Here is a 461,373-nt window from a genome sequence, read left to right as displayed (position 1 = left end):
CGAGCTCGCGCCGGCCGCGGCGCGGAAGGCGGTCGCGCCGAGGATCATCGCCGAGTACCGGCTGACGCGGTCGTGGCTCAGGCGGCTCACGGGCAACCGGCGGCTGCTCGACAGCAACCCGACGCTCCAGCGGTCCATCTCGCTGCGCAATCCTTACGTCGACCCCCTTTCATTCCTGCAAGTCGAGCTCCTGCGGGCGAGCCGCGGCGGGGACTCCGATCGGGATCGCTCGCTCCTGCTCACGCTGAACGGCATCGCCGCCGGCATGCGAAACACGGGGTGAGCGGCGCGCGCCGCGTCGCTCGTCGACGCGGCGCGCTCGCCCGACGACGCGCGACGCGGCGTGCTCGCCCGACACCACGCGGCGCGGCACGATCGACGCCCAGCGTCGCCGGGCGACGCTTCGAACGCGTGACAATCGCTCGGCCAACGCGGGCGTCGCGTGGTAGAAGGCCGGCGCCATGACCAGCATCGTCGAGTTCGGACGTCCCGACACCCTTCCGGCATCGGACAAGCGCCTGCTGCTCGTCTTCGACGGCGGCAATGCCCCCGGCTACTCCTCGGTCGCTGTCGCGCTGACCGAGGAGGCGGCGCGACGAGGCTTCGAGGTGTGGGCCGCGACCGAGGGCTTCCGCTCACTGACCGCGGACGCGCGCGCCCAGCCCCACTTCGAGCGCCTCATCATGAGCCGCCGCCAGCGCTACTCCCTGCTCGCGCAGGGCATCCCGGCGCGCTCGATGGGGCGGCGCGTGCTCGACGCCGGCAGCGACTTCCGGAGCGAGCGCTACACCGGCTTCCTCGATCGCGAGAAGCGCAAGCAGGCCGCCGTGACGTTCAAGGAGCAGGGGTTCACCCACCTCATCTGCGTCGGCGGCAACGGCACGTTCGAGGGCATCAAGGCGTGGCTCGACGAGTTCGAGGTTCGCCCGCAGTCCGGCTTCGTCAACGTCTCCATCGACAACGACCTGGAGGGCGATCGCGCGATCGGCTTCCTGTCGGGCGTGGAGACGGGCGCCAACATCGCGCGCGGGCTCTACGAGGACGCGTACACGCACAAGCGCATCTACATCCTCGAGATGATGGGCAACCGCAGCGGGCGGCACGCGCTCCACTGCGCGGTGGCGGCGCGCGCGCACCTCATCGTGCTCCCCTTCTTCCGCTTCCCCCAGGACGTGCTGAGCGAGCTCGCCGACGGCCTCGGGCGCGCCGACTACGCGCTCGTGATCGTCGCGGAGGGCTACGAGGCCGAGCGCCGCCGCAAGGAGCACCCCGGCGTGTCGGCGAGCGTGTTCCTGAAGCAGCAGCTCGAGGGCGCGGGGCTCCGCGACACGCCGGACAAGCGCGTCATCGCGGAGCCGTTCAGCCGGTACATCCGCGGCATCCGCCCCGCCTTCCTCGACGTGTCGGCCGCGTTCCTCAAGGCGTCGCTGCTCCTCTCGGCCTTCGACGAGGGGCGCACCGAGGTGATGCCGTACGTGCTCGCCGCGAACGACGTCGGCGTGCTGGATTTCGCCTCCATCCGCCGCGAGGACGGGGTCGAGCGCGCGTTCCTGCCGCTGCTCGACCGGCTCGACCTGCAGCGCTTCAAGACCTGGATCCTCGACCACTTCATCAGCCTCGGGGGCGGCGGCCGGACGAGCCGCGCGCCCGGGCCGCAAGGCTGAGGGCGGCGCCGGCTCAGGCGACCGCGCGGGTGAGCGCGCCCGCGAGGTGCTCGCGCGCCCAGTCCTCGAAGCGCCGCCACCCGACCTCCGGGGCCAGGGCGTGGAGGGCCGCGACGTCGACGCCGGGGCCTCCGCGAGCGAGCCAGCGGAACATCGCGGCCAGGTCCTCGCTGCGCGCGCGCACCTCGGCGAGCGGCACCTCGGCGTAGCGGATCTCGCGGCCGGCCACGCGGGACAGCGCCGCGCCGGCCTCGGCGCCGGTGAGCTCGTCGGACGCGAGCTCGATGCGGCGGCCGAGGAAGTCGCGCCGGCGCTCGAGCACGAGCGCCGCGAACCGCCCCATGTCGTCGGCGGCGAGCTGCTGGAGCCGGCAGCCCGCCGGGAGCGGGACGGCGTAGACGCCGCGCTGGAGGCCGAGGAGCGCCGCGGGCGAGAGCAGGTCTTCCATGAGGTGGACGGGCGCGAGGATCGTGCAGGGCACGCCGAGCGCGGCGATGCGCCGCTCGGCGGCGGCCTTGCTCTCCAGGCTGGGGATCCCCGTGCTCCGGTCGGCGCCGGCGGCCGAGGCGTAGACGAGGTGCGCGCCGCCGGCGGCCCTGGCCGCCTCGGCGGCGGCGATGCCGCGCCGCACCTCGGCGTCCCGGGCGCCGGGGCCGCCGTCGAGCGGCGCGCCCGCGGCGAAGACCGCATCGACGCCGGCCGCCGCGCGCGCGGCCGCGCGCGGCTCGTCGAGGCTCCCCTGGACGACCTCGGCGCCGAGCTCGATGAGCCGCGCCGCGGCCGGGTCGCCGGGCCCGCGGGAGAAGGCGCGCACGCGGTGCCCTCGGGCGAGCAGCGCCCGCGCGACCGCCCCGCCCTGCGCCCCCGTCGCCCCCGTCACCAGCGCCCGCATGGCCGCGCTATGGGGATGCGGGGCGGGCTCCGTAAGCCCTCGCCGCGCGGAGGCGCCGGGAGCGCCGGCGCGGCGAGCCGCCGCGCCCGGCCGGGCGATCAGGGCACGCCGCTGATGAGGCGCGCGACGGTGTAGACGGTGGCGGCGAGGATGGCCGAGGCGGGGATCGTGAAGATCCAGGCCCAGACGATGCGGCCGGCGACGCCCCAGCGGACGGTGGAGAGGCGCCCGCTGGTGGCGCCGACGCCGACGATCGCGCCCGTGATCGTGTGGGTCGTGCTCACGGGGATGCCGAGCGCCGTGGCGCTGAAGAGCGTCGCCGCGCCGGCCGTCTCGGCGGCGAAGCCGCCCACCGGCTTCAGCTTCGTGATCTTCATGCCCATCGTCTTCACGATGCGCCAGCCGCCGGAGAGCGTGCCGAGGCCCATCGCGGCGTGGCAGACGAGCACGACCCAGAGCATCGGCTTCGGTTCGTGGCCGCCGTCCTGGAGGCCGGCGGAGATGAGGAGCGCCGTGATGATGCCCATCGTCTTCTGCGCGTCGTTGCCGCCGTGCCCGAGCGAGTAGGCGGCGGCGGAGAGCAGCTGCAGCCGGCGGAAGCGGGAGCTCACCTTGCCGGGCGTCCAGCCCTTGGCGAGCAGCCGGATGCCGTGCATGAGCGAGAACCCGATGATCGCGCCGAGCAGGGGCGACACCAGGATGAACGCCGCCGTCTTGCCGAAGACCGTCGCGTCGAGCACCGACAGCCGCCCCGCGCTCTTCACCGCCGCCCCCGCGAACGCGCCCATGAGCGCGTGAGACGACGACGACGGCAGCCCCCACCACCAGGTGAGCAGGTTCCAGATGATCGCGCCGAGCAGGCCGCCCAGGATGACGTTCGGGGTGATGAACGCCGGCTCGACCCCCTTGGCGATGTTGCGCGCCACCGTGGGCTCGAAGAGGGCGAACGCGATGAAGTTGAAGGCGGCGGCCCAGATCACCGCGGTGCGGGGCGACAAGACGCGCGTCGAGACGACGGTCGCGATCGAGTTCGCGGCGTCGTGAAAGCCGTTGATGTAGTCAAACACCAGCGCGATCACGAGGATGGCGAGGATGTAGGTTGTCATGCGTGCTCGAGCACGATGCCCTCGATGATGTTCGCGACGTCCTCACAGCGGTCCGTCGCGTTCTCCAGGAGGTCGTAGATGTCTCGCCACTTCATCACGAGCAGCGGGTCGTTCCCCTTCTTGAAGAGCGCCGCCAGCGCCGTGCGATAGTGACCGTCGGCCGCGTTCTCGAGCTTGTTGATCTCGACGCAGAGCTCGAGGAGGTTCGGCTGCCGCTTCAGGTCCCTGAGCGACTGGACGGCCGAGCTCATGGCGGTGCACGAGTCGACCACCGCCTGCGCGAGCTGCCGCGCCTCCGGGAGGGCGCTGCCGACCTCGAAGAGCACGATCCGCACGCTCGCCGCCTCGATGCAGTCGAGGACGTCGTCGAGCCGGGTGATGAGGGCGTGGATCTCCTCGCGGTCCAGCGGGGTGATCCAGGTCTGGTGGAGGGCGGCCAGACATCCGTGGGTAATTTTGTCGCCTTCGTCCTCGAGGTCGGAGATCCGCCTCGCCAGCGCCGGCGCTTCGTCGAGCTGGTCGAGCATCTCCAGGAGGAGCTCGCTCGCCGCGACGCTCCGCTGCGCGTGGTTGGCCAGCGCGTCGAAGAAGACGGCATCACGGGTCAGTCCCATGGAGCGGGCCGTTTACCCGTCTCCACGCATCACGTCAACGAGTCGTCACGGACCGGACAAAACTAGGTAACATCATCCACTTCGCCCCGTCGCGCACGTGGCGCGCGCCGGGCGCTCGGCACGCGGGTGACATGGGTATTCGGAGCAAGCTCATCGCGTTCGCCGTGGGGATCGCGGTCCTCGCGGCGGTGGTGTTCGACGGCTACGTCGTGAAGACGCTCGGCGCGGAGCTCGGGGAGCACACGGCGGCCGATCTGGCCGCGCGGACGGCGCTCGTCACCGAGGCCGCCGCGAGGGCGGGCGACCTCGCGGCCGAGGCCCCCGCGCTCGCGTCGGCGCTGTCGGCGCGCGCGGGGGCGCGCGTCACGCTCATCGATCCGAGCGGCGCGGTGCGGGGCGACTCGTCGGTCGCGCCGGAGCGGCTCGGCGACCTCGAGGCCCACGCGACGCGCGACGAGGTCGCCGACGCGCGGCACCACGGCGTGGGGCACAGCGAGCGCGTGAGCAAGACGACGCGTATGAGGATGCTGTACGCGGCGCAGCGGCTCGACCGGCCGGACGGGCCCTGGGTCGTGCGGCTCGCGTTCGAGCCGGTCGCGATCGATCGCACCCTGTCCGCCGCCCACACGCGCGTCGTGGAGGGGACGCTCCTGGCGCTCGCGCTCGCCGTGGGCGCGGCGCTCGCCGGGGCGAGCGCGCTCTCCGGGCGGCTCGTCTACCTGACCGGCGTCGCGCGGGAGATGCGCGTGGATCTGAGCCGGCGCGCGCGCGTGCAGGGGCGCGACGAGATCGCCGCGCTCGGCGGCGCGCTCGACGAGCTCGCCGAGAGCCTGGAGCGCTCGCGGCGCGAGCTCGGGGGCGAGGGCGAGCGATTCGGCGCGGTGCTCGAGTCGATGCGCGAGGGCGTGCTCGTCACGGACGAGCGGGGCGACATCACGCTGGTCAACCCGACGCTGTCACAGCTGCTCGGCATCCGCGGGGACCCGGTCGGTCGCCCGCCGCTCGAGGTGCTCCGCTCCGCGAGCCTGCACGAGCTCATCGAGGAGGTCGCGCTCGCGCGCGCGGCGGCGACGCGCGAGATCCAGATCGCGCCGGCGTCGCCGGGCGCGGCGGGGCCGCCGGGCCGCCGGATCCTCGTCGTGAACGCGGCGCCGCTCGCGCTGCCGGCGCCGGGCCGCGGCGCGGCGGGGGTCGTCGCCGTCTTCTTCGACGTGACGGAGCTGCGGCGCATCGAGGGGCTGCAGCGCAACTTCATCGCCAACGCGTCGCACGAGCTGCGCACGCCGGTCGCGTCGATCCGCGCGAGCAGCGAGACGCTGCTCGGCGGCGCGCTGGACGACCCGGCGGCCGCGCGGGATTTCGTCGAGGTGATCGAGCGGAACGCGGCCCGGCTGCACCGGCTCGTGAACGACCTGCTCGACCTGTCGCGCATCGAGGGCCGCGAGCGGTCGCTGTCGCCGGGCACGCTCGACCTCGCGGCGCAGGCCGAGGCCGCGGTGGCGCTCCTGCGCGGGCGCGCCCGGGAGAAGCGGACCGAGGTGACCGTCGACGTCGCGCCGGGCACGCTCGTCGAGGCGGATCCGCGCGCGCTCGATCAGGTCCTGACCAACCTCGTCGACAACGCGATCCACCACACGCCGGAGGGCTCGCGCGTGGACGTGCGCGCGAGGGCCGCGAACGGGCGCGTGATCCTGGAGGTCGAGGACGACGGCCCCGGCATCCCGGCGGCGCACCAGGCGCGCGTCTTCGAGCGGTTCTACCGCGTGGATCCGGGGCGCTCCCGCGCCTCGGGCGGCACCGGGCTCGGCCTGTCGATCGCGAAGCACCTCGTGGAGGCGATGAGCGGCGACATCACGGTGTCGACCGGCGAGGCCGGCGGCGCGCTCTTCCGCGTGACGCTGCCGGGTGGGGCGGCCGCGGCCCCGAGGTAGCCCGGGCTGCGCCCGCTGGCCGCGCGCGGCGGGCGCTACGGCGCGCAGGCGTCGCGGCAGTCGTCGAACGACTTCTGGCACGCCGCCGGATTCTCGATCTGCGGCAGGCCGCCGTCCGCGGGGAACTTCGGCGTGAGGCAGGTCTGGAGGATCGACTGGCACTTGGCGGCGCACGCCGCGAGCTTGCCCGAGAGCGCCCCCGCGTCGGGCGTTCCGGTCGCGCCCCCGTCCTTCGGCGCGCCGCCGTCGCCGCCGTCGGGCGCGGCGCCTGCGTCCGCCTTGGTGCCCGCCGCAGGCTGCGCCGGGGAGGCCTTCGCGGGCGCCGCGGGCGCGGCCGGCGTCGGCGTCGCGGCGGGCACGGTCCCGGTCGCCGCCGGCAGCGGCGCCGTCGCGGTCGGCGCGGCGATGTCGGCCGGCGTGGGGCCCGCGTCCTCGGGATCGTCGCTCGACTTGCACGCCGCGATCAGCAGCGCTGGGGAGGCGATCATCACGGCGAGGGCGGCGAAGAGCTGGTGGGCGCGCATGGGTGCTTCATGCTGCGCCTCCGCCGCGAACGCAACCCTCGGGCGAGGCACGCGGCGCTGGGCGGCACGCGTGGCGCGCGTGGCGCGCGTGGCGCGCGTGGCGCGCGTGGCGCGCGTGACGCGGGGGGCGCGGGGGGCGCGGGGGGCGCGAGTAGAGCGGTCTCGAACAGGGGCCCTGCGCGCGGCAGGAGGGCTATTCGGTCCTGAAGATCACGTGGAATCCATAGCGGGTCTCCACGACGTCGCTGAGCTGGTGGGGGTCGAGCTCGAACGCGGCGTCGGCGAAGGGCGGCAGGACGTCGGCGCGCTCCACGGTGCCGAGCGAGCCGCCGCGCGACGCAGCGCCCGCCTCCTCGCTGTACTGCGCCACCACCTCGTCGAAGCCGGCGCCGCCGCGGATCTTGTCGCGCGCCTCCATCGCGCGCAGACAGGCCTCCTCGCGCGTGCGCGTCGCGCCCTCGGCGCGATCGGCGCCGGCGTAGCGGACGAGGACGTGCTTCACGCCGATGCGCGCCGGCTCGTCGGCGCGGGGTTGCCGCTTCGCGTTGGCGGCCGCGAGGCACGCGGCGGCGCTCGGGGCGCTCGCCTCGGCGAGGGCGCTCTCGCCCGGGGCGGCGCGCGGCGCGGGCTGGGGCGCGCCGCACGCGGCGGCGAGCGCCGCGCCGAGGGCGAGAGGGACGAGACGAGGGCGTCGTTCGAGCGGGCGCATCGCCGCGAGCATAGCCAGGCGTTCACACGATCGGAACACGGGGCGCGCGGGTGCGCGCCCGTGTGGTCGGTGGTCCACCTGCCGGGAGGCGCCTGTCCTGCGGATCGGCGTCGCGCGCGATGCGCGGGGTTTGCATCGCGCGTCGCATCGCTGGTAAGAAGGCACCATGCAGCGCCTCCTCCTCTCGGCGGCACTGGGTGCCGCGCTGATCGCCGGTTGCAGCACCCCCTTCCGGGACAAACGCACGCCTTCCGGCGAGTTCTGCAGCGACATGCACGTCGTACCGGCAGGCCAGCTGCCCGATCGCGAGTACCATCGCCTTCAGCCCATCGCGAGCGATCCCGAGGCCCGGACCGAGGCGGAGCGCCTCGAGTCGCTCCGCAAGGCTGCGTGCGCCGTGGGCGGCGATGCGGTCATCGAGGCGGTGAACGAGGAGATCCGCACCGAGGACGGCCGTTATGCCAGCGTCGCGAGCGGGACCGCGGTGATCTGGGTCCGCCGCACGGAAGGCGAGGCGAAGCCGCTGACGTTCCATCCGGCCACGAAGCCCGGCGACTCCGCGGCGGCTCCCGAGCCGGAGGCGCCGCCGGCGGAGGAGGCTGCGCCCGCGTCCGACGAGCCGTACGACGACGCCGCTGCGCCTGCGGCTTCGGCGACTCCGGGCAAGCCCGGGCAGCCGTCCAAGCCTGGAGCGAAGCCCTCGTCGCCGTCCGCGGCCACGTCGGCCAAGCCGTCGTCGTCCGCGCCCTCTCCGTCGCCGTCCGCGGCCACGTCGGCCAAGCCGTCGTCCCCCACGCCCCCGAAGCCGGCGCCCAAGAAGTAGCGCGACCCGGCGCTTCGAGCGCCGCTGCGTGCTTGTGACCGGCGCGGCGCTCGACCTGCGCGTCGAGCCCGTGCGCCGCGCGAAGAACACCGCCACCGTGCGACGGGCAGCCTGCCGCGTCCCGTCGTACCTCCGCTCTCCTGCCTAGAGCGACGCTCGAAGGAGCAGAAGCTCGAACCGCCAAGCCGCCAAGACCGCCAAGTCTTGTTCTCTTCTTGGCGTTCTTGGCGTTCCTTGGCGGTTCATCTCGCGGTCATCACCGCCATCGACATCTAGCGCGGCGCCGGCGTCGGCTTCTGCGGCGGCGCCGGCGGTTGACCGGACGAGGAGGGCGCCGGCGTGGTGCTGCCGGACCTCGGCAGCACCCCCGACTTGCTCGGGAGCCCCCCCGCCTCGCCGCGGTTCGGCAGCGGCGCCGCGCCGCCGGGCACCGCGCCCGCTGACGGGAGCGCCGATCCGCCGCTGGGCAGCACGTTCGGCTTGAGGACCCCCTGACCCGGCAGCGTGCCCTGGGTCGGCAGCGTGCCCTGCGTCTTCTGCGGCAGCACCCCGCCCGACGGCAAGAGCTCCTCGCTCCCCTCGGGCGAGCCGGTGAGCGGCTTCGGCGCCGCGGAGCCGTAGCGCAGGATGCGGAAGACCACGCGCCGGTTCTTGGACGTCATGAACTGGCAGTCGGGGCTCAGCTGGTCGTCGGGCCCGACGCAGCCCGTGTCGTCGTAGATCGGTTGCGCGTGCCCGTACCCCTTCGCCTGCAGGCGCGACGGGTCCACGCCCTTCGCGATCAGGTAGGCCATGACGCTCGCCACGCGGCGCTGGGACAAGGCCAGGTTGTAGACGTCCGTCGCGCGCACGTCGGTGTGGCCCTCGATCCGCACCTCGCGGATCTCCGGGTTGTCGATCAGCACCTGCGCGACCGCCTCGAGGGTGGGATTCGAGTCCTCCAGGATGACGTCCCTGTCGGTCGCGAAGTGGACCTGCTCGGTGATCACGATCTCGTCGCCGCGGACGAAGGCGAGCGGGCAGCCGTCCTTGCCGTGCGGGCCGGCGGGCTTGTCGGGGCACTTGTCGTCGCGATCGAAGATGCCGTCGCCGTCGGTGTCCAGGTCCGGACAGCCGAAGTTCTCGGGGCTCCCGGGGACGTCGGGGCAGCGGTCCGCCGCGCCGATGAGGCCGTCGCGATCCGGATCGTCGTTGTCGCGCTGCTGCAGGCGGTTGATCTCCTCCTGCTCCTGCGAGGTCTTCGGCTGCCACGTGATGACGTTGAAGAAGCGGATCGCGGGCGCGCCGAAGCCGCACGCCGCGCCGAAGCTGCCGCCGAAGGTGATGGTGATGCCGTGCTTGGTCTGCCAGCGCAGGCCGAGGAGCGCCTCCGCGGGGATCTGCCCGGGGTCGTCGGGGTAGCTCGTGAGCGACGGGTAGCCGTACACTTCGCCGATGACGGACAGGCCCCAGCGCTGCACGACGTACTGCTCGGCCGCCACGCCGAACTGCGCCATGTCGCCGACGCGCACGCCCGAGAACTGGTTGTCGGGCCGCAGCCAGATGCCGGCGTTCGCGGCGAGGAGCAGGCCGAAGTTGAACCGGTAGTCGGCGATGAGCGTCGCGCCGCCGCTCAGCGCGCCGTCGCTGGCGAACGCGTTCTGGTCGCCCGTGGGGAAGTTCAGGTTGCCCGAGATCGCCATCCCGAACCCCTCCTTGACCTGCTCCTTGCGGTTCAGGTACGGGAGCGAGATCTTCGTGGAGAGGCGGAGATCGCCGACGGTGGTGCTCTTGACCGAGCCCTCGGTGCCGAACCGGCGCAGGTTGCCGCCCTCCTGGAAGAGGATGAGCGGCATGGCCATCGTGACGTCGAACACGTCGAAGAAGCCGATGCCCGCGAGGAGGGCGAGCTCGAGCCGACCGGTGATGGCGTTGACGGTCTGCTTCGTGTCGTCGCCCGCGAGCAAGAGCACGAGCGGGTCGGCCGCGATGTCGCTGTAGAGGCCGATGGTCGGCGAGAGGTTGCCGATGACCTCGGACTTCTGGACCATCACGAGGTCGCGCGGGGCGGCCGCGGGGCGGAAGACCTGGGCGTCGAAGCGCCCCTCCTCCGCGAGCGCGGGGCGCTCGGCGAGGAGCCCCGCGAGCGCGAGCAGCGGGAGGAGGAGCCGGCGCATTCTCACGAGGCACCTCCGCTGCGCCGGCGGCGCGTCCGTTCGAGCAGGGCCAGCATCGCGAGGGCGAGGAGCCCGGCGGGCCGCGGGTCGGCGCCCTTCTCGCCGACGACCGAGACGCTGCAGATCTCGGCGAGGGTGCCGCCGCACGCGACGTTGTCCGGCATCGGGCCGAGCGCGCACTCCTTGGCGTCCGCCTCGTCGGTCCAGCGGCAGTGCTCGTTGCCGAGGCAGTCCAGGTTCGACTTGCAGGAGATGTCGCAGGTGTTGTTCGACAGGTCGCAGGTGTTGCCGCAGGGGCACTGGGTGTCGGCGTAGCACTCGACGCACCGCTGGCCGTCGCAGTACGGGGTGTCCTCGTCGCAGGTCGCCATGCATCCCGGGTCGCACTCGTGGGTCTCGGGGTTGCACGTCGTGCCGGCGCACTGCTCGTCCGAGGTGCAGCGCACGCAGACGGCGGACTCGGCGAACTGGCCGGAGCAGAACGGCGTATCGCCGCCGCAGCTGTCGCAGCGCGTCCCGCAGCGCCGGTCCTCGACGCACGCCTTGCACTCGCCGCTCAGGCAGTACTGGCCCTCGGAGCAATCCATGTCGTTGCGGCACGCGGCGCACGCCGTCCCGACCGGCCCTGGCAGGCAGAACGGCACCGGGGGCGTCTGCGGGTCGTTCGGGTCCTCGGGGTGCATGCAGTCGACGCAGCCCTCGCCGCAGCAGTTGGGCAGCGCGTTCGTCGGGAGGGGCTTGTCGACGCAGTGGCCCGTGGGCACGTGGCACACCTTGTCACCAGGGCACTGCGCGTCGGTGAGGCACTCGACGCACATCTCGATCCCGCCCGGCTCGACGGCCGCGCAGTCCATCTGCGTGCCGTTGATCCCGTTCGGACAGCAGTTGCACGAGTTGCCGGCGCACCGGTCGGGCGTGTCGCACGGCGTGCAGGCGTGGTCGACGCAGATCTCGCCGCGCGGGCAGTCCGGGTCGACGTTGCACTCGTTGCAGACGTGCGTCTCGGGATCGCAGCTGAAGCCCTCGCGGCAGTCGTCGTCGGTGCGGCATTCAGCGCACTGGAACTCGTCGTTCAGGTTGATGCAAAACTGCTTGTCGCCCTGGCACTTCGCGCAGGACTCGCCGCAGAAGAACGCGGTGTCGCACGGGGCGCAGAGCGCTGCCTCGTTGCAGTAATAGCTGCCGGGACAGCCGTGGTTGCCAGGATCGCCGACGAAGTCGCGGTTGCACTGCTGGCACTGGTCGAGATCGGGGAACGACGGCGAGCCGCTCAGGGTCTGGAAGAACTGGGTGGGCTGGAAGAGGGTGAAATCGTCATCTTCGAGGCTCCTGCTCCCAGGCTCGCTCGCGCCGAGCTCGTAGTCGGTGAAGTCGCCGATGAGATACCCCATCTCGAGCGCCGAGTGCTCCGCGACCGCGACGTAAAGGATCTCGAGCGGGTACAGGCCGGCCTTCTCGAACGTCACGGTGTTCGTGGTGCGCCAGGTCGGCTTGCCGAGCTCGGTCGGGCGCACGAGCACGGTCACGGCGCCGAGGTTCAAATCGTAGAAGGTGAGGCTCACGGCGTCGTCGGCATAGAACCCGAAGTGAATCGGCCGGCCGGCCAGATCCGATGTGACGTTCAGAAAGCCGCGAAAACGCGTGGCGAACGAAGTGTTCGGGTTGTTCAGATCGTTGATGTACTTGCCAGGCTCGTCCGGATCGGGCTCGCGGTAGAATGCGCACCCGCCAAATTCACAGTCGGGCGACATTGACCCTGTGAAGTCGCCGTGGCTCAGCTGGAGGCCGGTGTTGTTGTTGTTGCTGAGATCGAAGATGGTCCGGACGACCTTCTCGAATCGACCCATTGCGTACGTCGGGTGCTTCTCCATGAAGGAGTTGACGCCCGCGTTGTAGGTGCCTGCGGAGAGCAAGCCGAAGTCTCTGAGCGGGTCCGTCGAGATGGCCGACGCGGAGCAGAGGCCGGTGCCCTCGATCTCCAGCGGATCCATGTAAGGCGTGTAGAGCTTTACCGGCACGGCGTAGGCAGACGCCGGGAGCAGCGTGAATAGAGCCGCGGTGGCCAGAACAGCTCGTCGATTGCGCATGGCTCTGCCGGTCCTTACCATCGACTCTCCAAGAGCACGGTCAGTAGGCTAACCGGTGGCCGTAGCGCTCCGCAAGAAAAGAAGGCGGGGCGCGCCGTCTCCAGGTGTAGGGGACGGCCCTCCACCCGCTCGTGCTTCCATGCCGGCGGGGACGGCCACCGCACGCCGGCGGCGGGCCATCGCTCCCGGAGAAGCGTGGGCGCTATCACCGCAATGCGTTGATGCCGGCGCAGGGAAGTGCGCCCGCGTCGGATGACGTACGCGTGACTGTGCCGCTAACGCTGTGCGGCAAAGATGGCGAAGGCGACGTCTGTCGCGCCTGCGCGCTCGCGCTGTCCAGGAACGACAGTCTGCTCGCGATCCTGGACGGCTCGGCGTAAAGAAGTGCGCCATGACCACGACCTCGGGTCTTGCCATCGTCACAGGCGCGTCGTCCGGCATCGGCGCGGCGCTCGCGCGGCAGTTCTCGGCGCGCGGGCAGCCGGTGCTCGCCATCGGCCGGCGGGCTCACCGCTTGGAGGAGCTCTCCGCGGAGGCGCGCGCCGCCGGCCACGCGCCCATCCACCCGTTCGGGCTCGACGTGACCGCCGAGGGCGCCGCGCAGCGCGTGCGGGATCGGGCGCGCGCGCTGGGCGGCCCGGGCTGGCTGGTCAACAACGCGGGGGCGACACGGCTCGGACCATTCCTGGAGGGCGATCCCGCGGCGCATGCCATGCTGGTGCGGCTCAACTGCGAGAGCGTCGTTGCGCTGTGCGCGGCGATCCTGCCCGATCTCGTGGCGCGCGGCGCAGGGCGCGTGCTCAACGTCGCCTCGCTCGCAGCATTCCAGCCGACCCCGGGGCACACGGTCTACGGGGCCACGAAGGCGTTCGTGCTCTCGTTCTCCGAGGGTCTGGCCACGGAGCTCGATGGGAGCGGCGTCACCGTGACGGCCCTGTGCCCAGGGCCGGTGACTACGGAAATTTTTGACGTGGGCGCGCCCGGAGTATCGCGCCGGAAGACCCGGTTCGAACTCTCGGCCGAGGACTGCGCGGCCTACGCCATCGCGGCGGCCGAGCGTGGCGACGTGGTCGCCGTCCCGACCGCGTTGAGCAAGGCCACGGCCCAGCTCTCCCGCGTCCTCCCTCGTGCGGCGATACGCCGGCTTTCGGCGCGGATAGGGCTCTCGTTCCTCGGCTATGGCGCAACGCCGCGAGGCGCTCAGCGCTAATCCCAAAGACCGGCTCCTCCCGACGATCTGAGAACGAGGCGCTCGAGCGCTGCGCGGGCGTGATAATCTCCGCGCCAGCGTCCGGAGAGACCTGTCTGCCGCAGCTTTCGAGCGCACACGAGATGATGCAACGAAGAGCACAACCTTACGCGCTTGCTTCCCTTCTCAGCCTGGGCCTCTGCGCGAGCGGGTGCGCGCTGCTGCTCGGACTCGACGAGTTCACCGATCAGCCGCTGGACCGCGCTGGCATCGGCGGCGCAGGGGGTTCTGGTGGGGAGGCTCCCACATGCACGCAGGATGCGTCGGAAGCGTGCTACGGCGGTCCAGCGGTCACCAGGAACGAGGGCGCGTGCCGGGAAGGGAGGCGGACTTGCGGCGCCGATGGAACCTGGGACGTGTGCGAGGGCGAGATCCTGCCGGCGGTGGAGCGATGCGATGCCGCGGACGATGAAAACTGTGACGGACTGGAGTGCATCGTCTGGGCGACCACGTACAAACAAACGGGAGACATCCACCCGATGGGCGTTGCAAGCGACGCCGAGGGGAACGTATTCGTCGGTGCCGCTTTGTTCGGGACGGTGACGATTGGCAGTGAAACACTCGCTTCGGCCGATACCACAGACGTGCTGCTCCTGAAGCTGAGCCCGGCTGGCGATGCCCTATGGGCCAGGAAGTTCGGGGACTCTTCCTCGGACAACCCGTGGGGACTGGCCGTCGACTCCACGGGGAGCCCCATTATGGCCGGCCAAACCACCAGCGGTTCGACCGATTTCGGTGACGGGCCGCTCCCGAAAGGCGCGTTCATCGCACGACTCGACGCATCGGGCGAGCACATCTGGAGCAAGGGCCTTGGGGGCGGCTACGATAGCATAATTCATGCTGTCGCGACCGACGCAGATGATGATGTGATCGTGGTGGGGTCTTTCGACGAGGCAATCGACTTCGGCGGCGGGCCGATCGCGCCCGACGACAGCTCGGACATCATCGTAGCGAAGCTCGACGGCGCAACGGGCCTCGCGACCGCGCCGGGCTGCTGGACGCGCAAGTTCGGCGGCACAGGGGGGCAGGGGGCCAACGCCGTCGCTGTGGACCGATCGAACAACATCTTCGTCGCTGGCTCGTCCAGCGGAACCTTTCGCATAGGGGGGACGTTTGAGATCGAAAATAGCAGCTTCGTCATGAAGTTGACCCCGTCCGGGACACCGGTCTGGGCTACGAAGATGGGCGAGGCGGCGTCGGTGCAGACGGCGGGCATCACCGTGGACGCGTCAGGGCGACCTGTCGTGACTGGATATTACAGAGACCAGCTGCGTGTAGGCCCATACACGCTGACGGCGTCAGGCCGCCACGACGCCTTCATTGTGCAGTTCGAGCCGGACGGCACCGTCGGATGGGTGCGCACGTTCGGCGGTGACGACGACCAGTGGGCGGGCGGAGTCGCTCTGGATCCCGCGGGCAACATCGTGGTCGCAGGATATGCCACCAGTCAGATCGACTTCGGCGACGGCCCGCTCCTGGTGAACGATATGCAGGGCTTCCTCGCCAAGCTCACCCCCGACGCCGAGCTCGTATGGAGTCGCGTCCTGGGCGGTGGCGTCAACCTGGAGGCCGTCGCTACCTCCCCAGAAGGCGAGACGCTCGTCGCGGGCTGGACGAAAGCGGCGGACGCCGACATCGGCACCGGCCCCCTCCCCTGGACCAGCGACCGCCCCCTCCAGCACCTCGTCGTCGCCAAGCTGGGCCGCTAAGGCACCGCCGCTCCGGCGTCGCCGCCGTCATCTCCAGCGCCCGCGCCGCGACCGGGCTCGTCGCCTCTCGCCGCCGCAATTTCAACGCCCCCGCGCGCAGAAGCGTAGCGAAACGCCCCAGTGTGGCGCCCGCGCCGACGTCCCCACCGCCCAGCGAGCGAGGCCATCGGCTTCTCGCAGGAAAGTCCGACGTCGCCCGATGGCACCTCCGTTGCTTTGCCGATCGAGCACCCCGACACGGGGCCGGAGGTCCATCGATGAGCAAGATTCTACGTGGGATTGCGGCAGGCTATGGCGCGAAGAAGCTCGGGGGCGGGTGCTTCAGCACCATCCTCATCTTCGTCCTGCTCTGGTGGGTGCTGGGCCACTTCGGCATCTTCCGCTGATCGCCGGCCGCGCGCCCCTCAGCGCGACCGGCCCTTCTTCCGCTGCGCCTTGCGCGCGAAGAACGCCCGCCGCGCGTCCGACGATTTCGCGCCTTGCCGCTTCTTCACCTTCGGCGGGGTCTTCGCGAGCGGGACGTCGACCGGCGGCTCGCCGAGGCGGCCGCGCGGCGTGAGCGACGCGCGCTGGTAGTTGATGAGCTCGCCCGCCTTCTCGAACGAGTCCTCGCGCACGTCCACGAGGCCCGCGCGCACGAGGCCGCCGAGGAGGTGCTCGAAATCGCGCCGCTCGAGCGATCCGTCGGCGAACGCCTCGCGGTAGAGCCGGCCGGTCGGCTGCTCGCCGTCGCGCAGCGCCGACAGGATCCTCGCGATCGCCTGCGCCTCGTCGCGGCTCGGCGCCCGGAACTCCCGCGCCGCGCACGCGGCCGGGGCGCAGACGTCGCAGAGGCCGCAGGGCTCGCCGGTGTCCTCTTGGTCGCCGAAATGGCGGACCAGGTGCAGCATGCGGCAGCCGTGGCTCTCGGTGAACCGCGCCATCTGCACGAGCTCGGCGAGCTTGTGGCGCCGCTGCGCCTCGTACGGCCCGCGCCACCCCGGCTCGCCCAGGGCCACGCCCCCGTCCTGATCCACGCGCGCGCCGCCGTGGATCCAGAGCTTCTCCAGCGCCTTGTCCGCGACCTCCGGATCCATCCCGAGATCGCCCAGGATCTCCTCCCGCGGGCGCGGCTCCGCGGAGAGGGTCCCCTCGATCCGCTGCAAGACCGTCGGCTCGGGGTAGTCGCGCTCGTGGAAGAACTCGTGCATTCGCCGGTCGACATACGAGTGCATCAGCACGGCCCGCGACGGGAGCCCGTCGCGGCCGGCTCGGCCGATCTCCTGGTAATACCCCTCCAGGCTCCCGGGCAGCCCAGCGTGGATGACCGTGCGGACGTCGGGCTTGTCGATGCCCATGCCGAACGCGATCGTGGCGACGATGACCTCGGTGCTGCCGTCGAGGAACGCCGCCTGGATCCGGTCGCGGACCTGCGGGGCGAGGCCCGCGTGGTACGCCTCGGCGGGGAGGTCTTCCGCGAGGCCGGCGGCGAGCGACTCGGCCTCCTTCCGGGTCGGCGCATACACGATCGCGGGCGTGCGGCCCTCCTGCCCGAGCAGCGCGCGCACCCGGGCGAGGCGCTCTCCCGGGCTGACCTCGAGGAGCTCGATACCCAGGTTGCTCCGCCGGAAGCCGTGAATGAAGCGCGCCGCGGAGGCGAGCCCGAGCTGCTCGACGATGTCGTCCTGCACGACCGGCGTGGCGGTCGCGGTGAGCGCGATGACCGGCGCTGGACGCAGCGCCGGGAGCCGCTGGCCGAGCATGCGGTAGTCAGGGCGGAAGTCGTGGCCCCACTTGGAGATGCAATGGGCCTCGTCGACGGCGACGAGCACCGGCTTTCTGCGGGCGAGCAGCTCGGGGAAGCCGGGCACGCGGAGCCGCTCGGGGGCGATGAACAGGAAGTCGAGCGCGCCTTCCAGGTAATCGATGCAGGCCTTGCGGGACTCGGCCCGGCTCCGGCCGGAGTGGATCCGCTCGGCGGCGAACCCGCACGCCCGGAGCTTGGCGGCCTGATCCTCCATGAGGGCGATGAGCGGGCTCACGACGAGCGTCGTGCCGCCGCGCGCGATCCCGGGGAGCTGGTAGCAGAGCGATTTGCCGGCGCCGGTGGGCATGACGAGGAGCACGTCGCTCCCCGCGGCCGCCGTCCGGCAAACCGCCTCCTGGTAGCGGCGGAACGCGCGGAAGCCGAAGCACTGCTGGAGCAGCTGGAGGAGATCCGCGGGCCGGGGCGCCGGCGGCGACGGAGCGATCGACGCGCGCGCCGCGGAAGGCGCGACGCCCGCTGTGGGGCGCGGAGGCGACTCGACGGCCGCGGCGCGCGCCAGCGGCGGAGGCGAGAGCGCCGCCGGCGAAGCGACGTCCGCGGCGGCGCGCGCCGGCGGCGGGGGCGAGAGCGCCGCGGCGCGCGCCGGGCGTGACTCGACCGCCGCGGGGCGCGCCAGAGGTGACTCGACCGCCGCGGCGCGCGCGGTCGCCGCGGCGGACGAGCGCGCCACGGCCGCCGCACGCGTCCTGGCCGGCAGCGCGGATGCGGCCGCCGCCGCGACCGCCGGAAGGGCGCCGCGCGACGCGGTGACCGGCGCGCCCGCGCCGCCGGCCGGCCCGCGCCGGGGCGTCGCGCGCGGCGCCTCGCGGTCGCGCCGGGCCTCCGCCGTCGCCGGCGCAGCGCCGCGGCCGCTCCCGAGACCCGGCCGCTCGCCGCGCTCCGGAAAGGGAGACGACCGCTCCTCCGGCCGAGGCGCCGCGCCCCCGGCCGGGCGCCGCCCGGCGCTCACCTCCTCCACCACATGGCGCACGTACGACTCGATGCCCGCCATGAACGAGGCCAGATCGCCGCCGCCCCGGGCCATGCGGGCGAGCTTCGCCTCCCACGCGCCCGTCATCGCGGGGCTCTTCACGTCCGCGTGGACGACCTCGATCAGCCCGACGCCCTTGTCGGTCGCGTGCAGGAGCTTGCCCTTGCGCACGAGGTACTCGCGCCGGAGGAGCGTCTCGATGATCGCCGCCCGCGTGGCCGGGGTGCCGAGGCCCGAGTCCTTCATCGCCTCGGAGAGCTCCTTCTCCTCGAGGCTGCTGCCCGCGGTCTCCATCGCGGTGAGCAGCGTGGCCTCGGTGAAGCGCGGCGGCGGGCGCGTCTTCTTGGCCAGCGCCTGCGCGTCGAGCACGAGCTGGACCTGCCCCCGCGCGAGGCCCGGCGGGAGCTGCTGATCCGCGGTCTCGCGCTCGCGCTCGCCCTCCCCCTCGTCCGCCTCGCGCCCCTCGCCTCCCTCGCCTTTGACGTCCGATTCCGCCTTCTTGCGCGGCCTCGCCGGCGGCTTGCCGAAGCCGATGTCGAGCACCTTCCACCCGACCTTCTCCACGACGCTGCCCGCGCTGTGGTAGCGATCCACGATCGGCGCGCCGGCGCCCTCGCCCCGGGCGCGCGTGGTGATCGCGGTGATGACCGTGGTGATCGCGGTGACGTGATCCTCGTGCCACGCCGAGAGCAGGCGGCGGCAGACGAGATCGAAGATCTTCTGCTCGTCCGGCGAGAGCTCCGCGCGCGAGGCCCGGGCGCCGGTGGGGATGATGGCGTGGTGATCGCCGACCTTGCCGTCGTCGACGAAGCGCTTGCCGAGCGGCCGGGTCCCCGTCCCCGGGGCGAGCATGCCCTGGTAGGCGCCCTCGATCGCCTGCACCACGGCGCCGAGCGTGGCGGCCACGTCCGTCGAGAGGTGCCGGCTGTCGGTGCGCGGATAGCTGATGAGCTTCCTGCGCTCGTACAGCGCCTGGGCCACCTCGAGCGTCCTCTGCGCCGAGAAGCCGTAAAGGCGGTTGGCGTGCCGCTGGAGCTCGGTCAGGTCGTAGAGCAGCGGCGGCGGGAGCCGGCGGGACTCGGACCTCACCGCCTCGACGCGCGCCTCGCCGCGCCGGGCCCGCTCGATGATGCGCCGCGCCTCCTCGCCGTCCGGCGGGAGGCGCCGCCGCGACGGCGCGGTCTCGGCCTTCTCGCCCTCGCCCGCGGGGCCCGGCGGCTCGCGCGGATCGCTGGCGAGCGGTTTGTCCCGGAAATACGTGCCCTTGTAGGACGCGTCCGCCGCGCCCTCGCCGCCCTCCCGGAGCGGGCAGAAGGTCGCGACGACCTCGAGGTACGGCTCCGGGACGAACCGCCGGATCGCGAGCTCGCGCTCGACGACGATGGACAGCGTGGGCGTCTGCACGCGTCCGACCGAGAGATCCTGATCGAAGACGAGGCTGTAGGCGCGCGAGAGGTTCATGCCGACGAGCCAGTCGGCCCGGCTGCGCCCGCGCGCGGCGTCGGCGAGGCCGTCGTAGCCGCGGGCGTCGCGCAGCCGCCGCAGCCCGCCGCGGATGGCGTCGGGGGTGAGCGACGAGATCCAGAGCCGGTCGACCGGCTTCTTGCAGCCGGCGGCCTCGTAGATGTAGCGGAAGATGAGCTCGCCCTCGCGGCCCGCGTCGGTCGCGCAGATGACGCGCTCGACGTCGCGCCGGCCCAGGATCTTCCGGACGATCTCGAACTGCGCCCGCGTCCCGGGGAGGACGACGAGGGGGAACCGCGCGGGCAGCATCGGCAGGAGGTCGAGCCGCCAGCGCTTCCAGGCGGGGTCGATCTGGTGCGGCTCGGCGATGGCGACGAGGTGCCCCACCGCCCACGTGACGACGTAGCCGCCGCCCTCGAGGAAGCCCTCGGCGCGCCGCGAGGCCCCGAGCACCGCGGCGATGTCGCGGGCGACGGCGGGCTTCTCTGCGACAACGGCGATCATGCGAAGACCATGCGACCACCGGGAGCCGCGGGCGTCGCCCGCGCCTCCCGCGGGGGCGTTGATAGCGCGTGCCGCGCTCGGACGGTATGGAGAAGCGCGCCGGGCGGCCGCGAGCGGCGCGCGGCGCCCGGTTGAACCGGTGGCGCCCGCGATCGCCCAGAGAAATTCCACGGAACGGCGGGAACGCAGCGCCGAGGCCGATGCCCCCTCGGAGGCTCCCCTCCCCGCCTCCGTGCTCCGACGACGGTACGTCCAGCGCGTCACGCGATGTCTCCGGCCGCCTCTCGAAACGCGGGCGACATGGACTCGGCCCTATCGTGGACCGTCGCGCGTGGCCGCCTGTCGTCCTCGAAGGACGGTGATGACACCACGTCGTCCGCGCGCCTGACACACCACACATCGGTCGACTCCTGATCTCTCCATCCGCGCTTGACAGCCGCTCACCGCCGCTGCGAGCATCGACGCTCTGCAACGATAAGCACCCTTCCTATGACGAAGCTCTGTCCGTGGCGGTGGTTGCTCTGCCTCATGATCGCCGCGCTCGGCGCCGCGTGCACTCCGCCTGAAAAGAAGGTGATCCGCATCGCCGTCGGCACGCAGAACGCGACGATCAACTGCGCCACGGGCGGGCTGCTCCTCCGCGAGCTCGACCTGCTCAAGCGATATCTCCCCAGAGAAGGGGCCTACGAGGACGTCCGATACGACATTCAATGGAGGGACTTCTCGTCGGGGCCCCCGATCACGGCCGAGATGATCGCCGGCGGCCTCGATTTCGGCATGATGGCCGATTTCCCGGCGGTCCTGAACGGCATCGCGTCGGAGCAGGCGGGCAAGCGCAGCATTTACATTGCGACGCTGTCCGGCAGCGCCGCCGGCGCCGGGAACGGGATCGTGGTCCCGATCGACTCCCCGGTGCACGGCGTGCCCGATCTCAAGGGCAAGCGCATCTCCGTGCCGTTCGGCTCGACGGCGCACGGGATGCTGCTGCGCGCGCTGAGCGACGCCGGCCTCGACCCGGAGCGGGACGTCACGCTCGTGTCGCAGCAGCCCGCCGAGGCCGAGGCGGCGCTCCGAGACAACAGCATCGACGCCCACGCCAGCTTCGTCCCCTTCGTCGAGCTGTTCCCCTTCCGCGGCGCCGCGCGCAAGATCTACGACGGCGCCACCACGCAGATCCCCACCTCGCACGGCATGCTGGTGCGCGCCGCCTACGCGGAGGAGCACCCGGAGGTCGTCGTCGGGCTGCTCCGCGCGATCATCGAGGCAGACCGCATCTTCGAGCGCGATCCCGAGCGGTACAGCGAGCTCATCGAGCAGGTGACCGGGGTCGACGCCGAGGTGGCTTACATGTTCCACGGCCCCCTCGGGATCCAGACGCGCGACGTCTCGCTCAAGCCCCAGTTCGTCCGCGGGCTGCGGATCGCGGCCGACACGCTGGCGCTCCTCAAGCGGACGAACGCCTCGCTCGACGTCGACCGGTTCGTGGACGATCGCTACATCCGGCAGGCGTGCGCGGCGTCCGGCGTGAGCTACGAAGAGCGGCTCTCGCGCCACGCCAAGGTGCCCCTCGCGCAGCGCGACGCGCGCACCGGGGCGCCGATCGCGGAGCCGAAGCGGGCCGCGCAGCTCTGGGTGGCCGGCGAGGCCAAGGTGCGATCGTACGAGAACGCGGCCTCCGCGCTCGCGGCGCGCCAGGCGCTCTCGGCCGAGGGGAAGCGGCTGCGCGCCATGTTCGTGCACGACCGGCACACGGGCCTGAAGCTGCTGGCCGAGCAGGCGTGGTACGCGGAGACGGAAGACGGCGACCTCGACGCGTTCCTGTCGAGAGACTACGCCGAGACCTGGGCCCGCGAACGGAAGGGCGACGTGAGGCAGCTCGACGATCTCAAGATCTTCTATCCCCCGCTGGAGCAGCAGCCCGCCGCGCCGTGACGTCGCCGCACGCTGCGTCTACGTCTTCAAAAGGATTCGGGAATTGGGTAACGTGACGAGAGGGTCGCGCCCGGGCGCGGCAGGTCCCTCATGAGGTACGTCGCAGGAGACCCCACCGCGCCGCCGAGGCCTGCGCGTCGGAGGAGGAGAGGCGGTTGAGAGCCCTGGTCGTCCGCGTCCGCTCGTGGGCTTGCGCGCTCCCGCTCACCGCCGTGGTCGAGACCATGCGCGCCCTCGACGTCCTGAGCGTCCCCGGCGCGCCGCGGTTCGTGCGGGGGCTGGCCGTCATCCGCGGGGCGCACGTGCCCGTGATCGACCTCGCGGCGCTGTTCGGCGTGGCCGACGGGCAGCGCGGGGCGCGCCTCGTCTCGGTCCGCGCCGGAGCGCGGCCGCTCTCGCTCGAGGTCGACGAGGTGCTCGGCATCAAGGCGCTCGACCCGGCCGCCCTGGAGCGGACTCCGCCGCTCGTCGCCCAGGCCCTGCCAGAATGCGTGGACAGCCTCGGCTCGCTCGACGGGCAGGCCATGGCGCTGCTCGAGACAGCGCGGCTCCTGCCCGAGGCCGCGTGGTCGGCCCTCCGAGGCACGGCATGAGCTCCGCCGAGCGCGACCTCGGCCCGCTCGAGGAGCTCCTGGAGGAGCGCCTCGGGCTCTCGCGCGCATCCCTGCACCTCGGCGCCGACCTCGAGGCCGTGCTGCGCGAGCGGATGCGCGCCCGGGGGTGCGCCGATCTGGGCGACTACCGGCGAGCGCTCGACCGGCCGGAGGTCGCCCGCGAGGAGCTCCACGTCCTCGCGGGCCAGCTCACGGTCGGGGAGACGTACTTCTTCCGGGAATGGCAGCAGATCGAGGCCTGCGTCGAGGTCGCCCTGCCGGAGCGCTTCGCCGCGCGTCCCGACGGCGAGCCGATCACCGTGCTCTCGGCGGGCTGCGCCTCGGGCGAGGAGGCGTACACGCTGGCGATCGCGCTCCACACCGCGTACCCGGGGCTCCTGCCCCACCGGATCAAGGTCGTCGGCGTCGACGTCAACCCGGGCGCCATCCGGAAGGCGCAGCGGGCGCGGTACTCGGAGTGGACCCTGCGGGCGGTCCCGGACGACATGCGCCAGCGCTTCTTCACGCGCGCCGGGGCCGCTGTGGCGCTGCGCCAGGAGATCGGGAGCCTCGTCGAGTTCCAGGTCCGGAACCTCCTCGACGACGACCCCGCCTTCTGGCGGCCCGGCGCGTTCGACGCGATCTTCTGCCGCAACGTCCTCATGTACTTCGCGCCGGAGAAGATGGCCGAGGTGCTCGACCGGCTCCACGGCGCGCTCGCGCCGCGCGGCTTCCTGTTCCTCGCCTCGAGCGAGTCGCTCCGCGCCGCGAACGCCGCGTTCGAGGCGGCGCACTCGCACGGCATCTTCTACTACCGGCGGAGCAGCGCGCCCCCCCGCCCCGCGCGCGGCGACGCCCCGCGCGCGAGCCGCTGGGTCGCGCGCATCCACGAGGCCTCCGCGCGCGTCGCCGAGGTGGCCCAGCGCGTGTCGCCGCCCCCGCGGGGCGACGCGCCGGCCCCTCCGACCGCGCGGCGCGCGCTCCCGTCGACGAGGCCGCCGTCGACGAGGCCCCCCTCGACGAGGCCCCCCTCGACGAGGCCCCCGGCGCTGGCCGAGCTCGCGGCGATCGACAGGGCGCTGGAGCTCATCGGCGGCGAGCGGTTCACCGACGCGATGGCGGCGCTCGCGGCGCTGCCCCAGCGGGCCGCGCCGAGCGCCCGGGTCGAGCTCCTGCGCGCGGTGATCCTCTGCCAGCAGGGCGATCTGGCCCGCGCCGAGCGCGCCTGCCAGCGCACCCTCGACGCGGGCGACGCCGGGGACAGCGGCGCGGCCCACTACGTGCTCGGCCTCTGCCAGGAGCAGGCGGGCGACGCCGCGGGCGCCGCGCAGCACTACAAGGCCGCGGCGTCGCGCGATCCAAGCTTCGCCATGCCGCACCTCAGGCTCGGGCTGCTCGCGAAGCGCTCCGGCGACCTCGCGACCACGCGGGACGAGCTCGGCCGCGCGGCGGCGCTGCTCGTCGCGGAGCGGCAGGAGCGCCTCGTGCTGTTCGGCGGCGGCTTCCCGAGGTCGGCGCTGATCGGCCTCTGCCAGGCCGAGCTCACGGCCCGGGGAGGGCGCGCCGGATGAAGCGCGCCCAGCTCGCCGAGCGCCTCGCCGCGCTGCACGCCGCCTTCGACGCGTCCTTCGCCGAGCCCGCGCGGACCCGCGCCGACGAGCCGGCGCGCGCGCTCGCCGTCCGGGCGGGCGACCGCAGGCTCCTCGTGCGCATCGAGGAGCTCGCCGCCGTCGAGCCGTGCCGCCGGATCGTGCCGCTCGCCGGCGGCCCCCCGGGGCTGCTCGGGCTCGTCGGCCTGCGCGGCCGGCTCGCCGCGGCGTACGACCTCGCCGCGCTCGTCTCCGGCCGGTCGCGCGCCGGCGTGGACGCGGCGGCAGGGCCGGCGCCGCGCTGGCTCCTCGTCTGCGCCGAGCACCCCGACATCGCGCTCGCGATCGACGAGATCGAGGGACATGCCAGCATCCCGCGCGAAGGCGCGCGCTCCGCCGCCGGCGAGCGCGAAGGCGCGGGCGAGCTCGTCACGGAGGCCGTCGAGGTCGACGGCGGGCCGCGGGGCCTGCTCCGCGTCGCCGCCGTCGCGGCCACCGTCCTGCGCAGGGCCCAGCGAGGGGCAGAGCGTCCCAAGGAAGATCGATGAAGACCAACTGGACCATCCCGCAGCAGATCGTCGCCAGCCTGTTCTTCCCCCTCGTCGTGCTGATCCTGCTGGGCGTCGTCTCCGTCCACAAGACGGCGAGCCTGCTCGAGATCAGCCAGGAGCTGAAGCAGACCTACCGGGTGCTCACCGAGCTCGACGAGCTCCACGCCCACTTCCTCGACGCGGAGACGGGGCAGCGGGGGTTCATCATCACCGGCGACGACGCGTTCCTGGAGCCCTACGAGATCGCGCTGCACTCGATCGACGCCGACTACGAGGAGCTGCGCCGGCTGACCGAGGGGAACCTGGGCGCGCAGGAGCGGCTCGACCGGCTCCGGCCGCTCATGCGGGAGAAGCTCGAGGAGATGCGCCTCTCGGTCGAGCAGCGCCGCCGCGAGGGCGCCGAGGCCGCGGCGGCGACCGTCGCGAGCGGCCGGGGCCGGCGCGCCATGGATGACATCCGCGCCGTCGCCGGCGAGCTCCGCGCCGAGGAGACGCGCGCCCTCGCGGCGCGAGAGGAGGAGGCCGCGGCGAGCGAGCAGCGCCTGCTCGTCACCCTCACCGCGGGCTCGGCGCTCACCGTCCTCGTCGTCGCCGCGGTCGGCTTCCTGATCATCCGCGGCATCAACCGCCGCATCCACTCGGCGACCCGCCGCATCGAGAGCTCCGCGACGGAGCTCCAGGCCGCCGCCACGCAGCAGGCGCAGGGCTCGAAGGAGCAGGCGACCACCTCGACCGAGGTCTCCGCCACCATGCGGGAGCTGCTCTCGACGTCCCACCAGATCGCCGAGAGCACGCAGCGGGTGACGCAGATCGCCGCCGACACCGCCGCGGCCGCGCGCGCCGGCGACGAGACCGTGAAGCGGGCGCGCGAGGGCATCGACGGCGTCCAGCGCCAGGTCGAGCAGATCGTCCTCCACATGCTCGATTTCGGCAAGAAATCCCAGGAGATCGGCGGGATCCTCCAGATCATCAACGAGCTCGCCGAGCAGACGAACATCCTCGCGATCAACGCGACCATCGAGGCGGCCGGCGCGGGGGACGCGGGCCGGCGCTTCGGGGTGGTCGCCGACGAGATCCGCAAGCTCGCCGACCGCGTGGGCGGCTCGACCAAGGAGATCCGCGCGCTCATCGAGGAGATCCGCGCGGCCGCGAACACGACCGTGATCGCGACGGAGAGCGGCTCGAAGGCGGTCGACGCGAGCGCGCGCCAGTTCGGCGAGGTCGCCACGAGCTTCCGGCAGATCTCGGAGCTCGTCAGCAGCACCGCCGAGGCGTCGCGCGAGATCGAGCTCAGCACCAAGCAGCAGGCCACGGCGGTCGAGCAGGTCAACGCGGCGCTGCTCGACGTGGCGCGCACCGCGCGCGAGACGGAGGCGAGCTCGTCGGTCACGCTGAAGACGTCCTCCGAGCTCGCGACGCTCTCGAAGGACCTCGTCCGCCTCATCCAGCGGCCAGCCGGGGCGTAGGAGCACCGCTTGGGGAGCGATCTTTACAAATACTTCCGGATGGAGGCCCAGGAGCTCGCGGACGGGCTCGCGTGGAGGTTGCTCGATCTCAAGGAGCAGGGCGGCCAGGGGGAGTCGCTCGACCAGTGCTTCCGGCTGGCGCACACGCTGAAGGGCGCCGCCGGCGCGGCCAAGCAGCTCAAGGTCGCCGAGCTCGCCCACACGGTCGAGGACGTGCTCACGCCGTTCCGGCGGGACCACCAGCCGATCCCGGCGGCGCACATGAGCGAGCTCATGCGGCTCATCGGGCTCATCCGCGACGAGGTGTCCCGCCTCGCCGCGGAGGAGCCCTGCGACCCCGAGCGCGGCCGCCCGGCCCGGCGCAGCGCGCACGAGGACGTGGCGCGGGTCGATCTCGCCCACGTGGGCGCGCTGGCCGACGAGATCGGCGAGGCCATCGTGCAGCTCGAGTCGCTGCGGAGCAGCGCGGAGGCGCTCGATCGGGCCGAGCGCCTCACGGAGGCGCTCGGGGCCGTGAGCTCGCCGGCGGAGGCGGTGCGCAACCTGGGGGAGCTCGGCGCGCGGCGGGCGGGGGGGTTGTACCGCGAGCTCTGCGCGGCGCTCGGCACCGCCCGCGCCGAGCTCGCGCGGGGCATCGACCGGCTCTCGACCGAGCTCCGGCAGGCGCAGGCGCGCACGCGCGAGCTGCAGCTCTTGCCGTGCGCCGGCGTGCTCGAGGCGGTCGAGCTCGCGGTGCGCGAGGCGGCGGAGTCGCTCGGCAAGCGCATCGATTTCCAGGCGAGCGGCGGCGACATCCGGCTCGACAGCGCGGTGATCTCCGGGCTGCGGGACGCGGCGCTGCACATGGCGAGGAACGCGGTCGACCACGGGATCGAGCCCGAGGGCGCGCGCCGCGCCGCCGGGAAGCCGGCGGCCGGCCAGATCCGGCTCCGGGTCGAGCAGCGCGGCAGCCGGGTCGCCCTGATCTGCAGCGACGACGGCCGCGGCGTCGACGTGGCCGCGGTCCGGAGGGCGGTCGTGCGCGCGGGGCTCCGCCGCGAGGAGGAGGCGTACGACCTCACCGCGGAGGACGCGCTGGAGCTCATCTTCGGGCCGGGGGTGAGCACGTGCGAGGCGATCACCTCGCTCTCGGGCCGCGGCGTCGGCCTCGACGTGGTGCGCGAGACCGCGGCGAAGCTGAGCGGCACGGCGAGCGCGCAGAGCCAGCCCGGGCGCGGGACCACGATCGAGCTCGTTGTCCCGATCTCCCTCTCGTCGGTGACCGCGCTGCGGATCGAGGACGGCGGCCACGTGGCGCTCCTGCCGCTCGACGCGGCGCGGCTCGCGCTCCGGCTCGAGGCGGGCGCGATCGTCCGCGGCCCGGAGCGCGACGCGATCGTGATCGAGGATCGCGTCGTGCCTTTCGCGCGCCTCGCCGCGGTGCTCGGCGCGGCGGAGCCGGAGGGCGAGCCGCGCTGCGCGGTGGTCGTCGGCGCGGGCCCGTCGCAGGCGGTGCTCGGGGCCGATCGCCTCCTCGGCGCCGTGCCCGTCATCGTGAAGCCGCTCCCCGCGGCGGCGGGGGCGCCGCCCGCGGCGCTCGGGGCGAGCCTCGACGTGCGCGGCGACCCGGTGCTGGTCCTCGATCCGCGCGGCCTGGTCGAGCTCGTGCGCGCCGCCGGCCCGAGCGGCGCGCCGCGGCGCGAGCGGCGCCCGCCGCCGCCGATCCTCGTCGTGGACGACTCGCTCACCACCCGGATGCTCGAGCAGAGCATCCTCGAGTCCGGCGGGTACGAGGTCGATCTCGCGTCCTCGGGCGAGGAGGGGCTGCGCAAGGCGGCCGAGCGGCGTTACGGCCTGTTCCTCGTGGACGTGGAGATGCCGGGGATGAGCGGCTTCCAGTTCGCCGAGCGCGTCCGCGCCGATCCGGCGCTGCGCGAGACGCCGCTCGTCATCGTGACGTCGCTGTCGTCGGCGGCCGATCGCCGCCGCGCCAGGGACGCGGGCGCGGACGACTACATCGTGAAGGGCGAGTTCGACCAGCGGCGGCTGCTCGACACCGTGGCGGGGCTCCTCGCTCGAGCGCGGGGGGCCCCGTCGTGAGCCGCGCGCCCAAGGCCGAGCCCCGCATCCCCTCGCGGAAGATCCGCGTGCTCGTCGCCGACGACTCGCGCACGGTCCGCAGGCGCATCGTCGGCGCGCTCGAGGCGGACCCGGAGATCGAGGTGGTCGGCGAGGCCGGCGACGGGGAGGCCGCGATCGCGCTGTGCGAGCAGCTGCGGCCCGACGTGCTCACGCTCGACATGATGATGCCCAAGGCGAGCGGGGTCGCGGTGACCGAGCACGTGATGGCCTACTGCCCCACGCCGATCCTCATCGTCTCGGCCTCGCTCGAGCGCGGGGAGGCGCTCGGGACGTTCGACGCGCTGGCCGCGGGCGCCGTGGACGTGCTCGACAAGCCGGCGGCCGGCGACGAGGGCGACGCCTGGGATCTGCGGCTCGTGAGCGCGGTGAAGCTCGTCGCGCGCATCAAGGTGATCACGCACCTGCGCAGGAAGCTCCGCCCCGCGCGCCCCCTGCCCGTCGCGGAGGCGCCGGGCGGCGCGCGCGCGGATGACGGCTGGTGCCGGGTCATCGCGATGGGCGCCTCGACCGGGGGCCCGTCGGCCATCGTCGAGGCGCTGAGCCCGCTGCCGGCGTCGTTCCCCGTGCCCATCCTGCTCGTCCTGCACATCGGCGCGCCGTTCGCGCCGGCGTTCGCCGAGTGGCTGGCCGGGCGGCTCGCGATCCCGGTCTCGATCGCGGCCGACGGGGAGCCGCTCCAGCGCGCCGGCCAGCCCGGCGTGAGGCTGGCGCTGCCCGACCGGCACCTCGTGGTCCAGAAGGGGCGGCTCCGCCTGACCGACGGTCCGGAGCGGCACTCGTGCCGCCCCTCGGTCGACGTGCTCTTCGAGTCGATCGCGATCGAGGTGGGCGAGCGCGCCGTCGGCTGCCTGCTCACGGGCATGGGCCGCGACGGCGCCGAGGGGATGCTCGCCATGAAGCGCGCGGGGGCGACGACCCTCGCCCAGGACGAACCGTCGTCGGTCGTGTTCGGGATGCCGCGGGAGGCCATCGCGCGGGGCGCGGCGCAGCACGTCTTATCCGCAGGGGCCATCGGCCCTACTTTGCTGGCGCTGTCCAGGAGCAGAAGGGAATCGCCATGAAGCCGCACGTCCTGATCGTCGATGACAGCCTCACGATACGCATGGATCTCCGGAGCCTGCTCAGCACGGGCGCCGGGTTCGTGGTGACGGCGTGCGAGACAAAGGCGCTTGCCCAGAAGGTCCTGAGGACGAGGGCGTTCTCCCTGGTGATCCTCGACGTGCTCCTGCCGGACGGCGACGGGCTCGACCTCCTCCGGGAGATCCGCACCTCGGAGGATCTCGCGCAGACGCCGGTCATCCTGCTGTCCACCGAGATCGAGGTGAGGCACCGGATCCACGGGCTGAGCATGGGCGCCGACGAGTACGTCGGGAAGCCGTACGACGGGAGCTACCTCGTGCACCGGGCGACGGAGCTCGTGAGCGAGCGAAGCAGCGCGCGCCGCGCGGCGGAGGGCGGCGGCTCGGGCCTGAGCGGCAAGAAGATCCTCGTCGTGGACGACAGCCCCACGTACCGCGCCTCGCTCGCGCACGTCCTGCGGCAGGACGGCTGCGACGTCATCCCGGCGCAGTCGGGCGAGGAGGCGCTGAGCCTGCTCTCCGTCGAGGGGGTCGACTGCGTGATCATGGACCTCCTGATGCCGGGGATGGGCGGCCTGGAGGCCGCGCGGCGGATCAAGCAATCGAGCGGCACGAGCCACATCCCCGTGGTCATCCTGACGGGGCACGACGACGCCGCGACGCGGGCGGAGGGCGCGCGCATCGGCGTCGACGACTTCGTGCTGAAGGCGCCCGAGCTGACGATGCTGCGGTCGCGGCTGCGGGGCCTGTTCCGGAGCAGGCCTGCTCCGGGCGCGGGCGGCGGGGCCGCCGCGCGGCGCGCCGGGAGCAGCCCGGATCTGCCGCCGCCGAGCTCGCGCGCCGGCAGCCGCGCGCGCAGCGTGTTCCCGGGGGCCGGCACGCTGTTCGATCAGGTCGTCGCGGTGAGCGGGCTCTCGAGCGTGATCGGGCCGAGCACGATCGTGCGGGCGTGCCGGCGCGCGGGCATCGAGCCGTGGTCGATGTCGCCCGAGGACCTCCACCGCGCGCTGCCGGCCATCCGCGAGACGCTGCGCATGTTCCTGAGCGAGGAGGACTCCGAGCGCGGCATCGCGGCCATCAGCCTGCTCGCGCGCGACGCGGCGTCCGCCGCGAGCTGAGCGGGCTCGCTGGGGCCCCGCTACTCCGCGAAGACGTCGTCGAGGGAGCTTTCGCTCATCGCGCGCATCAGCCAGCGGTGCAGCGTCGCCGGCTCCTGACAGGACAGCACGCGAGCGCGCACCGGCTCCGGACACGGGCGCCCGCGCATCTCCAGCGCCGCCAGGAGCGCCTCCCTCAGGCCCAGCATGGCCTGCTCGGCCTGCGCCTGGGCCTGCTCGGCTCTCGTCTCCAGATCGCTCATCATTCCCTGGAGCCGATCGATGAGGTCGGCGGAGCCGAACAGCTCGGCCATGCCGTAAAAGAACTGGAGCTTGCCGCCGCTGACGGCCAGATCGAGGCCCAGCACCGCCGATGAGTAACGTCCCATCTGCGGCACGATGCGCTGGTAGCGCGGCGCATCCGGGCCTGGCAAGCGGTAGCCGTGGACCTGCTGCCGCAGCCGGTCGTACACGAAATACTCCGGGATGCGCAGCCGCGCGTAGCGCTCGACGTTCGCGACGAGATCCTTGTTTCTATCGCCCTGGTGGAGCACCTCGAGGACGAGGCTCAGGCCTCTGCCCTCCTCCGCCACCACCCAGGCCATTCGCGGGTCGTCCTCGGGCTGCGGGACGTCCAGCACCGCGAGGATATCCGGGACGAAGACGTCTTCGCCCGGGTAGAGCACCGCCAGCTCCTCGGCCAGATAGATGACGCGGCCCGTCGAGCCGAAGTGCAGCGTCAGCATGTCGATCGCCCGCCCGTTGGCTTTCTGGTGAGGACGCCCTTCGGCCATCGCGCTCCGCGGGTCCGACAGGCTCTCGAGGATCCCCACCAGCAGCCGCTCGCGCTCTGCGGGCGTCATGGCGCGCCACTCCTCTTCCGTCGGCGCCACCAGCGGAGGGCGAGGCGTTTCGGAGGCGGGGTGAACCATGCCAGGACCCTAGCACCAAACGCAGCCGCGGCGGGCAAGGCTCCGGGCGCCCCGCGCCGGACTGCCGCCGGCGTGCGTCGGCGCCGTCAAGCACGTCAACCCGCGGTTGACTGGGCGAGCTCACGGCGCGCCGCGACAACGGCTCTGGCGCCGTGAGCGCGGCTTCCAGCGGGCCGGAATGCCCGCCGGCGGGCGGCTCGGAGGAGGCGGCACCGACATTGCTTGTCGCCCCATCACGAACGAGGTGCGGCGCCGCGGTCCGGCGGCCGGCACCTCACGCGTGGTCTGGGCTGCGCGATGCGCCGGGCGCCACGCCGGGCCGCGCGCGCATCGAGCGCGGCGACGGTGCGCCGCGGTGAGCGGCGGTTGCCGGCCCGAGCTCGGCGCCTGGAGCGCCGGGTGCGGTGGCTCGACTCGAAAGGATGTGTTCATGAAAGGCGCTGTTCTCTCGTTGGTCCTCCTGGGTTGCGCGGTGCTGGTCGGCTGCTCCGGCGCAGCGAGCTCGCCCGGGCCGAGCGAGGACGCAGCCGGACAGGGCGGCACTGGAGGCGGCGGCGGCAGCCCGGGCAGCACGAGCGGGCAAGGCGGCGGCGCGACCTCGGTCGGCCACGGCAGCGCTTCGGGCGCGGGCGGCAGCGGCGCTGGCACGGGTGCGGGCGGCCAGGGCGGCGGCGTGGCCTCGAGCGGCCACGGCGGAGCGGGCGGCTCGGCCATCGTCGGCTCGGGCGGCGCCGGTGGTTCGGGACCCGTCGAGGACGCGGGCACGGTGATCAAGGTGACGACCCTCGACGCGGACGGCCCGGGGTCGCTGCGCGAGGCGATCGAGGCGCCGGGCCGACGCATCATCGTGTTCGAGGTCGGCGGGATCATCGATCTGAACAGGGCCCGACTCGATATCACCGAGCCGTTCGTCACGATCGCCGGCCAGACCGCGCCCTCGCCCGGCATCACGCTGATCCGCGGCGGGATGAGGATCAGCACGCACGACGTGCGGATCCAGCACCTCCGCTTCCGCATGGGCGACGCCGGCGCCGCGCCGGCGTCCGGGTTCGAGCCCGACGTCACGACCGACGGCGCCTCGGCGCACGACATCGTGATCGACCACTGCTCGGTGGCCTGGGGCGTCGACGAGAACCTGTCGGTCTCCGGCCCCCGCTTCGACGGCCCCGCCGGCACCTCGCGCCGCGTCACCCTCAGCAACAACATCATCGCCGAAGGGCTCGCCGAGTCGATCCACGAGAAGGGCTCCCACTCGATGGGCACCCTCGTGCACGATCACTGCACCGACGTCACCGTCGTCGGCAATCTCTACGCCCACAACAACGAGCGAAACCCCTGGTACAAGGGGTTCGCGACCGGGGCGATCGTGAACAACGTCGTCTACGACCCCGGCAAATGGGCCATGCGGCTCGGCCCCGTCGTCCGGGAGTGGGAGAGCTCGGGCGTCACGCCCGAGCCCCCCAGGGTCAGCATCGTCGGCAACTACATGCGGCACGGCGTGAGCACGATTCCGGGGCTCCCGATGGTGGGCACCAACTCGATGGGATCCGCCTACCTCGAGGACAACATCGCCGTGGATACCCTCGGCGCAGCGGCGCCCATCGTCTCCCCGCAGATCGTCGTCCTCCCCGAGCGGCCCGCGTGGCCCGAGGGCCTCGTGGCGATCCCCGCGGCGTCGGTCCTGGACGCGGTGCTCGCGCACGCGGGCGCGCGGCCCAGGGAGCGCGACGAGGTCGATCTGCGCATCGTCGCAGAGGTCGTGTCCGGCGGCGGCATGCTCGTCGACAGCCAGGACGAGGTGGGGGGCTACCCGACGGCAGCGCCGACCGCGCGGCCGCTGGTCGTCCCGGCCGAGGACATCGAGGGCTGGCTCGAGCGCCTCGCCGACGAGCTCGAATAGCGGGCGTCGCCCGCGCCGTCGCCGAGCCCCGGCGCGCGAGGCCGCCGCTCCCCACGAGCAGCGGCCTCGCGGTGGTCGCTCGGTGACGTCACCAGGATTCCGCTACCAGGAGGCATCATGCTGAGAGGATCATCGATCTATTCCGTCGTCGTGTTGGCAGCGCTCTCCGGCTGTGCGTCGGGCATCGAAAGCGACAGCAGCAGCAGCGGCGAGCCGAGCTCGGGCGAGCCGGGCCCCGTCGATCCCGGGTACGGCGACGGCACCGAAGACCCGGGCGGCGTTCCGGGAGACCTCGACCCCGACGCGGACCCCGGCGAGAGCGTGGACTGCGGGCGGCAGAACTTCGATGTCGAGCGCAGGCCGGCCAGCATCCTGCTGGTCCTCGACCGCTCCGCGTCGATGCAGGACGATCCGAGCGGGGACGAGGGCACGCCGACGAAATGGGAGCTCGTCGTGCCCGCCTTGCAGGAGGTGATCGCGGCGACGAACGAGGCGGCCTCCTGGGGCCTGAAGGTGTTCCCGCAGGGCGACAGGACAGGCTCGTGCACGGAGGAGAGCTTCCCGCGCGATATCCTGATCCCGATCTCGGACAACAACGCGCCCACGGTGAATCAGGCGATCTCGAGCACGACCCCCGAGGGGGACGGCACGCCCACGGGCGACGCCATCAACGAGGCGGTCGAGTACCTGCGATCGATCCAGAACGACGACCCCAAATACATCCTGCTGGCGACGGACGGCGACCCGTCGTGCCCCAAGAGCGACTCGGACGAGTTCGCGGTCCAGGCGGTGACGAACGCCGCCGCCGCCGGCTTCCACACGTTCGTGGTCGGGATCGCCTCGCAGCAGAGCAAGGTGAAGGCGCTCAACGGCCTCGCCGTCGCGGGGCTCGAGCCGCGAGCGGACCCGGATCCGCTCGCGCCCAAGTTCTACCTCGCGGCCACGAAGGACGAGCTCGTGACGTCGCTGCTGACGATCACGGGAGAGGTCTCGACCTGCCTGTTCCCGCTGAGCGCGCCCCCGCCGAACCCGGACCACGTCGGCGTGTTCGTCGGGGATCAGGCGGTCATGCAGGACACCACGGGGATGAACGGCTGGAATTACACGGGGCCCGACATGACGACCATCCAGCTGTACGGCGCCGCGTGCGAGCAGGTAGCGAGCAGCGGCGCCGGCTCGGTCAAGGTGATCTTCGGCTGCAAGGACGACCCGATCTACTGAGCCGCCGGGCGCGCTCCGCCCGCGCGCGGAGCGCCGGCGCGTCAACCGCGATCGTCAACCGGTGTCGACCCCGCGTTGACACGGAGGCCGCAACCCACGCCCGCGCCGGGGTGGTGGCCGGATTTGAACATGAAGGCGGGAAGGCGGGAAGAAAAGATCAATGATCTTCCTGCCTTCCCGCCTTCATGTGAATCACTCCGGGGCAAATTGGCCCACCACCCGCGCCGCAGCCCGACGCCCCGCGGCGCCCCCTGGATCGCCGCTTGCATTCTCGTCGACCGCGGACCGCGGACCGCGTAGACCGCTTCGACCCCGCGGCCCGCTCGACGACGTGGAGCGTGGTTTCGTGATTGCCCCCTCGACGGGGTTGCGTCGAGAGATCGACGGGCGCCGGCCGGCGTCGTGCGAGCGCTCCCGGACGCGGGTCGTCCATCGTGAATCCAGAAGAGAGGTAGCGAGATGAGATTCGGATTGAAGTCAGCTTTCACTTTGCTGCTCGTGCTCGGCGCCGCCGGCGCCTCCCAGCTCGGCTGTTCGGACGACGCGGCGACGCCGGACGACGGCGAAGGGGGCAGCAGCTCGAGCAGCGGCGCCGTCGCCAGCGGCGGGAGCACGACCACGGGGAGCGGCGGCGGCGGCGGCAGCCCGAGCAGCACGTCGGCGAGCACCACGGCCGCGAGCACCACGGCCGCGAGCACCACGTCGGCGAGCAGCACGTCGGCGAGCACCACGGCCGCGAGCACCACGGGCAGCGGCACCGGCGGCGCGGGCGGCGAGGAGCCGCTCGGCGACGAGATCCCGATGGAGATCCCGACGCCCACGAACGGCGCCGGCGAGATCAGGACCCAGACGACGGTGCTGAAGAACGCCGCCAACGGCGGGCAGGACGTCTACGACTTCAACAACCAGAAGATCGGCGTGAACAACACCGCCGATTGCGACGACGGCGAGGGCCAGAAGACGGTGTTCGAGGTCGAGCACGGGGTCACCGTGAAGAACCTCATCATCGCGGGCGGCCTCCCCGCCGGCAACGGCATCGTCTGCAAGGGCGACTGCACCCTCGATCACGTCTACTGGGAGGACGTCTGCGAGGACGCGGCGACCAACAGCAAGGACGGCGCGACGATGCGGATCAACAGCTCGATCGCCCTGCACTCCGCCGACAAGATCTTCCAGCACAACGCCAAGGGCGGCTCCACGACCATCGTCACGAACTCGTACATCGCCGACTTCGGGAAGCTCTGGCGCTCCTGCGGCGACTGCACCGCCAACGGCGGCCCGCGCAACCTGATCCTCGACAACGTCCGGGTGGACAAGGTCAAGACGACGGTCGCGGGCGCGAACCAGAACTACGGGGACACGGTCACGATCACGAACCTCTACGTCAAGGGGGGATACAACGAGCGGGACGACAAGCCGAAGATCTGCCAGGAGTACCGGGCCGTCACCGACCACATGGGCGAGTCGGAGAAGCTCCACGGCGGCGCGAGCCAGTGGAACACCGCCACGTGCCACGTGAGCAAGAGCGACATCAAGAGCTGGTGAGCGCGCAACCGCGCGAGCGGCGGCGCCCGCTCCGCTCTGCCCCGCTCCGTTACGATCCCACCCCGAGCTTGCGGCGCAGGTTGTCGCGCGCGCGCGCCTCGAGGCGCTCCCGGAAATACGGCGACAGGAAGATGTGCTCCGCCGCGAGCAGCCGCTCGAAGAAGGCCCGCCTGCCCGCGGCGTAGCGCTCGGGCGGCGCGGCGCCGTACTCCGCGGCGATCGCCCGGTCGTACGCGTCGAACGCCGCCGCGTCGCTGCCCAGGATGGCCATGTCGCAGTCGAGGAACAGCGCCTCGTCCTCGCCCACGTCCGCGGGCGCGAGCGATCCGTGGCGCGCGGTGAGCAGGATGAGCCGCGCGATGAGGCCCTCGTCGAGCCCCTCGCCGGGCAGCCAGCGCGCGACGGCCTCGCGCGCGAGCTCGGCGCTGCGCTCCTCGTTGTCGCGGCGGCCGGGCGCGTACACGGCGTCGTGGAAGAGCGCGGCCAGGAACACCTCGCGCGGCCGCCGCCAGCCGACGTCGCGGCCGACCTCGGCCACCCGGCGCAGCACCTCGCGCACGTGGGCCAGGTCGTGGTACGCGCGCCCCGGCTCGCCGTAGGCCGCGCGCACGGCGCTCCACAGCGGCTCCGGCAGGACGAGCCCGCCCGGCGCCTCCGGCGGCGCGCCGCCGGCGTCCGCGTCGGCGCGCGCCTCTTCGGCCGCGCCCGCGGGCGCCTCGCCCGCTTCGCTCGCCGCGCCCGCGCCGCCCGGCCTCGCGGGAGCGGTCACGCGAGCACCAGGTCCTCGGGGCGGAACAGCTCCCCGTCGACCGTGGCGCTGCGGCCCTTCTCCGTGGCCTTCGCGTGGCGCGTGGAGCGGGTGACGCACTGGGACAGGGTCTTGGCCTCGGCCGGCGTGAGCTCGAGCATCGGCGCGAGGATACCCCGGCGCGGGCCGTTCAGCGCCCGGGGCGCACCGCGCGCTGGAAATCCGCCAGGAATTCGGAGATGCTGACCCTCCCTCTCGCCGCCCGTTCGCCGCCCGTTCAATGCACGACCCCACCCGGACGATCACGACCCTCCGCAGCGACGCGGTCGAGCTCCCGGACCTGCGCGTCTTCGTCAGCCCCCAGAAGAGCCCGCCGATCGAGGCCACCCTCGGCGTCGCGCCGCTCGTCCTCGGCACGAGCGGCGAGTGCGATGTCGTCATCCCCGACTCCCGCGTGTCGCGCCGTCACTGCCAGCTCCGGTTCACGCCGCGCGGCATCGCCCTCACCGACCTCGGCAGCAAGAACGGCACGTTCATCAACGACGTCCTGATCGTCGAGGGCTTCCTCACGCCGGGCGCCGTCGCCTCGCTGGGCGGCGTCCCGCTCACCGTGCGCGTCGGCGGCGCCCCGGTCGTCGTCCCGCTCTCCACCTCGGCCAGCTTCGGCGAGGCCCTCGGCAGCAGCGTCCCGATGCGCGCTCTCTTCGCCCGCCTCGAGCGCGCCGCGGCCACGTCCGAGACCATCCTCCTCCTCGGCGAGTCCGGCACGGGCAAGGAGGTCCTCGCCCGCGCCATCCACGAGGCGAGCCCGCGCAGCGGCGGCCCGTTCGTCGTGTTCGACTGCAGCGCCGTCGCCCCCAACCTCATCGAGGCCGAACTCTTCGGCTACACGAAGGGCGCCTTCACCGGCGCCCAGGCCGCGCGCGCCGGCCTGCTCGAGGAGGCGAGCGGCGGCACGCTCTTCCTCGACGAGATCGGCGAGCTCCCGCTCGATCTCCAGCCGAAGCTCCTGCGCGCCCTCGAGGCCCGCCAGGTGCGCCGCATCGGCGCCGCCGCGTACACGTCCTTCGACGCCCGCGTCATCGCCGCCACGCACCGGGACCTCCAGGGCCGCATCGGCGCGGGCACGTTCCGCGAGGACCTCTACTACCGGCTCGCCGTGGTCGAGGCCGTGGTGCCGCCGCTGCGCGAGCGCAGGGAGGACATCCCGCTCTTGGTCGAGCGCTTCCTCGCGGCGCAGGTGCCGCCGCGCTCGCTCGCCGATCTGCCCCCGAACGCGCTGGAGCTGCTCCGCGGGCACCACTGGCCGGGCAACGTGCGCGAGCTCCGCAACACGGTCGCGCGGCTCGTGCTCTTCCCGCACCTCGCCGAGGAGGCGATCGTCAAGGTGGCGCCGCGGCCCGCCGACATGGGCGTCGTCCAGTTCGCCTCGCTGCCGCTCCGCGAGGCGCGCGACATGGTGGTCGAGCAGTTCGAGCGGACGTTCATCGCGATGAAGCTGCGGGACAGCGGCGGCAACGTCGCGCGCGCGGCGGCGTCGATGGGCGTCTCGCGGCAGCTCGTCCACCGGCTGATGGAGCGCTACGGCATCCGCAGCAAGGGCTGACGGGCGCGCGGCGGGCGGCTCCTCAGGCCGTGGACGGTGAGGTTCGGGGAGCTCCGCGAGGTGAGCGCGATGCCGTCGAGCCCCGCGCTCGAGAGCCGGCAGGGGCACGCAGGAGGGGGCTGGCGCTGCGCAGGAGCCGTCCAACTGTAACGAAGGCTACTCCACGGGCCGTGTAGGAGGAGCTCGGGGGCGGCGCAGGAGGCGCTCGGTTGTAACAAAGGACACTCCGAGGGCTGCGCAGGAGGGATTCGGGGGCGGCGCAGGAGCGCGGCGGAGCGGCGCAGCAGGGTGTCGCGGGATGCGCAGGAGCGCGGCGGGGGACGCGCAGGAGCGCGGCAGGGCGGCGCAGCAGGGTGTCGCGGGATGCGTAGGAGCGCGGCGGGGGACGCGCAGGAGCGCAGCGGGGCGGCGTAGGAGGCGGTCGGGAGATGCGAAGGAGGGCGGCGGGGCGGCGCAGCAGGGACGGCGGCAGGCAGCAGCAGGGCGGCGGCACCGTGCAGGCGCGCAGCCTCTGCGCACAGGACAGGATCCGGGCGCGCACTCTCACGTCGAGGCCGCAGGGGGACGCGCGGCGGACGCTGCGGCCCGGGTCGTTCACGAGTCGTTCACGATGCGATCCGTCGGCTGCTCGGGTTGCGGGGTTGGCAGCGGAGCGGCGCGCGTTCCAGCAACGGGAGAGACCGCAAGGGCGCAAGAGGCGCAACGGGACAGAGATGGAATTGTATTCTCCTCTTCACCTTGCGTCCCTTGCGCCCTTGCGGTCCTCTTCCATGAATCGATTTTCGCCGAATTTCAGCGGACGCCTGAGCCGCCTCGCATCCGCGGCGCTGGCCGCCATCCTGTGCTCAAGGGGTGGCTCGTGGGGATGGATCCCCTCGAAGCGCTCGAATCGAGGTGGGCGGAGTCCTCTTCGGCCTCTCTTGGCCTCGGCAGTACCCTGCGAACACACCCCTTTGCAGACCTCCGCGCATGGTCGATCGGTCCGCCGTCCGTCGCATCGTGAGCATCGAGCCATTCGAGCTTCACATCGCGGAGATCCTGGCGACACTCCTTCTCTGAACTCCGCATCCGGTTTCACGGCGCCCCGGGCGAGGGCGCTCAGAACGAGCCGCGCAGCGAGATCGCAGCGCCGTCCGGCAGCAGGGCGGATCCCGTAGCCGGCGCCACGGGGACGACCGGATCGAGCTGGAAATACAGCACCGCGCCGACCCCCGCGACGACGAGCCCCGCGCCGGCGCTGATGGCGGCGGCCGTCCAGAGGGTGTCGATCGCCTCGACCTCGTCCGCCGTACACCCGGGCGCGCACCTGCTGCGGAGCTCGCTCCGGTCGACGTGCCCCTTGATGCCGAGGAACGCGCCCACGCCGAGCGCCACCGCGCCGGCGCCGGCGAGCACGAGCGGCCAGCGCTGCCGCACCGGCGCGGCGCCCCCGCGCGGCGCGGCCGGCGGCGCGGCCGCGGGGAAGCGCACCGCGATCGGCAGCGCCTTGTCGCCCGGCGACACCGTGACCACGGTGACGACGCGCGTCCCCGCCGCGTCCTCGAAGGTCAGCGTGTGGCGCCCGGGATCGAGCTCGATCGGATCCTTCGGGAGCGCCTCGACGAGCGGCGCGCCGTCGAGGAGCACGCGCACGCGGCCCGGCGCGTGGCCGTCCGCGGACGTGGCCGACAGCGCGACGCTGGGCATGTCGCGCTCGACCTGCTCGCTCCAGCTCTGACAGTCGCGGGCGAGCGTCGCCGGGCACGAGCTCACGCACAGACGGAGCTCGGCGCGGGCGCGCCGCAGCGCCCGGTCGCGGACGAGCTGCTGCGCCTGCTCGTACGAGGCCGCGCACGTTTCTCCCACGCCCTGAGCGCGGGCGCGCGAGCCCGCGAGGAGCGTGACGGCTGCGACGAAGGCGACGAGGAGGCCCCGTTTCATCGCAGCGCAGGCTACACGCTTCCGTCCGTCACAGACACTCACGCTTGATCCGCCGGATGCCGTCGCCGTCCAGGTAGTAGGGGGGCACGCAGCGCGACCGCGGCCGCGCGCTGCGCGCCGGGGCCGCAGTGCGCACCCCTGCTGCGCGGTCCGGGGCGGCCGCGCGCGTGGCCGACGCGGCTTCCGTGGGGGCGCTCGCGGAGGCCGCGGGCGCCGCTGCGGGCGCGCTCGTGGCGGGCGCCGCAGGCGCGGTCCCAGAGGCCCCCGGCGCGGCCTCAGAGGCCCCTGGCGCGGCCTCAGAGGCCCCTGGCGCGGCCCCAGAGCCCTCGGCGGCCCCAGAGCCCTCGGCGGCCCCAGAGGCCTCCGGCGCCGGCGCCGAGACCCTCGCGGGCGCCGAGGGCTCGCCCGACGGCTCGCCGACGCCGGCGCGCTCGTCCGAGGCGGCCTCCGGCCGCGCGCCACAGCCCCTGCCGACGACCACCGCGAGCAGGAGCGCGGCGGCCCCGAACGCCAGCGTCGAGGCGCGGACGAGCTGCGCGTTCACCCGCCGCGCCGGCCCCGCCGCCGCGATCGGCGTCGCGAGCGCGGACGCCACGGGCCGCGCCATGTCCTCGACCGTCCTCGTCATCGTCGCGACCGTCACCGAGGCCCGCGCCGCGCGCGCGCGGTGCCCCGCCGGCAGCGCCGGGCGCGTGTCGATCTCCCGCGGCGGCGCCCGGTCCACGGCGGCGGGGCCCGACGGCGGCAGCGCCGGAGCCGCGCCCCGCGGCGCCGGGCCCGCGCCCCGCTGCCCCGCGATCGCGCTCCGCTGCGACGTCTCGATCGCGGCGAGGCTCTTCGCCCGCGCCTCGAGCAGCGGCCCCGCCGTCGCCTCGACCCACGCCCCGACCGCGCGCGGGCTCGCCGGCGAGAGCGCGTCCTCCAGGGCGGCCGCCATCTCCAGCGCGGTCGCGTAGCGCCGCTCGGGGTCCTTCTCGAGCCCCCGGAGCACCACCTCGTCGAGCGCCCTCGGCACCTCGCCGTACGCGCTCGGCGGCTGGACCACGCCCTCGAGGATCCGCCCGTAGATCTCCGCGTCGCACTCTCCGGTGAACAGCCGCCGCCCGGTGAGCACCTCCCACAGGACCACCGAGGCAGCGTAGATGTCGGCGCGCCGGTTCAGGGGCGCGCCGCGGAGCTGCTCCGGCGCCATGTAGCTGAGCTTGCCCTTGAGCTGCCCGACGCGGCTCACCTGGCTCCGCACCGCCGCGCGCGCGATGCCGAAGTCGAGCACGCGCGCGATCCCGTCCTCGCCGACCAGGATGTTCTGCGGCGACACGTCGCGGTGGACGATCTGGAGCGGGGCGCCGTCCTCGTCGGTCGCCTCGTGCGCCGCGTGCAGGCCCGCGAGCGCGCCGGCGACGATGGCCGAGCCGACCGGCTGCGGCACCTTCTGCCCTTGCCTGCCAGCCTCGCGCAGCAGGCTCGAGAGCGACTCGCCCGCGATGTACTCCATGACCACGAAGAGCTCGTCGTCGGCCTGGACGCTGTCGAGCGTGGTGACGACGTTCGGGTGGCGGATGCGCACCGCGAGCCGCGCCTCGTCGAGCAGCATCGACGAGAACTCGGGATCCCGGGCGAACTGCGGGTGCAGGCGCTTGATCGCGACGGTGCGCGCGAAGCCATGGGCGCCGACGAGCCGACCGAAGTGGACGGACGCCATCCCCCCGGAGGCGATCACGCCGTGGAGCGTGTATCGATCCAGGGTCCTCCGCTCGCGCTCCTGAGCCGCTTCCATCGTCGCTCTGTTTTACAACATCTCGGCAGCGTTGCTGGACGGTAACATGCGCCCGCACGGTCGACGGCGGGAGCGCCGGGCACCGCCGCGGACAACCGCCTGCGTGCGCGCGGCGCGTCGGATCCGCGCTCGGCCGAGGTGAGGTCGATGGAGGTGCAACTGCGTGCGTCCACAGTGTCAACGCACGGTTGACACGGATCGGGCGCGGCGGCGGATCGGGCGCGCGGCGCTCGCGCGGCGGCCTCCGGCTACAGGGGGACCTCGATCACGCTCTCGCAGGTGAAGTCGACGCTCAGCTGCGCCGCCGCGTCCGCCTGGACCGTCGTGCACGTGTCGACGCAGAGGACGATCTGCGTCGGGCTCGCGGGCTCGTCGTAGCGCCAGGCGCCCTCGGTCGCGCAGCCCTGATCGTACGCGAGCTCCGTGGCCGCGTTCGCGCCGTCCGTGTAGACGACGCGGACCTTCTCCTTGTCGAAGCTGCTCCCGTCGGGGGGGAGCGGGATCGCCATCGTGCACGAGACCGCGGCGCTGCGGATCCGCTCGATGGCCGCCTTGAACGCGGCCGTGGTCTGCGAGGGATCGCCGGTGTCGATGAGGACGGCGCCCTCCGTGCCGCCCGCGGCCGCGATCTCGTGCAGGTCGTCGAGCGTGTCCGGCGCGCCGTCGATCGGCGGGTTCTCGACCCCGATGACGTACGTCAGGATGCTGTCCGCGAGCGCCGCCCGGGCGTCGGCGACGACGGCGTCGATCGTGTCGGAGGCCTCGTCGCAGCCCTGCGGGTAGCCGTCCGTCACGAGCACGATCGCGTATTTCCCGGGGTTCTGCTGGCGCTGCGCCTCGATGAGCGCGCTCGTGCCGCGCATCACCCACGCGGTCGGCGTGCCGCCGCGCCAGTCGCTCGACGTCGCCGGCTCGATCGCGTCGAGCGCCGCGCCGAACGCCGGAGAGGGCAGCGGCGTGAGCGGCACGTCCGGCGTCGCGTAGATCTCGGCCGAGCACCTGTCGTCCTCGGCCGGGAAGAACGTGAGCGACGCCGTGAGGCCCTCGGACCCGGGATCCGCGAAGAACTGCTTTGTCGCCGCGACCACGGGATCCCACTTGAGCGACTTGTCGTGCCACTTCTTGTCGCCCTTGCCCATGCTGCCCGACACGTCGAACGCGAAGGCCAGGTACACCGGCTGGAGCGACGCCGCCGCCGTCTGGGTCGCGCACGCTCCGCCGCCCGCGGGGCTGCCGCTGCCCGCGCCGCTCGATCCTGGCCCGAGCCCGCCGCCGATGTCGAACGAGCCCCCCTCCCCGCTGGAGCTCCCGCCGGAGCTCGCCCCTTCGCCCTCTCCCCCATCGCTCGGGCTGCTGCCGCACCCGAGCCCGACCGCAGCCACGCTCAGCACCGCCATGGCAACTGGAAGCAATTTCATACGTCGTCGGCTCCTTGCACCACCGCGTCCCGCCCTCGCGCCGCAGGCATCGAGTCACCGGGATGGCGCGTGGTCCCGGGCCTCCGAAGCACGCCGGGTGCCAGGGCGCGGGAGCCTGTGCCTTCGATGCAGCTCTTCACGGTGATGTTGCCGACGTTGTTGTCCTCGTCGAGGCCGCGGACCGTCATGAAGGAGATTGAACCACCGAGGCGCAGAGGGCACAGAGGGAAGAGAGATTGAGAGAGAAAGAAAGAGAGAGAACTTTCAGCTCTCTTCTCTTCCCTCTGTGTCCTCTGTGCCTCTGCGGTTCCTTCTCATCCCATCAGGAACGGACCAAGGCGACGCGGCACCAGCGGGTACGGGGCGATGGCGGCCGCCCTCGGGCGCTCACTGCACGGGCGCGACGTAGGAGATGAGGACGCCCATGTTCTTGATGAAGCTCTCCACGGTGATGCCCGTCGGCGCCTCCTTGGGCGGGTACCCCGCCGGCGCCTTGCTCGGCTCGTAGGGCGAGGTGTCGTTCAGGTCACCGACGTGCGTCGTGGCGTAGGTGTCTTCGAGATAAGGCTCCGCGGTGCCCGGGCCGATCGGGGGGTTGGTGATATATGTGAGCTTGACCGGCCAGTAGCCCTCTTGGTTGAGCTCGCTGACGACCTTCTGCGCATCCGCCTCGGTCACCGGCGTGGTCGTCATCGTGCGGCCGACGTAGAGATCGCTGAGCGACACCTCGCGCAGCGAGAAGTACTTCGGCAGCTCCGCCGGCTCGTCGGTCTTCAGGGGCGAGCCCGCCGTCAGCTCCTCGGGCGATTTGGCCTTCAGCTCGTCGTAGCGCTTGCGCATGGCGGCGATGTCGAGCTTGCGCGCCTGCCCGTAGTGGCCGATCGGCTTCTCGGGGTCCTCGTCGAAGTAATACTCGCCGTTGACGACGTTCGAGCCGCGCCGGTGGACGTAGAGCGGAACGTCGGTCCCGATCTCGATGTACGTGGGGTGCGTGCGATCGGGGAAGAGCTCGATGAGCTCCGGCGTGAGCTTGACCTTATCCAGCCAGTCCAGCGCCTCGGGCACGCGGGCGATGTATTTCTCGTCCCCGGTCAGCTCGTAGAAATTGAGGAGCTGCTGGATGTTGTTGGCCGTCGTGTGCGTGGTCAGCGCCGTGGGCTCGTACGTGCGCGCGCCCACCGGCTCGCCCTCGAGCGTGAACTGCAGACCCCACGCCGGCTGCGGCGCGGGCTGCTGCATGGCGACGAAGTTGTCCATGGCGCGCTCGATGTTATCGAGCAGCTGAGATTGGCCGAGCGCCATGCGGCACATGATCAGGAACTTGACGTTCTCCCCGGCCACGTCGTCGTTGAAGGTGACGAGGCTCGTATAGTCGGGCACGCCCTCCTCCTTGCTCATCAGCGGGAAGCGCTGCGGCCAGCCGCCCCCCGGGTACTGGGCCGTGGTGACGAAGCTGATCGCCTTCTCGAGCGGCCCGCGGAACCGCTCGTCCTTCTTCTCGAGGTACATGCGCAGGAGGAGCTGCGAGGCCACGGCGGTGCCGGCGTCGTCGAACGTCGCGTTGCCGTAGTAGTGGTGGAACTCCTCGAGCCGCCATCCGTTCTGGCCGATCTTCGTGTACCAGCTCTTGAGCGACTCCTCGCCCGCGAAGTCGTGGATGTAGTTCCAGCCGCCGGCCTCGTGCTGGGCCTCGATCAGGGCCAGCGCCACCTGCTCGGCGGCCTTGTAGAAGAGCTCGTCGCCGGTCGCGTGGTAGGCGTCGAGGTAGGCGTGACCCATCGACGGCGTGCCGGGCGGCTGCACCCACAGCATGGTGCGAAACGCCTCCATCTCGCCCCAGCTCTGGGAGAGATCGGGGAGGTAGCTCCACACGTACCCCCCCTTGTACGCGACCTTCTCGCTCATGAAGGTGGCCGCGCGCTTCATCGCCTCGTAGTACGGCGCCATCTCGGGCGGCACGTCCGGGCCCGGACCTGGACCTGGGCCTGGACCAGGCTCCGGGTCGCTGTCCCCGCCGCAGGCGGCCAGCACCACGGGCAAGAGAATCGACATCGCGAACGTTCTGCGTTTCATAGGTTCCTCGATCACACGGGGCGCTGCGTCGGTCACAGCGCCCGCCGAAAAGACATGATGATTGTGGTGAAATGGCGAGGCAGGCGGCGCCTCGCCGCTCTCAGGGCATGTAGTCCTCGCGCGCCGGCGTGAACACGTCGAGCACGACGCTCGGCTCGAACGCCCAGGCCTGGTGCTCGACGCCCCCGCGGACCACGAAGCTGTCCCCGGCGCGCACCTCGAACTCCTCGTCCGCGCACGAGAACTTGAGGTGTCCGGAGATGACGTAGACCAGCTGATCGTGCGGGTGGCTGTGGCGCGCGCCGGCCCAGCCAGTCTCCATGTGGTGCTCGACGAGCATCATGTTCGCGTTGTGGGCCAGGATGCGGCGCTTGAGCCCCGGCTCGGGCGTGAAGAACACGACCTCGCGGCTGCGCACGCGCATGAGGCTCGGGACATCTCTCTTTTGAAGGCTGCTCATGGTTCTTCTTCTTCTTCCTCGATACGGCTAGGCCCGCGCGCCGCCCTTGAGCTCGGCCCGCGCGGCGCTCACCACCGACATGAACTCTCGCGCGCGCTCCGTGAGGATCTCGTCCTTGCCCGCGGCGAGCGCCGCGGCGTCCACGAGCTCCCCGCCGACCCCGAGCGCCACGGCGCCGGCCTCGATGAAGTCCCTGGCGGTCGTCAGGTTGACCCCGCCGGTCGGCAGCATCTTCACGTCCGGCAGCGGCGCGCGCAGGGCGCGCAGGTACTTCGCGCCGCCCATCGCCGAGCACGGGAACACCTTCACCGCGTCGGCCCCGGCGCTCCACGCGGTGATCACCTCGGTCGGCGTGAGCCCACCGGGGAAGACCGCCTTGCCGAGGTCGTGCGCGGCGCGGATGACCTCCAGGTTGAGGCCCGGGCTCACGATGAACTCGGCGCCGGCCTCGATGCACCCGCGGGCGGCGTCCGCGGTGAGCACCGTGCCCGCGCCGACGAGGACGTGGCGCCCCATGCGGGAGGCGATCTCGTGCATGACGGACAGCGCGTCGGGGACCGTCATCGTGATCTCGATGACCTCGATGCCGCCCGCGCGGAGCGCGCGCGCGGCCCGCACGGCGAGCTCTCCGCTCGGCGCGCGCACGACGGGGACAATGCCGATCTCCTCGATACGGCGGACGACTTGCTCTCGGTTCATTGTTTGACCCTCGTCACCGCTCGATCCTCGCGCCGCCGCCGCCCATGGCCCGCCGCACCTCGGCGAGCGACGCCATCGAGGTGTCCCCCGGGGTCGACATCGCCAGCGCCCCGTGCGCCACGCCGCACTCGAGCGCCCACTGCGGGCCCTGATCGGCCAGGAGGCCGTAGATGATCCCCGAGGCGAAGGAGTCCCCGCCTCCCACGCGGTCCAGGATCTCGATGTCTCGCTGGGGGACCTCGTAGAACTCGCCCTTGTAGTACAGGATGCCGCCCCAGCCGTTCACGCTGGCGGTCTTGGCCGTCCGGAGGCTCGTGGCGACGACCGAGATGTTGGGGTACGCCGCGACGACCTCGGAGATCATCCGGCGGAACCCGCTCGTGTCGAGCTGGCTGTAGCTCGTGTCCACGCCGGAGATCTCGAATCCGAGGCCGGCGACGAAGTCCTCCTCGTTCCCGAACACGCAGTCGACGTACGGCATGAGGGCCCGGTTGACCTCGCGCGCCCTCTGCTGGCCGCCGAAGTTCTTCCACAGCGAGGGCCGGTAGTTGAGGTCGTAGGAGATCCGCACGTCGTGCTCGCGCGCGACCTCCATGGCCTCGCGCGCCACGCCGCCCGCCGCCTCCGACAGAGCGCAGAAGATGCCGCCCGTGTGGAACCAGCGCGCGCCGCGCTCGCCGAAGAGGGTCTTCCACGGGAGGTCGCCGGGCTTCAGCCTGGACGCGGCGCTGTGGCCGCGGTCCGAGCACCCGGCGGCGGCCCGGGGCCCGAAGCCGCGCTCGGTGAAGTTGAGGCCGTTGCGCACCTCCCGGCCCACGCCGTCGTAATCGACCCAGCGCAGCAGCGACGTGTCGACCCCGCCCTGGAGCATCAGATCCTCGATGAGCCGGCCGACCGCGTTGTCCGCGAGCGACGTGACGATGGCGGTGCGGAGCCCGAAGCAGCGCCGGAGCCCGCGCGCCACGTTGTACTCTCCCCCGCCCTCCCCGACGTCGAACGTCCGCGTCGTGTGGACGCGGCGCTCGCCCGGGTCGAGGCGCAGCATGACCTCACCGAGGCTCACCTGATCCCACGCACATCCTTTTGCATTGCGAATCTGCATCTTCCCGCTCCTCAACGGCTCATCCAGCCGCCGTCGACGACCAGCACGTGGCCGTGGATGTATTTGCTCGCCTCGGCGCACAAGAAGAGCGCCGCCCCCGCGATGTCGCTGGCCTCGCCCCACCGGCCGGCGGGGATGCGCTCGAGGATCTGGCGGCTGCGCGCCTCGTCGGCCCGGAGCGCGGCCGTGTTGTCCGTCGCGATGTAGCCGGGCGCGATCGCGTTCACGTTGACGCCCCTCGCCGCCCACTCGTTCGCGAGCGCCTTGGTCAGCTGCGCGATCCCGCCCTTGGACGCCGCGTAGGCGGGGACCAGGATCCCACCCTGGAACGAGAGCAGCGACGCGATGTTGACGATCTTGCCCGACCCTTGCTCGAGCATGTGCTTGCCGGCGATGCGCGACAGCCGGAACGCGGACGTCAGGTTGACCTCGAGGAGGAGGTCCCAGTCCTCGTCGGAGTACTCGACGGCCGGCGACCTCCGGATGAGACCCGCGTTGTTCACCAGGATATCGAGGCGCCCGAGCTCGGCCTTCGTCCTCCGGATGAGCTCCTCGTGCGCCGCGCGATCGGACAGGTCCGCGGCCGTCCCGATCGCGCGCCGCCCGAGCCTCCGCGCCGCCTCCATCGTGGCCTCGCCCGGCTCGTCCTTGCCGTGACAGGCGATGTCCGCGCCCGCGGCCGCGAGCGCCGTCGCGATGGCCGCGCCGATCCCCACGGCCGAGCCCGTCACGAGCGCGACCTTGCCGTCCAAACGAAACGGTTCGTTCGTCATACTAGCTATCCTTGGTTCAATCGCGCGGCCTCGAGCCGCGGCACGAGCACGTGAATGATGGCGAGCGCGAGGAGGTACGCGGACGCCGCCATGATGAAGAGGATCGAGTAGCTCCCGGTCAGCTGCAGGACGTGGCCGGCGATCTGCGCGATGAGCATGCCGCCGATGGCGCCGGCCATGCCGCCGAGCCCGACGGCCGACCCGACGGCCTGCGACGGGAACATGTCGGTGGTGAGCGTGAACAGGTTCGCCGAGAAGCCCTGGTGCGCGGCGGTGGCGAGGCCGAGCAGGAGCACGGCCACCCAGAGCGAGTCGGTGCGCGTCGCGAGGAAGACGGGCGCGACGCCGAGCGCGCACACGAGCATCGCGGTCTTACGCGCCGCGTTCGCGGTCCAGCCGCGGCGCATCAGCATCGAGGAGAACCAGCCGCCGGCGATGCTGCCCACGTCGGAGAGCAGGTAGATCGTGACGAGCGGCGGCCCGATCTGGAGCAGGTTCAGCCCGTGCTTGCGGTTGAGGAAGTCGGGGACCCAGAACAGGTAAAGCCACCAGAACGGATCGGTCATGAACTTGCCGATCGCGAACGCCCACGTCTGGCGGTGCGGGACGAGGGTGAGCCAGCCGATCTTGCCCGGCGCCGGCGACGGCTCGCTCGTGATGTAGGCCCGCTCCGCCGGCGAGACGCGCGGGTTCTGCGCGAGGGGGGTGTAGAGGATCAGCCAGGCGACGATCCACAGCGCCCCGATCGCGCCGGTCATCGCGAAGGCGGCGCGCCAGCCCCAGGTCACCGCGATCCATGGCACCACGAGGGGGCACACGATCGCGCCGATGTTGGTGCCGGAGTTGAACAGCCCGGTCGCGAGCGCGCGCTCCTTCTTCGGGAACCACTCGGCGATCGTCTTGAGGGCGCCCGGGAACATCCCGGCCTCGCCGACGCCGAGGGCGAACCGGGCCGCCGACAGCCCGCCGGCGCTGCCGACGAGCGCGTGCCCCACCGCCGCCAGGCTCCAGAACCCGACGGCGAACGAGAAGCCGCGCCGCGTCCCGATGCGGTCCATGAGGCGGCCCATCGTCAGCATCCCGATGGCGTAGGCGGCCTGGAACGACGTGACGATGTTGCCGTAATCGATATCGTTGTAGCCGAGGTCCTTCTGGAGCGTCGTCTTCAGGACGCCCAGCACCTGGCGATCGACGTAGTTGATCGTCGCGGCGGTGAACAGGAGGGCGCAGATCACCCAGCGGTAGCGCCCGACGCCGGTGAGGACGACCGTCGCGGCGTCGTCGCCGGAGCTCCGCTCGGCCCCCGCGTGCAGCGGAGGAGCGCTCGCGGCGACATCAGGTTTCATGACCATGGGCACCTCCCCACGTCCTTGCGAGCGGTCGGCAGCTCATGACTTGAAGTTCCTCTCTCTTTGTTTGCTCAGAGCCATTACGTTGAATCCAGTCTCACGGCGCGAGCTGGCGGAGGACGCGAGCTCTGCGTCAGAACGCCGGGCTCGCCTTGAAGATCCACTCGACGTTCAGGCCGAAGAAGTGCTCCCACGTGCGCTTGCTGAACACGTCGTCCTGCGGATAAAGGGCCTTCGCGCCCTCGTCGCGCCGGGTCACGAGCCAGATGAAGCGGAGCTGCGGGCGCTTGAAGTCGCCCTTGCCCGCCGCGTTCAGGAACGGCACGAGCCCGAAGCGCACGAGGCTCGCGCTGTGGTGGCTGGCTCCGGGGTGCGCGCCCGGCGCCGCGGGGTCGGCCGGCGGCGGGACCCGCCCGCGCCGCTGCGCCTGGTACGAGCCCTCGACGGCGATGCCCCCCCAGTCGCGGATGTAATAGTGCGGCCGCACGACGAAGATGCCCTCGTCCAGATCGGCGAAATCGAACTGCTCGCTGGCGTTGCGGAACGAGCGCACGTATCCCGCGGCCATCAGGCCGAGCTTCCCCGTCTCGTAGTTGCCGCTCATGGTGAACATGAGCTCGTGCGCGCCGGACGCGGTGCCGTCCGGCGCGGGCTGCGAGGGGGCGCCGAACTCGCCGTACGCCGCGAGGTCGCCCGCGTAGCGGAGGAACAGGTGCAGGTGCCCGTTGTCCACGCCGGTGAACGGGCTGATCTGCGCGCCGATGACGTACCCGGAGTCGCGCGGCAGCCGCTCGTAGACGCCGGCCTCCGCCGTCTCGCGCGTGCCCGACGGCAGCTGGTGCAGCTCGCCGTAGAGGATGCCCTTGACGCCGCCCTTCTCCCCGACCGGAACGGTGTGGCTCGCCTTGAAGCTGGTGATGAGCCGCTGGCGATCGAGGAGGTTCACGTTCGCCGTGCCGGGCTGGTTGAGCGCCGGCGCGCGCTCCACCGTCTGCAGGTAATACGGCGTGAGCGGCCGGTTGACGCCGGCGTGCGCGGCGAAGTACGTGCGCTTCGAGGGCAGGTCGTAGCGGACGCCCCCGCCCAGCGCGTTCAGCCAGTCGAGCGGCCAGAAATCGAGCAGCTCGGCGTTGTCACCGCGGTAGAGGCGCGAGCCGATCCACACGGACAGCCCCTTGACGCCGAGGTCTCGCTCCTCGACGAAGGCGTTGCGCACCGACATGTTGATGTTCCACGGCCGCGCGTTGTTGTAATGGAGGACCGGGCCGTCCACGACGAGGCGGACGGCGGCGCGCGTGGTGGCGCCGGTGGACTCCCAGTAATCTTGCCGCTCCAGGTCCAGCTGGATGAACGTGGACTCGTCGAGGCGCGAGCCCCTCAAGACGATGTCGGCGTCGCGCCCCGGCCCGAGCTCGGCGTCCGTGGCGGCGACGGCGCGGCTGACGGCGCCGAAGAAGAACCCGCTCTCGGCCGGGGGCGGCGGCGCGGAGGGCTCTTCTTTCTGCACCGGCTGCTGGGAGGGGGGGACGGCCGCGGCTCCGGCACCTCCGGCGTCGGGCGCCGGAGCCGCGCCCTCGGCGGGCGCCGCCGCGGCGGGCGCCTCGGCGGGCGGGTCCGTCGCCTCGGGCGCCTGGTCCGGCGCCGTCGGAGGAGGCAGCGGCTGCCCTTTCGCCACCGAGGGAGCCGCGCCGAGGGCGGCGCCGAGCAGCGCGCAGGCCAGGGTGCGCGCGCTCGCGAAGCGGGTAGATCGCGCGGCCGCGCCTCCGCCTGCCGAGCGCGCGCGGCATCGCGAGCCACGCGGAACATCATGCCCAGATTGGCAACAGGGATTGACGATGGAATTCAAGAGTGCGCCGATCTCGTGAAGGGTTGGACGTGCGCCTGCGCGATCAGCGGGCCGTCGTCGAGGCGAGCGACGCCCGACAGCACGCCTTGTGGCTCGCTCCGCGTGTGGTGCGCTGGCAGCGTCCATGCTCGATTGCAAACCACGATCCAACGGCACACGGCACCGTCGCGACGCCGTGGCGCGCGCGACGTGCGATGTGGCGCTCCGAGCCCGGGCTCGTCCGCAGCCGCTTTGGGCCGGGTTCGACACGAGCGCACGGCGCCGCCGAGGCGCCCCGGCGATGACGTGGCGCGCTCCGCCTGAACGACACGCGACTTCCCGCGCGACGCCGTAAACCACGGGTTGACATAGGCGACAACCGTGGTTGACGCGCGCAGGATCCGGCGCTGTCGCGCACGGGCGCCCGCGGGCGCCGCGAGCGCCCGATGAGCTTGCGATGCGAGGAGGGGTTTGAAGGAGCGCCGGAGCGGAGCTCCTCCGGCGGTGCGCGGGGCGGTGTCGGCGTCGAGAGCGGCCTTCCCGCCCTGCCGACGCGGGGCGGGGCGGGCGCGGGGGCGCGCCTCAGAGGTTGAACTGTGCCGGGAGCCAGAGCGAGAGCTGGGGCACGTAGCTGATGAGCATCAGCGCGACGATCATGGCGGCGAACATCGGCAGCATCGGCCGGACCACCCTCGCGATCGTGGTCTTGCCGACGCCGCAGCCCACGAACAGGCAGGTGCCCACCGGCGGGGTGCACAGGCCGATGCACAGGTTCGTGACCATCAGGACGCCGAAGTGCACCGGGTCGATGCCCATCCCCATGACGACCGGGAGGAAGATGGGCGTGAAGATCAGGACCGCGGGCGTCATGTCCATGAAGGTGCCCACGACGAGCAGGAGCACGTTGATGATGAGCAGCGTCGCGAACGGGCTCTGGGAGATCCCCAGCATCGCCTGGCTGACGCTCTGGGGCACCTGCTCGAAGGCGAGCACCCAGCTCATGGCCTGGCTGGCCCCCACCAGGATCATCACCACCGCCGTGGTCTTGGCGGACTTGAGCAGGATACGCGGCATGTCCCTGAGCTTGACCTCACGATAGAACAGCGTCCCCAGCAGGAATGCGTAGGCCACCGACACCGCGCTGGCCTCGGTCGCCGTGAACACCCCGGCGAGGATCCCGCCCATGACGATCAGGATCAGGAGCAAGCTGGGGATCGCCTGGGCGAAGCTCCGCGCGACCTCGCGGAGCGGGACCTTCTCGCTCACGCCCACCGGCTGCTTGCGGTTGGCCAGGAACGCCACGACCATGATGCTCAGGCCCACGAGGAGGCCCGGAACGACGCCGGCCAGGAACAGCGCGGCCACCGACACATTCCCGGCGACCACGGCATAGACGATCATGATGTTGCTCGGGGGGATGAGCAGCCCGGTGGTGGCCGAGGTCGTGGTCAGCGCGACGCTGAACTCCCTCCCGTAGTTCTTTCGCTCCATCTCGGGGATCATGAATCCGCCGATGGAGGAGACCGCCGCCGCCGCCGAGCCCGAGACGGCCCCGAAGAGCATGCACGTCAGCGTGTTGACGTACGAGAGGCCGCCGTGGAAGCGGCCGACCACGGCGCTCGCGAAATCCATGAGCCGGCGGGCCATGCCCCCTTCGCCCATGAGCAGGCCAGACAGGACGAAGAAGGGAATGGCGAGCAGCGGGAAGCTGGCGATGCCGGTCGAGATGCGCTGCGCCACGATGTAGGCCGTGGGCACGTCGCCCAGCGAGGCGATCGTCAGCACCGTGGAGAGGCCGATACAGACGGCGACCGGCACGTTGAGGAGGAGCAGCGCGAAGAAGCTGAAGACGAGGATGAGGACTTGGATTTCCATGGCGGGCCCGGCTCTGGAAGGTTACGCGTCGGTGACGGGCTCGCCTCTCCTCGGCGACACCCGCCCGGTGAACAGCTCCACCAGGTTTTCGATGCAAAACATGAGGAAGAAGACCCCGCTGATGGGCACGGCCAGGTACGCGTAGCCCACCTGGATGTCGAGCGCGGGCGACGTCTGCTTGGACTCGAGCGTCTTGACGACGAGCGTCCAGCCGCCGTAGATCAGCGCGAACGCGGCGAAGGACGCCACCAGGAGCTCGATGGCGATCGCCGCGACGCGCTGGGCCGCCGGATCCATCTTGCCGACGAAGTAGTCGACGCCGAGGTGCGCTTTCTCGCCGTAGGCGAGCCCGGCGCCGAGGAGCGAGATCCAGACCAGGAGATAGATGGCGAGCTCCTCGGTCCAGCGGCTCTGGTTGCCGAGCACGTAGCGGGAGAAGACGCCCCAGAGGGTGTCGAGCGTGAGCACCGCGAACGCGGCGACGAGCACGACCTCCAGCGCCCTGATCAGGCCCGCGTGCAGCCTGTGCAGCGGCCCGGCGACGGCCGGCGCTCGACGCCCCGCGCTCGGCGCGCCGGCCGGGCCATCCCGGCCCACCTCCGGCGCTCGTACGGGCGACGGGGGCTCCTGAGGAGCGCTCGTCTCCTCGTCGAGCAGGAGCCCTACCCTGCGCTCCTGGGCGTCCATCACTCGACCTCCTGGACGCGCTTCACCAGCTTGCTGAGCTCCGTGCCCTCGATACGGTCGTACATGGGCTGGACCTGCTTGCGGAACGGCTCCTTGTCCGGCCGGTGGATGGTCACCCCTGCCTTCTTCAGCGCGTCGAGGGATTCCTGAGTGCTCTTCTTCCACGCCTCGCGCTGGAAGACGGCCGACTCATCGGCCGCCTCCTGGATCCACCGCTGGACCTCGGGGCTCAGCGACTCCCAGATCTTCTGGCTGAACAGGATGATGTCGGGGATGCTCGTGTGCTCGTCGAGCGAGTAGTGCTTCGTGACCTCGAAGTGGCGGCTCGTGAAGAGGCTGGGCGGGTTGTTCTCGGCCCCGTCGACCATCCCTTGCTGCAGCGCGGAATACAGCTCGCCGAACGCGATCGGCGTCGGCGCGGCGCCCATCTGCGAGACCATGTCCATCGCGGTCTTGCTCTTCATGACGCGGATCTTCTTGCCCTGGAGATCCGCGGGGCTCATGACGGGCGCGTCCGTCGTGTAGAAGCTCCGGCTCCCGGAGTCGTAGTAGCAGAGGCCCCTCACGCCCACCTTCGCCCCGGCCGCGGCGAGCTCCTTGCCCACGTCGCCGAGGAGCACCTTCCAGAAATGGTCCTCGTCCCGGAAGAGGTACGGCAGCCCGAAGAGCGCCATCTCCGGGATGAAGCTCTCGAGCGGCGCCGTGGAGGTCTTGACCATCGCCAGCGCACCTCGCTGAACCTGCTCGATGCTCTCGGTCTCGCTGCCCAGCTGCCCGTTCGGGAAGATCTGCAGTTGCACGGCGCCGCCGGATTTCTTGTCGAGCTGCTTCGCCATGTACTCCATGGCGACGTGCACCGGATGCGCCTGATCGAGCGCGTGCGACAGCTTCAGGACCACTCTCTTCGTGCCGGCGCTCGCCGCGCCGGCAGCTTGCCTTTCACCAGCGCCCTCCGCCGACGCGGGGCGGGCCAGCACGGAGAAGGCGCCGGAGGTGACGATGGTCCCCAGCAGGCAACCGAGCACGAGGAAGGAGACGGCTTTCTTGTCCATATCGATGCACGCTGGAATCGGGGTTATCGGTGAGGGTTGAACCGCGCGGCGCGGCGCGGCGGCCCGGAGGCCGATGGCAGCCCGCGGCAGGCACGCCTCGACGGCGGCCGCATGCGGAGCTCAGGGGCGCTCGGCAAATGGACCGCGGTTTTGCAATCGCTGCGCCAGGGAGGGATCTGCGCCCTCCCGTAGGCGCGGGACGGGCCAGCGTGGCGAGCGCATGGGAGGCGAGGAGGGCGCCGAGCAGGTAACCGAGCGCGATGAAGAAGGCGGCGATGTCAACCCGGAGTTGACCGTGGTGACAACCGCTGTTGCGCGGCGCCGTCGCGCGCCGCCCGCGCGGCGCGGGGCGCGGCGCCGCGCGGATCGGGCGTTCGCCTCGGGCGATGGCCGCCGGCCCCTCCCCTCCACGCGCCACGCGCCGCGCGGCGCGCTCCGTCGCCGCCGCCCGCGCACCGGACGTCCCGCACGCGGCGGCGCAGCGCGGGTGGTCATGTCTTGCGTTGCCAGGGGCTCTGGGGTAAGGGGGCGGCAATGAGTGGTCCCGAACTCGGCCGCCTCATCGACGAGGTCGATCGCACGGTGGACGTCCAGTTCGCCGCCGTCGGCGATCTCGATGAGCTGAACCGCCTGTATGCCAGCCTGCTCGGGCGCCGCGGCTCGCTCAATGCCCTGATGAAGCAGCTGCCCGGGGCGGCGCCCGAGGAGCGCAAGGCGCTCGGCCAGCGCCTCAACGCGGTCAAGGGCCGCGTGGAGCGCGCCCGCGAGGAGGCGACCGCTCGGATCAAGCGGGCCGCGCGCGATCGCGAGCTCTCCGCGCCGCCCCTCGATATCACCCTGCCCGGCCGCTGGCGCGCGCCCGGCCGGCCGCACCCCATCATGCGGACCCTCGACGAGATCGTGGATATCTTCGTCGGGCTCGGGTTCGACGTCGCCGAGGGGCCGCAGATCGAGCTCGCGCGCTACAACTTCGATCTCCTCGGGTTCCCGGCGGATCACCCGGCCATGGACATGCACGACACGTTCTACGTGGCCGGCGATCCGGGCCAGAACGTGCTCCTCCGCACGCACACGAGCCCGGTGCAGGTGCGCGAGATGCTCTCCCACCCTCCGCCGGTCATGATCGTCGCGCCGGGCGTCGTCTACCGGCGCGACGACGACGCCAGCCACAGCCCCATGTTCGTGCAGATCGAGGGGCTCGTCGTCGACCGCGACGTGTCCCTCGGCGACCTCAAGGGCCTGCTCGAGGTCTACAGCCGCCGGATGTTCGGCGAGAACACGAGGACGCGCTTCCGGCCGAGCTACTTCCCCTTCACCGAGCCGAGCGCCGAGCTCGATGTCTCCTGCCTCGTCTGCTACGGCGCGAACCGCGCCTGTCCGCAGTGCAAGGGCACCGGCTGGCTGGAGGTGCTCGGGTGCGGCATGGTCCACCCGACGGTGCTCCGGAACGTCGGAATCGACCCGGAGCTCTACACGGGGCTGGCGTTCGGCATCGGCGTGGATCGCACGGCCAACATGAAGTTCGCCGTCGACGACATCCGCGCCTTCTACGAGAACGACGTCCGCTTCCTCGGAAGCCTCTAGGCGACTCCCCTCGCGCCGGAGCCCGACTCCCATGTTGATATCGTACAAGTGGCTTCAAGAGATCCTCGGCGCCGATCCCGGCGTCGACGCGGTGACGTCGGCGCTCGGCCGCGGCGGGCTCGAGGTCGACCGCGTGACGCACGTCGGCGCCGCGCTGCGCCCGGTGGTCCTCGCGAGCGTCGAGGCGACGCGGCCCCACCCGAGCAAGAAGGGCCTCACGCTGGTCCGCGTGGACACCGGCGGCGCCGGCGGAGGCGTCGAGGTGGTGTGCGGCGCGCAGAACGTCCCGGCCCCCGGCGCCGGCGCGCTCGTCTGCTATGCGCCGGTGGGGGCGCAGGTCCTCGACCGCAGCGGCGCGCTCGTCACGCTGACCGAGAAGGCGGTCGCCGGCGTCCCGTCGGCCGGCATGCTCTGCGCCGAGGACGAGCTCGGGCTCGGGTCGAGCCACGAGGGCCTGTTGATCATCGAGGGCGGGCGTCCGGGGCAATCGCTGCTCGACTGGGAGCCGCGCCTCGAGGACTGGATCATCGAGCTCAGCGTCACCCCCAACCGGCCGGACGCGCTGGGCCACCTGGGCGTGGCCCGGGACGTGGCCGCGGTGCTCGGCGTCCCCTTCCAGCCGCCGGCGGTCGCGCGGCCGCAGGCGAGCGGCGGCGCGGCGCGCGCGAGCGTGGAGGTGCGCGACAAGGAGCGCTGCCCCCGGTATGCCGGCCAGGTGATCGAGGGCGTCAGCGTCGGTCCCTCGCCGCTCTGGGCGCGGGTGCGCCTCGGCCGCCTCGGGGTCCGGCCGATCACGAACGTCGTCGACGCGACGAACCTGGTGATGCTCGAGCGGGGGCAGCCGCTCCACGCCTTCGATCTCGACGCGCTGCGGCTGCCGATCGAGATCCGGAGGGCGCGGCAGGGCGAGGCGTTCGTCGCGCTCGACGGGCAGAAGCTGTCCCTGAACGAGGACGACCTCGTGATCGCCGACGCGGAGCGCGTGGTGGCGCTGGCCGGCGTGATCGGCGGCGCGGACAGCGGCGTCACCGCGACGACGCGCCGGGTGTTCCTCGAGTCGGCGTACTTCGAGCCGCGCGGGATCCGCAGGTCGGCGCGGCGCTACGGCTTCCACACCGAGGCGTCGCACCGCTTCGAACGGGAGGTCGACCTCTCGGGGGTGCCGCTGTCGCGCGATCGCGGGACCGCGCTCATCTGCGAGCTCGCCGGCGCCGAGGCGGCGGGCGAGCCGATCGACGCGTACGTCGCGCCCCGCGCCCCGCGCCGGCTGACGCTGCGGCTGCCGCGGTACAAGCGCATCATCGGCGCCGAGGCGCCGCCGCGGACGCGCGAGATCCTGGAGACGCTCGGGGCCTCGATCGTGGAGCAGCAGGCGGATCGGCTGCTCGTCGAGGTGCCGGCGCACCGGCCCGACATCGTCGAGGAGATCGACCTCATCGAGGAGGTGGCGCGCGTCGCCGGCTACGACCAGATCCCGAGCAGCCTCCCGCGCGTGGGCGCGGCGCCCGCGGGCGCCCGGGGCGATTACCGGCTCCGGCGCAGGGTGCGCCAGATCTGCACCGGGATCGGCCTGCACGAGGCGGTGACGTACTCGTTCCTGTCGCCGCAGGAGCTGAGGGCGTCGCGCTTCGAGGTCGAGCCGCTCCTCCGGCTGCTGAACCCGCTCTCCGAGGAGAAGTCGGTGATGCGGCCGTCGCTCGTCCCGGGGCTGCTCACGGTCGCGCAGCGCTCGCAGCGGTACAACGTGCCGCGGGTGCGGCTGTTCGAGGTGAGCCAGGTGTTCCTGCCGCGCCAGGGCGGCGCGGGCGGCGCGGACGGCGCGGGCCAGAAGGCGCGGGTCGAGCGGCCGCCGGTGGACGAGCCGACCCGGCTGACGGTCCTGCTCGCGGGGCCGCGCGACAGCTATCTCACGCGGCCCGAGGACGTCGACTTCTACGACGGCAAGGGCGTGGTCGAGGCGGTGCTGGCGGAGCTCGCGGGCAGCGTGGCGCCGGAGCTCGACCTCGAGGGCGAGCCGCCGCCGTGGGCGCACCCGCGCAAGGGCGCGCGCGTCACGCTCGACGGCCGCGCCGTGGGGTACGTGGCGGAGCTCCACCCGGACGTGCGCGACGCGCTGGAGATCACGACCGGGGCTGTGGTGGCGGAGCTCGATCTCGCGGCGGTGGCGGCGGCCTACCGCGCGCCGGTGGCCGCGAAGCCGAGCCGGTTCCCGGCGATGCGGCACGACGTGGCGCTCCTCTTGCCGCTGGACGTGCCGGCGGGCCAGGTGCTGGAGCTGCTGCGGACGACGGCCGGGGAGCGCTGCGAGAAGGTCGAGCTGTTCGACCGGTACCGCGGCGGCGAGCTCCCGCCGGGGACGCACTCGCTCGGGTTCGCGCTGTGGTTCAGGTCGCCGGAGCGGACGCTGACCGACGAGGAGGTCGATCGGTGGACGAAGGCCGCGGTGGACGCGGCGAAGGCGCGGTTCGGGGCGCAGCAGCGCTGAAGCCGGGCGAGGCGCGGTGAGCGGGCGGCGGGCGGCGGTGGATCCGCTGCGGCACGCCGTGGAGGGCGCCCGAGCGCTCGGCGGCGCGGATGCGGACGGCTCAAGGCTCGGTTTCAGCGACTCGTATGCTCCGGCGCGTCCGGTAGGCCAGGTTCCAGGAAGGCAGGCTATCGCAGGCGTCGACGGGACCATGACAGCCGAAGCCGCCACCGCGTCGCCCTGAACCGCCACCGCGTCGCCCCGAACCGCCACCGCGTCGCCCTGAACCGCCACCGCGTCGCCCCGAACCGCCACCGCGTTGCCCTGAACCGCCCCGCGCTGGCGTTTCGCGCCCGAGCCTCCCGGGGGGCCCCCGGGTCTGGAGCCATCTTCGCCTCAGACCTCGGGTTGCCGGCGTGGGGCTTCCCAGGTGGCAAGCGTTGCCCTCATGGCAAAGATTGCCATCGCCGGTGGCAGAGGCGCGGCAAGGATTGCCATCGCGCCGGCCCTGCGCCCCGGCGACATCGAGGCGGCGCGCCCGACGCCGCCGCGCGTCGCCCACGAGGACAGCAGACGCGACGGCTCAGCGCGCAGCGGGTGCACGCTCGCGGCCCGCGGCCGTGCCAAGGCGGCATGTGGCCTGCTGCTTGCTCCGTGCTGGAGATGCCGCCCGTGGACCGCGCGCTCGTTCCTCGATATCTCCTTGGCGGCGCCGCCGGAGCGGCGGCCCTGGCCTTGCGATGACCCGGCGCGATCTGCCGGGCCGATGAGAGAGAAAGCGACGAGGGCACGATGTGGGCATGGATGCGCAGGCGGAGCATGGAGCGGAGCCGGAGCGTCGTCGCGCGCCCTCCGCGGGGCGGCTGGGCGCCTCGTCACGTCGTGGCCATGGCGATCGTGATGGCGCCGATCGCCGCCACGGGTGCATGCCTCCAGGGCGCGGTCTCTTGCGGTGACAGCTTTTGCCCGATCGACCATGAATGCGTCCTGCCGACCAACGGCAGACCCCAGTGTGTCGTCCCCGGCTACGGCCACAGCTGTGGCAACGGGATCCCCGAGGACGACGAGGTCTGCGACGACGGGAACACGAACGACGGCGACGGATGCAGCGCCGACTGCACGTCCGACGAGCGCTGCGGCAACGGCGTCGTCGACGGTGTGCGGGGCGAGATCTGTGATGACGGCAACGATCGAGGCGACGACGGATGCAGCGCCGACTGCACGTCCGACGAGCGCTGCGGCAACGGCATCGTCGACGTGAACCGCGGGGAGACCTGCGACTGCGGCGCTGACGAGATCGAGTCGACCGACCCCATGTGCCGCGGCGGCCAGAACGCGGAGCTTCGCGGGTATTGCAGGCGCGACTGCAAGGTGCATTGCGGCGACGGAAAGCTGGCACAGGATGAAGCCTGCGATCCCGGCGTGACGGTCACGACGTCCTGCGTCAACCTGCGCTACGATTTCGGCCGTCCGGGGTGCACCAGCTCCTGCGATGACCTGTCCGTCGGTTCGTGCGGAAGCTGGAACTGGCGTCGGCAGGATCCTGTTACATCGGGGCCGCTGAACGGCGTGTGGGAGAGCGGGCCGCAGGATGTCTTCGCCGTGGGCATCAACGGCGCGATCCTGCACTACAACGGTCAGGACTGGCGGACCATGGCGTCGCCCACGTCAGCCACGCTGAACGGCGTGTGGGGGAGCGGGCCGGAGGACGTCTTTGCCGTGGGGTACGGCGGCACGATCCTGCACTACGACGGTCATGAATGGCAGCCCATGACGTCGCCCGGCTCGGACCCGATCGCGATCAAGGGCGTGTGGGGGAGCGGGCCGCGGGAGGTCTTTGCCGTGGGTGATAACGGCGCGATCCTGCGCTACGACGGCCAAACGTGGCAGCGCATGGCCTCGCGCACGTCAGCCACGCTGAACGACGTGTGGGGGAGCGGGCCGGAGGACGTCTTTGCCGTGGGCTATGGGACGATCCTGCATTACGACGGTCAGGAATGGCAGCCCATGACCTCGCCCATCTCGGAATTCATCACGATGAGGGGCGTGTGGGGGAGCGGGCCGCGGGATGTCTTCGTCGTGGGTGACGACAGCACGATCCTGCGCCACGACGGCCAGGAATGGCGGCCCATGACCTTGCCCACACGGGTGGAGGCGTTCTTCGACGTGTGGGGGAGCGGGCCGCAGAACGTCTTTGCCGTGGGTCATCTGGGCAATATTCTGCACTACGACGGCGAGGGCTGGCAGCACATGCCCTTGCCCATCTCGGTGGAACAGCTGTCTGGCGTGTGGGGGAGCGGGCCGCGGGATGTCTTCGTCGTGGGCGACAGCGGCGCCATCCTGAGCTACAACGGCCAGAGCTGGCAGCCCATGGCCTCGCCCACGTCGGACTGGCTGTCCAGCGTGTGGGGGAGCGATCTGCAGGATGTCTTCGCCGTGAGTGACAAGGGCACGATCCTGCACTACGACGGCCAGGACTGGCAGGCCATGAGCTCGCCCACGTCGGACGCGTTGAGCGACGTGTGGGGCAGCGGGCCGCGGGACGTCTTCGCCGTGGGTTCCAACGGAACGGCGCTGCACTACGACGGCCGGGACTGGCAGCCCATGACCGTGCCCACAGGGCTGCAACCGTTGTCTGGCGTGTGGGGGAGCGGGCCGCGGGATGTCTTCGCCGTGGGGTACGGCGGCACGATCCTGCACTACGACGGCGAGAGCTGGCAGGACATGCACCAGGCCGAATCGCTGCCGTGGCTCCGTGGCGTGTGGGGGACCGGGCCGACGGATGTCTTCGCCGTGGGCGAGGGCGGCACGATCCTGCATTACGACGGCCGGGACTGGCAGGAAGAGAAAGACCCGCCCACATCGACAATGTTGAACAACCTGTGGGGGACCGGGCCGCAGGATATCTATGCCGTGGGGTACGGCGGCACGATCCTGCACTACGATGGCCAGAGCTGGCAGAAAATGGACTCGACCACGCTGGTCGATCTGTACAACGTGTGGGGGACCGGGCCGCAGGATGTCTATGCCGTGGGTGCGTTCGGCACGCTCCTGCACTACGACGGGATCTCCTGGATCAAGCTCAACTCCACGACAGACCGCCCTCTCGTCGCGGGGTGGGGCGCTGGGAGCTCGTCCTTCGTCGTCGGCGACGGCGGCGCCATCTACCGTCACAGCCGGACGGCGCCGCCGCTGTAGCCGCGCCGCCTCGAGCCCACGGAGCGCTCCAGCGCAGCGCGCCGCACCCCGAAAAACGATGTCTGGAGCGCCCTCCTCACCGCCCCTCTGCGCCGACCTCGCCGCCGCGGGACGACCGTCGCGACGTGACGAGGCCGTCCCCCACCCCCCCGAGGCGCGGCTCCGGCGGCGTCGGCTACTTCAACTTCTCGTCGATCTTCCCCACGGTCCGCTGGATCAGGTGCTCCTGCTCGCGCTTGCTCTGCAGCATCGCCTCCGCCGCCGCCCTCGCCTTCCGCTCCTCCTCGGTGGCCTTCGCCTCGGCCTTTCGCGCCTCGACCTCGGACCGCTGCGCCGTGTCCCGCGCCGCCCGCGCCTCGCCCGCCGCCACGCGGGCCCGCTCGACCTCGGCCTTGGCGCGGTCCCGGGCCTCCTCCGCCTCGCGCTGCATCGCCTCGGCCCGCCTCCGCTCGGCCTCGCTCTCGTGCCGCGCCCTCTCGGCCGCGCTCCGCTCCGCCTCCTCGCTCGCGAGCGCCTTCTTCAGCGTCTCCTCGGTCCTGCGGATCGCGTCGAGCTGCGCCGTGATCACCCCGTTCTGCCGGGTCAGCTTCACGATCCCCGCCCCCGCCGCGACCACCAGGAACGACAGCGCCGCGATCGTCCCGGAGACGAGCCGGCGCCTCCGGCGCCGCGTCTCGTCCGCGAGCCGGAGCACCGCCTCCAGGAAGAGCCGCTCCCGCTCCGGCAGCGCGCCCCGGTAGCGCTCGCGAAAGCCGCGCGCCTCCTTCGCGACGTTGCCGCGCCAGAGCGTGTCCGCGGCGCGGCCGCTCGCGTCCCACAGCCTCGCCGCCGCGCGCAGCCGGTCCAGGAACGCGGCGTCCTCCTGGCTCTCGTCGAGCCAGCGCTTGAGCGTCGGCCACCGCTCGATCAGCGACTCGTGCACCAGCTCCACCGTGCTGCCCGCGCGGTCGCTCCCCTTCTCGATCGCCACGAGCCGCCCGTCGGCCAGCTGCCCCACGACCCGCTCGATCTCGCCCGGGTCCCCGGGCAGCTCGCACAGCTCGCCCAGGCTGGCCACGGCCCGCGTCCGCTCCGGCGTCACCAGCCGCTCCAGGACCGCCCGCGCGAGCTTCGCCTGGCGCTCGCTCATCCCCGCCAGGAGCGTGTCGGCGTGGCTCGCCAGCGCGCCCGCCACGCCGCCTATCGCCTCGTAGCTCACCCGCGTCAGCAGCCGCCGCCCGCGATCGCGCATCTCCCAGAGCCTCGCCGCCGTGAACTGCAGCAGCGGCAGCGCCCCGCGCGTGCTCGCCAGCGCCTCGAGGATGCCCTCGACCATCGCCGGGTCCTCGATCTCGTACCTGGCCGCCTCCACCGGCTTGACCAGCGCCTCGCGCAGCCCCTCGCGCCCCATCGGCCGGAGGAACACGAGGCCGCGGGTCATCGCCGCCATGAAGTGCTCGTGCTCGGCCATCCGCTCGAGGAAATCCGACCGCACCGACAGGACGACCCGGAGCGGAGAGGACGCGTCGTCGGCGATGCCCTCCAGGCACGCGAGGAACGCCGCGCGCTCGTCGGCCGGGGCGCCGAGCGTGACGAGCTCCTCGAACTGATCGATGAACAGCAAGAGGCGCCGCTGCGCCCGGGCCGCCCACCCGCGCAGCGCGGCGCCGAGCAGGCCCGGCTCGCCGCGCAGCCGCTCCACCAGGGCCGCGCGCGTCCCCGCGCCGCTGTCGACGGCGAGCGCCTGCACGTCGGTGCTCAGCGTCACCGCAGGGCTGCCGAGGAGCTCCGCGAGCGCCGCCAGCGGCTCGCGCCCGGGCCGGAGGACCAGCGCCTCCCAGCCCTCGCCGGAGCGCTTGAGCGCCGGGATCACCCCCGCCCGCACGAGCGACGACTTCCCCACGCCCGACGCGCCCGCGATCGCGAGCAGCGGCTGGCTGCGCAGGCGCGCGACGACGCCCGCGAGGTCCTGCGCGCGGCCGAAGAAGCGGTCGGCGTCGGCCTCCTGGAAGGACGAGAGGCCGGCGAACGGGCTCTCGTCGCTGCCGAGGTGGATCTCCCGGCGCCCGGGCAGGAGGGGCAAGAGATCGGTCAGGAGCTCCTCGGCGGAGGCGTACCGCTCGGCCTTGCGCTTGCGCAGGCAGCGGTCGATGATCACGCCGAGCGCGCCGACCTCCGGGTGGCGCGCGCCGACCTCGGGCATCGGCTCGTCGAGGCGCGGCACCGCGACGAGGTCCGGCATCCTGCACGGCGCGAGCGGATGAGCGCCGAGCACGAGCTCGTAAAGCATGATGCCCACGGCCCAGACGTCGGTCGACGGGTCGATATCCCGCCCTTCCCACTGCTCGGGGGACATATAAGGCAGCGTGCCGACCGCCGCTCCCGGGTGCGTCAGGCGCACGTCGTCGACGGCGGGGCGCTCGGCGACCAGGCTCGTCGCGTCGTCGCGCAGCTTGGCGATGCCGAAATCGACCACCTTGATCGCGCCCGAGGCGTCCAGCATGACGTTCTCCGGCTTGAGATCGCGATGGACGATGCCGGACGCGTGCGCGCTCGCGAGCGCGCGCACGACGGGGACCATCATCTCGACGGCCAGGCCGGGCGGGACCGGCGCCGCCCGCGCCCGGCCGGGGGCGTCGGCGGGCTTGCGCTGCTTCATCCACGCACGGAAGCTCTGCCCCTCGATGTACTCGAGCACCATGTACGGGAATCCGTCGTGCTCGTTCACCTCGTGGATCGTCACGATATGCTCGTGCTTGCAGCGCGCGGTGGCCTGCGCTTCGGCGAGGAAGCGCTGGACTCCAGTGCTGCTCAGCTTCGTGAGGAGCTTGATCGCGACGAGGCGAGCGAGCCGGAGGTCGCGCGCCAGGAAGACGACGCCCATGCCTCCCCGGCCGAGCTCGCGCAGGAGCTCGTAATGGCCGATGCGGGCGCCGGCGGACGGCGGCGACTTGCCTGGCTCGCGCGACGGCGGCGTGTCGACCGTCGCGCGCATCGTCTGGGTCCTGATCATCTCGCGAGCGCCCGCGACCACGGCCGGGAGCATAGTACCGTTCCGGCGCGCGGCAGCATCCCTTTCACACGACGGAGCACGACCGCGCCGCTCCCACACGGCCTCCGGTCCGATCACCCGGCTCCGAGCGGCCCAGGCCCCCGACGGCACGTCCGGGCGCCGGCTTGCTGGGCAGGAGCGCCCGTGCGATCGTCGCCTCTCCTCTCCTTGCGCTCCGCGATATGCGCGCGACGTGACCGGCGAGCCTGCGCGCGCGCCGAGCGGGTGCGGAAGCGCAGGTCCCACGGACGCCCCAAGGAGGCGGTCAGCTGTCATGACGACGACCCCCAAGCGACCCGTTCGATTCGTGCTCTCGACAGCGCAGCTCCTCCTGCCGATCGCCCTCGTGGCCCTGTGCGCTGGGCCGGCGCGCGCCGAGGAGGCGCCGCCAGGGCCATGGCACCAGGGCGTCTCCGAGGAGCGAAAGCAGCGGGCGCAGGCGCTCTTCGAAGAGGCGCGCGAGCTGCACCGGCGCGCGATGCTCGCCGAGGCGCGGGCCAAGTACGAGGAGGCGCTCGCTGCCTGGGAGCAGCCCGAGCTCCGGCTCTATCTCGGGCGGGTGTTGAAGCTCATGGGCCTGCCCCTCCTGGCCCACGAGAACCTGCGCCTCGCCCTGCGCTGGGGGACCGGCTCGCTCGACGCCGAGAAGGAGCAGGAGGCGCGCGCGGCGATGCGAGCGCTCGTCGAGCGGGAGCTCGCCGCCATCGAGATCCGCTGTGACGAGCCGGGCGCCGTCGTGCTGATGGATGGCCAGCCCTGGTTCGTCGGCCCCGGCGCCGAGCACCGGATGGTCATGCCGGGAGAGCACGTCATCACGGCGAGAAAGGACGGCTATTCGACCGTCGTCAAGCCCATCCTCGTCTTCGCCGGCCAGGAGGCCTCGGGCCAGATCGCCCTGAGCGCCGATACCGTCGTCAGCAGGCCGCGGTGGGCCACATGGATCCCGTGGGCCACGCTCGGGGCGGGCGCGGCCCTGGGCGTCGCGGGCGGCGCGCTGATGTGGCATGCCGACACGGACCACGAAGAGGCCCACCGGCGCCTCCGGGACGGCTGCTTTCCGACGTGCGAAGCGTTCGATCGCGACGCGTACGATCGCAGCGTCCTCGAGAACCGACTGGGGATCGGCGCCCTCGTCGCCGGCGGAGCGACCGTGATCACGGGGACGGTCCTGCTCTTCATGAACAGGCCCGAGGCCTACCGCGCCCCGGATCGCGGCGGCGTGAAGATCGAGCTCCGGCCCGCCGCGTCGCTCGAGGGTGCGATGCTGTCCGGCCGGGTCGTGTTCTGATCCGACCGAGGGAAAGGCGAGGTAGAATGCGAAGGCGGGACGAGGATGCGAGCCCGGCGGTCTCGGGCCTGTGGCGAGGCGGAGGAGCGATCCGCCATGCGGCTGCGGCCGTGTTCGTGCTGGCGTTGATCTGGTTCGCGGGTGCGTGCCTCCGGGGCGGGATCACGTGCGGCGACGGGGTTTGCCCGTTCGGCCACATCTGCGTCGTCTACGAGGAGCGTGCCCCTGCGTGCGTCGAGTCGACCAAAGTCAACACCTGCGGCAACGGCGTCGTGGAGGCCGGCGAGGACTGCGATGACGGCAACCGGGACAACGGCGACGGCTGCGGCAGAGAGTGCGTGCATTGCGGCGACGGGGAGCTGGCAGCGGATGAGATCTGCGACACCGAATTGCCGGTCACGATATCCTGCGTCTCGCTGAGCTACGATTTCGGTCGCCCGAGGTGCGTCAGCTCCTGCGATGACCTGTCCACCATCCCGTGCGGAAGCTGGAACTGGCGTCGGCAGGAGCGCGCGACATTGCAAGCGTTGCGGGCCGGTTGGAGCTGGGAGCAGGAGGCGTTTGCCGTGGGTGACGGCGGCGCGATCGTCCACTACAACGGCCAGTCCTGGCAGGCCATGCCGTCGCCCACGTCGGAAGCGTTGTCGGGCGTGTGGGGGAGCGGGCCGCGCGATGTCTTCGCCGTGGGGTCTGAAGGCACAATCCTGCGCTACGACGGTCAGGGCTGGCAGGCCATGCCCTCGCCCACGTCGGAGGCGTTGTCGGACGTGTGGGGGAGCGGGGCGAGCGATGTCTTCGCCGTGGGCGCTCGGGGCACGATCCTGCGCTACGACGGTCGGGGCTGGCAGGTCATGCCCTCGCCCACGGCGGAAGCGTTGTCGGGCGTGTGGGGGCGCGAGGCGCACGATGTCTTCGCCGTGGGGTCTGAAGGCACGATCCTGCGCTACGACGGTCAGGGCTGGCAGGTCATGCCCTCGCCTACGTCGGAAGCGTTGTCGGGCGTGTGGGGGAGCGAGCCGCACGATGTCTTCGCCGTGGGTGATCATGGCGCGATGCTCCGCTACGACGGTCAGGGCTGGCAGGTCATGCCCTCGCCCACATCGAAGGGGTTGTCGAGCGTGTGGGAGAGCGCGCCGGACAATGTCTATGTCGTGGATGTCGAGGGCACGATGCTGCACTACGACGGCGAGGGCTGGCGGCGCATGACGTTGCCCACGACGTTCCCCGAGAAGGAGTCCTGGCGGCAGCTACGGTTGCATGATGTGTGGGGGAGCGGACCGCAGGACGTCTTTGCCGTGGGGAACGGAGGCACGACGCTACACTACAACGGCCAGGACTGGCAGAACATGACCTGGCCCACGACGGTATGGTTCGGCGGCGTGTGGGGGAGCGGACCGCGGGATGTCTTCGCCGTGGGTGATAAAGGCACGATCCTGCGCTACGACGGCCAGGTCTGGCAGAAAATGGACTCGTCCACAACGACTGCATGGTTGAACGGCGTGTGGGGGAGCGGGCCGCGGGATGTCTTTGCCGTGAGCTCTGAAGGCACGATCCTGCACTACGACGGCGGCCCGAAGTGGTACGCCATGCCCTCGCCCACATCGAGGGCGTTGACCGGGGTCTGGGGGAGCGGACCGCAGGATGTCTTTGCCGTGGGTGATCGGAGCACGATCCTGCACTACGACGGCCTGGGCTGGAAGGACATGGACCCGCCCGCATCGGAGGCATCGTTGAAGGGCGTGTGGGGGCGCGGGCCGAAGGATGTCTTTGCCGTGGGTGATCGGGGCACGATCCTGCACTACGACGGCCAGGGCTGGCAGAAAATGCCCTCGCCCGCACCGGAGGCATGGTTGACCGGGGTGTGGGGGATCGGGTCGCGGGATGTCTTTGCCGTGGGTTCTGAAGGCACGATCCTGCACCACGACGGCCAGGGCTGGCAGACCATGAGATCGACCACGCTGATAACGCTGAATGGCGTGTGGGGAACCGGGCCGCAGGATGTCTTTGCCGTGGGCGAGTTCGGCGAGCTCCTGCACTACGACGGAACCTCCTGGCTCAAGCTCGATTCCACGACAGATCGCATCTTTTTCGCGGTCTGGGGCACCGGCAGATCGTCCTTTGTCGTCGGCGAGGGCGGCGCCATCCATCGTCACACCCGGACGGTGCTGCCGCAGTAGTCGCACCGCCGCGAGCTCAGGCGCCCGCTGCCGCCCCCGACGGCGCTCCCGGGCGCCGGCCAGGTCCCACGGACGCCCCAAGGAGGCGGTCAGCTGTCATGACGACGACCCCCAAGCGACCCGTTCGATTCGTGCTCTCGACAGCGCAGCTCCTCCTGCCGATGGCCCTCGTGACCCTGTGCGCTGGGCCGGTGCGCGCCGAGGAGGCGCCGCCGGGGCCATGGCACCAGGGCGTCTCCGAGGAGCGAAAGCAGCGGGCGCAGGCGCTCTTCGAAGAGGCGCGCGAGCTGCACCGGCGCGCGATGCTCGCCGAGGCGCGGGCCAAGTACGAGGAGGCGCTGGCTATCTGGGAGCAGCCCGAGCTCCGGCTCTATCTCGGGCGGGTGTTGAAGCTCATGGGCCTGCCCCTCCTGGCCCACGAGAACCTGCGCCTCGCCCTGCGCTGGGGGCCCGGCTCGCTCGACGCCGAGAAGGAGCAGGAGGCGCGCGCGGCCATGCGAGCGCTCGCCGAGCGGGAGCTCGCCGCCATCCGGATCCGCTGCGACGAGCCGGGCGCCGTCGTGCTGATGGACGGCCAGCCCTGGTTCGTCGGCCCCGGCGCCGAGCGCCGGACGGTCATGCCGGGAGAGCACGTCATCACGGCGAAAAAGAACGGCTATTTCACGGTCGTCAAGCCCATCCTCGTCGTCGCCGGCAAAGAGGCTTCGGGACAGATCGCCCTGAGCTCCGATTCCGTCGTCAGCAGGCCGCGGTGGGCCACGTGGCTCCCGTGGGCCACGCTCGGGGCGGGCGCGGCCCTGGGCGTCGCGGGCGGCGCGCTGATGCGGCATGCCGCCACCGAGCAGGGAGCAACGGACGGTCGCCTCCAGGCCCGCTGCGATCCGTCGTGCAAGCCGTTCGCGTCGGACGCGTACGACGGCACCGACCTCGAGAACCGGCTGGGGATCGGCGCCCTCCTCGTCGGCGGAGCGACCGTGATCACGGGGACGGTCCTGCTCTTCGTGAACGGGTCCGAGGCCTACCGCACCCCGGATCGCGGCGGTGTGAAGATCGAGCTCCGGCCCGCCGCGTCGCCCGACGCTGCGGCGCTGTCGGGGCGCGTCGTGTTCTGATCCCGCGGAGTCGCCGCGGCCTTCGTCATGCCGACGACGCGGAGATTGCCGGGTCGGCCGCCTGCGCGGCGTCGTACGCCCTCGCCGAGGTGGGCACGGGACCTCGGTGGGTCCATGGTCCATGACGCGCGCTCCAGCCCGCGGCGGCAAGCCTTGCCGCACCGGGGCTGGCAGCCGTTGCCGGAGCGGCAAAGATTGCCATGCGCATGCCGGGCCCGCGGGTGAGCTCGATCGCAGGGCGAGCGCGGGGCTGGCGGACGCCGCCGCTCGTTTTGACCGACGGATCCAGCGGGTTCACGCGCGCGTGGGGTGGCCTCGCAGCCCAGATCGAGAGCGTGGCACATGCGTTGCGATGACTCACACGCGACGAGGCGACTCCAGGCCTGATCGAGAACACGACGCGTGGGCTCGCCTCCGCTCAACCGACCTACACGACATGAGGCCCAGTGATCCGCCCCGCACGGGCGGGCAGCCGATCACCAGGGCTGCACGGAGGGTTCTGAACTCATGAGCTCAATTTCTCTTTTCTCGCGCGCCTTCGTTGGACTCATCGCCCTCTCGGTCGCTCCGGCCTGCTTCGACCCACGAGCCGGCGGCTCCGAGCTCGGCTCGGACCGCGCGCCCGTCATCATCGAGCAGGAGGACGACCACGATCCGGGATGCGGCGGGGGCAACGGCCCCTCGGAAGCCTGTGCCTCGTTCGAGGGGACCGGCTGCTACTGGATGGAGAACACCAGCGGCGACTACTGCTGGGTCCCGGCGGACTGGGCTCCCACCGTCGAGGATTGCTTCGCCATGGACTCGTGCGACGGCGGCCTCGGCGCGTCCGGCGGCGGCTGCTACAAGTGGGCCGACGGCTCCGACGAGGACCGGTATCCCTGGTAGCGCGCACCACCCGCGCGAGCGCCAGCCGTCCCAGCGCCGGAGGGAGAGCCCCCGTACCCGGGGCCTCCCTCACGGGCTCCGCTTCCCCTCGCGCGGCAGGATGCCGTACTGTTTCAGCTTGAAGGTGAAGGTGCGGACCGGCATCCCGAGGAGCGCCGCCGCCCGCTTCTGGACCCCGTCCGCGGCGTCGAGCGCCTGGCGCATGCGCGTGCACTCGATCTCCCGGAGCTCCTCGGCGATCGGCTTGAAGCGGGCGGGCTCCGCGGCGGGCGGCGCGGTGTCGGCCGCGAGCCGCGGCGGGAGCTCGAGCCCGGCGATGCGCTCGGGCAGACCCCAGGGCTCGATCACCGGGCCGTCCGCCGTGGCGGCGGCGTACTCCATCGCGTTCTTGAGCTCGCGCACGTTGCCGGGGAACGGGTGCGCGAAGAGCGCGGCGAGCGCGGCCTCCGAGAGCTCGAGCGCGGGCCGACCGGCCCGGGCGCACGCCTCGGCGAGGAACAGGCGGGCCAGGATCGGCAGCTCGCGCCGCCGGTGCCGGAGCGGGGGCAGCTCGACGACGGCGGCGCTCAGGCGGAAGAGCAGGTCCTGACGGAAGCGGCCGGCGCGGACCTCCTCCTCGAGATCGCGGTTCGTGGCGGCGACGATGCGGATGTCCACCTCGCGATCGCGCACGTCGCCGAGGCGCGTGATCCGCTTCACCTCGAGCGCGCGGAGCAGCTTGGCCTGCGCGCCGAGGGGCAGCTCGCCGATCTCGTCGAGGAAGACGGTGCCACCGTGCGCCCGCTCCAGCAGGCCGGGCTTGGGCGCCCGCGCCTCGGAGAACGCGCCCTTCTCGTAGCCGAAGAGCTCGCTCTCCACCAGCGTCTCCGGGAGCGCGGCGCAGTTGAGCGTGATCATCGGCTTCTGGGCCCGCGCCGACCAGTGGTGCACGGCGGCGGCGGCGTTCTCCTTGCCCGCCCCCGTCTCGCCGAGGACGAGCACCGGCAGATCGCTCGCCGCGAGGCGCCGGATCAGCTCGAACAGGCGGATCATGGCCGAATCGGCCACCACGACGGTGCGCCCGCCGATGACGTGCCGGACGGCGGCCTCCGAGGCGGAGGCGATCGCCCCGGGGGCGGCGATCGACGCGGCGGTCCGCGCGCCCGCGAGGAGCGTCTCGGTGTCGCCGCCGTCGAACGGGTAGCAGGCCAGCCCGGCGCGCGCCTCGGGGGAGAGCGGCGCGATCGCCTCGAGCACCTGGAGCGCCGCGGCGCGCGCCGCCTCGCCGCCGAGCTCGGGGAACCCGATGGCGAGGTGAGAGGCGCCGTCCCAGGCGACGATGTCCACGAGCCGGAGCGCCGAGAGGGCCCGCTGCTCCAGCGTCGTGCGCATCTGCACGGACCCGAGGGACACCACCGCCAGGCCGAACGGCCGCGCCGAGTCGGCGGCGCGCTCGACCTCCTCCTCGACGCGCCGGCGCAGCCGGGCCATCTCGATGAGGGCGCTGCCCCGGGGCGGCGCCTCGCGCCGGAGGATCAGCGTGGTGTCGCCCATGGTGATGACGTCGCCGGAGCCGAGCGCGCGCGAGCCCTCGATGCGCTCGCCGTTGACGAGCGTGCCATTGTGGCTGCCGAGATCGGTGATCCGGATCTCGCCCCGGGAGAAGACGAGCTCGGCGTGCCGCCGGGACACCGCGGCGGTGTCGAGCCGCACGTCGGCCTCGTCGCTGCGCCCCACGACGAGCACGCCGTCGTCCGGCAGGGCGCGCCGGTACGACGAGGAAGCGCCGATGACGAGGAGGTAGGAGTAGATTCCCCGGCTGTCCGGGGACTGCCGCAGATCGAAGGTCTGCGTCGTCAACGGCGAGCTCGCGAGGCCGCTCATCAGCCCGAAGCTATACTCGAAGCGCTCGCGCATGCAAGGCGCGAGCCTCCCTCGTCAGCGCCGGCAACAGCGCTCTCGGCGGCTCGAGCGTCGATGGCGTGAACCGGACGTTTCCGAGGGATTCGCCCTCCCGCGCCGGAACCTTCGGCGCCAGCGCCTGTCAAGAGCGCTAGTCAAGGAGGCGCTCGTCATGGTTGAAGCGTTCCACATGGGCGGCTGGGGGATGTATCCGACGTTGGTCTTCGGTCTCCTGCTCCTCGCCGCGTCCGTCCGTTATGCCGTCTCGCCCGAGCGGCGGTTCGTGCCGCTCCAGATCAGCCTCGGTATTCTCACGCTCGTGTCCGGCGGCCTCGGGTTCGTCAGCGGCACCATCAAATCGCTCACCCTCATGGGCGCGGTGCCGCCCGACGCGCGCTGGCTCTGGATCGTCGGCCTCGGCGAGTCGCTCAACAACGTCGCGCTGGCGCTCGCGCTCCTCATCCTCTCGTCCCTCGCCGCGACCGTCGGCGCTTATCGCATCTCGCAGACGAGCCCTGCCCGCTGACGCCCGCGCCCCGAGCCGCCGCTCTCGCGGCGCCGCCGGGCGCGCGGCGGCCGGCCGCGCGGCGGCACGGCTACGTGCGCTGGGCGGCAGCGAGGGTGACGCGCCGCTCGATCCCGAGGAACAGGAGCGGGAGCGCGAGCGTGAAGGCGATCGAGAGCGCGGCGACGGCGGGCATGCCGTCGAGGCGCCGGTCGGGCAGCTCGTGGAGCATCCTCGCCGACCAGAACGCCGCGATCGCGGACGCCATGTGCTGCACGGCCGACTGCATCGAGGTGAAGCGCGCGCGCTCGGCCGGGCGCGGCACCTTGGACGTCAGCGTGTTGTGCGAGACGTTGCGGAACGTCATGCCGAGCATGAAGGCGATGAAGATGGCGAGCACGGGCAGCCCCGGCACGTACGAGAGGAACCCGGCGTAGAGGACGCCCACGAGCACCGCCGCCCCCACCGAGCCCGTCTGGAACGCGCCGAAGCGGTCGACGAGCGGCCCCACGGCGCGCATCGCGAAGAAGCTGACCAGGCCCCCCACGAAGTAGAGCAGCCCGAGCCGCTCGCGCGGGTACCCGAGGTTGTACTGCACGTACGCGGAGATGTTGGGGATCACGAGGAACGACGCCATGGTCACGGTCGCCGTCGTCGCGTACGAGAGCATCACGATCGGCCGGTTAAGGAGGGTGCGGAGCTCGCTCAGGGCGCCGCCCGACGGCTGCTCGCCGGCGAGGTGATCGCGCATCGAGGGCAGCAGGAAGACCGCGAGCCCGGCGACGAGCAGCCCGAGCGCCGCGACGGCGAAGAACGGCAGCGGGAAGCCGCCGCGCCGGGCGAGCTCCAGCCCGGCCGGGATGCCGAGCACCGAGGCGACCGAGAACGAGCCCATCACGACGCCCATCGCCTTGCCGCGCCGCTCGGGCGGGATGACGTCCGCGACGATGGAGAACGCGACCGAGGTCGCGGGCCCGCCGAACGCCCCGGCGAGCACGCGCGCCGCCATGAGGCTCGGCAGCCCGGTCGCGAAGCCGCCGGCCGCGGTGCCGATGACGAGGCCGAGCATCGCCACCGCGAGCACGCTGCGCCGGTCGAACCGGTCGAGGAAGAACGCGCCGGCGAGGCCCGACAGCGCGGCCGACGCCGTGTAGCTGCCGCCGATGAGGCCGATGTCGGACATCGGGATGCCGAGGGCGACCGCGAAGTCCGGCCCGAGCGGCATCACCATCACGAAGTCGAGGATGTTGATGAACTGGACCGCAGCGACGAGGAAGATGATGCTCCGCTCGGAGCGAGGTGTGGACACGAGGATCGACTGTAACCCTCGGCGAGGTGCTCGGACGAGGAGAATACGGACCGAGCACGTTGCGCGCGGGCGGCTCGATGGTTGCTGGCCACGCAACGCCGCGTTGCGCGCGCGCACCGTTGTCGCTTCCGGGGGGGCACCTTACGATGGCTGCCATGGATCGCCGCACTGCCCTCGGCGCCCTCGCCGCCGCGCCCGTCGCGGCCGCGTGCGCCCGCACCGAGCCCTCGCCCAGCCGCATCGATGAAGCCGCGCTCGCCGCGGAGGACGTGGTCCGCGGCGTCGCGCCGCTCGGAACCCCCTGGGAGACGCTCGACCCCTTCCTGTTCTGCGTCCACCACGACGACGCGTACCCGGCCGGCAACGAGCGGATGGGGCCGGCCGCCTCGCTCGCGGGCCGCGCCATCGGCCGCGATTTCGCGGGCAAGGACGGCTGGCGCATGTACCACGGCGCGGTGGTCCCCGGCTTCCCGCAGCACCCGCACCGCGGCTTCGAGACCGTGACGGTCGTGCGCCGCGGGCTCGTCGATCATTCGGACTCGCTCGGCGCGGCCGCGCGCTACGGCCGCGGCGACGTCCAGTGGCTCACGGCGGGGAGCGGCATCGTCCACGCGGAGATGTTCCCGCTCGTCGAGGAGGGCGGGCCCAACCCGCTCGAGCTCTTCCAGATCTGGCTCAACCTCCCGCGCGCCGACAAGCTCGCCGATCCGCATTTCGTGATGATGTGGGGCGACACGATCCCGAAGCAGCTCGTGCGCGACGCCGCGGGCAGGGCGACCGAGATCACCGTGGTCGCCGGCCGCTTCGGCGAGCTCCGCCCGCCGGCCCCGCCGCCGAGGTCGTGGGCGGCCCGCGCGGACGCCGACGTCGCGATCTGGACGCTCAAGATGGCGCCGGGCGCGCGGTTCGCGCTGCCGGCCGCCTCGCCGGGGACGAACCGCGCCCTCTACTTCTTCCGCGGCGCCGAGCTCGGCGTCGGCGCCCGCCGCGTCCCCGGGGGCCAGCGGATCACGCTCCGCGACGGCGCCGCCGCGCTCCTCGAGAACGGCCCCGACGAGGCCGAGATCCTGCTGCTCCAGGGCCGGCCCATCGGCGAGCCCGTCGCGCAGCACGGCCCCTTCGTGATGACCTCGATGGCCGAGGTCCAGCAGGCCTTCCTCGACTACCGGCGGACCGGCTTCGGCGGGTGGCCGTGGCCGAGCGACGATCCGGTCCACGGGCGCGCGGAAGGCCGGTTCGCGCGGTACCCCGACGGACGCGTCGACAAGGCCGGGTGACCGTCGCCCGGCCGCGAGCGGAGGCGCCGGCGCGGGGCGACGCGCCCGCTGACGCCGCGCCTCACGGGCGCTCCGGGCACCTGCCCGCCTGCGGCGCCGCCTCGAGCTCGACCTCGCGGACGCGGCCGGGCGCGCCGGGATCGAGCTTGAGCTTCATCACCATGTTCCCGCCGCGCTCGCACACGAGGCGAAACGAGTGCTCGTGCTCCCCGTCGGACTCGATCGATCCGCCGAGCTTGCACCGCCCGTGCCCCGCGCGCAGCTCGGAGAGCTCTCGCTGGACGGCGCCCTCGTCGACGGCGTGCGAGAACACCTGCTGGAAGGGAGCCTTGTTCTGCCCGGAGGCGAGCGCGACGACCTGCTCCGCGCTGCGCTTCATCGCCTCGGTGGGCGGCGCGACGGCGCTGAAACGAAGGGCGCTGATCTTCGATGTCTCGGCGTCGAGGGTGAGCTTGGCCGCCATGCGCCCCCGCTCGCAGGCCATCGCGAACCGCGCCTCGCGCGCCCCCTTGGAGGAGATCAGCGCGCCGGGCTTGCAGGCGCCGTGGTCCTTCCGCAGCCGCTCGACGATCTCCTCGAAGGCGACCGGCGAGACGTGCTCGACGAAGCCCTTCGTGAAGAGCTCTTCGTAGCGCGCCCGCTCGAAGCGGTCGTACAGGGCGACGGACGCCTGGAAGGCCGACTCCAGGCGAGGGCTCGGGCGCTCCTTCCGCGGCGCGGTGACGCCGGCGCGCCGGAGCGCCGCGCGCACCTCGCCGAGCAGCGCCTCCCGGTCCGTGTCGACGAGGCTCGAGAGCAGCACGAGCCCCACGCCGGCGCGCGGATAGAGCTCCACCCAGGCGGAGTATCCGTCGACCGCCCCGCTGTGCAGGACGACCTCTTCGTCCTCGCAGCTCTCGAGCGCGCGCCAGGCGAGCCCGATCGCGCTCGCCCTCGCGTCGACCGCGTAGCGGCCCCCGGGGCTCGCCGCCTCGACCGAGAGGTGCGCGGGCCGCGCCGCGGTGTGGGCCTCGCGGACCGAGCTCCGCCGGAGGGGGCCCGCCTCCGCGCCGCTGCGCGCCGGATAGGCCGAGAGCTGGAAGGCGGCGTAACGTGCCATGTCGCGCACCGACGCGTAGAGCCCGCCGGCCGCCTCCGACGCGCCGAACCGCCAGTGGGGCTCCGGCTTCAGCTTGCCGTGCTTCTTCACGTGCCCTGTCGCGAGGCGCCCCGGGGGGACGGCGCCCTCGTCCCAGACCGAGGACGTCATGCCGAGCGGCGCGAGAATCGTCTCGCTCACGTAATCGCGGTAGCGGCGCCCGGAGACGCGCTCGACGACGAGCCCGAGGAGGGAAAACCCGAAATTCGAATAGACCTCCTTCGTCCCGGGGACGTACTCCAGGGCCGTGCCGGGCACCGCGGCGCGGACCTCTGCCGCGGTGACCTCGCGCGTCGAATCCGAGTAATCGAACCGGCCGAGCCGCGGCAGCCCCGAAGCATGGGTGAGCAGGTGCCGCAGCGTGATCCGCGGCGAGTCGGCGGTCGGATAGACGACCTCCGCGAGCTCCGGCAGGTAGCGCGACGCGGGGTCGTCCAGCGAGAGCTTGCCCTCGTCCCGGAGCTTCAGGATCGCGGCCGCGGTGAACGTCTTCGTGATCGAGCCGACGCGGTAGACGGTATCGGCGTCCGGCGCCGCCCCGGTCGCCGGATCGATCGCGCCGAAGCCCCGGGAGACCGCGAGCTCACCGTCGACGACGATACCGAGGGTGAACCCCGGGAGCTTTTGCCGATCGAGCTCGGCGCCGAGGTGGGCCTCGATCTGCGGCACGATCGCGAGGAGCTTCGCCCGGCGCCCGGGGTCGTCGACCCACGCGGGCGGCTCCTCCGCGACGAGGATCGGCGCGTCGGTCGGCGCAGGCGGCGCGGGCGCGGCCGGCGCCGCCGCGCGGGGAGTCGGCCGCGGCGCCGGGGCCGCGGGCGCGACGGGCCGCTCGCCCGCGGCGCAGCGGGTCAGCGTGAGGAGCAGCGACAGGAGGGCGGCGCGGCGCATGGCGAGGCGCGAGGCTACCAGGACCGGGTGGCCGGGGTCATCGCTCGCCGCGGGCGCGACGGGGGGCGCCCGTTACCCGGCGCGGGCGGCGGGCGGCGGCTCGGGCGGCTCGCTCAAGCAATCGTTCGCGCCGGCCCGGTGCTGCGCGCGGTACTCCGACGGGCTGACGCCCTCGGAGCGCCGGAACTGCTCGGCGAAGCGCGACGCCGAGTCGTAGCCGCAGGCCGTCGCGACCTCCAGCACGCCGTGGCGCCCCGAGCGCAGGAGCGTCTTGGCGAGCTCGAGGCGCTCCTTCCACAGCAGGGCCCGGAACGAGACCCCCTTCGCGCCGAGCCGGCGGCGCAGCGTCGCGTTGCTCACCCCGAGCGCGCGCGCCACGTCCTGGGCCGCCCAGGGGCGCGCCGGATCGCGGCGCACCAGCGTCCGGACCGCGAGCGTCGGATCGAGCGCCAGCGTCGACGCGGCGGCGCGCCCCGCCTCGAGCTGCTCCCGGTGCTGCAAGAGCAGGGTCAGGACGAGGTCCTCCAGCCGGTGCTCGAGGAGCAGCGCGTGCGCGCCGGGCAGGAGGAGCGTGCTCACGAGGTGGATCATCGCCTGGATCGACGGCAGCGCGGAGCGCAAGAGGTGCGGCCGATCCGCCTCGAAGCCGCCGAGCCCCCGCTGGACGCAGAGCGTGGGGTAGCGGCGCTGGAGCCGCGCGTCGACCTCGCCGAGGAGCTCGACGGTGAACGCGCGGTAGACGCCGCGCTCCGGGTCGGGCTCGTTCACGAGCTCGAGGGGGATGCCCTGCGGCACGAGCAGGATCTGCCCTTCCCGGGCGACGAGGCGCGCGTTGCCGTCCGGGCCGTCGAGGAAGATCCGCTTCGTGCCGTCGAGGATGAGCACGATGAGCGGCCGGGAGAGCCGCTGGATCGAGACCCGCTCGCGCGTGCGGGAGAAGACGCCGATCCACCGGGCCAGGCCGGCGCCGTTCGCGCCGCCCGCCGCGGACGCGCGCTCCAGCCGGGCCAGGGCCTCCCGGAGCGCGCTCCAGGCCTGGGCGTGATCGGAGGGCTCGAGCAGTCGGGTGAGCTGGGTCGTCATCGTCGCTCCTGATTCCTGGACCGTGGCTCGCTCGCCGCGGGACGCCCGCCGCCCCGGCCGGGGCGGCAGAGCGTAGCCGCGATGGTACGCGGGCCGAAGCGCTCTTCCGCCGGATCATCGGAGGTCGAGCAGGACGACCTCGTCATCGTTGAAGAGCGGGACCAGCAGGCGGTTCCTCGATCGGTCCCAGCCGAGGTCGGCCGGGCTCGGGAGCCCCTCGGCGAGGGTGGAGACGCGCGGCGCCGCGCCCCCGGCCGGGTCGATCGCGAAGATGGCGCTCGCGTCCCAGCTCGACACGAGGACCCGGCCGTCGTCGAGGCGCACGAGGCCGTCCAGCGAGCCCGCCGGCAGCGCGAGCTCGCGCCGCCTCTCGCCCGAGGCGTCGTACACGTCGACCCGCGCCGCGCCGAGGTAGGCGACCCAGATTTCGCCGTCCGCGCACGCGACGCCGTTCGGGTGCGGCAGCGCGGGGTCGGCGACGATCCGCGACACCTGCCCGTCCGGCGTGATCACGACGAGCGCGTCCGTGCCGACGCCGGTGATGGCGCCGCCCTCGAGCGTCACGCCGGTGTCGGACACCACGATCGCGCCGTCGGGCATGACCGCGATGTCGTTGAGCAGGCCGGCGCCGGGCACCTCGATGTCCTGGATCGGCGCGCCGTCGCCCGCGTCGAAGACGCGGACCGCATCGATGTCGGCCACGTAGAGCTTTCCGCCCGCGATGGCCATGCCCTTGGGGGCGCTCAGGGTGACGCCCTCCGAGGCGCCGTCGATCCACGTCGGGTCGAGGACCTCGCCGTCCGGAGAGACGCGCGAGATGAAGCCTCGATCGTCCTTGTCGACGGGCGAGCCGACGATGTTCGAGACCAGGTACACGTCGCGCTCCTCGTCGTGAAGCACGGACTCGGGCGTGGTGAAGCCGCCGACGCGGCGGCGCTCCGGCGCGGCCGGCTCCGCGTCTTCGGCGCACGCCTGGAGGACGACGGCGGACAGGGCAAAGAGGACCGGGGCGAGGCGCTTCGGGTGCGTTGTCATGAGGGCTCTCTCGGTTGAACACGGCCGGCGACGCGCCGGGTGTGCGCCTACCGTGCTCCCGATCGCCGCGCGGCGCGCGCCCGCGGCGCTCATTGGCGCGCCCGAAACGCTCACGGCGGCGCCGAGCTGCCCGGCCTCGCGAGATGAAGAGTCCTCTCCTCGGCGCCTTGGCGCCTCATCTCCTTGTCTGAGCAGCGCTCCCGAGCTCCGTGAGACAAGCACGGTAATCACCCCCGGCTCAGGTCCCATGGGCGCGCTCCGAGTACAGCTCGAACATCGCGCCGCGCGAGGGCCGGATCTCCACGCGGTCGACGAACGTCTTGGTCGAGATCGATAGAGCACGCCTGTCCGCCAGGACGACGCCACAACGCGACGACGCCAGACGCCCAGACGCGACGAGAGCGACACTGGGACCTCGCTCGACCAGTGTTGCGCTCCAGACAATCATGCGCTAAATGTGGCGGCCAGCACGTGGTACACTGAATGCGGTCCGAGCCCGACAACGACACGCCGAACGACACGCCGCTGGACGAGCAGGTAGCCGCGCTGAGGAAGCGCGTCGCAGAGCTGGAGGGGGAGCTGGCCGAGGCGCGGCGGTCGCACGAGCAGCGGCCTGCCGAGCAGCAGCACGGGCTCCTGGCCAGGTTCTTCTCGGTGGACGCCTCCGGCCACGCCGCGCTGCTCGACGCGATCCCGGCGATGGTGTTCTTCAAGGATCGGGACCACCGCTACCTCGCCGTGAACAAGGCCTACGCCGAGCACTATCGCCTCTCGGCCGACAAGATCGTCGGGAGGCGCGACGAGGAGATCTTCGTCCCGGAGGTCGCGCAGAGCTACCGCGAGAACGACGAGATCATCATGTCGGACGGCGTGCCGCGGCTGAACGTGGAGCTCCGGTGGAAGCTCGAGGACGGGAGCGACGGCTGGACGCTGGAGAACAACGTCCCCTTCCGCGACGACAGCGGGCGCGTGATCGGGATGGTGGGGGTCGTGGTCGACATGACCGCACGAAAGCGGACGGAGGAGGCGCTGCGGCAGATCGAGTCCGACCTCCTCGCCAGCCAGTCGCGGCTGCTCGAGACGATAGCCGCCCTCTCGACGCCGGTCCTGCCGATCGACGAGGGCGTCCTCGTCCTGCCGCTCGTCGGGCACCTCGACCGGGCGCGCTGCCGAAAGCTCATGACAGCGATGCTGCAGGGCGTGGAGCACCATGACGCCGAGTTCGTGATCCTCGATCTCACCGGCGTCCCGCTCATCGACGGCGACGTCGCGAATCACATCTTGCGCGCGGTGCAGGCCGTGTACCTGCTCGGCGCGCAGTGCGTCCTCGTGGGCATGTCCGCGCGCACCGCCGGCTCGCTCGTGAACACCGGCGAGTCGCTCGACGAGCTCGTCCTCCTGAGGGACCTCCGGGCCGGCGTGCGCTACGCGATGGCCCGGCGCAAGGCGCTCGCCCGCGTCGACCCGATGGTGCTCCGGTAGGCGGCGAGGCGCGCCGCGCCCCTCACCCGCTCACGGCCGCCCCTTGGCCGGCGGCCTGCCGTGAGGCTCAACCCCTCTCCTCGCACCTCCACCCAGCGTGCGCGACCCGGGGCGCGCGCCCGCGTCGCTGCAGCATCCATCGCCGCGCGGCCGCGCGGCCGGCGGCGCGCCCCGAGCGCCAGATCTCACTTGACGGTCTGCCGCGGGGCTGGTGACATCGCTTCAGGATCGTCCTTACGAAGGTCGTTTGGAAGGTCGGTTGATCGCCTGGAGTTCAGGCGCGGGACCAGAGCTCGTCTTCGGGGCCGAATCGCCTCCTGTCTGGGCTCGCTCTGCCTCGAAAGAACGTCACGATGGGGGGCACGGAGGCCTTCACGAGGATGCTTGTCGACCCGAAGCTGCGCGCGCCGTCGCGCCAGTGCGGACAGGCGCCGCCCCGCTGGCTCGCGCTCGGGCGCGCGCTCCCCGGCCGGGCTCGCCTCGCGCTCGCGGCGGCGAGCTTCCTCTCGATGATCGCGCTCTACGCCTGGCTCCCGGAGCGCGACGGGGCGAGCGCCGCCATCGTCCCCACCCTCGCGAGCATCGGGCGCGCCACGGCCGACGCGCTCGCCGCCAGGGAGTTCTGGGTCGACGTCCAGCACAGCTTCCTGCGCGTCACGGCCGGGTTCGCCGCCGCCGCGCTCCTCGCGGTCCCCCTCGGCGTGCTCGCCGGCGCGTTCCGGTCGATCGCCGCGCTGCTCGAGCCGCCCACCGAATTTCTCCGCTACGTCCCGGTCCCGGCGCTGATCCCGCTCGTCATGATCGCGGCGGGCATCGGCGAGGGCGCGAAGGTCCTCCTCGTTTTCCTGGGGACCTTCTTTCAGCTGCTCCTCATGACCGCGGACGAGGTGCGGCGGGTCCCCGCGCACCTGCTCCACGTCAGCCAGAGCCTCGGCGCGAACCGGCGCGAGATCGTCTGGCGCGTCCTCACCCCGGCCGCCCTCCCCGGGATCTGGAGCGCGCTGCGCATGTGCAACGGCTGGGCGTGGAGCTACGTCGTCGTCGCGGAGCTCGTGGCGGCGACCGAGGGCCTCGGCTTCCGCATCCTGCGCTTCTATCGCTTCATCCAGACGCCGAGCATCTACGCTTACCTCCTGGTGCTGGGGCTCCTCGGCCTCGGGCTCGACTGGGTGTTCCGCGCGGCCTCTCGCCGCCTCTTCCGCTGGACGAGAGGAGCCGGGGCGTGAAGCTGTCGCTGCGCGGCGTCAGCAAGACGTACTCCGGCCGTCGCGGCGCGACGGACGCCCTCGCCCCGCTCGACATGGCCGTCCGCGAGGGCGAGTTCATCAGCCTGGTGGGCCCCTCCGGGTGCGGCAAATCGACGCTCCTGCACATCGTCGCCGGCCTCGAGCCGGCGACCTCCGGCGCCGTCGCGCTCGACGGCGAGCGCGTCCTCGGCCCCGGCGCCGAGATCGGCCTCATGTTCCAGCAGCAGACGCTGTTCCCCTGGCTCAGCGTCCGCGAGAACGTCCGCTTTCCGCTGACGCTCGCGCACCACCGCGGCCGCGCGGCCGGGGGCGATCCCCGCCGGGAGGCGGCGCGGGTCGAGAGCCTGCTGCGCCTCGTCGGGCTCTGGGACTTCCGCGACAGCTACCCCGCGGAGCTGAGCGGCGGCATGCAGCAGCGCGCCGCCCTCGCGCGGGCGCTCGTCGGCAAGCCCGAGGTGCTGCTGATGGACGAGCCGTTCGGCGCGCTCGACGCCCAGACGCGCGAGCAGATGCAGGAGCTCGTGCTCCACCTCATCCAGCACCACCGCATCACCACGCTGTTCGTCACGCACGACGTGGACGAGGCCCTGCTCCTGTCCGATCGGGTCGTCGTCTTCTCGGAGCGGCCGGGCCGCGTGCTCGCCACCCTCGACGTGACCTTCGCGCGGGCCGCGCGCTCGTCGGGGCTCAAGCTCGACGAGGCGTTCCTGCACCAGAAGCGCGAGATCATGGCGCTCTTGCGCGGGCGCGATCGGTTCGAGACGCAGCGCGATCGCCTGCTCTTCGGGCTCACCAACACGCAATCGGACGCGGGAGAAGGGGGACCATGAAACGAAGGACCGTCTTGCAAGAGCTCGGGGCAGCGCTCGCCTGCCTCGTCCTGTCCGTGGGCTGCTCGAACAAGGACGCGGCGCCGAGCGACCCGGGCGCCGCCGCCGGGCCCAGCGCGCGCGCCGGGGCCGCCGCGCCGCCGGCCGCGGCGCCCGTGAAGCTCACCGTCGGTCACGACCTGTGGATCGGCTACTCGGGCGTCTTCCTCGCGAACGAGCTCGAGCTGTTCAAGAAGGCCGGGCTGACCGTGGAGCTCAAGCCGTTCTCGAACCCCGGGGACACGCTCGCGGCGCTGGCCGCGGGCCAGCTCGACGTCGGCCTCACCACCCTGCAGAACCTGGCGGTCTTGCACGGCAACAGCGAGTCGGACGTGGTGGCCATCGCCCTGGTCGACAGCTCGAACGGCGCGGACGCCGTGGTGGCGAAGGAGGGCATCGCGACCATGGCCGATCTCAAGGGCAAGACGGTCGCCCTCACGCTCGGCGAGGTCAACCACATGCTGTTCCTCTTCGGCCTCGAGAAGAGCGGTGTCAGCCCCGGCGACGTGAAGATCACGAGCATGAGCGCCGACGACGCGGGCGCCGCGTTCGTCGCCGGGAAGGTCGACGCCGCGGTCACCTGGGAGCCGTGGATCACCAAGGCCACCAAGAACGGAGGCCACGTGATCTTCACGAGCGCCAGCATGCCCGACACGATCACGAACTCGGTGGCCGTGCAGCGGTCGAAGCTCGCCGCCGGGGGCGACGCCTACACCCGCCTGCTCGGCGCCATCGATCAGGGCGTCAAGGCGCTGCGCAGCGAGCCGGACAAGGCCCACCCCATCATCGGAAAGTACTTGAACGCCTCGCCCGAGGACGTGAAGGGCATGCTGAGCGGCGACAAGATCTACGACCTGGCCGACAACAAGCAGCTCTTCGGCGCGGCGGACAAGGCCGGCCCCGCCTACGCCTCGGTGAAGTCGGTGGTCGACTTCACGGTCCAGTCGAAGCTCGTCAAGAAGGCGCCGGCGCCCGAGGCGCTGCTCGACCCGAGGTTCGTCCGATGACCCGCGACGAGGAGCTCATGGGGCGGGCGCTGGAGCTCGCGCGCGGCGCGCAGCGCGCCGGCGAGCCGCCGTTCGGCGCGCTGGTGGTCGCCCCGGACGGCACGATCGTGGCCGAGGCGACCGACGAGGTGAACGGCCAGCGCGACCTCACGTACCACGCCGAGGTGGGCGCCGTTCGCCGCGCCTGCGCGGCCGTCGGGCCCGACTTGCAGGGATACACCCTCTACACGACCGTGGAGCCGTGCCCGATGTGCTTCACCGCGGCCTGGCTCGCCCGGATCAGCCGCGTCGTCTTCGGCTGCACGATGGCGGAGGTCACGGCGGCGACCGGCGGCGCGCAGCGCGAGCTGGCCGTCCCGGCCCGGTGGATGAACGAGCACTCCGGCGCTCCCGTCGACCTCGTGGGCGGCGTCCGCGACGCGGAGTGCCTCGCGCTGTTCGGCGGAGCGTAGCGCGCGGGACGGACGGGCTCGCCGCCGGCGCCCGGGCACAGGAAGACCGCCGCTGACGAACGACTGCTGCTGAGGAAGCAGACGCGCTGAACCGCTGCTCGGATCCGAGCAGCGCGCGGGGCGAGCGCGCCGGCGGGGCGCCGAGATCCACGGTCGATAAGGGCAAACGCGCGACGCCGGCCTCGGGGCACGCGCGTTGCAGCGAGCGGCGCGCCAGCACGGCCATCGACCCTTCACCGGCGGCCTCGGCGCGCCCCTTTCCTTCTCGGGAGTCTTCATGACCGACCGTATCGCTCGTCTCAAGGCCTCGCCCTCCGTGGCGGTCAAGGAAAAGCTCGATTACCCCGTCATCGACACGGACATCCACACCAACGATTACTCGCCGGCGCTCGAGGATTTCGTCGCCACGTACGGCGGCGCCAAGCTCGTCGACGATCTGCGCAAGGCGCTGAGCTCCCGCCGCCGCAACGCCGAGAACAGCAGTGGCAAGGACTGGTACACCCAGACGCCCGAGGAGCGGCAGCATCACCGCACGGTCCGGTCCCCGTGGTGGGCGCGGGTGACGCGCAACACGCTGGACGTGGCCACGTACCACCTCCCGTCGCTGCTCGCCGAGCGGCTCGAGGAGCAGGGCTCCGACTACTCGGTGCTGTTCCCGAACAACACCCTCGCGCCGCTCGCCGTGAAGGACCGGGGCGCGCGGCAGGCGCTGACGCGCGCGATCAACCACTACCACGCTGATCTGTTTCGCAAGTACAGCGACCGCCTCACCCCGGTGGCCGGCATCCCGCTGAACACGCCCGAGGAGGGGATCGAAGAGCTCGAGTTCGCCGTCAAGAAGCTCGGCCTCAAGGCGATCAACATCTCCGGCGGCGTCCGCCGCCCGATCAAGGCGATCGCGGAGAAGTACCCGCCGGACCAGCACCCGGAGATCGCGAAGTACGCGACCTACATCGACTTCTACGGCATCGACAGCGAGTACGACTACGATCCTTTCTGGGCGAAGGTGGTCGAGCTCGGCGTGCCCGTGCTCACCCACTATGGCAGCCAGGGCTGGACCGGGCGCTCGTCGATCAGCAACTACATGAACAACCACATCGGCCACTTCGCCGACGGCTCGGAGGCGTTCGCCAAGGCGCTGTTCTTCGGCGGCGTCACCCGCCGCTTCCCGGGGCTGCGCATCGGCATGCTCGAGGGCGGCGCGGACTGGGGCGCGCGGGTCTACATCCACCTCGTCGATCGGTTCCAGAAGCGCGGCCCCGAGGGCCTGAAGCACTACGATCCGGCGGCGACCGACCGCGCGCTCCTCACCGAGCTGTTCCGGCGCTACGGCGCGGATCTCGTGAAGGGGCGCTCCATCGAGGGCGAGCAGCTGATCGCCGACACGCTCGGGGTCGGGTACACGAGCGACGCGCGCCAGCCTCCGCCTGAGCACCGCAACGACTTCGCGGCCGCGGGCATCGAGAAGATCGAGGACATCCGCGATCGCTGGGTGAACAACTTCTTCTTCGGGTCCGAGTCGGACGATCGCACCATCGCGGCCGCGTTCAACGACAAGGCGAACCCGCTCGGCGCGAAGATCAACGCCATCTACTCCTCGGACGTCGGCCACTGGGACGTCCCCGACCTCACCGAGGCGCTCGCCGAGAGCTGGAGCCTCGTGGAAGAGGGCGTCATCAGCGCCGAGGACTTCAAGGCGTACGTCTTCGAGAACCCGTACAAGCTCTACACCGAGGCCAACGCGAGCTTCTTCAAGGGCACGCGGGTCGAGGAGAAGCTCAAGCAGAGGGCGGCCGCGCGGGGCGACGAGCGGCGCGGCCCGCAGCCGGCCGCGCGGGGCGAGGGCTCACCCGGCAAACCGGTCGAAATAAGCGCGTAGCCCCGCCGCGTCGAGGCCCGCCCCCAGCGCGAACATCAGCGCGAGCCGCGCCTTGGGCCCCGAGAGCGCGCCCGCGGCGATCACCCCGAGGCCCTGCAGCCGCCGCCCGCCGCCGGGCGCGCCGTACGTCGGCGTGACCCGGCCGCCGGGGCAGCGCGAGCTCAGCACCACCGGGATGCCGGCCTGCACCAGCGCCGCGATCGCCCCTTCCCAGCTCCCGCAGACGTTGCCCGCGCCCGAGCCCTCGATGACGACGCCGCGCGCCCGGGCGTCGAGGAGCGCGCGCAGGAGGAGGTCGTCCATCCCCGACGCCATCTTGACGAGGTAGACCCGCGGCTCGGGCGAGGCGAGCGGGAGCCGCGGCGTCCTCGCGGGGCGCGCGAAGACGCGGACGCCCTCGCCGTCGACCGAGCCGAGCGGCCCCGCGCCCGGCGAGGCGAAGGTGCCGAGCGCGGTCGTATGGGTCTTCATCACCGACCGGGCGGCGTGGATCTCGTCGTTCATCGCGACGAGCACCCCGAGCCCCCGCGCCGCGGGCGCGACCGCGACCCGCGCGGCCGAGACGAGGTTGCGCGGGCCGTCGGCGCCCGCCGTGCTCGCGTCGCGCATCGCGCCGGTGAGCACCACCGGGGTGTCGCCGTCGAGCAGCAGATCCAGCCCGAACGCGGTCTCCTCCAGCGTGTCCGTGCCGTGGGTGACGACGACGCCGGTCACCTCGGGATCGGCCTGGAGGGCGCGCGCGGCGCGCGCGACCTCCGCGATCCTGTCCGGGCCGAGGTTCCAGCTGCTCTCGAGGCAGAGCTCGGTGACCGCGATCTCGGCGACGCGCCCGAGCGCCGGCGCGCCGGCGACGAGCTCCTCCGCGCGGACGGCGGGCACGGCGGCGCCCGTCTGCGGATCGACGCGGCTCGCGATGGTGCCGCCGGTGGTGACGAGGTGGACACGAGGCATGGGGTGGCTCCGTGGCAACGAGACTCCTCCCCCGGCCGAGTTACCAGCGGAAGCCACAGCCGTCAATGCGGACACGGCCCCTCTGCGCCGGACGTCGGGTGAGACTGGCTGCCCCTGGAAATCTGTCGTGAGAGGGCGGAGAATGGGTCTGACCCGTGCCGAAGCCTTCCCCTCTCCGATCGGTCGACCCTGCCGAGGCGCGCGCCGCTTCCGAGGATCTCTCTTTTCACGAGGCGATCCTCATGCCCGGATCGCCGTCCAAGAGGGCGAGCCGAGATCTGGCGAGCGCCGTCGGACCGGCGGCCATCATCGTCATCTCGTTCTATATCGCGGCACAGCTCATCAGCCAGATCGCGAGCCTCAAGATCGGCGTCGTCTTCTCGCTGGCCGTCGATATGGGGACCTTCATCTATCCCCTTACCTTCACCTTGCGGGATATGGTCCACAAGACCATCGGCAAGCGCGGCGCCCAGACGCTGATTTTTTGCGCCGGCGGGGCCAATCTCCTGATGGCCCTCTATCTCCTTTGGGCCGCACAAGTGCCGTCCGACCCGTCCTGGGGTCTCGGCGAGCAGTACTCGGCCATCCTGAGCCCGGTGTGGCGAATCGTGCTCGCGAGCATCGTTGCGGAGATCGTGAGCGAGCTGCTGGACACCGAGATCTTCCATCGGGTCCGCGAGGCCTATCTGAGAAAATCCGGGCCCAGGCGCCAGTGGCTCGCGGTCCTCGCGAGCAACTCCGTCAGCGTTCCGGTCGACAACCTGGTGTTTTGCTTCGGCGCATTCGCCTTCGTACTGCCGTTCGACGTTATCTGGCAGATCTTCGCCATCAACCTCGCGACAAAATTCGCCATGACCCTGATAAGCCTGCCGGGCATCTATCTCGTACCCGACAAGAAGAGCAACGACGTCCCGGAGCAGCAGGCATAGGCCGCGCTCCGGGGCCGCCCCTACCCCACCTCTTCGATGACCGCAGGTGCGCGAGCGGCAGCCCCGCGACGGGCGCGCGGAACGTACAGAAGGAAAGCGATGGATCGCACAACCCAGAGAGAGCTCGACCCTGTTGCGGATGCGCGCGGCGCGGCCACAGACGCAAGCGCGGCGGCCCCCCGCGCCGCGTCGACGGGAGCCAGCGGCGCGCCGTTCACGGCGCTGGACCTGGCGAGGCTGTACAATTTCCCGCCGGGGCTCGACGGATCCGGCCAGAAGGTCGGCATCATCCTCCCTGGCGGAGGACTGCCGGTCGAGGTGCTCGACACTTACTTCGACCGGCTCGGGTTGAAGGTGCCCAAGATCGAGATCATCGAGGTCGACGGCGCGAAGAACGAGCCATCTCCCCTGGAAGACGTCCGCGATTTCATCCTGCAGTGGGGGCTCGAACAGCCATCCCGGCCTGCGGGCCGCGCAGAGGAAGAAGGGCTGCGATGGCCCCGCCCTGGGACGACCGCTCAGGCCGTCAAGCCCAGCTGGAACCTGCTCTTCACGATGGAGATCCTGATGGATGTCGAGATCCTCGGGGCGGTCGCCAACGGGGCAGAGATCCGCATCTACCGCACGCCAGCCGACCTGAAGGGCATCTACAACGCGATCCTGCGGGCCGCCGACGACGGTGTCACCATCCTCAGCAACAGCTGGGGTGGCGCCGAGGGCGACATGGTCGGCTGGATCGAGAAGACCGAGCGGGCGCACCGCGCCGCGGTCGAGAAGGGCGTCACCGTCCTCTTCGCGTCCGGCGACAACGGGTCCACCCCGAGCGGCTTCGAGACGGAGCAAACGAGGCTCCAGCCCTGCTATCCTGCGAGCAGCGCGTGGGTCGTGGCCTGCGGTGGCACCGCCATCGAGCTCGCGCCGAGCGGGCCGCACCCCGGGGAGACCGTGTGGAACGAGCGCGCGCTCGGGCGGCACCTGGCCAGCGGCGGCGGGTTCAGCAATGTCTTCCCGCGCCCCGACTGGCAGACCGGCGTGAACGGCGAGAAGCGAGGCGTGCCGGACATCTCTGCGAACGCCGCGGTGACGTCCGGGGTGTGGCTGTGGTTCGGCGAGGTGAACGCGACGTCCTTCGGCACGAGCGCCGCCGTGCAGCTCCTTGCAGGCCTCACGGCGTGCCTCTACCAGGGCCTCGGGTTCAACGTCGCGAACCTGAACGAGATCTTGTACAAACCCGGTGTCCGCGAGGCGATGCGCCCGATCACGGAGGGGAACAACATCATCCGCCTCGACGTGGACGGGTTCAACGCCGCCCCCGGCTGGAACGCTTGCACCGGCCTGGGACGTCCGGACGGCGTGCGCCTGCTCAAGGCGCTCCGGGACCACTTCGGGTTGGGCGACGGCTAGGCGCGGGCGCCCGCCCGTCCGATCCGGCCCAGCGCACATAGAGGAGCTCCCGGAGCACGATGCGCCGCATCGCGTCCACGTCGTCGAAGCCGGCCGCGCGCGCGTACAGCGCAAGATCAGCAGGAGCGGCGCCGCCAAGGCGCTCCTCGAAGTACCAGCGAAAGAGGTCCGCCTCGGCCAGCCCCACATCGGCGAGGGTGGGGTGCATGGTCCCGCGCGAGGCCAGCGCGCGCTGCTTGTCCAGCGCGCGGGCGGCGAACGCGGCGTGCTCGCCGCTGACGCGCAGGGTATCCGCGATGGCCTCCGCAGCTTCGGGCTCGAACATCGCCTCGGCCCACCGCCGCTGCGCCTCGTCGTGGAGGAAGCGCTCCAGATCGTCCACACGTTGCTCTCGGGCCCACCGCCGGAGCTCTTGCTCGTCGCGCAGCCCTCGCTCTACGCACAGGGACTCGGCGGCGTCGCGGAGGCCCTCCGGGGAGACGTGGAGGTTGTGCTGCCGGGCGATCTCCAGCGCGAGCGCACGCGTCATCGCGCCGCCCCGCACCCGGGCGTAAACCCCCGCGACCAGCAGCTCCTCCACGAGCGCGTCGTGAGGCGCGACCTCCTCGCCGGCGCCGTCGGCCGGGCGCGCCCCCGCCGAGCCGAGCGCCTGTCGGCCGGCGGCGCGCCGCGCCTGCTCCCAGGCCTCCGTGTGCTGGAAGCGGTAACGCACCTGCTTGGGCTCGGCGCCTGCCTCGAGGCGCGCGCGCATCGCCCGCAGCATGGCGATCGCGTCAAGGCGCTTCTGGTTCACCCGACCCGCGGGCAAGAAGGCCAGGAGCGCGTCGATCTCCCCCTTCGGCAACCCCTCGGCGAGCCCTCGCTGGAGCAGGTGCGGCCAGGTCCGCTCGGCGTAAAAGAGCCCCTTGGCGATCCGCTCCAGCGCGGCGCGCGCCGCCTCGGCCAGCGCTCCGGCCGCGACCGCGGCGCGGAGCGTGCTGCGGATGTTGACCATCGCCTCTGACAGGGCCCTATAGCCCTCCTCGGCGGCGGCGTGCGCCACGGCCACCTCATCGTCATCCTCCAGCGCGTTCGCGGCGAAGGCTTCGTAGATGGCGCCGATGCCCTCCATCCCGAAGGCGGCGAGCTCCGCGGCCCGCAGGGCGCCCATGCTAGCGCTCCCGAAGACGTGGATCCCCTGGGACATCGCAGAGAGGATCTCCTTGTGCCAGACGGCAGGTACGCGCTCGAAGTAGCCGTCGATGATCCCGATCGCCACCGGCCGTTCGAGCGAGGCCCGGTAGAGATCGCCCTGCGCCACGGGGGGCAGGTAAATCGCGTCGAGCTCGGCGCGGGCGTCCTCGGCAGAGAGCGTCGGCCCGGTGAACACGTACACCTTCATGTCCCGCGCTCCAGGATGCGAGCCCGGGCCCGCGGGCCCGCGACATAACCGGGGATGCCGCCGATCGCTTCGAGCCCCGGAATCACGACGCGGACGACCGGAATCGCGAGCTCCGGCTTGGTCAGATCGATCACCGCCACCTGCTCGATCCCGGCAGCGCGGAGCCGGTCGAGCTCCCAGCGGACGTCGTCCTCGAACGTCTCTCCCTCCCACGTCGGCGCGTCGTAAAAGCTACGCCCCGAGCGCTCGTCGCCGATCTCGCGCAGAACGCGGCGGTGGAGCTCCGGGTCGAGGCGCCGTACGTACTCGGCGCGGCTCATGTCGTCGCGGGAGCCGGTGATCATGGTCATGCGACTCTGGACGGCCTCGGTCAGCGCGCGCATCAGCGCCACGTGGCGCGCGGGGTGGCAGCCCATCCCGGCCGCGGGATAGATGGAGCTCATGCCGCCCGCCGCGCGCTCGGCGATCATGCATCGGAACGCCGGGATGCCGACGTCCGAGGTGACCTCCCAGACGGCGACCGCGATCGCAGCGCGCTCGCAGCGGTCCAGCAAGGCGCGGCAGCCCGGGTCGTCGACGGTGCCGAGATCGACGCGGGTGGCGCGCCGCGCCTCGTCGCCGAGCAGGCTCCAGAGCGTGCCCGCGTCGCGCTCGACGACCTCGCAGATTCCATGGCTCACGGCCTCGAGCACGTGGTTCCCGGAGGCGAGCCCGTTCGAGCTCGTCAGGAAGGCGCCGCTGCCGGTGGGGAGCGGCAGCGTGTAATTGGTGTGCACGAGCTCGAACGGCACCCAGAGCGGCTCGCTCCGGAGCCAGTCGAGCGCCTCTATCCAGAGCAGCGACGAGCCTGGGTGGAACGTGCTTCCGCGGAGCCTGGGCAATCCATCGACGTCGGCCAGCGGGTGAGAGAAGCGCAGCTCGTTGTAGCTGGCGAGCTTCAGCGGAGAGGTGATCCGCTCGGCATGATACAGCTCTGCGGCCTCCATGATACCGGACGCCTTCGCGGCGGCGAGGTCCAGGCCCTTGCCCTGCGACACGGAGAGCGAGCGCGCGTTCGGCCGGCAAACCATCACGACCGGAATACCGATGATGTCGAGCCCGGTCACGTTGGCTACCCGGGTGATCCCGAGCACGGGGAAGATCGGCGAGAGCCGCCGCACCGTGTCGGCGGGGGGAACCGCGCGGTGCGTCCCCGAGCGGAACTGCTTCGTGACAGGGCCATCGCGGCGCGCGTCCTCGGCGGAGGACGCGCGCCGCGGCTCGGATCCGGCGCGGCGCCGATCCCCGATCTCGGTCATTTGTTCTCGGGGTTCTTCTTGTTGAGCATGGCTGTATTGAGCAGGTAGCACGCGAAGAACGGCTCGATCGGGTTCATCGGCAGGTTCGCAGCGACGACCCCCTTCTTGAGAAAGCCCTCCTCGATCCAGCGCTTTGCCGGTCCGACGATCTCGAAGTCCGGGTCCTGCCACCGTTCCTTGGTGAGCCGAAAGAGGCGACCATCGTCGCTGGCGATGATGACGCTGTCATCCTCTCCGCCCCTCGGCTCGCTCGCGAGCGCTTCTTCCGTCCGTCCGCCGTCGTCTTTGTGCGAACTCATCATCCATCTCCTTGCTTCGAGCAAACGCCCGGCACAGTCGCATCCCCACGCCGACTCGTGTGACGAGCATGCCGGTGCTACACGAGCAGCTTGGCCCGGAAAAGGTCCTGGCGCGTCGAGCCTGTGCCGAGACGAGCGTCCCGGTTTCTCGAAGACGTGGGCCGTCAGGTCCGCCCGGCGGCGGCGCATGGGCGGCCAGCGCGCCGATCCACGCCGATGCCGTCGAGGGAGAGCGCGCGCAGCGCGGCGCGGATCACCGCAGGTGCGCGAGCGGCAGCCCCGCGACGGGCGCGCGGAACGTGAGGAGCCGCGGCATCGCCAGCGACCCCATGTAGCACGTGCGGAGATCGGGCCCTCCGAACGTGATGCTGGTGGGCAGCTGCACGGTGTCTCCGGCGCAGGCGCCGAGATCGGCCGGCTCGATGGTGCCGCTCTTCTGCTTCAGGATCATCGCCTCCAGGACCGCAGGGCGCGGGTCCTCGAAGACGGTCTGGTGGCTGCCGTCGGGGAAGACCACCGAGAGGCCGTTGCGGCAGACGGCCGCCACCCAGATGTTGCCCTCGGCGTCGAAGGCGAAGCCGTCCATGTACCCGCCGATGCCGAGGCTGTCGGGGCCGAACTGCTCGGGATCGCCGAGGCTGCCGTCGTCCCGCACCGGGAAGCGGAGGAGGCGGCCGGGGATGGTCTCGACGGCATAAAGGAACTTCTCGGCGGCGTCGAGGCGCACCTCGTTCGTCATGCTGAGGTTGTCGGCCACGATGCGCGGGCCCTTCTCGTCGACGAGCACGATGTACCCGTCGCGGACGTTGCCCGCGACGGCGAGCCACCACGGGAGCTGCCGTGTCAAGACGGAGATCCAGAGGCGGTCGCGCGAGTCGACGAAGCAGAAGTTCACGGCGCCGAGGGGCATGCCGTCGATGGAGTCGAGGAGGACCTCGGACCGGCCGTCGCGGTGGAGCTTGTAGACCTTGCCGCCGGACAGGGCGGCGACGATGAGGTTGCCCTGCCGGTCCATCGCCATGCCGTTCGGCTCGCCCACGTCCGGGCCCAGGGTCGCCTGCCTGCCGTCGGGATCGATGCGCGTCGCGATGCCACGGGCGTCCGAGGTCCAGAGCGTGCCGTCCGCCTCGGCGATGACGCACTCCGGCCGGACCAGCCCCTGCCCAACGTGCTCGATCCGGGCCGGATCGAGGGTGAAACCCCGCACAGATGACATGAATCGACCTCCCGGCGCGGCGCCTCGCCGCGCGCTCGACGCGGGCGAGCATACCATCCCCGCCGCTGCCACGAGGCGGGACGACGAGCCGCCGCGTCACCCCGCCGGCCAGGTCGAACGAGCGCGGCGCGCGAGGGCGAGGGCCTCCGTGGCCAGCGCGGCGGGCAATCCTCGGCGCGACGCCGAGGTCGCGAGCACGTTTCATCCTTGGAACACGGGGGTTCCACCGGAATCCGCATTGAACCCCGTTGTCACGTCCATGCAAGCTCGATCTCAACATGAGAAGTCGTCTTCAATCGCGTAGCACGCTGGTCGTAGGTCTCAGCCTCGGGGTCGCCCTCGCCGCGTGCTCGGCGCGAGGCCCAGGCACCGAGACGTCCGCAGCATCTGGCGGAGGCGGGGGCGCCACGACGGGCGGAGGCGACGGCTCCAGCTCGAGCGGCGACTTCGACCCCACGGGCCCGGGTGTCGGAGGCAGCGTCCCGCTCGGGTTCACGGTCGAGCCGAGCGATCTCCAGACGATCGCCGTCGCGGCGGGGCAGACAGCGCCTTCCGTGAGCTACACGGCGATGCGGATGGACGCGCCCATCAACGTGGGATGGTCGGTCGACCGCGGCGAGCTCGGGGCCATCAGCGCGGGCCCCGCGAGCACGGCGACGTTCACCCCCACGGGGACCATGGGCGGCCTCGTCACCGTGCGGGCCGGCTTGAACGGCGAGACGGTGGAGCGCAACGTCTTGATCCAGCTGACCGCCGCGCAGAACGGCGCGGACGCGGCCATTCCGGCCCAGGCGCAGCAGATGGCCACGGATCCGACGCAGCTCACGCTCGGCGGCGGCGTCGGCGGGGTCGGCGGCGAGGGCCTCGGTGTGGCGGTCACGAGCACGGCCCCCCTCGACGCCCTGGAGCACCCGACCAGCGACGGAGGGGCGGAGCGGCTCGAGTTCTTTACCCGTACGACGGCACGGTATGGCCTCGAGGCCTGCTCGCGCCGCTCCTGATGTGGCAATGGACGCCCGGAGACGCCGACGCGATCAAGATCGAGCTCAGGACCACGAGCGGCTCGTTCTCGTGGAAAGGGACGTTCGGGCGGCCCGAGATCCTGTCCACCACCGGCCGGCCGTTCATCCGGCACCCGATCCCCCAGGACGTCTGGGCCATGGCCACCGAGAGCGCCGGCGGGCCGACGCACGACGGCTCGCCGGACCGGCTCACCGTGAGCCTCACCGTCGCGCGCGAGGGACAGGCGTACGGGCCGATCTCGCAGACCTGGACCGTCGCCCCGGCCCGGCTGTCGGGGATCATCTACTACAACTCGTACGGCACCCGCCTGGCGGAGAACTACGACGGGGCCGTGGGCGGCAATGGCCGGTTCGGCGGGGCCGTGCTGTCGATCCGGGCGGGAGACACCGCGCCCCGGCTCGTCGCCGGGGGGAACGGCGACAGCAGCCAGTGCCGGGTCTGTCACTCCGTCTCGGCCAACGGATCGCGGCTCTTGGTCCAGAACGGGCTCGACTCCTACGGCCGGAGCGCGGCCTACGATCTGACCCCCGCGGGCGCCACCGAGCACGCCCTCTCGACCGCGGCGCCCTTCGCCGCGATCTCTCCGGACGGGTCGATCGCGCTTACCCAGGACGGCGAGCTCCTCTCGCTGCCGAGCACCACGCGCCGCCCGACCTCCGGGCTCGACGAGGTGGCCTACGAGCTCGGGACGCCGGCGTTCTCGCCGGACGGCACGCGCGTCGTGTTCAACGCGATGTCCGGCCCTGGCGCGGACCCCCGCAGGAAGCTCTTCGTGATGAAGTTCGACGCGACGACGGGCGCCTTCACCGATCCGGAGGTCATCGTCGACGACACCGGCGAGCCCGCGGGCACGCGCCCGGGGTGGCCGGCGTTCCTCCCCGACAGCAAGTCGGTCGTGTTCCACCACCAGACCGACCCGGGCAACGAGGGCGACACCTTCGGCGACCTGAGGACGCGCCGGGGCGCCAAGGCCCATCTCGCCTGGGCGAGCATCGATGGATCGGGCACGGCCGTCCCCCTCGATCTGCTGAACGGACGGGACGGCCTGCGCTCAACCTACCTGCCCAGCCTGAGCGCGCCGGTCCAGATGACCTGCACCGCAGACGAGACGCCGGTGGGCGACATCGACAGCCGCCACAAGGACGACATCAACATGAACTACGAGCCGACGGTCAACCCCGTCGCGTCGGGCGGCTACGCCTGGGTCGTGTTCACCAGCCGCCGCCTGTACGGGAACGCGGCGACGATCCCGCCGTTCTGCAGCGATCCCCGGGGCGTGGACCTTGTCGAGAACATCACGACCAAGAAGCTCTGGGTCGCCGCCATCGACCTGGACGCGACGCCCGGCACCGACCCGAGCCACCCCGCGTTCTAGCTGCCCGCGCAGGAGCTGCTCGCGGGCAACGCGCGCGGGTTCTGGGTGCTCGATCCGTGCCGGTCCGAGGGCGCGCCGTGCGATACGGGCGATCAATGCTGCGGCGGGTACTGCCAGCCCGGCTCCGACGGCGAGCTCATCTGCTCGAACGCCCCGCCGGACGGGCAGTGCTCGCAACCTCAGGAGCGGTGCGAGACGGCCGCCGACTGCTGCGATCCGACCAACCGCTGCATCAACGGGTTCTGCGCGGTGGAGGGGCCCCTCTAGAACAACGATCACGTTGGTCGACCGAGAAATGAACCGCCAAGAACGCCAAGAACGCCAAGCAGAGAACAAAATTTTGGCGTCCTTGGCTCCTTGGCGGTTCATTTCTCTGCTCTTTCGAGCGGTTTCAACCCGTTTGCTCTAGCGCCGGTCACGTTCATCGATCGAGAGATCGAGCCGCAGGACGCCGCGGCTACCCTGAAAATGAAAGTGATTTTCATTTGCTTTTTCGGAGGAGCCGTGCTATCTCGGAGGCACCGTCGAGCGCGGCTCGCCGGGACGCGCTCTCCGCCGCCGATCGTGCCTCCGCTCCTGTTCGTGGGCTCGTGGGCCCGCGCTCGGCCGGGATGAGGATTCGATGACCCCTGCCATCGCCCCCGAAGATCTCCTCTCCACCGACGCCTACGACCTCGTGCGCGCGAGGTACCGCGGCCGCATCATCGCGCTGAAGCGCCGGCGCCGCGTGACCGTTGGCCCCCACGTCTCGGTCCTGTTCGAGTCGCGCGAGACGGTCCTCTACCACATCCAGGAGATCCTCTGGCTCGAGCGCCCCGTGAGGCCCGAGCGCGTCAGGGAGGAGATCGCGGAGAACGACCGCCTCATCCCGAGGGCCGGCGAGCTCACCGCCACGCTCATGATCCACGGCGGGCCCCCGCTCGCGGGTCAGGCCCTGATCGCGGGCCTCGCCGCGGGGCAGGCCGTGGTGATGCTGTTGCTCGGCGAGCGGAGGGTCGCCGCCGAGCTGCTCTCCCCCGTGGACGACCCGTGTTGCCCCGTGCACTACCTGCGGTTCTCCCTCGACCACGCCGCCGTCCGCGCGCTGCTCGAGCGGCGCGCGGATGTCCACCTGGGCGTCCACCACGCGGGCGGGCTCGAGACCGTCGCGCTTTCGCGCGAGACGGTGGACGAGCTCGCCCTGGGCCTCGGCGCGGACAGCGCGCCGGCTGCCCGCGCTCCGATGCTGTCGTCTGTCGCCGATTGTTCGTGAAAGGAATGGATATGACCGTGCTGGTGGGCAAAAAAGCCCCTGACTTCTCCTGCGCCGCCGTCCTGCCGGACGGCTCGATCTCCGACGCGTTCCGCTTCTCGAAGTCCATCGAGTCGAAGTATGGGCTCCTCGTCTTCTATCCCCTCGACTTCACCTTCGTCTGCCCCTCGGAGCTGATCGCGCTCGATCACCGGATCGAGGCGTTCCGCGAGCGCAACGTCGAGGTCATCGGGGTCTCGATCGACTCTGCGTTCACGCACCACGCCTGGCGCGAGACCCCGGTGGAGCGGGGCGGCATCGGGCCGGTCCGCTTCACCCTGGCGGCCGACGTGAAGCACGAGATCTGCCGCGCCTACGGCGTCGAGAACCAGGACGGCGTGGCCCTTCGCGCGGCGTTCCTCGTCGACCGGGACGGCGTCGTGCGCTCCGCGATCGTCAATGATCTGCCGCTCGGGCGCAACATGGACGAGCTGATCCGGCTTGTCGATGCGCTCCAGTTCCACGAGCAGCACGGCGAGGTTTGCCCGGCCGGATGGCGGAAAGGCGAGCGCGGCATGACGGCCTCGACCACCGGCGTGGCCGCCTATCTCTCCGAGCACGCCGCGCAGCTCTGACCGGCTCGCGAGCACCGGGAGCCGGGCCGGGTGACCTGGTCCAGGCGAGAAACCGTCGGGTTCCCCTGCGTCCGGTCGCGCTCGACGGGCGCGACGGAGGGATTCATCCATGTCCGTGAGGCCGGGGGCCATCTGCCGGCCATGCTGAACCAGCGGCCCCCGGGGAGCACGTCACTCGCTCACCGCTCGACCGCGATCAAGGCGTGGCGCAGATCGCATAGGCGTCCACGGTCCAGCTGTTCGTCGTGCCGCTCATCATCTCGAGGGCGGTCGTCAGAGTCCCCATGAACAGCATGTTGGGTGGACCCACCTCGTTCAGGCCGACGAAGCCTAGGCCGCTGGTGATCTCGGCGCCGGAATTGAGCAGCACGGTGTTGGTCGGGCAATCCACGACGACCCACTTGCTGCCGATGGAGTTGGCGGCGCTGAACGCGTCGACGCGCTGGAGCCCGGGCAGAGGATCGGCGCAGATGGCGTAGGCGGTCACGGTCCAGTTGTTGGTCGTCCCGAGCGCGTCCTCGTAGCCGGTCACGGTGACGCTGGAGAGCAGCGAGTCGGGACGAAGGTCGTCGATCATGACGCGCCCGAGGCCGTTCGTGATCTCGCCGCCGCTGCCGACCACCATCTTGCCGCTCGGGCACGTCGCGACCACGGTCTTGGTGAGCAGCGAATCGCTGGCGCTGACCGCCTGGACCCGCTCGAGGCCGGGGATCGGGTCGGCGCAGTTCGCGATCGCCCAGACCTCCCAGTTCCCGCTGGTGCCCGCCGCGTCCTCGTACCCCGTGACGGTCAAGGACGTCAACGTCGCGTTGGGCCTGATATCGTCCAGCACCACGCTCGCGAACCCGGGGTTGTTATCTCTGTTATAGACGCGGGCGCCCGTCCCGAGCACCTTCTTACCGGCGGGGCAGGTCACGGTCACGCTCTTGGTGAACACCGAATCGTGAGCGCTGTTGTTGATGACCCGCTCGTAGCCCGGAACCGCAGCGGACGCCGGACTCGCGAACGTCAGACAGAGCGCCGGCACCGCGGCGAGAGCGCCTCCGAGCCGCAAAGGCCGCGGCGCGTGCATGGAGGCGGAGCGGCGACGATACGTGGCTTCCGCGTGGTCATCGCCGCTCGCGGGCGTCTCCACGGACGCCGGACGCAAGGCGCCGAGCGACGACATGGGGCGCAAATGGATGGGTCGCATTGTTGAACGCATGCTTTGGCCTCTGTTCTCTCTCGTGAAAACGCAGAGCTTCGAACCGCCAAGCCGCCGAGAAGAGAATCCTGTCTTGGCGTCGTTGATGTCTTGGCTGTTCATCTCTCGCTTCATCAACGCGGCCGGTGCCAGCAAACGTCGGGCCAGCCTTTGGACAGCGAGATCGAGCGCATTTTCGCGGCAACGCTGGCGGAGAGAGAGCGCGTCCACCGTGACATGTCACGGATCGAGCGTGACATGTCACGGATCGAGCATGACATGGCCGCCCCCCAGCCCGCAGCTCATCATCACCACCTCTCCCAGGCTGGCCGAGCAGGGTGGCGCTCGGCCGGCTCCTTAGCCGCGCGCGCCCGTGGCGAGCCTGCGCGAGGGTCACGGTCGAGGTCGCCGAGTGTCCAGCGCCGCGGGCCGCGGCGCGCATTCCATCGAGCCATGTTCTTTTTCCGTGGCACGTTCACCGACCCTGCGAATCGGGTCTTCCCAACAAATCATGGCAATTTGCGGCCTCGCTCCGGAATGGGTCACAGCCACGGTTCAGCGGGCGCGCTCCCGTCCGGCCAGTCGCTTTTTTCAGCTCACGATGCGCGAAGCCCCTTTTCGTCCTGGCCAGTTGTGCCATGAATCTGCGCGTCGATGCCGCTCGTCTTCCTGCCCGACGAACTCCGCTTCTTCCTCTGGGACGACACGGCCCCTGGTCGGCTCGCGGCCCGGTCGCTCGGCGCGACGACCCCGGCGGAGGCGGTGGTGGTCTCCGAGGCGGGGCGCGCCGTGAGGAAGACCGGAGAGGCCGCGCCGCTCGTCGCCGGCGTGTCCGCCCTCGCCAGCATGGCCCAGGGCGACCTCGGGCGAGCGCCGCCGTCGGTCGCGGCGTGGAGCCTGGCGAGCAAGCTCGCGCTCGACCTCGTGGTGCGCGAGCGGGTCGTGCCCCGCGTCGCGCCCGCTGGCGCCGCCGGCGAGCGCGCCGAGGCCCGCTGGGCGGCGTCGCTCGCCGCCCCGGAGGACGCCGCGCGCGTCGCGGCGCTCGCCCGCGCCATGCCGCCGGCCGCGCACGCGGTGCCGGCGGGCGCGCAGGCCGCCGCCGCCCTCGACGGCCGCGAGGGCCGCGGGCGCCCCCGCGCGGGCGCCGCCCCGGAGGTGTGGTCCGCGGAGGCCCTGCTGCGCGCGTTCCTGGACGCCGTGGCGGACGCGCTCGCGCGCGGCAGCGCGACGAACCGCCCCAAGGCGCCGCCGCGGCCGGCGCACGCGCCGTGGGAGCACCGGTTGGTCCTCGCCCTGACGGGCCCGCAGGCCGCCTTCGCCACCGACGGGCTCGCCGAGCGCGCGCTCGTCGCCGACCTCGACGCCTGGGTCCGGCCCGCGCTCGGGGCCTGCGACGCGCTGCGCGCCTGCTTCCGGCTGGAGCTGCCCGAGGGCGACCGCGGCTTCGCGCTCCGCTTCCTGCTGCAGGCGACCGACGATCCGAGCCTGCTCGTGCCCGCCGCCGACGTGTGGAAGGCCCGGGGGCGCACGCTGAAGGCGCTCGGGCGCGCGTTCTCCGACCCGCAGGAGGCGCTCCTCGCCGCCCTCGGCGCCGCCGCGCGGCTGTTCGCGCCGATCGCGCGCGCCCTCGGCGAGGCGCGGCCGGAGCAGGTCGCGCTCGAGCCCGCGGAGGCGTGGGCCTTCCTCGCGCAGGCCGCCCCGGCGCTGGGCGAGGCGGGGTTCGGCGTGATCGTGCCGGGCGAGCTCCTCGCCTCGGGGCAGCGCCGCCTGCGCCTCCGCCTGCGCGTCGGCGGGGCGGCTCGCACGGCCGGCGTTGTCGCGGGCAGCGCCGGGCTCGGCCTCGACGAGGCGCTCGACTTCGCGTGGGAGGCGGCGCTCGGCGACGAGCCGCTCTCGGCGCGCGAGCTCGCCGCGCTCGCGCGGCAGAAGTCGCCGCTCGTCCGGCACCGCGGGGCCTGGGTCGTCGTGGTGCCCGAGGAGCTCGCCGAGATCCAGCGGCGCCTCGAGGCCGGCGGCGGGCGCCTGCCGGCGCGCGAGGCGCTGGAGGTCGCGCTCGCGGGCGAGGCCGAGATCGATGGCCTGTCGGTCCCCGTGGTCGCCGAGGGGGCGCTCGCGCAGGCGATCGCGCGGCTGCGGTCGGGCGCGGAGCGCGCCGCCGCGCCGCCCGCGGGGTTCGCGGGGGCGCTGCGCCCGTACCAGGCGCGCGGCGTCGCCTGGCTGCAGACGATGGCGGGCCTCGGGCTGGGCGCCTGCCTGGCCGACGACATGGGCCTCGGCAAGACGGTCCAGCTGCTCGCGTTCCTCTCGGGCCGGCGCGCGGCGGCGCCGGACGACGCGCGGCCGGCGCTGCTCGTCGCGCCCACGTCGGTGGTCGGCAACTGGGAGCGGGAGGCGGCGCGCTTCACCCCTGCCCTGCCCCTCGTGCGGCACTACGGCGAGGGGCGCGCCCGCTCCGCCGAGGAGCTCGCGGCGCGGGCTGCGAGCGCGGGAGGCGGCGCGCAGGGCGACGGCGGCGCGGGCGGCGCGCTCGTCGTGACCACCTACGGCCTCCTCCGCCGCGACGCCGCGGCGCTCGCCGGCGTGGACTGGGCAGCGGTCGTGCTGGACGAGGCGCAGAACATCAAGAACGCCGCCTCGCGCACGGCCCGCGCCGCGCGCGCGCTCCGCGCCCCGCACCGCATCGCGCTGACCGGCACGCCCGTCGAGAACCGCCTCGCCGAGCTCTGGTCGATCCTCGAGTTCGCGAACCCCGGCCTGCTCGGCCCGCTCGAGGCGTTCCGGCGCGCCTACGCGGTGCCCATCGAGCGCTACGGCAACCGGGAGGCCGCAGAGCGGCTCCGGCGCATCGTCGGGCCGTTCTTGCTGCGTCGCGTCAAGACGGATCCGACCGTGGTTCCGGACCTTCCGCCGAAGATCGAGGCGCGGGTCTTCTGCGCGCTCACGCGCGAGCAGGTGACCCTCTACCAGGCGGCGCTCGACGAGGCGATGCGCCGCATCGAGGAGGCCGAGGGCATCGCCCGGCGCGGGCTCGTGCTCGCGCTCCTGACGATGCTCAAGCAGATCTGCAACCACCCGGCGCAGTACCTCGGGGAGGCGGGGCCGCTCGCGGGCCGGTCGGGCAAGCTCGCGCGCCTCACGGAGATGCTCGAGGAGGCGCTCGCGGAAGGGGATCGCGCGCTCGTGTTCACGCAGTTCCGCGAGATGGGCGACCGGCTGGTCCGGCACCTCGCCTCGTCGCTCGACACGGAGGTCCTCTTCCTGCACGGCGGCACGCCGCGGCTCGCGCGCGACGAGATGGTGCGGCGGTTCCAGGACGATCCGCGGGGGCCGCGCGTCTTCGTCCTCTCGGTCAAGGCCGGCGGCGCGGGGCTCAACCTGACGGCGGCGAGCCACGTGTTCCACTTCGATCGCTGGTGGAACCCCGCGGTCGAGGACCAGGCGTCGGGCCGCGCGCACCGGATCGGGCAGCGGAGCGCGGTGCAGGTGCACAAGCTCGTCTGCGCGGGCACCGTGGAGGAGAAGGTCGACCGGATGCTGGAGCAGAAGCGCGACCTGGCGGCGCGGGTCGTGGGCGAGGGCGAGGCGTGGATCACCGAGCTCGACGACGCGTCGCTGCGCGAGCTGTTCGCGCTGTCGCGGGACGCGGTGGCGCTCGCGGGCGAGCTGGACGACCGCGACGAGCCGGAACCGGACGGCGAGCGGCCGGAGGGAGGCGAGCCGGGGGAGCGGCCCGCGGAGGGCCGCCGGCGGGGCTCCGCGCGCGGCAGGGGCGAGGCGCGGACATGAGCGCGCCGCGCTGGGCGCAGATCCGCCGCGAGGCCGGGCCGAAGCCGCCGCCGCCGGCGCGGGGCATCCGGATGAAGCGGGCCGGCGCGACCTGGTGGGGCAAGCGCTGGGTGGAGGCGCTCGAGCGGATGTCGCCGGACGACGCGGCCCGCCTCGGCCGCGGGCGCACGTATGCGCGCGCCGGGCGGACGCACGATCTCGAGGTGAAGCCGGGCCTGGTGACGGCGCGCGTGACCGGCTCGCGGCCTCAGCCGTACAAGGTGATCCTCACGATCGCGCGGCTCGACGACGCCACGTGGGCGAAGGCGATCGCGGCCATGGCGGCGCGGGCGAAGTTCGCGGCGGACCTCCTCGCGGGCCGGATGCCGGAGGAGATCGACGAGGCGTTCCGGAGCGCCGGGGCGAGCCTGTTCCCGGAGCGGCCCGAGGATCTCACCACGGCCTGCTCGTGCCCCGACTGGGCGAACCCGTGCAAGCACGTCGCCGCGACGCACTACGTGCTCGGGGAGGCGCTCGACAAGGACCCGTTCCTGCTGTTCGAGCTCCGCGGGCGCACGCGCGCGCAGGTGATCGAGGCGCTCCGCGCCGCCCGGGGCGCCGCGCCGGGCGGCGCGAGGGGACGGAGAGCGCGCGGGGGCGCGGGCCGGAAGCGCGCGCCGTGCGCCGCCGACGAGCCGCCCGTGGCGACGGTGACGCTCGGCCCGATGGAGGCGAGCGACTTCGACGCATGGCGCGAGCCGCCGCCGGCGCTCGACGTGGCGCTGGCGCCGCCCGCGGCCCACGCGGCGCTCCTGACGCAGCTCGGCGAGCCGCCGGGCTGGAGCGAGGAGCGCTCGCCGGCGGAGCTGCTCGGCCCGCTGATCCGGGCAGCCTCCGAGCGGGCGCGGGAGATCGCGATGGCGGAGGGCCCTCGTCGAAGCGGAAAATCCGATCGTTAGACTACCTAACGATCCGGTTGGCGCGGCGCCACGCGCCCGCACGGTGGAACAGGGCGGTCCAGCTCCTGGACTGGGTGGAGCGCTGGAACCGGGTCGAGGCGCGCCCCGCGCGCGCCCCGTCAGAAGCTCCGCGCGGCGGGGGCGCCCGCCCGGCTCGCCGCGGCGCGCACCGCCGCCCGCTCCGACTCGGACAGCACCACGTTCAGCTCGAGCACGTCGCAGTCGCCGCTCCGCTCCACGTTGACGCTCACCTGGTCCAGATCGATCCGCTCGTACTTCGAGATGACCTGGAGCAGCTCCTGCTTGAGCCGCGGCAGATAATCCGGCTCGCCCGTCGGGCGCACGCGCTCGCGCGCCACGATGATCTGCAGACGCTCCTTCGCCACGGTCGCCGACTTCGGCTGCGACCTCCGGAAATAATCCATGATCGACATGGCACAACCCCCTAGGCGGTCGCCGCCTGGCCGCCGAAAATCCGGCTGAAGAACCCCTTCTTGGCCGGCTCGAGGAAGCGGTGCGGCCGCTCCTCGCCGAGGAAGCGCTGGACCACGTCGAGGTAGGCCTGCGCCGCGTCGCTCGTCGGATCGAGCACCACGGGCGTCCCGGCGTTCGACGCCTGGAGCACCGCCTGCGACTCCGGGATCACGCCGAGCAGCGGGATGCCGAGCAGCTCCAGCACGTCCTTGTGCCCCAGCATCTCGCCCTTCGCCACGCGCGCCGGCGCGTACCGCGTGAGCAGGAGGTGCGTCTTCACCGGCTCCTCGCCGAGCTCCGCCCTCCGCGTCTTCGCGTCGAGCAGGCCGAGCACGCGGTCCGAGTCGCGCACCGAGGAGACCTCGGGGTTCGTCACGACGATCGCCTCGTCCGCGAAATACATCGCCATCTGGGCGCCCCACTCGATGCCGGCCGGCGAGTCGCAGAAGATGTAATCGAAGCCCGCGGCGCGCAGCTCGTCCAGGATGCGCCCGACTCCATCCATCGTGAGCGCGTCCTTGTCCCGCGTCTGCGACGCGGGGAGCACATAGAGGGTCTCGATCCGCTTGTCCTTGATCACCGCCTGGCGGACCGTCGCCTCGCCGCGGATCGCGTTGACCAGATCGTAGACCACGCGGCGCTCGCACCCCATCACGAGGTCGAGGTTGCGCAAACCCACATCGAAATCGATGGCAATCGTCTTGTAACCGAGAGCCGCGATACCGGACGCGAGGTTTGCGGTCGTGGTGGTCTTGCCGACTCCGCCCTTGCCCGAGGTGACGACGACTACCTTTGACACCAGAAACCTCCTTAGATGGTTCGAAAGACGTGGCTGTCCGACGGCCGAGCCCGCCCGGATGCCCGTCCCTCCGGCGCTGAGGAGGCGCCGTCGACGTGTTCGGAGCTCGGCGCCCACCCGATTCCCTTGAGGCCGGGGACGCGCTCGACTGGGTACGCCATGGCGCGCCGAACGAACAACTTTTTTGCGGAGAAATTTCTTAGCTTAGATCGGCCGGCAGCTCGGATCCAAATAACCTACATGTAGGGAAAGCTGAGCCGATCGCAGTTTCCGTGCAGGGGTGCTCCGGTCGCGGAGCCCTCCCCTTGCAGCTTCGCTTCCGGCAGGTGCGCTGAAGGCACGCGGCTTTCGCCGGTGCGGGTCACTTGCCCTTGAATTCAGGCTCCCGCTTCTGCATCCACGCCGCGACCCCCTCCAGGCAATCATTCGAACGGAGACACTTCAGCTGGCCTGCCTTCTCCAGCTTGAGGGCCCCGTCGATCGTCCCCCCGAACCCTTCCCGCACCGAGCGCTTGATCTCGGCAAATGCGATCGGCGGTCCCTTCGCGAGCTGGTGCGCGAGGCGCATCGTCTCCTCGCGCAGCGACGCAGCCGGAACGGCCCGGTTCGCCAGGCCGAGCGCCACCGCGCGCTCGGCGTTCACTGGCTCGCCCGTCAGCATGAGCTCCATCGCCCGCGCAATCCCGACGAGGCGCGGAAGCAAGAAAGTGCCGCCGCCATCCGGCATCAGGCCCATCTTCACGAACTTCTCCTGGAGGTACGCCTCCGTGGAGAGCACCCTCATGTCGCAGGCCAGCGCGAGGTCGCAGCCGAAGCCGACGGCGCCGCCGTCGACCATGGCGATGACGGGCTTGGGCGCGCCCACGATGGCGCGGATCATCGAGTGATACACGTCCACGAGCCCGTCGAGCTGCTCGAAGAGGTCCACGCCGCTGCTCACTGCGGCCTTGAGATCCGCGCCGGCGCAGAAGGCGCCGCCCGCGCCGGTCAGCACGATGGCGCGCACCTCGGGGTCGTCGCCTGCAGCCAGCAGGGCGGCCGGCAACGCCTTGAGCAAGGCGGGATCGAGAGCGTTCCTCGCCTTGGGGCGATTGAGGGTGATCACCGTTACGGCGCCGTCACGTTCGGTCAGGAGGACGTCTTCACTCATATCGTTGCTATAACGGGGCACGCCCGCGCTTTCAACCGCGGCTTGCTCACGGGCTCGCTCGCACGCCCGCTCCTCGTGCTCGTACATTGCCTCTTGTGTCGGAGCCATAGAGGGACAGGGCGCAGACCGCGCTGGACTCGGCTCGCCCGCTTACACCTCCCGAGCCACGACGCGCGCGAGCCACGCGCTCGTGTCCTCGCATGCCTCTCCACGCGCGTCCACGCGCGCGAGCCACGGCACCGCCCGCGCGCCGGGCGGCGGCCGCTCTCCGGCGGAAGACACGGATCGGGGAGAAATGCTAGCATCCTCACACTTATGGGCTCCGTGCACTGGCTGGACTACACCCTCTCCCTCGCGATGATCCGACGCCGTCTCTTCGCCGGCGGCTGGGGCGAGCAGACGCTGCTCGACCGATTCGCTCCAACCCTGGAGCTCGGCGCGCGCCCTTGCCCGCTTGCCATCGCGTGGTCCCCCGTCACGACCGCCCAGGGCGGTTTTCTCGTCCGCGACGGCACCTTCACCTCGCCCACCGCCGGGCTGCCGGACGCCGCGAGCCGAGGGCACGTGCGCGCGCTTCTGCCGCGCAGAGAACGCTCGATGCAACCTCGGCCGATGTACGTCTCGCTGGCGTCGTCCGGCGAGGAAGGGTTCGCCGTCCGCACGCGCCTCTTCGGGCCCATGGTGGAGCAATCAGGCATGGGCGTGCTGCTGCTCGAGAACCCTCTCTACGGCCTCCGCAGGCCGCCGGGGCAGCGGGGCTCGGCGATCCACACCGTGAGCGACCACATGCTCATGAACCTTGGAATGTTGGAGGAGTGCCTGTGCCTCCTCGAGACGCTTGCGCAGGAGGGGCATACGCGGCTGGGGGTCACCGGTTTCAGCATGGGCGGGAGTATGGCCGCGCTGGCCGCCGCGCTGTCGCCGCGGCCGATCGCCGCAGCGATATTCAGCGCCGGCCGGTCTGCGGTATATGCTTTCACGACCGGGCTCCTCTCCCGTTCGATCGACTTCGAGCGCCTGGGCCGAGGCGAGGGCGGCACGACCGGGGCCCGGAGCAGGCTCGCCCGGCTCTTCGCGACCGCGGATCTCGATCGGCACGCGGTCCCGCGCTCTCCCGACGCCGCCGTCATCATCGGCGCGCGCCGCGACGGCTACGTCGACCCAGGGGAGGTGCAGAGGCTCCACGAGCTTTGGAAGGGCAGCGAGGTGCGATGGCTGGACACCGGCCACGTCGGCACGGTGCTCCAGCACGCGGGCGCGCTGCGGCGCGCCGCGCTGGACGCGATGGAGCGACTGCGCCGGACGGCTCCGGCCTGACGCGGCGGCGGACCGCCGGCGCCCGCCCGGGCCCGGCCGGCCCGTGCGGCTCCACCTCAGCCGTGCGGCTCCACCTCAATCGAGGCGGAGCCCGATCCGCTGCATCTCTGCGATGTCCTTGTGGCTCGGCCGCCGGCTCACCCCACGGAGGATGTCGCCGCCGAGCATCAGGTTGAAATTGCAGTTCATGTACCGGTGGTGCATGAAATGGTTCCTCGCCACGGCGCGGCCGTACCGCGTGCGCAGGAGCCAGGAAATCAGCGGTGGCGCCTTCGTCACCGCGACCTCGTGTGGCATGTGCAGGTAGGGGTGGAGATAGTTGCTGAACAGCGGCGGACAGAGCATCGGGAGCACGCTACCGACGAGCCCCCACGGCCCGAGCAGCAGGTAGACCACCGGCAGGAAGGGGATGAGCGGCGAGACGAAGACGAGCGCGCCCGTCCCGTGCAGCTTGACGGCGTAGTTCGACCTCAGGACGATCTGCCCGTGAGCGCCGCGCTCGGCGAGCTCCGCGTCGAGCGCTCGCCGCTCGTCGTCATTCCGGAACTGCGTCACGTGATCCTTCCGGAACGTCCTCAGATGGTGCACGCTGTGATGAGAGTAGTGGGTCCGGATGAGATATTTGAAGAGGCGCGGGTGCTGCGTCCACCACCGGACCCGGCGGGGCCGCGCGTCGGAGACGTGGTGATGGGCGAACGACTCCACGAGCGTCGCCGTGACATAGCCCATCGCGGCCCCGAGCAAGGTCGCAGCGATCGCGCCGCCCGTCGTATCCAACATCCCGTTCATCGGCTCTCCTCCTGCGCGAGCGCGTAGGTTCTGACCATCCGCCCCGCATCTTCGTCCCAGAGCTTCAGCGACGCGCAAGCCACGCTGCTCCACAGCGTGAGGCGTGGGGCGCGCGCCAGCTCTGGGTTCTCATCGAGGCACTCCTGGAGACGGTAGTTCGGGATCTTGCTGTCCAGGTGGTGGATATGGTGGAGCCCGATGCTCGCCGTGAACCACCGGAGCACCGGCGGCAGCACGTAGTACGAGCTGCCGAGCATCCCCGCGGAGACGTAGTCCCACTCCGGACGGCGTCGCCAGTAGGTCCCGTCGAACTGGTGCTGGACGTAGAACAGCCAAACCCCCATGGAGGCCGCCAGCGCCATCACCGGCACCTGCACCGCGAGGAACGGCGCCAGCCCGACGAGCCTCGCCATCCCGTAGGCACAGGCGAGGATCGCCGCGTTGGTCGCATGGACGCTCCAGCGCTCGACCTTCCAGTCCTTCGGGACGTAGTAGGCGAAGCGCTGCCTCACCACGAACTGGAGGAACGGCCCCACGCCGAAGAGGACGAGGGGGGAGCGGTACACTCGATAAGCGAATTTCCCCCTGGGCGACAGGCCCGCGTACTCCCTCACCGTGAGCATGCGGACATCCCCGTAGCCGCGCCGGTCGAGGTTGCTGGACGTCGCGTGGTGGGTGTTGTGGTACCGGCGCCAGCACTGAAACGGGGTCATGGTCAGGACGCCGAGAAAGAAGCCCATGATCTCGTTGGCCATCCGCGATCGAAACAGCGATCCGTGGCCGCAATCGTGCTGGAGGACGAAGAGCCGGACCATGCACCCGGCAGTCGGGATCGCGAGCAGAAGCGTCAGCGCATACGAGACGCGTAGGCTCGCCCAGGCCAGCGTCCACGCGAGACAGAGCGCCATGAGCGACGTCGTGAGCTGTGCTGTGCTCCGTCGCACGTCCGGCGTTCGGTAGTTGACAAGTCGAATCTTCTGCACCGCGAGCCTCGACGGCCAGTTGCGAGCATTGCTCGATGCCATCATAAGAGGACCTGATGAAGCGTAGGTGCTTCGCGTCGTGCCTTTAACGCATCGCATATTCTTGCCTGACTCAAAGAAAGTCAAGCATCAGGTGACGACGCCAACAAATTTATGCCCCCTCTGTTCCGTCCACACTCAACAGGCAATGTCATGAATCTGTCGAGCCTGCTCTGGATTGGGTGAGCGCATTTCTCGCTGAGGTAGATAAAATCCCCTTGAACCGGCTGGGGCAGCCAGGATAGAAGGTGTCGCGGCGCGTGGACAGCGGGGCCGCCATCGCGCTCCTCAGCGAGCGACTCGCCTGCAATTAACCCTGCAGTGAGGTGACGACCATGTTGATGAACAGCACGACGACGAACGCCGCCAAGAGCGGAGCTATCGCGGTCTCGACGGAGCCGAGCGCCCAGGCGGATCTTCAAGAAGTCATCGGCATCTCGTCCAGCTTCCGTGCGCTGAGCGAGCAACACGTCGGCGCGCTCGTGAGCACGGCGCGGGTCGAGGTCCTGCCCGCCGACCAGGTGGTCGCTCAGGAGGGGCAGGACGCCGACCGCCTCGTTCTGATCCTGAAGGGTGATGTGGACGCATACTGGGGCGAAGCGCTGCGGGAGGTGATGTCCAGCCTCACCCGCGGGGACGTCTTCGGTGCCGGGCTGGTCCTCGATGAGCCGAACCTCTACTCGTTCGCCACCACGCGGCGGACCGTCGTGGCGAGCTGGGACCGGGACGCGCTCCGCCGCGCCGAGATCAAGGCGCCCGGGCTCCGCGCCCAGCTCGCCGTGCGCCTCTCGAAGCACGCGAGGGAGGCCGAGCTCGCCGAGCTGCTCCAGCACGCTCCCCTGTTCCGCAACTCGAGCTCCGTGCTCCGCCACCGGCTCCTCAAGGAGATGACGCTCCTGCGGTACCCGACAGGGACGTTCATCTACAGGGCTGGCGAGCCGGCGAACTACTGTTACCTGGTCGTCCGTGGCGAGGTGGAGTTGAAGCCGGAGGCGCCGGACGGCCAGGAGGAGAAGGTCACGATCCTCGGCCGAGGCGTCCTGTTCGGCGACACCGACGTCCTCACGTCGGAGGTGCGCACGGAGTCGGCCGAGGTGAAGCACGACACGGAGGTGCTGGCGATCGATCGCATCGACATCGAGGCCCTCCGGCGGGCCTGCGGCTCCTTCCGCCGCGCCCTCATCACGCGGGTCGGATCGCCCAAGGTGGCGTCGAAGCCACAGGATTTGATCCTCGTCGTGAACCGCCTCTCGTGCGATGCGCGCTCCGTCGCCGCCCTGATCCAGGCGGCGTTCTCGGACGCCGGGGAGAAAGACGTGGCCTTGCTGGAGGTCGCCCCTGAAGGGAGCCGCCTCGCCGCGGACAGCAAGGCCCTCGAGCTTCCGAAGGACCCGGAGCGCGCGATCGAGATCCTCGACCAGCACGCGAAGCGGCTCGGGAACCGGTATCTGCTCCTGTACACGAGCGCGCCGGACGCGCTCGGGTGGCTCCAGGAGCCCGTCTGGGACAAGGTGATCGACAACCGCATCTCGTCGGCTGTCTACTTCACGGACGACCTCCGGCATCCCTTCCCGATCGAGACGCCCCAGCTCGCACCCGTGCAGTACGTCGAGGTGCGCTCGTCGGGCGCGGAGAAGACGCACATGGTACGGAGCGGCTCGATCCGGCTCTCGATCGACGGCGCGCGTGGCGCCGAGCTCCGGTACGAGTCGCTTCCGCTGGCGAACCGGACTGCGCTCCAGCGCCTGGCGCGGACGCTCTCGCACCAGGCGGTGGGCGTTGCCCTCGGAGGCGGGTCCGCCTGGTGCTACGCGCACGTGGCGCTCCTGCGCGGGCTCCACGACGCCGGTATCCCCGTCGATATGGTCGCGGGGACCAGCATGGGGAGCGTGGTCGCCTGCGCCTTCGGGAGCCGCGGGCAGGACGGTCTGGACACCTTGATCAAGCTGAGGAGAGAGACCGCTTTCCGGCTCGCGTTCGCGCCGATCACGCGCAAGCCGATCGAGCACCTGATCGAGAAGAACTTGCTGAATCACCGCTACCTGCAGGACATGCCGCTGCCGACCTTTCCCGTGGCGGTGGACATCCAGACGGGCAGAGCGCGCATCTTCCGCCATGGGCCGGCGATCCAGGCGATGTTCGCGAGCGCGGCGCTGCCGACGCTGTTTCCCCCGGAGATCCTGCACGACGGGGTGCGTTACGTGGACGGCGGCATCGCCAACAACGTGCCGGTAAGCGCGCTCGTCGAGGAGGGGGCCGATTTCATCATCGCGTCCAACGTGATCCCGGCCCCGGCGCGGCTTGCGCGGGAGATCCACAAGCGGCGCGCAACGCGCATCCTATCCCAGCTCTCGCCGCTCGGCCGGATGCAGGACGGCCTGCGATCGATGTTCTTGCTGATGCACGAGGCAGGCACGCGTCAGGCCACCGCCGCCCATCTCACGTTCGCGCCGCTGCTCGGGAAGTTCGGTGTCATGGACTACCACCTCGCGGACAAGATCGTCGAGCACGTGCAGCCGGAGCTGCCTCGGTTCATCGAGGAGGTGAAGGAGCGCTACAGCGCGTTCTGCCGCAATCGCGACTACTAGCCAGCTCCGCGCGACGGGAGTCCGGCCAGAGGTGGCCGGACTTCCGAGCCGCCTCACGGCGGCGTCGCGCGACCGCCTGATGTCTCGGGGGAGATGGCGGCCGGGCGCGGCCGTCGCTGGCGGGCTTCGTCGAGCTGGAGAGAGGCTGCGCTCAACGCAGCCACGGCTTGACGACCTTCGACAGGCGCACGAGCTTCCGATCCGCCGTCTCTCGGTCGAGCGTGCGCTGGACGCGCTCCTGGATGGAAGCCGTGATCTCTCGGACACGTTGCCGCTGACGCTCGCTGTCACCTCCGGTGGAGCCGACCTCGACGCTGCTGACGCGCACGGGTTCGTGGAAAATGAACTTCCACCGCGTGGGGAGCGGCAGCAGGGAGAGCGGCAGCGGCAGGAGCGTGCCGACGAGCGGCTTCAAGAAGCGGATCGGAGCTATCGACGGCATGCTCTCCTCGCCACCGACGATCGCCAGGGGCACGATCGACGCGTCGCGCGCGGCCGCCAGGCGCACGAAGCTCGGTCGCCACGGCCGCATCTGATAGGCGTGCAGAAGCGACTTGCAGTTGCCTTCGGTCCCCTCCGGGTAGATGCACAGGACGTCGATCGCGGGCGGGAGCGCCTCGGGCGTCTTCAGCCACGACGCCGGAAACCCGCCGATGCCCTCGAAGAAGGCGCCGATCCTCGGCGTCTTCAACAGTTCGTCCTGGACGGCGGCCCATGGGAGCCGCTCCAGACCGAATTGTTCTGCCATCACGAGCGCCCCGACGAGGGTATCCAGCGTGAACCATCCGGCATGGTTCGGAGCATAGATGACGGGCCCGCTCCGCGGCACGTGCTCCGCGCCCTCCACGTCAATGGAAAAGTACCCCCACCGGAGGAGCGCCCGGAGCGCGGGAAACACTTGACCCGTCCAGATCGCAAGATCCCGCCGTGGCATCGGGCCCAGCGTCGGCGTCTGGCCAGCCTTATCGGCCTGTTGATCGGCATGGGTCGCCCGATCGGTGCTGGCTGCTTCAAGCGAATCGTTCATGCAACAACCCTCCTTGGTGATCGGGGTGCGCGCCTGACGAAAAGAGGGCGTTCGGCTCCGCCCGAGTGGGCACGAGGCCGAACGCCGCCGTCCGTCGTGCGGAGTGATCCCCGCCTCGGCTCACGGCTTCGCCGTGGAGACCTTAGGGAGCCCCGTGAAGGCGATGTGCGGGGGCTCCACGCCCGGCACGCACTGGTACCTAGAGAAGTCGGTGACCCCCTCCTCACGGAGCAGATCCTCATCGATCCACGCCTTGCCGGGTCGGGCCGACGGCTCTCGCGCGAGCAGCGCCAGCGTTGCGTCGGCGAGGATGTCGGCCTTGCGCCAGATCTCGGGGCCCCCGAGGCCGAAGTTCTTGGTCGCGTAGCTCTCGACCGCCGTGGCGGGCCAAAGGGCGTGTGCCGTGATGTTGTGCTCGGCGTACTCCTCGGTGATGGCGTGCGCGACCATCGTCATCCCCAGCTTGGAGACCGCATAGGCGCCGTGGTGAGCGCAGACCGAGACGTCGACCGGCGGCGACATCATGACGATGTGCCCGTACTTCTGCGCGATCATGTGCGGGAGGACGGCCTGCGACAGGGCGAACGAGGCGCGCACATTGACGCTCATGACGAGGTCGAACCTCTTCATGGGTGTGTCCAGGACATCTGCCCAGAAGAGCGCGCCGGCGTTGTTGACGAGGGCGTCGATGCGCCCGAAGCGCTCGATGGCCGCGGCGACGGCGCTCCTGCAGGCCTCGTCGTCGCGCACATCGAGCTTGAGCGGCAGCGCGCGGCGGCCGAGCGCCGCGATCTCGCCGGCGACGTCGTGGATGGTCCCCGGCAGGCGCGGGTTGTCGGCGACCTCGGTCTTCGCGGCGACCACGATATCTGCGCCCTCACGCGCGCAGATGAGGGCGACGGCCCGGCCGATGCCGCGGGAGGCTCCCGTGATGAAAACGACACGATCTCTGAGACGCATGCGGCCGTCATAGCACGAGACGGGCACGGTCCTGGGGGTAGATCCTGATCCCCTGGGGCCACGCAATCTCCTCGCCGCCGGCCGCGCTGTTCTGAGGACGCGTCGCCGAGATCACGATAGAGTGGCCGCCCATGGACACCACCCAGCAACGAGCAGCCATCCCCGCATTCCATCTCCTCCGGGACGCCCGTGTCGTCGCCCGCACGGCGGGCTTGATTGGCGTCACCTGGAGCGCCGTCGCCTGCCTCGACGCCGAGCTAATGACGAGCGACGAGGCGTCGCGGCAGACGGTGACCTACAAATGGGTGGGCCGCTGGGGCAAGGCGCTGCTCCAGGTCTTCGGCCTCGAGGTGACGGCACGAGGCCTCCCGACCGCCGACGGGCGCTACCCAGCCGTCGACGCGCAGGGCCGCGGGCGGGTCTTCGTGATGAATCACCGGTCGATGCTTGACATTTTCGTGAATCTTGCCTTCGTGGAGGCGAACATGGTGAGCCGCGCCGATCTCTCGCGGTGGCCGGTTATCGGCAGGGCCGCGCGGAAGGTGGGGACGCTCTTCGTCGATCGCGCGAACAAGCAGAGCGGCGCCGCGGTCATCCACGCGATGTGCGACGCGATCGAGCGAGGCCAAGGCGTGCTCGTCTACCCGGAGGGCACCACGTTCATCGGCGATGAGGTGCGGCCTTTCCGGGCCGGGGCCTTCATCACGGCGCAGCGCACCGGCGCGGAGATCGTCCCGATCGGGATCGCGTACGGCGGCCAGGGGACGTCGTACTTCCAGGAGCCGTTTCCGATCCACTACCGGCGCGTCACCTCGTCGCCAGCGACGAAGATCGGGCTCGTCTTCGGTGAGCCGATCGCCGCGGGCGCAGACGTCGAGACCCTGAGGAGCGTGGCGCACGAGCGAGTCCAAGAGCTCGTGCGAGAGGCGCGAGCGGCGCTCTGCGAGGGCTGAGCCGCGGCGCCTCGCCCGGCCGCACCTCACGACGGCCTTCCTCCGCGTGCCGTCGCGCGATCGGGCGCCCGGGCCGGCGGGCGCGCGGCACGCCGAGCGACCGTGCCGCCGGAGAGCGGGCGCGATGGGCGGCCGCGCCGTTACGCGAGGCGCTTCCAGGCGGCCTCGGTGCGCTGCACGCGCGCCTTGTGAGCTACCGAGAGCAGCGGCTGGTCGCGTTCCCAGCGGGCACGCCAGTCGGGGTCGACCTGCGCCCACTCCGGCGCGAGATCCGCAAGGAGTCGCTCTGTCCCTGCCAGCCAGCCCGAGAGCGCCAGGTGGACCGCCGGCTCGCGCGGCGCCGCGGCCAGCGCGGAAGCAGGCGCGATCTGCGCCAGGAGGCGCTCGATCGCCCCACGCGGCCAGGCGAAGCGGGTCGCGGTGTGGAGGACGAACCCGAGCGTCGCCGCGAGGACATGGATATCCTCGATGGTGCGGAAAAGCTTGAGGTAGTCGTCGTAGCCATCGCCGGGAAGGATTTCATCCGGTCGGACCGCGACGTCGAGGTGGACCTCGGCATGGTCGATCTCGGGACAGAACGGGGTCGGTGGAAGCCGGGTTCGGATCACGCCGGGGCGGTCCGCCGGGATCATCACGGCATGCAGACGGTTGCGCCCGCCTTCCGCGCCGGACGACGCGACGACGATCAGCGTCTCTGCCTCGATCCCCTGGGTGGCGAAGCGCTTGCGTCCGACCAGCCGCCCGTCGCTCAGCTGGGTGCGGATCGCCGCGGGGTGACCGCCGCCCTCCTCGGTGACCAGGAAGCTGCCGACGGTGCAGAGACCGGGTACCAGCGCGCGAAGCGCCGCCTGGTAGCCAGCGGCGAACGCCACAGCCAGTCGATCGGCGCCGGCCCCGCCGCGCGCCGCGTCGCCGACTGTCCCCGAGGCGAAGGTCGATAGGAGTTCCATCGATCGGAAGGATAGCGGACCGCGCACGAAATGGCGCGGCTACCCTCGCGCAGCAGGCCCGAGCACGAGGCGCATCTCACCTGAGGTCGCTCGCCGGGGGCTCTCTCCATGAGCGCTCGCGCCCTGGAGCGATGGCGTGGAGCCGTCGAGCGGTGTTCTGGATACCGCGCCGCCCGGAGGCGCGCGCAATCCAGCGGACGGCTCTCCCGTGCGATACTGCTGTCCTCATGACACCGGGCGAGCGTGCCGGAGAGCAGTACACCATCGAGCGGCGGGCCGGGGCAGGCTCGCTCGGCACGGTCTACCTCGCGCGGCACGTCGCGACCGGCGAGCCGGCGGCGATCAAGGTCCTCCGGGATCCGAGCGAGGAGGCGCTCAAGCGGTTCGCCCGCGAGGCGCGCGCGCTGGCCGCGCTGCAGCACCCGCATATCGTCCGGTACGTCGATCACGGGGTGATGGCGGACGGCGAGCCGTACCTCGTGATGGAGTGGCTCGAGGGGGAGGACCTCGGCGCGCGGCTCGCGAGCGGGCGGCTGGAGCCGGCCGCAGCGCTCCGGCTCGCGGCCAGGGTCGCGGAGGGGCTCGAGGCCGCGCACGGCCAGGGGGTCGTCCACCGCGACATCAAGCCGCAGAACCTCTTCCTCCCGCAGGGCGACCTCGATCGCGTCAAGATCGTCGATTTCGGCCTCGTCCACCTCCGCGACGCCACGTACGCGCTGACGCGCGAGGGGCAGACGCTGGGCACGCCGTCCTTCATGCCGCCCGAGCAGGTCACCGGCGAGCAGGAGATCGACGCCCGCGCCGACCTGTACGCGCTCGGGTGCGTGCTGTTCGCGTGCCTGACGGGCCGGCCGCCCTTCGCCGCCGCGCAGCTCGTGGCCACGCTCGCCAAGGTCGTGTTCGACGAGGCGCCGCCGCCGAGCTCGCTCTGCCCGGGGCTGCCGGCGGCGCTCGACGCGTTCGTCGCGCGGCTGCTCGCCAAGAAGCCCGCCGCGCGGCCCGCCAGCGCCGCCGCCGTGGCCGAGGCGCTGCGCGCGCTCGAGGCCCGGGTCGCCGGCCCGGCCTCGTCGAGCGCGCCCGCCTCGTCGGCCGCCCTCACCGGCCGCGAGCGCCGCGTCGCCAGCGTGATCCTCGCCGCGGGCGCGGGCGACATCGGCCGCGGCCTCGCCGCCGCCGACCGCACCGCCCCGCTCGGCGGCGCCCCCCCGCTCGACGCCCTCGCCCTGACCGCGCAGGCGCTCCGCCAGGTCGTGACGCGCCACGGCGCCCAGCTCGAGCTGCTCGGCGACGGCTCCCTCGCGGCGCTGCTCCCGGGGGCCGGCTCGCCCACCGAGCTCGCCACGAGCGCGGCGCGCTGCGCGCTGACGATCCGCGGGCTCCTGCCCGGCGCGCGCGTGGCCCTCGCGACCGGCTGGGACGAGGTCGAGCGCACGCAGCCCATGGAGCAGGTCATCGACCGCGCCAGCGCGCTGCTCGAGGGCCGCGCCGAGGGCCCGGCCGACGGCGCGCCGCCGATCCTGCTCGACCCGATGACCGCGGCCCTCCTGAGCGACCGCTTCGAGGTCTCGCGCGGCGCGGGCGCGCTCGTGCTCGCCGGCGAGATCGAGCCCGCCGACGAGGCGCGGCGGCTCCTCGGGAAGCCGACGACGTGCGTGGGACGCGAGCACGAGCTGCTCCTCCTGCAGGCGACCTTCGACGAGTGCGCCGCCGAGTCCGAGGCGCGCGCGGTGCTGGTCACGGCCGGCGCCGGCGTGGGCAAGTCGCGCCTGCGCCACGAGCTCGTGCGGCGCCTCGCGGCGCGCGGGGAGCCGGTCGAGATCTGGACCGCGCGCGGCGACTCGATGCGCGTCGGCGCGCCGTTCGGCATGCTCGGCCAGATCGTCCGGCGCGCGGCGCGGCTGCTCGACGGCGAGCCGATCGCGGCGCGCCGGCAGAAGCTCGCCGCGCGCGTGTCGGCGCACGTGCCCGAGCCCCTGCGGCGGCCGGTCACCGAGTTCCTCGGCGAGATGGTGGGCACGCCCTTCCCGGACGACGACAGCGTGCTGCTCCAGGCGGCGCGGCAGGACGCCAAGCGCATGGGCGACCAGATGCAGTGGGCGTGGGTCGAGCTCGCCCGGGCCGAGTGCGCCGCCCGGCCGGTCCTGCTCGTCCTGGAGGACCTCCACTGGGGCGACCGGCCGACCGTCGAGTACGTCGACGCCGCGCTCCGGCTCCTCGCCGGCGAGCGGCTGATGGTGCTGGCGCTCGCCCGCCCCGAGGTGCGCAAGGCGTTCCCCGGCCTCTGGGGAGATCGAGCGCTCACCGAGCTCCGGCTCAAGGAGCTGTCGCTGAAGGCGTGCGAGCGGCTCGCGCGGGAGGCGCTCGGGCCGGGCGCCCCGGCCGCCACGGTCGCCGAGATCGTGGGGCGATCGGCGGGCAACGCGTTCTTCCTCGAGGAGCTCGTGCGCGCGGCGATGGAGGGCGGCCCCGGCGGCGTCCCGGAGACGGTGCTGGCGATGATGCAGGCGCGCCTCGGCGGGCTCGTGCCGGAGGCGCGGCGGCTGCTGCGCGCCGCCAGCGTCTTCGGGGAGGTGTTCTGGCGCGGGGCGGCGCGGGCGCTGCTCGGCGCCTGGGTGGACGAGCCCGAGCTCGACGCCGGCCTCGCGGAGCTCGAGCAGCGCGAGCTCATCGCGCGCCGGCCGGACGCGAAGTTCCACGGCGAGGTCGAGTACGCCTTCCGGCACGCGCTCCTGCGCGACGCGGTCTACGAGATGCTGACCGAGGACGACCGGGCGCTCGGCCACCGCCTCGCGGGCGAGTGGCTCGCCCAGTCGGGCGAGATCGACGCGATGGTCCTGGCGACGCACTTCGAGCTCGGCGGCGAGCGCGGGCGCGCCATCGACTGCTACCGGCGCGCGGCCGAGCAGGCGCTCGGCGGCAACGACTACGCGGCCGCGATCGAGCGCGCCGAGCGCGCGATCGCGTGCGGCGCCGCCGGCGACGAGCTCGGGGAGCTCGACACGATCAAGGCCGAGGCGCACCGCTACCGCGGGGATTTCGCCTCGGCCGAGCGGCACGCGGTCGCGGCGATGGCGGCGCTGCCGGAGGGCAGCGTGCGCTGGTACCGCGCGGCGAACCTGGTGGCCCTGGCGGCGACCCCGCTGGGCCACGAAGAGAGCGCCACGGCGCTCGCCCGGGCGCTGTGCGCGCGCTGGTCGGAGCGGGCGGCGCGCGGCGCCGAGCTCATCGTGATGGCGCAGGCGGCGAGCGGGCTCCTGGTCCTGCGGGGCGAGTGCGAGGACGCCGAGGCGCTGTGCCGCCGGATCGACGCGGTGGCCGAGCGGTTCCGGGGCGACCCGGCCGTGAGCGCGACGATCCTGCGCCTCGGCATGCACCGGGCGATCCTGGCGGGGGATCTCGGCACCGCGCGGGAGCGCTGCGAGGCGGCGGCGCACGGCTTCTCGCAGGCGGGCGACGCGCGCATGGCGTGCAGCTCGCGGAGCAACGCCGGGCACCTCTGCAACGAGCTCGGCGCGTACGCCGAGGCAGCGGCCCTGATCCGCGCCGCCCTGGCCGACGCCGAGCGCCTGGCGCTCGCGAACACGGTGGCGCACGCCAAGGAGAACCTCGGCCGCGCGCTCCTCCACCTCGGCGCCCTCGACGAGGCGCGCGCCCTGGAGCTCGAGGCGCGCCGGCACTTCGTGGCGGCCCGCCAGCGGCGGCTCGAGGGCGGCACCTACATCTACCTGGCCGAGGTCTTCCGGCGCGCCGGGGACCTCGCCGCGGCCGAGGCCGAGGCGCGCCATGCGTGCGAGCTCCTCGCCGACGTCCCCCCGCTCGTGCCCTGCGTGCTCGCGACGCTCGCGAACGTGCTGCTGGCCCAGGGGCGCGCCGCCGAGGCGCTCGAGAGCGCGGCGCGCGCCGCCGAGCTCGCCTCCGCGGCGGTGACCTCGCGCGGCCACCTCGAGACGGGCGAGTCCCTGGTCTACCTGGTGCACGCCGAGGCGCTAGCGGCGTCGGGCGACCTCGGCGGTGCCCGCGCCGCCATCGTGCTCGGCCGCGATCGGCTGCTGGCGCGCGCCGCGAAGATCGCGAACCGCGCGTGGCGCGCGGGCTTCCTCGAGAACGTGCCCGAGAACGCCCGCACGCTCGCGCTCGCCCGGGCGTGGCTGGGGGAGCATCGATGACGTCGCGGTCCGCCGACGAGGGCGATGCGTCCGCCATCCAGGCCTCCCCGCGGCGGAGCCGCATCACGATAAGTTAGTTAGACTTACTAAGTCCATCCATCGGGCTTCGTACGGCGCGCGCAGCGCTCGCCGTAGCGCGTCGCGCGGCCCGCTTCACCGCTGCTCCGAGCTCGCCCGGTGCGCCGTGATGCGCGCAGCAGGAAAAGATCCCGGTCCGTGCCGTTCGAGCGAAGGACGACCGAGGTCGCCGGCATCCACCAGGTACAAACGAGCGGCGGCGCAGGGACCAGCCGAGCTTCGAGGATCGAGGCCGCTGGGCTTGCCGGACGAGCGTCGTTCTCCGGTCCTCGGGGAGCTCTCGGGGCAGCCCACGTCCACGCCTGGCCCCTCCCGCTCAGCTCGACAGCCAAGCGGAGCTTATCATGAGAAGAGGCATCATTTTCGTGGCCGCAGCAATCCTTTCGGCGTGCACGGGAGAGGTGGACGACCTCCCCCTGGCCGAGACGGACGAGGCGCCCGCAGGCATCATCGGAGGAACCGTCGACGAGGGCGATCCGGCCGTGGCGATGCTGCGAATCTACCCGGAAGGCGAGGACTTTGGGGAGATCTGCACCGCTTCGCTCATTGCTCCGAAGGTGCTTCTGACCGCGGCCCACTGCTTGACGCCGGACAAGGTCGACGGCGGGACCGTCACGGCCTTCTTCGGCACCGACTCCTATGGTGAGGAGGGGTTCTGGGTGAACGTGGTCGAGACCCACGTCGACCCCGCGTACGACCACACGAACAAACAGGCGGGGCACGACGTCGCGGTGGCCATTCTCGAGGAGCCCGTCGCCATCCAGCCGCTGCCATACAACCGGGCGCCGCTGACCGAGGACAGGGTCGGCGAGTCGGGCCGGCTGATCGGCTTCGGCGATGATCATGAGATCTGGGGGTTTGGCGGCGTCAAGTACCACGTGTCCACCACCGTCCACACCGTCACCCCGTCTCTGGTCGGTCTCGGCGACCGGGACCATCACACGTGCGTGGGAGACTCGGGCGGGCCTGCGCTGATGGACGTGAACGGCGTCCCCACGATCGTCGGCGTGACGTCGTTCGGAGGCGTGCAGGCCCCCAGCATCTGCACCGACGGCTGGCATGCGCGGGTCGACCTCTCCCTCGACTTCATCGACCAGTTCGTCAACGCACCCTAGCCCCGCGTCGCCCGAGCGGCGTCGCCAGGGTTCCTTCTCCCTCCTCTCGCCTTCACACCTACATCGCGGGCCAAACGCCGCGCTCCACGGACATGAGATCGCGGTTTTTCGGGACCGGGCTCCGGCCATCGTGCCCCGAGTCACACATCCCCCTGAATTGTACCTCGGCCTCCAAACCTCCCCCTTACGGAACATTTATATCCCCCTTGACAGCCGGATCCTCGTTCTCGTAACACGAAGGATCGAGCATGCTCGCTGCTGCATCGACTTTCACGCGAGGATATCCCGCGCGACCGAGCGAACCACGGACGAGGAGGGATCTCATGAAGACGATCGGACGATGCTGGGCGGCCTTCGGGCTCATGCTGGCGGCGGCGGCGTGCGGATCGAGCGACGCCCGCGACGAGGGCACCGAGGGCGACACCATCACGCGGGCGGAGATACCGGACAACGAGTTCTTTCCGGTGGAGCTCGAGTCGAGGATCGACAGCCTCGTCGCCGAGCTCAACAAGACCTCGCTCGAGCCGATGCAGATGGTGGTCTTGCTGAAAAACCTGTCCGATTTCTTCGAGCCGATCTCCGTGGGTGCGAACCGGGCCATCGGCGAGCTCGAGGCCATCGGGAATGTGCTCGGGCCCACGGACCAGTCGGACGATGATCCCACGACAACGCAGGACCTTCAGAACCAGCAGATCCAACAGGCGGTGGCGGACGGCGCCAAGGGGATCGGCGTCTCGCCCTTCGGCGACGTCAACAAAGCCACCATCAACGAGGCGGCCGACGCCGGGATCCACGTGGTGACGTTCGACAGCGACCTGGTGGACTCTAAGCGCTCGCTCTACGTCGGATCGCTCGGCTATTCTGCCGGAAAAACGGCCGCGAGCACCCTGCTCGGGATGCTGCCCGAGCCGCCAGGCACGGTGTTGATCCAGGGCATCACCGGAAAGGACTGGCCCGACGCATTCGACCGGACGCAGGCGGCCCAGGATGTGTTCGGGAAGGCGGGCTACACGTTCACCGTGACCCAGGCCGCCTTCGTCGGCGACGAGAACGCCGACGTCGACCAGATGAAGGCCGTCCTCCAGGCCGCGGACCCGCCCATCGTCGGCATGCTCGGCCTGTTCAACATCTCGTACCGGCTCGTGATGGCCGCAGACGCCGCGGGCATCGAGGATGTCCCCATCGTCGCCTTCGATTACGATCCGAAGACCGTCGATTACATGCGCGAGGGGCGCATCCGGGCCACGCACACCCAGCGGCAGTACTACCAGGGTTACCTCGTGCCCTACATCCTCTACGGCATCGACACCATCGGCCTCGACGCGACAAAGCAGATCCTGGCCCCGCTGGTCGACGACAAGGGCCGGGTCAACATCGGCATCGACGTGGTCCTGTCGGAGAAGATCGACGCCTACAACGACTTCCTCAACACGATCGGCGCCATCCAGTAGCGGCGGCGCAGCTCGCGTGAGGCCCGGCGCGTTTCCCGCCGGGCGCCGCCGGCGCCGTGGGATAGACTCGGGCCATGACCGTCATCCGCTTCTATCGCGCCGGCGACGCCCACGGGGTCTTCTCCAACTTCTCGCGCCACCCGGTCACGCTGAAAGGCAAGGTGTGGCCCACGAGCGAGCACTACTTCCAGGCCCAGAAGTTCGCCGGCACGGATCACGAGGAGGAGATCCGGACGGCCCCCGACCCCGGCGAGGCGGCCCGCATGGGCCGCCAGCGGAGCCGCCCGCTGCGCCCCGACTGGGAGCAGGTGAAGGACGACATCATGCGCGAGGCGGTGCTGGCGAAGTTCACCCAGCACGAGGATCTCCGGCGCGCCCTGCTCGACACGGGGGACGCCGAGCTGGTCGAGCACACCACGAACGACGCCTACTGGGCCGACGGGGGCGACGGGAGCGGGCGGAACATGCTGGGGAAGATCTTGATGGAGATCCGCGAGCAGCTGCGCCGCCCGGCCTGAGGGCGAGCCGCCGCCCGCGTCGGGAGGTCCGACGGGCCCTCGCAGCGGCCGGGCGGCGCCCTGCCGCGGAGCTCAGAAATCCGCCACCGAGAACGGCTGCGCAGATACAACCGCATCGGGCCCAGTCCCGATCGGGTGGCTCTCGGCGATGCCATGGATCGTGCCGGAGACGGCGCTGCCGGTCAGCTCGCCGCTCAGGTACACGACGACCTCCCTGAACTCGGTGGGATCGACCTCGGTGACCTCGTACGAGCCCTGGAGCGCGTCGAGATCGATCCTGTGAAAGAAGCGGCCCGCGCCGACCTGCGGGACCCTGAGCGTGACCGCGAACGACTCGTCGAACGCGCCGTCCTCGGTCGAGAAGGCCAGCGCCACGTCGAGCTGCAGGTGATCCGCGCAGTCCACGGCGAGCGCCGGCTCGGCGCCCCCCGGCTCGCTCGCCGCCACGGTCGATCGCACGAAGCGCGCCGCGACGAGCTCGCCCGCGGCGACGGTCGCCGTGGTGCTGCCGCCCTTCGCCCACGCGAGCGGGGCGGAGCGCTCCCCGGAGAGGGCGGAGAGCGCCTCTCGCGCCGAGAAGCCCAGCGGGGAGACGTCGTCGGCGCCGATGTCCTCCTTCTCCTCGTCGCACCCGTCCTCCGCGTTCTGGACGCCGCCGATCTGGCCGCCCTGGGGGGCGCCGCCCGCGCTGTCGATGCACCCGAAGAGACCGACGCTCGCCGCCGCCGCAAACGCCAAAGAAAGCCAACGCCGCTCGCTCATGATCATGACCTCCTGCGGCCTACCATGCTCCCCGCTCCGGAGCGGCGCCAGATCAGGTTCGCACATTTCATAGGGCAAACAGGCCTCCAGATGTGCGAATCTGCGCTATGTGGACTACGAATCCCTCGCAAAAGAGCTGATCCGCGCGCTCCGCGGCCGGCGCTCGCAGCTCGGCTTCAGCCGCCGGCTCGGCTTCCGCACCAACGTCGTCTACACGTGGGAGTCGGGCAGGCGCTGGCCGACCGCGGCCACGTTCCTCGTCGCGGCCCGGCGCGCCGGCGTCGACGTCGCGGGGGCGGTGGGGCGCTTCTTCCCCTCGACGCCCGCCTGGCTCGCGCACACCGACCCGGCTTCCGACGAGGGCGTCGCGGCGCTCCTCTCGGAGATGCGGTCGATGTCGCCCATCGTCGACGTGGCGCGGCGCGCGGGCAGGAGCCGCTACGCGGTCGCGCGCTGGCTCTCGGGCGAGGCCGAGCCGCGGCTCCCGGACTTCCTGCGGATGGTCGAGGCCTGCTCGCTGCGCCTGCTCGACTTCGTGGCCCGCTTCGCCGACCCGGCGGCGCTCCCGGCCGCGAGCGCGGCGTGGCGCACGCTCGAGGCCCAGCGCCGCGCCGTCTACGAGGAGCCGCTGCTCCCCGCGATCCTGCTCGCCCTGGACATGCCGTCCTACCGCGCGCTGCCGCGCCACGAGCCGGGGTGGATCGCGCGGCGCCTCGGGTTCCCCGTCGAGGACGAGGCGCGCTGCCTCGACCGGCTCGCCGAGGCCGGCCAGATCCGGAAGAGCCGCGGGCGGTGGATCGTCGCGCCGATCCGGACCGTGGACACGCGCCCCGACCCGGACGCCGAGCACCGGCTCAAGTGCTTCTGGGCCGGCGTCGGGCTCTCGCGGCTCACGCGCAAGGCCGAGGGGCGCTTCTCGTTCAACGTGTTCACGGTCTCCGAGGCAGACCTCGCGAAGCTCTCCGAGCTCCACGTGAGCTATTTCCAGAACATGCGCGCCGTGATCGCCGAGTCGCGGCCGCCCGAGCGCGTGGTCGTCGTCAACCTGCAGCTCTTCCCGCTCGACGGGGGCTGAGCCGCTCCCGCCGCGGCGAGCGGAACGGGCTGTCCACGTAGGTGCCCGTGTTCGCGACCATGTCGATGCGGCCAATGTGGAATTCGACACCTTCCGCGTAGACGGCGCGGGACTGCTCGCGCGAGAGGAAATCGCAGAGGACGGGCGCCGGCACGCCCTTGTACGTCACCATGCCGTGCTCGACGGCGTGGCTCAGATCGACGAGGATTCGTGAGGCGGGGGTGGTCACGGTCCGCTCCTTGGGAGGGTCTCCGCGGCGACGCCTCTCGCGAGCGCGGTCGGGTCGCCGAGCCGCCGCCAGTCTCGCGAAGGCGCGCGAAGAGATCCAGAAATCGGGCAATCCGGGCGAGTTGACACCCGCCCACATGCGCCGATAGAGTGTGACCACGGGGACGTCGCGCTCGACCCGAGGGTCCTCGGGGCGAGCCTCGTGGACGGGTGCCGCAGCGGGCGCGGGGTCGGGTGCTGTCATTGAAATGGATCGTCGCGGGGAGATCGAGCGTGCCCGCGTGGAGAGCTGGATGCCTGGGATGAGTCGAGCCGTGCCGCGCCGAGCCCTCCTCCTGTCGGCGCTGATGCTGTCGACCGGCGCGGGGTCGGGCTGTCGCTCCAAGGGCGGAGGCGCGGAGAGCAGCTCCGTCGCGCCGGAGCGGGCGGCGACGCCGGAGCCGGCGGCGTCCGCGTCGAAGCCTGCGCCGAAGGGCGCCGCGATGGTCACGATCGCGCGGGAGCAGCAGGCCACCTGGGTGCGCAATTTCAACCCGTTGCTCGCCGAGGGGAGCGTGCGCTTCCCGACGGTCGCCGGCATCTACGAGCCGATGCTCATCTACAACACGATGAGGAACGAGTACACGCCGTGGCTCGCGACGAGCTACGCGTGGAGCGACGGGAACCGGAAGCTCACGTTCACGACCCGCTCGGGCGTGAAGTGGTCGGACGGACAGCCGTTCTCGGCGAGGGACGTCTCGTTCACGTTCGCGCTGCTCAAGAAGCACCCGGCGCTCGATCTCTCGGGGGTGTGGAGGTTCCTCGGCGCCGTGACCGCGGAGAGCGAGACGACCGTCGAGTTCGTCCTGAGGCGGCCCTATGTCCCCGGGCTCAGCTACATCGGCCATCAGCCGATCGTGCCGGAGCACATCTGGAAGGACGTCGCCGATCCGGTCACGTTCGCGAACGAGACCCCGGTGGCGACAGGGCCCTTCACCGAGGTGAAGGTCTTTCAGAACCAGGTGTACGAGCTCGGCAAGAACCCGCATTACTGGCAGGAGGGCAAGCCCGCGGTCGACGGGCTGCGCTTCCCGGCGTACCCGAGCAACGATCAGGTGACGATGGCGCTCGTCAACGGCGAGATCGACTGGGCGGGCGCGTTCGTGCCGGACATCGAGCAAGTCTTCGTCGCCAAGGATCCGGCGCACCACCATTACTGGTTCCCGCTCGTCGGCGGCACGGCCACGCTGTACCCGAACGCGACGAGGAAGCCGTTCGACGACGTCCGCGTGCGCAAGGCGATCAGCATGGCCATCGACCGGGACCAGATCGTCAAGCTCGCGGCCGACAACTACACGCACGGCGCGGACGCGACCGGGCTGGACGACTCGTACGAGCGGTTTCGCAACGAGAAGGCGGTGGCGGCGGGCGACTGGGTGCATTTCGACCCGCAGCGGGCGAACCAGATCCTCGACGACGCGGGCTATCCGAGGGGCGCCGACGGGATCCGGACGAGGAACGGCAAGCCGATGCGCTTCGAGATCAACGTGGTCAGCGGCTGGTCGGACTGGGTCCGCGCGGTGCAGATCATCGCGCAGAACCTCGAGACCGTGGGCATCGACGCGAAGATGAGGACGTACGACTTCAGCGCGTTCTTCGCGGCGCTCCAGAAGGGCGCGTTCGACCTGTCGATGGGGTGGACCACGGTCGAGCCGACGCCGTACAACTTCTATCGAGATCTCATGAGCACGGAGCTCCTGAAGCCCGTGGGCGAGGTGAGCGCGCGCAACTGGCACCGCTTCGGGGCGAAGCACGCCGACCCGCTGTTCCAGCAGTTCGAGGCCGCGACGGATCCGGGCGACCAGAAGCGCATCCTCGACGCGATCCAGATGATCTTCGTGGAGGCGGCGCCGGTGATCCCGCTCTTCAAGAACCCGTCCTGGGGCGAGTACAGCACGAAGCGGTTCACCGGCTTCCCCACCACCGAGAACCCGTACGCCAAGCTGACGCCGAACAACCCGCCGGAGTACCTGCTCGTCCTGACCGAGCTCCGGCCGCGGTGAAGGCCCCGGGCGGGTGGCCAGCGGCGGCGTCCCGAACGGCGCGACGGGCCGCCGCCTGCGGTGAACCTCCGCTGGATGCGCCGCTGGCGCTACAGCCGCGTGACCACGAGCCCGTCGTTCTGCACCGAGATGCGGGCGGGCTTGCCGCGGTGCTCGTCGGGGATCTCGTCGGCCATGAGATAGCGGCCGGCGATCGAGACGAACTCCGCCTCTAGGCTCATGCAGAAGATGCTCGCGTCCGCGTTGTTGTGGGCGCCGGCCATGGCGCGGCCGCGGAGCGGCGCGTAGACGTGGATGTTGTCGTTGGCGATGAGCTCCGCGCCCGAGCTGACCGGCGAGAGGACCACGAGGTCGCCGTGGGGGACGTAGATGACCTGCCCGCTGCGCACCGGCTGCCGCACGGTGAGGCCGGCGGGCGGCGGCTCGGCCGCGTCGGGCGCCGGCGCGGCGTCCCTCGGGCGCCGGGCGGGCCCAGCCGCGCCGCGGTCGGCGGCGACCCCCGCCGCCCCGCGGTCGGCCGCCGCAGGCCCCACCGCGACGGGCCCCGGCGTGGGGGTCGCCCCCTCGGCCGGCCCGTCCTTTCGCGGCGAGCGCGTGAGCGGCGTCCGCAGCACGCCGAGGCCAGCGGCGACGGCCCGCTCGCGCTGGGCGTCGGTCGGGTTGCGCACGGCGATGGGCACGAGGTTGTGCTTCCGCAGGAGGCCGGCGAGGGCGCCGAGGTCGACGGGCTCGTCGCCGAGGGCGTCGAGGTCGAGCAGGATCGGCAGGTGCAGGAAGAAGTGCGGCATCTGCGAGATGTGGTCGGCGAGCTGACGCTCGATGGCCGAGACATCCGCCGTCCGCAGGCAGAGCATCGTGATGGCGGGCATGGTGCCCTTGAGCGCAAACGCCTGCTGCTCCTGCCGCTTCTCCCCTCGCCTGCCCGACACCATCGCTGTCCTCGCTCGCAAAAAGGTGCTTCCGCCGCGGCACTGTAACCCGGATCCGGCGGCGCGCGCCGGAAAAACCGGCGGGCGCTCTCCGGCTGTCGCCGCCGTCGGGCCGGCGCGTCGCCGGTCGGCTGGTCGCCGCGGGCGATGCCAACGGTGGTTTGGCCATGCCCATCGCGCGCCGGGGCATGGGCGCCCTCGAGGCGGCGACCTACCTCGCGACCTCGATCTCGCCATCGCGCGCCTCAAGAGCGATGATGGCGCCGAGGGAGAAGAGGTGATCCTCGGGCGCCACACGTCCGACGACGTCTGGCGCGCTTCCCTGGCCAAGGCGCGCGAGGGCCGGTGGATCGCGCAGCGTTACTTCGCGGCCCTGGAGAACGAGCGGCGGGAGTCGGTCAATTACGGCATCTACGTCATTGCGGGCGAGGCGTGCGGCATCTACGCGCGCGTCCAGGCCGGGATGACGGACGCTGCCGCGCTGAGCGCGCCGGCGCTGGTGCGGTAGCCGGCGCCAGCGCCGCTCAGAAGATCGCGCTCTTCCGCGCGCCCGAATCGGTCGCGCGCTGTCGGGGGAGCGCCCCGCCCGTGCTCCGCGGCGCCTCGGACGCGCGGGCGGGGCGCGCTGCGGCGGGGCGCGGCGCGGCGGGGCGCGGCGCCGGCTCCGGCGCCGCCGCTGCGGCGGGGCGCGGCGCCGGCTCCAGCGCCACGGCGGCGGGGCGCGGCGCTGCGTGGGGCCCCGCCGTCGCGAGCGGCGCTGCCGCGAAGGCGGCCGTCGGGACGGTCGAGCACGTGCCCGCCTGGGGGGCCCTGGACGTCTGCACCGCGGGAGCGCGGCGGGCGACGGCGCGCACCTCGCCGCCGACCGCGCGCAGCGCGTCGGACGAGCCCTGGAGCTGCGCCCGAGGCAGCGCGGTGGCGAGCGCCATCCCCATCCCGAGCGCCGCGATCAGGCCAGCGGCCGCGAGGTGCCCCCGGGCCCGCCGCTGCGGCGCAGCGCGCCCGACCGAGGCCGGCGCCACCGACGCCGGCGCCACCGACGCGGGCGCCACCGACGCCGGCGCCACCGAGATCGGCGCCGCGTCCAAGGCGCCGACCGCGGCCACGAAGGCGGAGACCATCGGCTTGATGGAAGGAAATCGCTCTTCAGGATTCAGGGCGAAAGCGCGCGCGAACCACCCCTCCAGCTCGGGCGGCGCCTCCGGGGCCAGCGTCGGCAGCGAGGGTCGCTCGCCGGCGAGGATGGAGGCGAGCACATCGGCGATGGTGCCGCCGGCGAAGGGCTGATGGCCGGTGAGCGCCACGTGAGCGACCACCGCGAGGGCCCACATGTCGAGCTGCGGATCCGCGTGCCCGTCGCAGGTGTGCTCCGGGCTCAGGTAGGCCGGCGTGCCCAGCACCACGCCCTCCGCGGTCTGGCGGGGAAAGTCTGCCGGTAGATCCTGGCGTATCCACTTGGCAATCCCGAAGTCGGCGACCTTGGCCCGCAGGCGGCCGTCGCGTCCCTCGCGGAGCAGGATGTTCGATGGCTTGATGTCGCGATGCACGATCCCGAGGCCGTGCGCCACCGAGAGGGCCTCTCCGATCTGGGAGAGAAGCGCAGCGAGCTCGGCCGCCGGCACGGGCCCCCGCTCCTGAATCAGCTGCCGGAGGGACCGGCCGCGCACGTACTCCATGACGAGGTACGGGCCTACCTCGGGATCTTCACCGGCGTCGTGCACGGTGACGATGAGATCGGTCTTCCGCCCGAGCTGCGCCGCGACCTGCGCCTCGAAACGGAAGCGCTCCATGGCGTCGATCGGCAGGCTCTGCCGCGGGAGAACGAGGAACTTGAGCGCCACATCGAAGCGCCGGACGCCGTCGTGCGCGCGCCACACCTCGCCCATGGCGCCGTGGCCGAGCGGATGCACGAGCTTGTACCGTCCAGCGACGAGGCGGCCGGTCTGCAGCTTCGCTCGGGTCCCGTCCCGTCCGGCGTCGCGCGGCCCCGCAGGAGACGGCTGCGCTGGCCGAGGCTGCTGCGCGCTGAGCGTGGCGGCGTCGCGCGAAACGTCTCTCGCCGCGGGATCGGGCCGTCGATCCGGAGCGGGCGGCTGGAGCGTGCCCGTGACCTCCGTGCCGCCCCCGTGTCCCAGACCGGCAAGCGTGCCCATGCGCGAACGACCTGGGTTGAGAGGCCGGGACATGTCCGCAGCGTATCGCGAACGCGGGGACCTTTGAATCGCGAACGCCATGACCGCTCGCGCACGCAACCCCGCAAGCCCACACGACAGCGTCGCGATGCGCACCTCTACGGCATGTTTCGCTCGCCAGCGCTCACGACGCGGCGCGGGACCACGCGCCGCGAGCGCGCGCCCGGTCGGGCCGGGGGCTCCTGGCCGCCGCGCGGCGGCCTCGCGCCTCGCGCACGCGGCCGAGGCGTCCGCGCTCCGGTCCCCGGCGCCTCCGGTCCGCGACGCGAGAAGCGCGGAGATCCGACCCGAGTCGAGGTAGGACTGCCGAAGCGGCCGTCTCTTCGCGGGCGCACGGTATCGAGGAGGGATGATGGCAAAAATTGCACTCGTCACGGGCGCGAACCAGGGCCTCGGCTACGCGATGGTCGCCCGGCTGTGCCAGGAGCTGCCGGCAGGGAGCACCGTGTACCTGGCGGCGCGGGATCCTGCGCGCGGCGAGGCGGCCGTGGCTCGCCTGCGCGAGGAAGGTCTGCAGCCGTCGCTGGCCCTGCTGGACGTGACCGACGGCGCCAGCGTCCAGGCCCTGGCGGAGACGGTGGCGCGCCGCCACGGCGGGATCGACATCGTGCTCTCGAACGCGGCCGCGCGCATCGTGAAGGTCCTGCCGCAGGCGGCCCAGGTCCGCACCTTCATCGACACGAACAACCACGGGACCTACCGGATGATCCGCGCCTTCGTGCCGCTGTTGCGCGACGGCGGGCGGTTCCTCGTGGTGGCGAGCTCCTTCGGCTCGCTGCGCAAGCTGGACTCGCGGCTTCACCACCACTTCGACCCTGACACGCGATCTCTCGAAGACATCGAGGGCGTCATGGACGAGTACGTGGAGCTGGTCGAGCGCGGCGAGGCGGAGGCCCACCACTGGCCGGCGTGGATCAACATCCCGTCCAAGATCGCGCAGGTCGCCTCGATGAAGGTCGTTGCGCGCCAGCAAAAGGACGAGGCGGCGCGCCGCGGGCTCCTCATCGCCGCGGTCTGCCCTGGGTTGGTGGACACCGAGGCGGCGCGTCCGTGGTTCGACGACATGTCGTCGGCGCAGTCGCCGATGGATGCCGCGAACGACGTCCTCTGGCTCTGCATGCAATCCGCAGGATCGTCAGCTCCCTATGGCGAGCTCGTGCAGCACCGTCGGATGATCCCGTGGATATGATGTGCCGAGGCGCCCCGGCGCCTCGACCCAGGTCGAGGCAGTCTCAGCCCGACCCAGGTTGGGACAACCCCTGTCTGGGAGAGCAACCCGAACCTGGGTCGGCTCGCCGCGCTGAATCGCTCAGCCTGGGTCGGGTCGCTGAGCTCGGCGGTGCTGGGCGCGCCAGGCAGCGGGGGTGACGCCGTGATGGCGCCGGAACAACCGCACGAAATGGCTCGGATCGGCGTAGCCGACGCGCTCGGCGATCACGTCGACATACTCGTCGGTCGCGAGGAGCCTGCGCCGCGCCTCGGCCAGACGCCCCTCCACGATCCACGCGACCACCGTGCGCCCCGTGGCCTGCTTGACCGCGGTGGTCACGTGGGCAGGCGTCCGGCGCACCGCCTCCGCGACCTCCTTCAAGGACAGGGGCCCGAGGCACCGGGCCTCGATCACGGCCAGCGCCTCCGCCACCATCGAAGGACGCTGCGCGGGAGCGGCCCCGGCGCTGCCGCTCGCGCGCACGACCTCCGCGAGCACCAGCGCGAGCAGGCTCTCGGAGACCACCGGCAGCGCGCTCGCGGCCTGCTGCTCGCGCTCGATCTCCCGGAGCAGATCGAGCACGTACGCCTGCCGCGCCGCAGGCAGCTCGACCACGGGCGACGCCCCGCGCCGGACGCGATCGAGCGGGGCGAGCAGGTCGCCATAGCGCGCCGGATCGAGGCACGTCCGGCAGAAGCCGATCCCCCACACCTCCGCGTGGCTCGCGGACAGGACGCGGTGCGCGTCGCCAGCCGGGATGAGGTGGAGGTGCCCGGCCCGCAGCTCGAACTCGCCGCGATGCTCGACCCGCATGCGGCCTCCGACATGTAAGGCCAGGGCGACATACGTGTGGACCGCCGGGCTCTGCATCGGTCGCGCCGGATGACCGTGGCACACGTGCCGCATGAACCGGATCGGCGCGGGGTCGAGATCGTCGTGGCTCACCCGCGAAGCGTACCACCTTCATCGCGGCGAGCTCGCGGGGAGAGAGCGGCAACCGAAACGACGCCAAGCCGACCGAAAAGACGGCCAAGGACGCGCCCCTCCGACGGCGGCGGGAAGACGCTGCGCATCCCGTGCTCCCGGAGCCGGCCGCAGGCTCGCGTCACGCGCCTTCCGGGAGGGGAATGAACTCGACGTCATCGCCGGGGATCGTGGGGAAGCGGCCCTCGCGCCAGTCGGCCTTCGCTCGCTCGATGCGCTCCTTGGAGCTCGCCACGAAGTTCCAGTAGATGTGGCGAGGCCCGTCGAGCGGCGCGCCGCCGACGAGCATGAGGTTCGTCGCGCCGATCGCCTCCGCGGCGACGGCCGCGCGCGGACGGAGCACGATCATCGCGCCCGCGCCGAAGCGCTTGCCGTCGCACGCGATCGCCCCGTCGACCACGTAGACGGCGCGCTCCTCGTGCTCGTCGTCGATCGGCAGCGTCGCCCCGGCCTCGAGCCGAGCATGCACGTAGAGCGTCGGCGACAGGACCCCTGTGGGCGCCTTCGCGCCGTAGGCGGTCCCGGCGATGACGTGAAGCTCCGCGCCGTGGCGGCGCACGACGGGCATCGTCTGGCGCGGGTGATGCTCGAAGCGCGGCTCGATCTCCTCGTCTTGCTGCGGGAGCGCGACCCACGTCTGGATCCCGTGCATCCTGGCGCCGCGCGCCCGCACCTCCGGCGCGGTTCGCTCCGAGTGGACCACGCCGCGCCCCGCGACCATCCAGTTCACGTCGCCCGGCCGGATCGGCTGCTCCGAGCCGATGCTGTCGCGATGCACGAACTCCCCTTCGAGGAGATACGTGATGGTCGCGAGCGCGATGTGCGGATGCGGCCGGACGTCGAGCCCCTGGCCCGGCGCGAAGTCGACGGGGCCCATGTGATCGAAGAAGAGAAAGGGCCCGACGTGACGTCGCTGCGCCGCCGGGAGCGACCTGCGCACCGTGAAGCCGCCCAGATCCCGCGGGCGCGGCTCGATCACGAGGTCGATGTTCGCGCTGTCGGCGCCCAGGCACTCCGGTTCCTTGTCGGGATATCGGCTCATCGAAAGCTCCTTGGTTCTCACGGCTCGTTCGAGGCGACGATCGCCCAGAGGAGCCCTCGATCGGTACCGTCTCGATCACCCACCGCGTCGCCCGAGCTCGCCCGCTCGCGGCCCGGGCAGCCCGCGACCGCGGCCCGGAGCCGCGAGCGCCCGCCCTCCGCCAGCGGGCGGTGAAACGCGAGGTGGACCTTGAGCACATCCTTCCCATGGCGCATGTGATCGTAGCGCTCAACCTAGCGCCCCGGCACGCGGGGCCGCAATCCCGTTCTTCCTCGCGTGCGAGGTCACGGCCGGCCTCGCCGGGCGAAGGGCGACGACGACTGTCGATCGATTGTCAATAGTTCGTCGCATTCGCACGAGGGCGGATCGCTGATCCTCTATCTGCAGCGCCGCGCGTGCAGCCTGGATGGACGACAGAGACCTTGCGCGCTCGCCGCATTGCGCCGTGATGGTCGCAGTGCGACGCACCCACTTTTCAGACCGTATCCCGCGCAAAGATCAGCATCATCGATTATACTCCCCATCGATCCCGGGGCTCCGGCGAGGCGTGATCTTGCAAAATTCCGCCTCCGGAGGCCTCTCGTTTTCATGTGCGTCGTGCCGGCGTATCGCGCCTGGTACGCGCTCGAAGAGGAGTGGATTTATGAGATTGCCTACGATGGCCATAGCTTTGTCGATGGTGGGTTTGGCCAGCGCCGCATGCGGCGGGCTCCCAGGCAGGGGCGAGGGTGACGGCGGCTCCCCGAACAGCACCGGCAACGGCAACGGCAGCGATACCGGCACCGGCACCGGCTACGACGACACCTTTGGCAGCGGGAACGATCTGGGATCGAGCGGAAATTCCGGTGCAAGCAGCGCCAGCAGCGGCGGCTCGACGGCTGCGGGACAGGCGTGCGCCACCGAGACCTCCCAGGCCGGGTTCCAGCAGGTGTACCTCGCGTTCGCGTTCGACGTGTCGGGCAGCATGGGCGCGAACGACGTGGCCTGGCGCGATCGGTCGCTCAAGTGGGATCCCGTCGTCGCCGCGACGAAGCAATTCTTCGTGGATCCCGCCTCGGCCGGGTTCCGGGCGTCGCTCACGTTCTTCCCTGGCGCGCGGCAGATGTGCGACGCGAATACGTACTTGGCGCCGGACGTCGCGATGACGCCGCTGCCGTCTCCGGCGTTCGGCGAGGCGATCGATGCCGTCACGCCTCAGGACAACCGGAGCTGGCGCATCGGCACGCCGACGGCGTTCGTGATCGAGGGCACGACCGCGTACATCGAGGAGCAACGCCAGCAGAACCCCGGGAAATACGCGATCGTCCTCGTGACCGACGGCTATCCGGAGCAATGCCGCCAGTCGAACTCGATCGAGGCCGTCGTCGAGCGCGTCGACGCTGCGCGCACCGCCGGCATCTCGACGTTCGTGATCGGGGTCAACAGTCCGCCGGTGGAAGGCGCCCCGCCGAGCCTCGATGAGAACCTGCGCGTGATCGCGGCGGCGGGCGATACGGGAGAGGCGTTCATCATCGACACCGGCAACGCGGCGGACACCACGGCCGCGTTCAAGGCGGCCGTCGAGGAGATCCGCGGCGCTGCGGTCTCGTGCACGATCCCGATCCCGCCGCCCCCCGACGGGAGGACATTCGACAAGCAGAAGGTGGACGTGAAATACACGAGCGCCGCGACCAGCACCCCGACGTCGCTCGTGTACGATCAGGCCTGCGCGGCCGCGGGCACATGGCGCTACGACGATCCCGCGAACCCGACCGCGATCGTGCTCTGCGACGACACGTGCGCCGTGGTGCAAGCCCAGGTCGAGGTGTCTCTGGGCGTCGACTTCACCTGCGAAGACGTGATCGAAGTACCGCTGTGATCGGCAGCGCTCCCCGGCCGGCGCGACCCCTTCCCGGGGATCCCGCCGGCCAGGTGAGCCGGTCACCGAGTCGAAGCTCGGCGAGCTCCCTCCGCGGAGGGAGCTCGCGCGGATCATCGCGTCAGCGAGACGTCAGGTCCCACCGCGACCCAGGAACTCCATGAGCCAGGCCATGGCCGGCCGCATGGTGCCGTTCGAATGCTGAATGCCGGTGTTGTCGCGCCAGGTGGTGCCGACGATGTAGCCCCACAGGGTGATGCCCGGGACGGCGGGGTGATTCCAGAACATCGTGAACTGCTCCTCCATCACCCTCTTCTGCTGGTTGTCGTCCGCGATGCCGATATCGTACTCGGTGATGTACACGGGCTTGCCCAGCGCGGCGAGCTTGTCGATGTAGCCCTTGACGGTGCTGGTGTTGATCTTGTAGGCGTCGTGGGCCTGAGCGCCCAGCGCGTCGACCGGGGCGCCCGCGTCGATGACCGCCCTCGCGATCCGCACGAAGTTGTTGTGGTCGTTCTCGTACTCGATGTTGTTGTAGTCGTTGAGGATCAAGACCGCGCGCGGGCAGAACTCGCGAGCCCACTTGAAGGAGTTCACGATCCAGTCCCAGCCGCTGGCGCCGTCGCCGCCGATGCCGTTCTTGTACGAGGGCGTGGTGTGGGGCGGCGGCTCGTTGACGACGTCGATGTACTTCGTATCGGGGTAGCGCTCGCAGAACGACTTCATCCAGTCCCGCACCGCCGCCTGCTGCTCCGACCCGGAGAGGCCCCCGACCCAGTTCGGTTGCTGGCTGCCCCACACGAAGACGTGGTGCTTGAAGATGATGTTGTTGTCCTTCGCGTACTTGTAGATCGCGTCGAGCTTGCTCCAGTCGCGACGGCCGCGGGAGCTCTCGACGGAGCCCCACTTGCCCTCGTTCTCGGGCGTGATCTGGTTCCAGTAGGTCGCGAAGCCGTTGCGCACGGCGCCGCTCGTCGTGATGTTGCCGACGAACTTCGCGGCAGGGGCCCCGCCGCCTCCGCCGGCGCCGTTGTCCTCACCGCCCGCCCCGCCGCCGCCCGCGCTCGAACCGCCGGTCGTCGAAGAGCTGGTCGTCCCCGCGCCCCCGGTGCCGCTGGCGGCCGAGCTGCTGCTGCTGCTCGTCGTCGGGCCAGCGCTGGTGCTGGTGCTGGTGGTGGTCGTGGTCGTGGTCGTGGTGCCCGCTCCCCCCTCGCCGTCCGCGCCCCCCTCGCCGCCGTCGCCCCCGCCAGAGCATCCAGAGAGAGTCGCGAGCCCGAGCGCGACCCACGTCGCGCCGCACAGCCATCGAGAAGAACGGTTCTTGGTCATGTTGGACTTCCGAGAGTTGAGCGATTGGGTTGGAGATTCCAGGAGCGAGAGAGCCGACCGACAGCGACGCGAGCCGGAGCGCACACGCTCAGCGATGCCCACGCCAGGAGCCCGGCGCTTACAATTCCCGCTACCGATGGAAGTGATCTGCGACATTCGCCTGAAAACGCCTACGCTTGGTGTTTTTCCTCGAGAAGAAACATGCAGTGTCATTGGCTCCTTGCGCCAACACAGCAACTTTGCACCTGAAGGCGAACGTGACGGCGAGCCGGAACCTGGTCGGGGTGCGCGGACGCAGCCGACTGGGCGGGGGGCGGCTGTCCTGACCCAGGTTGAGGTACCGGGAGGTCGTGGCGCAGGTTGAGGCCGCTGGCGCTGGAGGGCGCTGGTCGCTGGCCTCGACGGACCCTTCCCGGACGACTTGCGCCGCCGAGACGACCCGTACAAGGTGGTCCGCACCGTGAGCGAGTTGAGCCATTCGCAGATCGAGCACTTCATCACCCAGGGATTCGTCCGCATCGACGCGGCGTTCCCCCGGACCCTGGCCGACGACGCCCGCGCCATCCTGTGGCGCGACACAGGCATGACCCCGGACGACCCGAAGACCTGGACGAAGCCGGTGGTTCGACTCGGGCACTACGGGCAGCGACCCTTCGCCGAGGCCGCGAACACCCCGGTGCTCCGCGCCGCGCTCGATCAGCTGGTCGGCAGCGGGCGCTGGCAACCGTGCGCCGCCCTCGGCACGTTCCCCATCCGCTTCCCGTCGCCCCTCGACCCGGGGGACGCGGGCTGGCACATCGACGTGAGCTTCGGCACCGAGAGCCCCGACTTCATGGAGTGGCGCGCGAACGTCAGGTCGCGCGGCCGCGCGCTGCTCATGCTCTTTCTCTTCTCGGATGTCGGTGAAGACGACGCGCCGACGCGCATCCGGGCGGGGTCGCATCTCGACATCGCGCGGCAGCTGGCGCCGGCCGGCGAGCCGGGGTTGACCTTGCGTGAGCTGGCCGCGAACGGCTTCGCGGAGACGGCGCATCGGCCGCAGGTGCTCGCGACGGGCGACGCGGGAACGGTCTACCTGTGCCACCCGTTCCTCGTCCACACCGCGCAGCCCCACCGCGGCGCGCGCCCCCGCTTCATGGCTCAGCCGCCCCTGCTCCCGACCGAGCCGCTCCAGCTCGAACGCGAGCGCGGCGACTACTCACCCGTCGAGCAAGCCATCCGCCTGGCGCTGAGCGGCGCAGCGACCATCGATCCGACCCAGGTCAAGCCCGCCGGATAGGCTGGCTCGCCCTCTAACCGCGCGGCCTTCGTGCGTAGAGGAAGCGTGCGTAGCCGAGCTCCGCGGCGTTCTTCGTGAGCTCGACGTTGGCCCACGCGACGACGTCGCCGAACGGCCGGTCCTGGAAGGGCCACCGCGTCCGCCGCGTCGAGCGCAGGTCGTCGTCGGTGGCCCGCTCGATCGCCGCCCGCCACTGATCCTGAAGCCCGCCGAGCCACGCGCGCACGCCGTCGGCGTCGCCGGGCCAGGCCACGTCCTCGCGCGCGAGGGCTCCGCCGCCGAACGAGTGGTCGAGCACCATGGACCACCAGAACCCGAGATGCCACGTCACCCATGCGATGCTCGGCGGGCCGAGGTCGTATCCCTCGTGCTCCGGCCAGTCGGCGCGCCACGTTCCATCGTCGGTCCGACGAACGTGCAATCCCTCGTCAGCCGGGCGCCACAAGCACTCTTCGGTCGTGAGCCCGTCGAGGTGGAAGCTGGTGAGCTGCCACGCTGTCTCGAGCTGCCGGATCAAGTAGCCCCGAGCCTCGCCGGCCACGGGCGGAGGCGGGACCTCAGGGCTGTGGCGTCTCATGGCCCCACCCTAGCACGGCCGCCCGCCGAGGACCGAGGGGGCTCACGGCCCGAGATAGGCCCTCCGCACTTCCTCCTTCTTCGCCAGCTCGCTCGGATGGTTCCGGCCCCCCCTGCCACGGCTCACGCGACGGTCCGCTCGGGGAAGTCGATCTGCTCCCACCGGTTTCCGGTCATGGTCGCGCGCTGCTCGGCGTGGCCATTGAGCTCGTGGGGATAACCGAGCGAGACCGCGCTGACCTGGTCCAGGCGGCGGAGGCTCGCGTCGTCGAGCGCGAGCGCCGCGGCGCCGAGGTTCTCGTCGAGCTGAGCGCGGGTCCGCGGCCCAAGGACGGGGATCACGCCCTTCGCGGCCGCCCAGGCGATCGCGACCTGACCCGGGCTCGCGCCCAGGTCGTCCGCGACGGCGACGAGCGCGTCGAGCACGGGGCCGTGGCGCGCGGGCTCGTCGTGCAGCACGCTCGCCTTCAGATCGGTCGCGCGGCCCCGCTCTCCGTTCCGGTACTTGCCGGTCAGGAGGCCGCCGGCCATCGGTGACCACCCCATCACGCCGAGGCCCAGCGCGTCCGCCATCGGCAGGAGCTCGCGCTCCGTGGTGCGCTGGAGCAGGCTGTATTCGACCTGGATCGCGGCGAGTGGGGACGAGCCGCGGAGATCGCCGGCCTTCACGCCCATGGCGACGCGCCAGGCCGGGAAGTTCGAGAGCCCGCCGTAGACGATTTTGCCGGCCCGCACGAGGTCGTCGAGCCCGCGCACGATCTCGTCGATGGGGGTCACGCCGTCGTCCATGTGAACGAAATAGAGATCGATGCGGTCCGTCTTCAACCGTACGAGGCTCTCCTCGACGGCCTGCACCATGGCCTTGCGGTTGTTCCCGAGCCGGGCCAGCGCCGGCGCCGGACCGGCGCCGCGGCTGAACTTGGACGCGATGACGAGGTCGTTCCGATAAGGGGCGACGATCTCGCCGATCAGCCGCTCGGCCTCGCCGTGCTGGTAATTGTCGGCGGTATCGATGAAGTTGCCGCCCGCCTCGACATAGCCCTGCAGGATGGTCCGCACCTCTTCCGGCGCTGCGCCGTAGCCCCACGCCCTCCCGAACATCCCGGTGCCCAGACACAACGCGGAGACCTTGAGGCCGGTACGCCGGCCGAGAATCTTGTAGCGCATCGAGAGCTCCTCACCGCGGGAATGACGCCCTCCGCGGCCGATGTAGACCTGACGGTCACGGCCGCTTATGCTCACGCGGTGACCGCACCGTACGCCTCACGGCCTGGAGCATCCATGTCGAATGCGCCGGTTTTCTGGTCCAAAACGCCACAGGAGCGAGGTAGATGTGGATGTTCTCACCGAGATCATGGCGCTGCTCCGGACCCAGGGGCACCTCTACGGCAGGCTCGAGCTCACGGCCCCGTTCGGGCTCCAGTTTCCAGGCCGGAAGGGCATCTGTCTCATCGTGACCCGCGGCTCCTGCCTCCTCGGCGTCGACGAGCAGGCGCTCGTGCCGCTCGTCGGCGGCGATTTCGTCTTCCTGCCCGCGCCCGAGGCGTATTCGCTCCGGAGCAGCCCCAGGGCGCGCCTGCGCGCGGCAGAGGACGTGACGCCGCCGGAGGCGTTCTACCGGTCGCGGCTGATCGCGCACGGCGGCGGCGGCGCGCCCGTCACCGTGATCGCCGGGTGCTTCACCTTCGCCTCGCCCGAGAGCGAGCTCCTGGTCAGGCATCTTCCGCCGATCATCCACCTCGCGGCGTCGGACGCGCACGCGGCGCCCTGGTTCCAGTCGACGCTCCAGTTCATCGCCGCCGAGATCGCGCAGGGCCTGCCCGGGTCGCCTGCGGTCGTGGACCGGCTCGCCGAGGTGCTCTTCGTCCAGGCGATGCGCGCGCGCATCCAGGCGTCGCTTCCGGCCGGCAGCCAGAGCTGGCTCCGGGCGCTCGGCGACCCGCAGATCGGCGAGGCGCTGCGGCAGATGCACGCGGCGCCGGGCCGCGCGTGGACGGTGCCGGAGCTCGCGCGCGTCGCCTCGATGTCCCGCTCGGCGTTCGCCGCGCGGTTTCGCGAGCTCGTCGGGGAGACGCCGCTCGACCACCTGACGCAGTGGCGGATGGTGCGGGCCGCGAGCATGATGCGCGAGAACCGGCCGATGAAGCTCGCGGCGATCGCGATGGCGGTCGGCTACGAGTCGGAGAGCTCGTTCGGCAAGGTGTTCCGGCGCGTCATGGGCATGTCGCCGGGGCGCTACCGTCGGAAGCATCGGCTCGACGACGAGCGAGCGGATTGACACCTCCGGCCGGCTCGACGGCGGGCAGACGCTGCCCGAGTCGCCGGCGGCGCTCGCCATGCTTCAGGGCTGACCGACCGGGAAACCCGGGAGACCTCGGTCACCGGCTCTGGCCGCCAAAAGAAAACCGCCCGCAGGCCAGGCCTGCGGGCGGTCGTCATGATCTGCGGCTCGGTCTACTTGAGACGAGCCAGCATATCGACCTTCTCCTTGTCGAGCTCGGTCCAGGTGCCCCAGCCCGTCTTGTCGGCGTCGGTGTACTTGTGGCCGTAGATGCCGCCCGTATCACCCGACTCGGGGTTGATGGACCAGTAGGTGAAGTCCGTCATTCCCTTCTTGATCAGGTAATCCGTGTACATGTTCTGCCACTCCCAGTCGTAGCGCTTGCCGGCAGGCAAGTGCGCCCACAGCTGGGCCAGCCCCGGATCCATCTCGTTCTTCGGCCAGTCCTTCACGCCGCCGAACTCGCCGGTGATCACGCAGAACTTCTCGTCGTGGAGGAACCCGAAGTGCTCGTCCCACTGCTTTGCCAGCCTCTCGACGGCCGCCGGGTTGGACCGTTCGATGTCCAGCCCGCACTTGGCCTTCGCGGCCTCCTCGTCCTCGAGGTCGGCGCACCCGGCCTGGGACTGATCGACGTGCTGCTTCTGCACGAACACCGCAGGCCCGTAGGTGTGGGGCGAGAAGCAGAGCCGATCCTTGGGGATCTGGATCGGGTAGGCGTGCTGCCCGAAGAAGTTCTCACCCCAGTTCGGGTTGAGGTTCTCATCGCCGTGGGGCTCCGGCTCCGACGTCAGGCCGCTGGTGCCCTCCGGCTGGTAGCTGCCGGACACGCCCTGGACAACGGCGATCATGTCGTCGTTCTCCTCTTTGATGACGTCGTAGCACGCCTTGGCCATATCTGCCCACTTGGCCCAGGAGTACTTCCACGGCTCGTTGAAGCAGTCGATGCCGATGACGTTCTTGATGTTGAGCTCCTTGGGCAGCCGCGCGATCGTGCGGATGTCCGCGAGCCACTTCTCCATGCTGTAGGCGTCCTCGCCCATCGTGCAGTTGTAGGCGTCCGCCTTGTAATCGTAGTTCTCGCGATTGCTGTCGACGTAGGGCGGGGCATCGTCGAGCCTGCCCGCGCGCCACCCGAGGTGGTTCGAGCAGGAGTGGATGCCGATGATGACGTTCAGGTTGTTCTTGTTGGCCTGGACGAGGAAGTCCTCGAGCGCCTTACGCGCGTTGGCGTACGGGTAGACCTTCTCGTTGTTGTTCCTGATCCGGGGCGAGGTCTTGCTGTAGTCGCCGTCCGGGTGATTGGCGACCAGGGTCTGCGGCGCGATCGGAAGCCGGATCGTGTTGAACTTGAGAGCGGAGCTCGTGAGCTCCTTCATCGTCTGCTCGATCGTGCGCGGGCTGGCGTTCTCCACCCACCACATCGCCCCGATGAAGAGCTCCATGGCGCCGGGACGCTCGAGGTCGTCTTGTCCCTCGAGCCCGAACCAGTTGCCGCCGCGAACCTGGATCGGCGTGCCGTCCTGCATCAGTTTGCCGGTGTCGGGGTTGACCCGGAATCGGCCGGGCGGCGAGCCATCGGTCGTCGGCGTGGGATCCCCATTCGGGTTGGTGGAGCCGCCGCCGCCGCCGCCGACGCCCGTCCCCGTGGGCATGCCAGCGCCAACGCCGCTGCTGGTGGGGGTGCCAGCGCCAACGCCGCTGCTGGTGGGGGTGCCAGCGCCGACGCCGCTGCTGGTGGGGCTGCCAGCGCCCACGCCCGCGCTCGCGCCGCCCGAGCCCGTGGTGTCACCGCTGGCACCGCTCGAGCTGTCACCGCCGCAGCCGATGGCCAGCAGGCCGGCGATGGAAAAGGAACACAAGAAGATATGGCTTCCTCGGATTCTCATAGCTCCGCTCTTTCGTTAAGCTCGAACTCAGCGCACGGCACACGGCTCCGAGCGTCCACGCCCCCGTGATTCAACCGCAAGCCAATCCAATCTAAAGGCTTGGTCGCGCTCGAAGTCGACCCTGTGCAGAATTCGCAGACAGGCAACACCGACGGGTTGCCAACCGGGGCTGTACACTACCCGCCATAAAACAAGGGGTCAAGATGGGATGTGCCCCGCCATGCGGGCATGGCTGGATAATTATCGACAGAGTGTCGCTTTCCCACGAGGGTGGATCTCTTCATGCCCTCATCGATCCGACGAGCGCACGCAGCAGGGCAATCCCTACGGCCTTGGCGTCGCAGAGCTTGACTTTCGGATCGGTCACGAATTTCCCGGGCGTCGGCGCGCCGACATGATGCTTTGTGTCAAGATTTTGTGCCGAGATGATGCTCTGTGTCAAACCCTGGGAAACGGCGTGTCAATGCGACGGTCGCGGCGGCGGTTGCCCTCTGTCGAGGGCCTTGTCGGCGCCGGGGGGACCGCCATCGTGCGCTTCGCCGTCACGCGGGGCGCTGGTAGCGGTGCTCCTGCGTGAGCCCGCCGTAGCCGTAGGCGCTGGCGCGCAGGTCCGCGATATGGATGTAGGAGTGCTCCGCCACCTCGCCCAGGAGCTCGCGCATCGCCCCGTGGACCGCCTTCAGGTAGGCCGCCTTCTCGGCCTTCGTGTTGGTCTCGTCGGTGATGCTGACCATCCAGTGATACGAGCGCGCGCCCTGCTGCGACAGCGCGCGCCCGGCGACGAACCAGCGCGAGGGCTCGATGAAGTCGATCACCACCGCCGGCGCGCTCGCGGCGTGGGCCAAGGCGGCCTGACGCCTCGCCGGCCGACGCTCCTCGCGGGCGCGGCGCCCCGGCCGGCGTGACACAGCACCCCTCTTCTTGACTTGACGCGGCGATCGGGAGGAGAACCATGGGGCTCGTCTGTAATCGGCTCGATATCGCCGCGGGCCGGCCGATCGCCGTTGACACCAGCCATGTTAACGTTAACATTTTGGCCTCGAAGGGGGTCCTCTGGCGCGTCGCTCCCGATGAACGGATGCGCACTTGGACCTTGTCATCGACGACGGCGCGATGGGTATCACCGGCGAGGGGTCGTGAGGCGAAAGCGATGAAATCTAGCTGGATGCTGCGCGTTTCATGCCTGGTGGCGCTCTGCGCTTGCGGCGAGGCACCGGGCAGCGGCACGACGACGGACAGCGGCAGTGCGTCCGAGGGCGGCAACCTCGCGGCCGGCGGCTCCGCAGGCGGCGGAGCCGGAGGCGTCGGCAGTCCAGGCTCGGGCGGCGCGGGCGGCGCGGGCCAGGGCGGCTCTGCCGGCGCGGGCGCCGGGGGTGCTTTCGTGCCCGGCGGCGCTGGAGGAGGCGGCCCCGCGTACGTCCTCGATTGCGGCACGAACGGCGTGGCCATCGAGAGCGCGGGCCCGCCTGAGAACCGCGTCAACTACGTCATCATCGGCGACGGCTACGACGCCACGACCGTGAACACCACGTACATCGAGCACATCGAGGCGGCGATGGCCCTGCGCTTCAGCAGCCCGATCGGCGAGCCGTACAGCAGGTATCGAAAGTTCGTCAACATCTGCGCCATCAAGCTGGTCAGCCCCTCGAACGGCGTCCCAGGCGTGCTCGGTTGCACCGGCGACGACGAGAGCCGCCTCGCAGACTGCAATACCCGCGCGGCGGACGACGCGCTCGCGGCGAACCTCCCCGACGACTTCGAGGTCGACTGGCACGCCATCGTGCTGAACAACGATCGCTGGTGGAACACGGGCTCGTCCTGGATGCTCTGGTCGGGCGCGCATCCGGAGGCTCCCGGCGCGGCCCTGCACGAAGGCGGCCACGGCTTTCATCAGCTCGCCGACGAGTACTGCGCCAAGGCGACCGGCTCGGGCTGCGGCGCGAACACGTGCGGCGGCAGCGGCACCGAGTACGTCGAGGTGAACTCGACGGCCGACTGCACGACGACGGCGGGCAAATGGGACAAGTGGCTGGGCTACGACGCCGCCGACTCCACGGGCCTCCAGGGCACCTTCGTCGGCAGCCGCTACGTCGACGGCGGGCAGTATCGCCCGTCGTCGAACTCGATGATGAACAGCCTGTTCGGAGGCCACAAGAACACGAGCTTCAACCCGGTCTCGCGCGAGAAGATGATCATGGATATCTGGATGCGCGTCAGGCCGATCGACTCGACCGATCCGCCCGCCGGCGCCGTCACCGACCCGGCGACGCTCGCGGTCAACGTGATCGATCCCGAGGTCATCAGCGTCGATTGGACGCTCGACGGCGAGGTGATCGCGACCGACGGCGGCCCCGTCTACAACGTCGCCGCGGCGGGCCTCGCTCGGGGCACGCACACGATCGTCGCCAGGGCCTACGACAATGTCGGCGAAGAGTGGGTGCGCTACCGCAGCGGCGAGTGCCTCGACCCGCCGCCGTCGACGAACCCCAGGTACTACGATCCCTGCTGGGGCCGCGACAACTGGCCCCGCTCGCAGGAGACGGTGACGTGGACGGTGACGATTCCATGAGGTCGACGCGCAGGCGATGGGCCGTGGCCGCGCTGGCGCTCCTCGGCGGGGCGCTATGGCTCGTCGATCGCTCGCGAGAGCCCGATGGACGACGGCCGCCCTCGTCCCGGCAGGAAGCGTCGCAGGAGGCGACGCCGCGCGAGGCGGCGTCGCGCCGCACGACGAGCGAGCCGCCCGCGCTGGCCGGCAGCGCCGAGCTCGCCGCGGCGGCCTTCGACCTGGCCGTCATCGGGCCGAGCCCCGACGACCGGCACGACGGCCCCGCTCACCCTCACCCCATCACGCCGCGTCACCTCGAGATGCAGCACGAAAACGGTCTGATCGCGCTGCTGAACGACGCGATGAGCGCGCGGAACGGCGCGCGCATGCGCGAGCTGGTGCACGAGTATCGTCGCACGCACCCCGGGGACCCGAGCCGGCTCCAGGACGGCTACGAGATCATCGCCGGTTGCCTCGAGGCGCCCGGCGAGGCGTCGAGAGCGGCGGCGGAGGGCTACTACGCCGAGCACCGCGCCTCGACCGTGAGGCGCTTCGTGCGCGCGATCTGCCTCGAAGGTGGTTGAAGGGCGCCCGCCCTCCCCGGCGCAGCTGCCGGCGGCCTCAGGACGATTTTCCGAAGGAGCGGCGTCGGTGGCTGCATGCAGAGAGGGCCACCGGGAGCGCCCTCGATCGATTGCGCACTTTTTCAGCGCCCCGGTAGCGAAACGCATCCGTCAGGGCCGGCCTCGCGTGCGACTGGACGATTCCACTCGATCGCCTCGGAGCCGGCGGACATCGCCAGAAAGAGGTGCAGTGGATGGAATCGCAATCGAGAGCTTCACGGAGCGATCGTCAGCAGGCGCGACCGGCCGAGCGCAGGCGCACTTCGCCCGTCGGCGGGAGGGCCGGCCTCTTCCTGCGGGCTCGCGGCCTCCGCCTCGCGTGGCTGGGCGTCGTCCTCGTCATGTCCGTCGTGTGCCCCGGGAGCGAGGGCTTCGCCGCGACGACCGACTTCACCGTTCAATACGCCAACTACGATACAGCCGCCCCGAACGACACGATCGCCGAGGCTGGCATCCGGCTGCGCAACAACACCACGGCGACGGTGCCGCTGAGCAGCATCGTCGTGCGGTACTGGCTCAAGAAGAACGGCGCCGCGACCGTGACCCCCGCGTGCTGGTGGTGGAGCCCGTCCTGCAGCAACATCACGCTGGCGACCGGGAGCGTCTCCTCGAGCGGCGCCGACAGCTACGTGGAGATCAGCTTCTCGAGCAGCGCCGGGAGCCTCGCCCCGGGGGCCACCACCCAGCCGATCGACCTCGGGATCCAGTTCGGCGTCAACGTCGATGAGACCGACGACTACTCGTACAGCAGCCAGACCAACTTCGCCAGCTGGAGCCGGATCACCGTGCACGACGCCGGCTCGGCGCCCACGGGCGGCCTGCGCGGCGGGACTCCGCCGAGCGGCAGCGTGTCGACGCCGGCGGCGCCGGCGGCGCTGACGGCGACGGCGGTGAGCTCGAGCGCGATCGCCCTGAGCTGGTCGGCGAGCAGCGGGGCGACGAGCTACAGCGTGTACCGGTCGACCACGCCGGGATTCGCGCCGGCGGCGGGCAACCGGATCGCCTCCGGGGTGACGTCGACCAGCTACAACAGCACCGGCCTGTCGGCGTCCACCACTTACTATTACAAGGTCACGGCCTCGAGCGGGGGGAGCGAGTCGGGGGCGTCCGCTCAGGCGAGCGCGACGACCCCCGCCGGAAGCGCTGTCGTGGCGGAGCTCTTCGACGACTTCAGCTACACGGGCACGGGCGACAGCAGCTTTCGCTCCTGGTGGTCGCTGCGGAGCTGGTCGGGCGGGCCCGGCGTGAGCGGCGCGCAGTGGCTGCCGTCCAACGTCTCGCTGGTCGCCGATCCGGCGAACGGGGCGAACAAGCTGATGCGGCTCAAGGCGACCACGAACGGCGCGGCCGCGGGGAGCTCGCATGCGGAGGTCATGTCCACGTCGAGGAAGTTCCGGCTGGGCACGTACGCCGCCCGGGTGAAGTTCTACGATACGCCGCTGTCGGGCGCGCGCCTCTTCGGCGACAAGCCGATCGAGACGTTCTTCACGATCACCGAGTATGTCGACGGCGACCCGGACTACTCGGAGCAGGATTTCGAGTACATGCCGAACGGCGGCTGGGGGCAGGGCAACACCAGCACGATGTGGCTGACCTCGTGGGAGACGACGACCGACAAGACGTCGAGCCTCGTGTCCGGGAGCCACGACGGCTGGCATACGCTTGTAATTCAGATCACCAGCACATCGATCACGTACTACATCGACGGGGTGGCGAGGGTGACGCACGCGTCCAGGTTCGTCCCGGAGGAGGGTCAGTACCTGAGCTTCCAGGTCTGGTTCGACCAGCTCGACGCGGCCCAGGGCAGCTCGCGCACGTACCACGAGGACGCGGACTGGGTGTACTTCGCCAAGGACGCGATCCTGTCGCCCGTCGAGGTCGACGCGAAGATCGCCGGCTTCCGAAGCTCGTCGGTCACCCGCAAGGACACGGTGCCGTGAGCGGGTGACCCCAACCTGGGTCGGGCCGCCCTCGGGCGCCCGCAGCGCCTCCACATCGCCACACTGAGACACTCCGCGACACCGGCGCGAGCCGCCCGCCGGCATACGGCCTCAGGCATACGCCGCGAACATCGCGTCCCGTATCTGGCACATGGCTTGCCGTCCTGGCACATGGCTTGCTATCAGCGAGCGGAAACCGAGCATGGTCGAGACGCATCCACCCTCCATGTCCACTCGCTTCGACAGCCTCATCACGCGCCTGCGCAGCGCATGGAAACCCATCAAGCAACCCACCGCCCCGCGCGCGTACCGGTGCCAGTGCGCGAGGCCGGTGTTCTTCCGCAACAGCGAATGCCTGGCCTGCAAGACGCCGCTCGGCTACGAGCCCGAGCGCGCCCAGGTGCTGCCGCTGAAGCCCGGGCCGACCGAGGGCACCTGGCGGCTCTGGAACGACACGGCGGCCCCGCCGCGCCTCTATCGACGCTGCGGCAACTTCGACCTGGCGTCGGGCTGCAACTGGCTCGTCCCGGCGGCGGCCGAGGCCCCCGCGCTCTGCGCCGCGTGCCGGCTCAACCGCACCATTCCCGATCTCAACGTCGCCGAGCACCAGGCGCTGTGGCGCCGCATCGAGACGGCCAAGCGACGGCTCGTGTCACAGCTCCTCGCGCTGAACCTGCCGGTGAAGTCCAAGGTCGGCGAGGACCCGGAGCACGGCCTCTGCTTCGACTTCCTCGCCTCGCCGCCGGATGGGCCCAGGGTGATGACCGGCCACGCCGACGGCGTCATCACCCTGAACATCGAGGAGGCGGACGACGCCACGCGCGAGCGCATCCGCGCCGCGATGCGCGAGCCCTACCGCACGCTGCTCGGGCACTTCCGGCACGAGATCGGCCATTACTACTGGGACCGCCTGGTGCGCGACACCGGATGGCTCGCGCCGTTCCGGGAGCTGTTCGGCGACGAGCAGCAGGACTACGCCGCCGCGCTGAAGGCCAACTACGAGCAGGGCCCGCCCGCCGACTGGCCGCAGCGCTTCGTCAGCGCCTACGCCAGCATGCACCCGTGGGAAGACTGGGCCGAGACCTGGGCCCACTACCTCCACATGGTCGACACCGTGGACACGGCCCTCAGCTTCGGCATCGACGCCGACGAGGTGGAGCTCGACGTCGAGCCCTGGGGCGCCGACGCGCTGTGGCGGCCGGACGATCCAGGGGCCGCGAGCTTCCTCGGGTTCCTGAACGCCTGGGTGGAGCTGACGGCCGTGCTCAACGAGATGTCGCGCAGCATGGGCCAGCACGACTTCTACCCGTTCGTGATGCCGCGCCCCGCCGTGGCCAAGCTTCAGTTCATCCACCTCGTCGTGAACGGAGCCCTCGCCGCGACCCAGACCGCCGCCGCGACCCAGACCGCCGCGATCCACGCAGCCGCCGCGACGCCGCCCGCCGCTATACCAGCGCCTTGGGCCAGGTGAACGAGAAGGCCGCGCCGCGCCCGAGGTCCGAGTCGAGGGCGACGGCGCCGCCGCTGCTCTCGACGATCTTCTTCACGAGCGCGAGCCCGACCCCCGTGCCCTCCGACCGGTCCCGCGCCTCCAGCGTCTGGAAGATGATGAACACCTTGTCGTGGAAGCGCGGCGCGATGCCAGGGCCGTTGTCCTCCACCGTGAAGCGCCAGTGCGAGCCGGCGTCCGCGCACGAGACCACCGCGCGGCCGTTCCCCTTGTCGCGGTGGTGCTTGATGGCGTTGCCGATGAGGTTCATGAAGACCTGCTGGAGCAGCGCGCGCTCCGCGACGACGCTGGGCAGCGGGCCGGCGATCTCGACGCGGAAGCCCCCCGGCGGCGACAGGAGATCCACCACCTCCTCGACGAGCGGGCCCACGGCGACCACCTCGGTGGGCACGCGGATGCGACCGACGCGCGAGTACGCGAGGATGGCGTCGATGAGCGCGTCCATGCGCTGCACGCGGATGCGCAGGAGCTCCAGGTTCCGCTTGGACACGTCGCTGAGGCGCTCGCCCTCGTCGTCCTCGATCCACTGCGAGAGGTTCGCGATGCCCCGCAGCGGCGCCTTGAGATCGTGCGACGTGATGTAGGCGAACTGGTCGAGCTCGCGGTTCATGCGCTGCAGCGCCTCCGTGAGCCTGGCCAGCTCGTCCGCGCGCTGGCGCAGCGCGAGCTCCGCGTTCATGCGCTCCGTCACGTCGGTGCACGCGCCCGTCATCGTGAGCGGCCTGCCCTCGGCGTCGCGGAGCATGCGGCCGCGATCGAGCAGCCAGTGGACGCTGCCGTCGGGCCACACCACGCGGAACTCCAGGTCGAAGTCGGCGCCGTCGTGCACGCAGCGATCGAGCGCCTCGAAGACGCGCTCCCGGTCGTCGGGGTGGACGAGGCCCGTGAACTGGTCGATGTGGCGCGCGGTGGTGCCCACCGGAAGGCCGAAGAGCCGATCGAGGTTCTCGTCCCAGTCGAGCTCGTTCGTGGCCGGGATCCAGCGGAACGTGCCCGTCGCCGAGGCGTCGAGCGCCGCGCGGAGGCGCTCCTCCTTCTCCTGGAGCGCCCGCTGCGCCTGCCGCTGCTCGGTGATGTCGTGGCACGTGCCGAGCATCCGCGCCGGCGCGCCGTCGGGCGCGCGCTCGACCTCCGTGCGCGCGTGGATCCAGCGCGTCGCGCCGTCGGGCCGCACGATGCGGTACGTCATCTCGCCCGAGCCGGCCTGCCAGAGCAGCGCCTCGAGGTCGGCGGCGACGCGCGCCTTGTCCTCCGGGTGGACGCAGGCGATGGCGGCGTCGGGCCGGACGCCGCTGCTCTCGCGCGGCAGGCCGTGGATGCGGAGCTGCTCCTCGGACCAGTCGAGCTTGCCCGCGGCGACGTCCCACGACCAGCTTCCGAGGTGCGCGACCTCCTGCGCCTTCGCGAGCTGCTCGCGGCTCTCGCGCAGCGCGCGCTCCGCGCGGGCCCGCTCGATGGCGATGGCGGCGAGGCGCGTGGCGACGCGGACGACCTCGTCGTCGGCGGGGGTCGGCGCGCCGGGCGCGGACCGATACACGGCCCAGGTGCCGAGCACCTCGCCCTTCGAGGAGACGATGGGGGTGGACCAGCAGGCGCGCAGCCCGAGCGGCAGGGCGAGCTGGCGGAAGTCGGCCCAGAGCGGATCTGTCGCGATGTCCTCCACGATGACCGGCGCGCGGCGGTGGGCGGCGGTGCCGCACGAGCCCGCGCAAGGGCCGACGAGGATCCCGTGCACCGCCTTGTTGTACGACGCCGGCAGGCTCGGCGCCGCGCCGTGGAGGAGGCGGCGGCCGTCCTCGCTCGCGAGCAGCACGGTGAAGCGGCGGCCCGCCGAGAGCTCCTCGGCGTCGCGGCACAGCACCTCGAGCGTCTCCTCGATGCCCTGGTGGAGGGCGATCATCTCGAGCACCTTGCGCTGCCACCCGAGGAGGATCTGCTGCCGGCGCTGCAGGGTGGCGTCCATCATCGAGCCGATCATGCGGACGGCCTTCCCGGTCGCGTCGCGCAGCACGACGCCGCGGTCGTAGATGTACGCGTACTCGCCGTCGGCGCGGCGGAAGCGGTACTCGCCGCTCCACGCCGTCGCGGTGCCGTCGATGGCGTCGTGGATGCTGCGCGAGACGCGCTCGATATCGTCGGGGTGGATGCGGCCCGTCCAGCTCTCGGGCCCCGGCTCGAGGTCGTCGAGCCGGTAGCCGAAGGTGCGCTCGAAGTTCTCGTTCCACCAGACCGTGCCGGCGGTGAAGTCCCAGTCCCAGATGGTGTCGTTCGTGGCCTTGGCGAGGAGGTGGAAGCGCTGATCGCTGAGGCGCAGCAGGTCCTGCGCCAACCGGCGCGGCGTCACGTCCTCGAGCGCGCCCTCGAAGCGCGCGACGCGCCCGGTCGCGTCGCGGATGGCGCGCGCGGTGATGCTGACCCACAGGCGCGTCCCGTCGAGGCGCACGAACTCGACCTCGTATCCGTGGACGGCGCCCTCCTGGTCGAGGGTGCGCATGATCTCCTGCCGCTGCCGCTGGTCGGCGTAGAAGCCCGGGACGGGCAGGTCGAGGAACCGCGTGTGGTCCGCGTAGCCGAGGAGGCGCGCGAACGCGCGGTTCGCGTCGATGAAGCGCCCCTCGGGCGTGGTCGTGAACAGCGCGACCGGGCACCCGGCGTAGAACGACGAGAGACGATCCTCGGGGGAGAGCGGGGCGAGCTCTACCTCGGCGCTCGCCTTCTCGGTGCGGGTCGCGGCGTTGGGTGGGCTGATGCGGAGGTCGTCGTTCATCCGGGGGTCCTCGCGGCGGGACACCTACCTTTGAGGGCACGCTCGCACGAGCGCAAGCGCCATGCGCTCCGCCGCGTCATTCGGCGCACGTCCCGGCGCACTGCCGCGCCCGCCGCGCCGCGCCCGCCCACCCCGCGCGATCGCGGGCGCACCCCCGGCCACGGCATGCTCGCTGCTCATCGCTCATCCGCAGACGGCGCCGAGCGACTTCGCGCGACGGCCCGATGTGCCGAATGGCCCCGGCGCGAACACCCCATGTCCCGCCGAAGGACGCCGGCGTGAGGCCCCCTACGGGACATCCATCAGCGACAGGTTGACCGCATCGCTGACCTCCTCCGCGCGGATGTCTTCGATCATCGCGTCGAAATCGTCCCAGTACCACAGCTGGTCCTCGTCGACCCCGAGGTGGTCGTAGCCCGGGAGCCCGTGGTTCGTGAGCAGGATGATCATCAGGTCTCGCGCCGGATCGGGGTCGATGATCATGAGCGTCCCGGCGCCGCCGGTCTTGCTGTACGCGACGGCCGAGGTGTGATCGCCGCCGGGCCACGCGCCGGGATCGTACATCTCCCATCCGAGCCCCTTGCCCGAATAGAACAGGTTCTGGGCGAACGTGGTCGCCGGCGTCGGGAGGCCCATGTCGCCCGTCTGCAGCGTCGTCATGCGCTCCACCGAGGACCGCGACAGGATCCGCTGGCCCGGACAGGACAGGAGCAGCGGGTTGCAGAGCGCGTCCGGGCCCCAGACGTGGACGCCCCGGTTCAGGAGCACCTGCCCGAACTTCGCGAGATCGAGCGCCGTCGAGAACAGGCCGTCGCACCCGGTCAGGTGGCCGTACCGAGGGGTCCCCGTGTTCTCCTCCACGTCGTAGTCGGTCTCGTCCTGCACCTCGCCCCGCAGGTAACGCCCGCGCTCGCTCGACCACGCCGTCCCCACGAAGCGATCGCTCATCGCGGGCATGTGGAGCTTCGGCCGGTAGGACGTGCTCGACATCTCGAGCGGATCGAAGATGGTGGTCTTCATGAGGCCCTGCAGCGAGTCGCCGCCCGCCTTCTCCAGCACGTGGCCGAGGATGCGAAACCCGAGGTCGCTGTAGAGGACCTTCTGGCTCGGCGTGTAGAGCAAGGGCGCCGTGAGCATCGTGTGCCAGCGATCGCTGGCGCCGAGGACGCCGCTCGCGTCCATGTCCTCGCCCGACACGTAGCGCATCAGGTCCCTGATCGTCACGCGCGCCTTGTCCGGGCTCGTGGCGAACTCGGGGTAGTACGACGCGACCGTGTTGTCGATCTTGAAGCCGGGGAACCGGCCGGACTCCTGCATCCTCATCGCGAGGAAGACGGTGAACGGCTTCGTCATCGACTCCAGATCGAAGATCCCGTCGCGCGGCATCGGCGGCGACGGCATGTCCGGCCAGCTCGCGTTGAACCCGTCGCGCTCGCCCAGCGCCTCGTGGAGCACGATCCGCCCGTGGCGGGCGACCAGGAGGACAGCCCCCCGGATCTCCCCGCCCGCGATGGCGTCCTCCAGGGCCAGCGTCGCCTCGCGCAGCGCGGCGCTGCTCATGTACACGGACTCCGGCTCCGCAGGCTGAAGCCGGCGCGGCCACGCGCCGCTCGAGGGCTGAGAGACGAGCCCTCGAGCGACGTCCGGCGCGCCGAGACATGCCAGGACCGCCGCGGAAGACACGAGAAAAGACGTCGTTCCCATGGATGATGCCTCCTCGCCAGAGCTGCCCGGCGACAAAAGGTCGAGACCACCATGATAACGCGCTCTCCAGCGCGCCAGCTAGCCGGGTTCGTCCCGACAACCATGCTGATTTAACCTACGCAGACGCCGCGCGGACACGGGGTGTCAAGACGAAACGAGCTCCCTTGTGCGAAGGCGCCGCCGCTCTGCACACGTGTCCGATGAGCGCTCGCAAACAATCACGCCATCAGATGTTGCACAGGCCACATGCGATGAGCGCGTCGCGCCCGACCGCTCCGTCCACGATGACGCGGCGCCCTCTCCGGCGCGCGGAGGGCGGTCAGTCGGTCGGTCCGCAGCCGAGCGCCCTCGATCTCTCGCGCGCCCGCGCCGCGGTCGAGGAGGGTGGGCTCGCGCCTCCCCAGCGCTCGATCACGCTCGCGTAGGCCCGGCACGCGCCGGGGGTGTCCCCCGTCCGCTCGAGGGCCTGACCGAGGAACCAGAACGAGCGGACGTACCTCACCGGCCAGTCCAGCATATCGCACGTCGCGACCGCCTTGCGGAGCGCGGGGATGGCATGGTGAGGCATGCCCGCGAGGTGGTAGACCGCGCCGATGTCCGCGTGGAGCTCCGGACCGATCTGATCGCTCGTCAGCGCCGCGATCGGCAGCGCGGGGGCCTCCTCCGCGGCCTCCTCGAAGCCCTGGATCCAGCGCGCGTGCGCCTTCGTCAGGAGGGAGAGCGCGTGCTCCGGGGCGCCCGGAGCGCTCGACAGCGACAGGTGCGCGGCCTGCTTCGCCTCGAACGTGGCGCGGGAGATGCCGCCGGCGTGCAGCAGGACCCGCAGCAGGTCCGGCGCGCCGCCGGCGCACGCGCTGTAGTTGTCGAGGCACGTCCGGGCCATGCTCGCCGCCTCGAGCTCGCGATCGGTCTCGAGGTAGATGTCGATGAGCGCTCGGGCGGCGTCGCGGTGAGCCGTGGACTCCGCTTCCATCCACAGGCGCGCGCTCCGCAGCAGCACCTCGGCCTTCGCGAAGTCGCCCGCGAGCGCGTGCACGTTCGACTCGTCGAGCATCGAGAGATAGCGGCGCTCCCGCTCCGGCAGCGAGACCCAGCTCTGCCGCAGCGGCACCATCACGGCGTCGGGAGGCCGCCTCTGCGCGTGGCTCGACGACGCGAGCCTGCGATGGATCATCGGGCCCCTGGCGCTCGTCCTCGACAGCATGCGCAGGAGGTCCCGCTCGACCTCCGCGCAGTCGTGGCGCGCGCTGTGGACCTCGCTCAGGACCTCGTAGCAGTCCGCCGCGCGGGGAGAGATCTCGAGGCAGCGGTCGGCGGCGGAGACGGCGTCGTTGTACGCCCCGAGATGTCGCGACGACCGCGCCCGCGCGGCCCATCCCTGGGCGCGCTGGGGGTCGCTCGCGATGGCCCCCTTCGCCGCGTCGGCGCTGGCGTGAATGTTCCAGCGCAGCGTGTACCGCGCGAGGATGGCATACGGCTCCGCCTCGTGCGGGTGCTCCTTGATGACCGCGCGCAGTTTCTTGGCGCAGAGCGCCGTATCCTCGGGATCGCGGCCGAGCGCCGGCTCCATCGCGTCCAGGAGCGCTCGATCGATGGCGCTGAGCGCGGCGCCCCGCTCCCGGGCGCGCGCGTAGTGCCGCCGCGCTTCGGCGCGCTCCGGGGAGTAGATCGCGAGGCGGAGGTGCGCCTCGGCAAAGGCGTAGTGGTGGAAGATCGCCTGCCGGAGGTGCTCCACCGCCTGGCCCTCGTTGGCGTCGCCGAGGGCCTGGAGCGCGGCGCTGTACCAGAATCGCGCTCGCTCGTTGATCGTGGTGGGCGGCAGCTCCTGGACTGGATCAGGCTCTCCCCGCGGCGCGAGCACCGCGGCGAGGCCCCCCGCGATCGCCACGACGAGGCCGATCCGGAACGCCGCCACCCGGAAGCCGGCGCGTCTCCCGGTCGAGCGGCGCTCCGCCGGACGCACCGCGTCGCCGAGGCGCTCGGTCGGGGCCAAGGGATCCACCTCGTCCACGTTCGCCGCGTGGCCGTCCGGCCGCTCGACGGGCGCTGCCGGGATGGCCGCCGGCGGCCCCGACCGGGCAGCCGCCGGCGCCTCCGGCGCGCCGAGCCTCGGCGCCGCGGCCGGCGCGAGCGCTGCGAGCGCCTCTTGGACCTCGCTCAGGTCCGAGACCCGGGTATCGGGCGACACCGACAGCATGCGGCTCACGAGGCAGGCCAGCTCAGCGGGCACGTCGGGCGCGAGCTCGCGCAGCGGGCGAATGTGGCCCGTCACGATGATCTTCAACACCTGCGGGGCATTGTCGGCGCGCGTGGGGAGCGCGCCCGACAGGCACTCGTAGAGGAGGAGGCCGAGCGACCACATGTCCGTCCGGTGATCGATCGGGTCTCCGACCGCCTGCTCCGGTGACATGTAGCAGGGCGTTCCCAGCCTCGTCCCGCTGTCGGTGAGCTTCGGTGTGCGAGCGTCCCGTCCGTTCGTGGGCATCTGCTTCGCGATGCCGAAGTCGAGGACCTTGACCTGCCAGCTCGGTACGTCGACGAGAAAAATGTTCTCCGGCTTCAGATCGCGGTGGATCACGCCCTTCGCGTGCGCCGCGCGGACGGCCGAGACGACCGGCAGGAAGATCGAGGCGACCTCCGCGACGGACAACCTCGGCTCGCGAGACAGCCTGCTGGCGAGCGACTCGCCGGACAGGAGCTCCATGACCATCACGGGCGCTCCGCCCTCGAGCACGACGTCGTGCACCGCGACCACGCTCGGGTGGTCGAGCGCGTGCGCCATCCTCGCCTCGCGCAGCAGGCGCAGGTGCGCCGCGCCGGACACGCCCTTCACGAACTTGAGCGCGACCCGCGCGCCGGTCAGCGCGTGGACCGCGGCCCAGACCACGCCCATGCCCCCTTCGCCGAGCAGCCGTTCGAGCCGGTACTGGCCTGCGACGATGTCGCCGGGGCGAAAGCTCCGCCTCGCGCCCTCGGCTCGCTCGTCGCCCTCGCCAGGCGGAGCCCCCCTTCCCAGAGCGTCTGAAGTCGCCTGGAGGTCCTGCGTGTGGCTCACCTCCGGTGCGCTGCGCACGACAGACTACACTACGCGTCCGGCCTCACCTGTCCAGACCGAAAGCGGCGCGCGCCTACCGCCGGTAGAGCCGCTCCACGAACGCCGGCTCGAACACGCCGTCCACCCGGATCGAGCAGCGGAAGAACTGGTCCGGTTCGACCCCGCTTCCTACGGCGCCGCCCCCGCGCGCTGCTGCGCGTGACTCAACCGACGGGGAAACCCACGGAGCACCTACGGACCGACGTAGCGGTAGACGCGGAGCCAGTCGTACTCGGCGCGCGTGGGGGCGGTGCTGCTGTCGACGGGGCCTGCCCAACCTGGCGATCCAGAAGCCCAGATCGTCAAGAGGATGTTCTGAGGGAGGACCATGCGTTCCATTTCCTCGGTGGCAGTGTGCATGAGCGCTCCGTCGACGTAGAAGCGCGCCTCACCGGGCACCCACTCGATGGCATAGGTGTGAAAGCCCGCTGCGGGGTTGAAGCCCAGCGTGACGAGCTCGGGGAACTGGAGGTGGCCGGTGGCTGGATCGGCCGGCGGGACGTTCACCATGTGGTTAAACTGAACACGATCGGTGTTTTTGCCCAAGAACTCGATGTCGAGCTCGTTCCAGTCGTCGGGGGGCCATGGGGTATAAATGAGCACCAGAGAAGAGACGGCTGCGGAGCCCTGCGCAAACCGAGCTGACGCTTCTATTTTTCCGTAGGTCAGCGTCTCGCGAGAGCGCATTTCCACGCCGCGGAAGGGCTTGCTTGTATCGTTGGCTGCCGTCAGCGAGAGATGCAGGATGCCGTCGCTGACCGCGGCGTTTTCGCCGGCAAACTGCGCGAGATTGCCGTCCCAGCTGTGGGTCATCAGCTGCCAGCGAGTGAGATCGACGGTGTCGAACGGATCTTCCCAGGCGAGCTCGAAGCTGCCGTCGCCGGCGCCACCTCCAGCGGCGCCACCCGTGCCGCCTGCAGCTGCGCTGCTCGTCCCACCGGAGCTCGCGCCGCCCGTACCTGCGCCGCCCGCACCACCTGCGCCACCGGTCATGGGCGTCTCTGGCGGCATCCCGCCACCGCCGCCGGTCATGGGGTCGGCAGCACCCCCACCCGTCGCCGTGCTGGGGGGAGCTCCACCAGCGGCGGGGGAGGCGCTCGGATCCGGCGCATCGTTGGAGCATCCCGAAAAGGCCAGGAGCGCGAGCAAGGCAAGGGCTGGTCGGCTTCGCATGCCGATCGGATACTCAGCCGCCGTACGGCGAGCATCAAGGTTTGTGCGTTTGTGCAGGCGGAGCGCCGATCCGCGGAGCAGCGGCGTCGAAAACGAGGCGCCTGGGTGCGCGAGCTACCCGGGATCTCGGCGATCGTGCTGTGCGCTCAACGGTTCCAACCTGTCAGCGAGTCGTTTTCGGGTGCCTGGGTCGAGGAGCGCGCTGGGCGCCATGCCCAGCAACTCTCTGATCACCTGGTGACAGCGCGAGTAGCTACCGAACCCGGCCTCGAGCGCCGCGTGAGTCAAGTGGCTGGAGCCCTGTTCGAGCAGATCGAGGAGCTTCAGCGTTTGCAGCCGGTTCTTGTACTCCGTCAACGACAGCCCCTGGTCGCGGCGAAATTTGCGGCTCACATCGCCGCGGTTGCTGGCCAGGCGTCGGGTCAGCTCGTCGCGGCGGAGGCTCGGCGCCTCGACCAGCAGGGCCGCAGCACGGTGCCCGAGGCTCATCTGCGGAGGAGGTGTCATTTGTGCCAGCACCGCGAGCAACTCGAGCAGCCGTCCTTCGACAGCCGGGTCGTCGCGGCTGCTCGGCACCTGGGCCATGGCGTCTGCACAAGCCGACAAGGTGGCCTGGTCGAGGCGCTGGTGTGGCCGAGAAAAGCTCGGTGCGCAGCCGTGCTCGCGCGCGAACGCGTCGATCAGCTCGGGCCGGAACCCTACCACATAGAGCTCGAGGTCCGGGCTGGCGTCTTCGAGGTAGTGATCCAGCCCGGGCGGGTACCACGACAGCGATCCGCGGCCCATCGGAACGCGACGATGCCCCACGCGAAAGGTGGCGGTCCCCCGGACGACGAGATTGAACTCCGGCTCGTCGTGGAAATGGGCTGGTCGCCGGTAGACGGGGTGATATCGCCACGCCTGGGCGCGGCGACCTTTGGGCATGGGGAACGACTGCCACAGCAGGTTCACGGTACGTCCGAGGATAGTGCAGCCTGGGCAGGAAAGCACTGCGCTGAAGGTGCGCAGCGGCCCTCTTCGGCGGCCGGGGACCTTCGAACGCACATTCTTGGATGCGCTTCGCACCAGAACGGGAGCGACGCGCGCGCCGCCGGGGCGCGCTCAGCGGGTCGGCCGCGCGTCGACCCCGAAGGTCAGATCCGCCTCGTCGATCTCGACGCCGCGGAACCGCTGCACGTCGACGCACGGCTGGTCCACGTGGGGCGGGCACAGGTCGCCCTCGCACGTCTCCTCGGTCGTCCGCGTCACGACGCCCCGGACCGTCGACCCGTCGACCGTCATGGAGACGCTCACCCGGAGGCTGGAGATCATCCTCGTGTCGCCGACGATCTCCCGGAAGCGGTCGTCGTCCCCGTCGTCGTCGGCGTCGACGAGCCTGTCCTCCAGCGCATCGCGGTCGTCCAGCTTGTCGCCGTCGGTGTCGACCACGCGGTCGCGCGAAGGATCCGTGTCGTCGACGCCGTCCTTGTCGGCGTCGACGAAGGGATCGACGTCGTCCGAGATGCCGTCCTGGTCGGCGTCGGTGACCCGGGCGCGGAAGGGAAACTCGACGTCTTGGGAGCTGCCCTCGAAAATATAGGGATCGTCCTCGGTGGAGCCCTTCAGCGCGAGACCGCCGATGTCGAGCACCGCCTCGTCGTCGGTCGGGAGGTAGAGGAGCACCGTCTGGCCGTCCCGGAACGTGGTGGCGTCGTACTTCTCCGCGAGGATCGGCCGGTCGTCGGGGAAGCAGCCGGGCGCCTGCTCGGACGCCTCGAGGGCGACGCGGTACACCGCGTAATCGCCCGCGGAGAGGCCCCCGCAGGAGGCGACGCCGGCCAGGGTGGCCAGGAGGGCGGCGCGGGCCGAAAGCGCACGAACGTCTCGTCGATCAAGCATGTTCATCTCCTCCGCAGCGCTCAGGGGTGAGCCACGGTTCAGCACTCGAATACGCCGCTCGCGCCGCACGAGTAGTAGCACTGTTCGCAGTTCAAGCATGTGTCGTAGCTGTAAAACGTACCCACCCCGTCCGGATACGAGTCCAGGCACTCATTGACGCACGCGTCGTCCGTGTCCGCGCAGGTCACGAGGCACTGGACGAGGAAGTAGCAGTCGTCGCTGATGAGGCACGCCTGGAGCTCGTCGGCGCAGCTCCCCTCGTTCGCGCACCCGATGCACCCGCTCGAGTCGCTGCCGCAGGTGTCGAGGTCGTCGCAGGCGACGGGGGCGGGGGCGCAGTCGGCGACGTCCGTGCCCTCCTCGCAGTAGTCGGTGCCCTCGGGCTCGTCGCACTCGCCGTTGTTCACGTAGGGGCACGGCTCGCCCGCGCAGTCGGCCGCGTCGGTGCCCTCGTCGCAGATCCCGGTGCCCTCCGGCTCGTCGCAGACGCCGTTGTTCGCCTCGGGGCAGGTCGCCTCCATGCAGTCGTCGACGTCCGTGCCCTCGTCGCACCGGCCGGTGCCCTCGGGCTCGTCGCAGGTCCCGTCCTGCACCGACCGGCACGGCACGAGCTTGCAGTCGTCGACGTCCGTGCCCGCCGGGCACCGGCCGGACCCCTCGGGCTCGTCGCAGATGCCGTTGCCGGTGTACGGACAGAAAGAGAGGCAGTCGGCGGGGTCGGTCCCGGCCGCACACGTGTCGGTCCCCTGGGGCTCGTCGCAGACGCCGTCGCCGGCGGTGGGGCAGTGATCGCGATCCTTGGGCTCGAGACAGCCCAGGAGGGCCGCCGCGTGGGCGTTGCAGACCTCGGCCAGGTGATGACCATCCACGCACCGGCCCTCCAGGCGGACACAGTCCACGTACGCCGCGTGCTGCGCCTGACAGCGCTCCTCGGCCCGCTCCTCGATGTCCTCCTGCTCGGCCTCGCACAGGCCCTCGTTGTCCCCGGAGCAGTCCTCGCAGGCGCAGCGGGCCTCGCAGACCGTCGCGTAGACCGGCGGCCCGCCGTCGCCGCCGTCCGAGGTGGCGCAGGCGGCGAAAAGGCTGACGAGAGCTGCTGTGATCATCACGTGTCTGACACGCATGGGATTTCTCCTCATCATCTTCTGAAGCGAGGGCTCGTCCCGCCGAAGCGCAGCGCGCCGCCGCGAAGCCGGCGAGGGCAATACGACACGGCTGGCGCTGGGAGCTCCAGGTACCCTTCACCTGCGCACACCGCGCTCGTCCGAATCCTCGCTTCGAATGTGACTGTAAAATTCTTCCAAAAGAAAACGGCTACGTATACCAGCTCAGGAGGCGGCCGGTCAATCGTCGAGGCGGCGCTCGGGGCCGGGCAGCAGCGGAGTGCGCGCGTCCGAGCTGCGCTCGAGTCGGGAGATCACACGGAGACACGCAGCGCGGCGACGGCGCTGCGACGTGTGGCAGGTGAGGCGCGCGGGTCAGGACGAGGGCTCGCGAGGCGGGCGGAGAAAACGCCCCTGCTGCCCGCAATGCGTGGTGCGTGCGCCGTGGAGCGGACCCAACAATGCCGCGTGGGTCGCGCCGTCGGAAAGCTGCTCTGAACATGGCCGGCGGGGGCGGGGTGAGCGCGGCGGCGATGAAACGCGGCGTTTCCGGGTGCTCTCCGCGCGGAAGAGTGGAGACGGAGTGAAAAGAGCCGTTGGCATCCGTTCCGTTTCGACAGAAGATGCGCGTGCGCCCATCGCGCTGCGGCGCCTCGCCTCCGACGGCCGGCACCGCGTCAGTGGACCCCTACCGGCTGGAGAGCAGCGGATGAAGATGCGATCTTTGGTGTGCCTCTTTGCGTTGAGCTTGGTGACCGCGGCGTGCGGCGATGACGACCCGACGACCCCCGGGACCGGGGGCAGCGGCAGCACGACGACCAGCGGCAGCACGACGGCGGGCACGGGCGGCGCCGGCGGCGACGGCGGCGGCGACGGCGGCGACGGCGGCGGCACCGGCGGTCAGGGTGGCGGCACCGGCGGCGACGGCGGCGGCACCGGCGGCGACGGCGGCGGCACCGGCGGCCAGGGTGGCGGCACCGGCGGCGACGGCGGCGGCACCGGCGGCCAGGGTGGCGGCACCGGCGGCGACGGCGGCGGCACCGGCGGCCAGGGTGGCGGCACCGGCGGCGACGGCGGCGGCGGCGGCAGCGTCACCTCCACGGCCTCCGCCACCACCGGCGCCGGCGGCGACGGCGGCGGCAGCGTCACCTCCACGACCTCCGCCACCACCGGCACCGGCGGCGACGGCGGCGGCGGCAGCGTCACCTCCACGACCTCCGCCACCACCGGCGCCGGCGGCGACGGCGGCGGCAGCGTCACCTCCACGACCTCCGCCACCACCGGCGCCGGCGGCGCCGGCGGCGACGGCGGCGGCAGCGTCACCTCCACGACCTCCGTCACCACCGGAGGCGGCGGCGAGCCCCTTGCCGACGGCGCTGCTTGCGTCAGCGATGACGAGTGCGCCAGCGGCATCTGCTTGGATGAGGTGGGGTACGGCTTCCCGTCCGGGCACTGTACCGGCGGCTGCGAGACGGACAGCGACTGTGCCGGCGGCGGCACCTGCATCTCCCTGAGCGGAGGCGGCGCCTGCGTCGCCCCGTGCGAGTCAGCGGCCGACTGCCGCGACGGCTACAAGTGCGACACCGACGACACCTGCTGGCCGGACTGCACCAGCGACGCGCAGTGCCCGGCGGTGGGGACGTGCAGCGAAGGATTCTGCGAGGCGCCGGCGAGCCCGGATGCAAGCCCGTGCACCGCCGACAGCGACTGCGCCAGCGGCTTCTGCATCACCGAAGCCGAGTACGGCTTTCCTGGCGGCTACTGCTGGGGCTTCTGCGATCCGGAGGGCGAAGCGTGCGCCGGCGGCGGCGCCTGCATCCCGACGGAGGACGGCGGGGGCTTCTGCGACGTCCCGTGCGCGACGGACGACGAGTGCCGCGCGGGCTATACGTGCATGGAGGGCCTCTGCGAGCCGACCTGCACCAGCGACGCTCAGTGCACGCTGGCGGGCGCCACGTGCGATGTAGGCTCGGGGTTCTGCATCCCGCCGGCGGGTGAGGGCGCCGACGGCGCAGCTTGCACCGCCGACACCGACTGCATGGGCCTCTACTGCCTCAGCGAGGCCGAATACCCGGAGTGGCTTGGCGGCTACTGCATCAGCCTGTGCGACCCGGCGACCGGCGAGGGCTGCGTCGGCGGCGGCGTCTGCGCCTCCAACGGAGGCTGCTACGCCGAATGCGCGTCGGACGACGACTGCCGCGACGGCTACGAGTGCTGGATGGGCGGGTGCTGGCCGCTGGAGTGAGCCAGCGAGGGTGAGCGCCCGCAGACGGCCCGTCCGGTGTGACGGCGGGCCCCTGCGGCTCCCCTGAAACGATGCACCTCTGCGTCGCGCCGCGAGGGCGATGCGGAGGCTCTCCCCCGAAGCGCGCCACGCCTGCTCCACCCATCCCGGAGCAGCCGGCGCGCTCCCCCGCGTTCCCGCCCTTTGACGCGCGACGCTCAGCCGGGCTCGCGCCCGCTCCGGCGGCGCCGCCGCAATGCCGCCAGCGCGATCAGCGCGAGCGCCGCCGCCCCCGGCCGCTGGCACGGGATCCCGGCCGTCCGGCAGCCGCAGCCGCTGCTGCCGCCGGTGCCCCCGGGCGCCGCCCCGCTCGATCCGGCCGCGCTCCCGGCGCTGCCCGCGTCCGCCGCGCTCCCGCTCGCGCCCGCCGCGCCGCCGGCACCCGCGCTCGCGGCGCTGCTCGCCGACGACGCCGCGCTCCCGCTCGCGCCCGCCGCGCCGCCCTCTCCCCCCGCGCCCGCCGCGCCGCCCCCTCCCCCCGCGCCCACCGTGCTCCCGCTCGCGCCCGCCGCGCCGCCCCCTCCCCCCGCGCCCGCGCTCGCGGCGCTGTTCGCCGACGAGGCGCCAGGCGAGCCGGCCTCGGCGACCAGCGCGAGGTACGCCTCGGCGAAGCGGTCGCCGAGGAGCTGGTAGGCGGCGGAGTCGAAATGCCATGTATCGTCGGACCGCCGCGGGGCGAAGTCGTCCGTGTCGACCCACGCGACCCGCGGGTCTTCCTCGGCCACGGCCACCTGCGCCGCGCGCACGGCGTCGATGTTCGCCTCTTTGCCGGCGGCGATGGGCCCGCCGTTCGCGGGGTAGAGGTTGTCGCTGATCCGGCCGAGCACGACCGGGAGCCCGGGCACGCCGAGATCCTCGCGGATCGCCGCGATGAAGCCGCGCAGCGTGTCGCCGTAGGTGAACGCGGCCGACCACCCCGCCTCGTTCTCGCCCTGCATCCAGAGGAGCCCGGCGATCTCGACGTCGTGCCCCTCCGACTCGAGCCGCGCCAGGGCGTTGTCGAGCCGCGTCGGCTCATCGGGGTAGCGGAGGGCGCGATCGCCGGCGTACGTCGCGGAGTCCAGCTTGCCGAGGAGCGCGTGGTAGAGCTGCGATTTGTAGAGCACCTCCGGATCCGGCCCCAGCCCGCGCCCCCAGTGGTCGACCAGGTTCGTGCCCCCCTGCGCCAGCTTCACGATCGCGATCCGGTGCTCGGGGTACGCCGTCGCCATCGCGTGGCCGAACGTGATCTCGGGCCCGTAGCGGCGCGCCTCGCCCTTCGGCTCGAGCGGCCCCCAGTCGGTGCTCGTCGCCTCGGCGTACGGCCCTCCCTCGCGCGCGTCGGGGTTGTGGTGGTCGTACCAGACGTCGGGCTGGCTCTGGAGCTCGGCCGGGAGCGCGGTGCCCACGCCGAAGCCGACCATGTTGGACTGGCCCGCGAGCACGAACAGCTTCACCGGCTGCGCCGCGGCGGACGCCGAGAGGGAGATCGCGAAAGCCGCCACGGCGATGCAGGTTCGCTTCATGACACGGTATATTCTCCGCTGGCAGCGCAGCGTCAATACGCCGGCGCGCGGCCGGGGCCGCCGTCCGATGAGGTCGAACGCGAGGGAACCGCGGCGCGATCACGATTGAATGCGCCGTTCGTCCGGCGTTCACAGACAGGATGTCGGGGGCTCACCTCGCAGGTGCGCAATCCCGTCGGGCTCGCCTCGCGATCAATTCCCTTCGGGCGTCGCGTGGTAGGCGGCGCTCGACGTCGCGTAGACCCCGTGGGTCGCGTACGAGTAGCGGTGGGGCCGGATGTGATGCTCCGAGTGGCGCGCGCACCAGAGATCGGCGCCGCCGGTCTCGTGCCGGCGCTTCACGCACTCGGGGCAAGGCGGCTCGATCTCGGGCACCCGGCCGGCGGTCGCGTGATCCTTCGGCCGCACGATCCACACCGGGCAGCGCGCGAGCCGGGCGACGCGCTCGGCGACCGAGCCGAGGAGCAGCCGCTCGAGCCCGCGGTGGCCGTGCGAGCCGACGACCACGAGGTCGGCGTCGAGATCGGCGGCGAGCTGAGCGATGTTCCCTGCCGCATCGCCGCGGCGGAAGTGCACGACGACGCGCTTGAGCCGCCTGCCGTCGAGCTTGCCGCCGAGGGCGCGGACGCGCTCGCTCGCGCGCACCTGGAGCTGCTGGAGCGCCACCTCGGGCTTGGTGGCCGCCGCCGGCGCCCGCGAGAGCCCGACGCCGACCCAGCTCTCGGGCTCGACGTAGACCCCGTGCACCTCCGCGTCGTCGCGGCAGCAGGCGGACTCGAGCGCCTGATCGAGCGCGCGGTTGCTCAGATCCGAGAAGTCGATCCCGACCACGACGATGAACCGACCTGTTGCGCCCACGCTCGACATGACATCCTCCTCAGCCTCGTTGCCAGCTCATCCGGGCGGGTTGCCCTGCGCTGCCCGCGCTCTGGGCGGCGCGCCGCTCAGCACGCCGCGCGCGCTGCTCGCAGGGTTCGCACGGGCCGTGCCATCCGCTCCGGACGCCGGAGAGCGGGCGCCTCGCGCGCCGGGCGCGTTGCCGCTCGCGCGGCGGACCTCCGCGCGGGGCCCGCGAGGCGTGCATCCCGTTCGTCGCAGCGCAAACCGCGCGCGGCGGCGCGGAGGCGGCGTTTCGGGCCTGCCGCGCCTGGCGCGGCGTTCCGGGGCGCTCGGGCGTGGCACGGCCGGTGCTCAGCGCAGGGTGCGCCTCGAGCGAAGGTCGCGGAGGCGAGCGGAGAGATGACGATGACGACCCTTGGACCGAGCAACGGAGAGCACCCCATCCCGCACCACGCGATCCGCAGCGCGCGCATCGTTGGAGACGACGGCGAGGCGTCGGTCGTCGCGACCGTCTATTGCCCGCTCAAGGAGCGGTCGGCCACGGTGCCCGAGTGCGAGTCGTGCCAGCGGTTCCGCGCGCTGCATTTCGACGCGGCGTCGCGCACGACGTCGGTCGTCTGCGGTACCGAACGCGCGATGTCGTCGGCCATGGGGAGCGCGGACCCGCTGGCCGGGGTGAGCGAGCACGTGAATCCGGCGGCGCCGCTCGCCGGGATCATGAGCCGGGACGTCATCTGCGTCCGGCCGGAGGTCGCGGTCGACGAGATCGCGGCCCTGCTCATCCGCCACGGGATCAGCGGGATGCCGGTCGTGGATGCCGACGGCAAGCCGGTCGGCATGGTGTCGCGGGCCGACGTGCTCCGGGCGGCCGAGGAGCGCCGCGACACCGAGGAGTCCGAGCGGGTGACGTTGCACCCGGACGACGTGGCGCCGCTCGACATGGAGCAGGGCTTCCACGTGTACGAGCCCGTCAAGGTCACCGCGCGCGACGTGATGACGCCGGTGGTGGTGCAGCTGCACGAGAGCGCGAGCATCCGGCAGGCCGCGTCGCTGATGGCCTACGAGGGCGTGCACCGGCTGCCGATCGTCTCGGACGACGGCAAGGTGGTGGGCATCCTGTCGTCGCTCGACGTGCTGCGGTGGTTCGGGCGGAGCTGCGGGTACCTGATCCCGCCGGGGCGCAGGAGAGCCTGAGGGGCGAGCGTTCCTAGTAGGACGTCAACCAGATGTGTCTGCGGAGCTGGGGTTCGACGTAGAAAATCAACCAGATCTGCCTGCGGAATTGGACCTGAGAGTAGCTCAACATACAGATCTGTCTCCGGAGAGACGCCTTGGGTGTAGCTCAGCATACAGATCTGTCTCCGGAGAGACGCTTTCGGTGTAGCTCAACATACAGATCTGTATACTGCGGCGGTCTCGAGCCTCCCCGCGCAGGCAAGGCTGCCTGATCACGGCGCGCGGCGGAGCGCGCCGCGCTGCCAGACGTAGCGGCCGCGGGAGGTGCATATGCGCCGGTAGGCGGCGCGCACGCGCTGCCCGGAGGCGCTGCTCCCGCCGGAGGCGCCTGGGAGGGGGCCATTCGCGGCGATCCAGGGGTGGTCGCACGAGGGGGTCGTCCCCGCCGTATCGTCGAATCGGATCGAGCTTCCCTCGACGCGAAGATCGAGCGCCACCGAGCAGGGGATCTGGGCGCCCGGCGCGCACTCGTCGAGCGTCGCGCCGGTGGGGACGTCGAGCACAGCCTGGAGCACGCCGCCCCGCGCTGCGTAGAGGACCGTGTGCGTCACGACGGGCGCCGCTCCGGATTCCGGCTCGCGCGCACGAGAGCACGCCATCAGCTCGACCTCCGGCAGGCTGAGCGCCTGGTGGCACGAGCACATGTTGAGGCGCTGAGGCGGGCTCGTGGCGAGGGTCGACCAGCACGAGGCATCGGGACGCCACGCGGCGCCGCGGGCGGCCAGCCAGGCATCCTGGTCGAACGGCGTGCCAGCCGGCGCGCTCGGGCCGGAGCCCACTTCGGAAGGGGGTGACAGCGAGCCTGCATCGGCGATCGGCGGCGGCGATCCCGTTCGAGGAGCCCCGGAGGCGCTCGTGGGCGAGGCTGACGCGCTCGCTGCGCTCGCCGACGAGGGAAGCCCTTCCGTCGACGCGTCGCCCTGGGGAAGGCGCTCTCGATGACAACCGACAACCCGGCTGACCTGCTGCCAGGGCTGCTGCGAGCGCTGCGACGACGCGCAGGACGAGGGCCCGCTTCAAAACAGGGAGTCCTGCAAGAACTGTTGTAGAGATCCCAGGGCGAAGAGACCGGGGACGGCGACGCAGCCGCCAAAGAGCGCGAGCTGATGCCAGCAGTCCGCCCTGTCGCGCAAGTGTCGTGCAGTGTCTTTCATCGAGGCCCGGGAGGCCGAGGAGCGTAGAGCGAACGCGGTGACCTGTCGATCTTCCCGACCGCGCGCGCTCGCAGCTTGCCGCGCCGACCTCCTGCTGATAGCTCGCTGAGCCCAATCAGGAAGGGAGGCGACGGATGAGCGAATACCGGACGACGGCGGCGGCGCCGGTGCTGGTGGCGGCGTTCCTGGGTCAGATCTTCGGCGTCGACCCGGTCACCGGGCGCGTGCTCTGGGAGCACAAGCAGGGGGCCGGGTACCTGTCCACGGCGCTCCTGATCACGCCCGCGGCGATCTACGCGGCGAGCATGACCAACGTCGCCTGCCTGCGCTACCCGACGGGCGAGCTGCTCTGGGAGGCGAAGACCGCCACGCACGGCCGCGCCACGCTGCTGCTGGAGGGGGACCGGCTCTTCGTCGCCAAGCAGGGCGAGATCGAGTGTTTCTCGGTCACCGGCCAGAGCCTCTGGCACAACCGCTTCAAGGGCAAGGGGATGGGCCCGGTCGCCCTGGGCGTCCCGGGCAACGTCGCCCAGTCCGACGACAAGGACTGACGCGCCCCGAGGCGCCCAGGTCTGGCGAGAGCGCGCCGCCCATCGGCCCGGTGGCCACGCGCGCGCCACCGCAGACAGACGCCCGCCGCTGGCGGGGTTCGGCCGATGCCCCGCGCCTCGCCGCCTCGTCCGCGGCGGCGCCCGCCGGGCCGGCGGAGCAACTCGTCCCCGAGCGCCATTGCATGCTAGTCTCAGGCCGGTCGCCGCCCTCGTACCCGCTAGATCCATCCAGGAGTTCGCCCATGGCTACACCGGCAACGGTCCACATCGATGTGGAGCTCCCTTCCGATCTTGCCCAGCTCCGCCTCCCGGAGGGGGTGGACCGCCGGCTCCAGGCGCTCCTGGACAAACAGGATCGCGGAGAGCAGCTGTCGGCGGATGAGGCCATCGAAGCCGAGGGGCTCGTCGATCTCGCCGAGTTGCTCAGCCTGCTCCGGCTCCGCGCGTCGCGGCAGGAGCCAGCGCCAGCGCGATGAGCCGCGACAGCATGCCTGCCGCGCTAGAGCGCCGCGTCCGCGAGAGGGCGGCCGATCGATGCGAGTATTGCAGGCTCTCCCAGATCGGCCAGGAAGCCACGTTTCACATCGATCACATCCAGCCGCGGCATGAGGGTGGCCTGACCACGCTGGAGAACCTGGCGCTCGCCTGTGTATCCTGCTCGCTGCGCAAGGGAGCGCGGACGCACGGGGCCGATCCCACGACGGGCGCCCCTGCGTACCTCTTTCACCCGCGCTGGGCCCGCTGGGAAGATCACTTCGAAGTCACGGACGAGCTTCAGATCGTCGGCAAAACCCCCACAGGCCGCGCCACGGTCGCGCTGCTCCGGATGAACCGGCCTCTCGTCGTCGAGATTCGACGTGAAGAGGCGTTGCGCGGTCGGTTTCCGTAGAGCGCATCGCCGCCCAGCGCTGATGTCGATGCGCACGCGCACCCCACGTCGATGGGAGAACGTTGCCCACACCGCGTTCACGCCCCGACCCCTCATCCAGTCGAGCTCCCCTGGCGCGTCGCTCGGCCAGCTGGACGCGGTGTCGGCCGGCGAACCCCCTGCGCCCGCGCGCAATCGCTGCAGGCGCGCCCTCGCCGGCCGCCGGAGGTCGGATCTCGCCGGCGCGGCGCAGGCGGCGCATCGGGCCAGCTCAGCTCCCCGGCCGCGCTGACCACCGCAGCGGGGAGCCGGCTCCGCCCGGTGGTCCGTATCTTGCCAAGAGCGTGAACAGCCCTGCAGACACCTGAATTGCTCGGCTCGTCACGACGCCCAGCGCCCAGGGAGGCCTCATGAGCTCGTCGACCCTTCGCATCCAGGATTGCATGACCAGGAGCCCGCACTCGATCGGCGCCGACCAGAAGGTCGGACTCGCCCGCAAGCTCATGCGAGGACATCGCATCCGACACCTGCCGGTGCTGCGCGGCGGCCGGCTGGTCGGCATGATCTCCGAGCGGGATATCTACTGGATCGAGACGCTCAAGGACCAAGAGGGCGATGACCTCCTCGTCAGCGAGGCCATGTCGCCGAGCCCCTACGCCGTCGCGCCGGACGCGCCGCTCTCCGAGGTGGTCCGCGAGATGGCCGAGCACAAGTACGGCTCGGCCGTGGTGCTGAACGGCGCGCACGTCGTCGGCGTCTTCACGACGACCGACGCCCTCGCCGTCCTGGCCGCCTTGCTCGCCGAGAAAGAGACCGCCTGACGGCGGCCGCCGTACGCCAGGCGTCATCGACGCCGCGCGCCGCCCGCCGCATGCGATGAAGACGCGCCGCGGCGCAGCCGCGGACTCGGTCGAGCAGCCTCCGACGCAGGGCTCCGTGCCGCGCCCCACACGCCGAGACGGGCCCGCGCCTCGCCGGGCTCGCGAGGTGCGCCGCGAGATCCCGCCATGGTAGAGTGGCTCGCCTGTCCATGAGCCCCCTTGATCGCAACGAACTCGTGACGAAGCCCGCCGCCGTCGTGCCCTCGCTCGACGATCCGCTCGACGAGGCGCCCGGCGGAGCGGCCGCGCCGGCCTCGGCGTACGACGCCGCGCTCCTGGAGGCGGAGGAGCTCCGCCGGCGGCCCTATGTCTCCGCGGGCCCGGAGAACATCATCCGGCAGCACGGCAAAGGCCGGATGACGATCTGGGAGCGCATCCGCGTGCTGACCCCCGAGCCGCCGCGCGTGCTCTTCGAGAACTGGGGGCCGAACCTGGACGGCGCGTCGCTGGTCACCGCGGTCCTGCGCATCGGCAGCCGCGACGTCGCGCTCTACGGCCACGATTTCACGGTCCGCGCCGGGTCGATGGACGCGACGAACGGCCGCAAGCTCGCGCGGCTGTTCCACCTCGCGGGAGAGCGGGGGATCCCGCTCATCGGCCTCAACGACAGCGCCGGCGCCTACGTCCCCGCGGGCGTCGGCGGGCTCGACGGCTACGCCGAGGCGTTCGCGGCGCTGCGCAAGATCAGCGGCGTGGTGCCGAGCATCATGTGCATGTTCGGGTTCAACGCCGGCGGCGGCTCCTACCTGCCGCGGCAGGGCAGCTTCGTCATCCAGCCGGGCGGGACGTTCTTCGGCCTCACCGGGGCGGCGGTCGTCAAATCGGTCCTCGGCGAGGTGGTCTCGCCCGACGACCTCGGCGGCCCGCGGGTCCACGGCGCCTCGGGCGTGGCCGATCTCACGGTGCCGGACGAGGTCGGCGCGCTGCGCACCACCGTCCGCCTGCTCGGCTACCTGCCGAGCAACAACCGCGAGAGCCCGCCGTTCCAGCGGACGAGCGACCCGCTCGACCGGGAGACGACCGAGATCGACACGCTGCTCCGCAGGGCGCTCTCGTCGCCCACGGGCTTCAATACGCCGCTCGATATAAGCATCATCATCCAGCGCATCTGCGATCACGGCGACTACTTCGAGGTGCAGCCGCAGCGCGCGCGCAACACGATCACGGCGTTCGGGCGGATCGGCGGGCGCGTCGTCGGCTTCGTGGCCAACAACAGCGCGGTCGCCTCGGGGCAGATCGACGTGGCGGCCGCGTACAAGAACGCCCGCTTCATCCGCTTCTGCAACCTCTACAACATCCCGCTCCTCTTCATGGAGGACACCACCGGCTTCCTCCCGGGCCGGGAGCAGGAGGCGATGGGCATCGTGCAGGCCGGCCGGGCGATGCTCGACGCGATCATCGACGTGCGCACCCCGCGCATCCTGCTGCTCGTGCGCAACGCGTTCGGCGGCGCCTACGCCTCGTTCAACAACTACGCGACCGGCGCGGACGTCGTCCTCGCGCTCCCCACGACGCGCGTCGCCGTGATGGGGCCCGCCGGCAAGGAGTTCGTCTACAAGGACGAGCTCCGCAAGGTGCGCGCGCAGGCGAGCACCAGGGAGAAGGCGGGCGTCAAGGAGCGGCTCGGCCGCGGCCTGGACGAGGCGAAGGCGAAGGCCGAGGCCCGCGAGGAGGCCGCGGCGTGGCTGAAGGCCAGAGAGGCCGAGTTCGGCGCGCGGTACGAGCGGGAGCTCATGAACCCGCGCGAGGGGCTCAGCCTGGGCTCCATCTCGCGGCTCGTGATGCCGCGCGAGCTCCGCTCGGTGATCGGAGAGAACCTGGAGTTCTTGCTCCGCCATTACCAGCCAGGGCCGTTCACCGGGGTTCAGCGGGAGTTTCATTGAGCATGGATGGGTTCGGGAGCAAGCGCGGTTACGACCGCAATCCGATGGTGGTGCGCGACCGCCGGCTCGGCCGATCGAGCTCGGCGTGGGCGCGGTCCTTCGCCGCCGACGACGTGCGGCCGCTGATCGTCGGCCGGGGGCCGATCCGCAAGGAGGCGATGGACGTCTTCGCCCAGATGGGGATCGAGCATTACGGCATCCTCCTCTCGGAGAAGGACTCGATCGTCTACACGCACGCGCTGGCGCCCGAGCTGCGCTGCATCCACCCGGCGCGCGTGCACCGGGTCAAGGACTATACCGGCGCGACGAAGGACGAGCGCGTCAAGCTGATGCACGAGATCGTCGCGATCGCGCGGGCCTGCGGCTACACGCACGTGTTCGCGGGGTACGGCTTCATGGCCGAAGACGAGGAGTTCGTGCGCACGCTCGAGGAGGCGGGGCTCGTCTTCATCGGCCCCCGCTCGTCGGTCCAGCGCGCGGCCGGGCTCAAGGACGAGGCGAAGCGCACGGCGCTCGCGACCGCGGTCAGCGTGACGCCCGGCATCGACGACGCGACCCGGCGGATCGTGCTCCGCAAGTGGCCCGATCACGCGGGCCTGCGCGCGGCGGCGGCCCAGCGCGGGCTGCTGCGCGACCCGGGCGCCGCGGCGCGGCTCGCCGAGGGCGTCCCGCTCGCCGAGGCGGCGGACGCGCTGCTCGCGGCGGCCTACGCGGCGCGCGTGGACCTCTACACGACCGACGAGCTCTGCGCGGAGCTCGAGCGGGGCGCGGCCGAGCTCCTCGCCCGCCACCCGGGGCGGCGGATCCGGCTCAAGGCCATCGGCGGCGGCGGCGGCAAGGGGCAGCGGCTCCTCGCCGGCATCGCCCAGGGCGCGGCGGAGCCGGAGGCCGCGGCGCGCGCGCGGGCGGCCGAGGTCCCCGCGCTGGCGCGGGAGGTCCTCGCGGAGGTGAAGGCCGCGGGCGTCGGCGACAACAAGAACATCCTGCTCGAGCTCAACGTCGAGGAGACGCGGCACAACGAGATCCAGCTGATCGGCAACGGCGCGTGGTGCGTCGCGCTGGGCGGGCGCGACTGCTCGATCCAGATGCACGAGCAGAAGCTGCTCGAGGTGGCGATCACGCAGGAGGGGCTCCGCGAGGCGATCGAGCGGGCGCGCGCCGCCGGCGACGAGCGGCGAGCGGCGTCGCTCGAGCGCGAGCTCGCCTCGCTCGCCCGGATGGAGGCCGAGGCGGAGCGGTTCGGGCTCGCGGTGGGGCTGAACTCGGCCTCGACGTTCGAGTGCATCGTCGAGGGCGATCACCATTACTTCATGGAGGTGAACACCCGGATCCAGGTCGAGCACCGGGTGTCGGAGCTCTGTTATGCCCTCCGCTTCGAGAACCCGGCCGATCCGGCCGACGCGTTCGAGGTGACGTCGCTCATCGAGTGCATGGTCCTGCTCGCGCGCCACGGCGAGCGGCTGCCCCGGCCGGTCCGCGTCCGGCGCGAGGGGTCCGCGGTGGAGGCGCGCCTCAACGCCACGAACGGCGCGCTGGAGCCGCACGCGGGCGGCGTCATCGTCTCCTGGAGCGATCCGCACCCGCACGAGATCCGCGACGATCAGGGCATCTGCGCGAAGAACCCCGACACCGGGGTGTTCATGCATTACCGGCTCGCGGGCGCGTACGACAGCAACATCGCGCTCCTCGTGACCTACGGCGGCTCCCGCGAGGAGGCGTACCTGCGGCTCTGCGAGATCCTGCGCACGACGACGCTGCGGGGCAGCGATCTCCACACGAACCTCCTGTTTCATTACGGGCTCGTGCACTGGTTCCTCGCGCGGAACGTGTGGGCGAAGCCGACGACGCGCTTCGTGGTCCCGTACCTCACGCTGGTCGGCCAGCTCTCGATGGAGCTCGGAGGCCTCGATTTCGACGCGATGTGGGCCGAGCTCGGCGCCCGCCACGAGCGCCGGCTGGCGGCGCGGGCCGGGGACGGCGCGGAGGCGGGGCTCAAGAAGGTGTTTGCGCTCAAGGACACGCTCGTGCGCCGCCCCGTGGAGCGGATCTGCGCGGAACCGCACCTCCTGTCGGCGTGGCTCAGCCGGAACCTGGGGTCGTTCGAGGTCCACTCGAGGCGGGTGCGCTGGCTCAAGAACCCGGTCGAGGTGCTGGCGGACACGTACTGGCTGCTCAACATGACGCCGCAGCCGCACGCCCCCGCGGCCCACGTGATCTGGGATCACGACGAGGCGCTCCTCTCGCGCGCGCTCGGCTTTTACCGGCGCCTCGGCGAGCGGATCGGCCAGGCGGGCGGCGCGCCGTCGTGGCCTGCGCTGCGAGAGGCCCTGTCGCAGCCCGCCGCGCCCCCCGGCTGGGACGGCGAGCTCTGGCGTCGGGTCCGCGGCTCACACCTCGGCTTCCAGGCGGGGCTGGAGCTCCTCGACGCGCTGGTCCTCGCGGGCGACGCCGCGCGCTTCTTCGAGCTCCGGGTGCGCGAGGACGGCGAGGTCGTCATCCCCGAGCGCCTGCTCGACCGCGAGCTCGCGGCCCGGATGCGCAAGGTCCTCGCGCCGCCGCCCGCCACGCGGGCGAACGAGATCGTCGCGGTCACCGGCGGCATGTTCTACGCGCAGGAAGCGCCGGATCGGCCGCCGTTCGTGGCGAAGGGCAGCCATTTCGAGGCCGGTGATCCGCTGTACGTCCTCGAGGTGATGAAGATGTTCAACAAGGTGCTCGCGCCGTTCTCGGGCACGATCGAGGAGGTGCTCATCGACGGCGGCGAGGGGACGATCGTGCAGAAGGGGCAGCCGCTCTTCCGCGTGAGGCCGGACGAGGCGCACGTGGAGGAGGACGCGGCCGAGCGCAAGCGCCGCCGGCGCGAGCAGACGATGCGGTACGTCGACGCCATCTTCGATCCGGAGGGGTCCTGAGGGAGAGAGCGCCACGGCGCCCTCCCCCGGCGCGGGGCGCCCCTCCGTGGCTCGCCTTGACGGGCGCGCCGGGACCAGGGATCCTCGCACGCATGCGATTCGCGGCGCTCGGGTCGATCGTGCTCTTCGCGGGCAACGCGCTCCTCGCGGGCGACGCGCGGGCCGAGCAAGCCGCGCCCGTTCCTCCCGTCGACACCACCCGGCGCGACGTGGGCGTCGGCCTCTCCGTCGGCGGATTGGTCCTCGGCTCCGTCGGAGCGGGGATGTACTTCCTCACCCGGCCGCGCGGCGAGGATCTCTGCGGTTGCGCGTCGAAGGCGTGGGTCTTTCCCACCGTGCTCATGAGCCTCGGAGGCGCCATGGCCGTCACCGGCATACCGCTCTGGATCACGGGGCAGATCCAGAGCGATCGCGCGAAGACCCAGGCGGAGCTGCACATCGGCCCGCTCGGCGGAGGCGTCCGGCTGCTGTTCTGAAGGGCAGCGGCGGACTCGGCTCACCTTCCGCGGTCGCGTGCTCAACCCGCCCTCCGGCTGGACCACCCACCACTCGATCGTGGAGTTCAAGGGCGACTGGTTCCTCTTCTATCACGAGAACGCGCTCTCCGGGAAAACCCACCTTCGCTCGATGGAGCTCGCCGACCTCACCTACGGCGAAGACGGCAGCATCATGACGATCAATTCCTGATCAGGGAGCGAAGCGCGCCGGCGGCCCCCCCTCCGCCGGCGGCTCGCCTCGTCGTGCACGGCAGCTCGGGCGCCTCAGGCCGCCGGCGCGCCGCTCGCCGCGGGCGCGGCCATCGCCGCCGCCTCGCCGGGCGCCGCGGGCTTCGCCGAGGCGGCGCCCGCCGGCCGCCGCGTCCAGAGCCCCGCGACGAACGCCACGAAGGCCACGACGCCCGCGATGAACACGCTGTCCCCGACGAGGCGCATCCAGCGCAGCGCCTCGAGCAGCGGCTGCTGCAGGAACTCCGCGCTCCGCGCGTACCACAGCCCGCGGTCGACGCTGGCCCACGCCTGCGCGAGGCCGATCGGCAGCAGGCTCAGGAGGATCATGAGCCCGAGCCCGACGTTCATCCCCCAGAACGCCACCCGGAGCCGCGCCTCGTTCCAGACCGCGTCGGGGCGCAGCCGGCGGAGCATCACGAGCACGAGGCCGAGCGAGAGCAGCCCGTAGACGCCGAAGAGGGCGGCGTGCGCGTGCACGGGCGTCGTGTTCAGGCCCTGCATGTAATAGAGGGCGATCGGCGGGTTGATGAGGAACCCGAACACCCCCGCGCCCACGAAGTTCCAGAACGCGACCGCGACGAAGAACTGGATGGGCCAGCGATAGGCCTGCATCCACGCGCTCCGGTGCTGCATCCGCCACGTCTCGTGCGCCTCCATCCCGACGAGGACGAGCGGCACCACCTCCAGGGCGCTGAAGCTCGCGCCGACGGCCATCACCGAGACCGGCGTGCCGCTGAAGTACAGGTGGTGGAACGTGCCGGGGATGCCCGAGACGAGGAAGATGCAGGTCGACAGGATCGCGGCCCGCGCCGCGCTGTCGGGCCGCACGAGCCCGAGCCGCGTGAACAGGAACGCGATCGCCGCCGTGGCGAAGACCTCCATGAACCCCTCGACCCAGAGGTGCACGACCCACCAGCGCCAGTACTCCATGACCGACAGGTGCGTCTTCGCGCCGTAGAACAGGCCCACGCCGTAGAACATGCCGATCGCCACCGTGGCGCCGGTGAAGAGCAGCACGATGTGCCGGCTCATGTCGCGCCGCGCGAGGGCGGGCCAGAGGGCGCGCAGCATCAGGAAGAGCCAGAGCGCGAGGCCGCCGAAGAGCGCGATCTGGAAGGCGCGGCCGAGGTCGACGTACTCGTACCCCTGGTGCCCGAACCAGAAGGACGCCTCGAGCGCGAAGCGCTGCTTGATCGACAGCCACTCTCCGGCGAGCGAGCCGAAGACGACGAGGACGAGCGCCCCGAAGAGGACGTTCACGCCGAGCCGCTGCCCCCTCGGCTCTCGCCCGCCCACCGCCGGCGCGAGGAAGAGCCCCGCCGCGAGGAACGCGGTCGCGATCCAGAAGACGCCGAGCTGGACGTGCCAGGTGCGCGTCACCGCGTAAGGCAAGTAGTCGGCGACCGGCAATCCGAAGACCTCGTGTCCCTCGACCGTGTAATGCGCGGTCAGCGCGCCGAGCGCGACCTGGAGCGCGAGCAGCGCGACCACGACGACACAGTACTTGCCGACGGCCCGCATCGACGGGGTGAGCACCCAGCCGGCCAGCGGATCCCGCGCCGGCGCGGGGGCGGCCGCGTCCTCGGCGCGGCGGAAGGCGTGGTACCACACGAGGGCGCCGATCCCCGCGAGCAAGAGCACGATGCTCGCGACCGACCAGACGACGTTGGGGGCCGTGGGGACGTTGCCGATGAGCGGCTCGTGAGGCCAATTGTTCGTGTAGCTCGCGCCGGTGCCGGGGCGCTCCGCGGCGCAGGCCCACGAGGTCCAGAAGAAGAACGCCGTCAGCTTGTCGCGCCGCCCCGCGTCGGGGACCGCGCCCGTGTGCAGCGCGTAGCTCTCGCGCAGGCCGGTGAGGCCCGGCTCGTCGCCGAAGAGCGCGCGGTAGTGCGCCGCGGTCTCCTCGATCGCCAGCGCGCGATCCTCGGAGATCGTGAGCGCCCCGGTCGCCGGGTCGACGGCGCTGTCGCGCATCGTCCGCTGGAGCCGCGCCTTGAGCGCGGCCTGCGCCTCGTCGGGCAGCGCCGCGAACGGGGCGCCGTGCTCTCGCCGGCTCCAGATCGAGAGGAGCGCCTCGGCCTCGCGATGGAGCCAGTCGGCCGACCAGTCCGGCGCCTGGTAAGCGCCGTGGCCCCAGACGCTGCCGACCTGCTGTCCCCCGATGCTCTGATAGACCAGCTGCCCGTCGAGGATATCGTCCTTCGTGAGCAGCACACTGCCGGACGGGGTCCGCACGATCTCGGGGATCGGCGGGGCCTTGCGGTACACCTCCCGGCCCATGAAGCCGAGGATCAAGAATCCAAGGGTGATGACGGCGGCGAGCGCCAGCCAGAGTCGTCGTAGGCTATGCATATCGACCTCGTTGTTCGCGCCAGCCCGAGGCGCGCCCGCGCCTCCGCGGCGCGGCTCCGGGCTCCGGTCGTGACACCGGGCCCTCTAGCAGGCGGCGTGCCTCTCCCCTTCCCCCCTGCATTTCGCGGGTCCAGGCGGTCCATGTTGCGCTTTCCGCAACGGGCCGGCGTTGTCGAAACCGCAACGACGTTGTACATGGGACAACATGCCGAGCCTGGAGGCGCTGCTGTCGGTGGCGCTGGATCTCACGACGTCGCTGGGGGCCGAGGATCGCTACCGGCGCCTGCTCGAGGCGGTGCGGCAGGTGGTGCCGTGCGACGCGGCGTGCCTGATGCGGTACGACGACGGCGCGCTGGTGCCGCTCGCGGCGCACGGGCTCGCGCCGGAGGCGCTGGGGCGCACGTTTTGCGCCCAGGCGCACCCGCGGCTCGACATCCTCTGCCACGCGGAGGGGCCGGTGCGCTTCCCGCCGGACTCCGATCTTCCGGATCCGTTCGACGGGCTGCTCGCGTCGGACGCCACGTCGCTCGCGCACGTGCACGCGTGCCTCGGCTGCCCGCTGCGGGTCGAGGGCGCGCTCGTCGGGCTCTTGACGGCCGACGCGCTGGATCCGCGCGCCTTCGAGGGCGTCGACGCGGCGACGCTCTCGTGGCTTGGCGCGCTCGCGGGCGCGGCGATGCGCACGAGCCAGCTCATCGACGCGCTGGAGCACAGCGCGGAGCGGCTCGGCCTCGTCGCGGAGGATCTCCGGCGGGCGGCGGAGCGGGAGCGGGGCGCCGGCCTGCTCGGGACGAGCCCGGCGATGCAGCGGCTGCGGGACGAGATCGCGCTCGTGGGGCCGTCGGATCTCACCGTGCTGATCACCGGCGAGACGGGCGCGGGCAAGGAGCTCGCGGCGCGGGCGGTGCACGCGGCGTCGCGGCGGCGGGGCGAGCCGCTGCTCTACGTGAACTGCGCGGCGCTGCCCGCGTCGGTGGCCGAGAGCGAGCTGTTCGGGCACGTGCGCGGCGCGTTCACCGGGGCCGAGCGGCACCGGCCCGGCAAGCTGGAGGTGGCCGACGGGGGCACGCTGTTCCTCGACGAGATCGGCGAGCTGCCGCTGTCGATCCAGCCGAAGCTGCTGCGGGCGCTGCAGGAGGGCGAGGTGCAGCGGGTCGGCGCGGACCGGTCGCTGCGCGTCGACGTCCGGATCGTGGCGGCCACGAACCGCGATATCGAGAAGGAGGTGGCCGAGGGGCGCTTCCGGGCCGACCTGTTCCACCGGCTCAACGTGGTTCGCCTGGCGGTGCCGCCGCTGCGCGAGCGGAGGAGCGATATCCCGCTGCTCGCCGGCCATTTCTGCGAGGCGGCGCGCGCGCGGCTCGGCGTGGGCCCGGTGCGGATCTCGCGCGCGGCGCGCGAGCTGCTCGTCCAGGGCGCCTGGCCGGGCAACGTGCGAGAGCTGGAGAACACCGTGTTCCGGATGGTGCTGCAGGCGTCGCGCGGCGCGCCCCGCGGGGCGCCGGTCGTGCTGCAGCCGGCGCACCTCGGCGGGAGCCTCGCCGCGGCGGCGCCGGCGCGCCCGCTCGAGGGGGAGAAGGACGCCGAGGGCGACGGCGGGGAGGCGCCGCCCTCGGCGGGGGCGACGCTGCACGAGCGGGTCGACGCGTACCAGCGCGACCTCATCCAGGAGGCCGTGGCGCAGCACGACGGCAACTGGGCCGCCGCGGCGCGGGCCCTCGGGATGCACCGCAGCAACCTGCACCACCTCGCGAAGCGGCTCGGGCTGCGGTGAGGCGCGCCTGCCGCGGGGCCGCCGCGCTGGAAGGGGCCGAGTCCCGGGGTAGCCCCGGTGAGGCGCGCGGGGGACGGCGTCCCCTGCGACGCGAGGAGATTGGCGGGCTCATCGGTCGTCGATCGGTGGTTGAACGGAGCCGTGGACAGAGGAGGATCCGAATGGCAATCACAGGCCATGGACGACCGAAGATCAGACCGCCGGCGGGCCCGGCGCGGGTTGGCTCAGGTGCTCCTGGCGTTCGCGGGCGCGGGCGCGCTGGCCGCGTGCTCGCCCAAGCGCGCCGAGGTCACGCCGCAGCCGGCGCCCACCGACAGGGTCCTCACCGGCGCCGACGCGCTGGGCGACTGGACCACGGACGCGCCGGGCGTCAAACGCAAGATCACCGTCGCTGACCTCCCGCCGCCCAACGAGGACGAGTCGGTGGTCAACCGGCCGAGCAAGGCAGATCGTCCAGCCGGTGCATTCCCCAAAGTGCCATCAGGATTCGCCGTCACCGAGCTCGCCACGGGCCTGGACGAGCCGCGCGTCCTGCAGGTGGCGCCGAACGGGGACGTGTTCGTGGCCGAGAGCGGGGCGGACCGGGTGACGGTGCTCCGGGACGCGGACGGCGACGGCAAGGCCGAGGTCCGCAGCGCGTTCGCCGAGGATCTCAACCGCCCCTTCGGCATCGCCTTCTATCCGTCGGGCACCGACGCGCCGACGCACGTCTACATCGCGAACACCGACAGCGTGGTGAGGTTCCCTTACAAGGCGGGCGACACGAAGGCCAGCGGCCCGGCCGAGCCGCTTGTCACCGACATCCCCTCGGGCAAGGAGATGGTGGGCGGCGGCGGCCACTGGACCCGCGATATCGCCTTCAGCAAGGACAACCAGCGAATGTTCGTGTCCGTGGGCTCCCGCTCCAACGTCGACGACGACGAGGACGAGCACCGCCGCGCCTGCATCCTGGCCTTCACGCCCGACGGCAAGAACGAGACGCTCTATGCGTCCGGCATCCGCAACCCGGTCGGGCTGGCCATCGAGCCGTCGACGGGCGCGCTCTGGACCAGCGTGAACGAGCGCGACGAGCTGGGCGACAACCTGGTCCCCGATTACGTGACGCGCGTGCAAGAGGGCGGCTTCTACGGCTGGCCCTGGTACTACCTCGGCCCGAACCAGGATCCGCGCCATCTGGGCAAGCGCCCCGAGCTGAGGGACAAGGTCCTCGTGCCGGACGTGCTGATCCAGTCGCACTCGGCGTCGCTCGATCTCTGCTTCTACACGGGCCAGCAGTTCCCGGCCGACTACCAGGGCCACATCTTCGCCGCGGAGCACGGCTCGTGGAACCGCTCGCGGCGCACCGGCTACAAGGTGATCCGCATCCCGGTCAAGGACGGCAAGGCGGAGGGGTACTACGAGGACTTCATGACCGGCTTCGTCACGAGGACCGGCGACGTGTGGGGCCGTCCGGTCGGCGTCGCGGTGGCCAAGGACGGCGCGCTGCTGGTCAGCGACGACCAGAGCAACACCGTGTGGCGGGTGGCCTACGGCAAGTGAGGCGCCCTCAGAACCGCCCCCGCACGGCCGCCGACAGGAGCCCCACCGTGAGCTAGCGAGGTCGCGTCCCTCCCGTCCCGCAAGTCGACCGCCTCGGCCTGGCGCGCGAGGGCGAGGCCCGCGAGCACGCCGGTGGCGGCCGCGCCGGCAAGAGCCGCGTCCCGCGCGAAGCAGGGGGCTCTGCGACGCAAACGGCGTCCGAAACGTCGAGCCCTCGCCGCTGCTCGCGCCTCGTACAGCCATGCTGTAGCTGGCGGAACTCTCTCACGCGGTCCACCACCTCCCGGAAAAGCGACGCGAGTTCAACCACTTATCCACGCATCAAAGGCGGTCTGGTGGGCCCGTACCACAACCCTCTGGTCAGTTCGTAAAGTCTGTTGTTGAATGACGGGACCTCGGCGTGCCCGGGGCGGGCGAGGCGCGACGACGAACTCTGGTCCTCGAGTCACGAGCCTGCGGCTCCTCGTCGAGCTCACCCGGACGGACGGTTTCCTCTACATGTCTGCCTGACAGGAGCGAGGCGTATGTCGAAATTCCGCTTGAGCCGACGTGCCGTGCTGCGAGGCGCCGGCGCCATCGCCGTCGCGCTCCCGTGGCTGGAGATCATGGGAGCCGAGCGCCCGGCGCGCGCGCAACCCGCCCCCGCCCGGCGCTTCCTCGCCGTCTACACGCCCGGCGGGACCGTGATCGACCGCTGGCGTCCGACCGGCACCGAGACGAGCTTCACCCTGGGCCCCATCCTGGCGCCGCTCGCGCCGGTGCAGGACCGGCTGCTCGTCGTCGACGGCCTCGACATGAAGAGCGCGCGCGGGGAGCAGCACCAGTGCGGGATCATCGCCTGGCTCACGGGCACGGAGCAGGAGGGCGCGAACAACGGCGGCTACGGGAGGGGGCCGTCCATCGATCAGGTGATCGCCTCCCGGATCTCCGCCGGTCGGAAGGCGAAGGCGAGCATCCAGCTCGCGGTGCGCTGGGCGACGGGCAAGTCCCACGGCCTGATGTCGCCGATGAACGTCGTCAATTTCGAGGAGACCGCGCCGTACAGCCCCATCCCGCCGCGCCTCGATCCGGTGCAGATCTTCACCGAGCTCTTCGGCACGCTGAACCCCGGCGCCAGCGACGACGCCGCCCTCCGCCTCGCGCGGAAGCGCTCGATCCTCGACTTCCTCGACGGGCGCTACGCCGCCCTCTCCGCGCGGCTCGGCGCGGCCGACAAGCAGAAGCTCGACCAGCATCTGACGAAGATCCGCGAGATCGAGCAGAGCCTCGGCAGCACGCCGGCTGCGGCGGGCGCTTGCCGGGTCCCGACGGGGGTCGACACGTCCGACTACGACCCGGGCTCGGGGCTCAACTCGAGCGATGACGGCACGATCGTGGACGCCTCGACCGACGCGGCCATCCCCAAGGTGGGCAAGCTGATGACGGACATGCTGGTGATGGCGCTCGCCTGCGACATCACCGCGGTCGGCACCCTGCAGTGGAGCGACACCGAGGCGAAGCACACGTTGCCGTGGCTGAACCTGACCGAGAACCACCATTTCTACCAGCACAACGGCGGCTACAGGCCGGTCGAGTGCGCGCGCATCCACACCTGGTACTCGCAGCAGCACCTCTATCTCTTGCAGGAGATGGAGAAGGTCGACATGGGCGGGCGCTCGCTGCTCGACGAGAGCGTCGTCTTCTTCGGCTCCGAGATCTCGGATCCGGCGACCCACGCGAAGAAGGACATGCCGTTCCTGCTGGCCGGCGGCGGCGGGGGCCTGCGCACCGGGCGCTGGGTCCGGTACCCGAGCCTCCCGCACAACAACCTGCTCGTCTCGATCTTGAACCTGTTCGGCGACCCCCGGACCAGGTTCGGCTCGCCGGAGTACTGCACCGGGCCGCTCACGAACCTCACGTAGGCATTTCCCGCGATGCCTGGCGGAAGGAGAGCTCCGCCGCCTTCACGCCACAGCCACAGCCTGCGGGAGCTCGACAGCTGAAGGGCGCGCTCGACGCTCGCCTCGACGGCATCGACGGAGCGCTCGTGACGCTCGTCGGCTCACATCCAGGGCGGTGCCGGCTCACACCGGCTTCAGCGCCGGCCAGGCCAGCTCGATGCCCTCGCGGACCAAGAGCGCCTGGAGCTCCTCGCGAAGCGACCCCCGGGCGCGCACCTGCCGCGGCGGCACATGGCGCTCCAGGCAGAACGCGGCGAGCAGCCCCGCGGCCTCACCCACGCTCCACTCCACCGGATGGACCCGGAAGGCGCCGTTGGTGATGTGGGTAACGCCGAGGGCCTTGCCGCCCGGCAAGAGATTCTCCACCCGCACCGGGATCAGCGACCCCAGCGGGATCTGGAACGGCCAGCAGCCGAGGTCGAGGTACCCCGCGCCCCCGACGCGCGGATGCAGGTCGATGCGATAACACCCGATGCCGACGCTCTCTTCGAACGTCGCAGGGCCGTCGGGCCGGAGCGGATAGGCGATGTGCTGCTCGAGCACCGTGAGCTCGGCCCGGATCCGGCGGGACTCGCGGATGTAGGGCGCCGGCGCGAGGCCGTCGGCCGTGCCGCCGACCACGTCCCCGCGGAGCCGCAAGCCCGGGTAGCCGACCCCGCCGTCGGGGCGAGGCGCTTCGGTCTGCATCCAGTACAGAAGGCTCAGGCTGAGCTGCCGCGCCGCGTCCAGGTTCCGCGCGGCCTCCACCTCGTCGACGCCGCAGACGGGCCCGAACCAGTAATCGTTCTGCGGCCAGTTCACGATGGTGACGTCGCTCGACGCGAACCCCGCCTCGAAGACCGTTCTGTCGAGGATCCGCCGGAAGGTCCACCACGGATGCCCGTCGTCCGCGGCGAACAGACCCCGCGTCAGCGGCTCGTGCGTCTCGGGACGAACCGCCGTCCAGTCCAGCAGGCAGCCCGGCCAGCCGGGCGGCCGGAGAGAGCGCCAGAGCTCGTATTGACGGGGCCTGTCGATCGTATGGTCCTCCCCCGGGAGGTGCTCCATCGCAAAACACACGGTGATCGCCTGCTGGGCCCTCGGATCCGCGCGCTCGGCGGCGTGCGGCTCCCCCGTCTCCGCCCGCGACTCTGCCCCGAGCGCGTGCTCCACGCCCGCGAGCGCGAGGAGCTCGCCGTGCGGCGTGGCATCGATGAAGAGATCGGCGACAAGGAGGTAATTGCGCCCCGATTCAAGCCCTCGAACCAGGACGCCGGTCACCCGATCGCCGTGCGTCCACGCCGAGATCGGCCGGTGGGAAGGGAGCACGCGGAGGCGCCCGTTGAGCAGATGGGGCGCGAGCATCTCGCGCAGCACGGCCACCGCGACCCGCGGATCGTGGCACAGGCGGCTGACCCAGCCGTTGCCGGGGTTGAGCCCGGGGAGCGACCTGGCCGAGGCGGCGAGGGGCAGGTGCCTGCGGTAATACTCGCGGATCCCCTGGCGCAGCGCGCGGTAGCTCCGGGTCGCGCCGGTCTCCTCGATCCACGGGTGCTCGTCCGGAGGGACCGCCTGGTTCGTGAGCTGGCCTCCGAGCCAGCGCGTCGCCTCCGTCAGGACGACACGGCGGCCCATCCGGGCCAACGCCAGCGCGGCCGCGCAGCCGCCGAGCTCTCCGCCGATGACGGCCACGTCGGTCCGGATCACGTCCATCGCGCGCTCCTCGCGCTCCTCGCGCTCACGCGATCTTCCGTTCGAGCTGCGCCGCCGGGGCTCGCCGCGCGAGGATCTCGGTGACGAACCGGTTTGTCTCCCTGGCCCGAGCCTGAAGGCCGGGGAGCAGCCGGCGGATCTTGGCGCGGACCTCGTGACGCGTGTCCCACGAGCGATCGAGCCTCGCGATGAGCTGACCAGCGCTGATGCTGCCGAGCGGAGGCGTCTCCATCTCGAGATCCTCGATGAACCCCGTGACCTTGGCCGCGTAGGGCAGCGCGACGAACGGGGTCTCGCGGAGCGCCGAGAGGATGAGGAAGTGGAGGCGCATGCCCACCGCGAACTCGAGGTGTCCCACGAGGCCGAGGATCTGCTGCGGCGTGTACCGGCGCCTCAGGACCTCCGCCCGTTCGGCGTTCTTCATGTGGGCGACGACGGCGTGGCTGTGCTGCACGTCCGTCCGTTCCATGGACACGAACACGACGTCGGCGTCGAGCCGCTCGACGACGAAGTCAGCCGCGTTGGCGAGCAGGCTGTAGTATTCGTCGGGGTCGATGTGGGGCGCCGCCGGGCCCGGCTCCCTGACGGAGAAGCCGACCAGGTGCCGCTCGAACTCGACGCCCTCGGCCCGGATGGCCTCGACCGGCAAAGGCTCCTCGCGCAGCAGCAGGGCCGGATCCGCGGTGAGGTGAATCTCGCGATCCACCCCGGCCTCTTCGATCAGGCGATATCCCTGCTTGTCGCGTACGGTGATGACGTCCGCTGCGTTCAGCGCCTCCCGCACGGCTTGCTTCGCGCTCGGGTCCGACAGCGGCCCGGCGCTCACGGCGTAGATCACCACCGGAACACCGAACTCTTGCGCCATGAACACCTCTCTCAGGTAGAGCGCCGCGTCCTGGTCGTAGAGGATGCCGCCCCCGCCGAGGATCAAGAGATCGAGCCGCTCGACCTCGGCGGCCGCTTCCTTTCGCGTGAGGTTGCGGACGGGGACGGCGCGCTCCACCCGGTGGCGGATCCTCGTGTCCTCCGGGCACATCGAGAACACGGTGATCTCCGCTGGAACCGACTCCCGGAGCTGCGAGACGATGCCGTCGAGGATGGCCTCGTCACCCAGGTTCATGCCGCCGTAGGACCCTGAAATACCGATTCGGAACGGTCGGTTCGCCTTGTCCATCGTGCGCTCCTCCACCGAGCGCCGCGCCGGCACGGCGGGCGGGCGCGGCTCTCCGGTATCCGCGGCCAGCTCGGCTGTCCGAGATCACCTGCGAGGTCGCGAAAGAGCTTGCCACCGCGGCGGCGGGGCGCAATGTCATGCGCGGAGGACGCGCCATGGGGGGCACGCAGCGGCGGGTGGCCCGGATTGACGCAGAAGCGCCGGGCGACGAGCGGCGTCGGGGCGAGGAGCCGCGCGCCGGGCAGGCTGGAAAAGCGGGCCTGCCGGCCAGGCCCCTGCGTGACACCGATGTCGTGGACGAGGCCTGTCAGCAGTCCTTTCCCGCGAGCGATCCGCCGGCGTGGACGCCTGCGATAGCCGGCCTCCCACGGAATCAGCTTGTGGCTGAGCTCGGCTCGGGCGCTGAGCTCGGCTCGGTGGTGAGGCGCATGCCGCGCTCCCGTCGAGGCAGCGCTCCCCGCAAGCTGCGGGGGACTCATCATGGCTGATCGAACTCGCAAGGTGGCGACGAGCAAGTCTCGGGCAGCGCTGCCGGCCGAGCTCCCGCGGCCCGTCAAGCGGACCGGGAGCTCCCGCGGGCAGCCGCCTGCCCACGTGCGCACGATCGGGGTGGACCTCGATCCCACGGACCGGGAGTACATCCGCCTCAAGCTGGGCAGGAGGCTCAGCAAGTTCGGTACATCCATCGAACGCATCAGCGTTCGCCTGACGGACACCAACGGGCCGCGTGGAGGGATCGACAAGATCTGCCGGATCAAGGTGGTCCTGTCCGGGCTGCCGAGCGTCGTTGCCGAGCATCGAGATGAGTCGAAGCGAGCCGCGATCGATGGCGCCCTCTCCAGGATCGAGCCGGCCGTGCGGTCGCGCGTCGGGCGTGCGCGCATGAAGCCGCTGCACGGAAGAGCTTCCCGCCCGCTCGTACGCACGCGCCGAACGCCGAGGCGGGGGAGCGAGCCAGCGCGTGAACCGGCCACGCCCCGCACCCGCAGTTCGGCCGTGTAATCGCTGCGCGCCAAGTTGGGTGGCCCCGCCCGGCCGGCACGAGCCGGGCGCGTGCGAGCGCGCGGCCGGACGACCGCGGCGCAGCGCTGCGCCCGTCGCGCGCGGCGCTCGATCGGGCCGCGGCTCACGCTAGCCTCCTGGCCGAGCGCCTCCGCTCCCCCCGGACCATGCGACCCTGCCTCCTGTTCCTCGTGCGCCACGGCCGCACCGCCGGTAACCGCGCCGGTCCCGCGACGCCGATGAGCGGGTGGACCGACACGCCGCTCGACGCGCGCGGGCGCGAGGAGGCCGAGGCGCTCGGCCGCCGCCTCGCCGGAGGCTCGGCGTTCGACGCCGTGTACGCGAGCCCGCTGAGCCGCGCGCTCGAGACGGCGCGGATCGCGGCCGGCGCGTGGGGCCCGGTCCACATGCACGACGGCCTGCGCGAGATCTGCTGCGGCGACGTGGACGGCGCGCCGCTCGCGGAGGTCAAGGCGCGCCACGCCGCGCTCTGGGAGGCGAACCTGCGCCAGGACGACGACGACTTCCGCTGGCCGGGCGGGGAGAGCTACCGCGAGTTCCGCGCGCGCTGCCTCGCGGCCATCGGCGCGATCGCCGCGGCGCACCCGGGGCAGCGCGTGCTCGTGGTCACGCACGCGGGCGTCATCGGCCAGATCCTCGGGGCGCTGCACGGCGCCCCGGCCGCGCGCTGGGAGCCGTTCCGGCCGGGCAACGCCAGCCTCACGTCGCTCGCGTGGCAGGGCGAGCGCGGCGTCCTCCTGCGCTTCGACGACCGCGAGCACGTCAGCCCCAGCACGCGTCGGCCCGGCGGATGACGCGCAGCCAGTCCGCCGCGTTCCGGGCCGCAGCCGCGCGCGCGCCCGGCGTCGCGCCGGGATCGCTCGCGCGGCACGCCATGGCGAGGTGGTACCCGAGCGCGCCCGCGAGCGCGTTCGACGCGGCCGCGAACCAGTAGACGTCGCGCAGCGGCCGGGTCAGCGCGGGGGCGAGGCCGCGCGCCGAAAGATAGCCGGCGAGCAGCGTGTCGTGCCGGCGCCGCGCCTCCGGCTCCCAGTAGCCGAGGGCCTGGAGCCACGAGCTCACGTCCTCGAGCGGCGAGCCGATCCGCGCGCGCGCCCAGTCGAGCAGCACCGGCTCCGCGACGCCGTCGCGCCGGCGGACCATGACGTTCCCCGGGTGCACGTCGCCGTGGATCACCGCGCGGCCGAGCGGCTGGAACTCGAGGAGCTCGCGGCGCATCGCGGGCAGCGCCGCCACGACCCGCCGCAGCGCGGGCAGCGACCGCGCGAGCGCCGGGACCTCGCCGCGGGGCAGGTGCTCGGCCAGCGAGAGGGTGCCCTGCGCCACGGCCAGGTTCTCGGCCTCGTAGTCCCACGCCGGCAGGGAGGCGTCCGGCGCCGTCTCTGCATGGAGGCGCGCCAGCCGCTCGAGCACCTGGGCCGTGTGCCCGCTGTCGGACCAGGGCCAGGCGTGCGCCGGCTCGATCCGCTCGAGGTAGAGCAGCCAGCGCCCGCGCCCGAGCCGCTCCGCGCCGAGCAGCTCGGGCGAGAAGCGCCGCGCGACCGACCTCGAGAGCCGCCGGTAGACGGCCGCCTCGCGCGCGGCGACGCCGTGCACGAGCTTCGCCACGAGCGCGATCCGGCGCTCCCCCGGGCCGCCGCGCAGCCGCGCGGTGACCAGCGCGACCTCCGAGCAGAGCCCGCCCGGGAGCGGGCGCACCTCGACGGCCGCGCCGCGAGCGGCATCGCCGTGGCGCGCGACGAGAAAGGCCGCCACCGCGGCGGGATCCAGGGCACCTCGCGTCATCGATCACCTCCCGGACCCCGACGATGCGCCGAGGCCAGCTCACGATCCACACGGCGCCTCGAATCCGGTCCACGCCCGGAGCCGTGCGCCCGGCGACGCCGGAGCGGCGGCGCGCGGCCGCGCTGGAGCGTCGCCACCGGGCGGCAGCGCGCGACCGCGCCGGCGAGCGCACCCGCCCGGAGAGCCCGTTCCCACTGGCTTCGGTTGCCCGGATGAGTATCCTCCCGTGCGGGTGTCGCGACGGTAGAGCGCCGCGACAGGTCATCACGGGATGGTCGGGCCGCCTTCCCCCTTCGCGCGATGTCGCTCGCGCCGTGGCCGTCCCTTGAGTCGATCCCCGTCACAGCACGCCCCCGGAACCTGGGCCCCCGCGCGCCGCATCGCCGAGCGCGTCCTCGGCCCGATCGAGCGCTTCCTGCACGTGGAGGCCGCCAGCGGGATCGTCCTCCTGGTCGCGTCGGTCGTCGCCCTCGCATGGGCGAACTCGCCGTGGGGCGACGCGTACGAGCACCTCTGGCATCTCCCGATCACGATCGGCGCCGGCTCGCTGGTGTCCACGCAGCCCCTCCACTTCTGGATCAACGACGGGCTGATGACGATCTTCTTCTTCGTCGTCGGCCTGGAGATCCGGCGGGAGATCCACGAGGGGGAGCTCTCGGATCTCAAGCGCGCGGCGCTGCCGATCGCCGCGGCGCTGGGCGGCATGATGGCGCCCGCGCTCCTCTACCTGTCGCTCAACGCGTCGCCCGTCTCGCGGCACGGCTGGGGCGTCCCCACGGCGACCGACATCGCGTTCGCGGTGGGCGTCCTGGCCCTGCTCGGCAAGCGCGTGCCCCCTGCCCTGCGCGTGCTCCTGCTCGCGCTCGCGATCATCGACGACATCGGCGCGATCATCGTCATCGCGCTGTTCTACTCGTCGGGCGTCGCGTGGAGCGGGCTGCTCATCGCCGGCGGCGGGCTGCTCGCGGTGCGGCTGCTCCAACGCTTCGGCGTCCGCTCGCCCGCCGCCTACGTGGCCCCCGGCGCCGTCCTCTGGTGGGGCATGCTCCGCGCCGGCGTCCACCCGACGATCGCCGGCGTCATCATCGGGCTGCTCACGCCGGTGCGCTCCTGGTTCGGCAGCCACGGGTTCGTCGCCGCGGCGCGCGACGCGGTGGACAGGGTCGCCGCGCTCACCGAGCGCGACAAGCACCGCACAGACGAGCTCTTGAAGCCCCTCGGGCGGATCCGGCAGGCCCAGCTCGAGGCGCTGCCGCCCGTGGTCCGGCTCCAGGCGGCGCTCCACCCGTGGGTCGCGTACGGCATCATGCCGCTGTTCGCCTTCGCCAACGCCGGCGTCCGCGTCGACGGCTCCTCGCTCGGCCACGCGGCCTCGGGGACGATCCTGCTCGGGGTCATGCTCGGCCTGGTCGTCGGCAAGCCGATCGGCATCTTCCTCGCGAGCTTCGCGATGGTCCGGCTCGGCGTCTGCGCCCTGCCGCGCGGCGTCGGCTGGCGCGGGATCGCGGTCGTGGGCTGCGTCGCGGGCATCGGCTTCACGATGGCGATCTTCATCGCCGGCCTCGCGTTCGACGACCCCGCGCAGCTCGCCGCGGCCAAGCTCGGCGTCCTGCTCGCCTCGGCCGTGGCCGCCGTGGTGGGCCTCCTCGTCGGCAGGCTCGCGCTGCCGCGGGCCCCGGCCCCCGACGCGGCGCCGACGGCCACCGAGGCGGAGGCGTCGACGGAGCAGTAGCCCCGCGAGATCGCCCGCGCCGCCGAGCCTCAGCGAGCGCCGGCGTCCGCCGCGGCGCCGGGCGCCGCCGCGGCGCCAGCGTCGGCCGGCGCGGGCTCCGGCGGCGCGCACGGCGCGGCCGACACGATCGCGCGCCACCGCGCGCCCTCGCGGACGTGCACCCGATCCGAGCGGAGGGCCGGCAGCGACCGCAGCGCCGCGAGGACCGCCTCGACCTCCTCGCTCGGCTTCTCCCCGAGGCTCGGCGGCACCTCGACGCACCCGTGGAGCGCCTCCACGTCGTCCACCCAGGCGAGCGCGGGCTGGGCTCCCTGGAGCCACGGCCACCCGCCCTCGGGCTCGGCGACGATCGGCTCGGGCGCGACGGCGCGGTCCTGCACCGCCACCTCCGCGCCGAGATCCCGCGAGAGCGCGCGCCCAAGCAGGTCGGCCGCCGGGGCGCCGAGCGCCGGGCCGACGTGCACGACCTCCACGACCGCCGGCTCGTTGTCCGGGAACCGGAGCCGCCACGCGACGAGCGGCCCCGCCGCGTGCGGCCACGCGCCCGCGAGCGACGCGGCGAGCTCCCTCTGAACGAGCGCGAGCTCCGGCTCCTTGGGCGCCACGTCGATGGGCGTCGAGCTCGCGCGGACCGACGCCGCCACCTCCTCCAGCGCGCTCGCGTCCAGCACCGCGAGCACGTCGACCTTCGGGGTCATGCCCGCGACGGCGGCGATCTGGTCGCGCAGATCCCGCTGGAGCCGCTCGGCCTCGTCGGCCCGGCCGAGCATCACGAGGCGCACGGCGACGCTGCCGTGGTCGACGGTGACGCTCGACCGCACCGTGCTCTGCGGCAGCGCGTCCAGCATGCGCACGATCGCCGTGCGGACGCGCACCTGCCACGACACCCGCGCGAGCGCCTCCCGGAGCGGGAGGTACACGGCCCCGAGGAGCGCGAGCGGCATCATCACGCGAAAGATCCACCCGTGGCGCAGCCCGAAGAAGACCTGCAGCGCGCGCGCCACCCGGCGGATCGCCCCCGGCTTCTGCTTCGCGAGCTCCGCGTGCTCGAGCTCCGCGGTGCTGACCGCGCTGTAGCCGAGGAGCAGGAAGCACAGGATGGCGAACAGGAGGATCGCGCAGAGGTTCGCCGTGAAGAGCAGCGCAGCGCCGCTCGCGATGCTCTTCACGCGCGTGCCGATCCCGTAGCCGACCACGCAGAGCGGGGGCACGAGCGCGATGCCGATGGCCGTGCCCGCGGCGGTCGAGGTCGTGTCCGAGCCGGGCCGCACCGTGGTGTACGCGGCCGCGATCGCGCAGAAGATCGCGATGAGAAGATCGAGCGCCGTCGGCGAGGTGCGCGCGGCGATCTCCGACGTCACCTCGTAGAACGGCAGCGTCAGGGTGAGCGCCGCGGCGCTCGTCACGACCATGACGACGCTGAAGGCGACGCGCGTGAAGGAGCGCAGCGCCAGGAACGGCGAGCCGATGGCGAGGCCCATCCCGAGCTCGACGATGGGCCCCATGAGCGGCGAGATCAGCATCGCGCCGATGACGACGGCCCCGCTGCCGAGCACGAGCCCGAGCGAGGCGATGCCCATGGCGAGGAAGAGCTGGAGCCAGTAGCCCGCCGCCCCCTTGGCGCTCCGCTCCAGCATGCTCCGGACGATGGCCTCGCGCGCCTCGGGCTCGATCCCGAACGCGGCCGCGATGCGGTCCTGGAGCGCCCCCCACGCGGCGTGCGTCAAGCCACGACCCCGGCGCCCCGCCCCGCGCGGCCCGCGTCCAGCCCCGCGCGGCCCGCGTCCGGCCCCGCGCGGCCCGCTTCCGACCCCGCGTGGACCACGCGCAGGAGGCGCCGCACCGCGCCGGCGTCGGGCAGCCGGTAGGCGGCGCGGCTGCTCGCGTTGCCGACGTGGATGGTGCACGCGGACGGCGGCAGCGCCGCGAAGATGTCCTCGTCCGTGCGGTCGTCGCCGATCGCGATCACCGCCGCCCTCGCCGGCACGTCGTCCAGGATGAGCGGCACCACCCTGCCCTTGTGCACGCCGCGCGGTCGGACCTCGAGCACCTTCGCGCCGGCGAGCAGCTCCAGCGCATCCATGGGGATGCGCGCCTCGAGGCGCGCGCAGAGCTCGCGCACGTGCTGGCTCGCCAGCTCGGGCTCGGCCGTGCGGTAGTGCCAGGCCAGGGTCACCGTCTTCTCCTCGATGAAGGTGCCCGGGGTGCGCCGGGTGACGTCCTCGAGGATCTTCCGCACCTCGCCCTTCCAGGCGGCGCCGTCCGGCTCGAGCGCGACCCAGTCGTCGCTCGCCTTGGGCCGCGACCAGAAGCCGTGCTCGGCGTGGAGGTGGAGCGGCAGCGCGCCGAGCCAGCGCTCGATATCGGCGCGCCGGCGGCCGCTCACGACGTGCACGCGGTCGCGCTCGGACAGCGCCCGGAGCAGCGCGAGCAGCTCCTCGTCCGGCGCGGCGAGGTCGGGGACCGGCGCGAACGGGACCAGCGTGCCGTCGTAGTCGAGGATCCACACGCGCTGCGGCGCCCGGCGGACGTTCTCGACGACGCTCTCGGGCATCCCCCGGCGCGACGGGGAGGCCGCCGCGGGCGCCGTCGGCGCGGCGCGGTCGAGATCGTCGAGGAACGACTGCGCCCAGGTGTGCACGTCGTGCGTGGCCACGCGGCGGCGCAGCGCCCCCATCCGGAGCCGCTGCTCGGCGGGCGGCATGGCGATCGCCTGCTTCACGGCGGCGGCGACCGAGCCGATGTCGTACGGGTTGACGGAGATCGCCTCCGCGAGCTCGGAGGACGCGCCCGCGAACTCGCTCAGGATCAGGGCGCCGTCGTCGTCGACCCGCGCGGCGACGTACTCCTTCGCGACGAGGTTCATGCCGTCGCGCAGCGGGGTCACCAGCATCACGTCGGCGGCGAGGTAGAGGGCGACCACCTGCTCGAACGGCAGCGAGCGGTGCATGTAGTGGATCGGCGTCGCGCACGTCGTCCCGTACTTCCCGTTGATGCGGCCGACCATCTCGTGGACGAGCCGCCGGAAGTCGGCGTACGCGCCGGCCGACTCGCGCGTGGGCACCGCGAGCTGGAGGAAGCGGACGCGATCGCGCAGCTCCGGCTCGCGCTCGAGGAACCGCTCGATCGCGAGCAGGCGGCGCGGGATCCCCTTCGTGTAGTCGAGGCGGTCGATCCCGAGCACGATCTTGCGGCCGCGCGCCTCGGCGCGGATGCGCGCCGCCTCCTCCCGGACGCCGGGGTGGGCCGCGAGCCGCTCGATCTCGGCGGCGTCGATGCTGATGGGGTGGACCCCCAGCGCGACCCTGCGCCCGTCGTGCTCGATCGCCGCCTCGCCCGGCTCGACGCCGAGCACGTGCGCCGCCGACGCCGCGAAATTCCTGCGGAAGCCGGCCGTGTGGAAGCCGAGCAGGTCGGCGCCGAGCAGGCCCCGCACGATCTCCTCTCGCCACGGGAGGATGCGGAAGACCTCGGCGGACGGGAACGGGACGTGGAGGAAGAAGCCGATCCGCGCCCCGGGGAGGCGCCGCCGGAGGAGCGCCGGGAGGAGCAGGAGCTGGTAGTCGTGCACCCAGATCGCGTCGCCCGGCGTGTACTGCGCGGCGACGATGTCGGCGAAGTGCTCGTTGACGCGCCGGTAGGCCTCCCAGTCGAGCTCGGCGTCGAGGTTCACCTTGTCGAGCAGGTAGTGGAACAGGGGCCAGAGGACGCCGTTCGAGAAGCCGTCGTAGAAGCGGTGCTGCTCCGCGGCGCCGAGGTGCACGGGCACGGCGCGCATCCCGGCGAGCGCCTCGTCGGCGTCCCTCCGCTGCTCCGGGGTGAGGCTCGCGACGCTGCCCGGCCAGCCGATCCAGACCGCGCAGTGGCGCTCGTGCGGGCCGCGCATCGCGGCGGCGAGGCCGCCCGAGGAGCGCGTGAGGCAGAGCGCACCGCGGTCGACGCGCACGCTGATCGGGAGACGGTTGGAGACGATGAGCAGTCGGGCCATGGAATTCCCCTCCTCTGCGGTGACGACGCGCCGCTCGCCGGGCGCGAGGCGCGGCGCCGCCCTCGTCGGCCGGGCGCGAGGCGCGCGCCGGCGTCGGGACGAGCCGCGCGCCGCGAGGCAGCGTGCCGTCGAATACAAACAGGGCGCGACGCTCGCCCGGGATTGACGCGGGCGGGCGTGGCTGAGCGAATACTTTGAACTCAAAACATATCGCGCGGCGTCGCGCAAGCTGATCCGGCGCGCCGGAGCGCCGCGCGCGTCGATCGGTCGTCCACCTCGCACCTCGCCGCGCAGGCGTGTCGCGGCGCGTCGGGCGCCGATGGATGTCAGGCACATCCTGTCAGGCGCGACTCACTCGAGCATGTCTGTTCGATCGCGCGGTATCGAGGCGGTGCATCGAAGCTGGCAACCCACCGCGCCCCTGCTACGCCACCCGCCACGGATACCCACGCTGGCGACGTGGCCCACGCTGGCGGCATGGAAGGAGTCCAAGCATGGCCCAGACACGGAACAGCGTGACGAGCCCGTGGGGCGAGCGGACGCCGTACTTCGGCGAGCATCGATGGCCGGCGCGGGTCGACGAGCAGACGGAGGAGGAGCCGGAGCGATGGGTCCAGTCCTGCTGCGTGCTGTGCACGAACGGGTGCGGGCTCGACATCGGCGTCAAGGGGAACAGGATCGTCGGCGTCCGCGGCCGGGCCCAGGACGTCGTGAACCACGGCCGGCTGGGCCCGAAGGGGCTCCACGGCTGGGTCGCGAACAACAGCCCCGACCGGCTGACCCGGCCGCTCATCCGCACCGGCAAGAAGCCCGGCGACGCGTTCCGCGAGGCCACGTGGGACGAGGCGATGGATCTCATGACCCGCCGGTGCAGGGACGTGGTCGCGCGGTACACGCCCAGCGCGGTCGCCATCTACAACAGCGGGCAGCTCTTCCTCGAGGAGTACTACACGCTCAGCGTCATCGCCCACGCCGGGCTCCGCACGAACCACATCGACGGGAACACGCGGCTGTGCACCGCCACGGCCGGCAGCTCGCTCCGCGAGACGTTCGGCCGCGACGGGCAGCCGTCGAGCTACCGGGACTTCGACGTCGCCGACTGCATCCTGCACGTCGGCCACAACATCGCCGCGACGCAGACCGTGTCGTGGATGCGCATCCTCGATCGCCGCCGGGGCCCGAACCCGCCCAGGCTCGTCGTGATCGACCCGCGGACCACCGACACCGCGCGGGAGGCGGACGTCCACCTGACCCCGCGCCTCGGCACGAACGTGGCGCTGCTCAACGGGCTCATGCACCTGCTCATCCAGAACGGGCATGTCGATCGGACGTTCATCGATGCGCACACGGTCGGGTTCGACGTGCTCCGGGAGAAGGTCGCGGCGTATCCGCCCCGGCGCGTGACCGAGATCACCGGCGTCCCCGTGGAGCAGCTCAACGCCGCGGCCCGCCTGCTCGGGACGAGCGAGCGGCTCCTGGCCACCGTGCTCCAGGGCGTCTATCAGGCGCACGAGGCCACGGCCGCGGCGTGCCAGGTCAACAACCTCGTCCTGATCCGCGGCATGATCGGCAAACCCGGCTGCGGCGTGATCCAGTCGAACGGCCAGCCGACGGCCCAGAACACCCGCGAGACCGGCGCGGACGGCGAGTTCCCTGGGTTCCGCAACATGAACAACCCGGCGCACGTGGCCGACCTCGCGCGCGTGTGGAACGTCGAGCCGGACGTGATCCCCACGTTCGCGCCCCACACCCACTGCACCCAGCTGTTCCGCCTGGCCGAGCAGGGGTCGATCCGGATGCTCTGGATCATCGGCACGAACCCGGCGGTCTCGGTGCCCAACCTGCCCCGCATCCGCAAGACGCTGGCGAAGGAGGATCTCTTCGTCGTCGTGCAGGACGCCTTCCCGACCGAGACCACGCGGTTCGCGGACCTGGTCCTGCCGAGCGCGATCTGGGGGGAGAAGACAGGCACGTTCACGAACACCGATCGGACGGTGCACATCTCGTACAAGGCCGTCGACCCGCCGGGCGAGGCGCGGCCGGACATGGATGTCTTCATCGATTTCGCGCGCCGCATGGGGTTCACGGACAAGGACGGTCAGCCGCTGATCACGTGGGACACGCCCGAGGGCGCGTTCGACGCGTGGCGCGCGTGCAGCAAGGGCCAGAACTGCGATTACAGCGGCCTGACCTATGCCAAGCTCACCGGCGGCTCAGGCGTCCAGTGGCCGGTGAACGACGAGCACCCCGACGGGACCGAGCGGCTGTATGCGGACCTGCGCTTCCCGACCGGCGCCGACGAGTGCGGCAGCTACGGGCACGACATCGAGACCGGCGCGGCGGTCTCGCGCGAGGAGTACTCGGCCAACGACCCGGCGGACCGCGCGATCCTCAAGGCCGCCGACTGGTTCGCTCCGCCGGAGTCGCCCGACGACGAGTACCCGCTGTGGGTGACGACCGGTCGGCTCGTCTACCATTTCCACACGCGGACGAAGACGGGCCGGTCGCCGGCGCTGCAGGCGGCGGCCCCGGACGTGTTCGTGCAGATGAGCGCCGAGGACGCCGCGCGCATGGACGTGAGCGATGGAGAGATGGTCGACGTCGTGACCCGCCGTGGCCGGGTGCGCGGGGCGGCGAGGATCGGGGATATCCTCCCAGGGCACCTGTTCATCCCGTTTCATTACGGCTACTGGGACGAGGAGGGGACGGACGGGGCCGAGCCGGACGGGCGGCCGCGGGCCGCGAACGAGCTGACGATGACGACGTGGGACCCGGTGAGCAAACAGCCGGCCGTGAAGTTCGCGGCGGCCAGGCTGCAGAAGGTGAGCGCCGCGCGCAGCGCCGCCGCGAAGATCGCCGGCGCGGCGGAGCGGGCGGCCGCGCGCGCCGGCGCCGCGGCCTCGGCGGTCGCGTCGGCGATCGCGCGCCCTTCCGGCGACACCGCGGAGCGGCAGCGCCTGGGCGACTACCTCGGCCTGCTCAGGCTGGCCCACGAGCGGTTCATCGCGGCGTGCGACGCCGCCTCCGAGCACGAGCTCAACGAGGGCGAGCTGTCGATGGGGCTCGCGCGGTTGCAGGAGCTCTCGCGGCAGTCGATTTCGTGGCTGGAGCCGGCGGCGCGCCCGTACGACCCCGCCCCGCCGGCCGGCGACACGAACGAGCTCAGCGCGCTGCCGGAGAAGATGCGCCTGAACCGGGCCAGAGAGGGCAAGCTCGGGCAGCTCCGCGGGCTGCACGAGCTCTACGTGCTCGCGGCCGACCTGCACATCGCGCTCGTCGCCGTGAAGAAGACGGCCATGATGCTGCTCGACCGCCCGCTCATGGCGAGCTGCGATCGGATCGAGGAGAACACGCGCCGCCAGCAGGCGTGGCTCCTGACCCAGGTCGGCGCGCACGCGCCGCAGATCCTGGGCGTCCCGTTCTGAACCAGCACGCCGCCGCGCTCGCCCGGCCTCGTGCGGGGCGTCCCCGCAGGAGCACGGGCGGGCCGCCCCGACGTACGAGCGGGGAGCGGCGGGCGCTACGCGCGGGCCTCTCGCTGAGAGATCGAGCTCAAGAGCTCTGATGACCTCGCCCCGCCGTCCCTGTCGGCGATGTCCGACAGGCTGATGACGCCGACAGGATGCTTCTGGTCATCGACGCAGACGATCCTCGACTTCTTGTGGTTGCTCATGAGGCTCGCCGCCACGTTCAGATCCTCGTCCGGACGGCAGCAGACGACCTCTCGGGTCATGACGTCTTCCGCCCGCGTCGACGAGGCCTGACGGTGCTCCGCGAGCACCCGGATCGTGAGATCGCGATCGGTGAGGGTCCCGATGATGGATCCGTCATCGCCGCAGATCGGAACGAAACCGATGTTCCGCGCCTGCATCAGCTCGGCGACGCGCTCGACGGGCTCGCCCGCCTTGCAGCACGCCACGTCGGTCTTCATGAGCTCGGAGCAGTTCATTGTCTCTCCTCCTGGCATCGCATTACGCTTCGTGTTCGAGACGCCCATCGTCTCGCCTCGAGATCCAGCACCAGCAAACGGCGGGCCATCGCGCCGCGAGGCACGGGTGCCGAGCTCGCGACGAACATGGGATGGCGCGAGATGCCACCTCGCGACGACCGAGCGGGCACGAGGCGCCAGCTCTCGCCAGCGCTCGGTCGGGTCGGTCCCCTTCGCCAGCCCATCCGCAGGTCGACCTAGCCGACGTGCGGCTCGTTCCGGCTCGACGATTGAGATTGAGCCGCCCCGCGCGGCGCCCGGCCGCGCTCGCTCCCTTCGAAGGTCGTTCGGCCAGGGCCGCGTTCGGCGATGGGCAGCCGCGCTCGCCTCGTCTCCTCGACGATTCCGCTCGGCCACAAAATTCCATTTATGCAGCTCCTTCGGGTACGCCACCCAAAAAAGTTGAGTAGACGCCTCAGAGTGGTGACCGAAAGCCAGCACCTCATCCCACAACCCCGTCGAGCTCTGGAAACGGTGATCTCGGACGTTCCGTGGCGGCGGCGCAGCGGGCCTTCGGTCGCGGAGTGATCCGCGACCAGCTCACGCGCGCCACGTCCGGCAGCGCCGGCGTCGGCGTTCGTCTCGTTTTCGATTGGCTTGAAAGGCGAGTACTACAATGAGAGCTATTGCTTATGGGACCATGGCCCTGGTCGTGGCGGGAGCCCTGAGTGCGTGCAGCGGGTCCGAGTCGGGCGATGATGGTTCCGGTGGCGCTCCGAATACAGGCAGCGCGGTGGGGCAGACGTCCAGCGGCGCGTCGGGGCAGACGTCCAGCGGCGCGTGGCGCGGGCACACCCACGTGGGAGCGAAACCATCTGACCATTCCGCTCAAAACGCCCAACAATTACCAGGCCGGCGACGCCTCCCCCGGCGATCTCGACGGCGAAGGCGATTACGAGCTCGTGGTCAAAGAGCAAAACAACCCGCGCGATCCGTCGCAAGACGGCCGCACCGGCCAGCCCAAGCTCGCGCCCTACGACACCGACGGCACCTTCTTGTGGCGCATCGACCTGGGCATCAACATCCGCGAACCAGCCGCCGCACACCAGCTTCCACATCGGCGACGGCATGAGGGAGCCCCCCAGACCCGACATCACGGTGCGGTGATGCCGTCGTGCGGCGCCTCACGTCGCCGCCGCCGCGCTGGCGCCGGGTCCGCCGTTGCGTTCAAGCGCGCAGCCCGATCGCTGCCCACGCTCGGACGTATGAACCTTCATCTCCAAACGCTCGTCGATCACGCCGCGTGGGCCAACCGACAGCTCTTCGCCGCCCTTCGCGACGTCGATGCTTTCGCGTCGCAGAAGGGCGCAGACCTGATCTTGCGGGTCCTCGACCACGTCCACGTCGTCAGCCGCATCTTCCAGGCCCACCTCCAGGGCGTCTCGCACGGCTACGAGTCCACGCAGAGCGCGGTCCTCCCTGCGCTCGAGGAGCTCGATCGCGGATCCGAGGCCATCGACCGCTGGTATGTGGAGACCACGGCGTCGCTCGGACCGGAGGAGCTCGCACGACCTCGCGACGTGCGCTTCACCGACGGGAAGGTCGTGCCGATGACCGCCGCCACGATGATCCTCCACGTGGTCACACACACGATCCATCACCGCGGAAACGTGGACGCCATCATGGTCCAGTGCGGGATGCCGCGCCGGAGGGACGGATTCCCCGAGTTCCTCGTCAGTCGAGCGTCCGCCACCTGATCGAGCTCAGCCCCTGCGTCGGCGTCATGCCGAACTGCTCCCGGAAGACGCGGCTCAGGTGGGCGCTGTCCGCGAACCCGGCGGCGGCCGCGGCTGCGCTCAGGCTCGCTCCCCCCTCCACCGCGGCGATGGCGCGGCGCAGGCGCTTCCACCGCAGATACGCGCGCATCGGGAGCCCGACGTCACGCGCGAAGGCATGGCGCATCTGCCGCGGCGAGAGCCCGGCCTCGTGCGAGAGGCTCGCGAGGTCGACCGGGGCGGAGCCATCGAGGTAGGCGCACATCCGACGCGCCGCCGGGTGTCGCGGCTCCGGTGGCTGCCGCAGGTCGACCGCGGAGAGGATCGAGGCCATGAGCGCGCGCGCCATCTCCGGCGTGGGATCGCGAGGGACGCTCACGTCGAGCGCGCCGCGGCCCCACGTCTCGCACCGGGGCTCGGCGTCGCGAGAGAGCGCTCGGCTCGCCAGGTCGTCCCCGTCGAGGAACAGCATCGCAGCGTGTGCGCACGCGCCGTGTCGATGGGGCATGCGTGGGGGGATGACGGCGGCGCCGGCGTGAAGGCGTCCGCCGGCCCCGTCCTCGATGCACAGCCCCTGCGGCGCGATGAGGACCTGGGCCGCGTGATGCGCGTGACGCCTCGTGGCAACGAGGGGGCCCACGTAGAGCATCCGCGTCTCCGAAACGAACAGCGTACCGCTCAACGTCGCCGGCGTGCTCAACGGTCGCTGGCTCCGTCGGGGGATGTCGACATCCGCTGGTCCATCAGCTCCCCATCCTAGCTCAGGCGCTCTCGGGGGCGAGGGACTCCCAGGGCGGCCGCGACGCGGACGCCGGGTGCGGAGCGGGGCGGAGCCCCCCAAGGAAACAAGGCCAGATCCGAACCCGAGCGTCCGCCGCGGGAATCGGTTTGATCTCAAATAATGAGCGAGCTAAGAATCCGGTCATGAGCCTGTCCTTCTCTGGACCCAAGGGGTGGATCGAGCAGCGCTGGATCGTGTACGCCCTCATGCGGGACAGCATCCAGCACCACCTCGAAGACGGGTGTCCGAGCGCGGAGTTCGCGGCGGTCCACGGCGTGGCCGGGGCCCTCGGCGGGCAGCGGGTGGTGCTCCCGGCGCAAAAGCTCCACGAGGAGCTCCGGCGGGCGCGGGCCGCGCTCGCGGGCCGTCCGATCGACGAGCTGGCGATCAGCGGCCGGACCCGCGCGGTCCTCAGCCTGCGCTGGCCGCCGCCGGAGGAGCGCGAGACGATGCTCGTCAAGGACTGGGGCGACTCGGTGCCGCTGCTCGGCGCGCCGTCCGGCGGCAGCCTCGACGACGTCTTCGGCCACCTGCTCGACGGGCTCTTGCGCATCACGGAGGGAGCCTCCGAGTCGGATCACGTCGAGGTCACGGACCTGTAAGCGAAGGCTCACTGGATCCGGAGGTCGATCGTCATGTCCTTTCCGCCCCGCTGGACGGCGATCGCGAGGTTGTCCGCCGAGCGCAGCCGGGCATAGGCCTGGAGGGCGCTCTGCGGGTCGGTCAGATCGAAGCCGTTGATCGACCGGAGGGTGTCCCCCTTGCGCAGGCCGACCGCGGTCAAGAGCGAGCCGGCCCCGACGCGCGCGAGGCGGACGCCGATCACCCGCTCTCCCTCGCGGGCGGGGACGATGCGCGCAGAGCGCATGAGCTCGCCTTGCTTCTCCAGGACGAGATCGATCGCCGTCCGGTCGACGATGAACTCGGTGTCGCTCACCTTCCGGATCTTCGACGCGATCTCGGGCGGGAGCGCGCCGCGCTTCGGCGGCTTCGGCGCGGCGCGGGGCGCGGGCGCCGCCGGCGCGCGCCGGTTGTCGCCGATGCGGACCTGGCAGCGCGCCCCCGGCTCGGCCAACCACACGCGGTCCCAGCCGATCGCGAGGACCGAGCGGCCCTCGACCGCATCTCCCGCCCGGCGGAGGAGCGGCTCCCCTCGCCCCACCGCGATCGTGGCGAACGACCAGGAGGGATCCTCCGAGGCGGCGATGAGCAGGACGCGCGCGCCCTCGCAGGTCGGATCCAGCAGCGGATCGCCGAACGCTGCGGGGTCCTCGTCCGCCTCCTCGTGCGCGGGCCTCGGCGTGAGGGGCCCTGTCCTCGAGTCGAACGGGTTCCGCGCGAGGATCGCCGCCGCGCTGGTCGCGTGATCGCTGGGCTCCAGGACGGGCGGCGGCGGCGGCGGCTCCGACCGAGCCGCGGGCAGCCCGGAGAGCCACGCTTCCTCGACGAGGTACGAGATCCCGGAGGCCTGCTGGTACGCAGCCGTCATGATCATCCCGCCGAGGAGCGCCGGGAAAGCTCGCTTGATGAGGACTTCCGGGATCAACGTCGTCTTCCAGATCGAGTGTCCGCGCGAGCGCCGGCGCCCCCGCGGCCCGTGAGCGGCCACGGATGGAGCGCGGGCGCCCGCGCGGGTGTTCCTTGCACGCCTTGCGCGCCGCGACCCTCGCGCGAGCGCAGCCTGCCCGTGGTGGAGCAGCATCCGTGCCCGCGTGGCTTGGGAGTTGCTGCCCGGGGGCGCATGACGAAGAAGACAGGCTCCGCACGGCTCCCCCGCCCCATCGCGCTCCTCGCCGCGATCGCCGCGATCGCCGCGCCGCTGGCCGCGGGATGCGCCCCGGACCCGCAGAACGCGCCCTGTTCCAGAGATGCCGAGTGCCGGCGCCGCGACGAGGATCTCAGGTACTGCATCAGCGCGACATGCGTGGAGTGCCTCTCCAGCTCGATCTGCGGCGCAGGGAACGAGTGCGTCGACGGGCGCTGCGTGCTCCGGTGCCGGGACGCGCGCGACTGCCGATCCGACCAGCTCTGCCGCGACGGCACGTGCGAGGACCGGTGACGTGCGACATCGTGTCGCATCTGAGACAATGGATCGCATGAACGCGCGAAGCCGAGAGGGCCGGACCACCATGGGGCTGACGCTCCAGCTGTGGCTCATGCTCCTCGTGCCGATCGTCCTGGCCGTCGCGCTCTACGGGGCGGTCATCCACACGACGCGGCACCAGTTCCTCCGCAGCCAGGCGGCCGCCGAGCTGCGCCACCACGCGAGCCTGGTCGAGGCGGCGATCGGCGGCGCCGTCGAGCGGGGCCAGATCGAGCTGCTCAAGCACCGCATCGAGCGGCTCGCGCAGGCCGACCGCATCCTCGGGATCGCGGCGTTCGACGCGGCCGGGGGCCCGATCCTCGTGACCGATCCGATCGCCGGCGAGGCGGCGGAGCTCGCGGCGCTGGCGCGGAGGGCGCTCGCGACGGGCGCCGAGATCGAGGAGGAGCGCACGCTCGGCGGGGCGCCGGCGCTCGTGCGCACCGTCACGTTCTCGCAGCGCGGGCTGTCGGTGGTCGCCGTGGTCGTCCGGGAGCTCCGCTACCTGGACGCGTTCGCGCGCAGCTCGAACCGCGGGCTGGCGCTCGCCGGGGCCGCGCTCCTCGCCGCCACGGCGCTGATCGCCGCGTTCGCGAGCCGGGCGACGGTCGGGCGGCCGGCCGGCGCGATCGTGGCGGGCGTCGAGCGGGTGGCGCGCGGCGAGCTCGGGGTGACGGTGCCCGAGGCGGGCGCCGAGGAGCTCCGGCGGCTCGCGCGGGCGTTCAACGCGATGACCGCCTCGCTCGCCGAGGCGCGCGCCCACCTGGAGCAGGAGCAGGCCGCCCGGGCCGCCGTCGAGCGCAAGCTCCAGCAGGCGCACGCGCTGTCGGCCGTCGGACAGGTGGTCGCCTCGATCGGCCACGAGATCGGCTCGCCCCTCAACGTCATCCTGGCGCGCGCGCGCCGCCTCGCCGACCAGCCCGGCTGGCCCGAGGCGACCCGCGGCGAGCTGGAGACGATCGCCACGCAGTCCGAGCGCATCTCCCGCGTGGTGGCGCGGCTGCTCTCCATCGCCCGCCCGCCGCGGACGCTCGGCCGCGGCAGCGACGTGGCCCAGGTCGCGCGCGAGGTGCTCGCGTTCCTCGGGCCGGAGTGCCGGCAGCGCGGGATCACGACGCGGATCGACCACGACGAGGCGCCGCTCCACGTGGCGCTCGACGCGGACCACCTGTTCCAGGTGCTCTTCAACCTGTGCCTGAACGCGGCGCAGGCGCAGCCGAACGGCGGCGAGATCGCGGTGCGCCTCGCGCAGGCCGACGCCCGCAAGGCGTCGTTCGAGGTCGAGGATCGCGGCCCGGGCGTCCCGCCGGGCGTCGCCGCGCGCATCTTCGAGGCGTTCTTCACGTCGCGAGGCGACGGCGGCGGCACCGGGCTCGGCCTGGCGATCGTCGAGGGGATCGTGCGCGACGCGGGCGGCTCGGTCGAGCTGGTCCGCACCGGCCGCGGCGGCGCCTGCTTCCGCGTCACCCTGCCGCGCGGCGCGGCCGCGCCGCTCGTCGCGCGCGGCGCGGCGGAGGCCCGCGCGTGAGCCCGCGCGCGAGGGTGCTCGTCGTCGACGACGAGCTCGAGATGGTGAAGCTCGTGGCCGACATCGCCCGCGACATGGGCCACGAGCCGACGACCTTGACCGCGCCGCTGCTCGCGCTGCCGCTCCTCGAGGAGCGGGAGTTCGATCTCGTCGTGACCGACGTGCGCATGCCCGAGATGGACGGGATCGAGCTCATCGAGCGGATCGCGCGCTTCGACCCGCGGGCGGCGATCATCGCCATGACGGCGTTCGGCTCGATCGACACCGCGGTCCGCGCCATGCGCGCCGGCGCGTTCGACTACCTGCCGAAGCCGTTCCAGCCGGCGGACATGGCGCTGCGGATGGAGCGGGCGCTCGGGCAGCGCGCGATGACGGTCGAGCTGACCGAGCTGCGCTCGGAGGTGGCGCACCGGTTCTCGATCGCGGGCATGATCGGCCGCAGCCGGGCGATCGAGGAGGTGATCGCGCTCGTGCGGCGGGTCGCGGACAACCCGGCGACGGTGCTCGTGAGCGGCCCGAGCGGGAGCGGCAAGGAGCTCGTGGCGCGCGCGCTCCACGGCGAGAGCCGGCGCCGCGGGCGGAAGTTCGTGGCGGTCAACTGCGCGGCGATCCCCGAGGCGCTCATCGAGGCGGAGCTCTTCGGGGTGCGCAAGGGCGCGTACACGGACGCGCGCAGCGATCGGCCCGGGATGTTCCAGGAGGCCGACGGCGGGACGCTCTTCCTCGACGAGGTGAGCGAGCTCGCGCTGCCGCTCCAGGCGAAGCTCCTGCGCGCGCTCCAGGAGCGGGAGGTCCGCCCGGTCGGCTCGGTGTCGTCGGAGCCGGTCGACGTGCGCGTCATCGCGGCGACGAACCGCGATCTGCGCGCGGCGGTCGCCGAGCGCGCCTTTCGCGAGGATCTCTTCTACCGGCTCGCGGTGATCGAGATCGCGATCCCGCCGCTCAGGCACCGGACGGACGACCTCGTGCCGCTGGCCGAGCACTTCCTGGCGCGCGCGGCCGCCAACGCGGGCAAGCCGATCGCGGGGTTCTCGGGCGCGGCGCTGAAGCGCCTGCTCGCGTACGACTGGCCCGGCAACGTCCGCGAGCTGGAGAACGCGATCGAGCGGGCGGCGGCGCTCTGCGACGGCGGGCGGATCTCCCCGGACGACCTCCCGGAGTGCGTGCGCTCCCGGCGAGGCGCGCCGGATTTCCTGGAGGCCGCGGCGGACCGGCTGATGACGCTCGACGAGCTCCAGCGCGAGTACGCGCAGATCGTCCTCAAGCGGGCGGGTGGCAAGAAGCAGCGGGCGGCGGCGCTGCTCGGCGTCGACCGGCGGACGCTGCAGCGCTGGTTCGGCGGGGGGAGCGACGGCGAGGAGGGGGCGTGAGGGAGCGCCCGCTATCGCGCGCCCGTCGTGGCGAGATCAGATCGCGGGCACGACGGTGATCTCGCCGGTCGTGTACAGGGCGGAGGTGTCCCAGGCGAGCCCCGGGGCGAGCGGCAGGTCGATGCTCACGGCAGCGAACGCCCCCGCGAGGTCGCCGCCCCAGCCGAGCAGCACGATGGAGTCCTCGGCCTGGAACGACACGGAGCTGTCGGCCGGCACGACCTCCAGCGCCCCGTCGAGGAGGAGGTCCCCGTCCACCTGGAGGAGCGGCGACGGGCTCGAACCCCCGACGGTGATGCGCAGGGTGGACCCCGGCCCCTGGCTGTAGCTGCCGACGATGGTCGTCGAAGCGTGCTCCTCCCCGACCGCGAGCTCGCCGGCTTGCAAGTTGTCGAGATCGCCCACGAAGTTGCTGATCGCGAGGCGCCCGCCGGCGAAGTCGAAGTCGCCCTCCTCGACCTCCATGGCGCCCGCGACGAGGTCGCCGTCCGCGAGGCGCACCGAGGGCCCCACGTAGGGATAGGTGCTGACCACCGGCGCGGCTCGGAGGAGGCCGCCGATGCTCACGAAAGCGTCCTTGTCGACCAGGAGCGACGGAGACGCGTTGCCCCTGGCGAAGATGGTGACGTCGCCGCTGTTGAGCCATGACGCATAGACGTCGTTCACCCTGATGAAGCCCCCGCCGAGCTCGGAATGGATCTCTGTATCTTCCGTCACGAGGGTCCCGTACGCCCCGACGGTGAGCTCGCCATATCCACTCGCCGCCCCCACGCGAAGGAGCCCCTGGTTGGTCCACGTACCACCCCAACCGCGCACGCTGACCTTGCTCCTCATGAGAATATCCCTGTGACCGATCCTGGCATTGTTCGTGAAGACCTGGGCCCGGTCGATGTCCAGCGTGCCCGGGCTGTTCACGCCCACGGCGAATTCTCCCGTGCTCACCCACCTCGTCGCGGAGCCGGTCACGGTGACGTGGCCATTGCAGCTCGTGCAGCCCGACGCGCCGCTGCCGCCGCCGATGTAGACATTGTTCGAGAAGAAGGCCCCCCCTTTCTTGAGCTCGACGCGACCTTTCGCCCTGAGGCCGACGTATGTGTTCGCTCGGCTCGTCACGGTGGCGTCATACCCTTCGACGAGCAGGACACCATAGTTCTCGGAGGAGCGCTCACCCACCACGAGGTCATCGGTGAGCACCTCGGCGCCGTCCCGGACGAAGAGCTCCCCATGAGAAAGAGTGCCGCGGAGGCAGATCTGGATGGATCCGCTGTTGGTCCACTTCGAGCCGTACCCGATGACCTGAACTTTGCCGGTGAGACCATTTCCTATCAACGCGTTCGCGCTGTTCAGCCGCCCGCCGTTCGCGACGATCACTTCCCCTCTATTGTAGGTGGGCTCCCAGGGGTTGCTCGCGCCGCCCACGAGGAGCGTGCTCGACCCCAGATCCCACGGATCACTCGGGTTTCCGGGCGACACATCCCCCGTGACGGTCACGTCTGCATGGGCTGCCCCTGCCACGCCCAGCGACGCAGCCGCGAGCACGGCGGATAGAGCGAATCGTACGTGCTGTTCCATGGTTCGTACCCCTCCAAAGAAGATTCAGTTCCCATGAGAGACCACGGCCAGCGTGATGCGCCCGCAATGCAGGAGCGACACGCGAACGTGATCTCCCATGGTGGTCTAAATAGGGGACTCGGCCAACTATTGCAACACCATTTCTTAAGTGATCGCGATTTCTCCATCGGCCGCGATCTCGGCCCGGCCGGTACGGGCCGGGCCGCGAAGATCAGGCAGTGAGGCCCCGCGGCTCCCGTCGCCGCGGGCGCTGCAGACCCGACCCCACGCGATGCGGCATGGCGCAGCGTCCATGAGAGCCCACGGTCAGCGCGAGGCTCCCGCAATGCAGGAGCAACACGCAGACGTGATCTCCCATGATGATCTCAATATGAGATTTGATCCACCATTGCAACACCATTTCTTGAGCGATCGCGATTTCTCCATCGACCGCGATCTCGGCCCGGCAGTGCGGTCGGAGGGGCGATGTCAGCCAGGTCGACTTCTCGACCGGCCGCGGAGGGTCACGAGCTGCTGATGCCCACCTCGGGCGAGGCGGCGCGGGCCGGAACCTCGGCGCTCCAGGAGATGGAGACGTTGTTCAGCACGACCTGGCTCCTCGGGAGCGCCGGCAGCCGGGCGTGATCGAGGAGCACCCGCACCCCCGCGGGGGAGCGCCCCGATCCCGGGCGACCTGTGCACCGAGGCCGCCGGGGCGCCAGCGGGCGGGCGGCCGCTGGAGCGCGCCGGATTTGCCTCGGGCGCGAAACCGGATCAAGCGGGTTCATGGCATCCACTGCGACGCAGCGCCCAGAGGAGCTCCGCCAGCCGAGGCAGCTGAGCCTGAGCACGCTCCTCGCGGTCGCGACATGTCTCCTCACGGGCACGGCGATCGCCGTCGTCGCCGCGCTCTTGGTCGCCTCGACGACCATGCAACAGGCCACCCAGATCCTCGGCGACGCGAGCGAGAGCGTCCGCCTGGCGGACCGGCTGCAGGTCGACCTCTTCCTCGATGCGCACCAGATCAGCCGCAGGGCCGGGCTCGGCAGCCTCGGGGTGATCGCCGACGACCATGCGTGGGAGCGCGAGCTGAGGGACGGCCTCGCGCAGGCGCACCGCTACGTGAGCAGCCCAGAAGAGGGCAGCGTCCTCGAGGACGCGCAGCGGCGCGTCGACGCGTACCTCGCCCAGCGCCGCGCCGCCGACGCCGAGAGCCCTTCCCCCTCGCCGGCCGCGGCGGCGCCCGCCGTGGACGCGCTCGCCTTCGACGACGCCTTCAGGGCCCTCGATCGCCTGGTCGCGATCAACCTCGAGCAGGCCAGCGCGTCGAAGGCGCTCGTCGCACGCCTGGGCCAGCGCGCGACCTCCGCCGGCGTCGCGGCCGTCCTCTTCTTCATGGCCGGCGCGTCCCTGGTCCTCCTCAGCGCGCGGCGGCTCGTCTACGGCCCCATCGTCGCGATCCAGGAGGCCATCGGCCGCTACGGCGCCGGGGATCGCGCCGCGCGCGCGCCGCTCGTCGGGCCGCGCGAGCTCGACGACATCGCGCGGGCCTTCAACAGCACGGCGGAGTCGCTCGAGCGCCAGCGGCAGGCGCAGCTCGCGTTCCTCGGCGGCGTGGCGCACGATCTCAGGAACCCTCTCTCGGCGCTCCGGCTGTCCGTGAGCTTCCTGAGCCTCGACGGCCCCCCGCCGGATCCGCGCGTCCAGCGGACCATGGCGCTCGTCGGGCGGCAGGTCGATCGCCTCGAGCGCATGGTCGGGGATCTCCTCGACGCGTCGCAGATCGAGGCGTGCAAGCTCGAGCTCAAGGCCGAGGAGCGCGACCTGCGCGAGCTCGCGCAGGAGGCGGTGGAGCTCTACCGCCCGGTCTCGCCGGAGCACCCGATCGAGCTCTCGCTGCCCGAGGCGCCGGTGCCCGTCCGCTGCGACGCGACCCGGATCGAGCAGGTGCTGAACAACCTCCTCTCGAACGCGGTCAAGTACTCTCCCGCCGGCGGCCAGGTCGACGTGACGGTCCGCGGCGGCGAGGGCCGCGCCGAGATCGCCGTCCGCGACCGGGGGGTCGGGATCCATCCGACCGATCTGCCGCAGCTCTTCGAGCCGTTCCGGCGCCTCAAGGCGTCGGCGGGCGCGATCCCGGGGACGGGCCTCGGGCTCGCCGTGGCGAAGCGCATCGTCGAGGCGCACGGCGGCCGCCTCCTCGTCGAGAGCGAGCCCGGCGCCGGCTCGGTGTTCCGGGTCGAGCTGCCGCGCCCCTCCTGACGGGGCGCGCCGCCGTCGCGGGCGCGTGGACCGCCCTGGACGGCGGCTTGACACCGCCGGTCGCGGCGGCGTGAATGCGGCGCGTGGATCCATCGCCGAGCCCGTCGTCGCGACCGAGCGCGCCGCGCGCCGCGCCGTCCGGCGCCCCTGCCCCGCAGCGGCCGACGGTCACCTCGATGCTCGCGCAGCCCGCGCCGGGGGTCGCCGCGACGGGCGCCGTCTCGATCGCGCCCCGGAAGCAGGCCGCGTGGACGCGGCCGACGCCCCTGCTGGTCGGCAGCGCCGCCCTCCTCGGGGTCGACCTCGCCCTGGCGATCACGCCGCGGGCGTCGGCCGCGCTGACCGCGCTGGAGACGCTGCTCGTGCCCGCGTGGGTCGCGGCCGTGGTCTCGCTGGAGCGCCTGCGCAAGGCGCTCGCCGGCGCCAGGGTCGAGGCCCGCAGGCCCCGGCTCGCGCTGTTCCTGCTCGCGTTCGTCCTGCTGCTCGCGTGCCTCGGCGAGAAGTGGCTCCTCGTGCTCGGGCAGCCGGTCGAGGCTCCGGGGCACCGGGGCGTCGCGCTCTACCGCACGTACACGGTGCTCGCGTTCCTCGTGGCGCTCGGGGGCCTCCTCGGGCGCCGGCCGCTCGAGCGGCTCCTCGCCGCGGCCGCGGAGCACCCGGCCCGGCTCATGATGATGTCGTTCGCGGTCGCCACGCTGCTCGGCAGCTTCCTGCTCACCTTGCCGCAGTCGCTCCGGGACATCGCGCACGCCTCGTTCATCGACGGGCTGTTCATGTCCGCGAGCGCGGTGTGCGTGACCGGGCTCGCCGTGCACAACGTCGCCGCGACGTACACGCCGTTCGGCCAGGCGGTCCTGCTCCTCCTGGTCCAGGTCGGCGGGCTCGGGATCATGGTCCTGTCGACGTTCTTCGCCATCGTGGCCGGCAGGCGGCTCCGGCTCCGCGACGCGGCGGTGATGGCCGAGATGATCGACGCCGATTCGTTCGCCCGGCTCCGCCGCAACGTCGCCGCGATCGTCCTGTTCACGCTCGTCATCGAGGCGGTGGGCGCGCTCGCGTTGCTGTTCAGCTTCCTGCCCCACCACCAGATCGCCTCCGGGCCGGTCCCCGGCGAGCCGCTCTCGGGCGCCGGCGATCACCTCTGGGCGGCCGTGTTCCATTCGGTCAGCGCGTTCTGCAACGCGGGCTTCTCGCTGTTCGGCGGGGGGCTGGTCCCGCTGGTCGGCTCGCCTGCGGTCTCCGCGGTGGTGGCGGCGCTGGTGATCCTGGGCAGCCTGGGCTTTCCGGTGCACGACGAGCTCCTGAGCCGGATCCGGCTGCGGCTCCGCGGCGAGCGGCCTCCGCGGCTGTCGTTGCACAGCCGGGTCGTGCTGCTCGCGACGGCGGCGCTGCTCGTGGTCGGGGCGGTGGGTTACCTGCTGCTCGAGGGGCGCCGGTCGATGGCCGGCCTGTCGTGGCCGGTGAAGGTGATGGCGAGCATCTTCCAGTCGGCGATGACGCGGTCGGCGGGCCTGAACACGGTCGACTACAGCCTCATGGGCCCGGCGACCTGGATGCTCGCGTGCATCCTGATGTTCATCGGCGGCGGTCCGGGCTCGACCGCGGGCGGGGTCAAGCTCACGACGTTCGCCGCGCTGCTCGCGACGCTGCGCGCCGAGCTGCGCGGCGAGGAGGCGCCGCGCCTGCTCGGGCGGACGCTGCCGGCGGCCACCGTGCGCCGGGCCCTGGGGGTCGCGTTCCTCAGCGTGGTGCTCGTCGCGGGGCTCCTCTTGGTCCTGCTCGTCCTGGAGCCGCACGACCCGATGGGCCTCGCGCTGGAGGCGGTCAGCGCGTTCGCCACGGCCGGGCTGTCGGCGAACATCACGCCTTCGCTGAGCGCGCCGGGGAAGCTGATCATCACGGTGGCGATGTTCATCGGGCGCATCGGGCCGCTGACCTTGGCGCTGGCGCTGGCGAACCAGGCGAGGGCGCGGAGCTATCGGCTGCCGGAGGAGCGCGTGGGGATCGGGTGAGCGGGGGGCGGGGCGAGCGGGGGGCGAGTGAGTGGCCCGAGCACCAGCGACGTCAGCGTCAAGCCGGGATGGCCGCTGCAGGAGATGCCCCGAACCCGAGGTCGTCCTCCCCGAGCCATGTCAACCTGGCGCCAGGTGGGGCAAGGGCATTCAGGATTTGCGGCACGAGCCAGCACCCCGCGAGGAACGCCTGGAGCTCGTCGACGCCATGTACATGGCGAGAGTACAGTTCATCGAATCCCCCGATCTCAACGAGCACCCGGAAATCCCCGCCCGTGACGGGATCGCGCTCTGGCAACGCGATACGAACGACGATGTCGCAGACGACGTCCGACCCCCCAAGGGCCATCTGGAGCGTGCGTATCAGAACTCTTGGAGACATGTGCATATCCATGGGGTCGCTCAGCCAAGGCTCATGATTCCGGAGGAAGAATGGGCGGTTCCAGCGTTCCTCCGCCCGCAAGCTCCACCTTGTCCGTCACCATCCGCTTGATGAACCGCCCGGCATGCTCAATTGCGGCCGCCCAGTCCACTTGTTTCAGGCGCACACTATCATCATACTTGAACCCAAGCACGTCAACGGCGACGGACCACGTGAAGCCATCTGGATCAGGGCGCACGTCGCAGATCCGGAGGGTGATGGTTCGAGGCGGGCTCCCATCTGCGGGCGTAAATACCGTAACGAGCTCAAGCATTGGCCCTCCTAGCAGCCTCGACCGCATTCCCTAAGACACGAGGCGTATTCGTCGTTGCACTTTTTGCGACAGGTCTGAGTACGGTCATTCTTATTACAGTCTTCGTGACATCCCCAAATCTCCAAACAGGCCCGGCGGTAACCATCGCCATCAGATCGCCGTGAAGCACACGGCTGCTCCCGCCAGCCCAATCCACATTGGCGCTCACGGACGCCCCAAAACGCTCGGAGAAGTACAAGTCGGCCTGGGCGTGGCCGCCCGAAGCTACCCCCACCACCCGGTTGCAGACCGTGGCTCCACATACCGGCATCGAATAAATCGACAAGGAAGGACCCAGACTGACATTGCCGGTCCTCCAGGCGTGCACGAGCGTGACTGCGGTTCGATCGCAGGCCCCCACGCGCGCCCCTGGAACGACGCTGAACATGTTGTGGACTTCGAGCAGGAGCTCTTTCTCCTGGCGCCAGAGCAAGCCGACGAAAGGACTCAGCGCCAGCCTGGGACCGGTCCCGATCTGGATCCCGCCCACGCTCACGCCGCCGCTGAGCTCGAAAGCGGCCACCGAGGTTGGAGCGGCGACGAGCGTACACAAAGAGCCGCACACCGCGAGCGCGCGCGCCATCACCCTCCGTCCGTGCCCCATGCCTCCCCCCGGCTCGGATGGTTCTCCCAATCGAAAGGCGGCGTCAACGGTAATCCAGGCCGCAATTATGTCCTCGGCGTCATCACGTAGGCAGCTTGAGCGCGGCGGGGCCGTGGCGAGGGTTCCTACCCCGCGCTCGCGGGCATCGGCCCGGGCTCGTTCGGCATCGCGGAACCCCGCGCGCGACGTCAGGGCGGAGCGGGCGCCGCTGATCGCAAGCGATGCCGGCCAGGCCGCGCCGATCGGGTATCTCAGGCAGGCCGATCAGGCTACGCTCCAGCCATCGCCACGCCATGACATCAGCGTTCGTGCGACCAGCCATCGAGTCCGATCTCCCTCGCTTCCCCGAGATCGAGCGCTCGGCCAGCGAGGCGTTCCGGGGGACGGACCTCAACCTCGACGCCCTCGCGAGCGTCACGCCGGCGGACGGCTGGCGGGATGCGCTCCGGGCAGGGACGCTCTGGGTCGTCGACGATGGCGCCGGCGCGCCCATCGCGTTCCTGGGCGCCGAGGCGATCGGCGACGAGCTTCACATCCGCGAGCTCGACGTGGCGCTCGAACGCCAGGGCCAGGGGCTCGGCCGGCGCCTGCTCGGTCACGTCATCGCGTGGGCGCGGAGCGCGAAGCTCCAGGCGATCACCTTGACCACGTTCCGGACCGTCCCCTGGAATGGGCCGTTCTACGCCACCATGGGCTTTCGCGAGCTGTCGCCCGCCGAGACGCCGGCGCGGCTCGCGGCGATCCTGAAGAACGAGGCGCGTCAAGGCCTCGACCCGGCGCAGCGCTGCGCCATGCGGCTCGATCTCGGCGCGACATGACGGCCCGCGGCCCGCGCCGACTCCCCGCGCGCAGCGGCGCGCACGACCAGCGGTCGCCCTCGAGCACGTCAGCGCGGCGCCCGGAGATCACTCGTCCGACAGATACGCGACCATGAAGCACATCTCCTGATTCGTCCCTTCCCCCCAGGGCACGTCCTGCGGCGGGAGCTGGAACTGCCCCTCGCTCTCGGCCGCGTTGTCCCAGGTGCACTCGGCCACGAACCGATCTCCCGTCCCCCAGCGCAGCGGCTCGTCGAACATGTAGAGCGCCTGGTGGTGGAACTCGAACTCGCCGCGCGCCGCGCACTCCTCCTCACCGCCGTCGCGCTCGACCCAGGCCCGGTACGAGCGGCCGAGCAGGTGCATGTGCGGCAACAGGCCGTAGACGAGCCGCGGCGGGCCCTCGTTCTGCGTGCTGCTCCGCTCGGTGTGCCCCTCGGCGCCGGCGGGGATCGTGAAGGGCACCGGGCCGAAGACATCCATGGTGACCTCGGCGCGGGGCGGCTCGCGCGAGAGCTCCAATCGGTATCCCGATCGATCGCGGGCGCTCGTGCCCCGGCGCCCGAAATAATGCATCTGCAGGACGAGCTGCTCGCCCGGCTCGACGCGGACCCCGGCGCCCTCCGGCAGCCGCGTCACCCCGACGCCGGGCGCCCAGCTGTGGAGGAGCTGCCAGTCGAGCTCGATGACCGGATCGCGGCACGGGAAAGCGCGCGTCCCCGGCGGGACGCCGTATCCGACGCCCGCGTCGCCCGCGAGATCCCGATACACGGCCATGTGGTGCACCACCGCGGGATCGCCGACCATCGCCTCGAACGCCGTGATCCAGGCCGGCTCCGTGAAGGGGTTGTCGATGATCGCGCAGAAATACTCGTTGCCGTCGTCGTCGAGCGTGACGTCGTGCGCCTCGGGCATCTCGAGCGTGGCGTCGGGCTCCTCGATGGTGTCCTTCGCGCGCTGCGGCGGGGGCGCATCGGCCGGATCGCCGAGCGGCGCGCCGTCGCGCGCCCACGCTTCGAAGCGGGAGCGCTCCTCGACGGTGAGGCTCATCCGCTCCGCGCCCTCGTAGCTGCGGCAGCTCGGATCCAGCACCGGCGGCGGCATGTCCCCGTCGCTCACGCGGAGGGCCATGAGCTTCGCAAGCCGCTGCGCCGTCGCGGCGTCCGTCAGCGCCACCCCGCCGACGCCCGCGCCGTCGTGGCAGGAGGCGCACGAGCGCTCCACGAGCGGCTGGATGTCCCGATACCACGTCACCTCCGACCCCGACGGCGAGGGTGCTCGCTCGTCGTCCCCGCAGCCGGTCACTCCCATCACCCCGAGCACGAGCGCCGCCGCGCCCCGCGCGCTGCGCACGGTCTTGCACCACGTCATCGCACACCTCCGCTCTGCACGGCCGAACCAGGAGCCGCGGCTCTCCGGCAGACTCCCAACGATCAACCGTTTCAAACAATCGTTTAATATGCGCGCGAGGGCATGTCAAGGCCGGGGCCGACGGCGGCGCGCGGCGCGCAGCTTTCCAACGGAGCGAAGGGGTGCGGAGACCGGAGCCTGGCGGCGTCCGCGCGCGGGGGCAGCGAAGGTGGGCTCGGGAAGGTCAGCGCGAAGGCGCGCTCGCGAACGTCAGCGCGAAGGCGCTCAGGAACCGGCGTGCAGCGATGACAGCACGTCTTCGACGGCGCGCACCAGCGACGGATCGAGCGTCACGCCCGCGGCGCGCGCGTTCTCCTCGATCTGCTCGACCCGCGTCGCGCCGATGATCGCCGAGGCGACGCCCGGCTGGCGGAGGATCCACGCGATCGCGAGCTGCGCGAGCGTCAGGCCGGCCTCCGCGGCCAGCGGCCGGAGCCGCTGCACGATCTCGAGGACCCGCGGCTCCAGGAAACGACGGTACAGGAACGAGCCCGCCGGAGACGTGCCGCCGACGCTCGTCGCCCCCCGTGACTCGGGCGGCAGCGGCTTGCCCGGCAGGTACTTCCCCGTGAGCACGCCCTGCGAGAGCGGCGACCACACGATCTGCCCGATCCCGAGCTCCTCGCACAGCGGGATGACCTCGGCCTCCGGCGCGCGCCACAGCATCGAGTACTGCGGCTGGCTCGACACGAACCGCACGACGTTCGGGATCGCCGCCGCGGCGCGGATCTGCGCGGGCGTCCACTCGCTGAAGCCGATGTACCGGGCCTTGCCCTGCCTCACCACCTCCGTGAGCGCGGTCATCGTCTCCTCGAGCGGCGTGTCGGGGTCGAAGCGGTGACATTGATACAGATCCACGTAGTCCGTCCGGAGCCGCCGCAACGACGCGTCGATCTGCTTGTGGATCTGCGCCGCAGACAGCCCGCGATCCGTGTCGCTCATGGCGAAGAAGACCTTCGTCGCGATGACGTAGCTGTCGCGCGGGACCCCGCGGAGCGCCTCGCCCAGGAAGCTCTCACAAGCGCCGCGGCCGTACACGTTCGCCGTGTCGAGGAAGTTGATCCCGAGCTCGAACGCGCGGCGGATGCACGGGACGGCGCGCTCCCTCTCGACGTGCCAGCCGTACGTGAGCCACGAGCCGAGCCCGATCTCGGAGACCCGAAGGCCGCTCCTCCCGAGCTGGCGATACCTCATCCCCGTGCCCGCGCCGACCGCAGGCGGCGGCAGCGAGGCGGCCTCATCCGTCGCCACGATCACGGCTCCCCTCCCCCGCGGCCCACGCTGATCCGCTTGCAGCCATAGAGCCTCTCGGCGGTGATCCCCGCCTCGCGACACCGCGCGACGAGCTTGTCCGACTCGACGATGGGGCGCGACTCCGGCGTGTACTGCATCACCATGATATGCCCCATCCAGGGCTCCTGCCCCATCGCATAGACGTAAACCTGCTTCGGCCGGAACCGCTCGACGATCGGCCAGCCGCGCTCGAAATCCGAGCCCGTGAACCGGCGCGACTTGTCGTGCTTCCGCAGGAGCGGCTTCGTGAGCAGCGGGCCATAGAGCCAGCTCATCTGCGCGCCGTCGCACTCCATGCCGATGAAGAGGACGTCGGCGTCGCCGATCCGGTCGTGGATCCGGTCGTACAGCTTGGGATCCAGGTTGTTCGAGTCCGCGAGGAACAGCGCGGTGCGGCCGTCCATCGCGACCGCGAAGCCGGCCTTCGTCCGGATGTCCAGGTCGGCGTGCTCGCCGAGGAACGGAAGCGCCGTGATCCGGCCGCCCGGGATCGACAAGGACTCCATCGGCCCGAGCTCCAGCACGCGCGGAAAGCCGATCCGCTCGAGCGCGAGGCGCAAGGACGGGTCGACGCGGCAATCGCCCTTGCTCCGCGGGACGACGATGGTGCCAATCTTGTGGCGCAGATCGATCAGCGTCTCGAGCAGGCAATGGTCCTGGTGGTTGTGCGTCAGCACGACGTAATCGATCCGCTCGGGCAGATCGTCGTGCGTGAGGCGCTCGCCGGGGCCGCCGTGCTGGTAGGCGATGATCGGATCGAACAGGACGCTCGTCGACGCGCTCTCCATCAGCACGCACGCGTGGCCGTAATACGTGAGCCGCGGCTCGGAAGACCGGTAGTCCGGCCGGCGCGGCGGCGGCTCGGCCGAGAAGAAGCTGCGGAAGAGCGGCTCGTCGCCGGCGCTCACCCCGAGCCGCTCGCGGATCTCGCCGTACGATCCCGGGGTGTGGCGCATGCGGAAGAGCGCGTCGAGGTGCTCCGACGCGAACGGCACGTCGAGCATGAGCACGCCGGGGCGCGGGAGCCGCGGCGTGCTGAGCCCGTAGCCGCGGACGTCGCTCGCCGCGAGGGAGATGGCGAAGCTCTGCGCGGCCGGCTCGTAATACTCGCTGTCGTAGAAGAGCGGCTCGAAGTAGCGCACCGCCGGCTGGTCGTTCACGTCGTAGGTCAGCTCGACCATCCCCCGCAGCGGCGCGGGGATCTGCGCGTAGAGCGGCTCGAGCGACATGCCGTCGCCCCGCTCCGCCACGAGCCGGTCGAGCTCGTGAATGGCGTCCGCGAGCGAGAGGAGCCGGGCGCGCTCGCGGACCGTGCGGTCGGCGAGCGCGCGGACGGCCCCCGCCGCCTCGGCGCCGTGGCCGATGAACGGGCCGCCGGCGAGCGCGGGGTTGGTGAGCGCGGCGACGTGGATCTGCGGGTCCTCCGCGAAGGACTGCATGAGCTTCACGTGGCTGTTCGCGAGGAACATCGCCGCGCTCGGCGGCGGGATCAGGTAGATCCACGCATACCACTGGTTGAAGAGCGGCTCGGCGATGGCATTGGGCCTCAGATGGACTTCGTCGCTTCTCATGAATGCTCCACGCCTGGCCCGGGCACGGGCGCGCTGGGGGATGGATTGAGCCCTGTGTCGTGCAGTCGCGCCTCGATGGCGCGCGCGACCGCGGCGACGGCGGGCGCGCGCAGGACGCTCGCGTGGTCGGCCTCGACGTCGCGGACCTCGACGGCCCCGGCGAGGGCGCGCCACCGGCGCGCCGCCTCGGCGGGGTCGGCGAGGGTCGCGGTCGCGCGCAGCAGGAGGAGCGCGCCCGGGAAGCGCGCGCCCTCGTAGGCCGACGCCGCGCGGACGTGGGCCGCGTACACCGCGTACATCCGCTGGATCTGCTCGTCCGGCACGTCCTCGGGCAGGAGCGCGCTCGACCTCGCGCGCGCAAGCACGAGGCCGAGCCGACCGGACGGCTCGGTCGCGGCGAGGTCCGCGAACAGCGTCGGGCCGATCCCGAGGTCGGCGGCGAACCCGCCGACGGGCCCGAGGTCGGCGGCGAACCCGCCGACGAGCCCGAGGTCGGCCGCGAACCCGGCGACGAGCGCCCCCTCGTCGAGGGGCGGCGCGACGCCGGGCGGCCGGCTGTCGATCAAGGCGACGAGCGGGACGTCGCGCCCGGCATGGGCGAGCTGGCGCGCGAGCTCGAAGGCCAGCACGCCGCCGAGCGACCAGCCGCCGAGCAGCAGCCGCGCGCTCGGGCAGACCTGCTCGATCAGGGCGCGGTACGGCGCGACGATCGCCTCGACGGTGGGCGCGGCGGTGGGCGCGGCCTCGGCGGAGAGCCCCGGCGCGCGCAGCGCGTACACGCGCCGCCGGCCGCCGAGGCGGAAGGCGAGCTCGCGGTACATGTCCACGCCGCCGCCCGCGGCGTGGACCAAGAAGAGCGGCGCGGCGTCCGCGGGGCCGTCCTCGAGCAGCACCAGCGCGGTCGCCTCCGACGGGCGCCGCGCGCGGATCGCGGCGGCTAGGCCGTCGATCGTGGGCCGCGCGTAGAGCGCCGAGGCCTCCAGCGCGACGCCGAACCGGGCGCGCACGCGGAGCATCATCCGCATCGCCGAGAGCGAGTCGCCGCCGAGCTGGAAGAAGTCGGCGCGCGGGTCGATCGCGGGCCGGCCGAGCACGCCGCGCCAGATCGCCACGAGATCGCGCGCCACCGGGTCCTCGGGCTCGGCCGGCGCGATCTCGGCGGCGGCCGCCGCGGGCGCGGGCAGCGCGGCGCGGTCGACCTTGCCGCTCGGCATGCGCGGGATCGCGTCGAGCGCCACGAGCTCGCCCGGCACCATGTGCTCGGGCAGGCGCGCGGCGAGCGCGGCCGCCACCGACGCCGCGGTCGCGCCGGGGTCGAGGACCACGTACGCCACGAGGTGCGCCCCGCCCGCGGCCGCGTCCCGCCGGACCGCGCACGCGGCGCCGCGGACGCCCGGGGCCGCGAGGAGCGCCGCCTCGACCTCCTGGATCTCGATGCGGTAGCCGCGCACCTTGACCTGCCCGTCGCGGCGGCCGACGAACTCGATCTGCCCGTCCGGCAAGAGGCGGACGTCGTCGCCGCTCCGGTACATCCGCGCGCCCGGCGTGGAGGAGAACGGGTCGGGCACGAACCGTTCGGCGGTCAGCCCGGGCCGGTTCCAGTACCCGCGGGCCACCGCGACGCCGCCGATGCAGAGCTCGCCGATCGCGCCGGGCCGGATCAGGCGGAGATCCTCGTCGACCACGTAGCAGGACGCGTTCCCGATCGGGCGGCCGATCGGGACCACGTCCGACGCGCGGGCGCACGGCCACTGGGTCACGTCGATGGTGGTCTCGGTCGGGCCGTAGGTGTGCACGAGCTCGGTGGACGGGAGCACGGCGAAGCACCGGTCCCGCGTGCTCCGCGCCAGCGCCTCGCCGCCCGCGAAGACGCGCCGGAGCGTCGCCGCGCAGCGGCGCGCGTCGGGCTCCGCGAGGAAGTGATCGAGGAGCTGCGGCATGAACCACAGCTCGGTGACCTCCGCGGCGACGATGAGGCGCGCGAGCGCCATCGCGTCGCGCTGCACGCCCGGGGGGGCGATGACCATCGTCGCGCCGGCGACGAGCGGCGCGAACAGCTCCCAGAGCGAGATGTCGAAGCTCAGCGAGGTCCGGTGCAGGAACCGGTGCCCCTCGGCCAGGGGGAAGCGCCGCTGCCGCCAGAGCAGGTTGTTGCAGAGCTGCCGGTGCGGCACGACGACGCCCTTCGGCTGCCCGGTCGAGCCGGAGGTGTAGATGATGTACGCCGCGTCGTCCGGCGAGCGCCGATCCGGCGCCGCGCGGGGCGGCGCGGGGCGGCGCGGATCGCGCGCGAAGTCCGCGGCGACGACGGCCTCGACCCCGGTGCCCGCGACCTTCTCGGCGCCGCGGCGGTCGACCAGGACGACCGACGAGGCCGAGTCGCGGATCACGTAGGCGAGCCGCTCGGCGGGGTACTCGGGGTCGAGCGGCACGAACGCCGCGCCGGCGATCAGCACGCCGAGGACGCACACGACCGTGTCGACCGACCGGTCCATGCAGATCCCGACGTGGCCGTCGCGGCCGATCCCGCGGCGCGCGAGCTCGGCCGCGACGGCGGAGGCGCGGGCCCACAGGCCGGCGTAGGTGACGCGCTCGTCGCCGGCCCACACCGCGACGGCCTCCGGCGCCCTCCGCGCCTGCGCCTCGACGAGGGCCTCGATCCGCATCGGCCCCGGCCACTCGACGCGGACCGCGCCGTTCGAGAGGGCCAGCGCGCGCTGCTCGGCGGTGAGCAGATCGAGCTCGGCGTGGGCGCCCTCCGGCGCGCGCGCCATGGCGTCGAGGACGCGCCGGGTCGCGCCCGCGACGAGCTGCATGTCCTCGTCCGAGAAGAGCGACGCGTTGCCGCTGAACAGGATGGACAGGCCGCCGTCCGCCGGGCTGAGGCTGCACGCGACCGAGAGCGCGAGGGGCGTCTCGCCGACGTCGTGCTCGTCGAGGACCGTGAGCCCCGGGATCGAGAGCGCCGCGTCGTAGGCGTGGAAATGGGCGAAGTTGAAGAGGACGTCGAAGAGCGGCTCGCCGCCGTTCTCCCGGACGAGCCGCGCGAGCGGGTACCGGCGGTGCGCGTCCATCGCCCGCTCGGCCTCGTGGACCTGCCGGACGAGATCGCGAAAGCTCCCGCGCCCCAGCGCGACCCGGAACGGGACCGTGTTGAGGAACATCCCGACGGCGCGATCGCCGTCCTCGGACTCGGGGCGGCAGTTGACCACGAGCCCGGTGACCACGTCCCGGCGGCCGCACAGGTAGGCGAGCACGCGGAGGTGGGCGGTCAGGAGCAGGGTCTTGAGCGGGACCCCGAGCTCGGCGGCGAGCGCCGCGAGGCCCGCGTGGACCGGCGCCGCGACCCGCTCGCGCACGTTGCGGACCGGCGCCTCCTGCGGCCGGCCGCCAGTCGGGGCCGGCGCGGCGGCGACCGGCGCGAGCGCGGCGCCCTCGAGCGCCCGCCGCCAGTGATCCCGCGCCGCCTCCGACGCGAGCGCCTGCCGCTCGAGGGCGGCGCACTCGCGCTGCCCGACGCGCGGGGGCGGCGGGAGCGCCGGGACCTCCATCCCGAGCTCCCGCGCGTACAGCTGGAAGAGCTCGGTGACCATCTGGGCCGAGCTCCAGCCGTCGAGCAGCACGTGGTGCTGCGCCCGGGTGAACTGGAAGCTGCCCGGCCCGCGGCGATGGACCGAGATCCGGAGGAACGGGCCGCGCTGCAGGTCGAACCCGCCCGCGCGCGCCCGCTCGAGGTGCTCCGCGAGGGCGGCGGCCTGCGCGGCCTCGGTCAGGCCGGTCCAGTCGTGCAGCTCGACGGGGATCTCGGCCCCGGCGCGCACGATCTGCAGCGGCTCGCTGAAGCCGGTGAGATCCACGGTCGACCGGAGCGCCGGGTGGCGCCGCGCGAGCTCGCCGAGCGCGCGGCGGAAGGCGGCCTCGTCGAACGGCGCCCGCAGGTGGTAGCTCGCGACGTCGTGGTAAAAGACCGAACCCGGCTCGCCCAGGCTGTGCGCGAGCACGCCCAGCTGGAGCTCGGTGAGCGGGAAGGCGTCCTCGGCGTCGGCCGGCAGGCGCGCCCGGTCGGCGTCCTGGAGCTGCGCGAACGGCGCGAGGGGCGCAAGGCCGCCGGCGGCGCCGCGGCCGTGGGCGTCGAGCCACGCGGCGAGGGAGCGCACCGTCGGGTGATCGAAGAGCTGCGCCGGCGTGAAGTGGAGCCCGCGCCGGGCCGCCTGGGCCTGCACCCGGATGCTCCGGATGGAGTCGCCGCCGAGGGTGAAGAAGTTGTCGTCGACGCCGACGCGCTCGGCCCGGAGGACGAGCGACCAGATCTCCGCGAGCGCCCGCTCGGTCTCGGTCCGCGGCGCGACGCTGGCCGGGGCCGCGGGCGCGACCGGCGCCGGCAGGGCGCCGCGATCGACCTTGCCGTTCACCGTGCGCGGCAGGCGATCGAGCCGCACGAACGCCGACGGCACCATGTACGAGGGCAGGCTGGCCGCGATCCGCGCGCGCAGGTCGTCGTCCGAGGGGCCCCCCGGGTCCACGGCGAGGTAGGCGTAGAGCCGGGCGCCGTCGCCGTCGTCGCGCGCGACGACCACGGCCTCGCGCACCGCCGGGGAGCCCCCGATCACCGCCTCGATCTCGGCGGGCTCGACGCGGTAGCCGCGCACCTTCACCTGGTCGTCGACGCGCCCCATGAACTCGAGCGCGCCGTCCGCCCGGAAGCGCGCCCGGTCCCCGGTGCGGTACATCCGCGCGCCCGGCGCTCCCGCGAACGGATCGGGGCAGAAGCGCTCCGCGGTGAGATCCGGGCGGCGCGCGTAGCACCGCGCGACGCCGAGCCCGCCGACGTAGATCTCGCCCGCGGCGCCGAGCGGCGCCGGCCGGAGGTCGCGGTCGAGCACGTAGATCCGGGCGCTCTCCGCGGGGCGGCCGATCGGGACGCGGGCGGCCGCGGCGTCCTCGGGCAGGCACGCGCGCGCCGTGCACCACACGGTGGCCTCGGTCGGGCCGTACTCGTTCAGCAGCCGCGTCCCCGGGAGGCGCTCGATGTGCTTGCGCACGAGGGCCGGCACGCAGGCCTCGCCCGCGACGATCGCGAACCTGTGGAGCGCGAGCTCGGCCTGCGGGACGGCGTCGAGCAGCGCGCCCCACAGGTTCGGGTTGCAGTAGGTGACGGTGATCCGGTGCTCGCGGATGAGCCGCGCGATCGCGGCGGCGTCGCGCTGCGCGCCCTCCTCGGCGATCACGAGCGTGCCGCCCTCGCACAGCGTGTTGAAGATGGGCGCGACCGAGCTGTCGAACGCGAACGAGTAGAGCAGCAGGCAGCGCTCGGTCGGCTCGCCGAACAGCGCGCAGCGGGCGCGCATCGAGGCGTGGAGGTTCGCGTGCGTCACCTCGACGCCCTTCGGCTCGCCCGTGGAGCCCGAGGTGTAGATCACGTACGCGAGCGAGCCGGGCGCGGGCCCCGGCAACGCCGCGGGCGCCGCGTCGAGGGCCGCGTCGACGAGGAGCAGGTCGGCCGCCGGGGCGCGATCCGCGGTCGCCGCGTGCGCGACCACGACCTGCGTGGTCGCCTGCTCGAGGAGGAAGCGCCGGCGCGCCTCGGGGTAGCTCGGGTCGACGGGGACGTACGCCGCGCCGGCGCGCAGCACGCCCAGGATGCCGACGATCAGATCGATCGAGCGCTCGATCAGGACCACGACGCGTGACTCCGGGCCGACCCCGCGCGCCGCGAGCGCCGAGGCGACGGCGCGGGTGCGGGCCTCGAGCGCGCGGTAGGTGAGGCTCGCGCCGCCGGCCGTCACCGCGACGCGCTCCGGGCGCTCGGCCGCCCGCTCCAGGATCTCGTCGACGACGGTGCGCCCGGCGGCCGCGGGATCGCCCCCGCCGTCCCCCAGCGCGAGGAGCCGCCGGAGCTCGGCGGGCCCGACGAGATCGAGCCGCGCCACGGGGCGATCCGGCCCCCTGCTCGCCGACGCGATCAGCGTCGCGAGCCGCTCCGCGAACAGGTCGGCGAACGCGCCGCCGTACCGCGCCCCCGCGAAGCGCAGCGCGCACGCGAGCCGCGGCGCCTCGGGCGACCACGTGAAGCCGACGCGGATGCCGGCCGCGGGCTCGTCCACCTCGCACGCCGCGACGCGGGCCGTGACGCCCGCGCGCTCGGCCGGCGCCGGGGCGCGCTCGAAGCGGAACGCGACGCCCGCGGTCCCCTGCCCCTCCGCGGTCTCCTCGCCCTCGCGCGCCCCCAGGCACGCCTGCCACTGGGCGTGCTCCCGGAGGCGCGCGTGGACGTCCGCCGCGAGCGCGGCGAAGGTCGCGCCGGCGCCCACGGGCGCCGCGAAGGGCGCGAGCTGCGCGAACGGGCCGACCGCGCCCGCCAGGTCGGCGAGCTCGCGGCCGCCGAGCAGCACGTCGAGGCGCACCTCGCCGCGGCCGGTGTGACGGTCCACCGTCGCGGCGACGGCGGCGAGCAGCAGGGCTTCGAGCGACGCGCCGCGCTCGGCGGAGGCCCGCTCCAGGGCGGCGAGCGTCGCGGCGTCGACCTCGAAGGACCGGTCGAGCGCCCCCTCGGACGGGGGCTCCTCCAGGCCGGGCACGACCGACGCCTCGACCGACCGATGCCGCTGCCAGTGCGCGATCCCGGGGACGGCCTCGTCGGACGCCGCGAGCTCGGCCACCCAGTCGGCGTAATCGGCGTGCTGCACGGCGGGATCGAGCTCGTCGCGGGTGTGCCCGGCGCGCGTGGCTGCCAGGGCGCAGAGCTCGGTCGCCAGGTGCCCCGCGGTCTCGCGGTCGGCGCACAGGGCCGACGTCCGCAGGCCGATGACCCACCGAGCGACGCCCGCGCGCGCGATCGCCCACGTGGTCTCCGGGCCGCCGGCGGGGGGCGGCGGGAGCGCGGCCTTCGTGCGCGCGACAAGCGCGGGCTCGGTCTCGCCGTCGGCGAGCGGCGCGACGACGACGGGCGCCGGCGCCGCCTCGAGCACGACCTGCAGCGGGTGCGCCATGCCCGCGAGGCACGCGAACCGCGTCCGGAGGATCTCGTGCCGGCCGGCGAGATCCGCGATCACCGCGGCGGCGCCGCCCTCCCCGGAGATCCCGTCGACCACGAAGACGAAGCGCGCCTCCGGCGCCGTCCGCGCGGACGAGAGCCGCCTCTGCTGCGGCGAGAGCCGAAAGCCGCGAATGACCTGCTCGTCGGGCACCGGTGTCTGAATTTGCCTATCCATCGTATCCCCGGTCCATGGTGCTCAGCACGAAGTCTCCCCGTGTCCGCGGCGCGCGGCGGTCCTGGATGTGCGCGCCGCGCGCGGCTCACGACACGGACTGCGGCTCCGAGAGCGCGACGACCACGCGGCGGGCGCCGTCGAACGGCTCGCGGCCGTGCGCGACGGTCATGTTGTCGAGCAGGAGCACGTCGCCGCGCGCCCACGGGAACAGGATCCTCTCCGCGTCGTAGGCGTCCAGGATCGTCCGCACGTCCGCCGGATCGATCGGTGAGCCGTCTCCATAGAACGTCTGGAAGGGCAGCCCGTCCTCTCCGTAGGTCGACACGAGCGCCTGCCGCACGTCCACCTCGCGCGCGGCGAGGTGGAAGAACGCCGCGTGGTTGAACCAGAGCCGCTCTCCGGTGATCGGGTGGCGCTGCACCGCCGGGCGGACCGCGACGGTGCGCAGCCGCTCGCCGTCGAGCCACTCGACCTCGATCGCGTGCGCCTTGCAGTACGCCTCGACCTTGGCCCGGTCGTCCGTATAGAACGCCTGTTGCCAGGTCAGCCCGACACCCGCGTTGTAATTGCGCACGTACCGCACGCCCCTCGCCTCGAAGCGAGCCTGGATCTCCAGCGGGATCCGCGCGAGCACGCGGCGGACATCGCAGATGGGCGTCTCGCCGCGCCCCCCGGGCGCGGTGATACAGCAAAAGAAGATCTTCCGCGGCCACGTGAAGCAGTAAGCCCCCTCGTTGTGCATGTCGATCGTCTGGTGCTGCGGGTAGAACGTCGAGGCGTAGACGCGCTTCGCGCCCGCCTCGGCCCGGGGCGTCGACTCGTCGCCGGGCGCGTCGAGCGGATCGCCGTCCGACGCCGCGGCCACGACCTCGGCGAAGCGCTCTGGCGCGTCGACGCCGAAGCCGCGGAAGAGCAGCGCCCGGTGCTCCAGGAGCAGCGCGTCGACGCGCGGCCGGTGCGCGCGGATCCACGCGGCGAGATCCACGTGGCCCGCCGCGGCGGCGGGGCTCGCGACGGCGAGCACCGAGCGCGCCTCGCTCCACGGGCGGACGTCGACGAGCGCCGCGCCCGACAGGACCACTTCTCGACGACGATCGCCGCGGAGCGGCCGATTGGAGATGCTCATGGCGAATTCCCGGAGAGATAGAGTTGCCCGTCACCGCGCCTCGCGCGCCTGCCCATCGCTTCCATGATCACAAGAGCGGGAGCGAGCGGCGGTCATTCAGCCGCTCGGGCGCCGGGCGCGACGTCGAGAGCTGCTGGATGAGATCGCCGAGCAGCCACTCGAGCAGCGACTCCCCGGCGGGGGTGAGCGACAGGACCGCCCCGGCGCTCGTGAGCAGCCCCCAGTCGACGTACCGCGCGGTCGACGCGGCGAACCGCTGCACGAGCGCGTCGTCGAACGACGCGCGCAGCTCGGCGAGATCGACCGGGCGGTTCGATTTCCAGAGCGCGAGGACCAGGATGTACATCCGCTCCAGCGGCCCGAGCTCGTACTTCGTGCCGATGGGCAGCGAGCGGGCGTTCACGCGCGCGATGTACTCCTCCTTGTCGTCAACGTTGATGTAGAAGTGGCCAGGGCCGTAGTTCTGCACGTGCGGCCCGAACGCCACGCACGGGGTCTGCTTCTCCCACCGCTCGCGGTAGACCTTCGTGTCGGCGACCTTCGGCTTGAGGAACCAGCCGACGAGGTTCTCGCGGTATCCGGCGCTCTCGAGCAGCGCCTTCGCCTCGGCGCGCATCACGCGGCACTCGACCTCGCTCGGGAAGGCGCCCGGGTCGGCCTCGTACTCGCGCACGAGCGGCGGATCGTCGCGGACCTCCAGGCGATACAGCGTGATCGAGGGCGTCTCCAGCGCGATCGCGGTCTCGACCGACTCCAGGAACTCGGCGCGCGTCTGCGTCTTGAGCCCGTACAGGAGGTCGATGTTGACCGACGGGATGCGCGCGATCGCCTCGCGCAGCACGTCCATCGCCTTTTCGCGCGAGAACGTGCGCGCGACCATGCCGAGGAGCCGGTCGTTGAACGCCTGCACGCCGATGCTCAGGCGCGTGGCGTACCGCTCAAGCACGTCGAGCTTCTCGCGCCCGAGCGTGCCGATGCTGGCCTCGACGCAGACCTCGGCGTCCGGCGTCAGGCGGTAGCTCGTGAAGAACGCGAGGTGCTCCTCCAGCATGTCGCGCGGGAGGACCGTCGGCGTGCCGCCGCCGAAATAGATCGAGGGCACGCTCTTTTCGCGCAGGCCGCAGAGCTCGTCCATGAGCCGCGCGTGGGCCCGCTCCGCCTCGAGCAAGCGCTGCATCTCCGAGCGCTTGTCGATCTTCCCCCAGTAATAACAGTACGTACACTCCTCGACGCACCACGGCACGTGGGCGTAGAGCGCCACGCTCGGGGTGCTCGCATAGAGCGACCGGAGCCAGGGGAGCGCGGCGTCGTCGTACCGCGAAGGCCGCGAGCAGGCCTTGACCACGTCCTCGAAGATCCTGAACCGGAACTGCCGCGCAGTCCGCTGCTCGAAGAAATCACCCGGGAGACGACCCATTCCCAGTCGCTCCAATACGGTCCTATCGGCCATCGTCCATTCCTCTCTTCACCGCTCGTCCGCCGCGTTGCACGGGTCGTCGGGCGTTAAGGTTTCTCGAGATGAGGCCCGTCCACGCGCGCCTCATGAGTCGCGGATCGCTCCCGCTCGGGCGATCGCTTGCGCAGCTGGCCGGCGCGCTGCCGGAACGCCTCGGCCTCCTCCTTGCGCAAAGCCGCGTCCTCCTGGCGAACGAACGCGGCGAGCTCGGCGACCGAGGCCCGGGGCCGCTCGACCACCGCGGAGAGCAGCCGCAGGAAGACCCGCGGCAATCGCGCGACCGCCGCCGCGTCGAAATGGCTCCGGCGAAACTCGAAATATCCGCGCAGGCCGCCCTCCTCCGTGGGCCACAGGAGGATGGAGAGATCGAACGGGACGATCGGCGGGTAGAGCGGGATCAGGTCGGCGCGGAGGCCCGGCACGATGACGGCGGCCTTCGGCGTGTTCTGCAGGGCGAGCCAGACGCGGAACAGCGGGTGCTGGGCGACGTCGCGCTCGCGCCGGAGCTCGTTCACCACGAGGTCGAACGGGACGTCTTGCCGGGCGAACGCGTCGAGCGCGGTCTGCCGGCTGCGCGCGAGGAGCTCGGCGAACGTCGGCTCGCCGGAGACGTCGACGCGGAGCACGACCGGGTTCACGAGCAGGCCAACGAGCCCCTCGAGCTCGGGACGCCGCCGGTTCGCGAGCGGCGTGCCGACGGGGATGTCGGTGTCGCCCGTGAACGCGTGGACCAGCACGTCGAGCGCCGCGAGCAGCGCCATGAAGAGCGTCGCGCCCTCGGCGCGCGCGAGCTCCTCGAGCGCCCGCGCGAGCGCCGGCGCGACGCCCACCCCCTCGCTCACGCCCGCGCGGTCCTCGCGGCCCTGCGCCTTCCGCCCGTCGTTCGGGAGGCCCAGCGCGAGCGGCAGGCCGCGCAGCCGCTCGCGCCAGAAGTCGAGCTGCGCCCGGTCCACGGGCGCGTCCTGCTGCCAGGCCGCGTAATCGCCGTACTGCAAGGCCGGCTCGGGCAGGGCGGCGCCGGCGTAGAGCGCGAGGAGCTCCCGCACCAGCACGCCCATCGACCAGTCGTCCGACGCGATGTGGTGGAGGGTCATCACGAGCACGTGCTCGCGGGCGTCGACCCGGAAGAGCGCGGCGCGCAGGAGCTGCCCGGTCGAGAGGTCGAACGGCCGCCACGCCTCGGCCGCGATCGCGCCCTCCAGCGATCGCGACCCGCCCCGCAGGTCGATCACGACGAGCGGCGCGGCCGGCGCGGGGCGCACGACCTGGACCGGCTCGCCGTCGACCGACACGAGCGCGGACCGCAGCGACTCGTGGCGCGCGAGCAGGCCGGCGACGGCGCGCTCGAGCGCGGGCACGTCGAGCGCGCCGGTGAGGCGCACCGCCGTCGGCACGTTGAACATCGCGGTGCCCGGCGTGAGCTGCTCGAGGAACCACATGCGCCGCTGGGCGTGCGAGAGCGGCGCGCGATCGAGGCGGCGCCGCGGGATCGCCGGCGCCCCGGCGGGCGCGGGCCCCGCGGCCGGATCCGCGGCGGGCGAAGGCGGCGCGGCGCCCGCCACGGGGGCGGCCGCCCGCGCGGCGAGCGCCACGACCGCGGGCGCGAGCGCCGCGATCGTGGGCCGGTCGAACAGGAGCTGCAGCGGGACCTCGACGCGGAGCGCGCGCTGCGCGCGGGCGACGACCTGCGTCGCGAGGAGCGAGTGCCCGCCGAGGTCGAAGAAGTTGTCGAGCACGGAGACCTCGCCGGCGCCCAGCACCTCGCGCCAGATGCCGGCGAGCAGGGCCTCGGTGGGCGTGCGCGGCGGGACGCGCGGGGCCGCCGAGTCACCCGCCGTCGGGTCCGGGGGCGGCAGGGCCGCGCGGTTCACCTTGCCGTTCTGCGAGAGCGGCAGCGCCCCCAGGGCGACCACCGCGGACGGGAGCATGGCGCTCGGGAGGCGCCCCCGGAGCGAATCACGCAGGTCCGGCGGGAGCGACGCGCCCGGCGCCGGCACCACGTACGCGACCAGCCGCGGGTGCCCCGGGGCGTCCTCGCGCAGCATCACCACCGCCTGCTGCACGCCCGGCAGGGCCTCGAGCGCGGCCTCGATCTCCCCGAGCTCGATCCGGTGGCCGCGCAGCTTGATCTGGTGGTCGGTGCGCCCCTGGAACTCGAGCGTCCCGCCCGGGAGCCAGCGCGCGAGATCGCCGGTCCTGTAGAGCCGCTCGCCCGGCATGCGCGCGAACGGGTGCGGCACGAACCGGAGCGCCGTCTGCTCGGGGCTGTTGCCGTAGCCGCGCGCGAGCGGGACGCCGCCGATGTACAGCTCGCCCGTCACGCCGAGGCCCACGCGCCGCATGCCGGCGTCGAGCAGGACGATCTCGCCGTTCGCCACGGGCTCCCCCATCGAGACGACCGAGCCGGCCTCGCCCCGCGGCAGCGAGCACCCGGTCACCGCGATCGACGCCTCGCTCGGGCCGTACATGTTGATCAGGTCGGCGTGGACCGCCGCCGCGAAGAAGCGCCGCGTCAGCTCGGCGGGGACGGCCTCGCCGCCGACGAGGACGCGGCGGAGGCTCGCCGGGAAGGCGCCCGGATCGTCCGCGAGGAACGCCGAGAGCATCGACGAGACGAAGTAGGCGATCGTCACCCCGTGCCGCTCGATGGTGCGGCGGAGGTACGCCGGGTCGCGGTGGCCGCCGGGGCGCGCCACGACGATCCGCGCGCCGGCGAGGAGCGGCCAGAACACCTCCCAGACCGAGACGTCGAAGCCGAACGGCGCCTTGAGGAGCATGCGGTCGCCCTCGCCGAGCGGCCACCGCTCCTGCACCCAGCCCATCTGGTTCACGATCGCGCGGTGCGACGTGAGCGACGCCTTCGGCCGGCCCGTCGAGCCCGACGTGTAGATCACGTACGCGACGTTGTCCGGGAGCGCGCGCGGGGCCGGGCGCGCGCCGCTCGCGCGCGCGATGGCGGCGGCGTCGCCGTCGACGCAGACGACCGCGCACCCGCCGGTCGGGAGCTCGTCGGCGATGGCCTCGTCCGTGACCAGGATGCGCGCGCGCATCTCGCGGAGCATGTGCTCGACGCGCTCCGCAGGGAGATCCGGGTCGATCGCGAGGTAGCCCGCCCCCGCCTTGACAACGCCGAGCACCGCGATCACGAGCTCGATCGAGCGCTGCAGGCAGACGCCCACGATGGTCTCGCGGCCAACGCCCATCGACGCGAGGTGATGGGCGAGCTGGTTCGATCGGCGCTCGAGCTCGGCGTAGCCGATCGAAGCGTCGTCGTGCTCGACCGCGACGGCATCGGGGGTGCGCGCGGCCTGTCGGGAGACGAGCTCGTCGAGCGTCGCCGGCTCGCGCTCGCGCTCGCGCACGGGCCCGCGGGCCAGCGCGTCGAGCCGGGACAGCTCGCGCGGGCCGAGGTACGCGCGTTGGTCGACCGGCTCGGCGGGGCGCGCCGTGAGCTCGGCGAGCAGCGTCGCGAAGCGCTCGCCGAGGCGCGCCGCGTCCTCGTCGCTGGCCACGGACGCGTCGACCTCCAGCTCGAACGCGACGCCCTCGGGCGTCTCGGAGCAGAGGAGCTGCGCGGCGAACGGCTCGGTGGTCACGCGGTGCGACGCGAGCGCGAGCCGGAGCCCCGCGGCGGCGCGCGGCGGCGCCGCCTTCCGGAACGAGAAGCCGAAGGCCCCGAGCGGGAGCGCGTCGGGCACGTAGTCCTGCAGGGCGCGGGCCTCGCGCTCGGCGCGGGCGACCCGCGCCGCGAGGCCCGCGAGCGGCTCGCCGCGCGACGGCGCGACGCGGAGCGGGACGTACCGCTCGTACGGCCCGCACGCGGCCCCGAGCTCCGGGTGCGTCCGCCCGTCGAACAGGGTCGCCACGGTCACGCCGGCGGGGTCCTCGCCGCTCGACCGCCACAGGACCGCCGCCCAGGCGGCGAGGCACGCGACCGGCAGCGGGACGGAAGCGGCCTCCGCGGCCGCGCGCAGCCGCGGCTGGACGGCCGGATCGAGGGAGATGGCGCCGCGCCGCGGCCGGAAGCCCGGCCGGGCGTCCGCCGGCGGCGCGAAGAGGAGCGCCGCCGCGGGCGCGTCCGGGAGGCGCTCGCGCGCCCAGAGCGCCTGCGCCTCGGCCGCGTGGCGGGACTCCAGGAGGCCATCCTGCCAGTCGGCCACGTCGGCGTACTGCCGCACCGCGGCCGACGCGGCCTCGCCGGCGAGCGGGGCGCCGCGCCCGAGGGCCACGGCGAGCTCGGCGACGATGTTCTCGAGCGAGGCGCCGTCGACGCAGAGCGCGGGGGCGCTCAGCACGAGATCGTGGCGCTCGGGGGACCGCCGGACGAGGGCGGCGCGGAGGGGCGGGTCGCCGAGCGGCTCGCTCGCGGCGCGGGCCAGCGCGGCGCCCGTGCCGCCGGGGTCCGCCTCGACGCGGAGGTCGACGCGCGGCCCGCCGACGATCTGGACCCCGGGCGCGCCGTCGGGCAGCTCGAACGTCGTCCGCAGGATCTCGTGCCGCGCGACGACCTCGCGCAGCGCGGACGCGATCCGCCGCTCGTCGCACGGCCCGTCGATGGTCACGTGCGCGACGGCCCGGTACGGCGACGGCTCCGCGGCCCCGCGCGACCGCGCCGCGAGCCGCCGCTGCTGCGGCGAGAGCGCGAACCCGCCTGTCTCGAGGGTCTCTGTCATGGCTCCTCTCGGCCGAGGGCCTGCCCCTCGGCGCCCTGGGTGGACGGCCTCACGGCGCGGCGCCGGGCGCTGCCGAGCCGCGCGAGCTCCGCGCCGCGGGCGCGCTCGAGCTCGCGGGCCCTGCGCTCCTCGACGCCGGCGTCGATGTGCTCCCGGAGCTCGGCGAGCGTCGCCTCCGGGCGCGAGGTCGCGCGCTCGAGCGCCCGCGCGTAGTCCTCGAGGAAGTCGCGCACGGTCTCCTGCCGGTAAAACTCGGTGCTGTACTCGACGCCGAAGACGAAGCCGGACGTCCCCTCGGCGACCGTGAGCACGAAGTCGAACGGCGCCGCCTCGGCCTCGACCTCGAGCGCCTCGAGCACGACCCCGTCGAGCTCGACGCTGGGCACGCGCACGTTGCGCATCACGAACTTGGCGTCGAAGAGCGGCGCCTGGCCGGCGACGCGCCGCGGCCGCAGCGCCTCGACCAGCCGGTCGAACGGCAGATCCTGGTGCTCGAACGCCTCGAGGGTCACGTCCCTGACCCGGCGCACGAGCGCGGTGAACGCGGGATTTCCGCTGCAATCGGCGCGGATGACGAGCTGGTTGACGAAGAAGCCGATCATACCCTCCGTCTCGAGCCGGCTGCGGTTCGCGACGTCGGTCCCCACGACCATGTCCTCGACCCCGGTGCGCTGGTGGAGCAGCGCCTTGTAACAGGCCAGGAAGATCATGAACGGCGAGACCCCCTCGCGCCGCGCGAGGCCCCGCACGCCGTCGGCCAGCGCCGCGGGGGCCGGGAGGCTCTGGCGCGCGCCGCGCCAGGTGCGCGCGCCCTCGGGCGCGTGGTCGGCCGGGACGCGCACGCGCGGCAGATCGCCGGCGAGCTTCCCCCGCCAGTAGCCGAGCTCCGCCTCGATCCCCTCGCCCGCGAGCCACGCGCCCTGCGCGGCCGCGAAGTCGATGTACTGGACCGGGAGCTCCGGCAGCGGCGAGGCCAGCCCCCGCGTGAACGCGCGGTAGAGCGCGCCGAACTCGGCGACGAAGACGCCGACCGACCAGACGTCGAACACGATGTGGTGCACGACCAGCACCACGATGTGCTCGCGCTCGACGCGCCGGATGACGTGTGCGCGGAGGAGCGGGCCCGAGGCCAGGTCGAAGACCTCGAGCGCCTCCGCGGCGATGGTGCGCCGGGTCTCCGCCTCGAGGTCCGCGCCCGAGAGGTGCGCGAGGTCGGACACCCGCCACGGCACCGACGGCGCGGGCGCGACGACCGGCACCGGGCGGCCCTCGACTGCGGCGAAGGTGGTGCGCAGCGCCTCGTGGCGGCGGCAGATCTCCTCGAGGCTCCGGCGCAACGCCGCGAGATCGAGCCGGCCGGCCGCGCGGACCGCGAACGAGACGTTGTACGCCGGGCTGCCCGGCTCGAGCTGGTCGAGGAACCAGAGGCGCTGCTGCGCCGACGAGACCGGCAGCCGCCCGCCGCGCGGGATGGGGACGATCGGCGGCAGCGCGCTGCGGGCGGCCCCGGCGCCCTGCCGCCGCTCGATCTCCGCGGCGAACGCCGCGATCGTCGGCCCCTCGAAGAGCGCGCGGACGGGCACGTCGACGCCGAGCCGCGCGCGCACGCGGGAGACGAGCTGCGTCGCCATCAGCGAGTCGCCGTGGAGCGCGAAGAAATCGTCGGTGACGCCGATGTCCTCGACGCCGAGGATCTCGGTCCAGACGCGCGCGAGCAGCCGCTCCATCTCGGTGCGGGGCGCGACGCGGTCGGCGCGCCCCTCGGCCCGCGCGCCGCGACCGTCGGCGCCGCCCGAGGGCGCGGCGGCCGGCGCGCCCGCGCCGCCCTCGTGGCGCGCCTCGTCGACGGCGGCGGGCGCCTGGGGCCCGCGCGCGAGCGAGACCCAGTGGCGCGTCCGCTCGAACGGGTACGACGGGAGCGGCACGCGGCGCCGGCCCTCCCCCTCGTGCAGGCGCTGCCAGGCGACCGGACAGCCGGCCTCCCACAGGCGGCCGAGCGCCTCAAGCGCCTGGCGCTGCTCGCTCGATCCGGCCTCGCGCTCGCTCCGCAGCCCCTCGATCCCCAGCGCCGACGGCAGGGTGCGCCGCGCGAGCGCGGTGAGCGAGCGGCCCGGACCGACCTCCAGGAAGACCGCGTGCCCCTCGGCGCGGAGCGCCTCGAGCCCCTGCGCGAAGCGGACCGGCGCGCGCAGGTGCCGGGCCCAGTAGTCCGGATCGACGGCCTGCTCGTCCGTGATCGGCGCGCCGGTGACGTTGGAGATGAACGGCACGCGCGGCGGCCGGAGCGCGGCACGGCGGACGCGCGCGCGGAACGGCTCGACCGCGCCGTCGAGCAGCGCCGAGTGGAACGCGTGCGACGTCTCGAGCCGGCGCGCGAACGTCCCCTGCGCCTCGAGCGCCGCCTGGACCCGATCGATGGCGCCGGACGGCCCCGAGAGCGCGACGAGCCCCGGCGCGTTCCACGCGGCGATCTCGACCCCATCGCGGAGGAAGGCCTCGAGCCGCTCGGCCGGCGCGCCCACGGCGAGCATCGACCCCGGGGGCATCGCCTGGGTCAGCCGCCCGCGCTCGATCACGATCGCCACCGCGTCCTCGAGCGTCACCACGCCGGCGAGGCACGCCGCGACCCACTCGCCGAGGCTGTGCCCGAGCATCGCCGCGGGCTCGACGCCCCACGACATCCAGAGCCGCGCGAGCGCGACTTCGACCGCGAAGAGGACCGGCTGCACGCGCTCGGTCGCCGTGAGGCGCGCGCCGTCGCCGTCGCCCGCCTCGAAGGCGACGCGCACGAGATCCATCCCGGCCACGTCGCCGGCGATCCGCGCGCACGCGTCGAAGGCCCGCCGGAACTCGGGCTCGGTCGCGTACAGCCCGGCGCCCGCGCCGAGGCGCTGCGAGTGCTGCCCGGGGAACAGGAGCACGGCCCCCCGCCCCGCCGCGGCGGGCGCGCCCTTCCGCGGGGCGCGGAGGGCCTCGCGGGCCTCGTCGAGCGAGGCCGCGACGATCGCGCGGCGATGCGCGTGCTCGCGGCGGCCGACCTGCAGCGTGAACGCCGCGTCGGCCAGGTCGAGCGAGGGGCGGGCGTCGAGGTGGGCGGCGAGCGCGCCGCACGCGGCGTCGAGGGCGCGGTCGCTGCGGGCCGACAGCGTGAGCACGCACGCGGGCCGGCGCCACGGCGCCGCGGCCGGGGTGGCCGGCGGCTCCTCCAGCACGACGTGGGCGTTCGTGCCGCCGATGCCGAACGAGCTCACGCCCGCGCGCCGCACCGGCTTGCCCCCGGGCCAGGGCCCGGCCGACGTGGGCACGAAGAACGGGGTCGACCCGAAATCGATGTGCGGGTTCGGCGCCTCGAAGTGGACGCACGGGGGGACCACCCCCTCGCGGACGACGTGGATCGCCTTGATCAGCCCGGCCACGCCGGCCGCGGCGTCGAGGTGGCCGACGTTGGCCTTGAGCGCCCCGAGCGCGCAGGAGCCGACCGCGTCGGTGCGCCGCCGGAACGCGGTCGTCAGCGCCTGGATCTCGACCGGATCGCCGAGCAGCGTCCCGGTGCCGTGCGCCTCGACGTAGCCGATCGAGCCCGGATCGACCCCCGCGACGCGGTGCGCCTCGGTGACGACGGCGGCCTGCCCGGAGACGCCCGGCGCGCTGAAGCTCGCCTTCCTGCCGTCGTTGTTGACGGCCGAGCCGCGGATCACGGCGTGGATGCGGTCGCCGTCTTCGAGCGCGTCGGCGAGGCGCTTGAGCACGACCAGGCCGACGCCGCTGCCGGCGACCGTGCCCGCCGCGCGCGCGTCGAACGCGCGGCAGCGGCCGTCGGGCGACATGATGCCCCCGGGCACGTGGACGTGGCCGCCCTTCTGCGGCACCGCGACCGAGACCCCGCCGGCCAGGGCCACGTCCGTCTCGAAGCCGAGCAGGCTCTGGCACGCGACGTGGACCGCGACGAGCGACGTCGAGCAGGCGCTCTGCACGAGCACGCTCGGCCCGCGGAGGTCGAGCTTGTACGAGACGCGCGTGGTCAGGTAGTCCTTGTCGTTCGCCAGCGTGAGGGCGCGCAGCCCGACGGCCGCGACGAGATCGGGGCGCGAGACGACCTGGAGCAGGTACGCGCCCGGGCCGCACCCGCCGAAGACGCCGATCGCCCCCGGATAGCGCGCCGGGTCACAGCCGGCGTGCTCGAGCGCGCTCACCGCGCACTCGAGGAAGAGCCGGTGCTGGGGATCGATGAGCTGCGCCTCGCGCGGCGGGATCTCGAAGTACGCCGCGTCGAAATCCTCGATTCCATTCAGCAATCCGCCCGCGCACACGAGGGAGGCGCCCGGCGCGTCCGGCAGGGCGGCGTGCGCCTCGCGCTCGTGCTCCGGGAAGAACGTGATCGACTCGACCCCGTTCACCACGTTGGCCCAGAGCGCGTCGACGTCGTCCGCGCCGGGGAAGCGCCCCGCCATGCCGATGACGGCGACGGCGCCGCCCAGGTCCTCGAGCTCGTCTCCGGGTGCCATCGCGCTCATCCGTTCGACCGCTCCCCGCGCGCGGCCTGCCGGCGGCGCGCCGCGTCCCGGCGCGCGTCCGCGCGCTGCTCGGCCGCGTCGGTCGACCCGCGCCCCGGATCGCTCGCGTCGACGCGCGCGGCGAGCGCCTCGATGGTCGGCGATTGGAACAGGTCCGCCACCGCGATCGGGGCGCGCAGCCGCTCCTTGAGCAGCCGCTGGGCGCGCACGGCGAGCAGCGACGTCAGCCCGATCTCGAAGAGGTTCTCGTTGACGCCGATCTCCTCGACCTGGAGCACCTCCTTGAGCGCCCCGACGATCGCGCGCTCCGTCGCCGTGCGCGGCGGGATCCGCGGCGCCTCGCCCTGGCCGCCGCGCGGATCGATCGCGGCGAGCGCCGCGCGGTCGACCTTGCCGTTCGCGCTCAGCGGGAAGGCGTCCACCGGGACGCACGCGCTCGGCACCATGTACTCGGGGAGCGTCCGCCGCGCGAACGCGAGGAGCGCCTGCGGGTCCAGGCCGCCGGCGCCGATGACGTACGCGACGAGGCGCCGGTCGCCCGAGGGGTCCTGCTTGACGGCGACCACGGCCTCCTTCACGTCCGGGTGCCGGAGCAGCACCGCCTCGATCTCGCCGAGCTCGACGCGGTAGCCCCGCACCTTGACCTGGAAGTCGACCCGCCCGAGCAGCTCGACGGCGCCGTCGCGGAAGTACCGGGCGAGATCGCCGGTGCGGTAGAGCCGCTCCCCGGTGGCCGGGTGCGCGACGAAGCTCGCGGCGGTCCGGGCCTCGTCGCGGAAGTAGCCGAGCGCGACGCCGACGCCGCCGATGTAGAGCTCGCCCGGGACGCCGATCGGGCACGGCTCGAGCGCCTGGTCGAGGACGTAGACCCGCTGGTTGGCCATGGGGCGGCCGTACGGGACGCTGCGCCAGCGCGGATCGACGCGGTCGAGCGGGTGCAGGATCGACCAGATCGACGCCTCGGTGGCGCCGCCGAGGCTGACGATCCGCGCGGCCGGGGACGCGGCGCGGATCCGCTCGGGGAGCTTCAGGTCGATCCAGTCGCCGCTCAGCAGGACCAGACGGAGCGACGCGAGATCGGGCGGCGCCGTCGTGCTGCCGCCGGCGGGGGCGGCGTCCAGCGCGAGCTGGAGCAGCGCGGGCACCGAGTTCCACACGGTCACGCCCTCGGCCCGCACGAGCGCGGCCCATGCGTCTGGCTGCGGCCCCGGGCCCGGCGGCGGCAGCACGATGGCGCCGCCCGCCGCGAGCGTGCCGAAGAGGTCGTAGACCGACAGGTCGAAGCTCAGGGACGAGAGCGCGAGCACGCGATCGTCGGGCCCGACGCCGAACCGGCGGTTCACGTCGAGGATCGTGTTCACCGCGCTGCGGTGGTCGATCATCACCCCCTTCGGCTGGCCGGTGGATCCGGAGGTGTAGATCACGTACGCGAGGTCGCCCGGCGCGGGCGCGGCGCGCTGAGGGAGGCGAAGAGCGTCGTCGAGCTCGCCCAGCTCGTCGACGAGGGCGCGCTCGACCCCGGCGGGCCAGTCGATCCGCGCGTCGACGTGCGACTGCGTGAGCGCGAGGCGCGCCTCGCCGTGCGCGAGCAGGTGGGCGAGGCGCTCGCGCGGCAGCGCGGGATCGATCGGCAGGTACGCCGCCCCGGCGTGCAGCACGCCGAGCGCCGCGGCGACCTGCTCCCAGCCCTTCTGCATCGCGATCGCCACGAGCTGGCCGCGCCCCTGCCCCGCCCTCCGGACGCGCGCCGAGACGGCGAGCGCGCGCCGGCGCAGCTCCGCGTACGTCAGCCGCCGGCCGCCAGCGACGACCGCGACGGCGTCCGGCTGCTCGCTCGCCCGCGCGAAGAACGGCTCGTGCAGGCAGAGGTGGTCGTCGTACGGCTCCTCGGTCGCGTTCCACGTCACGAGCGCGCGCCGGCGCTCCTCGGGGGTGAGCAGGAGCGCCGCGACCTTCGCCTCCGGCGCGCGGACCGCGCGCTCCGCGATCCGCACGAGCGACTCGAGGAGCTCGTCGGCCGTCTGCGGATCGAAGAGGTCGGTGTTGTACTGCAGCGAGACGACCTCCTGGCCGCCGCGCGCCTCCACGGAGAACCGCAGGTCGAAGCGCGTCGTCTCCGCGCCGAGGTCGAGGAGCTCGACCTCGAGGTCGCCGAGCGCCATCGCGGGCATCGGCGCGCTCTGGACGACGAGCATCACCTGGAAGAGCGGCGACCGGCTCATGTCGCGCCTCGGCTGGAGCGCCTCGACGACCTTCTCGAACGGCGCGTCCTGGTGCTCGAACGCCTCGAGCGCCGTCGCCCGGACGCGCCGGAGCAGCTCGGCGAAGGTCGGGTCGCCGGCGAGGTCCACGCGCAGGACCAGCGTGTTCACGAACATGCCGACGAGCCCCTCGAGCTCGGGGCGCGGCCGGTTCGCGACCGCGGTGCCGATCGCGAGATCCTCCTGGCCGGTGGCGCGCCGGAGCGCCACGGCGAGCACGGCGAGCCACGCCATGAACCGCGTGGCCCCGGCGCGCCGGCAGAGCGCGTCGAGATCGCCGAGCAGGCGCCGGGGGAGCACCGCCGTCCGCTCCGCGCCGGCGAACGTCTGGACGGCGCCGCGCGGCCGATCCGTCGGCAGCTCGACCGTCGGCAGGCCGCGCAGGCGCCGCGCCCACCACGAGACGAGCCCCTCGAGGCGCGCGCCCGAGAGCGCCTGCCGCTGCCAGCGGGCGAAGTCGACGTACCGCGCCGCGAGCGGCGGGAGCGCCGGAGCGCCCCCGCGACTACAGCTTTCGTACAAGGCGCCCAGGTCCCGGACGAGGGGCGCGAACGACCACCCGTCGATCGCGATGTGGTGCACGCCGAGCACGAGGACGTGCTCCTCCGGCCCGAGCCGCACGAGGCGGGCCCGGACGAGCGGCCCGGCGGCGAGGTCGAACGGCGTCGTGAGCTCCGCGCGGGCGGCGAGCCGCACCGCGCGCTCGCGCTCGCCCTCGGGCTGGTCGGACACGTCCACGAAGCGCACCGGGACGTCCCCGCGCTCGCCGACGCGCTGCACCGGGTCCGGCCGCGCCGCGAACGTGGTGCGGAGCGCGGCGTGGCGGCCGACCAGCGCCTCGAGCGCCCGCGAGAGGGCCTCCCGGTCGAGCGGGCCGCGGAGCCGCGCCGCCGGGGCCAGGTTGTAGGCCGTCAGGCCGGGGAGGAGCTGGTCGAGGATCCACAGGCGCTCCTGCTCGTAGGAGAGCGGGTGATCGGCCGCGTCGTGCGCGGGCAGGATCGACCCCGAGCCCGCGCCGCCGTCGCCTCGGCCGAGCGCCGTCGCCGGCCGGGCGGCGGCCTCGAGCCGACGCGACAGCGCGCGGACCGTCGGCGCCTCGAAGAGCGCGCTCAGCGCGACGCGGAGCCCGAGCCGGGCCTCCAGGCGCCCGATCACCTGCATCGCGGCGAGCGAGTCGCCGCCCAGCTCGAAGAAGCTGTCGGTCGCCCCCAGCCGCGGCGCCCCGAGCACCTCGCGAAAGATCGCGGCGACCTCCCGCTCCACGTCGGTCGACGGCGCCTCGATCGCGCGCGCCTCCGGCGCGCCGGCGCCCAGCGACCCGCGCGCGAGCTCCTCGAGGCCGCCGGCCAGGAACGCCGCGCGGCAGGCGCCGCGCTGGATCTTGCCGCTCGAGGTCTTCGGGATCGTCCCCCGCGCGATCAGCACCACCGCGTGCGCCGCCACGTCGTGCTGGAGCTGCACCTCGCGGCGCACCGCCGCGACGACCTCCGCGAGGTCGGGCGACCCGCGCGGATCGACCTCCTGGACGATGACGAGCCGCTCCTCGCCCTCGACCTCGACGCCGAAGGCGGCGCAACAGCCCCGGCGCTGCGCCGGGTGGCTCGCCTCGGCGGTGCGCTCGAGGTCGTCGGGGTACAGGTTCCGGCCCCGGACGAGGATCAGGTCCTTGAGCCGCCCCGTCACGAAGAGCGCCCCGTCGCGCAGGTAGCCGAGGTCGCCCGTGCGCAGGTACGGCCCCGCGTCCGGCGCGCCTTCGCGCCGCGCGCCGAACGCCTCGGCGGTCGCCTCGGCGCGCCCCCAGTAGCCGCGCGAGACGCTCGGCCCGCGCACCCAGATCTCGCCGATCTCGCCGTCCTCTCGATCCCGCGTCGAGACCGGATCGACGATCCGCACCTCGCCGCCCGCGTCGACGGCGCGGCCGCACCCGACCAGCGTCTGCGCCGCGCGCCCCGGCTCCGGCGGCGCCGCGCGCCCGCCGGCGAGCGCCTCGCGATCGACCGTGGCCAGCGCGGGCCCGGCGCCGCGCTCGCCGCCCGTCACGATCAGCGTGCCCTCGGCCAGCCCGTAGCACGGGTAGAAGGCCTCGCGCCGGAACCCGCACGGGGCGAACGTCGCGGTGAAGCGCTCGAGCGTCTCGTGCCGCACCGGCTCCGCGCCCGTGAACGCCACGTCCCAGGTCGAGAGATCCAGCGCGGCCACGTCGGCCGCGGTCGCCTTGCGCGCGCACAGGTCGTACGCGAAGTTCGGCCCGCCGCTCACCGTGCCGCCGAAGCGCGCGATGGCGCGCAGCCACCGCATCGGGCGCTCCAGGAACGCGAGCGGGGACATCAGCGCGACCGGGAACGCCGCGTAGAGCGGCTCGAGCACGCCGCCGATCAGCCCCATGTCGTGGAACGGCGGCAGCCAGATCACCCCGCGCGACGCGCGGCCGGTCCGGAACCCGCGCGCGATCGCCCCGAGGTTCGCGAGCAGGTTGCCGTGCGTGAGCATCACCCCCTTGGGCGCCCCGGTCGAGCCCGAGGTGTACTGGAGCAGCGCGAGCGCCCCGCGCGAGATCGCGGGCGGGCGCCAGGCCTCCTCGACGCCGGGCGCGAGCGCGTCGGTGCTGACCCACCGCCCCGCGCGCAGCGCCGGCGCCCGCTCGGCCAGCGCGTCGCCCATCGCCGCGATCGCCTCGGTGGTGAGCACCACGCGGGCGCCCGCGTCGGCGGCGATCGCCTCGAGGCGAGGCAGCGTCCGGCCGAGGCGCGCCGGATCCGGCGGGTACGCCGGCACGGCCACCACGCCGGCGTAGAGACAGCCGAGGAACGCGGCGACGTAGTCGAGCCCGGGCGCATACAGGAGCACCGCGCGGTCGCCCACGGCCGAGATCGCCTGGAGCGCGGCGCCGACGCCGCGCGCCCGTCGATCGATCTCCGCGAACGTGACATCGAGCCGCTCGCACTCGCCGTCTACAAGAAAGCTGTACGCGAGCTCGTCACCGAAGCGGGCCGCGCGGCCACGGCCCAGCTCGACGAGCGTCTCGAATGCAGCACCGGAGTCCATAGAATTGCTCATGAGCCCGTCGGATTCGTGCGGTGCCATTGCGCTGGCCGACCCGTCCGTGGAAGCCCACGACTCCGGCGCTCCGGTGCCGACTCCCCCCACCATCTCGCGGCGCACCATAATCGCATACGGAGGACATCACCAGCGCTGATCGTCGATGCGCATGGCGGAATTGCCGAGTGCGCCGTCTCCTGGGAGAGCCCTGTTCAGCCCGACTGGAGATATCGAGTCACGCAGCGATCCCAGCGCGACGGCGTCCATTCAAGCGGGCTCACGGCAGCGTTCGCTCCCTGATGGAACATCGACAGATAGCGACAGAACCCCATCATCCAACGTCGACCAGGGGCCACCGACTATCATCATCTCGTGGGCGCGTCCCGGGATCGTTACATTACTTAACAAGACATACCGACCCGAGCGTTGACACGATCACTCGCGCTGATAGCTTGCGCGGCATGCTCGGAGCGGACGCCGCGATCGAGGTGGGCAAGCTGCCCCGCGAACATCGTGATTCAATGGCGGCGCCGGTCCGATCGGCGCCCTGGCGAGCCGCCCTGCCGGGCAGCGAATGGGAGGTCTGGCGGACGGTCTGCCTCCGGAGCGCGGGGTTCCCGGTCGACCTCTTGCGCGCGCTCGTCGCCCCCGGCAGCGCCGCGGCCGCGGATCGCCTCGGCGAGGCCGATCGCGCCGAGGAGCGGTCCCGGCGGGCCGCGATCGCGGCGCTGGACGCGCTCGTCCGCGTCGACCCGCGCACCGGGGTCGACGCGCTCGCCGGGGACGAGGCCGCGCGCGCGCGGCTCAAGGCGGAGCGCCGGCGGCTCGCCAAGGGCGGCGCGCCCCGGGACAAGGCCGGCTCCCCCGCGGCCGACGCCGCGCTCGACGAGCTCGCGGGCGCGCTCCGGCGGCGCGACGCCGCCGGCGCCGAGCTGCGCGATGTGTTCGACGACGAGGCGCGGATCGTGAGCGAGCGCCTCCGCGGGATCTGCCGCGACCGCGCCTTCCGCGAGGCGCTGGTCTGGCAGAACCGGCAGGTCCTCCGCACGGCCGTCGACCCGCTGCTCGCGGCCCCGGAAGGCGCGGCCGACGCGCGGACGCGCTCCAAGGAGCGCCTCGTCGCGAGCTACCTCGAGCGGTACTGCGCCAAGAACGACTCGATCGGCTTCTTCGGCCCGTTCGGCTGGGCCAGGATCGACGGCGGGCCGGTCGCCGCGCGCGTCGCCCCGGGCCGCGGGCTGCTCGCGAACCGCACGGTGTCCATGGAGCACTGGGTCCTCGACGGGCTCGCCGCGGCCATCGCCGCGCGGCCCGGCGTCGCGCCGTGGCTCGCGCCGCGCTGGCTGCCGTTCTACCAGCTCGACGGCCGCGAGCTCATCCTGCCGATCGGCCACCGCGCCGAGCTCCCGCCGGCGCGCGCGCGCCTGCTCGCCGCCTGCGATGGCGTCCGGCCCGCGCGCGCCATCGCCGCGGAGCTGCTCGCCGACGCCTCGCTCGGGTTCTCGAGCGAGGCCGAGGTCTACGACCTCCTGCGCGACATGGTCGGCATGCGCGTCCTCGCGTGGGACCTCGAGCTGCCGTACGCCCTCCGCGACCCCGAGGCGCACCTGCGCGCGGCGCTCGCCCGGATCGAGCCCGAGGACCTCCGCGCGCCCGCGCTCGCCGCCGTCGACGAGCTCTTCGCGGCGCGCGCGGCGGTGGCGGCCGCGGCGGGCGACCCCGAGGCGCTCGACCGCGCGCTCGACGCCCTGGAGCACACGGTCACCCGCCTGACGGCCGGGCCCGCGACGCGCGCGCCCGGCGCCGTTTACGCCGGCCGCACGCCCATCTACGAGGACTGCCGCCGCGACGTCGAGGTCACGTTCGGCGCGCCGTTCCTCGAGCGGTTCGGGCCGGCGCTCTCGCTCGTCCTGTCGAGCATGCGCTGGTTCATGCGCGAGACCACCGAGGCGTACATCGGCTACGTGCGCGGCGTCGTCGACGAGCTCGTCGGCGGCGCCCCCGACGCGCGGCTCGACATGACCGTCCTCCAGCGCGCGCTGCTCGATCGCATGAAGCCGGGCGTCTTCACCCCGCCGGTCCAGCGCCACGTCGACGCCGTGCGCGAGCGCTGGAAGGAGCTCGTCGGCGCTGCACCGGACGCGCGCCGGGTGGAGCTCGACAGCGCCGCGCTGCGGGCGCGCTTCGAGGCGGCGTTCCCGAGCCACCCGGCGGATCGCACGGTCGCGCCGTTCCACGTGAGCCCCGACCTCCTGGTCGCCGCCGCGAGCCCCGAGGCGTTCGCCGCGGGGGATTTCTTGGCCGTCCTCGGCGAGGTCCACCTCGGCCCCACGCTGAACGCGTTCGCCACGCTGTCCCAGCACCCCTCGCCCGGGGACATCACCGCCGCGCTGGTCGGCGATCACCCGTGGCCCGCGCTCTACGTCACCGGCCACAAGCAGGAGCTGCTCGGCGGCCCGACCGGCCAGCGCGTCTTCGGGGCGCCCGAGGCGCGGCGGCCCATCGACTACGTGCTCGATTTCTCGACGTCCCCGCAGTCGATCGACCCGGAGCACCACCTCCGGATCGCCGACCTCGAGGTCGTGATCGAGGGCGACCGCTTCCGCGCCCAGACCCGCGACGGGCGGCTCGTCTTCCACGCGCGCCAGTTCATGTGGCTGATCATCAGCCTCGAGGCGACCCGCGGCTTCTCCCTCTTCGCGCCGGCCCGCCACGTCCCCCGCGTGACCATCGACGGCCTCGTGATCGCGCGCGAGCGCTGGATGTTCGCCCCCGCGGAGATCGACGCCGCGGAGCTCGCCACGCCGGTCGATCGCTTCGTCGGCGTGCGCCGGTGGGCCGCCGAGCACGGACTGCCGCGCTTCGTCTTCGTGAAGTCGGCGGCGGAGTCCAAGCCGACCTTCCTCGATCTCGACAGCCCGCTCTCGGTCGAGGTCTTCGCGAACCTCGTGCGCGTCGCCCGCGAAGACGCCGCCGCGCGCGTCAATCCCGGCGGCATCGCCGTCACCGAGATGCTCCCGCGGCCCGACCAGTGCTGGCTCGTCGACGCGGACGGGCGCCGCTACACGAGCGAGCTGCGCATGGTCACGTGCTTCGGCCCGGACACCCGGGTCGGTCTCTAGCGCCGGTTCCCCTCGTCATCGCGGCCATCCTCGCCTCATGGCGGCGTCAGGATGGCCGCTCCGCCCGCGCTCACACGACATCCGCCGGGGCGCGTCCCTCCGCCGGGGCGCGCAGGCGCTCCCATGCCTGATCGATATAAGCGAGGCACTCCATGACGGACCCCTGTTTGCCGGCCTCCCGCCACCCGCGCGGGATCGCGCGCTCGACAGGGCAGACGGTGTACTGCTTCTCGTGATCGACGACGACTCGATAGGTCGCTACGTCCTGTCGCTCTCCCTGGCTCATCTCCACCTCCGCGGGTCGGCCCGATTGCGCTGCGGGGTCGCACGATAACCTCGGCGCTCGCGCCGTCGAGCCGGAATCTCCGAGCGCGGATCGCAGGATCAAACCGTCTTCGACCCGAGACGGCGTCATGCCGGGATCGATGCCCATGTCATGGCATCGTCGCGCCCCCGCCCGCGGGCCCGCTGCGGCGGCCGAGCCGCCTTCGGACCACGCGGATGTCAGTCGCGACGGCGCTCATCGCCGCCGCCGCGGAACTCTGGGCACACCGCGGCCTCGCACGCGCCCGCAGGCCGTGGAGCGAACGCGGCCCCTTCGCGTCGCACCGCCGCATCGGCGCGGCGGCGGAGCGGTTCCGGCGCGATCCGGCCGTGAGCGCGACGATCCTGCACCTCGGCGCGGCCCGGGCCTGGGGAGCTCGCCGAGGGGGTCGACGGCCCGCGGCGGAGGTGATAGCCATGCTCTCCGTCATGCCTGAAGCGCCTCGGCTCGACGACCTCGACCGCTTCTTCGAGCTCTCTGTCGACCTGGTGGGGATCGCCGGATTCGACGGATACTTCAAGCGCATCGGCCGGGCGTGGGAGCAGACGCTCGGCTTCTCGCGCGAAGAGCTCCTGACCAGGCCCTTCCTCGACTTCGTTCATCCCGAAGATCGCGAGCGCACCGTGACCGAGTCGGCGAAGCTGTTGTCCGGCGACGCCACCGCGACGTTCGTGAACCGATATCGATGCCGTGACGGCTCGTATCTGTGGATCGAGTGGAACTCGGCAATCTACCCGGACGCCGAGCTCGTCTATTGCGTAGCGCGCAACATCACCGATCGCCGGCGCGCCGAGGAGGCGCTGCTCGCGGCCGAGTCGCGGTACCGGGCGGCGATCGACGGCAGCCTCGACGGGTTCTGCGTGCTGCGTCGCACGGTCGGCGAGCCGGGGGAGACCGTTGATTTCGTGTTCACCGAGGCCAACCTGTTGGTGAGCCAGGTGACGTCGAGGCCGCGCGAGGAGATCATCGGCCGGCGGGTCGCCGATGTCTTTCCCGCGGTTCGCGATTTCGGGCTCCTCGAGAGATACGAGCACGTCTTTAGGACGCGCGAGCGGCTGCTCGCGGAGACGGAGAGCGCGTTGCCCGGGGGCAAGCGCCTGTGCCTGCAATACCAGATCGTCCCGCTCGACGACGGCGTCGCGGTGACGGTCAAGGACATCACGGCGTCCAAGCAGCTGGAAGCGGAGCTCCGGGAGGCGCTCCAGCGCCGGGAGAGCGACGCCGAGGAGCTCCAGCGGAAGAACCGCCAGCTCGCCGAGGAGAACGCCGAGCGCGAACGCGCCGAGGCGCTGCTGCGGCAGCAGCAGGAGACGATGCTCGCGATGTCCACGCCGATCATCCAGGCGTGGGAGGGGGTGCTCGTGCTGCCGGTCATCGGCACCGTGGAGACCGCGAGGGCGGCGCAGATCATGGAGCGGCTGCTCCCCGAGATCGTCCGGACACAGGCGCGCTTCGCGATCCTCGACCTGACCGGCGTCAGCGCGGTGGACGCCGCGACCGTGTCGCACCTGCTCGCCGTGGTGCGCGCGGCGAGCCTCCTCGGTAGCCAGTGCCTCGTCTCCGGGATCTCCCCGGCGATCGCGCGGACCATGACCGAGATCGGCAGCGCGGAGGGGGCGTTTCTGACCTTCGGGCTGCTCCAGAGCGCTCTCCGTTACGCGCTCTCCCGCTGCAGCGCCTAGGCCGCGCGCGGGCCGCCCCCGCCCCGCCTCCTGTTCCAGGCGGTCCAGGTGAACGTCGACGCTGGCCGCCTGCCGCCGCCGCGCGAGAGCGGCCGGCGCACCCTCGTCACGCCGCTGAACGACCTCCGCGCGGCCGACGAGGTCGGCAGCCCGATGAAGGCCTGACCGTCAGCGCGCCGTCTGTCCGCCGTCGACACGGTAGTTCACGCCGGTCAGCCACTTCCCGCGATCCGACGCGAGGAGCGCGACGACCTCCGCGACATCGTCGGTGGTGCCGACGCGTCCGAGCGGCACCTGCTGGACAAATGCATCGGCCGACAGGCCCATCTCGTCGGTGAACCTCTTCCGCAGATCTTCGGAGCTCGGTGTCGCCACCGGGCCCGGCGTCACGACGTTCACGCGGACGCCGCTCGGCGCGAGCTCCACGGCGAGCGCGCGCGAGTAGGTGTCGAGCGCCGCCTTCGCGGCGCAGTAATGCGCGAACGTGCCGACCGGCATCGTCGCTGCCGTCGACGAGATGTTCACGATCGCGGCGGCCTTCGAGGCGCGGAGCGCCGGCAGGACCGCGTTCGTGAGGCGGACCGCGGAGAGGAGGTTGAGCGCGAGGGCGTCTTGCCACTCTTCGTCGGGGATCGCCTCGGAGCCTCCCGTAGAAAACGCGCGCGACCCGCCCGCGTTGTTCACGAGGATGTCGAGGCCGCCGAGGGCCGCGAGCGCCTCTCGGGCGATCGACTTCACCCCTTCGCTCGTGCGGATGTCGCCGGAGATGAGCGTCGCCGCCGCGGGTGTGACGTCGCTGCGCGAGCGCGCGGCGACCACGACCTTGGCGCCGGCGTCGAGGAGGCGCTGCGCGATCGCCGCGCCGATGCCGCGCGAGCCTCCGGTGACGATGGCACGGCGACCGATGAACTCCTTCGAGAGATCGAGCTTGCTGGTCATGATGTTCCCTTTCGTCGAGGACGACGCGTCCTTGGTAAGGCTCGCGATCCGCACGAACCATGCGAGGTCGTCCGGGAAAATTTCGAGATCGTCCGCGCGACTTGGACACCGCGGCCCGCGCTCATTACGCTGTCGAGCGATGGATGCCCTGAGCGCGGTGCTTGCCCCGGTTCGTCTGCAGCGGACGCGCTGGGTCTCCACCGTCGGGCGCGCGCCGTGGGGCGTCGCCCTGCCGGTGGTCAAGAGCTGCATCCGGTTCCACTACGTGGTCCGCGGCAGCGCCTGGCTCAGCGTCGACAAGGTGGACGAGCCGCGCGTCGCGCTCTCCGGTGGCGACCTCGCGGTACTTCCGCTCGGCCACGCCCACGCGCTGCGCGACCATCCGCGGAGCACCTCCCGGAGGTTCGAAGAGGTCGCGCGATGCACCACCCACTCGACCCATGGCGTCATCCACATCGACCTCGGCGCGAAGGGCCCCGAGACGACCTTCATCACGGGCGCCTTCGTGCTCGACGACCCGCTCGCGACACCGATCCTCGCGGCGCTGCCACCGCTCATCCGGATGACTCCCGACGTGGAGCAGGCGGTGCCGTCGTTCCTCGAGAACATCCAGTTCATCACGCGCGAGATCCAGACGAACCGGCCCGGGTCCGAGATCGTCCTCCTCCGGATGGCGGACGTCATGTTCATCCAGATCCTCCGCGCGTACCTCGCGCGCTTCCCCGAGGGCGGCGGCGGCTTCCTCGGCGCGCTCCGCGATCCGAGCACCGCCGCGGCGCTCGGCGCGATGCACCGGCGCGCCGAGGAGCCGTGGACGGTGGCCTCGCTCGCGAAGGAAGCGGGCGTCTCGCGCTCGGTCTTCGCGGCGCGCTTCACGGAGCTCGTCGGCGAGCCGCCGCTCGCCTACCTCACGCGGCTCCGCATGCAGAAGGCTGCGGTTCTCCTCCGCGAGGGCGCGCCGCTCGCGAAGGTCTCGCGCCTCACCGGCTATTCGTCCGAGGCGTCGTTCAGTCACGCGTTCCGGAAGTGGGCCGGCATGGCCCCCGGCGCGTGGCGGCGGCACCTCACGTCGAGCGCCTCGCCCCGATCGCCGGCGACCTCTGCCGTCTCGGAGCTGCCGCGGCGGACTCGGAGGGGGGACAGCGCCGCCGCAGCGCGACCCACGCCGGCGCGCGCTCGCGTAGAATAAGCCTCATGCGAATTTTTCACCCTTTCCTGCCGCTGACCGCGGCCCTTGTCCTGGGATCGCTCTGCGCCTCCGGCTGCTCCGACGACTCGCCCGGTCCGGCGGGAGATCCGGCCGGCTCCAGCGGCGGGGGCTCCAGCGCCGAGGGCTCGCGCTGCCAGCCGTCGGGCGGCGGCCCGCACTGGCTCCTCGAGGGGGAGACCGTGACGTTCCCGGTGACGTGCGCGAGCGGCCTCGCGCTCGCCGGCGACGCGTTCGAGGTCGGCCCGCTCCCCGAGGGCGCCGCCTACGACCCGATCGCGCGCGAGGTGACGTTCTCGCCCGGGCTCGATCAGGCCGCCGTCTACGACATCGAGATCCGCGTCGCGCAGACGTCCGAGGTCGGGCGCGTCAAGGTCGGCGTCGCAGACGCCTTCGCCGATCCGTCGAACGTGCCCGTCGTCGATCCGACCCGCTACCCCGAGGAGTACGGCCTGCCGGTGCTCTTCCTCTCGCCGGTCCCCGAGGACAAGGAGTACGCGCCGGCCACGGTGATCTACCGCGGCCACACGTACGCCGCGGAGGCGGAGCTCCGCGGCGAGAGCTCGCTCTCGTACCCGAAGCGGAGCTACACCCTCAAGTTCCCCAAGGACGACAAATTCAACGAGCCCGACGAGGCGGGCGGCTTCACCGATCGCCGCAAGGTCGTGCTCATCACGACGTTCGACGACAACTCCTATGTCCGGCAGCGCCTCGCCTACGACCTCTGGAACCGCCTCGATCCCGAGCACATCCAGATCAAGACCTACAGCGCCGTCCTGTACCTCGACGGGGAGTACGCGGGGCTCTACACCGTCTCGGATCACGTCGACGGCTACCTGATGGAGGACCACGGCTACCCGCAGGACGGCAACCTCTACAAGGCGGTCAGCCACGACGCGAACTTCGCGCTGACCGACCGGTCCGGCGACCCCAAGGACACGCTGCACGACGGCTTCGAGAAGAAAGAAGGGGCGCCGGCCGAGGGCGAGCCGGAGGCGTTCTCGGATCTGGAAGATCTCGTGAGCTTCGTGGCCGAGTCCGACGACGCCACGTTCGCCGCCGAGATCGGGTCGCGGATCGATCTGCGCGACTACGAGGACTGGTGGATCTTCGTCACGTTCATCGTGGCCAACGACTCGGCCGGAAAGAACAGCTACCACTACCGCGATCCGGCCGCGAACGGCGTCTTCCGCTACGCGCCGTGGGACTTCAACGCGAGCTTCGGCCAGTCGTGGGAGACCGAGCGCGAGCCGGCCTCGGATCGCGTCGACTACCGCGACGTGAACCTCCTCTTCGAGCGCCTCCTCGAGGAGCCGTCGATCGGCGACCCGCTGCGCGCCCGCTACGATCAGGTCCTGCGCGGCGCGCTCGCCGAGGCCGAGATCCACGCGATCGTGGACGGCTACGTGGAGCGCATCGACGCGAGCGCGCGCCGGGACGAGGCGCGGTGGGGCGAGGCGTACCGGAGCTACGAGGGCTGGAGCTGGCGCGACGACTTCACGACGTACGAGGAGGAGATCGCGTACCTGAAGGCGTGGATCTCGGAGCGGTGGCAGCACCAGGACGAGCTCTACTGAGCGCCGCCCGCCGCCCGCCGCGCGGCGCGGCCCGCGCGGGCCGCGCCGTCGCGACGACGGCAGCGCCGAACCGTGGCGCTCCCGGCGCATCCGTGAGACCTTCGCGGCGCCGCGCCCCGAGGGGGCGGCGCGCGACCGGAGACCATGAAATCGAAGAGCGTCCTCGTCATCGGGCTCGGCCGGTTCGGCACGTCGGTCGTCGAGACCCTCTGGAAGAACCGGGCCGAGGTGATCGCGGTCGACAACAACCCGGAGGCCGTCGACGCCGTGAAGGACAAGACCTCGGCCGCGTTCGTCGGCGACGCCACCGTCCACAAGGTGCTCGAGGGGATCGGCGCGCAGTACGTGGAGACCGCGATCGTGACCTTCGGCGAGCACTTCGAGCCGTCCGTGCTCTGCGTGGCCTCCCTCGTCCGGATGGGCGTGCGCGAGATCATCGCGCGCGCCGCCACCGATCGCCAGGCCGACATCCTGCGCGCGGTGGGCGCGACCCGCGTCATCCAGCTCGAGACCGAGATGGGCCGCCGCGTCGGCGCGGACATCACCATGCCGCTCGCGCAGGACCTCCTCGACCTCGCGAGCCACTACCGCGTGGTCCCCTGGAACGCCCACGGGCCGCTGGTCGGGCAGACGCTCGCCGGCTCGAAGATCCGCCAGCGGTACCGCATCAACGTGCTCGGTGTGCGGCCGCACACGAACAAGCGACCCGGCGACAAGCCGCGGCTCGAGGCACCCACACCGGACTACGTGATCCGCGACGGCGACACGCTGCTGCTCGTGGGCGACAGCGACGACGTGAGCCGGTTCGTGGCTGAGGTCGGCGGCTGATCGCGTCGCTCGCGCTCGCGCCGCCCGCGGGCGCGCGCGCCGCCTGCGCTCGCGCCGCCCGCGGGGGCGCGCGGCGCCCGTTGTGTGAAGCAATGTGAAGCACGGTCCTGGCTGCGCGATGCGTCTTTCCGCCTCGGCGTCGCCATGCGAGAGGGCGGGCCGCATGCCTTCCACAGCGTCCTCCGTGATGCGCCTCGTCGTCTCGGAAGCGCTGCTGCTCGCGGTCGCGATGACCGGCAGCGCAGCGCGCGCGCAGCCCGCAGGCGCGCCCCCGCCCGAGCCTCCTCCTGCCGCCGAGGGCGACTCGGGCGGCGCCTCGGTCCCCCGCGGCGGCGCCGGCGCGGTCGTCGTCCCTCAGCCGGGCGCGCCCCCGCCGGCGCCCGCCGCCATCAGCCCGCCGACGCTGATCAAGTACTCCCCGCCCGCGTATCCGATCGAGGCGCAGCGCGCCGGCGTCGAGGGCAGCGTCATCCTCAAGCTCGACATCGACAAGACCGGGCGCGTCACAAAGGCCGAGGTCGCGACGCCCGGCGGGCACGGCTTCGACGACGCCGCGCTCGCGGCCGCGCCCGGCCTGGAGTTCGCGCCGGCGCGGCGCCCGGACGGCACGCCCGCGGCGGCGCGCATCCTCTACCGGTACGCGTTCACGCTCACGCCCAAGCCCGCCGATGCGGCCGCGCCGGCGCCGCCCGCCGACGTCGAGACGGTGGTCGGGACCGTCCTGTCCGCGGGCACCGGCGAGCCGCTCCCGGACATCGCGGTCACCCTCGTGCGCCCCGACGGCGGCCGCGAGGAGGCGAAGACGGACCAGGGCGGCAAGTTCCGCTTCAAGAACCTCCCCCCCGGCAAGTACCGCGTCGAGGTCGCCGCCGCGGGGTTCGAGCCGTTCGCCGCCGAGGAGGAGATCGCGGCCGGCGAGGCGATCGAGGTGCGCTACCGCATCTCGCTCGCCGCGCCGCAGGACGGCAAGGCGCCGGGCATCGAGGTGACCGTGCAGGGCGAGCGCCCGCCGCGCGAGGTGACGCGGAGGACGATCGAGCGCCGCGAGATCGACCGCATCCCCGGGACCGGCGGCGACGCGCTCCGCTCGCTGCAGAGCCTGCCGGGCGTCGCGCGCAGCGGCTTCGGGCTGCTCATCGTGCGCGGGTCCGCGCCCCAGGACACGCTCACGTTCGTCGATCGCACCCCGGTGCCGATCATCTACCACTTCGGCGGCCTCTCCTCGGTCGTGCCGACCGAGATGCTCGAGAAGATCGACTTCTATCCGGGCAACTTCAGCGCCGTGTACGGCCGCGCCATGGGCGGCATCGTCGACGTCGGGCTCCGGTCGCCGAAGCAGGACGGCAAGTACCACGGCGTGGTCCAGCTCGACCTCATCGACGGGCGCGTGCTCCTCGAGGGCCCCGTCCCGTTCCTCAAGGACTGGACGTTCATCGCGGCGGGCCGCCGCAGCTGGGTCGACGCGTGGCTCGGGCCCGTGCTCAAGGAGGCGGGCTCCAGCGTCACGCAGGCGCCCGTCTACTACGATTACCAGTTCGTCCTCGAGGGCCGCCCCTCCGCGAGCGAGCGCGTGCGCGCGAGCTTCTACGGATCGGACGACGCCTTCAAGATCACCCTGGACAAGCCGCCGGAGGACGAGCCGGCGCTGACGGGCGATTTCGGGCTGCACACCGCCTTCCAGCGCTTCCAGCTCAGCTACGAGAACCGGATCGGGAGCCGGGATCGGCTGCTGTGGTCGATGGCGCTCGGCCGGGACATCGCCGACTTCGAGATCTCTCCCCTCGCCTTCAACGTCGTCTCGACCTCGCTCGACCTGCGGCTGGAGCTCTCGCACAGGTTCGCGCGGTACCTCACGATGAACGTCGGCACCGACCTCTCGGGCGGCGTCGCCACGGTGAACATCCGCGCGCCGTCGCAGCAGCCCGCGGGGCACCCGTCGAACCAGCCGTTCTCGACGTACCCGTTCCAGGATCGGTCGTTCGACGGCGCGTACTCGCGGCCCGCGGCGTATGCCGAGCTCGAGGTCGTCCCCTCGCCGCGGGCGCGGATCGTCCCCGGGGTGCGGGTCGACTACGCGCTCGATACGCAGACGCTCGACGTGAGCCCGCGGGTCAACGCGCGCTACGACATCCGGAGCGGCTTCCCGCGGACGACGGCCAAGGGGGGCGTGGGCCTTTATTATCAGGCGCCGCAGTTCGCGGAGAGCATCGAGCCGTTCGGGAATGCGGAGCTCAAGTCGAACCGCGCCGTGCATTACGGCCTCGGCGTGGAGCAGGAGATCACGCCGCAGATCGAGGTGACGCTGGACGGGTTCTACAAGCAGCTCGATCGGCTGGTCGTCTTCTCGCCGGAGAAGGACGACTACGCCAACGACGGCACCGGATACGCGGTCGGCGGCGAGCTCTTGTTGAAGTACAAGCCGGACGAGCGCTTCTTCGGCTGGGCGGCGTACACCCTCTCGCGGTCGGTGCGCAAGGACGGCCCCGACGAGGAGGAGCACCTCACGCAGTTCGATCAGACGCACGTGCTGACGGTGCTCGGGAGCCTGCGGCTCGGCCGGGGCTGGGAGCTGGGCGCGCGCTTCCGGCTCGTGTCGGGCAACCTGCAGACGCCCTATGTCTGCGATCCTGAGGAGAAGGGGTGCAATCCGAACCGGGTGAACGCGATTTACCACGCGTCCTCCGCGAGGTATTCGCCGATCCCGCTCGGGGGTGACTACAGCGAGCGGATGCCGCTGTTTCACCAGCTCGACATCCGCGCCGACAAGACGTGGAAATTCAAGACGTGGCAGCTCGGGCTCTACCTCGATATCCAGAACGTCTACAATTACATGGCTGCGGAGGGCATCAGCTACAACTTCAACTACACGAAGCGGGAGTACGTGACGGGGCTCCCCTTCCTGCCCACGCTCGGGCTGCGAGGAGATTTCTGATGAAACGGACCGCACTGCCCGCTCGTCGCGCGCTGCTGGCCGCGCTCTCGACCCTGGCCGTGGGCATCCCCTGCTGCGCCGGGAGCGACATGGCCCCTTCGTCCGAGGTGAAGGGGCTCCGCGTCCTCGCCGTGACGGCGGACAAGCCGTACGCGGCGGCGGAAGAGCTCGTGACGTTCCGGATGACGTACGCCGACGCGAAGGGCGCGGAGGACGGCGCGCCGCGGAAGGTCGAGGTCACGTGGGTGGGCGGCTGCGTGAATCCGCCGGTCGGGGTGGACGAGCACCTCGGGTGCATCCCGCAGTGGCTGGGCACCTATGCGGCGGGAATCGTCGCGAATCCGGGAGGCGGCAGCGGCGGAAGCGGCGGCGGCGACGGCGGCAGTGGTGGCGATGGTGGCAGCGGCGGCGAAGGCGGCAGTGGTGGCGCTGGCGGCGGCGAAGGCGGCAATGGTGGCGCTGGCGCCAGCGGCGACGGCGGCGGCGGTGCCAGCGGCGGTGGCGACGGGGAGCGCACCGTCCCCTTCGCGCATCAGGAGATCGGTCCGGAGAAGAGCGGCGAGCCCGATGCGGTCTCGTTCACGTGGAAGCTGCCCAAGGAGATCCTCAAGGACGCGAGGCCCACCGAGACGGGAACGGTGTATTCGTCGGCCTACGTGCTGTTCGCCGTGTGCGCCGGCACGACACGCGTGGCTTCGGCGCCCGAAAAGGCCGGGTTTCCGCTGGAGTGCGTCGGCGACGACGGGACGGTGCTCGGTCCGGACAGCTTCGTCGTGGGCTACACGCAGGTCTATGTCTTCAAGAAGGAGCGACTGAATACGAACCCGCCCATCGACGGCTTCACGCTGAAGCTCGATGGCAATGAGGTCGCGCCGGGCGAGGACGGTTTGCCCGTCGTGAAGCGGTGCGTTCGGTCCGAGGAGCAGGCCCAGGGTTGCGGCCGGACCGAGCCGGCCGAGGACGAGTGCACGACCTACGAGATCGAGGCTGTCGTGCCGGAGAAGGCCGCCGAGGTGGACGAGGAAGCCGCCGGGCTCGGCGGTCCGCCGGCGCGCGAGGCGATCTGGGTCGACTATTACACGGACGGTGGCGAGTTCGACGGGGCGCGCCGCCTGGTGAGCGATACGACCGGCGCCTCTCGCGGGGGCAACGGGACCACGTGGACGCCGCCCTCGGAGCCAGGGCGCGTGTCGCTGTGGGCGGTGGTTCACGACACCCGCGGCGGAGCGAGCGTGACGCGACGGGAAGTGCAGGTGGAGTAACGCCCGGATCCCGCCGTGCCACGCGCGTCGCGCGGCGGTTGTGTCGCAGCGGACAAGCTGCTATCTCCGCCGCGGAGGGGTCTGTTCAATGAATGATGCTTTTCTTGCATTAGAACGGAACGAACGGAACCGCCCTTCCACCGTTATCGACCTCTTGCGCCAGCGGGCCGAAGCTGAGCCCGCCCGCCCAATCTATTGCTTTCTTGAGTCCGGCGACGTCGAGGCCGGGGCGACCTGGGTGACCCTGCGGGAAATTGACGAGCGCGCGCGAACCGTCGCGGCCCTCTTGCAGGCATCGGGCGTCGCCCCCGGGGCCCGCGCGCTGCTGCTGTATCCGCCGGGGATCGAGTACATCACCGCGTTCTTCGGGTGTCTCTACGCTGGAGTCCTGGCCGTGCCCGCCTATCCGCCGGATCTCGGCCGGCTCGAGCGGACGCTGCCGCGCGTCGCTTCCATCGTGGCTGACGCGCGCGCCGAGGCGGCGCTCACGTCATCGTCCGTCGCCGGCATCGTGGCGTCCCTTCCGGCCAGCGCCGCGGCCGCCGCGCTGCAGCGGCTCCGGTGGATCGCGACCGACGGCCCGGCGCCGGGCCCGATCGAGGGGCCGGGCGCGGCGCTCCGGCCGGAGTCGGTCGCGTTCCTTCAATACACCTCCGGCTCGACCGGCGAGCCCAAGGGGGTGATGCTCACCCACGGGAACCTGCTGCACAACTCGCGGCTCATCGCGCAGGGATTCGACCTGACGAGCCCGGATCCGGTCGGGGTGATCTGGCTGCCGCCGTATCACGACATGGGGCTCATCGGCGGGATCTTGCAGGCGCTCTACCGGCGGATCCGCGTCGCGCTCATGTCGCCGCTCTCGTTCCTGCAGAGGCCGATGCGGTGGCTCCGCGCCGTCTCGGCGCTCGGCGCCTCGGTGAGCGGCGGCCCGAACTTCGCATACGACCTGTGCGTCCGGAAGAGCTCGGAGGAGGAGCGAGCGGCGCTCGATCTGCGGTCGTGGGAGGTCGCGTTCACGGGCGCCGAGCCGGTGCGCGCCGACACGCTCGATCGCTTCGCGCGCGCCTTCGCGGTCAGCGGGTTCCGGCGAGAGGCGTTCTATCCCTGCTACGGGCTCGCCGAGGCCACGCTCATCGTGAGCGGCGGAGCGCGGGCCGAGGCGCCGGTGCTGGCGCGCCTCGCCCCCGAGGAGGTGGAGATCGGGCGCGCCGTCGCGTCGTCGGCGGAGGGCGCGCGCACGTTCGTCGGCAGCGGTCGCGCGCTCGATCCGCGGGCGGTCGCGATCGTCGATCCCGCGGGGAACGAGCTCGTGCCGGGGGAGATCGGGGAGATCTGGGTGTCCGGGCCCAGCGTGGCCGCCGGCTACTGGGGGCGCCCGGAGGAGACGGATGCCACGTTCGGGGCCACGCTCGCCGGCAGCGCGGCGCCGCGCTACCTGCGCACGGGAGATCTCGGCTTCCTCCGGGGAGGCGAGCTGTTCGTGGTGGGGAGGTCGAAGGATCTCATCATCCTTCGAGGCCGCAACCACTTCCCGCAGGATATCGAGAAGACCGTCGAGAGCAGCCATCGCGCCGTCCGGCCGGGCTGCAGCGCCGCGTTCTCCGTCGAGCACGAGGGCGAGGAGCGCCTCGCCGTGGTGTGCGAGGTCGACCCGCGCGTGGCCGCGGATCCGCGCGAGATCGTGGCGGCCGTGCGTGAGGCGGTGACCGCCGAGCACCAGCTCGTCGCGCACGCCGTCGCGCTGATCGCGCCGGGCGCGCTGCCCAAGACGTCGAGCGGGAAGGTCCGCCGGAGGGAGTGCCGGCGCGCCTTTCTCGAGGACGCGCTCGGCGAGCGCCACGTCGCGTTCGCGCCGGAGCTCCTCGACGACGCCTCGCCCCCGGACGACGCGCCTCCGGAGACCGAGGAGCCCTCCGGCCGGAGCCTGCTGGACGCGCTGCGGTCGACCCTCGCCCGCGCGCTTCGTCTGGACGCCGGGCAGATCGACGACGCGCTGCCGATATCGCGGTTCGGCCTCGACTCCCTCGCTGCCGTCGAGCTCCAGCACGCGTTTCAGGCGCGGACGGGGCGCGCGATCCCGCTGACATCGATCTTGCGAGGAGGCTCTCTCCGCGAGCTCACGAGAGAGATCACCCGTCTGGACAGCCCCTCGTCGCCGCGGGTGGCGACGCCGGAAGAGCCGTTCGCGCTGACCGAGGGGCAGCGGGCGATGTGGCTGGAGTGCCAGAAGTCGGCCGACGGCGCGCTCTACAACCTGGGCAGGACGGTCCGGCTCGGCGCCGGCGTCGACGTGCCCGCCCTGCGCCGCGCGTTCGAGGGCCTCGTCGAGCGGCACGAGGCGCTCCGCACGACGTTCCTCACGCGCGACGGCCATCCGCTGCAGCAGGTCCACCGCCATATCGCCCTGGAATGGGCCGAAGAGCCGGCGATCGGGCTGGACGAGCGCGAGATCGTCGCCCGCGCGGACGAGGTGCGCCGCCGCGCGTTCGACCTGGAGCGCGGGCCGCTGCTCCGGGTGCATGTCTGGCGGCGCGGAGAGGGGCAGCCTCCGCTGCTCACCGTGGTCCTGCACCACCTCGTGGCCGACCACTGGTCGTTCGCGCTGCTGGTGCGCGAGCTGGGGGAGCTGTACTCGGCGCTGCGCGCGGGCCGGCCCCCGCAGCTGCCGCCGCCGTCGAGCTTCTTCGCCGCCGGCGTGAGCTGTCCCTCGCCGCGGGAGGCGGCCGGCGGAGCAGAACACTGGCGCAAGGCGCTCGACGGCGCGACGACCGCCATCGACCTCCCCCGCGACCGGGCCCGCCACGACGCGAGCCCTCGCCGCGGTCGCGCTCACGCGATCACGCTGCCAAAGCCCCTGACCGGAGGCCTGGCGCGCCTCGCGCGCGAGCGCGGGACCACGCTCTTCTCGGTCCTGCTGTCGGCGCTCACCATCTTGCTCCATCGCGCCAGCGGGCAGGGCGACCTTGTCGTGGGCGTCCCTTCGGCGGGGCGGCACGACGAGGAGAGCGCCAGGGCCTTTGGCTACTTCGTCCAGATGCTCCCCGTGCGCGTGGCGCTGCGCGGGGCCGCGTCCTTCGACGCGCTCGTCGCCCGCGTGCGCGACGCGTTCCTCGACGCGCTGGCCCACGGCGACAGCGCCCTCCGGCACCTGCTCGCGCGAGCGCAGGGCGAGGCGCAGCGAGACGCGCTGTTCGACGTCGCCTTCGCCTTCCAGAGCACCCCGCCATCGCTGGATGCACGCCTGTCAGCCCTCGCGATCGGCGCGGGGGACGTGCGGATCGCGCAGGGAGAGCTCGAGTTCACCACGCTCGCCGACGATCAGGCAGCGGCCGAGTTCGATCTCGCCTTGTTCGCCGCCGAGCTCGACTCCGGCATCGCCCTGCGCTTCGAGTACGACCAGCAGCTCTTCGACCCGGCCACCATCGAGCGGATGGCGCGCCACTTCGTGCTCCTGCTCCAGAGCGCCGTCGAGCACCCCGGTCGACCGCTCTCCGAGCTCCGGATGCTCTCCGACGCCGAGCGCGCATTGCTCCTCGACGACTGGAGCGGCGCTGCCGCCGTACGACAGGCCGCCTCCGCCCCGGCGCCCGCCTGCGTCCACGCGCTGTTCGAGGCCCACGCCGCTCGACAGCCGGACGCCACCGCGCTCGAGTTCGGCCACCAGCGCTTCACCTACGCAGAGCTCAGCGCCTGGTCCACCGAGCTCGCCCTGTGGCTGCGCGACCGCGGCGTCGGCCCCGGCAGCGTCGTCGGCGTCTGCATCGAGCGCTCGCCTCGCATGGTCGCCGCCCAGCTCGCCGTCCTCAAGGCAGGCGCCGCCTATGCCTCGCTCGACCCCGCCAACCCCCCGGCGCGCCTGGCCGAGATGCTCGCCGACTGCCGCGCCTCGCTCGCGCTCACCAGCAGCCAGGCCAGCCACAAGCTCACCGCCGCCCCCTGCCCCGTCCACCTCGTCCAGGACTGGGCGCGTGCCCATGGCGCCCAACTTCCGCTCATCTCCAGGCCCGACGACCTGGCCTATTTCCTCTTCACCTCCGGCTCCACCGGCACCCCCAAGGGCGTCTGTGTGCGCCACGCGAGCCTTTCAAGGCTGGTCTCCTTCCTCCACCTCCGACTCGAGCTCTCGCCCAGCGACCGCTGGACTCAGCTCGCCTCCAGCGGCTTCGACGCCTCCGTCTACGAGATCTGGACGCCGCTCGCCTGCGGCGCTGCCCTCCTCCTCGCCGACGACGACGCGCTCCGTTCTCCCACGGCGCTCGTCTCCTGGCTGGTCGAACGGCGCGCCACGTTCTCGTTCATGCCCACGCCCCTGGCCGAGGCGTGCCTCGAGCAAGACTGGACCGGCTCCGCCCTGCGCGCGATGACCGTCGGAGGCGACAAGCTCCATCCGCTCCGGCGACCGCTCCCTTTCCGCCTCTTCAACATGTACGGCCCCACCGAGGCCACCGTCATCACCACCGTCGCCGAGGTCGCCGACCTCGGCGACGAGCCCCCGCTCGGCCGACCCATCGACGGCGCCCTCGTCTACGTCCTCGACCCGCACATGCACCCCGTGCCGCCCGGCGTCCTCGGCGAGCTGTACATCGGCGGAGAGTGCCTCGCCCAGGGCTACACACGCACGGACCTGACCGCAGAGCGCTTCCTGCCCGATCCCTTCGGCCAGCCCGGCGCACGCCTCTACCGCACCGGCGACCTGGTGCGCTGGCGCCCCGACGGACAGCTCGCCTTCGCCGGGCGCCGCGACGAGCAGGTCAAGCTCCGCGGCCGCCGTGTCGAGCTCGGCGAGGTCGAATCCGCCCTGCGACGCTTGCCCGGCGTCCGCGAGGGCGTCGTCGTCCTCCACGGCCAAGGCAACGCCGCGCGCCTGATTGCCTATGTCGTGCCAGGCGCCGACCCGCCCTCCGAGCGCGACCTGCGCGAGGGCATGGCCCGCCTGGTGCCCGACGCCCTGGTGCCCGCCCACTTCGTCCTGCTCCCCGCCTTGCCCATGTCCCTCTCGGGCAAGGTCGACAAGAAGCTCCTCCCTGCGCCCCCCGCCGCGCACGCCGACTACGAGCCCCCCTCGGGCGAGCTCGAGCTGGAGCTCGCTGCCATCTGGCAATCCGTCCTCCACCTCGACCGCGTCGGACGACACGACAGCTTCTTCGACCTCGGCGGCCACTCCCTGCTCGCCATGCAGGTCCTCGGACGCATCGAGTCCTCCCTCGGCATCCGCACCACCCTCCGCACGCTCTTCGAGCACCCAACCCTCGCGCAGCTCGCCAATCACCTCTCCTCCGGCGCCGCCTCGACCTCCACCGCCGCAGCGACGGCCCTGGAGCGAGGGCTCACCCGTCCGGACGGCTCCTCATCGCCGCGGGTGGCGACGCCGGAGGAGCCGTTCGCGCTGACCGAGGGGCAGCGGGCGATGTGGCTGGAGTGCCAGAAGTCGGCCGACGGCGCGCTCTACAACCTGGGCAGGACGGTCCGGCTCGGCGCCGGCGTCGACGTGGCCGCGCTGCGCCGCGCGTTCGAGGGCCTCGTCGAGAGGCACGAGGCGCTCCGCACGACGTTCCTCACGCGCGACGGCCATCCGCTGCAGCAGGTCCACCGCCATATCGCCCTGGAATGGGCCGAAGAGCCGGCGATGGCGCTGGACGAGCGCGAGATCGTCGCCCGCGCGGACGAGGTGCGCCGCCGCGCGTTCGACCTGGAGCGCGGGCCGCTGCTCCGGGTGCATGTCTGGCGGCGCGGAGAGGGGCAGCCGCCGCTGCTCACCGTGGTCCTTCACCACCTCGTGGTCGACTACTGGTCGTTCGCGCTGCTGGTGCGCGAGCTGGGGGAGCTGTACTCGGCGCTGCGCGCGGGCCGGCCCCCGCAGCTGCCGCCGCCGTCGAGCTTCTTCGCCGCCGGCGTGAGCTGTCCCTCGCCGCGGGAGGCGGCCGGCGGAGCAGAACACTGGCGCAAGGCGCTCGACGGCGCGACGACCGCCATCGACCTCCCCCGCGACCGGGCCCGCCACGACGCGAGCCCTCGCCGCGGTCGCGCTCACGCGATCACGCTGCCAAAGCCCCTGACCGGAGCGCTGGCGCGCCTCGCGCGTGAGCGCGGGACCACGCTCTTCTCGGTCCTGCTGTCGGCGCTCACCGTCTTGCTCCATCGCGCGAGCGGACAGAACGATCTTGTCGTGGGCGTCCCTTCGGCGGGGCGGAACGACGACGAGAGCACTCGGGCTTTCGGCTATTTCGTCCAGATGCTCCCCGTGCGCGTGGCGCTGCGCGGGGCCGCGTCCTTCGACGCGCTCGTCGCCCGCGTGCGCGACGCGTTCCTCGACGCGCTGGCCCACGGCGACAGCGCCCTCCAGCACCTGCTCGCAGAGCCCCGGGGCGCGGCCCGGCGAGGCGGCGCGCTCTTCGACGTCGCCTTCGCCTTCCAGGGCGCTCTGCCGTCGCTGGATCCCCGCCTCGCCGCGCTCACCACCGGCGCTGGGGATGTGCGGATCGCGCAGGGAGAGCTCGAGTTCACGACCCTCGCCGACGACCGGGCAGCGGCCGAGTTCGATCTCGCCTTGTTCGCCGCCGAGCTCGACTCCGGCATCGCCCTGCGCTTCGAGTACGACCAGCAGCTCTTCGACCCGGCCACCATCGAGCGGATGGCGCGCCACTTCGTGCTCCTGCTCCAGAGCGCCGTCGAGCACCCCGGTCGACCGCTCTCCGAGCTCCGGATGCTCTCCGACGCCGAGCGCGCATTGCTCCTCGACGACTGGAGCGGCGCTGCCGCCGCACGACAGGCCGCCTCCGCCCCGGCCCCCGCCTGCGTCCATGCGCTCTTCGAGGCCCACGCCGCTCGACAGCCGGGCGCCACCGCGCTCGAGTTCGGCCACCAGCGCTTCACCTACGCAGAGCTCAGCGCCTGGTCCACCGAGCTCGCCCTGTGGCTGCGCGACCGCGGCGTCGGCCCCGGCAGCGTCGTCGGCGTCTGCATCGAGCGCTCGCCTCGCATGGTCGCCGCCCAGCTCGCCGTCCTCAAGGCAGGCGCCGCCTATGCCTCGCTCGACCCCGCCAACCCCCCGGCGCGCCTGGCCGAGATGCTCGCCGACTGCCGCGCCTCGCTCGCGCTCACCAGCAGCCAGGCCAGCCACAAGCTCACCGCCGCCCCCTGCCCCGTCCACCTCGTCCAGGACGGGTCCCACGCGCCCAGCGCCCACATTCCGCTCGTCTCCAGGCCCAACGACCTCGCCTATATTCTCTTTACCTCCGGCTCCACCGGCACGCCGAAGGGCGTCTGTGTGCGCCATGCGAGCCTTTCAAGGCTCGTTTCCTTCTTCCAGCGCCTGCTCGAGATCTCGCCGCAAGACCGATGGACGCAGCTGGCCTCCAGCGGCTTCGACGCCTCCGTCTACGAGATCTGGACGCCGCTCGCCTGCGGCGCCACGCTCCTTCTCGCCGACGACGACGCGCTCCGCTCTCCCACGGCGCTCGTCTCCTGGCTGGTCGAACGGCGGGCCACACTCTCGTTCATGCCCACGCCCCTGGCCGAGGCGTGCTTCGAGCAAGACTGGACCGGCATCGCCCTGCGCGCGATGACCGTCGGCGGCGACAAGCTCCATCCGCTCCGGCGACCGCTCCCTTTCCGCCTCTTCAACATGTACGGCCCCACCGAGGCCACCGTCATCACCACCGTCGCCGAGGTCGCCGACCTCGGCGACGAGCCCCCGCTCGGCCGACCCATCGACGGCGCCCTCGTCTACGTCCTCGACCCGCACATGCACCCCGTGCCGCCCGGCGTCCTCGGCGAGCTGTACATCGGCGGAGAGTGCCTCGCCCAGGGCTACACACGCACGGACCTGACCGCAGAGCGCTTCCTGCCCGATCCCTTCGGCCAGCCCGGCGCACGCCTCTACCGCACCGGCGACCTGGTGCGCTGGCGCCCCGACGGACAGCTCGCCTTCGCCGGGCGCCGCGACGAGCAGGTCAAGCTCCGCGGCCGCCGTGTCGAGCTCGGCGAGGTCGAATCCGCCCTGCGACGCTTGCCCGGCGTCCGCGAGGGCGTCGTCGTCCTCCACGGCCAAGGCAACGCCGCGCGCCTGATTGCCCATGTCGTGCCAGGCGCCGACACGCCCTCCGAGCGCGACCTGCGCGAGGGCATGGCGCGCCTGGTGCCCGACGCCTTGGTGCCCGCCCACTTCGTCCTGCTCCCCGCCTTGCCCATGTCCCTCTCGGGCAAGGTCGACAAGAAGCTCCTCCCTGCGCCCCCCGCCGCACGCGCCGACTACGAGCCCCCCTCGGGCGAGCTCGAGCTGGAGCTCGCCCACATCTGGCAATCCGTCCTCCACCTCGACCGCGTCGGACGACACGACAGCTTCTTCGACCTCGGCGGCCACTCCCTGCTCGCCATGCAGGTCCTCGGACGCATCGAGTCCTCCCTCGGCATCCGCACCACCCTCCGCACCCTCTTCGAGCACCCAACCCTCGCGCAGCTCGCCGATCGCCTCTCCTCCGGCGCCGCCTCGGCCACCGCCGCCGCAGCGACGGTGCCCGCCAGCGAGATCGCGCCCTCGCTGGGCCGCGCGCCGGCGGACGAGCCGTATCCGCTCTCGTACGAGCAGGAGCGCCTGTGGGTCCTCGAGCAGCTGCTCCCCGGCGGGACCGCCTACAACGTGGTGCAGGCGGTCCGCCTGCGGAACCTCGTCGACGTCGACGCGCTGTCCTCCGCGCTCGCCGCGCTCGTCCGGCGGCACTGGAGCCTGCGCACGGTGTTCGTCGCGAACCCCACGCCCGCGCAGAAAGTCTGCGAGCCCGAGGCGGCCCTGCCGGAGGTGGTCGACCTCCGCGGCACGCCCGCGGACGAGGCGGAGGCTGCGGCGCGCGCCTGGGCGTCGCGCGAGCAGGCCACGGGGTTCGACCTCGCGCGCGGGCCCGTGTTCCGCGCCAGGCTGTTCCGCCTCGACCACGACGCCTGCATCCTGGTCCTGTCCACGCACCACATCGTCACGGACGCCTGGTCGTTCCAGCCCCTCGTCCGCGATCTCGCGGAGCTCTACCGGCGCGCGCGGAGCGGCGGGCCCGCGGACATGCCCGAGCTGCCGCTCCAGTACGTCGATTTCGCGGTGTGGCAGCGCCGTCACCTCGCGGGGAAGCGGCTCGCCGACAAGCTCGCTCACTGGACAGCGACCCTCCGCGGGCTGCCGGTCCTGGAGCTCCAGACCGATCGCCCGCGGCCGCCCGTCCAGACGTTCCGCGGCGCGGAGCGGGTCCTCCCGCTCGACGCGCGCCTCGTGGCGCAGCTCGACGAGCTCGCCCGGAGCCACGGCGCCACCCGCTTCATGGTCCTGCTCGCCGCGCTCGGCGTGCTCCTCAGGCGCAGCTCGGGCCAGGACGACATCGCCATCGGGACCGCGGTCGCCAACCGGCCTCGCCCCGAGCTCGAGCCCCTCGTCGGCTTCTTCGTGAACACGATCGTCATGCGCCTCGACCTCGGCGGCGACCCGACCTTCGAGGAGCTCCTCTCGCGGGCGCGGAAGGTCGCGCTCGAGGCGTTCGAGCACCAGGACACGCCGTTCGAGAAGGTGGTCGAGGCGGTCAACCCCCGCCGCGACCTGAGCCGCTCGCCGCTGTTCCAGGTCATGCTCGTCGTGCAGAACGCCCCAACCGAGTCGCTCGAGCTCGGCGAGGTGCGGATCGAGCCGCTCGATCTCCCGGTCGAGGCCACGCGCTTCGACCTGCGCTTCAGCGTCGAGCCGCGCGGCGGGCGCGACGTGATCTCGCTCCAGTACAACGTCGATCTCTTCGACGCGGCGACCATCGACCGGATGCTCGCCACGATGCAGAGCGTGCTCTCGCGCGCCGCCCAGGACCCCGCGCAGCGCGTCCGCGTGCTCTCCGTCACGCCGGAAGACCGCGAGCGCGCCCTCGTCGCGTGGAACGACACCGCGGTCGCAACCCCGGATCACCTCCGGCTGGAGGAGCCGTTCTTCGAGCGCGCCGTCGAGCAGCCCGACGCGTGCGCGGTCGTCGACGCCGACCGGCGCCTCACCTACGGGGAGCTCGCCCGGCGCGCCGAGGCGATCGCCGCGGCGGCCTCGCGCTCCGGAGCGACCGCGAACGCGCTCGTCGCCGTGGTCATGGAGAAGGGCTGGGAGCAGGTGGCCGCCGTGCTCGGCGTGCTGCGCGCCGGCGCCGCCTACCTGCCCCTGGACCCTCGCCTCCCCGAGGAGCGCCTCAGGCACCTCCTGGAGCACGCCGAGGTCCGGCTCGTCCTCACGCAGTCGGCGGTGGACGGGGCGATCGCCTGGCCCGCGGGCATCGAGCGCCTCGCCGTCGACGCGGACGAGCGGTGGCGCGAGCAGCCCGTCGCGCGCCGGCCGCCCGGCGGAAGCACGGACGACCTGGCCTACGTGATCTACACGTCCGGGTCCACGGGGCTGCCCAAGGGCGTGATGATCGACCACCGCGGCGCGGTGAACACCGTCCTCGACATCAACCGCCGCTTCGACGTCGGCCCGGAGGACCGGGTGCTCGCGCTCTCGTCGCTGAGCTTCGACCTGTCGGTCTACGACGTGTTCGGGACGCTCGCCGCCGGAGGCGCCGTCGTGATCCCCGACCGTACCCGCGCCTCGGATCCGGGGCACTGGCGCGAGCTCGTGGAGCGCGAGCGGGTGACCGTGTGGAACTCGGTGCCGGCGCTGATGGAGATGCTCATGGACGCGTCCCCCGGCGCGGACGATCCGGCGCTGTCGTCGCTCCGCCTCGTCATGATGAGCGGCGACTGGATCCCGCTGAAGCTCCCCGATCGCATCCGCGCGGCCTGCCGCGCGCCCCGCGTCGTGAGCCTCGGCGGCGCGACCGAGGCGTCGATCTGGTCGATCGCCCACCCGATCTCGGACGTCGACCCGGCGTGGCGCAGCATCCCGTACGGCCGGCCGCTCGCGAACCAGCACACCTACGTGCTCGACGAGGGGCTGGAGCCGTGTCCGATCGGGGTCCCCGGCGAGATCTACATCGGCGGGATCGGCGTCGCGCTCGGCTACTGGCGCGACGAGGCGCGGACCCGGGAGCGGTTCCTGAAGCACCCCACGACCGGCGAGCGGCTGTACAGGACAGGCGACCTGGGCCGCTACTTCGCCGACGGGACCATCGAGCTGCTCGGGCGCACCGACCATCAGGTGAAGATCCGCGGCTTCCGCATCGAGCTCGGCGAGATCGAGGCCGCCCTCGCGCAGCACCCCTCGGTCGAGCAGGCGGTCGTGGCGGCGAAGACCGATCCGTCGGGCGAGAAGCGCCTGGTCGCGTACGTCGTCGGCGCCGAGGCCGATGGCGCGGCGCTCCGCGACTTCGTCCGGAAGAAGCTGCCGGAGTACATGATCCCCGCGGAGGTCGTCGTCCTCCCGGCGCTGCCGCTGAGCGCGAACGGCAAGGTGGACCGCGCCGCCCTGCCGGATCCCGCCGCGGTCGCGCCGCGCGCCGCGGCCGTCGCCCCGCGGACCGCGACCGAGCGGCTCATCGCCTCGGTGCTCGCGGAGGTCTTGCAGGTCGAGGCCGTCGGCGTGACCGACAACCTCTTCGAGCTCGGCTTCACCTCGCTGCTCCTCGTGCGCGCGCAGCGCCTGCTCGCCGAGCGCATCGCGGCGCGCGCGCCCGCGGAGGGCGCCGCGGCGCAGGCCGTGTCGCTGACCGACCTGTTCCAGTACCCGACCATCGAGCAACTGGCGCAGCGGCTCGACGCGGCGACGGTCAAGGCCGAGCCGGCCGACGTCGGGGCGCAGCGCGCCGAGGCGCGCCGCGACGCGCGACGCCGCCGGGGGCGAGGATAGGCCATGTCAGAGCCGATCGAGACCGAGGACGGGGGGAGCGACATCGCGATCGTCGGCATGGCGGGCCGCTTCCCCGGCGCCCCCAGCGTCGACGCCCTCTGGGAGAACGTGCGGCGCGGCGTCGAGTCGATCGCGCGCTTCCCGGAGAGCGAGCGCGAGGAGCCGCCGGTCGGCGCGAGCGCGGCCCCCGGGGCGCCCGTCGTCTGCGCGGGCGGCCTGCTCGACGACATCGACCGCTTCGACGCGTCCTATTTCGGGTACTCGCCGCGCGAGGCGCAGCTCATGGACCCGCAGCAGCGCCTCTTCCTGGAGTGCGCGGTCGCCGCCCTGGAGGACGCCGGCTGCGATCCGGCCCGGTTCCCGGGCGCGATCGGCGTCTTCGGGGGGTGCGGCTCCAACACGTACCTCCTCCAGCTCCTCTCGCACCCGGATCTCGCGGCCACCGTCGATCCGCACGCGCTCATGCTGGCGAGCGAGAAGGATTACCTCGCGACGCGGGTCTCGTACAAACTCGACCTCCACGGGCCGAGCGTGGTCGTGCAGACCGCGTGCTCGACGTCGCTGGTGGCCGTCCACATGGCGTGCGAGAGCCTCCTCGGCGGCCAGTGCGATCTCGCGCTGGCGGGCGGCGTCTCCATCGGCATCCCGCAGAAGCGCGGGTATCCGTACGTGGCCGGCAGCATCTGCTCCCCCGACGGCCGCTGCCGGCCGTTCGACGCGCGCGCCGAGGGGACCGTGGGCGGCAGCGGCGTCGGCATCGTCGCGCTGAAGCGCCTCGCGCACGCCCTCCGTGACCGGAACACCGTCCACGCGGTGATCCGGGGCTCCGCCGTCAACAACGACGGCGGGCGCAAGGTCGGCTTCATGGCGCCCAGCGTCGACGGCCAGGCCGCGGCGATCTCCGAGGCGCAGTCGGTCGCCGGCGTCGATCCCGGCTCGATCGGCTACGTCGAGGCCCACGGCACCGCGACCGCGATCGGCGATCCGATCGAGGTCGAGGCGCTCACGCAAGCCTTCCGCCGCAGGACGGCGAGGAAGACGTACTGCGCGCTCGGCTCGATCAAGGCGAACATCGGCCACCTCGACGCCGCGGCGGGCGTCGCGGGCCTCATCAAGGCGGCGCACGTCGTGCGGAGCGGCGAGATCCCGCCCTGCGTCCATTTCGAGGCGCCGAACCCCAAGCTCGACCTCGCGGCGAGCCCGTTCTTCGTCCCGCGGGAGGCGGCGCCCTGGCCCCGCGAGCTCCGCCCCCGCCGCGCGGGCGTGAGCTCGTTCGGGATCGGCGGGACGAACGCGCACGTCGTGCTCGAGGAGCCGCCCCCGCTGCCGGCCCGCGCCCCGGCCCCGGAGCGCGATCACGTGCTGACGCTCTCGGCGCGCACGCCGGAGGCGCTGTCGACGGCCTGCGCGCAGCTCGCCGCGCACCTCGAGGCGAACGACCTCCCGCTCGACGACGTCGCGTTCACCCTCCAGACCGGGCGCGCGGAGCACCCGTACCGCCGGGCGGTCGTCGCGCGGACGCGCGCCGAGGCGATCCAGGGGCTCGCCCGCGAGGGGGCGAGCGCGCTCGCGCGCCCGATGAGCCGCGCCGTCTTCGCGTTCCCGGGCCAGGGCGCGCAGGCCGTCGGGATGGGCCGCGCGCTCTACGCGCAGGAGGCGGCGTTCCGGAGCGCCTTCGACGCGTGCGCGGCGGCGGCGCGGGCGCGCGGCCTCGATCTCGGCGAGGTCGTCTTCCGCGAGGGCGAGGGCGACGGGCGCACGCTGCTCAGCACCGCGCTGGCGCAGCCCGCGCTCTTCGCCGTCGAGCTCGCGCTCGCCAGGCTCTGGATGAGCTGGGGGATCGAGCCCGCGGCGATGATCGGCCACAGCCTCGGCGAGCTCGTGGCGGCCTGCGTCGCGGGCGTGTTCACGCTCGAGGACGCGATGTCCCTGGTCATCGATCGGGGGCGCTTCATGCAGGCGGCGCCGACCGGGAGCATGCTGGCCGTCGGCCTGCCGGCCGCGGACGTCGAGGGCCTCCTCGAGGCCGGCCTGGAGATCGCCGCGGTCAACAGCCCGAAGCTCACGGTTGTCGCGGGCCCGGCGAGCGCGATCCGCGATCTCGCCGCGCGCCTCGATGCGCGCGAGGTGTTCGCCCGGCCGCTGCAGACGTCCCACGCGTTCCACTGCGCGCTCATCGACGGCGCGGTGGCTCCGTTCCTCGAGAGCGCGCGGCGCGCGCGGCTCTCCCCGCCGGAGATCCCCGTGGTCTCGAACGTCACCGGCGCCCTCCTCACCGACGCCGAGGCGACCGATCCGGCCTACTGGGCGCGGCACCTCCGCCAGCCGGTCCGCTTCAGCGACGGCGTCGAGGCGCTCTTCGCGTCCGGGCACGCCCTGTTCCTCGAGGTCGGCCCCGGCCGCGGGCTGACCACCCTGGTGCGGCAGACGCTGGCCGGGCGCGGCGGCGCCGCGATCGCGAGCCTCGGATCGGCCCACGCCGCGTCCGAGCCCGCGAGCCTGGCCGAGGCCCTCGGCCAGCTCTGGGAGGCGGGCCACGCCGTCGACTGGACGGCCGTCCGCGGGGGCGACCCCGGCGCGCTCGTCCGCTTGCCGACGTACCCGTTCGAGCGGGCGCGGCACTGGATCGCGCCGCGCCGCGGCGCCCCCGCCGCCGAGCCGGCGCCCGCCGCGGCGCCCCTCGCGCCCGCGCCGAACGCCCTCCCGACGTCGGCGGTCTCCCGCGCGCACGCCGGGGCCGCGTTCGCCGCGCCGTCGACCGAGTCCGAGCGCGCGATCGCCGCGATCTGGAGCGCCCTCCTCGGCGTCCACGAGATCGGCGTCCACGACGACTTCTTCGGCCTGCACGGCGACTCTCTCGTCGCGACCCAGGTGATGTCCCGGATCCGCGCGCAGCTCGGCGTCGAGCTCCCGCTGCGGGCGCTCTTCCAGGGGCCGACGGTCGCGGCGCTCGCGGCCCAGGTCGACGCCGCGCGCCGCGGCGAGGCGCGGCGGCGCGAGTTCCCCCCGATCGCGCGGATCCCCCGCGACGGCCCGCTCCCGCTGTCGTTCGCGCAGCACCGGCTGTGGTTCGTCGATCAGCTCGAGCCGGGCAGCCCGGCGTACAACATCCCGTTCGTGGTGCGCGCGACGGGTCGGCTCGACGTCGACGCGCTCCGCCGCAGCCTGTTCGAGATCGCGCGGCGCCACGAGGCGCTGCGGACGACGTTCAGCGCCAGGGACGGCGTGCCGTTCCCGGTCATCGCGCCCGAGGCCCGGGTGCCTTTCCGGATGTCCGACCTCGAGCACCTCGCGGGCGAGGCCCTCGACGCGGCGGTCTCGGCGCTCGTCCTCGAGGAGAGCCTCGCGCCGTTCGACCTGAGCCGCGGGCCGCTCCTCCGCGTGCGGGTCATCCGGAAGCGCCATGACGAGCACGTCATCGCGCTCGTCGTGCACCACGTCGTGTTCGACGTCTGGTCGGTCGGCGTCTTCGTCGGCGAGCTCGCCGCGCTCTACGGCGGCTTCGCGCAGGGCCAGCCTTCCCGGCTGCCGGAGCTCCCGGCGCAGTACGTCGACTTCGCCGCGGCCCAGCGGGCGTGGCTGTCCGGCGAGGTCCTGGAGGGCGAGCTCCGGTACTGGACGACGAAGCTCTCCGGCGCGCTGCGCCGGGCCCGCGTGCCGGTCGACCACGAGCCGGCGGGGCGAAGGACGTGGCGCGGGGCGCGGCGGAGCCTCGACGCCGGGGCCGAGCTCACCCGCCAGATCAAGGCGTTCTGCGAGCGGGAGGCGATCTCCCCCTTCATGGCCCTGCTCGCCGCGTACAAGCTCGTCCTGCACCAGCGCACCGGGCTCGAGGACCTCGTCGTGGGCACCGACGTCGCGAACCGGAACCGCGTCGAGACCGAGCCGATGATCGGCTTCTTCGTCAACCAGCTCGTGATCCGGACCGACTGCGGGGGCGACCCGACGTTCGGCGCGCTGGTCCGCCGCGTGCGCGACGTCGCGCTCGAGGCGTTCGAGCACCAGGACCTGCCGTTCGATCGGCTCGTCGAGGCCCTGCGGCCGAAGGGGGCCGTCGGGCACGTGCCCCTCTTCGACGCGAAGTTCGTCATGCGCAACGTGCACGTCCCACCGATGAAGCTCGAGGGGCTCGAGCTCGAGGCGCTGGAGGGCGAGGCGACCACGACGGCGTTCGACTTCGTCCTCACGGTCGCCGAGGCCGGCGGCTCGTTCCGCTTCGGCGTCGAGCACAGCAGCGAGCTGTACCGAGCGGCGACGGTCGACAATTTCATTAATGATTACCGGCAGATCCTGGCGACTGCGACGGCGCGGCCGGACACCCCGGTCTCGGAGCTCCGGGGGGAGCTCGAGCGCGCCGCGGCGGCCCGCCGGGAGCTCGATCGGAAGGCCGCGCGCGGCGCCGCGCTCGACAAGCTGACCTCCGCGCGCCGGCGCGCCGTGACCCTCCCGCGCCCGGGCGGGCCGGGCGAAGCGAAGACCTCACCGAAGGACGAGCAGGATGAGTGACCACGAGATGACCGGCTTCAGCCTCTCGCCGCAGCAGCGGGCGATCCGCGCGCTCGACCGGGAGGCGGGGGCGCCCGGGTGCCGGACGCTGGCCGTCGTCGCCGTGACCGGCCCGTGCGACGAGGGACGGCTCTCGGCGGCGACGCTCGCGCTGGCCGAGCGGCACGAGATCTTGCGCACGCGCCTCGTCGAGGCGGGCGGCGAGGCCGCGCAGGTGGTCGGCGAGCCGCGCTTCGCGTGGGCGTCGCAGGACGACTGGGTCGGGTGCTCGGACGCCGAGCAGGGCGAGCGGATGTCGCGGCTCGTCGCGCGCCTCTCGGAGGGCCGCGGCGCGGACGACGGGCTGCGCGTCGGCCTGGTCCGCGTCGGCCCGGAGGAGCGCCGGCTCGTGCTCGCGGCGCCCGCGTGGTGCGTCGACGAGGAGTCGATCGCCCCGCTCGTCCGCGAGCTCTGCGCCTCGACCGCGGGCGCGGGCGCGCCGCCCGAGCAGCAGTACGCGGACGTCGCCGAGTGGCTCAACGGGATGCTCGAGGCGGAGGACGCCGTCGACGGGCGCAGGTTCTGGGCCGAGCGCCGCTCGCATTTCGGGCCCCCGCTCCACCTCGCCTTCAGCCGCGGCGGCGCCGGCGCCGGCTCGGGGCGCGCGCGGGTCGAGCTGGGGCAAGGCGGGATGGCGCAGGTCGAGCGCTGGTCGTCGTCGTGGCAGGTCCCGCAGCGGATCGTGCTCCTGGCCCTGTGGGCGTCGCTCCTGTGGCGGATGAGCGGCGGCGACGAGCCCGAGGTCACCGTGGCCGTCCGCTTCGACGGGCGGTCGCTGGACGCGCTCGCGGGCGCGGTGGGGCCGTTCGCGCGGTTCCTGCCGGTGCGGATCGAGATCTCGGCCTCGGACACGCTCGCCGACGTCGCGCGGCGGCTCGCGGTCGCCGAGGCCGAGGCGGCGGCGCACCAGGACGCCGCGCCCGGCGTGAGCCACCGGATGAGCTGGGGCTTCTCCGCCGCGGAGGCCGCGCCGGCGCTGTCGCTCGACGGCGCGCGGGCCCGCGTGCTCGACGTCTGGAGCACGTCCGATCAGGTCGCCTGCCGGCTGCACTGCGCCGGCGCGGGCCCGTCGGCGTCGCTGGAGCTCCGCTACGACGCGTCGGCCGGCGCGCGCCGCGACGCCGAGCGCCTCGCCGAGCGCCTCGCGGCGATGCTCGAGGACCTGTCGCGCCACCCCGAGCGCCCGGTCGCCCAGGGCGAGTACGTCGGCCCCGGCGAGCGCGCCGAGATCGAGGCGTGGTCGCGCGGCCCCGCGATGGATCTGCCGTCGGCCTGCGCGCTGCACCGGTGGTTCGAGGAGCGCGCCGAGCAGCACCCCGACGTCGTCGCGGTGCGCAGCGAGGGCAAGTCGCTCACCTACGGCGAGCTCGATCGGCGCGCGAACCGGCTCGCGAGCTGCCTGCGCCGCCGCGGCGTCGGGCTCGACACGATCGTGGGCGTCTGCGTGCCGCGCTCCGAGGACATGGTCGTCGCGACCCTGGCGGTGCTCAAGGCGGGCGGCGCCTACCTGCCGCTCGACCACGAGTACCCCGGCGAGCGCCTCGCCTTCATGATGCGGGACGCGCGGGCGCGCCTCCTCGTCACGCACGACGCGATCGCCGACGAGCTCCCGACCGGCGGCTGGACGACGCTGCTCCTCGACGCCGAGGCCGCTGAGATCGCCACGTGCTCCGACGCGCGGCCCGCCGTGAGCCCGCCGCCGGACAGCGGCGCGTACGTCATCTACACGTCCGGCTCGACGGGCACGCCGAAGGGGAGCCTCATCTCCCACCGCGCCATCGTCAACCAGATGCAGTGGATCCAGCGGTACTGGGCGCTCACCGCGGACGATCGGGTCCTGCTCAAGGCCGCGTTCGGCTTCGACGTCTCCGTCTGGGAGATCTTCTGGCCCCTCTCGTTCGGCGCGCGGATCGTCGTCGCCCGGGCCGGCGGGCACCGCGATCCCGAGTACCTGCGGCGCCTCGTGCGCGACGAGGGGGTGACGACCGCGTACTTCGTCTCCTCGATGCTCGCGGCGTTCCTCGGGGGGCCCGAGCAGCCGTTCCCCGCGAGCCTGCGGAAGGTCCTCGTGGGCGGCGAGGCGGTGCCGCTCGATCTCGTCCGGCGCTTCTACGCGAAGCACGACGGCGACCTCATCAACATGTACGGGCCGAGCGAGGCCGCGATCGCGGTGACCGGCTGCGTCCTGCCGAGCGACCCGCGGGTCACGTGGGTCCCCCTCGGCGCGCCGGTCGCGAACGCCGAGGTGTTCGTGCTCGACGGCGCGATGCGCCGCCCCGCCATCGGCGCGCTCGGCGATCTCTATATCGCGGGCACCCCGCTCGCGCGCGGCTACGTGGGGCAGCCCGGGCTCACCGCGGAGCGCTTCCTGCCCGACCCGTGCGCGCGCGCCGCGGGCGGGCGGATGTATCGGACCGGCGACGTCGCGCGCTTCTTGCCCGACGGGATGCTCGAGTTCCAGGGCCGCTCGGACCACCAGATCAAGCTCCGGGGGCACCGGATCGAGCTCGGCGACGTCGAGGCGCAGATCCGGCGCGTGCCCGGCGTGAGCCAGGCGGCCGTGGCCCTGCGCGAGGACGCGCCGGGCGACGCCCGCCTTGTCGCCTACGTCGTGCTCGACGGCGGCGCGGCGGGCGACGCGCCGGACGTGCGCGCGGCGCTGAAGGCGTCGCTGCCGGGGTACATGATCCCGTCGAGCGTGGTCCGCCTCGACGCGCTCCCGCTGTCACCGAACGGCAAGCTGGACCGGCGCGCCTTGCCGGCGCCCGAGGCGCAGGCGGGCCCGGACGACGGCGCGGCCCCGCGGACGCCGGCGGAGCGGTTCCTCTCGTCGATCTGGGCCGAGGTGCTCGGGCTCGGCGAGGTGCGGGTCGGCGAGAACTTCTTCGACATCGGCGGCCACTCGCTCCTCGCCACGCAGGTCGTCGCCCGCGTGCAGCGCGCCCTCGGCGCGGAGGTCCCGCTGCAGCTGATGTTCGATCTGCCGTCGATCGCGGCGCAGGCCCCGCTCATGGAGCTCCTCGCGAGCGGCCGGCCGATGGAGTCGCTCCTTCCCGCCGTCCGCCGGTACCTCGCGGACCGCCGCCCCGAGCAGCTCCCCGCGCTCGCGCCGGAGGAGCGGGAGGCCGCGGCGCACCGCCTGTCGGCCCTCGGCGCGGCGCCGCCGCAGGTCCGGCGCCGCGGGCTGACGCGGGCGCCGCTCTCCTACGGGCAGAGCCGCATCTACTTCCTCGAGCAGCTCTCGCCCGGCAAACCGCTCTTCAACGTCCCGGGCGCGGTCCGGCTCCGGGGCACGGTCGACGTCGCCCGCCTCTCGGCCGCGTTCGGCGAGATCGTGCGGCGCCACGACGCCCTCCGCACGTCGATCATCAACGTCGACGGCGAGCTCCTGCAGATCGCGCAGCCGCACGCGGGCTTCGCGCTCGACGTGGTGGCCTCCACGCCCGAGGAGGCGGCCGCGCCCGAGCTCGACCGGCGGCTGCGCGCCGAGGCGTGGCGGCCCTTCGCGATCGGCGCGCCGCCGCTCCTGCGTGCCACGCTGTTCCGCCTCGCGGAGGACGAGCACGTGCTCCTCGTCACGATGCACCACGTGGTGTCGGACGACTGGTCGCTCGGCGTGATCCTCCGCGAGCTCCTCGCGCTGTACGCGGGCCGCTCGCTCCCGCCGCCGCGGCTCCAGGTCAGCGACTTCGCGGCGTGGCAGCGCGAGATGGTCGAGTCGGGGGCGCTCGACGGCCAGCGCGCGTACTGGCGAGAGCGCCTCCGGAGGCTGTCCCGGGCGAGCATCTCGGCCGGCGGCGGGGCGGAGGCGCCGAGCCACGACCCGTCCGGCGCCATCGAGGAGATCGCGCTCTCGCCGGACAAGGCGGCGGCGCTCGAGGCGCTCGCGCGGCGGGAGGGAGCGACCCTGTTCATGGTGCTCCTCGCGCTCCTCGACCTCGTGATCCATGCGCGGTCCGGCGCGCTGGACATCGCCGTGGGGACGCCCATCGCCAACCGGAACCGCCCGGAGCTCGAGGACGTGGTCGGCCTCTTGACCAACACGCTCGTGATCCGCGTCGATCTCGCGCGCGCCGGGACGTTCCGCGACGTGCTCGCGCGGGCGCGCGTCCAGGCGCTCGACGCCTTCGCGAACCAGGACATCCCGTTCGATGTCGTCACCCAGGATCTGAAGCAGGAGCGCGACCACGCGCAGCACCCGCTCTTCCGCGTCTGGCTGGCGCTCCAGAACGCGCCGAAGCCCGCGCTGGAGGTCCGCGGGCTCCGGGTCGAGCCCCTGCCCCTCCGGCCCGAGCTCGTGCACTTCGAGGTCGCCCTCCTGCTCTGGCCGGCGGACGACGGATCGGTCGTGGGGCACTTCGAGTTCCGGCGCGATCGCGTCGACGAGGGCGCGCGCAAGGAGATCGCGGCCGCGTTCACGCACCTCGTCGACGCGGTGATCGCCCGGCCGGACGCGCCGGTGTCGGCGCTCGTGGAGGGCGCCCGAGCCGAGGCCGCGCGAGCGCAGGCCGCGCTCGGCGAGGCGTTCGCCAAGGCGGCGACGGCGCGCCTCGGCCAGCTGCGGCGGCGCTCGGCGGGCGACCGGACGCCCCGCGAGTAGCGGTCAGCCCTCGGCGGCGGCCAGGCGCACGCGGAACGGCGCAGGGTAGCCGTGGACGCGCGGCATGGGGTCGATCGCGCTGGGGACGCCGGCCCGCAGCAGCTGTTTGATGGCGAGCGAGATGTGCAGGATGGCCACGTACTTGCCGTGGCACGTATGGATCCCTGACTCCCAGAACAGGTAGTTCTTGCTCGGCAGGCGCCCGGGCCTGAACTGGTCCGGGGCGTCGATGTGCTCGTGGTCATGCATCGCCGAGGCGCTGCAGGCCATCACCAGCGCGCCGGCGGGGATCTTCTCCTCGTGCCGCGTGCCACGCCCGACCGTGTAGTCGCGCACGCAGAGGCTCGTGACGCCGGTCGACGGGGGACGGAAGCGCAGCGCCTCCAGCACATAGCCGGTGATGGCGGTGTCGTCCTCGACGTTCACCACGTTGAGCGCATCGCGCAGGACGCGCGGGCGCTTCATCAGCTCGACCAGGGCATTGACGATCGCGCCGCCGCTGAGATCCACGCAGCCCATGAGCAGCCCCAGGATCACGTCGCGGATCCCCTCGTCGCTCTCGTAGGTCTCGGGGACCGACTGCATGAGCAGGTAGCGGTCCAGCACCGAGGGTTGCTCTGGCGGGGGCGACTTGGCCAGCTGCTTCTTCCGCGCGGCGACGATCGCGTCGATCATCGGCAGCGCCTCCTGACGAGCGGCCCTCGCCGCCGCCACGGCCGTCGGGTCGTTGGTCGGGTTGAGGAAGATCTCGTTGAACAGCGCGTGGGTCCACGCCACCACCTTCTCGGTCGGGATCTCGCCGACGCCGAGGTACCGGGCCATCGCGCCGGCCGGCACCCTGAGCGCGTAGTCACCGGTGAGATCGAACGGCTTGTCGACGCCGACCTTGGCGAGCAGCCGGTTCGCCTCCTCCACGACGATCTGACGGTAGCGGGGCAGATCGGCGCGCGGGAACGCGAGGCGCAGGAGCGACTTCTCGTGCTCGTACTTGGGCGAGTCGTTCATCGCCAGGATGTTCTGGCCCACGTTCTCGACCAGCTTGGGCGCGATGTTGTCGACCGAGAAGACGTCGTTGGCGTTGAGGACCTCGACGACGTCGTTGTACCGGGTCACGAGCGTGATGGCCGGGATGGAGAAGATGGGCTTCTCGCGCCGCAGCTGGCTGAGGAACGGGAGCGGCTCCTCCCTCAGCCACTTGAACACCATGCCGGCCTCGATCTGCTTCCGCTTGACCGGATCGTTCTCGTGCGCCAGCGCGCTGTGGAGGGCCTGCAGGTAGTCGAACGGCGGCGCCTTGGCAGCGTCCGCTCGTCCCTCTTCTTCGATGTGAATGCTCATGGGGCGAATTCCTTTCTCGCATGCCGATCAGATCGCGACGCTCTGGGGGACCATCGACGGGAGCAGGTACAGGTACGGCTGCTCGCGGGCGCGGTTGCGCTCGGTGATCTCCCGCTCGATGTGCGCCAGGCGCTCGCGGTAGCGAGCAAACGCCTGCTTCGCCGCCGGATCTTGCAACAGGCACTTCATCGTCATCAGGCTCTCGCTGGTCAGCGGCGGGCCCATGCTGAGCGAGCGGCTGAGCACCATCTGGCGGATGCTCTGCGCGCGCCCCGGGAGGCGCTCCAGCGGCTTGAACTGCCGCTTATCGCTTCCGTTCAGGACATCGCCGTAGGAGCGGTAGGTGGCAAACTGAGCGTTCGGGATCCAGGTGTAATAGTCCGTTTGCCCGAAGTTGACGGCGGCGTGATACGCGGTCGCCGTGAAGATGATGTTGGTGACGATCGCGATCAGGTCGTCGAGGCTCGTGAGCTTCTCGAGCTGATCGGCTCGCTCGGGCGGGAGGAGGCTATCCATGCCGCCGAGCTGGGGGGACACGAGCTCGTGGATCCACCGCTGCAGGCTGGCGTCGCTCGACAGAGACCCCGGCGTCGGGTAGGCGATCTTCAGCACCTGTCCGACGTACTCCTGGATCGCGTCCCAGTGCAGCCGCGCGTCGTCGCGGTAGTGATAGCCGACCAGGTCGCGGACGTCGCGCGCCGACAGGTCGTGGGGGAGCGCGCTCTCGTAGAACCGCCACGGCTTGCCGCCGTACCCTTTGATGCCCTTGCCGGTGTAGGCGCGCGTCAAGAGCTCGAACGAGCCCATGGTGGCCACCGAGCTCGTGATGTCGAAGAAGCGCCCTCGCCCGAGGAAGCGCCGGCGAGCCAGCTCGTTGATGGCCAGGGTGTTGAAGAAATGCGGCCTGAGCAGCTGATGGAGCGGATGCGTCGCGGGCAGATTGCGGTAGGTGCTCACCGCGAACGGCTCCACGATCAGGTGCGCGTACAGCAGGTGGGTCACCTGGCCCTGGAAGATGGCGTCGGCGCTCGCGACGGCGATCTTCGCCGTGAGCCAGTCGTCCGACGGGCCCGAAGGGGTGAAGATCTTGTCGGGCGGCGTCCCTTTCCCGGGGCGCGAGTGCACCAGCCTGATGGCCACGGGCAAGAGCTCACCGGTCCCGGTCTGATGCAGCATGCACGTCGGGGCCAGCGGGTACTTGCCCAGCTCTTCCTGCACGTCGGTGTCGACGATGTCCTTGAAGATGCGGTAATCGATGAAGTAGAGCTGCCCGCCCTCGCGCACCTCCTCCAGCGTGCGACCGTCGGCGATCGTTACCGGCTTGGGCTCGGCGCCGCTCAGGAAGTCGGCGAGATCGGCCGGGGTCGCGCGGCGGATGTGCGCCGGGTTGATCCCCACGAGGCGCTGCCGCCCGAACTCGACGTCTTCGGCCCAGCGCGTCGCCACGAGGGGCCTTCGGATGAAGGTCCACGGCTTGAAGAACTCCTCGAACTGATCGAAGCTCTCCCAGTTGTCGATGGACTCGAAGATGGCGCCCAGCCCGAGGTCGGACGTGGCCCTGAGGACGAACTTCCCCTCGCGATAGCGCTTGTACCCGTACTCGAACAGGTGAAGCGCCTGCGCGATTTGCAGTCCGGCAGTGTCCTTCCACTTGCCGAGGTTGAGCGCCAAGATCTTCTTGATCGGAAAGCCTTCCCCCGGCGGTACGGAATCGCTGCCCGCCGGCAGGTTGGACCCGAAATTGCGCCAGTTCGGTGTCGAGCTGGGCTCCCTCATGCTCGTGCTCGCTTCTCCGTCTCAGACGGACGGTGGATTGGGTGGTTCACATCAAACATCGCTCTCGCGTCGCAGCGGTCCGAGCGCGCGCCGGAATGGTTCCGTCTCAGTCGCAACAGGACTCAATACATCCAGCGCCGCCCCCCGTCCTCGACCTGCCCCCGCAGCCGATCGCGCCGCCCTTCATCGTAGAATCGACCAGGTGCGATTCCACGAAAGGCCGTCGCGTCGAGTTGCACGCGACCGATGCTCACGCGTGCATTGTCGAGGCTGCTAGAAAACCGTGGAGCGTTCACGCATGTCAAGCCATTTTGTTCGGCGCCGCGGCGGTCGGCCGGATGCCGCGCGCCCCCGCGCCGGGCGTGTTCGCTCCCGACGTACCGCTGCCTCGACGACGTATGGCTTGGATGCTGACCGCGCAAGTCGTCCGATTCATGCTCGTCATTCCGCGCCTTCCAGCAAGATTTCCCCGCTGCCGCCGGCGGCACGAAGCTGCCAGGACGAGCAAAGGAGTGCTATTGCCCTCGATCGCCTGTCTGCTTCATCCACGAGCGACGAGGGATTGGTAGAGCCAGCGGATCGGAACAGCGGAAGCGAGCAGGAATCGGGACCGCCAAGCCACCGAGGCCCCCCAAGGGGAATTCGCATCTTCGCGCCTCGGCGGCTCATCGCTCCGCGGATGGCGTGGTCGACGCCAAAGGCGCTCTCCGACGCGTCACCCGGGAGGCAGCGGGCCAGGGAGGTCGCCCCGCATCGCGCGGGCGAGCCCCTCGACGGTCGGGTGCTCGAAGAGGGTCGCGACGGGGATCGCCTGCGCGAAGGAGCTCTCCAGCCGGAGCATCAGCCGCATCGCGAGGATCGAGTGCCCGCCCAGCTCGAAGAAGTCGTCGGTGACGCCGACGGGCGCGCGGCCGAGGATCTCCTCCCACAGGCCGACGAGCCGCGCCTCCAGGGGGTCGCGCGCGGCGACGATCGGCCGCGACGGCGCGGGCTCGGGGGCCGGCAGCGCCGCGAGATCGACCTTGCCGTGCGCCGTCAGCGGCATCGACGGGAGCAGCACGATGTCGCTCGGCACGAGGGGGCGCGGCAGCCGCCTGCCGAGGGCTTCCCGGAGCGACGCCGGCGTGGCGGCGCCGCCCGCGTCGGCGACCACGTACGCGACGAGCCGCGCGCCGGCCGCGCCGTCCTCGCGCAGCGCGCACACGGCCGAGCGGACGCCCGCGATCCGGCTCAGCTCGCCCTCGATCTCGCCGAGCTCGACGCGATGCCCGCGGAGGTTGATCTGCCGGTCGGCCCGGCCGACGAACTCGATCTCGCCGCCGGGGAGCACCCGCGCGAGGTCCCCCGTGCGGTACATCCGCGCCCCCGGCGCGGCGGAGAACGGATCGGGCACGAAGCGCTCGGCGGTGAGCCCGGGCCGGCCCAGGTAGCCGCGCGCGAGCGACGCCCCCCCGATGCAGAGCTCCCCGGTCGCGCCCGGCGGCACCCGCCGCAGCGCGCGATCCACGACGGCGCACGTCGTGTTCGCGATCGGCCGGCCCAGCGGGACGACCTCCGCGCCCGGCCGGCAGGTCCAGGACATCGCGTCGATCGTCGCCTCGGTCGGGCCGTACTGGTGGATCAGGGAGACGGCCGGGTGGAGCGCGAAGAGGCGGTCCATCGTGGCGCGCGAGAGCGCCTCCCCGCCGCAGAAGACGCGGCGGACCGCGCTCCACCCGCGGGCCTCCGGCTCGCGGAGGATCTGCTCGAGCAGCTGCGGGCTGAAGTGCACGTCGGTGATGCCCTGGGCAGCGATGGTCCGGGCGAGGTAGGCGCTGTCGCGCTGCCCGCCGGTCCGGGCGAGGACGAGCATGGCCCCGGCGATCAGGGGGGCGAAGGTCTCCCAGATGGCGATGTCGAACCCGGGAGACGCCTTCTGGAGAAAGCGGTCGCCGGGCCCGAGCGGATAGGCCTCCTGCCGCCAGCGCAGGTGGTTGCACGCGGCGCGGTGCGAGACGACCACGCCGTTCGGGCGCCCGCTCGTCCCCGAGGTGTAGATGACGTACGCCGCGTCGTCCGGGCGCCTGCCGATCGCCCCTGGATCCCCCGGCGGGCACTCGGAGGGCTGGATCAGCGCGACGCCCGCGGCGGCGAGCCGATCTCTCGCCCGGCCGTCCACGAGGACGGCGCCGAGCGCGGCGTCGTGGATGGTGCCGACGAGCCGCTCCGTCGGGTGCTCCGGATCGAGGGGGACGAAGGCCGCGCCCGCGCGCAGCGCGCCGAGCGCGGCCGCGACGGCGTCCGCGGATCGGTCCATACAGAGGCCGACCAGCGACCCCCGCCGCACGCCCGAGCGCCCGAGCGCCGCGGCCACGGCGTCCGCGCGCGCGCAGAGGGCCCGGTAGGTCGTCGCGCCGTCGCCCGCGAGCACCGCGACCGCCTCCGGCGTCCGCGCCGCCTGCTCCAGGACCAGGGCGTCCAGCCATGCCGGCCCGACCCAGGCCCGCGCCTCCCCGGCCGCGCTCGCCTCGATCCGCGCGCGCTCGTCCTCGGTGAGCAGCTCCGCGAGCTGGTGCGGCGCGTCGGGCGCCCGGGTCATCGCGCGGCACACGTCGCGGAGGCACCGGGCGATGCGGCGGAGCCGGCCGTCGTCGTAGCGCGCCGCATTGCCGTTGAGCACGACGTTGAGCTGGCCTCCGGACGCGCTGAACGTCGCGGTCAGGCTCAGGTTCGTCTCGCCGATGGCCGTGACGTCGAGGAGCTCGACCCCGGCGACCCGCGGGATCGCCTCATACGCGTGGAAGTTCGTGAAATTGAAGACGGTGTCGTAGATCGGCGACCCGCCGCAGTCCCTCTGGATCTGGGCGAACGGATATCGCCGGTGCGGGAAGATCCGGCCCTCCGTGTCGAAGACGCCGCGCACGAGATCGCGCCAGCTGCCGCCTCCGAGGCGCGCGCGGAACGGGACGGTGTTGAGGAACATCCCCACCGCGCGATCCCCGCCCTCGGTATCCGGCCGGCAGCTCATGATGACGCCGATCGTCACGTCGTCCTGGCCGGAGAGGAACGAGACCGCCCGGAGGAACGCAGCGCGGAGCACCGTCTTCAGGGGGACGCCGAGCGCCTCGGCCATCCGGACGAGCGACGCGTGCTCCTCGTCGTCGAACCTCGCCTGGAGCGTGCACACGCGGTCCGAGAGGGCCCGCTCCGGGCTCGACGCGCCGGGCGCGCGCGTGGGCCGCAGGTCGCGCAGGAGGTCGCCGAAGAACGCCCTGGCCTCGGCCGAGGAGCGCGCCGCGCGCTCGGCCGCCACGCAGTCGGCCTGGCCGACCGCGGGCGCCGGCGCGAGGGCGGGGACGGCGACGCCGAGCTGGCCGAGGTAGAGCTGGACCAGCTCCGAGATCATCGTGGCCGTGCTCCACCCGTCGAACACGGCGTGGTGCTGCGCCCAGGTCAGCTGGAAGGTGTCGCTCGAGCGCCGGTGCACCGAGAACCGGAGCAGCGGCGCCCGACCGACATCGAGCTGCTCCGCCCGCTCCCGCTCGAGCAGCCCTGCGAGCGCGCCCTCCTGGGCGGCCGGGTCGAGGGTCCGCCAGTCCTCGACGCGCAGCGGGATCGCGGCGTCCGCCGCGACGAGCTGGAGCGGCTCGGCGTAGCGCGTCAGGTCGAACGCCGAGCGGAGCGCCGGATGCCGGCGCGAGAGCTCGCGCAGCGCGGCCTCGAGCGCCGCGCGATCGAAGGGGGCGCGCACATGCCAGCTCGAGATGTCGAGGAAGAAGGCCGATCTCGGCGCCAGCGCGCTGTGGAAGAGCATGTCCGCCTGGAGCGCCGTCAGCGGGTGGGCGTCGACAACGCCCGGCGGCAGCGCGGCGCGATCCTCCGGCGAGAGCAGCGCGAACGCCCGGCTCCCCGCCGCCTCGACCGCGGGCTGGCCCGCCGCCTCGACCGCGGGCTGGCCCGCCGCTCGGCGCGCGTCGACCCACGCCGCGAGCCCGCGGATCGTGGGGTTGTCGAAGAACGCCTTCGGGGTGAGCTGGATCCCGTGCCGCGCGGCGCCGGCCTGGACGCGGATGCTCCGTATCGAGTCGCCCCCGAGGGCGAAGAAGTTGTCGTCGATGCCGATGGGCTCGACGCGCAGGACGTCCTCCCAGATCCGGACGAGCGCCTCCTCCGTCGCGGTCCGCGGCGCGACGTGGGCCGCCCGGTCGCCCCGCGTCGTCTCGGGGTCCGGCAGGGCGCCGCGATCGATCTTGCCGTTCACGTTCTTGGGCAGGGACCCGAGGCGCACGAACGAGGACGGCACCATGTAGGCCGGCAGCGCGCTCGCGACGCGCTCCCGGAGCGCGTCGTCGGTCACCGACATGCCGGGCCGCGTCGCGACATACCCCACGAGGCGCGCGCCGCCGCCGTCGTCGCGCGCCGCGACCGCCACCTCGAGCACCGCGGGGTGGCCCGCGAGGACGAGCTCGATCTCCGCGGGCTCGACGCGGTAACCGCGGATCTTCAGCTGATCGTCGATGCGCCCGAGGAACTCGAGGTCGCCGCCGGCGCGGATGCGCACGCGATCGCCCGTGCGGTACAGGCGGCCGCCGGCGCGCCGGAACGGGTCCGGGAGGAAGCGCGCGGCGGTGAGCGCCGGATCGTCGGCGTACCCGCGCGCGACGCCCGAGCCGCCGACGCAGAGCTCGCCGGACAGGCCGAGCGGCGCGAGGCGGAGGGCCTCGTCGACCACGTAGAGGACGGCGTTGGTCGCGGGCCGGCCGATCGGCACGCGGGGCGCCTGCGCGTCGCCTGGCAGGCACTCGTGGGCGCAGCACCACACCGTCGCCTCGGTCGGCCCGTATTCGTTGAGGAGCCGGGCGCTCGGCAGCCGCGCGAAGTGCTTGGCGACGAGGCTCGGCGTGCACGCCTCGCCGGCGACGATCACGATGCGCTGCGAGGGGAGCGCCCCGGGGCTCACGCCGTCGAGGAGCGCGCCCCACACGTTGGGGTTGCAGTAGGTCACGTCGATGCGGTGCTCGCGGATGAGGCCCGCGATCGCGGTGGCGTCGCGCTGCGCCCCCTCCTCGGCCACGACGATCTCGCCGCCGTCGCAGAGGGTGTTGAAGAGCGGCGCGACCGAGCTGTCGAACGCGTACGAATAGAGGAGCAGGCAGCGCTCCGCGCGCGCTCCGAAGAGGTCGCGACGGGCGCGGGCCGAGCTCGCGAGGTTTCGGTGGGTGACCTCGACGCCCTTGGGCGCGCCGGTGGAGCCGGACGTGTAGATGACGTACGCGAGATCGTCCGGGGCCGGCCTCGGCCTGCGGAAGGGCGCGGGCGGATCGAGGTCGATCGCGTCCGCGACGAGGACGTCCGCGATCGGCGCCCGGGCGGCGGTCGCGCGGTGGACGACCGCGAACGGCGCGGTCGTCCGCGCGAGGACGTACCGCTTCCGCTCTTCGGGGTACGCCGGGTCGATCGGCACGTAGGCGGCGCCGGCGAAGAGGACGCCCAGGATGCCGACGACGAGGTCGACCGAGCGCTCGAAGACGAGCGGGACGCGCGCGCCCGGCCCCACGCCCCGCGCGGCGAGGGCCGCCGAGAGCCCGAGCGCCCGGCGGTGGAGCTCGCCGTACGTGAGGGTCGTGGCGCCGCAGCGCACCGCGGTGCGCTCGGGCGTCGCCGCCGCCACCGCCTCGATGACGTCGACGATCGGCGCCTCGCCGTCGCGCCACCCGCGGCCATGGGCCTCGGCCGCCGGCGGCTCCGCCTCCGCGGCGCCGACGAGCGCGGCCGCGAGGCGCGCCCGCTCCGCGGGCCCGACGTGCTCGATCCGGGACACCGCCTGGGTCGGATCCCGGGCGATGCTCTGGAGGACGGCCAGCAGCCGCTCCTGGAGCAGGTCCGCGAGCTCGACGCCGTAGACGCTGCCGGAGAGCGAGAGCGTGCCGCAGAGCTCGTCCCCGGCGATCCCGCAGCGGAGGCCGATGGCGAGCGGCGGCTCGTCCCAGCGCTGCTCGATGACGCGGACCGAGACGTCGGCGCGCTGCGCGCGCTCGTCGAGCTCGTCGAACGCGAACCCGATGGGGAGCTCGGCGCCCTGCGCCCCCCTCGCCGGCTCCGCGGGGAAGCACTCCTGCCACCGCGCCGCCGTCCGCAGCTGCGCCTGGACCTCGGCGGCGAGCGCCTCGAAGCGCAGGCCGGGATCGACGCGGGCGGCGAGCGGCAGGAGCTGCGCGTAGAGCCCGAGCGCGCCGGCCAGATCCTCGTACTCGCGGCCGCGCAGCTCGACGCCGAGGAGCACGTCCGGGCGCTCGATGTGGCGGGCGACGAGCACGGCCCAGGCCGACAGCGCGACCGCCTCGTCGGAGAGGCCGCGATCCCTGGCGAACGCGCGGAGAGCGCGCGTCGCCGCGGCGTCCAGGCGCCACGGCCGGAGCACGCGGCCCGCGCCCGAGGCCTCGCCGAGCCCCGGGATCGCCGAGGGCGCGCCGGCGAGCGTCCTGGCCCAGTGCTCGCGGCCCGGGGCCGCCTCGTCCGACGCGGCGATCTCGTGGGCCCATTCGGCGTAATCGCAGTACTGGATCGGCTCGGGGCCCGCGGCGTGGCCGCGCTCGAGGCGCGCGCCGACGAGGCCGGCGAGCTCGGCGGCGAGGTGGCCAATCGACGGGCGATCGACGCAGAGGGTGGATGCCCGCATCGCGACGAGCCACCGGTCCTCCCCTGCCCCGGCGATCGCCCACGTGGTCAGCGGGGCGGACGCGGGCGGCTCCGCCGGCGCCTGCGGCTCCGCCAGCGCCTGGAGGAGGCGCGCCGAGAGCGCGCCGTCGCCCTCCGAGGCGGCGGAGATGACCCGAGGCCGAGACGCCCCGGGAGGGTCGATGACCGCGAGCGGCGCGGTCATGCCGTCGAGCAGCGTGAAGCGTGTCCGCAGGATCTCGTGGCGGGCGACGAGATCGTCGACGGCGCGGCGCACGGCGTCGTCCGACGGCGCGCCCTCGACGGCGAAGACCACCTGCGCCCAGCGCTCCTCGCCGCGCGCCGCCGTCCATCCGCGCCGCTGCTGCCCCGAGAGCCGAAATCCACGAATCGCCGCGCTATCCGGTTGCATCGAACTCCACCTCGAGACCGATCGTGCCAGCCTGGAACCTTCGGCCGGCGTTAGTTAGGCTAACTAAATTCAACGACGTAGCTGATGCGACTGATACGGTTGACGCAACTGACGCGACTGACGCGACTGACGCAACTGACGTAACTGACGTGACCGACGCAACTGACGTGACCGACGTAACTGACGTGACCGACGCAAGACACCATGGACGCACTCGACATCATCGACATCGTCGATGCGCTCGATGCAATCCATGCACTTGACGCGTTCGGTGCGAACAGGCGACGACGTCCTCTCGTGAAACACCGAACCGAGTGCCGGTAGCGGGCGCGCCGCAGTGTATGCTAGGCTCGGCCCTCTTGTCGAGGCCGCGCGCTCGGCCGTCGAGCGTGGGCTCGGGTGCCGCGGTATCCGGCTGAACCAAGGAGGAGCGAGCCATGCAGGCAGATGACGACGCGACGATCTACAAGGTGGTGGTGAACCACGAGGAGCAATACTCCATCTGGCCGGCGGACCGAGAGAACCCGCTCGGCTGGACCGAGGCCGGCAAGACGGGCAACAAGGCGGAGTGTCTGGCGTACATCCAGGAGGTCTGGACGGACATGCGTCCGCTCAGCCTCCGGAAGAAGATGGCCGAGAGCCCCTGAATCGCGGCCCGCCCGAACGCCCGTCGCGAGCGGCCGAGCGGCAGGCTCAGCCGTGTCATCGTCGCGCTCGACCGGCCGCGTCCCGCGGGATCGCGCGAGCCCCGGCGGGGTCGTGCGCGCCGGCGCTTGTGCCGGGGCCCCCGCTCCCGTACGCCTCCGTCATGCCGCCCCTCGATCTGCACGTCGCCTTGTTCGGCGCCTCCGGCGCCGGCAAGACGGTCCTCCTGGCAGCCTTCTACCGGGCGCAGACCCAGCCCTCGTTCCAGCAGGACTACGCGTACAAGATCCAGGCGGTCAACAAGGCGCAGGGCAACCAGCTCCTCGGCCGGTTCTATCGCCTCGAAGAGGGCAGATTCCCGGACGGCAGCACGCGCTTCGACGAGTACGAGTTCGACTTCTTCCCGAGAGATCTGCCCGAGCCGGCGGTCCGCATCCACTGGTACGACTACCCCGGACGCTGGTGGGAGGACGAGCCGGTCGACGCGGACGAGCGGGAGGCGATGCGCCAGGGCCTCATCCGGCTCGGGATGAGCCAGGTGGGCATCCTCCTCGCGGACGGCGCGAAGTACCGGGCCGAGGGCACCGGGTACATCCGGTGGCTGTTCGAGCACTTCGCCGACGAGTGCGACCGGTTGCGCCGGGCCAGCGCCGCCACGGGCGACGAGGTGAGCTTCCCGCGGGAGTGGATCCTCGCCCTCAGCAAGGCCGATCTCTTCCCGCCGGACTACAGCGCGCGGGACTTCGAGCGCGAGGTCTGCCGGGACGCCGACGATCAGCTGGCGAAGCTCTGCTCGGTGCTCCACGCCGAGCACGCGTTCGGCCACCGCTTCATGCTGCTCTCGTCGGTCGCCGCCCCGGCCGGCGCGCAGGTCGATCCGGGGACCTCGCTCGGCGTGCGCACCCTCGCCCCCGCGATCCTGGTGAGCACGGTCGAGGGCGCGGTGCGCGAGGCGCAGGCGGCGAGAAAGGAGAAGTCGGCCGGAGAGACGTTCTTCCAGGGGCTGCGCGATCTCGTGCAGTTCGTCGACTCCCTCGACGACTTCCTGCCGAAGCGATACCAGATCGTGAGCAAGATCCTGCGGTTCATCTCGATCAAGGACTTCGCGACCACCCGGCTCGACCGGCTCAAGAAGATGCGCGAGGACGCGATCCGGAAGGGCGACACCTTCACGGCGGTCCTGACCGCGATGGTCGCGGCCCTGCGCGACGACGAGGGCGCCCGCGCCTACCACCAGAACCAGTGAGGTCGTCATGCCCGCGCCAGCGCCCCTCGTCGAGACATCGCGCCTCCTCTGGAGGACGCGCGGCGAGCACTGGGATTACGAGTTCATCTGTGTCCCCGAGATCCCGGCGCTGCCCGCCTGGCTCTCGACGCTCGAGGCGATGCTCGCCGACGCCGACGCCGGCGCCGGGGAGCTCCGCTATGGCCTGCTCGAGATCGACGAGCGCGGGCAGAGGGCGCCGCGCGCCTATCCCTACGTGGCGGTGAGGTTCCTCGATCCGGCGCGGAGGGACTGGACCGGACGGCAGGTCCAGCACTTCGCGGCCTGGTTCCCGCCGGTCCCGCCCGAGGCGGTCGCGGAGTTGCCCGAAGCGGTCCCCGCCGACTGGCACCTTCGCGTGCTCGACGGGCTCGCGGGGACGTACGGCTCCGGCGAGGTGTTCGGGCTCCCCGAGGCGACGATCCGCGCCTGGAAGCGGAGCCACAGCGAGAGCCGGGCCGCCCGCGCGATGGCGATCGTCAAGGCGACGCCGCCGGTGGCGCTGGGCGGCGGCGAGGCGGCGCCGTCGCGGTGGACGCGGGTGCCGACGTTAAAAAAAAAGCCGCCGGAGCCGCCGGCCGCGGCGGGCCTCCTCTCGGTGGGCGCGGTCCCTAGCGGCCAGGGCCGGCGATTCGGCTGCTTCGCGATCGGCGCCGTGATGCTCGCCGCCTTCTGTCGACTGATGCTCGTTTGCGGTGTGCGCCTCCTCGGCGCCTGACGGCTGCGCCGCGCAGGCCAATGCGCTCGCGCGGCCTGCGCTACGCCCGCGCGAGGCTGCCGCCCCCGGGCTCGTCCTCGAGCCAGAGCCCGATCGCGGCCAGGTGCATCCGCTTGAGTTGCTCGACGGCCTCGCGCGACTCCTCCGCCGGCAGGCTCAGCGACAGATCGATCACGGAGGCGGCGGTCTCGAGCAGCACCCGCGAGAGCACCGCCGCCGACGCGTCCGGCCTCGCCGCCCGCCTCGCGAGGTTGTGCGCGACCCGCCGCGCGAGGTTCGCGTTGTCCCTCTGATCGATGGCCCGCAGCTCCGGCACCGCGTGCATCACGCGCCGCACCGCCGTGCCCCCGGGCAAGGCCCGGATACCGCGGACGTAGGCGTCGATGAGGCGGCCCCAGATCGCTCGCCAGTCGGAGCGTGGGTCGGCCAGGTCGTCCACCTCGTCGAACCAGGCCCCCCACTCGGCCACCATGGCCTCGGCGAGCGCCACGATCACCGCCAGCTTGTTCGGAAAATAGCGGTAGACGCTGCGCACGCGCACCCCCGCCCGTTCGGCCAGCAGGTTCGTGTTGAAGCCCTCGACCCCGACCTCGGCCAGGAGCGCCGCCGCCGCCTCCAGCAGGCGCTGGCGCGTCTGCCGGGCCCGCTCCTGCTCGGGCTCGCGGCGCGGAGCGAGATCGATCGCGGCCTTCGCCATGGGCCCCACGGTATCGGCCGACGGCTTGACCGGCAACAAAAGGGAGCTTATGCTCCCCTTTATGATCGTCCGTCGTCGCCCGCCCTTGGGCCATCGTCGCCGGTCGGGGCCCGCCGCGCGCGCCGCGCTCGGGGGCCGCCGTGGCTAGCGCCTTGCTCCCGCTCTCCGAGGTCTTGCAGCTGCTCTCCTCGGGGCTCTTCGGCCTCTTCATCGGCGCGCTCCTGGCCGAGGGGGCGCTGCTCGTGCCCTACTGGCGCTCGCTGCCACCGGCCGAGTTCTTCGCGCTGCACGGCGCCTTCGGGCCGCGGCTCTACCGCTTCTTCGCGCCCTTGACGACGGCGGCTTCGCTGTTCGCGGTCGCCGCCGCGGCGGTCTCGCTCCTGGCGTCGAGCCCGAGCCGCTGGGCATCGCTGCTGTCGGCCGGGCTCGCGGCGTCGCTGGTGGCGGTCTACTTCCTGTACTTCCGGCGGGCCAACGCGGGCTTCGCCGCGGCGAGCCCCGGGCCTTCCGGGCTCGCGGCCGAGCTCTCGCGCTGGGCCCGCTGGCACTGGGTGCGGGTGGGCCTGGGGCTCTTCGGCTTCGCGTTCTCTCTGCTCGCGCTGCGCTGAGCGCGGGGCCTCGCGGGGAGAGACGGGCAAGGCTGGTGATATCGAGCTGCGGGAGCTGCTCGCAGACCTCGCCGACGCGCGACGGCGATCCTGCGCCGCTCGGGGCATCGATTGAGCTCTCCGAGCGGCGGTCCGTCGTCATTCGCCGCAGAGCTCCCACCGGGCGGAGCAGCTCTGGCCGGTGACCGCATAGGGGTTCGTCGGGCAGGTCCACCACTCGCCCTGGAAAGGACGCGGGTTGCAGTGCGGGAGGCACTCCACCCACCCTGACGAGCACGAGTTCCCTACCGAGACGGTCGGCTGAGCCGCGCAGAACCAGCGTTTTCCTCCGAACCAGCCGGGATTGCACACATCGGGCGCCCCGCCGACGGGCGGATACACCGTGGCGACCGCCTGGATGTCCACGGCGTCGAGGCTCTCGCTCCCGAAGCGCACGCCGTCCTGATCCGAACACCCACTCCAGTAGGTCATGATGGAGTCGTAGTCGTAGAAACCAGGGTTCACGACGATGTACCGCCGGCTCGAGGGCCACCCGCTGGCGACGTCGCTCGCGGGGAGCGGCTCTCGTTGGCTGCAGGCGCTCGGGACCAACGGGTGATGCCACTCATGCATGAAGCCGATCGCATGTCCCATCTCGTGGATCGCGTACTGCTCCACGCAGTCGAAGCTGTATTCGACGCGGGCTGTCTGCCAGTTGTACTTGATGCAACGGTTGAAGTCGGCGCCCCAGGGCTTGAACTGGACCGAGCCGCCCTTGTTGTAAACGCCGATCGAGTCCGATTGGTTGGGGGCGTCGGGGTGGATCCTGACGCCGACATAGGTCATGCGAGTGGCCGGCAGGAGCGAATCGCAGCTCTCCCAGCCGGTGAAGCGAACCGAGCTCCAGCGCTCCCAGCTGCCCTGGAGCGCGGTGCGCACGCGCGTGATGACGTCCGCGAGCGAGGGGTTGGGCGCATGGATCAGCCCGCCCGCGGCGCCGTCGGCCCGCTGCTCCGCCGAGCTCGTGGGGTCGATGCAGACCGGGATCCGGACATGGCCGTCAGCGTCCTCAGGCCAGCGACTCGCGCTGTCGAAGACGCTCGCCTCGGCGGACCGCGGCGCGGCGGAGACGGTCAGCGCGGCGCCCAGCGCTGCGAGGAGCAGCGGACCGAGCGAAGAGCGAAACCGCACATGTCGTTCAGGGCCCCGCGTCGCGCGGTGCACCGAGACAATCTCGAGCGGGCTCATGGACGCAAACGCGTTGCGATGGCCTTGCAGCATGTTCTTCTCCAATCGACGAGGGTTGTTCTGCTGAACGCGGCTCCAGCGTGGAGCTCGACGCGGTTCACCGGCTTCACGCCGGGGCCGTGGACGAGACCCGAGCACGGGGGAGGTCGCAGCCGCACCGGCTCGCGGCGCCTCCACCCTGCACCTACGACGAGCCTGCCGCTCGGTTTCGCGGAAAATGCCACCCCGCTGCCCAGCGGGCGAAGCGCGGACGAGGCGCTCGTCCCCACGGTAGCGCCGGTGCCGCTGCATCCACCGCGCTCCTCCATGGGTCGCTGCCCGCGGGTCGTCGAGGAGACGGACCCGGGGCGCGGATCCCTGGCTCGGCGTCGCATAGCTCGTAGGGGCGGCCTTGAGCCGGCGGTACGAGCGGCGCAGTTCAGCAGCCGACCACGTGGACGCGGCGCGCTCCGAGCTGCGCCGAGGAACCCTTCAAATATTCAGATGGAATTCACAGGGCGGCTGAGAGACGGGGAGTAAGATCTCAGAGATCCCCCTGCCTACCCGCATCCCTGTTCAATTTTCCGCCCACAACGCGAACGGATGAGGAAATATCATCCCGCGATCCCGACGGCCGACAGCATCAAAGGCCGCTCGAATCCAGGGGATTCGAGCGGCCTCGTCGCGCGGACCCCCGCCGCGAGCCGCTTTGTCACCACTTCAGAGCTTCGATCATCTTCTCACCATAACGCGTGCCCATGATAACAACGGACGCATGATCGAAGTGGTACTGATCCATGACGTTGGTCCCCTGCTGGCTGACCCAGTACCCCATAGGCAGCATGTCGGCCGCTTGGTGCACGAGGTTGTTATGACCGCCGCAGCACCCGCCCGCGGGGAGCTCTCCGAGAATGAAGGGAACGTCGTAGTCGACCCCCCAGGCTGCTTTCACCTCGTTATAGAGCTGAACGACCTTGCCGGGCCACGAGCTCTGGCCGTTGTCGGTCTCACCCTGGTGGAAGATGATGCCCGCGAAGCGCGCGTTCTCGGCCGTCTTCGCTTTGGCGATCTTGTTCAAGATCATCTGGTGATGCGAGCCACCAGTGATGAACGTGTTGATCGACTCGCCGCTCTCAGCGGTAGCGACCAACCCGATCGTATCCCCCTCAGGCAGCTTTCCGAGCAGGGTCTTGCCGAACCAGATGCCCGGGTCGACGGAGGTCGACAGGTTCCATCCCTTTTCACCAGGGCAATCGCTGAGCGGCGGATTGGCCAAGTTCCACTGTCCGGCCGGCTGATTGCATCCACCGAGGACCTTGAGCCGCGCGTCAGAATTTTTGTCGCTGTCCTGTTTGTCTGCGACACCAGCCATATTCGACTGGCCCATGAGCATGAAGATGTGAAACGTCGGACTCGAGCTCGGTGCGCCACCGGTGCCTGCCCCGCTGCTAACCGATCCGGTCCCTCCCGTGGCGTCACCTCCAGTTCCAGCGTTCGTGCTGCCCGTCGCGTCGCCCCCGGTCCCCGCGCTCGTGCTGCCCGTCGCGTCGCCCCCGGTCCCCGCGCTCGTGCTGCCTGCCGTGGCGCCGCCGGTCCCTGAGCCGGCCCCTCCGGTGTTGTCGTTCTCACCGGTCGCGCCGGACTCGCCACAACCGGACGCAGCGATGATGAAGAGGAATGGGAGGAGCAGGAACCTGGGTGTGCCTCGGATCGTGCGGTTCATCTCGGTCATGGTCGTTACCTCGTCGCGCCGGGGCGCGATCTGAAGAGCATGGCGGAAGTGGTAGGCCGGCGTCGCGATGCCGGCGCGGCGAACCTCGCCCGCAAAGAGCTCAGCGCCGGGGCCTACCTTATCGCATCTTGGGCGCTTGGCGTCCAGGATTCGGCCTTAGGACAGCACAAGGAGAAGACCTTTGACGCTGGATTTTTTCATCATCGGCGGCGTTCGTTCTCCGCTGCGCCTCAAGCGCCGACCGATCGTTTCGAAGCGAAGCGGTTTCACGATCTGGGATCGCGGAAATTTGAAACGGACGCGTCGCGCGGGCAACGCAGGGGACCCATCATGAGGCAACCGCGCTGCGTCGCGAAATTGGCTAGCCTCTCGGAGTCCCTAGTTCCGTGCGTCAGGCGAGTCACCCACCCTGTCGAGCTCGGCGCGGCGCTCTACGTGCTTGAGCAGCCGGACGCCGTGCTCTGCGCTCCGCGAGCGCACCAGGCTCCCCATGGATTCAGGGCAAGGCGGTCGTGATCACGTCCTTCGTGGTCGCCGTGCTCTGGCCGGGGCGGTCGACGCAGGACGGGTAGTACTGGCCGGCCCCGTTGAGCTTCTGGCAGACCCGGTCGCACGGCCCGGCGATGCGGATCAGCCCGCACTCCACGATCTGACCCCCGGAGGTCACGTGGCCCGCGGCGCAGTCGCGCTGGTGGGCGCGCGAGTTGTCGACCGTCGCGCTGTTGTAGCAAGCGTTGATGTAGGGCTGCGCGGCGAACAGGTTGCCCCAGAAGGCCCCCTCGACATGCGGATAATCGATGAGCTCCTGGCTGGAGGAGAGCGTCTTCAGCGGATCCCGCAGCGAGCGGGCGGAGAGGAGCACCGGTACCTGATAGTAGTTCACGCGCGCCGCCACGCAGCTGGAGACGATGCGCTGCCCGGCCTGGTCGAGCGGCCCGGTCGCCCACGCGGGGGCGGCGCCGAGCAGCCCGGGGTAGCGCTCGTCGTGCCTGGTGCCGGTGGAGTCCGTCCACGAGAAATCGAAGGAGGCCTTGCTGCTCAGGGCGCAGCTCGCCGCGTAACGCAAGAAATCGCGCGCCAGCGCGCCGCTCGGCCCGGGATCCTGGATCGCGGCGAGGTTCCGCGCGCTGAGGCCGTTGAGGTTCAGGGCGTTCAGATTCAGGGCGTTCAGGTTCAAGGCGTTGAGGTTCAGGGCGTTCGTGCTGAGCGCGTTGCCGCCCACGAGGGCCCCCTGGGATTCCCCCACAGGCTCGTCCCACGCACCTGTGTCCCCCACCTCGGCGGCGCAGCCCGATAGCACCCCTGCCCAACCAAGCACGATGAATGTCCGCTCGAGAGACATGGATTCCCCCGTGTTCCTGGCGTATGACCCGACGGCGCCCTGCGCGCATCGCGCGCGGGCTCCCATCGATTCGCTGGATGGGTTCAATATTCTACTTTTTCCCGCGCTGTCGCGCCGGTGAAAGTCGCTTCAGCGGCGGCGATGTCGATGTCGGGAGCGTCCGACTCCGTCGCTCTCGTCAGCTCCGCGTGCCAGCGATGGAGTCGCTCGCCCATGACGGTCGGAATGGTGGCGGCGGCCGCGAGGGCGCGCTCGAGCTGCGCCCGGGCGTCGGCGCGCCGGCCGCGGCGCAGGGCGGCGAGCGCCCGCGCCTCGAGCACCTCGATCCGCTCCTGCCCGACCGAGCAGCGCGCGGAGCGCTCCTCCAGCGCGGCCCACGCGGCGCGGTCGTCGTCGCGGGTCGCGAGCTCGATCATCGCGCAGAGCACGTCCTCCGAGGGCTTCAGCGCCTCGCAGCCGGCGTCGTCTCGCGCCGCGCGGAGCCGCAGCGCGATCCGGCGAGCGCCCGCCTCGTCGCCCTGGTAAAGGCGCAGGCGCGCGATCAGGAGCGCCACGACGACCGGCGCGTGGCGATCGCCGCAGCGCGGCGCTATCGCCTGGACGGCGCGCGCATGGGGCCTCGCGGCCGCGAGATCGTCCATCAGGTACAGGTACTCGGCGAGGTTGTAGCGGCCGACGAGCTCGAACGCGGGCTGGCCGAGGTCGCGCCCGAGCGCGATGGTGCGCTCGAAATCGGCGATCATCCCGGCGCGATCGCCCTGGAGGGCCCGCGCGAGCCCGCGGTTGTTGAGCGCGGCGCCGAGGTGCATGAGATCGCTGCGCTCCTCGCAGCTCAGGATCACCGCGTCGAGGTCCCGCGCCGCCTCCTCGACGCGGCCGAGGCTGGCCAGGATGAAGCCGAGCAGCAGCCGGGCGATGATGTGCGTCTCGTGGCCCTCGTCCCCGAGCCGCGCCGCCTGCGCCGCGGCGCGCGTCAGCACCGCGGCGGCCTCGTCCTCGCGATCGGAGCGGTGGAGCGAGCGGCCCACGCCGAGGAGCAGGCGGGCGCCGAGCAGGGGCGAGGCCACCCGGCCGGCGAGGCGCTCGGCGGCCGCGACCCGCTCGCTCGCGGCCCGGTACTCGCCCGTCCAGTCGAGGATCATGGCCTCGTCGAGGAGGAGCTCGATCTCGGCCCCCGCCTCGCGCGCCGCCGCCGCCGCCTCGCGCGCCGCGGCGAGGTCGGCGAGGGCCTCGGTGTGGCGCCCGAGCCGGAAGCGAGCGAGGCCCCGCGCGCGGCGCTCCTCGGGGAGCAGCGCGCCGAGCAGCGCCTCGACGCGCCCGTAGCAGCCCTCGGCGTCGAGGTAGGCCCGGCGCGCGGCCGCGAGCTCGGCGCCGCGGGCGAGGAGCGACGCCGCGCGGGCGGTCAGACCGCCGCGCTCGCAGTGCGCCGCGAGCACCAGCGGATCGGCCTCGCCCGCGGCCTCGAGCCAGTCGGCGGCGAGGCGGTGGCCGAGCGCTCGGTCGTCCTCGGTGAGCTGCGCGTAAGCGCCCTCGCGCAGGAGCGCCTGGCGGAAGGAGTACTCCTCCTCGCCGGGGAAGCGGCCCTCGCGGTGGCGGACGCAGAGCTCCCCGGCGACGAGCGCGGAGAGGTGCTCCGCGAGCGGAGCGGCCTCGTCGCCCCCGAGCAGGTGCGCGACGGCGCCTCGCCAGAACACCTCGCCGAGCACGCTGGCGGCCCGCAGGATCCGGCGCGCGGGGGGCGCGAGCGCCTCCAGCCGGACCTGCACCATCGCCACCACCGTCTCGGGCAGCGCGTCGCCGCGGCCCTCCGCCGTCGCGCGGATCAGCTCCTCGAGGAAGAACGGCTGGCCCTCGGACTGGGTGACCAGACGATCGATGAGGGCCCCGTCCGCGGCGTCGCCCAGCGCCTCCCGCGCGAGCTGCGCGCACGCCCTCGGCGGGAGCTGCCTGAGCCAGAGCTCCTGCCGCCCGCGCTCGGCCCAGAGCTCGGGGTACGCTTGCTTGATCTCGGGGCGCGCCGTGGCGAGCACGACGAGCGGCTGGTCCGCGAGCTCGCGCAGCGCCGCGTCGATGGCCGCGACGGAGGCGCGATCGGCCCAGTGCACGTCCTCCAGCGCGAGCACCACCGGCTGGGCCGCGCACTCGGCGCGCAGGAAATCGCGGAGCGCGCGCTGCATCTGCTCGCCGAGCAGCTCGGGATCCTGCCGGGCGGCGCGGAGCGGGAGGCTGTCCGCGTCGGGGAACGGCACGCCGGCGAGCTCGCCGAGGAACTCCTCGATCCGGCGCCGATCCGCCGCGGGCACGCGGCGGGCGACGCGGGCCCGGAGGAGCGCGCGCCGCTCCTCGATGGGCTCGCCGCCCTTGATCCCCGCCGCGCCGCGGATCGCCTCCGCGAGCAGGCCGCCGACGGACCGCGCGCGGAGCGGATCCCCGAACCCCGCCCAGATCTCCGCGGGCGCGCCGGCGCGCCGGAGGGCGGCGAGGTGCTCCTGGAGGAGGCGGGACTTGCCCATGCCCGCGGCGCCGATGACGAGCACCGCCCGGGCGGCGGGCTCGCCGGCGCAGGCGGCGATGGTCTGCTCGAGCAGGCGGAGCTCGTGATCGCGGCCGACGCAGGGCGTGGGCCTGCCGAGGAGCGGGCGCCACGGCTCGGCGGCGCTGCGCTCGCCGCGGAGCTCGAGGGCGCCGGACGCGATGGTCGCGGCCTCGAAGCGGGCCTCGAGCAGCCCGGCGGTGGTCCTGTCGAGGAGGATCTGCGGCGCGCCCGCGCCGCCCGCGCTCCGGAGCAGCCCCGCGGCGCGCTGGATGGCGTCGCCGACGGGCAGGCCGCGCCCGAGCTCGCCCCAGCCGACGGTGATCGCGATCGGGCGATCGGGGACGCGCTCCCGCAGGGCCAGGGCGCAGCGCGCGAGCTGCGCGGCGACGTCGGTGGGCACGTGCGGCCGGCCGACGATGAGCACCGCGGTGCCGTCGGCGAGCAGCTCCAGGCGCCCCTCGAAGCGGGCGGCGACCTCCCGGAGCGCGCCGGCGTCCGCGCCCGCCTCGCAGGCCGAGAGGGTGGCGTCCAGCGCGGAGGCCTTCGCGCGGCCCACCACCGCGACGCCGTGGAAGCGGCGCTCGCTGGTGGTGAGCGCGGAGCTCGGCGGCGCCGGGAGCGACCCGCCGTGGACCTCCTCTGCCGCGAGCGCGGCGTGGGCCGCGGCCCCGTCGCGCGGCCGCCGCGCCGGGTCCTTCTCGAGCATGTGCGCGAGCAGCGCATCGAGCCACGGGGGCGCGCCGGGGCAGCGCTCCGACAGGCGCGGGGGCTCGTCGAAGATGATCCTGGCGAGGAGGGCGATCAGGTGATCTGCCTGGAACGGCGGGGTGCCGGTGAGGCACTCGAAGAGCACGCAGCCGAGCGAGAAGATGTCGGCGGGCGCGCCGATCTCATCGCCGCTGCGCGCCTGTTCCGGGGCCATGTATTCGGGCGTGCCGACCAGCACGCCGGCGCCGGTGATCGGGTCCATGCCGGGGAAGCGGGCGATCCCGAAATCGAGGAGCTTGGGCTCCTCGATCCGGCCGCCGACGAGGAAGATGTTGGCCGGCTTGAGATCGCGGTGGACGACCCCCCGCGCGTGGGCGGCGCCCAGGGCCGCGGCGACGCGCGCCCCGAGCGCCACCGTCTCGGCGACCGTGAGCCGCCGCCGCGCGAGGAGGCGGGAGAGGTCCTCTCCCTCCAGCCACTCCATGACCAGGAACGGCGTGCTCTCGCGCGCGGCGTCGTAGGCGATGTACCGGACGATCCCCGGGTGTGCGAGGCGGGCGAGGAGCTCCGCCTCCCGCGCGAAGCGCGCGACGTGATGCGGCGACGGATCGTGCAGCACCTTCGCGGCGACCCGCGCTCCGGAGGTGACGTCACAGGCGCGGTAGACCGCCCCCATGCCCCCGATCTCCGCGAGCGCCTCGACGCGGAAGCGCCCCCCCAAGAGCTCCCCCGAGCGCACCCATCGAGGATAGACGGAGAACGCGGTTCGTCCAGTGATGGTGTGAATTTTGGCCGCGGATCCTGCGCGCGCGGCGCCCGGGACGCATCGATGGTTGGACCCGACTCCGACCCAGGTGGGAGCGATGCCGGCCGCTCTGAGCGAGCTCCCGCACGCCGCGCCGCCCGCGCGGCATCCTTCGAGTCATGGCTAAGTTGTTGATACATATTCGTTTCTCAGGGGCGGGCCAAGATCACAGCGAAGCATGTCCGCCAGCCGGGCGGAATCCGCAGTTGAGGCTTGACGTTTCCGAGGGGTTTCGATTTTCTGTTCCTACGGGAGGCGCCGGGGTCGGCACGTGCGTGCCAGGAGGAGAGCGGGGGCGGCGTAGGGATGCAAGGCGCGAGCGGCTCCTCGCCGGGAGGTCGCGGAGCGCTGTGCACCCCTCGCGCCTCCGGGATGAGCGCCGCTCTCGACCCCACGACAGCTCCAGCGCCGGCCGATGAAAGCGAACGGGAACCCGATTCAATGAACCGACACAGTCGAGCGCACCTCGGTGAGGACGCTTATCAGGTCACGGAGACCGTGGCCGTGCTGCCGCGGAGCATCTGGCGGCGCGCGCGCCACGCGACCTCCGGCGCGAGCGTGCTGCTGCATTCGCTCCGACGCGCGGTCGCGCAGCCGCGCCGGGTCCTGGAGCTCGAGCTGCAGAAATGGCGTCGAATCGGCACGCTGGCGATCGATGGCGAGGTGTGCGAGGTCGACGGCGAGCTCTCGCTGATCATGGAGGACTTCGGGGGCGCGCCGCTCGCGATCCCCGCGGGCGGTCTGGACGTCGGAACGTGCCTGGAGCTCGCGCTCGGCATGGCTCGCTCGCTGCATGGATTGCACGAGCAGGGGTTGCTTCACGAGGACGTGAGCCACGGCAGCTTCCTGGTCAATCTCGCGACCCGGCGTGTCGAGCTCGCCGATCTCCTGGCGGTCTCCGAGGGCGCGGCGGGCGGCGCCGTCTTCGAATCCGCGATCTCGCTCGCCCACGTCGCGCCAGAGCGAACGGGGCGTCTCAACCGTCGCCCCGATCACCGAGCAGACTATTATTCTCTGGGCGTCACGCTCTTCCAGATGCTGACGGGCCAGCTGCCGTTCGCGGCGAGCGACGCCATCGGCTGGGCTCACGCGCACGCGTCCAAGCGCGCGCCGCTCGTCACGGAGCTGTCGCCCCACGTGCCGCCGGTCCTCGCGCAACTCGTGGCCAAGCTGCTCGCGAAGGATCCTGACGAGCGCTACCAGAGCGACCACGGGCTGCTGAGCGACCTCACCACGCTGTGCGAGAGCTTCCGACGGACGCAGGCCCTCCCTGCCCTGGTCCTGGGGGCGAGCGACGTCTCCAGTGAATTCGTGGTCAGTCGAGACGTGCAGGGGCGCGACGCCGAGCTGTCGGAGCTGGGAGGCGCCCTCGACGGCGCGCGCGCCGGAAAGCGGCTGCTCGTGCTCATGCCAGGGGCCGCGGGGGCCGGAAAGTCCGCCGTGCTCGCGGAGCTCCTGAGGCGGCACGGCGGCGCGCCGGCGCGCCTCCTGTCGACGTCGTTCGAAGAGCGGGTCGAGGCGGTGCCGCTGTCCGGTCTGGCGCACGTGCTACGAGGCCTGGCAGGGGACCTGCTGGCGCTCTCCGAAGCCGAGCTGACCGAGCTGCGGCAGCGCGTGACCGCGGCCCTGGGGCACAACGCAGGTCTCATGGCCGAGCTCGTGCCGGCGCTCTCCTGCGTCACCGGCGCCTCCACGCCCGTCGTGGCGTTGAATCCCCTCGAGGCGCAGCGCCGGCTCAAGCACGTCTTCCTCTCCTTCATCCGTATCTTCGCCACGCCGGAGCGCCCCCTCGTCTTCGTGCTCGACGACGCTCAGTGGCTCGACGGCGCCTCCGCCGAGATGCTGTCTGCCATCCTGACGAACCCCGATTCGAGCCACGTGATGGTGCTGGCCGCGTTCCGCGGCGGTGACGTCGGCGACGTACCGACGCTCCTGAGCCTGCAGAACGCGTTGCACAGGACGAACGAGGTCGTGCTGACGTTGCCGCTCGGGCCGCTGTCCTCCGACGCGGTGGCGGAGATCGTGGCTCGCTCGATGCGCGCGCCCGTCGCCGAGGTCCGTGGGCTCGCGGAGATCGTGAAGCGCAAGACCGACGGCAACCCGTTCTTCATCGGCCAGCTGCTCGTCTCCTTGCACCGACAGGGCGCCCTGCGCCTGGAGGTCGAGCGCGGCCGGTGGTCCGCCGACGCGCGGCGCGCGGAGGCGCACCCCGCCTGCGACAACGTCGGCGCGTTGATGGCGGAGCGCCTCGAGAACCTCGGTCCCGACGCGGCGAGGCTCTTGTCCGCCGCGGCGTGCTTCGGCATGCGCTTCGATCTGCAAACCCTGTCCGAGGCCGTGGACAAGCCGGTCGCGGCCTGCCTCGAGCTCGTTCGGGAGGCGCTGGCCCATCGCCTCGTGTCCGAGATCTCGGCCGAAGCTCGAGCGGAGCGGCCGGAGCCTGTCCGGGGCCACGAGCCCGCTGCGTACGCCTTCGAGCACTCGCGCGTGCGGCAGGCGGCGCTCTCGCGCGCCAGCGCCGCGGAGCGCGCGGCGCTCCATGCGTCCATCGGGCGGATCCTGCGCGAGCGCCTGCGGGGCGACGGCGCGCCGAGTCGAATCTTCGAGGTGCTCCGTCACTTGAACGTCGCTCGCGGCGCGATCCGTGACCGAGGAGAGCGCCTCGACCTCGTGGAGCTCAACTTGACCGCGAGCAACCAGGCGCTCCAGAGCGGCGCGTGGAGCATCGCGGGGACCCACGCCGAGATCGCCGTCGAGCTCTTGGCCAGCTGCGAGGGCGAACGTCCACCGGATCTCGCCTTCCGAGCGACCTTCGCGCGCGCCGAGACGGCCTTCGTCCTGGCGGATCCGCACGTCGACGCGCTCTGCGACGAGGCGCTCAGGCTCGCCCCCGACCGGCTGGCGCGCGGCCGTGTTCATGTCTTGAAGACCCGGATCCTCGAGCACGGCGGGCGCATGCAGGACGCCGTGGTCCAGGTGCGCGCGGCGCTGGCCGAGTTCGGCGTGCGCTTGCCGGAGGCGCCCGACGAGATCAACCAGGGCATCGGGGAGGGTATCGGCAAGCTGCAAGCGCACCTTGCGCGCGTGACGATCGAGGGCCTGCCGGCCCTCCCGAAGGCGGAGGACGCCGAGTCGCGCTTGGTCCTCGAGCTGCTGGCGCAGGTGATCCCTCCGGCGTTTCAGACGTATCCGCCGCTGTTCTTCCTGGCGGAGCTCATCATGTTCGACCTGGCGCTGAGCCGCGGCGTCGATGCGGTCTCGTGCAAGAACTTCGCCGACTGCGGCATCATCCTCCTCGCGGTGCTGGGCGACTACGACGCCGCCTATCGCATGGGCCTGGCCGCCTTCGAGCTCTTGAAGCGCTTCTCGCCGACCCCGGTCGAATCGGGCGTGTGCTTCGTGTTCGCAGGCTTTCTCGCGCACTGGAAGGAGACGTACCGAGATCTCTTCGCGATCTACGACCGCGGGGAGAAGAGCGGGCTCATGCTCGGCGACCTGCAGCACGTCGCCTACGCCAAGAACGATCGCGCCCAGCGCTCGTTCCTGGTCGGCGCGCGGCTGCGGGCCTGCCGCGAGCAGGCGGCGGAGCTGCGGCGGTATTTGACGCACATCTCCGCGGCGGGCCAGCTGGTCAATGCGCTGGTCGTCGAGCGGGCCGTCGCTCGGCTTTCGGCGCGTGAGTCGGAGCGGGAGGCCGTCGCCGCGGCCGACCGCGAGGCGACCGCCGTGATGGCCGCCGAGAAGAGCACCCAGTACTGCTACGCCTACGGGCAAGCCCAGATGATGACGAGCTTCATCCTGGGCGACTTCGCATCGGCGCGGCAGTGGATGGAGTTCACCCGGGAGTTCTTGATGATCGCGGCGGGGCAGTTCTCGCTCCCCGATTACAAGCTCTTCGAAGGGCTGCTGGCGGCGCGGGCGTGCCGCGAAGGAGGCCCGGAGACGCGGGAGGCTCTGCTCGCCGTCGTCGAGGAGAACCTGAAGCAGCTCGAGGCCTGGTCCCGCCTGTGCTCGGAGAACTTCGCCCACAAATACCACTTCCTGGCCGCCGAGCACGCGCGCCTGACGGGGCAGCCGCTGCAGGTCGTGCTCGCCCGCCACCGCGACGCGATCAGGACGGCCGGAGACGGGTTCATCCACCTGCGGGCGCTCGTCCACGAGCACCAGGCCGAGATGTGGCTGTCGCTGGACGAGCCCCTCCACGCGAGGACATGCCTGGAGACGGCTTACAGGCTCTACAATGACTGGGGCGCAACGGCGAAGCTCGAATTGCTCGCGCGCGAGCACCCCGCGCTCCTCGCGGATGCCGCCAGAGGAGAGATCGCGACGCCGCGCGGCGCGGCGGCGGCCGGCCTGGGGTTCGACGGTGCGTCCCTGCTCAAGGCGACGCAGAGCATCTTCGTCGAGGTCGAGCCCGAGCGGCTGTTCGCCGCGCTGATGGCCACGCTGATCGAGAACGCCGGGGCAGAGCACGGCTGCCTCGTCTTGCGAGACGACGCCGATCGCACGTACTACGTGGAGGCGCGCGCCCACGTGGAGCGCCCGATCACGAGCGTCGCGCGGCGCGTGGCGTACTCGGAAGCCGAGTTCCTGTGCCCGAGCGTCGTCAGCTACGTGCTGCACACGGGAGAGGCCGTCACGCTGGACGACGCGTCGAAGGCCGGCGCCTTCCTGGCGGACCCGCAGATTCGCAAGCGGGGGGTACGCTCGGTGCTGTGTGCTCCCATCATGCGCAAGGGAGACGTCCTGGGCGCGCTGTACGTGGAGAACAACGTCAGCCCGTATGTCTTCACGCGCGAGCGCCTGGCTGCGTTGCAGGTGATCGCCAGCCAGGCGGCGATCTCGATCTACAACGCGCAGCTCTACGAAGACCTGGAGCGACGCGTGGCCCAGCGCACCGAGGAGCTCGCGCTCAAGAACCGCCAGATCGCGTCGATGCTCGACAACCTGGACGACGGGGTCTTCACCATCGATCGAAGCCGGCGCGTCGAGCCGGGATACTCTCGACGATTGGCGGAGATCCTGGGCGACACCGAGCTGGTCGGCCGAGACTGCCTCGAGCTGTTGCTCGACGGGTCCAACGTGCGGCCGGACGCGCGGAGCGCGGCAGAGGCGGCGCTGTGCTGCGCCTTCGATCAAGAACAGTGGCTGGCGGCGCTGAACGCCGACCACCTGATCCGTGACGTGGAGCGGACGGGCCCCGGCGGCAAGCCCCAGTTCCTCGAGATCTCCTGGAGCTTCATCGCGTCGGAGGCAGATCACGTGGAGCGCATGCTGGTCACGGTTCGCGACGTGACGTTGCTGCGCAGCCTGAAGCAAACGGCGCGCACCAAGGAACGCGAGGTCGACATCATCGTGCAGGCGCTCGATCGCGGGGTCGACGCCACACGAGCGTTCTGCGCCGACTGTCGCGAGCTGCTGGCCGCCAATCGCGCGGCGCTCGGGCCGGACGCCGCGCTGTCCGATCGGCTCCGTGACGCCGCCCTTCGCGACCTCCACACGCTGAAGGGCAACGCTCGCCTGCACGGCTTCACGCACCTGGTGGACCGCCTGCACGCTGCGGAGAGCGCCTACCAGGCGCTGCGCCGAGAGCCAGGGCAGCCTATCGAGAGTCACGAGCTGCTGGAGCGCCTGGACGCCGTCGAGCGGGCGGTCGACGAATACGAGTCGGTTTGCCAGCACAAGCTGACGGCCGCGCTCAAGAGGCCGGAGGAGCGGAGCGAGAGTGTCCTTCACGACATCCGGGCCCTGGTCGCGACGGCAGACTCCACCGGCGCGGCCCAGGAGCTGGCGCGCAAGCTGCGTCAAGCCCTCGCGCGTCTCGACGCGACGTCGGTGGCGCGCGTCGTCGACGAGACGCGCGAGATGTTGCCGAGCTTGGCCGCCGAGCTCGGCAGGCCCCCGCCCGCGGTGCTGACGGAGCAAGCCGAGGCGCAGCTGGCCAGCGACTGGACGGGGCTCGTGAAGGACATCCTGGTTCAGTGCTTTCGCAACTCCCTCTATCACGGCATCGAGCTGCCCGACGCGCGAGAGCTCGCCGGCAAACCGGCGCAGGGCCGCATCCATGTTCGCGCGCGGAGCGGACCGGGCGCGCTCGAGCTGCAGATCTTCGACGATGGCCGCGGGCTCCCGCTCGAGAAGCTGCGTTGGCGCGAGGCCAGTCATCCTCTGCCGGATGAGGCCCTGGCCGACCAGATCTTCCGGTCCGGCGTCTCGACCGCAGAGACGATCGATCGAGTCGCCGGTCGAGGCGTCGGGCTCGACATCGTGCGCGAGCGCCTCCGGGCTCGCGGCGGTGACGCGCTGGTGCGCTTCACCGGGGAGGAGCGCGATGGCCATCGGCCGTTCATGCTGGTCCTCCGCCTGCCGAAGAGCGCGGTCGCCTCCCGCTCCGGCGGGTAGCGCTCACGTTGGAGCGACGGGTCGCGCCCGGGCTCGCGGCGGCGGGCCCCACCGGTGGCGCATCGCGGTGCCTCGGCGAGAGGTTCTGGCTCGACGCGCCGCCGCCCTTTACACTCCGCCGCGCTCGTCGCGCCGCGGCTGGCGCGACCCCAACGCCTGACGGAGATCCCCAGTGAGCAACCATCCCGCATTGACACCTGGCCGCGTGGCCGTGGTGACCGGCGCCGCCAGCGGCATCGGCCTCGCCGCCGCCGAGCGCTTCGCGCGCATGGGCCTGAAGGTCTGTCTCGCCGACCTGGACGGGCCGGCGCTGCGCGAGGCGTTTGCGCGCGTCGCCGCCGTCGCGGCCGGCGGAGAGGCCGACGTGCGAGCGGCCCCGACCGACGTCGCCAGGCTCGAGGACGTGCAGCGCCTGAAGCAGCTCGCCTACGACGCGTTCGGCGAGGTGGCGGTGCTGATGAACAACGCCGGAATCGGCAACGGCGCCAAGCCTTGGAAAGACGTCGAGCGCTGGCGTCGCCTCATCGAGGTCAACCTCTGGGGCGTGATCCACGGCGTGCACGCGTTCACCGAGGCGATGCTCGCGCAGGGCACCCCCTGCGCCATCGTCAACACGGGCTCGAAGCAGGGCATCACCACCCCGCCGGGCGACGCCGCCTACAACGTCTCCAAGGCCGGCGTGAAGGTGATGACCGAGCAGCTCGCTCACGAGCTGCGCAACGTCGCCGGCTGCAAGATCACGGCCCACCTGCTCATCCCGGGGTACACGTTCACCGGAATGACCGCGCGCGGCACGGAGAAGCCCGCCGAGGCGTGGACCGCCGAACAGGTGGTGGACATGATGATCGCCAGCATGGGCCGGGGCGATTTTTACGTCCTCTGCCCGGACAACGCGGTCACGCGCGAGATGGATGAGCGCCGCATCCAGTGGGCGGCCGACGACCTCATCCGGAACCGGCCTGCGCTGTCGCGCTGGCACCCCGACTTCGCGGAAGCGTTCGCGGCCTACATGGCGGGCGCGGCGAAGCCTTGACGCGTAGGGCTCCTCCGGAGCAGGAGCCCGCGCAGGCGGACGCAGATTCAGGCTCACCCATACCCCACGACGTCGCGCTGCCCGGGCGGCGGCGCAGCGGCCCGGGGCCGTCCCCCCTTTCTGTCCCACCCGATCGACGGACCCATGATCGCCTCCGATCGCGACCGCGATTGTAAAAAGAAGAGCGGACTGGATGCTCTTTTGGCGCTCATGTAAAAACGATGTTTCGTCTCCGCTGACGACCGGGGGCGGTTACAGCCTCACGGACTCGGAACGCTCGGCCTGTTGCTCCGCCGCTCGGGAGCGATGCAGAAACCTGCGATTCGCCCCTCGACGAATGGGCGCGCACGTCCCAGTCTACGCGCACCGGATATGCTCGCGCTCCCCACACAGCCACTTCAGAGCCACTGGTGCAACAAGGGCACGGTAAACATCTGGTGTCCTGCGCCGGCGCTGCTGGTCACGTGCGTCACCGGGGTGCTCGTTGAAGAGGGCGCTCAGGCCATCGAGGAGGTGATGTTGCGCCAGGTCGCCGCGGACGGCCGCATCCTGGTCTTCAACGACTGGGAGGCGATGACCGACTACGATCACGCCTCGCGCACGCGGCTGACCGAGGCGACGATGTCCGTGCTCGACGCGATCGACGGAGGGCATTTCCTGCTCGGGTCGAAGGTCGTCGTCTTCGGGGTTCAGGTCGCGAACACGGCCATCCGGAAGCTCACGGTGCACCCGTCCCGCGCCCTGTTCGAGCGCGCGTTGCAAGACGCGATTCGGGAGCGCACGCCGGTCGGCATGATGTAGCTCCCTGTCGCCCACGGTCCGCCCTCGATGGCGCGAGGTGTGCCGAGTATCCCGGCTCGAGGAGACGCTGTTCGTCCGGGCGAAAGGTGCGTCGGCTCGGCGCCATCATCGATCATGCGATCCCCGCTCGAGCGCCGACCGAAGTTGGGCGTAGGTGGGCGCGAGCGCCCTGAGCGCGGCGGCGGCGGCCGCGTCGTCGCCCGCGGTCAACGGATGCTGCATCGAACCGATGAGCCGCGCCTGCTCTACTGCGACCCGTGCGGCCTCGGCGTATCCGATGCGCGCCAGGCAGGTCGCGGCGTCCGCGAGGCGGCGCGCTCCGACCCGGATCGCAAAGCGGTTCAGGTGGCCGCGCAGCTCGTCGCCACAGCCAGCCTCGATGAGCGCCGCCAGCCGCTCGGCGGCCTCGCCGTTGCCGAGGCTGCCGGGCGGCATCTCGTGATCGCCGTCCATCGACAGCCACCGGATCGCTCCGGGTATCGAGGCCCTGATGACGTCCAGCTCGGGAGTTTCGGCGCGGCGGGTGAAAGCGGCGCGCATCGTATACGGATCGCCATAGTCGATCGTCTCCGCCCGCCACGCCGCCATGAAGTCGTCCAGCGGCAGCGATGCATAAGGGTACCCTTCGGGATCGTGGAGGAGCACGCGCTTGTCGTCCACCTCGAGGACGACCAGGTAGTGATCAGCGCCGAACGGCCCGGTCTTGCCCGGCTGGTATCTCAGATGCCCCATCTCGACCGGCCCAATCCAGACCGGACCGTCCATGAGGGCTGCCTTGAGATGGGCAAGGGCATCGGCAGCATCCTTGCCTTTGACGACCGTGGACGTCCAGCCCAGCGCTGCCAGCGCGCCGTCGAAGCCGGCCTCGGGGGTCCATCCGTAGGGGTCGAAGAACGGCAGCTCACCGCCGATCAGCTGCATCCCGAAGGGGCTGCACGTGGCGAGCTCTATCACGGCGGTCGAAGGCGCGCGGTCGCCCAGCATCATCGCGAAGGCGTTGGCGTAGCAATACGGGCCCGAGCCAATGTACGGAAAATGCGCCATGCGTGTCTCTCCTGACGTTGCGAGCCGAGACGCGAATAGGCGGCAAATTTTCGATAATTGTCAACCTGCGTCGCTCGCGTCAGCGCTGCTGCGCAGGCGCCGTTCGCCTCGGCATGACCGCGGCCGCCCGCATGACGGCACATCTCCTGCAAGGAGTTCGCTACCGCACGGGCAGGCTCATGGCGGCCCTCTTCGCGCGCAACGAATCGTAAGTGATCCTAATCATGGGATCCTAACCATCGGCGATCCGAGGGAACGGGCGATGGCGGCGGAGAGCCGCCGGATCAGCTCTTGCGGCGCGTCGAGAAGGTCTTCCGGCGAGCGCGCGCTGCGAGCGGAGGGCGCGAGCGGGTGTGACGATGACGAGCACGCCCGCCATCTCGGCGACGCCCCGCTCGCCGTGCTCACACCCTAGTCATCACCGCCCCTGAAGAGCTCCCGGAAGAATCTCTCCCGGTGCAGCAGGAAATCGCGCGTCAGCGCGAAGTGCTCCGTCTCCTCGTACGCGACCTCCGCGATGCCGTCCTCGGACAGCCGGTAGATCGTCGCCCCGGGATAGGCGAGCACGATCGGCGAGTGCGTGGCGATGATGAATTGACATCGCCCCCGCTCGACGAGCTCGTGCATGTGCGCCAGCAGCGTGAGCTGCCTGGCCGGCGACAGCGCCGCCTCCGGCTCGTCCAGGAGAAAGAGGCTCTCGGGCTTGAACCGGTGCTTCACGAGGGCCAGGAACGACTCGCCGTGCGACTGCTCGTGCAGCGACGTGCCGCCGTAGAACTGGGTCACGGCCAGCTCGTCCACCTGCGTGGCGACGTTGAAGAAGCTCTCGGCGCGCAGGAAGAAGCCGTTCCTCTCCCGCCGCGCCCCGCGGACGAGCCGCATCGCGGCGTGGAGCTCGGACTCGGAGCGCCGGGTCGCGAAGTTGAAGCCCTTCGAGCCGCCCTCGGCGTTGAAACCGGCCAGCAACGCGAGCGCCTCGATGAGGGTCGACTTGCCGGAGCCGTTCTCGCCGACGAGGAAGGTCACCTTGGGGTCGAGCGCGAGCTCGTCGAGGGCGCGCACGGCCGGGATGCTGAACGGATACCTCGAGGAGTCCTCGACCCGCTCGCGCAGGAGCTTGACGGAGCGGATGAAGCCGCCCGGGAGCTGGGCGCGCTTCATGACGGCGCCGATACCGCGCCGCCCGCCCGCCCGCGCGCCCGCCGGGCCGCCGCGACGCCCGGCGCCGCGCCCGCCTCCTCCCCGGACGAGCGGCCGAGGGCGGCGCGCAAGGACGAGCAGGCGACGAGCCGGCCGCATGCAGAAGGGTACGTGCGCATGCGCCGAGCATAGCCGACGGCGCGGCCAGGTGAATCCCACCCCTCCCCGGCCCGACGGCGCGCCCTTTGCCGGTCGCTCGCTCCCCTGCCCCGCCGCTCGCCGGCAGCGCCGATGGCCCCCTGTCACCGCCGCGTGACAGCGGCTGTCCACGCGGCGGTCACCTGTCACGCCGCCGTACCATCTCCACGCGACGAGCGCCGGCGATCCGCGGATCGTGCGCCGCTCGCAGGCGTGGCATGACGCGTGCTGCTTGTCTCCGGCGCGCAGCGCGGCGAGCATGGACCCTTGCATCCTTGACGGCCAGCTCGCCGGAACGAAGGCTCGAAACTCTTTGGACGAGGAGATCGCGATGATGCGCTCTGGTGGTGCGCTCGGGATGGTGATGGGCGTCGGGCTCTTCACGGCGGCTTGCGGGCAGGCGCCGCAGCTCGAGGGCGAGATCGCGGGGCCGGGGCTCGAGGCGGCGTGGGACAAGCCCGGAACGCAGGACCCCAACGGCACCCCGAAGAGCGCCTGGCACGCGTGGAAGGGGCACCTCGTGGAGGCGCTCCTGCGCCCGCTGTTCCCGGGGTACGACCCGCTGGACCCCGAGAGCCAACCGGAGCTCAATCCGGAGATCCTCGCCATGGGATTCCTCGATGATCCGGGGGGCCAGGAGGTCTTCGATCACGCCTTCCGCTGCGCCGTCGAGGAAGGCTTCTCCATCCCCCACGGCGGCCACGAGTACAAAGGGCGAGGGGTGGTGGCCGGCGCGTCGAGCTGGGCGCAGGGCGGGCTCCCCATGAACGTGATCACCAACGTGCTCGAGTGCGTGATCGCGTTCGTCAACGACAAGACCGATGGGGTCAGCGTCCTGCTCACCGGCCCCGAGGTGAACGACGACCCGGAGGAACACCACGGCTTCATCTACAGCGAGGCGGTCTGGTGCTCGACCGTCGTCCCGGTCACGAGCTCCTCCACGGGCGCCGTCGCGGTCACCTACGACGTGGGCGTGGACGTCTACGTCACGGAGGCCTTCGCGAGGGGGTGCGGGCTCGACCCCGCGGCGGCGCTGGCGCAGCGGTACTGCTACGAGCAGGGCTCCTGCGGCCTCGACTACAAGGGATTCCTCAAGGACTACCCCACCGAATGCGTGGTCGACGGCGACCCGAAGTACGGCCGCTACACCTGCAACGGGAAGCCGTGCACGATGACGTGGCTGACGGACCCCAAGCCGCCCTGGTGCGAGCGGCCGCGTCGACTGACCCCCTGAGCGCCGGGGGCGCGGCTCAGGGCGCGCCGGGGCCAGGCGCCTCGCCCGCGAGCCGCCGCGCCTCGGCGAGGCGCGCGCCCGCGGTCCGGACGCGCAGCGGGTTCGCCTGGATCGCCGCCTCCAGGGCCTCGGCCTCGCGCAGCGCGGCCTCCCGCCGGGCGGCCGCGTCGGGCGCCGCCGCGGCGCGCAGGCGAAAGAGCCCGCCCTGGGCCGCGAGCGCGCGATCGGACCGCGGGTTCAGCCGGAGCGCCGCGCCCGCGTGCCGGAGCCCCGCGTCGATCTCGGCCGCGGCGTCCTGCCCGCGCCCCGCCCGGAGGGCGGCGCGGGCCTCGTGAAGCTCGGCCAGCAACGCGTACGGCCGCGGATCGGCGGACGGCTCCCCGAGCAGCACCGGGCGGAGCGGGACGAGCGCCGCGTCGAGCCGCGCCGCGTCCGGAACGCCCCGCCGCGCGCTCCACCGGAACGCGAGGAGCTCCGCCTCGGCGCGCTGCACCCGGTCCGACACGTCCCAGGGCGCCTCGGCGATCCGGCGATCGAGCGCCTCGCGCGCGAGCCGGAGCGCGTCCCCCGGGTCCTCACCCCGCGCGAGCCGCACGCGCGCCTCCAGCATCCCCAGCATCGCCCGCAGCGACTCCGGATACGCGGCCACGCCCGGCGCCACCGCCCGCGCGCTCGCCTGGACCCGCTCGAGCGCCGGGCCGGGATCGACCCCGGCCTCCAGCGCATGCAGCGCCAGCGCGTGCTCCAGCCAGAGCCGCCAGTAAGGAGCCCCGGTCCAGGATGGATCGCTTTGACGCATCGCATCAATCATCCCGAACATCCGCTGGACCGCCTCCTCGGGGGAGCGTCCGGTGCGGACCAGGTGCTCGACCTCGTAGAAGCCGGTGGTCAGCCGGGAGGTGCGCGCGCTGCCGAAGCCGGGGTCGATCGAAAGGACCTGGTCGCAGCGGGCCTGGGCGCGCTCGAACGAGGTTTTCGGGTCGAGGCCGCGCAGGGACTCGTAGCGGCCGCGCTCGGCGAGGACGACGCAGAGCTCGTTGAGGGCCCAGACGAACGCCGGATCGCGCTGGAGCGCGGCCTCGTAGCCCTGGACGGCGCGCTCGAGCGCCTCGCCCTGGTCGCGGCCGAGGTGGTCCGCGTGGTAGGCCCGCGCCCGGAAGACCAGGGCGGCCACGTACCGCGCCATGGCGTCGTCCGGGCTCCGGGCGAGCGCCTCCTCGGCGCGCGCGGCGGCCTCGCCGAGCGCCGCGTCCGCGTCCTCGCCGGGCTGCATCCCGCTCGCGACCCACCAGGCGAAGCAGCCGTGGACCCAGGCCAGCTTCACGTACGCCTCGGGGCTCCGCGGGCTCGCCGCGATCGCCCGCCCGCAGGCCTCCCGCGCCCGCTCGAAGCTCGGGCGCATCGAGGCGCCGTGCCTGCCGGCGGCGTTCATGGTCTGGGTCCAGAGCTCGCACGCGCCGGCGTGGACCGAGGGGTCGGAGCGCCCGTGCTCGGCGGCGATCCCGTACGCCTCGGCGGCGCGATCGAAGGGGCCCTTCATCTTCTCGAAGTCGAAGGCGGCGTCGTGGCGGTAGCGGCTCCCCATCGCGAAGAGCACGTCGCCCTCCAGCTTCTTCGCCTCGTAGAGCCAGGGCGCCCCCGCGAACGCGCCCCGGGCCTTCTCCAGCGCCTCCTCGTGCCGGCCCTCGGCGAGCGCGAGCAGCCCCTCGGCGTACGCGGGCGCCTCGACGGCCTCGACGGCGCCGCCGAGCGCCGCGCGGAGGTGCGCGACCGCCGGCGCCTTGAGCTCGGCCTCGAGCGCCGCGATCCGCGCCTCGCGCTGCGCCGGGTCGCGGATGCGGCGGGTCTCCTCCAGGCCTCGGCGGTAGAGCTCGGAGAGCGCCGCCCCGGCGGCGTAGTCGAGCCCCGGCGACCGGTACCCGGCCCGCTCGGCCGCGCGGAGGTGCTCGAGGGCGGCGGCCGGCTCCTGGAGCGCGAGCAGGCCGCGGCCGAGCGCGTACTCCCCGGGGCCGCGGCCGGCCTCGCCCGCCTGCGCCATGCGGGCCTCCACGGCCCGGAGCCGGGCGCGGACCACGTCGCGCTCGCGCTCGACGTCGTGGAGCGGCATCCCGTGCGCGCCGCGGAGGAAGAGCTCCATCTCCTTCACGGTCTCGCCGAGCTCGCGCGCGAGCGTGGCCTGCTCCGCGGCGGCGCGCCGGCCCCGGACGAAGACGCCCGCGACGACCAGCGCCGCGACCACCAGCGCGGCCGCGCCCGCGACGGCCGCGCGGTGCCGCCGCGCCTGCCGGGCGAGGCGGCGGCCTAGGGAGGCGCGGCGCGCGAGCACGGGATCGCCGTCCAGGAAGCGCTGCAGGTCCTCCCCGAGCGCCCGCGCCGACTCGTAGCGGGCGCCGGGCTCCTTCTCGAGGCAGCGCATCACCACCGCCTCGAGATCCCGAGGGATGTCCCGGTCCAGGGTCCGGAGCGGCGGCGCGTCGTCCTCCAGCACCTGGCGGAGCACGTCCATCACCGCGCCCCCCACGAACGGCGGCCGGCCGGCGAGCAGCGCGTAGAGGGTCGCGCCCAGGCCGTAGACGTCGGTCCGCCGGTCGAGGGCGCGCACCCTCCCCGCCGCCTGCTCGGGCGCCATGTAAGCCGGCGTTCCGAGGAGGGCGCCGGTGAGCGTGGGCCCGTTCTCCCCGGCCTCGCGCGCGATGCCGAAGTCCATGAGGTACGGGCGGTAGGCCCCGTCCTCGCCGCGCTCGAGCATGACGTTGCTCGGCTTCACGTCGCGGTGCACGAGGCCGAGCCGGTGCGCCTCGTGGAGCGCCGCGGCGACCGCCCGGACGGCGCGCACCTTCTCCTCGAGGGTCAGGCCGCCGCGCGCCTCCTGGAGGGACGGGCCGTCGATGTAGCGCATCACGAGGAACGGCACGTGATCGGCGACGCCGGCCTCGTGGACCTCGCAGACGTTCTCGTGGCGGAGCCGCGCCTGGGAGCGCGCCTCGCGCAGGAAGCTCCCGTCGACCTGCGCGCCCGCGGCGAGGAGCTTGATGGCCACGCGCCGGCCGAGCCGGAGATCCCGGGCCCGGTAGACGACGCCCATGCCGCCCCGGCCGAGGAGGTGGAAGTCCTCGAAGCGGGCGTGGAGCGAGGGCGGGATCGGCGAGGGCGCCTCCGCGGCGCTCGGGCGGCGGCTCTCCTCGCCGAGGCCGAGGTCGGGGGTGGCCTCGGGCGCCGCGGGCGCGGCGGCCGCGGGCGCCGCGCCCGTGGCGGGCGGGGCCGGGCCGGTGAGGGTCGCGTCGTCGCGCCCGCGCCGCGGCCACGGCGGGGCCGCGATGCGGGGATCGTCGGCGTCCGTGGGCCGGATCATCGGGCGCGGAGGCCGTGGCGCTGGATCAGCCGGTGGACGAGCTGGCGGGAGACGCCCATCGCGTCGGCCGCGTGCGAGATGTTGCCCCCGTGCTGGCGGAGCTTCTCGGTGACGTAGGCGCGCTCCAGCTCCTCCAGCACGACCTCCCGCGCCTCGGGCAGCGGCAGCTCGAGGAGCCTGCGGAGGCGGGCGTCCCCGGGCCCCGGAGGCGCCTCGCCGGCGGGCGCCCCGCCGGGAGGATCGGGCCGCGCGGGCTCCGGGCTCGCGGCCCCCCGCGGCGCCGGCGGCCCGGCGCCGACGATCTCGTGGAGCAGCTCGGGGAAGAGGACGAGCCGCGCCACGGTGTTCCGGAGCTCGCGCACGTTCCCCGGCCAGTCGTAGGCTTCGAGCAGCGCGAGCGCGCCCGGCGGCAGGTCCGCGAGCGCGCGCGGCGGGTCCCGCGCGACGAGGAAGCGCTCGACGAGGAGCGGGATGTCGTCCTTGCGCTCCCGGAGCGCGGGGACGTGGACCTCCACCACCGAGAGCCGGAAGTAGAGATCGGCCCGGAACGAGCCGTCCTGGGCCCTGGCGCGCAGGTTCCGGTGGGTGGCCGCCACGATGCGCGCGTCGCACGGGACCCACTCGTTCGACCCGAGGCGCCGGATCTGCCGCCCCTCGATGGCGCGGAGGAGCTTCGGCTGGAGGTCGAGCGGGAGCTCGCCGATCTCGTCGATGAAGAGCGTGCCCCCGCTCGCCTGCTCGAGCAGGCCCGGCCGCGCCGCCGCGGCGCCCGTGAACGCGCCCCGGGCGTGGCCGAAGAGCTCGCTCTCCACCAGGTTCGGGGCGATGGCGCCGCAGTCCACGACCACGAAGGGGCCGTCCTTGCGGCGGCTCCGCGCGTGGATCGCCCGCGCCAGCACCTCCTTGCCGGTGCCCGACTCGCCGAGCAGGAGCAGCGTCTCGTCGGTCGGGGCCGCGCGCTCCAGCCGGGCGAACAGGGCGCGCATCGGGAGGCTCCGCCCCGCGGCCTCGCCGAACGCGTCCGCGGCCGAGAGCGGCAGGACCGCCGCGGGGCCCGCGGGGCCGACGACGATCTCGGAGCCGCCGACCGTGGCGGGGACGCCGGGCGGGAGGAACGCCTCGCGGACGCGGACGTCGCGGATCAGCGTGCCGTTCTTGCTGCCCAGATCGCGCAGGAGCACGCCCTGCTCGGTCAACCGGATCTCGCAGTGCCTGCGCGAGGCGCGGGGGTCGGAGAGCACCAGATCGCAGTCGGCGCCCGCCCCCACCACGATGGGGCGCAGATCGAGCGGCGCGGTGAGCGTGCGCCGGTCCGGGAGGGCGACCGTCACGGAGAGCGCCGGGAGCCGGAGGGAGCGCCCATGATCGAAGCTCGTGAGCGTGCAGGTCGCCCCGGGATCGTCGCCCATGATCGCCATGGTGCCCTCGATGGAAGCCGCGTCAACCGGGAACCAGCGCGCCCGCGGGGCCGCGCCGGCGCCTGCGGGGCCACGCCGCCGCGCCTCCAGGATCGCTGTCATGCCGCCGCGACAGCCGCCGTCGCGCGCGCGTGACAGCTGTCCCGCCGGCGTTCCAGCGCGGGCCGCGGCGCTCGCCGGAGGTGCGCGGATCAGCCTGAAAACGCGGCGATCCGCGCCGCCCGTCGGCGCGGCACATCGGTTGCGATGCGCCCTCTTCGAACGCGGCGAAACGCGGATTGAGGAGGATGCGGACATGACGTCTCGGTACAGCGGCGCGGGCAAGGTGGAGCACCAGGGGATCTTCGGCGCGCGGGGCGGGGCGAGGCTCGGGCTCGTCGGGCTCGCGGTGCTGGCGAGCGCGGTCTCGATGAGCCGCCCTGCGGCCGCGGTGAGCGCCGAGCCCGGGCTGCGCGAGATCCCGCTCGACGCGACCGGCGCGACCTTCCGCGCCGAGGTGATCGGCGACGAGCACTTCGACTACCTGCGGATGGCGGACGGCACCGTCGTCGTGCGCAACGACCTCTCGGGCGACTACGAGGTCGCCGAGCTCGGATCGACAAGGAGCGGCGCCGTCGCGCTCGTCCCCTCCGGGGTGCTGGTCCGCGATCTCCGCGCGCTGGGCGGCCCCGTGGATCCGGCGTTGCTCCCGCGCATCGACGACGAGGCGCTCGACGCCCTCTGGGAGGCGGCGATCCCGCGCGCCGCGGGCGCGCTCCCGCGCGCGGCGGGTCTGACCGCGACCTCCGCGGTCCGGCGGCCGCTGCTCACCATCCAGCTGGAGTTCACCCAGGGGGGCGGGATCGCCCTGCCGGGCGCGTTCACCGGCAACTTCGAGACCGACATCGCCCACTGGAAGCAGACCCTGTACGGGAGCCTCCCGGGCTCGGTGAACCACTATTACGCCGACATGTCGCGCGGGAAGTTCTCGTTCACCCGCGCGCGGGAGACGCAGGGCACGGCGAACGACGGCATCGTCCGGATCAAGCTCCCGTTCGCGCACCCGAACAGCAAGAAGGACTTTGCGCTGCTCGAGCCTTACCTGAAGGAGGCGCTGGTGATGGCGAACCCGTTCGTCGACTTCGCCTCGTACGACGTCAACGCCGACGGCAAGGTCCGCGGCGACGAGCTCAACGTGCTCTTCGTCGTGGCCGGCTACGAGACCTCGAACGGCAGCAAGACACCGTCCGTGTGGGCTCACGCGAAGCCCTTTGAGCAGCCGATCACGCTCGACGGGAAGGTCCTCCCCGGCTACGCCGCGATCGGCGAGCGGCAGGTCCACAAGATCCGCGGCGTGCCTACCACCATGCCGGCCACCGTGGGCGTCATCGTCCACGAGCTCGGGCACGCGGCGATCGGCCTGCCGGATCTCTACAAGGGTCCGACCCCGCTCGGGGCGTGGTGCGTGATGGCGAGCGGGAGCTGGGGGAGCACGGACGGGGCGCCCGCCGGCTCGGTGCCCGTGGCGATGGGCGCGTGGAGCCGGCTCAAGGCTGGGTTCCTCGCGCCGACCGTGATCGAGCCCAGGGCCCCGGCGCACGACATTCCCATCGTCCAGTCGGCCGGCGCGGAGCTCTTCGGGCAGAGCGTCGCTCCGACGATTTACAAGATCGAGACCTCGGATCCGGACCAGTACTTCCTGGTCGAGAACCGCCAGAACGAGGGCTACGACCGCGGCCTGCAGCGTTGGTTCGACTTCGAGGACGTCTCCGGCGGCGTGGGCATCTACCGCGTCGACGAGGCCAGGAAGGCGGACGCCGGGAAGGTCGCCTTCATGGCGAGCACCCCGAGCTCGCCGAGCTCCCTCGCCAACCTCTACAACGCGGAGGGCGGCCGGACGTTCACGCCGCTCACCGATCCGAGCAGCGACGACGCGGACGGGCAGTTCACCGGCCTCTCGATCACGGGCTTCAACGCCGCAGGGCCGATCATGCTCGCGCACGTGAGCTATGTGCCCTTCGCCTGCAACGAGATCACCGCCTCGGTGGCGGAGCACGAGATCCACGGCCGGGCGCAGAAGCAGATCCTGGACGTCGGGGAGGAGCAGATCTTCCTCGGATACCGCACCACGGGCGCACACGAGGCGCTCGGGTTCGACAAGGGCGAGGTCGTCACGCTCCACGTGGAGGCACCGGGCATGTGGAGCGTCGGGGGCTGCGACTGAGCGGAGCGACCTTCTTGTGGAGACGATCGCCTCGCCGGAGCGAGCCTGAACGGGTAGAGTCGCGGTCGCCATGGGACGCGTCACCTGGGGCGAAGGCAACGTGATCGACGTCGAGACCCGTAGGGGGCTCTTCGTCCTCGCGCAGATGTGCAGGTCTCCCTACCTCCTCTTCTTCCGTCACTTCCGCCGGGATCGCGACTGGCAGGGGACACGGCTCGCTCCGACGGACGTCCTCTTCTGCACGGCCGTCACCCGGCAGTTCCTCGGGTCGAGCACGATCGGCCGGGTCAAGGGCGTGGCGCCCTTGAACGTCAACCTCCCGACCGTGTGGATCCACCCCGACGCGACGAGCCGGCGGGTGACGGTCTGGGAGGGCACGCCTCACGAGCGCTCGTTCATCACGATCGGTCGCGGCGGGGCGCTCGTGCGCAGGGACGTGAATTGTCACGCCGGAGGTCCGTTCAAGCATCCGAGCGGTGTGTTCGACGAGATCCTCGAGCCGTCGATCGCCGACATCGAGACGATCGAGAGGCACGAGCTCACCTCCATCGCCGTCTTCCCGCTCCTCCAGGAGCGCCTGTTCCTCTGCCATGGCGCGGGGAAGAGCGTCGATCCCGAGAAGCACCTGCTCTTCGATCTCCCCATGCCCCTCGACTTCGAGCCCTATATCGCGCTCATCGCGGCGTCGACGGAGGAGGAGCGCCGTGTGTCGCGGCGGCGATACGTCGCCGCGTAGACCTCTGAATCGTCGGCCCGCACTTGATTCCCTGGTCCTTCAAGGACGAGCAGAAGATGTCCGCCGGCGGAACGCCGATCCCGGATTTGCTGAGCAGAAGAAGGGCCGCTCGCGGCTCGCCGCAACGGATGGCGGAGATGCGTCGCCGCCGCGGCTGCTGCGGCACCGAGCAGACGTGCTCCTCATTGAGGCGCAGCAGAAGCCGCGTCGCGTACCGGTTGTACCGCTACTTCTGGCGCGACAAGGAGCGGCTGGAGAAGAAAAGCCGCGCTCCGCGACCGCGACGGTGACGACCCGGAACCTGGGCGCGGTCTCGTCAACCGACGGCGAGATCGCGTCCGGAGCCCGCGGATCGTGATGACCGTCTACAACCTTCGGCTTCGCAGGCTTCGCGGATGCGTAGGTTCGTGACTACGGCGTCCTGGCGCACCGGACTCCGTTGCCGCTGCGGCCTTCCGACGGACGATGGTAGTCGCGGAAGAAGGAAGACAACTCGTACGACGCGCTGGCATAGATATGCCCGCCACGAATCACTCGGCTCTGGTTAATGTCCACATTGGCACAATCGTCACAGGTGTCCGGGTAGCTCGCGTACAAATCTAGAGCCCACTCCACCATATTCCCGGCCAAGTCAGCCTGTCCCCACTTCCCGTCTCCCCTCGGCGACCGCGACCCGACCGTCTGGATGTCGCTGAGCATGCAAGGCTCGCCGCAATCATACACGGCATAACTGCTATCGACGGACTCATCTGTGGGTGAATTCGACCACGGATACGGCCGCTGCTCGCTTCCACCAGCCGCCGCGTAGTTCCACTCCGCTTCGGTCGGCAACCGCCCCCCATCCCAGGCACAGAATGCAAATGCTACATACCAGCTCAGGCAGTTCATTGGCAAATGCTCATAGTCACCGGCTTCGTCCGTCCATGTATGCAAATAGCATTTGCTCGCCTCCTTCAGCGCGTCCGCGTCCGCAGGCATGTAGTTGTCCCAATCCGTTCTCCAGCCGCTCGTCTCGATCAGCGGGTGCCGCCCTGCTCCCGCCTCTGGCCTGCTCCCGGGGTACGCCTCCACGAATTTCCGGAACCGCCCCACAGTCACCTCGAACCTATCTAGAAAAAAGCCGCTAACCGTTGCAGGGTACGCAGCGTCATTATCTCGGTTGAACATCCCGCCAGGCACTGCCACGGTCGCGCAACAGCTGTCGCCAGGCGGTGGTCCGCATGTGGCATATATGCCCATACAACTCGGCGCAGGGCCGCACTCTCCTCCACTACACGCGGGTGCGTCAGGAGTACACGGCGCCGCGTCCTCCCATTGCCCCTTGTTATTGCAGCGCTGTGGTCTATTGTACGAGCACTGCTTATCATTGGGTACGCATACGATCTCCGGGCGACCGCCCGCCGCTCCCTCACCCGCCGTACTCGCGCTCGCTCCGCCGCCTTGGGTCCCGTCAGTGCCGCCATGGCCCACAGTTCCCAGGATGCCGCCGGCGCTTCCTGCGCCTGTCGTGACCGACACGTCGCGGCCACCCGCACCCCCGTCAAATGTGTCGCGCTGCACGTCGTGGATCCTGACACGCGCCTCGCAGCCGAGCACCAGACCAGTGGCGCACGCGAAGCCGAGGAAGACAAGCGGTGGCAAGCGCCGCTCATGAGGTATGACCATGACTGTATCCTACAACATTGTGTCCCCAGTTACACCCACTTCGACGACGGTCGGCGGCGGCTCACCGGACCGCCCCAGCTGCACCGGCACCCTGGTCCTCCCCCGCTTCCGCGGACATCCCCGACGGTACAAGGAGGCACTGCACCAGCAGACAGGGAGCTGACGGAGAGCGAGGAGGCCATTCACACCCGAGTTCAAGGCGGAGGCGGGCGGCCGGAGCATCAAACAGGTGGCGAAGGACCTCGACTTGACCGAGACGGCGCTGCGCGACAGGATGATCGCGGAGCGGTCGATCACCTGGCGCGGACCATCCGCCTGTGCTCAGGCGCCCCCCAGAGCGAGAATGGCGCACCGCCACGAGCTTGCAGTGGACGCCGAACAAGGCTATACGAAAGCAACCGTCGGCCCGCACTTATCGCTTCCGCCCTTCCTCCTGGGCCTTGCGCCTCGCCTGCTCCTCCTCGGAGGTCCACTCACTCTCCAGGACGAGCTTCAGGCCATCGCGCCGGAACGTCAGGATCGCGGCGATCGGCGCCTCCGCCTCGTCGCCTCCGGCAGCGCCGCCGGGCGCCGACCGGTAGCAGACGATCGTCCCGCCGCCGCCGACATTCGGCGGCCGCCGATCGGCGTCGATCATCACGGGCGCCTCGATCTCGGGCCACCCGGACATCGGGTCCGCGAAGTCGAAGAAGCGCAGCTCGTACGGGCACGCCCAGATGCACCCCTCGACGACGAGCATCGCGGCCGACGGCTCGAAGCGCATGTCCACCCAGCAGAAGCCGATCCCGTCCTTCGCCTCCTCCGGCAGGTGGTCTCGGCGGTCTCCGGTGTCGAGCTCCACCACGGTCTGGCCCTCGTAGTCCTCGCCGTACACCAGGTAGTCGTGGCCGTTCGGATGCGCCTCGACGAAGAGGAACGGGAACAACCCGAAGTTCCGCTGCACGACGGCGATGGGGTCGGCAGCGCCCGTCCTGTAGACCTCGCCCTGGGTGTAGTCCCAGGTGCCGTGTCCGGTCGAGTAGCTCGAGACAACGAGCCTGTACTTCCCCGTGGGGCTCGAGCTCTCGCAGCGCGAGCCCTCTTCCTCGTTCTCCGGTCGGAAGAACGCCGCCTTTTCCACCCCGCGCGCGGCTGCGTCGTCCGTCATGTCTCCTCCGCGCCACAGCCTCGTCCGGCGGCGCTGCTCCGAGGATAGCAGGAGCGCGCTGGGATCGGCGCTGTACCTGTCGCGCGGCTGACACAGTGCTTTCGCGCGGCGCGCCCCCTGTGCCTTCACCGGCGGACGCCGCCTTCTTACGCTCTGGCCCATCTCTGACCGGAGCGACCCGCGATGACCGAGCTCGTGCCCCTGGCGACCTATTGCTTCGTGATGTCCAGCACCCCGGGACCGAACAACATGATGCTCACCGCCTCGGGCGCCAACTTCGGCTACCGCCGAACGCTGCCGCATGTCCTGGGCATCGGCGTGGGCGGCGCGGTCCAGACCTTCGTCACGTGCCTCGGCCTGGGCGCGCTGTTCACCGCATACCCGGCGCTCCACGGCGTGCTGCGCGTGACCGGCGCGCTGTACCTGCTCGTGCTGGCCTGGAAGCTGACCGGCGGCGCCGCGCTCAAGGGCGCCGAGGTGCCGCGGCCGCTGTCGTTCGCGCAGGGGGCGCTGTTCCAGGCCGTCAACCCGAAGAGCTGGGTCAAGGCGATCACGCTGGCCTCGGTGTTCATGCCGGCGGGCATGGGCGCGGCGAGCGGCGCGCTGCTCGTGTCCGCCGTCGGCCTCGTCATCATTTTTCCGTGCATCTCGGCGTGGGCGCTGTTCGGCGTGGCGCTCCGGCGATTTCTCACCGATCCGCGACGGCAGCGGGTGTTCAATGGCATCATGGCCGGCGCGCTGGCGGTGCTGGCGCTCCTGTTCCTGCGCTGACCCATGTTCTCGCTCGACCGCGACTCCGCCGTTCCCCTGGCCGACCAGATCGAGGCGCGGCTGCGCGCGCTCATCGAGGGCGCGCGGCTGCCGCCCGGCGCGCGGCTGACGTCGATCCGCCAGCTGTCGGGTCAGCTGGGCGTGAGCCCCAACACCGTGGTGGCGGCCTACGATCGGCTGGCGGCGGCCGGGCTCGTCGAGTCACGCGGCACGGCCGGGTATTTCGTGTGCGAGGCGGCGTCGGCCATGCCGAGCGAGGCGTGGATCGAGGCCGGGGAGGAGCAGGAGCCGGTGTGGCTGGCGCAGCAGGCGAACGACCAGCGCGCCGGCGTGCTGCTGGCGAGCAGCGGCGCCCTCCCGGCGAGCTGGCTGAGCGACGCCATCCCCGCGACGGTGCTCCAGCGCGCGCTCGCCCGGAGCGACGCCGGCATGGCGGCGCGCTGCCCGCCGCAGGGGCTGCCCGAGCTGCGCGAGCGGATCGCGACGCTGCTGCGCGCGCAGGGCATCCCGGCCGACGCGGGCCGCGTGCTCACCACCTGGGGCGGCACGCACGCCATCGACCTGATCTGCCGGAGCACCCTCCAGCCGGGCGACGCGGTGCTCGTGGAAAACCCCGGCTATTTCCTGATGTTCGGCCGCCTGCGGCAGGCGGGCTACCGCATCGTGCCGGTGGCGCGGAGGCCCGACGGCGTGGATCTCGGGGCGCTGGAGGCCGCGTGCCGCGAGCACCGGCCCAAGCTGCTGTTCCTCCAGAGCGTGCTGCACAACCCGACCGGCTGGGGGTCGAGCGCCGCCAACCTGCACCGCGCGCTGCTGATCGCGCACCAGCACGGCGTGCTCATCGCCGAGGACGACGTGCACGGTCACTTCCACCCCGGGCACCCGACGCGGCTGGCGCAGCTCTCGGGGCTGGACGGGGTCGTCTATTATTCGAGCTTCTGCAAGGCGCTGAGCCCGGCGCTGCGCCTGGGCTACATCGCCGCCGAGCCGGCGCGGCTGAAGCCGCTCCTGCGCGAGAAGATCTACTCGGTGCTGACGACCGGCGCGCTGAACGAGCTCGTGCTGCTGGAGGTGCTGTCGGCCGGCAGGTGGCGCAAGCACATCGACCGGCTGCAGCAGAAGCTCGGCGCGGCGCGGAACGCGGCGGCGCGCCGGCTGCGCGACGCCGGCGTGCTGCTCGACCATCCGGGCGAGGGCGGGCTGTTCCTCTGGGGCGCCGTGCCGCGCGGCGTGGACATCGACGAGCTGGTGAAGGACGCGTACCTCAACAAGATCCTGCTGGCGCGCGGGGCGACGTTCATGGCGGACGGGGCGGACGATCCGCACCTCCGGTTCAACGCGGTGTTCAGCCAGCACGCGCGCGTGGCGGAGTACCTCGGGCAGCGGTTCGCGGCGGTGGCGAGCGCGCGGGGGGCGATGGCGCGGGCGGGCGTGGTGGCGTGACGGGTCGGGAGGCGCCGCGGTCGGCGTCACGGCTGAGGGGGTGTCACGGCGCGCAACGGCTCACTTGTGCGTCGGAACGATCTTCTTGATGGTCCCGTCGTCGTTGAAGTAGGCGCGATCCACGCATGTCGATCGCCGGTAGCTACCGCCGGTCGGCAGCCCGGCGTTGTGGTATGTGAGGTAGCTGGCGCCCTTGAAGTCGAAGAGCGACTGGTGAATTGTGTCGCTGTTCGGCACCCGGTCCAGGATGACGCCCCGATGTTGCCACGGCCCTCCCGGCGATGTGCTTGTGGCGTAGGAGATGGTCTCCGGGAACCCCGAAGCGTACGTCAAGTAATAGAGGCTGCCGTGCTTGGAGAGGAACGGCGCCTCGGTGTAGCTGGGGATGTCCTTGAGCACATGGATCTGGGCGCTGCCGAGGCCGCGGTTCTGCATCTTCCCGCCGCCGTCGGTGGTGTAGGTCTCCCCCTTCAGGTGGATCATATCCTGTTCGAGCTCGACCCAGTACAGGACTCCATTTCCCCAGTACATGTAGACCCGGCCGTCGTCGTCGACGAGGACCGTCGGGTCGAGGTTGCGCCACGAATGCTCTGCCGTGCCCTGGGTGTCGGCCAAGAAGATGAGCGGGATTCCGCGTGCGTCCTTGAACGGTCCTTCCGGCTTGTCCGCGACCGCGACGCCGATCGAGATCCCGTAGCCGGACTGGCCGCCCTCCACCGGCGCGTAGAAGTAGAACTTCGGGTTGCCGTCCTTGTCGTCGCGATGGACCACCTGCCCCGCATTGGCGTTGCCCGTCGACTCGCCGCCGCGAGCCCAGGAGAACACATCGTAGCGCATCACCGCGCCCTTGTTCTCCCAGCGGACCATGTCGGACGAGGCCCAGAGCCGGTAGTCGAACATGCGATAGCCGCTCGCCCCCTCGGCCTGCTCGTCATGGCCGGTATACAGGTAGACCTTGTTGTTCCAGACCATGGCGGCGCCATCCGCGGTAAAAATGCGGTCTCCGGGACCGCTCGTCGGATCCGGCGCGTCGTACTTGATGATGGGATTGTCGAACTCCGTCGGGGGTGGCGCGTCGTCCTCGCCGCCACCCCCGCCACCGGTCCCGCCGCCGCCGGTCCCGCCGCCGCCCTCCCCGGGATCGATCGTCCCGCCGCCGGTGCCGCCGGTCGTGGCGGAGCTGCCGGTCGTGGCGACGCTGCTGGTGCTGCCGGTCGTGGCGGTGGCAGCTCCAGCCTGTCCACCGGCGCCTTCGGCCTGTCCACCGGCGCCGCCGGTGCCGCTTGACGCTTGGCCCGACGAGTCGCAAGCCGTGAGCCAGAGCCCAGCGATGACGAGCGCCAGAGACTGCGCTCCCAAGAAAGAGAGTTCTCGCCTCTTCATGTTGGACCTAGCCGGTCGGGGATCTGCGAGAGTTTCGCCGCCCGAAGCGGGATCACGCACCTGATTGAGCAGGATCCGAGCCGGAGCCCATATTGTTAACGTTAACATATCCAATGTCAAAACAAATGGATCCGCGCGGGGCTCTCGACCGCGACGGGTGCGCAGCGGCGACCGGCCACGGCGCGCGCGTGAGCTGTCCCACGAGCGCTCGTCAGGAGAGCCCGCGCTGACGCCCGCGCTGACCAGGGCTCGGCGCCTGCATCTCTTGACGCGACGCTCCGGAGGAGCCCCGCCGGCCCTGTCCTCCCTCCCCTGGACTCGAGGGGACCCGCGGGCCGGTCGTTTAGAATTGACACGCGAAATGTTAGCGCTAACATATCGCACGAAGAATATCTTCGGGTCATTCCACCTCCTGCGCGTCAGGTGGCTGAAGACCGGTGTCTTTCTTTACGCTCCAAAGAGGAGGCCACATGGCTTTACCGAGCTTGCGAGGCGTCTCGCTCACGATCGGAATGGCTGCGTTCGTTGGCTCTGCGATGATCGGCATCGGCGTCACGGGAGGCTGCAGCGACGACGCGAGCTCCTCCGAGAGCACGGAAGCGAGCGCCTCCGGCACGGGAGGCTCCGGGGCAGCCGGCTCCGGCTCGGCTTCCTCCGGGTCGGGCGACGGGGGCGCAGGCGGCGCGAGCTCGTCGTCGAGCAGCGCCAGCAGCGCCAGCAGCTCCAGCAGCGCCAGCAGCGCCAGCAGCGCCAGCTCGGGCGGCGGCGGGGATCCAGAGCCGGTCAGGTTCGTGGGCAACATCACGACATCAGGCCAGATCGAGGGGAACTTCCTCAAGTACTGGAATCAGATCACGCCCGAGAACGAAAGCAAATGGGACGCGGTCGAGCCCCAGCGTGACCGGATGAACTGGTCGAAGACGGACGCCATCTACAAGTTCGCCAAGGACAACAAGATCCCGTTCAAGTGGCACACCTTCGTGTGGGGGGGCCAGCAGCCGCGCTGGATCGAAGGCTTGCCGCGGAACGAGCAGGCGGAAGAGGTCGAGGAGCTGATCCGGGAGGTCTGCACCCGCTACCCCGACATGGAGATGATCGACGTGGTGAACGAGCCTCCGCCCCACACGAGGCCTGCGACGATGGACGCGCTCGGCGGCGCGGGCGCGAGCGGGTACGACTGGATCGTCAAGGCGTTCCAGCTGGCGCGCCAGTACTGCCCGAAGTCGATCCTCATCCTGAACGACTACAACACCATCGAATTCGGCAACGACAACAACAACATCATCAACATCGCGAGGAAGGTCAAGGAAGCGGGCGCTCCCATCGACGCCATCGGATGCCAGGCTCATGGCACGGGGAACATGCCAGTCGCCACCATCAAGGGCTTCCTCGACAAGATCACCTCCGAGACCGGGCTCCCCATCTACATCACCGAGTACGACCTCAACATCGCGGACGACCAGAGGCAAAAGCAGGTGATGGAGGAGCAGTTCACGATGTTCTGGAACCACGAGAACATCAAGGGCATCACGCTCTGGGGCTACGTTTACGGCACGACCTGGGTGAAGGAGTCGGGCCTCATCAAGAATGGCCAGCCGCGCCCCGCCATGCAGTGGTTGATGGAGTTCCTCGGCAAGTAGTCGATCGAGTCGTTCGCCGGCGCGTGGGTTCGTCTGTTCCGATGGTGTTCTGGAGGATAGGCGCTCCCCCCGCGCGGCCGTCTGGTAGGATCGTCGGTTGCGCTCGAGGCGTGTCCCCCGCAGAGGGCGGCTTCACCCTCCCCCAACTCCTGACGAGGTCCTACCATGTCTACCACCGGTCGACGTCATCGTGGTCTGGTCGCCTGCCTTTCCCTTGCTGTGCTCGTGGCCGCCGGGTGCGATCCTGGGTCGGAGCCCGCGGCCCTCGCGGACGCTGCGGTCGAGGAGGCGGCGCTAGAGGCGAATGCGGCGCCGACGGCCGGCCACCACGCGAAGCACGCGACGAAGAAGAAGTGCCGCCGCCACGTCGGCGTCCACGCGGAGTGGTCGTCTGTGGCGCCGCTGCTCCAGGCGCGAGAGCGGCACGTCGCCCTGCTCATGCCCGACGGCCAGGTGATGGTCGCCGGTGGCAGCGGCGACTACCCCTACCCCACGACGGTCGATTTCTACAACCCCGCCACGGACACGTGGACGACCGGTGACGCGCTGCCCTATCCGATGTCCCCCGTGGGCGCGGCGCTCCTGCAGGACGGCAGGGTGCTCTTCAGCCCGGGCGGGCTCGTCTACGATCCGAGCACGGGCGCGACGACGAGCGTCCCCTTCACCCCCGCAGAGGCGGCCCGCGGCTGGGAGTTTGCCCAGACGGCGCTGACCCCGTTGCCGAGCGGATTGGTGCTGCGCACGGGCGGCAGCGACGACGACCGCGTGCTCAAGGAGGCCGTGCTCTACGATCCTGCCGCGAACACCTGGTCCAGCGCAGGGTCGATGTCGGTCACCCGCCACCTGCATACGGCGACGCTGCTCCAGGACGGGCGCGTGCTCGTCGTCGGCGGCTACACGTTGAACGGCAACGAGATGCCGGCAGGTCGCACCAGCGTGGAGATCTACGATCCGGCCACGGGCGCGTGGACGGCGGCGGCGCCGACGAACCTGCCGCGCATGCAGCACACGGCCACGCTGCTGCCGAGCGGGCGCGTGCTGGTGATCGGCGGCGGCGGCAGGATCTACGGCGGAACCGAGGAGGAGATCGCGGTCCTCGTCGATGCCGGCGAGACCGCCGAGATTTACGACCCCGCGAGCGACACGTGGACGTTGACCCCGCCGCCGAATTTCCGCCACACCTGGGCGTCCGCCGTGGCGCCCATGGATCACGGCCGCGTGATGGCGATCGGCAGCGAGGGCGCCGAGATCTACAAGGAGGCCAACAACACCTGGACGGTGATCGACGAGCCGATCCAGAGAGGCTTCCACACGGCGACGACGCTGCAGGACGGCTCGGTGCTCATCACAGGCGGGTATGACGCGACGTACTTCGTCAATCCGCCGACGCTCGCGAGCGTGGAGCGCTACGGGGGCTGCAAGAAGAGGCATTGACGCCTTCACGCCTCCGCAGGCCGCGGCGGTGAGCTCCTCAGGCCGGCTCGCCCTCCTCCTCGGCGCGCCGGCGTGGCAGCGTTGCGCGGCCGCGCCGGCGCTACCGCGGGAGCAGGGCGATGATCCGAAGCGGTCCCCCCGAGCCGCCGCGGATCTTCATGGGCAGGGCGAACACGAGCGCGCCGCGCGCCGGCAGCGCGCCGAGCGAGGCGACGTTCTCGAAGGCGGGGATGTCGGCGCCGAGGAGCACCCGGTGCGCGATGAAGTCCTTCGACGGCCCGTGGTCGATGCTCGCCGTGTCGATGCCGACCGAGGCCACCTTCCGCGCGACGAGGGCGTGCGCGGCGTCCTCGCCGATGCCGGGAAAGTGCAGGTTGGACGCGTCGCCGCGCCTGTCGTCGCCGAGGTAGCGCTTCCGATCGGGCCAGCGGCTCCCCCATCCGGTGCGGATCAGCACGACGGTCCCGGGCGCGATGGCGCCGTGTTCCCGCTCGAAGGCCTCGATGTCGGCGCTCGTCACGCGGTAATCGGCGTCCTTCGCGGCGGCTGCCGACACGTCCACGACGGCGGCCGGCGCGACGAGGCGCGAGATCGGCACGGCATCGGCGGTGCTCTTGCCCTCCGCGAAATGGATGGGCGCGTCGAGGTGCGTCCCGCCGTGCTCCGGCGCGCAGAAGTCGTTCGATGCGTAGAAGTACCCAGCCTCGGTGGGGCCGTGGTGCACCTGATTCAGCACGAAACCCGTCGCGGCCGTCGGCCAGTAAATCGTCCTGTCGTCGAAGGGGTACGTGAGATCGACGAACCTCGCTCCCTCGGGCAGGCGCAGCCCGCCCTGGGCCGCGGCCGCCTTGGGCGTCGAGGCCTCGTTCCCGGCGGCGCACCCGATCGCCAGCGTCACTGCGGTGAAGAGCGCACAGAACATCGCGCGTGCCATGGTTCCCTCCCGGATCCCGACCGGAGGCCGCAGACGGCGCGCCCCCGCGTCGTGTGATCTCCAAGGTTACGCTCCGGCGAGGAGCCGGCGAGAAATGAACCGCCAAGGCGCCAAGAACGCCAAGATATTGTCTTTTTCTTGGCGTCCTTGGCGCCTTGGCGCTTCGAAGCTCTGCGCTTTTCAGGCAGTTTCGAGTCGTTTGTCGCGCTGGGCCCGCTGGGCGGGCATTTACGCTCCGGATCGACGCCCATCGGTCAGCGTCCACGCGCTCCAGTGGGCGTAGCGCCCCGACATGTGCTCGCGCCTCCACCGGCGCTCGGCCAGCGCCTGCGCCAGCAGCCCGCGCAGCCAGCCGTGGGTGACCGCGAGCACGCTGCCGCGCTGGGCCGCGAGCCCGATCAACCACTCGGCCGCCTCGGCGGCCTGGCGCTGCTGCGCCGCGGGCGGCGGCTCGGCGCGGAGCGCCCCGTAGGCCTTCCGGAGGCCGATCGCGAGCGCCCAGACCGCGAGGGGCGCCCGCGCGCCGCCCAGCGGCGGCGCCGGCTGCTCCAGCTCGCGCAGCAGCGCCGACGTGGCGATCTCGGCGCCGGGAAGGAGCAGCTCGGCCGAGGCGCGGGCGCGCGGCAGATCGCTCGCCACCACCGCGCCCGCCTGCATCGCCAGGGCCTGGAGCGCCGGCGGCGGGCTTTCCCCGGGCGAAAGGCCCGCGGCGTCGTAGGCGTCGCGCCAGCGCTGGAACCCGGCGGCGTCGATCCAGCCGGTGTGGACGTGCGCCGAGCGGCCGTGCCGAACCAGGATGATGCGCGCGCTCAACGTCGGTCCTCGCGGCGGCCGCGGCCTCCGCGCGCCGGATCGGTCGCCGGCAGCGCCCCGAGGAGGTGGTCGACGCAGGTCCGGACGGCGGCCGTCAGGGCTCGATGCGCGCGGTAGAGGAGGCTGACGCCTCCGGCCTCGGCCTCGTAGCCCTCGAGGACGCGGACCAGGCGCTTCGCCGCCACGTCCTCGGCGCAGAACACCTCCGGGAGCATCGCGATGCCGACGCCCGCGAGCGTCGCGCGGTAAGCCGCGGACGACTCGCTCACGTAGAAGCGGGGCTCGAAGGCGATGCGCCGCCTCCGGCGCCCTTGCCCGAGCGTCCACGTGGCCATTCCCTCGGTCGCGTGCATCGCGATGCAATCGTGGCGCGCGAGGTCCTCGACCTTCTGGGGAACGCCCCGCGCCTCGAGGTAGCGCGGGCTCGCGTACAGCAGCTTCCGCGTCGCGCGCCAGAGCTCGCGCGCCACGAAGTCGGTGGTGTCGTCCACCTTGCCCGGGACGATCGCGATGTCGAAGCTCCCGGCGATGAGGTCGACCCGCCGCGAATCGATCTCGAGGTCGACCGACACGCGGGGGTGCTTCGCGAGATAGGCGCAGACGGCGCTCGCCACCGCGGCGCCGAGGGAGACCGGCGCCACGATCCGCACGCGTCCGCGCGGCTCGCTCTGGAGCTCGCGGACGTGATGCGTGCCCTGCGTCAGGTCGTCGATCGCCCGCTCGGCGTGGCCGAAGTACGCGCGCCCGGCGTCGGTGAGCTGCAGCCGCCGCGTCGTTCGCTCGAGGAGCCGGACGCCGAGCGCGGACTCGAGCCGCGCGATGCGCCGGCTCACCGTGGAGACCGGCACCCCGCGCTCGCGGGCGGCGGCCGAGAAGCTGCGCGTCCGGACGACCCGCACGAGGAGCGCGGCGTCGTTGAGGTCCAGATCGATTTGTGCGTCCACGGCAACAGTTCCTTCCCGCCAAGCACACTAATGCGCTCCGACGGCCGGCGCTAGGTTCGACCCCGTGAAGAACGCCGTCGTCACCGGGCCGCGCGGAGCACGGGGAGCCGCGTGGTCCTCGGGATGATCGCGCGCGATCGCCGCGCCCGGCGCGGCAGGAGGTTGTCATGATCATCGTCACTGGAGCCAACGGTCAGCTCGGCCGCGCCATCACGGAGCGCCTCCTTCAGCGCGTGCCCGCCGCTCGGCTCGGCGTCAGCGTGCGCGACCCGGAGCAGGCCAGCGCGCTCGCCGAGCGCGGCGTCCGCGTGCGTCGGGGGGCCTTCGACGACCCCGCGAGCCTGCGCCACGCGTTCGAGGGCGCCTCGCACGTCCTGATCGTCTCCATCGACAGCGCGGGCGAGGCCGCGGTGCGCCAGCACGAAGCCGCGCTCGAGGCGGCTCGCGCGGCGGGCGCCCGCCGCGTCCTCTACACGAGCCACATGGGCTCGAACCCGGCGTCCCACTTCTCGCCCATGCGCGACCACGCGGCCACCGAGGCGTCGCTGCAAAGGTCGGGGGTCGCTTTCACCTCGCTTCGCAACGGGTTCTATGCCGCGTCCGGGCTCATGCTCCTCGCGCGGGCGCTCGAGACCGGCAAGCTCATCGCGCCAGAGGACGGCCCGGTCTCGTGGACCGAGCACGGCGACCTGGCCGACGCGGCGGTGATCGCGTTGACGGACGAGGCGCGCCTCGAGGGGTCGACCCCGCCGCTCACCGCCTCGGCGGCCCTCGACCTCGCGGAGATCGCCGCGATCGCCTCGGAGCTCCTCGGGCGCTCGATCACGCGGGTGACCGTCAGCGATCGAGCGTTCCGAGCGGACATGGTGTCTCACGGCGTCCCGGAAGAACGGGCGGACATGCTCGTAGGCCTGTTCGCGGCGAGCCGGGAGCGCGAGTTCGCCGCCGTGGATCCGACGCTGGAGCGCCTGCTCGGCCGAGCGCCGATGTCCATGCGTCGCTACCTGGCGGCGCGCCTGTCACGCTGAGGCACGGGGCGCTGCTCGTTCGTCAGCCCCGGGCTCATTCATCGCCTCTGCTTCATGAGGGCGAGCACGTCCACCGCATTGACGAGCAGGTACTCGAACTTCCCCAGCGCGTGGAGCTTCCCGATGTCCTCGACACGTGCGGTCTGACAGCCGATCGAGCTGAATCCGAGGCCCGGATGAAAGAGGACCTGATCCATCCACGCGCCGATCCCCTCCGACACCTGCCCTCCGGAAGTGGCCGTCTCGGACGCGCGCATCTCGGCCTCGTCGAAGAGGCCGTCGTGGTTCGTGTCACGGTATGCGGGGAGCCGCCCGCGGTTCACCCCCGAGGAGCGGAGCACCACGAGCGCCGGCTGACCCTTGTAGGGGTCGGCCAGGGCCTCGACATGATAGTGCCCCGGCCTCAGCATCCCGACGTCGGGACGGCGATCACCGTCGAAGTCCGGAGAGGCCATCGAGCTCGTCTGGTACGGGTGCGTCGCGCCGCGGAACTCGTACACCTTCTCGTCGCCCTGGAAGCTCAGCAGCACGAACGTATCGTCGTACTCGCTCCGGCTCCTCACCGTATGGGTGCGCAGGCCGAAGAGCCGGACGCCGCGCAGGCCGAGCAAGATCGTCCTCGATCCCGTGGGGTCGTGCCCCACCAGCTTGCACAGCATCGTGTAGTGCGCGAGCCGGGCCTCCGCCGGCGCGTCCTCGGCCGGCCAGAGCGGGCCGGCGTCGGCGGCGCCCATCTGTTCGAGGATGAGCGGGTGCGTCGTCGGGCCTATTTTGCCGTCGACGGAGAGGTCGAGGCGCCGCTGGAACCACGCGATGCGCTGCACGAGCGCCTCGGTGTAGCTGCGCGTGCTCGCCTGCTGGTCGACGCCGAAGAAGCTCCGCAGCATGACCAGCAGGTCGAGCGCGCGGGCGTCATTGTATCTTGCTGCCTCGGTCGCCTGGGCCGTCGTCAATAAATCGCTCATCGTACAACCTCCCCGCTGCTTCACCTGACGGACGCGGATGGCGCCCCGGGGTGAACACGGACGCGGATGGCGCCCCCCAGGGAGAACGTACCGCGATCTCGGCACGGAGGTCCATGGCGCGCTCCCCGGGCTCTCCATCGACGCGAGCACTTGGGCGGACCAACCAGTCGGCACAGCGTATCTCATCTGTCCCTGTGGTCGTGCGAGCCCTCCACGAGCGCCTCACCCACGCGGCGCGCCGCGCCGGCGCTCTCCCCCGCGCCGCGCCCCTGACGGCGCGAAGATCTCCGCAAGAAAATCGACGAACACCCGGACCTTCGGCAGCAAATGCCGATTCTTCGGGTAGAGCGCGTGAATCGGCCAGCTCATCGTCCGCGCTCCCTCCAGCACGGTCACGAGCGTGCCCTCGGCCAGCGCGTCCTTCACGAGGAAATCGAACATCGCCACGATCCCGCTCCCCGCGATCGCGAGGCGCTTCAGGACATCCGCGTCGTTCGCGTGGAACGGCCCGGAGATGGGCACATCGAGCACGGCATCCCCGTCCCCCGTCAGGAAGCGAAACGGATCCGGCCGCCCATCGCGCAGGTACCCGACGCAGTCGTGGTGCGCGAGATCGGCCGGCGCCTTCGGCGCGCCGCGCCGCGCGAGGTACGACGGCGCCGCGCAGTGGACGATGCGGCTCGCGCCGAGCCGGCGCGCCACCAGGCTCGAGTCGCCGAGCTGGCCGATGCGCACGAGCAGGTCGAGCCCTTCGGCCACGGGGTCGACGTGCTGATCGCGCAGCGTCAGGTGGACCCGGACGTCGGGATAGCGCGCCGAGAAGCGCGGCAGGCCCGGCGCGATCACCTCCCGCCCGAGCGTCACCGGCGCGTCGACGCGCAGGAGCCCCACCGGCTTCGTGCTGGCGCGCGCGATCGCCTCGGTCGCCTCCCCGAGCTCCTCGACGATGCGCACGCAGCGCGCGTAGAAGGCCTGCCCGTCGTCGGTCAGGCGGAGCGACCGCGTGGTGCGCGAGAGGAGCGCCACGCCGAGCTCTCGCTCGAGGCGCATCACGCGCCGGCTCACCGCCGAAGGCGTGACGCCGAGCCGGCGCGCCGCGCGTGAGAAGCTCCCGGTCTCGACGGTGGCGACGAGCAGCTCGATCGCGGCGAGCGAGATCATGATCTGTGCCGAAATAGCACAGGTGACGTTCCCTCGCGCGGACTACTGCGCCCGGCGGAATGGATCTACGGATGGGGGGTCCAGGGAGGACACGCCATGAAAGCTGTCATCATTCGCAAGAACGCTTCCGACGCCGACGCATGGACGCTCGCCGAGCGCCCCGCGCCCGAGCCCGGTCCGGGACAGGTGCTCGTGCGCATCCGCGCCGCGTCGATCAACTACCGTGACCTCATGGTCGCGCGCGGCCTGTACGGCGGCGAGCGCAAGGGCGACCTCATCCCCCTCGCCGACGCCGCGGGCGAGGTCGTCGCGGTCGGCGCCGGCGTGCGCCGCTGGAAGACCGGCGATCGCGTCGTCTCGACGTACTTCCCGACGTGGGAGTCGGGGCCGTTCCGCCAGGCGTACCGCGCCGCGCAGCTCGGCGCCGGCCAGAACGACGGCGTCCTCGCCGAGCTCGTGGTCTTCGCCGAGAACGGGCTCCTCCCCGCGCCCGCGTACCTCGGCTTCGACGAGGCGGCGACGCTCCCGTGCGCCGCCGTGACCGCATGGTCCGCGCTCTTCGAGTCGTGGCCGCGCCCCGCGTCCGGCGCCACCATCCTCGTCCAGGGGACCGGCGGCGTGTCGATCTTCGCCGCGCAGCTCGCGCGCGCCGCGGGGCTGCGCGTCATCGCCACGTCGTCCAGCGCGGCGAAGATCGAGCGCCTGCGCGCGCTCGGCGTGACCGACACGATCGACTACCGACAGCAGCCGGAGTGGCACGAGGAGGTGCTGCGCCTGACGGGCGGCGAGGGGGTGGACCGGGTGATCGAGGTCGGCGGCGCCGGCACGCTCCCGCGCTCGCTCCAGGCGGTGAAGCCCGGCGGCGTCGTGAGCCTCATCGGGCTGCTCACCGGGGTCGGCAGCCAGATCGATCCGATGCCGATCCTGTTCCGCGCGATCCGCCTCGAGGGCGTCATCGTCGGCTCGCGCCAGTCGTTCGTCGATCTCACGGCGACGCTCGAGGCGCACGCGATCCGCCCCGTGATCGACGAGGTCTTCCCGCTCGAGCGGGCGAGCGACGCGCTCGCCAAGCTCGCCGCGGGCAAGCACTTCGGCAAGGTCGTCATCCGGCTCGACTGACGCGGCGGACACGAGCGCTCCGCCGAGCGCCTGAGGCGCCGGATGACGCCGGTCGCCCCCGCGCGAGGAGCAGCGCGACCGCTCGCGCTCACGCCTCGCTCTCGCCGCCGTCGCGGCCGTGCCAACAGGAGACCTCCAGCCTGTCCCCGAGCGGGATCTCCACCGATCCGTATCCGCTGCCCGTGCGGCGCACGTACTCGAGATAGGGCCGCAGGTCGTCGGGCGCGATGTCGAGATCGTCGGCGACGATGAGCGCGCCCCGCCGCAGCCTGGGCTCGAGCATCCGGAGCACCGGCAGATAAAGGTTCTTCCAGCCGTCCAGCAGGACGAAATCGATCGGCCCCTCCACGTCCCGGAGCGTCGCCAGCGCGTCCCCCTCGCGGATCTCGACGAGATCGCCGAGCCCGCTCTCGTCGAGGTTGTTCCGCGCCCGCCGCACCTTCTCCGGGTGCATCTCGCTGCCGATCACCCGCCCGCCGCCCCCATCGCGGACGGCCGCGGCCAGGAACAGCGTCGAGATCCCGAACGACGTGCCGAACTCCACCACCGTGCGCGCCCTCGCCGCGAAGGCGAGGAGGTGCAGCAGCCGCCCGACCTCGCGGGAGACCGGCAGATACGCGTCGGCGAGCATGTGGGCGAGCCGCTCGGGGTCCGGCTCCGGCCCGCGGAGCTCCCAGTCGCCGCGGACGCGGGCGATGATGCGCGGATCGCCGCTGTCGGCGTCCTGGAAGAGGCGGTCGAGGATGCTTTGAACGCGCGGCGAATCGAGCGTGGTGCTCATGATGGCGACTCTCCTCCGGGCAGGCTCACGGCGACGGCGCTGCTGCCCTCGCTGGCTGCCCTGTTCGACACGGAAGGTGCGCCCGGAGAGACATGGCTTCCAGTGCATGGTCGGTAAGGTATCGTTGCGTCCCATGCACTCCATGGATCTGAACCTGCTCGTCGCGCTCGACGTGCTCCTCGAGGAGGAGAGCGTCCTCCTCGCCGCGCGGCGGATGCACCTCAGCCCCTCGGCCATGAGCCGCACGCTCGCGCGCGTCCGCGAGGCCGTGGGCGACCCGATCCTCGTGCGTGCCGGCCGGCGGCTCGTGCCCACGCCGCGCGCCGCGGAGCTGCGCCCGCGCGTGCGCGCGGTGGTCGCCTCGGCGAGCGCGGTCCTCCGCGAGCGGGGCGCGCTCGACGTCGCCGCGCTCACCCGCAGCTTCGCCGTCCGGACCAGCGACGGCATGGTCGGGCTCCTGGGCGCCCCGCTCCTCGACGCCCTGAGGGCCGAGGCGCCGGGCGTCACGGTCCGCTTCCTCCCCGAGGGCGACGAGGACGTGGCCGCGCTCCGGGAGGGCCGGATCGATCTCGACGTCGGCATCATCGCCGACATGGGCCCGGAGATCCGCGTGCAGGCGCTCGCCAGGGACCGCTTCGTCGGCGTCGTGCGCCGCGGCAGCGCGCTCGCGTCCGGCAAGGTGACGCTGGAGCGGTTCGTCGAGCACGCCCACCTCGGCGTGTCGAGGCAGGGGAAGGTCTGGGGCCCCATCGACGACGCCCTCAAGAAGAAAGGGCTCGCCCGGACCACCGCGGCCGTGGCGTCGGGCCATTATGCGGCGCTGTGCCTGCTCGCCAGCTCCGACCTCGTCGGCGCGTTCCCGTCGAAATGGCTCGCGCACGCCGCCCCGCGCTTCGATCTCGTCACCTTCCCGCTGCCCGTGACCACGCCGGCCATCACCATCGCGCAGGCGTGGCACCCCCGCTTCGATGCCGACCCCGCGCACCGGTGGCTGCGCGACCGGCTCCGCCGCGCCTGCCGGTCGATCGTCGAGCTCGGGGCGTAGCGACGCCCGCCGCTATCTTTGCTGGTCAAGGGTCGCAGGATCGCGGAAGCGGCAACGGAACGCTGCCGCGGATAGGGCCCGGCGGGCGATGAACCGGAAGGTCACCGTCCGCGACGCGGTTCGAAGCTTCGGGTCTGACGGGCGCAACGGAGTCGTGTCAGAGCGCTAGCTGCCGCCCACGCTGATCTGCTTGGCCGTGATGCCCGGGAAGTCCTTGGTCTGGTTCTGGTCCACGTTCCGCCAGTGGGCGGCCCCGTCCGGATCGATGTAGTAGCAGGCCTGCCCGGTCGTCGGATCGGCGGCGATGCTCGTGCGCGTCTCGCTGTAGAGATCCCAGCGCTGGTGCTCGGGAGCCCAGCGCGTCCAGATCCCGTTGCTCTGGATGGCCCAGAGTCGGTTGTCCCCGCCGACGCTGATCTGCTTGGCCGTGATCCCCGGGAAGCTCTTGTTCTGGTTCTGGTCCACGTTCCGCCAGTGGACGGACCCGTCCAGATCGATGTAGTAGCAGGCCTGCCCGGTCGTCGGATCGGCGGCGACGTACGCGCGCTTCTCGCTGTAGACATCCCAGCGCTGGTGCTCGGGGGCCCAGCGCGTCCAGACCCCGTTGCTCTGGATGGCCCAGAGTCGGTTGCCCCCGCCGACGCTGATCTGCTTGGCCGTGATCCCCGGGAAGCTCTTGTTCTGGTTCTGGTCCACGTTCCGCCAGTGGACGGACGCGTCCGGATCGATGTAGTAGCAGGCCTGCCCGGTCGTCGGATCGGCGGCGAGATACGCGCGTTTCTCGCTGTAGACATCCCAGCGCTGGTACTCGGGAGCCCAGCGCGTCCAGATCCCGTTCGTTTGAATTGCCCAAATCCGTCCACTCATATTCGTCTCTCCTCTCCCCGTGAAACCGATCATGCCAGCGCCCGCGGCGCCCCGCTCGAGCGGCGAAACACGCGTCAGCGCAGTGTGTCTGCCGCCCGGGCATCCTGTGCCACCGGGCTCGCGCCGATGGTCCGGCGCTCAAAGAACTCGAGCAGTGGCGATGCGGGCGGAATCATCGACAGCCACGCTCGGGCTCTTGATGAGGTGAGTCGCTGACGTGTCGGTGGGAACGACGACAAAACGCCGTCACCCCACCGATCAGCCCTCGCCCTCCCCCACACAAACGAGACAACCTGATGAGATCACCGACGAAAAACGTCGTCACCCCAACTGAGTAGCTCTCGCCCCCTCCCGCAGAAAGCAAGGCAACTTGCAACGCGAGACAACCACGGCTCCCTGCCGCGTGTCAAGCCGATTTGCGGGCACCAGCGCAATCCCACGAGGGTCGCTGCGGAGTCCCACCCGGCATCGAAGCTCACATCGACGACGCGGCGCTCACGGCGCCGTGGACGTATGTCCAACTGCATACGTCCTGGACTGCCCGTAACACCGATTCCAGACAGCGAGTCTCGTCGCGTGCACCTGGCCACGCATCGCGCCGACTCGCTCCGGACGCGACGCGAGGATCACCATCGCCGAAGTCGCGATTTCGAACACCGAGCGCGGCCCCCCCGGAGCGACGTCATCGCCGCTGCGGCGCGCTCGCTGCGTGCTCTTTGCTCATCTGCCGGATGCAGTGCTGGAGCGCCGCCCGGAGGTTTCCCAACGTGGTCGTGCCGGTCAGATCGAGCCCGAGCGCCACGACGGTCTGCGCGACGTTCGACCGGATGCCCGTGATGATGCCCTCCGCGCCCAGGAGCCGGATGGCGCCGACGAGCTGGATCAGGTAGCTCGCGGTCTTCGTGTCCACCATCTCGACGCCGGTGAGGTCGAGGATGGCGTAACGCGCGCCTGTGCGCGTGATCGCCTCGAGCAGGGAGTCCATCACGTCTGCGGTCCTCGCGCTGTCCAGGATGCCAATCATGGGCAGGGTCAGCACGCCGTCCCAGACCTGGATGATGGGCGTCGACAGCTCGCGGATGACCTGCTGCTGGCGCTCGATGAGCTCCAGCCGGCTCCGGAGCTCCTGCTCCGTGTTCTTCGCGTCGGTGACGTCGAGCGTCACGCCGAGGACCCCGTAAATCTCGCCGCGCTCATCGCGGACCGGGATCTGCCAGTTCTCCCACGACACCCCGTACGTCGAGAGCGTCGAATGGCAGGCCTCGCCCGCGAGCGCCCGCCGCAGCATGGCATTCTGTGAATGATCCTGAAAGAGCTCGAACACGCTCTTGCCGACGAACTGTCCCTGATCCAGCCCCGCGGACGTCGCCGCCTTGCCCTCGTGGAACGTGAACACCCCGTCGCGATCGACGGCCCAGACGACGATCGGCAGGGTCTGCGTGACCGTGTGCAGGATCTGCTCCTTCTCCTTGAGAGCGCGGAGCTCCTCGGCCCGCTCCGTCACGCATTGCCCGAAGACCCCAACGCCGCTCACCTCCCCCCGCTCGTCGAGGAGGCGCTCATGGCTCCACTCGAAGATCGCCGTGTCCCCGCCCTTTCGGGCGTGGGTCCACACCCGGGGCGCGGCGTCGTCCTCTCCGAGGAGCCGCCGCCAGGCGCTGGGATCGCCGCGCACGGGCAGCAGCTCATCCACACGCCGGCCGAGCGCCTCCTCCCGCGTGTAGCCGAGCAATCGCTCAGCCGCCTGGTTCCAGTCCTCGATCGTGAGATCGCGGCCATACTCGACGATAGCGAGCGGCGCCCGCTCGAGAAGTCGCGCGCGCTTGCTCGCAAGCTTCACGACCTCGACTTCTTCCTGCGATCCGACAGAGGCCTGCATGCATGGAATTTAACTCGAACGTTCATCACCCGTCGAGAGGGTTCGTCCACGCGCCGAACCGATGCGCCGAGCGCCCGACCCCCGTCACGGGCGCGCGACGAAGCTGTCCTGGTAGCCCGGGTCCTCCACGTCGAGCGCGGCCGGGGTGGCCGCGAGCGGGCGGGTCGTGTCGAGCATGACCGCGAGCTCGTTCGTCTCGCGGCTCCCGACGCTCGCCTCGTACGCGCCGGGGTGCGGCCCGTGCGGGACGCCGGCCGGGTGGTGCGAGATGCTGCCCGGGCCGACGCCGCGGCGCGAGGTGAAGTCGCCGCGGCAGTAGAACAGGAGCTCGTCGCAGTCGACGGACGCGTGGGGATAAGGGCAAGGGATCGCCTCCGGGTGGAAGTCGACGGGGCGCGGCACGAAGCTGCAGATCAGGGCGCCCCGGGCCGCGAACGTCCCGTGCCAGTCCGGCGGCAGGTGGACGAGCCCCACGCGCGCCTGGAAGCTCTGGATCGGGAACGCGAACGGGTACACCGCCCCGTCCCAGCCGACGACGTCGAGCGGCGTGCGCTCGCAGGCGAAGCCGTGGAACGCGCCGCCGCGCTTCACGACCAGGGATCGGATGCCCTCGTCGAGCGGGCCGACGAACGTGGGCCGCCGGAAATCGCGGTGGGAGTAGGGCGCGTCCATCCGCAGCTGGCCAACCTCGTTGCGCCACCTGCGCGGGAGGTGGATATCCGCGGCCTCGATCGCGAGCCACCCCTGGGGCGCGGCGTCGGGGAGGAAGCGGTAGAAGAGCCCTTTCGGGATGACGACGTAGTCGTCCTGCTCGAAGCGGAGATCGCCGAGCATCGTGCGCAGGAGCCCGCTCCCGCGGAAGATGAAGAACAGCTCGTCGGCGTCCGCGTTCGCGAAGTACACCGGATCGGCGGCGTCTGGCTGGGCGACCCCGATCACCACGTCGTCATTGAAGAGGAGCGGCACGCGGCAGTCGATCGCGGGCCCGCCCCGCCGCGGCAGATCTCGCGTCCTGTAATGCCGCTTCGCGAGCGGGCGCGCCGGCGCGGCGACCGGCAGCGCGAAGCCGTGCTCGGCGCGCGCGAGCCGGTGCTCGTGCGGCCGGCGCTCGTGGTAGGCGATCGTGTAGGGGCCGTCGAAGCCCGCGCGCGTCAGGCATTCCTCGTAGCGAAGCTCCCCCGCCTCGCTCCGGAGGGCGATGTGGTGCTTGCGGGGGACCGTCCCGACGGCGATGCGGTCGAGCATCAGCCGCTCCCTTGCGCTTTCTGTTGCCGCTCGATGCTCTCGAACAGCGCCCGGAAGTTGCCGGCGCCGAAGCCGCGGTCCCCCTTCCGCTGGATGAGCTCGAAGAAGAACGGCCCCGCGTCGGGGTCGCGGTGCGTGCCCGACGACTCCTTGAGGAAGATCTGGAGGAGATAGGATCTCGCGCCGTCGCCGTCGACCAGCACCTCGAGCTCCCGCAGCGCCGCCACGTCCTCGTCGATCTGCCCGACGCCGAGCTGCCGCAGGCGCTCGGGCATGAGGTCGTAGTAGGCGGCCGGGGTCGGCATGAACTCCACCCCTCGGGCGCGCATCCCGCGCACGGCCGTGAGGAGGTCGTCCACGTCGAGCGCCGCGTGCTGCACCCCGTCGCCGCGGTGCTCCTCGTTGAAGACGTTGATCTGCGAGCTCTTGAAGTAGGGCCGGTAAGGCTCGTTGTTCGCGAACTTCACGCCCGAGCCCGGGTCCCACATCACGGCGGAGCGCAGGCCCGAGCCGTGGCCCGCGTCCTTCCCGACGTCGTTCGTGTGAAACTCGATCTTCCAGAACGGCTCGAGCCCGAGCACGTGCTCCATCCAGAGCAGGGCGGGCGCCATCGTCTGGAAGTTCGACGTGATGTGATCGAACCTGGTGATCCCGAAGCGGTTCTCGCCGCCGCGCGGCGCCTCGTACGCCACGCAGCCGGGGAACAGCGCCCGGTAGCCGCGCCGTTCCACGAAGCGGAAGGTGGTGTCGCCGAACGGGGTCGTGATCGAGAACGACGCGAACACGCCGCCCTCGCCCGTCGCCCGGTGGATCTCGTCGATCGGCGTGGCCCCGCGGCGGTCGAGCAGCCGGAAGGCGCGGTCGATATCCTCCACCTCGAAGATGATCGTGCCCACCCCGTCGGGGTGCTTGCGCAGGTAGCGCCATGCCCGCCCGCCCTCGCCGATCGGCTGCGAGCAGACGATGACGCACGCGCCGGCCTGGAAGACGACCGACTGCTGCGCCGTCGCCGCGGTCAGCTCCGGCGAGCTCGCGGCGATCTCCTGGAAGTCGAGCTTCTCCGTGTAGAACTTGCGGCTCCGCTCCAGGTCGCGCACGTAGTAGTGCAGGGCCTCCACCCGCTTGATGCCGATCGACTCCACCTTGGCGCTCATCCGGCCACCACCCGCTGCGCGATGCGCCCGAACAGGCTCTCTCCCGAGCGATTCAGCATCTCGATCATGATCGTGTCTCCTGGCTTCATGAAAGGCGTCCTCGCCGCCCCGTGCGCGAGGATCTCGAGCATGCGCTTCTCGGCCAGGCACGAGACGCCGCGCGCCGGGTCCCGGTTCGAGACGGTGCCGCTGCCGAGGAGGGTCCCGGCCGTGAAGCTGCGGGTCCTGGCGATGTGCTCGATGAGGTCGAAGAACGAGAAGTGCATCTCCGGGCCGGCCTCGGGGTCGCCGACGAGCGCGCCGTTGTACGTGGAGCGGAGCCGCAGGTGGACGCGCCCGTCGCGGAGCGCGTCGCCGAGCTCGTCCGGCGTGATCGCGAACGGGGAGAACGCCGTCGCCGGCTTCGAGCAGAAGAACCCGAAGCCCTTGGCGAGCTCGGCGGGCACGAGGTTGCGCAGCGTCACGTCGTTGGCCAGGAGGAACAGGCGGATGTGCCGGTGGGCCTCGTCGCGGCGCGTGCCCTGCGGGGTGTCGCCGAGGACGGCGCAGACCTCGGCCTCGAAATCGAGGCCCCAGGCCTCGTCGCGCAGGACGATGTCGTCGGTCGGCCCGAGGAGCACGCCGGAGCCGCCCTGGTACACGAGCGGATCGGTCGTGAGCGTCTCGGGGGGCTCGGCGCCGCGCGCCCTGCGCACGAGCTCGATGTGGTGGATGTACGCCGACCCGTCGATCCACTCGTACGCGCGGGGCAGCGGCGCGGCGAGCTCTTCCACGGCGAGCGGGGCCACGGCCGCGCCGCCGCGCTCGATGTCGTCGGCGATGCGGCGCAGCGCCGGCTCGGCGCGCTCCCAGTCGTCGAGCGCGGCCTGGAGCGTGGGAAAGGCGGCGCCGGCCGGCGCGTAGGCGAGGCCGTCGCGGCGGACGACGATGAGCGTGCCGTCGCGGCCGGGGCCGCGGAGCGAGGCGAGCTTCATGCGGGGGCGAGCTCCTCGGAGGTGACTGCGATGACTTCGTATCCGATCCTGCCGGCTCGCGGCATAGGCAACCTCGCCTATGCCCGCCGCGCTCGCGCATCACTTCTGCAGCTGGACGCCGAGGAACAGGGCATTTCCCTTCACCCCGGACAGATCGCTCCTTTGGTAGCCGAGCGCCACGCGGGCAGCGTGCCCTTCGATGATGTAGCCCATCTGGGCATCGATGAGCAGGTAAGGGTCGGCGTTCTTCGGCTTCGCTTGTTGCAATCGGACCAGCGGCTGCAGCTTCCCGACGCCGACGTCGCTCGGCGTGAGGTAGCTCGCGAGCCCGAAATAGGAATAGTCGAACCTCTCGAAGTCGCCAAAGTACTTGTAGAACGCGCCCTCGAGCGTGATCGTGCCCGCCCCAGTGAGGTTCTTTTCGAACAGGAGGTCGGCGTTGATCTCGGCATAGGTGTCCGTGCGCGGGGTGCCTGGGGGCGCGCCCGCCGCGGGGGGCGGCAGCGCTTCGACGGAGCCTTCCCGCTGCACCTCGCCCGCCACGCCGAGCGCGAGGATGCTCTTCTCTCCGAGGTACGTAGCCTTCTGGTAATAGGCTGGCTCCGGGTCGAGCAAGCTCAGGTTGAGCCTCGCCGTGTAGAGCGGGCTCACCGAGGAGTCGTGCAGGTTGAAGGCACCCACGTAATACTTGAAGAGGCCGCCCGCGATCTTGCCCCAGGCGGTGACCCCATCGTTGCGTCCGAAAGGCCCCTGCCTCGGCCCAATCGGCGGCGCATAGGGCTCGAAGAATCCGGGATAGTTCCACGGCCCCATCGACCACGGACCGGAGAAGGCGGAGCGGTCCGAAGGCACGATCATCCGGCCGATCCAGACGTTCAGCAGATCGTGAAACGTGAACTTGGCGATGACGTCACGGATGGTCGCGCTGCCCGCGATGTTGCCCCCGGTCGGGGTCGGCCCGAACTGGGCGACGAGCGCGCCCTGCAGCCCGATGAACCGGTTGATCTCCCCCGAGACCATCAGATCCAGCTCTCCGTCCCCGAGCAGCCGGTCCATCTTCTCGCGCGCGCTGGGGTTCTGTAAGCGGCCTCCGACGCGGGCCCAGGCCGCGACGCTGATCGGCTTCTTCCAGGGCTCCTCCGCCGGCGGCGCCGGCGCGGCCGGGCCGGGCCCGGCGGCGCTCTGCGGCGCCGGCGCGCCGGCGTGGGCTTCCGCGGACGGCGCTCGGGCCGCGCTCGCGTCTGCAGGAGGGCTCGCGGGCTCGGCCGCAGGGGCCGCGATCGGCGGGTCTTCGCCCGTGGGCGCCGGCGGCGCTCCGGGCTCGGGCTGTGCCCCTGCCGAGCGATGGAAGGAAGTGATGCCGAGGATGACGGCCAAGGTGCCTGCGCCGACATTGCCCCGGCGTCTCGACGATCTCGTCTGTGTGCTCATGCGTTCTCCGTGGTGTGGTCTCGGCCGCGATCGCGCCCCTAGCCGATCTCGTGAACCGTGAGCCGCACCCGGTCGGCCAGCCGCTCGCCCACGGCCAGGGCCAGCACGGCGTTCAGCCGCAGGAGCCCCGGCGCCGAGGTGCGCATGCGGATGGAGGTGCGGAAATAGGTGAGGCCGGGGTCCACGGCCTCGCCGCGCCCGAGCGCCGCCAGCACTTCCGGGGGCCTGGCGCGGACGCCTTCGGAGAGGATCTCCACCGTTCCGTGGCCGGCGATGTCGAGGATGTAGTGGGCGGAGATGTCCGTACGCCCGTCATCCCAGACCGTCTGCCAGTCGCCGCCGCCCGGCAGCACCCGCCCTTCGAGGCCGCCGGCCACCGTACCGCCGACGATGGGAATGAAGCGCCTGCCGGGCGGGCCCGGATCGACGGTGACCGGCGCGTCCACCGCGACCTCGAGCGTCATCAGGGGAACGAGGGGCGGGCTCACGCGCGGGGCTCCGAGGCGCGCTTCAGGCCGGTCAGCACCTTGTAGCGGGCGGCGATCGCCTCCAGCTCGCCGGGGGCGAAGACGTCCTCGATCCGGTCGAAGCCGTCGGGCGCGCGGTCCTGGGCGATCTGCATGCACTGCTCCGGACCGTTGCCGCGGTTGGCCGCGACGATGGCGGCGGTGGCCGGCAGGCGCTCGGCCTCGTAGGCGGCCAGCGCCTCCACCGGATCGGCGTGGGCGGCGAGCGCGCGGACCAGGGCGCGGGCGTCCAGGATGGCCTGGCTCGCCCCGTTGGAGCCGATCGGATACATGGGATGGGCGGCGTCGCCCAGCAGCGTCATGCGCCCATGGCTCCAGCGCGGCAGCGGGTCGCGGTCGACCAGCGGGAACTCGTAGATCGCCTCGGCGCCCCGGATCAGGCCGGGCACATCCAGCCAGTCGAAGCGCCAGGCCTCGAACCTGGGCAGGAAGTCGGCGGGATCGCCCCGCCGGTTCCAGTCCTCCCGCCGCAGGCTCTCGGCGACGGCGAGCTCGGCGATCCAGTTGATCCGCTGGCGGCCGTCCGGCCCCGGCGGGGAGATGGGATAGGCGACGAACTTCTGGTCCTGATGCCCGGCCATGATCATGCTGGCGCCGGTGAGGAACGGCGCCGCCAGCGTGGTCGCCCGCCACAGGATGCGGCCGCCGTAGACCGGCGGCCCCTCGTCCGGATAGAGGCGGGCGCGCGCCGCCGAATGGATGCCGTCGGCGCAGATCAGGAGATCGCCGGGAACCTCCCAGGCCGCGCCCTCGCGGTCGACGAAGCGCGCCACGATGCGGCCTGCGGCCTCTTCGTGGTCCACGAGGCGCCGGTCGCAGATCACCCGGCCCGGGCCGAGCCGCTCGACGGCGGCGTCGAACAGCACGCCCTGCAGGGCGCCGCGGTGCAGGGAGATCTGCGGCGCGGCGTGGCCGGCGAAGCGGCCGCGCGCCTCGCCCCAGATGCGCTGGCCGAAGCGGTTGAAATAGACAAGCTCGCGGGTCGCCACCCCCTGGGCCAAGAGGGACTCGACCAGGCCCAGCTCGTTCAGCACCTCGCCGGCGTGGGGCAGGAGGTTGATGCCGACCCCGAGCGGCAGGAGGGTGGGCGCGGCCTCGAACACCGTCACCTCATGGCCCGAGGCGTGTAGCGAAAGAGCCGCGGCCAGGCCGCCGATCCCGGCGCCCACGACGATCACCTGCATGAAATCCTCCGCAGACATGCGGCGTGACGCCGCCTCTTGTTATAGACCATAACAATCGATCCGACCCGAGCGGCCCGCGCGCGGACGGGCGGGCGGGCGCGGATCGCCGTCGCCATTTCCTCAATCAACGGCAGCTGGACGCCGCCGGCCGCCGCTGCGCGGCTGTCGGGCATCACAGGGATGGTCGAAGGTGGACGCAGCCTACGAGGTGCGGTTATTGAAGGGAACTGTCATGCTGGAGTCCTTGCGGACCTGCTGTTCTCCCTGGGTTCGTGGAGAGGCAGGCGACTGCAACGAGCGTACCCGAGCCCGCTGGACCGAGGCATAGGCATACTCGCCTATGCCTCGACGCGGGACGAATGGCTGGGCCGCTGGGGGCGCGTCGGCGGGCTCCGCGGCAGCTCGGGCGACCGTGGCCGCGCTGGCGGACGCACGTCGCGGGGACGCCCCCGGCCGCTGGCGTTTACGCTCCGGCAGGTCCACGTACCATGGCGAGGATGAGCTTCGCCAGGGCGAGGTCCGGCGGCTCCCCCGGCGTCAGCCGCCAGGCACCGATTCCGAACCGCTCGCGGAACTCATCGTCGAACCAGGGCTGACATTCCGGCTCGATCGCCGGAACCAGGAGCAGCCCGCCGCGGCACGGGCCGCCGAACGTCTCCCACCGCAGCGCATCACGGTAGATGTGGAGCGAGGTGAAGGAATCCGCGAGCGCATCCCGCCGTACCCTGTACTTGGCGTCCAGACAGATCCACGAACGCGGCCTGTCGGGTGACTCGAACGAGATCACGATGTCCGGTCGGCGCTCACGGGAGATGCTGTATCGAAGCGAGGTCCTCCGGGCGAGGTATCCGCGGAACGTCATGTTGTACCGGAGTTCGAGCCGCGCTCCGTCCTCCGGATGCCTCGCGGTGAACGCCGCCCCCGCCCCGCAGCCGGTGAGCAGCTCGTTCCGTGCGCGGCACCATTGGGCGGTGTCCGGCTGCAGGCGTCGTTTTGCCGCGGCGTCGCCGAGCACGACGCTCAGCTCACCTAGCACGCGAGCGACCCGCCCCACGAGCCAGGCAACGTAGCGGTTCACCGGGTGCTCGACGGTCTCGCGCGTCGTGTTGCTGCGCCGGCTGTCATCCGTGACAGCGTGCTCGCCACCTACGCCGTGTCGTCGCAGGTGCCTCGCGGTCGTCGCCGAGCACGCGCTCCTCCGGCGTGCCTGCGGACCTCGGCTTCGACGAGGCGGCGACGCTCCGCCGCGTGCCGCCGTCGACGAGGTCGCCCGATGGGAGCGTAGCCGGCGGCGTGAAGTGGGATTTCTTACATTTCAGCACCCAGCCAGGCGGGACGCCCAGGGGATCGCTCGGCCGGAGGGTGGCCTCTCCATCGCGGAGATGGGTGCCACCCGTCTTTTCTTGGAGCCACGTCCACCGGGAGACGGGTGCCACCCATCTTTTCTTGGAGCCATGTCCACCGCGGAGACGGGTGCCACCCATCTTTTGCTGGAGGCACGTCCACCGGGAGACGGGTGCCACCCATCTCCCGCGTGGACGAGGCAGCTCACCGGGACGGGTTCACGGCGTGCTGCCCGCCCCGAACGGGGGGCCGCAACACAATCCGCTGCGCTCGCGCGGAGCCCCACCTCGCACGGGCATCCTTCTCCCCCGGCCAGGCAGCTCGACTCGACTCCCCCGACCACGGCCACGCCTGGGGCGAAGCCACGCTCGCCCTGAACGATGCGGCCCGGCGATCGGCCGTGAGGCCGCAGCATGGCCATGTGCTGCGATATCGATGAACACGTCATCGAGAGACGAGGCGATCTCCCCCGTCGCCGCCCAGCACACCATCCACGCCCGCGCGACCGCGCCCGTCCCCGCGCGGGCGCTGGGCGCGCGTGCCAGGATCGCCTTCAGGAGCCCGATCCTCGGATACGTAGTCGACGTTACCGGCGACCCACACCCGCCAGCTTGCTCGCAGGTTCTCGACGGTCGAAGCGCGCGTGCTACTACGGCGCCCGCCATGAACGCATCGAAGGCGATCGAGGAGCGGGTGGACAGTTTTGTGAAGGAGATCCTGCGCCTGGTCCGACGGGTCCAGGAAGAGCACCGCGCCGCGGCGCGCCGGACCGTCAAGGCGATGCTGACCGATCCGGGACGGCCAGCGGCGAACGCCTCCTCGGAGCGCCGTCCGAAGCGCCGGAAGGCGCCCGCGCAACGCCAAAAGAGCGTGGCTGGGCCCGCGAGGAGCAGGAAGCACGGCACGCGCTCGGCGGCGCCGAGCGCCTCGGCGACGGCGGCACCGGCCACGAAGAGCATCGTGGCACCGGCCACGAAGAGCATCGTGGCACCGGCATCCGGCGCGGACCGTACCACGGCTGGCATGATGGCCGCGACCGGAGCCTCCACGAGCGAACGGGAGGCCGTGGTGCTCGAAACCGTTCGGTCCCTCGTGCGCGGGACGGCAACGGAGATCGCCACACGCAGCGGGCTGCCGAACGGGAGCGTCTACGTCGCGCTTCGCGCGCTCATGGCTCGCGGCCGCGTGGCGAGAGCCGAGACAGCGAGGGGCTTCGAGTACAGCCTCGTTTCGCCAGGCGAGATCCGTCCCTTCAAGCGCGTGAGGGCTGCGAGGCCCGCAAGCCCTGCCGAGATGGAACCGACCGCCGACGCCGCGCTCGCGGACTAGAAGATCCCGCTGCGGAGGGCTCGGGCGCCGGTGCCCCTCGAGGGCCGTCACGCCCGTCTTCCGGCTGAGCTCGAGACGCGTGTGCGTGCTTCGCCAGCGCACGTGGAGCGTCGCGCTCTCCGCGCAGGTTCCGCGCCCCGACCGGGACAAGACCCGGAAAAAGCCGGGGTCCCATCCTATCCCCAGGGGGCCAGCACCGCCTTGCGGAGCATGAGCGCACGGGCGAGCTGGCCATCGAGGCGCTCTCGCCGCAGCTCCGCGATGATCCCGGAGAGCGCGCGGATGGCGAGGTCCGCGTGCTCCTCCTGGAGCGCCCCCAGAAAGTCGACGACGCCGCGAAGCAGCCCGAAATCCTCCCACACGGCAAGCTCGAGGAGGTCGCGCAGGATCCCGTCAAGCCCGGCACGGTCGCGGGCGAGCGCGAGGTACGCGCGCTCGCTCGCCGCGAACACCTCGCTCATGTCGGCGAGGGAGTCGTCGACCCGGTCCATCGTCTCGATGATCACGGTCATCGCTGCCCGATGCAGCGCCATGCGCTCCAAATCGGAGGCTGCCATCGCTCCGAGGAGGTCGATTTGGCGCTCGAGGAGGCGCGCGACCAGGTCCGTGGCGCGGTAGTCGTAGTACGCATGGTCACCGACGACGCGGCGGAGCTCGGGCTCGAAGCGCGCAGGCGATACCGGGAAGCGCGGCCAGTTCCCCCGGAGCGCATGCGCCAAGAACCGCAGGCGAGGCGTGTTGCGCATCGCGTCCGTGCGGCGGTTCGGCCCCGCATGCCATACCCGCTTCCAGGCCTTCTTCAGCAGCCACTCGCTCGCTCGCTCTTCCGCGTCGAGGACCTCTTCCGGCGTGCGCGCGAGGCGCGCGAGCCGCGCACGAAGGTCGACCACCTGCGCGAGCATCGCCTCGGCGGCCTCGCCGCTGACGCGCCGGCTCGCCGCGCGCGCACGGAGCTCGCGCGCGATCGCGTCGAGGCCGCTCGGCTCCGCCAGCGCCAGCCGCAGGAGCCACCGGTCCCAGTGGCAGAAGGCGACGCCGTCGATCTCGCGCCACGCCTCCGGGCCGTAGCGCACGCCGTCGTCGAGCGGGCGCTCCGCTGGCCGCGGCAGGCGCCTGGCTCGGGCTTCGTCTCGTTTCACCATCGCCTCGGCGCGTTCTCCCGCTGGTTCACGCGTCCGCGTCCCGCGCGGATATCAGCCGGTACTCCCGCTCGACGATCGCGCTCGACGAGCTCGGGCCACCCGCCGTCCCGCGCGTCCGCCGCGAACGCGAGCCGCAGGTCGGTGCGCTCGTCGCCGGCGGCGCTGGCCGTGACGTACACGGTGAGCACCGAGAGGATCCGGCCGCGGAGGCGCGCCGACGGGTCCTCCGCGAGCAGACGCTCCGCGATCCCGAGGGCGTAGCGGTCGGTGAAGACCAGCGCGAAGCTCGTGAAGGGCGCGCGCAAGGCCTCGCCGGTCACGTCGAGCGCGGTGGCGCCGAGCATCCACGAGAGCCCCTCGTCGACCCAGAAGATCTTGCGCAGGTGGACCTCGAACCCCGCGAGGATCCTGGCCCACGAGGCGAGGAGGGCGCCCGCGGCCACAGCGACGGGCGCCGGTGCGCCGTTCTCCCTCGCACCCTGGACCGACGCGCGCACGAGCCGCTGGAAGCCGAGATCGCCGTCGACCTCCTCGCGCCCGATCACGCGCGTCGGATCGCCGCCGCACGCCCGTCGCGCGCGATCGGCGACGTCGGCGGCGATCTCGACGAGATCGGCGTCGAGCTCCGCGATGACCTCGTGGGGCAGGCGCGGCACCGCTTGCTTCCGCGACCGGCCGCGCGCGAGCTCCTCGATCTGCAGCTCCTCCCACATCCACGTGGGATCGAACGCGGCCGACCCCTCGGCGAGGGCGCGCTCGTACAGACGCTCGAGCCCCTCGATGAGCTCGGCGACCCGCGGCCGCAGCGCGTCCACCGCTGCGGCGGCGCGCGGCGTGGCCCCGTCGAGCGCCGGCACCGGCTCGTCGAGCCACGCCTCGTAGTGCTGCTGGAGCAGCTGCACGGCGGCCTGGCGCAGCTCGTCCGGCGGCACCGCCGCGATCTCGCCGCCTCCGTCGCGCGTCTGCGCGAGCATGGCCTGCTCCAGGTCCTGGCGCTCGGTGACGCGGTACTTCACCGACGCCCCTGCGAGCCGCTCGACGAGCGCCTTCGCGGCCTCGCCTCGCTCGCGGGAGTTGGTCTGCACCTCCAGGCGCCCTCGCTCGATGCGCAGGAAGGCGCGGGAGACCGTCTCCTTGCGCTGCGCGCCGCTGCCCACCCAGGACCAGACCAGCTCCTCGCCGCCGCGCGTGACCCCGCGCGCGCGGTCGAGCGCCGCCACGAGCTTGCTTTCGTCGAGGACGTCGAAGTGAACCTGCGTCGAGATCAGCGGGTCGCCGTCGTAGTTCACGAGCGCCGGGAGGCCGGGGCCGATCCAGGCGTCGACGAAGACGGGGACGAGCGCCTCGCGGAGCTCGGCCTCGTCGAGCTCGGCGCTCAGCCGCGCGAGGTGCTTCACCAGCGGATCGCGCAGGCGGGGCTGGATCGGGAAGATGCCTCCGTCGATCTCGGGCTCGCCGGAGGCGCCCTTCTGCACCACGCGCGCGGCGACGAGATCCCAGGTGTGGACGCACCGCGACCCGGCCCGCTCGCGGACGCGCACCTCGCCGCCCTGGAGCAGGTCGCGCAGGGTGATGCTCGCACCCGGCGCGACGCCGATCACCTCGTAGAGGCGCATGGAGCTCCTGCGAGCCATCTCGAGATATCGCCGCTCGCCGTCGCGCAGGGCCGGGAGATTGGGGAGATCGAAGGGGTCGCGATCCCCCTCGAGGACGTCCTCGGCGAGCGTCAGGCCTGCGCTCCGCTCATCGAAGAGGAGCCAGAACTGGAACGCAACCTCGACCATCTCCAGGAGCGCGGCGTCGGTCCACCGGGCGCGGAGCGGGAAGTGCTTGCCCCAGAACATCTCCCTGGCGCCGTCGAGGTCGTCGGGGTGAATCGAGTGAAGGAGCTTCTGAAGCGCGGCATGACGATCCGCCGCCGTGTACGGCGCGCCGCTGCCGCTGCCGCTGCCGCTGCCGCTCGTGAGACAACACTTCTTGTACTTGCGCCCGCTGCCGCAAGGGCAGGGCTCGTTGCGTCCGACCTTGGCCATCGCGGCGCAGGATAGGCGTTCGACGCGGCGGGACGGCGGCGATGTTCATCGAACATCAAAGGTTTGGAGGTCGAGACAGCTTCACCGTGCATTCCGACGAGCTCGTCTATTTTTCCTCAGCGGAGTCGCCACGTCACATCGGGCGCGCGCCCGGCCAGCGTGCTCGTCAGTGCCGCACAGCGCGGTTCGTCCCAGGCGCGCAGGTCGAGCGCCCCTCGCACGAGCTCCGGCGGCGGGTCGACCCCCCCCGCAGGACAGCCGTCGAGAGGCGCTCGGCGAGCTCGGGCGCACGCCCGCCGGACGCTCCCCTCCGGAACGCCGTGGCCGGCCCGCGAAGGTCACGCTCAAGGTCGCGAGCGCGGGAGTCTGCGCCGCTGAATCCTGAGCAATTTCGCGATGGTGGGTCGACAGGGACTCGAAGCTTGGACCTGCGGATTAAAAGAGCCTGGGGGTGCTGAAGGAAATCGCGGGGTTAAGGGGCAAAGTGGGCAGGAAGGTGGGCAGGCGGGAGGCGGGGGTGCTGCGGGTGGAGACGGGGGGCGGGAGCTGGCGGTGGCGGCGCTGAGGGCGGTGGCGGCGGGGGAGGCGGTGGGGGTGGACATGCTGGTACGGCTGGCGGAGCAGGTGGCGGCGGGGAGTGGCGCGGCGGGGGCGGGAGCGGCGCCCTCGCCTGCCCTGTCGGCGAGGGCGGTGCTGGTTGCGCAGCTCGGGGACGGGCTGGCGGCCGCGGCTGCGGCGGGGGATGTCGAAGCGGTGCGCGTTGCGCACGAGGCGATCGGGCGGCTACTGGGGCTGCCATGCCAGGGCGCGGCGGCCAGCGTCCAAGCTCCCGTGGTCGACCTCACGGCCGAACGCGGGAAGCGCGGAAGGTAGCGAGCCGTGCGAACCGCACCTATCTGCCGGGCAGCCGACCTGAATGGCGGTGATGAGGCGAGCCATCTCACTCTGGAAACGCCAGGAACAGACGCGGCAGCGCCGGCCTCGCATCCACACGCTGGAGCCGCAGACCCGTCGAGGGAAGGGCCACGTAGTGATATCGCATGGTCACGTCCGCTCCCGTTTCATCGGGTGGCACTCACTCTTCCTTCACCACGACGTAGCTCTCCCGCGTCATCCGCGCCCCTTGCCGCCTGTCGAACGCGATGAAGTCGAGACCGCGCTCAAGCAGCACCACGAAACGCGAACCGTCCTCCCGCGTGCCCGTAATGGTTCGCTGATGAACCCGCGCCAGCGGGTCGCTCGGCAGCACCAGCGGCCGCCATCCCGAGTTCCCCGCGACGCGCGCGATCCGCGCCTTTTGCTCGTCGGCGCTGAGCGTCCGGTGATGCCCGTGCCCCTGGTTCTCCTTCTCGGGGATGGGCGCGTAGGTTTCGACCTCCACGCTCTGGCAGCTACGCGCCCGGAAGAACGCCGCTGCCTCTTCAAGCAAGATGAGCTGCCAGTGGGTCTGCAGATAAGGATCGACGATCCGAAGCGCGCGGATGGGTCGATGGTTGAGTGCTTCACCCGAAGCGTTGACGAACCAGCGGGCGAAGGTCGCATCCGCGCCCTGCTTGCGCGCGGGCACGCTGTGGACGATGATGCTCGGGGCCGCCTCGTCCGGCTCGAAGTCCGATGCGGTGCACACCCGCGCGGCAGCGACAAGCGCCGCCACGCGCTCCCGGGCTGCCTGCCCGGCCACGCGTCCCACGGTTCGGAACACCCGGCATTTCTCGCGCAGCCACCCAGGACCGAGCGCGTCCGCGTCATGCGCTTGCTCCACGAGGAACACGTCTTCGGAATCGGGCGCACCGGACGACAGTTTCCAGGCAAAATCCGCTGCGGCGCTCGGCGACACCTTCCGCACTTCCACCTTGCCCATCTCGATCGCCAACCGCAGCCGGAGCGCAGTGATTCGCTCCTCGTCCGAGTTCGGATCCGGCAGGCGACCGAGCACCACACGTGCGCGCCCTGGGCCGTCGGCGTGCCGCACAATCCAGCGCAGCCAGCCATCGTCCGCCATCGCCTGCCGACCGACGCTGGGCGCCACGATGGTGATCTCCACGGTCGGCAGCCGCGCAAGACGCTCCCGGACCTCGACGCCGCCCCGGAACACCGGCTCGACCGGAAGCCCGTCTCGCTCAGCCCGCGTCTCCAGGAGCACCCAGCCGGGCTCGAGACGGTCAAGCAGCTTGCGGCGCCGCAGGAGCGGCTCGTAACGCTGCGTCTCGAACGCAAGCAGGCAACGGTGACATGCCGTCGTGCAAGCAGGGTTGGAGCACCGCAGCCGCTGTCGGGCCGCGATCATCAGATCCTGCCAGCGCTCCCGCAGCGCCCGGCAGTGGCCCACCCCGCCGGCCACCTGATCGTACAGGATGACGTCGTACACGAAGCCTTGACCGACACCCCGCGGCGAGAGCAACCCGCTGACCTCGCGCGAATCGACCCCCAGCACCTCGCCCGCTGCGAGCTGGAGCGCCACCATCCACGTCGTGGCGAGGCGCAGGCCATCCTCCCCGCCGGGGAGCGCGAGCGCCCCTTTCAGCTCGATCCGAAGCGTCTCCGTGCGCAGATCGCCGGCGAGCACCATGTGGCGCCAATAATTCCCCTTGTTCTCGCAGCGCCCTTTGCCACGCAGGCGTTGATGCTGCTCGAGCGCCTTGGGGAGCGGATCGACTTTGTTACCCTTCTTATCGGTCCCTGGCAGCTCCGTCTCGGGCTCGGCGCGGCCGCAGAGATAACAGATGGCGTAGCCGTATCCCTGCCGCTGCGCGCCCACCGCGGCCGAGCTCGCGCTCGCTCCGCTTCGGTCCGATTCCACGAGCGACCCTTCGGTGCGCACCAGGATCGACCCCTCCTCGTCGTACGCCAGCGCTAGACCGGCGCTCACCTCTGCCGTCGGGCCTCCTTCGCGGGTTGCGTACACGGCCTCCGTCACCGGGCGTAGGGCGGTCCTGGCCCCGCCGGCCCAGCGTTGCGGCCGCCGCCCCCACTGCACGGCGAACCCCAGCTTCGGTTGGATGACCGGGATCTCCCGCAACCCCGGCTGCTTGCAGGTCTTGCACGCCTTCTCCAGGCCACCTTGGTTGCGAGCGAAATGGAACTGGCCACAGTTCGGGCACAGGCCGATGACCCGCTGCGCGATCACGCCGGGAGCGTCCGTACCGGTCCAGTGCCGGAGGAGACCGCGGGAGGCGTGCACGTGCTTGCCCGCGATGACTTCGGCGCCCGGCGCGTATTCGCTCAGCGCAAGCGCCACGTCGCGCTCGAGGCGGAGGCGCGGCTGCGAGGACGACCGGCTCTCCCCCCGGCTCTCCTCCCAGCGCTCGACGAGAGGCACCACCTGCACCGGGAACCCGTACCGCGGCAGGAACTGCGCGACGGCCAGATAACTGAGCAACGACTCGCTCGCCAGGTCGTCTCGCTGGTACTCCAGCGCGCGAATCATCCCGCGATCCTGCGCCGCCTCCGGCTTGGCCCGCTCGGCGTCGAGCTGCATGTTCAGCACGCGAAGCTGGTGGCGCACTTCAGCGGCAATCTTCTCGATGTGCGTCCAGCAACGGTCGGCGATGTCGTCCATCGACATGCTTGCCAGTGCCGCGCGCGCCGTCAGCGCCCGCACCTGCGCGACGAGCGCGGTGTCGGCGACCGCCATGTCCACCAGCCAGGCGACGAACGCGTGACACATGGTCTCCTGCTTGACGTCGACCCCGAGCGTCTTCCCGATCCGATCGCCGACCGCGGCGTCGAGGTGCTCGACCGCGGCGACGGCGTCCTCGAAGAACGCCTTCACGGAGCCGAAGACGGTGAGCGGATTCTGGGCGCTCACGCCGGCGTCGAAGTGCTGGAAGAACCGCGCCAGAAGGTGCGCGTACACGTGGCGTCGACAGATCCGGGGGCTGTCGAGCTTGACCGCGGGGGGTGTGATCGGGAGCTTGAAGGGGCGCTCCGGATCGGCGAAGGCCGCCTGATCGAACGGCCGCGGTCGCGCGAACGTCAGCACCAGCGCCGTGCCCTCCGCGCGACGGCCGGCGCGGCCAGCGCGCTGCAGGTAGTTCGACGGGCCGGGCGGCACGTTGGTGAGGAACGTGGCGCTGAGACCGCCGATGTCGACGCCGAGCTCCATCGTGGTCGAGCACACGAGCGCGTTGCGCTCGCCCTCCTTGAACCGAGCCTCGCTCTGCTCCAAGTCCTCCGGGAGGATCTGAGCGGTGTGCTCCTCGGAGTTCAGCCCGAGGAGCTCCGTCCGGCCCTCGCCCACCGCACGCGCCACGATCCGGTCCCGGTCATCAAGCTCCTGCCCCGGCGGGATGCCGGCGAGCGTGCCCTCGCAGTGACTTGTCGGGCAAAGGTCTGCCACCGCGCGCGCCCACGAGGTCCGGCACAGGCGACAGCGGTAGAGCGGCCCCGCGCTCGACCGCCGGAAGCGGAGCAGGTGGAACACGATCTCCAAGCGCCCCGCCTCATTCCGGCGCCGGATGGGGGACACCGACTGAGATTGCTGCTGCCCCACCGGCGCGACGCGGTCGAGCACGTCCCAGACCTCTTCGAGGACCAGCACCGGCGTCACTGCAGCGGGCGCGCCCAGCTCCGCCAGCACCCGCGCCACGTAAGCCAGCCGGCGGTTTTCGTTCGCGGTCACCCCGGCGCCGGATGGCATGAGCGGGACCGGCGTCTTCTCCCACGCGCCGTCAGCCGCGTCGTCGTTGGTGTCTGCGCCGGCCTTGCCCTTCGGATGCTCCTTGACCATCGGGCGGTCGATGAGGCGGCGCGGGAGAAAGTCATCATGGATCCCGACGCGAAGGACCGTGCATGCACCATCGGCGCGCATCGTGTCCAGCAGGGTGGCAACGAGCGCGCTCCACACGTCGTCGGGGAACAGCCGGCGCACGTCCGGATGCTTGGGTGCGGGAAAAGCGATCCCGTAATCGACCACCACGACGCCGTTCGCCTCCAGGTTGCCGAGCCGTCCAGGGCGGCGCGAGAGCTCGCGGGCAACGAGCATGCGAGCCAGATCCAGCGCGCTGGCGGCATCGTGGTTGCTGAGCTCTCGGAGGTCAGCGTGGTCGCGAATGGCCGAGGCCAAGCATTCAAAGTCGACGCCCTCGGCGGCGGCGGCGGCGCGGGCCGCAGCAAGCTTGACCTTGAGGCGGGCCGCCTCCTCGAAGTCGTCGCGCTCCACGGCGGCCACAATCTCCCGCTGGAGAGCAGAGGCACGGCCCGATTCCCCCCGGCCGGCGCAAGCGTCGAGCGCTTCGACGAGGATCCGGCGGGCGAGCAGCGTATCATGCGACTCCTCCACCTTCGCCGCCAGCGACGCGGCCACCTGGCGGTTGTCGGCGAACAGCAGGAGGCGTCTCCCCTCACCGCGCAACCAGCGACCGGCGGCGGCGCGGTGTCGCGGGAGCGACGGATACACCCCATCGATCAATACCTGCAGCGCCGCGTCGGTGCCGACCTGAACGCGCCGGATGACGGGCAGCGCAGGTCGCTGGGAATCGCAGCGGGGGCAAGCCACGCCGGTGAGCGTCCGCTCGGGCCCCTTGAAGTTCCCGCCCGGGAATCGCCACAGGCGCCGGCCGTCCGCGGCGCCGAGCCGGCAGGGTGCCGAGCTGGTGTCGACCCACCGCTGTTCCGGCGCGCCGTCCGCCGTGGGGAAAGGGCTGCCGTCGTCCCAACGATCCCTGAAGCAGAACAGGGCCACGTCGCTCTTGCCCTCTTTCCGCTTCCCGCCGCCGGAGCCCGCCTGCCCGTGCACCCGCTGCGGCACCAGCGCCGGGAGACCATCATCGCCAGCCCCTTCGAGCCCGAGCACGAAGGACTGACCGCAGGATTCACACACGCGCAGCTCGTAGACGCCGCAGCCGCACCCGCACCGGCCCACCGGCTCGGTGTACAGCGTGCCGAGCGCGCCCCGAATCACCGCCTCGGGGCACTGGCCATTGAGGCAGGCGTAGACGCCGTGCGGTCCGCGCGCCGTCGCATGGATCCGCACGGGCAGGAGCGGGATCTCGCTCGCCGCGCTGCGGGCCAGCGCGAGCACCTCGAGGACGCGGTGAGCAGCCCGCCGGCGCACGCCCAGATCACCGTCCTTCCCGAACAGTGCGTCGGCCAGCTGATCGATGCGGGTGGCGGCGTCGTTCAGATCGCCACGCAGCTTGCGTACCCAGGTGAGCGGCTCCAGCGCATCATGGAGCAGGCGCGCGGCCGGGAGGTCATCGCGCGTCCGGAAGCCGGGGCGGAGCAGGTCGACCACCTGTTGCGCCCGCTCACGGGAGACCTTCGAGCCGTCGAGCTTGACCTCGACCTCGCCGTCCACCACCTCGTCCACGAGCGTCGCGAAGTCGGTGTCGAGCGCCGCTACCGCGGCGGGCGCAGGGAGGGCCATCTTGACAGGCGAGGGCTTCGCCTGGGGGACGACGCGCCGCCCCTCGATAGGCTCGACGTCGGAAGGGGCCTTGGAGAGCAAGCTCGCGGCGAAGGAGCGGAGGCGCTCCCGGCCGTCCGAGATCCCCTGGTGCATCGTCGCCGACGTGGCGATCCCCTGGACCGCGCTTGGCTCCGGGATCCCCCAGCGAAGCCAGGCGCGCCGCATGAGGAGCGTGAGTTCGGCCGCCATCGCGCCGGCATAGACGTGCGCTTCATCGATGACGACCATCTCCGGGCGCGCGAACCGGTCGCTGAAGATGGGCGCGTCGGCCGGCCGGACGAGCGCGTACTCCAGCATCGAATAGTTCGTCACCAGGATGTGCGGCGGCCGCTCGCGGAGTTGCTCGCGCGAGATGAGCTCCGCGCGCGGCACGGGCAACCCGAGCTTCTTGAGCTTCCGTTCGGCCTCCTTCGTCGTCTCCGGCAGGCGGCTCGTGTAAAGGCTGAAGCGGATGGTCGGATGGTCGCCGAGAATCGCCCGCAGCCGATCCATCTGGTTGTTCACCAGCGCGTTCAGGGGATAGAGGAGGAGCACGCGTACGCCGGGGCGCTTCAGGTCCGGATCGCGAAGGAGCTTGTCCAGCGCGGGGAAGAGGAAGCACTCGGTCTTGCCGCTACCCGTGCCCGACGCGACGACGAGGGATTTCCCCTTCCGGTAGTTCTCGATCGCCTCGACCTGGTGCCGGTAGAGCGGGCGGTCGGCCGGCCATTGTGCCTCGCCGCGCGCGGCCTGGAGCAGCGCCGGGAGATCGCGGTGCACGATCCCTGCTTTCGCCAGCTCGCCGGTCGTCTTCGGGCCGAGGCTGGGCAGCTCGAAGGGAAAGTTCGCCTCCACGACGGGGGGCGCGACGAGCCCGAAGTCCGTGATCGCCTTGTGGACCGCATCGTCGAGCGTCGGATCGCGGAAGCGAAACGAGGACCGAACGAAGCTCGTCATCTCTGCCAGCGCCCGCTCATTGGCGGCATAGGCGTCCAGTTGATACCTGCTCATCGCTTCACCTCTTCCCCATCGACGCGAGCAACCAGGCATCCAGAAGATCGGGTACGATCTGGTCGAGCACCGCGATGGCGTTCCACGCGTCCTTCCTGATCCGCAGGCCCTGCTCACGATACGCCGTCAAAAGTTGCGCCGCCTCGGCGACGCGCAGCTCGGCGTCGACGACCGTGCGGCCGTGGCCGACCGAGAGCTCGCGCTTCGCCTTCGCCTCCGCCTCGATCAACGTCGCCGTGACGCTCGGCGCGGCTCCGGGCGTACCGAAGACCCAGGCCCGCGGGAGCTCTTCGAGAAGCTGCTGGCTTGCCCCTTGGCGGAGCTTCAGCAACGCCGCCGCCCGGCGTCCGCGCAGGCTGTCCTGCGTCGCGACCTCGGTCAGGTCCGACATCCGAAGTGCGAGGCGCTCCTCCCAGTCGCGGGGAAGCTCGATGGGACCGCCCTCGCCGAACACCTCCGCCTTCATGGATTCGAGGAGCAGCGGTGCCTCCGGCCGCCCACCTAGCGCCTCCTGATACAGCGTCAGCTCGACAGCGCGCGGCATGGCGCGCGCCTGTTTGGCGGTCTCGATTAGCTCGGTAATCTCGTGGACCTCCTTGCGCCGCAGCGCTCGCGCGAGAGGTCGCGGCTCCGAGCGGGTCACGCCGAGCCAGGTGAAGCCGCGGCACTCGGTGCGGTACAGATCAAGCCACGCGAACCGGGTGCGCGCGGGGAGCCGCGCCGCCGCGGCGAGCAGGACCCAGGGCGCGCGTGCGGCGACGAGATCGAAGAGGTAGAACCACTCGAGCCCGAAGGCCGCGCGGGCCCGTACCGCGCCCACGAAGCGGTCAAGCCACACGTCGAATGCCGGCGGATCCGCCGTCATGTCCTCCAGCGCGCGAAGGATCTGCGGCTCGTTCTTGGACCACAACCCCTCGTCAAGCGCCGAGAGTGCGCGCGGCGGGACCGCCTCCACGTCCAGGGGAATCTCCACCAGCACGCCGCCCGAATGGCTCCTCACGGGCGACCGCGCCGCGTCCGCCAGGAACACGATCCACCGGCCGCGCGACGTCGGCAGCGCGCTCGCGGCCGCTGCTGCCTCGAAGCGCTGGGGCCCGACCTTCTCAAGCCCGCAGGCGACGATCGCCGGCTCGTCGAATGGTCGCAGGACATCGAAGCAGGCCAGCGCGGGTTTCTCCGGCAGGTCGCGTTCGTCAAGCAGCAGCTTGAGCACGAACTGCCCCGGGCGCGCGACACGCGAGGGGTGGTGCATCCGGGGGACGACTACCTGGAAGCGGTAGGCCGCCGGATCGCCGTCGACGCGGGCGGCGACGACGATCGAGCTCTTGTCGGGCCGGAGCTTCTGCCGCACCACGTCGCGCAGCGGGACCAGCGCGCGCCCGAGGCGATCGGTGCGGCTCGTGACGAGGCGCGCCCCGCCCTCGTCCTCCAGCCACACCTCGCGATCGGGCTCGGAGCGCACCTCCACGCAGGCGTGCGTGAAGACCATGCGCTCCGTGAGGATCGCCGTCCCGTCGAGCGGCGCCTCCTCCCTAGACACGACGTCTTTCCACAAGCGCACGTAGCGCCGCGCGAGCGGCACGCAGACACGGAGGATCTCCCCCGAGTTGAGCCCCAGCGACGCCGCGATCTCCTGCGCGTCCGCGGGGGCCTGGACCTCGAAGCGGCCTGGGCCGAGCGCCGTGACCACGCCGTGCGGGCTGGTCACATGGGCCAGGAGCTTCGATCCGAAGACGACCCGCCGCGCCTCGACGAGCTCCACGATGTGCGGCGGGATCACCGTCCATCGGGCACAGAAGCTCCGCCCTTCGCGCGCCGTGAGGCGCACCCGCACGGTGCCGCATGCGCCTCGGAGCTGCGGGAGCCCGCTGAGCCGGATACGCCCCGTCGCATCGCGCGCCACCGTCTCGAAGGGCGCGTGCGGCCCGGCGCCTACGACCACGCCGACCCCATCCGGGGCGTCGTTCACGGTCAGATCGGGCAAACGCTCGAAGGCGCTGGTTGCGCGCGAGAACTGGGACGGCAAGCCTCCCTCGATGCTCACGGAGAGGACCCGCCGCCGGCACTCCAGCACCGTGATCTCGCCTCCCGCGGTGAGCACGCGGGCCTCCCCTTCCGTGGCGGCGTCGATCGCCCAGGCGGCGGCTGCCCCCCCGGACAGCTCCGCGGCGGTCACGCCTCCCGAGGTCTCGATCACGATCTCTTCGCGCGCCAACAGGAGGCGGCGCTCGCCGACGGCGATGAGCTCCTGATCCGCGCGGAGCATCCGGCCCTCCCCGTCGAACCACCACAGCGCCTGGTCCGGGAGCACCAGCGTCTCGATGGGCACCACCTGCGCCGCGCCGCCCCTCGCCGCATAACGCGCCACCACGCTCGCGGTCGAGCTCCCCATGCCGAGGAGCCACTCCAGACGCCCCTTGACGGCGTCGTCGCTCTCGAACCGCTTCCCCCCTTCCGACCACGCGATCAAGCGCGCTCCGTGCGTCTCGGGCTCCAGGGCCACGGTCGCATACGTCACGTCCGCGGGGATGCACCGACGGAGCGCCGGATGCGCCAGATCCAAGCTCGCGCGGAGCTCGATTCGACGATCTGGTAGCAGCATCGCGCGCAGCTCCAGCGCCGCGCCGAAGGACGCCGCCGGCGCTCCGCGCGGCGACTGCGCCGCGTCCCGGAACGAGGCCAGCATGGCCGCTAGCAAGCGGGGATTCCTCGTCGCCGGCAGCTCGATCCCGTGTTGATCCAGCGCGCACCGGACATCGTCCGCGCTGCCGAGCGAGGTCGGATCCACCCCGCACCGCGCCAGCCGCTCACGCGTTGCCGCGGCGTCCGCGAGGATGTCTTCCAGCGCCTCCGCGGCCTCGCTCGCGTCGAGCAACTCTCGGAGCCGCCCCTGCGCCAGCAACTTGATACGAGCCACGGCGAAACGCCGGGCGGCCATGCCGTCCTGTCCTGCGAGCGCCTCCCATCCGATCTCCCGGCCCAGCGCCCCCATCAGCTCGGGGAGGTTGCCGATGTGAACGGGGAGCCCGCCCTCCCGGAGCAACGTCGCGAGAAAGCGCCTGCGGCCCTGGCGCGTCACGACCTGCCGATCGAAAGAGCGCAGGGCGTCGACCAGGGCCTCGTACAGCTCGGGATACCGGGGCGCCTCCTCGGCGCTTACCCCGATCGAGCCGAGGATGGGCCGCCACTCCAGCGCGTGCCCCTCCTGGCAGAGGAACTCGGCGGCGTAGGCCACGAACATTCGAGCGCGGTCCGGTGCCCGCAACGCCGCGATCCCCGTGCTTCGGACGCCATCCGCAAGCTCCCCCCGCAGTGCGGAGAGCTCGGCCGCCGACATGTTGAGCGTGAAGAGCGGGCGCCCGCCGTGATGTCGGCGCAGCGCAGCGTTCGCCGTCTGTCCCCGCGCGCTCACCAACACACCTCGCGCAGGAAGTACCGGACCGCGGTTCGCTTCATCGCGACCTCCCCCTTTCATCGGATTTGGACACTAATCTTGCGAAGTGGTCAACCTTTCCCACCACGACGACGCGAGCCCCATCCTCGCGCCAAGGCGCGCTCATGTAAACGCCGCCCCGGAAGCAGGTCCAGACCAGGTCCGCATACATCACCCACAGCTTCAGCGGCGAGCACCAGCGACGGCGTAGGTCCCTCCGCCACCATGGAGGGAGATGTCCGTCGGCCCAGCTCTCGCTCCGGCGCGTGCCACCTACCGCTACGCGGCGCTGAGCCTCTCATCCAGTCTACCAGGCACCCGCGCAATCATGTACGCTGATTCCTTCCGTTCGTAGGTAGCGCCCGTCGGGAAGCCGGGAGAGCTCCTAGAGGGTTCCATCGTACGAAGCGCAACTTCTTCTCGAGGAGCGGCGCTATCGCCCAGATCGAGCAATGCACGCGATGACGACTCACTATCTTCAGCTGACCGGAAACGCCGTCCGCAGTGAGCCAGAGTTCCGCGGGACCAAGGGCCTCCGCCCCGGCCAGCACGTTTTCGACGAGCTGACCCACCGGTGGGCCAAGTCGGGGGGGAAGAACTACGTCATCGTGGCGCGGGGGACGGAGGCACAAGAGCTGGTCTTGTTCTCCGATCTCTGCAGGGCTACGGCGAGGATCTCACCGCGCGGTGATGCGCTGCTCATCACGGACCTCCTCGCGCCCGTTCCGGTTCCGCCAGAGGCCGTCCGCTTCCAGGCGTCGTTCAAGCCCGTCGCTCCGAATGCAGGCCCACCGCCCGCTGATCAGCTCGACGGCTTGCTACTCCTCCTCGCCGCGCCGGCGGCGCGCGTCGCGCCCATGTCGCTGCATGCGGAGCCTGTCGCGCCTCCGCCGCCGAAGCCGGAGACGCCCACGCTCCCGTCGCGCCGCCACATCGCCGACGAGGGTCTCCTCGTGACCGCGCAGGCCCTCGGCGATGCGTCGCTGCATGCGAAGCCTGTCGCGCCTCCGCCGCCGAAGCCGGAGACGCCCACGCTCCCTCTGCGCCGCCGCATCGCCGACGAGGATCTCCTCGTGACCGCGCAGGCTCTCAGCGAGGACGTGAGGCGCCGGCTGTCGGGGGTGCCCCCCGCCACGCGGAGGCGCTTCTTGCCACGGAAGTCCCCCCCTGTAACGGACGTCCTCACGACCGCTCGGGAGTTCCTGAACACGCACAGCGTCCGGACGCGCGCGTTTCTGCCCGAAAAGCTCCGGCCACTCGTGGCTGGCCCTCTGCCTGGTGATGTCGAGATAGACGAGCGCGTGCACCAGGCCCTGCGGCGCGCGCTCGGCGTGCCGCTGCTGAACACCGTGTGCAACCCCGCGTCGTTCGGCAACCAGAAGCTCCAAGCGTTCCTCGCAGCGCTCTCTCAGCTGCCATTGTTCGACGAGGATCGCGCGCAGATCTGGCTGGCCATGGCGAGCGGGGTCGGAGCTCGGGACCGACTGGTCGAGCTCGAGGAGAGCGCGAAGGACCTGAGCCACGCGGCCACCGGCCCAGGGGCTGCCTTCGCCTGGCGTCGCGCGATTCTCACGTGGCTACGCGAAGGCCTCGACGATCTGACCGACGACGACGCGTTCCTGGCGTCGCACGTGAAGCACCTGTTGGCCGCGGAGCACGACGCGAACGCCGCCGCAGTCCTCCTCCGCTGGAGGGACTACCGTGCACCGACCTCAAAACGCCGTGCCGCCGCGTCGGTGCTCGCGCCGTCGGGGGAGATGCCGACGGATACCGCGCCGCGTCCGCGACCGGGGCCAGTGACGAGCCTTGCCACCGTCCTGTCCACGCCGCCCATTGGGCCGCTGAGCGTCAGGATTAAGGCGAAGGGTAGCGGGGCCGCGCAAGAGGCTGGCGAAGCCGCACCATGCGCTCGCGAAACTGCGCTGGGCGCCAGCGAGGAGGAACCTGGCGCTGGCGTGCATGCCGTGGATGCCAGCACGGACTCGCCAAGTACCGGCGAGGATGCGCGGGGGGTCGGCGAAGCTGCGCAGGACGTCGGCGGAACTGCGCAGGGTTCCAGCGAGGCTGCGCAGGGTGCCCTCCAATCCACGCAGCGGGTCGATGCCAACAGCAACCTGCCGCCCGGCGTGCCAAGTCCTTCGGAGCCGCGCGTGGGCCAGACGCCGTCACCGCCACCGTGTGTCCGCACCCTTTTGGACGCAGCGCGCGCGCGCCTTTGTTTGGACGTGAGCGAGGTCCTCCGCACGCTGGAGTCCCTGCGCGAGGCCGAGGAAGGGTGGCTCGGGGCGCCCCTCGACCCGGCGCGTCCACTCCAAGTAGCGGCCACGCTGAGCCAGGCCATCGCCTCCCTCAACGCCCAGGTCGCACGGCTGCCCGAGCAGAACGAAGTCGCCGCCGTCGCGACCTCGGTCGACGAGATCGCAGCCTGGCTCGGTACCGGCATCGAAGCCCCCCTTGACGACAGCCTCGTGGGCCTGCTCGGGCGGCCCGACAGCCTCGATCAGCTCCAGAGCGCGCGCGCCCTCGCGACCCGAATCGAGGCACTTCTCCCCGATTGGATCTGGCAAGGGATGATGGACCGCGCCGCGCGCGCCAGCCAGCTCATCGATGCCGGTGCCTTCCGCGACGAGGTCCAGGCCTGTCTGCGCTGGGTGGAGGAGCGCCCGGCGACGGAGCAGGAGCACGTCCGCGATCTCCCGGACCTGGGTGCCGGCACGCTCGCGGAGCGACTCCGGCGGGCGTTTGAAGAGCGGGCCGCACGGGACGAACGTGAGGGCCGACTCATGCAAATCGCAGAGATCACCACCGAGCAGGATCGTGACCGCCTCTCGGCTGGGTGGCCTGGCACCGAGGACGAGGTCCTCGAGCGCGAAAAAATCCTGCGGCGGTTTAGGGAGCTCTCGGACTCGCTCGGTACGGCGACGCTCGACGCCGTCCGGGAGCACCTGCGAACAGCATCCCTCGACGACTGCAGCAACACGCTGCGCGACATCGACGTGGTCCGCGCTCTGCTCAACACGATCTCCAACCTCACCTTCCAGCAAATCCGGGAGATCGCCCGGCGTTTCTCGCCCACGTCTACTGACGTGCCCTCGATCCCCGCGTTCTGGTTCGATCCCCCGCTGTCCTCGAAGAGCGACGGCAGTGCCAGCGCCGCGGTGCATCATGCGCGAGGCGTCTACAAGCAAATCGACACGCTCGACTACGGGACCGTCTGCCTCCCGGTGCAGGTGCGCTTCAAGTCACCGCTCCCAGCGGCGACCCAGCTCGGCATCAAGCTCACGAAACTGTCCGTGAGCTTCGTGACCCCGCAAGCACATGCGTACCGCGAAGAGATCGATCCGCTCAATCTCCCTGCGGGAACCATCCAGCACGACTTCGATATCACGGTGGTCCTCTCCCGACGCTTCGCCGAGGATATGGCGGCGCGCAAGAGGGAGCTGCAAGTATCGATCACGGGCACCGCGCCGGACGGCAAGAGCGAGAAGACCACGCTGACCTGGAAGGTGCTGGCGTTGACCATGCCGGAGCTGCGCGATCCCATCCCCCAGAACGTGGAGCCGGAGGACATGCTGCGCTGCCGGCTCGGCGTCGAGCGCCGCTACGATGCCTTGCTGAGCATCTTGCGCCAGGGCACGTCGTCCTTCTTTGTCTACGGACCCCGGAGGTTTGGCAAGACGAGCTTGCTCCGTGGCGTACAGAAGTTCATCGACGCCGACGACGTCGTCCTGCTGAACCGCGTCGCAGCCAGCCAGCGCCCACTGGCGAGCCTGTGGGACGAAATCGCGAAGCAGTTCGAAGCCAGGTTCATCCCCAGGAAAGTATACCGGGAGCTGGAGGATGGGCTTCTGCCCATGGCGCACGCATACGATTCCGTCCGTGAAGCGGCGGCAGAGCGCGGGATTCGCGCCATCTACGTCCTCGTGGACGAGGCGCAGGCGATGTTCGCGCATTCGCGACGCGAGCAGCTCGCGGAGCGGCTCAAGGAGCGGATGGAAGACTCGTGGGCCGTGGTCAAACGCGACGGTAAGGTGCAGCGCGCGGCGGTGCTCTTCGGGTTCGTCGGCCAGGGGCACCTGCCGAAGCTGATCAGCACCAACCTGCGCGCCTCGCTCAAGGAATTCCACCGGTTCGAGTTCAGCGATGACGAGATCGTCGACCTGCTCCAGCGCACCACCAGCGGCGATGGCCTGCAGAGCTCCCGCGAGGCGCGCGAGCACCTCGCGAAGCTCTCCGGGAACCTGTTCATCCTTGGCAAGCTCCTGACGGAGATCCTCACGCTCTGCCGGGAATCGCACCGAACTTGGTTCATTCGCACCGACGTCGACCGTGCGAGCGCGAAGATCGAGGCGGACTTCCGCAACGGCGACACGGCAATCTGGGACTGGGTACGTGATCCGCTCAACGAGAGCGACAACCTCAATGACTGGAAGCCGAGCACCGCCTACCCGCTGGCTCTCGCCTGGGCCGGTGCGCGCGCGCAGAGACCAGCCGGCGGGAGCGCCGGCCGTGCCGAAGCCAGGGCGCTGCTCCGCAAGCTATGCCCCGACGCGGAACCGCTCGATGAGCGGCTGAACGAAGCCGAGGGAGAGCTCGAAAACCTGCGCGTCCTCAACGATCATGGTGAGTTCAAGCTGCCGATGCTTGAGCGGCTGCTCGCGATTCGCGCGCTCAGCCCGCGCCCGCTCCATGACGATGCCGAGCGCGAAGCCGCGCAGCGCCTCGGGCTCCACCGGGTGCGACGGCCGCCGCGCGTGAGCAGCAGCGACGCCGACGAGGCCCCCGATTTCGAGGGCGGCCAGGCCCGGATCTGGCGCGCGGAATGGAACAACCGCGCTGTCGCAGTGAGGGCGATCTCGCTCCGCGAGACACGAGCGAGGACGCGGTTCATCCACGAGGTCGCGCTCCTCCGGAAAATCGGCGAAGCGGGCGACCAGCGGGTTCGGGAGCATCTGCCCCGTATCCTGCAGATGGGCATCGCGGACGATGATCCTCAGCAGGGGCTCGTGGTCTACGAGTGGATCCCTGGCTACCCGCTCCCCGAAGGCAGCATGACCGAACCCACGGTCGCCGAAGTGGGCCTGCAGATGGCGGAAGTCCTGGCGGTGCTGGAGCGTTCGAGCGTGGTTCACCGCGACATCCGGCCCGCGAATGTCCTCCTTCGCGTCCCGCAGGACGACGATGCTCGCAAGGTAGAGATCAACGTCGTCCTGATCGACTTCGGGCTGGCGCGGGCGGTCGAGCAGCTCCGTGGCGGTCAACGCTCCATTGTCGAAGGCGTGGCGGAGTTCATTCCTCCCGAGGTGCTTAACACGAGCGACTCCTCGGCCTGGTCGACCGCCGGCGACGTGTACTCCACCGGCACCATGCTGCGGAAGCTTCTGAAGACGGACATGAGCGCCGCCACGACCTCGTCCGAAGCCTCCCACCAGCTCAAGGATCTCCTGCGCCGGATGGTGGTACCTCGATACGAGGATCGCCCGCGGGCCGGAGAGCTTCGAGAGCGCTTTCGCGCCATCGTGCAGAGCATGCGGGACGAGCAGCGATCGACCGGACTGGCGGATATCGCGGCGGCGCTCAAAAAGCGGATCGTCGACCTTCCAGATCCGGTGCAACAGGCGGCCCACGACTCGATGCGGAGCCTGACCTTCATCCGTGCCGGGATGCTCCAAGGCACGCGCCGCTACGCAGCCGTGGCCGCCATGCTCGAGGTCGCATTCCGGAGGATCGTGAAGGCGCGGCTCCCGCGCGGCTATGATGCCCCCACGAGCGTGTACCTGCGAAGCGCCCGTTCACTGATCGACAATGCGAGACTTCGAGCTCCCGCGTGGCTCGACGATACGCTGATGGACGTCGCGGGTAGGCTGCGCAACGCCGAGCATCACCCCGACGCTTTCAACGAGATCGTCGACCGTGCTCTCCAGCTGCTGGGCAGCACGCTCACGGCGCGGGACGCGGACACCAAGCTCGTCGACTCGCTGGACCACGCCGCGAGACTTCTGGACGAGCTCACGCAGAGCAAGACGGTCGCCCCTTTCATCAAAGAGACCCTCCACGCTGGCGCGCCCAACGGCGGCGCGGAGCGCGCATCCTGGATGCGCCATCCTTGAGGCGGAGGCCGGGGCCGAGTGGTTGTCGTGTACGCGTCCGATCGGTAAAGTCTCGCCTGTGATAGCTACCCGACTGCTGCGGCGTCAAACAACCCATCGGTACCCCTATGTATTAAGAAGGCATTTATCAGGGGACAGTAACTTCTACTGTCGTTCTACCCCCTCAGCCATCAACCTCTACCTCTTCGCCCAATCCTTCGTTTCTCGGGCCTCGCCATCTCCTTCACCCCGCCCGTCACGGTTAGGCGGCATCCCCGGAGGTACCCATCGAAGGGCGCTCCGTTACTGGGTCGATCGGAGGATCGTTCTACGCGAAGGGTGCGCCGCTGCACGTCAACGCTGGTAATCAACTCTGCGGTCTCGCCGATGCGAACGACCAGCTCGGAACTGCGGCGGGTGAACGTGACCGGTACTGAGCGAAGAAGCTCGATCAGGGTGGCAGGACCACCACCCATCTCTTGCTGGAGGCACGTCCACCCGGAGACGGATGCCACCCATCTTTTCTTGGAGCCACGTCCGCCGCGGAGATGGGTGCCACCCATCTTTTGCTGGAGGCACGTCCACCCGGAGACGGATGCCACCCATCTTTTCTTGGAGCCACGTCCGCCGCGGAGATGGGTGCCACCCATCTTTTGCTGGAGGCACGTCCACCGGGAGACGGGTGCCACCCATCTCCCGCGTGGACGAGGCAGCTCACCGAGACTGGTTCACGGTGTGCCGCCCGCCCCGAACGGGGGCGCCGCAACACAATCCACTGCGCTCACGCGGAGCCCCACCTCGCACGGCGCATCCCTCTCCCTGGGCCAGGCAGCTCGGCTCGACCGCCCCCCGACCACGGCCGCGCCCAGGGCGACTCGGTACTAGCGCGAGCACCCAATCCGCACGCCGAAATACGTGGGTCCCCACGCAGCCGCGCCCGGGTCGAGCTCCGGCGGCGCCAGGTCCGAGAACGCGGCGTCCGCGCACACGAGCCAGATCGACGGCGACCTTTCGGCTGTGAGCTGTCGCGCTATTGCGAAGGTCTCGATCAGGTTGTGCATCGGAACCACGCCGGCCGCGACCGGGGCCTCCTCCTGATCGAACGGTAGCCGCACCAGGTACACGTCCTGGTCCCCCCACGGCACCTCCGAGCGCGCCATGGTCCTCCCCCGCTTCCGTCGACACCCCCGACGACACCAGGAGGCAGGGATGGGACGGAGAAAGAGGAGGGCGTTCACGCCCGAGTTCAAGGCGGAGGCGGTACGGCTGGCGAAGGCGAGCGACCGGAGCATCGGCCAGGTGGCGAAGGACCTCGACCTGACCGAGACGGCGCTGCGCGACTGGATCAAGCGCGCGGACACCGACGCGGGCCACGGCCCGCCGGGGGCGCTGACGACGCCGGAGCGTGAGGAACTGCAGCGGCTGCGCCGCGACGTGAAGCGGCTGGAGATGGAGCGCGAGATCTTAAAAAAAGCGGCGACCTTCTTCGCGAAGGAAAACGAGTGAGGTTCGAGTTCATCGACGCGGAGAAGGCGCACTACCCGGTGCTGGTGCTGTGCGCGGTGCTGCTGGTCTCGCGCAGCGGCTACTACGCGTGGGCCAAGCGCTCGGAGTCCGCGCGGGCCAAGTCCGACGCTCAACTGAGCGCGCAGATCAGGGCCGTGCACCACAAGAGCCGTGGCCGCTACGGCAGTCCGCGCATCCACGCGGAGCTGCGTGCTCGCGGCATGCGTGTCGGCAAGAAACGGGTCGAGCGGCTGATGCGCGCTCAGAGGCTCGCGGCTCGGAGGAAGCGGCGCTTCCGCCGCACCACCGACTCGCGGCACAACGGCCCGATCGCCCCGAATGTGATCGAGCGGAAATTCGATGCTCGAGCGCCCAACCAAGTCTGGGTGACGGACGTGACGTACATTCCCACCGGCGAGGGCTGGCTGTACTTGGCCGTGATCCTGGACCTGTTCTCGCGCCGCGTGGTCGGCTGGGCCGCGAGCGCGTTCAACGATCGCGCCCTGGCGCTCACCGCGCTCGCGTTCGCCTTGGGAACGCGGCGGCCGGCGCCTGGGCTGGTGCACCACTCGGATCGTGGCAGCCCCTACGCCAGCGACGACTACCGGCTCGTGCTCGGGGCCCACGGGCTCATCCCGAGCATGAGCCGCGCCGGCGACTGCTGGGACAACGCCGTGGCCGAGAGCTTCTTCGCGACGCTGAAGGCGGAGCTGGTCGAGCACGAGCGCTACCCGACGCGAGCGGCCGCCACCGCCTCGGTCAGAGACTACATCGACAACTTCTACAACCTGAAACGCCGGCACTCACGGCTCGCCTACATGAGCCCGATCGAGTTCGAATTGAAGACCTACGTGACCGCGCGCGCGGCATAGTGAGACTGTCCGCGGAACCGGGGGAGGACCACCACCTCCGCGCTGACCGCAATGATCCCGCCGCGCTCGTCGCTCGCAAGCCGCGCGCAGAGCCACGCGAGCACAACGTTCTTCCGTGGGTCGCCATCCAGACGTAGCTCCGATCGCGATCGCAATGGAATCGGAGCGTCGTGCAGTCTGCCCCCCATCGCGAGCCCCATCTCCTTCACGAGATTGACGAGCGCGACACCCCGGTCCGTGGACGAGCGGCGGCGCAGGGCGGCAGCAGCGGCGTCGCGCACGCGCGCGTCGCTGTCGCGCAGCCGCGCCCGGGCGAGGTCGACGGCGCTCGCGTCCTCGCCGAGGAGCTCCACCACCGCGGCGCGGAGCGCCGGGCTGGGATCGTCCATCCGCGCGATGACCGCGCCGCGGTGCTGCCCCTGGGCCCAGAGGAGCCTCGCGGCCGGGATCCTCAGCGTATCGAGCTCCTGCACATCGTCCAGCATCCCCAATAGAGGCTCCACGGGAGCGTCCGCGGGCGCCAGCGACTCCAGCGCGACCCGGATCACCTCGGCGGCGTAGTCGCCTCGCTCTACGATGGCGCGCAGCCGGCTCGCGTGCTCCGGCCGGCCCGCGATCGTCCGCGCGGCGCGAGCTGCGCCGGATCGCCGTCCATGTCCGATGGCTCGTCCAGCATCGCGGCGATCCGCTCCACGGAGCCCGCGTCCCCCGCGAGCGCCGTGATCGCCGCGGCGCGAACCGCGGCGGAGGGCTCGTCGAGGAGCTCCCGGACGCGCGGCGCCGCCGCCTCGTCCCCGGCCAGCGCCTCCGCCGCCGCGGCGCGCACGGTGCCGTCGCCGTCCCCGAGCCGTCGCAGCAGCGCTTCCCGCGCTTCTGCCGTCCCGGCGACGGCCCTCGCCGCGACCGCACGCCACCACGAGTCTGGATCGTCGAGCCGACGCACGATGGTCTCATCCCCGGCGTCGCCGAGCGCGCTGGCCGCATCGGCCCGGACGAGCACATCGGGGTCGTCGAGCAGCGCGCGTACCCCCGCGACCGAGGAGGGATCCCGGGCCAGGTCGCGCAGCCTGCGCCGCCGCTCCACGCGCCGGGCCGGACGGAGGCGCGTGCGCAGCAGCGGGAGCGACTCCGGATCCTCGCGCAGCGCCTGCATCGCCGCGGGTCCGACCGGGGATGGCGCGTCGATGTGCCGCCGGAGCAGCGGAATCGCCGGCGGGTATCGGCCGAGGACCTCAATGGCGGCCCGGCGGACGTGGGGATCTGGATCTTCCAGGCAAGGCATGACGCTGTCGAACAGCGCATCCTGGCGCGCGAGGCTGCTCACGGCGCGCGCCCGCACGAACGGCTCGGCGTCGTCGAGCAGGGCCCGGCGCGCAGCGACGGACGCCACGTCGTCGCGCAGAGCCGACGCGGCGATCCCGCGGAGCGTCGGACTTGGATCGGACTGAAGCGCTCGGACCATCTCCTCCTCGCCGGCGCGCATGGTCTCCACGATCGCCACGCGCACGGACGCGTGCTCGCTCGCATCCGCGAGCCGCCCTGCCTTCACCTGCCGCGCCACCGCATCGAAGCCGAGCACCGACACCGCTGCCGCCCGGACGAGCGGCGAGGGATCCCCGGCCGCCAGGCCAAGCAGCGCGCTCGCCACCTCCGGATCGCGACGCAGCGCCCGCGCGGCCGAAGCGCGAACCAGGGCCGCCTCGTGCGCGAGCAGGGCGCGCACATAGGAGCGTTGCTCCGGACGTGCCCAGAGGTCCTCGAGCACGAAATCGCGGACATCACTCGCCAGCCCAGCGAGCCGGCCCTTCACTTGCTCAATCACCGTGGGCTCTCTGATCAGCGCACGCACCAGCGCGCCCTCGAGCCGAGGCGCCTCCGGATCCACCCCAGGGCTCGGCAGCGGCGCCTCTAGCGCCCGGCGCAGGGCGGGCGTGTACCCGGGATCGCCGGCGAGCAACGTCGCCGCCGCCGCGCGCACGCCGCACGACGGATCGCTCGCCAGGAGGTGCGCCGCCATCGGTCGGGCCAGAGGATCGGCGCGCAAGCCGGCGACCGAGGCGGCGCGCACCTCGCGTTGCGCCGCGGTCACCCCCTGGCGCAACACCGGCAGGCTGCTCGGCGCGAGCGCCACGGCGAGGAGGGCCGCCTCGCGGATCGCGACAGGCTCCCCGGCGAGCGCGAGCTCCCGCAGCCGCTCCTGAGAGGCCCAGTCGTCCCTGAGCGCGTGGATGGCCGCCACGCCGACTCCCATGTCGGACCAGCCCGAGGTGTCCCAGACAGCGATCATCCCATCGGATATAGCGGTCACTATCGCCTCCGGTCAGCGAAAGCCGAGGTAGACGACCGGCCCCTGGTGCTGGTTCGCCCAGCCCCGGTCCGGCTGGCTGAAGTTCTGGCCGTTCACGGGCGGCACCTGATGGCTTTGCACGCCCAGGTTGGCCAGCATCTGGCTACAGTTGGGGCAAGGGATCCTGCCCGTCTGCCCCTGCTGAGCGGTGATGGACTGGATGGAACCGATGCAGTCGTTCCAGTTCGGATGCTGGGGATTCATCGTATTCGGAGGGGTGCCGTTGGCGTGCTCGTAGTTTCGGATGTAGTTGGTGACCTCAGATCGGCATCGCAGCGCTGCCGACGCCGCGGGCTTGGCGCGCTTTCTCCTGAAAATTGTTCAGATTGAATGCGGTGACAGCGCCGGCGGCGCTCTGATCTGATCACGACGATTCCATCGAAACAAGCCTGCGCTCGAGGTACTCGATCGGGTCCTCACCCAGGACGTCCACCTCGTCCAGGATCCAATCATGCCGCAGGAGGGTGCCCTCGGGGCTCATGTAGAGCGTCGCTTCGACGTCGCTGCCCACGGGCACGAGCGGCGCCCCCTGGAAGCGCACACGCGGCCATACGGCGCCATCCTCGAGCGTGGCACTGTCCTTGGCCCACGACGCGTGGTCCACGGCCTCTCTCTCGAACGCGAGCATCTGAAACGCACCGAACGACAGCAACGCCGCCCCCTCGCGCAGGGGACACCAGAGCCCTCCGAGCCGGCGCTCGAACGCATGCACTGCCGGCGTCGACGGCAGCCCGTGGCGTACGAAAAGCGCGTCGAGCTCTTCGGCGTGGCACATACGCCGCAGATCGCGCCGAAAGCCGAGCCGGAAGAGCCGCGCCTCACCCCGCCCTGGCAACCCTTCGACCCAGGGCGCCACGTGCTCGACCGTGCACCCGCTGGGCCATTCGGCTCTGCTTACCCAGTAGCCGTCGACGATGCAGACCTCCTCGATCGCGGGCGGATCGCTGCCATCGATCCAGGCCACCCAACCGTCGCCACGACCGAAGCGCGGCCGGTGGCGAAACCACACAGCATGAGGGCACCCGTCCGGCCGACGCGCGAGCGGGGCGATCGCCGGCTCCTTCTGGCGATGTACGAAGGCGCCGGAGAGACCGAGCGCGCTGCATGCACCGATGAGGCGCGCGACGTCGGGTGGGCCTGCGAGGGCGTGCACGACAGAGGCCGCGGGAGCATCGAGGTCGCCTTCGTGAAGGAGGAGCGTGCCCGATTGCCAGAAGCGTTGCAGATCGTCGCTCGCTGCAGTGATCTCCGCCACGCCGAGTCTCTCTGCCAGCAGGCCTACCTGCTCGCGCCCCGGAAGCACGAGGTTCAGTCGCTGTTCTTCCTCGGCCGCCCCGGTAAGCGCGAGCCTCGCAAGGTAAACTGCCGGGTGCTCCGCGAGAGCAATCCACTCATCCCCATCGCTGCTGTACAGTCTCCCGCGCTCGTCCATCCCAAGCGCACCGCCCCACACGAAGCGGCCGATGACCACCACGCGCCGGCCGTCTCCGGGAAGCGTCGCCTGAGCGGCTCCCGCCGACACGGTTCCGAAGCATGTGTCGGACAGCTCGAGCAGATAAGGGGACTCCATGCGCCCCCCCTCGCCGAGCGTGTGGAGACCGCGCTCCCAGGCGACGAGGATCTCGGAGCAAGGCTCGCCGCGTCCTTCGAGTAGCCCGCGCAGCAGGAGCTCGTCCCACGAGCGGTTGAACTTGGCATGGCGCTGGATCCAGGAGAGAAGCGAAGGGTGAATTTCTTCTAGATTCCTTGTTGGCATAGGATCCTCAGCGCTCAATGGATCCGCGTCCACTGCCCGTTCCGCTGCTCCCATGTACCTAGAGCAGCCGGGCCTCCAGGCGGAGGCGCCGCGTTGTTGAAATACGCAGCATTCGCCGGATTACCGGTGAAGGTGGCAGAAGGGTTGAACGCAGGTCCGGCATGGCCACCCGCCGTTCCGATGGCGGCCACGTTGTTCGGTGGCGTCATGCCGGCGAGCGTGTAGAGTCGTGGGATCATCTGACTACAGTTCTCGCAGGCCGGCCATCGCTTTTCGTTGCCCGGGTTTGACTGATCTATCCTACGCCCGCTTACGATGCCCTCGGTTTGATCGATTCCGCCGAGCGCGTTGCGCAGGTTCTGTTGCCATTCGGGATCCCCGGGACGACAGGATCTCGGCGGAGTTCCGGTCCTCTGCGAAGGCGGAGTCCCGTTCCACTGCCATTCATCGAGGTAGTTGCTCAGCGCGTGCGGTTCTGCGCACCGTCCTCGCGAATCGTTCTGTCGCGCGGTGTTCGCGTCGGCCGGCGGCAACGCGGCGCGCACCGCAGGATGAAGGCCATCGAGGCTGCCCCCGCTCTCCCCTCGACCAAGGACCGGACGATTGCCCGCCGGACCCGGACCATAGATCACGGACTGCGCTGCGAGGGCATCCAAATCGAAGGCATCCATCGGCCTCCCTTCCGCGTATGCGTACGCCCGCAAGCTCCCGTCGAGCCGGATCGGCTCCGGGCTCAGGTACTGCCCCGTCTCCGGGTCGTAGTACCGATACCTGTTATAATAAAGCCCCGTCTCTTCGTCCGCGTACTGCCCAGCGAACCTGAGCGGCGTCAGCCCGGCCCCCTCGTCCTCGACGCGCCCGAACAGCGACACCTCCACCGTGCCGACGAGCTCTCCATCCCCCGTCACCAGCGCCTCCGGCATCCCGTTCGGCGCTCCGACGTAGTACCGGACCTGGTCGTGCTCGCCCCGCCGCACGCGCTCGGCGAGCGGCAGCAACGCCTCCGGCAGCACCGCGTAGGCCCGCTCTTCGACGACCGTCTCCCCGCTCCCCGAGGCGCGCTCGCGGACTTCGTGCACCAGCGCGTCCCCGCTCCAGGCATACCGCGTGACGCTCTCTACCACGCGATCCTTCTCCACGCGCTTCTCGATCCGGCGCGCGAACGGGTCATACACGAAGCGGACCACCCGCCCGTCCGGCAGCCATACCGCCTGGAGCAGGTTGCTGTCGCCCCAGTCGAAGCGCCAGGAGCGCCCGTCGACAACCGTCTTGCTCGTCACACGCCCGCCATCGTCGTACGCGAACGTCACCCCTCCTCGCGACAGGAGCCGCCCGCCAGGCCCGTACCGTCGCTGCGCCCCGCTGTCGTGAAGCTCCCCGCTCGGTCCGTGACGGAAGCCCTCCGTCGCCTCCTGCCGCGCCCCCTCGGCTTGCTGGCGCGCGACAATGAGCCCATTCACGTCGTGCGCGAACTCCGTAGAGCTCCCGCCCACCTCGTCGGCCACGGCCTCGATCAGCCCCGCCAGCGACCAACTGTACCGATGCGCAAACGTCACGCCGAGCGGACTCGGCCCCACCCACGCGGGCTCGCCGGGCCGCATCGCCAGCCCTGCCTTGGGGCTCATCACCTTGATCCCGGCCAGCAGGCCATCCGGTGTCACCTCCTCCGCGATGCGCCCGCCTGCCGGAAGCGCCCGTTCCACCAGGTTCCCCGCGGGATCGTAGCCCAGCCGCAGGCCCCCGTCGTCGCCGAACGACACCCCGACCGCTCGTCCCATCACGTCTCGCGTGACGTTCATGGCGCCGAACGGCCCCGAGGTCCGCACCGCCTTGCCAAGGGCATCGTACGCCGTCTCCGCCGTCGTCCGCTGGTCGCCCCGCGTGACCGTCTCGCGCACCACGCGCCCGCGCGCGTCACGCGCGTACTCGCAGGTGACATCTCCGCTCGTCACGTACTCCATCCGGCCGAGCAGATCGTACGAGATCTCGTCCCTCCGCCCGTCCGAGAAGCTGCGCGCAACGAGCCGCCCGCACGGATCGTACGTGAGCTCGACACTGCCCGCGCCGTCCCGGAGCTCGATAACCCGCCCCATCGCGTCATGCCGGTAGGTGATCCGGCGCCCGTCGAACGTGTGCTCCTCGACGATGCGCCCCTCGCCCCGGCGCACATACCGGTGCTCCTCGCCGGCCTCGTTCACCACCCGCACGAGGTCCTGCTCGCGATCGTAGAAATACCGCACGGAGCTACCGTCAGGCCGGACCACCTCGGTGACGACGCCGATGCCTCCCCAGCGCAGCGTGGTCGCACGCCGGTCCGCGTCGATGATCCGCGAGAGGCGGCCATCGGCATCATGCTCGTAATTGTCCGTCGCTCCGCTGGGCCGCCGCACGGACACGAGGCGGCCGCGGGCATCGTAAACGTAGGACGTCTCGAATCCCCGCTCATCCACGAAGCTCGTCACCCGTCCCAAGAAGTCGTACCGGATCCGTCGCGTCGCCCCGTCCGGCTCGATCACCGCCACCCGGTTGCCGAGCGCGTCGTACTCCATCCGGGTCACGCCGCCATTCGGGAGAACGGCCTCGACGAGCAACCCCCGCTCGTTGTGGCGAAACTCCACCACGGGCCCGAGCTCGTCGAACACCGCAGTGACATCCCCTTGCGCGTTGCGCTCGTAGCGCGCGAATCCACCGAGCGCGTCCCGCATCTCGGCGATGGCCCCGCGCTGATCATAGACGTACTCCGTCCTCGCGCCCATCGGATCCACCACGGCACGTAGCCGCCCGGCATGATCCCGCTCGCAGCGCCACGCGTGCCCGAGCGCATCCTGGTACGCGAGCACATTGCCCGCGGCGTCGAACCGGTACGAGTGCACGCTCCCGTGCCAGATCACCTTGTCCGCCTTGTCCAGCCGATTGCCCTCGATACGGCGCTGCGACCGCGAGGTGATCACCTCGAGGAAGACGCCGTGATCCTCGATCTTGACATGGCAGAACCCCTTCGCCTTTGTCTCGCCGTCATCCAAAGTATCGGGCACCTCGCGGTCGAGCGCGTCGTTGCTCGGACGCTCGCACCACGTCTCGACACAGCGGCCCTGGTCGCTGTAACGAAAATGCGCCACGAGCCCCCCGGGCTCGCGACGCCTCGTAAGGCGGTGCGCGTCGTCGTACTCGTACCGATGCTCGTGCCCAGCCGCGTCGCACGCCGCCACGAGATCGCCCCGCTCGCCGTACCGGTATGTGCGAAACGAGGTCCATCGCCCCTGCGCCGATGCGTTCTTCACCTCGAAAGCAGCGATCCTGCCGTCCGTGTGCCGGCGGACGCGAACGACCCGCCCAGCGCTGTCGATCACATGCGACAGGCGCTTTCCCTCGTATGTCAGGCGAACCTCGTTCCCGTACCGATCCACGATGCGCGACAAGAGCCAGCAGCCCTCCTGCCGCTCGCCGAGCACGTACAAGAGGCCCTCCGCCTCCAGCGTGTAGCCCGCCGCGTGGAGGGTCAGCAGGCCGCAGGGCAGCGTGACGGGGTGTTCGGGCTCGGGCACCTCTGCCGTCGTCGGCGCCGCGTTCGGCTCCAGCACCCGCAGTGTCCTCCTCCGCTCCTCGATGCTCCAGGCCAGCGAATGACTCCAGCCGAAGCCGAGGCCGAGGTCCACGTCACACGTCTCCGATGAGTAGCTCCGCTCGATGACCAGCGGAATTGGCCCCGGCAGCGCGAGATCGACGATCTTGGCGGTGTAGACCCGCCCCGTCACGGGATCGACCGGATCTCCGGCCGAGGTGCCTCCGCCGCGCCCGTGCGACGGGTTTGGGCAGCCTCCGCTGCTCCCGGGGCCGCACGAGCCGGCATTCTTGCCACCCCCCTGCGCTCCCCGCCCACCTCCCAGGCCATCGGCTCCTTGCCCGCTCCCGCTCCCCCGTCCGCCGCGCCCTCCGGCGCCGCCTCCGCTGCCCCCGCCGCCCAGGATCCACGTCCCGGGGTTCATGCCAGGAATCGCGGGGATGTTCGGAACGGGAGCCGTGCGCGCCATGGGACGATGGTCACCGGCCGCTACGCTCCATGTCAAACTCAGCGGCGCATCGGCCTGGGATGTGCCAGCTCGGCGTCGTTCTGTGCCAAGCGAGGGGGGTCCGGCACCGGCACAAGCGCAATGCATTGCGACACACCGGGGTCCGGCCCCCTCCGGACCGTGCCGTGTAACGTCTTCCTGGGGACTTTTGTGCCAAATGGCGTCTAAAATTGCGCAATTCTGCGCCATGTACCCCGCAGAAGCGCTTGCCTTTGTGCCAGACGGGGGGTTCGGACCCCTCCGCAACGCAATCCACTGCGCTCGCGCAGCCTCCGGACCTCGCCGACGGGCGATCCAGTGCGCTCGCGCGGCCTCCGGCCCGCTCTGCTCCGCAATCCGCTGCGCTCGCACGGAGCCCCACCTCGCACGGAGCATCCCTCTCTCTGGGCCAGGCAGCTCGGCTCGACCGCCCCCCGACCACGACCGCGCCCGGGGCGACGCGGTGCTAGCGCAAGCGCCCAATCCGTACGCCGAAATACGTGGGCCCCCACGCAGCCGCGCCCGGGTCGAGCTCCGACGGCGCCAGATCCGAGAGCGCGACGTCCGCACACACGAGCCAGATGGACGGCGGCTTCTCGGCCGTGAGCTGGCGCGTCATCGCAGAGGTCTCGATCAGGTTGTGCATCGGGATCACGCCGTCCGCGACCGGGGCCTCCTCCTGATCGAACGGCAGTCGCACGAGATACACGTCCTTGTCCCCCCACGGCACCTCCGAGCGCGCCACCTCCGCGCTGGCTGCGATGATGCCGCCGCGCAGCTGACCGGGCAGGCGCTCTCCGCCGCCGTAATGCCCCCTTGCCGCTCCCTTGCGCGTCGTTCCCTCCATTGCCGCCGCCGACGCCTTGCCCGTTGCCGCTGTCGTTTCCGCCGCGGCCATTGCCCCCCACCGCCGCCCGCCCGAGATCCACACACCGGGGTTCATGCCAGGGATTGCGGGGATGTTCGGGACCGGAGCGGTGCGCGATAGGCGCATTGTCGGCTACCGCCAGGCCGCGTCAACGGTCCGACATCGGCGTTGGAGGCGGAGGTGCTCGGCGGAAGCCGTCCCCCTCGCGCGCCGATCACGGCCCCAGCGAGTATCGAGGGCGGCCTTCCGGAGGATCATCGATGAACATCTCTCTGCGTGGACCGCCCGGATCACGGAGCTCCGGTAGAGCTCCAGGCGTCGCGCCGGCCATCTCTCCGCGGACGCTCAGGGGAGCCACCGCGCGATATCGGCGATCTCCCGAGCCACCTCGGCGACGCCCTGCGGTCCAGCGACGCGTGCGAACAAGGGCGCCAGGTGCCCGAGGTCGTCCTTCGTCCAGTCGTCGAGGAGATCAGGCCGCCGCTTCCAGTCGAGGTCGTGAAGCAGGCGCTGGCAGAGCCGACGCGCGTGCGGCTCGGTCATCGAGGCGGCCAGCGGGACCAGCGCGAAGAGCGCCTCGTCCTCGTCGCTCGGCAGCTCCACGGCGCGCGCGAGCAGATCGCGCGTGATCGCCAGCGCGTGGTCCGGCGAGGCCCCGGCGATCGCGACCAGGGCTGGCCACGTGGCGCCGAGCTCGCGTGACAGATCGAGGACCGCATCCGCCCCGAGAGCCCGGGTCCACGCAGCGGCGTTCCGCTCGAGGAGCGTGCGCGCGCCGTCGCCCGCCCGCAGATCTCCGGACAGCTCGGCCCAGGCGGCCTCGCGGACCGCGGCGGGGAGGTGCGCGAGCAGCGCGGACCGTACCTCAATCCGGTCCGACGCGTCGGGCAGCGTCGCCACGAGCGCGAGCGCATCCTCCACGCGGCCCAGATCGCAGAGGCGCGCGGCCACGGCCGTCACCACCGGGCGCCGGAAGCTGGCCGCAGCCGCGCACGCCTGGATCAGCGCGGACGCGGCGCCGGCAGGTGCGTGTGGCGCGAGCGCGCAGATGCTCCAGCACGCGTCCGGCGGCAGCGCGTCGTCCGACAGCAGCGACAGCGCGAGCCCCAGCGCCTCCGACGCGCCCGCTTCCCGCTCCGCCTCGGGCAGGCCCGAAGCGAGGCGCGTGAGGACCAGATGCCGCTCCGAGGGGGGCAGCGCCTCGGACCATTCCCAGAGCCCGCGAACCGCCGCGGGAGACCATCGCGCGGCGGCCTCCGAGAGCCGAGGCAGCTCATCGCTCCTCGCGTCGGCCGGGACCTCGGCGAAGGCGTCGCAACCGAGGTCGAGCGCCTCGGCCTCGGGCAGCAGCGCCGCCAGGGACACGCGCGCGAGCCGGCTCTCCTTGGTCCGCTCGCGACCGAGCCGCGCCGCCGCCTCGCGCGCAACCGTCACCCGTGCCTGCCCATCGAGCGCGGCCGCAGCGGCGGCGAGCGCGGCCCCGCTGGCGTGCTCCTCGCGGGCGGCCTCTAGCGCCCAGCCGAGCACAACGGCGCGCTCGGCGTCGGGTAGCTCGTGCGCCAGCCGGATCAGGGCGCCGGCGCGCTCCGCGGCGTCGGCGATCGGCCGCCCGGCGTCGAGGATGTCCTCGCCCACGCACGGCATCTCGATGTGTGGTCCGGCGGAGCCCTCGCCGCCCTGGGCCCCCTCCTCTTCCTCCTCTTCGTCCTGCGCGGCCAGCGCGGCGAGCGCGCGCCGCGCCTCCTCGAAGCCAAGGATCTCCCTCACAGAGCTCGTGACGAGCAGGCAGCGTACCTGCGCGGCCAGCGCTTCCATGACATCCTCTCTGGCCGCGACATCGACCAGAAGGCGCGCCGCGCAGGCCGCCGTCGCGTCCACGTCGGCGATGAACCCAGACGAGCCATCCGGGCGCGTCCTCCACACGTCGAGCCACGCCCTCGAGACCAGCTCGAGCCGCTCTGCGAGGCTCGCGTCGACCCGCTCCAGGTGAGCGCGCCAGTTCCGGCATACGTATTCAGAGACCGTGCCCGAGGCGAATGCGTGCTTCCCGTGGTCGGCGAACCGGCGATCGACCGCCGCGCGCTCATGCGGCGCGAGCCGCCCTTCGATGGCCTCCGCCCAGGCCGGGTGACGGAGCGCGAGGCCCGGCTCTCCGGCGGCGACGGGCGGTCCGCTCAGCTCATTCCAGGCGCCGACGCTCACCGTCGAGATCGCGAAGAGCTCCTCCCTCTCGATCGGGCCGAGCGCGCGTGCAAGCCATGGCAGCGCGGGGCGGCTCGCGCCGCCGGCGCAGAGATCGAGGACGGCCGGAGCCCCGGCGGGAGCGCTCGCGAGCGCCGGCGCCGCAGCCGCGGGATCCTGCGAGAGGGCCTCGAGGAGCGCCTCCACGAGGAACGGCTCCCCGCCGCTCACACGTGCGACGTGGTCATTCACGCTGGCCGGCAGATCGCCGAGCCTCCGCCCGATGGCATCCGCAACCTCGTCGACTGCGATCGGTGGCAACGCGACCACCTCCGTCCCCTCCCGGAGCCCTCCCAGCGCCTCGAGCGAGCGCGCTGACAGCACGGCGCGCACGCCGGGGCCGAGGTCTCGCAGGAAACGCTGCGCGGCATCGCGGGTCCAGGTGACGGCCTCGTCGAACCCGTCGAGGATCAAGACGAGCGGCCTGCTTCCGGGCGGGCGGCCCTCCTCGAGCATGATCGCAAGGTCGCGCCGCGTCTCCTCGACCCCGTGCGGCCGTTCACCGGTGCGCCGCGGAGACCTGAGGAACGGAGCCACGCGCGCGTAAAGGAGGTTCAGCGCCGTATGCTCCAGTGCCGTACCGAACCGCCGGCTCACGGGGACGAACGCGATCTCGTGCCGTCCCGCGCAGGCCAGCTCCAGCGCCCATGCGCCCAGCAGCGCCGACTTGCCGCGCCCGCTCGGCCCGAGCAGCGCCGCGCGCGCACCGCCATGCTCCAGCCACCGTTCAAGGCGCGCCACGGCGCCAGCCCGCGCCTTCTCGCCGAGCGGAGCGCTGCGGCAGCGCTCGACCTCGCGCCAGAAGGCAAGGACGCCGCGCTCCGCCGCCGCCGGGCCCGCGGCCGGCGCATCCGATGCTCGCGGAGGAGGGCTCATGGCTCTGCGAAGGGCGGCGTGCTCGATGGAGCGGTCCTGAACGGCACCGAGCGTCCCTTGTACCAGACTCGCCCCGGCCCGGCGCCCGCAGACGTGTGGCCGTGCACAACCAGCTTGGCCATCGCCGCGCCGATCACGCCCCGGTGCGCCGGAAGTGGACCCTGCGAAATCCGTCGCGGGAGATCCGCTCGACTACGACCTCGTCGCCCGTGGCGATCCATTGCACAATCCCTCCGTCGTTCGACAGCGCGACGGTTCCTGTGGGCTCGCCGTCATCCCATCGCTCGTACCGCACTCCGGCGGGTGTCTCGGGTGGCGGCTCGTTGCTGCGCTCCTCGACCTTCTCGCCCGCGACACGCACGCTTACGCCAACGTCGGGGAAGCCCTCTCTCATCGCGGCGAGGAGCTCCCGCACGCTCGCGATCTCGCTCGCCACTGCGGTGCACGGCGCTACGCTCATCTCCGCGAACGTCGGCGGAGACCAGAGGGCGAGATCGTCTTTCTGGAACACCGCCTGGCAGGTATCGCTGAGCTCGTCGATACGTTCCGCGCCCATCGCAGCGGCGAGCTCGGCTGCGATGTCGACCGTCATCTCGCCCGCCATGCGACCGGGCCAGGTGAAGGCGGCCACCGGGTACTCCTGCCCGATCGCGAATCGTTCGAAGAGGCGCCGCGCGTCCTCGGCGAGGACGAAAGGCTCGACCACCCCGTCGTCGACCACGACCCGACCGCGCGAGTCCATCCAATAAGTCCCGTGCGGGAAGGCGCCCATCGCCACCCGACCCTGCCGTGGGCGCACGCCTCGGTCGAGCTGCAGTCCGATCCCGAACCAGAACGCCTCGCCCTCCGCCGATGGCACGCAGGTGCCGCCGAAGACCTCCTCGAACCGCAGCATCGGACCCGCCTCGGTGAATCCCCAGCGCTCGAGCTGCTCGCGGAGGGCTTCCGGCGCCATCACGCGATCGGGATCGCGCACAGTTCCGCGCTTCCTGAGCCACGCAATCGCCCGGGGCGAGAGGGTGCTCGCGAGGAACTCCCTCACTTCGCGGTCGCCCGGTCGGTCGAGCCCGCCATCCGTCATCGTCGCGTCCCCCGGGGTCGCCAGTTCGGCGGCGGCCGGACGGCCATGTTACCGGGCGCGTTCGGGTTCTGCATCGCCTCCACGGCGGTGCGCTGAGGGTTCCCGGCCGCCACGGCATCCTGGTATCGCTGGCTGCGCGCGCGCAAGCTCCAGCCGAACCGGTTCGAGCTCTGCGCCGCGCCCGAGTACCTCCGCTGCGGCGCGCCGCGCTTGGCGGAGGCTCTCGCCGCGCAGGGTGCATCCGGGTCAACGTCCCGAGCACGGGCCGGCTGCGACCGCGCCGCGACAGATTTACGCCGTCGTAAATAGGGCGTGCACTCGACCCGACCGCGTCCGTCAGTAGGGTGGTACGGATGGACGCCCCTCCCCCGAAGCCCCCTCAGCCCCGGCGGCTGCTCGAGGTCCTCGGCGCTGCCGCCCCGGCGCTCGCCGCCGCTGCGCCGGCCGTCGTCGAGCTGTTCGCGCAGGACCGTACCGCCCACGACGCGCAGGAAATGCAGATCGCCCGCGAGCGCTACCAGCTCGAGCAGGCGCGCGCGGAGCTCGTACGACGGGAGCGGGCGCTCCAGCGCAGAGAGGCGGAGCTAGAGCGTGAGCGCGAGCGCCTGCAAGCCGAAGCCGAGCGCCTCGCGCAGCACGCGCTCGCCGGCAACGGGGGGCGCTTCCAGCGCCGCAGGCGGCCCGTGCCGCCCCGCTTCACGGTGGCCTACGGCTACGACGAGAACGATCGCTTGCGGCTGCTGTTGCCGGAATGCATCACGTACGCTTGGTGCGTTGCCTTCCACAGTGCGCCGCGTGACGTACGCGCGCAGGTGTCGCACGCGCGCCGGAGCCAGTACGCACGGATCGCCCGGCTACCACCCCTTCTGGGCGAAAAGCTCGACAAGGCCGGCGTCCCGTTCGATGCGCTGCGTTTCGTGGCGTACGCCGCCACGTTCGTGGAGCAGGAGGAGCGGGCCCGGAAGATGCTCGCGGGCGAGCGTCCGCCGCGCCGGATGCCGCCACCGGAGGAGCCGAAGGCCTCCGAGCCGAACCAGCGCCGGAGGGGACGACCCGCGTACCCCCGCGTGCGACCCAACGAGACGCAGCAGCCCCGGGCCGATGACCAGCAGAATAGCCCCACCGCGCGGGCCCAGGGGGATGACGCCGCCGAGCAGCAGGCCACCAAGCTCCGCGAGTTCGCGTCCCTGTTCGCGTACCACCTCCTCAACAAGTGCGACCCCGACAACGAGGCCGAAGACGAACGCGCCGACGACATAGTCGACGACGCGGAGGACCCGACCTAGCGCGCGCTGCGGATCATCGCGCTGGAGCGCGCGGTTCGACACGCCTCGTGCGACGGATGATGCCGGTCGCCCTCGCGCGAGGAGCAGGGGGATCGGTCGCTGTCGAGCCTCGCCCTCGCGGCCGTCGCGGCCGAGCCAGCAGGAGATCTCCAGCTTGTTCCCCAGCGGGATCTCCACCGACCTGCAGCCCCTGCCCGCGCCGCGCACGTGGTCGAGATAGGGCCGCAGGTCATCGGGCGCGATGTCGAGGTCATCGCCGGCGATGAGCGCGCGCCCTCAGCGCCGCAGGTTCGGCGCGCTTCGTCGCGCCCGCTCGCTGATCCTACTCAGGGAAGCGCAGCGTCTCGAACTTGCTGCCGCCCTGCCCCGTTACCATCTCGCCAGACCAATCCCAGCTGGTGCCGCCCATGCCCGGCGGTCCCAGCTCGTACGTGACGCCCTCCAAAGTGAGCTGGTCCTCGTCGAGGTAGGCGATGCCGATCGAGTCACCGCCACGCCCGGGGCCGCCGTAGCCGCCGGGCCCCCCATCGCCCCCGCTGCCGCCGCCACAGGACCACGTGCCATCGCCCAGGGCGCCCCCTGGAGCGCCTCGGCCACCTCGGCCGCCTTCCTCGGGGGGCCCGCCGTCGCCGCCCGGACCGGCCTCAAGGGTGATGATTACGCTATCGCGCACTGTCACCTTGGCGTGGAGCGCGACGATGCCGACCGTCGGGTGTCCGTTCTCGCCCGCCCGGCCGCCTCGACCGCCGCAGCCGCCGGCACCGCCGGAGCCGCCACCGGCGCCTCCCTTGGTGGCCGCACCGCACAGAGCGAGCCCGCCCCGACGGCCGCCACCCCCGCCGCCCCCCTGACCCGGCATGCCCCTGCCGCCATCGCCCGCCTTGCTGCCTTCCCATCCTGCCTCGGTGATGCGCCCGATACCCTCGCCGGAGGAACCGACCACACCGGGCTCGCCGTGGAGCGCAACGGCACCTTCCTGGCAATGGGTGCCTGCCACGTCCCCGTCTCCCCCCCGTCCGTAACTCGGGTTTGACGCCACGAACGGTTGCCCGTCCTCGCCGTCGCCAGCGCCGTCGGGAAGCCCGTCGCCTCCTTTCCCGCCGGTGCTCGGGATCCCTCCGTCGCATGGGTTCACGGCCGCAGCCCCGCCATGAACGGTAGCTGCCGAGCATGCGTCTCCCCCATACAGCCCGTCAGGTCCCGTCGCTGCCTGATTCGGCCAAGGCCATTCCTCGCCATCGTGGCCCGCCCATCCGTGGGCCGCATGCAACGTGCTTCGGATGACTTCCACCATGGTGTCGGACTGAACGAGCATCGAGATCGGACCGGTCGCCCACACGGCGAAATCGACGACCTTGGATACGCCATCCTTGGCTCCCTTGTCCTCGGGGCCCGCTGGCTCGACGGTCAAGAGAATTCCATGATTCTGCGGGCTCTCAATTCTGGACTGAGCGCCGCCTGGCATGCGCTTCCAGTTCAGACAGTTGAACCCTCCGATGAGATCGACGCCGGAGGGCAGCCTGACGGGATCGAGATAGCTGTCGTAGCATGCGAACACGCGCCCTCGTCCCGTGCGCGCGAGCTCTACGGCGCGCTGAAGCGTGAGTACCGGTTTGTCCTTCGTTCCTGGGTTCGCATCATCACCGCGGGCGAGGGGACCGCCGACGAACACGCCGCAGCCGTCATCAAGCACATCGGCGGCGAGATGCTCGAGACACACCGACTCTGCCGGCGCCTCGCCCTGGCACGCCATCGTGTTATCGCATGGGGCGGGGCCAGCGTCTTGCACGTCCGTCGTCGTGCCGCAGCCGACTGCAGCGAGCGACACGACGACGAGGAGGTGAATTAGCAAGGTCAGTTTCATGATTTTTCTCGATGCGCCGCCACGCTTGCGAGGCCAATCAATGGGGTGGCTCCGGGTTGGATACATCAAACTGACGCCAGGGCATCGCCCGGCCAAACTCGCCCCTACCCGCGTCGTCGTCGGACGATGCATTGCCCGCGGCTCCGCCATCGCCAGGGGTACGATGCTCCAGGGTGGCATCCGGCCCGAAGCTCACATAGGCGCCGACGGACGCGACGCCGTACGACGGGCCCCCGAGGCCACCGCCGGCATCGCCCCCGCGGCCGCCATTACCTCCAGAGCCCCCGCGGCAACCTTCCCAAAGCACGCCGGTGGTTCCATCGAAACCAAGCCCGCCCTGGCCACCAGGCCGACCTCTACCGCCCGGTTGACCCGTGCCGCCGACCCCGCCGTTACCGCCCTTCCCAGTGGCCACTGCTGTCGCCTCGAGCGTCAGTGCGCTGCCCTGCAAGGCAACGATGCCGATGCTCGCGCCGCCGTAGCCGCCGCCCTTACCTCCCAGACCACCGCAGCCCCCGCTGCCGCCCGAGCCTCCAGCTGCTCCTCCCTGGGGTCTGTTTGCAGGGCACCCGATCATTTCGCCCCGCGCCTTGCTGCCGCCACCGCCGCCTCCCCCCTGCCCGACGCCGCCCCTCTTTCCATCCTCACCACGAACGCCGACCCATCCATCGATGCTGAGGTGACCTACGCCAACCGCGCCGCCACCCCGACCGGAATCGGCGCCCTTACCGCCCTTGCTCCCGTCGCTGCATCTCGCGATGTCCGCGCCCGTTCCTGCGCGGCCGTTGCCCTCCGGATTCTCGGCCGGATCCGGCTGTCCTGCACCACCATCGCCGCCCAACTCAGTCCCGCCATCGCCCCCATATCCCCCGATGGACTCGGTACCATCTTCGCACACCGTCACGACCGGGAGAGCACCCGTTGCGAAGTCCTCCGTGCAGGCGTCCGCCCCGTCGTTCCCCGTCACGCCGTCCTTCGCCCGCTCCCTGGGCGCGTCCTCACCCGCCTCGCCATCCTTCCCGTTTCCCGCCTGGACATCGCTCGCTACCACCTTCAACCTGGCGCCGGGGCTCAAGATCACCGCGATCGACGACTTGCCATCGCTCGCCGACGCATCCGCCGCCACGACACGCACGCCGAAGATGGTGGATGTCGCGCCCTCATCCCCGACGACCCGAAGCGGAATTCCCTGCGGGGGTGCGATGGCGGTCGGGTGATTGCCTCCATCGAACGACCACCCGTACGACCAGCCGCCGTCCTCGCAGCGGCGGCCGCCCCAGAGGTGGACGCCCGAGATCAGGGTTACCTCTTCCTCGAACGTCTCGCCGCAGGCGTAGACGTGGTGCAGGCCTCGCGCTTGCGCCTCCACGATCGCCTGTTGCAGCGAGGTGAACGGCTCGAGACGCGTGCCGGTACGCGGACCGTCCCCCCCAGCGCTGGCGCTGACGAACACCCCGCATTCATCCATCACGGGGCCCACGCTGGGCTCAAGCACCTCACAGGGCGACTTCGGGGGTGCGAGGCACATCCGCTCGTCGCTGCAGTCTTCCGTGTAGATGCAGCCGGAGAGCCCTCCCGCGCCGCTCATCGCGACGGCAGCCAAGGCGCACAGCCGCCGTACATGTCGCCACCGGGGAAAACGCATGTCCTTGGATCCTTGGTCACCAAGCGCCATATGCCACGAGGCCAACCTGCTGTGGGGTTGCAACCGGCGAGAACCCGACGCGGTCTCTCGCGGGCTCAGACCGGGTGAACGCGAGATCCGTGAAGAACGAAGCGACCGTCGCGGCCCCAATGACGCCGCTCGCAACCATCATCGCCGTCCCGAGCGCGGCGAACTGGTCTCGCTGTCGTCGGAGACGCGCCAGCTCAGAGCACGTTGCAGGCGGCGATGGCTCCCGGCAAGCCCACGAAGTGAATCCGAGTTCGTCCAGCTTGCTGTTGTGCTCATCAAGATCTCCATCGGCTGCCCGCGCATGGATCATGAACAGGGCGCCGAAGGAAGCTGTCGCCGTGGTCAGGCCGATGCCGGCGATGCGCAGCGTCCCCGGCCACGAAGCCCATGGCCCGGGAGCGTTCACGCGCGCAGTGGGAGCGGAGGAGGTGCTCGAGGGCGCCGGCGTTGACCGCGCGGCTTGCTTGGAGCTGTCTACCGCCCCGCGCGGCAGCTGCATCGAGATCTCGTGCTCCGCGCCCGCCTCGGCGCGCAATGAATGGAGCGCCTCCTCCCGGCCCGGCGCTCGGGCCCGCACCAGATGTTGGCCAGGCTCCAAGAACAGCTTGTAAGTCCGTGCCCTCCGGCCAATGGAGCCGCCATCGACGAACACCTCGGAATCCGGCGGATCTACCGCGAGGAGGAGCGTCGCGACGTGCGCCGCCGCTTTGCGCAGCCCTTCGCCGAATCTCCTTTGCTGCGCCAGAGGAGGCGCTTGGCGCTGCTCGAGGCTCCATGGTCCTCCCCCGGTTCCGCGGACAGTCTCACTATGCCGCGCGCGCGGTCACGTAGGTCTTCAATTCGAACTCGATCGGGCTCATGTAGGCGAGCCGTGAGTGCCGTCGTTTCAGGTTGTAGAAGTTCTCGATGTAGTCTCCGATCGATGCGATGGCGGCCGCTCGCGTCGGGTAGCGCTCGTGCTCGACCAGCTCCGCCTTCAGCGTCGCGAAGAAGCTCTCGGCCACGGCGTTGTCCCAGCAGTCGCCGGCGCGGCTCATGCTCGGGATGAGCCCGTGGGCCCCGAGCACGAGCCGGTAGTCGTCGCTGGCGTAGGGGCTGCCGCGATCCGAGTGGTGCACCAGCCCAGGCGCCGGCCGCCGCGTTCCCAAGGCGAACGCGAGCGCGGTGAGCGCCAGGGCGCGATCGTTGAACGCGCTCGCGGCCCAGCCGACCACGCGGCGCGAGAACAGGTCCAGGATCACGGCCAAGTACAGCCAGCCCTCGCCGGTGGGAATGTACGTCACGTCCGTCACCCAGACTTGGTTGGGCGCTCGAGCATCGAATTGCCGCTCGATCACATTCGGGGCGATCGGGCCGTTGTGCCGCGAGTCGGTGGTGCGGCGGAAGCGCCGCTTCCTCCGAGCCGCGAGCCTCTGAGCGCGCATCAGCCGCTCGACCCGTTTCTTGCCGACACGCATGCCGCGAGCACGCAGCTCCGCGTGGATGCGCGGACTGCCGTAGCGGCCACGGCTCTTGTGGTGCACGGCCCTGATCTGCACGCTCAGTTGAGCGTCGGACTTGGCCCGCGCGGACTCCGAGCGCTTGGCCCACCCGTAGTAGCCGCTGCGCGAGACCAGCAGCACCGCGCACAGCACCAGCACCGGGTAGTGCGCCTTCTCCGCGTCGATGAACTCGAACCTCACTCGTTTTCCTTCGCGAAGAAGGCCGCCGCTTTTTTTAAGATCTCGCGCTCCATCTCCAGCCGCTTCACGTCGCGGCGCAGCCGCTGCAGTTCCTCACGTTCTGGCGTCGTCAGCGCCCCCGGCGGGCCGTGGCCCGCGTCGGTGTCCGCGCGCTTGATCCAGTCGCGCAGCGCCGTCTCGGTCAGGTCGAGGTCCTTCGCCACCTGGCCGATGCTCCGGTCGCTCGCCTTCGCCAGCCGTACCGCCTCCGCCTTGAACTCGGGCGTGAACGCCCTCCTCTTTCTCCGTCCCATCCCTGCCTCCTGGTGCCGTCGGGGGTGTCGACGGAAGCGGGGGAGGACCACCAGGCCAGATGTTCGGCCGCATTCCGGTACTGGCGCAGTGCGAGCTCACAGAGCCCGAGCTCTCCGGCGATCTCTGCCCGCTCTCGCTCCCTGCCAGATGCCGCGCCTACTGCCTCGAACGCCGCCTTGTAGGCGGCGTGTGCCTCGGTCCACCGCCCTGCGTCGCGTGCCCTGCGGGCACGGCGAACATGGTCCTTCACCGTTGAATCGTCGCTCGATCCTGGCTTCGGGTAGAACTCCTCAGCGCTGGCCGAGCCTGTGAAGCTGGCTACGACGCCAAGCGCAAGAAGAATCGAGAACGCATGCGCAGCGCAACGCATGCATGAACCGTACTTACGCCAGCCTCACGGCGTCAATCCCTCGGAAATCGCCGTTGAAGGACCTTCGGAACGAGAAAAGACAGCCCGAGGATGGAAAGCGGTCGTCCGTCCCCCGCATAGAGCACCGTGCAGCGCAGCGCCGCGCAACACTTGTCCCACATTCTCCCACCAAAGTCATCGCGCCGTGCATTTTCCTGAACCCTCCCGGGCCGCTCAGGTGTGCTACCTCCCGTGGGCAAGCCAGCGACCATCTCCACGGGGTTCGCTCTCTTCCGGCGCCTCGCCATGCGCCAGGGCGTCCCGGCGCGAAACGCGGAGGACGTTGCGCAGGAAGCGCTGCTGCGGGGGTTGGAAGCGGACCAGCGGATTGAGGCGGGTCAGGACCCGGGGCCGTACCGCGTCACGATCGCCCTGAACCAGGCGCGCAACCATGTTCGGGCCGCGGGCCGCCGGGGCGAGATCCTGACGTCGTTCGACGAGCGCGAGCTCCCGGGAGAGAGCTCCACGCCCGAGGAACTGCTCCGCTTGCGCGAACGGGCAGCGCTCACGCGGCACCTGATCGCCCAGGTCGACCCCAAGTACCGAGACATCTTGATCAGGCACGAGCTCGAGGAGACGCCGCTCGTCGAGATCGCGGCTGAGCTCGGCCTCAACGTGCAGACGGTGAAGACCCGATACCGGCGGGCGCGCGAGGAGCTGGAGGCGCAGAAGCGACGGTGGCAGGCGCAGCAGCGTTCACGCGGGTGGGAAGAGGACGCCTGTGTGCCGCTCGCCTTTGGGCTCCGCCGTGACGACTCCTGGCCGGCTTGGTTGCGACATCTCGACGTGAAGGTCCTCATGCAGGGTGCGCTCGTCGTGCTGATCGGCGCGCTCGTCTCCGCGGTGCCGCCCTTGCCCGACCTGCACTCGTGGCGGCAGCCGGCGGCGATCCGCGCGACTGCGACCGCGCCCGGAGCGCAGGACGCCATGGCGCCTCCCGCGCAAGGCGGCGCGCACAGCGCCGCGGCGTCTGCCCCGCCGCCGGCGGAGCCGACCTCGACACCGAGGGCACAAGGCAGCGCACGCGCCGACGCCGTGGTGAGCCGCACGCCCGCCCCTTCGGCGGCCACGGCTGCTCGGGTCGCGTCGCCGCGGAGCGCCGATCGACCGACCGTCAACGAGCGCGAGCGGGGCCTGGTCAACCGGGCCCGGAGGGCGATCGAGGCGGGCACCGCCTTCGCCGCCGTCGAGGCGCGCCGGCTGCTCGAGGCCCATGCGCGGGAATTCCCGCAAGGCCAGCTCGCCGCGGAGCGCGAGGCGCTGCTCAGGCAGATTCGCTGAGCCATCGGTTTCTCAGCAAGAGCGAGTCGTCGATGCGGCCGGCGCTGTGTTCGGACTGCATACACTTGGTTCGGCCGCGCGGCATGACACATGGAATCCGAAAACAACAGAGCGAGGCTCAAGCAGCTGGTCGAGCGAATGGAATGGCGCATTGTTCCGCTGAGCAAGGACCATGTTCAGGCACTCATCGAGGAGGGGTTCAACGCGTACTACAGCGCTCCAGCGGGCAGGGTAGCGACAGCGCTACTGACGTTGGCTCGACTGGTCTTGGACGAGGCGACTCCCGGACACCAGAACGTTCCTGAATCCACCGAAGCCCGTGCGCCGATCTGTCGCATCTCACCGCTCGAGGAAGCGCTGATCCGCTGGGCTGAGGTCGACGAAGAGGGGCAAAAGCGAGTGGTTACAATCCTGGATGCGATGGGCGCCAAGGACCCCGCCGCCCGTGCTGCACACGCGGCCCTGGTCTGGGCCGCGCAGGTGTACAAACTCGCGACGAGAGCAGGTGTAAACGGTTAACTGCGCCAGCGCTTCAGAGTCACCGCGCTCGGCACGCGACGACCTCAGGAAAGCTGAGGTCGACGACGTGGACGCGGCGCGCTAGCAGACCGCTGGGACACGAGGGATCTTCATCGCTCTTGGATCACGCTCCAGCGAGCCCGACCTTGCCTCCCGTGCCAGCCCCACTGCTCGGTCTCCTCTGGCGCCACGCGAATCGCCTGGATTTCATCCCGTAGGATCGGGAGGGCGAGGCCGGCCTCGTCTCTCGTCAAGACGACCTCCCGGAACCTGATGTCAACGATGCGGACGCGCTGCGCTCTCCACCACGGATCGGCCCACCCCGGCGCCGCTCCGACCACCAGGTCGACGGCTTCGCCCTTCTCGCAAGCGCTCTTCAGCTGCCGATGGAGGCTCGCGTCGCCGGGCAGGGCCCAGTCGGTCGCCAGGGCGTCGTCGACGAAGCCCCAGCGAAGCCGAACGGCGCCATGGAGGACGCCGTACTGGTAGAAGGCGTGGAGCGCCTTGACGTCGCTCTCGAGCCGGCGCGCAAGCCTCTGGTGGTCCCCTTCGGACAGGTAGCGCGCCACCTTCTCTGGATCGCCGAAAGGCCGGCGGATGCGGGTGGTCCCCGCGATGAGGAGCTCCGGCGTGATCTGCAGCGTGCGGCCCGCGCGGTTCAGGCGTCTGGATTTCTGTGGCGGATTGAGATCCACAACCCGGCAGCGGCCCGCATCGAACCCCAGCGAGCGTAGCGTGTCGCGGATGTCGAGTCCCGCGATCACATCGAATCGCTCCAGCAGACCGGCGATCTCGGCGACGTCGCGACCGATGAAGGCCCTGATCGATCGCTCGCCCACGTCGAGCAGCGCCACGGCCTGCGGATCTTCCGCGGACGGTACCGCGCGAAGGACGGCGCGGCGGGACGAGCGCGCGATCTCGGCGTTGCGTTGCGCCTCCGGGGCGAGCTCCACGCGGCGGACCACGCTGCCCTGCTCCCGTACCGTGCGTTGCGCCGGCTGCACGAGCACCGGCTGCGGCAGCCCGCGGATCGCCCGCCGCGTCGCGATGAGGCCCGGCGCGACAGGGTTCAGCGTGAGCCGACCGTCGATGCCCGTGACGAACAGATCGCTCCTCCCTGGCCCGTTGCGCGGGCCGAGCTTCTCTCGATGGCTCGTGAACCCGGCGAGGAAGGTCTCGATCTCCTCTGCTGCCATCGGCATCTGCCAAGCATCCAGCACGGCCGCGGCCTGTCGGATCCATGGCAAGCTCGTCACGGAGCGGCCGCGAAAGGCCGCCGCCACCTCCTCGATCGAGAGCGGGACGTCATCACCGGGTACCGGCAACGTGGGCGTCGGGGGCTGCGGCTCCACGCGCTCGTCGGGAGGGTCGGCCGCCCGCAGCAAGGCGCGCATCAGACCGAGGTCGACGACCTTGCGGCGTATCATGTCCCCCAGGATACCGCGCATGTTTCGGGCGATGGGGCGGAGCTGAGGATCCTTCGAAACTCGGGGATTCGGCTTTGCCATGCCGGCGCACCCTACCGCAAGGTCCGTCTCGAAACTCATGTGATCGAATGGGAGGCGGCCAATTGCTGATGCGCAAGCCGGGTGAGAAAAAGGTGAGTCCAACCGGAAGGGGGTCGAAGTTGACAGGCAGCCCGGTGGCGCACCGGGACCACCAGCTGCGGTCCGGGTCGCGTCGGCCGCGATCTCCGGGAGGTGGACGCTGCCGCCCAGAACCACCGCATCCACCCAGTGAACCAGCACACAAAACTGCACTTTGCCAGCCCGTCTCCTCGCACGCTCCGACTGCCCCACCGGGGAGGAGGCCGAGGAGCTGCGCGCCGCCGTCTATTCGCGCGCCAGCGACGTCGCCGGCATCACCCTCCGAGCCTGGGGCGAGCAATGGCTCGACCGCCGAGAGCGCCTCGACGGCATCCGCAGCATCTCGACGGACCGCGGCCGATGGCGGACGCACATCAAGAACTCCCCACTGGCCAGCATGGCACTTGTCATAATCACGGCGAACGACGTCGACGCCTGGATATGCGCCCTCCAGAAGAAGCTCACCGCGACACCCTATCGCGCGCCAAAGCCCCTTTCCCCCGCCACGGTCAAGCAGGTCATCGGGCTGCTCCGGCAGATGCTCGACGACGCGATGCCCCAGCACATCACCACGAATCCCGTGGCGGCCCTCAAGAAGCGCGTCCAGAAGGCCACCAAGCGCCGCGCCCGCGACGCCACCGTCGAGCCCTGGACCTACCTGGAGCCGGAAGAGCAGCACCGCCTCCGCACCAGCGACGCCATCCCCGAGGCCGACCGCCTGATCATCCTCTTCGCCCTCCTCACCGGCCTCCGCCAGGGCGAGCAGTTCAACCTCGAGCTCGCCGATATCCGCCTCGACGCCGACGCCCCGCACGTCGTGGTCCGCTTCGGCTCGAAGAACCAGCCCCCCAAGAACGGCAGGATCCGCCGCGTCTACCTCTCCGCCGACGCCGTCGACATCTGCCGCCGCTGGCTCGCCCTCCTCCCCAGCTACGCCCCCCACAACCCGGAGGCCCTCGTCTTCCCCGGCGCCCGGGGCGGCCGCGTCTCGAAGGGCAAGACCCCGCTCATCCGCAGCGAGATGGTCACGCTCCCGACCGGCACCGGCCGCCGGAAGCAGAAGAAGGTCGACCTCTTCGACCGCCACCTCGCCGCCGCCGGCATCACCCGTCCGGTCCGCTGGCACGACCTCCGCCACACCTGCGCCAGCTCGCTCGTCGCCGGCTGGTGGGGTCGTCGCTGGACGCTCGAGGAGGTCCGCGAGCACCTCGGCCACACGTCGATCGCCTCGACGCACCGCTACGCGCACCTGAGCGAGACGGCCATCAAGGGCGCCGTCCGCCAGACGCCCGGGTGGGCACCGTTGCTGCCCACCTCTCCCTCGATTCCGCGTGAGCTTTCGGCTCTAACCCCTCGGAATCATTCAGTGGGTCGACAGGGACTCGAACCCTGGACCTACGGATTAAAAGTCCGCAGCTCTACCGACTGAGCTATCGACCCGATTCAGCGGCCGGCGAACCTAGCAGAAGCCCCTGACAGATTCCACCTTTCCTTTCCGGTCCGGCCGCCCCCATCTTCCTCGGCCCGTCGCCCCTTCAAGCTCCAGCTCGCCGCCGACGAGCCCCGGCGGAGCACATCTGCCGGCTCTGCCCTGCGTCCCTCTCCCCCCTGTCGCTCCCCTACCGCCGCCACGCCGCTCCCCCTTGGCCCGGCCGTCTCCTACCGCGCCCTGCGCCCGCCCGGCTCCCCCGACTTCCCCCGTCCGCCCCACCTCTCCCTCTCCCACCCGTCTCCCCACCCCGTCCCTCTCCGTCCCCTCCCCGCTGCCCCTCCCCGCTGCCCCTCCCCGCTGCCCCTCCCCGCTGCCCCTCCCCTCGCTTCCCCCTCACCGCCGCTTCCTCACGCCCTCGCCTCGCGCTATGAGGTCGCGCCATGTCGCCGTCACGCCCTTCCGCCGCCTCCAAGGAATCGTTCGCTTCGCTCTTCGAGCAGTCGGAGGGAGCTGGCAAGCAGCGTCGCCGCCAGTACCACACGGGTGAGACCGTCGAGGTGACCGTCGTCGCGATCGCTCGCGAGGCCGTCTTCGCGGATCTCGGCGGCAAGCAGGAGGGCATGTTCGAGCGGGCGGCCCTCATCGATGGCGAGGGCAAGCTCCGCGTGGCGGTCGGCTCGCGCGTCTCGGCGGTGGTCTCCGGCGTCGATTCGGGCACCGGTCAGGTGCGCCTCACGCCGGTCGTCGTGCGCGCGAGCGACGACGGCGCCTCGTCGCTCTCCGTCGCCGCGCCTTCCGCGGGCGGCGCGCCGCTGCTCGTCGAGGGAGCGCGGGTCAAGGGCAAGGTGACGGGCATCGAGCGGTACGGCATCTTCGTCCAGATCGCCGGCACCTCGGGTCGCTCGGGCCGTGGGCTCGTCCCGACGGCCGAGACGGCGACCCCGCGCGCGGCCGACCTGAAGAAGCACTTCACCGTGGGTCAGGAGGTCGAGGCGAAGATCCTCAGCGTGGACGAGTCCGGCAAGATCCGCCTGTCGATCTCCGCCCTCCGCGCCGACGAGGAGCGCGGCCAGTTCGAGTCGTACGCCAAGACCGAGCGCTCCGGCGACGCCGGCGACAAGGGCGCCAAGCCTGCCCCGCGCAATTTCGGCACGCTTGGCGACCTGCTCGCGAAGAAGGTCAAGCGCTAGGGCGCCCGCCTCCCCGCGCCGTCTCCCCGCCTCCCCGCGCCGTCTCCCCGCCTCCCCGCGCCGTCTCCCCGCCCTCCCGCACCGTCCCGCTCGCCCTCGCCCACCCGCCCACCGGCAGGACATTGCATCTCCCCCTCGGTTGAGCGTACACCTCGCCCGCTCAACCCCTTGCAGCCGCTGCTTCCGCTTCTCCTCGCCCCCTGGTCCCGCGCCCGTGCTCGCGCCCACGGCCCAGCTCGCTCTGCCTTCGCCTTCGCGCCGATGCTTCCCCTCGCTCGTGCTCGTGCCTCCGCCCTCGCCTTGCTGGCCGCAGCCTGCTCTCCGGCCCAGGATCCCCCCGGCAGGGCGACCGACGATCACCGCGCCGGCTCCCCGGAAGCGACGGCCCCCCTCGCTCTCCCCGCCGCCTCCGCCGCCGACCCCGCAGCGCCGTCGGCGGCCGCTCTCTCGCCCTCGCCTCTCCCGCTCTCCCCCGCGCCCGGCGCCGTGTCTCCTGCGTCCCTCACGTCGGCGGTCGCAGCTTCCCCCGCCGCGAAGGAGGCCACCCTCCCGGGCCAGGGCGCGAAGATCGCCAGCATCGCGATGCGCACCTGGGTCTACGTCGCCCCCGACGAGCGCTCGACGAAGCTCGGCTACCTGCGCGCCGGCGCGGTCGTCGATCGGGCCGAGCTCCCCGCGGGCACCGACGGCTGTACCGGCGGCTGGTACCGGATCGCGCCGCGCGGCTACGTCTGCGTCGGCAAGGGCGCCTCGCTCGCGCTCGAGCACCAGGTGGTCGCCGCCGCCGTGCGCGGCCCGCGCCGCGGCGCGCCCGTGCCGTACCACTACGTCATGTCGGGCTCGCCCCCGCCGCACCTCTACTTCCGGCTCCCGACCCTCGAGGACCAGCGCCGCGTCGAGGGCTCCACGCTCGGCGCCCACCTCGCCCGCACCGCAGGTGCGCCCTCGACGTTGCCGCTCGACCCCGTGCCCGCCTTCCTGCTCGCCGGCCGGGATCTCCCCAAGCCCTACGGCGCCGAGGAGAAGCTCCACTACTCCGTGCACACGGGCCGCGCCAAGGAGAGCTCGGCGTTCGGCCTGATCACCACCTTCGAGTGGACCAACCGCCGCTTCGGCCTCACGACCGAGCTCGACCTCATCCCGCTCGATCGCACGCGCCCTGCGCGCCTCAGCGCGCTGCGCGGCGTGATCATCAAGGACCTCGACGCCGACGTCGCCGACGCTCCCGCGAGCGCCTCGGACGCCGCGCCTCCGCCCGGCGCGCCGCCCCCGGCCGTCACGCCGCCCGCGGCCGGCACCGCGCCGCCGCCCGGCACCGCGCCCCCGCCCGGCACCGCGTCTCCGCCCGGCACCGCGTCTCCGCCCGGCGCGCCGCCCCCAACCGCCAGCGCCTCCCCGACCGCCAGCGCCGCCTCCTCCCCGGCCGCCCTCCAGACCGACACCGCGAGCTTCTCCATCGCCGAGCCCCCCGCCGACGAGCTCCCGCCCGCGCCGCCGGGCACCGACCCGCGCATCGATCCCAGCCTGAAGGGCGCCCCGGCGTTCGTCCGCGTCCACGGGGCGACCCGGCAGCGCGTGTCCGCCTCGGGGCGTGCGCTCGTCGACGCGGGCGCAGCGCCGTTCCGCTCGGGCTGGGTGCTCACCGGCCGCACGCGCGGCGGCGCCAAGGGGCTCGTCGAGACCACCGAGGGCTCATGGCTCGCCAGCGGCCACCTCGTCATCGCCGAGCTGCGCAAGGACCCGCAGGGGTTCGCGCGCGCCGGCAAGAAGTGGATCGACGTCTCGATCCGCCGCCAGATGCTCGTCGCCTACGAGGGCACACGCCCCGTGTTCGCGGCGCTCATCTCCAGCGGCCGCAGCGGCATGGCCGACCCCGAGGAGACCGACGCCACCGTCCGCGGCTCGTTCTACATCCACGCGAAGCACGTCTCGACCACCATGGACGGCGACGACGAGGCGGCCGAGGCGTTCGATCTGCGCGACGTGCCGTACACCCAGTACTTCCACGAGGGGTACGCGCTGCACGGCGCCTACTGGCACGACGAGTTCGGCAAGGCGCGCAGCCACGGCTGCATCAACCTGGCGCCCGCCGACGCGGCCTGGCTCTTCGAGTGGACCGAGCCCGCCGTCCCGCCCGAGTGGCACGGAGCCCTCAACATCGAGGGCGGCGGCACGCTGGTCTACGTGCACGGCTGAGCTGGCCTCGCGCAGCCCAACGCGCCGGATGCCTCCGGCGAAGGGCCGCGCGCCGCCAGCTCGCCCGGCGCACGCGCTGGCTCTCCCGTCCCGACTACTGGCAGCTCGCCGGCATCTGCGCGCCGAGCAGGAGGCCGCGCAGCGTCGAGAGCGCCTGCCGGCCCTGCGGCGAGTTCGCCAGGCCGTCGCAGGCCGAGGCCGCCGCGAGGTAGCCGCCCTGCTGCTCGGGCGGCGCCGACTTCGCGTTCTGGCGCAGCGCCGCGCAGCACTTCCGGATCCCGCTGGGATCGCCCGTGGCGACCGGCTTCTTTCCGGCGTCCGCGTCCGCCGTGTCGGCGTCCGCGTCCGCCCCGGCGTCCTCTTCGGGCACGATCTGCGTCGTGGGCGTCGGCGTCGGGGCCGGCGTCACCGCGGTCGGCGCCGGCACCGGCGGCGGCTCCTCCTCCTCCTTCTTGCACCCGTTGCTGACAAGAGCCACCGCAAGGGGGAACGTCAGCGCCCCCAGAACCGTGAAGAGCCGTGTAGGTTTCATCTCACCTCAAGTATCCGATTCGCGTTTGCGTGGGAACTTCTGTTCGACGAGGAACGCCCCGATCGCAACCAACTTCCCCGAGCGCACGCGGTCATGATACCCGCCGACTGCACGCCCTCGGCGATCCGAGCGGTCGAAGTATGGGCGTCGCAAGCCCGGTCGCAAGATCGCGAACGCCGCCGACGGCCGCGCCTCAGGTGCGCCCCGACCTCGTCTGCAGGCGCCTCCGCCGCCGCGACGCGCGCGACACACGCGACGCGCACGACGCACGCGACGCGCACGACGGCGCGCGCGCAGGGCGGAACGGAGCGCAGCGACGCGCGACGGCCGCGTCGCGCGGCGATCCCGCGCGCGCCCCTGGCCCAAGCGCGCGCTCGTGCGCATGTCCAAATCACGAAAGGACACGCCGACCGGCCGCCTGAGCGTCACGACTCCAGCGTTCGACCGATACGGCTGAAGCAGAAGCAACCATGAAGAGCACGCAGCACAAGGAGTGGAGGAACGAACACCCATCCGTTGTCAACAGCCCCGCAGACGACACCTCGGTCACGTTCTCGCTCGACGCGCCGGTGGCCGATGAGGACGCCGCCGATGCGACCTCGCCCGCGGCGCATGCCGCCGGCGACGACCGCGACGTGCCCTCGGGGCAGATCGACCTCACCGCCCTGAGCGCCGGCGCGGCAGGCGCTCCGCCCAGGGTCCTCGACGTCTTGCCGATCTTCCCGTTCGGCGAGCCGCCCGCGTCCACGCGCGGCCCCGCGTCCATGCGCGGCCCCGCGTCCGCCCGCCCGCCAGCGGCGCCGTCGCCCGACGCGCCGAGGCGCGTGTGGCGCGCTCGCTCGGCCGCCGCGCTGCTCGCGGCCGCCGCCGCGGTTGCGGCCCTCACCGCGGGCATCTCGACCCTGGACGCCGCACCCGGCCCTCCCGCAAAGGCTGGGCTCGCGGCCGCGGCGCGCGCGCTCGAGGCGCGGCTCCCGCGCATCGAGCCGACCGCCGCCGGCACGCCCGCCGTCGAGGCGACCGCCGCCGCGACGGACGCGGCTGCAGCGCGCGCACCGGCCTCGACCGACGAGCCCGGCGCCGCCGCCGCCTCGCGGCGCGCGCCCGGCGCCGCCGTCGCCTCGCAGCGCGCGCCCGAGGACCGCGCGCGGTCCAGCGGGGCAGCCGCCCCGCCGCGCGACAACGCCGGCCCCGCGGCGCCGAGCACGCCCGATCACCGCGCACCCGCCGACCCTTGCCGCGGCGACCTCATGTGCGCCATGCGCCGCGCCACCGGCGGCTGATCCCCCGCAGCGGAAATCACCTCAGGCCGGGATCCCGCCCGGCCCGCCCCGACCGGCTGCGCCGCTCAGGCCGAGGCCGGGCTCGGGCCGGGCGCCGAGCCGGCGTGCACCGCGATCGAGTCGAGCAGGCGGTTCAGGTCGAACGGCTTCGCGACCGACGCGCACGCGCCGACCTCGCGGGCCCAGGTGCCGGCGTCCACCGCCGCGGTCATGACCAGGATCGGCGCGCGCGGACCGGGGCACGACGCGTACGCCCGCGCGAAGCCCCAGCCGTCCATCACCGGCATGCGCATGTCGAGCAGGATGAGGTTCGGCCTGTTGCGCTCGAGCAGCGCCAGCGCGGCCTCGCCGTCGCTCGCCGAGAGGACGTCGTATCCCTCCTCCATCAGGGTGATCTCGAGCATTTCCCGGATCTCCTGGTCGTCGTCCACGATCAGGATCTGCTTGCGCCGTGTCACGCGGCTCCTTTCGGTCTGCAGCTTGGATCCAGGCTCGGCGCTCGCCGGCCTCTCCGACCCGGTTCGACAGGTTCCGTCTGCCACGAGTTTCCCCCCGCGCGGGCGCCCCCCGTGCGATCTCCACCCAGGCAAACGATGTCACGCCGGCGTCCCACGTCGCACGTGACAAGCGCAATCTCGAGCGCAGAGCCCGTTCGGGGCAGAAGCTCACGGCCGCGGACGCGCGCCGGCCAGCGAGGACGCCGCGCTCTCCCCCGCGACCTCCATCCTGGGCACGAGCGACGCGTCGAGGTCCGTCCTCCCCTCGGCCGCGAGCCGCTCGATCGCGCGCGCCGCGCGGGCGACGTCGCCGGACAGGAGCCCCACCGCGAGCCCGCCCATGCCCTCCGGCACGCCCGCGAGCCGCGCGCGCGCCTTGTCGAGCAGGCGCACCGCCCCCGACGGGCTCCGCATCCGCGTGAGCTTGTGCAGCGCGGCGGCGACGAGGATGAGCCCCTGGAGGAATGCCTTCCGCACCGGGTCCGGCTCGGCGCGCCACCCGTCCTCCCACAGCTCGTGCGCCTCGTAGAACAGCCCGGCGCGGTAGGCGAAGAGCCCTCGCTGCACGATCGCTTCGAGCTCGGCGTCGGACGGGTTCATGGCGCGGACCGGCGAGAGGAGGCGCGCAGACGGCGGCGGAGGCCGCCGACGATAGCACCGGAAGGCCGGCGCGCCCGCGCTCCGGCCTTCCGGTGCTACGCTCGGCGCGTGCAGCGGTGGATCCTCGTCGCGGTGATCGCTGGGCTCCACCTCGTGGCGTTCGCGATCGGCCTGTTCCTGCGCCGTCGCCGCCGGCGCCGCGCCGAAGCAGCGCGCGCCGCGGCCGCACCTCGCCGCGCTCAAGCGGCGCGCGCCGCGGCCGCACCTCGCCGCACCTCGCCGCGCTGACGCCGCGCGCCGCGGCCGCACCTCGCCGCGCGCAGCGCTGACCGGCGCGCGCGGCCGCCGCACCTCGCCGCGCGCAGCGCTCAGCGCGCGAGCAGGCTGCGCAGCCGGTCGAGCGCCGCCGGGTGCGCCCGCACCGCGAGCCGGCCGCCGGCGTCGTCGTACTCCTCCGAGAGCACGCGCGCGTTCTCGTAGATCTCCCCGATGAGGCTCTGCTTCGCGTACGGCAGGAGGAGCTCCGCCTCCACCATCGACTGCTCGAAGAAGGCGATGAGCGCCTCGCGCAGCGCCGCCACGTCGGCCGGGATCTTCGCCGAGAGCAGCGTCGCCTCGGGGAACTCGAGGCGCAGCGCCTCCCGTTCCTCCTCGGAGAGCCGGTCCACCTTGTTGAGCAGGAGCCGGCTCGGCACCTCGCTCGCGCCGATCTCCGAGAGCACGCTGCGCGTCACCCCGAGCTGATCGCGGAACGTCGGGTCCGACGCGTCGGCCACGTAGAGCAGGAGCGACGCCTCGAGCGCCTCGTCCAGCGTCGACCGGAAGCTCGCCACGAGATCGTGCGGCAGCTTCTTGATGAAGCCGACCGTGTCCGAGACGAGGATCCGCGGGCGCACCTCCGGGTGGAGCGCGCGCACCGTCGTGTCGAGCGTCGCGAAGAGCTTGTCCGCCACGAGCACCTCGCTGCCCGTCAGCGCCCGCATCAGCGAGGACTTGCCGGCGTTCGTGTAGCCGACGAGCGCCACGCGGCGCTGCCCCTGCCGGAGCGCGCGGCGCGTCGACTGCTCGCGCTGGACCCCGGTGAGCTCCTGCTTCAGCTCCGCGATGCGGTCGCGGATCTTGCGCCGATCGAGCTCGAGCGCGCTCTCGCCGGCGCCCTTGCCGCCGATGCCGCCGCGCTGCCGGTCCCCGCCGCCGCCCGTCTCGCGGAGCCGCGGCGCCACGTAGTTGAGCCGCGCGATCTCCACCTCGAGCTTCGCCTCGCGGCTCCGCGCGTGGCGGTGGAAGATCTCGATGATCACGCCCGCCCGATCGAGCACCTGCGCGCCCGTCGCGCGCTCCAGGTTGCGCGCCTGGCTCGGCGAGATGTCGTGATCGACCGCCACGACCGTCGCCCTGCGCGCCTCCCGCCCGGCGCCGCCCGCGTCCGGCCCCGCGCCGCCGCCGTCTTCATCCGCGTCGTCGACCTCGTCCCCGCCGAGCTCGCCGTCGTCGTCGTCGCCCTCGCCGCTCTCCGCGGCGCGGCGCGCGCGCGCCTTGTTCTTCCGCTCCGGCGCGCCCGATGGCACGACGCCGCTGCCGCCCGTGAGCTCCGCGAGCTCCTTGAGCTTGCCCTCCCCGAGCACCGCGGCCGCCGCGAGCGCGCTGCGCCGCTGCGACACGGTCGCGATCACGTCGAAGCCGAGCGTGTGAACGAGGCGGCCCAGCTCGGCCAGATCTGCGGCGTGCTCGACATCGTCGACGCCGGGGAGCTGCACCCCGACGAGCACTGCGAGAGGACGTTCTTGTTGGGTCGTGGTCATACGGTGGTGTGCGAGGGCGGGAGCTTCGCCTCATCCCGCCCCGCGACGCAAGCCGCCGCGCGCCCTCCGGCGCACGGCCAACGCCTCCCTGCGGCGTTCCCCGCGCTCCCCCCGGCCCGGCCACGACGCCGCGCAGGGCCCCCCTGACGCCCTTCCACCCCTCCGCCCGCCGCTCCGCCGCTCAGCCCGTCTCTCACCGCCCTCGCGCCGCCTCGCGGTGCAGCCGCGCGCTCTCGATCGCCATCGACGCGAGGCGCCCCAGCTCCGTCGCGACGCTCGCGTCGTCCTGCCGGAGATCGCGCTCCACCGCCCACAGGCTCAGCAGGCCGAGCCTGCGGCCGCGCGCCGCGAGCGGCACGAGGATCGCCGAGCGGGCGCCGAGCTCCCGCAGCGCCGCGAGGTGCTCCGGCCCGCGGGCGATCCGCTGCAGCCACGGATCGGTGACCAGCGGGATCAGCGTCGCCTCGCGGCGGGCCGCCGCCTCGGCCATCGGGCCGGCCTCGCTGAACAGCAGCGGCGGGTGCTTGAGCAGCCGCGGCACGAGCGCCCGCGCCTCGGGCAGCCGCGCCGACGCGACGAGCCGCGGGAGGCCGCCGTCGTCGTGGTCGAGCGCGCACAGGTCCGCGAAGCGCTCGCCGCCGAGCCGCACCAGATGCTCGACCGCCGCGTCGTGGTCGGCCGACTCCGCCAGCGCCGCGCTCGCCGCGACCAGGAGCTCGCGGCCGCGCTCGGCCTTCCGGGGCTCGGTCACGTCGTCGACGACCACCACGGCCGCGGTGATCCGCCCGTCGGCGTCGCGCACCGGCGTCGCGCTGAAGCTCCCGAGGCGGCGCTCCCCGTCGCCGCGGACGAACTCGAGCTCCTCGCGGGCGACCGTCTCGCCGCCGTGCAGCGCCCGGAAGAGCAGCCAGCGCGCGCGCTGGTCGTCGTCCGCCTCGCTGAGCAGCGTCCGCAGCGGGGCGTTGCTCGGGGTCTCCTCGGGGCCGCGGACGATCTCCGCGAAGCGCCGGTTGCTCAGCGCGATCGTGCCCGCCGTCCCCTCGGCGACGGCCACGCCGACCGGCAGCCGCTGGATCGCCGTCTCGAACCGGCTGCGCTCCGCGGCGAGCTGCTCGCGCAGCTGCGCCTGGGTCGCGAGCGCGGCCGCGCGCTCGGCCGCCTTCCTGAAGAGCAGCCGGTCCCCCTCGGAGAACTCGGACACGCGGCGCGAGCTCACGACCGCGACGCCGACGAGGCGGCCCTCCGACAGCATCGGCACGCCGTAGAGCGCGTGCAGCGCGTCGCTCGGGCGCTCGCTCTGCGCGCCCGACTCGGGCCCGGCCGCGCCGCCCCCGGCGTCGGTGGCCAGCGGATCCGGCGCCGCCGAGCGCAGCGCCACCGGGCGGCGCTCGCGCACCACGCGGCCGACGAACCCCTCGGCCAGCCGGTAAGCGCGCAGGCCCCAGAGCGCCTCGTCGACGCCCATGGCCGCGCGGATCCGCAGCACCTCGCCCTCGAGCAGCAGCATCACCGCCCAGTCGACCGAGCGCGCCGACTCGAGCAGCACCTCGAGCAGCCGCCGCAGCAGCCGGTCGATGTGCACGCTGCCCATGCCCTCGGCCGAGACGCGATCGAGCGCCCCGAGCGCGCGCTCGCGGCCCGCGGCGCTCCGCGTGGCCGGATCGATGATCACCTGATCGAGCGCCTCGTGCAGGACGGTCATCTCGAGCCACGACGGCTGCGTGCCGGTCCGCTCGAGGAGCCGGAGCACGCAGCGGCGCAGCACCGAGTACTGGGCCGTCACGTCCTCCAGATCGAACCCGTCGCGGAGCCGGTCGAGCACGCGGAAGCCGAGCAGCGGCTCGGGGAAATCGGTCGACAGCGACTCGACGCCGGTCCACGAGTCGCGCCCGTCGTCGCTCTGCGGCACGACCGCCGACGACACGGCCGCGTCGAGGCGCTCGGCGATGCGCTCGAAGACGGTGGGCAGCTCCTCGCGCAGCGCCAGGTAGCCCGGGGACTGCTCGCCCGGCGCGCGGCGTCGCTCGGCGCGCTCCCACGCCTCCAGGATCCCTGCGCCGTGGTTGCGGAGGAAGGCGGCGAGCGGCGACTTGGGAAGGTCTCTGGGAGCCATTCACGCGCTGGCCGGAGCCTAGGCCCCCTCAGTCTACGCCAGCCCGCGAAGGCGTAGATCCAGAAACGAACCGGACGCCTCCTTCAACGCCGCCCGCCCCGCTCTCGCACGGACGGCGCGACGCCGGGAGCGAGCGCTCCGCCCGGTCGCTTCGACCGGCGCTCGGGCCGGCGCTCGGATCGGCGCTCGCCGCCCTTCCATAAGCGGTTGATGAAGCCATCCGCGGCTGTTCGCGCGCGCACGGTTTCGCTCGCCCGCTGGCGCGCCGCGCTTCAGGGCGCGCCCGGCGCGGCCTTGCGCGCGCTCGAGCGCGCCCGGCGGCGCGCCAGCGCGAGCGCGCCGGCGGCCGAGAGCGCGAGCCCGATCGCGCGCCTGCCGCCGGGCGGCGCGGCGGCGTCGGCGATCGCCGCGCCCGGCGCGCCGATCTTGCACCCGCACCCGCCCGCCTCCTCCGCGGGCCCCGCGGAGGATCCCCCGCTGCCGGCGGCGGCGCCGTTGCCGCTGCCGGCATCGCCGCATTGACGGGAGCCGATGGTGAGCTCGGTCGCGCCCCAGAGGTCCGTGCAGGTCGAGGCCGCGCCGCTCTCCGGCGCGCACTCGATCGGGCCGCAGAGCCCGTCGCGGTGCAGGAGGGCCTCGAAGCTCTTTCCCTCGTCGAGCGAGCGGCCGACCGTGAAGCCGTCGACGAACTCGTCGCCGCAGGCGAAGAGCGCCGCGTCGGTCCAGGTCAGGCACCGCGCGCCGACGTCCGACATCTTCGTGAACTCGAGCGAACTCGCGGCCGCGCGCCAGATCCCGTCCTGCGGACCGCTCACGAGCACGGTCGCCCCGTCCGGCGACAGCGCGAAGCCGAGGAGGTCGCCCTGGCTCTCGAACACCGCCGCGAAGCTCTGCCCGCCGTCGCGCGAGACGAGCAGCGCGTCGCTGGGATCGCCGTCGAGGCGCACGTAGATCGTGTCGGGGTCGGCGGGATCGATCGCGCCGATGTACGGCAGGCGCTTGTCGTCGCTCCCCGGGATGTCGAAGCGCTCCCAGGTCGCGCCGCGGTCGTCGGTCCGCTGCAGCGCCCCGGTGTAGTCCGGCGCGCCGAATCGGCCGCTCACGTAGACGCGGTCGCGGTTCGAGGGGGCTGCGTCGACGGTCTGCGCGAGGAAGTCCTCGGGCAGATCGACGGCCAGCTTGGTCCAGCTGTCCGCGTTGTCGCTCGTCTCCCAGAGCTGGGTCAGAAACCGCCCTGCCCCGAGCCCCGAGCTGATGACGAGCACGGCCCGCGAGGGGTCCTCGCGATCGGCGGAGAGGTCGATGACGTAGCTGTCCGAGAGCTCGCCCGGGGCGAACGACCAGTCGCACCCGCCGTTCTTCGACGCGCTGAGCCCGTCGAAGATGCCGGCGATGATCGTCCCGTCGGCGAGGAAGGCGATCATCGGGTCCTCGTTCCCGCCGAAGCCGACGACCGGCTCGCAGATCCAGCGCCACTCCTCGCCGCCGTCGCGCGTGGAGAGCAGGCCGTAGGTCGCGCGCACCACGAGGCGCGACGGATCGCTCGGGTGGCTCGCGATGAGGCCCGCGGCCGGGAAGCGGCCGTTCGCCGAGGCCGGCGCGGCGAGCCCCAGGGCCGCGAGCAGCGCCGCGGCCGACAGCGCGAGCCGGCCGCGCCACGGCGCGCTCGGTCCCCTTCGCGGGCGAGGCGTCTCCTCTGCAGGGGTGTGCACGGGGCGGAAACTTAGTACACCTCGAACGAGAATTCCGCCTCGTCGACGAGGGACGAGGCCAGGGCGCGGAACTGCATGTCGTAGGTGCCGGTCATCGAGAACGGGACGTTGGCCACCTCGTACAGGCCCGGCTCGATCTCGACGGCGTCGTGCACGGACTCGTGCCGCATGCCCAGCATCGTCGAGTAGACGCGGAGCTTGATCCGCTGCACCGGGCTCCTCGAGTCGAGCCAGGTGAGCCGCACGTGGAAGGTGTTGGCGCCGACCGCGAGCGGCGCGGTCGACTCCACCGAGAACTCGATGCGCCCGTTCACGCCGGAGCCCTGCCGTTTCCCGGGATCCGGCTCCCACCCCTCGCCGCCGCACCCCTGGAGCGCGACGAGGGCGAGCGCCGCGACCGCCGCGAGCGCCGCGACCGCCGCGCGGCGGGGCCGCGCCCCGCGGCGCTCCTTGGGTGATCTCGTCGATGGCCGATCGCGCGGTTCAATCATGTCTCCCCCACACGTAACGGAGGCCTGCGGACAGGGCGGCGGAGGCGCCCTCGCTGCGGCCGATCCCCGCGATCGGCACGTCCACCTGGAGGTTGCCGACGGCGGTCCAGCGCGCGCTGACGTCGTGGGCCAGCACGGCGAGCAGCGCGGTCCGCTCGTGCGCGCCGCCCTTACCCGGGCGGCCGGCCTGGCGCGCGTACCCCTCGCGCTCGTAGACGCCGCCCACGCTGAGCGAGGTGCCGGAGGCCCACACGGGCCCCGCCGCGGCGAGGAACTGCATGCGCGGCGCGGCTTGCACCTCGCGGTCCCTCGCGGCGTAGTAGCTCGTGCGGACGCTGGTCGAGAAGGAGAACAGCGCCTGAAACGAGCCCCAGGACTTCTCGAGGAGGATCCCCGGCCGGAACTCAGCCACGCCGAGGCCGGTCGTGTCCGCGCTGGCCGCGCCGAGGCCGATCGCGCCGGCGCGGCCCGTGCCCACGCCGGTCGCGCTGACGCCGACGGGCTCGAGCGCGTCGTTCTGGCCGTGCCCGGTCGGGAGCGTCACGCCGAGCGTGAACGCGGCGGACGGGAGCCACGGGGACATGACGCCGTCGACGAGCGCGACCCGGCCCGAGGCGCTGATGTCCCCGAAGCCGCCGCCCGCGGCCGTGTCGCCGGGGCCGGCCCCGGCCCACGTGCGCAGCAGCGGGACGGAGATGCCGAGCTGGAGGCGCTCGCCGGCGCGCACCGTCCACCCGACGTCGGCCCGCAGCTCGCGGTGGTAGACGCCCTCGCCGTTCGTGGTGAAGTCCCGCGCCGGCGACCAGCTCCCGAGCTGCTCCGTGAACCGGAGCGAGAAGCTCGCCGCGGCGCGCTCCGAGGGCGCGAGCCACTGGGCGATCCCGTGGCCGGTCCCGCAGCAGGCCGACGCGCGCGCGGTGCCCGGAGACAACGCGAGCGAGAGGAGGATCGCGGCGCCGGCGACGGCTCTGGGCAGCACGGCCGCTGCTATAGGCGACGCGGATGCCCGGCGACAATGCGTCATGTTGTCGCGCGGGGGGCGCTGCAACGCGCTCGGGCCGCCTCTTCCTGCGCCCTCCGGCGCCGCGCGCTCCGCTCCCCGCGCGCCCTCCGGCGCGGGCGCCCCGCCGCGGGCGCTCCGGCGCAGGCGCTCCGGCGCGTGCGCCCGCTCCGGCGCGGGAGGATCAGCTGGCGAGCGTCTGCCGGTAGACCTGGACGTAGCGGCGCGCGGGCCGGTCCCAGCCGAGCTCGAGGCGCATGATGCGGCGCTGGACCGCGGGCCAGCGGGGCGACGTCAGGGCCGCGAGGGCCCGCTGCACGCCGCCGACGAGCGACGTGGCGGTCGGCTTGTCGAACAGGAACCCCGTGCCGGTCTCCAGGGACGCGTCGAGGTCGACGATCGTGTCGACGAGGCCTCCGGTCCGGCACGCCACCGGCGCGGCGCCGTAGCGCTGCGCGTACAGCTGCACGAGGCCGCACGGCTCGAAGCGCGACGGCACGACCGCGAGGTCGGCCGCGGCCATGAGCCGGTGCACGACGGCCTCGCTCACGCCGCCGAGGAACTTCGCGCGCTCGGGCGCCTTGGCCGCGGCGGCGGCGAGCTTCTCCATGAGCTCGGGGTCGCCCTCGCCGGCCACGACGACGCTGACGTCGCCCTTCAGGATCTTCGGCAGGGCGCTCGCGAGCAGGTCGCTGCCCTTCTGCGCGACCACCCTGCCGACCGACACGAGCAGCGGCCGATCCGGCCGGATCTCGAGCCCGATCTCCTGGAGGAGCGCGCTCTTGCAGCGGCCCTTGTTGCTCACGTCCTCGGCGTCGTAGCGCGCGATGATGGCCGGGTCGGTCATCGGGTTCCAGACGGCGTAGTCGATGCCGTTGACGATGCCGGTCAGCTGGTTCGTCCGGGTGCGGAGCACGCCGTCGAGCCGCTCGCCTTGCTTGGGCGTGAGGATCTCGTTCGCGTAGGTGGTGGAGACGGTGGTGAGCGCGTCTGCGGCGAGGATGCCGCCCTTCAGGAAGTTGACCTGGCCGTAGAACTCGAGCCGATCCGGCCGGAAGTGGTCCTCGTCGAGGCCGAGGGCCCCGAGCACGTCCTTGGGGAAGAGGCCCTGGTGGGCCACGTTGTGGAGGGTGAGCACGGTCCGGCCGGGCACGGAGTGCTGATGGCGGAGCAGGTACGGCACCATGGCGGTGGGCCAGTCGTGGGCGTGGACGATGTCGAACGGCGAGCCGGACCTGGCGCGCTGGCGGACGAGCTCGACGACGGCGCGGGAGAACAGGGAGAACCGGCGCGCGTTGTCCTCGTAGTCGCGCCCATCCTCGCCGTAGATGCCGGGCCGATCGTGGAAGCCAGGCAGGTCGAGGACGATGAGCTCCACGCCCGTGCTGAGCCGCCCGTCGAAGAGCGTCACCTGGATCGGCCCGCCCGGCGACACCTTCGGGTCGACCTCGAGCGGCATCGGGGTGAGGCGGCGCGCCATCATCAGCCCGCTCGAATCGAGGGCCTGGTAGCGGGGCAGCGCGATCGTCACCTTGTGGCCGAGCAACCGGAGCGCCTTCGAGAGCGACGACACGACGTCAGCCAGCCCGCCGACCTTGACGATGGGCGCGATCTCGGAAGCAGCGAAGAGGATGTCCATGCGGGCGCCGTGTGTAGCACGAACCGGGGGGCGCACGGGGCGGCTTCCGCACACCGGGGGCGGGGGCCGGGAGACGTTCCGGCCCCTGCGGCGGCTGGCCCGCTGCGCGTCAGCGGGAGTTCGCGCGCCGGTGCTTACTGAGCGTCGTCGTCATCGCTCTCGCTGGGAGATGCCCGGATGCCCTGGCGGGCGCGGTACGCCTGCTCGGGATGGCTGAAGCTCTCGGGGTGCGTGCGCAGCAATCGCCCCTCGTTCACCATGGCTGATAAATGGCGCTTGGTGAGATTGTCTGGCCGCATTCCGAGCAGCGCTCCGAGCTCCGCTGGACGTAGCGCCCGCCAGGCACACAGTCGCTCGATCGCTGCCCGGAGCGGTCCCTGCCGCGGTCGCTCCCCGAGCGCCTCGAGCATGGCGCTCAGGTCGTCCGGAAGGTCCGGTCGATCCGCCTCGAGCTCCGGTCGATCCGCCTCCAGCTCCGGTCGATCCGCCTCCAGCTCCGGTCGATCCGCCTCCAGCCCCGGTCGATCCGCCTCCAGCCCCGGTCGATCCGCCTCCAGCTCCGGTCGATCCGCCTCCAGCCCCGGTCGATCCGCCTCCAGCCCCGGTCGATCCCGAGCACACTCATCCTGAGCGTGTGACCGTTGCTCGTCAGCAGACCGCGAGGAAACGTCCGTGTCGTCCCGGTCGCCGGATCTAGCTGCTTCGGTTCCCTGCTCGCGAGGGCGCAGCTCGTAGAAGCTCGCCGCACCTGCCGCATGCAGCCTCAGGAGACCGCGATCGCGAAGTTTCCGGAGCAGCTGGCTCGCCCCCAACGTGTCCAGTCCTGAGATCTGCCGCATGCGGGCGTTGTCGATCCGCCCATGCCTGTGCGCTTCGAGCAGCGCACGGAAGTCGAGATCCGTCAGCTCCGCGTCGCCGAGCGAGGCGACGAAGGTCCGATCCTCCGCCGTCAGCGTCGGCGTGTTGCGGAGCGTGATCCGGAACTCTCGCGGCGACGCCTCCAGCACGGGCGCTGGCAGGAACAGCCCCTCCATCTCCGCGAAGATGCGCGGGATCCCCTCGCCCTGGTCGCGCATGAAGCCGAGGTCGACCAGCGCGCGCACGGTGCGCGGGTTCCTGCTCACGTGGACGCGCCGCAGACTGAGGAGATCCTCGAGAGCGATATCGGGAACGAGCCCGCCCGGGTTGGTCACCTCGAGCCGGTCGTCGAAGAACCAGACCTCGGTGGTACGCCCCTCCGTGGTGTAGTCCCGGTGAGCGACCGCGTTGAGGATCGCTTCCTTCCAGGAGAACTCCGGGTACTCCGGCACCGCCCGGAAGCGGTTTCCGACGAGGCGTGAGGGCCGCCGGACGAGCCCATCGATCGCCGCGAAGACCGCCGGCAGAACCTGGCCGAGGTTCCCTTCAATCCGGGGGCGCTCCTCGACGTTGTGCTCGGCGCCGAGCCGCCGCTCGGTACCGACCACCCGGAAGAGCCGCACGCCGGCGTTCGGATGATCCGGCCCGTCGATCGCGAAGAGCAGCTCTGCCCCGCGGCGCAGCGCGATGTCGCGGCCCCGGCGATCGGCGAGCTTGCGCTTGAGGAGGTACTCCTCGTCGGAGATGGTCCCGAGGCCGCTGCCGGTCCTCGCGCGCGCGAGCAGCGCGGGATCGAGATCGGCCAGCGTCATGCGCGACGGACGAGACTCCCAGCTCTCGACGAGCCCGCGAAACTTCAGGCTCTGGATCTGCGACTCGCTGGCCTGCACCGTCTTGTCGCCGATGCGCAGCGGGAACCCATCGCCGTCGACCTGCACCGGGACGTCGGAGATGGGTACGTCAAAGACCAGGAGCTCGACCCCCGCGTGGTCGACGAGGAAGCCTTCGGGCTGAGGCGGGCGCAGGCGCGCTCGCGGCGTGTCGAGGATCGCGCGCACTGCGTCCGCCGGGTAGCGGTGGCCGGTCGCGGTTCCATCGTCCTCAAGGCCGAGGACGAGGACGCCTCCCTCCGCGTTGGCGAAGGCGGCGACGTACTCGGCCACCTGGTCGCGGGCGCTCCGCCGGTCGCGAGGGCGCTTCTGCCCCTCCGGGCCTTCGAAGAGCGACTTCCGGTCGAAGTGCTGCCCTTCGTCCTGGCCGAGGAACGGCCCGACCTCAAAGGGGGCACGTGTCACGCCAGCCGCTCCTTCGCAGCGTCAATCCCGACGGTTTCCGCGACGGCGAGGGGTTCCGGGAAGGTCGCGAAAGAATGTGGAGCGTGCGGGCCGAGCATGAACGCGCCTCGATTTGCGGCGGGCCATCGTAGTCCCGGCCGCTGGCGCTTGCACCGGAAGAAGTCGGTGCGGCCAAGACGTGGGCCAGAGCAGTAGATGCTCAGGCGACTCGGTCACGGGAGGCTCAGCCGAACCTCCCGCGACCCATGAGGAACGAAGCCGCAGCGAGCATCAGGGCGTCACGCCACCCCCTCGCCCCCCGCATCGGCAGAGCCGCCCTCGCCCGCCTCCGCCTCCTCGTCGAGCGCCTCCTCCGCCTCCGCGCCCGCCTTCGCCGCATGCGCCCGCGACAGGAGCCGCGGCGTGAGCTGCTCGAAATCGTCGCCGTGGAAGTAGTACCCGATCTTCCGGACATGCGCGTACCGCTGCACGATCAGCGTCCACAGCCGGTCTCGCGCGTCCTCCGCCGGCGCCTTCTCCCGCTTCTTCGCCTCCGCCCGCGCTCCGGTCGGGGTCAGGTTCTCGAGCAGCCACTCGCTCGTTCGCCCGAGCTTCGCGATCTCCTCCCGCGTGAACGGGTGCAGCCCCTTCAGCGCCTCCGCGTGCGCGGCGAACAGCGCCGCGAGCTCCATCCCGTCCCGGGCCGTGTCGTACTTGCCGGAGCCGGCCCGGATCTGCGCGACCCGCTCCCGGTCCAGGAGCCCCCGCCGGGCGAAGATCTCCGCCTGGGTGAGCAGCTCCTCGCGCGGCCCGCTGATCTCCGCGAGCGCCTTCTCGATCTCCTTCGGGCTCGCGACCCGCGGCAGCGCCTCGCGCGAGGCGAACAGCAGCGCGCGGGCCATGTCCGGCAGCTCCTGCGCCTGCGTCACCGGGATCTTCGGCAGGTGCTCGCGCACGGCCTGCGCCTGCTCCTTCGTGCCGAGCACCGCAGCGACGCCCCGCTTCACGTTCACGAGCACGAGGCGCGGATCCGCGCGACAGACCTGCACCTCCTCGGCGCGGAGCTCCGCGCCGATCGGCTGGTAGTGCTTGTAGAGCGCCTGGTAGCTCCGCGCCCGTTCCTCTCCCGCGGCATGCGCCGGCGGGGCCTTGTCAGGTCGGTTTGTAGGTTTCGCCATGGTCGCCGAAGCTAACCAGGGTCGCTCACGGCACCAGATTCCCGGCACGAATCGGACACTCGGCTCTCCGCACCCACCTGCCGCTGCGGCCGGACACGCTCCGCACACTCCCGCCGCTGCGGCCGGACACGCTCCGCATCCACCCGCCCCTGCGCCGGCACGCATCGGAGCGCCGCCGTACACAATTTTGTAAGCTGAACTGCATCCAGGAGTTCCTCACGTACACATTTCTGAATGATGGCTTACTTCCATGTGCAGTTTCGCAGACACTTTTGTATGATTTTTTACTTTAAACTCGACCCGCGCAGACCCTGCTGCATGTTGCGTTGCTTCCAGGTGCCCCCGCGGACGCGCTCCTGCGCGACGGCCGGCGCCCGGACGCAGCCATGAAGGCAGCGCTGCGCGCTGGCCGGCGTCCGGATGTCGCCGCAGGGGCGGCGCTGCATGCGCCGCGTCGAGCGACCTCCCGCCCGCGCGCATCCGCCGCCGGATCGCGCCGAGCCCACCGCCGGGCCCGTGCACGGCGGAGACACGCCGCCCCGGCCTGTGTATCTTTGTCTCGTGAGCAGCACGCTTATCTTTCCCAGGCTCTCTTGGTCCCTCGCCCTCGTCGCCGCCGGCATCGCCTTGAGCTGTAGCGGCACGAACGACGGCGATTCCTCATCCCAGGGCTCCGGCGCTTCCAGCGGCATCAGCGGCAGCGGCGGCGGCGCGACCAGCGGCGGCGCGACCAGCGGCGGCGGCGAGGAGCCGATCTTCGTCGGCAGCGGCGGCGGCCTGCTCGCCACCAGCGGGAACGGCGGCGCCGGCGGCAGCTGCCAGCAGCTCGACATCGCCTTCGAGCCGCAGACGCCGACCGTCATGATCGTCGTCGATCGCTCCGGCAGCATGTACGACAGCGGCTTCTGGGAGCCGCTGAAGACGGCCGTGCTCAACGTGGTCGAGAGCCTGCAGGCGAAGGTGCGCTTCGGGTTCCTCACCTTCACCGGGATCGCCCCGGATCAGTGCCCGCTGCTCGCCGGGACCGACGTCATCGCCCTCAACAGCCACGCCGACATCGCGGCCGCGTACGAGGCGGCCTCCATGCGACCGGGCCGGAAGCTCGAGACGCCGACCGGCATGACGTTCAACGAGACGATCATCCCCGATCTCCTCGCCTTCGCCGAGCCCGGCCCCAAGTACATCCTCTTCGTCACCGACGGCGAGCCCGATCGCTGCGACGACGGGCCCTCCGTGTGCGCGCGCGACGACGTCGTAGGCGCGGTGCAGTCGGCGTACAGGCAGGGCATCGGGACGTTCGTCTTCGGCCTCGGCGACGGCGCGTTCGCCGAGCACCTCCAGGACCTCGCGAACGCCGGCGCCGGCCAGCCCGTCCGGCGACCGCAGAACACGAACCAGGCCTGCTTCACCGGCGCCGGCACCTACGCCGACGTGGGCGGCACCGCGATGTACTACACGCCGGATCCCACCAACGCGAACGCCCTGGAGAACGAGCTCAACGCGGCCATCTCCGGCGCCAAGAGCTGCACGTTCGACCTCCAGGGCTCCATCGCGGTCGATCTCGATCACGCGGCGGAGGGCCAGGTGCTCATCGACGGCGTGCCCGTGCCCTACGACGCGCAGAACGGCTGGACCATGGAGAGCCCCACCCAGCTCGCCCTCGTCGGCGACGCCTGCGAGAAGCTCAAGGCCGCGACGCAGGGCATCTCGTTCAACTTCCCCTGCGAGATCATCGACCCCCTCTGAGCGGCCGCCCGGGCGCGCCGCTCAGGACGAGGACCCGAGGAGGCCCCCGAGCCACATCGACACCTCGTGCAGCGAGTCGCACCCGATCGCGTCGAAGCCCTCGCCGGCGCCGACGCGGATCCCGTGGATCCGCGCCGCGCTCGTCGACCGGACGCGCCGGATGTCCCGCCGCACGGGGTCGCCCAGGCAGAAGCAGCCGTCGCTGATCACCGCGATGTCCGCTTGCCGGTAAGGGCCGGCCCCGATCCGCCCGCAGGCGCGCCGCAGGGCCTCGTCGATGTCGGTGCCGCCGTGGAACGACAGGCTCAGGAACGCGAGCAGCCCGGCGAGGCCGTCGCCGTCGAACGACAGCTCGTGCTCGGCCAGATCCCCCGGGCCGCTGAAGATGTAGAGGTAGCAGGCGCGCTGCTGCACGAAGCACGCGCCCGCGATCTGCAGGACGACGGCCTTCGCGACGTTCTCCAAGCGCTCCATCGAGCCGGACGTGTCGAGCACGACGAGCACGGGCCCTCGCTCCGCGCGGCGCTCCTCGTGGGCCTGCCCGTCCTCGAACGCCTGCACCTCCTGGATGCGCTGCGTGAACACGCCCCGCGCCCGGTACGTGAGCAGCGCCCGCTCCGCCCACCGCGCGCGCCAGAGCCGCCGCAGCGCCGGGCGCGCGAGGAGCGCCGCCTCGCTCGCGAGCATGCGCGACACCTCGCTCGATCGCTCGATCCCCCGGATCTCCGGCCCCCGGTCGCCTTGCACCTCGCGCGACACCTCCCTCGGCCGCGCCACGATCTCGCCCACCTGCTCCAGCGAGGACCCCGCCGAGGCATCCGCCGCCGCGCGCATGCGCCCGAGCGTGCGCACGAGCTCCTCGAGCGCCGGGGCGTACCCGAGGAGCCGCCGCATCTCGAGGAGATCCCCGCGCGGCAGCGCGCGCAGCATGCCGCGGCAGCTCCCGGGCGGGAGGTCGAGCGCCTCGGCGAGCTGCCGGAAGGCGCGCTCGAGCTCGGCGCAGATCGTCACGAGCTCCGACCACCGGACCTCGGTGCGGGACGCCACGAGCTCGCAGAGCAGGCGCATGGCGTCGCGCCGCGCCTCCTCCCATTGCCGCTCGTCGAGCGGGACGCCCGCCACGCGGCCCCCGCCGTCCCCGGCACCCGGACCGCACGCGCCCGACCCGCGGCGCGCCCGCTCGGCGTCGCGCTCGCGCGCGAGGGAGTGAAAGGCGATGAGGGCGCGATCGTGGAGCTCCTCGGCGTCGCCGACGACGTCGAGGACGAAGGCCAGCACCTCGTCGGTGGTCCGGGGATCCCCGTCGCAATAGGGCCCCACGTTCGCCGCGGCGAGCGCGTCGAAGAGCGCGCGGCGGAGGTCGTCCTCCTCGGGCCACGCGACGGCGTCGGCCGGGGGCACCCGCCCCGACAGCAGCGCGTCCCGCAGGGCGAGGATCGCCGCGCCCCGCGGCGCGATGCGCCCGTGCGTGTGCGTGACGGTCCGCCGGAAGAGCGGCTCCGGCAGGCCGTCCAGCCAGGCGTAGCGGACCTCGAGCGCCTCCCCGGTGGTCATGCGCCCTTGACCGGGAGCTCGGCCAGACGATCGAGGAGGGAGCGCAGGCGCGCTCGCAGCGCCGACAGCGACCGCTCCGACGCTTCGAGCCGGCGCGCGACGGCGCCGTGGCGCGCCTCGGAGACCCAGAGCGACGGGCCCGCGCCGCCGTGGGCCGCGGAGATCCCGCTCAGGAAGCCGTCGACGTCGCCGAGCAGCTCCTCGAGCTGCCGGCGACGCGCGGCGACGTGCTCGGCCGGGTAGCGCGCCGGCGCCGTCGCCGGCGCCCGGAGCTCCCTGGCGAAGGCCTGGTGCAGCGGGGTCTTCACCCAGGCCTCGAGCCGCTCCCAGCCGTTGACCTTGTTCTGGAAGTGCTCCTCCCACAGCTCGCCCATGGTGAAGCGGCGCCTGGGAGAGGCCATGTCCGGGGGCGCCTCGAAGAGCAGCACGCCGTCCGCGTTCGTCACCGGGCGCTGGTGGTAGGGCTCGGTGACGCGCTCGCCCGCCTCGTCGAGGTAGAGCGGCCGCCCCTCGTCGTCGCACGCGTGCTCGACGCAGCGGAGCTCCCTGTCGATCTCCGCCTCGAAGGCCTCGACCATCGCCTCGTGGCGCCGCGGCTCGTCGACGAGCGCGGCGTCGAGGGTCGCCGCGAGGGCCCCCTCGACGACCTCGATGTGCTCCGGGCGGTCCCAGAGGCCGTGGAGCATGAGCGGGCCGTCCGCCAGCGTGACCACGCGCCGGTCGTCGCAGAGCGCGGCGACGCGGAGGACGTTGGCGATCCTCCGCCAGCGCCGGTCGGAGACGTAGAGCCCCTTCTCGGCGAGCAGCGCGCGCATCGAGGCGAGCAGCGACCGCGCGCTCGGCGAGAGCGAGACGCCCGCGGCGCGCCGGCGGATCTCGTCCATCTCGGCCAGCGTGAGCCGCGGCGCGCCGGCGTCCGCGGGGCGCGGGCTCGGCGGGACGTCCAGGAGGCCGAGGAAGCCGTCCGCGGAGACGGGGGTCACGTGGCAGCGAAAGAGGAACCGGTCGTGGAGCGCCGCGAGCTCGGGGGCGTCGGGGACGTGGTTCGTCGCCGCGACCACGCTCACGAGCGGCGTCGCGACGCGCCGCGCGCCGTTGTCGAACTCCCGCTCGTTGAGCAGCGTGAGGAGCGCGTTGAGGATCGCGCTGTTGGCGTTGAAGATCTCGTCGAGGAAGGCGACCGACGCGGCGGGCAGGTACCCTTCGGTCAGGCGGACGTACTCGTCCTGCTCGAGGGCCTTGATCGAGAGCGGTCCGAAGAGCTCCTCGGGCACGGAGAACCGCGTCAGCAGGCGCTCGAAGTAGATCCCCTCCGCGATGCAGCCGCGCAGCCGGCGCGCGAGCTCGCTCTTCGCGGTCCCCGGCGGCCCGAGGAGGAGCACGTGCTCGCCGGCGAGCGCCGCGAGCAAGAGCACCCGCGCCGGCTCGTCCCGCTCGATCAGCCCTTCGCACATGCGGAGGTGGAGCGCGCGGAGGCGCTCGCGGAGCGCCGGCGCGCCCGTCGTCTCGCCCGCGGGGTCCGAGGTCTGCGTGGCGCTCACCGTCGCTCCTCGAACGGTAGAGGATTTCTCGCGGCCGTGCCCCGATGGCACCTTTGCGACGGCGGCGCCGTGCCGGACGATCGGCCGCCGACGGAGGCCGCGGCGCGCGAGCCTGTCGCGCGCGCTCCGCGGGGCGGGCGCGGCGCGTCGCGGGGCCGCGGGCGGGCGGGGATTTTCCGCGCCCCCGGCCGGCGCTTTTGCTAAAGGCGAGGGGCACTCGACCCATGACCAGGATCAGCGCGCGCGAGCTCGCCGGCACGAGCGGCCCCTTCGGCCGCGGCACCGAGGTGGTGCGGCCGGAGGAGGTGCCGGAAGGGTCGGTCGTCACCGTGCTCCGCGTGCCGCCCGAGTCGGCGGGCATGCGGCTCGACCGGTTCGTGCAGTCGCAGCTCAAGCGGACGAGCCGCACGCGCGCCGCCGAGATCGTCGCCCGCGGCGCCTACTCGCCCGAGGCGCGGCGCCTGCGCGGCAGCGATCGCGTGCGGCCGGAGCAGTGCATCCTCCTCTGGCGCGCGCCGTGGGACGAGCAGGCGCCCGACACGGCGATCCCGGTGCTGCACGAGGACGACGCGCTGCTCGCGGTGAACAAGCCGCCGAGCCTGCCCGTGCACCCCACGGCGCGCTACCACAAGAGCACCGTCATCAAGATGATGGAGGCCGCGCGCCCCGGAGAGCGGCTGTTCCTGGCGCACCGGCTCGATCGCGAGACGAGCGGCGTGCTCCTCCTCTGCCGCACGCCCGAGGCCGATCGGACGGTGAAGGCGCAGTTCGAGGAGCGCACCGGCGTCCTCAAGCGCTACGTGGCGATCGCCTGGGGCTGGCCCGAGCGCGACGATTTCCGGGTCGAGCTGCCGCTCGAGCTCGACACCGAGAGCCGCTACAAGGTGAAGATGCGCGTCGCGCCGCCGGGCCGCGGCCTCGCGTCCGCCACCGCGTGCGAGGTGCTGGGCCGCCGCGCCGATCCGCTCACCGGCCGGCGCTACTCCATGATCCAGTGCACGCTCGAGACCGGCCGGCAGCACCAGATCCGGGTCCACCTCGCGTCGAGCGGCCTGCCGCTCGTGGGCGACAAGCTCTACGGGCCGGACGAGGGGCTGTTCGCGCGCGGCGCCGACGGCGAGCTCACCGACGACGACCGCCGCGCGCTCGAGCTCGACCGCCACGCTCTCCACGCCGCGCTCCTGGAGCTCACGCACCCGGCGACCGGCGAACGCGTGCGCATCGAGGCGCCGCTCTCGGACGATCTGCGCACCTTCTGGGACGCGCTCGACGCGTGATCCGCGCCCGCCGATGAGGGCCGCCTCCCGGGGCGGGCGACGCCCCGCGTGCGAGGCCGACGCCCTCCGTGCGAGGTCGACGCCGTGACGCAGGGTCGACGCCGCCGCGCGGGGTCGACGCCGCCGCGCAGGGTGGTCGACGCCGCCGCGCAGGGTGGTCGACGCCGCCGCGCAGGGTGGTCGGCGTCGCCGCGCAGGATCGGCGCCGCCGCGCGCGGGGCGGAGGACGATCGCGGCGAGCGGCCGCGGATCTTGTGCCGTCGTGCCGACTTACGTACGATGACCCGGATGACGCGTGCGCGAGACGACCTCGAGGCGCTGCGGGATCCTGCGCTTCGGTCCACACCGCTCGAGGCCGAGAGCACCGCCCAGAGCACGGCGTCCGGTCCGATCGAGACCGGTCCGGAAGAGACACTGCAGGCCGCCGGGGCGCCCCCTCCGGGGGAGCGCCCCCGTGCGGAGGGCGAGCGCCCCGAGACGAACCAGCCGCAGCAGGCGGGCGCGGAGCAGCCGGGCTCGGAGCGGGCGGAGCCGGCCTCGTCCGCCAGCGTCGAGCCGCTGTCCGTCGAGCCGCGCTCAAGGGGCGACGAGAGCCTGGATCGGGAGCGCTACGAGCGGTACGCGATGCCGGCGAGCGACCTCCCTGCGGCCAACGTGCAGGCCTTCCGTGGGGACGCGGGCGGGGTGCTCGCGATCGTCCGGCGCGCCGTGCAGTCCGTGACGCGCGATCCGGCGCGCCACCGGCGCCGGCTGCCGAAGTCTCGCTTCGACGCGATCCGCAGCCTGCCGGAGCTCGCGATGGCGCTCGACTACGCGGTGGCGCGGATGCAGCCCGAGAGCGCGCCGCCGGCCGAGGTGACGGAGCGGCTCGACCAGCTCTACGAGGCGCTGCGCCCGACGCTCGCCGCGGCCGAGGCGTGCTTCCCGCGCGGCATCGTCCCGGAGACCTACGGCATCGTCCGGCGCGCGCTCGTCGCCGGCGATCCCGCGAGCGCGGCGGCCACCATCACCAACCTCATCCTGGACCGGTGGAACCACGTGCAAGGACGGATCTCCCTCACCCGGGAGGAGGTGACCCGGATCAACGGCACCGCGAAGTGGCTGCTCAGCAACACCCGCGCGCCGGAGCGCGTCGACTCGCGCGACATCCGCGATCGGCTGTGGTCGCTGCTGCGCGAGCGCTACGAGCAGCTCCGCGCGATCGCCCAGGAGGTCTCCGGCGACGACTCGCGCGACTACGCCCCCGAGCGCCTCGCCGCGGACTGAACACCTTCCTCATCCACGCACCACCGTAGGCCCCCGGGGCGTGCAGCTCGGCAGCCCCTCCTCCGGAGCCGCGGCCTACATCGCGACAGACACCTTGGTCTGCGATGGAGACGACTGCACGCCCGCGGGCATGTTGGCGTTCGTGCCGTTGTGCGCGGTCATGCACGTCTGGAAGACGACCGGCTGCCCCTCCACCTTGACCTTGGCCGACCCCTGCTTGAACTGCACGGGGCCCTTGATCGTGCCGGAGACCACGCCGCCCGCCGCCCCGGCCTCGTCGCCGGCGCTCATCGGGATCACCGTCTGCTTGGTGATCACCGGCTGGTTCAGCACCTTCACCTTCTTCGCGCAGGTCCCCGGGTTGGCCTGCACGAGCTGCGCGGTGTTCGGGTAGGGCACCGGCACGGGCGGGGCCGGCGGCGCCGGGGTCTTGCACGTGTCCGGGAAGGCCTCGCAGGTCCCTCCCTGCCTCGTCGCGATGGGAAACATCAGCCCTCCTCCGCTCACCCGAGGTGGATGCGCTTGCCGTCGATCTTCACGTCGTCCTCGGCCTCGATCGAGGCGTGCCCCCCCTTGACCGAATAGGCCCCGGAGGCGCGCGTGCGCACGCGCCCGGCCAGGAGCTCGTCGAGGTCCTCGACGCGGCGGAAGGAGCGCTTGAGCCGCTCGAAGACGTGGGTCGCGAGCGTCTCCATCCGGTCCGCCACCACCTTGACCTGCTCGACCGCCGCCGAGAGCTGGACGCCTCGATAGCTCGCCTCGGCGAAGAGCACCTCGGCCCGCTCGCCGACGAGCTTCACCGCGCGGGCGCCGAGGCGCGCCTCGGTCTGCCCCAGCGCGAGCGACGGCCGCGCGCTCGCGTCCCCGTCGCCGGCCTCGAGCGTCACCCCGCCCGCGCCGCGGCACCGGATCGCGCCCCCGGCGACGAGATCGATGTTCCCCTGCGGCGCGGCGAGCGCGAGATCGCCCGCGGGCACGGAGAGCAGGCCGCGGCCGAGATCGGGGCGATACTCGAAGACCAGGCGCCCGGCCGGGTCGCGCACCTCGATGCGCTCGCGCTCGCCGTCGGTGGACACGGCCGCCGAGGCGCCGGACCGCGTGGTGAGCCGCCGCTCCGAGGCAGGGGCCGCCTCGTCGCCGAGCACGCCGATGACGTAGCAGCGCTCGAGGTCCTCTCCGGTCACCAGCACGTGACGACCCACCTCGATCCGGGGCAGCGGGGAGATCGCCATCACCGCGCTCAGCTCGAGGGCGCGGCCGTCGTGCTCGATGCGCACGACGCATCGCTGCTCGTTCGCGACCTCGACCACGGCGGCGCGCCTCACGTAGCTCGCGGTCGCTTCCTTCGGGCTCACGCTGGACAAGGAAAGCTTCGACATCGTCCCTCCGCCTCGGGTGACTACGCGCTGGGCGGCTGCCAGTCCTCGGCAGCGGCCAGATCCGGATCGGTGCCCCGGGCCTGCTCGCGGTTCGCGAGCGCCCAGAGCGCGCCGGGATCGTCGATCCGGTGCAGGTTGGCGCCCGCCACGTCGGCCTGCGCGAAGTCCGCTTCCGCGAGCCGCGCGTGCGAGAGATCGGCGTAGCCCAGCCGGGCCCCGCAGAAGAGCGCGCGCGGAGCGTCGACGCGCACCAGGATGGCCTCGCGCAGATCGGCCCCGGTCAGGTTCGCGCCCCCGAGCGCCGCCCCCTCGAGGTACGCCCTGCGGAGGTTCGCCTCGCGCAGGTCGGCCTGCTGCAGTTTGCTCCCGCCGAAGTTCGCGGCCTCGGCGTCGGCGCGGCTCATCGACGCGCGGTGGAGCGCAGCGCCGCTCGCGTCCGCGCGGGTCAGCGTGGCGCCGTGCAGCCGCGCGCCCGTGAGATCGGCGCCGGAGAGATCGGCGTCGGTGAGATCGGCGCCCGACAGGTCGGCGCCGCGGAGATCGGCGCCCGCGAGGCGGCAGCGCACGAAGGCGTTGGCCTCGAGCTTGACCTTCGAGAGATCGGCGCCCGAGAGATCGACGCCCGTGAGCCTGGCCCGCCGGAGATCGGCGCCCGCGAGCTTCGCGCCCGCGAGCCTGCTCGCCCGCAGGTGGGCCCCGGCGAGGATCGCGCCCTCGAGGACGGCGCCGCTCGCGTCGCACCCGTCGAGCACCGCGCCCTCGAGGCTCGCGCGCGAGAGCTTCGCGCCGGTGAGCGTGCCGTCGGTGAGCGCCGTCCGGTCGAGGACCGCGTCCGTCAGGTCGGCCCTCGTGAGATCGACGCCCTCGGCCGAGATCCCGCGCAGCTCGGCGCCGGCGAGGATCGCGCCGGTGAGGTCGGCCCCGTCCAGGATCGCGCCGTCGAGCCTGGCGCACGAGAGCTTCGCCGCCGACAGCGAGGCCCTGGCGAGCCGCGCCCGTCGGAGGTCGGCGCCGCCGAGCTCGCACCCGCGGAGGTCGGCGCCGGTGAGATCGACGCCCGCGAGCTTCGCGCCCGCGAGGTCGCTCCCCGCGAGCTCGGCCCGGGCGAAGCTGCCGCCGGTGAGATCCATGCCGCGGAGGTCGCAGCGCGCGAGCCGGCCGCCGCCGTGATCGCCCGCGAGCGCGCCCAGCGCGGAGAGCGACGCGCCCTCGAGCCGGAGGCGGTCGACCCGCGCGCCCGCGAGCGGTGGCGCCGCGGGCGTGACCTCGACGAGGGCCGCGCCGTCGAGGTGCGCTCCGTGGAACGACGCGCCGCCGAGGTCGCAGCGCTCGATCCGAGCGGCGCGGAGGGTCGCGCGATCGAGGCGCGCCGCGGAGAGGTCGCAGCCCGAGAGCGCGGCCCCCGCGAGGTGCGCGCCGGAGAGATCCACGCCGGCCAGCTTGCCGTCGCTGACGGAGGCCCGGTCGAGCCGGGCGCCCTCGAGCGACGCCCCGGTGAGCGTGCAGCGCTCGAGGATCGCGCCGGTGAGATCGGCGCCGGCGAGCCGCGCCCCGGCGAGATCGACCCCCTCGAGCACGGCCCCCTGGAGCCCCGCGCCCGTGAGGTCGGCGCCCCCCAGGTCGAGGAGCCGGCGCTGCAGGCCGCGCACGCCCGCGCCGGCGAGCGCGTCGATCTGCTCGCGCGCCAGCCCGGCGGCGCGGAGCGGGACCTCCACGGCGGCCTCGCGATCCACCGCAACGTCGAGCGAGCTGAAGACCGCGCCCGCGAGATCGGCGCCCGCGAGCTTCGCGCCGTGGAGGTCGCACGAGATGAACATCGCCCCCGCGAGCCGCGCCCCCGAGAGATCCGCGCCGGCGAGGCGGACGCGATGGAGCGCCACCTTCTCGAGGGGCGCGCCGCGCAGGTCGGCGCCGGCGAGGTCGATCTCCGGCAACACCGGAGGCCCCGGCGCCGGGCTCGCGCGGAGGCGGTGGAGCAGGGCCGCCACGTCCTTGCCGGGGGCGCCCGCGGTCATCCCGCGCTCCGCCCGGCGAGCTTCGTCGCCTTCAGGTTCGCGCCGTCGAGCCGCGCCTCGACGAGGATCGCGTCGAGCAGCTCGCACCCGTACAGGTTCGAGCCGCGGAGGTCGGCGCGGGTCAGGTTGGCCTGCTCGAGCGTGCCCTGGAACAGGTTGACCGCGGTGAGCAGCGCCGCGTCGAGCTTCGCCTTGCTCAGGTTGGCGTTCTTGAGGACGGCGCGGTGCAGGTTCGCGCCCGACAGGTCGGCGCCCGAGAGATCGGCGCGGATCAGGGTCGCGCCGCGCAGATCGGCCTCGCGGAGCGACGCGCCGGTCCAGCTGGACCCGTCGGCCCTCGCCGCGCGGAGATCGACGCGCCGGAACGACGCGCCGTCCACGGCGCGCGCGCCCGTGAGATCGGCCTCCGCCATGGAGACGCGCTCGCCCGAGGCGCCGTGGAGCGAGGCCTCGCGCAGCGACGCGCCGCCGAGCTGGGCGCGATCGAGCGCGCAGCCCGTGAGATCGGCCGCGTCGAGCGAGGCGCCGCGCAGGTCGGCGGCGGTGAGCCTCGCGCCGCGGAGGCGGGCCCCTCGGGCGTTCGCACCGCGCGCCCGGATCTCCGCGATGTTGGCGCCGCCGAGCTCGGCCTCGCGGAGCGACGCGCGCTCGAGGTTCGCCTGCGCGAGCGTGGCGCCCGTGAGATCGGCCTCGTCGAGCCTGGCGCCCGGGAGCGCCGCGCCGCGGAGGCCGGCCTCCGAGAGGTTGGCCGCGGAGAGGTCCGCGCCCGTCAGATCGGCGCCGTAGAGCTCGGCCTGGACGGCGACGGCGCGCGCGAGCGAGGCGCGCGTGAGATCGGCCCGCTCGAGGCGGGCGCCCGTCAGATCGGCGCCGTCGAGGCGAGCCTCTCGGAGGCGGGCGCCCGTGAGATCCGCGCGCGTGAAGACGAGCCCGCGCAGGTCGAGCTCCGAGAGATCGAGGCCCGCGAGCTTCGCGCCGGCGAAGCTCCGCCCGCCCTTCGCGCGCGCCGCGACCTCCTCGCGCGTGAGCGCGGCGGCGGCGGCGGACGGATCCTCGGGCCGCGCCGGCTCGTCGAGCAGCGCGGGATCGTGGCCGTGCTCGATGAGCAGCCGCCGCGTCTGCTCGCGCGAGTCGCGCTCGAGCCGCGCCGCGGCCTCCGGATCGTGCCGCAGCTCTCCGATCGCGATCGCGAGGAACGCGTCGGGCGAGGTGACGCCGCGCAGCCGCTCGATCACGTCGCGCGGGACCCCGGATTTCTCGAGCATCGCGCGCGCCTGCGCGAGCCCGGCGACGATGTCGGGGTCGACGTCGCCGGGCTCGCCCTGCTCGCCGTCGGGCGCGCCGGGCACGCCGGACGCGCGCGGCTTCGCGGCGATCTCGGGCGCCTCCGGGCGCCGCCACGACGCGGGCTCGCGGTAGCGAGAGGCCGGGAGCGGCGGCTCGGCGAGCGGCTCGGTGACCAGCAGGATCCGTCGGAGCTCGTCGTGATCGCGCGACGCGATCGGGGTGAGGCCGCGCCAGACGAGGGCGAGCCGGCCCGCGTCCATGTCGATCCAGAGCGTGTCGAGGTGGAGCGACACCTCGCGGATCTCGGCCCCGCCGCGCGCCGCGGCCTCCACGAAGCAGCGCGCGCGCAGGCCGGGCAGCTGCGATTCGTAGCGCGGCAGCTCGGGGTGCAGGTTCTCGAGCGCGATCGCCTCGTCGCCGCGCAGATAGCCCGCGATCTGCTGATCGCGCGGGGCGGCGTTGAAATAGCCCCAGTCGAAGTCCTCGGGGAGGCCGGGCCAGCGCTCGGCCAGCCAGCGATCGTCGTAGGTGCCGACGCCGGCGGTGCGCTGCGCCCACGTCCGCTCGATCGGGCCGAAGCCCGCGGGCTCCGGGGTCTGCCGCGGCGAGTCGATCAGGCTGCCGGGCAGCTCCAGGTTGGGCAGCGGCCAGCGCTCGACGCCGGCGGCGGTCTTGACCTTGCCGCGGCCGCGCCCGAGCGGGTTCTTCGCGAAGCCGTCGCCGCCGAAGCTCAGCTCGTACCGGAGCGGCATCGCGCGGAACGGCCGCGGCTCGGTGGCGACCTCGCCGTCCCAGATCCGGTCGCCGATCACCGCGATCTGCTTGCGGAGGCGGCCGACCTCCAGCGCGGCGTACGAGACCCGCTGCGCCTCGCCGCGGGGCGTGCGGCAGGTGCCGACCAGGAGCACGTCGGCGCGCGGCTTGAAGTAGGCGAAATCGGAGGCGTAGACGAGGCTCTTCCCGGGGTCGTCGTCGAGGTGGCGATCGCTCTCGAGCAGGAGCCGATCGCCCGGCGCGGCGAGCGCCGCCGGCGCGTTCGGGGCCAGCGTGAAGGTGCCCTTGACGATCACCGTCAGGCTGGTCGCAGGCGGTCGCACCCGGCCCACGAGCCAGCCGAGCTTGAGACCGGTGTCGTTGAGGATCTCCACGCGCGGCCTACTGGATGGTCAGCGCGTTGTTGGCGCCCAGGGTGATCTGTCCCTGGATGTTGGCGCTCGAGCTCTTGAGCCGGATGTTGCCGCCGGTCATCAGCTTCAGGACCGCGCTTCCGTCCTCCGTCTGGAGGTAGATGTCCTTCCCCGCGTTGACGACGATGTCCGCGTCTGAATCGAGCTCTAGATAGGAGTTCTTGACGTTCCCGAGGAACACCGCTCCTGGCCCGCCGTCGTCCTCCCCCACGTAAATCGCGCTCTGCCTCGCGCCCGCCGCGTCGTTCTGCCCGATGAGGATCCCCTTCTTGTCCATCTTGATCTCGGCCTGCGATTTCGGGTCCCCGGCCTTGTCCTTCAGCGCGACGACCACCGAGGCGACGAGCCCGACGGCGAACGCGGCCGCCGCGCCCCCGAGGCACCCGGCGGGGACGGCGGCCACGCCGCTGCTGTCGACGGTCCCCGCGGCGGTGCACCCCGAGAGGACCGCCACCGGGACGGCGGTCGCGGCTGCGATCCCGGCGAGCACCGCGTTCCGGCTCCCCCCGACGCCCTCGTGATCGGCCTTGATGCGCAGGTGGATCTCCTCGCGCGCCTTGAGCTCGTGATCGCCCGCCGTGCTGATCTCCTTGCCCGCGACGTTCGAGTACTTGAGGCCAGCGCCGAACTCGACGGTCATGCCCACGCTCGCGGTCAGCGCCAGCGCCAGGCTGAGATCGATCTTGCCGCCGAGGAAGACCGTGTTCGTCATGCCGAACATCGCGTCGAACTTGTAGCCGCCGTAGAAGCTCTCGGTGTCGCCGAAGGTGTAGGAATCGCTGGAGTTGTGGCCCATCTCGCGCTTGCGCCAGGTCTTCTTCCCGGCCGCGTACACGTCCTGCTCGAAGAACTCGACCCGATAGACGGGATCGGCGTTGTACACCTCGAGCGTGCCGGCGCCGAGGTTGAGGCGGTACTTGCCGCCGACCGTGTCGGTCTTGTTCCCGCCGACGAGGACCGTCTCGTCCAGCTGGATGCTCTCCCGGTTGTTGCCGCGGACCACGAGCGTCCGGTCGCCGTCGGTGTACTCGAACCAGCCCGGGTACGTCTTGGCCGGGTCTCCGGCGCGGAGGTCGTCGGCGTTCTGCACGCCCGGCTTCGTCTTCGTGCCGTCCGCGGGGTCGGGGTGCGTGAACGAGTCGAGCAGGGCGTTCTCGGTGGTCGAGTCCGACGCGCCGATGCGGAAATAGCTCGTCTGCGTGCCCGTGGCGTCGTCGTAGTCGGGGGTCTTGAGGATGAGCCAGGTCCCGGTGACGCTGAATTTCACGTACTCGATCGACGCGCTCACCACGCTCGACTCGTTCCCTGCGCTGTCCTGGAACTGGGCACTCACCGTCTTCTGGCCGTAGCCGTCCGAGAGCGTCCACCACACGCTGGCGGTCGCGGGTTGCCAGGCTCCCCACGCGCCACCCTCGTTCTTGAGCCGCACCTTCGCGACGGGGGAGGTCCCGTCCGTCGCGTCGAGCGTGAGGGCGACCTGCCGCGTCGCCGTGTCCGCGGCCCCGCCGTTGATCGCGATCGAGGCCGCCGTCGGGGCCGCGGTGTCCAGCGTGATCGAGGCCGACCCGGAGCCGAGCACGGTGGACCCGCCGTCGCCGAACTGCACCGAGACCGTCTTCTCGCCGTCGCCCGACGGCAGGGCGTAGCTCGTGGAGGCCGAGAACGTCGCCCACGCGCCGAAGGTCGCGCCATCGCTGCTGAACCGCATCCGCGTCGCGCCCGCGGGCGCGGTGAGGGTGAGCGTGACCGACGTCGAGCTGGTGTAGCTGGCGCCATCGTTGATCTTGATGCTCATGGCCTGCTCCTCGGGTGGTCCTCCGGCCCTCGCGGCGCCTATCCCTGCGCCTTCGGCTCGCCGGAGGGCGGCCGCGGCGCGCCGGCGATCATCCGCTCGATCCGGTCGCACGCCTCCTTGATCTGCCCGAGCGCCGGCGGCGCCACGTAGATCGTCGTGCGCTCGTCGCGGCCCCCGTCGCGCAGGCGCAGCGTCAGCACCGCGAGCGGCGCGTCGAGGTGCACGCCCCGGTCCGATCCGGCGATCCGGTCGACCCGCCAGTCGAGCCCGACCAGCACCTTGCCGTGATCGAAGATCGACTCCTCGAGGATACCCCGGCGGATGACGGCCTTCGCCGCCTCGTACCACGAGAGCACGACGACGCCGCCGCGCGCGTCGTCGCCCGAGAGCGCCGCGACGTCCTCGGCGACGTCGGCCGCGGCCAGATCGAGGCTGCTGGCGCGCGAGAGCACGAAGCGGCACACGCGCAGGCTCGCTTGCAGATCCGGCGCCGAGAGGTCGTAGAGCCGGCAGAACGCCTCCGCGCGCTTCTCCATCACCGCGTCGACGGCGCCGGCGAGGCTCGGCGCCAGGATCTCCCAGAGGGCCTGGCGGGCCTTGTCCGGCAGGTCGAGGAACCGCCTCCAGTCGCGGACGACGTCGGCCGGCGCGGGCTGGCCGTCGAGGCAGCGGAGGCGCGCCTCGAGAGGGGCGGGGGCTCGGTTCATGCGGGATCCTCCATCTCGTGTCAGCGTCGGTCGCGGATCTCGATCGTCGCCCCGGCGGCCGTCGTGATGCGGTGGCGATCGGCGAGCGCGGCGTTGACGGCCGACGGCGCCGCCGCGTTCGGGACCGCGCCGACGATGATCGGCCGATCCGGATCGCCGTCGGCGAAGACGAGGAGCACCTCGGCGCCGGGCCGCAGCGGGAAATGCATGCTGTGGTTCGGCCCGGCGAAGGGCTGCGCCATCCGCACCGGGTGCGAGCTCTTCTGCTCCCCCGGGAGCGCCGTGTCGAAGTGGAACTGCACGGTGTAGCGGCCGTCGCCGTCGAGGCGCGCGACGCCGCCGGTCTCGCCCTCGGGGCCGGGCTGCACGACGCCGGTGACGAACCCGTGGATGCGCGGCCTCGGCGTCCGCCGCGGGGGGCGGTAGTGGATGCGCGCGGGCACCGCCGTGAAGGTGTTCGCGTAGGACGCCGCCACGTCCGCCTCGTCGAAGGTGGGCAGCGTCGCGGTGTGCTCGACCGCGACGAGGAGCAGGCCCTCGGGCGCCTCGAGCCGCGGGTGCTCCCGCAGGATCGTGCGGTGCCCGGCGCTGAACTCCGGCCGCGAGCTCTTGCCCTCGTAGACGCGCTGCCCCGAGAGGCGCTCCTCGGCGCGGATCTGGGCGAGCTCCTTCGCCTCCTCGGCCGTCTTGACGTGGCTGCCGTACTCGACGATTCCCCCGCCCGACGCCCCCTCGAGCGTGTGATACGCGGCGAGATCGAGCAGCGGCTTGCGGTAGTTGTAGTCGTGCACCACGTACGCCGAGGGGACGAGCTGGCTCGTCACCTCGAGGGCGAAGACGTCGGACGCCTCGCCGCGCGGCCGGAACTGCACCTCCGCGGCGCCCTGCACGGGGCGAATGCCCCCCGGGTGATCGGTGAAGACGAGGACGTCGCGGTCGCCCCGGTGCTCGAAGAAAAAGCAGATCCCGAGGTGCTCGGCGAGGCGGCTGATGAAGGCGAGATCGCTCTCCTTGTACTGCACGATGAGCTCGCGCAGCGGGTACGCCTTGAGGAGGCGAAACTCGACGTCGCCCGCGCCGAGGCCGTGCCGCTCGAGCTTGCGCCGGATCACGTCCGGCACGCTCGCATCCACGTAGATCTCCTGCGTCTCGACGAGCGTCAGCCTGAACGCGCGCGGGACGACGCGGAGGCGGTAGGCGCGGCGCTCGGCGGCCGGGTCCAGGCGATCGAGGATCTGGCCGAGGATGCCGTGGATCCGGCGGATCTCCTCGCCCTCGATGAGGACGACGACGCTGATCGGGGCCCCGGGGACGGCGTCTTCGGGCAGGTCCCGCTGCGGATCGCACACCACGTCGAGGTCGAACGAGAAGACCCGGGAGATCTCCTCGCGCCCCGAGAGCGCGCGGACCTGCACGCCCGCCCACGGGGCGCCGGCGGCTTCGACGAGGATTTCCATGGCTCGGCTGGTCTCTTGGGCGTGGTGAGGGACCGCCACCTACGGGCGCCCCTTGCTGGAACCGTAGATGACCTGCTGGATGTCGAGCTTCTGCGGCTTCGGGGCCTTGCGAGGCGGCGCGGGCTCGACCGCGCGGTCGCTCGCGGCGCCGCCCCAGGGCGATCGCGGCGCGGGAGCGGCGGCGGGCGCCGCGGGAGCGGCGGTGGGCGGCGGCACGGGAGCGCCCGCCGCGGGCGACGGAGCCGCAGCGGCGGCGGGCGGCGCAGGAGCTGCGGCCGCTTTCGCGGGAGCTGCGGCCGGTGGCGCGGGAGAAAGCCCGGTGCGTCGAAACGGGAGGAGGCTCTCCGCGAGGGCGCGATCCTGGTCCTCGGAGGAGAGCGAATGGGTCTCCGCGACGGAACGCCGCTGCGGTGGGCGTGGCGCCTGCGGGCTGGGCGCCGCCGCGGGCGACGGCGCGGCCCCGGGCCGGAACGGGAGCGGGGCCGCCGACCCGGCGGGGGCTCGGCTCGTCGGCGCGGCGGACGCATCGAGGCGCCGCGCGGCGCCGCGCGGCTCGCGCGCCTCGACGTCCTCGCCGAGCAGCTCGATCGTCGCCCCGGCCTGCTCGGGCGCCGCGGCCGCGCGCGTGGCGGCCATCGCCATCTCGGCTGGGGCCAGCCACGCGGGCGGAGTGCCCGGCAGCTCGACGCCGACGACGACGCGCACCGCCGCGAGCGCTGCTTCACCCGCGAGCGGGAAGCTGCGGCGCCAGAGCAGCGAGCACGACTGCCGGTCGCCGTCGACGTGCAGCGTGTCGAGCACGAGCTCGAGCGGCTGCCCCTCCCTGACGCCGAACGCGGAGAGGCCGTGGACGCGCGCGAGGGCGCGCGCCCCGGGGAGGCGCGTCCGCAGCACGGGGAGCGTCGGGTGGAGCCCCTGGAGCGCGAGCCACTCGTCGCCGCACAGGGCTTCGACCCGCTGATCGGGGGGGGCCGCCTGGAAGTAGCTCCAGTCGAAGTCGTCGGGGATCTCGAGGATGGCCGCCTCGAGCGCCTTGCGGGTCGTGCGCCCGAGCAGCCGCGTGCGCGACGGCCACACGCTCCCGAGCGGCGCGAAGCCCGCCGGGCGGTCGCGCCGCGCGGGGTCCAGGACGGTCGGGGAACGGGTGCCGAATGGGTTGTCGGCCATGCCGATCCCCCCGAACGCGCGCTCGTAGACGAGGGGGATCGCCTTGCCCTCGCCGCCGGGCTCGATCGAGAGCGCCTTGTCGAGGATCGGGCGCTCGCCGGCGAAGAGCGCGAGGCGCGCCGAGAAGGGCGCGGCAGGCAGGCCCGGCGGCGCGTGCGCGTGGCCGGTGAAGAACACGTCGACGCGCGCGAGGTAGGGCGCGAGGTCGCTCGTCAGCCGGACGCTGCGGCCCGGGTTGTTGTGATGGTGGATGTCGGCATGGATGATCCCCTGCGGCTCGACGGGGATCATCTTTGCGCCGTCGACGAAGGCGAAGGTCGCCTTGGCGATCACCGTGAGGTTGAGCCGCCCTCGCGCGCGCCACGCGACCCCCGCGACGGCCGCGCCGGGAGGCGCCCCGATCGCGCTGGGAGTGAGCGAGGTCTCCGGCTTCACCGCACCATGAAACCACCGGGGCATCGCGAGGGTCAAGCCCGCCACCGACGACGCCGACGCGCCGTCGCGACGTCCGCCCGACCGCTCGCCGACGACGTTCCTCGGCCTCGCAGCGCGGGTGAAGGCGGGAGGGGCCGGCGACGACGGCAGGCTCCGAATCCGGTGAGGGGTCCAATCCATCCATCGGTGTTGGACATCGCTCTCTGTTGGACATCGCCCTCTGTCGGACATCGCTCTCGGCGAGAGAGCACCCATGTCCGACCGATACCGCTGACAGCGCGCGATCGACGTCCGTGCCAGCATGGAGGAGCCCCCTCGCCGCTCTGGGCGACGCAGGGCCGCTCGGGTGTACCGCCGCGCGCGCCTGATCTAGACTGCCGCCGTGCAGGAGCTCCGCAAGACCGTCTGCAACCGCGACTGCCCCGACGCCTGCAGCATCGTGGCCACCGTGGAGGACGGCCGCGTCGTGCGCCTCGCCGGCGACCCGGACCACCCGATCACGCGGGGCTTCCTCTGCCACCGCACGTCGCGCTTCCTGGAGACGCAGTACTCGCCTGAGCGCCTGACGACGCCGCTGCTCCGCAAGGGCGGCGAGCTCGTGCCGGTCTCCTGGGACGAGGCGCTCGACACCGCGGCCGAGCGGCTGCTCGCGATCCGCCGCGCGTCGGGCCCGGCCGCGATCTTCCACTACCGGAGCGGCGGCTCGCTCGGGATGCTCACCGGGATCGCCGACGCCTTCTTCGCGCGGTTCGGGCCGGTCACGGTCAAGCGCGGCGACATCTGCTCCGGCGCGGGCGACGCCGCGCAGCTCGCCGATTTCGGCGAGGAGGACAGCCACGACCTCGCCGACCTGAAGAACGCCCGGCACATCCTCCTCTGGGGCAAGAACGTCTTCACGTCGAGCCCGCACACGCTGCCGGTGCTGCGCGAGGCGAGGGCGCGCGGCGCGGAGCTCGCGCTCATCGATCCGGTGCACCACAAGACCGCGTCGCTCTGCGCGGCGTTCTACCAGCCGCGCCCGGGCGGCGACTTCGCGCTCGCCATGGCCGTCGCCCGCGTGCTCTTCGACGAGGGGTGGGTCGATCCGCGCGCCGCGGAGTACTGCGATCACCTCGACGAATTCCGCGCGCTCGCGCGGCGCCGCTCGGTCGCCGCGTGGTGCGGCGAGGCCGACGTGCCCGAGGCCGCCGCGCTGGACCTCGCGCGCCGCCTCGCCGACAGGCCCGCGGCGATCCTCGTGGGCTGGGGCATGGGCCGGCGCACCACGGGCGGGGCGATCGTGCGCGCCCTCGACGCGCTCGCGGCCGTGAGCGGCAACCTCGGCATCCCCGGCGGCGGCGTCTCGTTCTATTTCAAGCGGCGCGGCGCGTTCGATCTCTCGCCCTTCGCGGGCGATCGCCCCCCGCCCCGCACGGTCTGCGAGCCGCTGTTCGGGCAGGAGGTGCTCCGGATGAGCGACCCGCCGATCCGCGCCGTCTGGGTGACCGCCGGCAACCCGGTCGCGATGCTGCCCGACTCGCGCGCCGTCGCGGAGGCGCTCGCGACGCGCGAGCTCGTCGTGGTCGCCGACTCGTTCCTCACGGACACGGCGCGGCTCGCCCACCTCGTGCTGCCCACGCGGACGCTCCTCGAGGCCGACGACGTGCTCGGCGCCTACGGCCACCACTACCTCGGCGTCGCCACGCCCGTGGTCCCGCCCCCGGACGGGGTGAAGAGCGATCTGGAGATCATGCAGGCGCTCGCGCCGCGCGTGGGCCTCGGCGACGCGCTCGACGGCAGCGCCCGCGACTGGAAGCGGCGGGTCGCCGAGCCGAAGCTCGCGCCGCTCGGCGTCACCCTCGAGGCGCTGGAGCGCGGGCCGGTGCGCAACCCGCTGGCGCCGGAGGTGCTGTTCGAGGACCGCAAGTTCCCGACCCCGAGCGGGCGGGTCAACCTCATCACCGAGGGGCCGGAGGAGCGGGAGGATCCCGACGCGCGCGAGCTGCCGCTCCTGCTCATGGCGCTCTCCACCGACAAGTCCCAGTCGTCGCAGTGGGCCAGGCCGCCGCAGGGCCCGGCCGTCGTGACGGTCCACCCCGACGCGGCGGGGGGCGTGGCCGACGGCGCCGTCTGCCGGGTCGTGTCGCGCGTCGGGGCGATGACGGTGCGGCTGCGCCACGATCCCGCGCAGCGCCGCGACGTGGCGTTCATCCCGAAGGGCGGCCACCTCCGCGACGGCCGCTGCGCCAACGCGCTGATCCGCGCCCGCACCACGGACATCGGCGAGGGCGGCGCGCTCTACGAGGAGCGGGTGCGCATCGAGCCAATCGCGCCGGCGGATCGGCCCGAGCCCGCGCCGTAGGCGGCCCCGTCCGCGGTCGCCGCGGGCGCGACGGCTCCCCGGCTCGACACCGCCGCCGAGCGGCTCGCGGCGCAGCTGCGGGCGCTGGGCGTCGAGCCGGACGAGGGCGGCGGCTGACCGGCGGCGCGCCGCCGCTCAGTCCTCCTGCGCGGGCGCCCGCATCGGCTCTCGCGGCGTGGCGCGCTCGGGCGGAGCCGCGGCCGAGCCCTCCACGGCGTCCCCGATCTCGCGCGCCACGTCCTCGACCGTGCGCAGGCTGATCCGCCCGGCGAGGACCAGGGTCGCGCCGATCTCGCGGCAGTCGATCGGGTCCAGCCGCACGGGCGACGCGAACGCGTTGACCGCCGCCATCTGCCCCGCGGCGTAATCGAAGCGCGCGCCGAACACGAGATCGCCGTACCGCGTGTAGGACACCAGGCCGAGCGACGCGTGCACGCCGCTCATCCGCTCGAGGAAGAGCTTCGACTCGGCGGACATGGGGCCCCGCAGGCCCGACAGCGCGTTGAAATCGGTGATGGCGCCGCCGAGCAGGCTGAGGTCGCGCGTGAGGAACACCTCGGCGCCGAGCCCCACGTTGACGATGGGCGCCGCCCCCTCGACGAGGTCGAGCCGGCTCCGCCTCCGGCTCGTCACCGCGCCCCCGTCGACCGCGATCTCCTCCCGATCGACGGAGGCCCGCGCGAACTCCCGCTGGCCGAGGTAGAAGAAGCCGTCGAGCTCCAGGCGCAGCCTGCTCCACTCCGCGCTCGCGCCGACCGCCAGGCGCGCCGGCGACGGGGCCACGAAGTCCCCTTCCCCGGCCCAGGTGCGGACCGACGCCGTCGCGGTGGCGAGCGTGTCCTGATGGCTCGCGTCCAGCGAGTCGAAGAGGTGCACGCTGGGCGTCCGCACGCTGATCCCGGCGGAGAACACCGGGCTCAGCCGGTACGTCACCCCGAGGTGCGCGAGCCCGTCCCAGGAGTCGCCGGAGAGGGCGGCCTGGTACGTCACGCTGCTCGCCGAGCCCGCGCCGGTGTCCTCCACGAGGCTGGCGACGTCGAGCGAGCTCGTGTAGCGGGTGCGCACGGCCGAGAGCGAGACGCCCACGGCGAGGCGCTCGGTGGCGCGGTAGCTCCACGAGGGGCCGGCGCTGAAGCGGCCCCACGCGTAGCGGAACGTCTGCGCCTGGTTCACGCGGCGCGCGGCGGACTCCCCGGAGAACGCGAGCGCGTCGAACCCGAACTCGTTCTCCTCGGTCTTCGCGAGGCAGGCGGCGACGGTCTGGCGGCCGACCCGCGCCCGCCGCGGCGCCGCGTCGCGCGCGCCGTGCTTCCAGTCGAAGAAGTAGCACGTCGCGTCCGGGAGGGAGTCCAGGCCCTGATCGGTCACCGTCGCGCGATCGAGCCGGAGATCGCCGTACAGGGCGGCGTCGACCGGACCTGGCTGGTGCCACGCGTCCAGCGTGCGGTGCGCGTAACGGAAGAACGCCGACGAGAACGCGATGTTGCGGTCCTCGATGCGGATGATGGTGGCCGGGTTCAGGAAGGGCGCGGCGCCGTCGACCCCCAGCACGACCCCTGTGCCCCCGAGGAGCGCCGATCGCCCGCCGAGGAGCGCGGACTCGTACCGCCCCTGCGCGCGCGCCGCGGAGGCGCCGAGCGTCGCGACGAGCGCGCCGGCGACGCCGAGCAGCGCCCCGCGCGCTCCGGAGCGGCGGACGCGGGCGCGCGGGCTCGGCGGCATGGCGGGCGCCAGCATGGATCGCGGCGCCGTGACCGCAACGGCAGCGGCGCCCCGCTGTGGCAGGACGCGACGTGCGCGCTCCGCGATCGGCACTAGCGGCGCGCCGCCAGCGCGCCCAGGCCGAACGCGATCGCGTCCTCGGCGGCGGCAGCGACGGGCCCGGGGATGCGCGTCCCGCGGTCGAGCCACGCGCGGGCGCGGTTGCCGACGAGCGCGCCGATCGCGGCGGCCGCCGCCCCGATCACGGCGCCGGCGACGCGCATGTTCTTGTCGGGGCTCTGCGTGCCGACGGCGGCGCCCAGGACCGCCCCGATCACGAGGCGCGCGCCGAGCGGCCCCGGGGCGAGGCGGCTCGGCGTCGAGGGCAGCTTGTCGAACAGCAGCTCGCCGCCCGCGAGGACGGTCAGCGCGCGCTGCGCCGCGGGCGAGCGGAGCGCCCGCCAGAAGCTCCCGCGCTGGCCGTCGAACGCGCCGCGCCGCGCGCTGGCCGCGAGGATCCTCACGCCCAGCATGGAACGCATTCCCGTCACCAGCCCGAGCCCCGCGGCCTGCCCCAGGAGAAGGATCTCCGAGGTGCGCGACCGCCGGGCGCCTCCCACGACCGTTGTCGTCTCCATGGAGGTACCGCAGAAGCAACGCATATGCCCTGGTTGGCCCGGGGCGCGCGACGTAGATTGCGAGGGAGAGCTCCCCCGACCTCGGAGACCGGTCCGCCATGCCTGTGACCCCCCTCGCCACGCTGAAGACCGTCGATCTCGAGGACGAGCGGCTGAAGCGCCTGAACGCGCTCAGCGACTTTCTGGACAACGCGATCCGCATCCCCGGCGTCGGCTACCGGGTCGGCTACGACGCGGTGATCGGGTTGATCCCGGGGGTCGGGGATCTCGTCGGCTTCGGCCTCTCGATATACATCGTGCTCGCGGCGGCGCGTTACCGTCTCCCCGCCTCGACGGTGCTGCGGATGATGCTCAACGTGGGCCTCGAGACGCTGATCGGCACGATTCCCGTCCTGGGCGACCTGTTCGACGCGGCCTACAAGGCGAACGCGCGCAACCTGGACCTCCTGCGGTCGCACCTCGCCGCGCGCGCCCAGGGCGGCGCGCGCCCCTCGGATCTCGGCTTCTACGCGGGGCTGGCGGTGGCGGTGGGGGGCGTCCTCGCGCTGACGGGCCTGCTGCTGTTCTCGCTGGTGCGTGCCCTTCAGGGCCTCCTCGGCGCGTGACGCGACGCCCGCGGGCCGCGTCCGCGGCGACGGCGCTACCGGGTCGACGCCGACAGGTGCGCCTGCAGCGAGATCATCTGCGGTGTGTCGGCGCCGTCGCGCGGCTCGAGGGAGGTGAAGTAGCTCTTCCAGGAGGGCCCGGCCGCCCAGTAGGTCCAGCCCACGTAGACGTCCTTGTTCTGCTCCAGGTAGATCGCGACGTTGGCGATGGCCTTCAGGCATACCGCGCCGGAGCCGCCGCTGAACTCGCCGAGGAATCCCTTCTTCCGGTGCTTCCTGAGCCACGCCGTGAACCCCTGCAGGCGCTCGACCCCGACGGTCTCGCTGACGCAGGTGGGCGACTTTCCCGAGGAGTCCTCGTCGAGGTGCTGGTGGACCTCGAACGCGACGTAGCCCTTCGGGTCGGCGATCTTGAGGAGCGCCTCGGCGTTCGAGGTCCCGTAGAAGGTCGCGTCGAAGCTGTGCGCGCCTGACCACCCGTTGCCGGGGACGAGGATGAGGTTCGTCGCCCCGGCGGCGCGGATGGAGACGATCGCGGCGTTGGCCGCCTCGATCCACGTCTCGGTCGGCATGTCGTGCGGCTCGTTCATGAGGGCGAACACGACCTTCGTGTTGCCCTTGAACTCGACGGCCAGCCTCCCCCAGAACTCCGCGAAATCCGTGATGGGGATCTCCGCGCCCACGATGCCCGTCCCGTAGCGAGCGTAGTTGTGCACGTCGAGCACCACGTAAGCGCCCTTGGCGGTCAGGTTGTTGACGGTGGTCGTGAGCCGGTTCAGCTCCGGCGCGTTGAGCGGCTGATTGCGCGCGGGCTGCAGGCGTTCCCAGCGGAACGGCACCCGGAAGGTGTTCATTCCCTTGGCGATGAAGTAGTCCGCGGACGTGTAGCCCTTGGAGAACGCGGGATCGGGGTAGTTGTAGTGGACCCCTGGCGTCCCTGGCAGGTTGCCCTTGCCGAAGGCATCGACGCCGAACTCGGCGCCCGCGAGGCTGATCCCTCGAAGCGCGAGCGGCTTCTCGAGGAGCTCCGCGTCCACCGCGCCCGTCCCCTGATTCTTCTCAGCGCCCTCCCCCCGGCACCCTCCCAGAGCGGCCCCGATCCCCGCCACCAGCGCCCACGCGACCGCTCTCCTCACAGGTCCACCTCGGCCCCGATAAGACCCCGGCGCCCCCAGAACTGCAAGCCTCCCCCCGTCTTCTCCGCTCGGCACGACGCTGGCCGAGCGGGGTGCACGCGCACAGGAGACGGGCCCACCTCGGCGTTTTCGGCGCGCAGGCGTACTGGAGTACGCCTGCGCGCCGAAAACGCCGAGGTGGGCCCGTATCCGCAGCGCGTGCGCCCCGCTCAGTTGCGGGAGCTGGTGAAGAGGCGGAGGACGTACCAGAACAGCATGGCGACGGACGCGAAGAGCTCGAGCGCGGCGCCGACGTACCGGTCCTCGGGGAAATGGTGCAGGACGTTCGACGTGTCGTAGAGGATGGCGGCGCCGGCGAACGCGACCATGGCGACGCTGAAGAACGTGCCGAGCTGGAAGCCGAACAGCAGCGAGGCCCCGATGAGGACGAGCGCGCAGATGCCGCCCCAGCGCAGGAGAGCGCCGAGGAACGAGAAGTCCTTGCGGGTCACGAACGCGATCGCGGTGAGCCCGGCGAAGCCGACCATCGTGACCATCGCGGCGCTCTGGATCGCGCCGGGCGCGACCATGTCCGCGATGTACAGGAGCGGCACGAAGATGATCGCCTGGGCGACCACGTAGCCGGCCAGCGCGGCGTACTGCGCCGGCTTCGACACCGAGGTGTGCGCCGCGCGGCTGGCCAGCCAGCTCACGAGCATGAACGCTCCGAGCACCACCAGCCAGCTCGTGCCCATCATCGCCCTGGCGATGACCGAGGCGGCGCCGGTCTTGAACAGCGCGACCTCGATCCCGGCGAAGAGCACGATCGCCCCGAACAGGTGATTGTACGTTCGCACGAGGAAGCGCTCGCGCGAGTCCGCGGCGGCACGGATCACCGAAGAACGGCCCCCGTATCCTACGTAGTTCTGGTCCATGTTCCCTCTCTGGTAGGCCTCGACGTTCGGCGCTACGCTTTCGGCTTCGGCTTTCGAAGCTAGCACGCGGCATGCCCGGCCCGCACGCAAACGCTCGCGACACCGCGGCCCGCGGAGGACGCGCAACGCCACGACGCCGTGAGCAACGGCACAGGAGCCCAGCCCTCCGCCGCTCGCCCGGGCCAGACCGGGGACCGCCCCATTTTGCCCCACCGGTGCCGCGGGACGCCGGAACGGCTCGTCCGACGCCGCGGCGCGACGAGGAAAAGCCGGGGCCGCCCCATTTTGCCCCACCGGCACCGCGGACGCCGGCACGGCTCGTCCGACGCCGCGGCGCGATGAGGAAAAGCCGGCCTCGGTGCCTTCGCTGCGTCGAGGTCCCCTGAACGATCGACTTAAATCCCCTTGGGGATCTTGTCGAGGTCCACCTGGGAGAGCGCATGTCGGATCAGCGCGCTCCGGTTGGCCTTCGTCATGCCGCGCGCCTTGAGGGCGCTGACCATGTCGTCCAGCCTCTCGAGATCTTCGGTGTACATCGAGATACAGATGACCTTGTAGTGCTGCGGTCGCTCGGGCGGCGGCGCAGCCCCCGGCTCGGCCGCAGCGCCGGTCGTCCGGCCCTTCGCGCGCGAACGCGGCGCGTCCGTGGGTGTATAGAACGCCCCAGACAGAACCCCTTCCACCTCGTCGCGATCGAGCAGCGCCCGCGCGGCGCCCCCGAGATCGCCTTCGCTCTTCATTGCTTCCTCCAGCTCCCTGCCCGGTCGAGGCGCCGCGAGTGCGGGCCCTTCATCCAGCGGGACCCCGCGGTTGCGGGTCCCTTCCTCAGCGGGCCCCCGCGGTTGCGGGTCCCTTCCTCAGCGGGCCCCCGCGGTCGCGGGTCCCTCTCTCAGCGGGCCCCCGCGGTCGCGGGTCCCTTCCTCAGCGGGCCCCCGCGGTTGCGGGTCCCTCCCCTCATCGGGACCGCGCGGCCCCAGACCCCTTCATGCGCCGGCCGCCGCAGCGCCCGGCCGCTCTGCTGCCGCGTCCGCCCGATCGACGCTCCACGACCCCGCATCGCGCGCCGCCCCTGCCTCCGAGCCGGTCACGCCGCGCTCGCGGCTCTCGATGATGCGATCGACTACCGCCAGGTAATCGTCGGCCGCCGGGGTCCCCGGCGCGTACTCGAAGATCGTCTGCCCCTGCGCGGGCGCCTCCTTGACCTTGATCGCCTGCCGGATCGGCGCGAGGCAGCGCTCCCCGAAGTGCTGCTTCATCGTGCCGACCGCCTCGCGCGCGATCTTCGCGCGACCGTCGAAGAACGTCGGCAGAACACCCCAGATCTGCACCGGGTGGTGCAGCAGGGCGTTCACGTTCTTCACCGTCTTGATCACCTGCCGGACGCCGACCAGCGACAGGTAATCGCACGCGACCGGGACGAGCACGCTGTCGGCGAACACAAGCGCGTTCTGGTTCATCAGCGACAGGCTCGGCGAGCAGTCGAGCACCACGTAGTCGTACTCGGCCGCCGCTGCGGACAGGCGATCCGAGAGCACGCGATCGCGGTTCTGGCGCCCCGCCAGGTAGAGCTCGGCCGCGGCCAGCGTCTCGTTGGACGGCAAGAGATCCAGGTTCGGCCGCACCGTTCTCATCGCGTCCGCGACCCGGAGCCCCATCACGAGCACGTGATAGAGCGAGCGCTCGGCGCTCGCGCCGAGCGAGACGGAGACGTTCCCCTGCGCGTCGGTGTCGACGAGGAGCACCCGCTTGTCGCGCGCCGCGAGCCCGGCCGCCACGCTCACGGCCGTCGTCGTCTTGCCCGTACCGCCCTTGTGGTTGAACACGGCCAGATACCGCGGCACCCCGGCCGGCCGCTGCGGCGGCCGCTTCGCGCCCCCAGCCGGCGACAGCGAGACCGCGACCGCCCCCTGCCCCCTGGGCTCCCCCGCCGACGCGGCCGGCGGCGCGGCCGACACGGCCGGCGGCACTGCCGGCGCCGGCGCCCCGCCCAGCGCGCGCGCCGCCGGCTCGGGCGACGCCGGCTCGGGCGACGCCGGCGCGCCCGCCTCCCCGGCAGCGCGGGCCGCGCCCCCCGCGAGCGGCACATCGCGGCGGGTCGCCGGCAGCCCCTCGGCCGGCGGCGCGGCGGCCGCCGAGGCCGCCGCCGCGATGTCGCCGAGCCGCACCCCCTTGGCCTCGCGGACCAGCTGCGACCGGCACTCCAGCGAGCACGCGTAGTGCCGGCGCCCGGCGACATAGAGCACCTGAGACACGAGGTGCGGGGAGAAGCGCTTGGCGCACGCGTCGCACGTGGCGAGCGAGGCGCCGCCGTCCCCGCCGAGCTGGCTCTTCTCCAGGCACTTCTGCGAGCAGAAGAAGGAGAAGCCGCCGTCCTTCTCCTCCATCTGGTACCGGAACTGGACCTCGAATCCGGTCCCGCACACGCTGCACGTCTCGCTGATTCCGCCCACAGCTCGCTCCTTACGCGCCGCGCACAGCGCTTTGCCCAGGCGCAGCCTTGACCATCATCACAGTCAAGGCACAAAGGTCAACTTTTCTGCGAGCACGGCTCACCCTTCCAGCACAAGGGCGAGCGCGCATCCCGGGAGGGGGCCCGGGACGAGGGCCAGTCGGGGGCGGGACCCGAACGGGGACGGCAGGCTCAGTGACGGAAGTGCCGGACCCCGGTGAACACCATCGCGACCCCCGCCGCGTCCGCCGCGGCGATGACCTCCGGGTCCCTCACGCTGCCTCCAGGCTGCGCGACCGCCGTGATCCCGTGCTCGGCGGCGAGCGCCAGGCCGTCCGGGAACGGGAAGTAGGCGTCGGACGCGAGGACGCTCCCGCGCGCCCGCTCGCCCGCCTTGCTGCAGGCGATGCGCACGCTCTCGACCCGCGACATCTGCCCGGCCCCGACCCCGACCGTGCTGCCGGGCACCGTGAGCACAATCGCGTTGGATTTCACGTGCTTGCAGACGCGCCAGCCGAGGTCGAGCGCCTCGAGCTCCTGCTCCGTGGGCGCCCGCTTCGTCACGACCTTGCCGCCGCGCACCTCGCCGCCCGCGGTCGCGTCGCGCTCCTGGACCACGAGGCCCCCGCCGACGCGCTTGAACGTGAGCTCCCGGTGATCCGCGGGCAGGAGCGCGCCGGTCGCGAGCACCCGGAGGTTCTTCTTGGTCCGGAGCACCTCGAGCGCCTCGGGGGCGTAGGCGGGCGCGATCACGCACTCCAGGAACGTCTCGACCAGCACCTCCGCGGCCGCGCGGTCGACCTCCCGGTTCAGCGCGACGATCCCGCCGAAGGCGCTCACCGAGTCGGCCTCGCGCGCCGTCCGGTAGGCGGTCGCGAGGTCGCCCGCGACGGCGACGCCGCACGGGTTCGTGTGCTTCACCACGACCGCCGCGGGCTGGGTGAACTCGCGCACCGCCTCGAACGCCGCGTCCGCGTCGACGAGGTTGTTGAACGAGAGCTCCTTGCCGCCCGCGCCCAGCGACTCCGCCAGGGCGAGCGACCCCGCGGCCGCGCCGCGCTCGCGGTAGAAGGCGCCCGACTGGTGCGGGTTCTCGCCGTACCGGAGCGGATAGGCCCGCTCGAGGGCGAGCGTCAGGAAGCGCGGGTACGGCTCGCGCTCCGCGGCGTTCGGCTCGCCCTCCTCCGGCAGCGACGAGAGGTAGCCGGCCACCATCCCGTCGTAGGCCGCCGTGTGGGCGAACGCCTTCGTGGCCAGCCGGCGGCGCGTGGCGCTCGACACCTCACCCGCCCCGTCGATCTCGGCGAGCACGGCGTCGTAGTCCGCCGGATCGACCACCACCGCCACGCGCGCGTGGTTCTTGGCCGCGCTCCGCACCATCGACGGCCCGCCGATGTCGATGTTCTCGATGATCTCGGGGTGCGTGACCCCCGGCCGCCGGACCGTCGCCTCGAACGGGTAGAGGTTGCACACCACGAGGTCGATCGGCTGGCCCCCGAGCCGCGCGAGGTCGTCGTCGTCGATCGCGCCGCGCATCAGGATGCCGCCGTGCACCCGGGGATGCAGCGTCTTCACCCGCCCATCCATCACCTCGGGCGAGCCGGTATAGGCCTCCACGCCGACGACCGGCACGTTGGCGTCCTGGAGCGCCCGCTGCGTCCCCCCGGTCGAGAGGATCTCCACGCCCTTTTCCGCGAGCCGCCGGGCCAGCGGGAGCAGCCCCGTCTTGTCCGAAACCGAGATCAATGCGCGTCGAATCATCGCGACGCCAGCTAGTGCGTCTCGGCCCCCGCCGCCAGCCGATCCGTCACCGCTGTCCGCGGCGCGGCGCGGCGCGCGCACGCGCCGCGCTCGCGCGCTCCCGCTCAGGCGCCGGGCGGGGCGGCCGGCGTCGGCTCGCCGGCCGGCGCCGGCGGCGCCTTGACCGGCGCCTCCTCGGTGACGAGCTCGCCGTCCCGGTACTCCAGGACGCCCTTGGGCGGCCCGAAGACCGCGTAGGCGTCGGGCAGGATCAGCGCCTCGCGGAGGACGTCGTCCACGTGCTCCACGAGCACGAGCCGCAGCGCCTTCAGCACGCGCCGGGGCACGTCCCGGAGATCCTTCCGGTTCTCCTTCGGCAGGATCACGGTCGAGATGCCGCCGCGGTGGGCGGCGAGCAGCTTCTCCTTGAGCCCGCCGATCGGCATCACCCGGCCGCGCAGGGTGATCTCGCCCGTCATCGCGAGATCCCGCCGGACCGGCACCTTCATCAGCGCGCTCACGAGCGCGGTCACCATGGTCACGCCCGCGCTGGGCCCGTCCTTCCGGACGAAATCGGGGAAGTGAATGTGGACGTCGACCTTCTGATAGACGTCCGCCTCGAGCCCGAGGCGATCGAGGCGCGAGCGCACGTAGCTCATCGCCGCGTGCCCGCTCTCCTCCATCCCCTTCTCGAGCAGCCCGGTGATGACGAGCTTGCCCTTGCCCGGCACCACGGTCGCCTCGGCCGGGAGCAGGTCGCCGCCGACGTTGGTCACGGCCAGGCCGTTCACGAGCCCGACCTCGTCCCGCTCCTCGCGCCGGCCGAGCCGGAACTTGGGGACGCCGAGGTACTTCGGGATGCTCTTCGCGACGACCTCGATCGGCTTGTCCTTGCCGTCGGACACGACCTTCCGGGCCACCTTGCGGCACACGCTCGCGATCTCGCGCTCCAGCGAGCGCACGCCGCTCTCCTTCGTGTAGTGGTGGATGATCGTCCGGAGCGCCCCCTCCGTGAAGTCGAGCGACACGTCCTCGAGGCCGCACTCCTTCCGCTGCCGGGGCACGAGGTACTTCACCGCGATGTTCAGCTTCTCGAACTCCGTGTAGCCCGAGAGCTGGATGACCTCCATGCGGTCCTGGAGCGGCACCGGGATGCCCGACAGCGTGTTCGCCGTCGTGATGAACATCACGTCGGAGAGGTCGTAGTCGAGATCCAGGTAGTGGTCGTTGAAGGTGTGGTTCTGCTCCGGGTCGAGCACCTCGAGCAGCGCCGCCGCCGGATCCCCGCGGAAGTCGGTCGACATCTTGTCGACCTCGTCGAGCAGGAACACGGGGTTGTTCGTCCCGACCTTCTTGAGCGACTGGATCAGCTTGCCGGGCAGCGCGCCGATGTACGTCCGCCGGTGGCCGCGGATCTCCGCCTCGTCGCGCACGCCGCCCAGCGACAGCCGCACGAACTTGCGCCCGGTCGCGCGCGCGATCGACTTCGCCAGGCTCGTCTTGCCGACGCCGGGCGGGCCGACGAAGCAGAGCACCGGGCCCTTGAGCTTCTTCGTCAGCGCCTGGACCGCGAGGTACTCGAGGATCCGCTCCTTGATCTTCTTCAGGCCGTAATGGTCCTCGTCGAGGATCTTCTCGGCCTCGACGAGGTCATACCGCTCCTCGCTCTTGTCGTACCAGGGGAGCTCCAGGATCCAATCGATGTAGTTGCGCACCACGGTCGCCTCGGCGCTCGTGGGGTGCATCATCTTCAGCTTCTTGAGCTCCTTCTTGACCTTGGCGGCGGCCTCCTTGCTCATCCGCTTTGTCTTGAGGGCCTCCTCGATCTCCTGGATCTCGTTCTTGAACTCGTCGCGCTCGCCGCCGCCCAGCTCCTTCTGGATGGCCTGCATCTGCTCGTTGAGGTAGTACTCCTTCTGCGTCTTCTCCATCTGCTTCTTGACGCGACTCCGGATCTTCTTCTCCACCTGGAGAATCTCGATCTCGGCCTGCATCAGCTCGATGAGACGCTCGAGCCGCTTCTGCGGCTCCTCCATCTCGAGCAGCGCCTGACGGTCCGTCAGCTTGATGGTCGGCAGGTTGGCGATGATGGTGTCGGCGAGCCGCGAGGCCTCGTCGATGGCCTGCACCGCCATCAGGACCTCGGGCTGGATCTTCTTGTTGAGCTTGACGTACATCTCGAACGTCGACTGGACCGAGCGCATCAGCGCCTCGACCTCGACGCTCGCGACCGAGCTCTCGACGATCTCGTCGTACTCGATCAGGAAGTACGCATCGCTCTGGACGTAACGGCGGATGCGCGCCCGGCGCTTGCCCTCGATGAGGACCTTGACCGTCCCGTCCGGCAGCCGGAGCAGCTGCATGATGGCGCCGACCGAGCCGACGCCGAAGATGTCGTCCGGCGTCGGGTCGTTCGTCTTCGCGTTCCGCTGCGCGGCCAGGAAGATCTCCTTGCCGCGGTTCATCGCCTCGTCGAGGGCGGCGATGCTGCGCTCGCGCCCGACGAACAGCTGGGAGACCATGTGTGGAAAGACGATGATGTCGCGCAGAGGGAGCAGCGGGACGATCCCGCGCTCGGGTGCGTTCTTGCCGCGATCACTGTCGTTCTTGAAGAACATCCGCCGTCTTTCCGGGAGTATCGGGAGGCCGGGGCAGCCCCGCCTCGGTTGTCACACGTGGCTTGCTTGACTGCTGAACTTCCGCCGGGGCGGCCCGCGCCCCACGGGGGACGCGCGCGGCGCCGGCATCCTCGGAGGAGGCGCGCCCGGCAAGGGCGCGCCGCACGCGCGCCGTCCAGCGCGGCGCGGGCCTGCGCCGCGCGCCCTGGACGGCGGCCCCCCTGGGGCGAGCGCTACGCGAGCTCCGCCTCCTTCGTGTACACGATGAGCGGCGGCTCGTGCTTGACGATCACGTCCTCGCTGACGACGACCTCCTTGATCCCGGTTCGGGACGGGACGTCGTACATGATGTCGAGCATCGCCGACTCGAGGATCGCGCGCAGGCCGCGGGCGCCGCTGTTCCTCTCCAGGGCCTGGCGGGCCACCGCCACGAGCGCGCCCCGGGTGAACTTGAGCTTCACCCCGTCCATCTCGAAGAGCTTCTGGTACTGCTTGACCAGGCTGTTCTTCGGCTTCGTGAGGATGTCGATGAGCGCCTCCTCGTTGAGCTCGTGCAGGGTCGCGAGGATCGGCAGGCGGCCGATGAACTCCGGGATGAGCCCGAACTTGAGGAGATCCTCCGGCTGGACGACGCTGAGCAGATCGCCCAGCTTGAAGTCCTTCTTGGCCTTGATCTCGGCGCCGAAGCCGAGCGTGTTCTGGCCGATGCGCCGCTGGATGATCTGATCCAGGCCGACGAACGCGCCGCCGCAGATGAACAGGATGTTCGTCGTGTCGACCTGCAGGAAATCCTGCTGCGGGTGCTTGCGGCCGCCCTTCGGCGGGACGTTGGCGATCGTCCCCTCGATGATCTTGAGCAGCGCCTGCTGCACGCCCTCGCCGGAGACGTCGCGCGTGATGCTCGGGTTGTCGCTCTTCCGGCTGATCTTGTCGATCTCGTCGATGTAGACGATGCCGCGCTGCGCGCGCTCGACGTCGTGATCCGCGTTCTGGAGGAGCTGGACGATGATGTTCTCGACGTCCTCGCCGACGTAGCCGGCCTCGGTCAGCGTCGTCGCGTCCGCGATCGCGAAGGGGACGTTGATGATCTTGGCGAGCGTCTGCGCGAGGAGCGTCTTGCCGGAGCCGGTCGGACCGAGCAGGAGGATGTTCGACTTGGACAGCTCCACGTCGTCCGAGGAGACCCGGCTGTCGATGCGCTTGTAGTGGTTGTGCACCGCGACGGCGAGGATCTTCTTGGCGCGGTTCTGGCCGACGACGTACTCATCCAGCGTCGCCTTGATGTCGGCGGGCTTGGGGACCGGGGTCGACCCGGCGTACGGCTCGTCCTTCTCGACCTCCTCCGCGATGATGTCATTGCAGAGCCCGATGCACTCATCACAGATGTACACCGTGGGGCCCGCGATGAGCTTCTTCACCTCTTTCTGCGACTTGCCGCAGAAGGAGCAGCTTAAATTGCCATTCGAGTGATCGTCCCGCCTTCGCTCCACTTCGACCCTCAGTGCGGTCTGCCGACGCTTCCGCTTCGATGAGAGGTGGGGTCCCGCCGCGGCGGCCCCTCCAACCTGGGACGGGGACGGCTTCCACCGTCCCCTGGATTTTCAGCGATGCGCAGCCAAACGCCGCGCTCGGATTCTAGTCCGGTGCCCGTACCGTCGCAAGCTAACGGGGGTGGTCTCCAGCCTGTGGCCGAAGTCAGGGAATCGCCCGATGGCGCCGCGGCGCACGCCGCCGATGAGGCTGCGCGCCTCGAGAAAAGCAGCGGATCGAGCGAACGCGGCGCGACGCGGTCGACGAGCGCGGCGCGCTCGCCTCCGCCGCCGCACGCGCCGCGCCCGGCGCGACGTTGCGGCGCCGCGCGACGTGGCGCCGCCGCGCGACGTGGCGCCGCCGCGCGACGTGGCGCCGCCGCGCGACATCGCAGCGCGCGGCGCGACGCCGCGGCCCGACGCGGCTCCGCGCCGGCCCTCCGCCAGAACACGCCCGCCGGACGAGGGGGCGCCGGCACCTACTTGTTCCGCTTCGGGAAGACCTCGTCGATGAGGCCGTACTCCTTGGCCTGCGTCGCGCTCAGGTAGAAGTCGCGCTCGATGTCCTTCGCGAGCTCGTCCCGGTTCTTGCCGGTGGCGTCGACGAGGATGTCGATCAGCGTCTCCTTGATCTTCTTGATCTCGCGCGCCTGGATCTCGATGTCCGTCGCCTGGCCGCGCGCGCCGCCGAGCGGCTGGTGGATCATCATCCGCGCGTGCGGCAGCGCGAAGCGCCGGCCCTTGCGGCCCGCGCCGAGCAGCACGGCGCCCATCGACGCGGCCTGGCCGATGCACATCGTCGACACCGGGCAACGCACGTACTGCATCGTGTCGTACATCGCGAGCCCCGAGGTCACCACGCCGCCCGGGCTGTTGATGTAGACCTGGATCTCCTTCTCGGGATCCTCGCTCTCCAGGAAAAGGAACTGCGCGATCACGGCGTTCGCGACGAAGTCGTCGATCTCCGTGCCGATGAAGACGATGCGGTCCTTGAGGAGGCGGCTGAAGATGTTCCACTCCCGCTCGCCGCGGTGGGTCACCTCCGTGACCGTCGGGAGGATGTAGGCCTTCTCGCGTTCGAGAAACTCGATGGCTTGGGTGCGGGTTTCGACTCGTCGGGTCATCCGGTGCTCCGGGGGGTTTCCTGCCGCGCGGCAGGGGTTCTACTCCTGGGCCAGACTGCGTCCGATCGCAAGACCGAACGCGCCCGAGGTTACCGGAAAGTATCGGCCGCCCGCTGCGGTCGCGCACGGAACGCGCGCCGCCCGCAGCGGGCGCTGGCGCGCCGCTCGCTCGACCTGCGCTCAGCGCGCGCTCGACGCGCTCGACGCGCTCCACGTACGGGTTGCGGCTCGACGAGGGGGCCGCGCGCGTCCCGCGCGCGGGTGCGGCGCGACCCGGACGAACTGCGCCGCCGGCGACGAGCCGGCGGCGCGGCGCCGCGGCTAGCCCGCGTCGGCGACCTTCGCGGCGGCCTCGATGATGTCGAGGATCTTGTCCTCGAGGATCATCCCGGCGAAGAGCTCGCGCTTCTGCGGCTCGCGGTACTCCGCCTTGATCTTCGCCACGTTCTTGCCGGTCTGCTCGGCGAGCTCCTGGTAGCCCTTCTCGAGGTCGGCCTCGGTGATCTTGACCTCCTTCGCCTTCGCGATCTCGGCCATGACCAGGCCCGCGCGCACCTTCATCTCGGCGTCGAGCCGCACGCGGGCGCGGAACTCCGGCGTCGGATCGACGCGCTGCCCCTGCCGGCGCGCCGTCGCGAGCAGCTCGCGCTCGGCGAGCTGCGCCTGCTGGTCGACGAGCGACGGCGGGACCGGGATCGGGTTCGCCTTGCAGAGCTCGACGACGAGCTGCTCGGCGACGGCGTCGCTCGCCCGCTGCGTCAGCTCCTTCTCGAGCTTCTTGCGGAGCGACTCGCGGAGCGCGGGGAGGCTCTCCTCGCCGCAGTCCTTCGCGAACTCGTCGTCGACCTCCGGGAAGATGCGCTCCCGCAGGTCCTTCAGCGTGATGTGGAAGATCGCCTGCTTGCCCCGCAGATCCGCGTTCGAGTGCTGCTCGGAGAACGTGACCGGGACGTCCTTCGCCTGGCCGGGCGTCATGCCGAGGAGGGCGTCCTCGATCTCCTTGAAGACCTGGCCGCTGCCGAGCTCGGTCTCGATCTCCTGCTCCTTCGTGTCGCGCAGGGTGCCGCTGACCTCCAGGGTGAACGAGATCGTCGCCATGTCCCCCTTGGCGGCGGGGCGCTCCGGCTCCGGCGCCTGCAGCGTCGAGTGCTCGCGCCGGAGGGCGGTGATCTCGGCGTCGATCATCTCGTCCGACGGCGCGGTCGAGGGGCGCTTCACCTCGAAGCCCTCCCACTTCACCTCGGTGATGTCGGGCCGGACCTCGAAGCGGGCCTTGTAGGAGAACGCGTCGTCCGGGCGGAGCTCGGCGGGCGCGATTGCCGGCTGGGACAGGGGCTGCACCTGCTTGTCGGCGAGCGCCTGGTTCAGCGTGGCGTCGACGAGCCGCTGGGCGACATCGGCGTGGATGCGGCCGCCGTAGAGGTGCGCGAGCACCTGGCGCGGCGCCTTGCCAGGCCGGTAGCCCCGGACCCGGGCCGTCCGCTGGAGCGCCGTATAGGCCTTGTCGACCTCGCTCCGGACCCGGTCCGCGGGGACCTCCACCTGAAACTCCATCAGCACGGGAGAAAGCTTTTCGACGTTGACTTGCATGGCGTTTTTTTCGAAGGGCGGCACTCGTGCCACGCGTCGCCGGGGGGGTCAAGACGGCCGAAAGGACGCTGCTTTAAAAAAAAGGAGCCCCGGCGGAGAGGCGGCCGCCGGGGCTCAGGGATCCCGGGAGGGATCGTGCAAGCTGATGCGGAGCGAGAGGCTCGCGCCGGTGCGGACGCCGCTGCGGCGCGCTTGCGCAGCAGCGTCCGCACCGGCGCGAGCGCGAGGCCTGCGAGGCTGGCCCGCGCCGCGCGGCCCGCGCTCAGTCGTCGTCCGAGACGTCGAAGGGGTCCTTCTCGAAGTCGAGCTCGGCGTCGAACGACGTCTCCTCGACGATGTCCTCGAGCGAGAAGCCCACGCGGTTCGGGCGGAGAATCTCCCGCTCGAACTCTGCAAAGTTCTGATACGATTTGGGAAGCGGCATCTGTCCTCCTCACATGTGCCGAGGCGACGTCGGGGCGTCGGTCTGCTCGGCGAAGCTGGGCACCACGTCCGTGAGATCCTGGGCGGTCAGCGCCGGCCCTCGACGCGCGTCGAGGGCGGACGGCGGCGCGAACCGAGCGTCGACCTGCGTTGAAGCGAAGGCGAAAGCACGAGGACCTGCGCAGGCGCGAGCAACGCAGGCTCGCGCCCGTCGCACCAGAACGCGCGGGCGAGGACCCGATCGACCGGGCCGGCGTCGCCGCAGGGCAACAGCGCCCCGTTGAGGCCGAAGCAGCGGCTCCGCCCCGAGGCTCGCCCGCGGGCCAGCGGCCCCGTCGTTCGCTCACCTACACCCACATCAAGCGACATGTGGGTCACTGTAGATGCCCCCGCCGTTCAGGCCAACAATCCGGCGAGCGAACGGTAGATGGGGGCGTAAACCGGACGTGAACGGACGTGAACCGGACGTGAACGGACGTGAACGCGGCGTGAATCGAGCGTCGAAGAGCGGCGGGGACGCCTGCATCTCTCGACGTGCCGATGGGGGTCGTGTAAGCAGCCGGGTCGGACGCGACACAGCACGATGCCATCGCCCAACCAGGGGGGCGCGCCCGGCAGTACCGGCTCCGCCTCCAAGCCTTCGCCTGTCGTCTTCGCCGTCGCCAACCAGAAGGGAGGCGTCGGCAAGACCACGACCTCGGTCAACCTGGCCGCGAGCTTCGCCGCGGCGGAGTGCCGGACCCTGCTCGTCGACTGCGATCCGCAGGGGAACGCGTCGAGCGGCGTCGGCGTGCGGCGGGGGAGCTTCGAGCTGTCGCTCTACGACGTCCTGATCGGGCGGGCGGCGCTGAAGGAGGCGACCGTCGCGACCGAGGTGCCGCTGCTCGACGTGGTGCCCGCGACGCAGGATCTCGTGGCGGCGGAGCTCGAGCTGGTCGACGCGGACGACCGCGCGACGCGGCTGCGCCAGGCGCTGCGCCCGCACCTCGACGGGTACGCGTTCGTCGTCCTCGACTGCCCGCCGTCGCTCGGGCTGCTCACGCTGAACGCGCTCACCGCGGCGCACCGGGTGCTCGTGCCGCTCCAGTGCGAGTACTACGCGCTCGAGGGGCTGACGCACCTCATGGCGACGATCGACCGGGTGCGCAACGCCTTCAACCCGGAGCTCACGGTCGAGGGCGTCGTCCTCACGATGTTCGACGGGCGCAACTCGCTCACCCACCAGGTGGCCGACGAGGTGAAGGCGCACTTCCGCGTGTTCGACGCGATCATCCCGCGCAACGTGAAGCTCAGCGAGGCGCCGTCGCACGGCAAGCCGGCGCTGCTCTACGACGCGCAGTCGAAGGGGGCGCAGGGCTACCTGAGCCTCGCGCGCGAGATCATGGACGGCCCGCCCGCCGCCGCGGCCGATCCGAAGAAGAGGCAGCGCGGGGACGCCGAGGGGGAGCCGCAGGCCGAGCCGCCGACCACCACCGGAGCGCGCGCGAGGGACGCACGACCGAGATCATGAATGCCGATCAGAAAGGGGCGCGGCGCGCGCTCGGACGGGGGCTCGACGCCCTGCTCCCGGCGGCGCCGCCGGCGACAGCGACGACGGCCGAAGGGCGCAGCGTGTTCGTGTGCGCGATCGAGAAGATCGTGCCGCAGAAGGGGCAGCCGCGGCAGCACTTCGACGAGGCCGAGCTGGAGGAGCTCACCGGGAGCATCCGCGAGCACGGGCTCATCGAGCCGCTCATCGTGCGCAGGACGCAGGCCGGCAACGACAGCTTCGAGCTCATCGCCGGCGAGCGGCGGTGGCGCGCGGCGCAGCGCGCGGGGCTCCGGGAGGTGCTCGTCGTCGTCAAGGACGTCTCCCCCAAGGAGGCGTTCGAGCTGGCCCTCGTCGAGAACGTGCAGCGGGCCGACCTCAACCCGATCGAGATCGCCGAGGCGTTCGACCGGCTCCTGCGCGAGCACAGCTACACGCACCAGACGCTCGCGGAGCGGGTCGGCAAGGACCGCACGACGATCGTCAACTCGCTCCGGCTCCTCCGGCTGCCGCCGCGCATCCGCACCATGGTGATCTCGCGCGAGCTCAGCGAGGGCCACGCGCGCGCGCTGCTCGGGGCGCCGAGCGACAAGGTGATGGCCGACGTCGCCGAGCGGACCGTCCACGGCAAGCTCCCCGTGCGCAAGGTCGAGGCGCTGATCAAGGCGGCGAAGGAGAAGGAGAGCCGCGCCGCCGGGGACGGCGAGGATCCCGGCGAGAAGAAGCGCGCGGGGAAGTCGCCCGCGATCAAGGACCTGGAGGCGCGCCTCATGCGGCGGCTCGGGACCCGCGTCGAGGTGCGCGACGAGGGCGGCCGAGGCGAGCTCGGCATCACGTACGGCTCGCTGGACGAGCTCGACAGGATCCTCGCGCTGCTCGGGCTCGGCGCGTGAGCGGCGGCGGGCGCGCGCCCGCCGCCGGCCGGCGGGCGGGCTCGCGCCGCGACCGCGCTACTTGAGCCGGGCGCTGAGCTCCTTCACCTTGGCGCGGGCGCGCTTGCCGATCTCGGTGTCGCCGCCGTGCTTGCCGGCCTCGGTGAGCGCCGCGAGCGCGCTCTGCGGCTTGCGCTCGGCCAGGAACGACAGGCCGAGGTAGTAGTGCGCGGCCGCGAACTTCGGGTCCACCTTGATCGCGGCCTGGTAGTCCGCGCGCGCCCCCTGCTCGTCGCCGAGCTCGTGGCGGCACGTCCCGCGGCGCACGTGGAACTCCGCCTCCGGCTTCAGCTTGATGGCGCGGTCGAAGGCCGCCACGCAGTCGGCGTACGCCTTCGCCGGCCCGAGCATCCGCCCGATGGTCGCGATCGTCGCCACGTCGTCGCCGGTCGCGGCGAGCGCCTTCTTCAGCTCCGCCGCGGCCCGGTCGAGCTCCTTGGCCTCGAACAGCATCGCGCCGTAGGCGAAGCGCGTCGCGGCCGAGTCCTCGGCCTTGAGCGCCGCCTCGTAGTGCTTGCTCGCGTTCGCGACGTCGCGCTTCAGGCCGTACGCGTAGCCCAGGTTCTGGTGGAGCGCGGCGCGGCCAGGCGCCTGCTCGATCGCCTTCGCGAGCACCGCGATCGCCTCGTCCGGCCGCGCCGGCTCGTCCAGGTAGAGCGCCGCCAGGTTGAGCGCCGCGGCCTCCAGCTTGGGATCGCGCTCGAGCGCCTTCTTGTACGACGCCTCGGCGCCGGCGCGGTCGTTCGTCTTCTCGTGCGCGAGCCCGAGGTAGTAGTGCGCCTCGGCGTTGCCCGGCTCGTGCTCGATCGCCCGGAGGAGGTGCGGCTTCGCCTCCTCGTACCGCTCGTTCTTGATGTAGGCCACGCCCCGATCGAGCGCGCTCGTCGACGTCCCCTTCGAGGTCGCCGCGTCGCTGCCGTCCGGCGGATCGGCGAGCAGCGGATCCCCGAGCGGCTCGCGCGGGCCGTCCTGCGCTCCACCACACGCCGCAGCGCACGCCGCGATCGCCGCGACCGCCACCCCCGCCAACCCCCGGCGCGCGGCGGCCGCCGCCCGCGCCGCGCGCGAAAACCACCCCTTGTTCATCCGACACTCCCTTCGCCGTCCAGGCCCTGGAGCACCGCGTGCAGCCGCTCCTCGACCTCTTGCATCCGCTTGCCGTTCGCGATCTTCGTCCCGTCCGCCTCGCTCACATAGAACACGTCGGCCACGCGCGTCCCCTCCGTGTTGATCTTGGCGACCGAGATCGACAGGCCGAGCTGGTAGAGCGCGTCCGAGATCGCGAACAACAGGCCCGGACGATCGCGCGTGAGGACCTCGATCACCGTGTGGTGCGACGCGCGATCGTCGATGGAGATCTGCGTCTTGACCTTCGGCGTCGGGCGCTCGCGCAGGCCGCCGCCGCGGCGCTTCTTGGCGACCTCGGCGCCGGGGATCTGGCCCGAGAGCACCGCCTGGATGTCGGCCACGAGCTTCGGGATGGCGCGGGCCACCCCCCCTACCCCCTCGCCGCGGTCGCGCACCCAGAACAGGTCGACCGCCTGCAGGCGCACGCCCGCGGGCGGCGACGACCCGATCCTCGCGCGGAGCGCGCCGGCGTCGTCGTCGCACGCGCGCGAGTGGATCTGCGCGGCGTGCACCTCAAGGCGCGAGGAGGCGAACGCCGCCGTGATCGCCGCCAGCAGGCCGGGGCGATCCGGCGCGACCACGCACACCTCCGCGGCCTCCGGGTGGCGCGACGGCACCAGCGCGACCGAGACGCTGTTCCCGCTCGACTCCTGCTGCCGGGCGAGCTCGGCGTGCGCCGCGATCGCGGCCGGGCTGTTCGCGAGGAGGTAGCGCTCGGGCATCGACGCGAGGTAGCGCGCCAGGAACTCGCGCTGCGCGCGCCGCTCCGCCTCGTCCGCCGCCGGGAGATCCTCGAGGGCGCCCACCGTGCCGCTGATCGCGCGCGCCATGCGCTGATCGTCGATCCCGAGCGGCCCGCTCTCCCCGCGCGCGCCGCGCAGGGCCGCGTCCGCCGACAGGTAGAGCTCGTCGAGCATCCGCGCCTTCCACGACGTCATCGACGTGGGGCTCGTGGTCGAGATGTCGGCGACCGTGAGCAGGTAGAGATCGCGCAGCCCCTCGCGGCCGTGCACCTCCTGGCAGAACTCCGAGATGGTGGCGGGGTCGTCGAGGTCGCGCCGGGTCGCGATGAGGTACATCACGAGGTGCTTCAGCACGAGGTGGCACGCCTCGTCGATGTCCTCCGGCGGGAAGCCGAGCCGCTCCAGGATCTCGCGCGCCATCTCGGCGCCGCGCCGGCTGTGGTCCTTGCCCCCGATCGCCTTGCCCACGTCGTGCAGGAGCGTGGCGAAGAACAGCATCGTCGGCCGCGTCGCCTCGGCGGCGAGCCGGCACGCGAGCCCGAACTCGCCCGCGAGCTCGCCGCGCACGAGCGCCGCCAGCCGGTCGACCGCTGCGACCGAGTGCACGTCGACCGTGTACACGTGGTAGACGTCGTGGTGGACGCGCCCGACGACCGGCGAAAACTCGGGGATCATCGCGAGCAGGAGGCCGAGGTCGTGCAGCTCGCGGACGACCGAGCCGCTCTGGAGCGCCGTCTCCTTGCACGTGGCCACGAGGGTCCGGAACAGCGCGGCCGCCTCGGGGCTCTCGCGGAGCGCCGCGCAGAACGCCGCGTCGCCGGCGGCGCGGACGATCGCCCCGCGCGCGTAGGGCAGGAGCGGGACGCCGCGCTCGACGGCCTCGGCGACCAGCCGCAGCGCGATCGGCGGATCGGTCCGGAGCAGATCCGGATCGCTCATCGTGACGCAGCCGTCGAACAGGCGGATGCCGCCGCCGAGGTCCTCGTCGCGGCGGCGGCGCCGCGTGAGCGTCGGCGTGGCGCGCGAGACGATCATGTCGAGGGCGCGCGAGATCGTCCGGGCGCTCCGGTAGTAGTCGCTCATCATCCGCTCGATCGCCTCGGGCGAGATCGACGGCTCGTCGGGCGGCGGCGCGGCCTTCCGGGCGGCCTCGGCCGCCTCGTTGTAGCCGAGCACGCCCGCGACGAGCTCCTGCTCGTCGAACGTCAGCCGGTCGGTCCGCCGGCCGGAGTGCGCGTGGAGGAGGTTGCGGATGCGCCAGAGCATCTCGGCGGCGCTCTGGATCTCCTCCGCCTCGCGCGCGACGAGCGCGCCGAAGCGGACCAGCGCGGAGAACTCGCCGACGCCGTAGCGCGCCTTGGCCGCCCAGCGGGCGACGTCGAGGTCGCGCAGCCCGCCGGCGCCGTTCTTCACGTCCGGCTCCAGGAGGTAGACCGAGCCGCCGAAGCGCTCGTGGCGCTGCGCGATCTCCTTGCCGAGCCGCTCGATGAAGCGGGGCAGCTCCGAGTGCGCGAACAGGCCCGCGGCGGCGCGCTGCCACAGCGACTCGGACAGCGACGCGTCGCCGACGACGTGCCGCCAGTCGAGCAGGCTGGTCGCGGTGGGCAGGTCCTCGCGCGCGCTCTCGACGAGGTCGTCGATGGTGACGACCTGGTGCCCCACGGTGACCCCCATGTCCCAGAGCGGGTAGAGCAGCGCGTCCGCGATGGCGCTGGCGCGCTGGGCGTCGCGGGCGAGGATGCGCACGTCGAGGTCGCTCCGCAGCGCGACGGCGCCGCGGCCGTAGCCGCCGACCCCGGCGATCGCGACCGCGTCCCACGCGGCGCGGCTCGGGGAGCCGGACTCGCGCAAGAGGTGGAAGAGGCGCGTCAGGAGATCGTCGAGCAGGCGCGCGTGGCGGCGGCCGAGGGCGACCCCGAGCGCGGAGGGATCCGCGACCGGGGTGGCGCCGCTCGGCACGGCGCGGTCGAGCCCGGCGCGCTCGCGCGCGTAGGCGGCGCGGAGCTCGGCGAGCCCGCTGGGCCTGGACGTGGGGGAGAGATCGACGCTCATGCGGTG

301 protein-coding genes, 1 tRNA gene and 2 pseudogenes (1 of these 304 cut by a window edge) are annotated in these 461,373 nt (G+C 72.0%); 130 read left to right on the top strand and 174 right to left on the bottom strand.

Annotated features, from left to right (window positions below; translation table 11 throughout):
- Both WMF20_RS19865 and WMF20_RS19860 read left to right on the top strand, forming a co-directional pair.
- Positions 1-283, top strand: the 3' portion of a protein-coding gene (locus WMF20_RS19865; protein WP_129575876.1) for a phosphoenolpyruvate carboxylase. 2,459 nt of this gene lie to the left of the window's left edge; 283 of the gene's 2,742 nt are visible here — the last part of the coding sequence; its start codon lies off the left edge, out of view; the stop codon is at positions 281-283.
- A 178-nt stretch (positions 284-461) separates the two neighbouring features.
- The gene (locus WMF20_RS19860) at positions 462-1,664 is read left to right on the top strand and encodes a 6-phosphofructokinase (RefSeq protein WP_437615858.1); all 1,203 of its coding nucleotides are present in this window, start codon (positions 462-464) and stop codon (positions 1,662-1,664) included.
- Between the two features lie 13 nt (positions 1,665-1,677).
- On the opposite strand, the gene WMF20_RS19855 is transcribed toward WMF20_RS19860, so the two are convergent.
- The 3 genes from WMF20_RS19855 to WMF20_RS19845 all read right to left on the bottom strand — a co-directional run bounded on the left by WMF20_RS19855 (position 1,678) and on the right by WMF20_RS19845 (position 4,276).
- Entirely contained in the window at positions 1,678-2,556 is an 879-nt protein-coding gene (locus tag WMF20_RS19855) for an NmrA family NAD(P)-binding protein (RefSeq protein WP_437615856.1), read from the bottom strand.
- A 98-nt stretch (positions 2,557-2,654) separates the two neighbouring features.
- Complete coding sequence (locus WMF20_RS19850) at positions 2,655-3,662, bottom strand: anion permease (RefSeq protein WP_437615854.1); 1,008 nt, start codon at positions 3,660-3,662, stop codon at positions 2,655-2,657.
- The gene (locus tag WMF20_RS19845; RefSeq protein ID WP_061621730.1) at positions 3,659-4,276 is read right to left on the bottom strand and encodes a DUF47 domain-containing protein; all 618 of its coding nucleotides are present in this window, start codon (positions 4,274-4,276) and stop codon (positions 3,659-3,661) included. Before WMF20_RS19845 ends, WMF20_RS19850 begins: the two co-directional genes overlap by 4 nt.
- 131 nt (positions 4,277-4,407) lie before the next feature.
- On the opposite strand from WMF20_RS19845, the gene WMF20_RS19840 reads away from it, so the two are divergent.
- Entirely contained in the window at positions 4,408-6,207 is a 1,800-nt protein-coding gene (locus tag WMF20_RS19840) for a HAMP domain-containing sensor histidine kinase (protein ID WP_437615852.1), read from the top strand.
- A gap of 35 nt (positions 6,208-6,242) precedes the next feature.
- Here WMF20_RS19840 and WMF20_RS19835 read toward each other — a convergent pair whose 3' ends face one another.
- Positions 6,243-6,731 (bottom strand): hypothetical protein, encoded by a 489-nt coding sequence (locus tag WMF20_RS19835; RefSeq protein WP_437615850.1) that lies wholly within the window; start codon positions 6,729-6,731, stop codon positions 6,243-6,245.
- A gap of 193 nt (positions 6,732-6,924) precedes the next feature.
- The gene (locus WMF20_RS19830; RefSeq protein WP_437615848.1) at positions 6,925-7,440 is read right to left on the bottom strand and encodes a peptidylprolyl isomerase; all 516 of its coding nucleotides are present in this window, start codon (positions 7,438-7,440) and stop codon (positions 6,925-6,927) included.
- A gap of 166 nt (positions 7,441-7,606) precedes the next feature.
- On the opposite strand from WMF20_RS19830, the gene WMF20_RS19825 reads away from it, so the two are divergent.
- Positions 7,607-8,263, top strand: a complete 657-nt coding sequence (locus WMF20_RS19825) for a hypothetical protein (RefSeq protein WP_437615846.1) — start codon at positions 7,607-7,609, stop codon at positions 8,261-8,263.
- A 272-nt stretch (positions 8,264-8,535) separates the two neighbouring features.
- Here the strand turns inward: WMF20_RS19825 and WMF20_RS19820 are convergent, their stop codons facing one another.
- Positions 8,536-10,419, bottom strand: coding sequence for an OmpA family protein (locus tag WMF20_RS19820; protein ID WP_129581485.1), 1,884 nt, complete (start codon positions 10,417-10,419; stop codon positions 8,536-8,538).
- A 2-nt stretch (positions 10,420-10,421) separates the two neighbouring features.
- Complete coding sequence (traA, locus tag WMF20_RS19815; protein ID WP_437615844.1) at positions 10,422-12,506, bottom strand: outer membrane exchange protein TraA family protein; 2,085 nt, start codon at positions 12,504-12,506, stop codon at positions 10,422-10,424.
- A 391-nt stretch (positions 12,507-12,897) separates the two neighbouring features.
- Between traA and WMF20_RS19810 the strand changes: the two genes are divergently transcribed.
- The 3 genes from WMF20_RS19810 (at position 12,898) to WMF20_RS19800 (ending at position 15,850) form a co-directional block, all read left to right on the top strand.
- On the top strand, positions 12,898-13,716 hold the full coding sequence (locus WMF20_RS19810; RefSeq protein WP_437615842.1) for an SDR family NAD(P)-dependent oxidoreductase: 819 nt from the start codon (positions 12,898-12,900) through the stop codon (positions 13,714-13,716).
- 395 nt (positions 13,717-14,111) lie between these two features.
- Entirely contained in the window at positions 14,112-15,464 is a 1,353-nt protein-coding gene (locus WMF20_RS19805) for an SBBP repeat-containing protein (RefSeq protein ID WP_437615840.1), read from the top strand.
- Between the two features lie 257 nt (positions 15,465-15,721).
- Positions 15,722-15,850, top strand: a complete 129-nt coding sequence (locus WMF20_RS19800) for a hypothetical protein (protein ID WP_020736078.1) — start codon at positions 15,722-15,724, stop codon at positions 15,848-15,850.
- 18 nt (positions 15,851-15,868) lie between these two features.
- On the opposite strand, the gene WMF20_RS19795 is transcribed toward WMF20_RS19800, so the two are convergent.
- On the bottom strand, positions 15,869-20,209 hold the full coding sequence (locus WMF20_RS19795) for a DNA topoisomerase 3 (protein WP_437615838.1): 4,341 nt from the start codon (positions 20,207-20,209) through the stop codon (positions 15,869-15,871).
- 489 nt (positions 20,210-20,698) lie between these two features.
- On the opposite strand from WMF20_RS19795, the gene WMF20_RS19790 reads away from it, so the two are divergent.
- The 8 genes from WMF20_RS19790 (at position 20,699) to WMF20_RS19755 (ending at position 30,658) form a co-directional block, all read left to right on the top strand.
- Positions 20,699-22,141 carry an ABC transporter substrate-binding protein gene (locus WMF20_RS19790; protein WP_437615836.1) on the top strand — a complete coding sequence of 481 codons (1,443 nt, stop codon included), beginning with the start codon at positions 20,699-20,701 and terminating at the stop codon, positions 22,139-22,141.
- Between the two features lie 155 nt (positions 22,142-22,296).
- Entirely contained in the window at positions 22,297-22,734 is a 438-nt protein-coding gene (locus WMF20_RS19785) for a chemotaxis protein CheW (RefSeq protein ID WP_061621928.1), read from the top strand.
- The gene (locus WMF20_RS19780; protein WP_437615834.1) at positions 22,731-24,305 is read left to right on the top strand and encodes a CheR family methyltransferase; all 1,575 of its coding nucleotides are present in this window, start codon (positions 22,731-22,733) and stop codon (positions 24,303-24,305) included. Before WMF20_RS19785 ends, WMF20_RS19780 begins: the two co-directional genes overlap by 4 nt.
- On the top strand, positions 24,302-24,871 hold the full coding sequence (locus tag WMF20_RS19775) for a chemotaxis protein CheW (RefSeq protein ID WP_437615832.1): 570 nt from the start codon (positions 24,302-24,304) through the stop codon (positions 24,869-24,871). Before WMF20_RS19780 ends, WMF20_RS19775 begins: the two co-directional genes overlap by 4 nt.
- A complete protein-coding gene (locus WMF20_RS19770; RefSeq protein ID WP_437615830.1) occupies positions 24,868-26,340 on the top strand; it encodes a CHASE3 domain-containing protein in 1,473 nt (490 codons plus the stop codon). The genes WMF20_RS19775 and WMF20_RS19770 overlap by 4 nt, the downstream gene beginning before the upstream one ends.
- Positions 26,341-26,349: 9 nt before the next feature.
- A complete protein-coding gene (locus WMF20_RS19765) occupies positions 26,350-28,419 on the top strand; it encodes a hybrid sensor histidine kinase/response regulator (protein ID WP_437615828.1) in 2,070 nt (689 codons plus the stop codon).
- Complete coding sequence (gene cheB, locus WMF20_RS19760; RefSeq protein ID WP_437615826.1) at positions 28,416-29,522, top strand: chemotaxis-specific protein-glutamate methyltransferase CheB; 1,107 nt, start codon at positions 28,416-28,418, stop codon at positions 29,520-29,522. The genes WMF20_RS19765 and cheB overlap by 4 nt, the downstream gene beginning before the upstream one ends.
- Positions 29,519-30,658, top strand: a complete 1,140-nt coding sequence (locus WMF20_RS19755; RefSeq protein WP_437615824.1) for a response regulator — start codon at positions 29,519-29,521, stop codon at positions 30,656-30,658. Before cheB ends, WMF20_RS19755 begins: the two co-directional genes overlap by 4 nt.
- Positions 30,659-30,678: 20 nt before the next feature.
- On the opposite strand, the gene WMF20_RS19750 is transcribed toward WMF20_RS19755, so the two are convergent.
- Positions 30,679-31,500, bottom strand: a complete 822-nt coding sequence (locus WMF20_RS19750) for a Uma2 family endonuclease (RefSeq protein WP_437615822.1) — start codon at positions 31,498-31,500, stop codon at positions 30,679-30,681.
- Between the two features lie 499 nt (positions 31,501-31,999).
- On the opposite strand from WMF20_RS19750, the gene WMF20_RS19745 reads away from it, so the two are divergent.
- The 3 genes from WMF20_RS19745 (at position 32,000) to WMF20_RS19735 (ending at position 36,235) form a co-directional block, all read left to right on the top strand.
- A complete protein-coding gene (locus tag WMF20_RS19745; RefSeq protein ID WP_437615820.1) occupies positions 32,000-33,469 on the top strand; it encodes a pectate lyase family protein in 1,470 nt (489 codons plus the stop codon).
- 117 nt (positions 33,470-33,586) lie between these two features.
- Positions 33,587-34,690 carry a vWA domain-containing protein gene (locus WMF20_RS19740; RefSeq protein ID WP_437615818.1) on the top strand — a complete coding sequence of 368 codons (1,104 nt, stop codon included), beginning with the start codon at positions 33,587-33,589 and terminating at the stop codon, positions 34,688-34,690.
- 471 nt (positions 34,691-35,161) lie between these two features.
- Entirely contained in the window at positions 35,162-36,235 is a 1,074-nt protein-coding gene (locus WMF20_RS19735) for a pectate lyase (RefSeq protein WP_437615816.1), read from the top strand.
- Positions 36,236-36,284: 49 nt separating this feature from the next.
- On the opposite strand, the gene WMF20_RS19730 is transcribed toward WMF20_RS19735, so the two are convergent.
- Both WMF20_RS19730 and WMF20_RS19725 read right to left on the bottom strand, forming a co-directional pair.
- Positions 36,285-37,004 carry an HD domain-containing protein gene (locus WMF20_RS19730; RefSeq protein ID WP_437615814.1) on the bottom strand — a complete coding sequence of 240 codons (720 nt, stop codon included), beginning with the start codon at positions 37,002-37,004 and terminating at the stop codon, positions 36,285-36,287.
- Positions 37,001-37,144: a hypothetical protein gene (locus tag WMF20_RS19725; protein ID WP_437615812.1), complete on the bottom strand. Its 144-nt coding sequence runs from the start codon at positions 37,142-37,144 to the stop codon at positions 37,001-37,003. Before WMF20_RS19725 ends, WMF20_RS19730 begins: the two co-directional genes overlap by 4 nt.
- A 119-nt stretch (positions 37,145-37,263) precedes the next feature.
- Between WMF20_RS19725 and WMF20_RS19720 the strand changes: the two genes are divergently transcribed.
- On the top strand, positions 37,264-38,589 hold the full coding sequence (locus WMF20_RS19720; RefSeq protein WP_437615810.1) for a sigma 54-interacting transcriptional regulator: 1,326 nt from the start codon (positions 37,264-37,266) through the stop codon (positions 38,587-38,589).
- Between the two features lie 1,098 nt (positions 38,590-39,687).
- On the opposite strand, the gene WMF20_RS19715 is transcribed toward WMF20_RS19720, so the two are convergent.
- The 13 genes from WMF20_RS19715 to WMF20_RS19655 all read right to left on the bottom strand — a co-directional run bounded on the left by WMF20_RS19715 (position 39,688) and on the right by WMF20_RS19655 (position 55,599).
- Positions 39,688-40,509: a hypothetical protein gene (locus WMF20_RS19715; RefSeq protein ID WP_437615808.1), complete on the bottom strand. Its 822-nt coding sequence runs from the start codon at positions 40,507-40,509 to the stop codon at positions 39,688-39,690.
- A gap of 28 nt (positions 40,510-40,537) precedes the next feature.
- Entirely contained in the window at positions 40,538-42,286 is a 1,749-nt protein-coding gene (locus tag WMF20_RS19710; RefSeq protein ID WP_437615806.1) for a protein kinase domain-containing protein, read from the bottom strand.
- Between the two features lie 248 nt (positions 42,287-42,534).
- A complete protein-coding gene (locus WMF20_RS19705) occupies positions 42,535-43,704 on the bottom strand; it encodes a vWA domain-containing protein (protein ID WP_437615804.1) in 1,170 nt (389 codons plus the stop codon).
- Between the two features lie 387 nt (positions 43,705-44,091).
- A complete protein-coding gene (locus tag WMF20_RS19700; protein ID WP_437615802.1) occupies positions 44,092-45,777 on the bottom strand; it encodes a pectate lyase in 1,686 nt (561 codons plus the stop codon).
- A 100-nt stretch (positions 45,778-45,877) separates the two neighbouring features.
- Positions 45,878-46,237 carry a cupin domain-containing protein gene (locus WMF20_RS19695; RefSeq protein WP_437615800.1) on the bottom strand — a complete coding sequence of 120 codons (360 nt, stop codon included), beginning with the start codon at positions 46,235-46,237 and terminating at the stop codon, positions 45,878-45,880.
- A 27-nt stretch (positions 46,238-46,264) separates the two neighbouring features.
- The gene (locus tag WMF20_RS19690; protein ID WP_129575855.1) at positions 46,265-46,936 is read right to left on the bottom strand and encodes a bifunctional 4-hydroxy-2-oxoglutarate aldolase/2-dehydro-3-deoxy-phosphogluconate aldolase; all 672 of its coding nucleotides are present in this window, start codon (positions 46,934-46,936) and stop codon (positions 46,265-46,267) included.
- Between the two features lie 13 nt (positions 46,937-46,949).
- Positions 46,950-48,038 carry a PfkB family carbohydrate kinase gene (locus tag WMF20_RS19685; RefSeq protein ID WP_437615798.1) on the bottom strand — a complete coding sequence of 363 codons (1,089 nt, stop codon included), beginning with the start codon at positions 48,036-48,038 and terminating at the stop codon, positions 46,950-46,952.
- Positions 48,039-48,049: 11 nt separating this feature from the next.
- Complete coding sequence (gene kduD / locus WMF20_RS19680) at positions 48,050-48,811, bottom strand: 2-dehydro-3-deoxy-D-gluconate 5-dehydrogenase KduD (RefSeq protein ID WP_437615796.1); 762 nt, start codon at positions 48,809-48,811, stop codon at positions 48,050-48,052.
- Between the two features lie 5 nt (positions 48,812-48,816).
- Complete coding sequence (locus WMF20_RS19675; protein ID WP_437615794.1) at positions 48,817-50,157, bottom strand: MFS transporter; 1,341 nt, start codon at positions 50,155-50,157, stop codon at positions 48,817-48,819.
- A gap of 136 nt (positions 50,158-50,293) precedes the next feature.
- Positions 50,294-51,835 carry a carbohydrate porin gene (locus WMF20_RS19670; RefSeq protein WP_437615792.1) on the bottom strand — a complete coding sequence of 514 codons (1,542 nt, stop codon included), beginning with the start codon at positions 51,833-51,835 and terminating at the stop codon, positions 50,294-50,296.
- A gap of 732 nt (positions 51,836-52,567) precedes the next feature.
- Positions 52,568-53,860 (bottom strand): TRAP transporter large permease, encoded by a 1,293-nt coding sequence (locus WMF20_RS19665; RefSeq protein WP_129575850.1) that lies wholly within the window; start codon positions 53,858-53,860, stop codon positions 52,568-52,570.
- A 21-nt stretch (positions 53,861-53,881) separates the two neighbouring features.
- The gene (locus tag WMF20_RS19660) at positions 53,882-54,547 is read right to left on the bottom strand and encodes a TRAP transporter small permease (protein WP_437617144.1); all 666 of its coding nucleotides are present in this window, start codon (positions 54,545-54,547) and stop codon (positions 53,882-53,884) included.
- A complete protein-coding gene (locus WMF20_RS19655; protein ID WP_129575848.1) occupies positions 54,547-55,599 on the bottom strand; it encodes a TRAP transporter substrate-binding protein in 1,053 nt (350 codons plus the stop codon). The genes WMF20_RS19660 and WMF20_RS19655 overlap by 1 nt, the downstream gene beginning before the upstream one ends.
- A 534-nt stretch (positions 55,600-56,133) precedes the next feature.
- On the opposite strand from WMF20_RS19655, the gene pheS reads away from it, so the two are divergent.
- The 3 genes from pheS to WMF20_RS19640 all read left to right on the top strand — a co-directional run bounded on the left by pheS (position 56,134) and on the right by WMF20_RS19640 (position 62,845).
- A complete protein-coding gene (gene pheS, locus WMF20_RS19650; protein WP_437615790.1) occupies positions 56,134-57,183 on the top strand; it encodes a phenylalanine--tRNA ligase subunit alpha in 1,050 nt (349 codons plus the stop codon).
- Positions 57,184-57,214: 31 nt separating this feature from the next.
- On the top strand, positions 57,215-59,668 hold the full coding sequence (gene pheT / locus WMF20_RS19645; protein WP_437615788.1) for a phenylalanine--tRNA ligase subunit beta: 2,454 nt from the start codon (positions 57,215-57,217) through the stop codon (positions 59,666-59,668).
- A 783-nt stretch (positions 59,669-60,451) separates the two neighbouring features.
- Positions 60,452-62,845 carry a glucosyltransferase-I gene (locus WMF20_RS19640; protein ID WP_437615786.1) on the top strand — a complete coding sequence of 798 codons (2,394 nt, stop codon included), beginning with the start codon at positions 60,452-60,454 and terminating at the stop codon, positions 62,843-62,845.
- 175 nt (positions 62,846-63,020) lie between these two features.
- Here WMF20_RS19640 and WMF20_RS19635 read toward each other — a convergent pair whose 3' ends face one another.
- Positions 63,021-65,870, bottom strand: coding sequence for an nSTAND1 domain-containing NTPase (locus tag WMF20_RS19635; RefSeq protein ID WP_437615784.1), 2,850 nt, complete (start codon positions 65,868-65,870; stop codon positions 63,021-63,023).
- 280 nt (positions 65,871-66,150) lie between these two features.
- Here WMF20_RS19635 and WMF20_RS19630 point away from each other — a divergent pair, with 280 nt between their 5' ends.
- The 4 genes from WMF20_RS19630 (at position 66,151) to WMF20_RS19615 (ending at position 71,338) form a co-directional block, all read left to right on the top strand.
- Entirely contained in the window at positions 66,151-67,164 is a 1,014-nt protein-coding gene (locus tag WMF20_RS19630) for a hypothetical protein (RefSeq protein ID WP_437615782.1), read from the top strand.
- 26 nt (positions 67,165-67,190) lie between these two features.
- Positions 67,191-69,341 (top strand): glucosyltransferase-I, encoded by a 2,151-nt coding sequence (locus tag WMF20_RS19625; RefSeq protein ID WP_437615780.1) that lies wholly within the window; start codon positions 67,191-67,193, stop codon positions 69,339-69,341.
- Between the two features lie 98 nt (positions 69,342-69,439).
- A complete protein-coding gene (locus WMF20_RS19620) occupies positions 69,440-70,453 on the top strand; it encodes a hypothetical protein (RefSeq protein WP_437615778.1) in 1,014 nt (337 codons plus the stop codon).
- 507 nt (positions 70,454-70,960) lie between these two features.
- Positions 70,961-71,338 (top strand): hypothetical protein, encoded by a 378-nt coding sequence (locus WMF20_RS19615; RefSeq protein WP_437615776.1) that lies wholly within the window; start codon positions 70,961-70,963, stop codon positions 71,336-71,338.
- 69 nt (positions 71,339-71,407) lie between these two features.
- Here WMF20_RS19615 and WMF20_RS19610 read toward each other — a convergent pair whose 3' ends face one another.
- Positions 71,408-73,234, bottom strand: a complete 1,827-nt coding sequence (locus tag WMF20_RS19610) for a sigma 54-interacting transcriptional regulator (protein ID WP_437615774.1) — start codon at positions 73,232-73,234, stop codon at positions 71,408-71,410.
- 157 nt (positions 73,235-73,391) lie between these two features.
- Here WMF20_RS19610 and WMF20_RS19605 point away from each other — a divergent pair, with 157 nt between their 5' ends.
- Positions 73,392-73,745 carry a hypothetical protein gene (locus WMF20_RS19605; protein WP_129575839.1) on the top strand — a complete coding sequence of 118 codons (354 nt, stop codon included), beginning with the start codon at positions 73,392-73,394 and terminating at the stop codon, positions 73,743-73,745.
- A gap of 70 nt (positions 73,746-73,815) precedes the next feature.
- On the opposite strand, the gene WMF20_RS19600 is transcribed toward WMF20_RS19605, so the two are convergent.
- The gene (locus WMF20_RS19600; protein ID WP_437615772.1) at positions 73,816-75,033 is read right to left on the bottom strand and encodes an MFS transporter; all 1,218 of its coding nucleotides are present in this window, start codon (positions 75,031-75,033) and stop codon (positions 73,816-73,818) included.
- 146 nt (positions 75,034-75,179) lie between these two features.
- On the opposite strand from WMF20_RS19600, the gene WMF20_RS19595 reads away from it, so the two are divergent.
- Positions 75,180-76,310, top strand: coding sequence for a pirin family protein (locus tag WMF20_RS19595; RefSeq protein ID WP_437615770.1), 1,131 nt, complete (start codon positions 75,180-75,182; stop codon positions 76,308-76,310).
- A 61-nt stretch (positions 76,311-76,371) separates the two neighbouring features.
- Here WMF20_RS19595 and WMF20_RS19590 read toward each other — a convergent pair whose 3' ends face one another.
- From WMF20_RS19590 to WMF20_RS19580, 3 genes are all read right to left on the bottom strand, one after another.
- Positions 76,372-78,339, bottom strand: a complete 1,968-nt coding sequence (locus WMF20_RS19590) for a serine hydrolase domain-containing protein (protein WP_437615768.1) — start codon at positions 78,337-78,339, stop codon at positions 76,372-76,374.
- A 72-nt stretch (positions 78,340-78,411) separates the two neighbouring features.
- Entirely contained in the window at positions 78,412-79,422 is a 1,011-nt protein-coding gene (locus WMF20_RS19585) for a helix-turn-helix transcriptional regulator (protein ID WP_437615766.1), read from the bottom strand.
- A gap of 114 nt (positions 79,423-79,536) precedes the next feature.
- Positions 79,537-80,457, bottom strand: coding sequence for an SMP-30/gluconolactonase/LRE family protein (locus WMF20_RS19580; protein ID WP_437615764.1), 921 nt, complete (start codon positions 80,455-80,457; stop codon positions 79,537-79,539).
- A 483-nt stretch (positions 80,458-80,940) separates the two neighbouring features.
- On the opposite strand from WMF20_RS19580, the gene WMF20_RS19575 reads away from it, so the two are divergent.
- From WMF20_RS19575 to WMF20_RS19550, 6 genes are all read left to right on the top strand, one after another.
- Entirely contained in the window at positions 80,941-81,939 is a 999-nt protein-coding gene (locus WMF20_RS19575; protein ID WP_129575834.1) for a PAS domain-containing protein, read from the top strand.
- A 353-nt stretch (positions 81,940-82,292) separates the two neighbouring features.
- The gene (locus WMF20_RS19570; protein WP_437615761.1) at positions 82,293-83,165 is read left to right on the top strand and encodes an ABC transporter permease; all 873 of its coding nucleotides are present in this window, start codon (positions 82,293-82,295) and stop codon (positions 83,163-83,165) included.
- On the top strand, positions 83,162-84,016 hold the full coding sequence (locus tag WMF20_RS19565) for an ABC transporter ATP-binding protein (RefSeq protein ID WP_437615759.1): 855 nt from the start codon (positions 83,162-83,164) through the stop codon (positions 84,014-84,016). The genes WMF20_RS19570 and WMF20_RS19565 overlap by 4 nt, the downstream gene beginning before the upstream one ends.
- Positions 84,013-85,062, top strand: coding sequence for an ABC transporter substrate-binding protein (locus tag WMF20_RS19560; RefSeq protein WP_437615757.1), 1,050 nt, complete (start codon positions 84,013-84,015; stop codon positions 85,060-85,062). Before WMF20_RS19565 ends, WMF20_RS19560 begins: the two co-directional genes overlap by 4 nt.
- Positions 85,059-85,514 carry a nucleoside deaminase gene (locus WMF20_RS19555; RefSeq protein ID WP_437615755.1) on the top strand — a complete coding sequence of 152 codons (456 nt, stop codon included), beginning with the start codon at positions 85,059-85,061 and terminating at the stop codon, positions 85,512-85,514. The genes WMF20_RS19560 and WMF20_RS19555 overlap by 4 nt, the downstream gene beginning before the upstream one ends.
- Before the next feature lie 277 nt (positions 85,515-85,791).
- Positions 85,792-87,393 (top strand): amidohydrolase family protein, encoded by a 1,602-nt coding sequence (locus WMF20_RS19550; protein ID WP_437615753.1) that lies wholly within the window; start codon positions 85,792-85,794, stop codon positions 87,391-87,393.
- On the opposite strand, the gene WMF20_RS19545 is transcribed toward WMF20_RS19550, so the two are convergent.
- The gene (locus WMF20_RS19545; protein WP_437615751.1) at positions 87,361-88,344 is read right to left on the bottom strand and encodes an asparaginase; all 984 of its coding nucleotides are present in this window, start codon (positions 88,342-88,344) and stop codon (positions 87,361-87,363) included. The two genes, WMF20_RS19550 and WMF20_RS19545, sit on opposite strands and share 33 nt — an antisense overlap.
- Positions 88,345-88,499: 155 nt before the next feature.
- Between WMF20_RS19545 and WMF20_RS19540 the strand changes: the two genes are divergently transcribed.
- Positions 88,500-89,273 carry a queuosine precursor transporter gene (locus WMF20_RS19540; protein ID WP_437615749.1) on the top strand — a complete coding sequence of 258 codons (774 nt, stop codon included), beginning with the start codon at positions 88,500-88,502 and terminating at the stop codon, positions 89,271-89,273.
- 99 nt (positions 89,274-89,372) lie between these two features.
- Complete coding sequence (locus WMF20_RS19535; protein WP_437615747.1) at positions 89,373-90,677, top strand: S53 family peptidase; 1,305 nt, start codon at positions 89,373-89,375, stop codon at positions 90,675-90,677.
- Here WMF20_RS19535 and WMF20_RS19530 read toward each other — a convergent pair.
- From WMF20_RS19530 to WMF20_RS19515, 4 genes are all read right to left on the bottom strand, one after another.
- Entirely contained in the window at positions 90,637-92,058 is a 1,422-nt protein-coding gene (locus tag WMF20_RS19530) for a TfuA-like protein (RefSeq protein ID WP_437615745.1), read from the bottom strand. The genes WMF20_RS19535 and WMF20_RS19530 overlap by 41 nt on opposite strands.
- Entirely contained in the window at positions 92,055-93,356 is a 1,302-nt protein-coding gene (locus WMF20_RS19525; protein ID WP_437615743.1) for a YcaO-like family protein, read from the bottom strand. The genes WMF20_RS19530 and WMF20_RS19525 overlap by 4 nt, the downstream gene beginning before the upstream one ends.
- Entirely contained in the window at positions 93,353-93,655 is a 303-nt protein-coding gene (locus WMF20_RS19520) for a hypothetical protein (RefSeq protein WP_129575825.1), read from the bottom strand. The genes WMF20_RS19525 and WMF20_RS19520 overlap by 4 nt, the downstream gene beginning before the upstream one ends.
- Positions 93,656-93,908: 253 nt before the next feature.
- On the bottom strand, positions 93,909-94,871 hold the full coding sequence (locus tag WMF20_RS19515) for an SMP-30/gluconolactonase/LRE family protein (RefSeq protein ID WP_437615741.1): 963 nt from the start codon (positions 94,869-94,871) through the stop codon (positions 93,909-93,911).
- Between the two features lie 278 nt (positions 94,872-95,149).
- On the opposite strand from WMF20_RS19515, the gene WMF20_RS19510 reads away from it, so the two are divergent.
- From WMF20_RS19510 to WMF20_RS19490, 5 genes are all read left to right on the top strand, one after another.
- Complete coding sequence (locus tag WMF20_RS19510) at positions 95,150-95,872, top strand: hypothetical protein (protein ID WP_437615739.1); 723 nt, start codon at positions 95,150-95,152, stop codon at positions 95,870-95,872.
- Positions 95,872-97,269, top strand: a complete 1,398-nt coding sequence (locus WMF20_RS19505; RefSeq protein WP_437615737.1) for a TolB family protein — start codon at positions 95,872-95,874, stop codon at positions 97,267-97,269. The genes WMF20_RS19510 and WMF20_RS19505 overlap by 1 nt, the downstream gene beginning before the upstream one ends.
- Positions 97,270-97,314: 45 nt before the next feature.
- Positions 97,315-97,536 (top strand): hypothetical protein, encoded by a 222-nt coding sequence (locus WMF20_RS19500; protein WP_437615735.1) that lies wholly within the window; start codon positions 97,315-97,317, stop codon positions 97,534-97,536.
- 355 nt (positions 97,537-97,891) lie between these two features.
- Positions 97,892-98,521 carry a DUF3501 family protein gene (locus tag WMF20_RS19495; RefSeq protein ID WP_129575821.1) on the top strand — a complete coding sequence of 210 codons (630 nt, stop codon included), beginning with the start codon at positions 97,892-97,894 and terminating at the stop codon, positions 98,519-98,521.
- Between the two features lie 11 nt (positions 98,522-98,532).
- Complete coding sequence (locus WMF20_RS19490) at positions 98,533-99,135, top strand: peroxiredoxin (RefSeq protein WP_129575820.1); 603 nt, start codon at positions 98,533-98,535, stop codon at positions 99,133-99,135.
- A gap of 196 nt (positions 99,136-99,331) precedes the next feature.
- Here WMF20_RS19490 and WMF20_RS19485 read toward each other — a convergent pair whose 3' ends face one another.
- Positions 99,332-100,549: a hypothetical protein gene (locus tag WMF20_RS19485; RefSeq protein WP_437615733.1), complete on the bottom strand. Its 1,218-nt coding sequence runs from the start codon at positions 100,547-100,549 to the stop codon at positions 99,332-99,334.
- Between the two features lie 423 nt (positions 100,550-100,972).
- Here WMF20_RS19485 and WMF20_RS19480 point away from each other — a divergent pair, with 423 nt between their 5' ends.
- Positions 100,973-104,104: a DEAD/DEAH box helicase gene (locus WMF20_RS19480; protein ID WP_437615731.1), complete on the top strand. Its 3,132-nt coding sequence runs from the start codon at positions 100,973-100,975 to the stop codon at positions 104,102-104,104.
- Positions 104,101-105,042, top strand: coding sequence for an SWIM zinc finger family protein (locus WMF20_RS19475; RefSeq protein WP_437615729.1), 942 nt, complete (start codon positions 104,101-104,103; stop codon positions 105,040-105,042). The genes WMF20_RS19480 and WMF20_RS19475 overlap by 4 nt, the downstream gene beginning before the upstream one ends.
- A gap of 119 nt (positions 105,043-105,161) precedes the next feature.
- On the opposite strand, the gene minE is transcribed toward WMF20_RS19475, so the two are convergent.
- The 3 genes from minE to WMF20_RS19460 form a co-directional block, all read right to left on the bottom strand.
- Positions 105,162-105,476 carry a cell division topological specificity factor MinE gene (minE, locus tag WMF20_RS19470; RefSeq protein WP_020736016.1) on the bottom strand — a complete coding sequence of 105 codons (315 nt, stop codon included), beginning with the start codon at positions 105,474-105,476 and terminating at the stop codon, positions 105,162-105,164.
- Between the two features lie 11 nt (positions 105,477-105,487).
- Complete coding sequence (minD, locus tag WMF20_RS19465; protein ID WP_020736015.1) at positions 105,488-106,315, bottom strand: septum site-determining protein MinD; 828 nt, start codon at positions 106,313-106,315, stop codon at positions 105,488-105,490.
- A gap of 361 nt (positions 106,316-106,676) precedes the next feature.
- Positions 106,677-107,552: an enoyl-CoA hydratase/isomerase family protein gene (locus WMF20_RS19460; protein WP_437615727.1), complete on the bottom strand. Its 876-nt coding sequence runs from the start codon at positions 107,550-107,552 to the stop codon at positions 106,677-106,679.
- A 228-nt stretch (positions 107,553-107,780) separates the two neighbouring features.
- Between WMF20_RS19460 and WMF20_RS19455 the strand changes: the two genes are divergently transcribed.
- Positions 107,781-108,782, top strand: coding sequence for an alpha/beta hydrolase family protein (locus tag WMF20_RS19455; RefSeq protein ID WP_437615725.1), 1,002 nt, complete (start codon positions 107,781-107,783; stop codon positions 108,780-108,782).
- A gap of 75 nt (positions 108,783-108,857) precedes the next feature.
- Here WMF20_RS19455 and WMF20_RS19450 read toward each other — a convergent pair whose 3' ends face one another.
- Together WMF20_RS19450 and WMF20_RS19445 are read right to left on the bottom strand one after the other, a co-directional pair.
- Positions 108,858-109,571, bottom strand: coding sequence for a hypothetical protein (locus WMF20_RS19450; protein WP_437615723.1), 714 nt, complete (start codon positions 109,569-109,571; stop codon positions 108,858-108,860).
- Positions 109,568-110,554, bottom strand: coding sequence for a fatty acid desaturase (locus WMF20_RS19445; protein ID WP_437615721.1), 987 nt, complete (start codon positions 110,552-110,554; stop codon positions 109,568-109,570). Before WMF20_RS19445 ends, WMF20_RS19450 begins: the two co-directional genes overlap by 4 nt.
- A 374-nt stretch (positions 110,555-110,928) precedes the next feature.
- Here WMF20_RS19445 and WMF20_RS19440 point away from each other — a divergent pair, with 374 nt between their 5' ends.
- Positions 110,929-113,181: a cyclic nucleotide-binding domain-containing protein gene (locus tag WMF20_RS19440; protein ID WP_437615719.1), complete on the top strand. Its 2,253-nt coding sequence runs from the start codon at positions 110,929-110,931 to the stop codon at positions 113,179-113,181.
- A gap of 151 nt (positions 113,182-113,332) precedes the next feature.
- Here the strand turns inward: WMF20_RS19440 and WMF20_RS19435 are convergent, their stop codons facing one another.
- Together WMF20_RS19435 and WMF20_RS19430 are read right to left on the bottom strand one after the other, a co-directional pair.
- On the bottom strand, positions 113,333-114,208 hold the full coding sequence (locus tag WMF20_RS19435; protein WP_437615717.1) for a lysophospholipid acyltransferase family protein: 876 nt from the start codon (positions 114,206-114,208) through the stop codon (positions 113,333-113,335).
- A gap of 120 nt (positions 114,209-114,328) precedes the next feature.
- Positions 114,329-115,168 carry an SDR family oxidoreductase gene (locus WMF20_RS19430; RefSeq protein ID WP_437615715.1) on the bottom strand — a complete coding sequence of 280 codons (840 nt, stop codon included), beginning with the start codon at positions 115,166-115,168 and terminating at the stop codon, positions 114,329-114,331.
- Positions 115,169-115,299: 131 nt separating this feature from the next.
- Between WMF20_RS19430 and WMF20_RS19425 the strand changes: the two genes are divergently transcribed.
- Positions 115,300-116,121 (top strand): lysophospholipid acyltransferase family protein, encoded by an 822-nt coding sequence (locus WMF20_RS19425; protein ID WP_437615713.1) that lies wholly within the window; start codon positions 115,300-115,302, stop codon positions 116,119-116,121.
- 140 nt (positions 116,122-116,261) lie between these two features.
- Here WMF20_RS19425 and WMF20_RS19420 read toward each other — a convergent pair whose 3' ends face one another.
- On the bottom strand, positions 116,262-117,071 hold the full coding sequence (locus tag WMF20_RS19420; RefSeq protein WP_437615711.1) for an acyl-CoA dehydrogenase family protein: 810 nt from the start codon (positions 117,069-117,071) through the stop codon (positions 116,262-116,264).
- Between the two features lie 227 nt (positions 117,072-117,298).
- Here WMF20_RS19420 and WMF20_RS19415 point away from each other — a divergent pair, with 227 nt between their 5' ends.
- The 4 genes from WMF20_RS19415 to WMF20_RS19400 all read left to right on the top strand — a co-directional run bounded on the left by WMF20_RS19415 (position 117,299) and on the right by WMF20_RS19400 (position 124,399).
- Positions 117,299-121,237 carry a serine/threonine-protein kinase gene (locus tag WMF20_RS19415; RefSeq protein WP_437615709.1) on the top strand — a complete coding sequence of 1,313 codons (3,939 nt, stop codon included), beginning with the start codon at positions 117,299-117,301 and terminating at the stop codon, positions 121,235-121,237.
- Between the two features lie 422 nt (positions 121,238-121,659).
- Positions 121,660-122,430 (top strand): S1 family peptidase, encoded by a 771-nt coding sequence (locus WMF20_RS19410; RefSeq protein WP_437615707.1) that lies wholly within the window; start codon positions 121,660-121,662, stop codon positions 122,428-122,430.
- 323 nt (positions 122,431-122,753) lie between these two features.
- Complete coding sequence (locus tag WMF20_RS19405) at positions 122,754-123,881, top strand: substrate-binding domain-containing protein (RefSeq protein WP_437615705.1); 1,128 nt, start codon at positions 122,754-122,756, stop codon at positions 123,879-123,881.
- A gap of 74 nt (positions 123,882-123,955) precedes the next feature.
- Positions 123,956-124,399 (top strand): NADAR family protein, encoded by a 444-nt coding sequence (locus WMF20_RS19400; protein ID WP_437615703.1) that lies wholly within the window; start codon positions 123,956-123,958, stop codon positions 124,397-124,399.
- Between the two features lie 72 nt (positions 124,400-124,471).
- Here the strand turns inward: WMF20_RS19400 and WMF20_RS19395 are convergent, their stop codons facing one another.
- Positions 124,472-125,161: a hypothetical protein gene (locus tag WMF20_RS19395; RefSeq protein WP_437615701.1), complete on the bottom strand. Its 690-nt coding sequence runs from the start codon at positions 125,159-125,161 to the stop codon at positions 124,472-124,474.
- Between the two features lie 109 nt (positions 125,162-125,270).
- On the opposite strand from WMF20_RS19395, the gene WMF20_RS19390 reads away from it, so the two are divergent.
- Positions 125,271-126,236, top strand: coding sequence for a DUF4423 domain-containing protein (locus WMF20_RS19390; RefSeq protein ID WP_437615699.1), 966 nt, complete (start codon positions 125,271-125,273; stop codon positions 126,234-126,236).
- 22 nt (positions 126,237-126,258) lie between these two features.
- Here the strand turns inward: WMF20_RS19390 and WMF20_RS19385 are convergent.
- Positions 126,259-126,408 (bottom strand): annotated as a pseudogene (locus WMF20_RS19385) (cyclase family protein); the annotation flags it as partial.
- Positions 126,409-126,778: 370 nt separating this feature from the next.
- On the opposite strand from WMF20_RS19385, the gene WMF20_RS19380 reads away from it, so the two are divergent.
- Positions 126,779-128,506 (top strand): ABC transporter substrate-binding protein, encoded by a 1,728-nt coding sequence (locus tag WMF20_RS19380; protein ID WP_437615697.1) that lies wholly within the window; start codon positions 126,779-126,781, stop codon positions 128,504-128,506.
- An 89-nt stretch (positions 128,507-128,595) separates the two neighbouring features.
- Here the strand turns inward: WMF20_RS19380 and minC are convergent, their stop codons facing one another.
- Positions 128,596-129,438 carry a septum site-determining protein MinC gene (gene minC, locus WMF20_RS19375; protein WP_437615695.1) on the bottom strand — a complete coding sequence of 281 codons (843 nt, stop codon included), beginning with the start codon at positions 129,436-129,438 and terminating at the stop codon, positions 128,596-128,598.
- Between the two features lie 274 nt (positions 129,439-129,712).
- Between minC and WMF20_RS19370 the strand changes: the two genes are divergently transcribed.
- Positions 129,713-129,943: a hypothetical protein gene (locus tag WMF20_RS19370; RefSeq protein ID WP_437615693.1), complete on the top strand. Its 231-nt coding sequence runs from the start codon at positions 129,713-129,715 to the stop codon at positions 129,941-129,943.
- 16 nt (positions 129,944-129,959) lie between these two features.
- On the opposite strand, the gene WMF20_RS19365 is transcribed toward WMF20_RS19370, so the two are convergent.
- A complete protein-coding gene (locus WMF20_RS19365) occupies positions 129,960-131,345 on the bottom strand; it encodes a serine/threonine-protein kinase (protein WP_437615691.1) in 1,386 nt (461 codons plus the stop codon).
- A 634-nt stretch (positions 131,346-131,979) separates the two neighbouring features.
- On the opposite strand from WMF20_RS19365, the gene WMF20_RS19360 reads away from it, so the two are divergent.
- Positions 131,980-132,816, top strand: coding sequence for an SDR family NAD(P)-dependent oxidoreductase (locus tag WMF20_RS19360; protein ID WP_437615689.1), 837 nt, complete (start codon positions 131,980-131,982; stop codon positions 132,814-132,816).
- A 120-nt stretch (positions 132,817-132,936) separates the two neighbouring features.
- Here the strand turns inward: WMF20_RS19360 and WMF20_RS19355 are convergent, their stop codons facing one another.
- The 3 genes from WMF20_RS19355 to WMF20_RS19345 all read right to left on the bottom strand — a co-directional run bounded on the left by WMF20_RS19355 (position 132,937) and on the right by WMF20_RS19345 (position 135,078).
- Positions 132,937-133,782 carry a helix-turn-helix domain-containing protein gene (locus WMF20_RS19355; RefSeq protein WP_437615687.1) on the bottom strand — a complete coding sequence of 282 codons (846 nt, stop codon included), beginning with the start codon at positions 133,780-133,782 and terminating at the stop codon, positions 132,937-132,939.
- A 160-nt stretch (positions 133,783-133,942) separates the two neighbouring features.
- Positions 133,943-134,863, bottom strand: a complete 921-nt coding sequence (locus WMF20_RS19350; protein WP_437615685.1) for a pirin family protein — start codon at positions 134,861-134,863, stop codon at positions 133,943-133,945.
- A 17-nt stretch (positions 134,864-134,880) separates the two neighbouring features.
- Positions 134,881-135,078, bottom strand: coding sequence for a hypothetical protein (locus WMF20_RS19345; RefSeq protein WP_437615683.1), 198 nt, complete (start codon positions 135,076-135,078; stop codon positions 134,881-134,883).
- 461 nt (positions 135,079-135,539) lie between these two features.
- Here WMF20_RS19345 and WMF20_RS19340 point away from each other — a divergent pair, with 461 nt between their 5' ends.
- Positions 135,540-136,721 (top strand): vWA domain-containing protein, encoded by a 1,182-nt coding sequence (locus WMF20_RS19340; RefSeq protein WP_437615681.1) that lies wholly within the window; start codon positions 135,540-135,542, stop codon positions 136,719-136,721.
- Between the two features lie 132 nt (positions 136,722-136,853).
- Here WMF20_RS19340 and WMF20_RS19335 read toward each other — a convergent pair whose 3' ends face one another.
- Positions 136,854-138,050 carry an endo-1,4-beta-xylanase gene (locus tag WMF20_RS19335; RefSeq protein WP_437615679.1) on the bottom strand — a complete coding sequence of 399 codons (1,197 nt, stop codon included), beginning with the start codon at positions 138,048-138,050 and terminating at the stop codon, positions 136,854-136,856.
- A 460-nt stretch (positions 138,051-138,510) separates the two neighbouring features.
- Here WMF20_RS19335 and WMF20_RS19330 point away from each other — a divergent pair, with 460 nt between their 5' ends.
- Positions 138,511-139,329 carry a phytanoyl-CoA dioxygenase family protein gene (locus WMF20_RS19330; RefSeq protein WP_437615677.1) on the top strand — a complete coding sequence of 273 codons (819 nt, stop codon included), beginning with the start codon at positions 138,511-138,513 and terminating at the stop codon, positions 139,327-139,329.
- A 13-nt stretch (positions 139,330-139,342) separates the two neighbouring features.
- On the opposite strand, the gene WMF20_RS19325 is transcribed toward WMF20_RS19330, so the two are convergent.
- Both WMF20_RS19325 and WMF20_RS19320 read right to left on the bottom strand, forming a co-directional pair.
- Positions 139,343-139,906 carry a DinB family protein gene (locus WMF20_RS19325; protein ID WP_437615675.1) on the bottom strand — a complete coding sequence of 188 codons (564 nt, stop codon included), beginning with the start codon at positions 139,904-139,906 and terminating at the stop codon, positions 139,343-139,345.
- 122 nt (positions 139,907-140,028) lie between these two features.
- Positions 140,029-141,072 carry an aldo/keto reductase gene (locus WMF20_RS19320; protein ID WP_437615673.1) on the bottom strand — a complete coding sequence of 348 codons (1,044 nt, stop codon included), beginning with the start codon at positions 141,070-141,072 and terminating at the stop codon, positions 140,029-140,031.
- Between the two features lie 166 nt (positions 141,073-141,238).
- Between WMF20_RS19320 and WMF20_RS19315 the strand changes: the two genes are divergently transcribed.
- Positions 141,239-142,183, top strand: a complete 945-nt coding sequence (locus tag WMF20_RS19315; protein ID WP_437615671.1) for an AraC family transcriptional regulator — start codon at positions 141,239-141,241, stop codon at positions 142,181-142,183.
- Between the two features lie 176 nt (positions 142,184-142,359).
- Here the strand turns inward: WMF20_RS19315 and WMF20_RS19310 are convergent, their stop codons facing one another.
- Complete coding sequence (locus WMF20_RS19310; protein ID WP_437615669.1) at positions 142,360-144,075, bottom strand: glycoside hydrolase family 5 protein; 1,716 nt, start codon at positions 144,073-144,075, stop codon at positions 142,360-142,362.
- A 542-nt stretch (positions 144,076-144,617) separates the two neighbouring features.
- The gene (locus tag WMF20_RS19305; RefSeq protein WP_207217907.1) at positions 144,618-144,920 is read right to left on the bottom strand and encodes a tautomerase family protein; all 303 of its coding nucleotides are present in this window, start codon (positions 144,918-144,920) and stop codon (positions 144,618-144,620) included.
- A gap of 305 nt (positions 144,921-145,225) precedes the next feature.
- Here WMF20_RS19305 and WMF20_RS19300 point away from each other — a divergent pair, with 305 nt between their 5' ends.
- From WMF20_RS19300 to WMF20_RS19285, 4 genes are all read left to right on the top strand, one after another.
- Positions 145,226-146,644 (top strand): M64 family metallopeptidase, encoded by a 1,419-nt coding sequence (locus tag WMF20_RS19300; RefSeq protein WP_437615667.1) that lies wholly within the window; start codon positions 145,226-145,228, stop codon positions 146,642-146,644.
- Positions 146,641-147,207 carry a hypothetical protein gene (locus tag WMF20_RS19295; protein ID WP_437615665.1) on the top strand — a complete coding sequence of 189 codons (567 nt, stop codon included), beginning with the start codon at positions 146,641-146,643 and terminating at the stop codon, positions 147,205-147,207. Before WMF20_RS19300 ends, WMF20_RS19295 begins: the two co-directional genes overlap by 4 nt.
- Before the next feature lie 233 nt (positions 147,208-147,440).
- Positions 147,441-149,186 carry a cellulose binding domain-containing protein gene (locus WMF20_RS19290; protein WP_437615663.1) on the top strand — a complete coding sequence of 582 codons (1,746 nt, stop codon included), beginning with the start codon at positions 147,441-147,443 and terminating at the stop codon, positions 149,184-149,186.
- Positions 149,187-149,412: 226 nt separating this feature from the next.
- Positions 149,413-150,657, top strand: a complete 1,245-nt coding sequence (locus tag WMF20_RS19285; RefSeq protein WP_437615661.1) for a zinc-binding metallopeptidase family protein — start codon at positions 149,413-149,415, stop codon at positions 150,655-150,657.
- Here WMF20_RS19285 and WMF20_RS19280 read toward each other — a convergent pair.
- From WMF20_RS19280 to WMF20_RS19250, 7 genes are all read right to left on the bottom strand, one after another.
- A complete protein-coding gene (locus tag WMF20_RS19280) occupies positions 150,632-153,463 on the bottom strand; it encodes a PAS domain-containing protein (RefSeq protein WP_437615659.1) in 2,832 nt (943 codons plus the stop codon). The two genes, WMF20_RS19285 and WMF20_RS19280, sit on opposite strands and share 26 nt — an antisense overlap.
- A 288-nt stretch (positions 153,464-153,751) precedes the next feature.
- Positions 153,752-155,167, bottom strand: coding sequence for a serine hydrolase domain-containing protein (locus WMF20_RS19275; RefSeq protein ID WP_437615657.1), 1,416 nt, complete (start codon positions 155,165-155,167; stop codon positions 153,752-153,754).
- Positions 155,168-155,486: 319 nt separating this feature from the next.
- Positions 155,487-158,240, bottom strand: coding sequence for a protein kinase domain-containing protein (locus WMF20_RS19270; protein WP_437615655.1), 2,754 nt, complete (start codon positions 158,238-158,240; stop codon positions 155,487-155,489).
- Between the two features lie 213 nt (positions 158,241-158,453).
- Complete coding sequence (locus WMF20_RS19265) at positions 158,454-159,254, bottom strand: family 16 glycosylhydrolase (RefSeq protein ID WP_437615653.1); 801 nt, start codon at positions 159,252-159,254, stop codon at positions 158,454-158,456.
- 294 nt (positions 159,255-159,548) lie between these two features.
- Positions 159,549-160,385, bottom strand: coding sequence for an AraC family ligand binding domain-containing protein (locus tag WMF20_RS19260; RefSeq protein ID WP_437615651.1), 837 nt, complete (start codon positions 160,383-160,385; stop codon positions 159,549-159,551).
- A 150-nt stretch (positions 160,386-160,535) separates the two neighbouring features.
- Positions 160,536-161,312, bottom strand: a complete 777-nt coding sequence (locus WMF20_RS19255; RefSeq protein WP_437615649.1) for a hypothetical protein — start codon at positions 161,310-161,312, stop codon at positions 160,536-160,538.
- Between the two features lie 38 nt (positions 161,313-161,350).
- Positions 161,351-162,436 (bottom strand): latent transforming growth factor beta-binding protein, encoded by a 1,086-nt coding sequence (locus tag WMF20_RS19250; protein ID WP_437615647.1) that lies wholly within the window; start codon positions 162,434-162,436, stop codon positions 161,351-161,353.
- A 721-nt stretch (positions 162,437-163,157) separates the two neighbouring features.
- On the opposite strand from WMF20_RS19250, the gene WMF20_RS19245 reads away from it, so the two are divergent.
- Positions 163,158-164,660 carry a hypothetical protein gene (locus WMF20_RS19245; protein ID WP_437615645.1) on the top strand — a complete coding sequence of 501 codons (1,503 nt, stop codon included), beginning with the start codon at positions 163,158-163,160 and terminating at the stop codon, positions 164,658-164,660.
- A gap of 197 nt (positions 164,661-164,857) precedes the next feature.
- On the opposite strand, the gene WMF20_RS19240 is transcribed toward WMF20_RS19245, so the two are convergent.
- Both WMF20_RS19240 and WMF20_RS19235 read right to left on the bottom strand, forming a co-directional pair.
- Positions 164,858-166,204 carry a sialate O-acetylesterase gene (locus WMF20_RS19240; protein WP_437615643.1) on the bottom strand — a complete coding sequence of 449 codons (1,347 nt, stop codon included), beginning with the start codon at positions 166,202-166,204 and terminating at the stop codon, positions 164,858-164,860.
- A gap of 192 nt (positions 166,205-166,396) precedes the next feature.
- Positions 166,397-167,071 (bottom strand): universal stress protein, encoded by a 675-nt coding sequence (locus WMF20_RS19235; protein ID WP_437615641.1) that lies wholly within the window; start codon positions 167,069-167,071, stop codon positions 166,397-166,399.
- A gap of 378 nt (positions 167,072-167,449) precedes the next feature.
- Between WMF20_RS19235 and WMF20_RS19230 the strand changes: the two genes are divergently transcribed.
- Entirely contained in the window at positions 167,450-168,238 is a 789-nt protein-coding gene (locus WMF20_RS19230) for a CBS domain-containing protein (RefSeq protein ID WP_437615639.1), read from the top strand.
- Positions 168,239-168,492: 254 nt separating this feature from the next.
- Here the strand turns inward: WMF20_RS19230 and WMF20_RS19225 are convergent, their stop codons facing one another.
- Positions 168,493-168,924: a hypothetical protein gene (locus WMF20_RS19225; protein WP_437615637.1), complete on the bottom strand. Its 432-nt coding sequence runs from the start codon at positions 168,922-168,924 to the stop codon at positions 168,493-168,495.
- 644 nt (positions 168,925-169,568) lie between these two features.
- Here WMF20_RS19225 and WMF20_RS19220 point away from each other — a divergent pair.
- From WMF20_RS19220 to WMF20_RS19185, 8 genes are all read left to right on the top strand, one after another.
- A complete protein-coding gene (locus tag WMF20_RS19220; protein WP_129575773.1) occupies positions 169,569-169,985 on the top strand; it encodes an outer membrane protein assembly factor BamB family protein in 417 nt (138 codons plus the stop codon).
- A gap of 242 nt (positions 169,986-170,227) precedes the next feature.
- The gene (locus tag WMF20_RS19215; protein WP_129575772.1) at positions 170,228-170,461 is read left to right on the top strand and encodes a hypothetical protein; all 234 of its coding nucleotides are present in this window, start codon (positions 170,228-170,230) and stop codon (positions 170,459-170,461) included.
- Between the two features lie 11 nt (positions 170,462-170,472).
- Positions 170,473-170,874: an HNH endonuclease gene (locus WMF20_RS19210; RefSeq protein WP_437615634.1), complete on the top strand. Its 402-nt coding sequence runs from the start codon at positions 170,473-170,475 to the stop codon at positions 170,872-170,874.
- A 422-nt stretch (positions 170,875-171,296) separates the two neighbouring features.
- Positions 171,297-171,674, top strand: coding sequence for a CBS domain-containing protein (locus WMF20_RS19205; protein ID WP_437615632.1), 378 nt, complete (start codon positions 171,297-171,299; stop codon positions 171,672-171,674).
- A gap of 209 nt (positions 171,675-171,883) precedes the next feature.
- Complete coding sequence (locus tag WMF20_RS19200; RefSeq protein ID WP_437615630.1) at positions 171,884-173,617, top strand: acyl-CoA carboxylase subunit beta; 1,734 nt, start codon at positions 171,884-171,886, stop codon at positions 173,615-173,617.
- 2 nt (positions 173,618-173,619) lie between these two features.
- Complete coding sequence (locus WMF20_RS19195) at positions 173,620-176,529, top strand: biotin/lipoyl-containing protein (RefSeq protein ID WP_437615628.1); 2,910 nt, start codon at positions 173,620-173,622, stop codon at positions 176,527-176,529.
- A gap of 92 nt (positions 176,530-176,621) precedes the next feature.
- Positions 176,622-177,005 (top strand): hypothetical protein, encoded by a 384-nt coding sequence (locus WMF20_RS19190; RefSeq protein WP_437615626.1) that lies wholly within the window; start codon positions 176,622-176,624, stop codon positions 177,003-177,005.
- 37 nt (positions 177,006-177,042) lie between these two features.
- Positions 177,043-177,216: a hypothetical protein gene (locus tag WMF20_RS19185; protein ID WP_437615624.1), complete on the top strand. Its 174-nt coding sequence runs from the start codon at positions 177,043-177,045 to the stop codon at positions 177,214-177,216.
- A gap of 74 nt (positions 177,217-177,290) precedes the next feature.
- On the opposite strand, the gene WMF20_RS19180 is transcribed toward WMF20_RS19185, so the two are convergent.
- Positions 177,291-179,609 (bottom strand): nitric-oxide reductase large subunit, encoded by a 2,319-nt coding sequence (locus tag WMF20_RS19180; RefSeq protein ID WP_437615622.1) that lies wholly within the window; start codon positions 179,607-179,609, stop codon positions 177,291-177,293.
- Between the two features lie 205 nt (positions 179,610-179,814).
- Here WMF20_RS19180 and norR point away from each other — a divergent pair, with 205 nt between their 5' ends.
- The 3 genes from norR (at position 179,815) to WMF20_RS19165 (ending at position 184,823) form a co-directional block, all read left to right on the top strand.
- Entirely contained in the window at positions 179,815-181,383 is a 1,569-nt protein-coding gene (gene norR / locus WMF20_RS19175; protein WP_437615620.1) for a nitric oxide reductase transcriptional regulator NorR, read from the top strand.
- Positions 181,384-181,602: 219 nt separating this feature from the next.
- Positions 181,603-182,922, top strand: coding sequence for a PQQ-dependent sugar dehydrogenase (locus tag WMF20_RS19170; RefSeq protein WP_437617143.1), 1,320 nt, complete (start codon positions 181,603-181,605; stop codon positions 182,920-182,922).
- A gap of 554 nt (positions 182,923-183,476) precedes the next feature.
- Positions 183,477-184,823, top strand: a complete 1,347-nt coding sequence (locus tag WMF20_RS19165) for a DUF1552 domain-containing protein (RefSeq protein ID WP_437617142.1) — start codon at positions 183,477-183,479, stop codon at positions 184,821-184,823.
- Between the two features lie 162 nt (positions 184,824-184,985).
- Here the strand turns inward: WMF20_RS19165 and WMF20_RS19160 are convergent, their stop codons facing one another.
- A complete protein-coding gene (locus WMF20_RS19160; protein ID WP_437615618.1) occupies positions 184,986-186,554 on the bottom strand; it encodes an FAD-dependent oxidoreductase in 1,569 nt (522 codons plus the stop codon).
- A gap of 25 nt (positions 186,555-186,579) precedes the next feature.
- Positions 186,580-187,728, bottom strand: a complete 1,149-nt coding sequence (locus WMF20_RS19155) for a polysaccharide pyruvyl transferase family protein (RefSeq protein ID WP_437615616.1) — start codon at positions 187,726-187,728, stop codon at positions 186,580-186,582.
- Positions 187,729-188,322: 594 nt separating this feature from the next.
- Between WMF20_RS19155 and WMF20_RS19150 the strand changes: the two genes are divergently transcribed.
- Both WMF20_RS19150 and WMF20_RS19145 read left to right on the top strand, forming a co-directional pair.
- Entirely contained in the window at positions 188,323-188,730 is a 408-nt protein-coding gene (locus WMF20_RS19150) for an HPF/RaiA family ribosome-associated protein (protein WP_437615614.1), read from the top strand.
- Between the two features lie 167 nt (positions 188,731-188,897).
- Positions 188,898-189,545, top strand: coding sequence for a histidine phosphatase family protein (locus tag WMF20_RS19145; RefSeq protein ID WP_437615612.1), 648 nt, complete (start codon positions 188,898-188,900; stop codon positions 189,543-189,545).
- On the opposite strand, the gene WMF20_RS19140 is transcribed toward WMF20_RS19145, so the two are convergent.
- Positions 189,514-190,536, bottom strand: a complete 1,023-nt coding sequence (locus WMF20_RS19140; RefSeq protein ID WP_437615610.1) for a phosphotransferase family protein — start codon at positions 190,534-190,536, stop codon at positions 189,514-189,516. The genes WMF20_RS19145 and WMF20_RS19140 overlap by 32 nt on opposite strands.
- Positions 190,537-190,861: 325 nt before the next feature.
- On the opposite strand from WMF20_RS19140, the gene nhaA reads away from it, so the two are divergent.
- Positions 190,862-192,268, top strand: a complete 1,407-nt coding sequence (nhaA, locus tag WMF20_RS19135; RefSeq protein ID WP_437615608.1) for a Na+/H+ antiporter NhaA — start codon at positions 190,862-190,864, stop codon at positions 192,266-192,268.
- Between the two features lie 29 nt (positions 192,269-192,297).
- Here the strand turns inward: nhaA and WMF20_RS19130 are convergent, their stop codons facing one another.
- Positions 192,298-193,995: a DUF389 domain-containing protein gene (locus WMF20_RS19130; protein ID WP_437615606.1), complete on the bottom strand. Its 1,698-nt coding sequence runs from the start codon at positions 193,993-193,995 to the stop codon at positions 192,298-192,300.
- Positions 193,992-196,256, bottom strand: coding sequence for a bifunctional alpha,alpha-trehalose-phosphate synthase (UDP-forming)/trehalose-phosphatase (locus WMF20_RS19125; protein WP_437615604.1), 2,265 nt, complete (start codon positions 196,254-196,256; stop codon positions 193,992-193,994). Before WMF20_RS19125 ends, WMF20_RS19130 begins: the two co-directional genes overlap by 4 nt.
- Positions 196,257-196,750: 494 nt before the next feature.
- On the opposite strand from WMF20_RS19125, the gene WMF20_RS19120 reads away from it, so the two are divergent.
- The gene (locus WMF20_RS19120; RefSeq protein ID WP_437615602.1) at positions 196,751-199,681 is read left to right on the top strand and encodes a molybdopterin oxidoreductase family protein; all 2,931 of its coding nucleotides are present in this window, start codon (positions 196,751-196,753) and stop codon (positions 199,679-199,681) included.
- A 95-nt stretch (positions 199,682-199,776) separates the two neighbouring features.
- On the opposite strand, the gene WMF20_RS19115 is transcribed toward WMF20_RS19120, so the two are convergent.
- On the bottom strand, positions 199,777-200,205 hold the full coding sequence (locus tag WMF20_RS19115; protein WP_437615600.1) for a CBS domain-containing protein: 429 nt from the start codon (positions 200,203-200,205) through the stop codon (positions 199,777-199,779).
- Between the two features lie 734 nt (positions 200,206-200,939).
- Between WMF20_RS19115 and WMF20_RS19110 the strand changes: the two genes are divergently transcribed.
- Positions 200,940-201,941 (top strand): DinB family protein, encoded by a 1,002-nt coding sequence (locus WMF20_RS19110; protein WP_437615598.1) that lies wholly within the window; start codon positions 200,940-200,942, stop codon positions 201,939-201,941.
- Here WMF20_RS19110 and WMF20_RS19105 read toward each other — a convergent pair.
- On the bottom strand, positions 201,919-202,431 hold the full coding sequence (locus WMF20_RS19105; RefSeq protein ID WP_437615597.1) for a helix-turn-helix domain-containing protein: 513 nt from the start codon (positions 202,429-202,431) through the stop codon (positions 201,919-201,921). The two genes, WMF20_RS19110 and WMF20_RS19105, sit on opposite strands and share 23 nt — an antisense overlap.
- A 452-nt stretch (positions 202,432-202,883) precedes the next feature.
- Between WMF20_RS19105 and WMF20_RS19100 the strand changes: the two genes are divergently transcribed.
- Complete coding sequence (locus WMF20_RS19100) at positions 202,884-203,342, top strand: hypothetical protein (protein ID WP_437615595.1); 459 nt, start codon at positions 202,884-202,886, stop codon at positions 203,340-203,342.
- Between the two features lie 8 nt (positions 203,343-203,350).
- Here WMF20_RS19100 and gspC read toward each other — a convergent pair whose 3' ends face one another.
- The gene (gspC, locus tag WMF20_RS19095) at positions 203,351-204,286 is read right to left on the bottom strand and encodes a type II secretion system protein GspC (protein WP_437615593.1); all 936 of its coding nucleotides are present in this window, start codon (positions 204,284-204,286) and stop codon (positions 203,351-203,353) included.
- A gap of 195 nt (positions 204,287-204,481) precedes the next feature.
- Between gspC and WMF20_RS19090 the strand changes: the two genes are divergently transcribed.
- Genes WMF20_RS19090 through WMF20_RS19080 form a run of 3 tightly spaced genes read left to right on the top strand, consistent with a single transcriptional unit; the run spans position 204,482 to position 207,721 of the window.
- Positions 204,482-204,799, top strand: a complete 318-nt coding sequence (locus WMF20_RS19090) for a hypothetical protein (RefSeq protein WP_437615591.1) — start codon at positions 204,482-204,484, stop codon at positions 204,797-204,799.
- 37 nt (positions 204,800-204,836) lie between these two features.
- Positions 204,837-206,351 carry an ATP-binding protein gene (locus WMF20_RS19085; RefSeq protein ID WP_437615589.1) on the top strand — a complete coding sequence of 505 codons (1,515 nt, stop codon included), beginning with the start codon at positions 204,837-204,839 and terminating at the stop codon, positions 206,349-206,351.
- Entirely contained in the window at positions 206,348-207,721 is a 1,374-nt protein-coding gene (locus tag WMF20_RS19080; RefSeq protein WP_437615587.1) for a sigma-54-dependent transcriptional regulator, read from the top strand. Before WMF20_RS19085 ends, WMF20_RS19080 begins: the two co-directional genes overlap by 4 nt.
- Before the next feature lie 36 nt (positions 207,722-207,757).
- Here the strand turns inward: WMF20_RS19080 and WMF20_RS19075 are convergent, their stop codons facing one another.
- Complete coding sequence (locus WMF20_RS19075) at positions 207,758-209,293, bottom strand: hypothetical protein (RefSeq protein ID WP_437615585.1); 1,536 nt, start codon at positions 209,291-209,293, stop codon at positions 207,758-207,760.
- A gap of 503 nt (positions 209,294-209,796) precedes the next feature.
- The gene (locus WMF20_RS19070) at positions 209,797-209,928 is read right to left on the bottom strand and encodes a hypothetical protein (protein WP_437615583.1); all 132 of its coding nucleotides are present in this window, start codon (positions 209,926-209,928) and stop codon (positions 209,797-209,799) included.
- Between the two features lie 130 nt (positions 209,929-210,058).
- On the opposite strand from WMF20_RS19070, the gene WMF20_RS19065 reads away from it, so the two are divergent.
- Positions 210,059-211,534 (top strand): ATP-binding protein, encoded by a 1,476-nt coding sequence (locus WMF20_RS19065; RefSeq protein ID WP_437615581.1) that lies wholly within the window; start codon positions 210,059-210,061, stop codon positions 211,532-211,534.
- Positions 211,535-211,608: 74 nt separating this feature from the next.
- Positions 211,609-213,546 (top strand): TrkH family potassium uptake protein, encoded by a 1,938-nt coding sequence (locus WMF20_RS19060; protein WP_437615579.1) that lies wholly within the window; start codon positions 211,609-211,611, stop codon positions 213,544-213,546.
- Positions 213,547-213,604: 58 nt separating this feature from the next.
- Here WMF20_RS19060 and WMF20_RS19055 read toward each other — a convergent pair whose 3' ends face one another.
- Together WMF20_RS19055 and WMF20_RS19050 are read right to left on the bottom strand one after the other, a co-directional pair.
- Positions 213,605-213,940, bottom strand: coding sequence for a DUF6968 family protein (locus WMF20_RS19055; protein ID WP_437615577.1), 336 nt, complete (start codon positions 213,938-213,940; stop codon positions 213,605-213,607).
- A gap of 19 nt (positions 213,941-213,959) precedes the next feature.
- Entirely contained in the window at positions 213,960-214,241 is a 282-nt protein-coding gene (locus WMF20_RS19050; RefSeq protein ID WP_437615575.1) for a hypothetical protein, read from the bottom strand.
- 951 nt (positions 214,242-215,192) lie between these two features.
- Here WMF20_RS19050 and WMF20_RS19045 point away from each other — a divergent pair.
- Positions 215,193-215,702, top strand: coding sequence for a GNAT family N-acetyltransferase (locus WMF20_RS19045; protein WP_437615573.1), 510 nt, complete (start codon positions 215,193-215,195; stop codon positions 215,700-215,702).
- An 87-nt stretch (positions 215,703-215,789) separates the two neighbouring features.
- On the opposite strand, the gene WMF20_RS19040 is transcribed toward WMF20_RS19045, so the two are convergent.
- The 9 genes from WMF20_RS19040 to WMF20_RS19000 all read right to left on the bottom strand — a co-directional run bounded on the left by WMF20_RS19040 (position 215,790) and on the right by WMF20_RS19000 (position 244,262).
- Complete coding sequence (locus WMF20_RS19040; protein WP_437615571.1) at positions 215,790-217,073, bottom strand: hypothetical protein; 1,284 nt, start codon at positions 217,071-217,073, stop codon at positions 215,790-215,792.
- Positions 217,074-217,337: 264 nt separating this feature from the next.
- Complete coding sequence (locus WMF20_RS19035) at positions 217,338-218,306, bottom strand: aldo/keto reductase family protein (RefSeq protein ID WP_165374653.1); 969 nt, start codon at positions 218,304-218,306, stop codon at positions 217,338-217,340.
- 59 nt (positions 218,307-218,365) lie between these two features.
- Complete coding sequence (locus tag WMF20_RS19030) at positions 218,366-219,976, bottom strand: MBL fold metallo-hydrolase (RefSeq protein ID WP_437615569.1); 1,611 nt, start codon at positions 219,974-219,976, stop codon at positions 218,366-218,368.
- Positions 219,973-227,187 (bottom strand): amino acid adenylation domain-containing protein, encoded by a 7,215-nt coding sequence (locus WMF20_RS19025; protein WP_437615567.1) that lies wholly within the window; start codon positions 227,185-227,187, stop codon positions 219,973-219,975. Before WMF20_RS19025 ends, WMF20_RS19030 begins: the two co-directional genes overlap by 4 nt.
- A gap of 85 nt (positions 227,188-227,272) precedes the next feature.
- Positions 227,273-228,313 (bottom strand): TauD/TfdA family dioxygenase, encoded by a 1,041-nt coding sequence (locus tag WMF20_RS19020; protein WP_437615565.1) that lies wholly within the window; start codon positions 228,311-228,313, stop codon positions 227,273-227,275.
- Positions 228,314-228,380: 67 nt separating this feature from the next.
- Positions 228,381-229,730 carry a radical SAM protein gene (locus WMF20_RS19015; protein ID WP_437615563.1) on the bottom strand — a complete coding sequence of 450 codons (1,350 nt, stop codon included), beginning with the start codon at positions 229,728-229,730 and terminating at the stop codon, positions 228,381-228,383.
- A gap of 86 nt (positions 229,731-229,816) precedes the next feature.
- Positions 229,817-234,442, bottom strand: coding sequence for an amino acid adenylation domain-containing protein (locus WMF20_RS19010; protein ID WP_437615561.1), 4,626 nt, complete (start codon positions 234,440-234,442; stop codon positions 229,817-229,819).
- Positions 234,439-238,947, bottom strand: a complete 4,509-nt coding sequence (locus WMF20_RS19005) for a type I polyketide synthase (RefSeq protein WP_437615559.1) — start codon at positions 238,945-238,947, stop codon at positions 234,439-234,441. The genes WMF20_RS19010 and WMF20_RS19005 overlap by 4 nt, the downstream gene beginning before the upstream one ends.
- Positions 238,948-238,952: 5 nt before the next feature.
- Complete coding sequence (locus WMF20_RS19000) at positions 238,953-244,262, bottom strand: amino acid adenylation domain-containing protein (protein ID WP_437615557.1); 5,310 nt, start codon at positions 244,260-244,262, stop codon at positions 238,953-238,955.
- A gap of 455 nt (positions 244,263-244,717) precedes the next feature.
- Here WMF20_RS19000 and WMF20_RS18995 point away from each other — a divergent pair, with 455 nt between their 5' ends.
- Positions 244,718-247,378 carry a lantibiotic dehydratase gene (locus WMF20_RS18995; protein WP_437615555.1) on the top strand — a complete coding sequence of 887 codons (2,661 nt, stop codon included), beginning with the start codon at positions 244,718-244,720 and terminating at the stop codon, positions 247,376-247,378.
- A 70-nt stretch (positions 247,379-247,448) separates the two neighbouring features.
- Here WMF20_RS18995 and WMF20_RS18990 read toward each other — a convergent pair whose 3' ends face one another.
- The gene (locus tag WMF20_RS18990) at positions 247,449-247,811 is read right to left on the bottom strand and encodes an MbtH family protein (protein ID WP_437615553.1); all 363 of its coding nucleotides are present in this window, start codon (positions 247,809-247,811) and stop codon (positions 247,449-247,451) included.
- Positions 247,812-248,119: 308 nt separating this feature from the next.
- On the opposite strand from WMF20_RS18990, the gene WMF20_RS18985 reads away from it, so the two are divergent.
- Positions 248,120-249,385 carry a PAS domain S-box protein gene (locus WMF20_RS18985; RefSeq protein ID WP_437615551.1) on the top strand — a complete coding sequence of 422 codons (1,266 nt, stop codon included), beginning with the start codon at positions 248,120-248,122 and terminating at the stop codon, positions 249,383-249,385.
- 168 nt (positions 249,386-249,553) lie between these two features.
- Here WMF20_RS18985 and WMF20_RS18980 read toward each other — a convergent pair whose 3' ends face one another.
- A complete protein-coding gene (locus tag WMF20_RS18980; RefSeq protein ID WP_437615549.1) occupies positions 249,554-250,324 on the bottom strand; it encodes an SDR family oxidoreductase in 771 nt (256 codons plus the stop codon).
- Between the two features lie 139 nt (positions 250,325-250,463).
- On the opposite strand from WMF20_RS18980, the gene WMF20_RS18975 reads away from it, so the two are divergent.
- The 8 genes from WMF20_RS18975 (at position 250,464) to WMF20_RS18940 (ending at position 279,066) form a co-directional block, all read left to right on the top strand.
- Positions 250,464-251,513, top strand: coding sequence for an AraC family transcriptional regulator (locus WMF20_RS18975; RefSeq protein WP_165374072.1), 1,050 nt, complete (start codon positions 250,464-250,466; stop codon positions 251,511-251,513).
- A gap of 5 nt (positions 251,514-251,518) precedes the next feature.
- Positions 251,519-253,108 carry a CotH kinase family protein gene (locus tag WMF20_RS18970; RefSeq protein ID WP_437615547.1) on the top strand — a complete coding sequence of 530 codons (1,590 nt, stop codon included), beginning with the start codon at positions 251,519-251,521 and terminating at the stop codon, positions 253,106-253,108.
- 144 nt (positions 253,109-253,252) lie between these two features.
- Positions 253,253-253,936: a potassium channel family protein gene (locus WMF20_RS18965; RefSeq protein WP_129575732.1), complete on the top strand. Its 684-nt coding sequence runs from the start codon at positions 253,253-253,255 to the stop codon at positions 253,934-253,936.
- 163 nt (positions 253,937-254,099) lie between these two features.
- Entirely contained in the window at positions 254,100-256,868 is a 2,769-nt protein-coding gene (locus WMF20_RS18960) for a TonB-dependent receptor domain-containing protein (RefSeq protein ID WP_437615545.1), read from the top strand.
- Complete coding sequence (locus WMF20_RS18955) at positions 256,868-258,130, top strand: hypothetical protein (RefSeq protein WP_437615543.1); 1,263 nt, start codon at positions 256,868-256,870, stop codon at positions 258,128-258,130. The genes WMF20_RS18960 and WMF20_RS18955 overlap by 1 nt, the downstream gene beginning before the upstream one ends.
- Positions 258,131-258,218: 88 nt before the next feature.
- Positions 258,219-269,921, top strand: a complete 11,703-nt coding sequence (locus tag WMF20_RS18950) for an amino acid adenylation domain-containing protein (protein WP_437615541.1) — start codon at positions 258,219-258,221, stop codon at positions 269,919-269,921.
- A 3-nt stretch (positions 269,922-269,924) separates the two neighbouring features.
- The gene (locus WMF20_RS18945) at positions 269,925-274,427 is read left to right on the top strand and encodes a type I polyketide synthase (protein ID WP_437615539.1); all 4,503 of its coding nucleotides are present in this window, start codon (positions 269,925-269,927) and stop codon (positions 274,425-274,427) included.
- Positions 274,420-279,066, top strand: coding sequence for an amino acid adenylation domain-containing protein (locus tag WMF20_RS18940; RefSeq protein WP_437615537.1), 4,647 nt, complete (start codon positions 274,420-274,422; stop codon positions 279,064-279,066). Before WMF20_RS18945 ends, WMF20_RS18940 begins: the two co-directional genes overlap by 8 nt.
- Before the next feature lie 3 nt (positions 279,067-279,069).
- Here the strand turns inward: WMF20_RS18940 and WMF20_RS18935 are convergent, their stop codons facing one another.
- The 3 genes from WMF20_RS18935 to WMF20_RS18925 all read right to left on the bottom strand — a co-directional run bounded on the left by WMF20_RS18935 (position 279,070) and on the right by WMF20_RS18925 (position 289,249).
- A complete protein-coding gene (locus WMF20_RS18935) occupies positions 279,070-280,404 on the bottom strand; it encodes a cytochrome P450 (RefSeq protein WP_437615535.1) in 1,335 nt (444 codons plus the stop codon).
- A 27-nt stretch (positions 280,405-280,431) separates the two neighbouring features.
- Entirely contained in the window at positions 280,432-282,180 is a 1,749-nt protein-coding gene (locus tag WMF20_RS18930; RefSeq protein ID WP_437615533.1) for a lipoxygenase family protein, read from the bottom strand.
- Between the two features lie 715 nt (positions 282,181-282,895).
- The gene (locus WMF20_RS18925) at positions 282,896-289,249 is read right to left on the bottom strand and encodes an amino acid adenylation domain-containing protein (RefSeq protein ID WP_437615531.1); all 6,354 of its coding nucleotides are present in this window, start codon (positions 289,247-289,249) and stop codon (positions 282,896-282,898) included.
- A 437-nt stretch (positions 289,250-289,686) separates the two neighbouring features.
- On the opposite strand from WMF20_RS18925, the gene WMF20_RS18920 reads away from it, so the two are divergent.
- From WMF20_RS18920 to WMF20_RS18910, 3 genes are all read left to right on the top strand, one after another.
- On the top strand, positions 289,687-289,896 hold the full coding sequence (locus WMF20_RS18920) for an MbtH family protein (protein ID WP_020735874.1): 210 nt from the start codon (positions 289,687-289,689) through the stop codon (positions 289,894-289,896).
- Between the two features lie 161 nt (positions 289,897-290,057).
- A complete protein-coding gene (locus WMF20_RS18915; protein ID WP_437615529.1) occupies positions 290,058-291,140 on the top strand; it encodes a hypothetical protein in 1,083 nt (360 codons plus the stop codon).
- A 7-nt stretch (positions 291,141-291,147) separates the two neighbouring features.
- A complete protein-coding gene (locus WMF20_RS18910; protein ID WP_437615527.1) occupies positions 291,148-291,876 on the top strand; it encodes a hypothetical protein in 729 nt (242 codons plus the stop codon).
- A gap of 40 nt (positions 291,877-291,916) precedes the next feature.
- On the opposite strand, the gene WMF20_RS18905 is transcribed toward WMF20_RS18910, so the two are convergent.
- Positions 291,917-292,612 (bottom strand): TetR/AcrR family transcriptional regulator, encoded by a 696-nt coding sequence (locus WMF20_RS18905; RefSeq protein ID WP_207217903.1) that lies wholly within the window; start codon positions 292,610-292,612, stop codon positions 291,917-291,919.
- Between the two features lie 101 nt (positions 292,613-292,713).
- Between WMF20_RS18905 and WMF20_RS18900 the strand changes: the two genes are divergently transcribed.
- Positions 292,714-293,181, top strand: a complete 468-nt coding sequence (locus WMF20_RS18900; protein WP_165374070.1) for a DUF1772 domain-containing protein — start codon at positions 292,714-292,716, stop codon at positions 293,179-293,181.
- A gap of 138 nt (positions 293,182-293,319) precedes the next feature.
- Here WMF20_RS18900 and WMF20_RS18895 read toward each other — a convergent pair whose 3' ends face one another.
- The 4 genes from WMF20_RS18895 to WMF20_RS18880 form a co-directional block, all read right to left on the bottom strand.
- A complete protein-coding gene (locus WMF20_RS18895; RefSeq protein WP_437615525.1) occupies positions 293,320-294,351 on the bottom strand; it encodes a hypothetical protein in 1,032 nt (343 codons plus the stop codon).
- Between the two features lie 748 nt (positions 294,352-295,099).
- A complete protein-coding gene (locus tag WMF20_RS18890; RefSeq protein WP_437615523.1) occupies positions 295,100-296,119 on the bottom strand; it encodes a sialate O-acetylesterase in 1,020 nt (339 codons plus the stop codon).
- Positions 296,120-296,615: 496 nt separating this feature from the next.
- Positions 296,616-297,365, bottom strand: a complete 750-nt coding sequence (locus WMF20_RS18885) for a hypothetical protein (RefSeq protein ID WP_437615521.1) — start codon at positions 297,363-297,365, stop codon at positions 296,616-296,618.
- A gap of 179 nt (positions 297,366-297,544) precedes the next feature.
- Positions 297,545-301,444 carry a serine/threonine-protein kinase gene (locus WMF20_RS18880; RefSeq protein ID WP_437615519.1) on the bottom strand — a complete coding sequence of 1,300 codons (3,900 nt, stop codon included), beginning with the start codon at positions 301,442-301,444 and terminating at the stop codon, positions 297,545-297,547.
- A gap of 507 nt (positions 301,445-301,951) precedes the next feature.
- On the opposite strand from WMF20_RS18880, the gene WMF20_RS18875 reads away from it, so the two are divergent.
- From WMF20_RS18875 to WMF20_RS18865, 3 genes are all read left to right on the top strand, one after another.
- The gene (locus WMF20_RS18875; protein WP_437615517.1) at positions 301,952-307,912 is read left to right on the top strand and encodes an AAA family ATPase; all 5,961 of its coding nucleotides are present in this window, start codon (positions 301,952-301,954) and stop codon (positions 307,910-307,912) included.
- A 172-nt stretch (positions 307,913-308,084) separates the two neighbouring features.
- Positions 308,085-308,945 carry an SDR family NAD(P)-dependent oxidoreductase gene (locus WMF20_RS18870; protein ID WP_437615515.1) on the top strand — a complete coding sequence of 287 codons (861 nt, stop codon included), beginning with the start codon at positions 308,085-308,087 and terminating at the stop codon, positions 308,943-308,945.
- 372 nt (positions 308,946-309,317) lie between these two features.
- A complete protein-coding gene (locus tag WMF20_RS18865) occupies positions 309,318-309,746 on the top strand; it encodes a hypothetical protein (RefSeq protein WP_437615513.1) in 429 nt (142 codons plus the stop codon).
- A gap of 105 nt (positions 309,747-309,851) precedes the next feature.
- Here WMF20_RS18865 and WMF20_RS18860 read toward each other — a convergent pair whose 3' ends face one another.
- Both WMF20_RS18860 and WMF20_RS18855 read right to left on the bottom strand, forming a co-directional pair.
- Entirely contained in the window at positions 309,852-310,790 is a 939-nt protein-coding gene (locus tag WMF20_RS18860) for a hypothetical protein (protein ID WP_437615511.1), read from the bottom strand.
- Positions 310,791-311,201: 411 nt separating this feature from the next.
- Positions 311,202-311,951: an AAA family ATPase gene (locus WMF20_RS18855; protein WP_437615509.1), complete on the bottom strand. Its 750-nt coding sequence runs from the start codon at positions 311,949-311,951 to the stop codon at positions 311,202-311,204.
- A gap of 508 nt (positions 311,952-312,459) precedes the next feature.
- Here WMF20_RS18855 and WMF20_RS18850 point away from each other — a divergent pair.
- Complete coding sequence (locus WMF20_RS18850; protein WP_437615507.1) at positions 312,460-313,362, top strand: hypothetical protein; 903 nt, start codon at positions 312,460-312,462, stop codon at positions 313,360-313,362.
- A 16-nt stretch (positions 313,363-313,378) separates the two neighbouring features.
- Here the strand turns inward: WMF20_RS18850 and WMF20_RS18845 are convergent, their stop codons facing one another.
- Both WMF20_RS18845 and WMF20_RS18840 read right to left on the bottom strand, forming a co-directional pair.
- Positions 313,379-316,714, bottom strand: coding sequence for a protein kinase domain-containing protein (locus WMF20_RS18845; protein WP_437615505.1), 3,336 nt, complete (start codon positions 316,712-316,714; stop codon positions 313,379-313,381).
- Positions 316,711-318,234 carry a sigma 54-interacting transcriptional regulator gene (locus tag WMF20_RS18840; RefSeq protein WP_437615503.1) on the bottom strand — a complete coding sequence of 508 codons (1,524 nt, stop codon included), beginning with the start codon at positions 318,232-318,234 and terminating at the stop codon, positions 316,711-316,713. Before WMF20_RS18840 ends, WMF20_RS18845 begins: the two co-directional genes overlap by 4 nt.
- Before the next feature lie 193 nt (positions 318,235-318,427).
- On the opposite strand from WMF20_RS18840, the gene WMF20_RS18835 reads away from it, so the two are divergent.
- Together WMF20_RS18835 and WMF20_RS18830 are read left to right on the top strand one after the other, a co-directional pair.
- Positions 318,428-320,335 (top strand): M6 family metalloprotease domain-containing protein, encoded by a 1,908-nt coding sequence (locus WMF20_RS18835; RefSeq protein ID WP_437615501.1) that lies wholly within the window; start codon positions 318,428-318,430, stop codon positions 320,333-320,335.
- Between the two features lie 70 nt (positions 320,336-320,405).
- Complete coding sequence (locus WMF20_RS18830) at positions 320,406-321,071, top strand: hypothetical protein (protein WP_437615499.1); 666 nt, start codon at positions 320,406-320,408, stop codon at positions 321,069-321,071.
- A gap of 411 nt (positions 321,072-321,482) precedes the next feature.
- On the opposite strand, the gene WMF20_RS18825 is transcribed toward WMF20_RS18830, so the two are convergent.
- A complete protein-coding gene (locus WMF20_RS18825; protein WP_437615497.1) occupies positions 321,483-322,310 on the bottom strand; it encodes a formylglycine-generating enzyme family protein in 828 nt (275 codons plus the stop codon).
- An 838-nt stretch (positions 322,311-323,148) separates the two neighbouring features.
- Complete coding sequence (locus WMF20_RS18820; protein ID WP_437615495.1) at positions 323,149-323,883, bottom strand: hypothetical protein; 735 nt, start codon at positions 323,881-323,883, stop codon at positions 323,149-323,151.
- A gap of 183 nt (positions 323,884-324,066) precedes the next feature.
- Here WMF20_RS18820 and WMF20_RS18815 point away from each other — a divergent pair, with 183 nt between their 5' ends.
- Together WMF20_RS18815 and WMF20_RS18810 are read left to right on the top strand one after the other, a co-directional pair.
- Complete coding sequence (locus tag WMF20_RS18815; protein ID WP_437615493.1) at positions 324,067-324,654, top strand: LysE family translocator; 588 nt, start codon at positions 324,067-324,069, stop codon at positions 324,652-324,654.
- 3 nt (positions 324,655-324,657) lie between these two features.
- The gene (locus tag WMF20_RS18810) at positions 324,658-326,097 is read left to right on the top strand and encodes a PLP-dependent aminotransferase family protein (protein WP_437615491.1); all 1,440 of its coding nucleotides are present in this window, start codon (positions 324,658-324,660) and stop codon (positions 326,095-326,097) included.
- A 60-nt stretch (positions 326,098-326,157) separates the two neighbouring features.
- Here the strand turns inward: WMF20_RS18810 and WMF20_RS18805 are convergent, their stop codons facing one another.
- Together WMF20_RS18805 and WMF20_RS18800 are read right to left on the bottom strand one after the other, a co-directional pair.
- Positions 326,158-327,456, bottom strand: coding sequence for a glycoside hydrolase family 43 protein (locus WMF20_RS18805; protein WP_437615489.1), 1,299 nt, complete (start codon positions 327,454-327,456; stop codon positions 326,158-326,160).
- A 424-nt stretch (positions 327,457-327,880) separates the two neighbouring features.
- Complete coding sequence (locus tag WMF20_RS18800; RefSeq protein WP_437615487.1) at positions 327,881-328,282, bottom strand: hypothetical protein; 402 nt, start codon at positions 328,280-328,282, stop codon at positions 327,881-327,883.
- Between WMF20_RS18800 and WMF20_RS18795 the strand changes: the two genes are divergently transcribed.
- Together WMF20_RS18795 and WMF20_RS18790 are read left to right on the top strand one after the other, a co-directional pair.
- Positions 328,272-329,120 (top strand): endo-1,4-beta-xylanase, encoded by an 849-nt coding sequence (locus tag WMF20_RS18795; RefSeq protein ID WP_437615485.1) that lies wholly within the window; start codon positions 328,272-328,274, stop codon positions 329,118-329,120. The genes WMF20_RS18800 and WMF20_RS18795 overlap by 11 nt on opposite strands.
- A gap of 165 nt (positions 329,121-329,285) precedes the next feature.
- The gene (locus WMF20_RS18790) at positions 329,286-330,554 is read left to right on the top strand and encodes a Kelch repeat-containing protein (RefSeq protein WP_437615483.1); all 1,269 of its coding nucleotides are present in this window, start codon (positions 329,286-329,288) and stop codon (positions 330,552-330,554) included.
- A gap of 100 nt (positions 330,555-330,654) precedes the next feature.
- Here the strand turns inward: WMF20_RS18790 and WMF20_RS18785 are convergent, their stop codons facing one another.
- From WMF20_RS18785 to WMF20_RS18775, 3 genes are all read right to left on the bottom strand, one after another.
- Positions 330,655-331,476, bottom strand: a complete 822-nt coding sequence (locus WMF20_RS18785; RefSeq protein WP_437615481.1) for a cyclase family protein — start codon at positions 331,474-331,476, stop codon at positions 330,655-330,657.
- Positions 331,477-331,716: 240 nt separating this feature from the next.
- Positions 331,717-332,301, bottom strand: coding sequence for a histidine phosphatase family protein (locus tag WMF20_RS18780; RefSeq protein WP_437615479.1), 585 nt, complete (start codon positions 332,299-332,301; stop codon positions 331,717-331,719).
- Positions 332,298-333,245, bottom strand: coding sequence for a LysR family transcriptional regulator (locus WMF20_RS18775; protein ID WP_437615477.1), 948 nt, complete (start codon positions 333,243-333,245; stop codon positions 332,298-332,300). The genes WMF20_RS18780 and WMF20_RS18775 overlap by 4 nt, the downstream gene beginning before the upstream one ends.
- A 167-nt stretch (positions 333,246-333,412) precedes the next feature.
- Here WMF20_RS18775 and WMF20_RS18770 point away from each other — a divergent pair, with 167 nt between their 5' ends.
- Entirely contained in the window at positions 333,413-334,273 is an 861-nt protein-coding gene (locus tag WMF20_RS18770) for an NAD(P)H-binding protein (RefSeq protein WP_437615475.1), read from the top strand.
- A gap of 38 nt (positions 334,274-334,311) precedes the next feature.
- On the opposite strand, the gene WMF20_RS18765 is transcribed toward WMF20_RS18770, so the two are convergent.
- Positions 334,312-335,238 carry a hypothetical protein gene (locus WMF20_RS18765; RefSeq protein WP_437615473.1) on the bottom strand — a complete coding sequence of 309 codons (927 nt, stop codon included), beginning with the start codon at positions 335,236-335,238 and terminating at the stop codon, positions 334,312-334,314.
- A 222-nt stretch (positions 335,239-335,460) separates the two neighbouring features.
- Positions 335,461-336,399, bottom strand: a complete 939-nt coding sequence (locus WMF20_RS18760; RefSeq protein ID WP_437615471.1) for a LysR family transcriptional regulator — start codon at positions 336,397-336,399, stop codon at positions 335,461-335,463.
- Between the two features lie 96 nt (positions 336,400-336,495).
- Here WMF20_RS18760 and WMF20_RS18755 point away from each other — a divergent pair, with 96 nt between their 5' ends.
- Positions 336,496-337,518 carry a zinc-dependent alcohol dehydrogenase family protein gene (locus WMF20_RS18755; RefSeq protein WP_437615469.1) on the top strand — a complete coding sequence of 341 codons (1,023 nt, stop codon included), beginning with the start codon at positions 336,496-336,498 and terminating at the stop codon, positions 337,516-337,518.
- A gap of 88 nt (positions 337,519-337,606) precedes the next feature.
- On the opposite strand, the gene WMF20_RS18750 is transcribed toward WMF20_RS18755, so the two are convergent.
- Positions 337,607-338,299: an O-methyltransferase gene (locus WMF20_RS18750; protein WP_437615467.1), complete on the bottom strand. Its 693-nt coding sequence runs from the start codon at positions 338,297-338,299 to the stop codon at positions 337,607-337,609.
- A gap of 133 nt (positions 338,300-338,432) precedes the next feature.
- On the opposite strand from WMF20_RS18750, the gene WMF20_RS18745 reads away from it, so the two are divergent.
- Positions 338,433-339,344, top strand: a complete 912-nt coding sequence (locus tag WMF20_RS18745) for a LysR family transcriptional regulator (protein WP_437615466.1) — start codon at positions 338,433-338,435, stop codon at positions 339,342-339,344.
- A 165-nt stretch (positions 339,345-339,509) separates the two neighbouring features.
- Here the strand turns inward: WMF20_RS18745 and WMF20_RS18740 are convergent, their stop codons facing one another.
- The 9 genes from WMF20_RS18740 to WMF20_RS18700 all read right to left on the bottom strand — a co-directional run bounded on the left by WMF20_RS18740 (position 339,510) and on the right by WMF20_RS18700 (position 349,620).
- Complete coding sequence (locus WMF20_RS18740) at positions 339,510-340,211, bottom strand: hypothetical protein (RefSeq protein ID WP_437615464.1); 702 nt, start codon at positions 340,209-340,211, stop codon at positions 339,510-339,512.
- Positions 340,212-340,893: 682 nt separating this feature from the next.
- The gene (locus WMF20_RS18735) at positions 340,894-342,051 is read right to left on the bottom strand and encodes a PAS domain-containing protein (protein WP_437615462.1); all 1,158 of its coding nucleotides are present in this window, start codon (positions 342,049-342,051) and stop codon (positions 340,894-340,896) included.
- A 123-nt stretch (positions 342,052-342,174) separates the two neighbouring features.
- Positions 342,175-343,335, bottom strand: coding sequence for a homogentisate 1,2-dioxygenase (locus tag WMF20_RS18730; protein ID WP_437615460.1), 1,161 nt, complete (start codon positions 343,333-343,335; stop codon positions 342,175-342,177).
- Positions 343,335-344,489, bottom strand: coding sequence for a 4-hydroxyphenylpyruvate dioxygenase family protein (locus WMF20_RS18725; RefSeq protein ID WP_437615458.1), 1,155 nt, complete (start codon positions 344,487-344,489; stop codon positions 343,335-343,337). Before WMF20_RS18725 ends, WMF20_RS18730 begins: the two co-directional genes overlap by 1 nt.
- Complete coding sequence (locus WMF20_RS18720; protein ID WP_437615456.1) at positions 344,486-345,463, bottom strand: fumarylacetoacetate hydrolase family protein; 978 nt, start codon at positions 345,461-345,463, stop codon at positions 344,486-344,488. Before WMF20_RS18720 ends, WMF20_RS18725 begins: the two co-directional genes overlap by 4 nt.
- Positions 345,464-345,562: 99 nt before the next feature.
- The gene (locus tag WMF20_RS18715; protein ID WP_437615454.1) at positions 345,563-346,894 is read right to left on the bottom strand and encodes a hypothetical protein; all 1,332 of its coding nucleotides are present in this window, start codon (positions 346,892-346,894) and stop codon (positions 345,563-345,565) included.
- Between the two features lie 38 nt (positions 346,895-346,932).
- The gene (locus tag WMF20_RS18710; protein WP_129575677.1) at positions 346,933-347,382 is read right to left on the bottom strand and encodes a DUF3237 domain-containing protein; all 450 of its coding nucleotides are present in this window, start codon (positions 347,380-347,382) and stop codon (positions 346,933-346,935) included.
- The gene (locus WMF20_RS18705; protein WP_437616943.1) at positions 347,379-348,605 is read right to left on the bottom strand and encodes a flavin-dependent oxidoreductase; all 1,227 of its coding nucleotides are present in this window, start codon (positions 348,603-348,605) and stop codon (positions 347,379-347,381) included. The genes WMF20_RS18710 and WMF20_RS18705 overlap by 4 nt, the downstream gene beginning before the upstream one ends.
- 463 nt (positions 348,606-349,068) lie before the next feature.
- Positions 349,069-349,620 carry a nuclease domain-containing protein gene (locus WMF20_RS18700; RefSeq protein WP_437615452.1) on the bottom strand — a complete coding sequence of 184 codons (552 nt, stop codon included), beginning with the start codon at positions 349,618-349,620 and terminating at the stop codon, positions 349,069-349,071.
- A 992-nt stretch (positions 349,621-350,612) separates the two neighbouring features.
- Here WMF20_RS18700 and WMF20_RS18695 point away from each other — a divergent pair.
- Positions 350,613-351,278, top strand: a complete 666-nt coding sequence (locus WMF20_RS18695; RefSeq protein ID WP_437615450.1) for a helix-turn-helix domain-containing protein — start codon at positions 350,613-350,615, stop codon at positions 351,276-351,278.
- A 176-nt stretch (positions 351,279-351,454) separates the two neighbouring features.
- Here the strand turns inward: WMF20_RS18695 and WMF20_RS18690 are convergent, their stop codons facing one another.
- The 4 genes from WMF20_RS18690 to WMF20_RS18675 form a co-directional block, all read right to left on the bottom strand.
- Entirely contained in the window at positions 351,455-352,420 is a 966-nt protein-coding gene (locus WMF20_RS18690; RefSeq protein WP_437615448.1) for a hypothetical protein, read from the bottom strand.
- Positions 352,414-354,453, bottom strand: a complete 2,040-nt coding sequence (locus WMF20_RS18685) for a YecA family protein (RefSeq protein ID WP_437615446.1) — start codon at positions 354,451-354,453, stop codon at positions 352,414-352,416. The genes WMF20_RS18690 and WMF20_RS18685 overlap by 7 nt, the downstream gene beginning before the upstream one ends.
- A 1,075-nt stretch (positions 354,454-355,528) precedes the next feature.
- Positions 355,529-361,798: a DEAD/DEAH box helicase gene (locus WMF20_RS18680; RefSeq protein WP_437617141.1), complete on the bottom strand. Its 6,270-nt coding sequence runs from the start codon at positions 361,796-361,798 to the stop codon at positions 355,529-355,531.
- 58 nt (positions 361,799-361,856) lie between these two features.
- Complete coding sequence (locus WMF20_RS18675) at positions 361,857-365,087, bottom strand: hypothetical protein (protein ID WP_437615444.1); 3,231 nt, start codon at positions 365,085-365,087, stop codon at positions 361,857-361,859.
- 659 nt (positions 365,088-365,746) lie between these two features.
- On the opposite strand from WMF20_RS18675, the gene WMF20_RS18670 reads away from it, so the two are divergent.
- Complete coding sequence (locus tag WMF20_RS18670) at positions 365,747-371,395, top strand: protein kinase domain-containing protein (RefSeq protein WP_437615441.1); 5,649 nt, start codon at positions 365,747-365,749, stop codon at positions 371,393-371,395.
- Between the two features lie 860 nt (positions 371,396-372,255).
- On the opposite strand, the gene WMF20_RS18665 is transcribed toward WMF20_RS18670, so the two are convergent.
- Positions 372,256-372,534 carry a hypothetical protein gene (locus WMF20_RS18665; RefSeq protein WP_437615439.1) on the bottom strand — a complete coding sequence of 93 codons (279 nt, stop codon included), beginning with the start codon at positions 372,532-372,534 and terminating at the stop codon, positions 372,256-372,258.
- Positions 372,535-372,583: 49 nt separating this feature from the next.
- Between WMF20_RS18665 and WMF20_RS18660 the strand changes: the two genes are divergently transcribed.
- A protein-coding gene (locus WMF20_RS18660) for an IS3 family transposase (protein ID WP_437615437.1) occupies positions 372,584-373,752 on the top strand; the annotation gives its coding sequence in 2 pieces (ribosomal slippage) (positions 372,584-372,836 and positions 372,836-373,752; 1,170 coding nt in all).
- On the opposite strand, the gene WMF20_RS18655 is transcribed toward WMF20_RS18660, so the two are convergent.
- From WMF20_RS18655 to WMF20_RS18625, 7 genes are all read right to left on the bottom strand, one after another.
- Positions 373,728-374,237 carry a HEAT repeat domain-containing protein gene (locus WMF20_RS18655; protein ID WP_437615435.1) on the bottom strand — a complete coding sequence of 170 codons (510 nt, stop codon included), beginning with the start codon at positions 374,235-374,237 and terminating at the stop codon, positions 373,728-373,730. The two genes, WMF20_RS18660 and WMF20_RS18655, sit on opposite strands and share 25 nt — an antisense overlap.
- An 86-nt stretch (positions 374,238-374,323) precedes the next feature.
- Positions 374,324-376,039 carry a HEAT repeat domain-containing protein gene (locus WMF20_RS18650; RefSeq protein ID WP_437615433.1) on the bottom strand — a complete coding sequence of 572 codons (1,716 nt, stop codon included), beginning with the start codon at positions 376,037-376,039 and terminating at the stop codon, positions 374,324-374,326.
- Positions 376,040-376,463: 424 nt separating this feature from the next.
- Positions 376,464-377,855 (bottom strand): hypothetical protein, encoded by a 1,392-nt coding sequence (locus tag WMF20_RS18645; RefSeq protein WP_437615431.1) that lies wholly within the window; start codon positions 377,853-377,855, stop codon positions 376,464-376,466.
- 14 nt (positions 377,856-377,869) lie between these two features.
- On the bottom strand, positions 377,870-381,841 hold the full coding sequence (locus WMF20_RS18640) for an RHS repeat-associated core domain-containing protein (protein ID WP_437617140.1): 3,972 nt from the start codon (positions 381,839-381,841) through the stop codon (positions 377,870-377,872).
- A 529-nt stretch (positions 381,842-382,370) separates the two neighbouring features.
- Positions 382,371-382,802 (bottom strand): hypothetical protein, encoded by a 432-nt coding sequence (locus WMF20_RS18635; protein ID WP_437615429.1) that lies wholly within the window; start codon positions 382,800-382,802, stop codon positions 382,371-382,373.
- Between the two features lie 315 nt (positions 382,803-383,117).
- Positions 383,118-385,889 (bottom strand): hypothetical protein, encoded by a 2,772-nt coding sequence (locus WMF20_RS18630; RefSeq protein ID WP_437615427.1) that lies wholly within the window; start codon positions 385,887-385,889, stop codon positions 383,118-383,120.
- Between the two features lie 133 nt (positions 385,890-386,022).
- Positions 386,023-386,610: a hypothetical protein gene (locus WMF20_RS18625; RefSeq protein WP_437615425.1), complete on the bottom strand. Its 588-nt coding sequence runs from the start codon at positions 386,608-386,610 to the stop codon at positions 386,023-386,025.
- A gap of 854 nt (positions 386,611-387,464) precedes the next feature.
- On the opposite strand from WMF20_RS18625, the gene WMF20_RS18620 reads away from it, so the two are divergent.
- Positions 387,465-388,256 (top strand): hypothetical protein, encoded by a 792-nt coding sequence (locus tag WMF20_RS18620; RefSeq protein WP_437615423.1) that lies wholly within the window; start codon positions 387,465-387,467, stop codon positions 388,254-388,256.
- 322 nt (positions 388,257-388,578) lie between these two features.
- Here the strand turns inward: WMF20_RS18620 and WMF20_RS18615 are convergent, their stop codons facing one another.
- From WMF20_RS18615 to WMF20_RS18600, 4 genes are all read right to left on the bottom strand, one after another.
- Positions 388,579-390,120 carry a hypothetical protein gene (locus tag WMF20_RS18615; protein WP_437615421.1) on the bottom strand — a complete coding sequence of 514 codons (1,542 nt, stop codon included), beginning with the start codon at positions 390,118-390,120 and terminating at the stop codon, positions 388,579-388,581.
- 37 nt (positions 390,121-390,157) lie between these two features.
- Positions 390,158-391,765, bottom strand: a complete 1,608-nt coding sequence (locus WMF20_RS18610; protein WP_437615419.1) for a hypothetical protein — start codon at positions 391,763-391,765, stop codon at positions 390,158-390,160.
- Positions 391,766-391,781: 16 nt separating this feature from the next.
- Complete coding sequence (locus tag WMF20_RS18605) at positions 391,782-392,447, bottom strand: PEGA domain-containing protein (protein ID WP_437615417.1); 666 nt, start codon at positions 392,445-392,447, stop codon at positions 391,782-391,784.
- Between the two features lie 154 nt (positions 392,448-392,601).
- Positions 392,602-393,770, bottom strand: a protein-coding gene (locus tag WMF20_RS18600; RefSeq protein ID WP_437606080.1) for an IS3 family transposase whose coding sequence is annotated in 2 segments (ribosomal slippage) — positions 392,602-393,518 and positions 393,518-393,770 — 1,170 coding nt in all. Because the reading frame shifts where the segments join, the coding sequence is not laid out codon by codon here.
- Between the two features lie 602 nt (positions 393,771-394,372).
- On the opposite strand from WMF20_RS18600, the gene WMF20_RS18595 reads away from it, so the two are divergent.
- Both WMF20_RS18595 and WMF20_RS18590 read left to right on the top strand, forming a co-directional pair.
- Positions 394,373-395,461: an RNA polymerase sigma factor gene (locus tag WMF20_RS18595; protein ID WP_437615415.1), complete on the top strand. Its 1,089-nt coding sequence runs from the start codon at positions 394,373-394,375 to the stop codon at positions 395,459-395,461.
- A gap of 90 nt (positions 395,462-395,551) precedes the next feature.
- A complete protein-coding gene (locus WMF20_RS18590) occupies positions 395,552-395,980 on the top strand; it encodes a hypothetical protein (RefSeq protein ID WP_437615413.1) in 429 nt (142 codons plus the stop codon).
- A gap of 110 nt (positions 395,981-396,090) precedes the next feature.
- On the opposite strand, the gene WMF20_RS18585 is transcribed toward WMF20_RS18590, so the two are convergent.
- Positions 396,091-397,728, bottom strand: coding sequence for a hypothetical protein (locus WMF20_RS18585; protein WP_437615411.1), 1,638 nt, complete (start codon positions 397,726-397,728; stop codon positions 396,091-396,093).
- A gap of 235 nt (positions 397,729-397,963) precedes the next feature.
- Between WMF20_RS18585 and WMF20_RS18580 the strand changes: the two are divergent.
- Positions 397,964-398,812, top strand: a pseudogene (locus WMF20_RS18580) (tyrosine-type recombinase/integrase); the annotation flags it as partial.
- Positions 398,813-398,933: 121 nt separating this feature from the next.
- Here the strand turns inward: WMF20_RS18580 and WMF20_RS18575 are convergent.
- A tRNA-Lys gene (locus WMF20_RS18575) sits at positions 398,934-399,006 on the bottom strand.
- 432 nt (positions 399,007-399,438) lie between these two features.
- On the opposite strand from WMF20_RS18575, the gene WMF20_RS18570 reads away from it, so the two are divergent.
- Positions 399,439-400,188 (top strand): S1 RNA-binding domain-containing protein, encoded by a 750-nt coding sequence (locus WMF20_RS18570; protein ID WP_437615409.1) that lies wholly within the window; start codon positions 399,439-399,441, stop codon positions 400,186-400,188.
- A gap of 486 nt (positions 400,189-400,674) precedes the next feature.
- Positions 400,675-402,384, top strand: coding sequence for a L,D-transpeptidase family protein (locus WMF20_RS18565; protein WP_437615407.1), 1,710 nt, complete (start codon positions 400,675-400,677; stop codon positions 402,382-402,384).
- Positions 402,385-402,478: 94 nt separating this feature from the next.
- Here the strand turns inward: WMF20_RS18565 and WMF20_RS18560 are convergent, their stop codons facing one another.
- A complete protein-coding gene (locus WMF20_RS18560) occupies positions 402,479-402,916 on the bottom strand; it encodes an acyltransferase (RefSeq protein WP_237245451.1) in 438 nt (145 codons plus the stop codon).
- A gap of 470 nt (positions 402,917-403,386) precedes the next feature.
- Between WMF20_RS18560 and WMF20_RS18555 the strand changes: the two genes are divergently transcribed.
- Positions 403,387-404,199, top strand: coding sequence for a hypothetical protein (locus WMF20_RS18555; protein ID WP_437615404.1), 813 nt, complete (start codon positions 403,387-403,389; stop codon positions 404,197-404,199).
- Positions 404,200-404,264: 65 nt separating this feature from the next.
- Here WMF20_RS18555 and WMF20_RS18550 read toward each other — a convergent pair whose 3' ends face one another.
- From WMF20_RS18550 to WMF20_RS18505, 10 genes are all read right to left on the bottom strand, one after another.
- On the bottom strand, positions 404,265-404,657 hold the full coding sequence (locus WMF20_RS18550; protein ID WP_237245450.1) for a response regulator: 393 nt from the start codon (positions 404,655-404,657) through the stop codon (positions 404,265-404,267).
- Between the two features lie 207 nt (positions 404,658-404,864).
- Complete coding sequence (locus tag WMF20_RS18545) at positions 404,865-405,296, bottom strand: DUF309 domain-containing protein (protein ID WP_437615402.1); 432 nt, start codon at positions 405,294-405,296, stop codon at positions 404,865-404,867.
- A 368-nt stretch (positions 405,297-405,664) separates the two neighbouring features.
- Positions 405,665-407,098 carry a GTPase HflX gene (gene hflX, locus WMF20_RS18540; protein ID WP_437615400.1) on the bottom strand — a complete coding sequence of 478 codons (1,434 nt, stop codon included), beginning with the start codon at positions 407,096-407,098 and terminating at the stop codon, positions 405,665-405,667.
- A gap of 193 nt (positions 407,099-407,291) precedes the next feature.
- Positions 407,292-409,211, bottom strand: coding sequence for a GAF domain-containing protein (locus WMF20_RS18535; protein WP_437615398.1), 1,920 nt, complete (start codon positions 409,209-409,211; stop codon positions 407,292-407,294).
- A gap of 272 nt (positions 409,212-409,483) precedes the next feature.
- On the bottom strand, positions 409,484-410,923 hold the full coding sequence (locus tag WMF20_RS18530; RefSeq protein ID WP_437615396.1) for a WD40/YVTN/BNR-like repeat-containing protein: 1,440 nt from the start codon (positions 410,921-410,923) through the stop codon (positions 409,484-409,486).
- Between the two features lie 11 nt (positions 410,924-410,934).
- Positions 410,935-411,414 carry a FixH family protein gene (locus WMF20_RS18525; protein WP_437615394.1) on the bottom strand — a complete coding sequence of 160 codons (480 nt, stop codon included), beginning with the start codon at positions 411,412-411,414 and terminating at the stop codon, positions 410,935-410,937.
- Positions 411,407-412,393, bottom strand: a complete 987-nt coding sequence (locus WMF20_RS18520; protein ID WP_129575596.1) for a hypothetical protein — start codon at positions 412,391-412,393, stop codon at positions 411,407-411,409. The genes WMF20_RS18525 and WMF20_RS18520 overlap by 8 nt, the downstream gene beginning before the upstream one ends.
- 205 nt (positions 412,394-412,598) lie before the next feature.
- On the bottom strand, positions 412,599-414,053 hold the full coding sequence (glgA, locus tag WMF20_RS18515) for a glycogen synthase GlgA (protein WP_129575595.1): 1,455 nt from the start codon (positions 414,051-414,053) through the stop codon (positions 412,599-412,601).
- 134 nt (positions 414,054-414,187) lie between these two features.
- Positions 414,188-416,206, bottom strand: a complete 2,019-nt coding sequence (locus tag WMF20_RS18510; protein ID WP_437615392.1) for an ATP-binding protein — start codon at positions 416,204-416,206, stop codon at positions 414,188-414,190.
- Between the two features lie 278 nt (positions 416,207-416,484).
- Positions 416,485-417,363: a hypothetical protein gene (locus WMF20_RS18505; protein ID WP_437615390.1), complete on the bottom strand. Its 879-nt coding sequence runs from the start codon at positions 417,361-417,363 to the stop codon at positions 416,485-416,487.
- 561 nt (positions 417,364-417,924) lie between these two features.
- On the opposite strand from WMF20_RS18505, the gene WMF20_RS18500 reads away from it, so the two are divergent.
- A complete protein-coding gene (locus tag WMF20_RS18500) occupies positions 417,925-419,109 on the top strand; it encodes a vWA domain-containing protein (protein ID WP_437615388.1) in 1,185 nt (394 codons plus the stop codon).
- Positions 419,110-419,130: 21 nt separating this feature from the next.
- On the opposite strand, the gene WMF20_RS18495 is transcribed toward WMF20_RS18500, so the two are convergent.
- Positions 419,131-420,663, bottom strand: coding sequence for a hypothetical protein (locus WMF20_RS18495; RefSeq protein WP_437615386.1), 1,533 nt, complete (start codon positions 420,661-420,663; stop codon positions 419,131-419,133).
- Entirely contained in the window at positions 420,660-422,204 is a 1,545-nt protein-coding gene (locus tag WMF20_RS18490; protein WP_437615384.1) for an AAA family ATPase, read from the bottom strand. Before WMF20_RS18490 ends, WMF20_RS18495 begins: the two co-directional genes overlap by 4 nt.
- A 224-nt stretch (positions 422,205-422,428) precedes the next feature.
- Here WMF20_RS18490 and WMF20_RS18485 point away from each other — a divergent pair, with 224 nt between their 5' ends.
- The gene (locus WMF20_RS18485) at positions 422,429-423,481 is read left to right on the top strand and encodes an RluA family pseudouridine synthase (RefSeq protein WP_437615382.1); all 1,053 of its coding nucleotides are present in this window, start codon (positions 422,429-422,431) and stop codon (positions 423,479-423,481) included.
- Between the two features lie 288 nt (positions 423,482-423,769).
- The gene (locus WMF20_RS18480; RefSeq protein ID WP_437615380.1) at positions 423,770-424,747 is read left to right on the top strand and encodes a hypothetical protein; all 978 of its coding nucleotides are present in this window, start codon (positions 423,770-423,772) and stop codon (positions 424,745-424,747) included.
- A gap of 75 nt (positions 424,748-424,822) precedes the next feature.
- On the opposite strand, the gene WMF20_RS18475 is transcribed toward WMF20_RS18480, so the two are convergent.
- From WMF20_RS18475 to WMF20_RS18440, 8 genes are read right to left on the bottom strand one after another with little or no spacing between them, the layout of a single operon-like run.
- A complete protein-coding gene (locus tag WMF20_RS18475) occupies positions 424,823-425,236 on the bottom strand; it encodes a PAAR-like domain-containing protein (RefSeq protein ID WP_437615378.1) in 414 nt (137 codons plus the stop codon).
- A 14-nt stretch (positions 425,237-425,250) separates the two neighbouring features.
- The gene (locus WMF20_RS18470) at positions 425,251-426,126 is read right to left on the bottom strand and encodes a DUF3540 domain-containing protein (RefSeq protein ID WP_437615376.1); all 876 of its coding nucleotides are present in this window, start codon (positions 426,124-426,126) and stop codon (positions 425,251-425,253) included.
- Positions 426,127-426,146: 20 nt separating this feature from the next.
- Positions 426,147-428,141 (bottom strand): pentapeptide repeat-containing protein, encoded by a 1,995-nt coding sequence (locus WMF20_RS18465; RefSeq protein WP_437615374.1) that lies wholly within the window; start codon positions 428,139-428,141, stop codon positions 426,147-426,149.
- Complete coding sequence (locus WMF20_RS18460) at positions 428,138-430,576, bottom strand: DUF2169 family type VI secretion system accessory protein (protein WP_437615372.1); 2,439 nt, start codon at positions 430,574-430,576, stop codon at positions 428,138-428,140. The genes WMF20_RS18465 and WMF20_RS18460 overlap by 4 nt, the downstream gene beginning before the upstream one ends.
- A 7-nt stretch (positions 430,577-430,583) precedes the next feature.
- Entirely contained in the window at positions 430,584-432,410 is a 1,827-nt protein-coding gene (locus WMF20_RS18455; protein ID WP_437615370.1) for a hypothetical protein, read from the bottom strand.
- Between the two features lie 38 nt (positions 432,411-432,448).
- On the bottom strand, positions 432,449-433,117 hold the full coding sequence (locus tag WMF20_RS18450) for a COMM domain-containing protein (protein WP_437615368.1): 669 nt from the start codon (positions 433,115-433,117) through the stop codon (positions 432,449-432,451).
- A gap of 20 nt (positions 433,118-433,137) precedes the next feature.
- The gene (locus tag WMF20_RS18445) at positions 433,138-434,574 is read right to left on the bottom strand and encodes a type VI secretion system Vgr family protein (RefSeq protein WP_437615366.1); all 1,437 of its coding nucleotides are present in this window, start codon (positions 434,572-434,574) and stop codon (positions 433,138-433,140) included.
- Between the two features lie 39 nt (positions 434,575-434,613).
- On the bottom strand, positions 434,614-436,176 hold the full coding sequence (locus tag WMF20_RS18440) for a DUF2169 family type VI secretion system accessory protein (protein ID WP_437615364.1): 1,563 nt from the start codon (positions 436,174-436,176) through the stop codon (positions 434,614-434,616).
- A 382-nt stretch (positions 436,177-436,558) separates the two neighbouring features.
- Between WMF20_RS18440 and WMF20_RS18435 the strand changes: the two genes are divergently transcribed.
- The gene (locus tag WMF20_RS18435) at positions 436,559-438,517 is read left to right on the top strand and encodes a molybdopterin-containing oxidoreductase family protein (RefSeq protein ID WP_437615362.1); all 1,959 of its coding nucleotides are present in this window, start codon (positions 436,559-436,561) and stop codon (positions 438,515-438,517) included.
- 135 nt (positions 438,518-438,652) lie between these two features.
- On the opposite strand, the gene WMF20_RS18430 is transcribed toward WMF20_RS18435, so the two are convergent.
- A complete protein-coding gene (locus tag WMF20_RS18430; protein ID WP_437615360.1) occupies positions 438,653-440,254 on the bottom strand; it encodes a hypothetical protein in 1,602 nt (533 codons plus the stop codon).
- A 77-nt stretch (positions 440,255-440,331) separates the two neighbouring features.
- On the bottom strand, positions 440,332-440,856 hold the full coding sequence (locus tag WMF20_RS18425; protein ID WP_437615358.1) for a DUF4126 family protein: 525 nt from the start codon (positions 440,854-440,856) through the stop codon (positions 440,332-440,334).
- 98 nt (positions 440,857-440,954) lie between these two features.
- On the opposite strand from WMF20_RS18425, the gene WMF20_RS18420 reads away from it, so the two are divergent.
- Positions 440,955-441,461 (top strand): DUF4112 domain-containing protein, encoded by a 507-nt coding sequence (locus WMF20_RS18420; RefSeq protein ID WP_129575578.1) that lies wholly within the window; start codon positions 440,955-440,957, stop codon positions 441,459-441,461.
- 35 nt (positions 441,462-441,496) lie between these two features.
- Here WMF20_RS18420 and WMF20_RS18415 read toward each other — a convergent pair whose 3' ends face one another.
- The 10 genes from WMF20_RS18415 to WMF20_RS18370 all read right to left on the bottom strand — a co-directional run bounded on the left by WMF20_RS18415 (position 441,497) and on the right by WMF20_RS18370 (position 454,985).
- Positions 441,497-442,597, bottom strand: coding sequence for a glycoside hydrolase family 5 protein (locus WMF20_RS18415; protein ID WP_437615356.1), 1,101 nt, complete (start codon positions 442,595-442,597; stop codon positions 441,497-441,499).
- A gap of 209 nt (positions 442,598-442,806) precedes the next feature.
- Positions 442,807-443,511: a Bax inhibitor-1/YccA family protein gene (locus tag WMF20_RS18410; RefSeq protein WP_437615354.1), complete on the bottom strand. Its 705-nt coding sequence runs from the start codon at positions 443,509-443,511 to the stop codon at positions 442,807-442,809.
- Positions 443,512-443,906: 395 nt separating this feature from the next.
- Positions 443,907-444,251 carry a hypothetical protein gene (locus tag WMF20_RS18405; RefSeq protein WP_129575577.1) on the bottom strand — a complete coding sequence of 115 codons (345 nt, stop codon included), beginning with the start codon at positions 444,249-444,251 and terminating at the stop codon, positions 443,907-443,909.
- Positions 444,252-444,494: 243 nt separating this feature from the next.
- Entirely contained in the window at positions 444,495-445,961 is a 1,467-nt protein-coding gene (locus tag WMF20_RS18400; RefSeq protein WP_437615352.1) for a ParA family protein, read from the bottom strand.
- 191 nt (positions 445,962-446,152) lie between these two features.
- Positions 446,153-447,721, bottom strand: a complete 1,569-nt coding sequence (purH, locus tag WMF20_RS18395) for a bifunctional phosphoribosylaminoimidazolecarboxamide formyltransferase/IMP cyclohydrolase (protein WP_437615350.1) — start codon at positions 447,719-447,721, stop codon at positions 446,153-446,155.
- 104 nt (positions 447,722-447,825) lie between these two features.
- A complete protein-coding gene (gene lon, locus WMF20_RS18390; RefSeq protein WP_437615348.1) occupies positions 447,826-450,318 on the bottom strand; it encodes an endopeptidase La in 2,493 nt (830 codons plus the stop codon).
- A gap of 233 nt (positions 450,319-450,551) precedes the next feature.
- Positions 450,552-451,808, bottom strand: coding sequence for an ATP-dependent Clp protease ATP-binding subunit ClpX (clpX, locus tag WMF20_RS18385; RefSeq protein WP_129575574.1), 1,257 nt, complete (start codon positions 451,806-451,808; stop codon positions 450,552-450,554).
- Positions 451,809-452,326: 518 nt separating this feature from the next.
- Positions 452,327-452,971 carry an ATP-dependent Clp protease proteolytic subunit gene (locus WMF20_RS18380; RefSeq protein ID WP_012235778.1) on the bottom strand — a complete coding sequence of 215 codons (645 nt, stop codon included), beginning with the start codon at positions 452,969-452,971 and terminating at the stop codon, positions 452,327-452,329.
- Positions 452,972-453,292: 321 nt separating this feature from the next.
- Positions 453,293-454,561 (bottom strand): trigger factor, encoded by a 1,269-nt coding sequence (gene tig / locus WMF20_RS18375; RefSeq protein WP_437615346.1) that lies wholly within the window; start codon positions 454,559-454,561, stop codon positions 453,293-453,295.
- A gap of 262 nt (positions 454,562-454,823) precedes the next feature.
- A complete protein-coding gene (locus tag WMF20_RS18370) occupies positions 454,824-454,985 on the bottom strand; it encodes a transcriptional regulator (protein ID WP_129575572.1) in 162 nt (53 codons plus the stop codon).
- Positions 454,986-455,567: 582 nt separating this feature from the next.
- Here WMF20_RS18370 and WMF20_RS18365 point away from each other — a divergent pair.
- Positions 455,568-456,494: a ParA family protein gene (locus tag WMF20_RS18365; protein ID WP_437615343.1), complete on the top strand. Its 927-nt coding sequence runs from the start codon at positions 455,568-455,570 to the stop codon at positions 456,492-456,494.
- Positions 456,491-457,405 carry a ParB/RepB/Spo0J family partition protein gene (locus WMF20_RS18360; RefSeq protein WP_437615341.1) on the top strand — a complete coding sequence of 305 codons (915 nt, stop codon included), beginning with the start codon at positions 456,491-456,493 and terminating at the stop codon, positions 457,403-457,405. The genes WMF20_RS18365 and WMF20_RS18360 overlap by 4 nt, the downstream gene beginning before the upstream one ends.
- 57 nt (positions 457,406-457,462) lie before the next feature.
- Here WMF20_RS18360 and WMF20_RS18355 read toward each other — a convergent pair whose 3' ends face one another.
- Together WMF20_RS18355 and glnD are read right to left on the bottom strand one after the other, a co-directional pair.
- Positions 457,463-458,530 (bottom strand): tetratricopeptide repeat protein, encoded by a 1,068-nt coding sequence (locus tag WMF20_RS18355; protein ID WP_437615339.1) that lies wholly within the window; start codon positions 458,528-458,530, stop codon positions 457,463-457,465.
- Positions 458,527-461,367: a [protein-PII] uridylyltransferase gene (gene glnD / locus WMF20_RS18350; RefSeq protein WP_437615337.1), complete on the bottom strand. Its 2,841-nt coding sequence runs from the start codon at positions 461,365-461,367 to the stop codon at positions 458,527-458,529. The genes WMF20_RS18355 and glnD overlap by 4 nt, the downstream gene beginning before the upstream one ends.
- Positions 461,368-461,373: the final 6 nt, after the last annotated feature.

Source organism: Sorangium sp. So ce834, assembly GCF_051521425.1.
In the GTDB taxonomy this organism is placed as follows: Bacteria; Myxococcota_A; Polyangia; order Polyangiales; family Polyangiaceae; genus Sorangium; species Sorangium cellulosum_D.
The sequence above is the reverse complement of the archived record's forward strand: the minus strand, read 5'-3'. Positions and strand labels throughout refer to the sequence as shown.

Bases quoted from the DNA above. Each gene is read 5' to 3' on its own strand.
- minE (WP_020736016.1), bottom strand. From the start codon at position 105,476: ATGTCGATCATGGATTATTTCCGGAGGTCGCAGCCGAAGTCGGCGACC.
- WMF20_RS19435 (WP_437615717.1), bottom strand. From the start codon at position 114,208: ATGAACGATTCGCTTGAAGCAGCCAGCACCGATCGGGCGACCCATGCC.
- WMF20_RS18875 (WP_437615517.1), top strand. From the start codon at position 301,952: ATGAACCGACACAGTCGAGCGCACCTCGGTGAGGACGCTTATCAGGTC.
- WMF20_RS18655 (WP_437615435.1), bottom strand. From the start codon at position 374,237: ATGCTGGACGATGTGCAGGAGCTCGATACGCTGAGGATCCCGGCCGCG.
- WMF20_RS18770 (WP_437615475.1), top strand. From the start codon at position 333,413: ATGATCATCGTCACTGGAGCCAACGGTCAGCTCGGCCGCGCCATCACG.
- WMF20_RS18910 (WP_437615527.1), top strand. From the start codon at position 291,148: ATGCCCGCGCCAGCGCCCCTCGTCGAGACATCGCGCCTCCTCTGGAGG.
- WMF20_RS18380 (WP_012235778.1), bottom strand. From the start codon at position 452,971: ATGACCCGACGAGTCGAAACCCGCACCCAAGCCATCGAGTTTCTCGAA.
- WMF20_RS19450 (WP_437615723.1), bottom strand. From the start codon at position 109,571: ATGAACGGGATGTTGGATACGACGGGCGGCGCGATCGCTGCGACCTTG.
- WMF20_RS19525 (WP_437615743.1), bottom strand. From the start codon at position 93,356: ATGACCGAGATCGGGGATCGGCGCCGCGCCGGATCCGAGCCGCGGCGC.
- WMF20_RS18850 (WP_437615507.1), top strand. From the start codon at position 312,460: ATGATGCGCTCTGGTGGTGCGCTCGGGATGGTGATGGGCGTCGGGCTC.
- WMF20_RS19050 (WP_437615575.1), bottom strand. From the start codon at position 214,241: ATGCTTGAGCTCGTTACGGTATTTACGCCCGCAGATGGGAGCCCGCCT.
- WMF20_RS19395 (WP_437615701.1), bottom strand. From the start codon at position 125,161: ATGAGCGAGCGGCGTTGGCTTTCTTTGGCGTTTGCGGCGGCGGCGAGC.
- WMF20_RS18570 (WP_437615409.1), top strand. From the start codon at position 399,439: ATGTCGCCGTCACGCCCTTCCGCCGCCTCCAAGGAATCGTTCGCTTCG.
- WMF20_RS19110 (WP_437615598.1), top strand. From the start codon at position 200,940: ATGATGGTTCCGGTGGCGCTCCGAATACAGGCAGCGCGGTGGGGCAGA.
- WMF20_RS18830 (WP_437615499.1), top strand. From the start codon at position 320,406: ATGGGACGCGTCACCTGGGGCGAAGGCAACGTGATCGACGTCGAGACC.
- WMF20_RS19180 (WP_437615622.1), bottom strand. From the start codon at position 179,609: ATGCATAGCCTACGACGACTCTGGCTGGCGCTCGCCGCCGTCATCACC.
- WMF20_RS19335 (WP_437615679.1), bottom strand. From the start codon at position 138,050: ATGACCAAGAACCGTTCTTCTCGATGGCTGTGCGGCGCGACGTGGGTC.
- WMF20_RS19225 (WP_437615637.1), bottom strand. From the start codon at position 168,924: ATGTGCTCGTGCCACCAGGCGCTCAGCCTGCCGGAGGTCGAGCTGATG.
- WMF20_RS18505 (WP_437615390.1), bottom strand. From the start codon at position 417,363: ATGGCGAAACCTACAAACCGACCTGACAAGGCCCCGCCGGCGCATGCC.
- WMF20_RS18495 (WP_437615386.1), bottom strand. From the start codon at position 420,663: ATGACCACCGGGGAGGCGCTCGAGGTCCGCTACGCCTGGCTGGACGGC.
- WMF20_RS19740 (WP_437615818.1), top strand. From the start codon at position 33,587: ATGCTGAGAGGATCATCGATCTATTCCGTCGTCGTGTTGGCAGCGCTC.
- WMF20_RS18955 (WP_437615543.1), top strand. From the start codon at position 256,868: ATGAAACGGACCGCACTGCCCGCTCGTCGCGCGCTGCTGGCCGCGCTC.
- WMF20_RS19230 (WP_437615639.1), top strand. From the start codon at position 167,450: ATGACGACCCTTGGACCGAGCAACGGAGAGCACCCCATCCCGCACCAC.
- WMF20_RS19360 (WP_437615689.1), top strand. From the start codon at position 131,980: ATGGCAAAAATTGCACTCGTCACGGGCGCGAACCAGGGCCTCGGCTAC.
- WMF20_RS19155 (WP_437615616.1), bottom strand. From the start codon at position 187,728: ATGGACAAGGCGAACCGACCGTTCCGAATCGGTATTTCAGGGTCCTAC.
- WMF20_RS19535 (WP_437615747.1), top strand. From the start codon at position 89,373: ATGGATCGCACAACCCAGAGAGAGCTCGACCCTGTTGCGGATGCGCGC.
- WMF20_RS19810 (WP_437615842.1), top strand. From the start codon at position 12,898: ATGACCACGACCTCGGGTCTTGCCATCGTCACAGGCGCGTCGTCCGGC.
- WMF20_RS19205 (WP_437615632.1), top strand. From the start codon at position 171,297: ATGACCAGGAGCCCGCACTCGATCGGCGCCGACCAGAAGGTCGGACTC.
- WMF20_RS19060 (WP_437615579.1), top strand. From the start codon at position 211,609: ATGCGGCGCGTGGATCCATCGCCGAGCCCGTCGTCGCGACCGAGCGCG.
- WMF20_RS19720 (WP_437615810.1), top strand. From the start codon at position 37,264: ATGCACGACCCCACCCGGACGATCACGACCCTCCGCAGCGACGCGGTC.
- WMF20_RS18405 (WP_129575577.1), bottom strand. From the start codon at position 444,251: ATGAAGAGCGAAGGCGATCTCGGGGGCGCCGCGCGGGCGCTGCTCGAT.
- WMF20_RS19420 (WP_437615711.1), bottom strand. From the start codon at position 117,071: ATGGAACTCCTATCGACCTTCGCCTCGGGGACAGTCGGCGACGCGGCG.
- WMF20_RS18765 (WP_437615473.1), bottom strand. From the start codon at position 335,238: ATGAGCGATTTATTGACGACGGCCCAGGCGACCGAGGCAGCAAGATAC.
- WMF20_RS19275 (WP_437615657.1), bottom strand. From the start codon at position 155,167: ATGGGAACGACGTCTTTTCTCGTGTCTTCCGCGGCGGTCCTGGCATGT.
- WMF20_RS18640 (WP_437617140.1), bottom strand. From the start codon at position 381,841: ATGAACCCCGGGACGTGGATCCTGGGCGGCGGGGGCAGCGGAGGCGGC.
- WMF20_RS19770 (WP_437615830.1), top strand. From the start codon at position 24,868: ATGAAGACCAACTGGACCATCCCGCAGCAGATCGTCGCCAGCCTGTTC.
- minC (WP_437615695.1), bottom strand. From the start codon at position 129,438: ATGGTGTCGGGCAGGCGAGGGGAGAAGCGGCAGGAGCAGCAGGCGTTT.
- WMF20_RS18555 (WP_437615404.1), top strand. From the start codon at position 403,387: ATGAAGAGCACGCAGCACAAGGAGTGGAGGAACGAACACCCATCCGTT.
- WMF20_RS19845 (WP_061621730.1), bottom strand. From the start codon at position 4,276: ATGGGACTGACCCGTGATGCCGTCTTCTTCGACGCGCTGGCCAACCAC.
- WMF20_RS18355 (WP_437615339.1), bottom strand. From the start codon at position 458,530: ATGAACAAGGGGTGGTTTTCGCGCGCGGCGCGGGCGGCGGCCGCCGCG.
- WMF20_RS19220 (WP_129575773.1), top strand. From the start codon at position 169,569: ATGAGCGAATACCGGACGACGGCGGCGGCGCCGGTGCTGGTGGCGGCG.
- WMF20_RS18425 (WP_437615358.1), bottom strand. From the start codon at position 440,856: ATGGAGACGACAACGGTCGTGGGAGGCGCCCGGCGGTCGCGCACCTCG.
- WMF20_RS19790 (WP_437615836.1), top strand. From the start codon at position 20,699: ATGACGAAGCTCTGTCCGTGGCGGTGGTTGCTCTGCCTCATGATCGCC.
- WMF20_RS19340 (WP_437615681.1), top strand. From the start codon at position 135,540: ATGGTGGGTTTGGCCAGCGCCGCATGCGGCGGGCTCCCAGGCAGGGGC.
- WMF20_RS19750 (WP_437615822.1), bottom strand. From the start codon at position 31,500: ATGACGCCCGCAGAGCGCGAGCGGCTGCTGGTGGGGATCCTCGAGAGC.
- WMF20_RS18690 (WP_437615448.1), bottom strand. From the start codon at position 352,420: ATGGTGAAACGAGACGAAGCCCGAGCCAGGCGCCTGCCGCGGCCAGCG.
- WMF20_RS18980 (WP_437615549.1), bottom strand. From the start codon at position 250,324: ATGACCAGCAAGCTCGATCTCTCGAAGGAGTTCATCGGTCGCCGTGCC.
- WMF20_RS18635 (WP_437615429.1), bottom strand. From the start codon at position 382,802: ATGGCCGCGGCGGAAACGACAGCGGCAACGGGCAAGGCGTCGGCGGCG.
- WMF20_RS19100 (WP_437615595.1), top strand. From the start codon at position 202,884: ATGAGCCTGTCCTTCTCTGGACCCAAGGGGTGGATCGAGCAGCGCTGG.
- WMF20_RS19575 (WP_129575834.1), top strand. From the start codon at position 80,941: ATGCGGTCCGAGCCCGACAACGACACGCCGAACGACACGCCGCTGGAC.
- WMF20_RS19510 (WP_437615739.1), top strand. From the start codon at position 95,150: ATGAGAAGTCGTCTTCAATCGCGTAGCACGCTGGTCGTAGGTCTCAGC.
- WMF20_RS19475 (WP_437615729.1), top strand. From the start codon at position 104,101: ATGAGCGCGCCGCGCTGGGCGCAGATCCGCCGCGAGGCCGGGCCGAAG.
- WMF20_RS19025 (WP_437615567.1), bottom strand. From the start codon at position 227,187: ATGGATAGGCAAATTCAGACACCGGTGCCCGACGAGCAGGTCATTCGC.
- glgA (WP_129575595.1), bottom strand. From the start codon at position 414,053: ATGGACATCCTCTTCGCTGCTTCCGAGATCGCGCCCATCGTCAAGGTC.
- WMF20_RS18995 (WP_437615555.1), top strand. From the start codon at position 244,718: ATGCTCGGAGCGGACGCCGCGATCGAGGTGGGCAAGCTGCCCCGCGAA.
- WMF20_RS19580 (WP_437615764.1), bottom strand. From the start codon at position 80,457: ATGACAACGCACCCGAAGCGCCTCGCCCCGGTCCTCTTTGCCCTGTCC.
- WMF20_RS19705 (WP_437615804.1), bottom strand. From the start codon at position 43,704: ATGAAATTGCTTCCAGTTGCCATGGCGGTGCTGAGCGTGGCTGCGGTC.
- WMF20_RS19700 (WP_437615802.1), bottom strand. From the start codon at position 45,777: ATGAAACGCAGAACGTTCGCGATGTCGATTCTCTTGCCCGTGGTGCTG.
- WMF20_RS19085 (WP_437615589.1), top strand. From the start codon at position 204,837: ATGAACGCGCGAAGCCGAGAGGGCCGGACCACCATGGGGCTGACGCTC.
- WMF20_RS18525 (WP_437615394.1), bottom strand. From the start codon at position 411,414: ATGATTGAACCGCGCGATCGGCCATCGACGAGATCACCCAAGGAGCGC.
- WMF20_RS19325 (WP_437615675.1), bottom strand. From the start codon at position 139,906: ATGAGACGCCACAGCCCTGAGGTCCCGCCTCCGCCCGTGGCCGGCGAG.
- WMF20_RS19800 (WP_020736078.1), top strand. From the start codon at position 15,722: ATGAGCAAGATTCTACGTGGGATTGCGGCAGGCTATGGCGCGAAGAAG.
- pheT (WP_437615788.1), top strand. From the start codon at position 57,215: ATGTTGATATCGTACAAGTGGCTTCAAGAGATCCTCGGCGCCGATCCC.
- WMF20_RS19020 (WP_437615565.1), bottom strand. From the start codon at position 228,313: ATGAGCATCTCCAATCGGCCGCTCCGCGGCGATCGTCGTCGAGAAGTG.
- WMF20_RS18475 (WP_437615378.1), bottom strand. From the start codon at position 425,236: ATGTTTCCCATCGCGACGAGGCAGGGAGGGACCTGCGAGGCCTTCCCG.
- WMF20_RS19290 (WP_437615663.1), top strand. From the start codon at position 147,441: ATGGAATCGCAATCGAGAGCTTCACGGAGCGATCGTCAGCAGGCGCGA.
- WMF20_RS19625 (WP_437615780.1), top strand. From the start codon at position 67,191: ATGCGAAGGCGGGACGAGGATGCGAGCCCGGCGGTCTCGGGCCTGTGG.
- WMF20_RS18930 (WP_437615533.1), bottom strand. From the start codon at position 282,180: ATGAGGGAGCCCAGCTCGACACCGAACTGGCGCAATTTCGGGTCCAAC.
- WMF20_RS19195 (WP_437615628.1), top strand. From the start codon at position 173,620: ATGGATGGGTTCGGGAGCAAGCGCGGTTACGACCGCAATCCGATGGTG.
- WMF20_RS18420 (WP_129575578.1), top strand. From the start codon at position 440,955: ATGCCTGTGACCCCCCTCGCCACGCTGAAGACCGTCGATCTCGAGGAC.
- WMF20_RS18890 (WP_437615523.1), bottom strand. From the start codon at position 296,119: ATGACCGAGATGAACCGCACGATCCGAGGCACACCCAGGTTCCTGCTC.
- WMF20_RS19120 (WP_437615602.1), top strand. From the start codon at position 196,751: ATGGCCCAGACACGGAACAGCGTGACGAGCCCGTGGGGCGAGCGGACG.
- WMF20_RS19405 (WP_437615705.1), top strand. From the start codon at position 122,754: ATGAAGACGATCGGACGATGCTGGGCGGCCTTCGGGCTCATGCTGGCG.
- WMF20_RS18985 (WP_437615551.1), top strand. From the start codon at position 248,120: ATGCTCTCCGTCATGCCTGAAGCGCCTCGGCTCGACGACCTCGACCGC.
- WMF20_RS19515 (WP_437615741.1), bottom strand. From the start codon at position 94,871: ATGTCATCTGTGCGGGGTTTCACCCTCGATCCGGCCCGGATCGAGCAC.
- WMF20_RS18740 (WP_437615464.1), bottom strand. From the start codon at position 340,211: ATGAGTGGACGGATTTGGGCAATTCAAACGAACGGGATCTGGACGCGC.
- WMF20_RS18725 (WP_437615458.1), bottom strand. From the start codon at position 344,489: ATGAGCGCCAAGGTGGAGTCGATCGGCATCAAGCGGGTGGAGGCCCTG.
- WMF20_RS19655 (WP_129575848.1), bottom strand. From the start codon at position 55,599: ATGGACAAGAAAGCCGTCTCCTTCCTCGTGCTCGGTTGCCTGCTGGGG.
- WMF20_RS19830 (WP_437615848.1), bottom strand. From the start codon at position 7,440: ATGCGCCCGCTCGAACGACGCCCTCGTCTCGTCCCTCTCGCCCTCGGC.
- WMF20_RS18950 (WP_437615541.1), top strand. From the start codon at position 258,219: ATGAATGATGCTTTTCTTGCATTAGAACGGAACGAACGGAACCGCCCT.
- WMF20_RS19585 (WP_437615766.1), bottom strand. From the start codon at position 79,422: ATGACGACCCAGCTCACCCGACTGCTCGAGCCCTCCGATCACGCCCAG.
- WMF20_RS19010 (WP_437615561.1), bottom strand. From the start codon at position 234,442: ATGACAGAGACCCTCGAGACAGGCGGGTTCGCGCTCTCGCCGCAGCAG.
- WMF20_RS18915 (WP_437615529.1), top strand. From the start codon at position 290,058: ATGCCGCCCCTCGATCTGCACGTCGCCTTGTTCGGCGCCTCCGGCGCC.
- WMF20_RS18695 (WP_437615450.1), top strand. From the start codon at position 350,613: ATGAACGCATCGAAGGCGATCGAGGAGCGGGTGGACAGTTTTGTGAAG.
- WMF20_RS18990 (WP_437615553.1), bottom strand. From the start codon at position 247,811: ATGGGCATCGATCCCGGCATGACGCCGTCTCGGGTCGAAGACGGTTTG.
- WMF20_RS19190 (WP_437615626.1), top strand. From the start codon at position 176,622: ATGCGATTCGCGGCGCTCGGGTCGATCGTGCTCTTCGCGGGCAACGCG.
- WMF20_RS18465 (WP_437615374.1), bottom strand. From the start codon at position 428,141: ATGACCGCGGGCGCCCCCGGCAAGGACGTGGCGGCCCTGCTCCACCGC.
- WMF20_RS19140 (WP_437615610.1), bottom strand. From the start codon at position 190,536: ATGACGCGAGGTGCCCTGGATCCCGCCGCGGTGGCGGCCTTTCTCGTC.
- WMF20_RS19300 (WP_437615667.1), top strand. From the start codon at position 145,226: ATGAAATCTAGCTGGATGCTGCGCGTTTCATGCCTGGTGGCGCTCTGC.
- WMF20_RS18665 (WP_437615439.1), bottom strand. From the start codon at position 372,534: ATGGCGCGCTCGGAGGTGCCGTGGGGGGACCAGGACGTGTACCTGGTG.
- WMF20_RS19400 (WP_437615703.1), top strand. From the start codon at position 123,956: ATGACCGTCATCCGCTTCTATCGCGCCGGCGACGCCCACGGGGTCTTC.
- WMF20_RS19210 (WP_437615634.1), top strand. From the start codon at position 170,473: ATGCCTGCCGCGCTAGAGCGCCGCGTCCGCGAGAGGGCGGCCGATCGA.
- WMF20_RS18825 (WP_437615497.1), bottom strand. From the start codon at position 322,310: ATGGGCATATATGCCACATGCGGACCACCGCCTGGCGACAGCTGTTGC.
- WMF20_RS18975 (WP_165374072.1), top strand. From the start codon at position 250,464: ATGGATGCCCTGAGCGCGGTGCTTGCCCCGGTTCGTCTGCAGCGGACG.
- WMF20_RS19350 (WP_437615685.1), bottom strand. From the start codon at position 134,863: ATGAGCCGATATCCCGACAAGGAACCGGAGTGCCTGGGCGCCGACAGC.
- WMF20_RS18790 (WP_437615483.1), top strand. From the start codon at position 329,286: ATGTCTACCACCGGTCGACGTCATCGTGGTCTGGTCGCCTGCCTTTCC.
- WMF20_RS18960 (WP_437615545.1), top strand. From the start codon at position 254,100: ATGCCTTCCACAGCGTCCTCCGTGATGCGCCTCGTCGTCTCGGAAGCG.
- WMF20_RS19000 (WP_437615557.1), bottom strand. From the start codon at position 244,262: ATGGACTCCGGTGCTGCATTCGAGACGCTCGTCGAGCTGGGCCGTGGC.
- hflX (WP_437615400.1), bottom strand. From the start codon at position 407,098: ATGACCACGACCCAACAAGAACGTCCTCTCGCAGTGCTCGTCGGGGTG.
- WMF20_RS18630 (WP_437615427.1), bottom strand. From the start codon at position 385,889: ATGAGCCCTCCTCCGCGAGCATCGGATGCGCCGGCCGCGGGCCCGGCG.
- WMF20_RS19570 (WP_437615761.1), top strand. From the start codon at position 82,293: ATGGGGGGCACGGAGGCCTTCACGAGGATGCTTGTCGACCCGAAGCTG.
- WMF20_RS19310 (WP_437615669.1), bottom strand. From the start codon at position 144,075: ATGAGAATCCGAGGAAGCCATATCTTCTTGTGTTCCTTTTCCATCGCC.
- WMF20_RS19635 (WP_437615784.1), bottom strand. From the start codon at position 65,870: ATGCTCCCGGCCGTGGTCGCGGGCGCTCGCGAGATGATCAGGACCCAG.
- WMF20_RS19595 (WP_437615770.1), top strand. From the start codon at position 75,180: ATGGCTGCCATGGATCGCCGCACTGCCCTCGGCGCCCTCGCCGCCGCG.
- WMF20_RS19215 (WP_129575772.1), top strand. From the start codon at position 170,228: ATGGCTACACCGGCAACGGTCCACATCGATGTGGAGCTCCCTTCCGAT.
- WMF20_RS19105 (WP_437615597.1), bottom strand. From the start codon at position 202,431: ATGCTGTTCCTCGACGGGGACGACCTGGCGAGCCGAGCGCTCTCTCGC.
- WMF20_RS19505 (WP_437615737.1), top strand. From the start codon at position 95,872: ATGTGGCAATGGACGCCCGGAGACGCCGACGCGATCAAGATCGAGCTC.
- WMF20_RS18720 (WP_437615456.1), bottom strand. From the start codon at position 345,463: ATGAAGCTCGCCTCGCTCCGCGGCCCCGGCCGCGACGGCACGCTCATC.
- WMF20_RS19240 (WP_437615643.1), bottom strand. From the start codon at position 166,204: ATGAAGCGAACCTGCATCGCCGTGGCGGCTTTCGCGATCTCCCTCTCG.
- WMF20_RS19530 (WP_437615745.1), bottom strand. From the start codon at position 92,058: ATGAAGGTGTACGTGTTCACCGGGCCGACGCTCTCTGCCGAGGACGCC.
- WMF20_RS18785 (WP_437615481.1), bottom strand. From the start codon at position 331,476: ATGTTCTGTGCGCTCTTCACCGCAGTGACGCTGGCGATCGGGTGCGCC.
- WMF20_RS19630 (WP_437615782.1), top strand. From the start codon at position 66,151: ATGACGACGACCCCCAAGCGACCCGTTCGATTCGTGCTCTCGACAGCG.
- WMF20_RS19235 (WP_437615641.1), bottom strand. From the start codon at position 167,071: ATGTCGAGCGTGGGCGCAACAGGTCGGTTCATCGTCGTGGTCGGGATC.
- WMF20_RS19090 (WP_437615591.1), top strand. From the start codon at position 204,482: ATGACGAAGAAGACAGGCTCCGCACGGCTCCCCCGCCCCATCGCGCTC.
- WMF20_RS19160 (WP_437615618.1), bottom strand. From the start codon at position 186,554: ATGGACGTGATCCGGACCGACGTGGCCGTCATCGGCGGAGAGCTCGGC.
- WMF20_RS18610 (WP_437615419.1), bottom strand. From the start codon at position 391,765: ATGCGTTTTCCCCGGTGGCGACATGTACGGCGGCTGTGCGCCTTGGCT.
- WMF20_RS19675 (WP_437615794.1), bottom strand. From the start codon at position 50,157: ATGAAACCTGATGTCGCCGCGAGCGCTCCTCCGCTGCACGCGGGGGCC.
- WMF20_RS19725 (WP_437615812.1), bottom strand. From the start codon at position 37,144: ATGCTCGAGCTCACGCCGGCCGAGGCCAAGACCCTGTCCCAGTGCGTC.
- WMF20_RS18480 (WP_437615380.1), top strand. From the start codon at position 423,770: ATGACGCGTGCGCGAGACGACCTCGAGGCGCTGCGGGATCCTGCGCTT.
- WMF20_RS18840 (WP_437615503.1), bottom strand. From the start codon at position 318,234: ATGACAGCGATCCTGGAGGCGCGGCGGCGTGGCCCCGCAGGCGCCGGC.
- WMF20_RS18485 (WP_437615382.1), top strand. From the start codon at position 422,429: ATGACCAGGATCAGCGCGCGCGAGCTCGCCGGCACGAGCGGCCCCTTC.
- WMF20_RS19745 (WP_437615820.1), top strand. From the start codon at position 32,000: ATGAAAGGCGCTGTTCTCTCGTTGGTCCTCCTGGGTTGCGCGGTGCTG.
- WMF20_RS18410 (WP_437615354.1), bottom strand. From the start codon at position 443,511: ATGGACCAGAACTACGTAGGATACGGGGGCCGTTCTTCGGTGATCCGT.
- WMF20_RS19430 (WP_437615715.1), bottom strand. From the start codon at position 115,168: ATGCGTCTCAGAGATCGTGTCGTTTTCATCACGGGAGCCTCCCGCGGC.
- WMF20_RS18545 (WP_437615402.1), bottom strand. From the start codon at position 405,296: ATGAACCCGTCCGACGCCGAGCTCGAAGCGATCGTGCAGCGAGGGCTC.
- WMF20_RS18835 (WP_437615501.1), top strand. From the start codon at position 318,428: ATGACGTCTCGGTACAGCGGCGCGGGCAAGGTGGAGCACCAGGGGATC.
- WMF20_RS19715 (WP_437615808.1), bottom strand. From the start codon at position 40,509: ATGAAACGGGGCCTCCTCGTCGCCTTCGTCGCAGCCGTCACGCTCCTC.
- WMF20_RS18860 (WP_437615511.1), bottom strand. From the start codon at position 310,790: ATGGCGCATTTTCCGTACATTGGCTCGGGCCCGTATTGCTACGCCAAC.
- WMF20_RS19125 (WP_437615604.1), bottom strand. From the start codon at position 196,256: ATGGCCCGACTGCTCATCGTCTCCAACCGTCTCCCGATCAGCGTGCGC.
- WMF20_RS19015 (WP_437615563.1), bottom strand. From the start codon at position 229,730: ATGGGTCGTCTCCCGGGTGATTTCTTCGAGCAGCGGACTGCGCGGCAG.
- WMF20_RS19620 (WP_437615778.1), top strand. From the start codon at position 69,440: ATGACGACGACCCCCAAGCGACCCGTTCGATTCGTGCTCTCGACAGCG.
- WMF20_RS19320 (WP_437615673.1), bottom strand. From the start codon at position 141,072: ATGCGCTACAAGATTCTCGGCCGGCGTACCGGCCTCAAGGTCTCCGCG.
- WMF20_RS19695 (WP_437615800.1), bottom strand. From the start codon at position 46,237: ATGAGCAGCCTTCAAAAGAGAGATGTCCCGAGCCTCATGCGCGTGCGC.
- WMF20_RS19850 (WP_437615854.1), bottom strand. From the start codon at position 3,662: ATGACAACCTACATCCTCGCCATCCTCGTGATCGCGCTGGTGTTTGAC.
- WMF20_RS18670 (WP_437615441.1), top strand. From the start codon at position 365,747: ATGACGACTCACTATCTTCAGCTGACCGGAAACGCCGTCCGCAGTGAG.
- WMF20_RS19280 (WP_437615659.1), bottom strand. From the start codon at position 153,463: ATGAACGACGACCTCCGCATCAGCCCACCCAACGCCGCGACCCGCACC.
- WMF20_RS19855 (WP_437615856.1), bottom strand. From the start codon at position 2,556: ATGCGGGCGCTGGTGACGGGGGCGACGGGGGCGCAGGGCGGGGCGGTC.
- WMF20_RS19795 (WP_437615838.1), bottom strand. From the start codon at position 20,209: ATGATCGCCGTTGTCGCAGAGAAGCCCGCCGTCGCCCGCGACATCGCC.
- WMF20_RS19490 (WP_129575820.1), top strand. From the start codon at position 98,533: ATGACCGTGCTGGTGGGCAAAAAAGCCCCTGACTTCTCCTGCGCCGCC.
- WMF20_RS19075 (WP_437615585.1), bottom strand. From the start codon at position 209,293: ATGGAACAGCACGTACGATTCGCTCTATCCGCCGTGCTCGCGGCTGCG.
- WMF20_RS19255 (WP_437615649.1), bottom strand. From the start codon at position 161,312: ATGCTTGATCGACGAGACGTTCGTGCGCTTTCGGCCCGCGCCGCCCTC.
- WMF20_RS19520 (WP_129575825.1), bottom strand. From the start codon at position 93,655: ATGAGTTCGCACAAAGACGACGGCGGACGGACGGAAGAAGCGCTCGCG.
- WMF20_RS19480 (WP_437615731.1), top strand. From the start codon at position 100,973: ATGCCGCTCGTCTTCCTGCCCGACGAACTCCGCTTCTTCCTCTGGGAC.
- WMF20_RS18760 (WP_437615471.1), bottom strand. From the start codon at position 336,399: ATGATCTCGCTCGCCGCGATCGAGCTGCTCGTCGCCACCGTCGAGACC.
- WMF20_RS19555 (WP_437615755.1), top strand. From the start codon at position 85,059: ATGACCCGCGACGAGGAGCTCATGGGGCGGGCGCTGGAGCTCGCGCGC.
- WMF20_RS18615 (WP_437615421.1), bottom strand. From the start codon at position 390,120: ATGAAACTGACCTTGCTAATTCACCTCCTCGTCGTCGTGTCGCTCGCT.
- WMF20_RS19035 (WP_165374653.1), bottom strand. From the start codon at position 218,306: ATGAGGTATCGCCAGCTCGGGAGGAGCGGCCTTCGGGTCTCCGAGATC.
- WMF20_RS19820 (WP_129581485.1), bottom strand. From the start codon at position 10,419: ATGCGCCGGCTCCTCCTCCCGCTGCTCGCGCTCGCGGGGCTCCTCGCC.
- WMF20_RS18925 (WP_437615531.1), bottom strand. From the start codon at position 289,249: ATGCAACCGGATAGCGCGGCGATTCGTGGATTTCGGCTCTCGGGGCAG.
- WMF20_RS19825 (WP_437615846.1), top strand. From the start codon at position 7,607: ATGCAGCGCCTCCTCCTCTCGGCGGCACTGGGTGCCGCGCTGATCGCC.
- WMF20_RS19265 (WP_437615653.1), bottom strand. From the start codon at position 159,254: ATGACCGGTGGCGCAGGTGGTGCGGGCGGCGCAGGTACGGGCGGCGCG.
- purH (WP_437615350.1), bottom strand. From the start codon at position 447,721: ATGATTCGACGCGCATTGATCTCGGTTTCGGACAAGACGGGGCTGCTC.
- WMF20_RS18590 (WP_437615413.1), top strand. From the start codon at position 395,552: ATGGAATCCGAAAACAACAGAGCGAGGCTCAAGCAGCTGGTCGAGCGA.
- kduD (WP_437615796.1), bottom strand. From the start codon at position 48,811: ATGACGAACGAACCGTTTCGTTTGGACGGCAAGGTCGCGCTCGTGACG.
- WMF20_RS18620 (WP_437615423.1), top strand. From the start codon at position 387,465: ATGCAGATCGCCCGCGAGCGCTACCAGCTCGAGCAGGCGCGCGCGGAG.
- WMF20_RS18445 (WP_437615366.1), bottom strand. From the start codon at position 434,574: ATGGAAATCCTCGTCGAAGCCGCCGGCGCCCCGTGGGCGGGCGTGCAG.
- WMF20_RS19710 (WP_437615806.1), bottom strand. From the start codon at position 42,286: ATGGAAGCGGCTCAGGAGCGCGAGCGGAGGACCCTGGATCGATACACG.
- WMF20_RS18645 (WP_437615431.1), bottom strand. From the start codon at position 377,855: ATGCCAACAAGGAATCTAGAAGAAATTCACCCTTCGCTTCTCTCCTGG.
- WMF20_RS19345 (WP_437615683.1), bottom strand. From the start codon at position 135,078: ATGCGCCATGGGAAGGATGTGCTCAAGGTCCACCTCGCGTTTCACCGC.
- WMF20_RS18470 (WP_437615376.1), bottom strand. From the start codon at position 426,126: ATGTCGAAGCTTTCCTTGTCCAGCGTGAGCCCGAAGGAAGCGACCGCG.
- traA (WP_437615844.1), bottom strand. From the start codon at position 12,506: ATGCGCAATCGACGAGCTGTTCTGGCCACCGCGGCTCTATTCACGCTG.
- WMF20_RS19005 (WP_437615559.1), bottom strand. From the start codon at position 238,947: ATGGCACCCGGAGACGAGCTCGAGGACCTGGGCGGCGCCGTCGCCGTC.
- pheS (WP_437615790.1), top strand. From the start codon at position 56,134: ATGAGTGGTCCCGAACTCGGCCGCCTCATCGACGAGGTCGATCGCACG.
- WMF20_RS19590 (WP_437615768.1), bottom strand. From the start codon at position 78,339: ATGCGCCGCGCCGCCCTCCTGTCGCTGCTCCTCACGCTGACCCGCTGC.
- WMF20_RS18365 (WP_437615343.1), top strand. From the start codon at position 455,568: ATGCCATCGCCCAACCAGGGGGGCGCGCCCGGCAGTACCGGCTCCGCC.
- WMF20_RS18560 (WP_237245451.1), bottom strand. From the start codon at position 402,916: ATGAAACCTACACGGCTCTTCACGGTTCTGGGGGCGCTGACGTTCCCC.
- WMF20_RS19460 (WP_437615727.1), bottom strand. From the start codon at position 107,552: ATGTACGAGCACGAGGAGCGGGCGTGCGAGCGAGCCCGTGAGCAAGCC.
- WMF20_RS19440 (WP_437615719.1), top strand. From the start codon at position 110,929: ATGTTGATGAACAGCACGACGACGAACGCCGCCAAGAGCGGAGCTATC.
- WMF20_RS18965 (WP_129575732.1), top strand. From the start codon at position 253,253: ATGAAATCGAAGAGCGTCCTCGTCATCGGGCTCGGCCGGTTCGGCACG.
- WMF20_RS18865 (WP_437615513.1), top strand. From the start codon at position 309,318: ATGCTCGCGCTCCCCACACAGCCACTTCAGAGCCACTGGTGCAACAAG.
- WMF20_RS18535 (WP_437615398.1), bottom strand. From the start codon at position 409,211: ATGGCTCCCAGAGACCTTCCCAAGTCGCCGCTCGCCGCCTTCCTCCGC.
- WMF20_RS18945 (WP_437615539.1), top strand. From the start codon at position 269,925: ATGTCAGAGCCGATCGAGACCGAGGACGGGGGGAGCGACATCGCGATC.
- WMF20_RS18815 (WP_437615493.1), top strand. From the start codon at position 324,067: ATGACCGAGCTCGTGCCCCTGGCGACCTATTGCTTCGTGATGTCCAGC.
- WMF20_RS18360 (WP_437615341.1), top strand. From the start codon at position 456,491: ATGAATGCCGATCAGAAAGGGGCGCGGCGCGCGCTCGGACGGGGGCTC.
- WMF20_RS18935 (WP_437615535.1), bottom strand. From the start codon at position 280,404: ATGAGCATTCACATCGAAGAAGAGGGACGAGCGGACGCTGCCAAGGCG.
- WMF20_RS19560 (WP_437615757.1), top strand. From the start codon at position 84,013: ATGAAACGAAGGACCGTCTTGCAAGAGCTCGGGGCAGCGCTCGCCTGC.
- WMF20_RS18755 (WP_437615469.1), top strand. From the start codon at position 336,496: ATGAAAGCTGTCATCATTCGCAAGAACGCTTCCGACGCCGACGCATGG.
- WMF20_RS19410 (WP_437615707.1), top strand. From the start codon at position 121,660: ATGAGAAGAGGCATCATTTTCGTGGCCGCAGCAATCCTTTCGGCGTGC.
- WMF20_RS18705 (WP_437616943.1), bottom strand. From the start codon at position 348,605: ATGCAGGTGATCGTCGTGGGCGCCGGGATCGGCGGCCTGGCCGCGGCT.
- WMF20_RS19605 (WP_129575839.1), top strand. From the start codon at position 73,392: ATGGTTGAAGCGTTCCACATGGGCGGCTGGGGGATGTATCCGACGTTG.
- WMF20_RS19690 (WP_129575855.1), bottom strand. From the start codon at position 46,936: ATGAACCGAGAGCAAGTCGTCCGCCGTATCGAGGAGATCGGCATTGTC.
- WMF20_RS19545 (WP_437615751.1), bottom strand. From the start codon at position 88,344: ATGCCTCGTGTCCACCTCGTCACCACCGGCGGCACCATCGCGAGCCGC.
- WMF20_RS19550 (WP_437615753.1), top strand. From the start codon at position 85,792: ATGACCGACCGTATCGCTCGTCTCAAGGCCTCGCCCTCCGTGGCGGTC.
- WMF20_RS19455 (WP_437615725.1), top strand. From the start codon at position 107,781: ATGGGCTCCGTGCACTGGCTGGACTACACCCTCTCCCTCGCGATGATC.
- WMF20_RS19840 (WP_437615852.1), top strand. From the start codon at position 4,408: ATGGGTATTCGGAGCAAGCTCATCGCGTTCGCCGTGGGGATCGCGGTC.
- WMF20_RS19660 (WP_437617144.1), bottom strand. From the start codon at position 54,547: ATGGACGCCCAGGAGCGCAGGGTAGGGCTCCTGCTCGACGAGGAGACG.
- WMF20_RS18715 (WP_437615454.1), bottom strand. From the start codon at position 346,894: ATGAGCACACAGACGAGATCGTCGAGACGCCGGGGCAATGTCGGCGCA.
- WMF20_RS19115 (WP_437615600.1), bottom strand. From the start codon at position 200,205: ATGAACTGCTCCGAGCTCATGAAGACCGACGTGGCGTGCTGCAAGGCG.
- WMF20_RS19640 (WP_437615786.1), top strand. From the start codon at position 60,452: ATGCGCAGGCGGAGCATGGAGCGGAGCCGGAGCGTCGTCGCGCGCCCT.
- WMF20_RS19835 (WP_437615850.1), bottom strand. From the start codon at position 6,731: ATGCGCGCCCACCAGCTCTTCGCCGCCCTCGCCGTGATGATCGCCTCC.
- WMF20_RS18920 (WP_020735874.1), top strand. From the start codon at position 289,687: ATGCAGGCAGATGACGACGCGACGATCTACAAGGTGGTGGTGAACCAC.
- WMF20_RS18450 (WP_437615368.1), bottom strand. From the start codon at position 433,117: ATGAACCGAGCCCCCGCCCCTCTCGAGGCGCGCCTCCGCTGCCTCGAC.
- lon (WP_437615348.1), bottom strand. From the start codon at position 450,318: ATGTTCTTCAAGAACGACAGTGATCGCGGCAAGAACGCACCCGAGCGC.
- WMF20_RS18745 (WP_437615466.1), top strand. From the start codon at position 338,433: ATGCACTCCATGGATCTGAACCTGCTCGTCGCGCTCGACGTGCTCCTC.
- WMF20_RS19685 (WP_437615798.1), bottom strand. From the start codon at position 48,038: ATGCAGATTCGCAATGCAAAAGGATGTGCGTGGGATCAGGTGAGCCTC.
- WMF20_RS18430 (WP_437615360.1), bottom strand. From the start codon at position 440,254: ATGCTGGCGCCCGCCATGCCGCCGAGCCCGCGCGCCCGCGTCCGCCGC.
- WMF20_RS19295 (WP_437615665.1), top strand. From the start codon at position 146,641: ATGAGGTCGACGCGCAGGCGATGGGCCGTGGCCGCGCTGGCGCTCCTC.
- WMF20_RS19200 (WP_437615630.1), top strand. From the start codon at position 171,884: ATGAGCCCCCTTGATCGCAACGAACTCGTGACGAAGCCCGCCGCCGTC.
- WMF20_RS18680 (WP_437617141.1), bottom strand. From the start codon at position 361,798: ATGACGAGCTTCGTTCGGTCCTCGTTTCGCTTCCGCGATCCGACGCTC.
- glnD (WP_437615337.1), bottom strand. From the start codon at position 461,367: ATGAGCGTCGATCTCTCCCCCACGTCCAGGCCCAGCGGGCTCGCCGAG.
- WMF20_RS19495 (WP_129575821.1), top strand. From the start codon at position 97,892: ATGACCCCTGCCATCGCCCCCGAAGATCTCCTCTCCACCGACGCCTAC.
- WMF20_RS18370 (WP_129575572.1), bottom strand. From the start codon at position 454,985: ATGCCGCTTCCCAAATCGTATCAGAACTTTGCAGAGTTCGAGCGGGAG.
- WMF20_RS18855 (WP_437615509.1), bottom strand. From the start codon at position 311,951: ATGAAGCGCGCCCAGCTCCCGGGCGGCTTCATCCGCTCCGTCAAGCTC.
- WMF20_RS18730 (WP_437615460.1), bottom strand. From the start codon at position 343,335: ATGCTCGACCGCATCGCCGTCGGGACGGTCCCCCGCAAGCACCACATC.
- WMF20_RS19285 (WP_437615661.1), top strand. From the start codon at position 149,413: ATGTCCACTCGCTTCGACAGCCTCATCACGCGCCTGCGCAGCGCATGG.
- norR (WP_437615620.1), top strand. From the start codon at position 179,815: ATGCCGAGCCTGGAGGCGCTGCTGTCGGTGGCGCTGGATCTCACGACG.
- WMF20_RS19030 (WP_437615569.1), bottom strand. From the start codon at position 219,976: ATGAGAAGCGACGAAGTCCATCTGAGGCCCAATGCCATCGCCGAGCCG.
- WMF20_RS19780 (WP_437615834.1), top strand. From the start codon at position 22,731: ATGAGCTCCGCCGAGCGCGACCTCGGCCCGCTCGAGGAGCTCCTGGAG.
- WMF20_RS18685 (WP_437615446.1), bottom strand. From the start codon at position 354,453: ATGGCCAAGGTCGGACGCAACGAGCCCTGCCCTTGCGGCAGCGGGCGC.
- WMF20_RS19055 (WP_437615577.1), bottom strand. From the start codon at position 213,940: ATGGATATGCACATGTCTCCAAGAGTTCTGATACGCACGCTCCAGATG.
- WMF20_RS18970 (WP_437615547.1), top strand. From the start codon at position 251,519: ATGCGAATTTTTCACCCTTTCCTGCCGCTGACCGCGGCCCTTGTCCTG.
- WMF20_RS19860 (WP_437615858.1), top strand. From the start codon at position 462: ATGACCAGCATCGTCGAGTTCGGACGTCCCGACACCCTTCCGGCATCG.
- WMF20_RS18810 (WP_437615491.1), top strand. From the start codon at position 324,658: ATGTTCTCGCTCGACCGCGACTCCGCCGTTCCCCTGGCCGACCAGATC.
- WMF20_RS19040 (WP_437615571.1), bottom strand. From the start codon at position 217,073: ATGACGTGGTGCAAGACCGTGCGCAGCGCGCGGGGCGCGGCGGCGCTC.
- WMF20_RS19610 (WP_437615774.1), bottom strand. From the start codon at position 73,234: ATGCGCGAGCGCTTCGAGTATAGCTTCGGGCTGATGAGCGGCCTCGCG.
- WMF20_RS18650 (WP_437615433.1), bottom strand. From the start codon at position 376,039: ATGATCGCTGTCTGGGACACCTCGGGCTGGTCCGACATGGGAGTCGGC.
- WMF20_RS18750 (WP_437615467.1), bottom strand. From the start codon at position 338,299: ATGAGCACCACGCTCGATTCGCCGCGCGTTCAAAGCATCCTCGACCGC.
- WMF20_RS18845 (WP_437615505.1), bottom strand. From the start codon at position 316,714: ATGATCCGGCCCACGGACGCCGACGATCCCCGCATCGCGGCCCCGCCG.
- WMF20_RS19250 (WP_437615647.1), bottom strand. From the start codon at position 162,436: ATGCGTGTCAGACACGTGATGATCACAGCAGCTCTCGTCAGCCTTTTC.
- WMF20_RS19615 (WP_437615776.1), top strand. From the start codon at position 70,961: ATGAGCTCAATTTCTCTTTTCTCGCGCGCCTTCGTTGGACTCATCGCC.
- WMF20_RS19755 (WP_437615824.1), top strand. From the start codon at position 29,519: ATGAAGCCGCACGTCCTGATCGTCGATGACAGCCTCACGATACGCATG.
- WMF20_RS19415 (WP_437615709.1), top strand. From the start codon at position 117,299: ATGACACCGGGCGAGCGTGCCGGAGAGCAGTACACCATCGAGCGGCGG.
- tig (WP_437615346.1), bottom strand. From the start codon at position 454,561: ATGCAAGTCAACGTCGAAAAGCTTTCTCCCGTGCTGATGGAGTTTCAG.
- WMF20_RS19065 (WP_437615581.1), top strand. From the start codon at position 210,059: ATGGCATCCACTGCGACGCAGCGCCCAGAGGAGCTCCGCCAGCCGAGG.
- WMF20_RS19665 (WP_129575850.1), bottom strand. From the start codon at position 53,860: ATGGAAATCCAAGTCCTCATCCTCGTCTTCAGCTTCTTCGCGCTGCTC.
- WMF20_RS18455 (WP_437615370.1), bottom strand. From the start codon at position 432,410: ATGAGCATCAAGATCAACGATGGCGCCAGCTACACCAGCTCGACGTCG.
- WMF20_RS19425 (WP_437615713.1), top strand. From the start codon at position 115,300: ATGGACACCACCCAGCAACGAGCAGCCATCCCCGCATTCCATCTCCTC.
- WMF20_RS19145 (WP_437615612.1), top strand. From the start codon at position 188,898: ATGCGACCCTGCCTCCTGTTCCTCGTGCGCCACGGCCGCACCGCCGGT.
- WMF20_RS18800 (WP_437615487.1), bottom strand. From the start codon at position 328,282: ATGTTGCCCACGAACCTGACCGGCTCTGGATCCCCGCCGCCGCCCGAG.
- WMF20_RS18820 (WP_437615495.1), bottom strand. From the start codon at position 323,883: ATGACGGACGACGCAGCCGCGCGCGGGGTGGAAAAGGCGGCGTTCTTC.
- WMF20_RS19775 (WP_437615832.1), top strand. From the start codon at position 24,302: ATGAAGCGCGCCCAGCTCGCCGAGCGCCTCGCCGCGCTGCACGCCGCC.
- WMF20_RS18940 (WP_437615537.1), top strand. From the start codon at position 274,420: ATGAGTGACCACGAGATGACCGGCTTCAGCCTCTCGCCGCAGCAGCGG.